Raw genomic sequence first — 458,504 nt, forward strand, 5'->3', positions numbered from 1 at the left:
AGAGGACGCCGAGGTCGTAGGCGACGCGGTCGAGGAACGCGCCGACTTCGACCGGGTCGAGGCCGCGGGCCGTGACGCCGACCGGCCGGAACCGTTGGTTGCGCACCTGCCAGGGCCGGATCGGCCGGTACGCCGCCGAGCGCATGTTGGTGCTGGGCACCCGGTGGACGCCGCGGTCGCCGCCGGCCGGCCAGCGGCTGGGCGGGGTGGACGCCATCCGTCGGCGTCCCCAGCGGACCCGCATCCGTTGCCACATCCTTCGCATGATCAGTGCTCCTCCCCTGTGTCGTGCCGTTGTTGTTGGTGGTGTGCGTGGTGGATGGGGGTGGCCCTGCCCCTTGCCGACTCGGGCGGGGCCACCCCCGGCCCCGATCACCGCAGCCCTCCTTGGCGGTACAGCGACCGAGGCAGACCTTGATTCCGCCGCGTGAGCTGCGAAAATCTGGGTCAGGCGCAGTCGCCGAGGTCGGGGTGCGCGCTGCCCGGCCCGGTCGCGCTCCGAGCAGCGGTACGGGGCCGGACGTCGGCGTCACCGCGCCGGGCGTCGGGCACGAGCACCGGCGGCGGTACGTCGACCGGCACCTGCCGGGGGCCGGTTCCCGGGTCGTCCCAGTCCGACCCACACGACCGCCACCGGTCGTCATCCATCTGCGTCATGATCGATTTCCCTCCAATCAGTTGGCGGTTCTCGTTCGTGGATTCAGCGTAGAATTCGATGTTCGTCTAGGCAGATGCAAGGGCCGTCAAGTTGACGGGGTTGACACTCGTCAAGTCCTTAGCTTCTCCGCATGCGGTTGGCTGGGATGACAGAAATTCAGCAGATGCTCGGCGGCATTTCCCGCCAACGAGCCTCCGAGATCGTCAAGAGGTCCACCTTCCCCGCACCTCTGGACTCCTTGAACGCAGGGCGCATCTGGTCCCGCGAGGCAGTCGCCGAGTGGATCAAGGAGCACCGCCCTTCCCAACTCGACGATTGACCTTCGCTCTTGCGGTTGTCTAGCGCTCGCTTGCCGTCGTCGACTAAACCAGCTGAGTGCCGCAGAGGACAGAACACATTGGTTAACTTCCCCTTGTTAACCTCTGCCGATCCCAGTCCAGGTAGGGCATCATGAGTATGACCCGGACGGAGGCGGGCATGAACGCTCTGAAAGCAGCACGGGAGTCACGCGGATGGTCGCAGGCGAGACTCGTTCACGAAATCGCTCGACGACGTGCTGCCGCTGGCGCGGCTACCGCCACTCGGGCAAGTCTCAAGGTCTACGTCTCCGAGTGGGAGAACGGTCGGCGGTCAGTAAACGGCGAGTACCGCGCTGTCCTGCGGGCGATCTTCGGACTGACCGACGCCGAACTGTTCGGGGCAGCGACAACGGAAGGCGAGACACTCGACAGCGCGTACGCCGAGTTGGCCAAGCGCATCGAGGCGTCCAAGTCGGTCGACGTCGGGTTGGTCGGCGTGCTGACGCAGCAGACCGAACTCTTCCGCTCCATCGACCGGCAGGCGGGCGCTCCCGCGCTGGGCGACCAGATGCGCGCCCACGTCGAGACGTTGGAGAATGCCCTCGCATACTCCGTACTCCCGTCCGCACGCCGGCCGGTTGCGCGGGCGCTCGCCGGTGCCGCGACGCTGGCCGGCTGGCAGGCGCTCGACGTCGGCGCGGTCGACCGAGCCTGGCGCTGCTACGAGTTGGCGCGACGAGCAGCGGTCGAGGCGGCAAGTCCGGCCCTGGTCGCACACGCCATGGGCGAACAGGCGTACGTCCTGGTCGATGCCGGCAAGCCGGAGCTTGCCCGCATGCTGATCCTGGAAGCGGTTTCGCTGGCCGAGCGGAAGGCCCCTGCCCGGTTGCTGGCGTGGCTGCACGCGGCTCACGCCGAGTTCGCCGCCACTCTGTCGGACGCGTCGGCAGCCCACGCCGCGCTGGACCAGGCCGCCGCGACGCTGCCAGCCGGATCGGAGATGCGAGACGAGGAGGTGGCCGGAATCTTCCTCAACGAAGCCCACCTGACGCGCTGGCGCGGCAACGCGCATGCCCTGCTGGGCGAGCGCTCGGCGGTCGATGAGCTACATGCCGCTCTGGCTGGGATGGACGGCACGTTCACCCGTGCCGAGGCTGGCCTGCGGATCGGCCTCGCACATGCGCACCTTGCCGGCGGCGACCTGCGCGAGGCCGAGCAGGAGGCACGACGTGCTCGGGCTCTGGCCAGCCGGACGGGATCGCTCAGGAATCAGCGACGCTTCAATCAGTTATTGGCCCGAATCGCGGCAAATATCTAGTCCACCGGCACGCCGAACGCCAGCACGTGCAGCAGTCCGACGATCGATCCGGAACCCAGGATCTCGTTCCGGTCGAGTAGCTGCCGAATGCTGGTAAGTGGCACCCACGCAACCTCGCCGGCTTCGTCGGACACGGCTGGCCGGCCGACGAACGTCGCCTCCCTGGCGTAGTAGACGTCGTGCGGCGAGTCGACCATGCCAACCATCGGCTGGTACGAGAACAGACGCCGCATCCCGTACGGGCGCCAGCCGGTTTCCTCTTCGACCTCCCGCGCCACGGCTACTGCCGGGCTCTCGCCGTCGTCGACGATCCCGCCGGGAAGCTCCCACCCCCACTGGTCCGACACGAACCGGTGTCGCCACAGCATTAGCACCTGGTCCCGATCGTCGATGACGACACCGATGGCGGCACGAAACAGCCGTACGACGTGGTGCTCGAACCGCTCGCCACCGGGAGGCTGGACGTCGACCAGGTCGAGACTGACCCACGGCCGCCGCTCGTACACTGTCCGCTTCCCGAACACGTGCCAGCGATGAGCATCGGCTTGCTCAGGGCCAGGCCCGTCGTCGAGCCGGCCCCGCAGCCGTTCGTCTCCGCCCGTCGCGTCACCCATGCAGGCCAGACTATCGACGCAGCCGTTCGTACCAGCCCTGCACCCAATCCGCAGACAAGGGCCGCGAATCCCCGCCACCGAACTCCTCGGCCTCGCCGCCTGACGCAGGCACCTGGAGCTGCCCAGCCGCTCCGGCGGCGACCCAGGCAACCACCTGGGCTGTCACCGGCCGCTCAGGTCGCCGGGCGCTGGCATGCCGTCGTACGCGATCACGGTCGCTCGGTGACCACTCGCCGTGCTTGAGCCATAGTGGACGTTATGGCTACTACGACGATGCAGCTCGACAGCGGTCTCCGAGACGAACTGGCGGAGATCGCCAGACGCGACTTCGCAGGCGTTCCCCTTGCCGAGGCGCTTCGGCGGCTCATCAGGGAACACCAGGTCAACAAGATCATGACGCGGTACGCCGAGCTACAGTCCGACCAGCAAGAATGGGCCAGGTACCGGGCCGAGACGTCGTTGACCGACAACACCGCCGGTGACGGCATGCCACCCAGGCGCGACGAGTACCCGGAGTACAACGAGTGAGCCACGCCAAACTCGCACCGTGGCAGGTGTGGCTGGTGGACTTCGGTAACCCGGTCGGGCACGAAGAGGGTGGCGTACGTCCGGCCGTCATCGTCGGCTCCACCACCCACTGCCGGTTCCCATCGGTATGGCAATCGTGGTGCCGCTGACCACGCGGGACCGCGGCTTGGACCACCATGTGCGGATCGACTCCCCCGAGTCCGGGCTGACCCGCCCCAGCTGGGCGCGCACCGAGGACATAACGGCGGTTTCCACGCAACGGTTCCGCCGCACACAGCCCCTGGGAACCGCCTCAGCCAGCGAAGTCGCGCGGCTGTCCGAATGGCTTCGGGAAATGGTCGCCTTCACGCCCTGACTGCGACACAGCAGCAACATCATACGTAGCAGATGAGAGCGACATAGAGCGTAGCGGCACTCTCAGGGCCGCCCCGCAGGGACGATCAGGTGTACGCGCACGATGTCGTCGATGCCCGATCTTCTCTTTCTTGCGCACCGAGTCCCGCAGCGGTAGGACGTAGCCGACGTCCTTGGGGAACAACGAGGTTCACCACCCGCGCCACCGAGCTCCTCGGCCTCGCCGCCTGAGGAAAGCGCCTGAAGCTGTACCAGCGGGCCTCGCCTACAGCCAGACCCGTTGTGGCGAGCGCTCGCCGGTTGGGTGCCACGGCAGGTAGGGCCTGGCGTCACTCAGTCGAACCTGGCGCGCCCTTCACCGCCTGCCGCGCTGCCGGACTTGGAGTCATCGTCCCCTTCGGGGTTGCCGCGTTGATCCGAAGCGATCTCCCATGTCTTGTTGTCCACGAGCCGGGTTATGGCGTACTGGGAAACTCCGAAAACGACACTCCACGCGAGGATCTGTGCTCCCGTGTCAAGCTGGGTGAGACCTGGAACGAATTCACCGCGGATGAAGGTAACTCCCACGAAGGCAGAGAGAGCGCCGGCGGGCAGCTTCAGCGCAGCCGAAGCAAGGCGCAGGTCGTACGGCACCGCCGACCTGTGCAGCCTGGCCAGAGCAGGGATCCCGGACAACACTGCCCCGATGAACCCGAACACCAGGACCAGCGTCACGTCGACCCGATCGGGCTCGGCTTGCCGGTCCCTGTCCTCGGCAGTGGGCTGCATGCCCTGGTCCTTTGTCAGCGGATCATGCGGACACACCAGAGTGCCGGGGTCCGTCCCAAAACATAGACTCAGCACGTCGGGAGACTCGTATCCCCAGATACCGAGACAGAGAACCAATGCCAGGGTGAGCATCGTCACGGAAATCAAGATGTTCCGCACGCCGCGCACCCGAGAATACCAACTATTTATCGCGGTGCAGCTTCCGACCAAGGCAGCCATCATGGCATAGCGAAGTTCACTCACCTCGGCACATTTTGCCTTACCTGTGAAGACCTGACGCCAACCGCCCGCCGCCCTGCGCTCACGGCTCCCGATGCCGTCTCGTCCGCACAGCTCACGGATCTTTACCAATCTGCAGTCATTCTCGTGGGAGCTTCTTGGCCAACTCCAGCACGGATGACGACCAGCCCTTCAGCCTCTCCTCATCGGCAACCTTGAGCAGCACGAGCTCAGCCGCATGAATGTGCGACCAGGTCCGCTCAAGTGACCCCCTGAACGGCCAGACGTTCCTTGCAGCTTGGCGCGCAAGGGCGACATCGGCGCTGACAAACTGACAGGCTTCCCGCAAACGAGGATCATCTTTTTCTGAATAGAGGAGCCGACTTTGATGCTCAAGGTAAAGAGCTCGGGCGAGCGCATGCTGCCGCCAAGCTCCCCCGAAACTCCACGCACTCCAGGCAGCCCCTGCCTCCGATGCCGTGCCGGCACCGGAATCACTGCCCTTCCTGCTTCGCTCCTTCTCCCCCATACCCGAACCATAGGCATCGCCTACCTACCCAGGATCACTTCTACCTGAAGATGTGATCGCAGAGCAGGCTGGTGCAGTAGTTGTGACCGTGGCGTCGGATCTGGCGAGTTCTCGCCTTCGTGTGCTGCACTGGCCGGCATGAGACATCGCTCGGCCTGGATGCTCAGCTCGCTCGTTCTGGTGCTCGCTCTGGCAGGCGGCTTCGCCGGGTGGCGGTGGTGGCACCATCGGTCGCCGTACGAGCCGGAGGTGTTGAAGGCGACCGCGACGCTGCGGCTGGTCGACCAGGCAACTGCGGACGCCGCCTTCGACGGTCAACAGCTGGTAGTTCCCTCCGACGGCGCCCAGGTCTTCCTCGGCCAGGTCAGGTGGACGCCGCCACCGCAGGCGAAACCCGGCGCGATGCTGATCATCGCGGTGCTCGACAAACGGACCCGCACCCTGCCCGGGTTCATCTCCACCACGTCGAATCGACCGGACCGGGTCGGATCAGGCTCGGACGGCGTCCTCAACGCCGTTGAACAGCGCTACCCCTGGCTGCAGGGCATCGGTGACCGCGAGGTCAACGGTGGCTTCTACTCCTCCGGCGACGTCGTCATCGTCGCGTCGGTCGACGCCACCCCCGTCACGTACTCCTTCGTCCTACACCCGGCACATCCGGAGACACCACCGGGGTTCGCGATCGCGTCCGCTCCCGCCGCCGTCGACGACCTGATGGTCGCCCTGATCAGCGTCGGCCCCGACCGGCAGATCTACTGGGCCGAGCGGCTACTGAACTGACCAGCCGCCCGAAGTGCCATCACCTTCCGTAGCCTGACGTTGACGCACTCCGATAGGCTCCGACCATGTAGGAGAGTGACCGCCGTAGCCGGGCTCGTCGCAGGACCGACGTCGGGGAGGAACTGGTGGCCAGCATCCAGGAAGTCAAGGCCGGTCTCGCCCAAGCCGCAGAGCACGGCAACACGAGCCGGCAGCAGCTCATGGCGGCGGTGAGGACCCTGGACAACATGCTCAGCCAGCTCCACGCTGTTTCGGCCGGCACCGGGCACCACTTGGTGAGCGAGGCGATCGGCCGCTGCGAGCAGGCCAAGCGGCAGTTGGAGGAGTCCGCCGGCCTCATCCACCAAGCGGGCGAGTCGACCCGCCGGTACGCCGGTATCCTCGGGTAGCGGCGATGAGCGTCGACGAGGTCAAGAGCCGGCTACGCGAGGGGACCGAGGCGTTGCGGTCGGCAGCTGACACCATCCATTCGGTACGGGAGACCGTCCGGTCCTGTCATGTCGCCGCCGTAGCGGTCCTCACTGACAGCCAGCACCCGCACGTCACCGCCGCGCTCAGCCGGCTACGCAGCGCCGACGACGAGAACGAGCTGGTGCTCCGCCGAATCGACGGCGGCGCAGACAGCGCCGAGGAGTACGCGAAGGCTCTCGGGTGAGCAGCGGCAGCGTCGGCGACGTCATTGCGGTGCTGCGGCAGATCCTCGACGACCTCGATAGCGCGGCAGTCGCGGCAACGACCGCACAGAAGTCGGCCGCGGCCGGTACGCGGCACTACCAGACCGCGACCGAGGGCGCTGACAGCTCTCACGCCACCGCAGCGCGCACGCAGGCCAGCGAGGCCGCTGCGAAGTCCGGCAAGATCGCCCGGCTCATCGCCGAAGCAGCAGCCGAGATCTCCCACTACGCCAACCACATCGCCCCCGGCTCCGTCCCGACCCGTACCTCCGCCACCGGAGGCATGCCGTCTGGCGAGGCGTTGGCCAAACCTGGCCACAAGAAGGGTTCCCTGGCGGCCAAGGCACTCGGCCGCGTCGGCCAGGTGCGCAGCTCGGACGACGGGTTGCAGCACTTCGGCAAGTTGGGGGGCATTCTCCAGGACGCTGCAAAGGGCTCCGGCGGGACAGCGGTCAGCAAGACGCCGAATTTTTCTTTCCAGCCGACCCACCAGCCGAGTGCGTCCGCTGGTGATGCGCTGCTCGCCGCGCTGGCGGTGGCCGTCGTCGGGGCGAAGGGCGTAGAGCTGATGTCTCGTATGCGCAGGCGGACAAGAAACGACGACACCAAGGAAAAAGGATAGAAAATGGAAGAGGAAACCAAGTTCCTTCGCGCCCTGCTTCGTCAGGACTGGGAAACCTACGACTCGTTCACCGAAAAGTTCCAGAGCGAGGGCAAGGGCACGCCTGTTGCCATCATCGGTTACAGCTTCTTCGTCGCCGTTCAGCGACGATTCGCCGAGAACAAAGATGCCCGCGAGATTATCCGATTCGTAGCGGATGCGCGAGCCCGACTGCTAGAAGGACGAGAGCTTCCCGCCAAGGAGGGTGAAGCCCTGATCTGCGCCATGCTGGACATGGACATTCCCGGCGTCGAGGAGATCGTCGAAAACCTCGACGTCGGAGTGATGGCCGAGATTCAGGGGCAGCTCCTGTTCCGGCTGGTCGAGGATGCGGAGCTGACGGACGAGCAACTGGACGAACTTCTCCTCGAAGCCGAGGCGCTACTCCACGAGAACCACCCTGTCGAGTAGCCATCGAACGGATGCTACAGTAGCCACATACGAGAACCCATCTATAACGTCAATGCCGAAAGGTTGCAGCGATCTCGTCATTGTCAAGCGACTCCAGAACCCGGTTCCACATCTTTAGGTTTTCATGCGCCCAGTACCCGTACTCCACTTCTGCACTCTTGGAGTAAAAATAGATACCTTTTTCCATGAGCGGACCCTGTTCGTGCACAATTTTGTGAGCCAAATCGCGTAGAGACACTCCGGTTTCATTAAGGAAGCTAACCGTCATCAGTGGAGTGGTTGGAAGGACTTTGAAGGCCGTGTCACCATCACTCAGCGCCTGAGCCTCCAATGAAATCCCCGAATGTCGGCGGCTGGTTCTGGCTTCAGCAATTATAACTTCGACCTTATCTGCAAGAACTTCATCAAGTTCAGCCTTCTTGATCATTTTGGAACGTAAGTTGCGAGCCGCACTCTCGTCGCCATTGTTGGATGTGAGATAGTTGAAATCATGTAGCAGCGCGGCGGCAGTCACCAAGGATATGTTTGCCTTCAGTTCGACCGCGTATTCCGCCGCCTTACTGGCAACAAATCTGACATGATTCCAGCCGTGGTACGGAACATCCTTATCGCTCGCTTGATAAAGGTCGCGAACGATAACTCGAAGGTTTGTCAATTTTTGAAGCATCGGATCCTGTCTCCGTAACCAGAAGTCATCTAACCAAGGAGAGAATTAAGCAAGCCCAGATCTTGACTTGCCTTGCGCTGGTTCACAGTGACTGCGCCCGTGGACATCGGCGCGATCAGTCTAGACGACGGATCGTCAACCGACTCGGTCGCTACGAGCGTTACCGACCATCTGTCACGAAGACCAGTAGTGACGTGATAGCTCCAAGAGGGGATTAGATATGGAGACGTACTGGCTGTCCGCAGTTCCCTGCCGGTCAAATGCGCCTCAACACTCCCTTGCATCAACTGAAGCCGGCTCACCATTGATTTGTAGTCCGTCACTACTGAGTATAACCCGAAACGCTGGCCATTGCTTGCAGCAACACGAAATGAACACTCCTCGACTTCTCCACACATCACCGCACTCCAAATGCGCCACCCATGTGCATGCACCTGCTGATTTAAGGTCTTGTTCTGCCGAAGGCGGTAATTTTGAATTTCATGCGGAGGCCACATGTGAATTCGGATATTCCACCCGGGAAGGATATTGTTGATAATTCGAATCGCCGTGAATCCGTACGGATGTTCATAGCTGTCGACTCGCTCGCCTTTGACGATCGATGCCACGGTTCCTGGCGACTGCACTGAAAGCCACTTTACAACGCCCGAATCTCCTACCCGATTAGTCATAGTCTGTTCTCCTTCCCAAGGTTCGAACTATTTCGAGCAGGTCCTCGTCGGGGGTTTGATTAATTTGCAACTTTTCGAAGAATGATCGAAGCTCCGCCAGGTCTTCAGTGGTTAGTAAGTTTGGGTCAGAAGGAATGTCGCGATTGATCACAGGACGAACCTTCCGAGCAACCGCCCAACTCGCATCAAAGTCGTCGCAGTAGGACCTATAAAACGACGATGAGTTCCGAAAGATGAGTGCATCCTCACCCTTGTTCTGACCGGTTACAAGTGCCGCGATGTCCGATAGGTCCAAGCTCATAACCCATACGTATGGGGCTAACCCAAAAGTGACTTCAACACGTGGCGCCTTTCGTACTTGTAGTGCCGCACGAAGAAGTGATGCCATGACCTCAAACCTAGCCCGACGAACCGACCAAGCGCCCACGCGCGACTTAGTATTGCTCATCGAATGAGAGTAGGCCGCCAGCAAGTCAGTCCTGTCAGGATCAATGACTAAGATACGAACGCTCACGGCACGTCCGTTACTCAAAGCCGAGTTGGCTATCTCTCGTAAAGTAATGGTGGTGAAGTAGTTGGCGCTCCGTGAGCGCACAGCCCAATTTCGTGTAGGTCGCGTTTGTTCAGCCAAGGCGCCTGCGATGTCAACGCTTCTTACCACCTCGTGTGGCACCTCATTCTCGAGTGGGTACAAGTAGACATAGGCGCCACCAACAATTAGCGAGGTGAGAGTAGCGGCCAGCATGTTGTCGGCGATATTGGCAGAGCTCTGCCAGATTCCCGCATTTGCCCGATTGCCACCTAGAATTGTGAGTCGAGCAAGCGCAAGTGCGATAAATCCCAGAGCAAGGGTAATGAAATACCATCGACGAAGTACGGCCGATCTCGAGAACCCCACCCGAGCCCCTCCCCCGGCGCTGCCGACTGCTATTCGGTTGAGCATTCGCCGCGCCTGGTCCCAGAACTTGAACACTTGGCGGAAGCGAGTTCATCCCCCACCCCAAGCGGGTGTACAACTCTATCGGGTATACCCGATGTGTATATAGATTGTCGGGAAGCCGACACGCAAGACCTTTCTCGGCGGACACCAATCCGCCGACCTAAACCTTGGTGGTGCGGTCGTTTGTCGCCGATGGCGCCGGTCTCATACTGCTCGCTAGTTATGTCCGCAACGCCGAGAAAGCACCTAATACACCCTGATTTGATCAGGGTAGCATTTGCCCGCTGCGGTGCAATTCGCTGAGGGTCATCAGCTCTTTGTCCACGATGGCGCGGCCAGCGGCGTCGATCTCTCCGACGTACGTTACGCCGTCCACGTTGGCCACCGCACGAACGTGTTCCAGCTTCACGTATTCGTTGTCCAGCAACTCAGAACTCTGGCTGGTGACGATCACCTGGGTGCGCTGCGCGGCGTCGTCCAACGCCTCGTACATCGCCCCCACCCCGGCCGGGTGCAACGCGGTCTCCGGCTCCTCGATGCCGATCAACGGGATCCGTCCGGCGAACGCCGCCGGCTGGAACAACGCCGTCAGCACCCCGGCTGCGAGCAGCGTCCCCTCGGACAGCGACTCCCGCAGGAACACCTCCTCGCCGTCACCGGCCGCCCCGGCCCGGAAGCGAACCTGCACCGTCGAGTAGCGCCCCTCGACCCGCTCGTCGACCCCGAGCGCGTTCGGCACCAGCGCCCCGAGGTAACTGTCCAGCCGTTCCTTACCGACTGGGTCCTCCCGACCCAGCTCACCCAGCACCGAACCGAGGAAGTGGCCGGTCCTGCCGAGCTGCCCACCGGGCGCCAGCTGTTTGTCCAAGGCCCGCAACGCGGTCGAGTCCAGTTCGTAGAAGGCCATCGCCCGGAGCCGAGTCTCCAGCACCCCTTGCGGATCGCCCTCGCGAATCACCGACGCCGGCAGCCGCAACCGCATGGTGCGGTCCGTCCCCGGGTCCAGCGGCAACCGCAGCTCGCCGTCCGCAAGCCTGATCGTCGCTGCCTCACCCCGCACGAGCAGGGGCAGCTCACCCAACGGGTCCTGCGCGACCTCGAAGCCGTACGTCGCCGGGATCGGCGCCTGCCCGGCCTGCCGGGGCGGCAACGCCAGGTCGAGCCGGATCTCGAACGACTCCATGGCGCCGCCCGGTCCCCGGTGCAGCAGCGCGCCGAGCCCGCCCCGGTCGGCCACCGCCTGCGGCACCGAGCCGGTCAATGCATCCGCCACGAAGCGCAGTACGTCGAGGAAGTTCGACTTCCCGGAAGCGTTGAACCCCAGCAGTACGGTCAGCGGCCCGAGCGCCACCTCACAGCCGGCGATCGACCGGAAGCCCCGCACCCGTACCCGACGGACGAACGGCACTGTCAGGTCAGGCCCGTTCATCAGCGGCCCCCTCCGTCGCTCCGTCGCCAGCCCAAACCGCAGGAGAGTGTCGTTGCCAACCGCCCCGCGCCCGACCCTACCAGTGCGCCGTTTGGCAACATGAGAGCAATCACCCGGGCAGTCGCCTTTCCGATCCTGTGAACAGTCCCTGGCCACGCCCCCGCATTTGCATACTTCGTTAAGGTCTCAAATAACCTGGCATTGGCGAACACCGACACCCGTACTCTCGTTGCAGCAGACAGGGCTCGAGCGCTCTGTCCGGCAACTGTCGTTCTGCTAAACCGGCTCCGCGCTGTTTCGACCGGCACTACTCCACGAGAGCCATCCTGTGGAGTAGTAGTCCTCGGTCGCCGGCAGGGGCTCCTCAGCGTCGGATCAGGCTGTTCGCCATGTCGATGACGGCTTCCTCAGCCGGCCGGGGCTGCCAGCCCAACATCCGACGAGCCTTCTCGCTCGACGCCTCGCGTACCGCCCCGAGCTCAGGCAGCACGAACGCGATCCGCGGGCTGAACCTGGCGGCGAGACGCACCGCCCAGTCCGGCAGCACCCGCGTCGACACCCGGTCAGCCTCGTCACCGAGCCGGGTACGCAGCAACACCGCGATGTCCCGCATCGACATGGTGCCGGCGCTGGCCAGGAACCGTTCCCCGGCCGCCGCCGGATCGGTCATCGCCCGTACGTGCAGGTCTGCGACGTCCCGTACGTCGACCACACCGATGTGGATCCGGGCCAGGACCGGCTGACGGCCGGTCAGCATCCGGTCGATCTGGTCTGACCACAGGGACCGGTCCGGACCGAGGGCCGGACCGAAGATGCCGACCGGGTTCACCACCGCCAACTCCATGCCTTCGCCGTCCTTGCGCACGAAGTCCCAGGCGGCGCGTTCGGCGAGCAGCTTCGACTTCGCGTACGCGGAGACCTGCCCCCGTTCCGGATCGGTCCAGTCCTGTTCGGTGAACAGCCGCTTGTCTGCCGGGTGACCGTACTTCACCGTCACGATCGACGACGTCAGCACCGTACGTCTGACCCCGGCCGTACGTGCCGCGCCCAGTACCCGCAGCACCCCATCGCGTGCCGGCCCGATGAGTTCGTTCTCGTCGCGGGGCTCGGCCAGCGGCACTGGAGAGGCGACGTGGAGTACGTAGTCGCATCCGGCCACCGCCTCGGCCCAGCCGTCGTCGGCAGTCAGGTCGGCAACGGCGAAGCTGAGCGCGTCACCCGGTTCCGTTCCCCCCGCCTGCAGCATCGTGCGTACGTCGGCGGCACGACCCGCCGAACGCACCGTGGTACGCACCCGATACCCCTGCAGCAGCAGCCGTACGACACAGTGCGCCCCGACGAAGCCGGAGCCTCCTGTCACCAGCACCTGCTCGCCACTCATTGCCGACTCCCGACACCGCTCGCACTGTGAACGGGCAACGCACCCCCGCCCCGGACTGCGCCGAAAGTACCGGTGACACCTATGTCTGCGACCGGGCTGGGCCGATGTTCCCGGACTTGCGACAGCACCGGTGGTCGCAGGATCGACAAATGATCTATCCTGCTGGCCCTTCCCGGGCGAGGAGCAAGACAACGCCGGTGGCCAGGCAGACGGCGGACGCTGCGGGAGGCAGCAGCCACCACGCCGGTGACCCGATGTCCAACAACGACCCGCTGAAGCCGCCGAGCCTACCCGGCCCGGACATCACCCGGATGCTCGCGAGGAAGGCGGCGATCACGGCGGCGAGTACGACTGTCCGCCGTCGGATCACCGGGTCGATCCGGGCGATCGCGGCGACGAGCAGCCCGATCACGACAGCGTACGTCCCGGCCGCGAGCAGGTTCAGAAGGCGATCGTCGACGGTGACGTCCTCGCCCTGCTGAGTCCACAACAGTGGCTCGACGGCCGAACCGCCGACACCGGCCAGCCCGGCCACCGCTATCAGCACCATCCCGCGTCTGCCCAGGAGGGTCACCGCCCGGCGACGTGGCGCTGGCATCGACACCGCCGTGGCGGCGATCAGCACCAGGATCACCGCCGACACCTCCTCGGGCGACTTCGCCAGGCCGCTGGGTTCGTTCGCGGAGGCCGCCGCGACCTCGGCGAGCACGCCACCCCAGCCACCGATGACCGCGATCAGGCGCCAGCCGGCGACCGCCGCGATGACCACCAGCGCCCAGATGACGATTCGCGGGCCGGTGCCGGCGAACGCGTTCGGAGCGGAAGACGACTCCGGGAAGCGCAGTGACCAAGCCGCGTCGGTGACGGGCGGACGGGCGTACCTGGCGGTCAGCAGGACCGCGCTGACCAGTCCGACCGTCGCCGCCGCATCGGTCCACCACCGCCCAGGCCGGCACGGGACATGCTGCATCGTCCCAGTGCACCACAGGTGAAGTTCGACCCGTGCGCCGTTTGGCAACGTGAGAGCAATCACCCGGGCAGTCGCTTTTTTCGATCTTGTGAACACCCCCTGGCCACGCCCCGTCTTTAACATAGTTCATTCAGGTTTCAAACACTCTGGGCATTGGCGAACGCCGACACCCGTGCTCTCATTGCAGCAGACGGGGCTCGAGCACTCTGTCCGGCCACAGCGCCCGGTGATCCCGGCAGCTGACGAGCCGGGCAAGCCGTCCAATTCACCGGTAGTCCATGCGTCACCGCGCCCAGGAGGCCAGTTTCTCCTATGTCCAGACCGCATCGATACCGTCGCCAGGCAATCGCGACAGCCGCGGCTTCCGCACTTCTGGTAGTTTTCGGCGCCACCCCAGCGATGGCTCAATCGGCGACTTCTCTCGCTCCCCTGCTACCCGCCGAGAATGGCACGCCGAACGGCGGCTACATTGTCGTTCTCAAGGACCAGCCGCTCACCGGCGGCGCGGCGAACGACCCTGTGGTGGCCGCCGAGCAGGCCGGCGGCCGGGAGGTCCACCCGTACGCGACGGTGCTGAACGGATTCTCCGCGAAGCTCGACGCCGACGCTCTCGAGTCGGTGCGCGCCAACCCGAACGTCGAGTACGTCCAGGCCGACGCCGTGGTCCAAGCCGTCGAGCCAACTGTGACCGTCGGCGGCGCGACCACCCAGCCCAATCCCCCATCCTGGGGTCTGGACCGGGTCGACCAGCAGAACCTCCCGCTCGACCAGGAGTTCAGCTACGACACCGACGGCACCGGGACCACCGTGTTCGTCCTGGACAGCGGGATCCGTACCACGCACGACGATTTCGGCACCCGGGCTCAGTGGGCCTACAACGCCGTCAACGACGGCAACAGCCCGGGCGACTGCCACGGCCACGGCACGCATGTCTCCGGCACCGTCGGTGGCGCCACGTACGGCGTCGCCAAGGACGTGCAGATCCGCGACGTGCGGGTGCTGAACTGCAGCAACGGCGGCACCAACGCGGACCTGATCGAAGGCATGGACTGGGTGGCGACGAACGCACCGCCGCGCTCGGTGGCGAATCTCAGTCTGCAGAACTACGGCGTCGTGGTGAACACGGCCGCCCAGAACATGATCGACGCCGGGGTACTGGCGGTGTTCGCGGCGGGCAACAACAACAGTGACGCCTGCGGCAACAACCCGCGGTCGCCGGACGGCATCGTGGTGGGCGCGACCACCATCACCGACAGCCGGTGGTCCAGCTCCAACTACGGCTCCTGCATCGACGTCTTCGCTCCGGGCAACAGCATCACCTCGGCCGGCAACAGTAGCGACAGCGCCGTCGCCTCCGGCTGGTCGGGCACCTCGATGGCCGCTCCGCACGTGACCGGCTGGGTGGCCCGCTACCTGGAGACCAACCCGAGCGCGACGATGGCCCAGGCCAAGGCGGCGCTGCTGAGCGCGGCCACCAGCAACGTGCTGACCGGCATCGGCACCGGGTCGCCGAACCTGCTGCTGTACGCCGACCCGGGAAGCACGGTGACCGACACCATCGCGCCGTCGACCCCTGGCACCCCGGTGGCGTCGGGCGTGACCGCGACCTCGGCCACGCTCACCTGGACGGCGTCGACCGACAACGTCGGGGTGGTCGGCTACGAGATCGAGCGGGCCACCGGCGGCGGTGGGTTCGCGCCGGCCGGCACGTCGGCGACGAACTCGTTCCCGGCGACCGGGCTGACCCCGGGGACCAGCTACCAGTTCCGGGTACGGGCTGAGGACGCGGCCGGCAACCTGTCGCCGTTCTCGTCGGCGGTCACCGTCAACACGCCGTCGGGGGCGGGCACCTGCCAGGTCTCCTACGCGATCAACAGCGGTGGCTCCACGTTCACCAGCAACATCGTCATCACGAACACCGGCACCAGCACGATCAACGGCTGGACCCTGGCCTTCACCCTGCCCAGTGGGCACTCGTTCGGCAGCGGGTGGTCCGCCACCTACGGTACGAGCGGCCAGGACGTCACCGCGACCTCGTTGACGTGGAACTCGACGCTGCTGCCGCAGGGCACGGCGAACATCGGGTTCAACGGCACCGGTTCCGGGACCGCGGAGCCGACCGCGTTCACCCTGAATGGAACGCCCTGCACCGTCGTCTGACAACCGATCGGGCCGGGTACCGGAAACGGTACCCGGCCCGCCAGCGCGGGCTCCTAAGCTGGGCTTACCAGCCAAGGGCAGACCTGGGTCGTTCGACCGGAGGTGGGTTCGGTGCCGACACTGGCGTGGATCGTTCTGGCGGGTTCCGCGATGGCCCTGCTCGCCCTGTCCGGCAGCCTGACCTTCGTGCTCCCCGAGCGGATCTTCAACCGGATCGTCCTGCCGCTGGTGGCGCTCGCCGCCGGTTCCCTGCTCGGCGGCGCGCTGTTCCACATGCTGCCGGAGTCGGTGGCCGCGCTGGGAAACGAGTTGAGTGTCTACGTCTGGCTCGCCGCCGGGTTGCTGACCTTCCTGATCCTGGAACAGTACCTGCACTGGCACCACTGTCACCGGCCGGTGTCCGAGCACCGGCCGGTGGGCTATCTGATCCTGATCGCGGACGCGTTGCACAACCTGATCGGCGGCTTGGCGATCGGCGCCGCCTTCCTCACCGACATCCGCCTGGGCATCGTCACCTGGCTGATCGCCGCCGCCCACGAGATTCCTCAGGAGATGGGCGACTTCGGCATTCTGGTCCACAGCGGCTGGTCCCGGCGTCGCGCCCTGTCCTGGAATCTCCTTTCCGCCTCCACCGTCCTGGTCGGTGCTCTGGCCGCGTACGGCCTGGCCGAACACGTCGACATCGCCGTGCTGATCCCGTTCGCCGCCGGGAACTTCATCTACATCGCCCTGGCCGACCTGGTACCCGAGTTGACCACCAAGCCCGCCGCCCACGACAAGGCGATACACACTGTCGGATTCGCCGCCGGACTCGCGCTGCTGCTGGGTGTGGCGCTGGCCGTCCGACCCGGATAGGGCGCGTTCGGTGTGGGCGCTCCGCGCGCTTGCGGGCCGGCCTCAGTTGGCGACCTTCTCCCCGTACACCTCGTCGGCCCTGCCACCCGCGTCGGGGTCGATGCCGGCGGTGTCCCCGACACCGCCACCACCATCGCCGGTTCCGCTGGTGCTGCGCAGGCTCCAGATGATCGACACCGCGATGGTGACGACGATGACCCCGAGGGTGAGCGGGATGGGCAGCTTGCCGACCGGGGTTTCGGAGAGGATCAGCTTGACGCCGGCGAAGGCGAGCAGCACGGCCAGGCCGTAGTGCAGGTGCACGAATCGGCGCAGCAGCCCGGCGAGGCAAAAGTAGAGGCTGCGCAATCCGAGGATGGCGAAGGCGTTCGCCGTCCAGACGATGAACGTGCTGGTGCTGATGGCCAGGATCGCCGCGATCGAGTCGATGGCGAAGATCAGGTCGGTGGCCTCGACCGCGATGAGAACGACGAACAGCAGGGTCGCGACGCGCTTGCCGTCGACCCGGGTGAAGAACTTCTCGCCGTGGTACGCCGGGTCGGTGGGGATGACGCGGCGGACCAGGCGGACCACCGGGTTGCGGTCCGGTGGGGTCTGCTCGTCGTGCCGGAAGGCCATCTTGTAGCCGGTGTAGATGAGGAACGCGCCGAACAGGTACGCGGTCCAGAAGAACGTCTCCAGCAGTTCGGCGCCGACGAAGATGAACACCAGCCGGAACACGAGGGCGCCGATGACGCCCCAGAACAGCACCTTGTGCTGGTAGGCGGCCGGGACGGCAAAGTAGCTGAAGATCAGCGCGAAGACGAAGACGTTGTCGATCGACAGCGCCTTCTCGATCAGGTAGCCGGCGTAGTAGGTGCTGGCGATCTCGCCGCCCTGCCAGACCCACAGCAGTACGCCGAACAGCAGGCCGGCGGCGATCCAGACGCCGGACCAGATGGCGGCCTCACGGAAGCCGATGACGTGGTTGTCGCGGTGCAGGAACAGGTCGACGGCCAGCATCGCGGCGACCGCGAGCATCAGCGCGGCCCAGACCCACCAGGAAACGGTCAACGGACAGACCTTTCGCCCGGCCGACCCGTGGTCAGGGCCGGCACTACTGGACGAAGGTCTCCCCGAGCCACCGGGTGGCGGCTGCGTCACCGGGGCGCGGCAGGTCCGGGCCCGTGCTGACGACGACGCGGTGGTACGCGGGTACTCCCCCTCGAACTACGCACAAGTATTCGCGAAGCATGGTTCGCATGTCAAGGGCCGACCCACTACCGCCGACACGGCGGCGAACGGCCGGACCTACGATCCCGCTTTCACGTACTGTCCTACGTATATTGCGTCTGAAGGCCGCGCGACGACGAGGGCGACGACGAGGGGACGGCGGGTCAGCATGTCGGTGCCAGCATCAGCCGAGCCCGGCGCGCAGCCGCCCGCCCGGGGCTGGACCTTCCTCACCAACCACGCGCACGTGCTGCTCGCCATCGCCCGGGACCCGACGGTACGGCTGCGCGACGTAGCCACGTCCGTCGGGATCACCGAACGCGCGGCCCAGGGCATCGTGGCCGACCTGGCGGCCGCCGGCTACCTGCGCCGCACCCGGGTCGGTCGCCGCAACCAGTACACCGTCGACCCGACCGGGCACTTCCGACACCCCGCCGAAGCCAACCGGCAGATCGGCGACCTGCTCGACCTGTTCACCCGGCAATCCGACCGGCCCGGGCCGGAGCAGCCACGACCCGATCCGCCTACCGGAGGCTGATCCGACCTCCTACCAAGGTCGTAAGTCGAATGTGGCCCTGCGCCAGATGGCCTGGCCGCGCCGCCACAGCAGGCTGTTGTGCATGACCCAGAGCAATGCATCAGAGCAGACCGCGTACCGGTCGTACCTGCTGCGGCCCACCGGCCGACTGCGGCGCGTCGGCGCCGCCCTGGCGATCGCGGTCGCCGTCGGCGCGAGCGTCGCCGGGTGTGGTGCGGGCGCCGCACCGCACGACGCCGCACCGACGACCGGAACCCCGGCCGCAGCCGCCGAACCGGCCGCACTGGACGGCGGTGACGTCGACGCCTGGCTCGACGACGTGCTACCGGACGCGCTGGAGCGTAACGACATCGCCGGGGCCACCGTCGCCGTCGTCCACGACGGCAAGATCGTCACCACCCGGGGGTACGGCCACGCCGACACCGGCACCGGCAGCACCGGCGACGGCAACAACACAGCGGTGCCGGTCGATCCGGAGCAGCACCTGTTCCGGATCGGCTCGGTGTCGAAGCTCGCCACCGCCACCGCCGTCATGCAGCTCGTCCAGGACGGCCGTCTCGACCTCGACACCGACATCGACCGCTACCTCGACTTCGACCTCCCCCGCAGCTTCGACGAGCCGATCACCCTGCGGCACCTGCTGACCCACACCCCCGGCTTCGAGGAGCGGATCGCCGGCCTGATCGGTCAGGAAGGCGCCTCGGCCGATCTGCGTGAGGCGCTGGTCACCGACCCGCCGGAGCAGATCTTCCGGCCGGGCACCGTGCCGGCGTACTCCAACTACGGCAACTCGCTGGCCGGCTACATCGTCGAACGGGTCAGCGGCGTCCCGTTCGAGGAGTACGTCCAGCGCAACATCTTCGACCGGCTCGGCATGACGTCGTCGACGTTCGAGCAGCCGCTGCCCGCGCCGCTGGCCGGCCGCATGTCGCAGGGGTACGCCACCGCGTCCGCCCCGGCCGGCGCGTTCGAGATCGTCAGCACCCCGCCGGCCGGGGCGATGAGCGCCTCCGCCCCGGACATGGCCCGGTTCATGCTCGCCCACCTGGGTGAACCGGTCGGTGACCAGCCGTTGCTGGACGCGGCGACGCTCGACCTGATGCACCAGCCGGCGCTGGACGCCGCGTCGCTCGGTACGCTCGCCGCCGGCCCCCGCATGACCTTCGGGTTCTTCGACGAGAGCCGCAACGGCCGGCGGATCATCGGACACGGCGGCGACACCCTGTACTTCCACAGCCACCTGCAGATCTACCCGGAGGAAGGCGCCGGCTTCTTCGTCTCGCTGAACAGCACCGGCACGTCGGCGCTGGCCAACCACAAGCTGCGGCTGGCGCTGACCGAACAGTTCGCCGACCGGTACTTCCCGGCGGCACCCGCCGGGTCCGTGTCCAACACACCGGCCGGCTCGGCCGAGCGGGCCGCGATGGCCGCCGGCACGTACGAAAGCTCCCGCACCGTCCGGAGCAACTTCCTGACCCTGATCGGCCTGACCGGGCGGACCACGGTGAGCGTCCGTGACGACGGCCGCCTGCTGTTCGAGCCGCGTCCGCTGTACGATTCCGCCGCCGTCTACGAAGAGATCGAGCCGTGGGTGTGGCGTGAGGTGGGCGGTCAGCACACCGTCGCGATGCGGGCGGCCGGCGGCAAGGTGGAGGCGATCGCCTTCGACTCCGCGTTCGCGCTGCTGCCGGTCGAACCGGCCCGTGGCACCATCCTGGCCCTCGGCGTGATCGGGGCATCGGCGGTGGTCCTGCTGCTCACCGTTCTCGCCTGGCCGGTCGGGGCGATCGGCCGGCGGGTCCTGCGCCGGACACCACGCGACCGGGCCGGACGCACCGCCCGGGTGCTGAGCCGGGTCGCCGTCGGCAGTGCCCTGCTCGCGCTGGCCAGCTGGGCGGTGGGTCTGGTGCTGGTCATGAACCTGGAGGATCTCTCCGCCGTCTCGCTGCGCACCGTGCAGCTGTTCCAGCTGATCGGCCTGCTCGGGGTGATCCCGGCGGCGGTCCGTCTGGTGGACGATGTCCGCCGTCGGGTCGGCTGGTCGCGCACCGCCGGCAGCACCCTGGTTCTGCTGGCCCTCGCCGGTACGGGGTGGTTCGCTATCGAGTTCATGCTGCTCGCGCCGAACATCTCCTACTGACAGCACGAACCGCCTACCCGACGCCGGCCAGACCGCCCGTCGCGGCCCGTCACCACCTGGAACAGAGGATGCCGACGACCATGAACGACCACATCGAGGGCCGGCCGTTCGTCCGTGACTGTCTGCTCGCGGCCAGCGTCGCCGCACTGACGTTCACGTTGCTGGCGGCGCTGTTCTGGGTGGTGACGCCGCCGGACGCGTTCGCGCTCACCCCGGCGCGGGAGTGGCTGCTGGTCTGTCTCGCCGTCGGGCAGGCACTGCTGCTGTGTCTGCGCCGGGTCCGCCCGCTGGTCTGCCTCGCCGCCGTCGTCGGCGTCCAGGTCGTGATGATCGCGTCGTCGCCACCGGACGCGACGATCCGGGGGTTCGCGCCGTTCGTCGTGGCGTACACCATCGGGGGTCTGCTGCCGGCCCGGCGGTCCTTCGCGCTGGTCGGCGCGGCGGCCGCGGTCGAGACGGCGGCGGCGGTCGGCACCGCCGCGGCGGGATCGTCCGGCCTGCTGCTGCCGGCGGTTGGCCCGGCCGGGTCGAGCGTGCTGTCCTACCTCGGCGGCGCGTTCGTCGGCAGCTACGTGGCCACCCACCGGCGCTATGTGCGGTTGCTCCGTCAGCAGGCCGCCGAGGCGGTCCGGACCCAGCAGGCGAAGGTACGGGCGGCGATCGGCGCGGAACGTACCCAGATGGCCCGGGAGCTGCACGACGTCGCCGCGCACCACCTGTCCGGCATGGTGGTGCAGGCGGCGGCGGTGCAGCAGCTGATCGACCGGGATCCGGCCGCGGCAAAGGAGGGGGTGGCCTGGATCCGGGCGCAGGGCAAGGCGACGTTGGACAATCTGCGGCTGGTGGTCGGGGTGCTGCGGGCCGGCCCGGCGGACCGGACCGACGGTGACGGCCCGGACCCCGACGGCGAGGGCGCCATTCCGGTGCCCGGGCTGGCCGTGCTCGACGAACTGGTCGGGACCGCCCGGGACCTGGGTACGCCGGTCGAATGCGCCATCGACGGGACGCCCCGCCCGGTGTCGCCGATCGCCGACGTGGCGCTCTACCGGACGGTGCAGGAGGCGCTGTCCAACGCCCGGCAGCACGCGCCGGGCGCTCCCGTCCAGGTCACGCTGCGGTACCTGCCGCTTGCGGTGTCGCTGGCGGTGGTGAACGCCCCGCCGGCCCGACGCCCGGAGCCGGCGGTACGGACCAGCAGCGGCGTCGGCCTGGTAGGCATGCGGGAACGGGCCAAGTTGATCGGTGCCCGATTCGCGGCCGGGCCGACCGCCGACGGCGGCTGGTCTGTCACTGTGACGCTGACGGACAACGGAGGTGAGCGGTCGTGACCGCTGCGGAAGCCGGGGCTGACGCCGGGGCCGGGACGATCCGGGTGATGCTGGTGGACGACCAGGCGGTGGTCCGGGCCGGTTTCCGGGTGCTGCTGGAGCAGGCCGCCGACATCGAGGTGGTGGCGGAGGCGTCGAGCGGGTCAGCGGCGGTCACCACCGCCCGACGGCTGCGCCCCGACGTGATCTGCATGGACGTGCGGATGCCCGGCGGGGACGGGCTCACCGCGACCCGGCAGATCCTCGCCGACGCAGCCGGGTCGGCACCGGCGGGGTCGTCGGCGGCCGGGTCGGCACCGGCGGGGTCGTCGGCGGCCGGGTCGGCACCGGCGATCCTGGTGGTGACCACGTTCGACCTCGACGAGTACGTCTTCGGCGCGCTCGAAGCCGGGGCCAGCGGCTTCATCCTGAAGGACTGCGAGCCCGAGGACCTGATCGACGCGATCCGCCGGCTGGCGGCCGGCTACGGTCTGGTCGACCAGACGGTGACCCGCCGGGTGATCGCCGAGTTCGCCCGGCGGCGTCCGGCGGCGTCACCCGAGTCGGCGGCCGCGCAGCAGCTGACCCCCCGGGAGGCGGAGATCGTCCGGCTGCTCGCCAGGGGCCTGTCCAACAACGAGATCGCCGACGAGCTGTTCATCGAGACCAGCACCGTCAAGTCGCATCTGGGGCGGGCGATGGCGAAGATCGGGGTACGGGACCGACTGCAGACCGTGGTGTGGGCGTACCAGAACGGACTGGTCCCCCGCTGACGCCGCTCAGTCCAGGACCGCGTCTCAGTCCAGGACCGCGTCGGCCTCGATTTCCACCCGCACGTCCGGGGCGTACAGCACCTCGACGCCGATCAGCGACGACGGTGGGAACGGCTGCGGGATAGCGAGTTCGTCGGCCACCCTCGCGACGCCGGCCATCAGGTCGTCCATCTGCTCCGGGGTCCACTCGGTGACGTAGAACCGCAGTCGGACCACGTCCGTGAAGCTCGCGCCGGCACCGGCGAGACCGCGCGCGGTGTTGCGCAACGCCTGCGCCACCTGGTCGGCGAGCTCGTCGGTGTCGCCGACCGGCCTGCCGTCGGCGTCCCGCCCGACCTGGCCGGCGACGTGCACCTGGCGACTGCCGGTGCCGATCGACACGTGATGGTACGGGACGGGCCGGGCCATCCCCTCCGGGGACAGCAGCTGCACGGTGGTCATTGCGGGTTTCCCATCGTCGAACACGAACGCCATCAGGTATCAGATGTCTACCTGGTATCCGAAGGGAACTTCAACGATACTAGGTGTCATGCCGGAAACCACCCTCGCGGAAGCTGACTCCCCACTCAATGCCGAGCAGCGGGAGCTACTGGACCAGGTACTGGACAAATGGTCGTTACGGGTGCTCGAGACGCTGTGCGGGCGGCCGTTGCGGTTCAACGAGCTACGCCGGGAGATCCCGGCGGTCACCCAGAAGTCGCTGACCGCCACGCTGCGCCGACTCGAACGCAACGGCATGGTCGAACGGGTCGTCACCGGCACCCGCCCGCTCGCCGTCGAGTACCGCATCGCCCCGCTGGGCAAGGCCCTGCAGGACCTCGTCGACGCCCTCTTCGGCTGGACCGCCGCCAACTACGCCGAGGTCGAACGCGCCCGCCGCCGCTTCGACGATGAGGTGACGCAGGCAAGCGTGAAGTCGTGACCGGCCGCGCCCCGCCGCCCGCACCCGCAGGCCGGGCATCCGCCGCCGTCCGATGTCGAGGGTGAGCGCCTGCCACGGACCGACGACCGGACTGTTCGCCCTGCCCACCTGCGGCATCGTAGGACCCACCGGCAGGCACTGCCCTACAAGATCGCAGCCAGCACGTAATCGCCCGTACGGCCAATCGATCTATCGATCGGCTGAGGCGGGCATCAGCCGTTGCGCGTCGCGGATGTGACCAGCGCGTCAATCCCGGCCGGGAGCCGAGCAGGAGTCTAGAAGGCGCCGTCAACGTCATGGTAGGAATGCGCCCTGACATGGGTAGACGTGCCGATGCACCCCATCGACCCACGCTTCCCTGGCTCCTGCGGTGGCCGACGTCGACAACGCAAACGTAAGAGGACGGAGTTCGCGTGACACGGGCCTTGTCAGCAGGCGCGGCGCACACCCGCTCCGGTGACCACCGCCGCCGGTGGTTGACCCGCGGCAGCATCGTGCGCCTGCTCCGGCTCCTGGTGGCCGTACCACTGGTCGCCGTCATCGGATTCGCCGGAATCGCCCTGCAGGGCACCGTCCGGCAGGTGATCAACACCAACCGGGTCACCGACCTGGTACAGCTCTCCGCAGAGGCGGGCACGCTCGCCCGCGCGTTGCAGGCCGAACGGGTGGTCGCCGCCGTGGAGCTGACCGCCGAACGGGAGACTGCCAGCGACAGCTACGCGCAGCAGGTCGCCCGGACCGACGCGGCGATCGCCACGTTCCAGCAGCAACGGACCGAGGTGACGGGGGACAACCCCGTCCTACGCCGCGTCGACGCCGGGCTCGACGCGCTGACCACCGTTCGCGAACAGGTCCGCTCCAGCCCACGCGTGTCGCTGTCGGCGATCGCCTTCAGCTACCGGATCCTCATCGCCGACCTGCTCGCCTTCCGCACCTCGGTGGTCGCCGAGAACTCGGCGGCCACCGCCGACCTGGTCCGGGCGGCGGTCGCGGTGTCGGAAGCGAGCGAGGCCATCGGGCAGCAGCAGATCATCGTGCTGCGCAGCCTCGGCAGCCCGCTGACCGCCGCCGGTCAGCAGGAGAGCGCCGGCGCGCAGGCCCGGTTCGTCGAGGCCAGCAACTCGTTCCTCGAACTGGCCGGGCAGGAATGGGTGGTGCGCTGGGAGCAGATCGGCACCGACCCGCAGGTCGTCGCCGGTCAGCGCCTACAGGACCAGGTGGGGCGGACCCTGCCCGGCGAACGGTTCGGGATCAACGCGGACGCCTGGGTCGAGGCCACCGAGGGGTGGATCGGTCAGCTGTTCGGGATCCAGCGCCAGATGGACGCCGCGGTGGCCGACGCGGTGGCGGCCGAGCGTCAGCAACGGCTCTACGCCGCGGTGCTGCAGGGTGTCGGCATCCTCCTCGTACTGGTCCTCACCGCAGCGCTCACCGGTGTGGTGGCCCGGCGGATCACCAAACGGCTACGCAGCCTCCGCAACATCGTGACCACCGTGGCGTACGACCGGCTGCCGGCCGTGGTCCGCGAACTCGACGCCGCCGCGCCCGGCACCGTCCAGCCCGACGAGGTGGCCGACCGGTCGGTGTCGGAGTTCCCGATCACCGGTACCGACGAGATCGCCGAGGTGGCGACCGCGACCCGCGCGCTGCACCGCGAGGCGGTACGGGTCGCCGGCGTACAGGCGGTGCTGCGGTCCAACGTCTCGGAGATCTTCGTCCACCTGTCCCGACGCGAGCAGCGACTGGTCGACGCGATGCTGGCCCAGGTCGACCGGGTGGAGCGTGACGAGACCGACCCGGACCGGCTCGAACAGCTCTACCAGCTGGACCACCTCGCCACCCGGATGGCGCGGATCAACCAGAGCCTGCTGGTGCTCGGTGGTTCCGGCATTTCCCGGGTACGGCGGGAAGCGGTGCCGCTGGACAACGTGATCCAGGCCGCGCTCTCCCAGATCGAGCACTACATCCGGGTACGGATCGGCACGGTCGACCGGGAGCTGTCGGTCGCCGGCACGGCCGTCGACGAGGTCGCGCACCTGCTCGCCGAACTGCTGGACAACGCGACCAGGTACTCGCCGCCGGAGACCGAGGTGATGGTCACCGGGCACGCGCTGTCCGACCGGGCCATCGTCGAGGTGGTGGACCAGGGCGTCGGGCTCTCCGAGCAGCGGTGTGCCCAGCTCAGTGCCCAGCTGGCCAGCCCTGGGACGGTGGACGTGTCGGGCGTACGGGCGATGGGTCTCAGCGTTGTCGCCCGGCTGGCCGCCCGGCACGGCGTCCGGGTCGAGCTGCGTCCCGGAGCATCCGGTGGCACGGTCGCCGAGATCATGATGCCCGCCTCGGTCATCACCCGCCGGCCGGTGCAGAATCCCGAGCCGGCACCGGCCCTCGCCTGGCATGCCCGGCCGTCGCTGGTCGGCGGTCGGCCGATCGTACCGGCGGCCTTTGGCGGCGACCGGCCGGTGATCAACGCCGGCCGGGCCACGGTGAAGGCACCAGCGCCGCTGTTCCGCCCGACACCCGCACCCGATTCGGCGCCGTCACCCCCGCCCGCGCCCCCAGCCCCGCCCGCGTCGACGCCTCCACTGCCGCCGACGTCGGCCCCGGCGCCCGCGTCAGTTCCCCCGCTCACGTCAGCGCCGCCGTTCACTCCGGCGCCCCCGCCCACGTCAGCTCCCCCGCTCACGTCAGCTCCCCCAGAGGTGCCGGCAGCGGCATCCGCGTCGGTGTCCGTACCCGCCCCCACGCGGCCGGTGTCAGCCCCGCCGACGGCCGCGACAGCGGCCACGGTGGGAACGGCGGTGGCCGAGGCCCGGCGTAAGGTCAACGGCTGGTTCAAGACGGCGATGGACGGCGATTCGGTGATCGTCACCTGGCCGAACGACGAAGGTGAACGGTGGACGGCCGCCACGACCGCAGTCGCCACCGCCGCGACCACCACCGCCACGAGCGCAGCCGACCAGGTCGGGTTGCCGCGCCGCGTACCGCAGCACCACCTGATCCCCGACGCGCCGCAGCCCGCTTCCGACGCGCCCCGCAAGCTCGACCCGGGCGCCGTGTCGGCGGCGATGTCGGCCTACGCCAAGGGCGTGGCCGGACGTCGCGCCCCCACCTCCGCCTGACGCTGACCCTCCCACCTCTCCCGACCTGGAGCGCCGCCGTGACGAGCCCGAACGATTTGAGCTGGCTGTTGCAGAACTTCGTCAGTCAGACCCCAGAGGTCAGCCACGCCCTTGCCATCTCGACCGACGGGCTGGTCCTCGCGCACAACTACGGCCTGCCCCGGGACCGGGCCGACCAGCTCGCCGCCACCGGCAGCGGCCTCATCGCCCTGCTCGTCGGGGCGGCCCGCTTCTTCGAGGCGGGAACGGTGATCTCCAACGTGACCCAGATGGACGGCGGATTCATGTTCTGCATGTCGTTCAGCGACGGCGCGTCGCTGCTCGTACTAGCCTCCCCCACCTGCGACGTCGGCCAGGTCTCCTACGAGATGACCGACCTGGCGAACCGGATGGGCGAGGCGCTCACCCCGGCGGTCCGTGCCGAACTGCTGCGGGCCCTGTGATCGGCATGCGACGCCTGACCTGGTGGACACGCCCCCACGCCGCCGCCCGCTCCGACCGTCGTCGGCTGCTCGCCGCCGGCCTGACCGGCGTCCTGGCCGTCAGCACCGCCGGATGCTTCGGCGGATCGGGCGAAACGCCGCAGCTGATCAAGGTCGGCATGCTCGCCAACATCGACGGCCAGCTCGAAGCACCCGGTGACGAGCTACGCGACGGGTTCCAGCTCTACCTGGACATGCACGATGGCCAGCTCGGCGGCCACCCGGCCGAGATGGTCATCGGCGACGAGGGGTACGAGAGCGGAGTGGCCGTCGAGTCGGCCACCCGGCTGCTGGAGCAGGACGGCGTCTCCGCGATCACCGGCATCATCAACGGCGGAAACGTCACCGCCATCCTGCCGCTGATCAACGAACACCAGGTGCCGCTCGTCGGCGGGCTGGGCCGACCCGAGCTGGACGACGTGACGTACGTCTGGCACACCAACCTGCTCTCCGAAGAGCCCGGCGTCGCCATGGCACCGTTCGTCAAGCAGGAGGTCGGCAACGGCCGCGTGTACGCCATCGGGCCGGACTTCCAGGGTGGCCGCGACGAGCTGCGCGGCTTCGTCGACACCTTCAAGTCGCTCGGCGGCCGGATCGCCAACCCCACCGGGCAGGCCGTCTTCTCCCCGTTCCCGGGCACCACCGACTTCGGGCCGTACCTCGACGAGATCGCCCAGACCGGTGCCGACGCGATCTACTGCTTCTTCGACGCCCAGAGCGCCATCTCCTTCGTCCAGCAGTACGCCGAGTCGGACGTCGCCGACCTGCCGCTCTACGCGGCGGGCTTCGTGACCGAACCGGCTAGCCTCGACGCGCAGGGCGCCGCAGCGGAGGGCATCTACAACGGGCTGAACTACTCCCCCGACCTGGACAACGCGGCCAACCGGGAGTTCGTCGCCGCCTGGAACGCCACCTACCCCGGCCGGACGCCGACCTCGATCGTGATGGCGTCGTACGACGCGGCGGCCGTGCTGGACCGGGCGATCACCGCGGCCGGGGTCAACCCGACACCGGCGGAGATCAACGCGGCGATCGCCGGGCTGGGGCAGCTCACCAGCCCGCGCGGGCCCTGGCAGTTCGCCAAGACCACCCACGCCCCGATCCAGAAGTGGTACCTGCGCCAGGTCCGCCGCGACGGCCGGGCACTGGCCAACGTGGTGGTGTCCGAGCTGACCACCCTCGGCGGCTGAGGGTGCCGTCGCACCCCGACCGAAGGCAATAGCTACCAGTCGATGCGTTTCGACGCGTCGAATGGCGGGGCGGACGGCGGGGCGGACGAGGCGCGGACCGCCAGGGTCGGGCGGAACCCGATCTCCCGGTGAACGTGCCCCGGCCGGGCCTCGTCCAGCAGCAGTTCGGCGGCGGCCCGGCCCAGCCGGTACTTCGGCTGGCTGACCGTGGTCAGCGCGGGTGCCAACCGACGGGCGAACGGCAGGTCGCCGTAGCCGACGACCGAAATGTCCGCCGGCACCCGGGCGCCGGCCGCAGCCAACCCGTCCAGCAGGCCCAGCGCCGCCGTGTCGTTGAGACAGACCACCGCGGTCACCGGCGGGGTCGCGGCGAGGATCAGCGCCGCCGCCGAGGCGGCGGCTTCGACCAGCGGCGGCGGATGCAACGGTACGCGGACGTCCAGCAACGCCGTCGCCGGGTCGAGACCGGCTGCGGCCAGTGCCTCCCGTACGCCGTCGCGACGGCGGGCCACCGGCCCGGCGTCCCGGGTGCCGCCGAGGAACGCGATCCGGCGGTGCCCCAGCCCGACCAGATGCTCACCGGCCAGCCGGCCACCGGCGACGTCGTCGACCGCGACCGCGCACAAGTCGAGCTCTGCGCGTGGATGGTCGATCAGCACGACCGCCATGCCGTGCCGACTCATCCACAGCAGCGGTGCCGGGTCCGCACCGACCGGCGCGATGATGACGCCCCGTACCGCCTGGGTCTGCAGCAGTTTCAGCAGCTGCCGTTCCTTGGCCGGGCGCAGGTCGATGCTGCAGGCCAGCACCAGACAGCCGTGCTCGGCGAGCTCGTCCTCGATGCCCCGGTTGACCTCGGCGTAGAACGGGTTCGCCAGGTCCAGGGTGACGCTGGCGACGATCGGGCTGGGCCGGCCGCGCAACTGCCGGGCCGGACCGTTCGGCACGTAGCCGACGGACTCGATCACGTCCTCCACCCGGCGGCGGGTCGCCGGCGCGACGATCGCCGGTCGGCTCAGCACGTTGGCCACGGTGGAGACCGACACGCCAGCAGCCCGAGCGACCTCACGCATACCGATCCGTCGTACCGGTCCGCCGTCACCCACTGTCGCCACCCTCCCACCACGCCGCCGGATCATCGCAGCTAGCGCCCCGGGTTTCCGACAGTTGCCGGTAGTCCCGGCAACTGCGGCCGCATAGCCTGACGGCTACAGCCTATAAAGGAGTGTGGATGGGAAGACTCGGCAGATCGTGGGTGGCGGCCACTGTGGTCCTTCCGCTGGCCGTGGTAGCCATGTTCGGCGCATCGTCACCGGCGTACGCTCAGCCGGCACCATCGATCGTGGTGTCCGATGGAGTCACCCAGCCGGTGTTCGGCTACGCGGACGCGATCCGGGAAAAACTGTTCATCGACTCGACCTTCGACAGCGACGGTGACGGGCTGCGCGACATCATCGCGTTCGACGTCATCCGCCCGGCCGCCACCGCCGACGGGCTGCGGGTACCCGTGATCATGGATGCCAGCCCGTACTACACGACGCTGTGCCGGGGCAACGACTCCCAGTGCAAGCAGCACCTCGACGACGACGGCCTACTTGACCAGTGGCCGCTGTTCTACGACAACTATTTCGTGCCGCGCGGGTACGCGATCATCCTGCTGGACATGGTCGGCACCGGCGCCTCCACCGGCTGCCCGACCACCAACGCCAACCAGGACAACCTCAGCGCCAAGCAGGCCGTCAACTGGCTCAACGGGCGGGCGGTCGCCCGCGACGCGGCCGGCGACGCGGTCACCGCGGACTGGCACAACGGCCACACCGGCATGATCGGCAAGTCGTACGACGGTTCGCTGGCCATGGCGACCGCGGTGACCGGAGTCAAGGGGCTGACCACGATCGTGCCGATCGGCGGCCCCGCCGAGTACTACGACTACGTACGCAGCAACGGAGTGGTGACCCGGGGCAACAGCTACCCGTCGTACCTCGCCAACGTGGTCACCAACCCTGACCGCCGCGACTACTGCCGGCCGGTGCGCGACGAGCTGGCCGCCAACGACGGCGACGAGCACGGCGACTACACCGCTTTCTGGAACGAGCGCAGCTACGTCAAGAAGGTCGGCAAGATCACCGCGAGTGTCTTCCTGGTGCACGGAATCAACGACGACAACGTACGCGCCGACCACATGAGCAAGTTCTGGTACGCGCTGACCGAACACGACGTCACCCGCAAGTTGTGGATCACCCAGACCGGGCACGTGGACCCGTTCGACTTCCGGCGCGCCGAGTGGGTGGCGACCCTGCACCGCTGGTTCGACTTCTGGCTGCACCAGGTACCGAACGGGATCATGGACGAACCCCGGGTGGACGTGGAGCGGGCCGCCGATGTGTGGGAGACGTACACCGACTGGCCGGTGCCCGGCAAGGCCGACACCGAGATCTTCCTGCAGCCCGGCGCGGACGGTGCCGGTGGACTCGGGCTGGTACCGGTCGCGGACCCGGTGACCGAGAGCTTCCAGGACAATCCGTCGCAGAGCCAGAACACGATGATCCTCAACCCGGAGGCGGTGCAGCCGCACCGGTTGGTCTACCTGTCCGAGCCGCTGACCGCACCGCTGCACATCTCCGGCACCCCGCAGATCAGGATCCGGGCGTCGGCCGACCAGGCCGACACCCATCTCGGGGCGGTCCTGGTCGACTACGGCACCGCCGAACGGGTGGCGCACCGTGCCTCCGGCCAGGGCATCATCACCCTGCCCACCAAGGACTGCTGGGGCGAGGCGAGCGCCACCGACGACGGCTGCTACCGGCAGACCGAGAAACAGCTGACCACCGCCGACCACGAGCTGGTCAGCAAGGGCATCATGGACGCCAGCAACCGGCAGTCGATCCGGGTCGACGTCCCGCTGGAGCCGGGCACGAAGTACAACTTCAGCTTCCCGCTGCTGCCCGAGGACTACGTCTTCGCGCCCGGTCACCGGATCGGCGTGATCCTGGTGGCGTCCTACCCGCAGTACTCGAGTCAGTCGGTACAGACCAGGGCCAACATCGACGTGGCCCTCAAGACCAGCCGGATCGTGCTCCCGGTGGTCGGCGGCACCACCGCCGCACACGCCGCCGGCCTCTGAACCGACGGTCCCGCCCCGGGCTACCGCAGTCCGGGGCGGGACCGACAGGTCACCGGGCCGTCGGTCAGCGGACCGGGTCACCAGGACGGGTCACACGGCGGGTCACACGGCGGCGAGCAGGCCGGTGAGCGTCGCGGTGTCCACCCCACCGGGGAAACCGCGCAACAGCACGCCGCCCCGGGCGATCAGCACCACCGCCGGCGGCTCGCGCACCGCGTACGCCCGCCAGATCGTCCCGTCGTCGTCGACCAGCACCGGATGCTCCACCCGGTGGCGGCGCAGGTAGTCCTGCACCTGCGCCGGGTCGTCCTCAGCGCCGACCACTCCGACGAACACCACCCGGTCGGCGTTCGCCCTGGCCAGGTCACTGAGGGCGGCCTGCTGGTCGGCGCAGGTCGTGCACCAGGAGGTGAAGAAGGTCAGCACCACCGCCCGGTCGGCCCACAGATCGGCCAACGCCAGCGGGGTGCGGTCGGTCAACGTACCGCTGACCGCCGGTGCCGGCGGGGAGTCGGTCGGGGCCGGACGCAGCGCGAGATCGGTCGGCGCCGGGCCGGGCAGGGTCAGCACTCCGCCGGGCACCGGCGACGCCACCGGGTGCGTCACCGGGCCGTCGGCGTCATCCCCGGCGGCGTCCCCGGTAGTACAGCCGGCCAGCGCCGCCGCCAGCGTGCCGGCGAGCAGCAGGCGGGCACCGGTCAGCCGACGGGGTCGGGCAGTCACGACGGCACCACGGCGACCAACGCCGGGCCTTCGCTGTCGTCGCGGGTCAGCGCGATCGGCGTACGGTCGTCGACGACCAGCCGGTAGCCGCCACGCTGCGCCACCACGACCGGTACGGCGAACTCGCAGTACGTCGGGATCCGCTCCACTTCAAGGTCCTCCTCGAAGGCCGCGACCGAGGTCCCCGGCGGCAGCTCACCGGCGGCGAGCACTTCACCGGCCGGACCGAGGACCCGAAACGGCGCCCGGTTGTGGAAGAACGTGTACGCACCGGTGCCGGCGCAGTCCACCCCTACCGGGCGGATGTTGATGTCCCGGACCAGCACCCGCACGGTGACCGCCGACCGCGGCTCCGGTTGCGCCGCGCCGCCGCAGGCCGCCAGGGCCAGGGCGGCCCCCGCCGCGCCGACCAGCAGCGCGGCGAGGACCGACTCGCGGTGACGGGACGACCTGGTCAAGACTTGTTCACGCGGCACGTCTCGGTCACGGTCTTCGTCGGGTCGCTGACCGAGGTGGCGGTCAGTTTGATGTAGCCGGTCGACACCGCGTCGGCGGCGGCGGCGACCGACACCTTCACCGTGGTCGACCTGCCGAACTCGGCGGTGGCCAGCTCGTTGGGCAGCTCCGAACGCCAGCCGATCCCGGCCGCCCGGGTCGACAGCCGGTACACGTCGGCGTCGAGGTACGCCGCGGCATCCTCCGGATGCTGCTGACCGCCGGCCGAGTAGCTGCCCGTGTTGGTCAGTTCGAACGAGCAGGTGACGCCCCGGTTGGTCGGCTTGCTGTTCGGCGTGGTGACGGCGCCCCGGGACAGGCCGACACCGTGTGTGCTGGGACCGCCGGCACCGTCCAGGGACCGCACCCCGACGGTGTACGACAGCACGCCGTGACTGTCCCGGCGCAGGTCGAGAATGTAGAAGTGCAGCCGGTTGGCCTCGTCGACGTACTCGAACTCGCTGCCGGAGCCGGTGCCGGCGTGGAACAGCGCGTCGGAGAGCTGCCGGTAGTCGCCCATGGTGATCTTCTGCGGGGTGCCGTCCGGCTGGTAGAAGTCGACCATGTCGATGTCCTGCGGGTTGGCGTCGACCACCCACACGAACGGGGCGCTGTCGGCGTTCTTGGTCTTGCTCAGCAGCACCCCGGAGTCCGGGGTGAACGAGTCGGCGCCCATCCGGTCGACGACCTCGACGGTGTAGTTGTTGAAGTTGCCGCCGCCGCAGAGCGGGTCGGCGCTGGTGCTGCAGGCCGGCGACCGGTCCCGGTCCATGGCGATGTTGATGCCGGTCAGGCCGTTGCGGCCGGCGTCGACCGACCGGGCGGTGACCTCGGCGACGACGATCCCGGACGAGGCCAGCGCCTCGCGGGACACCCGCAGCAGATGTTCCTCACCCAGCAACCCGATTTTGATCTTGTCGCGGACCATGTGCAGCGAACCCATCGAGGTGCCGCCGGTCTGTGGGATCTGCCAGCGGCTGTGCGGGCCGCCCGGCCCGTTGAACGACCCGCGCGACATCATCCCCCAGATGCCGGTGTAGGTGCGGCGCAGCGGGGTGCCGTACGGGTTGTTGTAGTTGTCGCCGATGCTCAGCAGATGACTCAGCTCGTGCGCGTACACCGCGATGCCGGAGCTCTCCACCTGGGTCGACGATCTGCCGTCGGCGTTCGGCCAGATCGACGCCGCCGCCTTCCACGAGGTCCACTCGACGTAGCGGGTCCGGGCCCAGTTCGGCAGGTTCGGATCCGGCGGGCCCCAGGCGTCCGGCACGTCCTCCTTCGTCTGGAACATCATCTGGCCGAACTCCTGCCAGGTCGACGACTCGTCCTGACCGGCAGAGAGGATGAAGACCAGCTCGTACGAGTCGGCCACCTCGTCGCCGACCGCCGCCCGCCAGGCACCGAGCCCGTCGGTACGGATGTTGCGGGCGCACTGCTCGCCGGCCGGGCAGGCACCCGGGTTGAACCCGTTGTCGATGCCGTACTGGTAGGACTTCGACGGCATCTCGTACGGGCCGAAGCCGGTCAGATCGACGCCGTACCTGCCGTTGGAGTCCTGCATCCAGTATTCGTGCAGCGTGTGACCCTTGTTCAGGTCGTTCGGAGTGTTCAGGAAGTCGGTGTAGAACTGCGTCACCTGGTCACGGGGGATGTTCGCGGCGCTCGCCTGCGGGTTGCCGAAGGGCGTCGAGCGGGCCCGCTGGGTCACCACGAACGGCTGATCAGGATAGTCCAAGGTGACCAGTGCGATGTCGAAGTTGCGCTCCGATCCGGTCACCGTCGGGTCGGCCCAGTCGCGGCCCGGCACCGCCACCCAGTCTTCCCAGGTCATCGTGTCCGGGTTCTGCCAGTACTGCGGGTCGAGCACCTCGAACGGCCCACCGCCACCGGCCGGGTTGCCGGGCGCGGCGAGGGCGGTGCCCACGCCCGCCGGCACGAGCAATGTGGTTGCGACGGCCGCGCCGAGTAGCGCGCGGCGCACCGGACGTCTGATGGACAGTAGGCGCATCGGGGGTCACCTCTCGTCGAGGGAGCTGGCCGGCACCGAATCTATAATCATCGAGGTTCACCGGTCACCGTGCAGCTGTCGCCGACATGTGTCGATCTCTTCCGACACCTGCAGGAGTCGGGATCGGCGGCGCCTTGCGGCGCGGCGCGGCGCGGCGCGGCGCGGCCGAAGGTGGTTACTCGACGGTGGTCGGGGCACCGCCGCAGGATGTGTGACGACCGGGGGTACGGATTGCAGGCGGATCTGCAGCGCATCGTGGACACCGTCGCTGCCCGGGTCGGCCGACCGGCGTTGATCGAGGACCGCAGCCAGCGGGTCGTGGTCTACAGCGAACACGACGGTCCGATGGATGACGTACGCCGCGACTCGATTCTGCGCCGGCACACCGCCGCCGAGGTCGTCGCCTGGTTCCGCGACATCGGGATCATGACGGCCCGCGCCCCGGTCCGTACCCCGGCCTGCCCCGACCTGGAACTGCTGCCCCGGGTCTGCGTACCGGTGCGACACCGGGACCTGCTACTCGGCTTCGTCTGGTTCATTGATGCCGACGGCACCATGTCCGACGCCGACATCGCCGCCGCCGTCGAGGCCGCTGCGGATCTGGCGTTGGCGTTGTACCGCACCAATCTGATAGGTGAGCTGGCCTCGCAGCGGGAGGCCGAAGCCGCCCGTACGCTGCTGTCCGACTCGGCCGACGTGCGCGACGAGGTGGTCCGGTCACTGTTGTCCGACGGCGTGGTCACCAGCGACGGTCAGAGCACCGCGCTGGTCGCCCAACCGGTGCCGGCACCCGGTCATGTCCTCGACGAGACGGCTCGGATCGCCCTGGAACAGGCCCTGGTCGCCACCCGGCGGTGGGTGGGTGCCCGGGAGGCCCTGCATCTGGTCCGGCACGACCACGGGGTGCTGCTGCTGCGCGACGCGCGGCTGACCGGGCGGGGCTCACCGCCGGCGACCGCCACCCAGCTGAGCAGCGCCCTGGCGACTATCACCGGCCGGCTCGCTCCGGTGCAGCGGGTCGTCGTCGGGCTCGGCCAGCCGCGTCACCGGCTCGCCGACACCGTGCACTCCTACACGGAGGCGCTGAACGCCGCGCGGGTCGGGGTCCGACTGCCGGCACTCGGCCCCGTGGTCACCTGGGCCAATCTGGGCATATACCGGCTGTTATCGCAGCTGGACGATCATCAACTGGACGTCGCCGGGGTGCATCCCGGGCTGGCGCGGATGCTGCGGGACGACACCCACCAGGTGCTCCTGGAGACCCTGGAGGTCTACCTGGACCTGGCTGGCAATGCGCACGCCGCGGCCGAGACGCTGCGCCTGCACCGCACCACGCTCTACTACCGGCTGCAGCGGGTGGAGCAACTCGCCGGCACCGACCTCAAGGACGGCAACGAACGGCTCTGCCTGCACCTGGCACTCAAACTGCACCGGCTGGCCCGCCCGGCCCGACCGGTCGGTTGACCGGCCGGTCAGCTCCACCCCGGTGCCGCCTCGGTACCCGGTAGCTCGGTCCACTGCCAGCGGCTGCCGTCCCAGCCGTTGCGCCACACCTCGCCGGGCACTGCGAGGTCGAAGGCCGCGATCCCGCCGAGATCGCCAAGACCGTCGTCTCGTCGACGGATCCACTCGCCGACATCGACGGGTTCCTCTCCGCGATGCGGCGGCTGGCCGAGCTCGGCGTCAGCAAGGTCTGGGTGAACCCGGACACCTCCGACCCGACCGGTTGGGTGAGTCAGGTCGGCGAACAGGTGGTGCCCCGGCTGCGCGAGCTGTAACGCGCCCCGCCGACCGGCACCTGTGCCACGATGACCGCATGGTGACGACGATCGGCATGCTCGGCGGCATGAGCTGGGAAAGCAGCGCACACTACTACCGGCTCGCCAACGAGCTGGTCCGCGACCGGCTGGGTGGGCACCATTCGGCGCGGTGCGTGCTCTACTCGGTCGACTTCGCCGACATCGAACGACGGCAGGCAGCCGGAGAATGGGACGAGGCCGCCGACCTGCTCGCCGACGCGGCCCGGCGGGTCGAGGCGGCCGGCGCCGACCTGCTGCTGCTGTGCACCAACACCATGCACAAGGTCGCCGACCAGGTCGCCGCCGCGATCGACATCCCGTTGCTGCACATCGCCGACGTCACCGCTGACGCGGTCCGCAGCCACGGGCTGCACACGGTCGGTCTACTCGGCACCGCGTTCACCATGGAGCAGGACTTCCTACGCGACCGGCTGGCCGGCCACGGCCTGACCGTCCTGGTGCCCGACGCAGCGGACCGCAAGATGGTCCACTCGGTCATCTACGACGAGCTGTGCCTCGGGGTGGTCAGCGAGTCGTCCCGGGCCAGGTACCTGAAGGTGATCGAGCGGCTGATCGCCGCCGGCGCACAGGGCGTGGTGCTCGGCTGCACCGAGATCGAGCTGCTGGTCCGCCAGGAGGACACCCCGCTGCTGCTCTTCCCGACCAGCCGGCTGCACGTCGCCGCCGCCGTCGACCAGGCGATCGCCGCCGAGGTGACGGTCACCGCCTGAGCCGCCGCGGGTCCCGTTCGACGGGCGTCCCCGGCGGGCGTCCCCGGCGGATCGACGCCCGCCGGGGGACCTGACATCCGGCGGTTCAGACGGTACGGGCCAGTCGGTCGGCGAGCAGCTTGGCGAACCGGGCCGGGTCGTCCAGTTCACCGCCCTCGGCGAGCAGCGCGGTGCCGTACAGCAGCTCGGCGGTCTCGGCCAGCGCCGGATCGTCGGCGCGGGCACCGTACGCCTCGCGCAGCCCGGTGACCAGCGGGTGGGTCGGGTTCAGCTCCAGGATCCGCTTGATCTTCGGCCCGTCCTGGCCCATCGCCCGGTACATCCGTTCCAGCGCCGGGGTCATGTCCGCGGCGTCGCCGACCAGGCAGGCCGGCGAGGTGGTCAACCGGGTGGACAGCCGTACCTCCTTGACCTGCTCGTCGAGCGTCTTGCCCAGCCAGGACAGCAGCGGGGCGTACGTTTCCTTCTGCTGTTCCCGCTCCGGGTCGGACTCGGCGGTGTCGTCGTCGCCGGCCAGGTCGACCTGGCCCTTGGCGATCGACCGCAGCTTCTTGCCGTCGTAGTCGGCGACCGACTCGACCCACATCTCGTCGACCGGGTCGGTGAGCAGCAGGACCTCGTACCCCTTGGCCTTGAACGCCTCCATGTGCGGCGAGTTCTCGATCATCGTCCGGGACTCGCCGGTCATGTAGTAGATGTCCTCCTGACCGTCGGGCATCCGCTCGATGTACCCGGCCAGGGTGGTCAACTGCTCCGGGTCGTGGGTCGAGGCGAACGACGAGATGTCCAGGATCGCCCGCTGGTTCTCGTAGTCGTTGAGCAGGCCTTCCTTCACCGCCCGGCCGAGCTGGGTCCAGAACGTGCGGTACCGGTCGGCGTCGTTGTCCATCAGCTCCTTGAGCGAGGAGAGCACCTTCTTCACCAGCCGGCGCCGGATCAGCTGGATCTGCCGGTCCTGCTGCAGGATCTCCCGGCTGATGTTCAGCGACAGGTCCTGCGCGTCGACGACACCCTTGATGAACCGCAGGTACTCCGGGACCAGCGCCTCGCAGTCGTCCATGATGAACACGCGCTTGACGTACAGTTGCACGCCGCGCCGGGCGTCCCGCATGAACAGGTCGAACGGCGCCTGCGCCGGCACGAACAGCAACGCCTCGTACTCGAAGGTGCCTTCGGCCTTCATGTGGATGATGTCGAGCGGGTCGTTCCAGTCGTGGCTGACGTGCTTGTAGAACTCCTTGTACTCGTCGTCGGTGACCTCGGAACGGGGCCGCGCCCACAGCGCCTTCATCGAGTTGAGGGTGACCACCTCGCTGGTGGTCTCCCCGTCGGATTCACCGGGACGCTCGGTGGTGGTGCGGATCGGCCAGGCGATGAAGTCCGAGTACCGCTTGACGATCTCCCGGATCTTCCACTCTTCGGTGTAGTCGTGCAGCTGGTCGTCCTTGTCCTCGGGCTTGAGGTGCAGGGTGACCGTGGTGCCCTGGGGCGCCTCGTCGAGCGTCTCGATGGTGTAGGTGCCCTCGCCGGACGACTCCCAGCGGGTCGCCTCGGTTTCCCCGGCCCGCCGGGTGGTCAGGACGACCCGGTCGGCGACCATGAAGGTGGCGTAGAAGCCGACGCCGAACTGCCCGATCAGCTCCTGGGCGGCGGCTTCCTTGGATTCCTTCATCTTGCGCAGCAGCTCGGCCGTGCCGGACTTGGCGATCGTGCCGATCAGACTGACCACCTCGTCACGGGACATGCCGATGCCGTTGTCCCGCACGGTGAGGGTGCGCTGTTCGCGGTCGGCCTCAACCTCGATGTGCAGGTCCGACGTGTCGACGTCGAGATCCTTGTCGACCAGCGCCTGCAAGCGCAGTTTGTCCAGCGCGTCGGAGGCGTTCGAGATCAACTCGCGCAGGAAGATGTCCTTGTTCGAGTAGATCGAATGGACCATCAGCTGCAAGAGCTGGCGCGCCTCGGCCTGGAATTCACGCGTCTCGACCCCGGTGCTCACCTGGATTCCCTCCTGGAGACGAATTGCCGTCGGAAGCCTGGCTTCCACCGAGAATCGTACGGTCCGGGTCGGCCGGATAGCCGGCCACCTCGGTCGCCTTGAGTGTCGCCCACACCCGCTCGCCGCGACGCAGGTCAAGGTGGGCGGCCGCCGCCGCGGTCACGTCCGCTCCGACCGGTAACGGCCCGGCCAGCTCGACCCGCAGCCGGTCACCGTTGCGGGCGACGCTGCTGACGGTGGCCGGCCACGAGTTGCGCGGGCTGCCGTCCGGACGCTGCCGGTAGAGCGCCACCGCCGACGGCGGGAACGCCACGAACACGTCGCCGCGCAGCGGCTCGGCGGCGACCAGCCGGAAGCCGCCGGGTAGCGTGACGCCGGTCCCGTCCCCGCTGCCCCGGTACAGGTTGAGCCCGACCAGCCGGGCCACGTAGTCGCTGCGCGGGCGGGCGGTGACGGTGGCCGCGTCAGCCGACTGCACCAGCCGGCCGTCCTCGACGATCACCAGCCGGTCGGCGAGCATCATCGCGTCCAACGGATCGTGGCTGACCAGCACGGCGACGCCGGCGTGTGCGGCGAGGTGCTGCCGCAGGTGGGCGCGGGTCTCCGCCCGGGTGCGGGCGTCGAGCGCGGCGAGCGGCTCGTCGAGCAGCAGCAGTTGCGGGCGTACGGCGAGTGCCCGGGCCAACGCGACCCGCTGCGCCTGCCCGCCGGACAGTTCCCGGGGCCGGCGTCGGGCGTGTCCGGTCAGCCCGACCCGGTCCAGCCAGCCGGCTGCGACGTCGCGCGCGACGCGACGCGGCACGCCGTGGCTCCGCGGCCCGAACGCCACGTTGTCCAGCGCGGTCAGGTGCGGGAACAGCAGGTAGTCCTGGAAGACCACGCCGATCGGCCGGTGCTCCGGCGCCACCAGCAACCCCGTGTCCGGCTGGTCCAGTGCCCGGTCACCGAGGCGCAGGTGGCCGGCGTGCAGCGGCTGCAGCCCGGCGAGGGCCCGCAACGCGGTGGTCTTGCCGGCGCCGTTGGGTCCGAGCAGCGCGACCACCTCCCCGGCGGCGACGGTCAGCCGCAGGTCGAGGGTGAACCCGGTGCGGTGGACCACCAGATGTGCGTCGAGCGCCGCCGCCGGTCCAGGGCCGGGGTCGGGGTCGGGGTCGGCCCGTCGCCGCGTGGTCAACGCAGACCACCGACCCAGCGGTCGCGCAGCCCGGCGAGGATCACCACGGACACGGTCAGCAGCAGCAGGCTCAGCACGATCGCGGCCTCGAGGTCCTGCTCCAGGGCGAGGTAGACGGCGAGCGGCATGGTCTGCGTACGGCCGGGGAAGTTGCCGGCGAAGGTAATGGTGGCGCCGAACTCGCCGAGCGCCCGTGCCCAGCACAGCACCGAACCGGCGGCGATCCCGGGGCCGACCATCGGCAGGGTGACCCGGCGGAACGTGGTCCACCGGCTGGCCCCGAGAGTGGCGGCGGCCTCCTCGTACCGGGGGTCGGCACCGCGCAGCGCGCCCTCGACGGCGATGATCAGGAACGGCATGGCGACGAACGCCTCGGCGAGCACGACGGCGGTGGTGGTGAACGGCAGGGTCACCCCGAAGGTGCTGTCCAGCCACCCGCCGACCAGGCCGCGCCGGCCGTAGACGAGCAGCAGCGCGACGCCGCCGACCACGGGCGGCAGCACCAGCGGCACGGTGACCAGGGCGCGGATCAGGCCCCGGCCGGGAAACCGGGCGCGGGCCAGCAGCCAGGCCAGCGGTACGCCGAGCAGCAGGCACAGCACGGTGGCGGCGGTGGCGGTCAGCAGCGACAGCCGCAACGCGTCGAGGACCCCGGGCGCGGTGAGCCGGGCCGGCAGCTGCGCCCACGGGGTACGCAGCAGCAGGCCGGCCAGCGGCAGCGTCAGGAAGGCCAGTCCGGCCAGGGCGGGCAGGGCGAGGAAGACCGGCAGCCGCCGGTCGGTACGGCGGCGTCGCCGGCTGACGGCGGGCGGCGCGGGCGCGGTCACGGACTCTGGAAACCGGCGTCGGTCAGGACGGCCTGGCCGGCGGCGGAGCGGACGTACCCGACGAAGGCCTCCCCGGCCGGCGGGTCGGTGGCGGCGGCCAGGGTGACGATCGGGTAGTCGTTGATCGCCTCGGCGAACTCGGCGAACTCGACGGCGTCGACTTCGTCGGCGGCGACGGCCGCGTCGGTGCGGTAGACGACGGCGGCGTCGACCTCGCCGAGGCGGACCTTGGACAGCGCGGCGCGGACGTCCCGTTCGAAGGTCACCGGGACGAGGTCGCTGCCGGCGGCGTCGAGCGCGGTACGGGCGGCCGCCCCGCATGGCACCTGCTCGGCGCAGAGGGCGACCTTGACACCGGACCTGGTGAGGTCGGCCAGCCCGGTGACGCCGGCCGGGTTGCCGTCCGGCACCGCGATGACCAACTGGTTGCGGGCGAAGACGGCGGGTTCGCCGGCTGCCTCGCCGACGGAGACGACCGTTGCCATGGTGGCCGGGCTGGCGGCGGCGAACACGTCGGCGGGTGCCCCGGCGGTGATCTGCTGGGCGAGCTGGGAGCTGCCGGCGAAGCTGAAGGTGACGGAGACCCCGGGGTTGGCCGCCTCGAAGTCGGCTCCGATCCGGGTGAACGCGTCGGTGAGCGAGGCGGCGGCCAGCACGGTGAGTGAGCCGGTGACGCCGGCTACGGCGTCGTCCCGGGTGTCGTCGGAAACCGATCCGGTGCCGGTGGCGCAGCCGGCGGCCAGCAGCGCGGTGACGGCCACCAGGGCGAGGAAGTCTGCGTGGCGGCGCATCAGTTGCTCCGTTCGACGACGACGTTGGTGGATTTGACGACGGCGGTGGCGGTGGTGCCGACGGTCAGGCCGAGTTCGTCGACGGCTTCGCGGCTCATCAGCGAGACGATCCGGAATGGGCCGGCCTGGATGTCGACCTGGGCCATCACGGTGTCGCGGGTGACCGCGGTGACGATGCCGCGCATCCGGTTACGGGCCGACGACCGGCCGACGCCCTCGTCGGGGTCGTCGGCGAGGGCGCGGGCGAAGGCCGCCAGATCGACGCCGGCGATCATCCGGTGGCCGTTGCCGTCCCGGGCAGCGGCGAGTTTGCCGGCGTCCACCCAGCGCCGCACGGTGTCGACGCTCACGCCAAGCAGTTCGGCGGCGTCGCCGATTCGGTAGGTCGCCACGAACCAGACGGTATCCTCTCGCACCTGCGATGCGAAAGACCGTTTAGCCTTGCAGATGCGAGCCGAAGGAGGGCACCTAGATGCAGCCCGGGTAGCGCCCGCCACCAACCGCAGGGGTCCAGCTGGAACGGCCCGTGGTCCACTTGATGGTGTGACCGTCGCGCAGACCGCCGAATCCCCCGTCGCCGACCGCCGGTTGCCCCGGCTCCGCCTGCTCTGGTCGTTCGCCCGGCCGCACCGCCGCGCGCTGGGCCTCGGCCTGTTCCTCGCCCTGGTCGGCTCCGCCGCCGGCCTCGCCACCCCGATGGTCACCAAATGGGTGCTGGACACTCTGACCGGGGCGGCGTCGCTGCGCGGCCCGGTGCTCGCGCTGCTCGGGCTGCTCGTCCTGGGTGTCGTGATCTGGCTGTGGCAGTGGATTCTGCTCGGCACCGTCGGTGAACGGGTGATCCTCGACGCCCGCCAGTCGATGGTGCGCCGACTGTTCCGGGCCACCGTGCCGGCCGTCACCGCCCGGCCCACCGGTGAGTTCGTCACCCGGGTCACCTCGGACACGGTGCTGCTGCGCGAAGCCGCCTCGTCGAGCGTGATCGGCCTGATCAACGGCTCGGTGAGGCTCGTCGGCACGCTGGTGCTGATGGCCGTGCTCGACCTGGTGCTACTCGGCGCCACCGTTGCCTCGGTCGCCGGGATGACCGTCCTGTTCAGCCTGTTGCTGCCGGGCATCGCCAAGGCGCGCGAACGCGCCCAGGAGCATGTCGGCAAGTTGGGTGCGGCGCTGGAGGGCACCTTGCGGGCGATCCGCACGGTCAAGGTGAGCCGGGCCGAGCAGCGCCAGTCGGAGCGGGTCGTCGGCGAGGCCCGCGAGTCGGCCCGGCAGAGTATCCGGGCCATCCGCCGCGAGGCCCTGGCCTGGACCGTCGCCTGGGCCGGCATCCAGTTGGCCATCATCACCATCCTCGGTCTCGGCGCCTGGCGGGTCGGCACCGGCGCGCTGCCGGTCTCCAGCCTGATCGCGTTCCTGCTGTACGCGTTCGGGCTGATGGAGCCGGTCACCACGCTGAGCCGGCACCTCACCGCGCTGCAGTCCGGGATCGCCGCCGCCGGCCGGATCCGGCAGGTCGAGGCGATGCCGGCCGAATCCGACCCGGCCGCTACACCGGGCCCGGCGGCCCGCCGGGCGGGTCGGGCGACCGCCGACACCGACCCACCTGTACTGGAGTTGCGGCAGGTCACCGCCGGTTACGGACCCGACCTACCGGCCGCGGTACGCGACATCGACCTCGCCGTGCCACGCCGTGGACACCTGGCCATCGTCGGCCCGTCCGGCGCAGGCAAGACCACCCTCTTCTCGCTGATCCTGCGGTTCCTCGCACCGCAGCAGGGCGAGCTGCTGCTCGACGGTCGACCGTACCCGTCGCTGAGGCACGAGCAGGTCCGAAGCCGGCTGGCGTACGTCGAGCAGGACACCCCGGTGATCCCCGGCACCATCCGGGAGAACCTGCTGTTCACCCATCCGGACGCCACCGACGGGGAGATCCACCGCGCGCTGCACGCGGTCCGGCTGACCGAGAAGATCGACTCGCTCGGCGACGGGCTGGACACCCCGCTCACCCCGTCGTCGATGTCCGGCGGACAGCGGCAGCGGATCGCGCTGGCCCGGGCGATCCTGCGGCGGCCGGACGTCCTGCTGCTCGACGAGGCGACGGCCCAGGTCGACGGACTCACCGAGGCGGCCATCCACGACTGCATCCGGGAGCAGGCCGGCAACGGCGCGGTGGTCACCATCGCGCACCGGCTCTCCACCGTCATCGACGCCGACATCATCGTGGTGATGGACAGCGGGCGGATCCGGGCGTACGGCGACCACCAGACGCTGTTGGCCACCGACGAGCTGTACCGCGACCTGGTGGAGGCGCTGCGGATCGCCCAGGCCGGCGGGCCGGCGGACGGTGAGCTCGTCGGAGGGCCGGCGGACGGTGACCGCGTCGGCGGGCCGGTGAACGGTGACCGCGCCGGTACCGGGGATCTGGTGCCGAGCGACGTGGGCTGACCCGACGCCGGACCGACCGACGATGCAGGCGGGGCGCGGCGGGCTGCTCCCGTTTCGTCCGCGCCGCCGGGGGTACCTCGTCGGCCGGGAACGGAGGTTGCCACGATGGCGGATCGGCAGGTACGCACGGTCGACGCGCTGCTCGACCGGCAGGGCCGGACGTTCAGCGCCGAGGCGGGTATCGCCCTGGCCGACCGGCCGGTACCGCTGTACCAACTGCTGGTGCTGGCCACCCTGCTCAGCGCCCGGATCTCGGCCGGGGTCGCGGTCGCCGCCGCCCGGGAACTGTTCGCGGCCGGCTACCGCACGCCGGCGGCGATGTGCGCGGCCAGTTGGCAGGACCGGGTCGACGCGCTCGGCCGGGGCCACTACCGGCGGTACGACGAACGGACCGCCACGATGCTCGGCGACGGAGCCGAACTGTGCCACCAGCGGTGGGGCGGTGACCTACGGCGGCTGCACGCCGAGGGTGGTGACGATCCGGCCGTGCTGCGCCGGTTGCTCACCGCGTTCCCCGGCGTCGGCCCGACCGGAGCGGACATATTCCTGCGCGAGGCGCAGGCGGTCTGGCCCGGGCTGCGTCCGTACCTGGACAAGCGGGTGGTCACCGGAGCCCGCAAGCTGGATCTGCCGACCTCGCCGCAGCGGCTGGCCGCCCTGGTGGGTGAGCGCGACCTGCCCCGGTTCGCGGCCGCCCTGGTCCGGGTCTCGCTCGGCGGTGACGCCGGACGGGTCAGCGGGCCGGGCGAGGGCTGACCGGGCCGGATGCCGACTCACCCGGCCGACGCCGGTCGAGCGTGCGCCGGGCTGGCGCGTCCCGGATCGGGGTGAGGATGTCGCCGAGCAGCGCGGCCATCGCCGGGGACGGTTCCAGTTGCAGCTCCCGCAGGGCCAGATCGCGGTACGCGTAGAAGGCGTGCAGTGCCTCGTAGGCGTTGCCTTCGGCGAGATGGATCTGCACGATCAGCCGGTGCGGGGTCTCCCGCAACGGTTCGGCGCCGACCGCTTCCAGCGCGGCCTGCAGCGCCTCGTCGTGCCGACCGGCGTCCAGATGGGAGCGGGCGACGTGCTCGAGCAGGTGCAGCCGCAGCTGCCGCAGCCGCTCCCGTTCCAGTAGCACCCAGTCGTCGTACCAGCCGGGCAGCAGGTCGTGCCGGGCGGCGGTGAGCACCGCGTCGGCCAGCCGCGGATCCCCACCGTCGCGCACCCGCGCGGCGGTCCGGACCAGGTCGTCGACGTCGACCTGGACCCGCTGGTCGAGCCGGACGGTGTCGCCGGCGGTCCGCAGCGGGCAGTTCGGCTCCTGGCGCAGCCGCCACAGTGCGGTACGCAGCGAGGACAGTGCGCGGTCCTCGGCGGCTTCCGGCCAGAGCAGACCGGCCAGGTGGGTACGGGTGGTGCCGGGTCGCAGCCCGATCACCGCGACGATCCGCTGCAGTCCACGGGGGATCGACACGGTCTCCTGCTGGTGGATCAAACGGAAGCCGCCGAGCAGCAGCAGTCGAAATGATGCCCCCGCGTTGCCTGCCTCTGACGTCACGGCCGAACCCCCTGCACACGTCAGTCACCGGTCGCCGCCCTTGCATCACGTCATCGCGTCACGAAGATTATCAATCGCGATTACTCTCAGTCAACACACAGTCGGCTACCCGATTCGCTCGTCCTGCCGATGCCATCCCGTCTGACCTGGCACTTTGCTGCCCCCAACGGCCGCCAGGGCGAGACCGACGCACATCGAGAACGATCACGCACTGTACTCGCAGGCCGTTACGTCGGCGTCACCGACGAGCGGTGACCCGGGCGGCGCGGACAACGCGCTGGTGACGCCTACGGCGGCATGGTTGGCCAGGACCGGGCCCGACGCCGCTGGGAGGAACCATGGATCGCTCGCTGATCATCGCCAGGGTGGTCCCCGACGCGGAGCAGCAGGTCGCGGAGATCTTCGCCGAGTCGGACCTGACCGACCTGCCCCACCTGGCCGGGGTACGGCACCGGTCGCTCTACCGGCTGCACGACCTGTACGTGCACCTGATCGAGACCGACGAGACCGGACCGGACGCGGTGGCCGCCGCCCGGCGACACCCCGAGTTCGACGAGGTCAGCCGCCGGCTCGCCACCTACATCAGCCCGTACCTGGCGACCTGGCGCTCACCCCGGGACGCGATGGCGCACCGGTTCTACCACTGGGACGCACCCACCGGTCGGCCCCGATGACCGCCGTGGCGGCCCCGGGCCGCAACCGCTGGCTGCGCTGCCGCGCCTGCCGCGCGCTGGTCTACCGGCGACGGATGCGCCGCAACCTGGAGGTCTGCCCCGAGTGTGGACACCACCAGCGGTTGACCGCGGCGGAACGAATCGGACAGCTGGTCGACCCGGACAGCTTCACCGGCCTCGCCGACCGAGCCGCCGAGGTGGACCCGTTGGGGTTCGTCGACTCGATGCCGTACCGCCGACGGCTGGCCCAGGCGCGGGCCGCGACCGGCCTGGCGGAGGCCGTGGTGTGCGGCACCGCCCGGATCGGCGGGCAGCGGGTCGTCCTGGCGGTGATGGACTTCCGGTTCCTCGGCGGCAGCCTCGGCTGCGCCGCCGGCGAGCTGATCACCCGCGCCGCCGAGGAGGCACTCGCCGCCCGGGATCCGCTGGTGCTGGTCACCGCCTCCGGCGGGGCACGGATGCAGGAGGGCGTCCTGGCGCTGATGCAGATGGCGACGGTCAGCTGCGCGATCGCCGAACTGCGCGCCGCCGGACTGCTCACCGTCAGCGTCGTCACCGATCCGACGTACGGCGGGGTCGCCGCCTCGTTCGCCACCAACACCGACCTGGTGATCGTCGAACGTGGCGCCCGGATGGGGTTCGCCGGCCCCCGGGTGATCCGGGAGACGATCCGCCAGGCGTTGCCCGTCGGTTTCCAGACCGCGGAGTTCCTGCTCCGGCACGGCCAGGTCGACATGGTCGTCGAACGCCACGACCTACGCCCCCGGCTGCGCGCCCTGCTCGCGCTGACCGCGGGTGGCCGGGCCGGAACAGGTCCGCCGGCCGGGTCGACGGTGCCGGGGACCGGGCCGACAGCGGCGGGGACCGGGCCGATTCCGCGACCCAGACCGACGCACCGGGCCGACGCGACGCCGACCGCCTGGCAGTCGGTGCGTACCGCCCGGGACCTGGCCCGACCTACCACATTGGACTATTTGCGGACGGCGTTCGACGGCTTCGTCGAACTGCACGGCGACCGGCTCGGCGCGGACTGCCCGGCGATCGTCGCCGGACTGGCCCGGCTCGGTGACCAGCCGGTCGCCGTCATCGGGCAGCAGAAGGGCCACGACGCCCGGGAGATGCTGGCCCGCAACTTCGGCATGGCCAGCCCGGCCGGCTACCGCAAGGCGTTGCGGGTGATGGGGCTCGCCGCCCGGCTCGGACTGCCGGTGGTCACCCTGATCGACACCCCGGGCGCGCACCCGGGGGTCGACGCGGAGGAACAGGGCCAGGCCGCCGCGATCGCCACCTGCCTACGAACCCTGGCCCGGCTGCCCACCCCGGTGGTCGCCGTCGTCACCGGCGAGGGCGGCAGCGGCGGAGCGCTCGCGCTGGCCGTCGCCGACCGGGTGCTGATGCTGCAGAACGCCGTCTACTCGGTGATCAGTCCCGAGGGTTGCGCAGCGATCCTGTTCCACGACCGGGCCGCCGCGCCCCGGGCCGCCGCCGCGCTCCAGCTCACCGCGCCCGACCTGGTACGCCTCGGCGTCGCCGACGGCATCGTCGGCGAACCACCGGGCGGCGCGCAGCGGGATCCGGCCGGCGCCTCCGACCGGGTACGGGCGGCCCTTACCGCCGCGCTGCCCGACCTGCTCGCCGTACCCACTGCCGACCTGCTGCGTCGACGTTCCCGCCGGTTCCGCCGCTACGGCGCGGGCACCGTCGGCACCGGTGTGCCGCAGCCCGACACTGACCAAGAAATCCAGGTGAGCCCGCGATGACCACTGCCGCCGCCAACGGAACCCCGGCCGGGTCGGAGCCGGCCGGCCAGCTGCGCCGGCTCGCCGAGCAGACCCGCGCGCTGGTCGGTGAACTCACCGGTCCGCTGCGCCGGGTCCAGGTCCGGCACGGCGACACGATGATCGAGATCGAGTGGCACGACCGGACCACGCCGGTCGCGGCCGCACCGTCGGCCCCGGCCGACCCGCCGGCGGCACCGGCGGCCGGGCTGGCCGCGCCAGCGGCCGGACTCACCGCACCGGCGGCGGACCCGGCCGCACCAGCGGCCGGGCACCCGATCGGGTCGCCGATCGTCGGCACGTTCTACCGGGCCGCAGAGCCCGGCGGAACGCCGTTCGTCGAGGTCGGCGACTCGATCGAGCCGGGTCAGGTGATCGGGATCGTCGAGGCGATGAAGCTGATGAACGAGATCACCACCGACCGGCGGGGTGTCGTCGTGGAGATCCTGGCCGACGACGGCGAACCGGTCGAGTTCGACCAGCCGCTGATCACCGTGGCACCGGGCTGAGGAGGCGGTGACCGTGTTCGAGAAGATCCTGATCGCCAACCGGGGGGAGATCGCACTGCGGGTCGCCCGGGCCTGCCGGGAACTCGGCGTACGGACCGTCGCGGTGCACTCCACCGCGGACCGCGACTCGGCGGTGGTCCGGTTCGCCGACGAGGCGGTGCAGATCGGCCCGCCGCCGAGCCGGGCCAGCTACCTCAACGCGGCGGCGATCGTCGAAGCGGCCCGGCGCACCGGCGCCCAGGCCGTCCACCCCGGATACGGCTTCCTCTCCGAGGACGCCGACTTCGCCGACATCTGCGCGGAGAACGGCCTGGTCTTCATCGGCCCGCCGCCGCAGGTCATGCTGGCCCTCGGGGACAAGGCCAAGGCCCGGGACGTGCTCGGCGCGGCCGGGCTGCCGCTGCCGCCGGGCAGCCGGGAGCCGGCGCCCAGCAGCACCCACGCCGCCGCGGTCGCCGCCGAGATCGGCTATCCGGTGATCATCAAGGCGGCGGCCGGCGGCGGTGGGCGGGGCATGACCGTGGTCACCGACGAAGCGGACCTGGCACCGGCGTACCACCGGACCCGGCAGACCGCCCGGGCGGTCTTCGGCGACGACCGGGTCTACCTGGAGCGGTTCCTCACCCAGGCCCGGCACGTCGAGGTGCAGGTGCTGTGCGACGGCCACGGCAACGGGGTGCACCTGGGCACCCGGGACTGCTCGGTGCAGCGGCGGCATCAGAAGCTCATCGAGGAGGGCCCGGCGCCGACGCTGCCGGCGGCGATGCTCGACGAGATGGCCGCGGTGGCGCTGCGCGGCGCGCTCGCGGTCGGCTACGTCGGCGCCGGCACCTTCGAGTTCCTGGTCGACGAGAACGACCAGTTCCACTTCATCGAGATCAACTGCCGGATCCAGGTGGAACACCCGGTCACCGAAATGATCACCGGGGTGGACCTGGTGCAGGAACAGATCCACATCGCCTGCGGCACGCCGCTGCGGCTGCGCCAGCCGGACATCCGGCCCCGGGGCGTCGCGGTCGAATGCCGGGTCAACGCCGAGGACCCGCAGCGCGGGTTCACCCCGACGCCCGGCCGGCTGGACCGCTTCGAGATCCCCGGCGGCCCGTTCACCCGGGTCGACACCCACGGCCACACCGGGTACGTCGTCGGACCGCACTACGACCCGCTGCTGGCCAAGGTGGTGGTCTGGGCGCCGGACCGGGAACTGGCGCTCAACCGGATGGAGCGCGCGCTGAGCGAGTTCGAGGTACGCGGGCCCGGCGTCCACACCACCGTGCCGTTCCTGCGCCGGGTGCTGGACGACGCCATGTTCCGCAAGGGACGGCTCTCGACCGGCCTGGTCGGCCGGCTGCTCGACGAGTCGTCGCAGACCCGTACGGCCTGACCACACACGCCCGAGGAGGAACGAATGAGCATCACCGACGATCAGCAGAAGGTCACCGCCGCGGAGATCACCGCGATCCTGGTACGCAACTGCGGGCTCGACCCGGCCGGCGCCGCCGAAACCCCGGCGGCGTCCCTGGCCGAGCTCGGCCTGGACTCGCTGGCGTTGCTGGAGCTTCAGGCCGTGGTGGCCGACCGGTACCAGGTGCGGATCCCGCCGGACAGCGCGGACCTGACCATCGTCGAGATCGCCGAGCTGGTCGCCGACGAAATCGCCGGCGAAATCGCCGGCGAAATCACCGGCGAAATCACCGGCGAAATCGCTGGCGAAGCCAACTCGGCTACCGGCGCCGGTGCGGCCGCCGGGGTCGGCGCGACCACCGCCGGGCCGCCGCCCGGGCACACCGAGAACAGCGTGGTGATCGCCGCCCCGGTGGATCTCGTCTGGGCGGTCACCAACGACGTCGACCGGTGGCCCGACCTGTTCACCGAGTACGCGTCGGTGCAGATCGTGCACCGGCACGGGGACACCGTGCGGTTCCGGCTGACCATGCACCCGGACGAGAACGGGACGGTCTGGAGCTGGGTCAGCGAACGCACCGCCGACCGGGACCGCCGCCGGGTGCTGGCCCACCGGGTGGAGACCGGACCGTTCGAGTACATGCGGATCCGCTGGGACTACGCCGAGGTCCCCGGCGGCACCCGGATGACCTGGGTGCAGGACTTCGCCATGCGACCGACCGCGCCGCTCGACAACGCCGGCATGACCGAACGGATCAACACCAACAGCCGGATCCAGCTGGACATCATCCGCGACCGGATCGAAACCCTGGCCCGCACCGCAGACCCCGCCGGAGGAACCCGATGAACGATCCACGGCTCGTCGCCGCCCGTGACCTCGCCGCCGACCGTCGGCGCGGCGGCGAACTGCGCGTCCTGCTCGGTCCACGGACGGTCGGCAGCACCTCCGGCTTCCTCGGCCTGGCGGTGCTGCGCCCCGGCGAACGCATCGCCGAGCACTACCATCCGTACAGCGAGGAGTTCCTCTACGTCGCGCGCGGCGAGATCGTCGTCGACCTGGACGACCTGCCGGTGGCGGTACGCCGCGCCGAAGGGCTGTTCGTGCCGATGAACACCCGGCACCGGCTGCGCAACGTCAGCAGGGCACCGGCCGAGGTGGTCTTCCACCTCAGCCCGCTGGCGCCGCGTCCCGAACTCGGCCACGTCGACACCGAAGGACCGGCGGTGCTCGGTCCCGGCCCGGACGCCGCCGCCGGCCCGGGTCCGAACGGTGCCAGGCCCGGCCGCCGGCCGACGCCGCGCACCCGGACCACCACACCCAACGGGCACCGGCCGTGACCGCGTCCGGGTCGCCCCGGCGTACCGTCGTGACCGGGGTCGGGGTGGTCGCCCCCGGCGGTGCCACCCGGGACGCGTTCTGGGCGACGATCACCGCCGGGCGTACGGCGACCCGCCGGATCACCGTCTTCGACCCGTCCCCGTTCCGGTCCCAGATCGCCGCCGAATGCGACTTCGACCCGGCGGACGCCGGACTCGGCCCGCGCGAGCGGCGACGGGCCGACCGGTACGTCCAGTTCGCCCTCGCCTGCTCGATCGAGGCGGTCGCCGACGCCGGGCTGTGCCTCGACGACGCCGGCCGGCTGCGGGCCGGGGTGGCGCTCGGCTCGGCGGTCGGCGGCACCGTGGCCCTGGAGCAGGAGTATGTGGTGGCCAGTGACGCGGGCAGCCACTGGCTGGTCAACCCGGACTGCACGATGCCGTACCTCTATCAGGCGCTGGTGCCCAGCAGCCTGGCCGCTGACGTGGCCTGCCGGCACGGGCTGCACGGGCCGGCGCAGGTGATCTCCACCGGCTGCACGTCCGGCATCGACGCGATCGGCTACGCCCACCAGCTGATCGTCGACGGCGACGCGGACGTGATGCTCGCCGGTGCCGCCGACTCGCCGATCTCCCCGGTCACCGTCGCGTCGTTCGACGCGATCGGGGCGACCAGCCCGGACAACGACGACCCGGCGCACGCCAGCCGGCCGTTCGACAACGACCGGCACGGGTTCGTGCTCGCCGAGGGGGCCGCCGTGCTGGTGCTGGAGGAGCTGGGCCACGCGCGGCGGCGCGGCGCGCGGATCTACTGCGAGATCGGCGGGTACGCCACCCGCAGCAACGGCTACCACATGACCGGGCTGCGTCCGGACGGCGCGGAGATGGCACTGGCCATCGTCGACGCGATGGACCAGGCCCGGCTCAACCCGGATGAGGTGTCGTACGTCAGCGCGCACGGCTCCGGTACCCGGCAGAACGACCGGCACGAGACGGCCGCGTTCAAACGGGCACTCGGGCACGCGGCGTACCGGGTGCCGGTCAGCTCGATCAAGTCGATGATCGGGCATTCGCTCGGCGCGATCGGCTCGATCGAGATGGCGGCCTGCGCGCTGGCCATGGCACACGGGGTGGTCCCGCCGACCGCGAACTGGCGCACCCGCGACCCGGAATGCGACCTGGACTACGTCCCGAACACCGCCCGTGAGCTACCGGTCGACGTCGCGTTGTCGGTCGGCAGCGGATTCGGCGGATTCCAGTCGGCGATGGTCTTCGCCCGACCGGACAGGACAGTACGGTGAGCGCCGACGGCCCCCCGGCCGCGCTGCCCGGTCAGCGGGCCGCTGCACCCGGGCGGCGGGCGGTGGTCACCGGGATCGGCGTGGTGGCGCCGACCGGACTCGGTGCCGACGCGCACTGGAAGGCGACCCTGGCCGGGCAGGTCCGCACCGGGCGGATCACCCTGTTCGACCCGGCGCCGTACCCGGTCACCCTGGCCGGCGAGGTGGCCGACTTCGACGCCCTGCAGTGGACCGACAACCGGCGGGCGGTGCAGACCGACCGGTGGACCCATCTCGGTTTCGCCGGCACCCGGCTGGCGCTGGCCGACGCCGGGCTGCCGGACACCGCCGACGACCCCGACCGGTACGCGGTGGCGCTGGCCAGCTCGTCCGGGGGCAACCTGTTCGGCCAGCGGGAGCTGCAGCGGCTGTGGAGCCGGCCCGGCCGTACCGTCGGGGCGTACCAGTCGATCGCCTGGTTCTACGCCGCCAGTGTCGGCCAGCTCTCCATCGCCCACCAGTTCAAGGGCGCCTGCGGAGTGCTGGTCGCCGAGGCGGCCGGCGGGCTGGACAGCCTGGCGCACGCCGCCCGGACCATCCGGCGGGGCGCCGACGTGGTGCTGGCCGGTGCCACCGAATGCGCGCTGAGCCCGTACGCGCTGGCCTGCCAGCTGCGGAGCGGGCTGCTCAGCACCGGCGCCGACCCGGACTCGGCGTACCTGCCGTTCGACGTCGACGCCGCCGGCTACCTGCCGGGCGAGGGCGGCGCGGTGCTGGTCGTCGAGGAGCTGGGGCACGCGTTGGCCCGGGGCGCCCCGGTGATCTACGGCGAGGTCGCCGGCTGGGGCGCCAGCCACGACGCCCGGCACACCGACCGGCACACCGGCGGGGACGCCGACCAGTACGCCCGGGCGATGCGCCGGGCGCTGGCGACCGCCGGGGTGGCTCCGGCGCAGGTGGACGTCTGCCTACCCGACGCGCTCGGCGTACCGCGTTTCGACCGGGCCGAGGCGCGGGCGGTGCGGGCGGTCTTCGGCCCGGCGGCGCCGCCGGTGACCACGCCGAAGCCGTTGACCGGCCGGGCGCACCAGGGCAGCGCGGCGCTGGACGTGGCGACCGCGCTGCTGGCGCTGCGGCACCGGCTGCTGCCGCCGACCGCCGCACCGCGCCGCCCGGCACCCGGCTGCGACCTCGACTTCGTCCGTACGCCACGGGAGTGCGCGGGGCACGCCGCGCTGGTCGCCGCCCGTGGCTTCGACGGCTTCAACAGCGCCCTGCTGCTGCGCCGCGACCCGGACTGGGGCTGACTCGGTTCGTGCTGCCGGCTGGCCGCAGACTGCCTCAACACGGCTGGGGGTGGTTGCGGTCGTTCGTGTAGTAGCAGGGATGGGGTGTGGGCGGTCGACGTAGCAGGTAGCGGGCGGTGTTGGCGCGGATGGGTGGGAGGTATCCGACGATGGGCCACCGCTGGTGGTCGTAGTCGGGCCGGTAGCCAGCTGCGCTGAGGGCGGTGGTAATGCCGGGAAGGTGTCGGGCTCCCCAGATCATTATGAGATCGTCGGTGGTGGCGGTGGCCGCTGTGACGGCGATCTGGGTACGGGTGTGGAGCAGGACGCGGGTGAGCGGGTTGATGTGGGCAGTACGGGCGGCTTCCGGTGGTGGGACTCGGATGCTGACCCGGTTACCGACCGCGAAGATGGCTTGGTGCCAGGCGAGTCGCCAGGTTTCGTGATCGGGCCAGGTGAGTGATCGTGTCCGGCGGATGATGTAGCGGCGCATTGCCTCGGTTCCGACTTGTCGCACGATCTCGAGGTCAGTGAGGTCGTGGCGTTGCCAGTTGGGGTGATGCAGCACGGTGGGTTGGTGAGTCCATCCGAGTGCCGACATCCGTAGTGCTTCCAGGTCGCGCATGGTGGCGAGATCGGCGAGAACGGTTTGTTCTGCGGTGGAGGGCTGGTCGTCGGGTCGCTGATGGTTGGCGTTCTCGTAGTGGACGGTGAAGCCCTGGTTCATTGACGCGGTGATGGCACCGAGCAGAGCCTGGTAGTAGCCACCCTCGCCGAAATGGGCCGTGGAGACGACGACGATCCGCCGGCCGGTGTCGAGGTGGCAGAAGGGCGTGATCGGGGTTTGGACGACCGACCGGTGGTGACGGTCGGTGCGAGTGATCTGCAGGTAGGGAGCCATGGTTCCTGGTTCTAGGTGGTTGACGGGCTGGTTGTCGGTAGCGGAGCAGGCTGTCCCGCACCGGGTTGATGGAGAAAACGAGCTTGGTGGAGATCGGGGTCAGGGCAGGATGCCGATCTGGGCAATTTGGACGTCAATGGGAACTCGTCGAGAATCATCGATAGTCGGCCTGGTGGATGCGGTTGCTGGCGACCCAGTGGACGCCGTTAGGCCGCAGCTGCGGAGCAGGGACGCGGTGCGGTCTGGGTTGCGGTGGTGGTAGCGGATTCCGGCTTGGGTGAGGTGTTGCTGGGCGGCGTGGAGCCGGTCGTCGGCGGGGGTGGTGTGGGTGGTGACGATGAGCAGGCTGCCGGTGGGCAGGTGCCGGGCGAGTTGGGTGGCCAGGTTGTGGAGGTGGTGATCGTCGAGGTGGTGGGCGAGGTTTGTGGCCAGGACCGCGACCGGTGTGGTGCGGTCGAAATGGTCGGTGACGGCGGCGACCAGGTGCGCGGGTTGGGTGGGGTCGGCGGCGATGACGGTCACGGTTCCGGCGGGGTCGCTGGTGTGCAGGGCGCGGCAGTGGGCGAGGGCCAGCGGGTCCGTGTCGGTGTACACGATGTGACTGGTCGGAGCGATGTGTTGAGCGATGAGGTGGGTGTCGGTGTGGTCCGGGGCGGGCAGTCCGGGGTTGAGGTCGACGAACTGGCGGATACCGTTGGCGGTGAGGCGGGCGACGGCGCGGCCGGCCGCTTGTCGGGCGGCCCGATAGCTGTGGGGCATACCGGGGTGGATGCGGGTGGTCTGGTCTGCGAGGGTCCGGTCGACGGCGAAGTGGTCCTTGCCGCCGGCCCAGTAGTTGACGAGTCGGGCGAGCGCGGGCCGGCCGGTGTCGAGCCCGGCGGACGCCGGGCGACGCAACAGCCCGGCAGGGACGGTGTCCGCCGGTGCGGCGGGCGGACGCGCGGGGTGGATGCCGGTGGTCACGGCCGCCCCCGGCCAGGGGCGGTGCCACGGCTGCGCGTGTGGGGTTGGCGCCACATGGGCCACAGGGGTGGTCCTCCGTCGGGCAGGTGGACCGGGGTGGGAGTGGTGTCGTAGTAGCCGTGCTGTTGGTAGAGGCGTCGGGCGTCGGTGGTGGTGGCGACGAGGTGGACGGGGGTGCCGGCGGTGTCGCAGGTGGCGTGCCGGTGGGTGAGCAGGGCGGTGCCGAGGCCGTGGCGCTGCCTGTCGGGGGCGACGCCGAGGTAGGCGAGGTAGGTGTGCGGGCGGTGTGGGGTGTGGTGGTGCAGCACGGCGGCGAGGCGGGCGAACCGTGGAGCGTGTTGGCCTGCGATCCGGTCGATGAGGGCGGTGTGGTGGGGGTCGGGGTTGCCGGCGGCGGTGTGGGGCAGCCAGACGGCGGCGCCGGCGTGGTCGCCGCTGGTGTACACGGTGCCCGAGGTCATGGCGTGGGTGAGTATCGCCGGGCAGAGTCGCTGGTAGACGCGTCGGCGTTCGCCGGGGTCGGGGATGAGCCAGACGGCGTCGGGGGTGTCGACGAACGCCTCGACCAGGGTCGCGGTGAGTGCGGGGATGTCGTGGCGGTCGGCGACACGGATCACGGTCCTGGTGGGGGTGGTGGTCACCGGTGGGTCTCCTTACGGACGGCGGGGGTCGGGTGGGTGGTGGAGCGGGTCGCGGCGTCGGCGCCCGCGCCGACCGTGGCGTAGACATGGCGGCGTGTCCGGTGCAGGACGGTCGCCCAGACCAGACCGGCAGAGACGGCGGCGGCGTAGAGGCCGGGCAGCACCCACCGCGCGGGTGAGCCGGCAGGGGTGTTGAGGAGGTCACCGAAACCGATGAGAGTGCCACCGAGGATGAACACCAGCAGGTTGAGCGCGACGCCGGGAGCGAACGCGGTCGACCAACGGGACTCACCCCGGCGGTCGTGGCGGAAGTAGACGAGGACGGCGAGGCTGGTCGCGGTCATCAGGATCAACACACCCAGGCCGCCGGTGACGGTCAGCCAGAAGAACAGATGAACGATCGGATCCAACCCGGCCAGCGCGTAGCCGGCGATGGTCAGGCCAGCCACACCGGTCTGGGCCAGCGAACCGAGCCGCGGCGCCCCGGTCCGCCCGCTGGTACGCCCCAGCGCGGCGGGAAGGACCTGTTCGCGGCCCAACGCGAACAGGTAGCGGGCGACCAGGTTGTGGAAGGCCAACAGAGCGGCGAACAGGCTCGTCACCAGCAGCAACCGACCCACGTCCACGAACAGGCGTGGGAGGCGGCCATCGACCAGCACGAACATCAACTCCGGCCCATGCTGGGCGGCGGCGTCGACAATCGTGGTGGGGCCGGCGGCGGTCTGCATCGCCCACGCAGACCCCGCATACAACACGGCGGTGACGGCGATCGCGGTGTAGGTGGCGTAGGCGACCGTACGCCGGGAGTCGCGGGTCTCCTCCGCGAGGACGGTGGTGGCCTCGACCCCGACGTAGCCGGCGATCCCACCGACCAGGATCGCCGCCATCCCCGGCACCGCCAGATGCCCCGGCGCCAACCCGTGCACCGCTAGACCCCCGGAGGCGGGGTGGGTGGCCATGACCGTGTCGAAGACCACCACCACGGTGATCTCCGCGACCAGCAGCACACCCAGAACCCGGCCGTTGAGGTCGACCCGCGCCAACCCCAGCACCGCGACCGCCAGCCAGCCGGCGAGAGCCCACACCCACCACGGCACGCCGACACCGGCCACCGCCGACACCGTCGCGGCCGTGACGACACCGAACGCCCCGTACAGGCCGATCTGCATCAGGTTGTAGGCCACCACCGCCACGAACGCCGCCGCCACCCCACAGGCCGGGCCGAGGGCATGGGCGACGTACGAGTACATCGACCCGGCGTTGACCACATGCCGCGACATCGCGACATAGCCGACCGCGAACACCACCATCACGGCGGCGGTCGCCGCGTACGCGACCGGCACCCCCGACAGGCCGGTCACCGCATACGCGGTCGGCACCGCCGACGCGACCACCGTCATCGGCGCCGCAGCCGCCAGGACGAAGAACACCACCTGCGGCACACCCAGCCGCGACCGGGCCAACGCGGCGGCGACACCACCCCGACGCGGACGCGGCACACCATACGAAACAGACACAACAATCCCCCAAGAAAAGACAAGAACCAGACGAGACGGAGGCAGGTCAGAGAAAAGGCGGGCAGGGCGCCTGAGCAGACGCCTGAACAGGGCAGACAGTGGTCAGGTCCGACCACCCAGCACAGCCCGGCCAACCGCCGCCGACAACTCCCACAACAGGACGTCGACCTGCGCCGGCACCGGACTCAACAACCGGTCCAGACGCTGCCGAGCCCGCGGCTCACCGCCGAGGAACCGACCCTCGACACCAGCGGCGACACACAACCGCGCCAGAACGCTGTCGAACTGATCCAACCGGTCACCACGACCGATCCGGGTCGACAACCGGGCCCACGGCCACGCCGCCACATTCATGTCCGTCGGCTCCCACACCGTCCGGACCGTCACCAGCCGCCGCACCCGCACCGGCCGCACCACCCCCGCATCGGCCAACCGCTGACCGATCGCCGGCACCGACACATCGGCGAGAACGTCGAGCCACACCGGAACCGGCTGACCCGGCTCGGCCGCCACCCAGGCCGCTATCTGCCGCTCCAACCCGCCCAGCCGCACCCCCGGTTCCGGACACGCCAGATGCCCCGACGGCGTCACCACCAACACCCCCGCAACGACCAGGTCCGCCAACACCGCGGCCGTCGCCCCGAACCCGGCGATCCGCGCCGTCACCCGCAACTGACCCGACACGTCGTGATGCGCCATCAGGAAGAACTCATCCGCGAACAACCGACGCTCCACCGGCACCGACAACACCGACCGCCGACCGGCACCGGAGCGGTAGACGGTCACTGGGCACCAGTTTGCAGGCGCACCGGCTCACCAGGGCAGGGCAGGGAGTTGCCCCAGCTGCGTAGCTGGGACGCAGGCCGACGCCCCGCGTCATCAAGATCGGTTTTTGATAGTGGCGGAATCACAGCCCAAACGTCCCATCCATCGAGGAGCTCGGCGGTCACGACCAACCGTGCCTCCACTCACGCGATTAGTCGACCACGAAGGATGGGATATCCGTTCGCGCGATACTCCCCGCGATGCGGGGAGCGAGACATGGTAGGACTTCCACAGAGGTCTACCACGCCGTATGTTCAGGTACTAAGGACAGACGACGGCAAGGAGCCGCTGGTGCCCAGGACCGCACGCAGCTACCAACAGGAGGCCGAGGAACTTCGCGCCCAGGGGTACACGTACCGACAAATTGCCGCACAGTGGAGAGAGCGGTATCGATTGAACTCGCGGGTAGCCTTCCGGCTGGCGCATGGGATGACTCAGGCTGAGGCTGCCCAGCGATGGAACGAGCTGTGGCCGGACGAGGACGCCCCAAAAACCGCGAAGCAAATTTCATACTGGGAGATATGGCCCGGCCCGGCCGGCCGTACCCCATCACTGGACACGTTGAACAAGCTGGCTTACCTCTACCGCTGCAACGCAGGTGAGCTGCTGGATGGCGAGGACTACAGCCATCTGGACACAGCAGGCCACGGGGGTGCCGCCGCCGACCGTGAGCCGTCGCAGGCTCGGCCACCGACCGCTGGCTTAACCGGCGCGGCGGGGCTCACGAAGGTCACCGACGCGGTGATCGAGGACTTCGAAGTGCTAACCGACACCTATCGGCGCCTAGACTACCGTGAAGGATCACACCGGGTGAGTTCCGAGGTGACCACGCATCTGCGGACCATGTTGGAGGTAAGTAACCGTACGACCACCAGCGCGGCCCATCGCCGGTTGCTACGCGCCGCAGGTGATGCCGCCCAGTTGGCCGGCTGGCTGGCGATCGACGCACAAAAGTACAACCAGGCCGAGGGCTACTGTCGATTGGCTGCGTCACTGGCCGAGAAATCCAACGACCGTGCACTGCGTGCATACAGCCTTGGTGTGATCAGCTACACACACCTACATGCCGGCGACGGGAAGGCCGCGCTCAGTGTGCTCGACACCGCGCAGGGCTTAGCTGGTCATGGCGCCCCCGCCGCGGTCAGGTCATGGTTATGCGAAGCCACCGGCGAGGCGTACGGATTCCTGGGCCAGCCCCGGCCCGGCCTTGCCTCGCTCGCGCAGGCGGAGCGGGTCTTTGACGGCGTCAGCACGGAAAGCGCTCCCGTGTGGCTGGGGTTCTACAACGCCGACTGTCATGCTGCACGGCTGAAGGGCAGGTGCCTGACTCGGTTGCGTGAGCCACGAGAAGCCACTCGGGCGCTCTACGAGGCGCTGACGCTGCTACCGCCTACGTTCGTACGCGAACGGTCCGGCACCCTGATCGATCTGGCCGTCGCGTACGTGCAGATGGGTCAGATTGAGCAAGCCTGCGACGCAGCCAGCCAGGCTGACACCCTTGCCCGGCGCACCGGGTCCGAGCGCAACCGCAGGCGTCTGCGTGAGCTGCTAGTCGGCCTTATGCCGTGGACCGACATCGACTACGTCCAGAGGCTCTACCGTCAGGTGCTGCTTAACTAGGGGTGTGCTGATTGCTGTACTCGCGAGTCGCCGGTGAGCCGAAGGGCCTGGATCGAGCTCATCCTCCTCGCAGCCCTGTGGGGGGCGGTCTACCCGTTGATCGACGTTGCGCTACGCGAGCTGTCACCCGCTGTCGTTGTCCTCGGCCGAGTTCTGCTCGCTTGCGTCCTCTTGGTACCCTTAGCCCTCAGCAGCGGTGCACTAGCGGATATTTGGCGGCGACCAAAACAAATTATTGAGACCATCCTAGTGCAGTCGACCATCCCGCTTCTACTACTGACGTACGGGCAGCAATACGTACCCTCGGGTATCGCAGGCATCCTGGTCGGAGCGCAGCCGTTGTTCGTTTCGATGCTCGCCTACCGGTATGCGCCAGACGAACGCCCGCAGGGATGGATGGGTGCGACTGGCGTTGCCATCGGATTCGTTGGACTCATTTTGCTCTTCGGCGTCGACCTCCGCGGCGGCCGACTCGCCCTCCTAGGCGGTACTCTCGTACTGGTGGCCGCGCTATGTTACGCCGCCGGCGCGATCATGATCCACCGACGCCACGCGAACGCCCCACCGCTCGGCGTAGCCACCTCGGCAATGCTCGTCACGAGCACAGCAATGATTGCACCAGCCAGCTTGACGCTGCCTGTCCAACTACCTCAAACCAGCGTGCTGGCCGCTATGATGCTCCTCGGTATCGTCTGCACCGGCATGACCCTCGTACTGTTCTACACCCTGATCGCCCGCAACGGGCCAGCCCGAGCCGCGTTGGCGTTCTACCTGTCGCCCGCCTTTGCTGTCATTTTCGGGACCGTATTTCTCCGCGAACAACTCACGCCCACGACCATCGTCGGCCTGGGTGCAATTATCACAGGCTGCCTTCTCGCAGCCCAACGAACCGATAAGTCGGCTGCATAGCCGTAAGCGCAAACGCGACTCCCCACCTTCCAGGGAGTCGCACCGACGGCGCCGGAACACTTGGCGGGGTCGACCTCCCTCCGTCGATGGGCTACGCTGGATATCGATTGACTTCACTCTAAGTTGAGCATGGTACCTTTCGTAGCGGGGAGGAGGTGAATCTCACGATGCGCATGTCACAATCACTGTCACTGGTGGACAAAATCTTCGACGGCCCAGAGACACTAGTGGTGCCATCAGTTGCTTCTCGACAGAAGTACAAGAAGAAGAGGGGCAGTTCGGACACGCACAAGACTAAGGACGTATTCGAGTAGGACGACCGTGAACGTCGGCCAGAATTGCAGCACTTCTGGCCGACGTTCACCCTGAAGAGATGGAGAAGCCCTCCATGATTCGATTCCGCGTAAGTGAAAATCCCACCAAGCGGTGGGTCTGGACCAGCTCCAGACGCTGGGAATTTGAAGATGACTGGATCGAACCGATAACCCATCCAGCATTAGAATCAACTCTCATCACCGAAGGGGTGCGGGCTGCTGTCATCGTCCGTGAACGCAGCGCCAACGTCGATGTAACCTACCCCTGGGCCGGACCAAGTCGAACTGTAGAAGTAAGCCCGGAAGACTACGATGCAGTTCTGGATGACGCCAAGCATTGGCATCTCGATCGCTTCATCTTGGAAATTAGCCCAGACCAGGGCGTACGCGCTTCGTCCGGCGTGTATAACGTAGCGCCAGTCTACCTCACGGCAACCGATCACACTCTCACCGGCTCATGGGATCTGACCGACCTGGCGCGAGGATGCACTCCAGAGGATGTAATACGCTACATGGTTGCGCGAACACTGAGCTACTTCCAACGATACTCGAATAGAACCCACTTTCGACACATCTTTCATCTGACTGAACGCTCGACCGCCTATCTGCAAAACGGCGACTTTCGGATAGAGTATCCCGATGACGCCCGGCATGCGGAGCCTCGACTAATACGCGAGGGAGCCGACGTTGTCGACGGCTTGACCGTACTACTCGAGTCCATCATCCAAGAAAGGGTTTTGGAACCTGCGATATGCGGGTTGACTCTGTCCGGCGGAATGGATTCAGCTAACGTCGCACTGACACTAGGCAGGCTTCATCCAGGGGCCATCGCTGGATCCGCTATCCTTGTCGCCGGCGCCGCCGGAGAGCAGCAGCGCCGGCGGCGCCGCGAACTGGCAAGACTTGCGCATCTCAAATCTGACATCACTACCCCGGCGATGAAACTTCCACCATTGTCTGCGGGGAGCGCAATCCTAGCCGGCAACAGTCTAGATTTTGACGAAGAAGGTTTTGCCGAGGCAGTCGGACACCTGATCGACCTTATGGTTGATGAGGGTATCAAAGTGTCCTTCGGTGGTACGGGCGGTGACGAGATGCTGGCACTGCCACCCGAAGAACGAGATTTTTCTGGCGACTTAGAGGACCTAACTCTGCCTGTCTGGCTAACTGCGACTGCACGCGATGAGCTGCTTTCCGCAGAGTCAGATATAGCCCCCGCAGCCGTCATCAACGAGGTAACCTTGGCCGGCTTTGCCTGTCACAATCCTCTCTACATCCAGCGCGGCGTCTGGCCCGTGGAACCACTGGCATCACCAGCCGCAATACGGTTCGGCGAATGGCTTCCACCAGAATGGCGGCGGCGAAAGCGAATCTTTCGGGATCGACTTAATCGGGCCGGCGCGTCTAATGAAGTGGTGAATCCCCGACTATCAGAGAACCTCGGAGGACTCATGAACCTTGGGGTATACCGGAACTGCCTTCCCCTGCTAAGCCGGTTCCTGCGCACGGACCTCCTTCTTGGACAGTTGGGCGTCGTCAACGTCGACCGGCTTCGTCTCGCTATGGAGCAGGCAAGCCGCAGCGGAGAGCACCAGGTTGACTATCGGCTCTACCCAGTGGTAGCAACAGAGGTGCGTCTGCGGCACTTGGCTGGATTGATGACTATATAGCAAGATCAACGACGATCTGCGCACCAGCCGCAGCGCACCGCAGCAGATGTTACGGGAATGCGTGTGAGGGAGTCAGCGCGCCAAGCCGGAGCATGTAGCGAACGTTTGCAGCCGACCGTGTCGGCGAACTACCTGGGCCTGACCAGTCGCGTTCGCGCCGACCCTTCCGTAGCTGGACCGTGACGGACGGTGGCGTGAGCGCGGGTGGGCGCCATAGCTGTCGACCGTAGGACTACAGACGGTTGTGCTGCCCCGCAAGCCGGAGCAGGGTGGAGTCGCCGACGCGCCGGCTTGCCACTCGATCCTCTGCCAGCCGGGAGCTAGGGTCAGGAAGGCCCGCGCAGGGGTCGTTTGGGACGTGGATTGAGGGGGACTGGTGGCCGAGCAGTTTGTCCATCTTCATGTGCATTCCGAGTACTCGATGCTCGATGGAGCTGCACGGCTGAAGGAGCTGTTAGCAGAGGCACAGCGACTGGAGATGCCGGCGGTGGCGGTCACCGACCACGGCAACATGCACGGCGCGTACGACTTCTTTCACCAAGCCAAGGCGACGGGTATCACCCCGGTCATCGGGGTTGAGGCGTACGTGGCGCCTGAGTCCCGGTTCCACAAGCAGCGGGTGCGGTGGGGACGGCCAGAACAGAAGAGCGACGACGTCTCTGGCGGTGGTGCGATCACCCACATGACCATGTGGGCGAGGAACATGACCGGACTACACAACCTCTTCCGCCTGAATTCGCGTGCTTCCATCGAGGGGCACTACGTCAAGTGGCCACGGATGGACCAGGATCTGATCGCAGAACATGCCGAGGGGATCATGGCGACCACCGGTTGCCCTTCCGGCTCAGTACAAACCAGGATCCGGCTCGGCCAATTCGACGAAGCAATCAAAGTCGCCGGCGCTTACCAGGACATATTCGGCAAGGACAACTTCTTCCTCGAGTTGATGGACCATGGACTAGACATCGAACGCCGAGTTCGCGACGACCTCCTAGAGATCGGCAAGCGGCTCGGTATCCCTCCGCTGGTCACCAATGATCTTCATTACACGAAGGCGTCGCAGGCCGAGGCGCACGATGCGCTGCTGGCCGTACAGACGGGTAGTCGGCTCGATGACCCGAAGCGGTTCCGCTTCGAGGGGGGCGGCTACTATGTCAAGACTGCCGAGGAGATGTATGCTGTCGACTCGTCCGACATCTGGGCGCAAGGCTGCCGCAACACACTACTGGTGGCCGAAAAGGTCGATCCGACCGGCATGTTCGAGTTCTACAATCTGGCCCCGAAGTTCCCAGTGCCGGAGGGCGAGACGCTCGAGTCATGGTTCCGCAAGGAGGTCTGGGCGGGCATGGACCGCCGCTGGCCAACTGGGTATGACGAACGACGGCGCGCCCAGGCCGAGTATGAGCTTAACATCATCCTTCAGATGGGATTCCCGGCCTACTTCCTTGTCGTCGCCGACTTCATCGTATGGGCAAAGAACCAGGGAATCCGGGTAGGGCCTGGTCGTGGTTCTGCGGCCGGTAGCATCGTGGCCTACGCGCTCGGCATCACGGACCTAGATCCGATCCAGCACGGCCTCATTTTTGAACGCTTCCTAAATCCCGAACGCGTGCAGATGCCCGACGTCGACATCGACTTCGACGACCGCCGCCGCAGCGAGGTGATCCGATACGTCACCGAGAAATGGGGCGACGACAAGGTCGCCCAGATTGCTACCTTCGGCACAATCAAGGCCAAAGCTGCAATCAAGGATAGTTGCCGGGTCCTGGGATTTCCCTACGCTTTGGGCGACAAGATCAGCAAGGCGATGCCGCCCGCAGTGATGGGTAAGGATATTCCACTGTCCGGCATCTTCGATCCGAAGCACCCACGTCATGCCGAAGCTGCCGAGGTGCGCAGGCTTGTCGAGACGGAACCCGATGTCGCCCGCGTAATGGACGTCGCCAAGGGCATCGAGGGACTTGTGCGCCAACTCGGCGTACATGCCGCCGGTGTGATCATGTCCGCAGAGCCGCTGATCGATCACGTACCCCTCGTTAGGCGTGATGCCGACGGTGCCATCATCACCCAGTTCGACTATCCGACCTGCGAGTCACTCGGCCTGCTGAAGATGGACTTCCTCGGCCTTCGCAACCTCACCATCATCGATGACGCGCTCCGTAACGTCGAAGCCACCACTGGGCAACAGATCGACCTGCTAAGTCTCCCCTTGGACGACAAGCCCACGTACGAGCTACTTTCGCGCGGTGACACCCTAGGCGTGTTCCAGCTCGATGGCGGCGGAATGCGGCAACTGCTGCGGCTGATGAAGCCCGACAACTTCGAGGACATCTCCGCGGCCTTGGCTCTCTACCGCCCCGGCCCAATGGGAGCCAACTCGCACACGAACTATGCGTTGCGGAAGAACGGACAGCAAGAGATCACTCCGATCCATCCCGAACTGGCAGACGCCCTCGACGAAATCCTCGGCCCCACTTACGGCCTGATCATCTATCAGGAGCAGGTGCAGCGCGCCGCGCAGAAGCTCGCCGGATACAGCCTCGGCCGCGCCGACATGCTCCGCAAGGCTATGGGAAAAAAGAAGAAGGAGGTTCTAGACAAGGAGTTCATCCCCTTCCGGGATGGAATGCGCAGCAACAGATACTCTGACGAAGCCATCCAGACCCTGTGGGACATCCTCGTTCCATTCGCAGACTACGCCTTCAACAAAGCTCACACCGCATGCTATGGAATGATCTCCTACTGGACAGCATACCTGAAGGCCAACTATCCCGCCGAGTACATGGCCGCACTACTGACGTCCGTCGGCGACAAGAAGGAGACAATGGCCATCTACCTGGCCGAGTGCCGGAGCATGGGCATCAGAATTCTCACGCCCGATGTCAACACATCAAAAGGTCCGTTCGCACCCGTCGAATCTGACATTCGGTTCGGCCTCAACGCAGTGCGCAACGTCGGAACGAACGTCGTCAACGCCATCGTCGAAGGTCGAAAGAAGAAGGGGCGCTACTCCTCCTTCGAGGACTTCCTGATCAAGGTAGACGCGACAGCATGCAACAAGCGAACGATCGAGTCTCTCATCAAGGCTGGCGCATTCGACGAGCTAGGTGACACACGACGCGACTTGCTCGACAACCATGAGGCGGCCATCGACGCGGTGATGGACTCCAAGCGCAAAGAGTCCATCGGCTGGATGGATCTCTTTGGTGAAATGAAGGAAGTAGGTGGAGCCGAAGGAATCGTTGGCTTCACGATGGCTCGCTCTGGCAAGGAGTGGCCGAAGAAGGAAAAGCTGGCGCTAGAACGCGACATGCTCGGACTGTATGTCTCCGACCACCCACTGGCAGGGGCTGAACGCATTCTTAAAGCGAACTGTGACCACATGATCACCGCAATCCTTGACGAGGAGACCGCAGATCGTAAGCCCGTTGTGCTCGCCGGACTCATCTCCGGCGTAACGAGAAAGATCACTGGGAAGGGCGCCTCCTGGGCAATCGTACAACTCGAAGACCTTACCGGTAGCATCGAGGTACTCTTCTTTCCCAAGAGCTACGAAATACTGGGACAGTATTTGATTGAAGACAGCGTCGTGAAGATCTCCGGGAACGTTAGCGTGCGTGACGGCGGTGTCAGCGTCTTCGCCCAAGACCTAGCGGTCCTCGACGTCTCGTCTATCACCGACGGCGGAGAGCCTCCGGTAATTTTGCGCACTCGACTGGACCGAATCAGTCCACAACTCGTCAACGAGTTGAAGGAAATTATCCTTGCCCACCCAGGCAAGGCGCCAATCCAGTTGAATCTTCAAAAACCTGGAGGAACTTTGCAGCTAGCCTTCCCAAACTTCCAAGTAAGCAATGATCTCAATTTTCGCTCTGAAATCAAGGTCCTCCTCGGCGCGGGAGGAATTGAATGAGTTTGCCGAATTATCGTAGTAATGATTCACGGTCGCCCATCATTGTTGCCGACACTTCAAGTGCATGTCATCGCTGCTCTGGTGAACTTTATCTGACAGCCACAGTGCCGGATCCAGATCTTCCGTGCAAGCGTATACTCACACTATGTCCATCTTGCGATGCGGAAAAGCCGGCAGCGCAGGGACTATTGGCTTTCATGGCAATCCACGGTCGAGTTGACGAAAGCACCTTCGGTCAGTTCGAGAAACTAGTTGTCGAATGGCTTGCGGCATCTAATCTTCAAGGCGTCGATGAACAGACTCTCGATCGAGACATTGAGGAATGGTTGCGCGACCGTGACTGGTGATTAGCGAATGATGTGATCTAGCCAACTCTGGATAGGTATTTTAATTCGAGGTGGGTCAGGTGTGGCGGGGCAAGACTTGCCGCACGGTCTGGTAAGCCGACGCCTGCGACACCCGCCTGCCGGCGGCCGTGCCCACCTAATGTCAACGCGACCCAAGTAGGTTGATTGTCACAGAAGTCGCGGTTGATCCTGTAGCCGTGACGAGGAAAGGACCTCGCGTTGGCGAACGAATACTGGCTATACAGCGAAGCCGAGGTGACCCGAGAACAGGTGCTCGCGCAGCTCGCGGGCCTGTTCGACGCCGAGCACACCGATTTCGGCCTGGGACGCGGCGAATCCCTCGCGGTGACGGCCTGGCCGGTCGACAGCGGGGAACGGATCGAGGTCGCCCGGGACGCCGGCGTCGCGGAGCCGAAGGTCGGCGCGCTGTTCCGGCTCCGCTCGGTCGACACCATCGAGACCGCCGATCGGGAGACCCGGGAGATTCTCGACGCCGTACTCGCCCTGCTCCGGGCGTACCCGGCGGACGCCGTGCTGCAGTTCGACACCGAGACCGTCCTGCGCCGCGCCGACGGGCAGGTCGTACTCAACAGCGACTGGCCGGGGTGGGCGGAGATTCCCACGCTGGCCGCCATCGTGGCCGGCTACCCGGCCCGCCCCCTGGACTGACCGGCCCGGGCACTGGTCGAGCGATCGGGACCGGCGTTCGCCGCCGGTAACGGCTACGGCCGGACTGCGACGGCGACGGCGACGACGACGACGGCGGCGTACCGGACGAAATCGACCGGATCGTGGTTGCCCAGCGACTCGACGACCTGCGGGCGGCGGTCCTCAGTCTGGAACACGAGCTGCGGATCGACCGTGAACGCGAATAGATCCGTCGGGCAGGGGTAGGGCAACCCTGGACGGCGCCACGGACAACTGGACGTGACGCGGACGACCACCGGGGAGGCGACATGCGGATCGGCTACAAGCTGGCCACCGAGGCGTTCGGACCGGCCGACCTGATCGCCCAGGCGGTCCGGGCCGAGCAGGCCGGGTTCGACTTCGTCGAGATGAGCGACCACTTCCACCCGTGGCTGGACTCCCAGGGCCACTCGCCGTTCACCTGGAGCGTGCTCGGCGCAATCGCCGCCCGTACCGACCGGATCGGGCTGGCCACCGGCGTGACCTGCCCGAGCCTGCGCTACCACCCGGCGATCGTCGCCCAAGCCGCGGCGACCGTGGCGCTGCTGTCCGACGGCCGGTTCACCCTCGGGGTGGGTGCCGGCGAACGCCTCAACGAACACGTCACCGGGGAGCCGTTCCCGAGTGTGCACGGGCGGCACGAACGGCTACGCGAGGCGCTGGAGATCATCCGGCTGCTCTGGTCCGGCGGCTACCACACGTACCAGGGAAAGCACCTGCAGCTCGACGACGCGCGAGTGTTCGACCTGCCACCGACCCCGCCGGTGATCGCGGTGGCCGCCAGCGGCTCGGAGTCCGCCCGGCTGGCCGCCGAACTCGGCGACGGACTGTTCGCCACCGAGCCGAAGGGCTCGATCGTCGATCACTACCGGCGGGCCGGCGGCGCCGGGCCGCGCTACGCCGAGGTGCCGATGGCCTGGGCGGTGGACGACGAGCAGGCGGTCAAGGCCGCCTGGGAATCCAGCCGTTGGGCGCTGACCGGCTGGAAGGTGATGAGCGAGCTGCCCAACCCGGTGAACTTTGAGGCGGCCTCGGCGATGGTCGATCACGACGACATCGCCGCGCATTTCAGCGTCGGGCCGGACCCGGCGGCGCACCTCGAGGCGGTCAAACCGTACGTCGACGCCGGTTTCGACCACATCGTGCTGCAGAACGCCGGGCCCGACCCGGACGGTTTCCTGGACTTCTTCGAACGGGAGCTGGCCGACCGGTTGCGAGGGCTCGACCGGTGACGGCGGCCGGCTCGCGGTCGGCGGCGCCGCGACTCAGGCGCGGGCCGGGCCGGAATAGTCGGGGGCGACGTAGACCGGCAGCCGCTCGCCCTGACTGCGGGCGTAACGGCGGGTGTAGGTGACGGGGTCGACCCCGGGTCGGAGCGGCACCGTGTACTGAGTTGGCAAGGTGTCCGCGGCAGCGGCGAGGCGGCGGGGCGTCACCTCGCGACGTTGGTCATGCCACGGGCCACCCAGGAAGAGAACCTTCATACGCCGATCCTTGCCGGTTCAGCCAGCCCGCGCCTCATCCGTACGCACAATAACTATCAAATCCCGCCGGATCCGTCGGTCGCGGCGGACCGGGCGGCTCAGCTGCCAGCGAACCGCGCTGCCCGTTTCTCCAGGAACGCGGACATCCCCTCCGCCCGGTCGGCGGTAGCGAACAATCCGTGGAAGACCCTCCGTTCGAACAGCAGCCCTTCCCGCAGTCCGACCTCCTGCGACCGCTGGACCGCCTCGCGGGCGGCGGTGACCGCGAGCCGGCTGTGCCCGGCGATCACCGCCGCCGCCGACTGGGCCTCGGCGAGCAGTTGGTCGGCCGGCACGATCCGGGACACCAGGCCGCACTGCTCCGCCTCCCGGGCCGGCATCATCCGCCCGGTGAGGATCAGATCCATCGCCTTCGCCGTGCCGACCAGCCGGGTCAGCCGCTGGGTGCCGCCGATCCCGGGGATCACCCCGAGGGTGATCTCGGGCTGACCGAACCGGGCGTCCTCGGCGGCGAACACCAGGTCGCACATCATGGCCAGTTCGCAGCCACCGCCGAGCGCGTAGCCGGCGACAGCGGCGATCTTCGGTGTCCGGAACGCGGCGAACTCCTCCCAGCCGGCGAAGAGATCGGCCGTCATCGCCTGCACCGGGCTCATCGCCGCCATCTCTCGGATGTCGGCGCCGGCGGAGAAGAAGCCGTCGGATCCGGTGATCACGAAACAGCCGATGTCCGGGTCCCGGTCCAGCGGTCGCAGGGTCGCAAGAAGTTCGTCGCAGAGAGCGGTGCTGAGTGCGTTGCGGGCCGCGGGCCGGTGCAGCCGTACGGTGACCACGCCACCGTCCCGCTCGGTCGTCAGGTGCATGTCGGTTCCTCCAGTCGGGTCGCAGGATGGCGGGTCGGCCGGTCCCGGTTTCACGAGTCCCAGATCGCGCCGTAGGCGGGGATGCCGCGGCGCTCCAGCCCGTGCACCACCTGCCGGGTGAGTTTCTGGTTGGCGATGCAGATCACCGCCTCGGCGCCGGTGGCCCGCCACGCCTGGTAGGCCAGGGCCACCATGTCCGGCTTGCCACGCCGCGCGGTGTCCCAGATGGTGGCGTCGGGCTGCACCCGCAGGATCTCGTCGACCAGTTCGTCGCCGTAGGTCGTCCGTGGGCTGCGGGTGGACCAGACCAGGTGCGCCGGCACCTTGCCGGCCAGCAGGTGCGGCAGCACCGGCCCGATGCCGCTGCCGGTGGCGACGTACACCACCCGGGTGAACAGCGTCTCGATGTTGGCCACGCCGGCGGTGGTGATGCCTTTGACCCAGATCCGGTTCGGCGGGTCGTCGATCAACGCGCCGGTCCAGTCGCCGGCCCGGGAGACGGTCAGCCGGAAACCGCGCGCACCGGGCGCCGGCACGTTGGCGAACGAGTGCCATTCGAGCAGCGGACGGCGGCTGATCGCGGTGGACGAGCCGGCGAACGGGGTGGTGTGGCCGAACGTCAGCAGAGCCACGTGGTTCGACGGCCGGTCCACCTGCACCGGCACCCGACGCAGCCGCAGCCACGGCAGGGCGACGCTCACGGTGAGCAGGGCCAGCGTCCACAGTGTCGGCGAGCCGAGCAGCGCGGCGGCCAACGGCGTACCGTCGCGGGCACCGTCGACGACCAGCACCGTCTGGGCCCACAGGATGATCAGCGCGGCCCACCCGCCGAACCGGTGGACCCGCTCGAACAGGTCGTGCCGGCGGCCGCGGACCGGCGGCAGCGCGGTCGCCACCAATGCCAGCAGCAGTGCGACCAACAGGTAGGACAGCACCAGTACGGCGGTGACGGCCCGGTCGGCCAGCGCCTGCCGGGTCAGTTCGGCGACGTACCCGGCGAACCAGGCGGTGCCGGCGAGTGCGCCACCGACGTGCAGCCCACCGAAGTGGTAGACCTTGCCCAGGCCCCAGCGCACCCGTAGCGGCCACCGGGTCGGTGCCCGGGTCGCCAACCAGAACAGCAGGTTGATCACGTACTGCTGGCGGATCACCACGGCCAGGGCGACGTTGGCCAGAGCGACGTACGACAGGTTCGCCAGGCCGCCGTCGGCCGCCCGCCACCAGCCGCCGGTGGTCAGTGCGTAGTACAGCAGCGCGAGGTTGCCGACCAGGACCAGGGCCGCCAGCCGGTGGTACGGCATCAGCCGGGGATGACTGAAGATCCGGCGCGGCCACGGCGGCGGAGCCGGCAGGTCGGACGGAGCCGGCAGGTCGGGCGAGACCGGATGGTCAGGCTCGGCCGGGTGGTCCAGCGACCGGCGCAGCGCCGTCTTGTCGATCTTGCCCCGGTCGGTCACCGGCAGCGCCCCGAGGGCGTGCACCCGCTCGGGCACGCAGTAGTACGGCAGGGTCCGGGCGACCGCGTCCCGCGCCGCCGTCGGGTCCACGGTCGCCGGGGCGACGAACGACACGAGCGTACGGTCGTCGACCTTGATGGTCGCCGCCCGACGGCACCCCGGCACCGATTCCAGCACGGCGGAGACCGAATCCAGCTCGACCCGGAACCCACGGACCTTGACCTGGTCGTCGGTGCGACCCAGATGCTCCAACTCGCCGTCGGGCGTCCAGCGCCCGAGATCCCGGGTACGGAACATCATCCGTCCACCGCCGAGGAACGGATCCGGGACGTACCGCTGCCCGGTGAGCTCGGCATCGCCGAGGTAGCCGACCGAGACGCAGTCACCGCCGGCCCACATCTCCCCCACCTCGCCGATCGGGCAGGGCCGGCGGTCGGCGTCCAGCACGTACACCGTGTTGTTCGGGGTCGGCCGGCCGATGGTGAGCCGTCCGGACGCGGGGTCGTGCCGGTGCATGGTGTTGACGATGGTGGTCTCGGTCGGCCCGCAGCCGTTGTAGAAGACCGCCTGCCGGGCCCACCGGTCGGCCAGCTCCCGTGGACAGGGTTCACCCGCCACGGCGACCACCTTGACGAGGCGGCACCGGTCCGGGTCGACGGTGCCCAACACGCTCGGGGTGGCGACGACCACGTCCACTGTCTCGACAGTCGCCGCGATGTCCCGCCCCCGGACGACCAGGGTGCCGCCGTGGCTGAGGCATCCGAGGATCTCCCAGGCGGCCATGTCGAAGGCGATGTTGAGAATCTGCCCGACCCGCCAGCCCGGCTGGATGCCCAGGTCGCCGGGGGCGGTCAGGAGCAGGTTGCACACGTTGCGGTGGGTGACGGTGACCCCGTTGGGCCGGCCGGTGGTGCCGGAGGTGAACAGCACGTAGCAGCCGTCGTCCGGGCTGGTCGGGCCGGCCGGGACGACCGGGTACGCCGAGTCCGCCAGCGGCTCGGTGAGCAGTTCGTCGACCGCGATCAGCACCCGGCCCGGCAGGTGCGGCAGCTCACCGACCGTCTCGGTGCTGGTCAGCACGATCCGGACTCCGGCGGTGTCGGTGACGTGCCGCAGGTGGGCCTCGGTTGCCACCCCGGCGTGCTGGGGCACGTACGCCGCACCGGCCTTCAGGGTGGCGAGGATCCCGACCACCATGGGGATCGACCGGCGCATGAACACGCCGACCCGGTCGCCCGGACGTACCCCGTCGGCGATCAGCCGGGCGGCGAGACGGTCCGCCTGCTGGTCCAGTTGTCGGTAGCTGATCCGCTGGTCGAGGTGTTCGACGGCGACCGTGTCGGGAGTGCGGACGGCCCACTGTTCGATCGCGTGCTGGATGTGCGTGGAGACGATCGGCTCAGCAGGGCCGTAGCCGAATCGGCGGAACAATTGTCTGTCCTGATCGGACAGGTTGACCAACGGTCCGGTGCCGACCGTGGCGGCGGCGATACCGGGAATGCCGCGTTGCCGCACGGCGCTGGCCCGGGAGCGGGTCGCCGGGAGGGCGGAACCTCGCTGTGGCATGACTGCCCCTTTCTCGATGGTGGGCACCGACCAAGGAGGACGGCGCGCTTCCCCTCCATCGAACCGGACAAGTGGCCATTAGCCCACAGACAGTGACGATCGGTAATAAATACGTAAGAGGCGTAAGAAAACGGTTAAGACGGGCGGATCTTGGCGGCAGTCCCGCCGGCACGCGTTCCTCAGCTCGCCGCGGCCCGCGACTACCGCCGCCCGATCGAAGTGCGGCACACTCCCCCGGGTGCGAGAGATACTGATCATCGGGATCGGGGCCGGCGATCCCGACCACCTGACCGGGCAGGCGATCGAGGCGCTGCGTCGGGTCGACGTGTTCTTCCTGCTCGACAAGGGCGCGGTCAAACAGGACCTGGCGGCGTTGCGGCAGGAGATCCTGCGCCGGCACACCACCGGGGCGTACCGGGCGGTCGAGATCGCCGACCCGGAGCGGGACCGGACCGCGGCGGACTACCGGGCCGCGGTCGAGGACTGGCGCCGCCGCCGCGCCGACCGCTTCGCCGAGCTGATCCGCGACGAACTGCCCGACGGCGGCTGCGGCGCCTTCCTGGTCTGGGGCGACCCAGCGCTGTACGACAGCACCCTCGCCATCCTCGACGACCTGCGGGAACGCGACGTCGTCGAGTTCGACCACCAGGTGATCCCGGGGATCAGCAGCGTCGCCGCGCTGACCGCCCGGCACCGGATCGCGCTGAACCGGATCGGACGCCCGGTGCAGATCACCACCGGCCGTCGGCTCGCCGACGAGGGTTTCCCGGCCGGCGTGGACGACCTGGTGGTGATGCTCGACGCGCAGTGCGCCTTCACCCTGTTCACCGCCGCCGACAGCATCGACATCTACTGGGGGGCGTACCTCGGCACCGGAGACGAAATCCTGATCGCCGGCCCGGTGCACCAGGTCGCCGACCGGATCGTCACCGCACGCACCGAGGCCCGCCGCCGCAAGGGCTGGATCATGGACACGTACCTGTTACGGCGTAGGCTTGTCCAGACAACCGGACAGCACCAGAAGACCGGACAGCAGACGCGAGACGATCGGGCAGATGATGACTGACCAGGCCCGGCCGGTCGACCGGGACAGCCCGATGCCGCTGTGGGCCCAGCTGCACGACGACCTGGTCCGCCGGTTGACCGCCGGCGGGTTCGCCGCCGGCTTCCCCGGCGAGCACGAGCTGGTCGACGAGTACGGCGTCAGCCGACACACGGTACGGGAGGCGTTGCGCCGGCTGCGCCAGGCCGGCGTGCTGGACTCGGCCCGGGGCCGGCGTACCGCCGTCCATCAACAGCGGATCGAGCAGCCGCTCGGCGCCCTCTACTCGCTCTTCGACGAGGTGCAGGCGCGGGGAATGCGCCAGCGCAGCGAGGTGCTCACCCGCGAGCTGCGGGTCGACGTCGCCGTCGCGGCCCGGCTCGGGCTGGACCCGGACACCCGCTTCGTGCATCTGGAGCGGCTCCGGTTCGCCGACGACGAACCGTTGGCCACCGACCGGGTCTGGCTGCTGGCCGAGCTGGCCCGGCCGTTGCTCACCACCGACCTGACCGGTACCGGCATCTACAGTGAGCTGGCCCGACATGGGGTCCGAGTCACCGACGGCGAGGAGCGCATCCACGCCATCGTGCCCACCGCCGAGCAGCGCCGGCGGTTGGGCATCGGCCGGGGCGTCGGTCTACTCGCCGTCGAACGGATCGGCCGGGCCGACGGGCGGCCCGTCGAATGGCGGGAGACCTTCGTCCGCGGCGACCGGTTCAGCCTGGTCGCCGGCTGGGCGCCACACCGGGCGTACCAGTTGCGGGTGGCCGACGGATCCCCGCTGCGCTCACCCGCCGGGCGCTGACCGTGCGGGTCGCCCGGTTGATCTCCCTGGTCCTGTTGCTGCAGTCCCGGGAGACGATGACCGCCGCGGAGCTGGCCCGCGAGCTGGAGGTCTCCGAGCGCACCATCTACCGCGACGTGCTGGCGCTGTCCGCCGCCGGGGTGCCGGTCTACGCCGACCAGGGCCGGGCCGGCGGGTACCGGCTGCTGGACGGTTACCGGACCCGGCTGACCGGGCTGAGCCGGGCCGAGGCGGAGACGCTGTTCCTGTCCGGGCTGCCCGGACCGGCCGACGAGATGGGCCTCGCCGACGTGCTCGGGGTCGCCCAGCTCAAGGTGACCGCCGCGCTGCCGGTCGGGCTACGCGACGCCGCCGGCCGGGCCCGGCAGCGGTTCCATCTGGACGCGCCCGGCTGGTTCCGGCAGGCCGACCCGCCGCCGGCGCTGGCCCACCTCGCCCGCGCCACCTGGCAGGACCAGGTGGTCCGGCTCGACTACCGGCGGAGCGGCACCGAGGTGGCCAGAACGGTGCAGCCGTACGGTCTGGTGCTCAAGAACGGCACCTGGTACCTGGTTGGCCGGGTCCCCGACATCGGCCGGGGCAACGACGGACACCGGATCTACCGGGTGGACCGGATCGCTGCTGTCGAACCCGCCGGCGACGTCTTCGACCGCGACCGCCGGTTCGACCTGGCCGAGGTGTGGGCCGCCGGCACCGCCGACTTCGTCCGCAGCATCCTGGTCGACGAGGTCACCGTACGGCTGAGTCCGGCCGGGCTGCGGGCGCTGCGCTGGGCGGTGGAGGCGCCGGCCGCCCAGGCGGCGCGCGAGGCGGCCGGGCCGCCCGACGGGCAGGGCTGGGTGCACACCCGACTGCCGGTCGAGTCGCCCGACGTGGCGTACAGCCAGCTGCAGGCGCTCGGTCCGGAGGTGGAGGTGCTCGCCCCGGCCGTGCTGCGGGACCGGATGTGCGACGCCGCCCGCCGGCTCGCCGCGCTGTACGGCGACGCCGTCAGTCAGCGGTAGCCGGTGGTGTCCGCCGGCCGGCCGGTCTCCACCACGTCGACGATGTAGCGGTACGCGTCCGGTCGGCTGCCGTCGACATCGGTGAAGCCGTACTCGCGGGCCAGCTGCCCGCTGGACAGTGACCGGCCGGTGAACCGGGACACCTGCGGATCAGCGGCGAGCGCGACCACCGCCCGGCCGACCAGCGCCGGTGTCTCGGAGATGGCGAAGTGCGGGTCCTTGGCGGTGCCGTCGCGCCAGTTCGCCTCGGTCACCCCGAAGTGGTCGAGCATCGCCTCGGAGCGGATCCAGCCGGGGCTGAGCGCGACCGCCGTCGCACCGTACGGCCGCAGCTCCTCGGCCTGGGCGAAGGCCAGCCGGATGACGGCGTTCTTGGCCGTGTCGTAGAAGACCGACTCGCGGTAGTGGGTGCCGTTGTAGTCGGCGGTGCCGTCGGTCATCTCCACCACCAGCCCGCCCGGCTGGCGGATCAGCAGCGGCAGCGCGTAGTGGCTGGTGATCAGGTGGGTGTCGATGGCAAGCCGCAGCGTCCGTAGGCCGCGGTCCAGCGGCTGCTGCCAGATCGGCGACTCGAAGTCGGTCAGATGGTCGGCCCCCCAGATGTCGTTGACCAGCAGGTCGAGCCGGCCCTGCTCGCGGTCGATCCGCTGCACCAGGGCACGGACCTGGTCGGGTTCCAGGTGGTCGGTGGGCACCGCGACGCCGGTGCCGCCGGCGGCGTCGACCAGCTCGGCGGTCTCCTCGATAATTTCCGGGCGGTCCATCTCGGAACGTTGCCGTCGGGTGCTGCGCCCGGTGACGTAGACGGTGGCGCCGGCGGCACCGAGTTCGATGGCGATCCGCCGGCCGGCGCCCCGGGTCGCCCCGGCGACCAGCGCTGTCCTGCCGTTCAGTGGTGTGGTCATGCCGCTGACGGTGCCAGCAAAACCTGACATCCGACGTCAGCTTTTCCAGATCATCTCGGCAGAACCCCTCGGCAGATCCTCCCGGCGGGCCCCGTCGACGAGCCCTTCCGGCGGGCTCATCGACGGGTCACGGAGCGACTTGCCGTGACGCGGGAAATATCGACGTTGTTGACTCTATTGAATGCGATCGATACATTGCCGTGACAATGGGAAACCCCTTTCCCCGCGTCGCCGTGGGGGCGCGACCAGGCAGAAGCAGTATCCGACAACCCAGGAGGTTCCATGACAGCCACCAGATGGCGGCGCTGGCGTACCGGCGTCGTGGCGCTCGCCACGACCGCCATGGTCGCCACCGGCGCAGCGGTCGGCATCCAGCACGCGGCAGCTGCCACCGTCGACACCAACGCCTGGTACGTGCTGGTCAACCGGCACAGCGGCAAGGCGATCGACCTGTACAACTGGGCGACCAACGACGGCGCGCCGATCGTCCAGTGGGCGCGCAACGACCAGACCGTTCAGCAGTGGCAGTTCGTCGCGGCGGGCAACGGCTACTACAAGATCCGGTCCCGGCACAGCGGCAAGTACCTGGAACTGCCCAACGCCAACGACGGCACCCAACTCGTCCAGAACTCCGACAACGGCAGCACCCGCCAGCATTTCGGGGTGCTGGACTCGGACAGCGGCTACGTCCGGTTCGTCAACCGGCACACCAGCAAGGTGCTGGACGTGTGGGAGTGGTCCACCGCAGACGGCGGGATCATCTCGCAGTACCAGGACCTCAACGGCTGGAACCAGCAGTGGCAGATGGTCCGGGTCGACAGCGGCGGCCCGCCGCCGACCACCCCGCCGCCGTCCGGCGACTGCGGGTCCGGCTCGTTCAACGCCGAGGCCGTACAGAACGGGTCGACCTGGACGGCGCGCAACGGCGGCAGCACCGTCTACACCGGCTCCAGCATGCTGTCAGCCATGCAGGCGGCGGTGAACAGCCTGTCGGCCGGGCGCAACAGCAAGCAGAAGGTGATCGTCCGCGGCTCCGGGTCGATCAGCGCCGGCTCCCGGCTGTCGCTGCCGTCGTACACCGTCCTGGAGGTCTGCGGCACGGTCAACGTGACCGGTTCCGGCTCCGGTGACCAGGCGGTGGTGTACGCCCGTGGCGTCACCGACGTCGAGGTGACCCGGCTCAACATCACCGGCAACCCGCTGTACGGAATCTTCATCCGCAACGGCAACAACATCACCCTCGGCCAGATCGACATCCGGGTCACCGCCGGCCTGGGCATCCGGATCGACAACCACGGCGACCGCAGCCAACGGTCCCGCAACGTGCGGATCGACAACGTGTACGTGCAGGGCACCAGCGCGCACGGCGTCGAGACGTACGGGGTCGACGGGCTGACGGTCGGCACCGTCACCGCCCGCAACACCGGCTACTCCGGCCTGATCCTCAACGACACCGTCAACGCGACCGTCGGCACCGTCGACGCGCAGGGCGCCGGCACCGGCACCGGGTACGCCGGGTTCCGGATGGCCAACCGCAACGGCCGGGTCGGCAACAGCTACCCGACGAACATCCGGGTCGGCACGGTCATCGCCCGGGGCGGCGGCCGGGGCATCTTCTGCGTGTCGGAGTCCGGCGGCGCGGTCATCGACCGGATCGACATCTCCGGCACCGGCAGCAACTCGATCCTGCTGGAGAACTGCTACAACGTGAACATCGCGGCGGTCTCCGGTTCGGTCAACGGCTCGGACGTGCGGATCGCCTCGCGCACCGAGTTCCCGGTGTCGCGCGACATCACCCTGCAGAACCTGACGCTGACCAATTCGCAGATCAACGAGAACCCGTGCGGGCAGAACATCGTGATCCGCAACATCGCGCTGAACAACTCGACCATCAACCGCTGCTGACCACTCCCCGTCCACCGAACGCCGGGCACCGGGCACCTACCGCTCGGTGCCCGGCGGCGACCGGCCGATCCGACGCAGGTCGATGACCTGGCGTAGCAGCAGGACCAGCACGAGTACCGCCGCGACCGCCGGCCAGCCCCACGGATAGCGTTCGGTCTCGACGACGAACGCTACCGCGCCGTCACCGCCGGCACCGGTGCCGAGTTGGCCGTGGACCGCGTACCGGCCGTAGACGGGAAAGTCGACCGGCGCGGTGACCACGATGGCTCGGCTCTCACCGGCGGCCAACGGCGCGGACGCCGGCCCGGGCGGTTCGACGATCACCGTCGGCCGCCCGGGCCGGCCGGACAGCAGTGACAGGCGTAGTTCGTCGGCGTCGACCGGGCCGTCGTTACGAACGTCGACATCCAGCCGGATCTCACTGGGCAGACCGAACAGCGCCGGCCAGTCCCAACCGGTCGGCACGACGGTCACGTCGGTGATGTGGAGTCGGGCGGGGCCGGAGACCGTCGGCGCTGGCGGGGCGGCCGACCCAACGATGTCGATCGGGGCGCTGCCGGTGACCGGCGGCACCGGCCCGGTGCCGGACCCACCGACGTCGACGGACCCGGCCCGGACCACGCAGGGGCAGGCCACCGGCGGCTCCACCAGGACGATCCGGCTGGTCACCGGATCGGCACCGGGCACATGCAGTTGGCTGGCGTCGCTGGCGGCGCAGTCGACCGACCCGCGCGCGGCACGGTTGCCGCAGATCTCCAGCTGAACGTTTCCGGCCGGCCAGCCGGTGAGGGTGACGGTCAGCCACTCGCCGACCGCCGCGCTGGTCACGTCGACGCTGACCTGCGGCGGGGCGGCGACCGCCGGGGCCGACGGCAGACCGCCGGCCCCGGCGATCAGGACCAGCGCGAGGGCACCCGCCGAGGTCCGGCGACCGGTCATCGCGCAGGCGACGAGGCGGCACCGTCGTCGGCGGGCTCGACATCCGGTGCACCGTTCGAAGCGGGGGTGGCCGCAGGCGAAGCGGGGGTGGCCGCAGGCGCGACCGCGCGGCGGGCACGCCAGCGGCGTACCCCGAACCACCCGGCGAGGGCGACGATCGCGGCGAGCAGCAACCACGGCGGGGCCCAGACACCGGCGGTACGGGTGACCGGCGGCAACGCCTCGTCCACCGTGGTCGGGGCCAGATCGACGGTGGCGGTCAGCCGCAGCGCCGGCGGTACGCCGGTGATCCGCTCGGTCACCGTGAAGGTGCTGCCGGGCAGCAGTTCGGGTAGGTCGACCGGATCGGTACGGGCCAGGTCCCAGCCCAGCGGGCCGTCCAGCAGCACGGCACCCGTACCACCGACGCGGATGTTTCCGGTGTTGCGCACCTGGTAGGTGACCTCCACGTCACCGTCGCCCAGCGGGTTGACCGGATCGTCGTAGCTGATGCTCATCGACTCGACGCTGACCGCCGGCCGGACCGGGCCGTCGACCCGCAGGTAGACCCGGGCGGCGACCCGCTGGTCTACGTTGACCTGCTGGCCACTGGCGTCGGTACGGAGCTGGGCGATCGAGCCGATCACCCCACCGGCGTGGTCGCCGGGTGTGGCGTTGGCCGGCACCGTCAGGCGGAACGGGATGTCCAGCCGTTCCCCGGCCGGCACCTCGTACTCCCGCTGGTCGAAGTGGATCCAGGTGCCGACGTCGGTGGCCGGTTCGTCGGCCGGGAGCAGGGCGAACGCGCCGTCGTCGGTGAGGAACCCGTCGGTGCCGTACACGGTGAACGTCCGGTCCTGGTCGCCGAGGTTGCGCACCGCGACGTGGTCGGTGATCTCCGCACCTGGGGCGAGGTCGTAGACGAAGTAGTTGCGTCCGGTCGGCCCGTCCGGGCTGGACGGCTGCACCGCCCAGGTGACCGCGTCGGCCGGGGCCGGACCGGCCGGCTGCGCGGCGGCCGGAGCGGTGCCGGGCAACGCGACCAGGCCGGTCACGAGCAGGCCGGTCACCAGCAGGCCGGTCACCAGCAGGCCGATGGCGGCGCGGCGACGGTGCGGGCGACGGGTGGGCGGGGCGGACATCGGGCACTCCAGTTCGGGCCGGTGGCCGGTGCGGGGCCGTCGCGGCCCCGCACCGGCCGGTGGGGCTGATCCTCAGGACAGGGTCAGCGTCAGGGTCGCGGTGTAGTCGCCCGGCGCCGCCGCGGCGGGTACGCCGAGGTTGAGCTGCGCGCCGCAGGTGAAGCTGCCGGCGCTGGCGCCGGCCGCCGAGGTGCACAACGCCCGGGCGGTGCCGAGTCCGGCACCCGGGTCGGCCACCGCGCCCGGGGTGACCGCGCCGCTCTGCCCGACCAGCGGGTCGTCCACCACGGATGCGGTGGGCGCCCAGCCGAGGTTGTCCGCCGCGATGACCGCGCCGCCGGCGGCGACGAAGTCACCCACCTGGCCGACCAGACTCCAGCCGGCGTTGGTGCCGCGCAGGTCGGACACGCTGGCGGTGTTCAGCTCGCCGCTGGTGACGGCGCCGTTGCCGGTCGGCGGCAGGGTGACCGACGAACCGGCCACGCTGAGCGTGAGCGGACCGCCGCCCAGCACGGTCGCGGCGATCTGCTGGCTGGCGTCGCCGCCGCCGGCCGGGGCCGCGAAGCTGATCGGAGTGAAGGTGTCCTGGCTGCGGTCGGCGGAGCCGCGTGCCGCGAAGGTGATCACATAGCACTGGGTGACGGTGCAGTCGACCGCGTTGCCGTTGCGGTCGGTGTACTGGGCACTGATCGGCAGCGTGGTGCTGAACGAGCCGTCCGGGTTCATCGTGTCCCGGGCGTCGGTCGGCTCGTTGGTGCTGCTCACCCACTTGGTGACCTGCAGGACGCTGGCGTTGGTCCAGTGCTCGTCGACCTTCGGGCCGAACGACACGTAGATCCCGGCGGCGTCGTTGGCCTGCGGGTCGAAGCCGCTGCCGGCGACGGTGACGGTGGCGCCGGCCGGGTCGACGCCGGTGTCCGGGGTGACGTCGACGGACGGAGCGGCCGGTCCACCGCCGCCGGAGGTGACCGCCTCGAACGACAGCGGGTCGAGGACCTGGCCGGCCGGGTAGAAGCCGGCGAAGGCGGTGGCGCCCTCAGCGGTCAGGGTGGCGGCCAGGTCGGTGCCGGTGATGCCGTCCGCACCGGCCACCAGGTTGGCGTCGGTGGTGGTGAGCTCGGCGATGACCGCCTGGGTGACGTCGACCGACGGGAACGCGGTGCTCACCAGTTCGACGTCGGCCTTGAGGACGGCGGTGCCGCCGGAGATGGCCACCGTCGGGTTGGCGAGGGTGATGGTGAACGTGTGCGCCGGGAACGAGAAGACGACCGTGCCGCCGTACGTGGCGTTCGTCTCACCGGTCTCGGCGTCGTAGCTGCCGCCGGTGGACGGGAAGGCGAACGTCCCGTCGGCGTTGATCGACGCACCGTCACTCGCCGCGATCGGCGGGTTGCCGTCGCCGGACGACACGTAGTTGCGGAACGACTCCTTGAAGCCCCAGTTCAGGCTTCCCTCGGTGATGTCGGCAGGGGCAGCCACTGCGGGTGCGGCGCCGACGAGTGCGGTCGCGGCGCCGAGTACGGCCGCAGCCGCCCAGGTCGCCGACCGTCGCCCCAGAGCACCAGCTCTGGATGTGATCATCGACTGGTCCTTTCCGGATAGTTACTCACCGTGTTCCACTTCTGCTGTGGACACGGCATGCGATCGAGATTAGGTTAGCCATACCTAATAAATGATGGCTCCGGCAGGGGTACCTGATCTTCGAACCGGTCGGACCCTTGTCCTGATCTGCGGCGATGACTTAGGTTAGGCAAACCTTCATTCAGAACTCAACCGACGATCGTCGGAGGGATCACCCATGCCAACGCCGCTGCTCAGCGGCCGGGTCACCGCGACCTTGGCGGTCGTGACCGCCACCGCCGCGACCGCCGCCGTCGCGACCGCCGCCGTACTCGCCGCACCACCGTTGGCGTCGCCGGCCCACGCGGACACCTCCGCCACCGGATCCGGCGGCCAGCGACTCACCGTCTCCGACTCCACCGGTATCAGTCGTTCCGGCGCGACCGTCACGGTGACCGGCACCGGGTACGACACCAACAAGGGCATCTACGTCGGATTCTGCGTGGACAACGGCGACGGGGCGCTGCCGACACCGTGCGGCGGCGGGGTGGACACCTCCGGCGGCAGCGGCAGCTCGCACTGGATCTCCAGCAACCCCCCGTCGTACGGCGAAGGACTCGCCGTGCCGTACGGCCAAGGCGGCTCGTTCCAGGTCCGAATCCCGCTGACCACGAAAATCGGCGACGTCGACTGCACCGTACGCACCTGCGCGGTGGTCACCCGCGCCGACCACACCCGGACCAGCGACCGCAGTCAGGACGTACGCGTCCCGATCAGCTTCGCGGCCGCCGCCGCGCCCGCCCGCACCAGCGCCGCCCCGGCGGCCGGCAACCCGGACCGGACCACCGCGCCGCCAGGCCCGGCCAACGGCGACGCCGCAGACCCGTCCGGCACCGTCGGCGACTCCCCAGGCTCATCCGGCGAGGCGGGCGAGGCGGGCCAGCCCAGCGGCTCCGCACCAGCTGCCGGCGCCGCCACCGGCCAACCGACCGACGGCACCGACGGCCCGACCGCCGTCGCCGGCACCGACCCGACCGGGTTGGCGGTCACCCGGGTCAGCACCGTCGGCCCGGCCGGTCGGTGGTGGAGCAGCACGCTGATCCTGCTGGCGCTCGGCGTACTGGCGCTGGCCGGGCTGTCCGCTGGCCGCCGCCGGCACCGCCGGAGCCGGTCGTGAACCGCCCGACGCTGGTCGGGCTGGTCGCCGCCGTGCTGCTTGCCGGCCCGGTGGCCGCCTGCGCCGACAGCGCCGCCAACCCCGGCGCGGCACCGGATCCGGCGACCTGCGGCCCGGTCACCGCCGTCGTCGGCGACGACGCGGTGACGCCGCTGGACCCGGCACCACAACCGGCGTTGCCGGTCACCGTCACCGACGCCGCCGGCGACCGGGTCACGGTGACCGACGCCGACCGCATCCTCGCGGTCAATCTGTACGGCTCCATCGCCGAGATCGTCTTCAGCCTCGGCCTCGGTGACCGGGTCGTCGGGCGGGACACCTCCACCGACTTCCCGGCCGCCGCCGACCTGCCGCTGGTCACCCCCGGCGGGCACGACCTGTCCACCGAGGCGGTCATGGCGCTGGACCCCAGCGTGGTGCTGCTCGACGACAGCATCGGCCCACCCGAGGTGCTCGACCAGCTCCGCGCCGCCGACATCCCGGTGGTACGGATCGGCGACGAGCAGAGCCTGGCCGCCGTACCGGTGCACATCCGTGAGGTGGCCGCCGCGCTCGGCGTCGCCGACGCCGGCGAGGCACTCGTCGCCCGGGTCGAGGGCGAGATCGCCACCGCCCGCGACGGCATCGCGGACGACGCCGAGCGGCCCCGGGTCGCCTTCCTCTACCTGCGCGGCACCGCCGGCGTCTACCTGATGGGCGGCAAGGGCGCCGGCTCGGACGCGATGATCGCCGCGGCCGGCGGCGAGGACGCCGGCACCGCCATCGGACTGGAACGGTTCCGGCCGCTGACCAGCGAGGGTCTGATCAACGCCGCGCCGGACGTCATCCTGGTGATGACCAAGGGCCTGGAATCGGTCGGCGGGGTGGACGGACTGGTCGCCATGCCCGGCGTCGCCCAGACCCCGGCCGGCCAGCAGCGGCGGATCATCGACATGGACGACACCGTGCTGCTCAACTTCGGCACCCGTACCGGCAAGGCGATCCAGGCTCTCGCCCGCGCCATCCACGAATGCCGGTGACGGCGTGACCGCCCCGGTACTCGCCGTCCGCCGGCCGCTGCTGCTCACCGGCCTCGCCGGCACGCTGCTCGTCGTCGGCGTGGTCGCCGCCGGCTCCGGACAGGTGCAGATCGCCCCGGCCGAGGTGGTCGCCTCGGTGCTGCACCGGCTCGGCCTGGAGATCGGCGCGCTGCCGACCGCCCCGCACGGCGAGAACGCGCTGTGGATCGTCCGGTTCCCCCGGGTCGTCCTGGCCGCGATCGTCGGCGCGGCGCTCGGCTGCGCTGGCGCCGTCATGCAGGGCATCTTCGGCAACCCGCTGGCCGAACCCGGGGTCATCGGGGTCTCCTCCGGCGCGGCGGTCGGCGCCGCCCTGGCCATCGTCACCGGGATCTCCGCGCTGGGCGGCTGGACGCTGGCCGCCGCCGCGTTCGCCGGCGGGCTGGCCACCACCTACCTGGTGTACGCGCTGTCCCGCGCCGACGGACGTACCGAGGTGGTCACCCTGGTACTCACCGGCATCGCGGTCAACGCCGTAGCCGGTGCCGCGATCGGGCTGCTGATGTTCGTCACCGACGCGGCCGGGGTGCAGGCGATCGCCTTCTGGAACCTCGGCAGCCTGGCCCAGGCCAACTGGAACGCGGTGGCGGTCGCCCTGCCCTGCCTGGCCGTCGGGTTGGCCGCCGCACTCGCCTCGGCCGGCAAGCTGGATTTGCTCGCCCTCGGCGAACGCTCCGCACGTCACCTCGGGGTGGACGTGGAACGGCTGCGGGTACGCATGATCGTCGTCACCGCGCTGCTCGGCGCCGCCGCGGTGGCCTTCACCGGCGTGATCAGCTTCATCGGTCTGGTGGTACCGCACCTGGTCCGGATGGTCGCCGGACCCGGGCATCGGGTGCTGCTGCCGGCCAGCGCGCTCGGCGGGGCGGTGGTGGTGATCGCCGCCGACCTGGCCGCCCGGACCCTGGTCGAGTACCAGGAACTGCCGCTCGGGGTGCTCACCGCGGTGGTCGGTGGACCGGCCTTCTTCTGGCTGCTGCGCCGTACCCGGCGGCGGGCCGGAGGTTGGGGATGAGCCCGGCACCGGGCCGGCTGCTCGGCCGGCGTCCGGGCCGGCTGCTCGGCCGGCGCACGCCCGTCCGGGTGCCGGCCACCCGGCCGGCCGGCACCGCGCTGATCGAGATCGACCGGCTACGGGTCGAACTTGGCGGGCGGGCGGTGCTCGACCAGGTCGACCTGGTGGTTCACACTGGCGAGGTGGTCGCCCTGGTCGGTCCCAACGGTGCCGGCAAGTCGACTCTGCTCGCTGCCATCGGCGGTGACGTCGCGGCGGCCGCCGGCGTGATCCGGATCGACGGCGCGCCGCAGTCCGACTGGACCTCGACCGAGCTGGCGCTACGCCGGGCGGTGCTGACCCAGCGCAGTGTGCTGTCCTTCCCGTTCACCGTCGCCGAGGTGGTCCGGATGGGCCGGGCGCCGTGGGCCGGGCTGCCCGCCGAGGAGTCCGACGACCCGATCGTCGAGGAGTGTCTGGCCGCCACCGACGTGGCGCAGTTCGCGGACCGTACCTTCACCGCGCTGTCCGGCGGCGAGCAGGCCCGCGCCGCGCTGGCCCGGGTGCTCGCCCAGCGGGCCGCCGCGCTGCTGCTCGACGAACCGACCGCCGCGCTCGACCTGCACCACCAGGAGCTGGTGCTGCGGCTCGCCCGGCAGCGGGCCGCCGCCGGTGACGCCGTCGTGGTGGTGCTGCACGACCTCGGCCTGGCCGGCGCGTACGCGGACCGGATCGCGTTGCTGTCGGCCGGCCGGCTGCGGGCCGTCGGACCACCCGACCAGGTCCTCACCGGTGCGCTGCTCAGCGAGGTGTACCGGCACGACATCGAGGTGTTGCCGCACCCCGAGACCGGACTTCCGCTGGTCGTTCCGCGACGGCAGCACCCGACACCGGCAGGGGCCCGACACGGCAAGGAAAGGAACCCCCCAGATGAGTGACACCTTCTCCGCCCGGCTACGGGCGGCAAGCTGGCAGGACCACCAGGCGGCCGAGTCCCAGCGGTACGTCTCCGCGCTGGTCGCCGGGGAGCTGCCCCGGCAGCGGTACGCCGACCTGGTCGCCCAGCACTATTTCATCTACCAGGTGCTGGAGGAGGCGGCCGACGCGATGCGCGACGATCCGCTGGCCGGCGGCTTCGTCGACGACCGGTTGACCCGGTTGCCGGCGTTGGAGGCCGACCTGGCGTACCTGCTCGGCCCGGACTGGGCCGGCCGAATCGCCCCGAACCTGGCGACTCGCCGCTACGTCGCTCGGATGCAGGAGGTCTGCTTCACCTTCGCGCCGGCGTTCATCGCCCACCACTACACCCGGTACCTCGGTGACCTGTCCGGCGGGTTGTTCATCGGCCGTCAGGTGGCGCAGACGTACGAGCTGACCGAGGAGGGCGGCGTGGCGTTCTACCACTTCGCCGGCATCGACGATCCGCGCGGATACAAGAACGCGTACCGGGCCCGGCTGGACGCCCTGCCGCTGGACGTCACCGCCGAGGCGGCTCTGGTCGGCGAGGTGGCGGTGGCCTACCGGCACAACTCCGCGGTCCTCGCCGAGCTGGGCCAGGAGCAGGAGCCGAAGCCGGTGGCACCGGAGTCGATGGAGTCGGCGGCGTGACCGACCCATTCACCGCCGAGGTGGTCGCCCAGGTGGCCCGGCACATGAACGACGACCACGCCGCCGACTCGTTGCTGATCTGCCGGTCGCTGGGTGGCACCCCGCAGGCTACGACGGCCCGGATGACCGGACTGGACGCCGACGGCATCGAGTTCTCCGCCACCGTGGCCGGCGTCGAGGTGCCGGTCCGGGTGCCGTTCGCGTACCGACTCACCGAACGGGTCCAGGTCCGCCATGAAGTGGTCCGGATGTACCAGGAGGCCTGCGCCCAACTGGGCGTCACGCCCCGGCCGGCGGAGTCCGGGTAAGCGAATCAACGGCAAGGGACGGCCTCGGCCGGCGGGCGGCTGACTGGCATGGCGAGCGGGGCCCGCTGGCGTGTGCAACGATCACGAAATGGTTGCCAAAGGGCATCACGGGCACATCTCGCAAAGCGGTGTCGCGGTGCGGCTCGCCGCCTGGCTGGCGACGGCCGTCGCCGTGCTGTCGATCGCCGGGTGCACCGGGATCGGGATCGGCGAAGCACCCGAGTCCGGCAGCGCGACGTACGCGGCGTGGGGGCTGAACGAGGCGTCCAGTGCGCTGACCGGCTCCGACCGGATGATCGTCCTCAACGGCGACGTGCAGCGCAGCGAGCAGGAGTTCTTCCAGGTACGTGGGGTGTGGGGGCCGGACGGCTTCACCCTCGACGAGACGTCCGCGACCAAGGTACGGGCGTTGGCCGGCCAGCTGCCGGACCGCACCGGTGACCCGGACTGTCACCGGCTGGTCCTGGTCAACCACGGCTTCCTCGGCGGCGGGGCGATCGCCGTGGTCGACCCGGAGGAGTTCCCGCCCGGCGAGCCGGTGGTCGCTCGGCCACTGAACTGACCTCACCTGCCAGGTCTGATGCCGCAGGTGCATCAGGATGCACCTGCGGCATCAAGCTCGACCGGTACCCCCACCCCGGGACGGTGTTGGTCTCCAATCGGCTCCGACCGGTTACGACCGGCAGTCAGTCAGCTCTAGCCGGTGGTCACGGCCGGTGCCGGGTCGCAGGGCAGTCCGTTGAGGGTGAACCCCGCCGGAACCGGTCCGGCGCCTGCGCCGCCGCTGCCGAGGAAGCCGAACTCGACCCGGCCGCCGGCGGGCAGTGCCGCGTTCCAGGCGGCGTTGGTGGCGGTCACCGCCGCCGCGTCCTGGGTGATCACCGCGTTCCAGGCGACCGAAACCTGTTGTGCGCCGGCGAACGACCAACCGAGCGACCAGCCGTCGATCGGCTCGTCACCGGTGTTGGTGACGCCGACCGTCACGGTGAAGCCCGACCCCCAGTCGCTGTCCACTCGGTAGTCGACCAGGCACTCGGCGACCGGCTCCGGTTCGTCGGCCTCGAAGGTGATCCGGTGCAGCTGGCCGGGCAGGTCGTTGGCGAGGTAGAACTCGCCGTCCGCGGCCACCGCGAGGGTGGTCGGCTGGATCGGCAGCTCACCGATGACCGCCGTGTCGTACCCACCGTCCGTGTCGGGCCGGATCACGTACGCGGTCGCCGAGCAGTAGTCGGTGGCCAGGTAGGTACCGGTAGCGGCGGATTCGCTGCCCCGGTAGACGTGGCCGCCGATCACCGCGCAGCCGCCGACCGAGGTCTGGTAGTGGAACACCGGGTCGACGTACTCGGCGGCCGGGTCGCACCGCTGCGGGTCGAACTCGACCGGACCTTCCCGGCAGGACCAGCCGAGGTTGGCCCCGGCCACCCCGCGCAGATGGTTGACCTCCTCGTAGCTGCCCTGTCCGACGTCGGCGATCCACAGCGAGCCGTCCGCCGGGTCGAACGAGAACCGCCACGGGTTGCGCAGGCCGTACGCCCAGATCTCGGCGCGGGCGCCGGCTTCGTCGACGAACGGGTTGTCCGCCGGTACGCAGTACGCGAGGTCGCCGCAGGCGGCCGAGACGTCCAGCCGGAGGATCTTGCCGAGCAGGGTGCCGAGGTCCTGACCGGTGCCGAGCACGTCGTCGGCGCCGCCGCCGTCGCCGATGCTCCAGTAGAGGTGGCCGTCCGGGCCGAAGGCGAGCTGCCCGCCGTTGTGGTTGGCGTACTCGGCGTGCGGCTGGCTCAGCAGGATCTCCTCCCGGTCGGCCGGCACCGGCTGCTGGTCGGCGGCGTCCAGCGGCAGCCGGGACAGGGTGACCGCGCCGTCGGGCAGCGCGGTGTACGCCAGGTAGATCGCCGGGTCGGCGGCGAATCCGGGGGTCGTGGCGATGCCCAGCAGGCCGCGTTCGTTGCCGGAGGTGTCGACCCGGTCGCTGATGTCCAGCAACGCTGCCTCGGCCAGTCCGGAGGCCGGGTGGTAGACACGTACCCGGCCGGCCTTCTCAGTGATGAACAGCCGGCCGCTGCCGTCGTCCGGAGCCACCATCGCGGTCGGTCGTTGCAGCCCGAAAGCGACCTGGGTGCTGGTGACGGAGAGTTGGTCGAGCGGCACCGCGGCGGCTGCTGAGCCCACGGAGCCCGCCGCGCCGTCGAGGTTGGCGGGCTCGGCGTGCGGGTCGGTGTACGGCGTGGCATGGGCTGCGGTGGAGGAGAGCACCAGCGCGGTCGTGGCGAGTGTCGTCGCGGCGACCCGCCAACCAGCCAACGCCAAAGATCGAGAATCTCTCATATTCATGATGATCAGCTTATGGCCGGGGTGAACCGATCGCCATGCCTCTGCCACCCGGCGGACACAGATTCAGCCACTCAGGGTAGTCAAACAGGCGCGCAAAGTGGTTACTCTGGGTACATGGAGCCGGACTCCCCCGACCCGATCCAGATCGCCGAACTGGTGATCGCCTGGTCCGGTGGGATAATCGCGGCTTTTGCCCTTTTGGTCACTGCGTTGACGGTGGTCTTCGTCTTCGCGGGTTTCGTCGGTGTCCGTGAACTGCGCACCATCCGGCGCACCGGCGCCCGCGCCCGACTGGAGCTCGACCGCCAACGGGTGGTCGCCGAGGAGATCGTCGCGCAGGCCGACCGGGCCATCGACCAGGCGGAGACCCTCTCCGAGCAGGCCGACACGCTGGTCGGCCGGGTGGAGACGGCGGTCGGCCGGGCCGAACGCCAGTCCGAGCAGGTACACCTGCTGATCGAGGACATGCGGTCCAGGCTCAGCGACTTCGATCACCGGTTGACCACCCAGGTTGAGGTCTCCTATCTGTTCAACCAGGGAGAGGCCGCGTACTGGGAGGGCTACTACGAGAAGGCGGTGGAATGCCTGCGCCGGGCGGTCGAACTCGATCCGCGTAACCCCCGGGTGCGCTACCGGTTGGGCCGGTCGCTGACCAACCTCGGCGAGGACGCCGCCGCCGAGGAGGAGCTGACCACCGCCATGGCGCACCGGCTGCCGACCGACGCCGCCGATCGGGCGCTGGCCCTGCTGCACCGCTACGCGCGACCGGACCGGGCACTGGCCTACGCCCGCAACGCCACCAAACACGGCCCGCACGACGCGCAGAACTGGAACTGTCTCGGGCTGCTGCTGCGCGACAACGGTGACTTCACCGCCGCCCGGGACGCCCACCAGCAGGCCAACCGGTTGGACCAGGAACTCGTCTCCACCCCGTTCTTCCTGGCGCTGCTCGCCGCCCACGGCCAGGCGCTGCCACATGCCCGGGACCGCTCCGCCGAAGCGATCAGCCGGCTCGACTCCAGCGAACGCCGGGCCAAGATCAAGCCCATGTGGGCATCGTTGATCCGGTGGACCGACGAGGTGCTGCGCGGCAACTACGCCGAGGCCGACCTGCACGCCGCGGTGCTCTACCAGACCTGCCAGTCGAGTCGGCGGGCCCGGGAGATCTGCGACCACATGGACTTCCTGTTGCGGTCACTGGCCCGCGAGGAGCACCGGGACCGCTACCTCGGGGCCATCGAACGCACCTGGCTGACCGGTCGGCCCTGCTGACTTCCTACCCTGCCGACTCTCAGCCCTTCTTTCCGGCCGCTCCGGAGATGGCCGCCACGCCGACTGCGGCGAGCGCCACCTGCAACGCGAGCTCGATCCAGTCGACGCCCCGGGTCTCGGCCACCCCGAACAGGCTGGCGACCAGGGTGCCGAGCAACGCCGCCACCACACCGATCAGCAAGGTGACCCAGATCTTCAGCTTCTGCTTGCCCGGGACGACCAGCCGCCCGAGCGCTCCGACGACGAGACCGATGATCAGTGCCGAGAAGATTCCGTCGATTTCCACCGTATGCCCCCTGTAGCCGTCGGCTGGCCGACCACCACACTGTCGGCCCTCTCCTACCACCATGCCAGAACCGGGCAACGACGCCCATCGCGTCAGGCACCGGACAGCCATCGACAAGTCATAGTGGATAGTCGCTGCTGAGCTGGATCTTCTCAGCAGATTCGCAGCATGACGCGATAACGTCTCGGGTAAGACAGAGCTGTCCTCCCTTCGTCATCCCTCGACTGGAGCATCGGCATGTCGGCACCGGACGCACCAGCCACTACGACCCCCGGACCGCGCCGCCGCACCCCGATCTGGGCGGTGCTGACCATCGCCCTCGGCGCGCTGCTGATGGCGACCAGCGCGACCGCGGTCGTCGGCGGCAAGCTGCTGATCGACCGGTACACGGGTCGAATCCAGCAGCAGGACCTGTTGGCGGGTGCCGCGAAGGTCTCTCAGGAGCAGAAGCAGGAGGGCGAGGCGCTGGACGGCCCGATCACCATGCTGCTGCTCGGCGTGGACGAGCGGGGCAGCCGGCCCGGCGAGATGGGCTCCGACACGATCATCATCCTGCACGTGCCGGCCACCCACGACCAGGCGTACCTGGTGTCGGTCCCCCGGGACACCTGGGTCGAGGCACCGGCGTTCGAGCCGAGCGGGTACCCCGGCGGCGAGTCGAAGATCACCGACGTGTTCCGGGCCGGCTCGCGCAACGGAGTCGGCCGGGCCGGCGGAGCGCAACTCGTCGCGCTCACCCTCAACGACCTGACCGGCATCGAGTTCGACGGCGCGGCGATCATCGACTTCGGCGGCTTCCGGGACATCATCGACGCGCTCGGCGGGGTCCGGATGTGCGTCGACCAGCGGGTGAAGTCGCAGCACATGCGGCTGGTCGACGGCGAGCCCACCTGGCTGGCCGAGGCCCGCGAGCTCGGCGGCGGCGAGGAGCTGTGGCACGAGGAGGGCTGCAAGCGGATGGCCGGGTGGGAGGCGCTGGACTACTCCCGCCAGCGCTACGGCCTGCCGAACGGGGACTACGACCGGCAGCGTCACCAGCGGCAGCTGCTGAAGGCCATGGTGCAGGAGGCGAGCAGCACCGGCGTACTGACCAACCCGGCGAAGATCGACCGGGTGATCACCGCGGCCGGCAAGGCCTTTGTACTGGACACCGGGGGCGTCCCGATCGCCGATTTCGTATTCACCCTGCGCGGGATCACCGCGAACGACCTCATCATGGTGAAGACCAACGGCGGCGAGTTCAATCCGGCCGGATTCAGCAGTACGGCGGCCGAGCGGCTCACGCCGGAGAGCATGGCGATGTTCGACGCGGTACGGACCGGCACACTGGACGACTACCTGCTGGCCAACCCGGACGCCGTCCAGCGGGAGTGACCGTCCGGCGTATCGGGACATCCGTCACCGTGATTCCCGCCGCACGGTCCACATCGGTACGGTGTCCCCATGACCGCCCCATACCCGGTCCGGGTCAGCTTCACCAATCACGTTACCGCCGAAGACTGGCAGGCACTGCAACAGGCCGGGCAGCCGGTCCAGCTAGGCCGCAAACATGGGCTCTTCCTGCAGGACGAGCAGAGCCGCGACGTATTCCTGCTGCTCGGCGGGGCGGTCAAGGTGTACCGGACCGAGGCCAACGGCAGCGAGACGATGCTGACCGTACGATCCACTGGGGATCTGCTCGGTGACATCGCGGCGCTGGACGGCACGCCCCGGTCGGCCAGCATCTCGGTGCTGCGCCCGGTCACCGCCCGGAAGCTGACCACCGAACAGTTCCTCGCCGTGGTCGACGACCGCGACCTGCACCCAGCGCTGCGCCGCTACACCAACGCCCGGCTGCGCGAATCCGACGAGCAGCGGGTGGAGATCGCCTCGCTGCCGGTGCCACAACGGCTCGCCCGGGCGCTGCTCCGGCTCGCCAAGGCCACACCGGACGGCCCGAACCACGCCTCGCTCGACCTCGGACTCTCCCAGGACGGCCTGGCCCAGCTGATCGGGGCGTCCCGCAACGCGGTGGTGACCGCGATCGGCAGGTTCCGCGACGACCGGTTGATCGCGACCGCACCCCGCCGGTTCATGCTGCTCGACCTCGGCCGGCTCGCCCGGATCGGATACAGCGGACCCCGCTCCGGCGGCCACTCGTCGACCTGAGTGTCCGCCGATCTGAATGCCCGCCGACCGAACAGCAGACGGCGGGAAACCGATTGTCGGGCCGGGACCGCGATCAGTTCGGTACGCGTCGCGGACCGGCCACCCGGTGACCATCTTGGTCCATTGATGCCCGTGTTGCCCACTGGTTGGCAGAAAACGCCGGGCAACCCGGGCACGATGCGGAGCCGACGAAACTCGACCTTCGACAGGAGCACCGGTGGTCGTTACACCTCCGCCATTCACCGTGACCCGGGAGTTGCCGCCGTACACCGGCATCCTCGCCGTCGACGCCAAAGGTTTCACCGCCGAGCCCGGCGGCACCCATCAGGACATCAACCAGCTCATTCCCCAATTGGTCCGGCAGGCCTTCGAGGCGGCGGCGATCGGCGAAGCCTGGCAGAACCCGCTGTTCTACGGCGACACCGGCGACGGGCTCGCGATCGGCGTACCGACCCGGCTGCTCCCCGCGCTGGTGCACCCGTTCCTGGCGGTGCTGCAGAACGTGCTGGCCGAACACAACGCCGGTGTCCCGCGCGGCCAGCCCGTCATCCGGCTGCGCGCCAGCCTGCACGTCGGGCCGCTGCCGGTCGACCCGGACCGACCGGAGCGGTCCGGCAACGGCACCGCCCGCAACGAGACGCACCGGCTGCTCGACTCCGACGCGGTCCGGATCATGCTCGACTCGGCCCAGCCGACGATCACCCACGTCGCGGCGATCCTGTCCGACCGGGTCTTCACCGACGTCGTCCAGGCCGGCTACACCAGCCGGCGTCCGGACCACTTCATCGAGGTCGCGGCGACCGTGCCGGGCAAGAGCTTCAGCCAGCAGGCCTGGCTGTACGTGCCGGAGCCGTCCGGCAGCCTGCTGGCGGTGCCACGGTTCGCCCCGCAGCCGACCGCGGCCGAACCAGCCGCCGAGTCAGCGGCCAGCCCGGCGGCACCGGACAGCGGGCGCGCGCCCACCGGCAACGCCGGCGGTCGACAGCCCGCGCAGACCGGCGAGCTGCGGATCCGCAGCAACTCCGGGCAGGCGGCCAACCAGGTCAACGGTGGGATGTGGCAGTCCCGGGGCGGACGTCACGGATGATCCGTACCGACCGGGACCCGCCGGAAATCGCCGACCCCGACCGGTCGGAGCCGGCCGACCCCGACGAACTCGACGCGCTGGACGCGCTGGACGATCTGGATGAGCTCGACGGCGGCGGCCCCGACCTGCCGGCCGGCGGCACCGGTGCCGCCGTGACCGTCGACCACAACGACGGGCAGGTCGCCAACGTCGTCTACGGCGGTCTGCACCAGTACGTCCAGCGGGTACGGGACTACCACGAGCTCAGTGCCGAGTACGTGCGGGACCGGCTGGCCGGATTCGTCGACCCCGGCTACCGCACCGTCGCCGGCGACCGGCTGACCGCCGAGACCGCGGTCGCCCGGATGCGCCGGGACGGCGGAGTGATCCTGGTCGGCGGCCCCGGGACCGGGCGGTACACGGCCGCGCTGCGGCTGCTGCACGGCACCGGGCTACGGCTGCGGGAGATCCGGCCGACCTTCGATCCGGCCCGCGGCGAACAGCTGACCATCGCGGAGCTGCCGGTCGCGCCGGGCTACGCGTACCTGCTCGAACTGCCCGAACACGCGCCGCACATCCAGTACGGCTTCGCCCGTGACATCGGTGCCTACTGCGACAGCCTGGCCCGGCGGGGTTCGGCCATCGCGGTCACCGTCACCGGGACGACCTGGGAGCAACTCGGCGCGGTACGCGACGGCCCGGTGCTGCAGGTGGCGGCGCCACCCGCCGATCTGGTCCTCGGCCGGCGGCTACGTCAGCTCCGGCCGGATCTGGCGCTCGACTGGCTGACCGGTCAGCGCAGATCGCCGAGCTGCTGGTCGACGCGTCACCCGCCGAAGCGGTCCGGCTGGCCCAGCTCGGCGCCGACGTGCTGACCACCCAGCCCGGGCCGGCCGGTCCAGCGGTCACCGCCGAATCCGACGCCGGACGGCAGCTGGTCGAGGCGCTGGTCTCGGCGTACCGCAACTGGGAGGTGGAGCTGACCGCCTGGTTCCACCACCATCCCGACCCGCGCCACCGGGCGTTCCTGGTCGCCGCCGCGGCGTTGGAGGGTGCCCCGGCGGGACGGGTGCTCGGTGCCGCCGAGGCGCTCGACGCCCGGCTCGCCGGCGCCGACGCGCCACCGGCCGGCCTCGGACACGCCGGCGTCCGGACCCTCGTCGAGGCCGTCGACGCGTACCTCGACGACGATCACGCGGTCCGCTACCGCCGGGCCCGGTACGCCGAGGCGGTGCTCGACTTCGTCATCACCGACCGGGCCGACACGTTCCAGCGCGAACTGTGGCGGTGGGTGTCCGAGCTGCCGCTGCGAGGCGGCCAGCGGGGCGGTCCCGTCGACCGTGGGTTGGCCACTCGCAGCGCCGAGCTGGTGCTGCACACCGCGCTCCGGCGGCGTACCCCCGAGATTCTCGGTCTGGTGGCACCGGCCTGGAGCCGGCGCGCCGGGCTGCGCGGCGCGCTGGTACACGTGCTGGGCATCGCCGCGCTCAGCCCGGAAATCGGTGCCGCGGTCCGCCAGCAGCTCTACCGCTGGGCGCAGGGCAGCAGCAGCCCGGCCGTGCTGATCGCGGTGGCCGAGGTCTGTGGTGGCGAGTTCGCCGACTTCTACGTCGAGCAGGCGATGGTCCGGCTGGGCCACCTGGCCCGGCACGACGTCGCCGAGGTCGACGAGGCGGTGCTCACCGCGCTGGCGGCGCTGTGGCGGCGACCGGCGCTGCGCCAGCAGGTGCTGCTGCGGTTGGCGTACTGGCTGGCCGACGACCAGCCCCGGCGGGCCGCGCTCGCCGCCGTCGCGCTGGATCTGCTCGGCCGTCCGGAGCAGCAGTCTCGGGTCGCCGACGACCCGGCTCACGACCCGGCTCCCAGCCCGGCCGACCAGCTCGCCGGGCCGCAGACGCTGGTCCGGCAACCCGACGCGCTCACCCACGTCCTCGGCCGCACCGTCACCGCCGGTCCCGCCGCCGCCCGGCGGGTGGCCCGGCTGCGCGCGCTGCTGGCCGCCTGGCCGGCCACCGGCGACCCGGCGCGTCAGGCGGAACTCCGCCGGCACCTCGTCGACCAGCTGCGCCGCGCGGACCCGATCGCGGCCCGCTCACGGTCCGCACCACTGCTGTCTTCTCTGCTCTCCAGCGCCGCCGAGGAGTTGTGATGCCCGGTTTCTTCGACATGTTCCGTAGCAACCCCGTACCGGTGCTGCCCGGTCCGGACCAGGACGTGTTCACCGATCGGCTGCCGGCCGCGCTGCCCGGCACCGAGTTCGTCGCCACGTTCGCCACGGCGTGGCAGCCGCTGCGCCAGCACGACCGGGCCGCCGCCACGGTCCGCTGGTGCATGCTGGACGCGGCCCGCCGGATCGCCGCCCCGCGCAAGGTCACCGAGCGGACCATGCTGGAGGCCGAACTGAACACCCGGCTGCCGCAGATGGATCTGGCCGCCTCGCACCTGCGGCTGCTGAGCTGCACGGTCAGCCTGGCGGTGGACGCCCAGGCCGAGCAGGACACGAAGACGGTCGACAAGCTCACCCGGGAGCTGCGGATGCAGCGGCTGCGTCAGCAGTTGGAACAGGAGCAGATGGGCTACCTGCGGGACAAGGTGCTCACCGACCCGGCGACCGCCCGGTCCTACTGGTTCATGCACCACCCGGACGCGTTGACGTCACTGCTCGACGACACCTTCGAGCAGGTCGCCGCGAAGCTGACCGGTGGCGGCGACGACCGGCAGACCGCAGTGGTCGCCGAGACGGTGCAGGACTTCGTCGGTGGTCTCACCGCCGACGAACGGCGTTACCTGCTGGACCGGCTCGGCGACGTGTTCGTCTCCTTCGACCGGGGTGACCTCGCCGGCCGGGTCCTCGACGCCTGACCGCCGGGCCCGTACTCAGGTCAGGTCGGCGTCGTGCACCAGAACGGCGATCTGCACCCGGTTGTTCAGCTCAAGCCGGGACAGCAGCCGCGACACGTACGCCTTGACGGTGGCGACGCTCATGAACAGCTCGGCGGCGATCTCCGCGTTCGACCGTCCCTGGCCGACCGCGACGGCGACGTCGCGTTCCCGTGGGCTCAGCCCGTCGAGGACCCGGCGGGCGCGCTCCCGGCGCCTGACCTGGTCCGCCGCCGGTCCCGGCCGCACGTCGGTCGGGGCGGGCGGCTGGCCCGCCACGTGGGTGATCAACCGTCGGATGACCGCCGGAGAGAGGATCGGCTCACCGGCGTTCACCCGACGGACCGCGGTGACGATCTCCACCGGCGGGGTGTCCTTGAGCAGGAAGCCGCTGGCCCCGGCCCGCAGCGCGCGCAGCACGTACTCGTCGGCGTCGAACGTGGTCAGCACGACCACGTGCGGCGGGTCGGGCCGGGCGCGCAGCGCCTCGGTGGCGGTCAGCCCGTCGACCCGCGGCATCCGGATGTCCATCAGCACCACGTGCGGCGTGTACGCGGCGACCGCCGCCGGCACCTCACCGCCGTCGCCGGCCTCGCCGACCACCCGCAGGTCGGCCGCACCGCCGAGGATCATCGACAGGCCGGCCCGGACCAGCGGGTCGTCGTCCACGATCAGGACCCGCACCGAGGTCACGTCGGCCACGGCAGCCAGGCGGCGAGCCGGTAGTCGCCGGACTCGGTCGGGCCGTGGCTCAACCGCCCACCGGCCAGGCTGGCACGTTCGGCCAGTCCGACCAGGCCGGTCCCCGCTCCCGGGATCGCCGCAGCAGGGGCCACCGGTCGGCGGTTGACGACCTCGACGGTCAGCCCGTCACCCGGTCGGCCGGTGACCGCGACGGTCGCCGCCGCGCCCGGCGCATGCTTGCGGGCGTTCGTCAGACCCTCCTGCACGATCCGGTACGCGGCGCGGCCGAGCCCGGCCGGCAGCGCCTGCGCGTGGTCGATCCGACTGACCAGGCTCACCCGGGCACCGGCCTGGCGGGATTCGTCGACCAGCCCAGGCAGGTCGGCCAGGGTCGGCTGGGGCGGTTCGGCGGCGCGGTCACCCGGCCCCGGGCCGGTGTCGACGACGCCGGAGGTCGGCTGCCCGGCCCGCAGCACGCCGATCACCTCACGCAACTCCTGCAACGCCTGATGTGCGGTCACCCGGATCACCCCGGCGGCCCGGGCGGTCTCTTCGCGGGAAGCGTCCGGGCGGAACTCCAACGCCCCGGCGTGCAGGCTGAGCAGCGACATCCGGTGGGCCAGCACATCGTGCATCTCCCGGGCGATCCGGGTGCGTTCCAGCTGCCGGGCCTGGCCGACCCGCAGCTGCTGCTCCGCCTCCGCCCGGTGGGCCCGGTCCCGCAGCGACACGATCAGCTGCCGGCGGGCCCGGACGAACATCCCCCAGGCCAGCACCGTGCCGAGGATGATCCCGGTGAACAGCACCGAGCCCGGCAGGTTCAGGTCCGGATCCGGGTAGAGCAGGTAGTACCCGGGCGCGACAGCGACGTGCGCGGCGTTCACCGCCGCCGCGACCGGGAACGGGCGGTGCACCGCGACGGTGAACAGCAGGATCACGATGGCGATCCCGGCGCTCACCGACAGCACCCCGGCGGGCAGCGCGACCAGGGCGACGGCGACCGGCCACCGGCGACGCAGCCAGACCAGCGCGCAGCAGACCAGCCCGAGCAGCAGATCCAGCCGGAACAGCCAGGGGTCACCCGAACCGGTTGCCGTCAGGTAGGGCTGCGGCTGGCGCAGATCCCAGGCCGCGAAGAGCAGATAGCTGACCGCCAACCCGAACGCGACACCATCGACGATCCAGTCGCGGGTGCTGCGCCGACCGGTCCCCGGCGACTCGGCGACCAGCGCGCCGGGCAGCAGCCAGGGATTGTCGGGAGCCGGCACCGCACTCATCCGGCCAGCGTACGGAAGGATTCGCGGTCGCGGACAGCTACCAAAGTCGGTACTGACGATCGACCAAGGATCATTCGACGATCGACCGGAGTCCGGCCGGCACCGACCGACGGCCGCTGCGCCGCCGGTCGCCGGGGCACGACGCTGAAGCGGTGATCGAGGTACGCAATCTCACCAAACGGTACAGACGACAGGTCGCCGTCGACGACGTGTCGTTCAGCTGCGCCGCCGGCACCGTCACCGGTTTCCTCGGGCCCAACGGGGCCGGCAAGTCGACGACGCTGCGGATGATCTGTGGCCTGGCCACCGCCTCGGCCGGCACCGCGACCGTCGGTGGGCTGCCGTACCGGCGGCTGCGTGACCCGGGGCGGGTGGTCGGCGTACTGCTGGACGCGGCCGCGATGCACCCGGGCCGCACCGGCCGGGAGACGCTGACCGTCGCGGCGCTCGCCATGGGGGCGCCCCCGGCCCGCGTCGGTGAGCTGCTCGACCTGGTCGGGCTGAACCGGGCGGCGGCCGGCCGGCGGGTGCGGGCCTACTCGCTCGGCATGCGCCAGCGGCTGGGGTTGGCGCACGCGCTGCTCGGCGAGCCGCGGGTGCTGATCCTCGACGAGCCGGCGAACGGGCTGGACCCGGAGGGCATCTTCTGGATGCGCGGACTGCTGCGTGACTTCGCCGACCGGGGCGGCACGGTGCTGCTCTCGTCGCATCTGCTGCGCGAGGTGGAGGCGGTGGCGGACCGGCTGGTGGTGATCGGGGGTGGCCGGGTCGTCGCCGCCGGCGACAAGGACGAACTGCTGGCCGGCGACGGCGGCACCCTGGTCCGGGCCCGGGACCAGCAGGCGCTGCGGGCGGCGCTGGACCGGGCCGGCCACCAGGTCGGCACGGTCGACGGCCGGCTGCTGGTGTCGGCCCCGCCCGAGACGGTCGGCGAGGTCGCGGCGGCGGCGGGCGCCGTCCTGCTGGAGCTGCGGGCGGCCGACACCGGCGGCCTGGAGCAGATGTTCCTCGCCCTGACGGCGGGCGAGTCGGTACGGGAGGCGGTCAAGTGAACATTCGATGGTGGCGGCTGATCCTGGTCGAGCTGCGCAAGATGCTGGACACCCGGGCCGGCGCCTGGCTGCTGGGGGCGATCGGGTTGTCGACGGCGGCGATCGTCGCCGTACTGGTGCTGTTCGCCGACCCGGCCGAGCAGACGTTCGGGACGTTTTTCGTGCTGGCGTCGCTGCCGGTCGCGTTCCTGCTGCCGGTGCTGGGGGTAATGCTGGTGACCACCGAGTGGTCGCAGCGGACCGCGCTGACCACCTTCGCGCTGGAACCGGTGCGACGTCGGGTGCTGGCGGCGAAGCTGGTCGCGGCGCTGGTCGCCGCGGTCGCCTCGGTGCCGGCCAGCCTGGCTGCGGCTGCGGCCGGCACGGCCGTCGCGGCGGTCACCGGCGGGACCGGCGGCTGGCGGATCGAAGCGACGCTGATCGGCTACGCGGCGCTCTTCCAGGTGATCAACGTGGTGATGGGGTTGGCCTTCGGCATGTTGCTGCTGAACACGCCGGTCGCGATCGTGCTGCTCCTGCTGCTGCCGACGGCCTGGACGGTCCTCGGCGGCGTCGTCGAGCGGCTGCGACCGGTGGCGCAGTGGCTGGACCTGTCGTTGACCACCGAGCCGTTGCTCTCCCCCGAGGTCACCGCCGGGCAGTGGGCGCGGCTGGCCACGTCGGTGGCGGTCTGGGTGCTGCTGCCGCTGGTCGCCGGGATGCTGCGGATCGAGCGCCGTGACATCGCCTGATCCGATCGGTGGTGGCCGGGTGGTCGTCGGTCCGGGCGCGATCGAGCGGTACGGGGTGCCGGTCCTGTTCGTCGCGGCCGGTGCCGGGCTCGGCGCGGCGCTGAAGCCGTTCGCCGGTTGGGCGTTGAGTCTGGCCTGGGTGCCGCTGGCCGGCCCGCTGCGGCTGATCGACGCGGTGCCGTGGCTGCCGGCCCTGATCGGTGGTACGGCGGTCGGCCTGCTCGCCGGGCTGGTGCTGGCCGGGATGGCCGCCGACGAACAACTGTTCGTCACGGTCGACCGCGACGAGTTGACCGTACGGCAGGAGCAGCGCCGGGTGGCCATGTCGCGTACCGCCGTCGGCGCGGTCTTCCTGGACGGCGCCCGCCTGGTGGTGCTTGGTCACCGCGGTGAGGAACTCTGCTCCCGGTCCGGCGACCTGCCGGCCGGGCGGCTCGGCACGGCGCTGCGCCGGCACGGCTACCCGTGGCGGTCCGACGGCGACCCGTACCGGGCGGCGTACCGGCTGTGGGTGCCGGGCCTGCCCGACCTGCCGGACGGCGCGGATCCGCTGTTGTCGGCCCGGCAGCGGGCGGTCGAGCGCGGTGACCGGGCAGAGGCCGAGCTGCTCCGCGCCGAACTGGGCAGACTCGACGTCGTGGTCCGCGACGAGCGGGTGCCGCAGGCCGGGCGCCGGCAGTTCTGGCGCCGGGCCGGGCCGTGAGGACGGTTACCTCGGCGACGTCACTGGGTACCTGGTTGCCCATCCGCCGACCGGATCCCGCCGCCAGCAGGTGCGGCGGGGCCGGTACGGCGTCGACGAGTTGAGGAGGCAGTGATGCGTGGCGGTTCGATATCCGGCGTGATCGTGCTCGTCTGGCTGGTGATCGGGGTGGTCGCGGCGGTGCAACGCGGCTACTTCGAGCGCGACGACACCAACTGTGCCCACGCCGGCACCACGATCGTGACGGTGATCGCCGGACCGTTGAACTACATCGGCGTCAACCCGAAGATCGACTGCGACCTCCCCGAGCCGTCCGAGTGACCGGGCCGTCCGGGCCGTCGGAGTAACCGGCGCGGTGCGCTGTCAGTCGTCGGCGAGGTGTGGCGGGAAGCCGCCGGTGGCGATCGGCCCCCAGCGGTCCACGACCATCCGGATCAACGACTTGTCCTGCCGGCGCATCGCCGCGCGGTACTCGTCCCAGTCCGGGTGCTCGCCGGCGACGCAGCGGTAGTAGTCGACGAGCCCGTCCAGCGCGTCCGGCATGTCGATCACCGCCGCCACCCCGTCGAGCTGCACCCACGGGCCGTTCCATTCGTCGGAGACGATACAGGCGGACACCGTCGGGTCACGGCGGATGTTGACCGCTTTCGCCCGGTCCGGGTAGGTGGCGACCAGCAGCCGGCCGTCGGTGTCGACCCCGCAGGTGACCGGGGACGCCTGCGGGCGGCCGTCGGCGCGGGTGGTGATCAGGACCGCCCGGTGCCGGGTACGCAGGAAGTCGACCAGGCCGGCCCGGTCGACGCGGGTGTTCGTCGCGATGGCACGTGCCATGTGTACGGCTCCTCAGGTTCGCCGCAGGCGGCTGCGGACACGGGTGGTGTGCAGGGCTGTCACGATGATCGTATGAGCCGTACCGAGATGCCGCCGCCGGAGCCGGTCACCGTCACCGCGCCGCGCCCGATCCGCCGGCCGGTCCTGGTGCAGGGCTGGCACGACCTGGCGTTCCTGCACTGGCCGGTGGACCCGGCGGTGGTCGCCCCGCTGCTGCCGCCGGGCACCCGGCCGGACACCTTCGACGGCACCAGCTACGTCGGGCTGATCGGGTTCCGGATGGTCGGCGTCGGCCTGGGCCCCGGGCCGGGCATCCCGTACCTGGGCACCTTCTGCGAAACCAACGTACGGCTCTACTCGGTCGACGACGCCGGCCGGCGCGGGGTGGTGTTCCGGTCCCTGGACGCGGCCCGGCTGCTGCCGGTGCTGGTGGCGATGGCCAGCCTGCGGCTGCCGTACCTGTGGTCGCGGATGCGGCTGGACCGTGACGGTGACACGGTGACGTACCACAGCCGGCGGCGCTGGCCGGGGCCGCGCGGCGCGCACAACCGGATGGTGGTCCGGGTCGGCGCGCCGATCGCCGAGCCGACCCCGTTGGAGCACTTTCTCACCGCCCGGTGGGGGCTGCACGAACGGGTCCACGGCGCGACCCGCTACCTGCCCAACGAGCATCCCCAGTGGCCTTTGCACCGGGCCGAGCTGGTCGAGCTGGCCGACGAGCTGGTCGCCGCCGGCGGGCTGCCGGCACCGGACGGCCCACCGGTGAGTGTGCTCTACTCTCCCGGCGTGCCGGTCCGGTTCGGACGGCCGGTCACCGTCGCAGGTCACGCAACGCGCGGTGCAGCACGTCCCGGGTCCGGTCCGGCGGGTCGGCCTCGATGAACAGCCGGCCGACGGCGGCCGCGTACCGGTCGACCTCTTCCCGCTTGTCCAGGTAGAGCGCGCTGGTCAGATGCTCCAGGTAGACCACGTCGGGTAGTTCCTGCTCCGGGAAGCGCAGGATGCTGAAGGCCCCGCCGGCGGCGGCGTGCCCGCCGCTGCGGAACCGGACCACCTGCAGCCGTACGCCCGGCTGCTCGCTCACCTCGGCGAGCGCCTCGATCTGCCCGCGCAGCACCCGTGCCCCGCCGATCGGCCGGCACAGCACCGCCTCGTCGATCACCGCCCAGACGCGGGGTGCGCCGGCCCGGTCCAGCACCCGCTTGCGGGCCATCCGCAGCTCGACCCGGCGGTCCACCTCACGGAGACCGGACTCGCTGAACCCGATGTCGATGACCGCGCGGGCGTACTCCTCGGTCTGCAGCAGCCCAGGCACGAACTGGATCTCGTAGGTGCGGATCAGGCTGGCCGCCGACTCCAGGTCCAGGTAGTACTGAAACCAGGTGGGCAGCAGGTCGCCGTACGGATGCCACCAGCCCGGCTGGTTGGTCTCCCGGGCGAGGGTGATCAGCTCGCCGCGTTCCATGTGGTCGGCGACGCCGTAGAGGGTGAGCAGGTCGTCCACGTCGCGTTCCTTGAACCCGACCCGGCCCAGCTCCATCCGGCTGATCTTCGACTCGGAGGCCCGGATGGTCCAGCCGGCGTCCTCCCGGCTGATCCCCTTGGCCTCGCGCAGCCGGCGCAACCGGGCACCGAGCTGCATCCGGCGGACCGTCGGTCCGCCGGCGGCGTACTCCTGGTGCCCGACGACGCTCATCGGCTCACGGCTTACGGCCGACGCCGCAGTACTGGTCGATGACGGGCACATGTGCCTGCTCCGGCTCCGGCCGCCACCGGGTCACCGACACCACCCCCGGCTCCACCAGAGTGAGCCCGTCGAAGAACCGTTCGATCCGGTCCGGGCTGCGCAGATGGTACTGCGGGTTCGCGGACTGGTTCCAGATCCGGGCGGCCTCGACCACCCCGGGGCTGGTGTCGCCGCCGTCGTAGAGCGCGAGGTGGCTGCCGGACGGCAGGACGTCGAGCAGGTTGCGGACGATGTCGCGGGCCTCGTCGTCGGAGGCGATGTGGCCGAGGACGCCCATCAGCATCAGGCCGATCGGCTGGCTGAAATCGAGGGTACGGCCGGCTTCGCGCAGGATCGACGCGGGGTCGCGCAGGTCGGCGTCGACGTAGTCGGTGGCGCCCTGCGGCGTGCTGGTCAGCAACGCCCGGGCGTGCACCAGGACCAGCGGGTCGTTGTCGACGTAGACGATCCGGGTCTCCGGAGCCACCGCCTGGGCCACCTCGTGGGTGTTGTCGGCGGTCGGCAGGCCGGTACCGATGTCGAGGAACTGCCGGATCCCGACCTGCCCGGTCAGGTAGCGCACCGACCGGACCAGGAAGCCCCGGGAGAGCCGGGCACTTTCCACGATCTGCGGGAACGCCGCCTTGATCTGGTCGCCGACCTCACGGTCGACGGCGTAGTTGTCCTTGCCGCCCAGCCAGTGATTCCAGATCCGGGCGGTCTGCGGCACCGTGGTGTCCAGCCTGGGCACCGGGTGCGAGCCGCCAGCGGATTCATCGACCATCTGTCATATCCCTCACGGATCGGGCGCATTCGACGGTGTGCCAGCATAACCACGGCAGATCAACATGACCATGCTCGCATGTGGAAAACCCGGGTCATCGCGCGGCGATCAACTGGCGGAGCTGGGCCACCGGCTGCGGCCGGCCGTACCGGTAGCCCTGCGCCCGTGGGCAGCCGATCGCCGCGACCGCGCCGTGCTGCACCTCGGTCTCCACCCCCTCGGCGACCACCACCAGCCCGAACGCATCGGCGAGCCGGGTGACCATCTCGACCGTGGCGTAGGCCTTCGGGTCGGGCGAGTCGAGCCGGTCCACGAAGGACCGGTCGATCTTCAGGTCGGTGGCTGGCAGCCGGTGCAGGTAACTCAACGACGAATATCCGGTGCCGAAGTCGTCGATCGAGATCCGTACGTCGAGTTCCCGCAGCTGGGCGAGTCGGGACAGCACCTCGTCGGTGCTGTCGATCAGCGCCGTCTCGGTCAGCTCCAGGGTCAGCCGGGGGGCGGCCAGCCCGGCCACCGCCACCGCCCCGTCCACCATGGCGATCAGATCCGGGCGGCGCAGCTGGGCCGGCGCCAGGTTGACCGCCACCGTGGTGCCGGGCGCCAGCTGCTGCCAGGCGGCCGCGTCGTGACAGGCGGTGGCGAGCACCCAGCGGTCCAGCGGCAGCACCAGGCCGGTCTCCTCGGCCAGCGGCAGGAACCGGCCGGGGCTGAGTAGCCCGAGCCGGGGGTGCCGCCACCGCACCAGCGCCTCGGCGCCGCGGATCCGACCGGTGCCGACGTCGACGATCGGCTGGTACGCCAGCTCGAACTGGCCGCCGTCGTCGACCGCCCGGCGCAGCTCGGCGATCAGTTCGGCCCGGTCCACCGCCGCCTCGCGTAGCCCGGGGGTGCAGAACCGGTACGCGGACTTGCCGGCCGCCTTCGCCGCGTACATCGCGATGTCGGCGTCGCGCAGCAGATCGGCGTCGCCGCAGTGGTGCGGCCCGTACTCGGCGATGCCGATGCTCGCCGAGGTGACCGTGCCGTCGGCGAGCATCGCGAGCAGCCGGTCGGCCAGCCGGGCCGGGTCCCGGGCCGGGTCGAGCAGGACGGCGAACTCGTCGCCACCGAGCCGGGCGATCAGCCCCGCGTCGCCGACGGCGGACCGCATCCGGGCCGCCACCTCGCTGAGCATCGCGTCTCCGGTGGCGTGGCCGAACCGGTCGTTGACCTGTTTGAACCCGTCGAGATCGAGCAGCAGGACGGCGACGCGGCCCGGTTCGGTCAGCGCCGCGATCGACTGACGCAGCCGGCGGGTGAACAGCAGCCGGTTCGGCAGCCCGGTCAACTGGTCGGTGTAGGCGAGCCGGCGTAGCCGGGCGGCCAGCCGGCGGTTCTCGTTCGCGGCCAGGGCCTGCCGGCCAGCCAGCGCGGCGAGCAGCGCGACACCGCTGGCGTAGATCACCGGCGACGGTTCGCCGGCGGCGAGCACCGCTGCGATCGCCGCGCCGACGGTCAGGTACGGCAGCGCGACCCGCCACCACGGCAGCGGCGGCGGCTCGGCGGTCTCGTCGATCTGGTCGAGATCGGCCGGGGGCGGGTGCCGGCTGGCCATCGCCACCAGCAGGTAGCTCAGCGGCCAGCAGACGTCGACCGGGTGACCGGGTTGGTAGGTGGCCTGGGCGATCATCGACACGTAGACAGCGTCGGCCCCGGCCCGCACCGCCAGGCTGGCCCCGAGCAGGGTCAGCGCCGGCCACAGTGGTCGGGCCGGGCCGGCGACCGAGATCAGGACGACAAGCTGGATCAGGTCCAGCATCGGGTAGAGCATGCCGAGCGCGGTGGCCGTACCGTCCATTTCGGCGTTGGCCATGTCGCGGTACACCACCAACCAGGCGACCGGGAGCAGCGCCAGCCCGACGATCACCCCGTCCAGCAGCACTCGGGCCCGGCCGACCGCGCTGCGCGGTGCCGAGACCGCGCTGAGCAGCGCGGCGGTTCCGGTGACGAGGCTGGCGAAGAAGATCAGGCCGATCAGTGGGGTGTGTGGCAGCGCGGCGACGGTGAGCCGGCCAACGGTCCAGATGACCCGGCCGCCGGCGGCGAGGGCCATGGTCGCCGCCAGCAGCACCCAGAATCGGCGCAGCTGCGGCGGGTGGCGTCTCGCGGTTATCCCGCAGGTGGTGGCGGCGCAGCCGGCGACGATGATCGCGCCGAGGTCGCTGACCAGTGCGGCGGCCGGGCCGCCGGCCAGCAGCCACCCCGCCTCGACGGTGATTGTCAGGACCCCGGCGACGACGGCCCATCGACGCGCCCCGCCCGGTCTGTCTGCTGCCACCGGCGGAATCTATCGTCCGTGACGGATACCGCAAGGCAGGCTGTCGGCGAGTTTACAAGGGACCTGACCGGGTGGACCTGCCACGACGGCTGGTCAGCCGTTGGCGGACACCCGTCGGTACGGTGCCCGCCAACGGCTGTGCGACGTCCTGGTCGCTCAGCCGGCCGGCTGCTCGGCGATGCCGAAACGCACGCCGCCGTCGTCGTCCACAGCGGCGTCGAGCGACTTGTCCTGCAGCAGGTTGGCTGCCTCGGCGTCGAGGAAGACGCGGGCACCGGACGAATCCACCACCTGGTCGCCCGCGATCGGCTGCTCGGCGACGGTCAGGGTGAGCGACCCGGCGGTCGGGTCGGCCGAGATCCGCAGGCCGGCGCTCTCCGGTGCCTGCTGCTGAGTGGTGATCTCGCGAATCACGAAGACCGCGTTGTCGGTCATGGTCAGCATGACAACTCCTTGATCGGATATCTGGAACTACCGGAAACAGGTGATGGCTGACGCGGCGAGGCGGCTCAGCGGCGATGTCGGGTTTGGGGCTGACGGCGCGGCGAACAGTGCGCGGCGGGCGGTCAGGGCGGGCGGCGGAAGCTCCAGGGACTGGGTCGGTCAGCGGCCGTCTACCGTCCCACCGTGCCGGACATCCACCAATCAGTCAAATCTCCACGTTACCCGACCGTCGCCGATGCGGCTGCCGATTGCGTCGTCGGCGCCGGCCAGCCGGGCGACGGTGACCGGTAAAGCACCGTCCAGGCGGTATCCCACTCCGTGGACGGTCCGCACCACCGGGAGGTCGTCGCCGAGCTTGGCCCGCAACCGGCGGATGTGCACGTCGATGCTGCGCGGCCCGGACCGGCGGTGCCCACAGACCCGGTCGAGCAGCTGGGCCCGGGTGAACACCTGCCGAGGGTGGCTGGCGAAGCAGTGCAGCAGGTCGAACTCGCGACGGGTCAGTTGGATCTCGTCGGCTCCGAGCAGCACCATCCTGGCCTCCGGGTAGATCCGTAGTGCGGGGTGCCCGACGGGGTGGCCGGCCGGCGGCCCCGCGACCGGGCGGCGGTCGGCACCGGTCAGCGCCTGCTCGCCGGCCAGGTGCTCCAGCAGGTCCATGAGGTGGGCTCGAAGGGTGGCGTCCATTCGGCTATAATGACAACCGTTTTCATTTCAGTCGAGGGGGCGTGCATGCCGTCACCGTCAGCTCCGGCCGGCCGTACCACCCACCGGGCCGCCACCACCCGCCCGGCGGTCACCGTACTGTCCGGTTTCTGGCCCGCCGCCACGATGGCCGTCGCCCGGACCCTGCTCGCCGCCGACCCGGCCCTGCTCGTCGTCCGCTACGACGTCGGCCCGGCGCACGACGGTGCCCCGCACCGGGTGCTCCGCGACGGCACCGGCCCGGTCGAGGACGTCCGTCTCGACCTCGTCGACGGCTGTGTCTGCTGCACCCTGCGGGCGGACGCACCGGCCACGTTGGCCCAACTCGCCGCCGCCCGACCCGGCCGGGACATCGTGCTGGTCCTGCCCGAAGTGGTCGAACCGGAGACGCTCGCCACCGCCTGCTCGCACGGTCGGGTGGCCGGGCGACCGGTCGGCGACCTGGTCCGGTTCGACTCGTACGTCACGGTCGTCGCCGCCGACCACCTGCTCGACGGCCTGGCCAGCACCGACGACCTGAGCCAACTGGGCATCGCCGCCGCCCCTGGCGACCGCCGTCGGCTCGCCGACGTGATCGCCCGGCAGATCGAGTACGCCGACACGGTCGTGCTGTGGGGCGGGTCGACCGACCAGGCCTTCGAGACGCACCGGCTCGGTGTGCTGCTGTCCCGGATGGCCCCGTGGGCGGTGCACCTGCGGGCCGGCGACCAGCCGACGATCGACGCCACCCGGCTCGCCGGCCAACTGCGGCACACCGACCGGCACCGGCCGGAGACGCCAGCGGTGCTGGACCGCGGCGTCGAGGGTCACCTGATCGGGGTACACGAGCCGGTCGCCGACTGCGGCGTCGTCTCCGCGGTGTTCCGCGCCCGCCGCCCGCTGCACCCCGCCCGGCTGTTCGCCGCGTTGGCCGACGTCACGGCGGGTCCGCTGCGGTCCCGTGGGCACCTCTGGCTGGCCAGCCGGCCGGAGACGGTGATCGGCTGGGAGTGCGCCGGCGGCGGCCTCACCCTGCACACCCTCGGCCGGTGGCTGGTCGACCTGCCGGACGAGCAGTGGGAGCAGGCCAGCCCGCAGCGCCGGCTGGCCGCCGCGCTGGACTGGGACCCGTACTACGGCGACCGGCACAGCAACCTGGTCTTCGTCGGCGTCGACTTCGATCCGGTCGACCTGCATCGCCGGCTGGCGGCCTGCCTGCTCACCGACGCCGAACTCGCTGACGGCGAGGCCGGCTGGCGTAACCTGCCGGATCCGTTCGCCGGTGGTGGGGTCGACCCCGGCTGACCTGGCCGGGGCATGCGTCGAGGGCCGGACCCCGGGTACGGGGTCCGGCCCTTCGACTTGGGCTTCTGGTGTTCGGGTCAGCTGTTCCAGTGCTGGGCGACGAGTTCGGCGGCCTGGGTCTCCCACTGGGCGTAGTGGTCCGGGTACGCCGACACCTGCACCGCCTGGGCGGCCTCGGTCAGCGGCATGTCCTGCCAGCCGTCCACCTGCTTGAGCCCGTCGAGGAACGCGGTGGTGGAGTACTCCACGTCGGTGATCTGCTCGACCGTGCCCCAGCCGGAGGAGGGGCGCTGCTGGAACAGGCCCTGCGAGTCGTGGTCGTTGCGGTCCCCGAGGTGGCCGAGGTTCTCCAGCTTGGACTCCTGCAGGGCGGTGGCGATGGCGACCACGGCGGCCCGCTCGTCCATGCCGGCCTTCTTCGTGGCGGCGATGATGCCCTTGACGTTGTCGGTCTGCTCACCGGACAGGGTGATCCGGGACTGCTCGCCCCGCACACCGTGCGGGGTCAGCTTGCCGGTGTCGACGCCGCTGGCGGCGGCGGCGGACACGGGTGCGGCCAGGGCGGTGGGGGCGTGGTCGGCGGCCAGGGCGGGGGCGGCGATCGCGCCGCCGGCCAGGGTCAGACCGGCGATGCCCAGGGCGGTGTTGCGCAGGCTGGTGCGCAGGGTGCGGGTGATGATCGTGGTCATGGGGGGTCCACCTTCCGTTTTCCGAGGGGGCACACCCGTCACGGGCGGGTGGGTGCGCGGTAAACGGTCATCCGGGTGGTACGGAGTCGGGCGCGGGCGCGGGTGCGCTGCCGCGCGCCGTGACCATGTACAACCACGCCGGCCCGTCGACGATTCCCGACCGGGTCCACCCGCCGGGCTGGCCGCCATCGCGGCCGTGCTCGTTGGGGACCGGGCCCGGCGGCCGGCCGTGGTGCCGGAGTGGGCCGGACTTGGGTGGCGCGACCATGCACAACGACCCCGCCCGCCGGATCATTCCGCCCCGGCCCGGGCCTCAGGACCGCGCACCCATCGGGTCACGTGGCATGCTGCTGGCCATGTGTGTGCGGAGCGTCCGATGACCGTGGTGTCCGTCATCAACTACAAGGGTGGCGTCGGCAAGACCACCGTCACCGCCAACATCGGGGCTGAACTCGCGTACCGAGGGCACCGGGTGCTGCTGATCGACCTGGACCCGCAGGCGAGCCTGACCTTCTCCTTCGTCGAACCGACCATGTGGGAGCGGGAGCTGGCCGACGAGCGGACCATCCTGCAGTGGTTCGGTGACGTGCTGGACCGTGGCGGTGCCGCACCACTGGACCGCTACCTGCTCACCCCGCCCACCGTCAACGAGGTGATCGGCCAGCACAGCGAAGGTCGGCTCGACCTGGTGCCGTCCCATCTGATGCTCACCGACGCCGACCTCGACTTCGCGGCCAGCCTGGGCGGATCGCGGTTCCAGCACGGCAGCCCGCGTTTCCTGTCCCTGCACCGGGCGCTCGCCGAGGCGCTCGCCGCGCCCGCGTTCACCGACTACCAGGTCGTCCTGGTCGACTGCCCACCGAACTTCACCATGGTCACCCGCACCGGGGTGGTCGCCAGCGACCACATCCTGATCCCGGCCCGGCCGGACTACCTGTCCACGCTCGGCATCGACTACCTGCGGAAAAAGGTCTCCGAGCTGGTGACCGACTACAACCGGGTCGCGGCGGGCCGGGCCGACCAGATCAGCCCGGAGATCCTCGGCATCGTCTTCACGATGGTCCAGTACACCGGGCACGGGCCGCTGCTGGCGCTGCGCAACTTCATCGGCCATCCTGCGACCATCGAGATCCCGCGCTTCCAGCAGATGATCCGCGACAACAAGACGGTGTTCGCCTCCGCCGGTGAGCACGGCCTGCCCGCGGTGCTGATGCCGGACGCGAACGTCAACGTCCAGTACGAGTTGCAGCAGCTCGCCAGCGAGTTCCTCGCCAAGATCCGCCCGTAGGAGAGTCACGTGACCAGCGCCGCCGACCTGTCCCACGCCGTCCTGATCCGGGTCGCGGACTTCCTCCGTACCCTGCCGCCGGAGCAACTGGCCGCGCTCGCCGACGGCACCGCGCAGCTGACGGTCGCCACCGCCACGTCCGGGCCGCAGCAGCCTGCGGCACCGGCACCGGCACCGACACCGGCCCGCCGGAGCCGGGCCGTCAAGGCGGCGAAGCCGGCGGTCGACATCGACACCGACCGGATCCGCGCCGATCTGGCGGCGATCGACGACCGGGTGGCCGCCGGACGCTACCTCGACGATCTCGGGCTGAAGGTCGCCGAGCTACGGACCCTGGCCGCCGAACTCGGGGTGGCGCTGCCGAGCCGGGCCACCAAGGCCGTCATCCAGAAGAACATCGTCCAGGCGACCGTCGGCCGACGGCTCACCTCGGCGGTACTCAGCCGCCCCGCCAGCAGCTCCTGACAGCAGCCCCCGACAGCGGTCACCACCACCGGTCGTGATGGAACTCCTTCGATACCTTGCAGGAGAGCGCGGCAGTTCGCCCGCGCGCCTCGCGGGGTGGCGTGACAGAAGACGCTGGGGAGACGATGTCCAGGAGACGGCCGGCACCCGACGACGACTTGTTCGATCGCATCTTCATGCCCACGATGCCTATCTGGGCGATGGTCCTGATGGGTCTCAACGGGAGCCTCTGCATGTTTGCCTGGAGCATCCTGTTCCGACTTCCCGATGACGACTCGGCGTACCTCACAGCGGCAACGTGGGTGGCGGTGGCCGTACCCGTGCTCACGTTGCTGGCGATGGTGTTCCTCACCATCGTCGCCAGGATCATCGACGATGACCTTACGGGAGCGTTCGATGTGGTGGTCGCACGCCTGCCGGGATCACTGTTCGTCCTGAGTCCCGTGGGCCTGGTGTTCGGTTGGCTGGTGGCCGTTCCGCTGGGTTGGGCAGCGATGGGGCTGGGTGTGGCGGAGAGCGTCGCCTGGCGATGGATCATCTTTCCGGTGGCCGGGCTGGCCTGCCTCTGGATTGCGTCCCTGCCCTACCTCCGGTTCAACGGACGCAGCCTGATCCCGCCCTGGACGCGGGCACCGGGTGGCACTACCGGAGCCCCCCTCGCGGGCGACACGGGTCAGGACGTCGGGGAAGGCTCCAGCGTGGGCTTTGACGGAGATTCCGGCGACTGATTCCCTTTCGGGGATCGGTTGTCAAGCTGGCGACGTACCTCGTCGAGGACTTCCGCCCAGTGTGCGGCCGGCGCGCCGGCGCGGAGCTGACCGGCAAGGTGCTCGGCGAGCAGGCGGGCGGACCGTTCGGTGAAGTCGGGCTGGTCGTCGGCCGAGCCCGGTTCCGGGCGGTACGGCGTGGTCAGCGGCAGCGGGTCGCCAACACAGACCACGTCCAGGTGGCCGGTGGTGCGGGTCAACGCGACGTACAGCATCCGGTGGCCGCGTTCGTCGTCGGCGACGATCTGTTCCGGCTCGACGACCACCACGGCGTCGAACTCCAGGCCTTTCGCCTCGGCCGGGCTGACCAGGTTGATCGCCGCGCCGAGGTCGCCCTGCTGGGCGCTGCTCCAGGCGAGCCCGTTGTCGGCGAGCGCCGCCTCGACCTCGCGGCGGCAGCGCGGCGGGCAGACGACGCCGACGAACGCACCCCGCGCGGCGTGCTCACCGGCCACCGCGACGACCCGCCCGGCCCGCTCGGTGAGCCCGACCCGGTGCACGCCGGGTTCGGCCGGACCGTCCCGGACCACCTCCGGTGGTGTCACCCCGGGCGCGGCGACCGGCAGCAGCCGGGCGGCGAACTGGTACGCCTGGCGGGGCACCCGGTAGCCGTACCGCAGCGGCGCGACCCGCACCGGGCAGGTCGTCGGCAGGTGCCGGGTCACCTCGTCCCAGCTGTCCCGGGCCCAACCGCCGGTCGACTGGGCCAGGTCGCCGATGACCGTGCACGAGCCGGTACGGCTGCGTCGGGCCACCGCCCGCAACTGCATCGGTGACAGGTCCTGCGCCTCGTCGACCACCACGTGCCCGTACCGGCGCGACGGCCCGCCGTCGATCAACTGGTCCAGCTCGTCGAGCAGCGGCAGGTCGGCGGCGGACCAGATCTCCTCGGAGATCCGGTCGGCGCCGCGCCGGTGCAGCAGCTCCAGCTCGTCGGCGGTCAGGCCGGCGGCGGCGGCGCGCAGCCGGGGCCGGGATGCCAGCAGGCCGCGTAGGAACGCCGCCGGGCTCTGCTGCGGCCAGAGCCGCTCGACCAGGTTGGCCAGCGCCGGTTCACCGCGCGGGTCGACGCCGGCCCGGTCGTGGACCGGGTCGGCGAGCCGGTCACGGAACAGCTGACGGCGACCGCCGTACGGCAGGTCGGCCCCGGCGGCGGCGTCGAGTGCCTGCTGCACCTGCTCGCCGGGCAGGGTGACGAACCGGTTGCCGAGCAGCAGCCGCTCCGCTGGGTCCGGGGTGCCGATCCGGTTGCGTAGCGCCCGGTCGAGCAGGCCGGCCATCCGGGCGTCGCCCTTGAGCCGGGCCACCGCCGCCGGCTCGGCCCGGCCACGCCGTACGGTCGGGGCGAGCCGGCTGATGTCGCGCAGCTCGACCTCGGCGTCGCCGAGCCCGGGCAGCACCTGGCCGATGTAGCGCATGAACGTCGGGTGCGGGCCGACCACGAGTACGTCGTCGGCGGTCAGCTCGGGATGCTGGAACAGCAGCCAGGAGACCCGGTGCAGGGCGATGGCGGTCTTGCCGGTGCCCGGGCCGCCCTCGATCACCAGAACCTGCTGCAGTGGGGCGCGGATCAGTTCGTACTGGGCGGCCTGGATGGTGGCGACGATGTCGCGCAGGGTGCCGGTCCGGCCCCGGGCCAGCTCGGTGAGCAGGTGCGCGTCGACGCCGGCCGGGCCCGACCCGTCGGCTGACCCGCCCGCGATACCGGCGGCGATCTCGGCGAACAGGACGTCGTCGAGGTGGTCGATGACGTTGCCGGTGCACTGGAATCCGCGTCTGCGCACCAGGCCCTGGGGGTCGTCCGGGCTGGCGGTGAAGTAGCGGGCCGCGGCCGGCGACTGCCAGTTGATCACCAGCGGGTCGCCGCTGTCGGACGAGCCGATCAGGTGCCGCCCGAGGTAGTACGCCTCGCCGGACTCGTCGTCGATACGGCCGAACGCGACCGCGTCGGTGGCGCCGCCGAGGGCCCGGGTGACGGCTTCGGCGTGGTGGCGCAGCCGGGCGGCGGTGGCCCGGTCCGCCCCGCTCTGGGCCAGCGAGCCGAGTGCGGCAACCCGCCGGTCGCGTTCCCCGGCGGCGGCGTCGAAGTACGCCTGTTCGGCGGCGATCTCCGCTGACATGTCGGCCATGTGCACGCTCCCCGGGTCGGCAGACCCGGCACACCGTACCGGTGTGGGCGCGGGCCGGACAGCCCCCGAGTGTGCAGGACCGCCGGCCCGGGACGGGATGTCCCGGGCCGGCGGGCGTGCCGTGCCGTCGTTCGTCGGCCCTGCCGATCAGACGAAGTTCACGTCACTGCACCACATGTAGGCCTGGTCGAGGTGGGACGCCTGCCAGATCACGAAGACGATGTGGTGTCCGGTGTAACCGGAGGTCGAAACGTTGAAGCTGATGTTCTGTGCCGGCGCGTACCGGCCGGTCTGGGTGATGAAGTCGAGGTTTCCCCACCCGAGCCGCTGGGTAGCGGGGTTGAACCCGTTCTTGCTCACGTAGACCCGGAAGTAGTCGGCGCCGTGGCTGGCCTGGTCGTACAACTGGACCGTGAAGTTGCGACCGACGTTGGTCTTCTTCCACTGTCCGGGCTGGTTCAGGCTGTTGTTTCGGGAGAGGGCGTTGCTGCACAGCTGCCCGTCGGGGGTACGGCCCTGGAAGTTGCCGCCGAGTCCGTCGCGCAGCGCGCTCATCCAGTTCCACATGGTGTCCGGGTTGGCCTGGAAGGCCTGCCAGCACATCGGGTCCTGCTGCTGCATGGCCGGGTTCATGTGCTGGTGTCCCCAGTCCTGCCAGCACTGGTAGGCACGGCTCGCCGGGTTGACGATGGTGCCGTGAGCCTGCGCCGCGCCGGTGAACGGCAGCATGCCGGCCATCAGGGCGAGCAGCAGAACAAGCGCTCGAACAGGCTGGCGGGCGGCCGGTCGGGATCGCCGACCGGGTTGATCGAGGTTGCGTGAACGCACGGTACATCCTCCGTTCCTGGGCGCTCATACGGGTGCGGGAGCGCTTCCACCCGACTATCGCACCCATTGGTCCGGATATCAATGATCGTCTATAGATATCTGTTTTTGTCGGGCTGCCCGGAGTCGCCCCCGCAGCGACTCCGGGCAGTTACCGATCCAGGAAAGCGTTGATCTGGCAATCAGCGATCAACAGTTGCCGACTTAGTCGGCCGCCAGCGACTCCACGACCGGCTGGCGCAGCGCCCGGCGGGCCGGCAACACCGAGGCGACCAGCGCGGCGACCGCCGCCACCGCGACGACGACCCCGAGCTGTGTCCAGGGCAGGTCCAGCCGGAAGATGTCGTCCTCGGCATGGTTGAGCACGGCGAGCGCGCTCGCCGCCCCGGCCACCCCGATCGCGATGCCACACGCCGTACCGCTGACCGCCGTCAGCACCGCCTCGGTGGCGAGCATCCGGCGCAGCTGGCCCCGGGTCAGGCCGACGGCCCGCAGCAGGGCGTTCTCCCGGGTCCGTTCGACCACCGACAGGGTCAGGGTGTTGGCCAGCCCGAGCAGCGAGATGAGGATCGCCAGGGCCAGCAGCGCCAGCACGAACCGCAGCACCGTGTCGACGGTGCCGGTACGCGCCTCGGCGTACGCCGCCCGGTCGACGAAGGTCACGAACGGGTAGCTGACGACGATCGACTCCACCGCCTCGCGGGCGGCCTCGGCGCCAACGCCGGCTGCCGGGTCGAGCTGCACCAGCCAGGTGTCGATGTCGGGGTAGACGGCGGTCACGTCCTCCTCGACGGCCAACACCCTGCCGGTGGCCGGCTGGTCGCCGCCGCTCGGGTCGGCGAGGACTGCGGCGACGACAACGTCGCGCGCCTGCCCGACCGCGCCGCCGACGGAATCGGCAGACCCGGCCGGGCCGGCGGGATCGACGGGATCGGCCGAGTCGACGGGTTCGACCGAGTCGACCGGAACGGGTTCCAGGCGAAACCGGTCGCCGACGGCGAATCCGGTCGCCTCGTTGACGATCACCCGGCCCGGCCCGAAGTCCCGCACGTCACCGTCGGCCACCGCCAGCTTCGCCTTGGCCAGCAGGTCGGGGTGGCCGGCGGCCACGTCGAACCCGCCCGGAGCGCCGTACACCTCGGCGCCGCCGAGCACCACGCCGAGTTCCGGCAGGTCACGAAGCCGGTTGACCAGCTCCGGCGGCACCGGGTCCAGGTCGGACTCAACCAGGAAGGCGGCTCCGATCCGGGCGTCGACCTCCCGCTCCACGGCCCGTTTGACGCTGTGCGCGCCGACCGAGAACGACGTCACCAGCCCGATGCCGATCACCAGCGCCATGGCGGTGGCAGCGGCGCGGCGCGGGTTGCGTACCGCGTTGGCGACCGCGAGCCGGGCGGTCGGACCGGCGACCCAACCGGTCAGTCGGCCGAGCAGCCGGGTGACCGCCGGCACGATCAACGGGCTGGCCAGCACCAGACCGACAAAGGCCAGGATCCCACCGGCGACCACCACCAGCAGGTCCTCGAGCCGGCCGGCGGCGACCAGCCCGAGCACGCCGACGACGATCAGCAACAGGCCGGCGCCGAGCCGCAACCGGTTGACCGGTCGGGCGACGGTCAGCGCCGCGTCGGTCAGCGCCGCGACCGGCGGTACGGCGGTGCCGCGCCAGGCCGGCAGCAGCGCCGCGCCGACGGTGACCCCGACGCCGCAGACCAGGGCGACGACGACGGTACGCGGGCTGACCACCGTGCCGCTCGGCATACCGCTGCCCAGCTCGGCGTAGAGCTGGCGCAGCCCGGCGGCGGCCACCACCCCGAGCAGCAGTCCCCAGACCGCGCCGATCAACCCGACGGCGGCGGCCTCGACGACGCCGGCCCGGAACAGCTGCGCACGGGTGGCCCCGACGAGGCGCAGCAGCGCCGTCTCCCGGGTGCGTTGGGCGAGCAGGATCGTGAACGTGTTGGCGATGACGAACGCGGCGACGAAGACCGCGATCGCGGCGAACGCCAGCAGCAGCCGGGTGAACTGCTCGCCGTTGCCGACCGAGAAGTCCAGCGCGGCGGCCCGCAGCTGCTCGCCGGTGCGGGTGGCGACGTACCCGCCGGCGGCCGAGCGCAGGCGTTCGGCCAGCTCGGCCTGGCCGACGCCCGGTGCGGCGACGACCAGCACCCGGTCCAGGTCGGTACGGCCGGTGAGTTGGCGGGCGTCGGCGTCGACCAGGCCGAGCAGCGCGCCACCGGAGTCGACGCCGGTGCCGGCGACGTCGACCAGGCCGACCACCTGGTACGGCTGCGGCTGCCGGTCGGTGACGGCGGCCTGCACCTGGTCGCCGATGGTGATGTCCCGCCGGTCGGCGGTCCGGGCGTCGAGCACCGCCTCCCCGGGCCGCTGCGGCAGCCGGCCGGCGGCCAGCGGCAGGCCGGCCAACTGGGGATCCGCCGGGACGGTGACCAGGTTGTTCAGGCCCGGGATGGACTGGTTGTCCGGGCCGAGCAGCCCGACGCCGTACCAGCTGAAGGTGCCCTCGGCGGCGGCGACCCCGTCGACCTGACGGACGGCGTCGACGAGCGTGGCCGGCAGCACCTCGCCGTCGACGTCCGGCGCGCCGGCCTCGCCGGCCGGTACGTCGAAGTCGCGGGTCAGTTCGACGTCGACGAAGCGGTCGAGCAGCCCGGCGCGTTGCTCGGTGGCGGCGGTCAGCCCGTCGGAGAAGATCAGGGTGCCGGTGACGAAGCCGACGCCGAGGACGATCGCCAGCGAGGAGAGCAGCAACCGGCTGGCGTGGGCGCGCAGCGAACGCAGGGTGAGCCGCAGCACTTGACCTCACCCACCCACGCGGGTGCCGTCGAGGCGGGACATCACGTCGAGGATGGCGTCGGCGTCGGGCCGGTCCAGGTCGGTGACCCGACGTCCGTCGGCGAGGAAGGTGACCCGGTCGGCGCGGGTGGCGGCGAGCGGGTCGTGGGTCACCATCACCACGGTCTGCCCGAGCTGGTCGACGGCGTCGCGCAGCAGGCGCAGCACCTCGGCGCCGGTACGGGAGTCCAGGTTGCCGGTCGGCTCGTCGGCGAAGATCACCGACGGTCGGGTGATCAACGCGCGGGCGACGGCCACCCGCTGCTGCTGCCCGCCGGAGAGTTCGGCCGGCCGGTGCCCGAGCCGGTCGGTGAGCCCGACGGCGGCGACCACCCGGTTCAGCCAGCCACCGTCGACCCGGCGGCCGGCGATCGCCAGCGGCAGGGTGACGTTCTCCACCGCGGTGAGCGTCGGCAGCAGGTTGTAGCGCTGGAAGACGAACCCGATCCGGTCGCGGCGCAGCATCGTCAGCCGCCGGTCGTCGAGCCGGGTGATGTCGGCGTCGCCGACGCGTACCGAGCCGGTGGTGGGCCGGTCCAGGCCGGCGAGGCAGTGCATCAGGGTCGACTTGCCGGACCCGGAGGCGCCCATGATCGCGTGGAACCGGCCGGCGTCGAAGGCGACGTCGACGCCGTCCAGCGCGGTGACGGCCGCCTCGCCGGTGCCGTACACCTTGGTCAGGCCGGTGGCGGTGACCGCCGCGGCCGTGGTCGTAGTGGTCGAAGACATGCCGGAAACGCTAGGGACGCGGGCGCCGCGCGGCGTCCACCGTCGTGCGTCACTTGCGGGTCCGCCGCTGGTCGCAGCCGCCGGCCGGGGTACGCCTCAGGTCGTAGTGCCGGGGCGGATCAGACCGGTCTCGTACGCCAGGACGACGGCCTGGACCCGGTCGCGCAGCCCCAGTTTGGCCAGGATCCGCCCGACATGGGTCTTCACGGTGGCCTCGGCGACGGTGAGCCGGCCGGCGATCTCGGCGTTGGACAGCCCCTGGCCGACCAGCAGCAGCACCTCGCGTTCCCGGTCGGTGAGCCCGTCCACGGCCGGGGCCGCCGGCCCGGCTGCGACGAGTTGGCCGGCGAACCGGTCCAGCAGCCGGCGGGTGATCCGCGGCGCGACCACCGAGTCGCCGGCGGCGATCACCCGGATCGCGGCGAGCAGGTCCTCCGGCGGGACGCTCTTGAGCAGGAATCCGCTGGCACCGGCCTGCAGCGCGGCGAACGCGTCGGCCTCGGTGTCGAAGGTGGTCAGCACCAGCACCCGGGGGGTGGGGCCGGCGGCGCAGATCCGGCGGGTCGCTTCGACGCCGTCGAGGACCGGCATCCGCACGTCCATCACCACCACGTCGGTTTCGACGGTACGCAGCAGCCGCAGCGCCTCGGCGCCGTCACCGGCCTCACCGACCACGGTCATGTCGCCGGAGTAGTCGAGCACCATCCGGAAGCCGGCCCGGACCAGGGCCTGATCGTCGACGAGGACCACCCGGATGGCGGCGTCGCCGGTCACGGCCGCGCCGGCACCCGGGTCGCCGGTCATGCCGCCGCTGCCCGGGTCGCCGGTCATGCCGCCGCCGCCAAGGTCAGCGGGATCGACGCCCGCACCTGCCAGCCGCCGTCGAGCCGGGCCCCGGCGCTGAACTCGCCGCCGTACAGCCCGACCCGCTCGCGCATGCCGATCAGCCCGTGCCCGCCGGCGGGCAGCGCGGCGGCCGGCACCGGCAGCGGGGTGACGTTGCTCAGCGCCGGCACCGGAACCGCGTCGCCCCGGGCCGGTGCGGCGGCGGTCCGGGTCGGTGCGGCGGCGGTCCGGGTCGGTGCGGCGGCGGTCCGGGTCGGTGCGGCGGCCGGCGGCGGGATCGCGGCCCGGCGGCCGCCGTCGTCGACGACCTCGATCGTGATGGCCTGCCGGGTGTACGTGATCGCCACCCGCGCCCGGGCCCGCTCCCCCGCGTGCCGCAGGGTGTTGGTCAGCGACTCCTGCACGATCCGGTAGACGGCGAGCGCCATCCCGTCGGGCACCTCGGGCACGGTGCCGGTCACGGTGTACTCGACGACCAGCCCGGCGGTCCGGGCCTTGGCCACCGCCTCGCCCACCTGGTTGAGGCTGCCGCGCGGGCGGTCCACCACCGCTTCGGCGGAGCGCTGCGGATGCCGCAGTACGTCGATTAGCTGGCGCATCTCGCCGAGCGCCTCCCGGCCGGTGGCCCCGATCGTGGTCAGCGCGCTGCGGGTGCGGTCCGGGTCGCGGTCCAGGGCGAACCGGCCCCCGTCGGCGTGCACGATCATGACCGACAGTGAGTGGGCGATGATGTCGTGCAGTTCGCGGGCGATCCGGGCGCGCTCCTCGACGACGGCGATCCGGGCCAGGTGGTCCCGTTCCCGTTCGGCGGTGGCGGCCCGCTCCTCCAGGCTGCGCACGTACAGGTGGCGGATCCGTACGGTCAGGCCGAGCAGCCAGACCCCGATGGTGACCGAGCTGGCCAGCAGGAAGATGTACCGGTCGAGCCATGTCCCGCTGCCGTCGTCCCACTGCACCGCCGGGCTGAGCAGGACGGCGGCGGTGAAGCCGCCGAACAGGGTGGTGGCCAGTGCGGCGAACCCGATCCAGGCCTGCCGGGCGTACTTGACCATCGAGTAGAGCGCGATCAGGATCGCCACGTCGTGCGGCAGCAGGGTGAAGGTGTCCCCGGCGAGCAGTTGGGCGGCGCCGAGCAGGGCGACGACGGCGTAGGTGGCGGCCGGGAACCGGCGGCGGGCGAGCAGCGGGGCGGCCATCAGCAGCCCGTGGCCGATGCCGATCAGGCCGTACGGCCCCTCGGCGATCACCGACGTGGTACCGACGACCGTGACGATGGCGAGGTCGAACAGCAGCTCACGGCCGCAGATCATCCAGCTCGGCGGAGTCGGGGGCGGGGGCGGCACCGGCATGCTGCGAGCGTACCCAGGCCAGCTGCCGGATCGGGCGACCGTGGCCAGGGGTCAGGTGCGGGACCGGCGGCCGTTGCCGCGGGTCAGGTGCTGGACTTGCCGACCATCGCGCCGGCGATGACCCGGTCCATGCCGGGCAGCCCGGCGGCGGCCAACGCGGCCCGCCGCACGTGCAGCCACCAGCGGTGCTCCGGCACGAACCAGCGGACCCCACGCCGGGCCACCTGCTGTTTTTCGGTGACGACCGGTCGCATCGCGGTCTCGTAGCGGCGCAGCGCTATCGCCAGTACGCCAGGGTCGGCACCGGCGGTGGGGTCGAGTGCCCGGGTCAGCTCGGCGGCCAGGGTCTCCGCCCCGGCGACGGCCAGCGAAGCACCCTGCCCGGCGAGCAGGGAGACCGCCTGGCAGGCGTCGCCGACCAGGACCACCCGGCCCTGGCTCCAGGCCGGCATCTCGATCTGGGCGACCTGGTCGTAGTAGATGTCGTCGGCGGGCGGGCAGGCGGCGAGCGCCTGCGGCGCGATCCAGCCGAGGCCGGCGTACTCCTCGCGCAGGGCCGACCGGGGATCGGCCGGCAGCTGCGGGTCGGTGGTGCGGTGCACGGCGAAGACGGCGATCCGCCCGTCGCGCAGCACGTAGCAGCCGAGCTGGCGCCGGGTGCTGTCGGTGAGGGCGAACTCGTCGCCGACGGCGTCGCGGGCCGCCGGGTCGTCGAACACCCAGGCGGCGGTGTGGAAGCCGAGGTGGCGCAGGAAGTGCCGTTCGTCGCCGAAGGCGAGCCGGCGGACGGTGGAGTGGATGCCGTCGGCGCCGACCAGCAGGTCGGCCCGGTGGACGGTGCCGTCGACGGTGGTGGCGTCGACCCGGTCGGCGCGGTGGTCGATGCGGGCCAGCCGGCTGCCGAAGCGCAGCGCGACCCGGCCGGGCAGCGCTTCGCGCAGGATCCGTTCCAGGTCGGGACGCATGATGCTGACCAGCCGACCGTCGACGATGTCGGCGAACCGGGAGTAGCTGAGGCTGGCCCGCCGACGGCCCTGGTCGTCCCGGTAGGTCAGCGCGGTGACCTGGTAGCCGTACTCGTACAGTTGTGGCAACAGCCGCATCCGTTCGATGGCGTCGTAGCCCGGCCCGAAGAAGTCGATCATGTAGCCCTCGGTACGCGGTGCCGGCGCCTGTTCGAGGACGGTAACCGCCCAGCCGGCGGTGTCCAGCCGGTGGGCCAGGGCCAGCCCGGCGATCCCGGCGCCGCAGATGACCGCCTTCACTGTCGGTCCCCTTCCGTCGTGGCGTTGTCGGTGGTGCTCATGCTGATCCGACCGCGGTGCTCATGCTGAGGTGTCGGTGGCGACCAGGCGGATCAGCGGTCCGGCGACCGCGTCCGAGGTGAGGCCGGATGACAGTGGACGGTGCAGCATGAGGCCGTCGAGGGCGGCGGTCAGCACGGCGGCGCTGCCCGCTGGGTCGGCGACGCCGTGGCCGGCCAGCCAGTCGGCGATCCGGCTGCGCAGCCCGTCGAGGATGCCGGCCAGCACCTGGCGCAACTCGGCGTCGCGGGCGGCGGCCAGGTACGCCTCGGCGAACAGCAGCGAGGTCGGGTCGGTGCCGGAGTAGCCGTCGAGGGCGGTGAGCAGGGCCCGTACCCCGGCCTCGGGGCTCGCCGCTCCGGTGAGCAGGGTGTCGAGCTCGCTGGCGAGGTCGGTCATCGTGCCGGTGGCGGCCTCGATCAGCAGTGCCCGCACCGAGGCGTAGTGGTAGTGGACCAGCCCGGGGGCGACCCCGGCCCGGTCGGCGACGAGCCGGGTGCTGACGGCGGCCCAGCCGCGCTCGGCGATCAACGCGACGGCGGCGGCGCGCAGCCGGGCCCGCACCTGCCGGCCGCGTTCGGCGGCGGTCTGCGTCATTTCTCACCTCCGTGGCGACAGCTGTTGGGCGCTCGCCCTGGACGTTCGCATTGGGCAATTGCCCAAGAGCCTACCACGCCGATCCGGTCCGCGAAATCGGCTCTGGATTCCGAGCCGTCACCCGTGCGACCCTGTTCGCAATAAGTAGTCGCCCGATCACCAATGGCTACCCCTCAGCCGGAGGCGTGCGTGAGCGAGCTGTACCGGACGCCGCACTACGAACCACCACCGGGCAAGGACACCGGTGCGACCCCGATGCAGGTGCTGGTCACCGGCGTCACCCCGCCGGTGCCGTCCGCGACACACGGCGCGATGACCACCCTCGTCGGCCTACGCCTCGACGGCCCCCGGCACTGGATCCGGTTCGACGAGATCCCCGCCCACCCGCTCAGCCAGACCGCGCCCGTACGGCGCTACGACATCGTCTCGGCCATCGCCGAGCCGGACCCGGCCGACCCCCGCCCGGAGAGCTGGCGAGTCCACGACGCAACCCTGCGGGTCCGTCACGAAGCCCGGCGGTGGCCCGGACGCGCCGCCATCCTGCACCGGCACGCCGAATGGTCCATGTGCGACCTGGAAGACTCGGCCGCACGGCGTCCCGACGCCCAGTCCCTGGCCCTGATCCGGGTCGCCGAGCTGCGCTACGTGCGGGTCAACCGGACCCCGGTGGCAGCGCCCGCCGAACGCTGGTCCGCCGCCACCTGGCGCCGCACCGAGCCCGACCTGTTCCGCCCGGTGGTGCACGACCTGCTGCGCCGGCCACCGTTCACCGTCGCCTACCGCTACCACTGCCACCATCCGGTCTGCCGCAGTCACGTACAGGAACTGCGCGACCGGGACGTGGTGGCCTTTCAGCAGCGTCGCCGCAGATACTGCGGGCTGCCGCTGCGGCGCGCGCTGGTCGGCGAGTTCTGGTGGCCGCTGCGCCAGCCCGGCCGCGAGGTGGCGTTCCTGGTCGGCAGCCGCCGCGACGCACCGGCCCGCTTCGACATCCTGGACACTGTCATCCTCCGCCGCTAGCCCAATCACTTGCGGGCTGGTCACATGCAGGCTGGCCAGTTGCGGGCCGGTCAGGGAGGCCGGGCGAGTTGCCGTCCGGTCTCGGTGGCCTCCGGCAGGCCGAGCACGGTGAACAGGTCGTGGGCCAGGATCAGCTGTTCGCGGGATTCGTGGTCGGCGCCGAGCGCGTGCAGCACCCGCGAAAGCACCGCGTAGGCGTAGGCCTGATCTCGCTGGTCACTGAGCCGCTCGCAGTGACCGGCCGCCTGCCGGGCATGCCGGAGAGCGAGCTCCAGCTCGCCGGTCTCTCGCAAGGCGTCCGCCAGCCGGTAGCGCGCCCTCGCCTCCCGCACGTGCAGACCGGCCGACACACACAGGTTGAGGCACCGGACGAACCATGACACGGCGTCCTCGTACCGCTGCTGGTCGAACGCCGCAAGCCCGATGACATACCACGCGTACGCGGTCGCGCCGTCGTCCGACAGATCATCGAACGAGTCCAGGGCTTCCCGGCAGGCGGCCTCCGCCTCGGCGGGCTCTCCACGGTAGACCTCGGCCAGTGCCGCGTTGACGATCGACATGAACTCGCCGACGCGGTGGCGAAGCCGCCGGGCCAGCCCGATCGCCTTCTCGAAATGGGTGACGGCACTGTCGTAGTCGCCGCGACGCAGCGCCAGCAGACCCAGGGTGTCCAGCGCCCGCCGCAAGATGGGGGCGTCGTCGTGCTCGGCGCACAGCTCGGCGGCGATCCTGGTCTCCCGCTCGGACTCCTGGAGGCGTACCGCCGCGATCGCCAGCTTGCCGCGCAGGAAGTGCGCGCGCCCGGCCATCTTCCCGTCGCCGGCGCGGTCCGCCGCCGCGCACAGCACGGACACCAACTCGATCGTCGGTTCCGCGCGTGGGTCTGGCCCGAACGGCGAAATCGCGATCATCAGATCTACCGAACGACGAAGGAGGTTCCCTCCGCCGGCCGTCATCTGCCCGACCAGTGCCACGATGTTCGGCAACTCTGCGGCTGCCCAGCGCCGGGCGCTCGCGAGGCTGTCCAACGGCTGCCCGGCGGCCCCGTCCGCGGCCAGGGTCACGGCGACCGGATCGCCCGGAGCAGCCCGCTGGAACGCGTTGACCGCAGTGGCGAGAAGGGCGTCGAGCAGCCGCCCCTGGGAGGCGGCGATCTCCCCGGCCGATCCTGCCGATCCGGCCACTCGGGCTGCTCCGGCCGCCCTGGCCGCCCCGGCTGCTCCGGCGATGTCCTGGGCGAGGGCGAACGACCGCACGAGGGGATGCAGGTGGTACCGCCCGGCGGTGTCCGACTCGAGCAACGCCAGGTCGACCAGTTCCTCCAGCAGGTCTTCGCTGTCCGGCTCGGGCCGGTCCAGCATCCGGGCCGCGATGGGCAGCGCGAAGTCCGGCATGTCGGTGACGGCCAGCAGGACCAGTGCACGCTGCTGTTCCGGGGTGAGCTGCCGCCAACTGGCCAGGAAGGTCGCGCTCACGTCGAGATCACCGGCCCGCAACGTGCCCAGCCGGCACCCGCCGGTGAACCGGTCGCGAAGCGTGAACCGGTCGCGAAGCGTGCCGATCGACCAGCCCGGCCGGGCGGCCAGCCGGGCCGCCACGATGCGGACCGCCAGCGGCAGCAATCCGCAGGCCACCACGAGCTCCCGTGCCGTCTCGCGCTCGGCGGCCACCCGGTCGTGGCCGATCACCCGGCTCAGCAGCTCAATCGCCTCGGCCTCGTCGAACACCTCGAGGTCGGCGTGCACGGCGCCGTTCAGGCCGGCCAGCCGGGATCGGGAGGTGACCAGTACGCCGCAGGTCGCGGCTCCCGGCAGCAACGGGGTGATCTGGGCCAGGTTGTGCGCGTCGTCCAGCACCACGAGCAGCCGGCGGTCGTGCGTCACCGAACGGAACAGCGCCGACCTGCTGTCCAGGCAGTCCGGGACGGACTCCACCCCGAGTGCCGCGAGGAAACCATCCAGGACGTCCTGCGGCGATGCCGGCCTGGCGTCACCGCCCCTGAGCTCCGCGTACAGCTGACCGTCCGGGTAGTGCGCGCCGACCCGGTGAGCGACGTGTCGTGCCAGGGTGGTCTTGCCGAGACCGCCCATCCCGGCCACGGCGACAATCGGCAACGAGCCCCGGTCGGACCGGCTCAGGGCGTTGATGATCAGGCGGGCCACCGCCTCGCGCCCGGTAAAGTCCGCAGTGCTGGCCGGGACCTGGGCCGGCCGCGGCACCGGCACATCACTGCCCACCGGCTCATCGCTCCGCACCGGCTCCTTGGGGCGCGCAAGCTCCTTGGTGCGCGCCGGCTCCTCATTCCGCACCGGCAGGGCGGCGGGCCCTTCGCTGGCCAGGAGCCGCCGGTGGGCGTCGGCAAGCTCGGCGCCGGGTTCCAGCCCCAGCCGGTCCACGATCCTGCGGCGAGCGGCCGGGAATACCGCAGCGGCCTCCCCCGTCCGGCCGCTGGCGTGCAGTGCCCGGATCAACAGCACGACGAGGCTTTCGCGCAGCGGGTTCTCGTCGATGAGCGCACGCAACTCGGGCACACACCAGGAGGCGCGGCCGAGGTCGATGTCCAACGCCAGACGCGCCTCCAGCAGGTCCAGGTGCAGCTCAGTCAGCCGGCGGCGATGCCGTTGCGCGAACGGGCCGGGCACCCCGGCCAGCGGCTCGCCGTTGAAGAGGGCAAGCGCCTCGGCCAGCATTGCGCGAGCACTCCTCGCGTCGCCGACCCGGCGGGCGCGACGGGCGCGACGGGCCAGCGCCTCGGCGTACCGCACATCGACGGCGTCCTCGGGCACCTCCAGGCGGTAGCCGTCACCGACGGTCGTCAGGAGCCGGGGCTCGGCAGCGTCGTTCTCCAGCACCTTGCGCCAGCGCCAAGCGTACGTACGGAGGCTCTTCGTCGCCGTGACCGGCGGGTCGTCGCCCCACAGCGCTTCCATCAGAACGGCCGCGCTCACCGCCTGACCCGGCCGCAGGAGAAGGACGACCAGCAGGGCCTGTTGCTGCGGACTTCCCATGTCGAGATCGGCAGAGCCCCGGCGGCCGCGCACCACGCCGAGCAGGTTGAAGCGAAGGGATTCCATGTCAATCGCAGACGACCGCGTCGGCGGCGTCCCGCAAGTCCACCCTCATCTCGCCATCCTGGCAAACCGGAGCGGCCAGCGGGCCCGGCTGTAGGTGAACCCATAGGCGTGGTGTGGATGACTGCGACATTGATCGACAGCGGTACCTGACTGCGGATATATCAAATCGCGTATCCGGTGTCTATCGGCGTGTCCGAAGCTCGATCCAAGGCACCTCTCGATGAAGGAGGAAGCACATGGGACTGCACGACGCGATCTACCGGGCCCAGCAGGACAAGCCGGAACTCGCCGAGACCGAGCAACTGGTCCTCGACGAGCTGGCCGAGCGTGACCAGGACTCCGAGGTAGCGGCGGCCGAGTCCGCCGGCTGAGTCGACGTCACAGGGGCCGGGCGGCTCGCCCGCCCGGCCCACCCGGTCCCGCAGTGCGTTCAGTCTGAGGTGGAGTGACGTCGGAGGTGGAGTGATGTCGGGGACAGATCTTGCGGCCGGCTCGGTGGTCCAGGACGGTGAGCGGACGCTGAGCTTGTCCGAGGCCCACCTGCGGGGTCTGGCGGCAGCGGCCGAGCTCGATCTCCGGGTGGACTGCACGGCGGTGCTCGACGGTGATCCGGCAGTCTGGACCGCGACGTTGTGGCGTGGCGACGACCCGGTGCCCAGCGGGCTGGGACTCGGCAAGGGAAACTCGGCGGCAGCGCAGGTCGGCGCGATCTTCGAGGCGCTGGAGCACCACCTCAGTGGGCTGCATGGCCTCGCTGACGACGGGACGACGCTGCGCCGCGCGGGTGAGATCTGCCGCGACGTGACGCTCAGCCAGGACGTGGCGCTCGGCCTGCTCGGGGAGTTGCCCGACGGGCCGATGGGGTGCCTGCCCTTCCGGGTGGTGACCAGCGGCGCCGAGATCGACGTGCCGCTGTTCCTGTCCGTGCCGGACTACCTCGACGAGGAGGCCGACCCGCTGCGGGACAGTCTGGGTGACCACTACGACTACACCGGGGTGAGCCGGTACTCCTGCAACAACGGCTGGGCGGCGGGCGCCGACCCGGTCGAGGCGGCGGTCCACGCGCTCAACGAGACCATCGAGCGGGATGCCTTCTCCCTCCTGCTGGTCGACCAGTTCCTGGGGCGGCGAAGGTCACCGCTGGTCCTCATCGAGGCGAGCACGTTGCCGGACGACCTCGCAGCCCTGGTGTCAGCGGCGGAGACCATCACCGGCCGGCGGCTGCATCTGATCGACATGACCAGCGACCTGGGCGTGCCGGCGATCTTCGCCTACCTTCCTACCCGCGACGGCGAACCGGCCCGGATCCGCGGCTGTGGCGCCTCGCTCTCCCGGCACTATGCGATCGCCCGTGCCGTGAGCGAGCTGGTCCAGGTCCACCTGGCGTCCTCGCTCGGGAACATCCACTCCGCGTTCGCCGCCATGACGCCCGTCCGGCACGACTGGACGACGCCCTATCCCGCACTCCACGCCTGTTACCGAAGTGACTTCAGCAGCCGGCTGGCCGACGCCACCGTCGTGCCGTACCAGGAGACGGAAGCGCCGGACACTGCGGTTGGCCATTTCGACGCGCTCATCGATGCCCTCGTCAGACGCGGCTTCACGCCGCTGCAGCGTGACCACTACGTCACCGGCAACCTGGCCGTGGTCAACATCTTCGTCCCCGGCCTGGAGCGGTTCATGCTCGTCACCGACGGACAGGTGGTGGTGCCGGGGAAGCGCGGCATGGCGGTCAAGAACAACGGAGTACGGCCTGAATCCGTGCTCGATGTCAGATAGCTGACGTTGATCATTGCGCTGGGCCGGCTGCCCTGGCGTGGCGGGCCCGGCAGCGCCGACAATCGGCAGCATGGCGATGCTGTGGCTCGGCGGAGCGGTGCTGCTGACTCTCCTCAGCGGTTTCCTGATGGGCCAGGAACCGGGACTCACCTTCGTCGCGGCGGTCCTGGTGCTGTGGGCAGCTGCAGCCGCCTACGTGGTCGCCGCCATCTGGCCCGTTCGCGCAGCTTCCGGTAACCGGGCCAGCCGGTTGACGACGGTCGTCATCACCGGACGCACGCTGCTGGGGATCGCCGTCGGAGCGCTCAGTCTCGCCTTCGCCGGCGTCTACGGCGAAGGCGACCTTTCGCCGTACGGCGAACAGGTAACCGCCGAGGTCACCGATGTCCGTGACGGGTGCGTGCCGGGCACCGAACTGTGCCGCCCCAGCTACCAGCTCACCGTCGGCGGCGACGATCTCGGCTGGGTTCCGTTCTGTGGGCCGGCCGAGCAGGTCGGCACCAAGGTCGAGGTCGACATCGACCCACTCGGTCAGCGGGAGCCGCTGACCACTTCCTGCATCCCCGGGCGGGACGCGGCACGAACGATCACCACAGTGTGGCTCGGTGGCGTCGGCACCATCGGCCTGGTGGCTGTCGTCGGCCCAGGGTGGCGCGCCGCCCGCTCCCGGGGCCTCCGGCTGCCCGAGGACACCGAGCCGGGCTGACCCCGGAGCCAGAGCCAGTCGACCAGACTCAATCACGAGTCTGATACGACGTCTTGAAGACTGCCCGCAGTGACGAGACAGCGTCCTCGATCTCGCCTACCAGCGGCTACGCCTGGGCGCGGTTGTGGCTACGTAGATGATTCAGCAGGGCGGTCCAGCGCTTCGGCACCCCCAGGTCGAGGAACTCGGCCTTCAACGCGGCGATCTTGCGCTCCCGGTCGGCCAGCATCGCCTGCACGGCTGCGGTGAGCTGGGAGACGAACGTGCTTTCGCCCAGCCGGGTGACCGTGCCCTCGGCGAGCAGCACGGTCCAGGAGAGGGCACCGGTGGTGCGTACCGTGATCGAACCGTCCGGCGAGCCGCCGGACGCGACCACCTCGTTGAGCGCCCGCGTGTACGCGGCCTGCCCCGGTGTCTGCTCGGGTCGGGCCGGCGGGTCGACGACGACCCGGAACGCCGCCGACCGTCGCTCGTGGAGCTCGTCCTGGGACCGCTGGAACGCGACCCACATCGCCTGCCCGAGCCGGCTCAGCTGGTGGGCCAGGGTGTCGTCGGTGTACCGGCCGTACGCCGCGTAGCTGAAGCTGATCCGCAGGTCCGTGCCGTCGGTGGTGTCCGCCCAGATCGCACCGTCCGGAGACGACGCGGAGATCGGCGGTCGCCGGTCAAGGTCGGGCTCGCTCATCTCTCCCCCGTTCCGCAGGTCACCTGGCCACCGTTGAAATCCGCCCCGGACGGCGACGGCAACGAGACAACAGTCGATTGCCACACTGTGTTAAGACTAGGCGGTGAAACGAACTGCGCGGGGGTTCGCTGCGGCACTCGTCGCAACGGCGACAGTCGGTATGCCGCTGCCGGCACGGGCAGCCGACGCGGTGTCTCCGGTCGAGCCGCTAGCGGCCGAGGCGGCTCCGGCCGACGGATCGACGGCGACGCTGTACGCCGGAACCGGTGAGGCCGGGTACTCCGGCGACGATGGTCCTGCCACGGCGGCGGCGCTGAACCAGCCCGGCGCGGTCGCCGTCACGCCGGACGGGGTCGTGTACGTCGCCGACACCGGCAACGGGGTCGTCCGGGCGGTATCCGCCGACGGCGTGATCCGCACCGTCCCTGTCGGCGAGGTCAGCCTGAGCTATCCGAGCAGTCTGGCGGTCGACGCGGCCGGGACCATCTACATCGGTGACAGTGGCAACGCCCGGATTCTCTCTCTGTCGCCCGGCGGTGACGTAGCCGTGGTGGCGGGCGACAACGGGGCCGGGTTCGCCGGTGACGGCGGGCCGGCCGTCGAGGCGCAACTGCGCGACGTCAGCGGCCTGACCGTCGACGCCGACGGCGGGTTGGTCTTCGGCGACCTGCGCAACTACCGGGTCCGGCGGATCAACGCCGACGGCGTCATCGACACCCTGATCGGCAGCGGCGACGTCGGGCTGGTGGCGGGCGGCGACGCGGCGACGTTCACTTTCCCGTACGCGCCGATCTCGACGGCGGACGACCCCGACGGCGGCCGCTGGGTGGCGAGCACCCTGCTGTACGGCCTGTCCGACAACGTGATGCGTGCGGTGGTCCGCGACGGCGACAGCCGGTGGACGTACTCCGAATCGCAGTCGGCGGAGATCCCGGACGGCGCCTGGCAGGGCACCCTCTACCTGGCCGCCACCGCGAACGCCCGGTACCTGTCGACCGACGACGGCCTCTACCGCTTCCACCCAGACGGCCGGGTGGAGACCCTGCTGGCGGGTCCGTCGTTCGCCGGACCGTTGACCATGGTGGACGACCAGCTCGGCTACCTGGTCGACCCGCGCCAGCACAAGGTGTACCGGTTGGAGCTGCCGGCGATCTCCGCCGCCGGTCCGGGCAACGGTGGCGACAGCGACGCGGATCCCGGCGGCGCGGTACGGCCGTGGTGGGTGCTGGCGGCTGCCGCAGCGGTCGCTGTGGCACTGCTGGTGGCGGTCGTCGCGGTACGCCGCCGTAAAGCATGAACGCACCACCGCTCGGCATACCGCCCGAGCAGTCCCACTGACCGTCAACCGGGGGTGATGGCGATGCCGGAAGATGTCACCGGCGGTGACCTGTACGCGCTGTGGCGGGTGTCCGAGGCGCTGCTGCCACGCGTCGCGGACGTCTACTACGATGCGAACCGGCTGGTCGCCGGGGCGGACAGCGCATCCGGGCTGACCTTCGGCCTGACCATGTGGAACACGCTGCGCTACGAGCTGCAGGACATGTACGCCGAGATCGGCGGTGTGGTGCTGGACGGTGCTACCGCTGTCCGGGACGCCCGCCTCGCATACGAGACGGACGACACGGAAGCGGCCAACGACCTGCAGGACATCCTGGCCGATCCGTTGCGCAACTCCACCGACCCCGATATCGCGCCGCCGGCACCCGGGTCCGAGGACGATCCAGGTACGCCGATCCCGGTCGAGCGCCCGTCCGGCGCTTCCTGAAAGGGCGAACATGGGCAACGCTGACACGCCGGCCGAATACACGAACCAGAACTTCGTACCGGCGCTGACCCAGAAGGCGGAGAAGCTGCGGGAGGAGTTCGTCCGCCAGACCCTGCAGGACCTGAGTTCCTACTACGACGCGCTGCTTGAGGAGTACAACAAGGCCAACCCGGACCGGCCGGCTAGCCGCATCAACGCCGAAGCGTTCTCCGTGACCATCAACAACGGCCCGGGTTTAGGGAGCGAGGAGGTGATCCTCACCGACGAGGAAATCAGGCAGTGGGAATATGCGATCCAGAACGAACATTACGCCTGGGTCGTTCCCACCTTCGAGAGCTACCTGACGCCAGATCCCGACGAGGCCAACCCGGCCATCGACAATCTCGGCACGATCGCCACGATGTTCGGCGGGCCGGTTGCCGAGGCCGGCGATATCGGCAACCGCGACATGGGGCTGACCGGGCTGCAGACCGTCCGCGACCAGATGGAGAACCACTGGGAGGGTTCGTTCCAGCAGACGTTCATCGGCAACTTCATCGCTCCGCTGGAGAACGGGCTGGCCTGTCAGGCCGCTGCCGCCCGCGTCGCCAAGGAGCTGCTGGAAGCCAACAAGATCAGCAAAGTCGCCCAGCGGAAAGCCATCCTCGACCTGCTCGACAAGGCGATCGCCGCCCTCGGTGACCTCGGCGCGGGCGGCAAGTCGGCCAAGAGCTACGCCTGGAGCACCCTGGTCGGCATCGCCGCCGGCACCCTGATCGCCGCCACCGGCGGCATGGCGGCCTGGGTCGGCGCGGTGATCATCACCACCAGCACTTTGGCGCAAGGGCTGGAGGTGGGCAGCGACGCGGAGCCCGTCGAGATCGGCGGCATCACCGCACAGGACGTCGCGGTCGCGGTGCAGGGCGCGCTGACCAAACAGAACGAGAAGTTCGTCGACGACGAGACCAAGGTGGCGGACGCCCTCACCCGACTGCACCAGGACGTCGCCGCCGCCCGCAATGTGGTCGGGCAGCTGGGCGTCAACCGGCCCGACCTGTACGGCGCCTCCTTCGCCGACATCCAGCGCGGCCTCACCCCGTCGGACTGACCTGACTCCGGCAGACTGACCTGACTCCGTCGGGCTGAACGACGACGCCGGATGTCGGTGGGGCGTGGCAGTCTGACCGGGTGAACGTCGAGGAAGCCGTCCGGCTGCGCCGGGCCCGGGACCTGCTGGACCGGGAGTACGCCCGTCCCCTTGACGTGCCGGCGATGGCGCGAGCGGCGTACATGTCGCCGTCGCACTTCACCCGGCTGTTCCGTGCCGCCTACGGCGAGAGCCCGTACGGCTACCTGTCGACCCGGCGGGTCGAGCGGGCCAAGGCGCTGCTGCGCCGTGGCGACCTGAGCGTCACCGACGTCTGCATGGCGGTCGGGTTCACCTCGCTCGGCTCGTTCAGCTCCCGCTTCACCGAGCTGGTCGGTGAGACGCCCAGCGCGTACCGGGCCCGGTCGCACACCGCCGGCGCGGCCATCCCGGCCTGCTACGTCAAAGCCGTCACCCGCCCGACCCGCCCGGCCGCCGTCTGAGCCGGTCACGCCGCCGCCAGGTCGTGGACGGACAGGTACACCCCATGCTTGCGAAGGGCGGCTGGCGCCCACGCCAACGCATCTGCCCGGTGGACTGCCAATTCGGCAGGAAACCATGGTCGGCGCAGCACCCGCGCCTCAGCCCATTGCGGCGGGGCGACGTCCGCCTGAGCGAGCAGATGCTCTGCGAGTGCCGCGAGTAGCGCGTCCCACCGCTCGTCCCCGGTCTGCTCCGGTTCGTCCAGCAGCAGCGTCACCCTGGTGTCCGCCGGCTCCCAGCGGAACTCCTCCAGGAACTCCCACACCAACTTCCACCGGGTCTGGTCGACGTCTGTGGATGCCAGATGGCTGGCCAGCACTGCCAGACTCATCGGTTCGTAGCCGGTACCCACAACGCGAACCTCACTTTCCGAACCTCGGCATCACTTCGGCACCATCAGCTTCAGGCTGCCGGGCGACGGCCTGTCCAGGACCGGCCGGAGCATCAAGCCGGTTTGGAGAAGCCCAGGTCAGCCGGCCGGCGTAGCGTCGCTGGCATGACAATCAAGCTTTCCCACACGTTCCTGCTCGTCCGCGACCAGGACGAGGCGCTGAAGTTCTACCGCGACGTGCTCGGCCTGGAGGTCCGCACCGACGTGCCGTTCGAGGGCGTCCGCTGGCTGACTGTCGGCCCGCCCGGACAGCCGGACGTCGAGATCGTGCTCGAAGTCGCCGCGATGGGTCGCGCCGCCGACCAGGAGACCCTGGAGCTGCTGCTCGCCAAGGGCTCGCTCAGCGGGCTGATCTTCCTGGTCGACGACGTGGACGCGACGTTCGAGCGGGTCCGGGCCGCCGGGGCGGAGGTCATGCAGGAGCCCATCGACCAGCCGTACGGGGTACGCGACTGCGGTGTCCGCGACCCGTCCGGCAACAACATTCGCTTCTCGCAGCGACTGCCGCAGTAGCCGCACCGCCGCCGCACCCCAGGGGGTGACGGTGCCTCCGGTCGGCTTGCCGGTCCCGGCCGGAGGCACCGTCAGTTCATGGGCGGCGACGGGCCGGCCGGGTCACCGCGCCGGGGCGGCGCAGCGCGTCCGCCCGTACGACGATCGAGCGGAAGCGTTGGTCCTCGCCGCCGACGACCTCGACTCCGACCAGGTGGACCCATTCGATCCCCGGATGCTGCGCTCCGTCGTCGACCCGGGTGACCCGCAGCACGAGTCGACCGAGCCCGTAGCAGTAGTCGCCGGTATTCAGCGAAACCGTGTCGCCGACTTTCACCAGCGGGTCATTTCTCATTGTTGATCATTTCTACCGGCTTGCCGTCGCGCAGCAGCTCGGCGAACCGCTCGTACGCCCTGAAGTCTTCCACGCGTAGAAATTGCAGCGCCGTGTCCATCGGTCGGCATCCGTCGGTCAGGCAGACCGGGCAGCCGGCCCACTCCACCGAGGGCCAGTGGTCGGTGACGACGCACGTCGCGTACCGGATGGCGACGTCACGGGTCTGCTCCTCGCTCAACTCGGGGATGGCCGGCGGTTGGGAACCTGGCACCAGGACGCTCATTTCTGCCCTCCGCTGATCCTCGGAAACTTCTCCTGCGAACACTCTGGACTCCGCCGGCACTCTCCCGTAAGGATGGATCGGCATACCCGTGAAATCACTCACGTACGGAGGGGTAAGCGGTGGACATGATCATGTGGATACGCGCGCTCAAAGCAGCGCGGGTCGCCGCCGGAGTAAGCCAGGACGGGCTCGCCGAGAAGATCAATTGGAGCGCGTCGACGATTGCCGCGATCGAGACCGGCCGACGCAAGCCGACCTTCAAATTCGCCGAAGAAGCCGATGAGGCGTTGTGCACCGGTGGCCTGCTGACCGAGCTGCTGGACCGCGCCGAACGCCAACGCACCCCCGCCTGGTTCATCGCCTGGCGCAAGATCGAGTCCGAGGCGAGGCGCCTCCGCACCTTCCAACCGACGGTCATCCCGGGCCTGTTACAAACCGAGGAGTACGCCCGAGCGATCATCACCGCCGGCAACCTGCACACGCCAGCAAAGGCCGAGGAGCTGGTGCGAATCCGGATGGATCGGCAGGAGTTGCTGACCCGCGACAATCCACCCGAGTGCATCTTCATCCTCGACGAGACAACGCTGAGCCGGCCGGTGGGCGACCACGCCATCCTCGACCGGCAGCTCCAGCACCTCCAGGAGGTCATCGAGATGCCGAACGTGCGGATTCACATTCTGCCGACCGAGGTCGGGGCGCACGTGGGTCTCGGCGGCGGCTTCGTCCTCGCCGATCTGCCCGACGTCGACCCAGCCGCATACTTGGAGAACGTCGCCAAAGGCCAGGTCGCCGATGACGAGGAGACGATCCAGTTCTTGAGCCGGAAGTGGGACAGGCTGCTCGGCGACGCCGCCTCCACCAGCGCGTCGCTTCGCATCATCGCGAAATATAGGCTAACCCCATGACGACTACCGATGGTCTGCAGTGGCGCAAGTCCAGCCGGTCGACCGATACCGGCGGCGACTGTGTCGAGGTCGCCGCCGCGTGGCGCAAGTCCAGCCGCTCCGGTGACACAGGGGGCGACTGCGTCGAGGTGGCAGGCAACCTGCCTGGCCGGGTCCTGGTCCGCGACTCGAAGGACCGGGACGGCGGCACCCTCGCCTTCTCCCCCACCGCCTGGACCACCTTCCTCACCCACACCCCCGCCCGCTGACCGGCCCTGCCGCTACGCCCGCAGCCGGTCGCCTCGCCACCCGCCCGCGAGGCGACCGGCGCTCGCGGCTTGAGCCCTTCTGACTTGATTGGCCCAGGAACCGAATTCCGCTGTCCATGGGTGCGCGTCGTCCGGCACCAACAGCAGCCGCCCTGCACCCCAATGAAGACCGACTTCTCGAGTCGGTGAAGGGCCAGGTCGTAGACGGAGAGCTCCACATCATGCTGGCGGTCGCAATGGAGACCGGCCCCGGTGGGCCGGTGACGGGCTCGGCATCGTCGTCTGGGAGATCCGCTCGGAGGCGTTGCAATGGAGACCGGCCCGCGTGGGCCGGTGACGGTCGCGCACGCCGGATACCCGGCCGACCTGCCCCCCGACGTCGCAATGGAGACCGGCCCGGGTGGGCCGGTGACGGCCGAGCGCAGGCAGGAACGTGTTGCCCAGGTCGATCGCGTCGCAATGGAGACCGGCCCGCGTGGGCCGGTGACGGCGACCGCGTAGGTGACGTCGCCGGGCTCGCCCTCGGTGTCGCAATGGAGACCGGCCCGCGTGGGCCGGTGACGGCGGATGCAGTCAGCGGTGCCCGACGAGTTGCCGAGATGGTCGCAATGGAGACCGGCCCGCGTGGGCCGGTGACGGGCCGGCTTCCATCACACCGAGGCAACGCTGAGGGTGGTGTCGCAATGGAGACCGGCCCGCGTGGGCCGGTGACGGTGCCGGTGCCGCCCGGGGCGTGAGCCGGCAGCATCACGTCGCAATGGAGACCGGCCCGCGTGGGCCGGTGACGGGTGGCCGCACCGTCGGCGGCAGGGTCGGAGTGACCCGTGTCGCAATGGAGACCGGCCCGCGCGGGCCGGTGACGGGACGGACAGGACGACGGATTGCCGTTCTGACCAGCGCGTCGCAATGGAGACCGGCCCGCGTGGGCCGGTGACGGGTCGCCGACTGGCGACTGGCGCACAAGATCACCTCGTCGTCGCAATGGAGACCGGCCCGCGTGGGCCGGTGACGGTGCACGCGGACAGCAGCCGGTTCATGGATTTCATCCTTGTCGCAATGGAGACCGGCCCGCGTGGGCCGGTGACGGTCGGTGCGTGACAATCTGCTGGAAACCGCGCCGGCTAGTCGCAATGGAGACCGGCCCGCGAGGGCCGGTGACGGACGGTCAACCCGGAACCGTCGCGCGGGTCGATCCAGTCGGTCGCAATGGAGACCGGCCCGCGAGGGCCGGTGACGGACCGAGAGCTGTCGCAGGCGTTGGAGCCGCTGGCGGTGTCGCAATGGAGACCGGCCCGCGAGGGCCGGTGACGGGGGTAGCTCAGCAGGTAGCCGAGCAGGCCCAGCGAGGTGTCGCAATGGAGACCGGCCCGCGAGGGCCGGTGACGGGGCGTCGCACGAGGTGACGGCGTACTGGGCTGCGGCGTCGCAATGGAGACCGGCCCGCGAGGGCCGGTGACGGCGGCAGCGGCAGCCCGCAGTATCTGCGGCGACGCTGCTGTCGCAATGGAGACCGGCCCGCGAGGGCCGGTGACGGGGCTCGCGAACTGGCCATATAGGCAGTTCGCGATGGAGTTCAATCGAGTTGCCGGTCGGGTTGGTCCGGTTTGGCTGCATATCCGGGTTCGGAACCTCCCGCGTGAGACGTGTCCGCCGGGGGTTCCGAGGTCGGTGGACGTATCGGGCGCATCTGTTCATTTATCAATCAAACGACTCCGTGACCGTCGGCGCGGCGGAAGTGGGGGCAGCGTACTCGGCGGCACCGACGCAATCGCTGGCGTCGCTGTGGTGGCTGGTGACCCGGACGCCGGTTGTCACGGTTTTGTGGGTGTCGGGCCGTTGATGGTGACCGGGGTCGGGGCGAGCACGCCGGCTGATTTGCGGCCTTCGACGGGTTGGCGGGCGGCGGCGGCCACGGTGAAGACGCCGAGCGGCGCCCACCTGGCCGAGTTGATGGTGACGCCCTCGCCCGGCCGCAGCTCGCGGTGCTCCAGCAGAGCGGTCACGGCGTGCCGTTCCAAGGGTTGCCGCCACAGTGGCCACAGCATGACCGGCTGACGTCGACCGGGCACCTGATGCCAGCCCGTTGCTGCCACATTGCTGCCGTCGCCGGTCAGCCGCAGCATCGGCAGCGCCATGATGGCCAGCCAGGTGGCACCGGGCACGCCGGCTTCGACGGACTTGCCGGACGGGTGGTCGGCCGCGCCGCGTACCACTCGGTGGTCGAGGTATTCGCCGGTGTAGCCGTCGACGCGCCGCCAGCCGGTAAGTGCTTGTCGGATCAGCGTCGTCTGGTCCTTGCGTACCTCTTCGAGGGGTTTGGTGAAAAACGAGCGCAGGCTCTGCTGACCGGCGGGTGCGGTGTACGGGGTGAGTGCGGCGCGGCCTTTCGCGTCGGCGGCGAGGTCGGTGACCAGTGCGGCCAGCCACCGTACGGCCGCCGGGTCGCCGCCGGTGAGCCTGTCGGCCACAGTCCGGAACTCATCGCGGGTGACCCGCATCGGGTCGGGTGCCTTGCCAACCTTCGACGCGGGGAAGGTTGCCGGCACGCCAGGGATCACTCCGTCGGGCGGGATGGTGTCGAGGATGCCGACGATCGTGGACACCAGGTCATCCAGTGCGGTCAGCCTGCGGCTGTGCAGTCGGGCGACGGCGGTCCGGCGTCGAACGACAGCGCGGTGACGGGGTCGTGGTGGTCGGCCAGGAGCCGCAGGGTGCCCAGCGCCGCGAGGAACCCGAGCGGGTCCCGCCCGTCCAGAGCCGGCAGCTCGATCGGGTCGGTCACAGGGCTGTCCCTTCCTGGTCGCCAGCGGGCGTTTCCTCATCGCGGGCGGACGCCCAGATGTCGGCCAGTCGCACGACGGTTTCCAGCAGTGCCAGACCCCACCGGCCGCACACGTCGTTGAGGTGGGCGAACCGGGCCGGGGCGGACCAGTCGACGGTGTCGGCGGAGTCGAACAGCGGCAGCAGACCCGACACGGCGACCTTGACCGGCCGGTCGTCGACGACCGGTGGCAGCAGTGGACGGTTGCGGCCGTGGTGACTGGCGACCAGGTGCACGACCAGCTCCGGGTCGCGGTCGCCGGTGTGCCCGGCCAGTCGGGCGGCGGCGATCCGCGCCGACAGCGCTTCGTGTCGCATCCCTGGTGGGTAGCCGGCGGCGTGTTGGGCGCGGCGCGCTTCGGCGAGGTTGGCGGGGTCGAGGCCCGATTTGGCCAGCGGCTGAGGGGCGAGCTCGGCGAGCTCCGGCCGGCCGGCGTGCAGCATCGCCTGGAAGCGGGTGTCGCGTTTGCCGTCGTCGTGCCAGCGGGCGGCGGATTCGACGCTGGCGGTCAGTGGCGCGGGCAGGCCGAGGTTGCGGGCCATTTCGGCGGCGCGGGCGGCGACCGCCCGCTGATGGTCGTCGAGGTGAATCCGCCGACCGGGGTACGCGCTGGCGGAGCTGCCCGCTTCCGAGTCGTCCTCGGCCTGCCGGTAGCCGGGACCCCGGCCGCCGGCTGGTTGCCGGGCCGCCGGTTGTCGGGCGGTGGTGAGCAGCAGCGGGAACGGCGGCTGCCAGCTCCGGCCGGTCTCGGCGTCGAGGACCGTGGCGGTACGGGTGACGTGCAGGTCGGCGTCAACCATGGGTTGCAGGGTGCGGTCGTGCAGCGGATGGTCGGGGGTCAGCGCGGTGGCGAGCGCCCGAAGGAGTTCGCGGTAGCCGGCCGCGTCGGTCGGATCCTGGTCTGCGGTCGGTGCGGCAAGCAGCGCGTCGAGGGCCGCTTCGATGTCAGGTCTCAGCGGCTGCTGCGGGTCGGGCCGGTAGCTGACGACAAGTGGGCGCAGGTGGGGGCCGATGCGCAACAGTGGTCGGCCACGGCGGCGGGCCAGGTCGGCGACGTCGACGACCGGTGCCCGGCTGGCCGGGTGCCAGCCGAACTGGTCGCAGCCGCCGTACTCGACGGGTAGGACGATGGTGTCGCCGGGCCGGATCTGGGCTGGGCTGATCACCTCGCCGCCGCCCCGGTGCGGGTAGCGCAGCACCAGCCGGTCGGCCGTACCGCCGGGTGTCGGGGTCGGCTCGTCCGGCGCGGCCGCGAGGTCGACGTCGGCGGTCAGGTCGGCCGGGTCCGTGCCGGTCAGCAGCCGGCGTAGCGCATAGATCGGCACCTCGATGGCTTCGTCGGCGACCGGCGGCACGATGTCGATCGTGGGCGACCACTGTTCGGTCTCATCGGTGGGCAGCCCGGCTCGCCAGATGACGGTGACGGCGGGCGGTTCGGTGCCGATGCCGTGCAGGTAGGGGGCGACCGGCGGGTCCGGGTGCGGGGTGGGCGAGCTGCGGGTCCAGGCGTCCAGGGTGGCCGGATTGAGTAGTGGCACGTACCGGTCGACGGCGGTGACGGCCGCGGCCGGGGCCTGGGCGCGCAGCTCACGCAGCGCGGCCGGCGACACGTCGCGGAAGTCGCCGTGGTGGGGGGTGGCCGGGGCGGCTGGCGTGATCCGGCCGGCGAGCCACTGCCAGGTGGCGAGGCGGGCCGGCCCGTAGACCGGGTCGTCGGCGTCGACGGTGCTGTCGTGCACCAGGTACGCGGGGGCCGGTGCATCGTGCTGACCGAGCCGGTTGAGTCGGCCGAGTCGCTGGATCAGCGCCGGCAGCGGAGCTGATTCGCTGATCAGCGCGTCGGCGTCGATGTTGGCACCGACCTCGATCGTCTGGGTCGCCACGACGATGAACGGGCGGTCGTCGGAGCGGTCGCGGCCAACCTTGATCCGCTGGTAGTGGCGCTTCAGCAGCAGGTCCCGGTCGATCGGCCGGATCCGCCCGGTCAGCAGAACGGCGTCGGTGCCGGCCGGCAGCCGGTCGAACACGGCGCGGGCACGGGCAACCGTGTTGGCGACGACGGCCACCACGCCCCGGTCGGCCAGCCGGGCGGCGAGGTCAGCCATCACCTGCGGCACCTCGGTGGCTGCCTTGCGCCGGTTGGTGTCGACCTGGACCAGGCGCAGCCGTTTGCCGGCCCGCAACCGCTGCCCCGCATCCGGGTGGTCGAGGTCGGCGGTGCTGATCGTGTGCACCGTCGGCGTACCGATGCCGGTAGCCGCCGGCCGGTCGTCGTCGGCCGGGTTGGTCGCGGACATGGTGACCAGCACCGGTCGACGGGCGATCGGCCACCGGTCCAGGTCGAGGGCGGCGCGGGCGGTGGTGTGGAACGCGGCGGCCAGGTGGGCTTCGTCGACGACGATCAGGCTGTCGGTGCCGACGAGTGCCGCGTCGATGCTGCGCGCGTACTCACTGACCCCGTACCCCCGGAACAGCAGCCGGCTGCCGACCTGGTCGATGGTGCCGGTGATGATCGCCCGCCGGTCCGGGCGTTCCAGCCAGACGCGGTCCCAGGTGACGCCGCCGCGCATCCGGGCGACGGTCAGCACCTCACCGGGGTCACCCACGGCGCGCAGCCGGTCGGCGACCGCGCCGCACACCGGCCCGGCGGCATCCGCCCCCAACGCCTGCCGGATGGCGGTGGCGTGTTCGTGGGCTTCGTCGACGACGAGGCGTCGGTCGACGACGAAGAACGTCCGCCGGGGCGCGAGATCGGGGCGCAGCGCGGCGACGAACACGGCGACGTCGAGCACGGTCGTCTTGCCGAGCCCGGTCGGCACGTCGATGACGTCGGGCCAGCGCCCGTCGGCAAGGATCCGGTCGAGCAGCGCCTGCTGCCAGGGGAACGGCCGGCGCCCGCCGTGCGCCTCGGCGACGAAGTCGGCGAAGTGTGCGGCGGCCAGCTCCGCGACGGTGGCCTGTCGGCCGGTGCCGTGCATCGTTCGCTCCGCCTGCTCATCGTTGGGCAACGGGCACCTCCGGGACGAACACGCCGCAGCCGAGGTAGCGCAGGGCACCGGCGATGACCGGGCCGCGTACCGGTTCGGCGAAGCTGATCCGGCAGTGCACCAGTGGTCGGGACGGCCGCTGCTTCGGCAGGGTGCCGCGCCGGGGTGCGTTGATCGCGCCGCGCAGCGCCGGTGCGTCGAGCACGGTCACCGACACCGGCCGGGGGTAGCCGGCGGTGACGAGCCCGTCGGCGACGATGTCGGCGGCGCTGCGGCTGCGGTTCGGGAAATGGTCCAGCATCATCGGGCTGGCGGTCACCCATCGTTGTACGCCGGGCGGCGGACCGGTCCACCGGTCGGCGCGCACACCCCAGGTCGTCGGCGGCTCGGCCGGGTCAGCCAGCTGCACCGGGCCGAACTGGTTGCCGTTGAGCGTCCGGATCGGGTCGTCGCCGGTCGGGCCGAACAGTCCGGCCAGCACCGCCCGGCGGTCGGGGTCGGGTAGGTCGGTGGGCAGCGCGACGGCGACGCCGAGCAGGTGTCCGTCGGCGTGGCGGTGGCCGACGTCGAGCAGCGGCAGGTACGCCAGGTGCGGCCGGCCGTCGGCGCCGTGCCCGCTGACCTGGGCCGGCAGCGGGTCGGCCACCCGGTCCATCACGGTACGCCGCAGCAGGCCGGCGACCTGCAGGATCCGGTCGCCGCGGATCGGTACGTGCCCGCGCCGTACCGGCCACACCAGCAGCGTCCGGTACGGTCCGGTCGCGTCGGCCGGTGGTGGCGGCTCGTCGGGCTCCGGCGGGCTACCCACCGCGTACGCGATCGACCGCGCGGTTTCCCAGGCCCGCTGCCCGTTGTCGTATGCGGCGATCAACTGGTCGGCGTAGCCGGGGTACGGCACCCGCAGCTCGATCGACCTCGGCGCGCCGAGGCGGGTCGGCTGATACGTCGTCCACCTCGGGCGGTGCGGCACCTGCTCGTCGTGCACGGTGATCTCGACGTTGCCGGTGGACCGGCCCAGGTACGGCACCCGCCGGGCCAGTCGGGTCAGCCGCCACAACACGCCGTCGTCGGGCTCGGCGGCCGGCCAGACGAACGCGACCCGGTCATCGGCGGGCAGCGCGCTGCTGCGGCTGCTCGACCGGTTGGTACGGCCCGGCCAGAAGGTGCTGCCCGAATTGGCCTCGGTCGCGTTGGTGACCACGAAGCCGCTGCGGACGCTGGTGTGCACGTTGGCTGGTGCGACCGCCGCGACCAGGGGTGGGCCGGCCTGCTCCAGCCAGCGCAGCGCCGCCAGGTCAGCGATCTCGGCCGGACTGCCGCTGCCATGCTCGACGGCGGCGACCAGCGCGTTGAACAGGCGTGCCGGATGCGGCGGCCACTCCGGATCGGCGGGTGTGGTCGCCGCCGCGTCGTAGCGGGCCTGCCTCAGCAGTACGGTGATGCTCAGCGCCACCGGACCTACACCTCTTCTGCTGCGGACTGGGTGAGGGCGTGCCGGATCGCCTCGGCGAGCGACGTGATCGGGCTGATCGCGATGACGTCGTCGTCCATCCGGATCCCGGCGGCCGTCGCCCGGCTGCGCAGCTCCCGGAAGGCTTCGATCGCCTCGGCCGTCGACACGTCGACCGGGTCGAGCGTGCCGCCGTCGCCTTCGAAGGCGACGGTTTCGCGGTGGCGGGTCAGGTCACAGCCGGACCGCAGCCACAGCGAGGCCCGACCGAAGGCGAGCCGGTCGCCGACCAGGGCCAGGGCGGCGAGCGTCGCCCGAGCTGCGGTCGCCGCTTCGGCCGACGCGTCACCGAAGCGCAGCCGCTCCAGGCCGGCCAGCGAGATCCAGCCGTACCGCCGGATCTCCCGCACCGTCACCCCGCCGTGCACAGTGTTGGGCGCGATGTGCCCGTGCCCGATCTCGCTGAGCTTGCCGCCTTTGGCTTTCGTGCCTTCCGGCAGGAAACGCCAGTCGCGCTCGGCTTTGCCCTTGTCGTCGATGGCGCCGGTCAGGTTGACCGGGTCGACCTTGCCGGCCCGTCGGTCCCCGATCGACCAGTCGATGCCGAACATCGACGACGAGTAGATGCGGGGGAATTTCGGCCACCGTCCTTTGCGGTGCGAATCCCAGGCACCAAAGATCAACGAGTACGGTTCCCGCTGGTACAGCGGGCGTACATCGGTGGCCGAGGTCGAGCGCAGCGCCTTACCGACCGGGCTACGGTCGAATCGCTCGCCGTCCACGTCGCTGTCGCGCAGGTAGGCGTCGGCGTACCGGTGCGGGAAGTCCAGCGAGGTCAGCCGTACGCCCTCCTCTTTCATGGTCAGTTCGAAGATCGGCAGGTCGAGGCGACCGCCGTCGCGCGCCGCCAGCAACGCCTCCTCGACCCGGTTGGCCTGCGACGGCACCTGGTCGACGATCACGGTGTCGCACAACGTCTCGTCGATGAGTCGGCGTTCGACCGCGTACGGCACCGGATCCCGGCCTTCGCGTTGAGCGGCGGCCCTTTCCCGGTCGGGAATCGGAAACGTCGGCGGCATGATTTTGCCGCCCGGCCCGCCCACCGGCTGGTATACCCCGTTGAACACGATGCCCGCATACGAGCGATCTTCATGAACCGCGTCAAGCAGGCGGTCAGCAAGCGACATCAGTGGCACTCCATAAGTGACGTGAAACGCGATTGAACATGTCTACCCCACAGGTCCGACATTCTGTCGAACGGGGACAAGGTCCCTGCCACCACAGCCGCCGCGTTGAGGCGCCACCTCGGCCGGACCGCGGCGCCTTGTAGACCTCCGTCTACCTTGATCTCCAACGGCGCCGGCCAGTGACCGCTTGCTGACTCCTCCATTGCGCACCGTAAACGCCTCCCGCAGACTGGTACGACCTTCGCGACGTCGAAGGCGTTGACCGCCCTTCTGGTGCTTAAGGTGGCGTCACGGCTGTGGATGGCATCACCGCTGGTGTCAACGAGCTACTCGGCCTGCTCTCCGCACTGCTGGCGGTCATCGCGGCGGCACTCGCCCTGCCCCCGTTGATCGGACGATGGCGGCGTGGCGGACGGCCGAGGCGTCAACCACCCAAGATCCTCCTGCCGTCACGCACCCAGCTCGTCGACCGCACCGACGAGGTTGCTCAGGTCCTGCAGCATCTCGACCGGGGCGAATACCTCGTCTCCATCGAGGGCAGCATTGGCGTCGGAAAGAGCGCGCTGGCCACCGAGGTGGCCCACCGGCTCGCCGAACGACGCACCGGCCGGCAGCAAGCACGGGGATACACCTCGCTCGTCTGGTTCGACGCGCACAACGGCGCGCTCGGCCTTGCCGATCTCGCTCGTACGCTCGGGCTGGCCGCCGGCGACCCGACTCTGTCCGCGGCACCAGCCGAACACAAGGCAGAGGTGCTGCGCGCGTTTCTCGCCGATCACCCTGCGGTACTGGTCATCGACAATCTCCGGCTCAGCGCGACGGACGCCCACCACCTGGTCGGCTTTCTACGGACCCTGCCGAGTGGATCCCTCGCCATCGTCAGTGCCAACACGCCGGGCCGGCTGCCGGCGCCGCGGGTGATGCTCCAGGAACTTCAACAGAAATACACAGAGGAGCTGCTGATCCGCGAGGCGACCCGGCGCGGCGTGACCGACATTCTCAACGCCGATCGAGCGACGCTGGCGCGCCTGCACGAGCTGCTGGGCGGGAACCCGCGAGCGATCGAGCTCTTCGCCCTGGCGTGTTCACACGAGGGCCGGAGTTTCTCCATGAGATTACGTCAGCTGGAAGCCGGATCCGCACAGCTGACTGACGCGTTGTTCACTGTGGTGTGGCATGACGTCAGTGCGGCCGGGCGAAGCCTGCTGAGCGTTTGCGCATTCCTCAGCGGAAGCGCGAACGCGGAGCAACTGTGCGTTGCGCTCCATCTGCCGCAGGACGAGGTTGAGGACCTCGCGGAACGCTTGTGGTCGGACGGGCTGATCTCCTCACATCAGCGGCATGACACCACCTTCTACACCTGCTCGGCGGCGCTGCGTCTGTTCGTACTCAACCACACGCCGGAAGCACAGCTCAACGAAATCGCCATCTGCCTCGCCGACCACTTCATCAGTCGGTTCGGCCAGCACTGGGAGGATGCTTCCGGCGCCGAATCCCACCTCGACGCCATCCGACTGCTGATCCGGGAGCGGCACCACAACAGAGCGTTCGAGCAGAGCTTCAGACTCTTCGAAGTCACCCTCGACATCTTCTTCACGCTAGGGCTCTTCGACGATCGGATCGACCTCGGCTGGGTGGCCTACGAGGCGGCGACGGCACGCGGGAAGGGCGAGGAACGCTCGCTCGCGTTGTCCGTGATCTCGTCGACGCATGCTATCCGGGGCGAAGAGGCAGCCGCAGCCCGTACCGCCGATCTCGGCCTCCGCATCGCCCGCGAGATCGGTTCGGTCAAGGAAATCGCACGTCAGCTCAGATGTGTCGGGTTCCAGCTCTTCCGAGCCGGGAAGGCGGTCGAGGCACTGGCTGTCGTCAAGAACGCCGGTGAGGACGCCGAGGTGATGGCCCGGTCCGCCGGCGACTTCAACAATATGATCGACATTCAGTCGCTGGTCGGGGCCGCCTACTGGCATCTGGGTCGACTCGATCAGTGTGCACAGACCGTCCGGCGGTTCCTCGACTCATGTGAAGAACTGCCCTGGGAGCGGGGCAAGGCCTACGCGATTCGTGATCTCGCCGAAGTCAGCATGATGGGTGGCGCTTTTCAGGACGCCATGCTGCTCCTCGATCAGGCACGCCGCATCGCTGTCACGTACCGCGATGTACGCCAGTTGGTGAGAGTCGACCTGACGGATGCTCGCCTACACCTATTCCAAGGTCGGATGATAAGGGCCAGGAGGTACGCACTCCGGGCTGCCGCCGACGCCCACAGCTTGTCGCTGATCGGCGAGCAGGCCGAGGCGGAGGCAGTAGCAAGGTATGCAGTCCGCGCCCTGGTCTGGCCGTGGTTGTGGGTTGTGGCGTTCCGGAAACCAAGAATCCGGTTCACCGAAATGACCGTAGGTGGCGATTGACATACACCGGGAGGGCTCAGAGCATGCCAGCTACAGCGGAGGAGTTGCGGTATCGCGTCAGTGTCGAAGATGACGAACTCGCAACGGTGGTCACGCAGCCGACAGGTAACGCGGTGAGCTGCATGGTACTGATGCTGCACGGTGGACCCGGCGGAGAGAAGGACGGACCCGAGCAGCTGTACGCGAATCTTGCTCGGCAACTCGCCGAGCTTGGCATCGCGTCGGTGCGGTTCGACTTCAGGGGCTGCGGCGAGAGCACCGGCCGCTACCGCGACATGACCATCCGTCGGCAGGTCCATGAGATGCGCGCGGTGCGGGAGTTCGTCGACGAGAGATTCCGGCCGGGCGCGTGGGTGTTGATCGGCGAGAGTTTTGGGGCCACCATCGGCCTGAGCGACCTCGATCCGGCGTACAAGGCGATTGTCATGCTGTGGCCGGCCATCTGGCTGTTGGACGGCACCTTCGAGTCCTATCTGAACCCGGAGCACCTCGAATCCGCCGAACGCGAAGGCTTCTCCGAGATCGACGGCGAGCAGATCGGCTTGGACTTCCTCCACGAACTACAGCAGGTCGTAGATGTCAGTGCGCCGCTGGTCGATCTTGCCACACCGGTGTTGTTCATTCACGGCACGGCCGACCGGGAGGTACCTTTCCAACAGAGCGTGCGAGCGGCCGAGCTCGTCGGCGGAGCGAGGAAGGTGGTTGTCATCAACGACGGCGACCATTGCCTGGAACGGCCGCACGAAAGAGAAATCGTCCACCGCGAGACGGTGACATGGATCGCGGCTCACCTCTGACAGTCGGAGCACTCTTTCTCGCACCCCAGCAGTCCTCGGCCTTTCCCGCCATCCCCGGCCAACGCGGTAGCAGGACCGGCGGGGACCTCCAGTGGCAGCTGGGTCAGCACTTCGACGTGCGCTCAATCGTGCTCAGGGCCGGGCAGTTCGGCAGTCCGACCAGCGCGCTCCGGGCAGTCAGAGCCGCAGCTCAGGATCTTGACGGCGTCGGCATGCTGCTCGTGGCGTTGGCCGGTCACGTCGCTCACTTCGAACGCACGACCGGTGACCTGGTGTCCCTCGTACTCCCGAACTCGGTGCCGGGTCGTCCCGGCAGCATGTTGCCGATGGCCGACCTGATCGCCGAGCTGCATGGCTACGACGCGACAGGAAGCGTCGTGATCTGCGCCGATCTCACCACGGCGCCGAGCGGGAGCGTACCGCTGTCGCCGATACCCGGCGTACACCTGCTCGCGTCCATCCCCGGGCCGACAGTCGCAGTCGGGCGCACCTGCCACGACGCCCTCGCCGCCGAACTCGGCGACCTGGCCGCTTCCGGCGAGCTCCGGCCGCTGAACGAGGTCCTGCACCGTGCGGCGGACCGCGCCCGGGCCAGCGGCGTAGCGGTGCACGTCAGCGCCCTTGACCGACCGATAGTTCTCAGCGCGAAGTACCCCGAGGAACAGCTGCCCGACTACGTGCGCGAGGACCTCTACTCACCCCACGCAGGGTCGCGTCTCGACGCCGTCACCGAGCTGGCCGCTCTCGCGCCCAGCAGCGCACACGCGCGGGTCTGCCTGCAGCGGGTCGCCACCCACGACAGCGCCGACGAGGTACGCAGCTATGCGGAATCCATGAGCCGCCAGGCCGAGCAGCCCACGCTGCAGGAACTACTCGACAACGGGCGGATCTCGGCCACCGGGATCAGCGACGCGCTGCACCGGCCGGCGCTGCCCGACTTCGTGCCCCACTCCGGCGGCGAGGTCGTCATCGGCCTCGATCCGCCGGACAGCAGGTTCAGTTCGTGCCGACCCCGGCATCTGCTCCGACTCCCGCCGTTCGAGCTGGCCCGCACGGTGGTGACCAACAGCCAGTACCTGGCGTTCGTCGCCGTCGCCGGTGGACCCTGCCCCGAGCACTGGGCCACCGGTGACAACCTGTGGGATGAGCCCAGCCTGCCGGTGGTGATGGTGTCCTGGCACGACGCCGTCCGTTACTGCGACTGGCTCACCCGACGGCTGCGGGCCGTCGGCCGGCTGACCGCAGACCAGCGTGTCGTGCTGCCCAGCGAAGCCGAGTGGGAGTACGCCGCCAGCAACGGGCGGGGCGATCCCTACCCGTGGGGTAGCGCCGCCGACCCTCGCGGTCGCCGGACGAACATCCGCGCCACCGGCCTCGACGTGGTCGTCGCGCCGGGCCGGTTCTCGCCCCAGGGCGACAGCGCGGCAGGGTGCCAGGACCTGATCGGCAACGTCTCGGAGTGGACCCGCAGCAGGTGGGGAACCTCGGGACGGCTACCGACCTTTCACTACCCGTACCAGGCCGACGATGGTCGGGAAGCTAACGGCCCGTTACCCGACGCGCGGTACGTCATCCGCGGCGGTGCCTACTACTACGGTAGGGAGTGCGCCAATTCCTACACTCGCAATCAGCGGCTCGCTACCCAACGACATCCGGCGACCGGATTCCGGGTCGCGGTCGTCCGGCGTACGGGATAGCCGGGCGACGGTGGGTGCCGACTCGTTCCCGGCCGAGGAACCGGTCCTGGGTCCTGGGATCTCCGAGGCCGTCGAGTGGGCGGGGCTGGTCGTCGCCGAGGCTCGCGGCATGCATCTGATCCGGCCGGACGGCAGCCGCGTCACGGATCTCATGGGTGCCGCCGGCGTCAACCTGCTCGGTCACTCGCACCCCGGCTACGTCCGGGCGATGGCAGGTCAGCTGCAACGCTGGATGATCGGCGCGCACGGCTCGGACGCCCGGCGGGACATGGGGCGGCAGCTTCAGCGTCTGTTGCCCGAACAGCTCAACCGCATCCAGCTCTACAGCAGCGGCAGCGAAGCAGTCGAGGCCGCCCTCCGGCTGGCGAAGTCCGCCACCGGACGGTACGAGATCCTGTCGTTCTGGCAGTCGTTCCATGGCCGGACCATGGGTAGCCTCGCCCACACCAGCGGTGCCCGCAACGGCCTCGGCCCGCCGGCGCCTGGAAGCATCAGCGCCCCGTACGCCGACTGCGCCCGATGTCCCCTGCGCCTGTCCTATCCCAGCTGCGACTTCGCCTGCGTCGACCTGGCACGCGACGTCCTGCGGGAGCAGTCCAGCGGCGCACTCGCCGCCGTCCTCGTCGAGCCGGTACAGGGCCGGGCCGGCAACGTGTCGCCGCCAGCGGGTTATCTGGCCCGGCTCAGGCAACTCGCCGACGAGCACGGAGCGTTGCTCATCGCCGACGAGTCGATGACTGGCATGGGTCGTACCGGCGAGGTCTTCGCCAGCGACCACCCGGACGTACGCCCGGACATCATGGTGCTCGGCAAAGGGCTCGGTAACGGTTATCCGGTGTCCGCGGTCTGCTCGTCGCTGGAACTCATGGAACGCGGACCGTTCGGCGCACCCAGCGCGAGTTCGTCGAGCTACGGCGGGTTCCCCCTGGCCTGTCGGGCCGTCGCGGTTGTCGCCGAGACCGTGCGGGAGCAGGGTCTGGCCGGTCGGGCGCGCCTGCTCGGCGAACGGCTGCTCGCTCGGCTCTCGGAGTCCCTGGTCGATCTTCCGCTGGTCGCCGAGGTGCGCGGCCGGGGCCTCGCGATCGGGATCGAGTTGGACGTCGCCGACAAGGGGCAACTGCGCCACGTCTTCCAACGGTTGCTCAGCGCCGGGGTCCTGGTCATGACCGGAGGGCGTACGCTCCGGTTGTACCCGCCGCTGACCGCTGACGAGACCGAACTGATGGCGGCTGCCGACACCCTGTCCGAAGTGCTCCGACGGCACTGGGACGGGCAATGATCAGGGTCGCGGTGGTTGGCTACGGCCGCTGCGGCGAGGCCCATGCACGCTGCTACGCCGGCATGCCGGACGCGGCTGTCGTCGCGGTCGCGGACCCGACTCCGACGAGGCGGCGGCTCGCCCGTCGCCACCACCCGCACGCGGAGGTGGTCCGGTCGTCCACTGAACTCAGCGCCGAGGTCGACCTGGCGCTGATCTGCACCCCGCCGAGCAGCCACGAGACGTACATCGAAGAGTCGCTGCTGCGCGGCGCGCATGTCTTCTGCGAAAAGCCCGTCTTCCTCGACCCGGTCAACGGCCGACGACTGATCGACCTCGCCAGCGCTCGGGCCCGGATCATCTTCCCTGGGCACAACTACCTCTTTGCGCCGGTCCTGAACGCGCTACGCGAACAGTGCTCACCAGCACGCATCGGCCGGCCGCAGCGGGTCGAGATCACCATCGACCGCACCCGGCCTGCCCCCGGCATCTCGGACTGGCGGCCTGACTGGCGCAGCGACCGTGGCGTCGCAGGTGGCGGAATCCTGGTCGACCACGGCGCACACTGCGTGTACCTCACCGAGTGGCTCTGCGACCGGCGGATCCGCCAGGTGTCGTGCCGGATCCGGTACGGCGCATCCGGCATCGATCACTGGAGCGAGTTGCGGCTACGCCTCGGCGGCGGCGCCACCGCGACGGTGACACTCGACTGGCGAGCTGCCAGCAGACGGACCGCGTACCGGGTCATCGGCGAGTACGGCACCGCCGCTGCCGTCCTCGACGACCAACCGGGTGCGGTGCCCGGCGGCCGCGTCGCCGGAGCGGTTCCGGCTCAGGGCAGGAGCGGTCACGCCCACTCGGACTGGATGCCGGAGATGGCTCGCGAGGTACTTCGCCACGTGGCCTGCGCGAGCGACGTACGGACGCTGGCCGCGCCCGCGCTGACCGTCGCGGAGGTGATCGCCGCCGCTTACGCCTCCGCCCGAGCCGGCAGCCGGTGGCATGCGGTCGACGCCCACGACCCAGAGAGGACACACCGACCAAGCTGAACGGGGTGCCGGGCCGCGTGCGATCCGCACTGACAACTTCTCGCCGTGCGGCTGGTGTACGGGTGGTTGAAGTTGCCCGGACAGGGGGACCCGCCGCTCCACAGTCCGTGGACCTCTCCGGCCCACGTCAGCGCGAGAGCCCGGCCTTCGCTAACTTTCTGATCCGATAAGTCCTGGCCACGGGTCCGGAACCCACCGATACCGTGGGAATCCGTCTCCGACAGATGAGCCGTTCTCGCAAATGTTGGCCCCGGAGTTGCACGCAGAGTTACCGACTGCCGGGCTGGGTGTGCTCTCGGGGTTGATGCCACAGGTGCATCTTGATGCACCTGTGGCATCAAGACTGTGGCGACCCTCTGCCCCGGGAGCCGTGACGAGCGGCGTACTGCCTGTCCGCGCCAGCGCTCGGCGGCGAGCGCCCGACCCGCGTCCGGTCGGCATCGACGGTTGCCAGGCTGTACCGTGGCAGAGCCGCTCTGAGTCCGCATTGGAAAGTGGGAACACGCATCATGGCCACACCGACCGTGGATGCCCCTGATCCCAGCCGACGAACACGAAAGATCCTCATACCTCTGTCCGCAGTGGTGCTTATCGCGGCGGTCACCGCCGGCACGGCGATCGCCCTGCAGATGCGGGGCCAGCCGGACGCGACCGCCACCCCCACCACGCCGTGCATCGGCCCGCCTGGACGAGCGACACCACCGGCGACAGCGACTGCCGCGCCGGACGGCAACGGGCTCGACGTGGTCGAGTCCGGCTTCACCCAACTCGGCAGCACGTCGGCACCGATCACCCGCAACGCGATGGTCAGCATCGGCGCCGTCGTCGCCAACACGAGTACGCACACCGCGCACCGCGCACTGGTGACCTTCGACATCCTCGACAGCGCCGGTGAGTCCGCCGTCCTCACCACGATCCTGGACCAGCCCCGGGAGATCCCGGTCATCCTTCCCGGCGAACGCGTCGGCGTGGGCGGCCAGTTCTGGATCCGGTCCGAGGACGGCCAGCGGGTCAAGGTCGCCCGGGTGAACGCAACTGTCTCCAGCGCGACCTGGACCGCGACCGCAGGCACACCAGATGCGACCACAGACGCCGAAGGCACCACGGCCGGCGGAATCACCACCCGGCATCTGGAGACTCGGCGGCAAGGTACGGACCAGATCGACGCTACGGTCACCTACGAGGTCCACTCACCGTACTGCCGAAAGTGGACCTCTGTCGGCACCAGCGCGGTGTTCCGCGACGAGGCCGGCACGGTTGTCGGCGGGGGCTTCGACCCCGCCGTCTCGCCGTCCGCCTGCCTGCCCGGCCGGCACCCCGGGTCGACGCTGCTGCCGAGCAGTCTGCCGCCAGCCGCAGCCGACACCCGGACCGAGGTCTACCAGCACTGCGCACCCCCTGACGACCCGCAACAGTGATCAACGGAGACGGTCTGAACATGCTGCACCACGAACGCCTCGGCAAGCTGCTTCCCACCGCCGCGATGGTCGGCGTACTGGCGATGCTGGCGGCCTGCTCACCGGGGCCGTCGACATCCGACGAGGCAGCCGAGCCGCCGGCCGGTTCGGGCGGGCAGCCCGCCGGAGCCGATCCGGTGTCGGGCCAGCATCCGCTGCTCGCCGCCGCGTTGGAGATGGACCCGCAGGTACGTGCCGTCGTCGGCCGGCTCACCGAAGCGTGTCTGCGCGATGCTGGCCTCGACCGGTTTCCCGCGCAGCTCCCGGCCGGGCTTCCCGGGCCGGCGGTCGCGCCTCCGCAGCAGTCACCGACGCTGGCCGAGGCAACAGCGAACGGGTACGGCATCCGCGCGGCTGAGACCGCCGGCCAAGCCGACGCCGAGGCCGGTGCCACCACCGAACGGTTCACCTGGCCGTCACCGGCCGAGGAGCGCCGCTACCAGGAGGCGCTGACCGGTGCAGCGGACGGCGAGACGCTCACCGACGACGCCGGCAACCCGACGCTCGGCGGCTGCGTCGGCGAGGCCAGATCCGTTGTGTACGGCGAGGTCGCCGCGCCGCCGAGCCCGGTGACGGTGATCGACGAGGCGGCCCGCGCCGGGTACGGCGCCGATCCGACGGTGACCTCGGCGACGGCCGCTTGGTCGGACTGTCTCCAGCAGGAAGGCCAGCCGCAACTGCTCGACCCGGCGGACGCCCGGCGCTTCGCCCAGTACTTCCACTACCCGGTCGGTGAGCGGCCCGGCGGCCGGGTGCCGGAGGGCGGCCCGTGGCCGGCCGAGGTGGCCCGGGAAAAGGAGATCGAGCTCGCCGTCGCGGACGCCGGGTGTGCCGACCGGACCGGCCTGCGTGAGGCGCAGCGGCTGGCGTGGGAAAAGGCGCTGGACGCTGCAGTCGACCGGCACGACGCCGAACTGTCCGGCTACCGGGACGCGATGGCCGCCGCGTTGCGGCAGGGTCAGCAGGCGCTCGCCGGTTGAGCCGTACCGGAAAGTGACGGATTGGCGACAGGAGCTAAGCAGACAGATCATCCTCACCTAGAGTCACCGCAACCTCCCTGCTCCACGTACGGAATGTGTCCATGTAGTACGTTGGGGTAACCGCGGCAGTCCATCGGCTCAAGAGTGGGGAACAGGCGCGCCATGCCCGCATCGATCCGGCCCCGGCCAACCGTGCCGGCGGCGCTCGCCGTCGTCCTGGTCGCGGCCGCCGCTGTCACCGCCGCCTGCTCACCCGACTCGGAGTCCGACCCGGCGGCCTCCTGTATCGAGGCACCCGACCGCCCGCTCACCGGCACCGCCGGCCCGTCCGCCGAGGCCCCTGACGGCGGCGGGCTGCGGGTCGTCGAATCCGGCGTGACGATCGTCCCGCCGGTGCGTCGACCCGGCTCGGCGACCGCGAGCATCGGGGTCATCGTCGAGAACACCAGCGGGTACGTCGCCTACCGCACCCGGGTCTCGTTCGACGTGCTCGACGGCACCGGCGACACCGTCGTGATCGGAGACGGCGGCGGGACGGTGCTGCTGGAGGTGCCGCTGCTGCTGCCCGGTGCCCGGTCCGGCGTCGGCACCGCCGTGTACGTCGACGAGGCGGCCGACGCCGCCGACCGGGTCGAGGTGGACACCACCCTCGGTGCCACCACCTGGGTCGAGCACCGACCGGACGAGGTCGCCGGGGTCACCACCACACACGACCGCACCACCGTCGTCGACGCGGAGTCCCACAGTGGAATCGTGTACTACCGGATGGTCTCGCCGTACTGCACCGGCCTGTTCACCCGGGGCGTCGGCACCATCTTCCGGGACGCCACCGGCCAGATCGTCGGCGGCAGCATCAGCGGCGACAAGGGTCCCCGCCGGTGTGACCCGGACCAGGAAGAGCAGATGACTTTCATCGCCGACAGCATTCCGTCGAACATCGACGACTCGCGGACCGAGAGCTACCCCTACTGCGACTTCGGCCCCGCGCCCAGATCGCCGGGGTGGTCGACGGCAGATCCCTTCAACTAACCGGCTGGCAGGGTCGGCCACTCGACGGGCAGACGGAGGATCACGTGACGAACAGCGAGCCCAACAGCGGCACCAGGTTGGGCGCGGACCTGTACGGGCTCTGGCGTGCCGGCCGGGACAATCTCCCCACCGTGGCGGCGGTCTACTCGACGGCCGGTGACGCCCTCGATGCTGCCGCCGTCGGCGTCGCCGGGGCGTTCGTCCGGTCGGGCAATCTGCCCGGCGTGCCGTACGGTCCGGCGTACCAACCGTGGACCGAACTGCACGACATCCTGGCGAAGATCTGCCACGACACGGCCGACAACATCGAGGCGACGGCGGACGCGCTCTGCGTCGCCACCGTCGAGTACGCCCGTGCCGACTACGAGGCGGCCAGTGAGTTCGCCCGGTTGTTGGAGGTCAACGGTGAGCCGAAAGCCGACATCGGATGAGCTTCGACAACCTGATGCAGCACGCGTACGAGATCCAGCAGCAGGCGACGTTGAAGGCGCTGACCGAGTCCGGGGCACGCCCGGCGGCCCCGGCCGGTAAACCGCAACCGGCACCACGGCACGGTGAGCAGGAGACCCGCCATCGGGTCGAGCAGATGTTCGGCGACATTCCGGAGCTGTTCCAGGCGTTCGCCGAGATGCCCGACCCGGCAGCGTTCGACGGTCACCGGAGCAAGCTCGACAAGTCCTTGTCGGAGCTTTCGTCTGGCTGGGTGTCGGACGACCCGGTTAGTGGGCGCACCTACCGCGCCAACCACGACCTCGACGAGATGCTCGACGCGGAGAGCCACATCGAGAGCTGGACGGGTCGGGCCGCCATGGAGTTCAAGAGCAACTTCATCTCCCCGTTCCCGTCGATCGTCTACAACCAGTTCATGGGGATCGCAGTTCTCAGGGCGGCGCTGGACGCGGAGCGGGAGATCTGGGTCCGGGCGCGCGACGACATCGACAAGATCGCCCACGACACGATCACCGCGCTGGACCGGATGGACGACTGCGGCAAGAACGAGTGGGTGATGACCTTCACCGTGGTGTCGTCGGTGGCGGCGGTGGCCGGTGTGGCGCTCGCCCCGGTCAGCTTCGGACTCTCGCTGGGTTTGACCGCTGTCGGGGCCACGTCGCAGGTGGCGGCTGCCGGGGTGCCCGACGACCCGCCGACGGTCCGGTTCCAGGGTGAGACGGCGCAGGCGGTCGTCGCGTCGATGCGCGACGCCATCCGGCTGCTGCACGGCTACATCGCCGAGCAGGAGCAGAAGATCGCCAACGCGCTCACCAGCTGCTGCCAGGCCGTGGCGCAGCAGCGGGACAGCTTCGTCGCGAAACGGCCGGCGCTGGCCGACGCGACCCAGTCAGACGTGACCGGCCCGCTGTTCATGGGCTACTCGACCTGACGGCGACCGCTCACCTCGACCGCTCAGCTCGACCATCCACAACGACTCTCCACACACCCACCTCAACGACACAGACTGGGGAACGGATCGTGGGACTGCTGGCAGATCGACTCGACAACATGCACGTGACGGCGGACGCGCCGGGCGGCGCGATCTCCGGTGAGCTGCGCGGCCGCGACCGCGTACGGGTCACCTTCGCCGCTGGCCGCTACCAGTGGCTGGACGAACGCTACGTCGAGCAGCAACTGGCCGGGCTGGGCCGGCTGTTGTGGGCGGGCAGGATGAAGGCGTACTGGTCGGCGGTCAGCGAGGCGCTCGGCACCCCGGTGTCCGGCGAGGACCCGCCGGTCGGTCCGCGCGACGTCGACTACCAGGCGGCCCGGGGCGGCATCGTCGCCGAGGGCCGGTCCGACGACGGTTCGGTGCAGATCGAGGTACGCGGGATGCGGGAATGGACGGTGCGGATCGTGCCGGGCAGCCTACGCCGGTTCCGGGAGGACGAATTCTCGGTACGCGTGCAGCAGGCCGCCACCGCGCTGATCCGCGACCAGTTTGCCCAGGTCCGTTCCTTGAAGGACACCATCTACGGTACGGCCGGATAGCCCGGCCAGGAGGGGTGTGACCGCCGTCAAGTTGCCGACATGGTTTCCGCCGGCCCTGCACGGGAACGCCAAGGATCGATACCGTGGTCAGGGGAGGCGGTCATGCCGGTTGCAGCGGGCACCAGTTCGGTGGCGGAGTCGACGGTGGGCGCGTGGGTCGCCCGGTGGATCGTCGGCGCGGCGCTCGGACAGATCGTCTTCGGCGGTACGGTGCGGCTGGTGCTGGCGGTCCTGATGGGGGCCTTGCTCGGCGGCCTCGGCGTCTGGTTGCTGATGCGGCACCGGGCCGCCCGCCACCCGGACCAGACCCGCGAGGAGCCGACCCGAGTGAAGCAGACTCCGGGGCCACGGATCCGCTATTCGCCGCTGGCACCGCCGGGCCGCCGCTGAGCCAGGCCGGCACTGAGCCAGGCCCCAACCGTCGGCACCGCCGGCCTACGCGTGCTGGGCGGCGGCTGAGGTCCGGGCGCGCGGGCGGACCTGCTCCCGGGCCTCGGGGGCCAGCCGGGGCGGCCAACTGCCGGGCACCAGGACCCCGCAGTGGTACGCCCAGGCGACCAGCGCGGTCCGGTTGGTCACCCGGGCCTGGCGCAACAGCGCGGTCACGTGGTACTCGACGCCCTTGCGGCTCAGGTGCAGGCTGGCGGCCAGCTCGGCGGTCGATGCACCGCCTGCGAGCCCTTCCAGCACCCGGGCACCGACTTCGGTCAGCTGCGGGCGGCGTACCCGGTTCTCCGGGGTGAGCAGCACCAGCACCGAGTCGGCCGGCGGCTCCGTCCCGCGTACCGCCACCGCGGTGATGTGGCTGGAGGCGAGGCGGCCGTCGGTGGTGGTCACCTCGGCCAGGCCGACGAAGTGCGGGTACGCGTCGGTCAGCAGGATGCTGAACCGGTGCCGGAACCAGGCCCGCCGGTCCGGGTGCAGCACCAACTCGAACGGGCGTCCGGCGAGCTGCGCACCCGACCAGCCGATCCACCGGGTCAGGCCGGCCGAGACGCGTACTACCCGGCCGTACCGGTCGAGCTGCAGGGCCCGGGCGTCGGGCCGGAGCCGGAGCCCACCGATCAGGTCGGGGTCGGCGCCGGCTGCCAGGCCGGGTTCCGTACGGGCAACGCTGGTGATGCTGGCAGTCTCCACAAAAGGTACGTTGCCTGGCTCGACTGCTCATTCGGCAGTCCATTTTTTGCTTGCTTCGGCCCGGTTGTTGCTTGCTTCGGCCCGGTTGTTCCCACTTCAGGCCCGGTTATCGCGCACTGTAGTCAGAAAAAGACACTCTGCACATGGCTCAATCTGTCGACGCGCACCCACCTGATGCGCCGCCATCGTGTCAGCCGAACACCGGCCGCTCCACCTGTTACTGGGCAGTACCCCGGAAATGTGCCTCGAAGAGTGTCACCGACGAGGGTGTCTCGCACGTTGGCCCCGGCGGCGGCGTGGCGCCCGGCTAATCTCGGCCGGACCAACCCGGGCCTGGAAGGTGACGATGACGACCTCGACGACGGGCGGCCGGGCCGACGCCGCTGCCACTCCCCTGGTCCGGATCGACGTGTGGTCCGACGTGATCTGCCCGTGGTGCTACATCGGCAAACGCCGGCTGCACACCGCGCTGGAGCAGTTTCCGTACGCCGACCGGGTCGAGGTGCGCTGGCGCAGCTTCCAGTTGGACCCCACACACGGTGAGCCGCTACCGGTGCCCGAGATGCTGGCCCGGCGGACCGGCGCGTCGCCGGCCCAGGTCCGGGCGATGACCCAGCGGGTCAGCGAGTTGGCCGCCGCCGAGGGCCTGACCTACGCGCTGGACCGCGCGGTCGCGGTGAACACCCTCGACGCGCACCGGTTGAACCAGTTCGCCTCGGCGCACGGGCTCGGCGGGCCGCTGCACGAGCGGCTGATGCGGGCGCACCTTGCCGAAGGCGCGGTGCTCGACGACCCGCAGACCCTGGTCCGGCTCGCCGTCGAGGTCGGCCTGGACCGGGCCGACGCCGAGCAGGTGGTCCACGGCGACGGGTACGCCGCCGAGGTCGACGCCGACGCCCGGGCCGCCCGCCGGCTGGGCGCCACCGGGGTGCCGTTCTTCGTGCTGAACGACCGGTGGGGGGTCTCCGGGGCGCAACCGGTCGAGACGTTCGCGTCCGCGCTGCGCACCGCCCACAGCGCGGCGGTGTAGTCCGGGGTACGGGTCAGGTCGCCTGTTGGCGGTCGCGGCCGTCTTCCCCGGCGGGTCGCTGGTCGCTGTCAGCTTCCGCCGCCGCCGAGGAGGGCTCGGCCGACGGCCGGTGTGACCGGTAGGTCAGCCACAGCGCGGCGATACCGGCGATCGCGGCGGCCACGCTGGCCAACTGGTCGGCCAGCGACGGGCCGATGCTGACCACGACGACGACCAGTAGCACCAGGGCGAGGGTGCCGAGGCCGGCGGTACGCAGGAACTGCCATACCGCCGGCCCGGCGTCGCGGAGCGCCAGGACGGCGAGAAGTTCGAGCACGATGATGCCCGCCATCACCAGCAGCGGGACGTGCCATGGTTCTATCTGCACGACGTACCTCTCCGGACCGTGCCGTCGCCACCGGGGTCAGGCCAGCGCGCTGGCCATGTCCGTGGTGAACTGCGGCGACAGGTCCTGGTCCTCGTAGAGAAATCGTTCGACATGGTCCTTGACCACGTCGGAGAACCGCCGGTAGCCCGGGTGCACCGGTCGGGGCAGCGAGTTCTCCACCGCCTCGCGCACTCTGACCAGATGCGGGATCGAGGCCCGCAGGTTCGGGTCGTTGTACGCGCCGATCGCGGTCGGCGCGATGCCGTGCGAGGCGAGGATCTTCTGCGCCCCTTCGCTGGTGGCGAACGAGATGAACGCCAGGGCACGGTCGACGTAGCGTGAACCGGCGACGACGGCCAGGCTCTGGCCGCCGAGGATGCCCTGACTGAGCGGGTCGACCCGGATCCGTCCGGTCGCCACGTCCCGGTTGCCGGCCAGTTGCAGCTTGCGGTACTCGACCGGCCAGCTACGCATGTACCGGATCGTGGAGTCGGCCGCGCCGAACACCTCGAGTGACTCGGGCTCGCCGCCGGACGTCAGTACCTTCCCGGCGTCGATCGCGTCCTTCAACGGCTGCAGCGCGGCCTTCCAGAGTGCGAGGTCGGTGGAGATCCGGTCGGCGGGCCGTTCGGCACCGGGCGTACCCAGTGGTTTCAGTACGGCGGGCCGCTCGGCGACGGCGTGTTCGAGGACGTTGACCACGAACGCCTCGTAGAACGCCGACACGTTGGGACGCAGTTGGCCGACGAACTGCTGTGTCCCGTCCGGGATCGTGGCGAGCAGGTCGGGCAGGCGACGGGACGGCGGCTCGGTGAAGTCGTCGTCGAGCCGGGTGAACAGCATGCCGACGTCAGTGTTGAACGGCGCGGCCCAGTACACGCCCGGTTCGTCAGGCACCCGGCTGACCTGGTCGAGGGGGGTGATGAGCTGCCGCCCACCGGTCGGCGGGATCTTCTCGATCAGGCCCTTGGTGGCGAACTCAGGCACATCGACGATGTCGAGGTTGAGCAGATCGGCCTCGCCAGCGGCGGCCTTCTCCAGCATTATCCGGCGTTCGTCGCCGGAGCCGCTGTCGATCGGGTCGACCCGCACGATGGTCTGCGGATTGGTCTCGTTCCACATGCTTACCAGCAGGTCCCGGGCGCCGGTCGGATCACCACCTGTGGACAGTCGCAGCTCGACCCGGGACTGCAGCCGGCCACCGGGGGCCGCGTAGGTGGCGACCGCCGCCAGGGTCCCGGTGGCGATCACTCCACTGAGAAATGAGCGCCGGCTGTACGGCGCCTGATCCGACATGGTCGTACACTCCCTCAGCCGCCGATCACAATGACTCCCACCATGATCGACAAACCGCGATGGTTGTGTACGTCACACTACGCGTCTGCGTCAAGGTTGTTACACGGCGAGGTCAGGGCGGCTGTGACGGATGCACGTCAGGACGGTAGCCGCATCGTCGACATGAACGTGGGCAGCAGCCACGGCCGCCGACCACCGACCGCCACCTTGCGGCCGAGCGCCGCCCGCAGCCGACCCACCCGGCCGAACAGCATCAGGTTGAACACCGCCGGGTCGTAGCGCAGCCGCACGTCCGGCCTCGGGTCGACCGGGTCCAGCAGCACCCGACCGTCGACCAGGGCCAGGGTGGTCGGGCCACCGGTACGCGGGTGGAAGGTCACCGAGATCCGCCCGGCGCGGACCGGCCGGTCGTGGTCGAGCAGCCGGCCGTAGCCGCACCGGGTGACGCCGGCCAGGAAGACGTCGACGAACAGCGCCGCCTGGTGCGGGTCGGTGTGCCAGCGTCCGCCGACCGACCGGGCGATGTCCCAGGCGTGGATGTTCATCTCGTTGAGCAGATGGGAGTAGAGGCCGGCGACCGGCAGCTGGGCGGCGCCGAGCCAGCTCACCTCGTGGTCCGGGTCGGCCGCGTCGGCGAGCCGGGTCAGCTCCGCGACGTCGGCGCGCAACCGGGCCGACAACGCCGGTACGTCGCGCTCGGTGAACCGTGCCAGCACCCGCCGGTTCATCTCGGCGACGGTGTCGACCGTCGTCGTCGCCCGCAGCTCGTTGATCTCCGGCACCGGCAGGTTCGGGACGCTGCCGGTGACCAGCGCGATGTCCATCGCGGTGATGGTGGCCAGGTGGGCCATGGTGTCGGCGAGGCTCCAGTGGGCGGTCACCGGATGGTCGGCGGGCACACCGTCCACCAGGGTGAGCAGCCGTCGTAACACGTCTGGAGCGGAGCTGGCGGCGCACCGCCACTGATCCGAGGTGACCGGCATGGCTCAATCCTGGCCGTTGCCGGTGTCGCTGACTTGTCGCGGATTGCCGTCTTGGGCGTCATCCGCGTCGAACGGCACCAAGCGGGGCAAGATCTGAGAGGACAGCAGCGTCCGGCGCACAAATGATCGGCGCATGACTATCTCCCGGAGTGCATCTCCACAGCCCCAGACCATCCCACCGGCGTCCGGCTATCCGGCCCCGGCCTCCCGGGGCCGGATCGCGCTGATCGGTGCCGCAGCCGGAGTGCTGCTCGCGGTGCTCTGGTCGTACGACTTCGTCGACCACGTGATCGGCGACAACGTCGCGAACGCGCTGCTCGGCCACGACGCCAAGGCGACCGCGATCGGCGGCACCGTCGCCGGCCTGGTGTTCGCGTTCGTGACCGGGCTGGCCGGCACCTTCACCGCCTGCAACGTGGCGATGGCCGCGTCGATCGGTCCGATGAGCCAGGCCAGCGGCGGCGCGGCGACCCGTGCCGGGCTGCGCAGCCTGCTGCGGCCGATCGGCTGGCTCACCCTCGGCATGGTCGCCGTCGCCGGGGCGTACGGCTTCATCGGGGTGCTGCTCGGCGACCGGCTGCCGCAGCTGTCCACCGGCTCGGTCGGCGGACTGCCGGTACGCCTGGTCCAGTCGATGGTGGTCTTCGGGCTGATCGGGCTGGCCTTCGCCTACCTCGGGCTGGCCGCGCTCGGCGTACTGCCGGATCCGTTCGCCCGCCGGCCGGTGGCCCGGGTGGTCACCCTCGGCGCGCTGGTCGGCGGCTTCCTGATCGGCCGGCCGTACCCGCTGTTCAACAAGCTGTTCGTCTGGGCGGTGGACAGCGGCAATCCGCTGTACGGCGCTGGCGCGTTCGTCCTGCAGTCGCTGGGCAACATCGTCATTGTCTCGGCGGTGTTCGCGCTGCTCGTCATGGTCACCCGGGGCGGGCTGATCCGCTGGCTGGCCGCCGACCCGGCCCGGACCGCCGCAGTCACCGGCGGGCTGCTGATCGCGCTCGGTGTCTTCATGGTCGTCTACTGGGACGTGCGGCTGCCGGCGATGTTCGACTACGGCTGGTTCCCCACCATGCCGTACAACAGCCGCTGACCTGCCGGCGGCCGCGGTGACCGGTTGACGCGTGCGCAGGGTCAACCGCCGTATCCGTTGGCGGCCACCTGCTTTGCCCGCTCGGCGTAGATGCCCGGGTCGGCCGGCAGCACCGTACCGAGTCCGTCCACGTAGCGGTTGAACATGCAGAACGCCGCCGCGATCAGCACCGTGTCGTGGACCTCAAGGTCGGTGGCGCCGGCCGCTCGGGCGGCGTCGACCAGCGCGGCGTCGACCTGCCGGCCGGACCGTGCCACGGCGCCGGCGATCTTCAGCAGGGCGCGCAGCTTCGGCGTGATCGCGGCGCCGTCGACGTCCACCTGGACCGCCTGCACCATCGGCATTCCACCGTCGAGTTGCTCGGCGGCGAACGCCGAATGCGACGCGGAGCAGAACGAGCACTCGTTGCGCTGCGACACGTACGCGGCGATCAGCTCGCGCTCGCCCGGGCTCAGCGTCGGGTGCGGCGCGTGCAGCAGCACATCGGCGAGCGCGCCGAGCGGGACGGCGGTCTCCGGCCGGTAACGGAACAGGCCGGTGATCCCCGGGTGTTCCGTCTCGTCCAGACCAAGATCGATGTGTGCCATCCGGCGGCCTCCTGAGGCGGTCGTCCGCCGTCGGTCGGCGGCACGGTCCCAACGGGATGATGCCGCAACTTCGACCGACGAGGTTCTTCCAAAGTGCCCCGACTGTCGCCCGGCGGCCACACCATCCAATTTGGGCACACACAGCGACCAGGTGGGCACGCTGGCGGATGACGCCGGCCATCAGCCGGTGCCACGATCGCCGCATGGCTGACTTGGACAAGCTCCGACGCGCTGCGGGGGACCAGGCGACGGAAATGGTACGGCGACTCGGCACGCTGGTGGCCGCCGAGTCCCCGCCCGGTGCGGTACGGCTGCTGCACGACTGCGCCGACCTGCTCGACACCTGGGGCAGCGAGGTGCTCGGCCGACCGGCCCGCCGGATCGTCCGCGACGGGCTGCCGCATCTGCTCTGGCCGGCGGTCGATCAGCAGGTGCTGCTGCTCGGCCACTACGACACGGTCTGGCCGGCGGGCACCGTCACCGACTGGCCGTTCACCGTGTCCGGCCCGATCGCCACCGGGCCGGGGGTGTGCGACATGAAGGGCGGGATCGTGCAGCTGCTCGGTGCGCTGGCGCTGCTGCCCGACCCGTCCCGGGTCGGCCTGCTGCTGACCTGCGACGAGGAGAGCGGGTCGCCGACCTCCCGGCCGCTGATCGAGCAGCAGGCCGGCCGATCCGGGGTGGTGCTCGTCGGCGAGCCGAGCAGTGAGGACGGCGGTCTCAAGGTGGCCCGCAAGGGCGGCTCGGTCTACCGGATCACCGTCCAGGGCCGGGCCGCGCACGCCGGGGTGGAGCCGCACCGTGGAGTGAACGCGGCGGTCGAGCTGGCCCACCAGGTGCTGGCGGTACGGTCGTTGGCCGCCGACGGCACCACGGTCACGCCCACCGTGCTGCACGGCGGTGTGATGACCAACCAGGTACCGGAGTCCGCCGAATTCAGTGTCGACGTACGGGCCTGGACCCGCGATGAACTGCACCGGGTGGACCGGATGATCCGGGCGTTGCCGGCGCGGCTGGCCGACGCCACGCTCGACGTCGACGGCGGGGTCAACCGGTACCCGCTGCCCGAGTCGGTGTCGGTGCCGCTGCTCGAGGTGGCCCAGCGGGTCGGCCGGCGGATGGGGCTGCCGCCGTTGGTCGGGGTACGCGCGCCGGGCGCGTCCGACGCGAACTTCACCGGGTCGATGGGGATACCCACGCTGGACGGCCTGGGGGTGGTCGGCGGCGGGTCGCATGCCCGTAGCGAATGGGCGGACCTGTCACAGATGTCGGACAGGACGGCATTGCTGGCTGCGATGATCATCGACATTCTGGACGATCATCGGCTTAGTGCACTTTCGACGGCACGGGACCACGCGCCGACCGGTTAGGCTCCGGACGGCCGGACCGCGGCCGACGTCGAGCCAGCCGTGGAGGTCCGTGCCGCCATGAGTCCGACCAGCCGCCAGCCGGACATCGCCCCCCGGTACAACGCCCCCCGGTTCGGGGTGGAGGAGGAGTTCCTCGTCGTCGACGCGGTCACCCGGGCACCGGTGCCGCGTGCCGCCGAGGTCGTCGCCGGTGCCGCGCCCCGGCTGCCCGGTCGGGTGGCCGGGGAGATCACCCCGCTGCAGGTGGAGACCCGTACCGAGCCGTGCGTCGGGCACACCGAGTTGGCGGCGCAGCTGGCCGAGGCCCGCAAGGTCGCCGGCGGGTGCGCCCGGGAGCGCGGACTGCTGCTGGTGGCCACCGGATCGGCCGCCGTCGCCGGGCCGGTGCCACCGCCGATCACCACCGGTCCACGGCAGGACCGGGGCATCGAGATGTTCCGCGGCCTGCACGACGAATTGGCCATCTGCGCGTTGCACGTGCACGTGGAGATGCCTGACCGGGAGCGGGCGGTGCAGGTCGGCAACCATCTGCGGCCGTACCTGCCGGTGCTGCTGACCCTCACGGCGAACTCCCCGTTCTGGGACAACCGGGACTCCGGCTACGCCAGTTGGCGGGCGATGACCTGGCCGCGCTGGCCGGTGGCTGGTCCGCCGCCCCGGTTCGACTCGGCCGCCCACTACGACCGGGTGGTCGAGTCGCTGCTGGCCGTCGGTGCGTTGGTCGACCGGGGCACGATCTTCTGGGACGTCCGCCCGTCCGAGCACAGCCCGACCGTGGAGGTCCGGGTCGCCGACGCCGCGCTCACCGTCGAGGAGACCGCGCTGTACGCGGCCGTGGTCCGCGCCCTGGTGACCCGGCTGTCGACGCTGGTCGAGCAGGGCGTGCCCGCGCCCGACATGCCGAACGAGCTGCTGCGGGTGGCGTACTGGCGGGCGGCGCGCGACGGGTTGGACGGCGCCGGCCTGGACCCGGGCACCGGTCGGCTCCGGCCGGCCGCCGACCTGGTCGGTGACCTGGTCGCGGCGGTCGAGCCGCAGCTGCACGCCCAGCGCGCCCACCGGATGGTGGTCGACGGGGTGGACCGGCTGCTCGCCGACGGCACCGGTGCCCGCCGGCAGCGGCTGGCCGCCCGGCGGCCGGGTGGGTTGGCCGCCGTCGTCGACTACCTGGCCGAGTGCACCTCCAGCTGACCCGAGAGGTACGGGACAACGGCAATCCGGGGTAACCATCGCGGCCCGCGGTGGGTGATCCTGGAAGCACAGCCCGACCTGCTCTGGAGGTCCCCGTGCAGAACGTCGCGACGGTCCCGTTCCATCTCGACCGGCTCGACCCGGCCGCGATGGGTGCCACCGCCCGCCGGTTCGCCGACCAGATGGCCAGCCGCCGCTCGGTGCGGCACTTCGCGCCCGACCCGGTGCCGCTGGAGGTGATCGAGGCGGCGGTACGGGCGGCGGCCTGCTCGCCCAGCGGCGCGAACCTGCAGCCGTGGCGGTTCGTCGTGCTCACCGACCCGCAGCGCAAGCGCCGGCTGCGTCAGGCCGCCGAGGCGGAGGAGTTGGAGTTCTACACCCGGCGGGCGTCCGCCGAGTGGCTGCGGGCGGTGGCCCCGATGGGCACCGACTGGCAGAAGCCGTTCCTGGAGACCGCCCCGGTGGTCATCGTGGTGTTCGAGGTGCACCGGGGGCCCAACTCACCCAAGCCGTATTACGTCAAGGAGTCGGTCGGCATCGCCACCGGGGTGCTGATCACCGCGCTGCACCTGGCCGGGCTGGCCACCCTCACCCACACTCCCAGCCCGATGAAGTTCCTCAACGAGATCTGCGACCGCCCCGCTGAGGAACGGGCCTGCGTGGTGATACCGGTCGGCTACCCGGCGGCCGGGGTGACCGTGCCGCAGCTGACCCGCAAGCCGCTGTCCGAGGTCCTGGTCCGCCGGTAGGCGGCAGCGACGCCGGCCACCTGGTGGCCGGGATGGCAGCTTCCCTGGTGTCAGCGGTGCAGGTCGGCGGCGAAGAACCGGAGAAGCGGCTGGACGTGCCGGTCCGGTCGACGCCACTCGGCCAGCAGGTCCTCCAGCAGGTGCAGCTCCTCGACGAGTTCGCCGCCCCGGTAGCGGCGCACCACCGGGTGGATGAAGGCGCTCTCGGACGCCCGGTCGGGCTGCGGGTGACGTTCGATCGAGAAGACGTCCGGGTATTCGTCCCGCCCCCAGCGCAGCCCGAACGTGTAGTAGTGGCTCTCGCTGCCGAAGCGGCGTACCGCGTAGTCCTCAGGCAGGTCGTGGTAGTGCCGGACGTGACCGGTTGCCTGGTCGACGACCAGGGCGTCGACCAGGAACTCGAACTGGGTCCACAGCGCCGAGCTCCAGTTGACCCGGTCCAGCACCGCCCGGGTCAACGAGTCGGCGTCGGCGGAGACCTTGTCGAAGCCCAGCGGCGCAGCCTCGTACCGCTCGCGCAGCAGCGCGGTCAGGGTCCGCAGGTTGTACCGGAACCCATCGATGAACGCCGAGGACGCCTTCTTGAAGTCGCGGTCCTGGGCCACGGTGCCGGCGAAGTAGAGCCCGTCGACGTCGACCGACTGCCAGTCCGGGTCGGTGGCCGGCATCCGGCCGCTGGGGACCAGCTTCGGACTGGCGCTGGCACCGAAGATCGAGGTGTCCATGGCGAAGCCGGTGCAGCGCAGCACCGACTCGTACTCCATCACCGCGGTCTCGCCGTCGGCGTGGGTGTAGGTGAGGTGCACCTCGTAGCGGTCGCCGACCGGGCGGATCTCGTCGACCACGCAGTCCAGCACCGAGTGCAGCGTCTTGAACTGGTAGCTGTCCAGCACCGCGCCGTGATGGCCGCGTACGTCCCCGGGGTGTTTGGTGTTCCAGGCCAGCCGCATCGGCCGGGGGCTGGCCAGGTGCACCATGGAGGCGTGGCCGAGGATCGCCGAGGCGGTCTCGAACGCCGAGTTGCCCTTGCCGAGGATCAGCACCCGGTGGCCGGCGTAGTCCGCCGGGTCGGTGCTCATCGCCTCGTAGCCGACCGCGTGTTCGATGCCGGTTACGTCGGGGATGTTCGGCCGGCCCCAGCCGGTGGCCACGACCAGGCACTCGCAGCTGTAGGTCTGGTCACCGGCGGACACCACGAAGCCGTCGTCGGTTTTCTCGATCCGCTCGACGCCGACGCCGTACCGGATGGCCAGCCGGTGGTGCCGGGCGAAGTCGGCCAGGTAGCGGACCAGGTCGTCGGCGCTCGGGTAGTACTCCCGGCTGTAGTCGGAGAAGGGCAGCTCGAACGGCTCGTGCAGCAGCGAGTTCCAGTCCCAGCGGAGTCGGGTCTCCGGGTCGGCGCTGACGGTGTGCACCTTGTTCAGCGAGATCAGGCCGCGGTGTCTGGGGAACCGCCGGAAGAACTCCCCGGGAGCGTCGGATCGCTCCAGTGTGAGGTAGTCACTGCCGGTCTGCTGCAGGTAGTAGCTGAGCTGAAGCCCGGCCGGGCCGGCGCCGACGATCAGATACCGGTGGTGGGTGGTCGCGGGCGGCACGTCGGTCATGGATCTCTCCCCGGTCGGAATATCCATGACTTTTTATGATGAATGCGCATAAGTCAATCGGTCGTACGGATCATCGACGACCGTCCGAGGGGCGGTTGCGCGACCCGGTCGGCATTCCGATCTCCGTGCCAGGGTGGACGTCCCGGGGCACCCGGAAACCCGGCCATGGTGGACGGGCCGGGCACCCGGGATCGCCGCAGCGGCCGAGGTCAGGCCGCCTGGGTCGCCGGCTCGCGCCGGCCACTGACCTTCGCCGGCGGCATCGGGCCGCCCTTCGCGGTGCCGGACATCTCGTCACCGTCGACCACCACGTCGAACACCAGGTTCATCCGGATCGGCTTGGTGATCGACTGGAACCAGGACAACCGGTCGCCGGCCAGCTGCAGGTCCTGCAGGACAAGTTCCTCCTTCTCCCCACGGGAGATCCCCTGCAGCACACCGTCCTTGGTGAACAGTTCGAGCACGGTGTTCCGGGTACCCAGCGGGGTGGCCACGGCGACCTTCCAGAATCCCTCGACAGACACGACGGCTCCTTCTCTGCGCGGTGAGCCGGACAGCCGACCGCAATACGACGGTGCACGGTGTCCGGATGACGCGTCATGCGACACCTCACTCAGGCTAGCCAGCTCCCGTCGCCAAGGGTTTCGCAATATTGCCGTCTTTCCAGCCGATCGGATCGGCGACGGATTGTGACAGATCCGAGAATGCAGCGAATCACCGGAGGCAATGTGAAAGAAGCGCTGCACCGTACGGCCGTCGGACGATGATCCCGGTGGCCGACCGTGCCGCGCGGCCTCCCCATCTCCACCCACCCTCGGCATCAGGAGGATCCCCCGGCGAGCCGGGAGCCACGAGGGCTCCCGTTCACCGCACGCCATTTCCGGAAATTCATCGGATCGGCGTTGCGGCAACGACGTCCGCCCTGTCAACTCCGTCGGCCTGGACAACAGCCGATGGTTCCCGCAGTAAGGAGACCAGACCGTGCTGGGTCAACGCCTGCGCTCGATCAGCCCCGGAATAACGGCGATTTTACTTCTCGTCGTGATGTTCTTCGTCATCGACGCTCGCGTGTCGGTGGCCGGCGCTGACGAGGTTGCCCAAAAGTACCGGTTCACCGAGCTTGAGATCGACTATCCGGAAGGTTACGACCAACTACCTAAACGGAACATCCGTGAGGTCAACGAGTCGTACCACAAGATCCGGTCCTGGATCTCCTCGGTGGGCGCGAGCATCGCCGTCAACGACCTGACCGGCCACGGGGTGGCCAACAGCCTGTGCTTCGTCGACGTGCGGACCAACGAGGTGGTGGTCACCTACGCGCCGACCGCGCCGGCCGCCGACCGGTTCGAGCCGTTCCTGCTCGACCCGGCGCCGCTGCCGATCGACCACACGATGGCGCCGATGGGCTGCGTACCGGGTGACTACAACTTGGACGGCCGGATGGACATCATGGTGACCTACTGGGGCCGGGTGCCGATCCTGTTCCTGCGCAAGGCCGGCACCGAGCTGCCCGCCAACGACGCGTACCACCGGCAGGAGATCCTGCCGCAGGACTCGCCGGACGGCCGCTACCACGGTCCGAAGTGGCACACCAACGCCGCCACGGTCAACGACTTCGACGGCGACGGCAGGCCCGACGTGGTGATCGGCAACTACTTCCCCGAGTCCGACGTGCTCGACCCGGACGGCCAGGACAACGTCGAGATGAACGACTCGCTCTCCACCGCGACCAACGGCGGCGGGCTGCAGGTGCTGCGCTGGCACGCGGCGACCGCCGGCGAGACGCCGTCGGTGACGTTCGTGCCGGAGCGCGGCGCGGTCCCGTTCGCCAAGAGCACCGGCTGGACCCTGGCGCTGAGCTCCGCCGACCTGACCGGTCGCGGCCTGCCGGACATGTACGTCGCGAACGACTTCACCTTCGACGCCCTGCTGCACAACGTCTCCCGGCCCGGTCGGATCAAGTTCGAGGCGACGTACGGCGAGCGCAGCCACGGCACCCCGAAGTCGTTCCAGCTGGGCAAGGACTCGTTCAAGGGGATGGGCGTCGACTTCGGCGACCTGGACGCCAACGGCAGCTTCGACATGGTGGTCTCCAACATCACCACCGCCTGGGGGCTGGAGGAGAGCAACTTCGTCTGGGTGAACCAGGCCGGCTCCGAGGAGGAGGCCCTGCAGAGTCTCTCCGCCGGTACCGCGCCGTTCATCCAGCAGGCCCGGCCGCTCGGCATGGCCTGGAGCGGCTGGGGCTGGGACGTGAAGTTCGCCGACTTCCGCAACGACGGTGACCTGGAGGTCGTGCAGACGCTCGGCTTCGTCAAGGGCGACATCGACCGGTGGCCGTGGCTGCAGGAGATGGCGATGTCCAACGACAACCTGCTGTCCAACCCGGCGATGTGGCCGAACATGCAGCCCGGCGACGACATCGCCGGCGGCCAGCCGCTCGCCTTCTTCGCCCGCACCGACAGCGGCGAGTTCACCAACATCACCGAGCAGCTCGGCCTGGACGTGCCGATCCCGACCCGCGGTATCGCCACCGCCGACACCCGGGCGACCGGCGCGCTCGACCTGGCCGTGGCCCGGCAGTGGGCCGCCCCGGCGTTCTACACCAACGAGGCACCGGACCTCGGTGACTACCTCAACCTGCGGCTGTACCGGCCGACGCTGGACGGCACCGACGCCGACCTGCCCGGCACGCCCGCCTACGGCGCCACCGTCACGGTCACCACCGCAGACGGACGCCGGCAGGTCTCCCAGCTCGACGGCGGCAGTGGCCACGGCGGCAAGCGCAGCTTCGAGGTCCACCTCGGACTCGGCGACGCCACCGGCCCGGTCACCGTCGACCTGCGCTGGCGTGACCTCGACGGCGATCTGCACAGCACCACCCAGCAGCTGTCGGCCGGCACGCACACCCTCGTGCTGACCGACCGTGTCCAGGAGGTTCCGAACCGATGACCACGACCGCCGAACGCCAACAGACCGTCGGTACGACGACGGCCCCCGCCGGCCCACCCGCGCCGGCGGCGAAGGAACCGGACCGCCGCTACCTGGCGCTGCGCAACTTCGCCATCTCGATGACCGTGTTCAACATCCTCGGGTACACCGTCCTGGGCTTCGAGCAGCCGTGGCTGTGGCCGATCCTGGCGGTGCTGGTGGGCTACGCCACCGAGCTGGTCTTCGAGACCTTCAGCGCCCGGATGCAGCAGCGGGCACCCCGGTACGCCGGACGCGGCGGACGCGGCCTGTACGAGTTCCTGCTGCCCGCCCACATCACCGCGCTGGCCTGCAACATGCTGCTGTACGCCAACGACATGTTCCTGCCGATCGCGTTCGCAGTGATCGTCGGGGTCACCGGCAAGTACGTCTTCCAGGCCCCGGTGTACGGCCGGATGCGGCACTACATGAACCCGTCCAACCTGGGCATCACCGTGGCCCTGGTCTGCTTCGGCTCGTGGATCTCGATCGCCCCGCCGTACCAGTTCACCGAGGGTGCCAACACCTTCTTCCGGATCATGATCCCGATCATCATCGTCACCGCCGGTACGGTGATCAACGCCATGCTGACCCGCAAGGTGGCGTTGATCGTCGGCTGGCTGGGCGGCTTCGCCATCCAGGCGCTGCTGCGGCACTGGATCTGGGACGTGGCGCTGTTCTCCGCGCTCGGCGTGATGGCCGGGGTGGCGTTCGTGCTGTTCACCAACTACATGATCACCGACCCGGGGACCACCCCGGTCAAGCCGATCCACCAGTTCATGTTCGGGTCGTCGGTGGCCATGGTCTACGGCGTACTGATGCTGTTCAACGTCGTCTACACGCTGTTCTTCGCCGTCGTCGTGGTCTGCGGCGCGCGCGGCATCTACTGGTGGATGGTCCACCTGCGCAAGCGCGCCCAGCAGCAGGCGGCGGTGGCACCCGCCCCCGCGCCGGTGGCCGGCGCGGCGGCGTGAGGGAAGGTATCTGATGAGTGACCGTATCGCGGTGGTCGGGATCGCCTGCCGGTATCCCGACGCCGACTCCCCCAACCAACTGTGGGAGAACGTGCTCACCGGCCGCCGGGCCTTCCGCCGGCTGCCGGACGAGCGGATGAACCACGAGGACTACTACTCCCCCGACCCGGCCGCGCCGGACCGGTTCTACTCGGCCAAGGCGGCGGTGCTGGAGGGGTTCGAGTTCGACCGGGTCAAGTACCGGATCGCCGGCAGCACCTTCCGGTCCACCGACATGACCCACTGGCTGGCCCTGGACACCGTCGCCCGGGCCCTGGCCGACGCCGGCTTCGCCGACGGTGAAGGGCTGCCGGCGGCCAGCACCGGCGTGGTCATCGGCAACACCCTGACCGGTGAGTTCAGCCGGGCGAACCTGCTGCGGCTGCGCTGGCCGTACGTCCGGCGCACGGTCGGCGCGGCCCTGCGCGAGCAGGGCTGGGACGACCCCGCGGTGACCGCCTTCCTGGACGATCTGGAGCCGCGCTACAAGGCGCCGTTCCCGCCGATCGACGAGGACACCCTCGCCGGTGGGCTGGCCAACACCATCGCCGGGCGGATCTGCAACCACTTCGACTTCAAGGGCGGCGGGTACACCGTGGACGGTGCCTGCTCGTCGTCGCTGCTGTCGGTCGCCACCGCCTGCAACGCGCTGAGCAACGGCGAACTGGACGCGGCGGTCGCCGGCGGGGTGGACCTGAGCATCGACCCGTTCGAGGTGATCGGCTTCGCCAAGACCGGCGCGCTGGCCACCGCCGAGATGCGGGTGTACGACCGCAACTCCAACGGCTTCTGGCCCGGTGAGGGCTGCGGCATGCTGGTGCTGATGCGCGACGAGGACGCCGTCGCCCGGGGTCTGCGTCGGCACGCGGTCATCGCCGGCTGGGGCTACTCCTCCGACGGCAAGGGCGGCATCACCCGGCCGGAGGCCAGCGGTCACCGGCTGGCCATCCGGCGGGCGTACCAGCGGGCCGGTTTCGGCATCGACTCGGTCGCCTACCTGGAGGGGCACGGCACCGGGACGGCGGTCGGCGACGCCACCGAGCTGCGCGCGTTCACCGAGGCCCGCCGGGAGGCGGCGCCGGAGGCCGAGCCGGCCGCGATCAGTACGGTCAAGGGCAACTTCGGCCACACCAAGGCCGCCGCCGGGGTCGCCGGTCTGCTCAAGGCGATCCTGGCGGTCCGCCAGCAGGTGATCCCGCCGGCCACCGGACACGTCGAGACCCACCCGGAACTGGACGTCGAGCAGCCCGCGCTGCGGGTACCGGACAGCGCCCAGCTGTGGCCGGCGGACAAGCCGATCCGGGCCGCGGTCTCGTCGATGGGCTTCGGCGGGATCAACGCCCACGTGGTGGTGGAGACCGCCGAAACCAGCCGGCGGACCCGGGTCGGCACCGCGACGACGGCACTGGTCCGGTCCCGGCAGGACACCGAACTGCTGCTGTTCGACGCCCGGACCCCACAGGAACTCGGCGAACGGCTCGCCGGGCTGGCCCCGTGGGTGGCCCGGCTGTCCTACGCCGAACTCGGCGACCTGGCCGCCGCGCTGGCCGGGCAGCTGGCCGGCCAGCCGGTCCGGGCCGCGGTGGTCGCCGGCTCCCCGGAACAGGCCGCCGGCCGGCTCAGCCGGCTGGCCGAGGCGGTCGCCGCCGGTGAGCGTACGGTGGTCGACGCCACCGACGGCGTGTTCCTCGGCGCCGCCGGCGGCAACCCGCGCATCGGGTACCTGTTCCCCGGGCAGGGTGCCGGCCGGCGGGCCGACGGTGGCGCGCTGCGTCGCCGGTTCGCCGAGGTCGACACGCTGTACCGGACGTACCAGCCGCCGGCCGGCACCGACCTGGTAGCCACGGCGGTCGCCCAGCCACGGATCGTCACCGGATCGGCCGCCGGTCTGCGGGTGCTGTCCATGATGGGCATCGAGGCCACCGGCGCCGCCGGGCACAGCCTCGGTGAGCTGACCGCGCTGCACTGGGCCGGGGCGATGGACGAGCCGACGCTGCTGGCCACGGCCGCCGCCCGGGGCCGGATCATGGCCGACGCCAGCGCCGGTGACGGCACGATGGCCAGCATCTCGGCCGCACCCGAGGTGGTGCAGCCGCTGCTGGCCGGCACGGCGGCGGTGATCGCCGGCTACAACAGTCCGCAGCAGACCGTGGTCTCCGGCCCGGTCGCCGCGGTCGAGGAGGTCGGTGCCCGGGCCGAACGGCAGGGCCTGTTCTGGACCCGGATCGCCGTGTCGCACGCCTTCCACTCCGAGGCGGTCGCCCCGGCGGCGGTGGCGTTCGGCGAGCACCTGGCCGACCAGTCGTTCACCCCGCTGGCCAGGTCGATGGTCTCCACCGTCACCGGTGAGCCGCTGCCGGCCGACACCGACGTCGTCGACCTGCTGCGCCGGCAGGTGCTCGACCCGGTGCGGTTCACCCAGGCGGTGAGCCGGCTGGCGCAGAGCAGTGACCTGCTGCTGGAGGTCGGCCCGGGTCGGATCCTGCGGGGCCTGGCCGGTGAGATCGCCCCGGACGTACCGACGATCTCGCTGGAGACCGACAGCCTGTCGCTGTCCGGGCTGCTCAACGCCGTCGGGGCGGCGTACGCGCTGGGCGCTTCGATCGACCATGATGCGTTGTTTCAGGGCCGGTTCACCCGGCCGCTGGAACCCGGTCGGCCGCTGCGCTTCCTCGCCAGCCCGGCCGAGTCGGCCCCGGCCGGCGACTTCGCCGTCGCCCGGCAGGCCGGAGCCCAGCCGACCGATCACGCCCCGGGATCCGCGAACGGCTCCCGGGACCAAGCGACGGGGCGCTCCGGTGCGGACAGTCTCGAGGTGCTCCGTCGGCTCGCCGCCGAACGGGCCGAGCTGCCGCTGGAGGCGGTACGCCCGGACAGCCGGCCCCTCGACGAGCTGCATCTGAGCTCGATCACCGTAGGCCAGATCGTCAACCAGGCGGCCCGCGAGCTCGACGTTCCGGCGCCGACGCTGACGTCCAGCTACGCCACCGCGACGGTGGCCGAGATCGCGCAGATCCTCGACGACGCCGCCGGTGCCGCACCGGCCGGCGACGACGCGGAGCCGGTCGTCGCCGGGGTGGCCCCCTGGGTCCGGGCGTTCGCCGTGGACCTGGTGCCGACCGGGGTCGCCCCGTCCGCCGGGTCGGGTGTCGACGGTGACTGGCAGGTCTTCACCGCCGGCCACAACCCGCTCGCCGAGCCGCTGGCGGCGGCGCTACGGACGGCCGGAGTGGGCGACGGGGTGCTGCTCAGTCTGCCCCGCGACGGTCAGCCGGAGCATGTCCCGGTGCTGCTGCGGGCCGCCCGCGCGGCGCTGTCCGCCGGCGGGCCGGTCCGGTTCGTCGCGGTCGGTGACCGGCGGTCCGCCGCCGGTCTGGCCAAGACGCTGCACCAGGAGCATCCGGAAGTCGACACCACGGTGGTGCTGCTGCCGTTGCCGGAGCACCCGACAGACGGGGCCGATCCGGCGGACCGCGACGAGGTGGTGCGCCGGCTCGTCGCCGACGTCGGTGCCACGACCGGGTTCAGCGAGGTGCACTACGACGCCGCCGGTGAGCGGTACGAACCGGTGCTGCGGCCGATCCAGCTGCCGCCCAACGGCGGTGCCGGGATCGGCCCGGACGACGTGCTGCTGGTCACCGGCGGCGGCAAGGGCATCACCGCCGAGTGCGCCTTGGCGCTGGGCCGGGACACCGGCACCGCCGTCGGTCTGCTCGGCCGCTCCGACCCGGCCGACGACGCCGAACTGGCCGCCAACCTGGACCGGTTGCGGGCCGCTGGTGTCCGGTTCCACTACGCCCGGGCGGACATCACCGCGGTGGACCAGGTCAAGGCGGCGGTGAACGCCGTCGAGCAGGCGCTCGGCCAGGTCACCGGGGTGCTGCACGGCGCCGGACGCAACGAACCGACGCCGTTGGCCGCACTCGACGAGGCCGCTTTCCGCCGTACCCTGGCTCCGAAGATCGACGGCCTGGACGCGGTGCTCGCCGCGACCGACCCGCAGGCGCTGCGGCTGCTGATCACCTTCGGCAGCATCATCGGCCGGGCCGGTCTGCGCGGCGAGGCGCACTACGCCACCGCCAACGACTGGATGACCGACCTGACCCGCAAGGTCGGCGAGGACCACCCGCACATCCGCTGCCTCGCCCTGGAATGGTCGGTGTGGTCGGGCGCCGGCATGGGTGAACGGCTCGGGGTGCTGGAGTCGCTGACCCGCGACGGCATCTCCCCGATCCCGGTCGAGGACGGCATCGCCATCCTCAAGGAGGTGCTGGCCAGCCCGTCCGCGCCGCAGGCGATGGTGGTGATGAGCCGCTCCGACGGGCTGCCGACGGTCACCATGGAGCGGCGGGAGCTGCCGCTGCTGCGCTTCGTCGACCGGCCGCAGGTGCACTACCCGGGCGTCGAGCTCGTCGTCGACGCCGACCTGACCGCCGACGACGACCTCTACCTGCCGGACCACCTGCTCGACGGGGACCTGCTGCTGCCGGCGGTGCTCGGCATGGAGGCGATGGCCCAGGCGGCGCGGGCGCTGACCGGGCGGATCGAGACGCCGGTGCTGGAGAACGTCGAACTGCTCCGGCCGATCGTGGTGCCGCCGGACGGCAGCAACACCATCCGGATCGCGGTGCTCGCCGCGCCGGACGGTGCCGTCGACGCGGTGGTCCGCAGCAGCGACACCGGGTTCGCGGCCGACCACTTCCGGGCCCGGCTGCGCTACGACCTGCCGGCCCGTCCCGAGGTACGGCCAGCGACCGCCGCCACCGAGCTGCTGCCCATCGACCCGGCCAACGAGCTGTACGGGCCGGTGCTGTTCCAGGGGTCGCGGTTCCAGCGGCTGCAGGGCTACCTGGATCTGGCCGCCACCAACTGCGTGGCGCGGGTGTCGAACCGGTCGGTGGCGCCGTGGTTCGCCCGGTTCCGGCCGGGTGAGCTGGTGCTCGGCGACCCCGGCACCCGGGACACGGTGATGCACGCCCTGCAGTGCTGCGTACCGGACGCCACGCTGCTGCCGGGGGCGATCGAACGGCTGCACCTGGCCGACGCGAAGGTCGCCGCCACCCTGGACACCGTCACCATCCACGCGCTGGAACGGTCCCGGGAGGGCGACACCTACCTGTACGACGTGGACGTCTGTGACCCGGACGGCAACCTCGTCGAACGGTGGGTGGGGCTGCGGCTGCACGCCGTACGCAAACTGGACGGTTCCGGTCCGTGGCTGCCGGCGCTGGTCGGGCCCTACCTGGAGCGGCGGGTCGGTGCGTTCCTGCCGACCGAACTGCGGGTGGTGGTCCGCCCGGACGACCCACAGGCGACCGAGGTGGCCGACCGGCGCGAGCAGACCCGCAAGGCGGTCAGCTGGGCGCTGGGCGGCGACACGCAGGTGCGCTACCGGCCGGACGGCAAACCGGAGGTCACCGGCGGCCCGCAGATCTCGGCTTCGCACGGTGCCGGGGTGACCGTGGCGGTCACCGGCCCGGCGGCGGTCGGCTGCGACGTCGAGGTGGCCGCCGGCCGTTCCGACGAGGAGTGGGCCGACCTGCTCGGGGCGGAGAACCTGGCGCTGGCCGCGCTGGTCGCCCGGGAACAGGGCGAGGAGTTGTCGGTGTCGGCGACCCGGGTGTGGGGCGCGATCGAGTGCCTACGCAAGAACGGCCACGCGCGGGTCGACCTGGCCGCCGAGCCGAACGCACCGGCCGGTTGGGTGGCGCTGCGGTCCGGGACCACCCGGATCGCCACCTTCGCCACCGCGCTGCAGGGGATCGACGACCCGGTGGTCTTCGCGATGTCCGCCGACGGAGGCAGGTGAGTCATGGAGTCCTACTACGAGTACCGGCACCTGGTGGGTTTCGAGGAGACCAACCTGGTGGGCAACGTCTACTACGTCAACTATCTGCGCTGGCAGGGCCGGTGCCGGGAGATGTTCCTGCGGGACCGCGCGCCGGAGGTGCTGGCCGACATCCGGGACGATCTCAAGCTGTTCACCCTCAAGTGCGAGTGTGAGTTCTTCGCCGAGATCAGCGCCTTCGACGAGTTGTCGATCCGGATGCGGTTGGAGGACCTGACCCAGACCCAGATCGGCTTCGCGTTCGACTACGTCCGGCTGCGGGACGGCTTCGAGGAGCTGGTCGCCCGCGGCCGGCAGCGGATCGCGTGCATGCGCGGGCCGAACACCGACACCCGCCCGGCCCGGGTGCCGGACCCGTTGCGGATCGCGCTGTCGCACTACGCCGTCAGCGGCGGCAACGGCAACGGGCAGCGCCGGGTGCTCGAAGACGTCAGGGAGGGCTGACCGTGGCTACCGACAAGCAGACCGCGCCGGGCACCGCGCCGGCCGGATCCAACGGTACGGGCAGGGGCGACCACGCCGAGCTACGGACCGTCATGGGCATGTTCGCCACCGGCGTCACCCTGGTGACGTCCGGGACCGACCTGCCGCACGGGATGACCGCGAACGCGTTCACCTCGGTGTCGCTGGACCCGGCGTTGGTGCTGGTGTGCGTCAAGCGCACCGCGGTCCTGCACGCGACGGTCCTGGCCCAGGGCACCTTCGCGGTGTCGATCCTGGGCTCCGACCAGGAAGGGTTGGCCCGCTACTTCGCCAGCTCGTCCCGGCCGCGGGACGAACGGGAGTTCGAGACGGTCGACCACTGGGCGGGGCGGCACACCGGCGCCCCGATCATCTCCGGCAGCCTGGCCTGGGTGGAGTGCAAGCTGGCCGCCGTCTACGACGGTGGCGACCACTCCATCTTCCTCGGCTCGGTGCTGGGCACCGGCCGCGGCGACAGCCGCGACGCGTTGTTGTTCCATGGTGGCCGTTTCGTCGAGGTCGCCGACCGAGGCTGACCCGACCCGCCACCCGACCGGGCGGTCCCGCGCGCAGCGGGGCCGCCCGGTCCCTTTCACCGCATCATGCGGTCCATGTCAGACAGCCGGTGCCCCGTCGCCGGCCGGACATGACACAGCCGGCGCTCGCGGGTGCGAGCGCCGGCTGCGGCGGGTGGGCGGGTCGGTCAGGCCTCGTGGACCCGCATCGGCAGGCCGCCCCGGACCCGCAGCGTCAGCATCGGCTCGGGGACCAGGCGGTAGCCGGGCTGCACCGACAACCGCATCCGGCGCGCCACGCAGGCAATCACGAACACCGCCTCCATCAGCCCCAGGTTGTTGCCGACGCAGAAGCGGGGGCCGGCGCCGAACGGAATGTACGCGTACCGGGGCCGGTCGGTGCCGCGGTCGGGATCGAACCGGTCCGGGTCGAACCGGTCCGGATGCGGCCAGAATTCCGGATGCCGGTGCAGGGTGTACGGGCAGAGCACCAGGTCCGCGCCGGCCGGCACGTGGTAGCCGCCGACGACGTCGTCGCCCTGGGCGATCCGGGGCAGCAGCCAGACCGGCGGGTAGAGCCGCATCACCTCGTCGACGACCATCGCGGTGTACCGCAGCCCGTGCAGGTCCTCGTAGACCGGCGTCCGGTCGCCGAGCACCTCGACCGCCTCGGCGTGCACCCGCTCCCAGACGTCGTGGTGCCGGTCGAGCAGATGGAACGCCCAGGTCAGCGTGCTGGCGGTGGTCTCGTGGCCGGCCAGCAGCAGGGTCACCAGCTCGTCGCGCATCCGCTGCCGGGCGACCCGCGGGTCGGCCTCCTCGCTGGTCGATCCGATCAACCGGGACACCACGTCGTCGCGTTCGGCGATCCCGCCGGCCGCCCGTCGCCGGGCGACCAGCTGGTCGACGACGTCCTGCAGCTCGGCGCGGGCCTGACGGAACCGCCGCTGCCGGCGCAGCGGCACCCAGGTCGGCACCGCGCCCAGCGACATCATCTCGAAGATGGCCTGGTCCTGAACGGCTTCGAACGCGTCGCCGATGCCACCGAACTCACTCAGGTCGGTGTCGAGCAGCGTCCGCCCCAGCACCCCGAGGGTCAGGTCGGTCATCTCGTGCCGGATGTCGACCGGTTCGTCGCGGCCGACCATGGTGTGCAGCCGGTCGGCCAGCCCGACCGCCTCCTCGGCGATCGCGCCGGCCTGCCGGGCGATGCGCCGGGCCTGGAACACCGGCTGGATCGTCTTGCGCTGCTTGCGCCACAGCTCGCCCTCACTGGTCAGCAGGCCGTCGCCGAGGGTACGGCGAGCGTGGACCAGCCCGATCCCCTTGTGGTAGTTGCCCGGGTTCTCGGCGAGCACGTGCTTGGCGTGGTCGGGGTGATTGAAGAAGTACAGCGTCTTCGGCCCCAGCGGCAGCCGGACGGCGTCGCCGTAGCGGGCCGACACCGACCGCATCACGTCCAGCCGGTTGCGGGCCATCCGGGCCAGCAGCCTCGGCGCCGACCAGGGCGACGGCCCGGGCGGACGCAGCCGGCTGGGCCGGTCGGCGAGCGCGGTCACGACTGCGCCCCGACGTCGGCGCGGAACCGCGCGGCGACGGCACATCGCCACACCTCGTACGCCGGCAGGTCGGACTCCGCCGTGACGGACGGAATCTCCTCGTCGGTGATCCGGGCCGCCTCGACCGCGCTGGTGCGGCAGAACACCTCGGTGGCCAGCTCGGTGTGCGGCGTCAGCAGCCCGGCTCGGATCCGGGCCTGGGCGGCGAACGCGCTGGCCTGAGCGACGAACGGGGCGTGGTCGCCGGAACGGCGCAGGAAGAGGGCGAGTTCCTCCTCGGTGGCACCACCGGCGTACGTCGCGGCCAGCCCGGCACCGCTGTACAGGTCCTGGTGCCGGGTGACCGGGAAGGCGTCGATCAGGTCGGCGGCGAGCCCCGGGTCGGAGCCGGCGACGAACCAGATGGCCCGGCCGATGCCCTGGTCGACGACGCGGTCGGCGTACCACGCCGGGCCTTCCGGCGGCCAGGGGAAGCCGCGTACCGGCCGCCGGTCGACGACGTACTCAGGGGTGTGGAAGTACGCCTGATGGAAGCCGTATCCGTCGAGCACCAGCCAGCGCAGCAGCGGGTCGGCGGCGGCCGCGCTGGCCCGGCCCCAGAGGAACCGGGGCAGCCGGGCCATCGCCCAGCCGATGCCGACGTACGCCATGTAGACGTGCCGGTCACCGGTCCCGGCGAGGAACTCGGCGCTGCGGCGGGGTGTCCCCGGGGTGATCGCGTCGACAAGCGCGAAGCCCATCGCCGCGCCCTCGTAGGCGAACCCCTGGAAGCGGGTCGGTAGCGGAGCGAGGTCGGTGTCGACGTCGGTGACCCGACGGGCGCCGGCGGCCGACGACAGCCCGGCGAGGAACGCGGCACCGACGGATTCCAGGACCTCAACCGCTTCCGGCCCTTTGTTGTGGAAGCCTCGAACAGATACCCGGGTCTGCGAAATGTCAGGGGTCAGGACTCGGCGCCTGAGCCCTCGGATGATTCCGGTCACCTATCGCTCCCATTCATCCAGATCAGACAAGCATCATCATTGATCGTCCCGTGGCGACAGTCTGATCGCCACTTCCCGATTGCCCTGCGACCTGCGGCTGAGCTGCCTCAACAACAGCACTTTGAGAGAAGACCACCATCGCTCTCCGGGGCACGATCGGACCGGACCGACACCTACTTAATTGCTGGGCTACACACCGCAGGACGACCTGTGCGGGCACCCTACGCCCGTACGGGAAATTTGTTTGCTCAGGCTCCGGCTGGTCGACGCACGATACCCGACCCGAGGCGCATGAGTGGATTCCAGAATGGAGGAGACCGATGTTGGTCCTGGTCACCGGCGGCACCGGATTCGTCGGCGCGCACACGGTCGCGGCGACGGTCGCCGCCGGCCACCGGGTCCGGGTGCTGGCCCGCGACGCCGCCGGGGTGGCCCGGGCGGTGGCACCGCTGGGAGTGCCCGACACGGCGGTCGAGGTGGTGGTCGGTGACGTCACCGACCCGGCAGCGGCCGACCGGGCGGTCCGGGGCACCGACGCGGTGGTGCACGCCGCCTCGGTCTACTCGTTCGACAGCCGGCACCACGCCGCGACCCGCCGGACCAACGTACGCGGCACCGAGCTGGTCCTGGCGGCGGCGCGTGACCTGGGGGTGGCCCGCACGGTGTACGTCTCCACGGTGGGCGCGTTGCTGCCGGCGGCCGGCTCGACGGTCGGTCCGCGTTCGCCGGTCGGCACCGCAAGCGAGCCCTACCTGGCCAGCAAGGCGGCGGCGGAACGGGTCGCCCGCCGCCACCAGGAACAGGGCGCGCCGGTGGTGATCAGTTACCCGCCGGCGCTGCTCGGCCCGGACGATCCGAAGGTCGGTGACCAGACCGCCCGGCTGCGGTACGTGCTGCGCGGCATGATGCCGGTCTGGCCGACCGGTGGCTTCCCGCTCGGCGACGTCCGCGACACCGCCGCCTTGCACGCGGCGCTGCTCACCGCGCCGAGCGACGGCCTGGACCGCTACTTCGGACCGGGACGCTACGTCAGCACCCGCGACTATGTGGCCACCGTCCGCGCGGTGACCGGGCGGCGGCTGCCCACGCTGTTCCTGCCGGCCCGGGCGATGCTGCCGTTCGCCCGACTCACCGACCTGGTGCAGCGGGTCTGGCCGTGGCACATCCCGGCCGAGTACGGCGCCTGCTACGTCTGTGCCTGCGCGGCGCAGCCACCGCAGGACGCACCGCCGCTGGGGCCGACCGCTCGACCGTTCGACCGGACGGTCGCCGAAACGGTGCGCTGGCTGCACCGGACCGGGCGGCTCTCCGACGAGCAGGCCGGACGCCTGTCGACCGACCCGGCCGGACAGCCATCGGCCGACCGACAGTGATCCGCCGTGGTGACACGGCCGTACCAGGGAGGCATGCATGTCCGACAGCGAGTCCGTCCGTGCCGAGCCAGGCACCTCAGGCGCCGGGTCGGCCCACAATGGGTCGACAGCGGCTGGGTCGACCTACAACGAGCCGGCCCACAACGAGCCGGCCCGGCCGGGGCCGGCAATGGCCGGGTACCGGCAGGTCCGCCGCAACATGACCGATCTGCTCGTCTCCGGTCCACCGGACCTGGCCGCGGCCGTGCCCGGCTGCCCGGACTGGAACGTCGGGCAGTTGGCCAGCCACCTGGTCCAGGTCTGCGCCATGGTGCACGACCGGATCATCTCGGGTGAGGCGGCCGCGGAAGGCGCCGGCGGCGGACCGCCACCAGCCGGAATCCAGTTCTCGCTGCTACCTGCGGACCGCGCGACCGCGCCGCTGCCGGCCGGCGGGATCGGTGAGCTCCTCGACGACTGGGCGCGCCTGAGCGGGCCGGTCGAACAGTTCCTCAGCGAAGCGTTCTCCATCCGGCGGGGCATTCTCGTGATGGACGCGTTCACCCATGAGCTGGATCTACGCCAAGCGCTCGGGGTGGCACCGCCGACGCCGGAGCACCCGGCGTTGCCGGTGGCGATGGGCATCCTGGCGAAGGGGCTGTCCCTGTCGACCCGTGGTCACGCTCTGCCGGCGCTGCGGGTCGAATCCGAACTCGGCCAGTGGCTGGTCGGGGAGGGCGAACCCGCGGCCACCGTCGCCGGCTCCTGGTACGACATCTATCAAGCGATGTCCGGCCGGCTGACCGAGGACCGCATCCGAGGGTTGCGCTGGAGCATCGACCCGGCGCCGTGGATTCCGGCGTTCACCTGGGGGCCGTTCGTCGTTCCCGCTCGGTGACCTTGCGAAAAGCCGTTGCGGTCGCCCGGCCGGTAGCGTGAGCTACCGGCCGGGCGACCGCAACGGCTTTTCCGGTCACGACCTGATCGCGCCGACCACCCGGGTCCGCCCGGCGACGCGCCGCTCGTCGCGGCTGCGGGACCGACGGCTCCGACCGCCGGCCGCGTGTCCGTCGAGTTCGGGCAGTGCGATGAGGATGGGAAGGTCGAAGACCCCGGTGGCGTGCAACTCCAGGTCCACGGCGAGGTCGGTGCCGGCTGTCACCGAGAGTGTCTCGTGCGCGCCGACCGCCAGCGGACGACGGGTCGACGGGCGGGCGGTGATGTCGTCCAACGCGATCGCGGCGGCCCGCAGGTACCAGTCGCCCTCCGGCACGTCGGTGAGCAGGTAGTCGCCGGACGCTTCGAGAATGTCACAGGCTGCGGGCAGTCCCTGCACGATCGGGCTGTCGAACACTCCGACGTAGACCTTGACCGGGACGTCGATCGGCGGCAGCACGACCTTTCCGCTGATCGTGGCCGACCGCCGGCTGCCGGCCGGCCGGGGCTGGGACAGTTGCGGGATGCCGTGCTCGGAGAGCCACCGGTAGCGTGCCGGCGAGATGCCGACGCTGCGGGTGAACCGGCTGATGAAGGTACCCAGGCTGTTGTAGCCGACCGCGTAGGCGATGTCGGTGACGCTCATGTCGGTCTCCAGCAGCAGATGTTTTGCCTTGTAGAGCCGGATCGCTGTCAGGAAACGGCCAGGCGACGTGCCCGTCTTGGACCGAAACAATCTGGAAAAGTAGAAACGACTCAGAAAGGCGGAATCGGCCATAGCGTCGAGTGAGAGCGGCTCATGGTAGCGGTCCCACATGATGGCAATAGCCCGTTCGACGGCGTTAGGCACTGCGGATCAACTCCATTCGGCTGTCGGCGACGAAGTCGCCTCTCGAACAGTGCGCTCGCGCGCTGGTCACCCACTACAGGTTCCCGGGAGCATCGACGTCGACCCATTAACCCAGCTCAGAGGCATCGCAGGGTCGCCACCACCCTGGCTGGAAGCGACCGAGACGATACACTGAGAGTAGTCGCCGACGCGCCCACACTGCCGCGCGCCGACCAACAGGAGGCGGGCAAAGTGTCAGACAACGCTCCACCATCTAGGCCCTGACCGGTCTGGATGACTTAGGACTCTACCATAAATCGAGAACAATAAGTGCCGCTAAATTTCGACTTTCTTGCTCTCTCAATGGCGAGCATCGAGCACCATCCGTAGCGAATACCCCGCAATACTCAGCGATGCCCTTCTGTCCGAACGGAAGTCACCTACCCACCCATCGGGAGCAAACTGCCCACCCGGCGGGCCGCCGCCATCGCCGCCCAGGAGGAGAGTTCGAGCAGCGTACGGTCGTCGGTGCCGACCTGCCGACAGCGCTCGATGACACCGGGATCCACCTGGTACGAGGCGAAGGCGACCAACAGCGCCAACCGGGCCACCGGGCGCTGATCGGCGGGCAACGGCGCGATCAGCTCCTCGACCCAGACCCGGCTGATCCCGCGTGGCCCGCCACGCCACTGGGCGAGGTTGTCCGACACCAGTGACCGGATGTCCGCCGGCAACGCGCGAGCACCGGCGTCGTCGATCGCGGCGCAGGCTCGCGCGTACGCCTGGGCGACGGTCTCGTTGCCGGCCGCCCAGGACAGGTCGGCGGGCAGGTCGGCGGCGGGTAGCAGGCCGAGCGCGGCGCCGGGCAGGTGCACCTGTCGTGCGGCGGCGGCCATCTGACGACCGAGCACCCACAACACCGGCGGCAGCGCGACCTCCGGCACCACAGGCGGCAGCGGTACGTCACGAAGGAACACGTTGACCATCCGGTTGAGATAGTGCAACAGCACCGCCACACCGGCCAGGTCGGCGAACTGTTCGGGCGGGAACCGCGAATCGACCGGTTTGCCCGGCTGATCCACCGACATCACCCACTCGACGACGCCGTCCAGCTCTGGAGCGCTCCGGTCGTGCCGGCCCGGACCGAGCACGGTGAACGCACTGTTGTGGATCATCGCGCAATACGGGCAGGCGTTGCCGGCGGACACCGCAGAGGCCACCGCCTCCTTGGCCGCCCGGGACGCCAGCCCGGGCACGATCAACGACTCACGCAGCAACACCCACGCTGCGGCGAGCATCTCGGGCGCCGCGGAGTGCAGGGCGACCGGGGGCGCCAGCACCCCGAAGTCGTCCTCCATCTGTCGGTACACCTGAGACACGAGACCAATCGCTCTCCCTCGCCGCACCGCGGAGACGTAGCGAATCTGAGTCAGCCCCAGGCCGCTCAGCACCGGACGCAACAGACTTCCCGGCATCATGACCTCATCCGTTCCTATTGATTGGTGACAGGCTATCGGCTGATACTGCCACATAGCCAGAGCTATCGGAGATCACCCCCCTCCTTTCACCCGTCTTCAAAATGGTGACCCGAGTAGGCAATCTGGGAGAGCATGACCCCCTGCCGCGCATGCCATCATGAGGCGACCAAAATGCCTGTCGACCGTTGCCCACAGGTGCCGCCTGCCGCGCCCTGGTTCACCGTCGCGGCTGGCACGGCAGGTGTCGTCCCCGGTTCGGGTCTGATGCGGAGAGTTGACGCACGGGCAGACCCGGCACCCGCTCACCCACTGAGGAGAACACTCAATGGAAACGACGACAAAGCAGCCGGGAATCCGGGTCCCGCTGATTGACGAGGAGCACGCCGAAGGCCGCACCGCCGAACTCTACGAGCAGATCAAGGCGGTCACCGGGCTGCCGTTCGTGCCGGACATGTTCCGGCTCACCTCGACCAATCCCCGGCTGCTCGAGGTGGTCGTCGCGGGCTACGGGGGCATCTTCAAGGGCGACACCCTGCCCCGCGACCTCAAGGAGCTGATCTCGGCCTGGACCTCCAAGCTGAACGGCTGCCCGTACTGCGTGGGCACGCACAGCTGGTTCCTCAGTGAGTTCGGCGGCAGCGAGGAGCTGGTCGAGGCAGTCTCAGTCGCCTCGACCGCCGAGGAGCTGCCGGTCGACGAGCGGACCCGGCCGCTGATGAAGCTGGTCGAGAAGGTGAGCACCGGGGCGTACAAGATCACCGACGCGGACTGGGAACGGGCCGCCGCCGCCGGTTGGAGCGACGCCGAGATGCTGGAGGCGGTCTTCTGCGCCAGTCTGTTCGCCTTCATCAACCGGCTGGTCGACGCGACCGGGTTGGGTACGTCGACCGACCGCAGCCGGATCGCCCGACAGGGCGACGAATGACCACCATCCGGAAGGGAGTCCGGTCGTGACACGATCCCGCGCGATCCTGCTGACCGGCGCGTCGTCGGGCACCGGTATGTCGTCCGGCTCCGGCCGGGCGGCCGCGCTGCGCCTGCACCGGGCCGGCTGGCCGGTCTACGCCACCGGCCGCAACGTCGACGCGCTGGCCGATCTGGCCGCCGAGGGCATCACCGTGATGCATCTCGACGTCACCGACGAGGAGTCGATGGCCGCCGCGGTCAAGCGGATCACCGACGAGCACGGCGCGGTGGGTACGCTGATCAACAACGCCGCGTACAGCCTCAACGGCACCATCGGCGAGACCCCGATGGACGAGGTACGGGCCCAGTTCGAGACGAACGTCTTCGGCCTGTGCCGGCTCACCCAGATGGTCCTGCCCGGGATGCGGGAGCAGGGCGGCGGCCGGGTGGTCCTGATGTCGTCGATCTTCGGGCTGTTCGCCACCCCGGGTCGGGGCTACTACCAGGCCACCAAGCACGCACTGGAGGCGATCGGCGACTCGCTGCGGCACGAGGTGGCCCGGTTCGACATCAAGGTCGTACTGATCGAACCCTCGCCGATCCTCGGCGGCTTCGTCCCGGACAGCGTCGCCGATCTCGGCATGCAGTCACACGGCAACCCGGCGCTGTACAAGGACTTCTGGGACTACTTCGTACAGTGGCACCAGGCGTACCGGCTCAGCGACAATCCGCCGCTGCGCGGCAAGATGGCGGTCCGGGCCGAGCATGTCGCCAAGGTCATCGAGACCGCCGTCACCCACCCCAATCCACGCATCCGGTACCGGCTCGGGGTGCCCGCCCGGCTGCTGACCCGGATGCGGGCGGCGATCGGCGACCGCAACTGGGACCGGTTCGTCCGCGCGTTCTTCCCCATCCCCTGACCGTGACCCACGGCTGATCGGCGCCGGCGGTTTCAGCCGCTGGCGCCGATCAGCCGTGTCCCGGCACGGGCAGCGACCCACGGACCCGCCCCGACTGCCTGATCCATCAGTCAGTCGGGGGCGACGAGCTCGGCCCGTCCGGCCGGCGGTCCGACGGTGTCGACCCGTCGTCGCGGTAGCGCAGCGACATCGGTCGGCCGTCGCGCGGGCGCAGCCACAGCATTGCGATCACCACGAACAGCACCAGACCGTCGATGACCAGCAGGGTCGCGCTGAATCCGTCGATCTCGTGAGCATGATCGGACACCGCGTCCGTACGGGCCTCGCGGGTCGCGGCGTCCAGCGCTGCCGGCGGCGCGCCGGTGCCCACACTGAATCGGTAGACGTCCGTCACGTCCGAACCGTCGGGGAAGGTCACGTGGTACGCGACCGTGTAGTCACCGTCGACACCGGTCCGCACCGGCTGGTGTACCCGGTCCGGCGCGACCTGCCGGTAGTCGCCGTCGGTGACCTCCTCGCCGGCTCCGTCGAACACCTCGACGTGGGACAGTTCCGGTTGCACGGTGTCGGTGAAGGACAGGGTCACGCCGGTCGGCGCGACGCTGAGCGCCGCGCCGACCGGCGGGTCCGCCTGGAGCAGTCGACCGCCCTGGTCGGCCCGGGCGCTGCCGGGAGTGGCCAGCAGCATCACCGCGACCACGGCGGCCAGCGTGACGACGCCGGCCGGCGTGCGGTTGCCGGCCGCCCCGTCGGTGGCTGCCGGCAACCGGACGCCGGCCGGTACTCCTGGACCCGGGTCAGGCCGCATGGGGGGCGAGCGGTCGGACTTCCGACCGGTGGCCGGCGCAGCTGCAGCTCATCTGTTCCCGCTCACGCTCGTTCGGGCGCAGATGCAGATACATGGCGACCACCATCGGGATGAAGACCACCGAGTTGTAGAACAGGTGCAGTTCGACGCGGGGCACGATCAGTTGCACCACACTGGTCACCACCGGCTGACCGAAGAAGATGGTGCCGGTCTGCGCCTGGATCAGCAACAGCAGATGTTCGATGTGGTGCCAGAACTGGATGGCCAGCGCGATCGTCCACCAGGTCCGGGCCCGCCCGGTGAACCCGGGCCGGAGCAGGAACAGGAAGACGAGCATCACGATGGCGTACCCGTAGTGCAGCCACTCGGAGCTGACCAGCCACGGGAACCACTGGCCGAGCACGCCGCGGGCCTGTGGCCGGGGGTTGCCGAGCACCCAGATCTGGTATGCCTGGACCAGGTGTTCGGCCCAGTGTGCAAGAACGATGACGAGGAAGCTGTTCAGGGCCAGCTTGTGGTGTGCGCCGTTGAGCCGGGCCAGCAGGCCAGTAGACCCGGCGGAAGCGGAATGGGGGGCGGGGTGAGCGGCGGAATGTGCCATTTTCTGCATACCTTCCGTAAGACAGGCATGACATCCTGTCGCGAAGCTAGCCGGCCGAGTAGCGTCGTGGGTAGCAAAAATTGCCCAGTTTGCTGACTCAGCCAGGAAGCCAGTTGGCGTGGAAGCCACTGGGCACCCGCACCGGCAGGTGCACCACGGCCACCGGCTCGCCGGTGAAATCTGCGGCGTCGAGCACCACCAGGCTGCTGCGGTCGAGCCTTCCGTCGTACACATAGGTGAGCAGCCAGCCGTCGTCCTCCGCGCCGACCGGGCCGCGCGGCACGAAGACAGCCTCCCCCGCTTCCCGGTACGGCCCGAAATCGTGCACCGCCACGTCCCGACGGTCCAGATCGTGTCGGAGCAACGCCGAGCCCCCCAGCGCCCCGGCGCCGTCCTGCATGGCCACCGTGTAGGCGTACCGGTAAGGGGTGGTCTTGCGCCGGTCGTCGATGCGCGGGAACTCCTGCGGGATGTCGTCGAGCTGATCGGCTGCCACTGATCCTGTGGTCAGGTCGAGGGTCCAGCGCCACAGCGTCGGGGCGCACTCGCCGGGTGCCCGGCGGTCCCGGTCGAAGACCCGCTCGTGCCGCACGACGTCGATCACGCACCGGTCGGCGGTCTCGTAGGCGTTCACCGGGTGGAAGACGTAGCACGGATCGACCTCGAACCAGCGCACGTCCGGCCCGGCTGCGGCGTGGGGCAGCAGGCCGATCCGGGCCGGCCGGCCGGCGGACCAGGCGTACGGGAACCGGGACCCGGCGTGGGCCAGGGCCGGGTCGAAGGCCACCGGCAGGTCGAACAGCACGGTGTGCCGGTCGGTCAGGGCGACCGAGTGCATGAGCGGGGTGCCGGCCACCTCGATCCGGGTGCTGCGCCGCACCCGGCCGTCCACGCCGACGACCAGATGTTCGACGTAGGGCAGGTCGTGGTAGTAGGCGACGGCGAACAGTTCCCCGGTGACCGGGTCGGTCTCGGCGTGCGCGGTGAAGCCGTGCGGCAGGGTCGCGTCGAAGTCCGTCCGGGCGACCGATTCGAGCTCGCCGTCGAGCTCGATCGGCAGGACGCCGGCTTCGCCGAGGGCGAGGGTACGGCCGGCGTGTCGGATCAGGTTTGCGTTGGCGTTGTCGCACAGCCCGTGCCGGGGGCCGGGGATGGGCAGTTCTCCCCGGGTCCGGGCGACGCTGTCGCTGCGGACCCACCGGTTGCGGTACCACAGCGCCCGACCGTGGCGCAGTCGCACACCGTGCACCATGCCGTCGCCGACCAGCGGGTGGGCCCGCGGGTCGGGCCGGGTCGGGTTGGGGCCGATCCGGGCCAGACAGCCGTCGAGTTCGACGGGCAGCCGGCCGGTGACGACGAGGTCGGTCTCGGTCGTCTCGTGGGTGACCGGGCGCCGGTTGTCCCGACGGACGATCGCGGGGGTCAGGGGTGAGTGGGCGACGACGCTCATCGGGATCCTCCATCGGTCGTACGCGACCTGGACGGCATCGTCACGTATCAGCGTTACGTTTCGCAGTTACGTAACAATGTTATGCCCCGACGGTACGCCGGGCGTGAGATCATGTCAACGTGAGTCCGCGACGGGTCGATCCGCAGCTGGCCGCCGGCCTGCTCGAAGCAGCCGCGCGGCTGCTGGCCGAAGGCGGCACGGCGGCACTGACCACCCGCCGGCTGGCCGCCGAGGTCGGCACGTCGACCACCGTCGTCTACACGTACTACGGCGGGATGGACAACCTGGTCCGAGCGATGGTGCACGAGGGCTTCGCCCGACTGCACCGACGGATGGCGACGGTACGGGCCACCAACGACGCTGTGGCCGATGTGATGGCGCTCGGTCACGCGTACCGCGCCAACGCCCTCGACCACCCGCAGCTCTACCTGGTCATGTTCGGCAGCGCGGCGCTCGGCGGGTTCGCCCTCGGCGAGGGCGATCGACAGCACGGCCGGTACACCCTGGAGCCGCTGGTCGACGCCGTGTCCCGGGCGACCGAGCAGGGTCGCTTCCGGCCAGCCGACCCACTGCTCGTCGGGCAGACCATGTGGATCGCGCTGCACGGCCTGGTCACCCTCGAACTGGGCGGCTACCTGATCGACCCGTACGACGCGGACCTGTGCTTCGAGACCCAGCTGCGCTCGCTGATGGTGGGTGCCGGCGACAGCCACGAGGACACCATGATCTCGCTGGCCCGGGCCCGCCGCCGACGGCCGCCACGCCCCGCTCCGACGCCCCTGAGCAACAGCGGAGAACCAACGCCCTGAGCAACGGCGGAGAAGCACCGCGAATTGGCAAATGTGATGCTCATCGGGGGACGTGAAGGCCCTGTGATGGATGCGCATCCACTCCTGCGAAAAACGCCCAGGATCGCCAACTCGACACTGCCGAAGGACGCCGCTGATGAACGAATTCGATTATCTGGTGGTCGGAGCCGGGTCCGCCGGAGCCGCACTGGCCGCCCGTCTGAGCGAGGACCCGCAGCGTAGGGTGCTGCTGCTGGAAGCGGGTCCGGACTACGCCACCGTCGCCGATACACCGGACGAGATCCTCGACGGCAGCGCCATGTCGATGTCCACGTACGACTGGCACTTCAAGGCCGAAATCACCGACCGCCGGCGCATCATCTTCCCGCGTGGAAAACTGACCGGTGGTTCGTCCGCGGTCGGCGCGACCATCGCCCTGCGTGGTACGCCGAACAACTTCGACGAATGGGCGTCGCTGGGCAATCCGGCGTGGGCCTGGAACGAGGTCCTGCCGTACTACAAGCGACTCGAGAACGACCTGGACTTCGACAACGAGTACCACGGTCAGGGCGGTCCCATCCCGATCCGCCGGTGGCGGCCCGACGAGCTGGCCCCGGTGCAGCACGTCTTCCACGAAGCCGCCCTCAAGGCCGGCTTCCCCGACGTGGAGGACCACAACCATCCCGAGGCCACCGGGGTCGGTCCCATCCCGTCGAACCGCAACGACACCCGTACCCGGTTCTCCACCGCGATGGGCTACCTGGGCATGGCCCGCGGCCGGGCGAACCTGACCATCTACTCCGGGGCGCAGGTCAACCGGGTGCTGTTCACCGGGACCCGGGCGCACGGCGTGGAGGTCACCAACCCGGCCGGCGGCACCGAGGAGATCCACGCCCGCAACGTCGTGCTGGCCGCCGGGGCGGTCAACTCGCCGGCCATCCTGATGCGCTCGGGCATCGGTCCGGCCAGCGATCTGCGCCGGCTCGGCATCGACGTGCTGCTCGACCGTCCCGGGGTCGGCGGCACCCTGATCGACCACCCGCGCACCGGCGCGTTCATGGTGCCGAAGGAGGGCACGTTCGACCCGCAGGACGCCTTCCTGCAGACCATGGTGCGCACCACCGCACCGGGCTCGGACGAGTTCAACGACCTGCAGTACTACATGATCAATCACTTCGATCTGACGCTCTTCCCCGAGCTGCAGATGCTGGCCGCGGCGAAGACGATCTTCGGGGTGATGGTGGTGCACCAGCGGCCACAGTCCCGGGGACGGCTGGTGCTCGCCTCGGCCGACCCGACGTCACCGCCGGACATCGACCTGAACTTCCTCGCCACCGAGCAGGACATCAAGATCCTGGTCGACGCGGTCCGCACCTGCTGGCAGCTGATGCAGACCCCGGGCATCGTCGACCGCGGCGACCGGTTCGTCGTCCTCGGCGAGGAGATGGTCGCCGACGACGACATCCTCGGCCACTACGTCCGGCTCAGCCTGGACAGCGGCTACCACCCGGTCGGCACCACCCGGATGGGCACCGCCGACGACGCCGAAGCGGTCGTCGACGAACGACTGCGGGTGCACGGCACGGAGAACCTGTACGTGGGCGACGCCTCGGTCATGCCGTCGATCGTCAACTGCAACACCAACCTGACCTCGATCATGATCGGCGAGCGGCTCGCCGACTGGCTGACGGCCTCCTGACCGCCGGCACCGACCAGGGTGACACGACATGCCCCGCGGGTAGCACGCTACCCGCGGGGCATCACCGTCGGTCCGGGGTCAGGACAGTTTCTGCAGCCCGGCCCCATTGAGCTCGTAGCCCGGCGCGACCGTCGCGGCGTCCGACCGGACCAGGTCGACCAGCGCGGCACCGGCGATCTGCGGGGTCAGCGGCGGCCCGATCCGGTTGACGAAGTCGTCCATCGACTTGCCGGCCCGGGCCGCGTACGCCCGCACCGCGGGCAGCCCCACCCCGGTCATCGGCGCGAACCTCGGCAGCACCGTGGTGAAGGTGATGTCCAGACCGGCCCGCTTCGCCTCGTCCTGGGCGTAGCCGGTGATGTAGCGCTGGGTCGCCTTGGCGCCGGCGTACCCGCCGCTGAGCGGCGAGCCGCCGAGCACGGCACCGCTGCTGACCACGATCACCCGGCTACCCGGACGTAGCGGCTTGAGCAGCACCTCGCGCAGCCAGTGGAAGGTGATCCGTACGTCGGTCTCCCAGTTGACCGAGAACGTCTCCCAGGTCTGCTCCTGCAGCGGACGCATGTGCGGGGTGGCCCCGGCGACCAGGATGACGGCCTCCGGCTCGTACTGGTCGATCAGGGTGGCCGGGACGGTGGCTTCGCCCGCGTCGGCGATCTCCGGTTGGATCGATCCGGCGCCGTTGGCCGGCGCCGGGAAGTCCATCACGGTACGGGCCACCGCGATCACCGGCGCACCGGCGTCAGCGAAGGCGGTGGCGACCCCGTGGCCCAGGCCACGGCTCGCCCCGACCACGATCGTGGTCCGGCCCGACATGTCACTCATGTTTCCTCCACTGTGTTGGGGCGATGGGGCTCTGCTGGATGGCTGCTCCGGCTCGCTGACGGCCGGTGGGCCGGCTCGCCGCTCCGGACGCCGACACAGGGCTACGGCTCCGGCCTCTGACGAATCCGTTGATTCGCCAGAAGCCGGAGCCGTTCCGCCCGGATCAGCGGCTACTTCTGGAACCTGGTGCCGTTCCACCAGTTCGTGCCCGGCCCCGCCGCGTTCTCCACGTCGTACCGGTCCTTGTGACGCCACCAGTCCCACGGGTGCTCGAGCTCGTCCTCGCGCCGGCCGAGGTGGGTGATGTCCAGGTAGTTGTAGAAGTTCTTGAAGATCTCACCGCCCCGGTCGAAGATCGAGTAGGTGAAGTAGACGTCGTCGCCATCCCGGTAGAAGGCGCTGACGCCGGGCGACTCGCCCTGCTCGGTGGACACCTCGTAGTCGTAGTTGAAGTCGCTGCCGAACGAGGAGTACCAGGGGATCTCCCAGCCCATCCGGGCCTTGAACGCCTGGAAGTCGGCCAGCGGAGCCCGGGAGACCATGACGAACGTGGTGTCCCTGGCCCACATGTGCGACAGCTCGCCGACGCTGTCGGCCTGCATCGAACAGCCGATGCAGCCCTCCTTGTCGCCCGGAGCGTACATGAAGTGCCGGACGACGAGCTGGCGGCGTCCCTCGAACAGGTCGAGCAGCGTCAGCGTGCCGTTCGGCCCCTCGAAGAGGTACTCCTTCTCCACCTTGACCATCGGGAGATTGCGGCGCTCCTCCGCAATCATGTCCCGCGCCTTGGTGACTTCCTTCTCCTTCTCCAGCAGCGCTGTGCGAGCCACCAGCCATTCTTGTCTGGAGACAACTTTCGGAGGGTTCATCAGATCTCCTCAGAACTTCGGCCGGAACCATCCATGGCCAGAATGACAGGGAACTGGTCGCCGGGACTTCTCCCCGCTTGCCCGGCACCGACTACGAGCTGAACGCCCGCTCCTTCAGCCGACGCCGCTCGATCTTGCCCACCGGGGTACGGGGGATCTGCTCGATGAACTCGATCTGCCGGATCTTCTTGTACGGCGCCACCCGTTCGGCCACGAACGCCATGAGCTCCTGCTCGGTGGTCGGCTCCTTGGCGACCACGAAGGCCTTCGGGATCTCGCTGGCCTCCTCGTCCGGCACGCCGATCACCGCCGCGTCCGCCACCTTCGGGTGGGTCATCAGGACCGCTTCGAGCTCGACCGGGGAGACCTGCTGGCCCTTGTACTTGATGAGCTCCTTGATCCGGTCGACCAGGAACAACTCGCCGTCGTCGTCGAGGTAGCCGAGGTCACCGGTGTGCAGGAACCCGTCCGGCCGGAGCACCTTGCTGGTCACCTCGGCGGCGTTGAGGTACCCCTTCATCACGTGCGGACCCCGGATCAGGATCTCGCCCCGCTGGTGTGCGCCGAGCTCCGCACCGGTGGTCACGTCGACGATCCGGCATTCGACGTTGGGTGCCGTCCGGCCCACCGACGCGGGCACCAACGGCTCCTCGAGCTGCATGAACGACGTCATCGCCTCGGTGAGGCCGTATCCCTGGGCGATGTGGCAGCCGAGACGTTCCCGGCAGAGCCGGGCGATCTCGGGGTCGAGCGCGGCGCCGCCGGAGACGATCGACCGCACCGACGACAGGTCGTACCGGTCCGGCAGCGGGCTGCGGGCCAGCAGTACGGCGAGCGTGGGAACGATGTAGAGGCGGGTGATCCGGTGCTCGTGGATCGCTATGACGTACCCCTCCGGGTCGAACCGCGGCATCGTCACGATCGTCGCGCCCTGCAGCAGGCTGGCGCTCATCACCATGATCAGACCGAACGCGTGGTGGAACGGCGGCATGGCGAGCACCTTCTCGTCCGCGCCGAGCGGCGCGACCGTCCTGGTCTGCAGCACGGTCGCCACGATGTTGCGGTGCGTCAGCATCACCCCCTTCGGGCGTCCGGTGCTGCCGCTGGAGTGCAGCAGCGCCGCGACGTCCTGCGCCGGGTCGATGGCCACCTCCGGTAGCGGGTCGTCGCTGAGCAGCTCGGACAGCGGCGTCGCGCCGTCCGCCTCGCCCATCACCACGATTTCCTCGACCTTGGTACGCGCGGTCAGCGCCGTCGCCTTGGGCACCTCGGACGGCACGGTCACCAGCAGCTTCGCGCCGGCTTCGGTGAGATGGCCGACCACGTCGTCCGGCGTGTCGATCGGGTTGAGCACGACGACCGTGCCACCGGCCAGCGACGCGGCGAGCACCACGATCGGGAACTCGGGCACGTTCGGCGCGAGCATCGCCAGCACGTCGCCCTTGCGGAAGCCGCGGGCATACAGCCCGGCAGCCAGCCGACGCACCATCGACGCCAGTTGGCGGTACGTGTAGCCGTCGCCGCCTGCCACGTCGACCAGCGCCGTGCGGTCGCCGTACAGCTCGACGCGCTGTAGCAGGAACGACGGCAGCGACAGATTCGGGATGTCGATCGTCGTCGGCGTCGGGATTGTGGTGGTCATGACTTGGCCTCGGCCCGGTCGTAGGTGCTCAGCCCCGGCTGGTAGGCACGCTTCTCGAACTGCTTCAGGGCGACGTTGACCCACTCGTTGCCGCTGAGCCGGGACAGCTCCCAGAGCTTGGCCTGGTCGTAGTCGATGGCGGTCGGCAGGTCCATCGTGGTGGTGCGCTCGTAGACCTGCTTGGCCAGTTCCAGGGTGATCGGGTTCTTCTTGACGATCTTCCGCACGATCCGGTCGGTCTCGGCGTCCAGCTGGTCGGCCGGCACCGCCTTGTTGACCAGGCCGTACTCCTGTGCCTGCTGGCCGGTCATGGTGTCGCCGGTCAGGATGTAGTACAGCGCCTGCTTGCGAGGCAGGTTGTGGGTGGCCGCCCAGGTCGCGCCGCCGGCCGGGAAGATCCCGAAGTTGATCTCCGACAGGCCGAACAGCGCGGTCTCCGACGTCACCGCCAGGTCGCAAAGGCCGGTGACCAGCAGTCCGCCGCCGAACGCGAACCCGTTGACCTTGGCGATGGTCACCGCCGGGAAGGCCTTGAGCCGCTTGAACCAGTTCAGCGCGACCAGGTTGGTCCGGTAGAACAACTGCGGATCGTCGAACGGCTGGAGGAAGCACTCCTCGAGGTCCATCCCGGCGCTGAAGCTGTCGCCGACGCCGGTCACCACGACCGCCTTGATGTTGCCGGCCGCCTCGATGGTGTCGAGGGCCTGGTTCATGTCCCGGTGCATCTGCGGGTTCATCGCGTTCTTCTTGGCCGGGCGGTTCAGGTAGATGGTGGCCACCGGGCCGTCCATCTCGAGGTTCACGGTTTCCAGCACCATCATCTCGGGTCCTTCTTTCCGGTCGGGCAACAGAAATGCGCGCAGGCGACCACGGCCACTCGGCCACGAAAACCGGACTTCGACAGCGCAAGTCTCCGGTAGGCCCCGCCGCAATACCAGCGTCACAGGTGTTGATCAGACACGCCTCTCTGGCGTTGCCTTGCCGGCCGTCTCACCAATTCCCAGTCAGAAAAAAGCGCCAACATCCCCCAAGACGCGCATGAACGACAGAAATGTCAAAGATCATTATCCTAGATCAAATCAACAACGGTCGGACCATCGGCGAATATCCAGCATGAATCTCACAGCCCCCCACATCGCCCCAGAGGAAACCGATAGAAATCATTCAACCCGCACCATCAGATCACCGACTCCGGGTTTGCAGAATTGGCGCAGCACTCCATTCTTAAGGCTGAGGAATGTGCCATACGACGAGGTGGCGATTAATCAGCTTGACGGTCAACAAACGAACGACAACAAGGGCCGCGCACCCTACGTGCCGAGATAATCGCCCACCCATGATGCACCTCTACCACCGGTCCCAGATACGGATAAGACGGGCGTAACGGACTAGCATCGGCGCGGCAGCCATGGCCGGGCACCACGATCTCGCAATCACCATCTCGCCAGACATTTCAAGATCAGCATGTCAGGAAACGCCGGAACGCCAACGACCCCCATCCCCACTGACCTAAACTTTGGTCGTTTTGTGGGTAATAGCGCCGGTTTCGGGGTGGGTGTGGGTCGGGTGCGGGACGTGAAGAAGCTCCTGGTAGGACATGGATTGACTAGATCAACATGTTCCAACCAGGAGCTTCGGTGTCGAATTCTGCCATGCTGTCCGCCAGCGCGGTGCGACAGGCCGCCGATCAGCGGGAGACGCTGCGGGCAGCGGTGATCGCCGGGCCCGCCGGTGTCGGGACCCTCGACGAGCAGGTGACCGGCCGGTTGTGGCCACTCCTGGCCGATGCCGCACTGATCGAACGGGCGCGGGCCACGGTCGGGCACGTCGACGCCCGGCGGCGGGTGCTGACCGGAGCGGTCACGGTGATGATCGTGCTCGGGCTGTGCCTGTTCCGGCGGGAGAGCACATCGGTGGTGACCGCACGGGTGACCTCACGGCTCCCCCGGACCCGGGTGGAGGGCGCACCGACCGCCGCGGCGGTGTCGAAAGCCCGGGGCAGACTCCCCGCAGCGGTGCACCAGCGGGTGTTCACCGACGCCGCCCGGTCCACACCGACGTTCGGGCCCGAGTCGTACGCGTTCGGTCTGCTGGTCACCGCGATCGACGGCACCGTGTTCGACCTGGCCGACACGACACGGACACGGGCCGGGTTCACCACCCCGACCGGCGGCCGGTTCCCCCAGGCCCGGATGGTCGCCCTGGTCGCCTGCGGCACCCGCTGGATCCTCGCCGCCCGCATCGCCTCCTCCGGGACCAGCGAACAGGCCCTCGCCGACGACCTGATCGGCGAACTCCAACCCGGCACCATCAACCTCGCCGACCGGGGCTTCTTCTCCATGGACCGCTGGACGCGGGCGGCCGCCACCGGGGCGCACCTGCTGTGGCGGGTCAAGAACGGCGCCCGGAGCCTGCCCGCCCGACTGGTCGAGGTCCTCCCCGACGGCTCCGCGCTCGTGCAACTCGCCGAGTCCGACGCGATGCTGTCCCGCCGCCGCACCACCCGCGCCGACCGCACCCTGCCCCGACTCCGTCCGACACTCGCCCGTCTGGTCGAGTTCACCGTCACCACCCGCGACCGCGCCGGCCGCACCACCCACAGCCGCTACCGCGTCCTGACCACCCTGCTCGACCACCACCGTCACCCCGCCACCACACTCGCCGCGCTCTACGCCGAACGATGGCAGATCGAACTCACCTACGGACGACTGAAGACCACCCTGCGGGGACCCCGCACCCGACCACGCGGACACACCCCCGAACTCGCCTACCAGGAACTCTGGGCGCTACTGACCGTCTACAACGCCCTCGTCCGACTCGCCGTGACCACCGCCGTCGACCTGAACATCGACCCCGACGCGGTCAGCTTCGCCACCGTCCTCGCCCTGACCCGCGCACACCTCGCAAGCCAGGACCCCGCACCCTGCGTCAACTGCGGACACGACGACCCCGACCCCACCACCACCCTGCTCACCGCGATCGCCGCCCAACCCCACAACCGACACACCCGCACCCGCACCGGCCCCCGCACCAAACGACAACGACGAACACAACGCACCCGCGACGTCACCTACGAGATAACCATCACCCAGACCGACCTACCCAAAGCCAGCAAAACGGCCAAAGTTTAGGTCAGTGCCCCCATCCCCCTCGGCTCATCCCGGTTATGATCAAGTTACCCCGCTTGGCTCCGGTTCGGTGATTGAGCACTTTCGAAGACAGACCACAGCCGATTTCGCCGTAGGCTTTCAGCACCGTGACCCGCCAGGGAGGAATGAATGGCAAATCCGAAAATCGGCGTCGCGCTGCCCGTCCGCGAGATGTCGATGATGAAACCGTCCGACGCGGCAGGCACCGTCATCGAGCTGGCCAAACAGGTGGAGGAGCTCGGTTTCGACTCGGTGTGGGTGGGGGACTCGTTCGTCACCCGGCCGCGATTGGAACCGCTGTCCCTGCTCGGCGCGATTGCGATGGTGACCCGGAACGTCACCGTCGGTACGGCGGCGCTGACAGCGGTGCTGCGTGAGCCTAAGTCGCTGGCGCACGGCATCACCACGCTCGACCAGCTCGCCGACGGCCGACTGGTCATGGGCCTCGGCATGGGTGAACCGCTGCCGGTGAACAACGAGAGCGACGCGGTGACCATGTCGTACACCGAGCGGATCACCCGCGTCGACGAGGCCATCACAGCCTTCAAGAAGGTGTGGCGCGGCGAGAAGGGCGATCTACAAGGCCGCTACTACAACCTCGATGAACTGCGCCAGCAGGGTCCGCCCAAAACGCCCGGTGGCCCCGGAATCTGGCTTGCGAGCAACGGCAAGCCCAAGGCGATCCGCCGCACCGGCACAATGTACGACGGCTGGATGCCTGTGCACATCGACCCCGAGTGGTACGGCCGCGCTCTGGGAAGTATCCGGGAAACCGCGACGTCGGCCGGCCGGAATCCTGACGACGTCGTTCCGTCGTTGTACATCAATGTCAACACCAATCCGGACGGCGCGTCCGCCGAGATGGCACTCAACGAATACACGACGCGCTACTACCAGTTGCCGGTGACAACCATGTCGAACTACCAGAACTATTTCGGCGGCACCGACAAGGAACTGGCGGCACGACTCGGCGAATACGTCGACAACGGGTGCCGACACATCGTGCTCCGGCTCAACACGTTCACCGACTACGACCGTCTGCTGCGCTCGATCGGCGAGAATGTCGTGCCTGCGATCCACTCGATAGAGATCGATTGACTACAAGGCCGGCCGATGGGTTACTCCTCGAGGGGTAACCCATCGGCCGTCACGTCAGCTCAGTTGGTCAGCGCCTTGACGGACTTCTCGAAGCCGGCCAGGGCTGCACGGAAGAAGCGCGGACCGAACGACACCCGCGCTGTGCCGATCTCACGGTGTACGGCGAGGTCGAGCTGATCGCTCACGTTACCGTTTACGGGGCAGTCCAGCTCGGTGACGAGCGTGGCCAGGTCATCCCGGCTGCGGACGCCGATGGGGTAGATACAGTCGGCACCAGCATCGCGGTAGAGCCGGCCCCGCCTGACCGCTTCGGCGACCCGGTCGGGCTCGGGGACACGGGAACCCGGCAGGAACACGTCAACCCGCGCATTGATGACGATCGGGACTCCAGTATTCTCCGCAGCCGCACGCACCTGGGCGAGCCGGCCCGCAAAAGCCTCCGCGTCGGTGAGACCGCCGGCACGGTGGTCGCTGTCCTCCAGGTTGCAGCCGACCGCGCCGGTCTCCAGCAGGCGCTCCACCAGATCGGCCGGCGGCAGCCCGTATCCAGCCTCTGCGTCCACTGTGGTAGGCACCGTCACGGCACCGGCGACGCGGCTAGCCGCAGCGAACAACTCCTGCCAGGGCGCGACCTCGCCATCGGGGTAGCCGAGCATCGCGGAAATGGCGGCGCTGGCGGTGGCGGCGACGGGGAAGCCCGCGTCGACCACGACCTTCGCGCTGGCCGCATCCCACACGTTCGGCAGGATGAGCAGGTCTCCGCTGTGCAGGTCGCGGAGCAGATCGGCGCGGGCCTTGAGTTCCGCTGCGTCAGCGGCCATGGTTTCCTCCACGTGAACTATGAGATGAGTGTTGTGAGGTTCGGCGCCTGCCTCTCTCTGCCCCGTCGGCAGATCGGACGCCGATGGGCTTGTCCCACCTCGGCTCGTTGAGAACCAGGTCCAGCAGGCCGGGGAAGCACTCGTCGAACTCCTTGCGGCGCAGCCGGGTGAGACGGTGTGGGCCCTCGTCGCGCTGCTCGATCACGCCAGCGTCACGCAGCACGCTGAAGTGGTGCGTACGCGAAGCCTTGCCGACTGGCAGGTCGAACGAGGCGCAGGTACGCTCCCAGTCGCCGACCTGGCTTACCTGCCGAACGATCGCCAGACGGATCGGATCGGCGAGCGCGGCCAGCGCCACGGTCAGCGGAACGTCCTTGGGTTCAGTATGGCTTGGGGCAACCCGGCCCGCCGTGCTGTTGCCTGTTGCCTGTTGCCATGTCGCCCTCCCGGGATGCCGCAAGTCAACTCCGTCCAGAGTAATCCGGTCACTGTTCGGGAGACATCGCCCAGGTCACAACAGCAGGCGGCACCTGGCATCAGCCTGCGTGCCTGGGCGGCTTGGGCAGCGAACTCGCCGTGAGGGCGACGATCAGGAGCAGGACCAGGCCCAGCCCGAGCACCCACACGAGCGAGTTCCCGAACGAGACTACGTCGCGCCTATCTCCCAGGATGGTAAAGAACAGTGAGCCGATCGCGGCCACGCCGATCGCGCTGGCGAACTGCTGAGTGGTGGTGAGCAGGCCGGACGCAGCGCCAGCGTTGGCCACCCGCGCGCCGGCGAGCACCACACCAGCGAGCACCGGTACGGCCAGGCCGTTGCCGACGCCGATCAGGAACAGCAGCCCGGTGACCCGCAGGGCGCTGGCGCTCTCGCCGGAGACCTGCAGCGTGACGGCCAGACCGATCATGCCTACGGCGGCGATCGCGACACCCATGGTGATCAGCGTGGCTCCGTACTTGGCGACTTTGCGCGGTGCCACCAGTGACGCACCGGCGAAGCCGACGGCCAGCGGGGCGAAGGTCCAGCCGGCCTCGAGCGGGCTCAGGCCCATGCCGGACTGCAGAACCAGGGTAAGGCAGAACATGAAACTGTAGAACGCCGCGAAGACGCCGACGGACATGATCAGGCCACGGGTGAACACGCTGTTGCGGAACAGCGCCAGGTCGAGAATCGGCTCACCGCCGCGGCCGCCGAGTGACGCTTCCCAGCGCAACGTGAGGATCATGACTGGCACCGATGCGACCAGGCAGATCCAGCACCACGCCGGCCAGCCCTCGGTGCGCCCCAGGGCCAGCGGGACCAGTGCCAGCGCGAGGGCACCGGAGATCCCGATCGCGCCGAGGAAGTCGAGCCGGGGTCGGGCCCCGCGGGGCAGCTTCGGCACCAGCCCCAGCGATAGGATCACCGCGAGGATGCCGATCGGGACATTGATCAGGAAGATGACGCGCCACCCCAGCCCGAACACGTCACCCTGCACAAGCGCGCCACCGAGCACCTGGCCGGCCACGCCGCCGATCCCCATGGCCATCCCGTAGTAGCCGAGCGCCTTGAAGCGCTCGTTGCCTGGAAAGACGCGGGTGATCAGTGCGAGTACCTGCGGCACCATCGCGGCACCGGTAAGGCCCTGCAGCAACCGGAATGCGACGAGCTGGCCGTCGCTCTGCGCCAGGCCACACAGCAACGAAGCTGCGGTGAACGCCAGCGTACCGCCCAGGAACATCCCACGCTGGCCGAACAGGTCACCGAGGCGACCGCCGGTGACCAGGCCGGCCGCGTAGGTGAACCCGTACCCGGCCACGATCAGCTCCAAGGCGCCCTGAGTGGCCGGCAGGTCGCGCTCCAACGACGGAGCGGCGATGTTCACCACGAACAGGTCGAACTGGACCATGAACATGGACGCAAGCAGCACAGGTAGCATCACCCACCGCTTGGCGTAGGGAGCTTCGGGAACCGCCCCGCCGGGGACAGCTTGTTTCTCTTCGATGGACACGCCGGACCGCCTTCACAGGACTCTGGCAAGCGAGTGTTCAACAAGCTACGTACGGTGGAGTGTACGGGTTTCATCGAACACTTCAAGCCTATCCGTCGAATCATCAGGACACGCGGTGGGTCACTCATCGCAGGCAGCGGCGAGGCAGGCCCGACAACGTCGGATCCGTCGTAGCGGGTGGCCACTCGAACTCCGCAGTCCACCCTCGGCGGCCCTACCGGCTACCCGACCGCCGCCTGGTGACGAGCATGTCCGGTGGCCACAGACCACTGAAGGCTGCCGCGATCGACGTCCTCGCCGGATGATTGTTCAGCATCGACCTCACAGGCCCGCGTCGTGCCGGTAAGGAGTCGATGCAGCGGTCGGTGCCAGCACCTTGGGCACCTTGGGCGGTACGGTCACCAGCAGCTTCGCACCGGAATCGGGGATTGTGGTGGTCATGACTTGGCCTCGGCCCGGTCGTAGGTGCTCAGCCCCGGCTGGTAGGCACGCTTCTCGAACTGCTTCAGGGCGACGTTGACCCACTCGTTGCCGCTGAGCCGGGACAGCTCCCAGAGCTTGGCCTGGTCGTAGTCGATGGCGGTCGGCAGGTCCATCGTGGTGGTGCGCTCGTAGACCTGCTTGGCCAGTTCCAGGGTGATCGGGTTCTTCTTGACGATCTTCCGCACGATCCGGTCGGTCTCGGCGTCCAGCTGGTCGGCCGGCACCGCCTTGTTGACCAGGCCGTACTCCTGTGCCTGCTGGCCGGTCATGGTGTCGCCGGTCAGGATGTAGTACAGCGCCTGCTTGCGAGGCAGGTTGTGGGTGGCCGCCCAGGTCGCGCCGCCGGCCGGGAAGATCCCGAAGTTGATCTCCGACAGGCCGAACAGCGCGGTCTCCGACGTCACCGCCAGGTCGCAAAGACCGGTGACCAGCAGTCCGCCGCCGAACGCGAACCCGTTGACCTTGGCGATGGTCACCGCCGGGAAGGCCTTGAGCCGCTTGAACCAGTTCAGCGCGACCAGGTTGGTCCGGTAGAACAACTGCGGATCGTCGAACGGCTGGAGGAAGCACTCCTCGAGGTCCATCCCGGCGCTGAAGCTGTCGCCGACGCCGGTCACCACGACCGCCTTGATGTTGCCGGCCGCCTCGATGGTGTCGAGGGCCTGGTTCATGTCCCGGTGCATCTGCGGGTTCATCGCGTTCTTCTTGGCCGGGCGGTTCAGGTAGATGGTGGCCACCGGGCCGTCCATCTCGAGGTTCACGGTTTCCAGCACCATCATCTCGGTTCCCTCTTTCCGGTCGGGCAACGAAAAATGCGCGCAGGTGACCTTGGCCGCTCGGCCGTACAATCCGGATTTCGACAGTGCAGCCTCCGGTAGGCCCGCCGCGGTACGAGCATCACAAGTACCGATCCGGCACGCTTCTTTGGTGTTGCCTTGCCCCGGCGGGCAGCGAAATCCGATACGGCATGATTCACCGCACCGCTTGCCGAATATTGCCCACAATCGCCGACCGGGGCAGCCGAGAAACGGCATTCTCGGAGAGGACGCGCTGGAGCCCGGCCCGGAAGAATTCCGGGATGGTGGTTCGCAGCCCCCGGACCACCCGCAAGGACGCGTGACCCGGTCCCGGCTGTAGCCGGGACCGGGTCACGCGGTCAGTCGCGGACGTTTCAGGTGTGTCAGGCGGTCACTTCTTGCGGGCCTTCGCGGTCGCCCGCGCGTTCGCCTTCTCGATTGCCTTGACCAGTTCGTCCTTGTTCATGTCCTGCGGGTGGTCGATGCCGACCTGGCGCGCCACGTCGTCGAGGTGGCCTTTGCCGGCGTTGGCGTCGACCCCCTGGGCAGTCTCCCGGGGCTGGCGCAGCGACCGGGGCGTGCCCTGAGCCGCCTGTGGATCGGACGGGCCCAGGCTGTCCTTCGGCTGCCAGTGGTCGCCGACCTTCTCGTGGCTGTGTTTCAACGAGGCGTGTGCCGCACGGTGCGCCCGCGCCGGGTCGCCGTAACTCTCCTCGGCCGACTCCAGGGTCTTCTTGTAGGTCCGTACGGCCTTGTCGTCGGAGCGGGCGATCGTGCTGGGCACGTCGTCGCGCATCTGCTCGGCCTGCTGGTGCTTGTCGGCCTTTTCCCGCTTGCCGGCCATCGTTCCTCCTCACGGACGTCGTCTGCGCCGGGGGCGGCACTGAGTTTCGCCGTACCACATCCCGTACCCACGACGCCGCCGGTCATGCCTGCGGTTTCATCGCCGCGGCGTCGCCGGCGGTGCCACGCCGCCTGCCCCACGGCCACCGGCCCTCCAGTTCGACCTCCAGCGAGAAGCTGAGGAAGGTACGCACCGCGACGATCATGGCCAGCACGCCGACGCTCTCGAAGGTCGGCGAGATCGCGACGGTACGGATGATGTCCCCGGCGACGAGGAACTCCAGCCCGAGCAGGATCGCCCGGCCGACGTCCTGCCGGTACCGGCGGTAGGTCGCCCGCATGTTCTGGTGACGGATCGCGCCACGCAGGTAGAACACCGTGCCGACGACCAGCCCGGTGAGGATGATCAGCACGCCGAGGATGTCGATCGTCGTACCTATGGTCAGGACAGCTGTCTCGAAGTTCATCTCTGACCACGATGTCCGTATCAGTCGACGCCCGATGCACGACCAGGATAAATCACGCTATACGCGCATGAAGCGAGATTTCACTGCCTATCGCTCTGGACAGACAGCATTCGGACCCCACCGGATGAGCCCGGCGGGGTCCGAATGGACGGCGTACGGTCGGATGCTCCTATGGAGGTCAGTCGACGATCGTGACGATCCGACGGCGACGGAACAGCACCACGGCCACCGCACCTGCGACGACGAGGACCGCGCCGACGCCGGCGAGCAGCCCGGCGTTGGCTCCGGTCACCGGCAGCCCGCCGCCGGCACCTTCGCCACCGCTGCCGAGGGTGATCTCGGCGGTGTTGTTGTCGGTGTCCGGGTCCTGCACGCCGCCGTCGATGACGATCGAGCCGGCGGCACCGGCCGCGCCGACGATCTCCACCTGGAACGGGTAGTGGAACGACTCCCCCGCCGCCGGGCTGTGCGTGGGCCGGCAGAAGTAGACCAGGCCGTTCGGCTGACCACGGTCTTCCCAGACCGGGTTCCCATCGACGACCGGGGCGCACCGGTCACCGACGGCGACCGCTTCGACTCCGGCCGGCAACGTCACCACTGCGGACGGGGCCCACGCCTCGCCGGGCAGGATCAGGTCGGCCGGGCCGTCGTTGCGCATGCCGACCTCGATGTCGACCACGTCGCCGACCGCCCCCTGCACCGTCGCACCGATCGCCACCGAGTCGGCCGGCTGCTTCGGAATAGTGACCAGGAAGTCGGTCCAGTTGTCGCTCTCGTTGATGTCCGGCAGCGGATCCAGGGCGGCCAGACGGAGCTCGTTGCCGGCGGATCGGGCAGACATCGCCCCGAGGGCCGCGACCTCGTCGTCGCCCAGCGGCAGCACCGCCACCACCACGATCCGCTCGGATGGGCCGGGTGCGGTCTCGCCGACCTTGACCCGCAGCGGGGTCTCCTCGTGTAGGGAGAACACCTCACCTGGGCCGACCTCGCCGAGGATCTGACAGGTCAGCTCCAGGAAGTCAGGGTTGTACTCACAGTTGTCGTACCGGTCCGGCAGCTCGAGGTCCAGTCCGGTGCTCAGCACGACCTGTACGCCGGCGGCCGCCACCGTGCCGACGTTCGTGGCCTGAACTGGCACGTTCGTGGTCTCCCCCGGCTGCAGCGTCACGTCGTCGATCTCGCCGACCACGAGATCGACCCCGGGCCCGGTGAGCTGGACCCTGCCGGTGGTCTGCTGCTCCTCGGGCATGTTCGCGGCCGAGGTGGTGACCTCGATGACGCCCCAGTACCGCACGACGTCCAGGTCACCCGGCAGGGCGTCGACCCGGTAGACGTGCGTCGCGTCGCCGGCGAGTTCGTCGAGCATGCAGGTGGCCACCTTGCCGGCGACCGTACAACCCTGGCTTGCGCCGGGCAGGTCGAGCCGGAACGCGTCCGACACGTCGGACGCGTCGATCGTCACCGACACGTCGACGGCCGAGGTCGGCGAACTGTTGCTGATGGTGATCTCGATCGGCTTCGGTGTGGTCGCGTCCATCCCGATGTTGGTCACGTACTCAATGAAGTTTTCTCAACAACGAATGGTTCGTTGAATGGTGCGACACGCACATAAGGGGCAATAGCGACGATTCTTGTGGGACGTGAGGTCCTCCGATAAACCGGTCTCACCACAAGAATCCGTCACCAAGAGGACCCCACGTGATCACTTATCGTGCCACACTCGACGTCCCGAGGGAACTCGTCTCCTACGTGGCGAGTCTGCTACGCGCCCACCGGCGGTCGCTGGGCACACGCAGGAAGACCCGACTGCTCACCTGCTGGCGGCAGGCGGTGTTCGGCCTTGTCTGGTTCCGTAACCGCGGCGTGGACATCCCCCAGCTCGGCGCCGGGTTCGGGCTGTCCCGGGCCACCTCCTACCGCTACCACGACGAGGTCTTGGCGGTGCTGTCCGCGCAGGCGCCGGATCTGTCCGAGGCCCTCGACCGGGTCGAAGCCGAGGGCTGGTCACACCTGATCCTCGACGGCAAGGTCGTGGACAGCGACCGGTACGCGGAGAAGACAGCCAACAGGAAGGGCGAGACCATCGACGCCTACTACTCCGGAAAGACCCACGACTTCGGCGGCAACGTCCAGGCGCTGATGCGCCCCGACGGGTTCCCGGTATGGGTCTCCGGTGTCGCTCCCGGCTCAGTCCATGACCTACGTATCGCCCAGGAAGAGGTCCTCGGCGCGCTCTACGCGGCCGCCGCTCGCGGACTACCCACCTTGGCGGATTCCGGGTACGAAGGTGCAGGTCAGGGCGTACACACCCCCGTGAAGAAGCCGACCAGTGGACACCGGCTCCACGTCGACAACCGGACCTACAACATGCTCCTGCGTGCGATGCGGTGCCTCGGCGAACGCGGATTCGCGCTATTGAGCCAGAGGTGGCGCGTCCTGCAAGGTGTCACGACTCCGCCGACGAAGATCGGCGACATAGCGAAAGCCGCCCTCGTGCTACTTCACTTTGAACATGGTTACAGATCTTGTTGAGATAACTTCAATGAACGGCGAGACCCAGGCGATCTCGTCGGACTCCACGGCCTGCGCCGGGGTGGCGATCGAAAGAGCGGCCAGGCTGGTGGCCGCGCAGCCGGCGGCGAGCCGGCCGAAAACTGTCATTCTGGGCATGCTGCGGTTTCCCCCGATGGATTGTCGAAGCAGCGGATCAGCTGAGAGGGTTACAGAGGACAGCGCACATTAGCCATATGCGATGGCGCACCGCAACCCGATGGCACATGGTCCCTCGCGGATGGCTACGTGCCCCGCAAGCTCCACAGTGGCTAATACTCGGCGGGCGCGGGACGTGCGTCGGCGATGTTGGTGGTGGTACCGACGGCGCGGGCCCGCGATCAGAGGCTGACGTAGCCGTGCTTCCAATGCCCGACGAACACGACATCGGACTTCGGCACGCCACGTTCGGCGACGAGATCCCGCGAAGACCGGTGGGCATCTCCTGGTGGATCGCCATGCCGCCATCCCGCACCGGGCCCGGTTTCCCGGCCGGACCCAACGCCGGAGCGTACCGGCGTACGGGGTTACCGCACAGTCACCTCGGCGCCGCCCTGTGCCCCTGAGTCCGCGAGGGCGAGCGTGGCGCGGGCAGTGAAGGATCTTGCGAGTCGATGAGGAACCGGATCGGAACCGAGAGTTGCTCGGCAATTGTGAGAGTATTTCTGATCGCATTGGCGATCTCTGTCTGGTTGTCGTATTCTCGCCTCTGCGTCGCGGGCACCTGTAGTAAACATCGTCAACGCGAAGGTCGCGACATGCATCGAGGGCAACGGGGCGGAGGTTGGGGCTGGTGCTGCTGACGTATGTTGACGAGTCGTACACTGATCGCTGGTTCGCCATGGCAGGACTGCTCGTCGACGGGCCTGCGGCAGTTGCGTTATCGGACGAGCTGGAGCGGGTTGCTGCCGCTGCGGCAGCGGCGTATCAGTTGGATGCAAAGGTCGAACTCCATGGGCACGAGATCTTTCACGCGGGTGGCGACTGGGCGGGAGTTCCGGTCCGAGCACGGGTCGGTGTGTTCGATGACGTGATCGAAGCGGTCGCCGCGCAAGACGTCAAGGTCATCGCCCGAGCCATGGATGTAGTCGGGCAACGTGCCCGCTACCCCCACCCTGACCCGCCGCATACGGTAGTGCTTCAACACCTGTTGGAGCGGGTCGACGAGTGTGCCATCGAGCATGGCGACTATGCGTTGGTGATCGCTGACGAAGTCGACGGTCAAGCGAAACACCGGACTGATCTGTCGGTTTACCGAGAGGTCGGCACCAACGGGTACCGCCGTCGGAAACTGACGAGGATTGTCGACACCTTGCACTTTGCTCCCAGTCATGCCAGCCGGCTGGTGCAGGCCGCAGACGTAATCACCTTTCTGTACCGCCGTGTGTTCACCCACGAAGAAGCAGACGAGCGGTCACGGAAGGCGAAAGTCTCCATGTGGAAGCGGTTGCAGCCGCGAGTACACCATGAGCTGTGCTGGTTTCCGTCGAGCGGGGATCGGGGACAGAGCCAGCTCTGGGCCCGAGACTTTCGGTAGATGCACAAAGGGCCCGCGAGGCGGGCCCTAAGGCTGTGCGGGAGATCGAGATCGTCCCGCACTAGATATTCTAGCAGCCAGCCGGCCGAACTACGCGCCGACGCCTCCGAACGGATCAACTCCGGCGCGACCGGGGCCACGTCCACGCCGTCGAACAGGCAGGGCCCGGCACCGGGGAACGGCAGGCGCTGGCGCGGTGCCTCGACGAGGCACACCAGGTTGAGGGCGAAGAGGAGGTCTAGCCACAACGCCGCTCGGTTAAGGTCCGGCGGATGCTTCGCAATGGTTTGTGATGATATCGACTGCTATAGTCGCTTTGTAGCTGCGCCGGTCTATGCTGGGTCCGCGAGCCTGGTACTTGGAGTTCGAGCGTTTGATCATCCGGGTCTTCACCCGGATCCGGCGGTCGGGTAGCAGGTGGGCCAGGACCGCGCGGCCGATGGCGCCGACCAGGTCGATGACGGTGTCGGCGAGGACGCCGGCGGCGTTGGTGATCTGGTCGCGGGCGGCGTTCAGGGCGGTGGTGAAGCTGGCCCGGTCGGGGCTGGTGGCGGGCTGGCTGTCGGTGGCGTCGGTCATGGCGGTGCGCAGTACCTGATAGACGGTGAGTAGGGCGTAGATCTCCTGGTCGATGCCGTCGGGGGTACGGGCGCGCAGGACCCGACCGCCGAGGATGCTGGATTTGATCTCCAGGTAGGCGGTTTCGATCTCCCACCTGCGGTGATACAGCCGGATCAGGTCGCCGGCGGGGTAGCGGTGCGCGTCGAGCAGGGTGGTGACCAGCCGGTAGCCGCTGGTGTGGGTGCCGTCGCTGGTGGTGACGCTGATCTGGGCGTCGATGACCCGCACGCGTACAGTGCCGATGGTCGATAGCCAGGACCCGTCGCGGTAACGGGTGATCACGGGCAGGCGGCGGCCGTTCTTGCAGCGGATCAGCAGGTCGGCCCTGGTCGCGACGAGGGTGGCGATGAGGTCGGCGGCGGCGTGGTTACGGTCGGCCGGCAACAGCATCCCGGCCCGTAGGCTACGGGCCAGGGTGCGGGCCTGGTCGAGTTCGCCGGTGCCGGTCGGGTCGAACGCGGCGTCGATGATCGAGCGGGTACCGCAGGTCAGCAGGACACTGAGCCGTAGTGCCGGGTAGCCGGCGCCGCCGTGGTTACCCCGTTGTTTGCGGTAGCGGGTCCGGACCTTCCCGGCGTCGGCGACGGACATCGTGGTCCCGTCGATCGCGGTCAGCAGCAGACCCCGCCATCGCACGGCGTGTTTCGCCGTGGTCACGGCCGGGCCACGCAGCGGGTCGAACAACGCCTGTAGCGGCGCGGACCCGAGTCGCCGCCTGGCTTCCCGTAGCGTGCCCGAGGACGGGGCGGCCAGGTCCAGCCCGGTCAGACCGGCGGTCAGTTTCCGCCACACCTGCGGGTAGCCGAGTTCGGCGAACAGGCAACCCGCCAGGACCAGGTACACCGTCACCCGGGCCGGGAGCAGCCGGATCCTTTGCTGGGTACGACGGGTCGCGGCGAGGATCTCGTCGACCATCTCGAAGGGTATGAACTGGGTCAACTCACCGAGATGGCCGGGCGCGAACACACCTGCGGCTACCCTCACCGTCCGGGTTATGGCAGTCTGGTCGATCAAGCGGAGTTCCTGGTCTCGAGGCGGTCTTGGAGTGACTCACCTCAATACCGGAACTCCGCTTCCGTTTGCCCGAGCGACACGCCCTTGACAGCCGCCACAACGCCCTAACCGAGCGGCGTTGGGTCTAGCCATGGGTGAGGGTGGCGGTTGGGCTGCGCTGCGGGAGCGGCGGTTGGCTGAGCCCGGCGCAGCTGAGGCGTACGAGGCGGCGCGGTTGGCGTTCGAGCTCGGTCGTTCGGTGCGTGAGCTGCGCGAGCGTCGCGGTTGGAGTCAGACGCAGCTGGCCACGGCGTCGGGGATGACGCAGTCTGCGGTGGCCCGGTTCGAGGCTGGCGGGACCGTGCCGACACTCGTGGTGCTGGAGCGACTGGCAGCGGCGCTGGGAGTGAGCCTGAAGGTCGGCTTCGAGCCCCGCGACGCCGCTGCCTGACGAGGCTGACAGCAGATCAGTGGTGGAGTCTGCCCAGCTGCGAGATCGATCGAGGAGAAGGTGCCATGCGGGAGGTGAGGTTATGACGAGCTACACGCGCTGGAGCGACGTCCGGAGTGTCTATGTCGAGCGGGCCGGTGGTGAGGAGGCGGTCGAGGCCGGCAAGCGGGAACTGCTGGCCGCCGTCGTCGGGCACCGCCTCGCCGAGGTACGCAAGGCCCGGGGCCTGACCCAGCAACAGGTCGCCGACCGGATGGGCGTCACCAAGGGCAGGGTTTCCCAGATCGAACAGGGCAAAATCTCTGGACAGGATGTCGTCGCCCGCTACGCCGCCGCGCTCGGTGGCCGGCTTCACCAGGCCATCTACTTCGACGACGGCGACATCGCCGCGATCGCCTGACCTGCACCCCATCACCGCGTCAGCGTGAGGTAGCCGCTGATAGGTGTCCAGAGTCGGTCGACGGGCATGATGTGAATGCGGTCTTCGTAGGTGAACGAGCGTTGTCCGGTGCTGAACGCCACGCCGGCGATGAACCTGTCGCCGAGTGCGTCTCGTAGCGCTCGGAGGCCTTTGAGGTCGGCGCCCGCGACGCGTTCGTTCGCCTTGACTTCGAACGCGAGGACCCTGCCGTCGTCGAACTCAATGACGTAGTCGACCTCGTCGCCGTCGTAGGTGCGCCAGTGCCCCGTAGTTACGTTTTCGTCAAGCCAGGAGGCCTGCTTGCGGAGCTCGCCGACGACGAAGCTCTCGAGGAGGTGCCCGAACTCCGTCAAGGCGGTCGGGTCGAGTGTGGCGAGTTTGGCGGGAGAGACTCGCATCAGCCGGGCGGCCACCCCGGTGTCGACGACATGCACCTTCGGTGATGCTGCGGCTCGCGCGCGTAGCGTCGTACCCCAAGCAGGAAGTCGGTCGACGAGGAAGAGGTCTTCGAGGAGGCGGACGTAGCCTTCGATGGTCTTGCGCTCACCTGCGAGGCCCTGGGACGCGCTGGTGAGGTTGAGTACCTGCCCGGTTCTTCCAGCCAGTCGACCCAGCAGCTCGCGCAGCATGCTGCGCTGACGTACCCGGACAAGCTCGATGGCATCGCGCTCCAGCGACTGGCGGACGTAGTCGTCGAACCAACGGTCGCGCGCGGGGCCTGTGCGGCGCAGGGCCAGGGGGAACCCTCCAGCGCAGAGTCGATCAACGTACTCCGTCCGGGTGGTCGTCGACGCTGGCCTGGCTGCGACGGTCGCGCCGGGCGCTGCGCGAAGCGCCGGCAGGAAATCTTCATGGACGCCGCGTATCTCTCCTTGTGACATGGGCCAGATCGTCATGGTGTGCAGGCGTCCGGTGAGTGCCTGCGCGGTGCGGGGCAGCGCGTCCTGGCGGGTCGACCCGGTCAACGCGGCGGTACCCGGCCGGCTGCCTTCGCGGTTGAGTCGAGCCTTCAACGCGTCGAGGATCTGCGGGGCATGCTGATACTCGTCCACGCAGAGCAGGCCCGGCGTAGTGACGGCTGTCTGCGGGTTGGCCACCACGGCGTCGCGAATGCCCAACTCGTCCAGGTCCAGAACGGGGACCCCGTGCCGGTCGGCGAGCGCGCGCAGGACCGTGGACTTGCCAACGGAGCGAGGGCCGTGCAGGGCGATGACCGGCTCCACCCGGAGCAGGTCATCGAGCAGCGCAGAGACTCGCCGCTGCGCGATTCCGGCGAGTGGTTCCAGCACCCTGGCCCCCTCCGTAGCAACGAAGTACCGAATCCCAGGAGGTGAAACTACCACTATTCGAGAAGTGCGGATACCAAAATTTGAGCAACCGATGTGCCAAATTTCGAGCACTTCACAGGGAGTCGCGGTCCGGCAGCCGGCTGGTCAGGGTCGTGGGGTGAGGCCGATGGTGGTGGCGAGGCGGGTCAGGTCGGGGGTGGGTGCGGTCCGTAGGAGCGTGGCGACGACGGTGTGGGCGGTGGGTCGGGTGCGGGTTTCGGCGGGGGCGATCTGGTCGGCGGTGATGATGGCGCGGGCGGCGGCGGCGGTGGGGTTGCCGGTGTCGAGGTAGGCGCGGGTGATGTCGATCAGGTGGGCGGCGCGGTGTTCGGCGGGTAGCTCGCGCCAGCCGTGGCTGGCGGTGGTGTGCTGGTGGTGGGTGATGGCCTGGTGCGGGTCGCCGAGGGCGGCGGCGAGGTGTGCGCGGGCGAGCGCGACCGCGGTCGGCCCGAAGGCGGTGGTGGTGTCGCCGTGGTCGGGGCGCCGCTGGTGGTGGCTGATGCTGGCTGCGTGTCTGTCGGCGCGTTCGCTCAGGTCGTGGGCGGTGGCCGGGTCGTTGCCGGTGGCGGCGGCGAGGGCGGCTTCGATCAGCAGGGTGCCGGCGAGGGCGTGGTCGTCCGGTGCGGCGTCGTTGGTCGTGGCCGGGTCGATCAGCGGTACGGCGGTGAGCGCGGCTCGCGTGGCGAGGGTGGGTCGGTGCAGGGCGCGTAACGCCTGGGTGAGGGCGATGGCGGCTGCGGCGGTGTGCCGGGGGTGGCCGGCGGCGGTGGCGATGGCGCGGTCGGCGGCGAGCCAGGCGAGGTGGGGTTCGTCGAGTTTGGTCAGCAGGTGTGCGGTGAGTCGGTAGACGCTGGTGAGTAGATACCCGACGGCGTCGGATCGTGGTGCGTCGCTGGTAGTGGCGTGCCGGGTGTGGGTGAGCAGGTCGGGCAGCATGCGGAGTAGTTGCGGGTAGTGGGCGTGCTGGTAGGCGGTCCACGCGTACTGGATGCGGCGGTGCAGGTCCTCGACGGGCGGTGCGGGTTGGTCGGGGGTGGGGGTGTCGTAGCGGGCGAGGGCGGCGCGGAGGTGTTCGACGGCGGCCGTGGTGGTGTCGGTGGCGGGTTCGGGCCGGCTGGTGGTGGGGCCGAGGATGGTTTCGGGGGTGACGCCGAGGACGGCGGCGACGGTGTGGACGACGGAGATGCGGTCGAGGGAGCGGATGCCGCGTTCGACCTTGTCGACCCAGGAGTGGGATTTGCCGATCCGGTCGGCGAATACCTGTTGGGTGAGGCCGCGTCGGGCGCGCAGTTGGGCGATCCGCCGGCCGATCGGTTGGTCGGCGATGCGGTGGCGGCCGGGTGCGGTCATCGGTGCATGCTCCGGTGGATCTCGTCGGTGGTCGCGCCGCAGCGCGGGCACCACCGGGACTTGACCCGGAACGCGAACAGGCCGAGCAGGAAGCCGGGCATCAGTCCGGCGAAGACGATCGGTAGCAGTCTGGCGATCACGAGCACTCTCACCTTCTGGCGGGGCCGGCGGGTCGGAGCATTGCCACGCCCCGACCCCGACGGGTCGCCGCGTTGCCGCAGCGACACACCCTGCGGGGCTGATTCGTGGCGTGTCGACTACAGATTGCTGCATCACTTGATGCTTGGCAAGACTACGTTCATGATCAATGAATAGAAGCATGTCCTTAGGGGCAGACAGATGAGCAGCTGTCGTGCAGAATCATGGCCATGCCTCGATTTGCCCCAGCCACTCCACGCTCCCGGCGACTCGGCCGCGATCTACGCAAGCTCCGCGAAGCCAAGGGACTGACCGGCGAGGAAGTCGCGAAGTCGGTCCGCTGCTCGTCGTCGCGGATCAGCCGGATCGAGTCCGGCGAGATCAAGCCGCGTGCCGGTGATGTCATGGAGCTGCTGGTCGCCTACGGCGTCCCGCTCGACGCCGAGCCCGGCTCGTCGCTGCTGGCCCAGGCCCGCGACCTGCGCGAGGACGGCTGGTGGCAACGGGTCGGCGGCAAGTACGCGACGTACATCGCCTACGAGACCGAAGCCGTCGAGCTGAAGAACTACGAGCCGACGCTGGTACCTGGTCTACTCCAGACCGAACGCTACGCCCGCGAGGTCAACATCATCGGTCGGGAGGTCGACCCGGACACGGTCAACCAACGCGTCACCACCCGGATGACCCGACAGGAAGTGCTGCACCGGCAACCGACGCCGCTGCGGCTGCACGCCGTCCTGTCCGAGGCGGCGCTGCGCACCGAGGTCGGCGGCCCGGACGTGCTGCGTGACCAACTCGCCCACCTCGTCACCCTCAACGAACTGCCCAACGTCACGATCCAGGTGCTGCGCTTCGAAGCCGGCGCGCACCTGGCAGACAGCAGCGGCTTCGCTCTACTCAGCTTCGAGCGAGACGATCCACCGCTCGGCTACATCGAGACCCTGGCCGGTGAGCTGTTCCTCGAGTCGACCCGCGACCTGGCGCGGATCTCGGCGGCGTACGACAATCTGAGGATGCTGGCGATGTCGCCCGCCGAGTCGGTCAAGCTGATCAAGGAGCTGAGCAAGGATGGAACGTAACACCTGGCGCACGTCGAGCCGGTCCGGTAGCAACGGCCAGTGCGTCGAGGTCCGCGACCGGGGCACCCAGATCGACGTACGCGACTCCAAAGCCCCCGCCGCCGGCACGCTGACCTTCGCCCCCGCCGCCTGGACCACCTTCACGACCACCCTCAAGTCCGACGGCGCCCGCCCGTAATCCCTGGCTCCCCCCTGCTCGTGGCGGCTTTCAACACGGGCCGCCGCGAGCGCACCAACTGCGTCAGTCACGGCCAATGATGGTTGCCGAGTCGGGAGGCGGCATGCGCCGACGGATCTACCTGACCCTGCTCGGTTCCGCGCTGACGTCACCGGCACACGAGTGGATCATCGCCCAGCAGCCGACGGACGTCTCCTCGACGACCGGCCGGCCGCTGTCCGGTGAGGTCGTCGACCACCTGGACGCCGTCACCGCGAGCCTGCGGCGGATGGACGACCACCTCGGCAGCGGGCAGACGCTCGGCCTGGTCCGTCAGCACCTGGCAACCGTGGTCGAGGTGCTACGCGAGCGCCGCTACACCGACTCGGTCGGGCGGCGACTGCACGGCACCGCCGGTGAACTGATGCGCCTCGCCGGCTGGCTGTCGTTCGACGACGGCAACCACAGCCAGGCCCAACGGTTCTGGATCGCCGGCCTCTACCAGGCCCACGCCGCCGGTGACCGCGGCCTCGGCGCGAACATCCTCGGCTTCATGTCCTGCCAGGCCAAGGACCTCGGCCAACTCCGGCAGTCGATCACCCTCGCCGAAACCGCGCGGGCCAGCTACCCCGCCACCAGCCCGAAAGTCGGCACGATCCTCGACCTGCGCGCCGCCGAGGCGTACGCCAACAACCACGCCGTCACCGACACCCGCCGTGCGCTCGACAGCGCCTTCGACCGGCTCACCGACGAACGTCCGGAACACGGCGACCTCGACTGGGCGTACTGGATCAACGAAGCCCAGGCCCACGCCCAGGCCGGCTACTGCTACGTCAAACTCGAAGACTGGACCCGCGCCCGCGAACACCTCCGAGCCGCGCTACGACTCCAGGACGACGAGTACAGCCGCGAAGGCGCACTCCGCAACGCCCTGCTCGCCACCACCTACGTCCGACAGGACCAACCCGAACTGGACAAGGCACTCGCCCTCGGCGACCACGCCGTCCAGACCCTCACCGGACAGGTCACCTCCGCCAGGTGCATCAAACACGTACGCAACCTCGTCGGCGCACTCGGCCCCTACCGACGCACCCCCGCCGTCCGCCGATTCTGCAACGACACCAAACACCTCATCGCCACCTGATGAATGTCTCGTCTATCGACCGCGCACCTATTCCAATTCTCGCTGCCTCGAGATTGAGGACTGGCGGGCAGATAGCCGCAGTTCGCCCCACGGCATAAAGTCGATCGCCACTGCTTCGATCACGCTGCCAACCGGTGGAAAATCGGAGGGCGTCACCCGCATCCCCGCCTCGGCGAGCATGACGAAATCGATGAATGCGCGGAGTCCCGAGGGAGGGGATGTCAGAGATACCTCGACACCGAAGTGTTCCCGATGTCCCGTCACGACACACTGTACGATCTGGAACTTGCGGAGGTTGGCCTCCCGCCATTGTCGATATTCATCTACCATTTGTACCCCTGATAGAAGTTTATCCACCTACGGCCATCTATTAGCTGATTGAACATTGCTATCTTACTTCTAGGAATAAGCCACTGATACTCGCCCGACTTATTGTCGTGGGTGCGTCGATACTGGGATGCGGGAAAGTGTGTTTCGAATTCTGGTTTCATGCTGTACTCCCAGTAGCCATCTTCGTAAATTCCTTGTACGGCGTACTGCTGAGCCACCTCCTCGGTGTCGCCGAGATAGGCTGTTCCGGGATGTCTGCCATTATCCGGATGGTTGGCGGGATCAAGTCCATTTGCCTCAGCGTCCTTATTTCCCCGGTGTGGCGCTCGATATAGTTTGGTCCCACCTTCTTCACTCCCTAGCTTACCGCCGCCGCCGCTGGATCCGCCGTTGGAGCGTGAGCTGGCGCCGGTGTTGCCGCCGGGTTTTGAGCTGGCCCGGCCGCCGCCTCCGCTGCTGGTGGAGGCTTTGGGGTTGGTTTTGGCCTGGGCTTGTTTCTGGACGGGGTTGCCGGTCTTCTTGGACGCGTTGACCGCGCGGTTGCTGGTGGTGTTGGCCTTGTCGGCGGCTTTCTTCGCGGCGGCCTGCGCGGCGCGTTTCGCCCGCTCGGCAGCCGCCTTCTTCGCGTTCAACGCCACGGTCTCGGCGGCGCGGGCCGCCCGCAGCACCGCCTGGGCTGCCGTTTTCGCTTTCTGCCAGGCCCTGATCGCGGAGAAGGTACGTTCGACGGCCTTGACGATCCGGCCGAACGCTTTGAACAGTTTGATGGCGGGTACGAACTCGGTGATCAGGTCGACGCAGGACCACACGTCGCCGCCGAAGCAGCCCAGCGCTGCGTTGAGGCCGATGAACTCCTTGAGCACGTCCCAGGCCACCGACAGGATGACCGAGGTCATGGTCCGGCCGGCGGCCGACTGGGCCTGGGCAACCTGGGCGGTGGACAGACCCACCCCGGCCAACGCCGCCGCCCGCTCCGACGCGGTCAGGCTGATCGACAGACCCGACGGGTCGGCGTGGGTGACCGGATTGTTGTGCGCGTACGCGTACCCGTTGGACTGCAACGGGTCCGCCAGATCCAGCACCGGGTCAGCCGACAGGAACCGGCCCACCACCGGGTCGTACAGGCGGGCACCCAACGGGGTGTAGCCGGACGCCTCGTCCGGGGTCGCGCCCAGGAACCCGGCCCGGGTCTTCAGATTCGTGGCCAACACGTCGACCGCGCGGGGGTTACCGAACGGATCCCGCTTCAGGATCCGTACCGGCATCCCCGCCAGGGTCGAACCGACCTCCGCGTACGGGCTGCCCTGATGATCGGTCGCGACCGCCGCCAACTGGACCGACGCGGATCCGTAGGCGTACCGCAGCATGCTGCCACCCGGCACCGCGTAGCTGCGCTGACTGTTGACGTTCACCCCACCAGCGGCCACCGTGACCACCGCGTCACCCAGGTGCAGCGTCGCCCGCCGGTCCTGCACGGTCAGCAACCGCGCCCCGTCCGGACCGTAGACGTGCCGGGTCTCGTCCTGCGCCGACCACACCTGACCGGTCGCGGCAGCATCACACACGGCCAACACGACCGGCGTCGAGTTCGCGGTCGCACCACCATCGACCGCCAGACACAGACCGGACCCGGTGTGCCGCAACTGCCCGGCCACCGTACGGGTCAACCGCTGAACGGCCGTGCCGTCACAGCGTTGCAACTGCACCAGCGAACCCGCCGTGTCCCCGTCCGGCTGGACACACCAGTCGTCGTACACCCGCAACGTGCCCAGATCGGAATCCGGCTGCCCGTCCACCACCGTGAACGACCACCGCTGCGCCGTCGTGCCGTTGCACTCGTACAACTGCACCTGCTGACCGGAGACCGCGAACCCCGCCTGCAGATCCAGACACTTACCCACCACACCCACATAGGCGGTCCCGCCACCACCGCCCTGACCGGCGATCCGCTCCACCTGACCGTCGTAGGTCCAGGTCAGCTCCTGCACGTCACCGGAAGACACCGACCGCACCGACCGCGTCTCACCGGTCGCCTCGTACAACCGCTCGGCCTCGGCGGTCACCTGCGCACCCGCCGGCGTCACATAATCCTTACGGACCGACGTCAACGTGCGCGGCTGCGCCCCGTCCGCGCCGCCGTAGCCGTACGTCGTCGTCGCGTCCTTCCCGGTGTCACCACCCAGGTCCTTCTCCACCAACTCCGACCGGTTACCGAGCAGGTCATAGGAGTACCGCTGCCAGTACCCGGCCCCGTCCGCACCCGCCGCCACCGACGCGGCAGCCGGCGCCACCGCGCACGAAGTCTGATCAGCCGCCGTCCACGCCTCGGTCAACCGGCCCAGCGGGTCATAGCCGAAACACTGCCGCTCCTGAATGCCGGCCGCGTGCTCCCGGATCGCGGTGACGTTACCGGCCGCGTCGTAGCCGTACGACCGGTGCGACACCAGGTTCCCGCCGACGATCGCCTGATCACCGGTCTGCTCCCGGAACACCCGCTGATCGGTCAACGCGCCACTGGCGTCGTCGTACGACGCCGTCGTCCACACCCGGTGCGGCTGCGCGCCCAACGTCGACCGCAGCACCTGCCCGTACGGCGAGTAGACCGTCTCCGCGCCGTACCAGTCCTGCCCGGACACCGACAGCGGCAACCCGTCGGCCGTGTACCGGACCAGCACCTGCTCTGCCGGCATCCGACCCACCGCCGGCAGATCGACCGACGCCGGCAGCCCGGTGTCGGTGTACGCGTAGCCGTACGTGTAGGACTCCGCCAGACCCCACATGTCGGCGACCGACTGCGGCAACGTCAACGTCGTCGGCTGGTAGTCGTCGGTGTAACCACCGACCTGCTGCGTGTACGCCAACCCGTCGGTGTAGCGGGTCGCGGCCGCCGGCAGCCCGATGCCACCCGGCGCGGTGTCGTAGCCGTACTCGGCCAGCAACGTCCCGCCCGGCCCGTCGAGCCGCTGCTGCGTCGGCCGGGACAGTTCGTCGTAACCGTTCCACACCGTCACGCCACGCGCGTTCGTCGAGGTCAGCGGCCGGTCCCGGTGGTCGTACGTCAGCGTTGTGCTGCCGGAGTCCGGGTCGTTGGCGGTGACGAGCCGGCCGCGCTGGTCGTAGCTCCAGGTCCACGGGTGGTCCGGGTCGGCGGAGTGGGTGGCCGACGCCAGCTGGCCGCGCGGGTGGTAGCCGTACCGCATGGTGGTGAACTCGGTGCGCGCGGCGTCGGTGAACGTGTCGACCCGGACGGTGCGGCCGATGGCGTCCGAGTAGGTCCGGTACGACGGCGAGCCAGCCGGGTTGATCACGGTGGAGTGGTCGGTACCGTACTCGTAGCGGGTTGCCCGCTCCGGTGCTTCCGTGCCGCGCAGCACCGGCATCTCGGTGACGACCCGGCCGAGACCGTCGTAGGTGTAGCGGGTGGCGTTCGGCACGGCGGTGTCGGCGAGCGGGGTGAACAGCCCACCGCTCGGTGCGCCCTCGGCGTAGTAGGCGTTGTTGGTCTGCCACACCTCACCGGAGGTGTTGTAGAGCGTGTCGCTGATCAGCCGGCCGCCGCCGACGGCTTCCTGTTGGCTCTGCCGTTCCCGGCCGACCCCGTCGTAGAGGGTGACGGCGGTTTCGACCCGGTTCTCGTGGCCGCGGCTGCGGGTGACCACGTACGGCGGTTTGCCGGCCGGCAGGTGGTATTCGGCGCTGAAGTCCGGGACCGCGCCGGCGGTCGGGGTCCGTCCGGGCGCCCAGACTTCGACGAGCCGGCCGAGCGGGTCGTAGGTCGACTGGCTGACGTGCCCGTTCGGGTCGGTGCTGCGTACGGCGACACCGCGACCCGGGTCGACCTCGACGGTCTGTTCGTGGCCGAGCGAGTTGCGTTCGACGACCTCGTAGGCCTGCCCGGTGGCCGGTTCGAATGTGGTCGTCGAGGTCCTACCGTCCGGATCGGTGCGGGACACCACCCGGCCGATCGTGTCGAAGGCGACGGTGCCGTCGCTCTGGAAACCGGACCCGTCGGCCTTCAACGACCAGGAGCCGGTGACCAGGGCCCGGGCCGACGCGGCGAGAGCGGTGCCGTACGGCTGGCCGTCGTAGCCGACCCGGCTGGCCGAGCTGAGGGTGGTCAGGTCGTCGAAGTCGGCGTCCGCGCACAGCGTCGGGCTGGTCCGCAGCTGGCGGGTCATCCCGATGATGTGCTGGTCGGCCCGGTGCAGGTAGTCGACGTACGTGCAGGACTCGTCGCCGGGGCGGCCGGTGTCGCCTCGGGACTCGACGTGCGTGGGCAGCCCGTACGTCGTCTCGTAGGTGGTGCGGGCTTCGACGACCCGTTGAGTGCGGGTGTCGTCGCCGGTCCCGGAGGATCGGGTGTACGTGATCTGCCGGGGTTCGGTGACCCGCCAGGCGCGTAGCGGGCTGAGTCCGTCGTCGCGGTCCCGCCGGGCGAGTTCGGTGGCGGCCGGCACGGTGACGCTGCGGGTCAGCCACGCCGCGTCGGCGTCGTCGGCGCTGGTGTAGGTGAGTTCCTCGGCGATCCGGCCGGCGAACGGCTCGGCGTCGGAGGCGATCAACACGCCGTCGATGTCGTGGACGTCGACGGCGTCGCCCAGGCCGCGGAAGTACCGGGTGACGGACTTGCTCCGGCGGCTGCCGATGGCCGGGTCGTCGTCGCCGGTGATCACGGTGACCTGGCCGAAGCCGGCGAACCGCGAGTAGGTGCGGGTGGACTTCTTGGTGAACTCCTGCTCCGCGAGTTTCCAGCCGGCGTCGGCGTAGGAGTACCGGGTGACGGTGGGGTAGGCACCGTCGACGGCGGGCAGTTCCTCGACGGTGTCGACGACGTACTTGTGGAACCAGTCGATGTCCTCGACTGCCGGGTCGGGGTGCCAATAGGACGGATAGCAGAGCCGGGTGTTGGCCTTCAGCGCGGCGGTGTCGTTCTTGCCGGGCAGGCCGGTGCCGGTGGCGCAGGCCCCGGTCGGCTGCTTGTACGTGACGATGGTTTCGCCGCCGTACTCGTTGATGACCCGGCCGATGCGCAGCCGGGAGAAGTTGGGCCGGTCGTCGCGGCGTACCCGGTTGGGCATGTCGTCGGGGTTGGCTTCGAACCGCACCGCGTTGAGGGCGATCTTGTCGTCGGGGTTCCCGCTGCGGCCGTAGCCGGTACGGGTGACCGACTCCAGCCACAGTGCCGTGTTGAGCCCGGTCCGCAGGATCGGGAAGGACTGCTTGAGCCGGTATTCGTCGACGGTCTGCAGCGCGGTGGAGCCGGGCTGCCGCTGCGCTGAGGTGGTGATCCGGTCGAGGCGTTTGCGGGTGAAGAACGCCGGGGAGGCGTTCCAGCACTTCTGCCCAGCGGTGCAGTGCAGGTCGGCCGGGGTGTCGTACCAGATCCGGTAGTTGCTCGGGTCGGTGCTGGTGAAGTTGGCTTCGGTGCAGGTCAGCGAGCCTTCAGCGAAGCAGCGTTCGGCGACGGTGAAGGAGACCCGGGCCAGCGGCGCGGCCGAGTAGACGCTGTCGGCGCGCTGGCCGTAGTCGATCCGGGTCAGGTAGCCGCCCCGGTCGTAGCGGACCGGGTCCTTGAAGTTGAAGTTGCGGGCGTAGTAGTTGGTCTCCTTCGCCCACCACAGGCTCATCGCGTTGCCGTGGACGTCCTCGACGTAGTCGAGGGACCAGCGCCACGCCTGGGTGCAGGCCGACCCGGCCCAGTTGCCGGCCTGGTAGCAGGGTTCACCCGGGTGGTTGCCGTAGACGGGGGCGGTGAGCACCGAGTTGGTCACCGGGTCGCCGGACGACCAGCCGGGCAGCCGGTGCCGACCGAAGTGGTGCCGGGTGCCGTCGCGGGTGGTGACCACCCAGTACTCGCCGTCGGCGTCGCCGTTGGCCAGCCCGGAGTCCTTGAGTAGCTGCACCTTGGAGCCGTCGCCGTTGGCGGTGATCCAGGTCTGCTCGTCGTCGTCGAAGACAAGTTCGGTGGTCGTTCCGCCCAGCGACAGGGTGGCGTTGTTCGACCCCCAGCACAGGTCACCGGTGCGGTGGCTGGCGTTGTTGGAGCCGGCCTTCTTCGAGTCCTGCCGGCAGTTGGCGTAGCTGCGGGTGATCGACCCGGCGGCGTAGTCCCAGCCATCGCCGATCCAGGAGGCCTGGTTGTTGGTGGCCGAGGTCCGCCCGTCCACCGACTGCGACGAGTACGACAGGTTGACCTGCGGCATCAGCCCGCCGGAGGTCTCCGGCACCTGCACCTGGTAGCCGTAGGTGAACGCACCGGAGGAGGAACCGGCGGCCCAGGATCCGGAGGAGAGCAGCGGGGTGGCGGTGTAGTCGCCGGCCGCCGACGCGCCGGTGTCCAGGACGCCGACCACGCTCGACGACGTGGCGGACGTGGTGGCCCGACTTGCTGCGGGTTCGCCCGCCAGCAGCGCGCTGACCGGGACGGTGCCGCTGACCACGCGCCGGGTCGACGCCACCGAGATCTGGCTCGGTGGAGCTGACCGGGCCGACCGCGGACCAGGTACGCCAGGTCGGCGTACTGGTCGAGGTGATGCTGCGACGGCTGCCCGGGATCGGGCCGGCCGGCCCGAAGATCGCCAACGCGGCGGTCGGAGTGCTGGGGCGCCTCGACGGTGACGCCGCGCTGGCCCAACTGGCCCGGTTGTCGGCGCGGCTGACGTACAAGGGCACCCGCAACGAGGTCGACAAGGCGCTCGATGCGCGGGCCGCCGCGCTCGGAATCGGCCGCGACGAAATCGAGGAGTTGGCGGTCCCCGACTACGGCCTGACCGACGTCGGTCGGCACGAGGTGACGGTCGGTGGCTGCCGGGTCGAGCTGCTGGCCGGCGTCGGCGCCGCTGCGGTGACCTGGCACAACGACGCCGGCCGGGTGGTGAAGTCGCCGCCGGCGACGGTACGGCGCGACCATCCGCAGGTCGTGGCCGACGTCAAGGCGCTGGCCAAGGACGTCACCGGGATGCTGGCGGCGCAGTCGGCCCGGCTGGACCGGCTCTTTCTGGCCCGACGTAGTTGGAGCCTGTCGGTGTGGCGGGAGCGGTACCTGGACCATCCGCTGGTCGGCGCCCTGGCCCGGCGGCTGGTCTGGCTGGTCGACGGGGTGGCGTGCGGCTGGGCGGACGGCGCACTGCGGACCGTCGACGACACTCCGGTGTCCGCCGACGCCGACGCGGTGGTACAGCTGTGGCATCCGATCGGGCGGCCGGTGCCGGAGGTGGTCGCCTGGCGGGAGTGGCTGGAGCGGCACCGGGTGGTGCAGCCGTTCAAGCAGGCCCACCGGGAGGTGTATCTGCTGACCCCGGCGGAGGAGTCGACCGGCATCTACTCGAACCGGTTCGCCGGGCACGTTCTGCGCCAGCACCAGTACCACGCGCTCGCCGCCGCCCGGGGGTGGGCCGACAAGCTGCGGTTGATGGTCGACGACACCTGTCCGCCGACGACGCGAGTGTTGCCCCAGTGGGGGTTGCGGGCAGAGTACTGGGTGGAGGGGGTCGGCGACGACTACGGCGTCGACACCACCGACAGCGGGTCGTACCTGCGGCTGGTCACCGACCAGGTGCGGTTCTACCCGGTCGACGCTCCCGGCAACGTGGCGCACGCCACCGGCGGCGGGTACACCGCCGGCCGGTGGGGTGCGCGGGAGCAGCGGGCACCGGCGGAGCCGCTGCCGCTGGACGAGGTGCCACCGGTGGTGTTCAGCGAGGTGCTGCGCGACGTCGACCTGTTCGTCGGGGTGGCCAGCGTCGGCAACGACCCGACCTGGTCCGACGGCGGCCCACAGGGGCGATTCCGGGACTACTGGTCTTCCTACAGTTTCGGGGAGTTGTCGGCGACGGCGCAGACCCGCCGGGATCTGCTCGCCCGGCTGCTGCCCCGGCTGGCGGTGGGCAGCCAGGCCAGCATCGACGGCCGGTTTCTGGTGGTCCGGGGTGAGCTGCGCACCTACAAGATCCATCTGGGGTCGGGCAACATTCTGATGAGCCCGAACGACAGCTACCTGTGCATCGTGCCGGACCGGTCGTCGACGCGGTCGGGCGGCGGCCACGACGGGTTTCTGCCGTTCGAGGGAGACAATGTGCTGGCCGTGATCCTCAGCAAGGCGATGCTGCTGGCCAGGGACACCGAGATCACCGACGTGACGATCACCCGGCAGATCGGGATCGCGACGCCTTCATGATCCACGCAGGGCCGAACCGAAAGCTTTCCTTCCTGCCGGGGGCGATCCGGCATTGATCATGCGACTTCCCGATGATCAGGTAAACAGGCGCCGGTCTTCCGGAGTACCTCCGGACGCGTGTGCAACCCGGCGAGGCCAGCGGGGACGCGGGGCGACGGTACGCGCTGGCTGGCCCTACGTAGCGTCACCGCTACGGGGCGGGGTACCGGTTGAGTCTGATGCCGGAGGTGAATCATGATGCACCTGTGGCATCACGTTGCCGGACATCTGGAGGACGCCCGGAAGCCGGCAAGACCTTCCAAGCGAATTCGGTGCGGACCTGGCGCGATACTTTCCCGTGCCTGTTGTCAAATTCTGCGGGTTACAACATCCGATTTACCGGAAGGAGGTAAGCATTATGCGCGAACTATCCATCCGCTACTGCAGGAAAGCAGGTAGCAGCGGTCTTGCCGAATTACCGAAGAGAATGTTTTATCCAGGTGGCGAGACGAGAGACGGCGACTGCGGCACGGGCCATCCACCGGAGCACTCCCCGGGCCGGCCGGCGCAGGTCAGCGAGCCTGTCCCGGGATACCCGGAGGTTTCCGTCATACCTCGCATCTCGGGCTGGTGAGCGCGGTAGAGGCTTTGCCGCGCCGGTCGCGACATACCTGATTCGATGACGATACCGTCGACAATGGAACACCTTGGAATGGCAGGACCGATCCGCACCGCCCTCCGCACGAGATGTCCGAAACATCCCATACGGGGATGTTTTTCGTTCGTGGGAGACCGTCGGGTATGGTCGAGTGCAAACCCCCACCACAGACCTGGTTTGACTTGCCCACCGACCGTCCGACGACTCGATTTCGGTCGATGAACACCTCCCGTGTGCGTCGATTGGGACCAGCGTCACGACATTCGTTGGAATGGAGATCGTGTCCGCAATCGTCGTGAAATCGTTGTACAAAATTTTCGGCAAACGTGCTGACAAGGCGCTCGAGCGCCTCAAGACCAGCCAACCCGACGCTCCGGCGGACCTGGGCGGTGCCACCGCCGCCGTCGTCGACGCCAACTTCGAGGTCCGGCCCGGCGAGATCTTCGTCGTGATGGGGCTCTCCGGGTCCGGGAAGTCCACCCTGATCCGGATGCTGAACGGCCTGCTCACCCCGACCGGCGGCTCGGTCGAGATCGACGGCGTCGACCTCACCAAGCTCAAGCCGGCCGCGCTGCGCAAGCTGCGCCGCGAGAAGATCAGCATGGTCTTCCAGCACTTCGCGCTGCTGCCGCACCGCTCGGTGCTGGAGAACGCCGGCTACGCGCTGGAGGCAGCCGGGCTGCCCCGCGCCGAACGGCGGGAGCGGGCGATGGAGGCACTGCGCCTGGTCGGTCTGGACCGCTGGGCGGACAAACTGCCCCAGGAGCTGTCCGGCGGGATGCGCCAGCGGGTCGGCCTGGCCCGAGCGTTGGCGGCCGGCACCGACATCATGCTGATGGACGAGGCGTTCTCCGCCCTCGACCCGCTGATCCGCCGCGAGGTCCAGGACCAGTTGCTGGACCTGCAGGCCCAACTCGGCAAGACGATCGTCTTCATCACCCACGACCTCAACGAGGCGATGCGCCTCGGTGACCGGATCGCCGTGATGCGCTCCGGCCGGATCGTCCAGCTCGGCACCGCCGAGGAGATCCTCACCGACCCGTCGAACGACTACGTCGCGCAGTTCGTGGCGGACGTCGACCGTACCCGCATCCTCACCGCCTCATCGGTGATGGAACGACCACTCGGCGTCGTCGACGTCAACTCCGGCCCCCGGGTCGCCGCCCGGATCCTCCGGGAGACGCAGACCTCTGCGATCTATGTCACAGGCAAGAACAAGCAGTTCCTCGGTACGGTCTCCGACGACGTCATCGACCAGGCGGTCCGCGACGGTCGGCCGAACCTGCAGGACGTGGTGACCACCGACCACGTCCGGGTCGCCGGGGAAGACACCCCGGTCGCCGAGTTGTTCAGCCCCTGTGCGGAAAGTTCGCATCCGCTCGCTGTGACCGACACCACCGGCCGGCTCACCGGAGTGATCCCCCGGATCACCCTGCTCACCGCGCTCGGCAGCATCGGCAGCGACACCGGCAGCAACGGGACCAGCGACGACGCCGAGCCGACCAGCGCCAGCGAGGTGGACACCATCACCGCGACAGTCCCCGACCAGGCAACCCCGGCTGACGCAGTGCTGAGCCCGGAGGGAGACCGCTCATGAACGCCGCCGACGGCATTGACAGCTTCCTGCCGTACCTCAGGATCGGTTCGGTGTTCGAGGTCATCGTCGACTGGACGACCGAGCACCTGGGTGCGCTCTTCGACGGGATCTCGACTTTCGTCGAGTCGCTGGTGGATCCCCTGGTCGACGTACTGACCGCGCCGCCGGCGATCGTCGTGGTGCTGATCTTCGCGGCGCTCGGCTGGTGGCTGCGCGGGTGGAAGTTCGGCATCGGCACCGCCGTCGGGCTCGGCATCGTCGCCGGCATGCCCTACTGGGAAGAGACCATGAGTACGCTGGCGTTGGTGCTGGTGGCGAGCGGTCTGTCGCTGGCGATAGCGGTCCCTCTCGGAATCCTGATCGCGGAGAACCAGCGGATGGCGGCGTTGACCCGCCCGGTGCTCGACCTGATGCAGACGTTGCCTGCGTTCGTCTACCTGATCCCGGCGATCTTCTACTTCGGCATTGGCGCCGTCCCCGGGGTAATCGCTACGGTGGTGTTCAGTATGCCGCCGGGGGTCCGGCTGACCCAGCTGGGCCTGCGACAGATCGACCGCGAGGTGATCGAGGCCGGTGAGGCGTTCGGCGCGTCGCCTTGGGCGATCCTGCTCCGTACCAAACTGCCACTCGCCCTGCCGACCATCATGCAAGGGGTCAACCAGGTGATCATGCTGGCGTTGTCGATGGTCGTCATCGCCGGGATGGTCGGGGCCGGCGGCCTCGGCGAAGTGATCAACACCGCACTCGCCCGGATCCGTGTCGGCCAGGGCTTCGAAGGCGGCATAGCCGTGGTGATCCTGGCCGTCGTGCTCGACCGGCTGACCGACTCGATCGGGGCCCGTACCCGGTCGGCGAAGGCGCAGCGGGCGCTACAGGAAGCCTGACCCGCAAGTCCGACCGGACCGACCCGAAGACCGAACCAGAGCTGCACCGTAACCGAACCGAGATCCCGCAGGGAGGGTCACCGGTGCCGGCGCCCTGCCTCGCTGCCGCGAGTCCGCCGGTGTATGGCAACACGATGGAAGGACGACAACGAATGTTCCGCAACAATCCGCTACGCCGGGCCGCAGTGGCGGCCACCGCCGCCCTGGCCCTGGGGCTCGCCGCCTGCGGCAGCGACGCCGACAGCGACAGCGACACCGGTACCGGCACCGTCGACAAGAGCATCACCATCGGCTACATGGCCTGGGACGAGGCGATCGCCGCCTCCTACCTGTGGCAGAACATCCTTGAGGCCGAGGGGTACGAGGTCGAGCTGACCAACGTCGAGGCCGGCGTGGTCTACTCCGGTCTGGCCTCCGGTGACATCGACCTGTTCCTGGACGGCTGGCTGCCGCAGACGCACGCCTCCTACATGGAGGAGTACAGCGACGACCTGGAGACGATCGGGGTCTGGTACGACAACGCCAGCCTGAGCATCGCCGTCCCCGCCTACGTGGACGGGGTCGACTCGCTGGCGGACCTGGCCGACAACGCCGAACTGTTCAACAACGAGATCATCGGCATCGAGCCGGGCGCCGGTCTGACCGCCGCCACCCAGGACAACGTCATGCCGACCTACGGGCTGGACGACTACGAGCTGCGGACCTCGTCCACCCCGGCGATGCTCGCCGCGCTGCAGAGCGCGATCGGCGACGAGGAGCCGATCGTGGTGACCCTGTGGCACCCGCACTGGGCCTACTCGAACTACGAGCTGAAGGACCTGGCCGACCCGGAGGGCACCCTGGGTACCGCCGAGGAGATCACCACGCTGGCCCGGACCGGGTTCAGCGCGGACTTCCCCGAGGTGACCGCGATGCTGGAGAAGTTCCAGATGGACGACCAGCAGCTCGGTTCGCTGGAGGACCTGATGTTCAACGTGCACGAGGGTGACGAGCCGGCCGCCGTCGAGGCGTGGCTGTCGGAAAACCCGGACTACCTGTCCACCCTGGGTGTCTCCTGACACCGGACTGACTGACCGAAGCACCGCGGACCGGGGTGTCCGGGCTGGCCTGACGGCCGGTCCGGGCACCCCGGTCCCGTCTGTCGGCAGCCCTACCCGAGCTCGATACGGCAGCGAAGTTCTTGCTTCTGATCCGCGTTGCGCAGTAGATTTTCCTGCATGACGCGATGATGTCTGGAATTTTTGCCACCCCTTCACCGGGTGCCGCCCCGCCGAGAGGAGTTCTTCCGTGGCCGATCGTTTCCGGGTCACCTACGCGACCCTGTCCGCTGACAACGAGGACCTGCACACGGCGTACGAGGACGGCGCGGACCGGGCGCGCGCCTGGCTGGGCCAACGCCTGACCCCGGTGGTCGACGGCACCGCCCGGCCCGGGGTCGACCCAGCCGAGCTGGTCAGCCCCGGCGACGTGACACTCAAACTGGCCACCGTCACCGCCGCCACCGACCAGGACGTCGACGCGGCGGTCACCGCCGCGCACGCCGCCGCGCCCGGCTGGGCCGCGACACCGTGGCCGGACCGGGTCGCGGTGCTGCGCCGGGCGGCCGACCTGATCAGCGACCGCTCCAACGAGTACGCCGCGCTGATGAGCATGGAGGTCGGCAAGAACCGGCTGGAGGCGCTCGGCGACGTCGAGGAGTCGGCCGACCTGATCCGCTACTACTGCGACATGTACGACAAGCATCACGGTTTCGACCAACCGATGGCGACCATCGCCGCCAACGAGTCCACCCGCAGCGTGCTCAAGCCGTACGGGGTCTGGGCCGTGATCAGCCCGTTCAACTTCCCGATGGCGTTGACCGCCGGGCCGGCCGGCGCGGCACTGGTCGCCGGCAACACCCTCGTGCTCAAGCCCAGCCTGCAGGGCACCTTCTCGGCCTGGAAGTTCTTCGAATGTCTGATCGACGCCGGGCTGCCGACCGGCGTCGCGCACTTCCTCCCCGGCGGCGACGACCCGGGCCGGGCGCTGGTGGCGCACCCCGGCGTCGGCGGCCTCACCTTCACCGGGTCGTACGAGACCGGCATGTCGATCATCCGGGCGTTCACCGGCGCCTACCCGAGGCCGGTGATCTGCGAGATGGGCGGCAAGAACGCCGCGATCGTCTCGGCCCGGGCCGACCTGGACCGGGCCGTCTCCGGCGTCGCCCGCTCCGCGTTCGGCTTCTCCGGCCAGAAGTGTTCGGCCTGCTCCCGGGTGTACGTGGCGCGCGAACTCCACGACGAGTTCGTCGCCCGGCTCGCCGAACGGGCCGAGTCACTGGTCGTCGGCGACCCGCTGGCCCGCGACACGTACCTCGGTCCGGTCATCGACGCCGCCGCCGTACGCCGCTACGGCGAGGCGGTCGCGCACGCCGCGACCGTCGGCCGGGTGGTCACCGGCGGCCAGGTGCTCGCCGGGGTCGACGGCCGCCCCGACGGCTACTACCTGGCACCGGCCGTCGTCGCCGACGTACCGTCCGACGACGACCTCTTCCAGCGGGAGCTGTTCGTGCCGTTCGTGGCGGTCAGCCCGGTCGACTCGGTCGACGAGGGCCTGGACCGGGCCAACAGCGTGCCGCTGGGCCTGACCGCCGGGTTCTTCTCCACCGACCAGGGCGAGATCGACCACTTCCTCGACCGGATCGAAGCCGGCGTCGTCTACGTCAACCGGCCGGCCGGCGCCACCACCGGCGCCTGGCCCGGGGTGCAGCCGTTCGGCGGCTGGAAGGGCTCCGGCAGCACCGGCAAAGCCGGCGGCGGACCGTACTACCTCCAGCAGTTCCTCCGCGAGCAGTCGCAGACGGTGGTGGCCTCATGACGACGACCCCCGACTGGTTCGACCCGGACCGACCGCAACCGCACCTGGTCACCGAACTGCCCGGCCCGCAGGCCCGCGAAGTGCTGGCCCGCGACCGGGCGGTGACCAGCCCGTCGCTGCCCCGCGCCTACGCGATCGCGCCCCGGCGCGGCCACGGCGCCGTCGTCGAAGACGTCGACGGCAACCTGTTTCTCGACTTCAACGCCGGGATCGCGGTCACCTCCACCGGCCACTGCCACCCGAGCGTCGTCGAGGCGGTGCAGCAGCAGGCCGCGACCCTGCTGCACTACTCGGCCAGCGACTTCTACCTGCCGCTGTACGGCCAGATGTGCCAGGCGCTGGCCGAGACCGCCCCGATGGACGGGCCGGTACGGGTCTTCCTGACCAACTCCGGAGCCGAGGCCGTCGAGGGCGCGTTGAAGCTGTCCCGGTACGCCACCGGCCGCCAGTACGTGATCAGCTTCTACGGCTCGTTCCACGGCCGCACCTACGGGGCGATGACGCTGACCGGGTCGAAGTCCAAGTATCACAAGGGGTTCGGCCCGCTGCTGCCCGGCGTGCTGCACGCGCCCTACGCCCCGGCGTCGCTGGACTTCATCGAGGAGGTGCTCTTCGAGCACCAGGTGGATCCGAGCGAGGTCGCGGCAATCTTCGTCGAACCGATCCAGGGTGAGGGCGGCTTCATCGTGCCGCCGGCCGGCTGGCTCGCCCGGCTACGGCGGATCTGCGACCAGCACGGGATCCTGCTCGTCGCCGACGAGGTGCAGTGCGGCATGGGCCGCACCGGCCGGATGTGGGCGATCGAGCACACCGGCGTACAGCCGGACATCCTGATCAGCGCGAAGGGCATCGCCTCCGGCCTGCCGCTGGGCGCGTTCCTGGCCCGGTCCGAACTGATGGAGAGATGGGGTCCGGGCGCGCACGGCTCCACCTACGGCGGCAGCCCGGTGCCGTGCGCCGCCGGCCTCGCCACCCTGCGGGTCATCCAGGACGAGGGCCTGCTGGACAACGCCACCGCGCAGGGCGAGTTCCTGCTCGCCGGGCTGCGCGAGCTGCAGCAGGCGTACCCCCGGCTGCTCGTCGACGTACGCGGGGTCGGCCTGATGATCGGCGTCGAGTTCCCCACCGGTGAGATCGCCGGCCAGGTGCAGCAGGCGGCCTTCACTCGCGGCCTGCTGGTGCTGGAGGCCGGCGTCAACGCGGTACGGATGTCACCGCCGCTGGTGATCACCCGGGCCCAGGCGCAGACCGGTCTGCGGCTGTTCGGCGCGGCCGTCGCCGAGGTCGCCGCCGACCTGCAGGCCACCGGCAACGGAAAGGTCGAAGCCGGCGGGGCCGTCGAAGCTGGCGGGTCCGTCGCCGTACCGGGATGAGCCACGTCTTCGGTCGGGTGTCCGACGACGCGCCACGGATCGCCTCGGCGTCCGGTGCGCAGCTGTGGGACACCACCGGCAAGCGCTACCTCGACGCCGCCGCCGGGGCGATCGTCGTCGGCATCGGCCACGGCGTCACCGAGGTGGTCCGGGCGCAGGCCGAGCAGGCCGGCGCGGTCGCGTACGCGCACGGCTCGATGTTCCGCGCCGACGTGCTGGAGGAGTACGCCGCCGAGCTCGCGGCCGTACTGCCGATGGACGATCCGTTGGTCTTCCCGGTCTCCGGCGGCAGCGAGGCGGTGGAGACCGCGCTGAAGATGGTTCGCGCCTACCACCTGGCCCGGGGCGAGGACCGGCACCTGATCGTCGGCCGGGTCGGCTCCTACCACGGCAACTCCCGGGGCGCGTTGGACGCCTCCGGCCGGGCCGGGCTGCGCGCGCCGTACCTGCCGTGGCTGGGGCAGGCGGCGCACACCTCGACCCCGTACGAGTACCGCTGCCCGTTCCCGGACACCCATCCGGTCGGCTGCGGGGCGCGGCACGCGGCGGCGCTGGCCGAACTGTGCCGGGCCCGGCCGGTGGCGGCGTTCATCGCCGAGCCGATCGCCGGGGCCGGGCTGGGCGCCTGCGTCCCGCCGGACGACTACTGGCCGGCCGTCGCCGAGGTCTGCCGCCGGTACGGGGTGCTGCTCGTCGCCGACGAGGTGATGACCGGCTTCGGCCGTACCGGCACCTGGTTCGGCGTCGACCACTGGGGGGTACGCCCGGACATCCTGGTCGCGGCGAAGGGCGCCAGTTCGGGCTACTGGCCGCTGGGGCTGGCCGTCGCTTCCGGCCCGGTGCACGACGCGATCGCGCGCACCGGGTTCACCCACGGCTTCACCTACTCGCACCATCTGGTCGGCGCGGCCACCGGCCGGGCGGTGCTGCGGGTGCTGCGCGAGCGGGACCTCGTCGCGGCCGGCCGCCGGGCCGGCGAGTCGCTGCGCCGGGCCCTGCGCCGGGAGCTGGCCGACTCGCCGTACGTCGGGGACGTCCGCGGGCGCGGTCTGCTGGTCGGCGTCGAACTGGTCGCCGACCGGCAGACCGCGCGGCCGTTCCGCCGTACCGCCCGGGTCGCCGAACGAGTGGTCGCCGCCGCCCGGCACGCCGGTCTGCTGCTCTACAGCGGCACCGGCTGCGCCGACGGCGTCGACGGGGACGTGATCCTGCTCGGCCCGCCGCTGGTCGTCTCCGCCGACGAGGTCGAGGAGATCGCGGTCGGCACGGCGGCGGCGATCCGCGCCGTCACCGAGCCGGCCGCAGCGGGGTAGCCGGTCGCGGCGGGCCGGGCGGGGACGCGGGTCAGAAGTCGTCGTCGAAGGTCACCGAGCCGGTCACCCCGACCTGGTACGCCGACACCCGCCGCTCGAAGAAGTTGGACAGCTCCTGCACGTCCTGCAGCTCCATGAAGGCGAACGGATTCTTCGACCCGTACATCGGCTCGATGCCGAGCACCGCGAGCCGCCGGTCGGCGACGTGCTGCAGGTATTCCCGCATGTCGGCCAACGACATCCCGGACACGCCCTGGTCGAGCAGGTCCGCGGCGAACTGCACCTCGCACTCCACCGCCTCGGCCAGCATCTGCCTGACCTGCTGCTCCATTTCGGAGTCGAACAGGTCCGGTTCCTCGGCGCGGACCGTGTCCACCACGTCGAAGGCGAACGCCATGTGCATCGACTCGTCGCGGAACACCCAGTTGGTGCCCGAGGCGAGACCGTGCAGCAGCCCCCGGGACCGCAGGAAGTACACGTACGCGAAGGCGCCGTAGAAGAACAACCCTTCGATGCAGGCGGCGAAGCAGATCAGGTTGAGCAGGAAGGCCCGCCGGTCGGCGCGGGTACGCAGCTCCCGCAGCTCGAAGATGGAATCGATCCACCTGAAGCAGAACTCGGCCTTACGGGCAATCGACGGGATGTTCTCCACCGCCGCGAACGCCGCGAACCGCTCCCGCTCGTCCGGCACGTAGGTGTCCAGCAGGTTCAGGTAGAACTGGACGTGCACCGCCTCCTCGAACAGCTGCCGGGACAGGTAGAGCCGGCCTTCCGGAGAGTTGACGTGCTGGTAGAGGTTGAGCACCAGGTTGTTCGCGACGATGGTGTCGCCGGTGGCGAAGAACGCGACCAGCCGGGACACCAGGTGCTGCTCGGCCGGCGACAGCTTGGCCAGGTCCGGCAGGTCGGAGTGCAGGTCGACCTCCTCCACCGTCCAGGTGTTCTTGATCGCGTCCCGGAACCGGTCGAAGAACTGTGGGTAGCGCATCGGCCGCAGGGTCAGGTCCATGCCGGGGTCGAGCAGCAACTGCCGTCGGCCCGCGCCAGCAGCGTTACTGGTGGCGGCGCTAGTGGTCGCGGAGACGGTGCTGGTTTCGGAGACGGTCACTGGCAGGCCTCACAGGTTTCGGGGTTTTCCAGGTAACAGGCCGACGCCTCGTCGGCGCCGGCCGCGACGACCGGCCCGACGACCGGCCCGACGACCGGCCCGACGACCGGCCCGGCGACCGGCCCGGCGGTCGGCGCGATGCCGACGGTGGCCTGCTGGATCCGGGTCGCCGGACGCGACCGCAGGTAGTAGGTGGTCTTCAGCCCGGACTTCCAGGCGTACAGGTACATCGAGGACAGCTTGCCGATGGTCGGCGCACTGAGGAACAGGTTCAACGACTGCGACTGGTCGACGTACGGGGCGCGGGCGGCGGCCAGGTCGATCAGCGCCCGCTGCGGCAGCTCCCACGCGGTACGGAACAGCTCCCGCACGTCGGCGGGCAGGTCCGTGAGGCCCTGCACCGACCCCTCGGCCCGCTTGATCTGCTCCCGGACCGGTGCCGTCCACAGCCCGCGCGCCTTCAGCTCGCCGACCAGGTACGTGTTGATCTGCAGGAACTCCCCGGACATGGTTTCGCGCTTGAACAGGTTGGACACCTGCGGCTCGATGCATTCGTAGCAGCCGGCGATCGACGCGATCGTGGCGGTCGGCGCGATCGCGACCAGCAGCGAGTTCCGCAGGCCGTGTGCGGCGATCGTCGACCGGAGTCGGGCCCACCGCTCGGGCTGGCCCGGCTCGGCGCCGCACAGGTCCTGGTGCAGCTCGCCCCGGGCGGCCCGGGTCTCGGCGTACGCCGGATGCGGGCCGAACCGTTCGGCGAGCCCGGCGGAGGTTTCCAGCGCGGTCAGGAAGATTTCCTCCTGTACGCGGGTGGACAACTCCCGGGCCGGTACCGAGTCGAACGGCAGCCGCAGCGTGAAGAACGCGTCCTGCAGGCCCATCAGCCCCAGCCCGACCGGACGCCAGCGCGGGTTCGACGCCGCCGCCTGCGCCGCCGGGTAGTAGTTGATGTCGATTACCCGGTCGAGGAACACCACGGCGGTACGGACCGTGGCGCGCAGCTTGTCCCAGTCGACGCCGTCGGCGGTGACGTGCGCGCCGAGGTTGATCGACCCGAGGTTGCACACGGCGGTCTCGGTGTCGCTGTTGACCTCGAGGATCTCGGTGCACAGATTGGACAGGTGGATCGTGTTGCCCGGCTCGCCGGTCTGGTTGGACAGCCGGTTCGCGGCGTCCTTGAACGTCATCCACCCGTTGCCGGTCTGCGCCAGGGTGCGCATCATCCGCCCGTACAGGTCGCGGGCCTTGACCGTCCGGACCGCCTTCTTCTCCGCCGCCCGGTACGCCTCGTCGAACGCCTCGCCGTACAGGTCGGGCAGCTCCGGCGCGTCGGACGGGTCGATCAGCGACCAGTCGGCGTCCGCCTCGACCCGGCGCATGAACTCGTCCGGGATCCAGTTGGCCAGGTTCAGGTTGTGGGTGCGCCGGGCGTCCTCACCGGTGTTGTCCCGCAGCTCCAGGAACTCCTCGACGTCCGGGTGCCACGGCTCCAGGTAGACGCAGGCGGCGCCCTTGCGGCGGCCGCCCTGGTTGACCGCCGCGACCCCGGCGTCGAGGGTCTTGAGGAACGGCACGATGCCGTTCGACCTGCCGTTGGTGCCCCGGATCAGCGCGCCCCGGCCACGGATCCGCGACCAGGAGATGCCGATCCCGCCGGAGAACTTCGACAGCTTCGCCACCTGGTGGTAACGCTCGTAGATCGAGTCGAGCTCGTCGCGCGGCGAGTCGACCAGGAAGCACGACGACATCTGGGTGTGCCGGGTGCCTGAGTTGAACAACGTCGGTGAGCTGGGCAGATAGGCCAGGCTGGAGATCAGCCGGTAGAAGTCGATCGCCTCGGCCGGCGTCTGGGACAGCCCGCACGCCACCCGCAGCAGCCAGTACTGAGGCGTCTCCACCACCAGCCGGGTCTGCGGATGCCGCAGCAGGTAGCGGTCGGCCACCGTTCGCAGCCCGAAGTACTCGAAGCGCAGGTCGCCGTCGACGTCGACGGCGTCGTCGAGTTTGCGGGCGTTGCGGGCGACGAAGGCGGCGGTGTCGTCGCCGATCAGCCCGAGGCCGTGGGCGTATCGGATCGACTGGCTGAAGCTGGCCACCTGCTGGCCGCGGACCTCCTTGTCCACGTAGGCGGCGAGCAGCCGGGCCGCCAGTTTCGAGTACTGCGGTTCCTCGCCGATCAGCTCCGCCGCCGTCTGGATCGACAGTTTGTCCAGCTCGGCGGTTGTCGCCCCGTCGTACAGTCCGCTGATCGTCCGGGTCGCCACCCGCAGCGGGTCGACCTCGTCCAGGTCGGCGACCCAGTGTTCGACCGCCTTGACGATCTTGTTGACGTCCACCGGTTCGGTGTCGCCGTTGCGCTTGCGTACCTGCATCGGTTCCCCTTGTCGTGCCTGTCCACCGGTCGACGGACACGCGGGGAGGACGCCACCGGTCACTCACCTGGCGGTCTGCTCCGCCGGCGTGGACCGGTCGTCGGCGTCGGCCGTCCCGCGCGGCCTTCGACCACCGCACGCGACGCGTGCGGCACGCTGGCAGGTCTTCGGACTCGTGGGCGTCGTGCCGGTGCCTACTGGCCGTCGCTTCCCGGACCCGCCACGGGTCCAGTGCTCGGTGACGGCGGTCGTTCCCACTCACCGCTGCGGGGCAGTCCCGGACTCCCACCGGGTTCCCTCTTGCCTCGACCACCGCCGAGGGGTGGCCGAACCAGCTGCGGGATACACCATATATGGGAGCGAGCCAGAAGACACAACACCAGATACTGTGTTCGGCGTGTCGCGGCGTCGGGTCGCACCGGGTCCGGGGAGGAGGGTCCGTCGGGTGAGAAGCGTGCTATGGGGTCTGTACGGGGCGGTGCTCGGTACCCTGCTCGTCGGCGTCGTCGGGGCGCTCAGCATCCAGGCGACCGGGCTGCGGGCCGGTGCGGTCTTCGACCTGAACAACACCCTCGCCGGTGTCACCTCGCCACGCACCCCGTACCTGGCGATGCTCGGAATCGCGGCGGTGAGCAGCCTGGCCGCATGGGCGCTGACCGCCGGGCCCCGGCGACGGCCCCGACTGTGCCGGGTGGGCCTGGTCGTCGGCTTCGGCGCGTCGACCGTGGCGCTGATTGCCCTTTCGTTCGTCATCGCACCGGCGGACATCGACGCGGGGCGCGAACTGCTGCTGGGCGTCATGCCGGGCTGGCGGGGCTGGATCCACAAAGGGGGCGGCGAGTCCGCCGTACACCTGCTGGTGGCCCTGGCAATCGGATCGTTGTGGCTCTATCCGGACCGACAATCGGCCCGGCCCGCCGCTGCCAGCGGCGGCGGTACGGGCGGACGAGGTGGCGACCCGGCGACCGGCAGACAAGGTGGCGGCGCGGCGGCGGGTGCCGAGACCGTCATCGACCTCGGCCAGCGCTGAACCGGCCAGCGCTGAGCTGGCCGGCAAGCAGCGCGGCGCCGGCCAGCACGGCGGCGTTGCCGAGCCGGGCGGTACGCACCGGCAGCCGGTCGATCCCGGGCAGCGCCGCCGCGTGCAGCGCGGCGCGTACGCCCGCGACGAACCGGTCGCCGAGCCCGACCACACCACCGCCGAGGACGACCACCTCGGGATCGAGCAGGTTGGCGGCGGTGGCCAGCCCGGTGCCCAGCACCCGGGCCGCCAGGTCGGTCACCTCCAGCGCGACCGGATCGCCGTTGGCGGCCGCCGCCGCGACCTCCTCCAGGGGCGGTGCCGCACCGCGACCGGTCCGGGCCGCGTACTCGGCGGCGATCGCCGGGCCGGCCGCGTACGCCTCGACGTGGTCGACCGCGCCGCAACCACAGCGGCGGCCGAGGCGCCGGGCGGCCGGCAGGTGCCCGACGCTGCCGGCGAAGCCGTGCCGGCCCACCACCACGTCGCCGCCGACCACGATGGCGCCGCCGGTACCGGTGCCGGCGGCGACGACGAGCGCGGCGGCGATCTTCGTACCTCCGATGTCGACACCGATGGTGACCGGGTCGCCGGTGCCGGCCATGGTTGCCTCCATCAGTGCTGCCCAGCCAGGCTCGCCGAACTGCCGGCGCTGGCGGCACCGGTCGGGCCGGTCGGGCGTGGAGCGGCCGGGCCGGTCAGGCGTGGAGCGGCCGGGCCGGTCAGGCGTGGAGCGGCCGGGCCGGTCAGGCGTGGAACGGCCGCGGCGAGGCACCGGGTCAACGCGGCCGGGTCGGTGATCGCGGTTCCGACGACCGCCGCGTGCGCGCCTGCGGCGAACGCGGCACGCACCTGGTCGGGGGTGGCGAACCGGCCCTCGGCGACGGTCCGGACCCCGACGGCGGTGAGCGCCTCGACCAGCTCCCAGCGTGGGGTGATCAGGTCGCGGTCGGCGGCCCGCTCCCTGTGCAGCGCGATCACCGGAAGGTCCACGGCGGACTTCACCGCCCGTACGTCGTCGGGGTGGTTGACCCGTACGGCGGCGGCACCGCCAAGGGCGGCGCACTCGGCGAGCCGGGCGATGACCGACGGTACCCGCAGCGGATGCCCCTCGGGGGGCCTGGCAGGAGACCAACAGGCCGCCAGCGATCGCCGCCACCGGCTCGCTCGGCGGGGCCACCGGGTCCTGTTCGGCTCCGCCGACTCGTCCGAGTCCGACTGTCCACACGGAAGCCCACCCGGACCTCACCGTAGCCGACAGGACCACCATGACCAGCAGTTATCTCGCAACGCGATGACCATCACCCAACGCTCGCCCTGGAGGCGCGAGATGCCCAGACCGAAACGATCAGGTGAGGATGAAACTCCCCCGGTAGATCAACAAGAGACATTGACGGCTACCCCTTGACTGACCAACTGGCGACCGGTAGCTTTTTATCTAAATCATCCATCAGGGGGACCGCGATGATCTTAAATCGGACTGGCCATTTCTCGCTGTCGCCGATTACGCCAGTCCAGCACCGGAAAGACCGCTAGTCAGTCGCAGCCGTCCTGCGCCAGACCTAAGATAGCCGGTCAGGGCCGGTCACTCTTGATCATCTCACCGCACTACTTGATCCATTGATGACCTGGCAAATCTCCAGCCCTGCCTATGGCGATCCAATCAAACCCAGTCGCAATTCTTGGCTGCCCAGTTCCTTATGCTCGGCACCGTCGGTGGACCACGCGGCACCCGCCAACCGTGTGGCATCGGGGTGCACATAGCGCCCGATCGGACCACCGACAGACCGATGAATCGGCGCGCTGGGAGTGGCACGGGTCAACGCGGGAACGACTGAGCCGGGCGACGCGATCACAATCGCCACCGGCGTCGCGTTGCTGACAGCGATCCCGTCGGTCGGACCACCGGCCTGGACGGCTCGAGCCGCTGTCGCGACTCCAGCACTTCTCCACGGAAATAGCCAACACAAGGAGCTGTTAGGTGCAACCGCGTTTGGAACGACTTGAGCCAATGCTGGGAACCCCCCTCTTCGAGAGTCTCCTCTGGGGACATGAGTACGACCTCAGCGGTCTTGACCCGGACCTGCAAGAGCGCATCGGGTCCGGGCAGTTCAAGCGGATCGTGTTCTACGGGATGGGCTGCTCCTCTGTCGTGTCGGACATCGTGAAGGGCTTCTTCTTGTCCGAAGGCATTCCGGTGCACGTCCAAGTCGTCAACGACTACGACCTGGACTGGTTCGTCAACCGGGAGGTCGTGAATGATCCTTGCACGCTGACGATCATCGTGTGCTACAGCGGATGGTCGGTCGAGCCGTGTCTGTTCTACGATGCCATGCACGAGATGAACGCCGGCCGGAACCTGCTCGTTCTCACCGGCGGCGGCAAGATCGCCGGGATGTGCCGGGAGGACGGTACCTCACTGATCCAGTACAAGCTCCGCCACGCAGACCGAGAATACCCTCTCTACCACGTACAGCAATTCTTCGCGATATTCCTCGACCTCTTCCACCGGCTAGGCATCACGCAGCGTTCATACCGGGAGGAACTGGAGGCGTCGGTCGCCTTCCTCAAGGACGCGTTTCACGGAGGTACCCTCGAGAAAGCGGAGGCCATCGCCGTCAGGCTGCGGGACAGCCGGATCGCCCTGCTCGGCACCGCCGACTGGTACGTGACCCTGCTCAAGCAGACCACAATGTTCTTCAACGAGATCGCGATGGTCCCGACCCACCGCAACCTGCTCCACGAGTTCAGCCACACCGAGGTCGCAGCCTATTCCGATCCGTCAGCCAAGCAGGCCATGGTCGTGTTCCGCGACGCAAACGCGGACGACTACACACAGAACAAGATCCGGACCTTGGAAGAGCTGTTCGGAGACCAGAGCATCCCACAGAACAAAAATATCGAGTTCGTCATCATCGACCTCGACCAGGAAGACTTTTTCAAAAAGTTCTTCTTTGGCCACTTTTTTACAGTCTACATCGCCTACTACCTCGGCCTCCGCGCCGACGTGGCGGGCCGCGACCTCATCTCCATCGCGGCGGGCAACCCTTGGTGGAGCCAGCGCTCGATCGAACTGTTCCCGAAGTGCGTCGACATCCCATCGAACCTCGACCCGGAGTCCGCCGCCGCCCGATGACAGATTGCGTCACGACATGGGATACAAGCAGCTCACTCTCATCACCGGGGGCAGCCGCGGCATCGGACGCTGCCTGGTGCAGTCGTTTCTCGCGCACACAGACGTACTCAATGTGTCCAGGACGCCCGCCCGGGACGACGAGGGCTCCGCCGGGCACAAGCGGTATCAGCTTCACCACCTGAGCATTGACCTGGCGAACACGGCACGCGTCGAGTCACTCCTGACGACATGGCTCAAGGACCATCCCGACCACCGGGTCACGACGCTCATCCACAACGCAGCTGTCTCGCCCTTGGGCTGGCTCCACGAACTCTCGGACGCCGAGGTCGAGCAGGCATTCCGGGTCAACGTCTACGCACCGCTCGCCATCACGGCGTCACTACAGCGAATCGGGCGCTTCGCGATGGACGGCGCCCGCGTGGTCTACGTCACCTCGTCCCTCGCGCGTCCGGTGCCCGAGCTTTCCTTTGCCTGTCTCGGGCTGTACAGCATGACAAAGGCCGCGCTAAACAGGATGGCCCTCATCCAGAGCCGCGAATTCGAGCTCACGGCACCCCACATCACCGTCATCCGTGCTCACCCCGGGATCGTCGACACCGACCTCCAACGCGACCTACGCAGACATCCGCAAATGGACCCAGCATTCAAAATGAAGACCGCCAGGCTACCTCCCTATCGGGAAGGTGAATGGCACGACGTCTCACCCCGGGACCATATGCGTACCGTTTCCCCCGAGTTCTCCGCCGAGTTCATCGAGTGGGTGACCGGACTCGATAACGGCACGTCCAACGAATACGACTTCTACCAGGCCGAGGAGTTCCATGCCGCCCGGGGCAGCACGGGAAATCAACAACATTGAACCAGGAGTTTCATGAGCCACATTGTCTTCGTGGAGACCTCGGGGTCAGGCGTAAACGCGATTAATCACGCGAAGCAGGCCGGTCACACCGTAACATACCTGTATTCTCCCCGGTACGACTTCACAGCTTCTTCCGGACAACGTCAGCTCGCGAGAAAGCTGGCGGACCGCACCGCCGAGATGCGCAACGTCCGTACCCCGGAGGATCTGTTGGCCACCCTGCGGGCGGCCGGCACCCGGCCCGACGAGGTCGACGCGGTCCTCTCGACGCTGGCCTTCTGCGCACCTCTGGCCGCATCGCTCGCCAGCCTGATCGGAGCGCGGGGCACCCCCGCGGAGGGTGTCGCCACCGCTCGCGACAAGGGCCGGTGTCGGCAGGCCCTCGACGAAGCCGGCGTCCCGAGCCTCGCCTACTCGGTAGTCGGGTCCGAAGACGAAGCACTGGCCGCCGCCGAGGGCACCGGGTACCCGGTCATCATCAAGCCGGTCCTGGGCATCGGGAAAGGGCTGACGACCATCGCCCGCGAGCCCGCGCAGGTACGGGCCCACTTCGCTGGTCTGACCGGGGAACGGGAACACCTCCCGGCTGGCATGTCGACCCACTTCGATGAGCGCTTCGTCGTCGAGGAACTGGCCGTCGGTGACCTGTATTCCGTCGAAGTCGCTGCGGACGGTCGATCCGTCACACCTCTCGTCTCCACGCTGCAGAAGACCGGACTGCACAACTCGGTCGTGGAGCTGGGGTGCACCATCCCCTCCGCACTCGACGAGGCCACGGAACGCGAGCTCGGTGTGTACGCCGCTCAGGTGTGTAGGACACTCGGCCTCACCCTGGGCGTATTCCATGTCGAGATGATCCGCACTACCCGGGGTTTCCGGCTGGTCGAAGCCAACCCGCGGATGGCCGGCGGCGCGCTGCCCGAGACGGTCAACGCCGTCGCCGACCAGAGCATGTTCGCGATCCTGGTCGACCTGTTCCTCGGCCGGGACGCTCCGACCGCCCCGCTCAGACTCAGCGGCGCGGTGTCCCACTCCCTGCTCGGCGCCGCCGAGGCCACGACCGTGCGGCACGATCTGGCGCCCAACTGGTTCGACCCGTTCCGGGCCAGGCTGCACTCCGGGTGGGAGCGTCTGCAGCCAGGTACCCGCGTCGGCGCCATGCGCGGCAACTTCGACCGGTTCGGAATGATCCGCACGGTCGGCACCGGCCCGGCGCAGGCGTACGAGACCTGCGCTGCGGTCAAAGCAGATATCCAACGCCACCTCGGCATCGCTCTCCTACCGGAGGCGAAGCACCGGGACACGTTGTCGTCCGGACCTGACCCACGTCGTGCGGTCAGTCCGGCGGCGGCATCCAGTTGAGCAACCGCCCCGGCACCCCGCGACACCGACCGCTCGGGCCAGAAGAGGCCTCGACCGCCTCGCAGGTTTGACATGTCAACAGAAGCCTCACCCATAGGAGCCATCCCGGTGAAAAGCACAACCCACAGTCCGACTCCCGGGTCGGGTTTCCATTGAGCACCCAGGAAGACACGATCGCTGGAGTCTGGAGCTGCAACGAGTGGGACCCCCTAGTGGAGGTCGTCGTCGGGAACCCACTCAACGCAAGATACCCGCACCCCGACCCGAGTACACGTTTCGCCGAGTTCCCCAACACCCCAGTCGATCGGATCCCGACGGGCGCATTCCCGCCGGGCATCGTCGAAGAAACCGAGGAAGATCTGGCCGCGATGATCGAGTGCCTGGAGAAGCTCGACATCGTTGTAAAGAGACCCGACACCTGGCCGCATGACCAAACGATTACCACTCCTTTGTGGTCGACGAAAGGCTTCTACAACTACTGCCCGCGAGACATATTTCTGGTCGTCGGCAACCAAATTATAGAGACACCCAACGTCATCCGCGGCCGCATGTTGGAAGCGTACAGTTACCGCAAAATCCTCGTCGAGTACCTCAAAGCCGGAGCGAAATGGTACAGCGCGCCGAAGCCCATGCTACTGGACAGCCTGTTTACCGCAGAGCAGGAAGATCTTGTCCCCAGGAACGATGAGCCAGTGTTCGACGCTGCCAACGTGCTCCGTTTCGGCCGGGATCTCCTCTACTTGATCAGCGCGACCGGAAATGACCTGGGCGCACAGTGGCTGCAGATTGCGCTCGGCGATGACTTCAGGGTCCATACCTGCCGGATCAACTATACCGGCAGTCACATCGATACATCGGTGGTCGCTCTTCGACCCGGATTGCTGCTGTGTAACCCGGAGTGGGTGACCCGGGAAATGCTTCCGCCGATCTTCGACAAGTGGAAAATCATCTACAGTCCCCCGATGGTTGGTGCCGACCGTTTTGACAGCACCTACCTGTCGCGAGCAATCGGGAGCCGGTGGATCGATATGAACCTCTTCAGCCTGAAGCCGGATCTCGTTCTCGTTGACCGCGACCAACTGCCGCTGATCAAGCTTCTTGAAGAGCAGGGGATCACCGTGGTTCCGCTCAAGATCCGCCACTCGCGGATGCTTGCCGGCGGTTTCCACTGCTCGACTCTGGACACCAAGCGCAAAGGCAGTATGGAAAACTACTTCGAGTGATCGGATGCGTAGATCGACATGATCCGACAGTATTGGCCGAACTACATCGACGGAGATTTCTGCCACGGCGGGGCTGGCAGAATCAAGGTTACGGACCCGAGTTCGGGCGACGCCCTGGCGGAACACGCTCTCGCCGATGCGGACGATGTCAACCGCGCCGTCACCGCCGCACAGCGTGTTCATCGATCCGGAGTGCTCGCCGACCTGCATCCGATGGACCGAGGCCGCATGGTCCGAGCGATTGGCGGGTACCTCGCCGACCACATCGACGACGTCAAACGCACAATCACTCTAGAGCAGGGGAAACCGCTTTTCGAGGCTGAAGCCGAAGTCAAGATGGCCATCCGTCTCTTCGACTACTTCGGCTCTATGACAGAGTCGATGGAAGGGCGCTCCGTGCCCTGCGACAGCACTCGTTTCGACTTCACGGTATACAAGCCGTTTGGCGTTTCGGCACAGTTCATGCCCTCGCACTACCCGATCTACATCCCCTCGCGCACGCTGGCGGTGGCCTTGGCAGCCGGGAACTCCTGCGTCATGAAGACATCCGAACTGTCTCCGATTTCCGCAGGCTGGCTTGCGCATGCCGCACAGGACGTCGGCTTTCCATCCGGCTCAATCAACATATTCTGCGGGCGGCGATCCGAGGCGGGCGTCGCCCTCGCCGGCCACCCAGGGATTGACCATCTGGTATTCATCGGACAAGCGCAAGCGGCCGCAGCAGTCACCGGTGCCGCCGCCAAAGGTCTTGTCCCCAGTATCGTGGAGGTCGGCGGGACGTCCCCGACGATCGTCTTCGAGGACGCAGACCTCGACGAATTCGTTGCCGAGGCACGCATGGGGTCGTACCTGAACGCGGGCCAATTCTGCTGCGGAATGTATCGGATCATCGTGCATGAGTCCCGCTACGAGGAGCTTCTCGACCGTTCAATTTCCCTGGCAGATAGTTTAGCTGTCGGCCCCGGCATCGAAAGCGGAGATGGTGAGTTCAAGCCCTACATGGGGCCAGTGGACAGCGAGAAACAGCTCGCCCGGGTGCTCGGCATCGTGGAAGACGCAACGCGGGCCGGGGCCAAGTGCGTTGCCGGTGGCACACGACTTCCGGGGGTGGGCTCCTTCCTCAGGCCGACGGTGATCCGAGACGTCGATCCATCGATGCGGGTCGCCCAGGAAGAAGTGTTCGGTCCTGTCATGGCGGTGATGAAATTCCGCACGGAGGGCGAAGCAATCGAGCTTGCCAACAGCGCCGGCCACAGCGGCCTGATGTGCAGCGTGTTCACTCGCGACCTCGGACGGATGTTACGAGCCGCAAGCAAGGTCCGAGCAGGACACATCGTCGCAAACCAGTCGATAATTGGAGGCGCGGAGGTTCCCTTCGGTGGTTTCGGTCGTGCTGGCTATGGCAGCCTCAAGGGCCGAGAGGCCCTCATGGGCTACGTGCAACGGAAAAACGTCCTTCTCAACCTGTGAAGAGGCTGGACACGAAATCCCTCCAGGAGGAATGCTGATGGACCGTCACGGTGGCGTACGGCTCGTCGAGCCGACCCTGCGCACCCAGGTTCCGGTGTGACCACCACCCAGCCTGACCCGAGCATCTTCGAGACTCTGGAGTCCGCGGTACGGAGCTACTGCCGTGGTTGGCCTGTGGTGTTCGACTGGGCTCAGGGCAGCAAACTGTACGACGAGGACGGACATGAGTTTCTGGACTTCTTTGCCGGGGCCGGTTCGCTCAACTACGGACACAACCACCCGGCGCTGAAACGCGTTCTCATCGACTACCTGGAACGGGACGGCGTCACACATGGCCTGGACATGTCTACAACCGCCAAGCGCACGTTCCTCCAGGCCTTTCAGGACATCGTGCTACGGCCACGCCGGCTGCCCTATAAAGTGATGTTCCCCGGTCCGACCGGCACCAACGCGGTGGAGTCGGCGCTGAAGCTGGCACGGAAGGTGAAGGGACGCGAGGCCATCGCATCGTTCACCAATTCCTTCCATGGCATGTCGCTGGGTGCCCTGGCTGTCAGCGGCAACGTCTCGAAGCGCGCCGGCGCGGGCGTCTCGCTGATGCACGGCATGCTGCTGCCGTTCGACAACTACTTGGGCGCCGGCGGCGACTTCCGGTGGTTCGAGCGCCTGCTGGAGGACAGGGGATCCGGGCTCAGCCACCCGGCCGCCGTCATCGTGGAAACCGTGCAGGGCGAGGGCGGGATCAACATCGCCCGCAGCGAGTGGCTACGCGCCCTCGCTCAGCTGTGCGGCCGGCACGACATGCTGCTGATCGTCGACGACATCCAGATGGGGTGCGGCCGCACCGGCGCGTTCTTCTCCTTCGAGGAGGCCGGGATCTCGCCGGACATCGTCACCGTCTCGAAGTCGATCAGTGGCTACGGCCTACCAATGTCGCTGTGCCTGTTCAAACCCGAGTTGGACATCTGGGAGCCGGGCGAGCACAACGGCACCTTCCGCGGCAACAATCCCGCCTTCGTCACCGCCAGGGCCGCCCTGGAGATCTTCTGGACCGACGGCCTTGCCATGGAGAAGCAGACCCGACAGCGGGGCGAGCAGGTCGAGCTGCAGCTCATCGCCGTCGCCGAGGAGAATGTCGCCGACGTCAGAGGGCACCGGGGCCGTGGTCTCGCCTGGGGCCTGGAATTCCACGACCGGACCCGTGCCGGGCGGGTCGCCCGTCGTGCCTTCGAGCTCGGACTACTCGTCGAGACGTCGGGCGCGGAGAGCGAGGTAGTCAAGCTGATGCCGGCGCTGACTGTCACATCCGAGGAACTGGACGAGGGCCTGGGGATCCTCGCCCGTGCGGTCCGCGAGACTGCCTGAAGACGGCAGCTGGCCAAGGAGGATTCAGACCAGGATGCCGAAATTCATGCTGTTCGGTGAGGGCAACGCGAAGGAACAGGCGTTCTGCGAACAGAGCTGGCGCACCGGCCCTCGCGCCGACGATCTGTTGTGCTGCATGTATGGAAGGAACTACTACCTCGAACGCAGTTCACGAACGGTGCGTGTGGAAGGCCTCGACGAAGCGATCTCGCTGGGCCGAGCGACGGGCGTGGAGACGGTCCTCATGCTGGCGCTCGAACAGTTCGAGGCCGGACGTGTTGAGGCCTTTCGGAGCGCTGGGTTCCGAGTAGTGGGCGTACCTACATCAGCCGCATTTCTGGAGAACAACAAAGCACGGGCAAAATCATTTATGCGACGACACGCAGTGGCATCCGCGTACAGCACCTCATTTTGCGATGCCGGCACGGCAGAGAAGTTCCTGATAGAGAACTGGGCGACCAGGAGATTCGTCGTAAAGGCAAGCTGCTATTTGTCTGACGTAAGATTCAGCTGCAGCGTTCCAGACACCCTGGAGGAGGCGATCGACGACGTCCGCGGCCTCGCCGACCACCTCGGGTCGATCGACGCTCCCCGGGCCATGGTTCTCGAGGAGAGGGCAGAAGGTCGCGAATTTTCAGTTCACGTTTTGATCGACGGGGCCAACTACAAGATCCTTCCCATGGTGCGAGACTACAAGCGGCTCCTAGAGGGCGACAAGGGACCCAACACGGCCGGAATCGGCGCCGTCGCGGCGGCGATCGACTGGGATCGGGACTTGATCTCCGGGCTACGGTCACGGATCATAGAACCGACGATCGACGGGCTACTGAAAGAGGACATCGACTACCACTTCATCCTTTACATAGGCGCCATGGTGACCCGGGATGGTCCAATCGCGCTGGAGTACAACGTTCGTCCGGGGACGCCCGAGTTCCCGGCGCTGTTAGCGGTGGCGAAGACAAGCGGGCTGGAGATGTTCACCGCTGCACAGGACGGCAAGTTCGGGTCGCTGGACATCGAGTGGGAGAACGATGAGCCCTACTCCGTAGCTGTCACGTTGACTGCGCCCGGATATCCGTTTTCATCTCTCGGATTCGGCGAATCGATATCCGGCCTAGATGACTTAGACGACGACGTTTGGCCCCTCGTCGAGCACATGTTTGCCGACCCCGAGCCGACCGTTTCTAACGGCCGGGTCCTGACTCTCGTCGCACGTGGAGCATCCTTCCAGGAGGCCAGAGAACGTGTTTACCGCAATGTCGATCGGATGCGGTTCCGAGGACTTCACACCCGACGGGACATCGGCGACCTGGTGGCGCTCGAGTAACACGGCACGGTCTGTGTGGCCGCCGACTCGACGCGCACCGCTGACACCGGCCCGGGGCCGATCGCACTGCAGGTAGGTGCTATCCCGGTTACGGACGAATCCCGATGGATCCCCGGCGGGCTTCGACCGCCGTCAGCAGTGGGGTCGGGTCAACGCCGGTATCAGGACTCTCGAGGTAGGTTTGCAGCAAAGTCTACGAGGAAGGTCACATTGTCCGCTGATTCGATCGCCGCAAGGTACCTCGAGGAGTTTGACCGCCCAATGTTGCCGCTGCCGGAGACCCCTTATGCGAAGATCAAGTACGAAGGGCGGTACCTGTCACGGCCGGTGTTCCTGGAAGCCGAGGAGCTTTGCAACCTGGAGCAGGATCTCACCCTGACGCGTGCGGCTCTTTGCTCCTTGCCTCGACGGCTGTTCGGGGGAAGCCTCGAGCTTTTTGCTCGGGCCGTTGGCATGACGGCAATTCAGGCAGAGTGCATAGTGCGGAGCGCCTACCCGTCATCCGACGCCGTCACGGACATGGCGCGGGCGGATCTCTACCGGGATGCTACCGGATTCCGGCTCCTGGAGTGGAACCTTGGCAGCACGGCAGGTGGAGCCGAGTGTGCGGACATGTGCCGGGCCCTGATCAGCGTCCCTGAGGTGGCACAGTTCCTCGCGAAGGAACGGCTGGCCTATGCGAAGACGGACGAAGCGATGCTGGCCACGTTGCGGTCTGAGACGGGTTACCCGGTAGGAACGGATCCGGTCGTGGCCATGGTGGATACACCCGGCATCTTTCCCAAGGTCGAGGCGTTGCTGCGTACCATCGCCGCACGATGGCTGGACCACGGGCTGTCAGTTAGGATTGGCCATCTGGGCGAGCTGACACGTTCGGGTGGGCGGCTGCGACTACGAGGCGAGCCGATTGACGTGGTGTTTCGTGTATTCACGTTCGAGGACGTGCTGATCCACCTCACTGATGGTGTGCTCGAGCCCTTGCTGGCCGCTGCCGAGTGCGGTGAGGTGGCGATGTTCACGCCGCTGGAAGCGGAGCTGTACGGGAGCAAGGGGGCTCTCGCTCTGCTGTCCGATCCAACCGGCCAGATCGGTCTGTCGGACGAGGAACGGGACGCTTGTGCCCGGCTGCTTCCGTGGACCAGACGAGTTGCTGCCGGCGAGGTCACGCTGGAAGACGGCGCCACCGTGGATCTGATCGCCTACACGCTGCAGCATCAGAATGATCTTGTTCTGAAGCCGAGTTCCTCGTACGGCGGAAGCGGTGTGATGGTCGGCGCCGACCCGAGCATCACACCCGCGATGTGGCGAGAGGCGCTGGCCCAGGCGATAAACGGCTCCTACGTGGTTCAGCGACTGGTCCGTCCCGCACCCGAGATGTTCCCTTCCACATCTGCGGGCGGGCCGGTCGCCTGGAGAGTCGCATGGGGGGTGTTCACGATGCGACGGGGTTACGCGGGAACGCTCGTCCGCGCCGTCCCGGCGCAAGCTGGGGACGCCGTGGTGAACATCGCTCAAGGGGCGTTCGTCGGGTGTTGTTTTCACTCGACCTCAGGGGGCGCGGTCGAGGTTGGTCCGCACACGAGCGCAGTACAGGTGGCAGGAGACTTGCATGACTGACCTAGGTGTTTCCTGGAGCGCATTCCGTACAGCGCTTCTTCGTTCAGCGGGCTTTCCGTTCGATTGGCTCAAGGATCTGTCGAGTAGCGAGCTGGAGGATCGCAGCACGCGACTAGTGGCCGCACACGCACAGCGCGAGCGTGCGCGCGACGAGGCACTGGACGCCCTGTGGGCGATGCGCGGGGACCCACATCCCACAGATCTGACCGCGCTCAACAGAGCAGTCAGGAGAGTTGGCAAGGGACAGGTCGTCGCGGAGTCCCATACAGCAATCATCGAGGCGACCCTTCGGTGGAACGATGCCGTCACCCACTTTGACTCCCTGTCCCACTCGACTGAGCTGAGCATGATCCTGGTGGCGGAATACGAGCGCGCAGCAGGACTGCTGTTGAAGCACTTCACCTCCAACTACTTCAAGGACGCCGTCCTGCTGAGTAGTCCGTCGATGTATGAAGCATGCTGCCGGGCCTCCGACGGGCGGGGCTTCCGGGGCAGCCAGCGCGAGCTGGCCGCGTACCGGTTCCTGCAGCGCTTCTGTGCCAAGAACGAGACCGGCGGCGCGGCCGGCCCGCTCAACCTGATCAGTGTTGGGGTCGCGCGGGCTGACATCGTCACAAGTTCCGACGAGTACCTGCGGGTAGACGACCCGGTGCTCGGGCGGATCGAGTATGCGGCGGCAGGAGACGGCAGGTCCGCCGAACGGCGAACCTTCATCAGCTACTGGGCAGCTCGCGAGCTCGGACGGCTACTCGGGTCGAGCGCTGTTGGTGCACCCGAGCACCGCCGGCCGTTCCGGCTCTTCGGTGCACCGACGCCTGAACTGGCAGCCGTGGACGCGCGCGTCCTGGACCGGATTGACGGTCGAAGGAGCATCAGGACACTGGCGGCAGAGCTGGACCTACCGGTCGAGACGGTGACCACCTCGGTCTCCCGGCTGACAGATCTTGCGCTGGTAGAGGACAACTGGCGGGCACCCTACTTCACCAGGGATGCCGGCGAAGATCTGCGAATATACGCCGCAGGGATCGACACGCCCGAGGCTCGAGACGTTTGCCAGTTCATTGCTGACGTGAGGAGTTTTGCGCAGGCGAAGTTGGAGGACCGGCCCGCGCTGATGTCAGCGATCACCCATGACTTCTCTCGCTTGACCGGCAAGCCAGCTTGGCGCGGGCCAGGCCGGCTCAAGGGGGATCGTGCCGTGTTCTATGAGGAGGCGAGGGGCAACATCCGGGATGCTCGGATCGGCTCCGCCGGTGCTCGCCAACTGAGTGAGCGTCTCTCCACCGCATTGGACTTCCTCGCGTCACTGGCGGTCGAGGAGCGGGCCGCAGGGCAGTTGCTTCTGGCGAGAGAGCTGGCCAGCCGGAACGTGTCTGAGCTGACCGCCGCCGAAGTCCGAGACATGGCGGCCAAAGCCCCCCTGGTACCCGAACATACGACGATGAGGCAGCGCTTCCTGGGCCTGGTCGATCCGTCCGCCTCATGTGTCGACCTCAGCCGGGCGGACCTCGCCGATGCCGGGCTGATACGGGAAGACCTCGACGATTGGCCGATCTTCGGAGCGGCGGATCTGATGCTGACCGGCCCGGGTGGCGGCGAATCAGCGGGGGGAGCATCCATGATTTTGAGTGAACTACACCATATCTGGCCGCCACTCGCCTCATGGGTGCGTGCCCTCTACGATGATCGCGAACTCGGGAACCAGGAGCTCTGGCAGACGGTAGCCGCCGAGCTGGCACCTGCGGTCCCCACCATGCAGGAGATCGTCCGAAAGGGGAAGGCGACCGACTCCTCGCCATACGGGCACACCGTTCTCTGCCTCGACACCGGGCTCCCTCTACCCGACGCGGTGACGGTACCGGCCGACCGTATAGTTGTCCGGCGCTGGCAGAACGGCTTCATCGGCCTGCATGACCCGGCCAGCCAGCGTGATCTGTGGCTGCTGCCGGACTACGACGACAACGGAGTCGACGCCGGCGGGTTGATCAACTGTGCCACTCCCGCGCTATCACTGTCGGCCTTCACACTTGGCCCCCATACCCCCCGAATAGTGATCGACGGGGTCATCGTTCAGCGTCGGCGGTGGGAGGTCAGTACGGCGGAGATCCCCAGCGGCAGCAGCCGAGTGCCCACCGACCGCGAGTGGCTCGCCCTCCAAGTCTGGCGTCATGAGCACGGTCTACCCAGGCGGGCATACTTCTGGCTCGATACCGAACGCAAGCCCATGTTCATCGACTTTTCATCGGTCCTGTCGGTCAGCAACTTCCAGCGCTGTCTACGGCCGGCACAGAGTGTGGTGCTGACCGAAGCGCAGCCTGACCCGGAGCATCTGTGGCTGCGAACCAAGGACGGAACCCTCACGGCGGAGATACGAACCCTACTCTGGAGGGATCGTCGGCGAGCATCCGCTACGGCCATGGTCCACACCGGGTGAGGAAGTCGGGTCCCGCCGGATCATTCGGCGCCGTCGACTCAGTCGGCTTTCGGGCCGGACGGTATGTCCCGGCTGCGGCGCAGTGGAGAGAAGTACATCCAGAAGCCTGCGGCCCAGGTACCGACGCATGCGATCCATAGCGTCGGACGGATGCCTATCACGGTACCGAGCGCGCCGCCGATCACGCCGCCGATCGGAATCGTGCCCCACGTTATCCATCGAACGGCTGCGGTCATCCGGCCCAGCAGCCGGGGCGGGCAGATCACCTGTCGGTAGGTGACCACCGCGATGTTGTACGTCACGATGGCAAAGTACGAGATCCCGAAGCCGATCGGGAACAGCGCCACCCACCAGCCCGGCTGTGCCAGCGCGGCCAGGATCTGCGGCAGGCCGAATACGAGCAACGAGAACCACATCACACGCGCTGAGCCGATCCATCGGGTCGTCCGGCCCGACAGCACAGCCCCGGAGATGCCGCCGAGTGCTGCCAGTGCAAAGATCAACCCGGTGTAGGCGGGCTCGACGTTCAGCACCCGCACGAGGAAGATGACCTGCACCGCACCGGCCACAGAGCCGAACAGATTCACCGTCCCGCTGCAGGCGACCGTCTTGCGGATGATCTTGTGCCCCAGCACGAACCTGATCCCTGCGGCGGTCTCAGCCCACAGGCTCGGCCGCATGGTCGCCTCAACCGGTGACCGGTCGTGCTTCTCCCGGTGGCGGATGCCGAGCAGCAACGCGGCGGAGACCGCGTAGGACAGAGCATCAGCGGTCATCGTCCACACCGCACCGAAGAAGCCCACCAGGGCGCCACCCAGGCTGGGTCCCGCGAGCCGGGCGAGACTCTGGGTCGCCGCGATCTTCCCGTTGCCGTCGATCAGGTGCTTCGGCTCGAGGAGGACCGGTAGATAGCTCTGGTAGGCCACATCGAAGAACACGGTGCAGACGCCAGCCATGATCGCCACGAGGTAGAGCTGACCCATCGTCAAGCTTCCGACGTACCAGGCGGCGGGGACCGAAGCAATGATCACGAGCCGCGCGATGCCGCAGACGATCATGATCCTACGTTTAGGGTGCCGGTCCGCCAGCGCACCCGCAGGCAGAGCAATCACCGCGAACGCGAGCGAAGTCGCTGCGGTCAGCAGTCCGACCTCGAAGGCGCTTGCGTCGAGCACGACGACGGCGATGAGCGGTAGCGCCAGTTGCGCGACGGCCGACCCAATCTCACCGACAGACTGCCCGGCCCAGAGCAGCATGAAGTCTCGGTGCCGCCAGAGGCTACTGCCATGACGCGTGCTCGGCTCGGAAACGCAACGGCTCGCCAGAGGATCGCCTCCCGTCTGCCCGGTGTCGTTGGTCCTGGGATCTCGCTCCATCAGACCACTGTGTCCTACCCGCCGATAGGCCGGCCAGTTGATCCACCGGTGGTCGGTCCGCGATGGACCTCACCGGTCCACCGCGGGTCGGTGGCTCTGCCGGCTGGGACGAGGAGCATTCGATCTGCTCAGTCGTGGCCGTCGCCATCCCACCTCGGGGCCATGTCCCGGGCGATCTTGATGTCGTCGTTACTGGTCCCAGCGGCTACCATCGGCCAGACCATGGCGTCCTGGTGGACGACGAAGTCGACCACCACCGGCAGGTCGTTGATCTCCATCGCCTTGGTGATCGTGGCGTCCACGTCCTCACGCAGGTCGCACCGCAGGCCTACACATCCGTACGCCTCGGCCAGCTTCACGAAGTCGGGGATGCGCTGGGCCGTCTTCAGGTCTGTGTTGGAGTACCGCTGGTCGTAGAAGAGCTTCTGCCACTGACGAACCATGCCGAGGTTGCCGTTGTTGATGACCGCGACCTTGATCGGCACGCCCTCGAGCGTGCAGGTGGCGAGCTCCTGGTTGGTCATCTGGAAGCATCCGTCGCCGTCGATAGCCCAGACCGTGGCGTCCGGTCGGCCCATCTTGGCACCCATCGCGGCGGGCACGGCGAAACCCATCGTGCCCAGGCCACCGGAGTTGATGAAAGTGCCGGGGTTCTCGTAGCCGATGAACTGCGACGCCCACATCTGGTGCTGGCCGACGCCGGCCACATAGAGGGCGTCCGGCCCCACAAGGGAACTCAGCCTCTCCAGGACGTACTGCGGAGCTAGCGAGTCGTCCGAGAACTCCTCGTAGCCCAACGGGTAGGTCTTCTTGAGCCCGTTCAGTAGCTCCCGCCACTCCGCGTAGTCGCCCTTGCGGTCGATCGTGTGGATCAAGTCTTCGATGATCTTCTTGCAGTCGCCCACGATGGGCACATCCGCCCGCCGGTTCTTCGAGATCTCCGCCGGGTCGATGTCCACATGGATGACCTTGGCATACGGCGCGAACGACGACAGTTGCCCGGTGACCCGGTCGTCGAACCGCACACCCAAGCCGATGAGCAGGTCGGACTTCTGCATTGCGCCTACCGCCGAGACGCTGCCATGCATGCCCGGCATCCCCACGTGCAACCGATGACTGTCGGGAAAGGTACCCCTGGCCATCAGTGTGGTGACCACCGGAATACCGGTCAGCTCCGCCAGTTGGAGCAGTTCTGCCGAGGCACCGGCCCGGTGTACACCGCCACCGACATAGAGCACCGGACGCTTCGCCTCTGCCATCAGCCGGGCTGCCTCCCGGATCTGCTTGCCGTGCGAGTGCAGGGCCGGCCGGTAGCCCGGCAGGCGCATTGTCGGCGGCCAGTGGAACCCGGTCTCGGCCTGCAGCGCGTCCTTCGAGATGTCGACCAGCACCGGACCGGGGCGGCCGCTGGCTGCGATGTAGAAGGCTTCCGCGATCGTGCGCGGGATGTCGTCCGAGTCGGTAACCAGAAAACTGTGCTTGGTGATCGGCAGGGTGATGCCGCAAATGTCGGCTTCCTGGAAGGCGTCCGTCCCGATCACGCCGCTTGACACCTGACCGGTGATTGCCACCATCGGGACCGAGTCCATGTACGCGTCGGCGATCGGGGTGACCAGGTTGGTGGCGCCGGGTCCACTGGTCGCCATGCAGACACCGACCTTGCCGGTGGCCTGGGCGTACCCTTCAGCGGCGTGGCCGGCACCCTGCTCGTGCCGTACCAGGACGTGCCGGACCTTGGCCGAGTCGAAAAGTGGATCGTAGGCAGGGAGGATCTGACCACCCGGAATTCCGAAAACTGTGTCGACGCCGACCTGCTCCAACGCCCTGACGAGGGCTTGAGCACCTGTCATCTGCTCGGTCATTACTCGTTCCCGTTGACTGGGTTCGGTGGCTGGGTTTGTCTGCCGCCGTGATCCAGCGCGGCAGGCGGCCCCGCCCACTCGCCGAATCCGGGCCGGCGTGCGGGATGTAGGGCTTTGTCCAGGCTGTGTGCCTAGAAAGCGCTACAGATTATCCGCACTTCCCTGCAGCGTCGGGTGGCGACAGCGCGTCCGACAGCTCCGAGGGAACTCTGACTTCTCGTCAAAGCAGAGTGAGTCCGCTTGTGGCGGCCAAGGCAGGCACCCGTTGCATCTACGGGAATGAGTATCCGAACTCTACCCTTCCGCCGCGTGACGACGCAAGCCCTGTGCCAGTCAGGAGCGAACAGAGTCAGGTTCCGACCCGCCTACGGGCAGGCCTGCAGCGGACGCCGTCAGACCGCGTGGACGGGCTTGCAGCCGCACCCACCAGAGAATTCCCATGTAGCCAGACGACGTCAGACACAAGGCTCACGACATAGTCAAGACTACTTGAAAATGCCGCTGACCTGCGGTTTCGGGTGGAGCCGAGGGGACTCGAACCCCTGACCCCCACACTGCCAGTGAACTAGACGGCCTGTTGAGGTCTGTCTAGCGGTGCCGAATTGTGCCGGGCGTGCAGGTCAGCGGCAAGGTCAGAGTCCGCATCGCGCCGGCCTGCACTGGGGCTTGCCAGACCGTCCGTGAGACGGTCGTGAGATATCACGGCCATCCGAACCGGGAGGGGCGCTGGAGATCAACAACCAGCACCCCTCCATCCAGCCAGAGACCTTGGATCTACCCCGACTTCCTCTCGCTCGCAGAGAAGCTCGGCAGTCTCGTGCTGTACCTCAAGCTCTTCGAGCCGGAACACGACAACGCACCGCGAACCCGCCGGAGCATCCACTCAGGCACCGCAGCACCGCAGCACCGCAGCACCGTCGCTCGTGTCTCCGTCGCGTTCACCGCGAACGGCATTGTTCACCTCCGGGAACAGGAAGCGCCCTGGTACCGCGAGGGGCGGGACGGAGAGAACAGCGCATGCTCGCGGTTCCCGGGGCCCCACGCGGCAACCTCGACGACGGCCCGGAGCGACTCAGCGATGTGGAACGGGCACGGGTTGCCGACGAGTTGGCGAACAGGCTGCTGGCCATGCCGGAGCTCCGGGCCGCCACCCGGCCGCCAAGATGAGTGCCCGGCAGCGGGTAGCCGGGGTCTCGGTGCCGCCCGATACCCACGACTGGGTCCGCTTGGACGCAATTCGCGAGCTTGCGACCGGGCTGAGGTCCTGACTCAGGCGCAGCGCGCCCAGGTTATCGATCACCATCGAACTGCTGACCACTCCCGCGCGTATCAATGGTCGCAGGCGAACGGGTTCAGCCCGCCGGCACACCGCCGGGACGAGCTGTACGCACGGTCGCAGCGCCTCCTCAAGGAAGCTAAACACCCACCGCCCTGCCGTACCAGCTGGTCGCACCGTTCCATCACGCTGTACGGGCAGGGGTTTCCAGGGCGTTACCGGCCGTTACCGTGACCGACGTTCCCTGGCTGAAGCTGGACCAAAGCGCCTCTCGCCTGCACCACCCCCGTCGAGGAACATCGATGTGAACGGAACGCGGAACAGCTCTGCGGCGCCCAACCCACAGTCGGAGAGAACAGCGGAGCACCGTGGTCACTCACCCGGACGAGCTGGGCTGGCTGTGCGAGGCCCTGCACCACCGCGCGGAGACCGAGGGCCCTGACGACGAACTGGAACCGCTTTGACATCCTCTCCGCCCTGAAGCTGAAGGACGGAGATTCCCTCCACGCTGCGCGTGGAACACGCAGCGTCCGGGTGGGTTACCGCTTCACTGCGCGCCGCCGGGACAAGTCCCGGTCTTACGTGCGCTCGACGGTCGTTGAAGTCCGCCTGTCCGGCGGCCTTGATGTTGATGGCGGCGTTGATGTCCCGGTCGTGGTGACTGCCGCACGGGCAGTCCCACTCCCGGACGTTCAACGCGATCTTCTCGTTGATCCGGCCGCAGTCGCAGCACATCCGGGTGGACGGGAGCCACCGGTCCACCCGGGCGAACGCGCGCCCGTACCGCTTCCCCTTGTACTCCAGCATGCCGGTGAAGGCGGCCCAGCCCGCATCGTGCACGGACTTCGCCAGCCGAGTCCGGCCGAGACCAACAACGCACAGGTCCTCGACGTACACCGCTTGGTTCTCGCGGATGATCGCCGTGGACAGCTTGTGCTGCCAGTCCCGCCGGGTGTCGGCTACCCGCGCGTGAGCGCGGGCCACCTCGATCACGGCCTTCTTGCGGCGGTTGCTGCCCCTCTGCTTGCGTGAGAGTGCCTGCTGCAACCGCTTGAGCTTGCGGGCCGCGCGGCGCAGGAACTTCGGTGCGGTCACCTTCGTGCCGTCGGACATGACCGCGAAGTGGGTCAGGCCCAGATCGATGCCGATCTCGGAGTCGACCGGCGGCAGCGTCTCGTCCTCGCCGATCCGCACGACGAACGAGGCGAAGTACCGGCCCGCTGTGTCCTTGATCACGGTGACCGAGGTGGGATCCGACGGCAGGCCGCGCGACCAGCGCACCGGAACGTCGCCGATCCTCGGCAGCCGCAGGCGGCCGTTGTCACAGACCTTGAACCGGGAGTTCTCCGTGAACCGGATCGCCTGCCGGTTGTCCTTACGGGACCGGTACCGGGGCGGGGCCACCTTGCGGCCCCGGCGTTTGCCGGACAGCGAGTTGAACAAGTTGCGGTACGCGGTGTTCAGATCGGCGAGGGCCTGCTGCAACACCACGGCCGACACCTCACCCAGCCAGGCCCGGTCCTCGCTGGCCTTGGCCGCTGTGATGACCAACTTCGACAGGTCGCCGTCGGAGATGTACTTCTCGCCCGCCTCGCGGGCCTGCTGACGCAGCCTGAGTCCGTCGTTGAAAACCACCCGGGCACACCCGAACGCCTGCGCCAGCGCGGTGCGCTGGGCGGCGTCCGGGGTGATCCGGTAGTTGTAACGGAGCTGCACGGCCATCACTGTATCATGTTGGTTTATGGTCGAACTTCAAGGCGTCCGCACCGGCAGGCACTGCACCTTCGCGATGCATGTCCACTTGGTTTTCGTGACGAAGTTCCGACACAACGTGTTCGCCGACCGGCACCTGACCCGGATGGAGGCGATCATGCGAGACGTGTGCGCCGACTTCGAGGCCGAACTGGTCGAGTTCAACGGCGAGAACAACCACGTCCACCTGCTGGTCAACTTCCCGCCCAAGGTCGCCGTGGCCAGGCTGGTCAACAGCCTCAAAGGGGTCTCCTCGCGCCGCCTCCGGCAGGAGTTCCCCGACCTGGTGCGCCACTACTACCGGGCCAACAAACTCTGGTCCGGCTCGTACTTCGCCGGGTCTGTCGGCGGCGCACCCTTGAGCGTCATCAAGCAGTACATCGAGCAGCAGAACCGTCCCGGTCAAGGCACTGCTCGGGCCTGGCGGCCCTCCCAGCGCGGGCCTTCACCCCCGGCCTGAAGGCCGGAGCACTGGCCCGCATTCCGGTAGCCAGTGCTGGGCCTGTACTCCTTCTCGGGTGTGGGCGGAGGCCCACGGTTCGGCCTTCACGCACGTCGAGAGCCCTCGCCGGTGCACGCGGCGAGGGCTCTTTCTGGATGATCCGTACGGGTGTCAGCTGGTTAGCCAGACGGGCTTGTCGAGGGCCCACTTGACCATAGTGTCGCGGAGGGTCTTGAGGTCCTGGCGGCGGCTGCGGGGCGAGAGGGACCCAACGGTGAAGACGTTGTCGGGGACGTGCTCGACCCAGATGCTGGCGGCTGTGAGCGGGCCAGCCATCGACGGGGCGAGCTGCGCGAAGAACTCGGTGACATCCTCGTCCTCGAATGCCTGGCGGTCGGTGAGTTCGGCGTAGACCCCAGCGAGCATCCGCAGCATGACGGTAGAGCCGAGCAGGTTGCTCGTGCGCAGATCCTGCGGGAGAACAGTGCCGTCGGCGACGGCCTCCAGCACGGGAAAGGCGCCGAGCAATACGTCGAGGAAGTTGTTGGTCTTCTCCACCAGTTCGCCCTCGTCGAGTTCATCCTCAAGGCGGCGGCCGACGCGGCCGTCGATGCCGACGGCGATGGTGCGGATGATCTCGGCGACCTGCTTGGCGCCGACGATGTTGGGGTTGCCGCCGCCCATGCGGTCCTGTTCGAGGTCGACGCGGTCCTTGAACAGCGCGTGCTTCATGACCCCGTCCAAGGCGCGGTTGACGACCTTGCGGCTGTCGAAGCGGGCCTTGACCGAGGAGGTGATGCCCAGGGCGTTCTCTGCGATGTCGAAGAACATCTGCTTGTAGGCGGTCTGGTCATCCTCGATGAAGATTTGCAGCGAGGTGCGGTCTCGAGACAGCCGGGCGCGCTGGTCGGTGAGCTTGTCGATCTTGGTCTGGAAGTTGTCGAGGACGGCCTGGACCTCGCCGTTCTTCTTGGCTGTGGCGAGCATGCTGCGGGACTTCTCCAGGTCGGCGGCGATGCCGCGGATCGCAAGGTGGATGCCGAGGGTGCGGTGCTGCCCGTCGAGAATCCGCAGGTCGGTTCGGGCGTCGGTCGGGAAGGAGATGATCCCGAACTGGGTGCCGGCGACCTCCTCCTTCACCTCGAACTCAAAGATGTCGGGCGCCCGCAGTACGAGCGCCGGCGCCACCCAGTCGGGGGTCGCCCGGATGTAGTCGCCGAAGTCGCGAGCGTGGGTTTCCTTCACCTTGCGGTTGCCCTCGGTCGGGTTGTTTGGGTCCGGCGCCGGCAGCAGGTCGGCGATCTGGGTCAGGGACAGATCGAGGGAAAAGACGGTGCGCCCACCCTGCTGGTAGCGGGTGGCGTAGAAGCGGATGTTCGGGTCGTAGCCGGTGGGCACGGACACCTGGGGCTCCTTAGCGGTTTAACTAGCTCGTCTGCTTCTAGAGTAGCAGATTAAAATCTTAACGCAAGAAATAGACCACTAACCGCCTCAACAACTTGCTATGAGCTGAGGTGGAGCGCCAACCCGGCTTGCGGCTCCCGTGAACTTATGACCGGCGACAAAGATCAGCCAGCAATGACATCGAAGAGTGTTGCGCCGATGACGTAGCGTGCGACAGGTTGGCCTTCCGGCCTGCCGCCGGGATCGTGCGTCCTGATCGGAGTAGTGCGGTGAGAAAGCGGAACACAAAACGGCAGCGGCGTGAGCCTGTCCGCCGGCCCATCCCTTAGGCCAGGCTGACCGCGCCACCACCACGGCCCCCGTTCGATCCTGACTCGCCTGTGCTGCCCTTGGACGCGGGCAGCCCTATGCTCGGCTCGCTGGTGAACGGCCCGATCGAGGCGTTGCCGCTGTACGCCGTCCTGACGGCCGTCCACCTCGAACTCAGCGGCAAAGCCGTCAACGCCTGCCTGCCCGTCTGCTACCAGATCGTCGGAGCGCTGCGGCACCTCGGCTTCGCCGCCGAGATGATGGCCGCGTACGTAGAAGTCGCCAGCGCCGGCCAGCCCTACGGCGGCATCGGCGTGAACGGCAAGGCCACCGTCTACCCGGACGGGACCACCAACGGGCACATGGTTGTGTGGGCCGACAGCTTCAACCGGCTCGTCGACGCGACCGTTGCCCAGCACCCCGAGCTCAACCGGGCCGTCCATCAGGGCAGCCTGAACCAGAGCGCTCCGCTCGTACTCCCGGTCGGCGAACGCGACGTGCTGATGCAGGGCGCAATCGGCGCGATCCGCGCCCCGTACCAGCTGGCTTACCTAGCACTTCCCCACTACACCAGTGTCTTCGACGGCTGGATCGCGCAGTACCGCGAGCCCTTGGACTACGGGGCGTTGAGCATGGCGCACCGCGGTCTGTACGCGCTGCAGGCCACCGGGAAGATGCGCAACGTCCGGCAGCTGGCGCACCTGTACCCGCATCTGGGGCGGCTGTTGGACGGCGTCGACCAGTTGCCCGAATTGGCGGAACCGCCGGCCTCCGTCGCACGGCTGCAGGCGATCGGTCAGCACCCGCGTCCGTGACCAGCATCCTACATCGGCCGGGGGATGCCTGTGGCGTCCAGCCGGTCGGCGTAGATCCGGTACGCCTTGCGCCCGGCCGAGGACGCGCCGTCGGCACCGAGCACGGCCGCGCCTGGTTGACCTCGGCCGGCAAGAGGGCAGCCAATGGTCTGGTCCCCTGCGGGGCTGCGGGGTGACCTGTCCCCGCCGACCGGCCGGAATACCTCAGCCGGTCCCAGCCGCCGAGGCGGGACGTGACGGGCGGCCGGTACGGGTCGACCAACTGCCGGCCGGCAGAGACCGTCCGATGAGCCAGAGCTGGTGCTGCCAGAGCCGGCCGCCGCGCCACGGACAAACGTCGCGTCCGTCGCACCGATGGTGTTCCCCAACCCCACCGACCGGCTGCCTCGTCACCACGACGGTGCCCGCCGGCCGCGACGAGGAAACACACCAGTAGGATGCCCGACTGGATCAACACGGGCATCAGCGGCATACCGCATCCGTCGAGCGGCACGAACAACTCAGCGTCAACCTACTGGTCGGTGTTCTGCCCGAGGGTCTGCACAGCGTTGGGCCCCGGGTGGCTGACGGTGGCTACGGTCGGGTGTTCGTAGTCGAAGTCCAACTCAACGAAGTCCCGCTCGACAGCGTCGGGCAGCTCGTTGTCGGCAACGATCAATTGCAGTTCCCAGGTAGCGCCGTCGCGAGGTCGTGCAGCCGGCGGTAAAGGGCGACGACGATTCCGGTGGGGATGCAAGCCAGGGCCAACTTGACACCCCCATTCCAGACCGACTGTGCGAGCGAGGAGTTACCAGGCGTTATCACGACCGGCGCCCCCTGCCGGAAGCCTGGAACCGAGACTCTTCGCCGCCACCACCCTCTTGTCGAGGAACATCGATACGGGCGCTTCGTTGCAGCGCGTCTGTTACGCACCGTGACGCTCGGATCGCGGCAGATCCGGGTGCCTGATCTTGGCGAGCCGTCTGGCAGGCAGTAAGGCACCGCCGATGGCTCGGCTGGGCGGCTGCGTTCTGGGTCATCAGCCGATCGGACGACCGAAGGCGGTGATCGGCTATTTCCATGGGCGGCAGACACCCTACGACGTCTAGGAAGGAGGCATGACCAACGAGCGGACCGTTCCCCTGCTGCCGTGCGCATCCATCGACGACATCGAAACCTTCTACGAAGTTCTCGGTTTCCACACGACGTACAAGCAACGCAAGCCCAACCCGTGTGTGTCGGTGCAGCGGGAAGACCTGCATCTACAGTTCTTCGAGATCGCCGGATTTGACCCGGAGCAGTCCTATGGCTCCTGTCTCGTCATCACGGCGGACATCGAGGGACTACACCGAGCATTCGCAGCAGGCATGCGCATCGCATACGGCAAGGTGCTGGTGTCCGGAACGCCGCGGATGACCCGGCCCAGGGCGCGGAAGAACGCCGACGGGTTGGGCGGGTTCAGCGTCATCGACCCGGGCGGCAACTGGATCCGCGTCTTTCGGGACGTCGCCACCGCGCCCATTCTGGCCGCCACGCCTGCCGGGCGGCTGGCCAAGGCCCTGGCGAATGCTGTCGTGCAGGCCGATTCCAGGGGAAGCGTCGGACAGGCCGTTCGGATTCTCGACAGCGCGTTGGCCCGCCCACAAGCTGACGACGATCCGGTCGAGCAGGTAGAGGTCCTGGTCTACCGCGCCGAACTGGCGATGGTGCTGCACGATTTAAGAACTGCGGCCGAGATGCTGGCCCGTGTCCAGTCCGTCACGCTCACGGAAGACGAATCCGAAAGGACGGCACCCGCCTTCGACAACGCCGCCGAACTCGCAGCGGCACTGCGGTGACTCACCATACGAACGCCTCCCTCATCTCGGAGGCTTATTCAGCAAAGCTTCAGTAAGCCACAGTGGACCCCAACGGAAAGTGACGGTCCGCCTCTCTATAGGATGGAGTTACCACACAACACCCAAGTAGAAAAACGGACCGCCGAACATGTATCATACCACCGGCTTTACTACCGACCAGATCCGCGACCTCTGCGCGCTCATCCGCACCGAATGCCAGGACCTGGAAGTGGAACCCTGGCCGCCGATCCTCGGTCTCTACCGCGCGGTCGTCGTCGCGTTGACGTACCTGCGCCGAAACCGCGTCCAAGCGGAAATCGCCGAGGCGCACAGCGTCTCGCAGGCGACAATCTCCCGAGCGATCACCGGCGTCACTCCCGTACTTAAGCGCGTGCTCACAGGATTCGTGCCGACCGCCGACGAGCTCAGCCCCAGCGTCCAGTACCTCGTCGACGGCACGCTGCTCCCTTGCTGGTCATGGCGCACGGACCGCTGTCTGTTCTCCGGCAAACACAAGACCACGGGCATGAGCGTTCAGGTCGCATGCACTCTCGACGGTGCACTCGCCTGGATCTCCGACCCAGTCGCCGGCAACCGCCACGACTCGTACGCGATCAACGACGCCGAGGTCCTCGTCACCCTCAACCCTGGAGACTGGATCGGTGACAAGGGTTACGTCGGAAACGGCATGATCACCCCGTACAAAAAGCCCAAGGGCGGCGAACTCACGGAGTGGCAGAAGGAATACAACCGGCAGGTCAACAAGATCCGCTGGGTCGTCGAGCAGGTCATCGCGAATCTGAAGACCTGGCGGATCCTGCACACCGACTACCGCAGACCCCTCGGAACCTTCAGAGAAACTATCTCCTGTGTCATCGGTCTGCAGTTCTACAGGATCGCCTGTGAATAAGCCTCTCGGCAGATCCGCACGCTGAGGAAACGGCTTGGCTTAGCAACAGCATCACGCAACGTCACCGACTCGGATCGCCACCAGACCAGGCGGCGTGTCGCCGGACGTAGACCGAAACTCAGCGCCGGTGTGCACTCGCAGCCGTACCTACCTCTGCGCTCGGACCTGTACGCCGACACCACCCGGCCCAGGTCAGCCGGTCCCTCGACCTGGCCGGGTTCCCCACCGGCCTGGCCCGCATCCGCCCCGACCAACTATCTGGCGGGCAATGGCAACAGGCCGCGATCGCCGACACTCTCGTCGTGAGCCGGGCTGCTGATCGCCGACGAGGCGACATCCATACTGGACGTCTCCACCCGGGCCGGCGTCGCCATCACCCTGCGCCCCTCGCCGACAGGGCGTCGGCCTGGCTGTTCTGTTCATCACCCATGACCTCGGCGAAGCCGTGCAGAGCGGCGACCAGATCCTCGTGCTACATCGTAAAGCGGTCCAAGCCGGACGGCCCGACGAGGTCGTCGCAACTCCGGACCTCGGCGATCCATCGGATCTGGTAGCTGCCACTCGCCGACACCTCCGACCCCACCGTCAGACCGCGACACCGAACGGCAGTGATCACGGCCCGCAGCCCGACAGGACGGCATCGAACAGGTACTCCACGGCTACCCAGGCCCGTTGCCACACCAGCACAGATTCGATGTGGTGCGGTGCCTCGCTGACGGTCTCGGACCCGGCAAAACTTCGACGAGCCGGGCGGGTCAACGGGCTGACGTAGCCACTACCACCAGGCACATCGCTCCGGGAAGAAGGCCGGTTTACGGCTGCCCCGACCATGCTCCGACCGCTGGAGCAGACCACTCCAAGAGGCCCAACAGCCTCCACGTCGTGAGACGATGTGATATGCGAAGCCAGCGACATTCACAAGCATCGCTTGAAAATGCCGCTGACCTGCGGTTTCGAGTGGAGCCGAGGGGACTCGAACCCCTGACCCCCACACTGCCAGTGTGGTGCGCTACCAGCTGCGCCACGGCCCCCGGTCGGCCCGGATCTCCCGGGCACCCGGCAATACTACACACGCCGCCCCGCGCGGTCATCTCGCGGGGTCGGTTCACGACGTACGGGTCACCGACGTACGGGTCGGCTCAGCGACGCGCGGGGTCAGTTCATCGAGACGTCGGCCGGGAAGTGGGCCACCGCGGCCATCATGCCGCGCTGGCGGCGCAGCACCATCGGCCACAGATCGTCCGGGCGGGCCATGAACGGATCGTCCGGCAGGCCCTCCAGCACGAACCAGGAGCCGGCGTTGATCTCCTCCTCCAGCTGCCCGGCCGACCAGCCCGAGTAGCCGGCGAAGACCCGGATCCCGGAGATCGACTCGGCGAGCGGCCCCGGATCGGTCGACAGGTCGACCGTGCCGAGCGGGCCGGCGATGCGGTGGAAGCCCTTCACCCGTCCGGTCTGGGTCCGGGTACGGGCCAGACAGATCGCCGACTCGGGCTGCACCGGGCCGCCTTCGAACAGCACAGACGGCTCCCGGGCGAGACTGCTCCAGCCGCCCAGCACCTCGGCGACCGGCACCTCGGTGGCCCGGTTCAGCACCACCCCGAGCGCTCCCCCGGCCTCGTGCGCGACCAGCAGCACGACCGTACGGTCGAAGTTGGGATCCTTGAGCGTGGGCGTCGCGACCAGCAGTTGGCCGGTCATCGACGCCATCGACCGTCCCCCGATCCGCTGACCCTCACCGTGCACCTCGACCTCCCGTACCTGCCCGCGTGGCGCAGTCACGACCCGCACGGTCCGCGCGGACGGCGCGGCGACGATCCGCCACGGGTGCTGTGAAAGCCATGCCTGGCACCATAGCTTGCTCGACAGCGCCCGGTTAAGGTCTAACCGCGCGGGCGTGGCACGGGCGTTTCCGGCCACCCTGCCCGAAACCGGGAGGGACCTGATGCAGGCGCAGGCAGAGCTGGCGGTGATCGGCGGATCCGGGCTGTACGCGTTGCTGGACAACGCGACGGAGCACCGGGTGCCGACGCCGTACGGTGAACCGTCCGATCCGATCACCGTCGCCGACGTCGGCGGACGTCGGGTCGCGTTCCTGCCCCGACACGGCCGTGACCACCGGCATCCCCCGCACCGGATCCCGTACCGGGCCAACCTGTGGGCGTTGCGCTCGCTCGGGGTACGCCAGGTGCTGGCGCCGTGCGCGGTCGGCGGGCTGCGCCCAGAGCTCGGCCCGGGCACCTTCGTGGTGCCCGACCAGCTGATCGACCGGACCAACGGACGGGTACAGACCTTCTACGACCAGGGTGCGGTGCACGTCAGCTTCGCCGACCCGTACTGCCCGACCGGGCGGTCGGTGCTACTGCGGGTCGGCACCGAGCAGGGCCTGCAGCCACGCGACGGCGGCGCGGTGGTGGTGGTCGAGGGGCCACGGTTCTCCACCCGGGCGGAGTCCAGGTGGTTCACCGCGATCGGCGGCGCGGTGGTCAACATGACCGGCCATCCGGAGGCGGTCCTCGCCCGGGAGCTGGCGCTGTGCTACACGTCGATCGCCCTGGTGACCGATCTGGACGCGGGTGTCGAGGGCGGGCATGCGGTCACCCAGGAAGAGGTGTTCCGGGTGTTCGGCGAGAACACCGCCCGGCTGCGCGGGCTGCTGCTGGCCGCGCTGGCGACCTGGCCGATGGAGCGGGACTGCCCGTGCCCGCAGTCACTCGACGGCATCACCCTGCCCGTCGAGCTGCCCTGACGGTGCCAGCACCACCACGGCGGCGCTGATCCCGGCAACGTCGAGGCACATCCGGATCCGGTTGCCGGTCGCCGCGTCACCAGCCAGGATCACCGCCTCCCCGGCGGGAAGGTTCCAGGCTCCGGCCGGTGGGCGTTGCCCGGGCAGACCCGGGTCGAGCAGTTGGGACATGGTCGCGGCGGTGTCGTCCGGTTCCTGGCCCGGGCCGTACGGCTGCGGCATGGCTCAGCCGACCGCGATGACGTGCAGCGGGCGACCGGTGAGCGCGTCAAGCACCGTACGGGCTCCGAGCGCCTCGTCGAGGGTCACGGTGACCGGATGGAACAGCAGTTGGTCGGTGCACTCCTGCCCGGTGCGGGTCACGCCACCGGCGACCACTACCGAGTCGGCGTACTCCTGCACGAACGGGGTGATGTCGCTGTCGCAGGCGCCGACGCCGAGCCGGTACACCAGGTCGGTCCCGTCGACGCCGGTGAGGTTCTGCGCGGTGACGAACGTGGTCATTCCGGCCGGCTCCGGCACCTGCGGTTCGGGGGCCGGTACGGCGACCGATTCATCGACGGCGACCCGGGCGACCGGCCCGTCGAGTTCGGCGACGTCGAACAGCCAGGCGGGCACCTGCGCCGTGCCCCGGCTGGTCAGCAGGTCGACGGTGCCGAGGGTGGCGGCCGTGACGGTCAACACCTGGCAGCCGAGCTCACCGGAGTCGGTGGCGCTGTCGTCCGGACCGGGTGTGCCGCCCAGATCGGTGGCGCTGCCGGTCGGGTCGGGGCCGGGCCGGGCCGCGTCGCACTGCGGCGGGTCGCCCTGGCGTAGCTCCGCGTACGCGTCGGCGGCGCTGACCAGCGGTACGCTCAGCGTCCCGTCGGGGAAGTCGACGGTGCCGTCGGCAGGCGTCTCGGTCGGTACGGTCAACTCGGCCCGGTACCACCCGGCGTGGAACGCCTGTTCGGTCTCCGGGGTGAATCCGGGCTCGACGGGGAGCACGGTGGGGCTCTGCAGTGGCGCGTAGCCGGCCAGCCACGCCTGCCGTCCGCTGGCGGTGCGCCACGCCTCGGCGACCTCGTCGGCACGCTGCTGGAAGCTCTCCCAGCGTTCGTCGGCGGAGCCTCCTGGACCGCCGGGTGCGGTCCCGTCGGTCGGCGCGCAACCTGCGATCAGGATCAGTGGTATGCCCAACAGGGCGGTGAAATGGCGCATGTCGGGTCAGACGCACCAGGTTGGCAGCGGGTTCCCGGACCAACTAGGCGATTGACTACATATAGTGAAGCCGGCCGTACAACGCAGCCGGCCCACCGCCTGTGGCGGTGGGCCGGCTGTCGTCCGTGGAGGTGCCGGGAATCGAACCCGGGTCCTTCGGCGTCTTGCCAGGGCTTCTCCGAGCGCAGCTCGCTGTGCCTCTACTCGGCCCCATCGATCACGCGAGCGAGTCGATGTGACGGGCCCAGCCGCGTTTGATCTCGCCGCACGAACCCCGCGACCGGGTTCGCTAGGCCAGCCCTCTCACTGATGCCGGTTACTGGGCCGAAGGCAGTCCCAGACCGACAGACTTGCTACTCGCCTCAGGCGGCGAGAGCGAAGTCAGCGCGCTTGGAGTTGGCGCTTATTGGTTTCCGACGACCGATTCACGAGACGACGTCGGCTTCCTCGGCTCGCTTCCCCTGCCGCAACGTACGAAGTCGAAACCAGTCACCCCCTGGTGTGGCGGCGCGGCCCGGAGGTGGTCCGCGTCCGTACCGATCCTAACGCCTCCGGCCCCGGGCTTCATCCCGGTTACGGTCAGGAGCCGACGACAGCGATCAACACAGTGTCAGGAAGAAGACTTTATACGGCAAATGTCTGGTCCCGCTCGCTGGTGGGCCTGCTCCGACGACTGCCCCGCCGCTGCGGCCTACCCACGGCTGGTCAGCCCATCCCCTTGCCGCGCCGACCCACTGCCCGCTGGATCTCCCGGTCGGCGTCCCGCTTGGCCAGATCCTGTCGCTTGTCGTAGGACTTCTTGCCGCGCGCGAGTGCCAGCTCGACCTTGGCCCAGCCGTCGGAGAAGTACACCGAGAGCGGGACCAGGGTCAACCCGCCCTCCCGCAGCTTGCCGAGCAGCCGGTCGATCTCGGTGCGGTGCAGCAGCAGCTTGCGGGTCCGGCGGGGCTCGTGGTTGGTCCAGGTGCCCTGGTCGTACTCCGGGATGTGCATGCCGTACAGGAAGATCTCGCCCTGCCGTTCCTGGGCGAAGGCGTCCACCAGCGAGGCCCGGCCGGACCGCAGCGACTTGACCTCGGTGCCGGTCAGCGCCATACCGGCCTCGTACACGTCGGTGATGGCGTAGTCGTGCCGGGCCTTACGGTTCGAGGCGACGACCTTGCGCCCTTTCTCCCGCGGCATGGCTGCCTCCTCTGCGGACCCGGGCGCTGCTGCGCAGACGCGGCGCCGACGGACAACCGCGCCATGGTATCGCGCGACGACGCGCCGGCCGGTACCGGTTTCCCGGTACCGGCCGGCGCGCGGCGGCAGATGGAATCGGATCGGGTTAAGCGTCAGACCCGCAGGTAGAAGCGCAGCGTCACCCAGGCGGTGATCGCGCTGACCAGGCCACCGACGCCGGCCATCACCGGGAACATCAGCAGTACGCTGCTCCACTCGATCGGGGTCAGCAGTTCGGTGAGGTCGCGCAGCGAGCCGTCGAGCAGGAACATCTTGCCCAGCACCAGGGCACCGAAGCCGAGCAGCGAGCCGAACAGGCCGGCGACGACGGCTTCGAGTACGAACGGGGCCTGGATGAACCAGTTGGAGGCGCCGACCAGCCGCATCACGGCGACCTCGCGCCGCTTGCTGTACGCCGCGACCTGGATCGTGTTGCCGACCAGCAGCAACGCCGCCACCGCCATGATCGACGCGGCGATCAGCGCCATGCTCTGCACCGAGCCGAGGATGTTGAAGATCTTGTCGAGCAGTCTGCGTTGGTCGACGATCTCGTCGATCCCCTCGGTGCCGTTGTACTTGTCGAAGATCGCCTGGTACTCCTCCGGATCGACCAGCTTGATCCGGAACGACTCGGGCAGCTGGTCCGGCTCGACCGCGTTGACCAGATCCGGAGCGTCGGCGTAGAGCGTCTGGAAGCGGTTGTACGCCTCCTCCTTGGACTCGTACGTCACGGTGGAGATCAACGGGTCGGCGTCGAGCGAGCTCTGCAGGCTGTCGCGCTGCTCGTCGGAGACGTCGGACACCAGGAAGATCGAGACCTCGATCTGGTCGTAGTAGAAGTCCTTCATCGAGTTGACCTGCAGGTACATCAGGCCACTCGCGCCCAGCATGGTGAGCGACACCGCCATGGTGATGATCATGGCGACGGTCATCGTCACGTTGCGCCACAGCCCGACCATCACCTCGGACAGGACGTATTTCGCGCGCATCGGGTTCCTCTTCCGGATCTGCCGCTGGATGGTGGTACCAGGCCGCCACGTGCCGGTGCCGGCCGACACAGGCCCCGGTGGAGCCGTGGTGGCTAGTTAGCCGTAGACGCCGCGAGCCTGGTCGCGAACGATCCGGCCGGCCTCGATCTCGATGACCCGCCGCCGCATCTGGTTGACGATGTTCGAGTCGTGGGTGACCATCACGACCGTGGTGCCGGTGCGGTTGATCCGGTCCAGCAGCCGCATGATCTCGATCGAGGTGTCCGGGTCGAGGTTTCCGGTCGGCTCGTCGGCGAGCAGCACCAGCGGCCGGTTGACGAACGCCCGGGCCACCGCGACGCGCTGCTGCTCGCCACCGGAGAGTTCGTGCGGGTAGCGGTGCTCCTTGCCGCCCAGGCCGACCAGTTCCAGCACCTCTGGGACGACCCGCCGGGCGACCGCCTTGGTCTTGCCGATCACCTCGAGGGCGAAGGCGACGTTCTCGTACGCGGTGCGGTTGGGCAGCAGCCGGAAGTCCTGGAACACGCAACCGATCGAGCGCCGGAAGTTGGGGATCTTCCAGGAGCGCATGGTCGTGACGTCCTTGCTGTTGACGATGACCTTGCCCTGGTTGGGGGTCACCTCGTGCAGCAGCAGCTTGATGATCGTGGACTTGCCGGAGCCGGACGGACCGATGAAGAAGACGAACTCGCCCTTCTCGATCGCGACCGACACGTTGTCCAGCGAGGGCCGGGACGCCTTCGGGTACGTCTTCGTCACTTGCTCGAGCGCAATCACGGGTGGTGAGTCTACGCGGTGTAACGGCTACGCCAAGTCCAGCCTGATGGCCGATGTCTCCTATGTCGGTAATGCGCGAGGTTTCGTACCAGCAAATCCCCGCGAAACCCAGGAAATCAGCCGTCCGGACCGGACCGACACCACCCGAAATGATGGGCTCAGTCACAGGTCGTACATGAGACTTGAATACGAATAGTAGTTAGGCAACTGCTACCGGTATCAGTCCTCGGCGAGTTCCTGCTGCTTGCGCCAGCGGATGCCGGCCTCGATGAAGGCGTCCAGGTCGCCGTCGAGCACTGCGGTCGGGTTGCCGGTCTCCTGCTCCGTCCGCAGATCCTTCACCATCTGGTACGGGTGCAGCACGTACGACCGCATCTGGTCGCCCCACGACCCGGCGGCGTCGGTCTTGAGCCCGGCCATCTTGGCCTGCTCCTCCTGCCGTTTGCGCTCCAGCAGCCGGGCCTGCAGCACGCGCAGCGCGGCGGCCTTGTTCTGCAGCTGGGACTTCTCGTTCTGGCAGGTGACCACGATGCCGGTGGGGATATGGGTGAGCCGTACGGCCGAGTCGGTGGTGTTCACGCTCTGCCCGCCCGGCCCCGACGACCGGTACACGTCCACCCGGATCTCGTTCTCCGGGATGTCGATGTGATCGGTCTGCTCGACCACCGGTAGCACCTCGACGCCGGCGAAGCTGGTCTGCCGCCGGCCTTGGTTGTCAAACGGACTGATTCGCACCAAACGGTGCGTTCCGGACTCGACGCTGAGGGTGCCGAACGCGTACGGCGCCTTGACCGTGAAGGTGGCCGACTTGAGACCGGCCTCCTCCGCGTACGACGTCTCGTAGACCTCGGTCGGGTAGCCGTGCCGCTCCGCCCACCGCAGGTACATGCGCAGCAGCATCTCGGCGAAGTCGGCGGCGTCGACGCCGCCGGCCCCGGCCCGGATCGCTACCAGCGCCTCCCGGGAGTCGTACTCCCCGGAGAGCAGCGTGCGCACCTCCAACTCCTCGATCGCCTTGTGCAACCCGGCCAGCTCGGTGCCGACTTCGGCGACCGTGCCGGCGTCCTCCTCCGCCTGCGCCATCTCCAGCAGCAAGGCCGCGTCGTCCAGCCGGGTGCGCAACGACTCCAGCTTGACGATCTCCGCGTTCGCGTACGACAGCCGGGAGGTGACCTGCTGTGCCCTCGCCTGGTCGTTCCAGAGGTCGGGGGCAGAGGCTGCCTCCTCCAGCTCCGCCTGGTCGCGGCGCAGTCGATCAATGTCGATGACCGCCTCGATCCGGCGAAGCGTGGCGTCAAGATCTTTTAGCTGGTCGGCATAGTCGGCAGTGGTCACAACCGACAACAATACGTCGTGACCACCGACGACCGGCGCCGGTGGTCAGCCCACCGGCGCGGTCTTCAGCCAGGAGAGTGCGGCCTTGTGGTAGGCGACGGCGAACTCGAGCGCGGCGGCCCCGAAGGTGTCGCCGTTCTTCTTCGCCTCGCGTGCCTGCTCGCGGGCCGCGGCCAGCGCCTCGGTGTGGTGTTCGCTCGCGTCCGCGTAGACCGTCTTCAACTGGTCGGCCGTGTGGTGCTCGCCGAACGCCACCCGCAACGCGATCGGGTTACGTACCGAGTCGCGACCCGGGGCGTCGGCCAACCACTTGAGGAACGCGCGCTTGCCGGCCGCAGTGATCGCGTACGGCTGGCTGGACCGCGGCCCGGGCTTGCCGAGCCGGACCAGGCCCTGCTCGGCGAGCACCGGTAGCTCCCGGTACACCTGGCTCCTGGTCATCGACCAGTAAGCGCCGAGTCGACGGTCAGCTTCAGCCATCAGCTGCCCGCCTGTCATGGGTCCTTCATGGAGCAGGCCGAGAAGGGCTGCCGCCGTGGGATTGATTCGTACATCCGCCATGCCCTCTACGCTGCCACTTTGTCGCCTCTACGTCCAGGATTTGGCGCGATCCGCGACCAACCGTGTTCTAAAGTGCACTGTCTGTGGACGACGGTCCGGTAAGGAAGATCAATATTTACCATCAGGCAGCAAAACGGACAAAGAATATGTTACCTGCAGCAACATGCCTAGGTGCAGGAACCTTTGGTGAAGTTTGAAGCATGAAGTCTACTTCGTCTGACTAGTTCGGAGTGTCCGGTCCGGCCACCCCGGACATCGGCCACTGTGGCACCGGGTCCCCGATCCGGAGCCCCAGCTCACCGGGCATATCCTCCGGAAAGTCTGGTAGCTGTCCCGGATCGGACGGTTGCGGCGTCCCGATGGCCACACCAGACCCAGCCGTCCCGCTCGAACCTACCTGGCCGGTGGGACCAACCGGGCTCCCCGACGGCGTCCCGCCCTCCGGATCCCCCGGCGACACCGACCCCGGCGAGGACTTCGCAGCCGGCGGTGCCGACGCACCGACCGGGCCGATCGGGCCACTGAGCCGACCCGGCTGCGGACCGTCCCCCTGTCCGGCCGCCAGGGTGAGACCCGTCACCACCGCCGACAACGCGAGCCCCGCACCGGCCAACCCGCCGAACTGCAGCACCCGGCGTCGCGGCCGCGCTCCCACCGCAGCCGCAGAGGTGGCCGGAACGTCCCGGGGCCACCAGGTGACCGCGTCCGCCGGCAACGCCGGCAACGCCGGCCAGCCGTCGAGCGCCGGCTCCAGACCACGTAGCCGGGCGACGAGCGACCGGGCGGTCGGCCGGTCGGTCGGTCGCGCCGCCAGGCACTGCTCGATCACCGGCCACACCGCCGGTGGCAGCCCCGGCGGTGGTACGGGCACACACCGCCGGTGCCGGGCGAGGACCTCGTCGGCGCTCCCGCCACGGTACGGCGTACGGCCGCACAGCAGCTCGAACAGCACGATGCCGAGCGCATAGACGTCCGACGACCAGGTCGGCGGACCGCCACTGGCGATCTCCGGCGCGGCGTACTCCGGGGTGGCCAGGGTGGCCCGGTCCGGCGCCGACGCGTGGCCGGTCCGGGCGGCGCCGAAGTCGATCAGGCGCACCCGGCCGCCGTCCGCCGGCGCCAGCAGGTTCGCCGGTTTGACGTCGCCGTGCGCGATGTCCCGTTCGTGCAGGTACGACAGAGCAGTAGCGACCTGTGCGACGACGGCGACCGCGACAGCCGGAGGCAGCGGACCGTCCCGGCGCACCCGGTGGCGCAGGTCGTCGCCGTCGACCAGGTCCAGAACCAGGGCGGGCAGGTCGCCCACGGCGGTCCGGGCCCGAAGCCGGATCACGTTCGGATGGTCCAGCCGGGACAGCAGAGCGGCCTCGGTGTGGAAGCCCTCCACCAGATCGGGATGCTCGGCGGCGTCCGACCGGAGCACCTTCACCGCCACCGGCACGTCGTCATGCAGATCGTGCCCACGGTGCACCGCGCCGACCGCCCCACGGGAGAACTGCACCCCCAGCCGGTACCGCCCGTCGAGCGCCTGTCGCGTGCCGTCCTGCCCGTCCACTCGCTCGACGGTAGGTGTGCGGCCGAGGCGCGACGGTCGCCAAACCGACGCTTGGCACGAACCTGGGAGGGATCCGCGTCACTGTGACGGGAAGTTGTCCGACCGTAGACGTCAGCGGGTGCCGGCCGACCCCACCGCCGGCTCGGAATCCGCGACCGGCTCCGGATCCGGCCGGCTGGGCAACGTCCGGCCGAGGCAGATCAACACGGTGAACGCCGCAGTGAACAGGACGATCAGCGCCGAGTTGATTCGGGCCCCGTCGGCCATGGTCTGGAAGGCCTGGTCGCTCTCGCTGAACGACCGGGCCAGATCGAGCAACTGGGCACCGCCGACCCGGGTGACCACCTCGGCGATCACCAACAGCAGGCCGGGACCGGCCCCCGCGACCAGGTATCCCGGCCAGGGCAGCGGCCGGCCGGACCGGCGTACCGCCCGGTGCAGGTAGCCGAAGGTCACCAGCCCGGCGAAGGCACCGGCCAGCAGGGCGGTGACCCAGACCAGTCGGGACTGCGCGGCCAGCACGGATCCGGCGGTGTCAGCGGCTCCGAACAGCTCCAGCAACGGCCCCTTGGCCAACTCCCGGGCGGTCGTCGTGCCGGCGACCGCCAGCGCGCCGGCGGCGGCCGCCGCCGTCAGCAGGCCGGCACGACGGTGCAGACCCGTCAACGCACCGCCGACCGTGGCACCGGCGAACAGTGCCCAGCCGAGGATCTCGACGGCCGACCCGCCCCGGCCGTCGCCGAACACGACGGCGGCGGCGGCGCCGACGCCCGTCGACGCTCCGCAGCCGAGTGCGACGAGCAGTCTCGGCACCGCCGCCGCGCCCAGCCACCGGTCCGCCAGCCACCGGTCCGCCAGCCGACGGACCGCCTGGCCGACACCCGCTCCGGCGATCAGCGCCGCGAAGATCACCGCCGGGAGCCCGTACGCGGTCTCGGTCACCGCGAGCACCCCGTCGGTGGACGACCCCAGGGTGCTCAGCACGGAAACGATCAGCAGGGTCAACCAGGCGAGGCTGAGCAGGCCGAGAACGACCGCCGCGCCGACCGAGCCGTCCGGGCCCATTGCGACGTCCGAGCCGTCCGGGCCCATTGCGACGTCCGAGCCGTCCGGGCCCACCTCGGCGTCGGGGGCGGCTGCGGGTTGGCTGGTCATCGCTGGTGCCCTCCTGGTCGTCGGACGCGCTGTCGCCCGGTGCCGACCAGGGTACGCGGATCGGCGTACGGGTCAGCCGGGCGTGCGACGATGGGACCCGGACCGCGTCGCCGTGGCCGCCCCACCGGGTGCCCCGACGGGTCCGTCTTTCGCCGACGTTGTCGAGATCACGCCAGGAGCCTGTGATGGACGCCGTTCCCGCCACCCCCGACCCCCGCAACGAACCGATCCGCGACTACGCGCCGGGCAGTGCCGAGCGGGCCGACCTGAGCCGCCGGCTCACCGAGTTGTCGGCCGACCGGATCGAACTGCCGATGACGATCGGCGGCCGACAGCGGATGGCGGCGGGCGCGCCGATCGAGGTGGTGATGCCGCACCGGCACCGGCACGTCCTCGGGGTTACCGGCAACGCCGAGCCGGCCGACGCCGAAGCCGCGGTGGCAGCGGCCAAGCAGGCGGCGCCGGGCTGGCGCAACCTGCCGTACGCCGAACGGGCCGCGGTCTTCCTGCGCGCCGCCGACCTACTGGCCGGCCCGTGGCGGGACACGGTGAACGCGGCCACCATGCTCGGTCAGTCCAAGACCGCGTACCAGGCGGAGATCGACTCGGCCTGCGAACTGATCGACTTCCTACGGTTCAACGTGCACTTCGGCCATCAGGTGCTGGCCGAGCAGCCCCGGTCCGCGCCGGGGGTGTGGAACCGGTTCGACCACCGCCCGCTGGAGGGCTTCGTCTACGCGGTCACCCCGTTCAACTTCACCGCGATCGCCGGCAACCTGCCGTCCGCGCCGGCGCTGATGGGCAACACGGTGGTCTGGAAGCCGTCTCCGACGCAGCAGTTCGCCGCCCATTTCACGATGCGCCTGTTCGAGGCCGCCGGGCTGCCGCCGGGGGTGATCAACCTGGTCACCGGGGACGGGCTGGCGGTGTCCGAGGTGACGCTGGCCGACCGGGACCTGGCCGGCATCCACTTCACCGGCTCCACCCGGGTGTTTCAGCAGCTGTGGCGGACCGTCGGGGAGAACATCGGCCGGTACCGTTCGTACCCCCGGCTGGTCGGTGAGACCGGCGGCAAGGACTTCATCGTGGCGCATTCCAGCGCCGACCCGGCGGCGCTGCATACCGCCCTGGTCCGGGGCGCGTACGAGTACCAGGGGCAGAAGTGCTCGGCGGCGTCCCGGGCGTACCTGCCGAAGTCGCTGTGGACGGCCGGGCTGCGGGACCGACTGGTCGCGACGGTCGAGTCACTGCCCTACGGCGACGTGGCCGACTTCACCAACTTCGGCGGCGCGGTCATCGACGACCGGGCGTTCGCCCGGCACGCGGCCGTGCTGGACCGGGTCCGCAACGACCCGTCGTGTCAGGTGCTGGCCGGTGGCACGGTCGACGACAGCGTCGGCTGGTTCGTCCGGCCCACCCTGTTGACCTGCACCGATCCCGGGCACGAGGTGTTCAGCACCGAGTACTTCGGCCCGATCCTGGCGGTGTCGGTCTACGACGACGACCAGTTCTGGGACGTGGTTGCCCAGGCCGAGGAGATCGCTCCGTACGCGTTGACCGGGTCGGTGTTCGCGACCGACCGGCGGGTGATCGACCGGGCCGGCGCCATGCTGCGGTACGCGGCCGGCAACTTCTACGTCAACGACAAGCCGACCGGGGCGGTCGTCGGGCAGCAGCCGTTCGGCGGCGCCCGGGGCAGCGGTACCAACGACAAGGCCGGTTCGAAGCACAATCTGCTGCGCTGGACGTCGCCGCGCACGATCAAGGAGACGTTCGTGCCGCCGGTCGACCACCGCTACCCGCACATGGGCTGAGCCGGGCGGGCCGGCCCGGTCACAGCAGCGTCTCCAGCTCGGACACGTCGTACCACTCCAGTTCGTGGTCCTCGGCACCGTCCACGACGAACTGGGCGTCGGGGTCACCGGCGGCGGCCTGCGACACGGCGGCCACCGCCGCCGACACGTCGTCGGCCGCCTCGTCGCCGTCGACGTGCACCGCGGCGACCGAGGCGAAGGCGATCGGGCCGGCCAGCGTCACGGTGCTGGAGCCGAGCTCGGCGACCGACCGTTTCAGCGCGTCCGCCGGCAGGTCGACGGCGATCACCACCCGTCGGCGCGGGGCGGCCGGATCGTCGCGCAGATGGCGCAGTGACTCCTGGGCGGCGCGGGTGAACGCCACGTACTCCAGCTCCTCTTCGTCACCCTCGACGTACCACTCCCGCAGCGCGGGGGTCACGGTGTGCGCGACGTCGGCGGCGAGTTGGCCGGTGTCGCGGAGCCCGGCGAGCGCCGGCAGGGTGGCCGGGACGTAGACCCGGAGCAGGTTGTCGGACACGCTCGCCCCCCACAGATGTCGTCGCTGATGCAATGTACGCCGCCGAGCGGCCCGGCGGGGCCACGGTGGCACACTGAACCGACCGACGTAGACGAGCCGGGAGTCACCGTGGAGCCGAGGTTCCTGCAGTTGTCCGACGTCGCCGCCGAACTCAACGTATCCGACTCGCAGGTCTATCACATGGTTCGCAGTGGCGAGTTGCCCGCGATCAAGATCGGCGGACGCGGACAGTGGCGGGTGGAACGCGCCCAGCTGGAGGAGTACATCCAGCGCAAGTACGCCGAGACGGCGGAGTGGGTGCAGAGCAACCCGCTGATCGAGCGCGAGCCGGAGTAGTCCGGCGACTACTGGTTGTCCGAACACCGTCATCGACAGACGTTGACGGGCGGTGTCATGCTGGCTTCAAATTGGTCTGCCGAAAGCAAACGAAGGCAAACGCAAGATCAACAGGAGCTCGGATGACTGTCGCGACCCGGATCCGACGTCCCCCCGTCCGACTGCGACCCGCCCCGCCGCTGGACCCGCCGTTCACCGACGAGCCGGCTCAGTTCGACCTGCGTCCCGGTCCCCATCCCGGCGTACAGCTGGCACTCGACCTGGCCGGGGCGGCACCCGGCGCGGTGGCCGCCGACCGGTCGGCGGCCACCGCCGGCCCACCGGCCAGCGGGTCGGCCGGTGTCCACGGCGGGCTGCCGCCGGACGCGCTCGCCGGCGCGTCATCGGAGGCCCGCCGGGCGGCGCACCGGTTCCTGGCCGCGAGCCTGGAGATCATCAACGGGTTCCGGCCGGCCGGCCACATCCGCCGGCTCGCCGACCCGGCGCAGGCGCTCGCGGTCGGCGCGCAGCTGGCCATCGCCGTCGACCGGGCCCGGAGACCGGACGACCCGGGCCGGGCCCGACGCGGGCCGGCATCGCCGCAGCGGACGCCGGTCGCCCGGGGTGGGCGGCGCCCCGTCGCGCTGCTCCGGGTCCGTCAGCTGCGAGTCTGCGAGCCGGTCAGCGGCGTCGCGGAGGCCGTCGCGGTGCTCGGCACCGACGAACGCAGCTGGGCGCTCGCCTTCCGGCTGGAACGCCGGCCCACCGGCTGGTTGAGCACCACGGTCGACGTCGTGTGACCGGGCACCCGCCGGGCTCAGGCCCCGGGAGCGCCGTGGCAGCGCTTGTACTTCTTGCCGGACCCGCACGGGCAGGGCGCGTTGCGCGACGGCCCGTTGCTGCTGACGGCCTGGCCGGGCGCGGCTCGACGGCCAGCAGCAGCCGCCGCCGGCACCGGCGGACCGGCCGCCGGTCGGCTGGCGGCGGGCGGACGGCCCTGACCGCCCTGCGCCGGACGCTGGCCCTGGCCGGGACGCTGGCCCTGGCCGCCCTGGCCCGGACGTCCGGCCGGCGCGCCGCCGACGCCCAGCGCCGGCGCCTGCTGCACCTGCACCCCGCCGTCGGCACCGGCGGCACCGTCGATAGTGGGCGAGACGTACTGCAGGCCCTGCGGACGCGGTGCCGCGCCGAGGCCCTTGGCACTCACCTTGACCCCGGCGCCGCCGTCGGGCACCGGAATCCGGGGTCCGGGCCGCTCCCCCGCCGGCGCGCCGGCACCGTCAGCCGGGCCCCCCGGCTGCTGTACCTGCACCTCGACGTTGAACAGGAAGCCGACCGTCTCTTCCTTGATGCCGTCCATCATGGTGGCGAACATCGCGTAGCCCTCGCGCTGGTACTCGACCAACGGGTCGCGCTGGGCGTAGGCCCGCAGGCTGATGCCCTCCTTGAGGTAGTCCATCTCGTAGAGGTGCTCACGCCACTTGCGGTCGATCACCTGCAGCAGGACCATCCGCTCCAGCTGCCGCAACGCGTCGGTGCCGAGCTCCTCCTCGCGGCGCTGGTACGCCGCGTGGGCGTCCTCCAGCACCTGCGCCCGGAGGAAGTCGGCGTCCACCGCGCTGCGTTCGCCGCCGGCCTCCTCGATCAGCTCGTCGACGGTGACCCCCACCGGGTAAAGCTGCTTGAGGCTGGACCAGAGCTGGTCGAAGTCCCAGTCCTCGGCGTAGCCCTCGACCGTCGCCCCGTCGACGTACGCGCCGACCACGTCGTCGATCATCTTGGTGACCTGGTCGTGCAGGTCCTCGCCGTTGAGCACCCGCAGCCGCTCGGCGTAGACCACCTGGCGCTGCTTGTTGAGCACCTCGTCGTACTTGAGGACGTTCTTGCGGGTCTCGGCGTTCTGGCCCTCGATCTGCGCCTGGGCGTTCTTGATCTGCCGGGTCACCATCTTGGACTCGATCGGCACGTCCTCGGGGATGTTGAAGCGCTCCATCACCGCTTCGACCGCCCCGGCCCGGAACCGCCGCATCAGCTCGTCCTGCAGCGACAGGTAGAACCGCGACTCGCCCGGGTCACCCTGCCGGCCGGACCGGCCGCGCAGCTGGTTGTCGATCCGGCGCGACTCGTGCCGTTCGGTGCCGAGCACATAGAGACCGCCGACCGCGGAGACCTCCTCGGCCTCGGCGGCGCAGGCCTGCTTGACCTGCGGCATGATGTCTTCCAGCGCCTTGGCGTACTCCTCGGCGTGCTCGACCGGGTCCAGCCCACGCTGGCGCAGCTGGGCCGCGGCGAGGTAGTCCGGGTTGCCGCCGAGCAGGATGTCCGTGCCACGGCCGGCCATGTTTGTCGCCACGGTGACCGCGCCCTTACGGCCGGCCTGGGCGATGATCTCGGCTTCCTTGGCGTGGAACTTCGCGTTGAGCACCGCGTGCGGGATGCCCCGGCGGCGCAGCAGCTGGGAGAGGATCTCCGAGTTCTCCACCGACACCGTGCCGACCAGCACCGGCTGACCCACCGCGTGCCGCTCGGCGATGTCCTCGACGGCGGCGTTGAACTTGGCCTTCTCCGTCTTGTAGATGACGTCCGCCCGGTCCATCCGGACCATGTCCCGGTGGGTCGGGATGGTCACCACGCCGACGTCGTAGACCTTGTTGAACTCGCCGGCCTCGGTCTGTGCCGTACCGGTCATCCCGGCCAGCTTGCTGTAGAGCCGGAAGTAGTTCTGCAGGGTGATGGTGGCGAGGGTCTGGTTCTCCTGCTTGATCTCGACGCCTTCCTTGGCCTCGATCGCCTGGTGCATGCCCTCGTTGTAGCGGCGGCCGTGCAGGATACGGCCGGTGAACTCGTCGACGATCAGGACCTCACCGTCGTTGACGATGTAGTCCTTGTCCCGCTTGTAGAGCTCCTTGGCCTTGATGGCGTTGTTGAGGTAGCCGACCAACGGGGTGTTCACCGACTCGTACAGGTTCTCGATGCCCAGCCGGTCCTCGACCTTGGCGACGCCCCGCTCGGTCACCGCGACGGTGCGCTTGGCGTAGTCGATCTCGTAGTCGCCCTCGCCGTCCTTACCGGCCTGCATCCGCTTGACCACGGCGGCGAACTCGCCGTACCAGCGGGCGGAATGCTCGGCCGGGCCGGAGATGATCAGCGGTGTCCGCGCCTCGTCGATCAGGATCGAGTCGACCTCGTCGACGATGGCGAAGTTGTGCCCGCGCTGTACCAGGTCGTCCCTTGACCAGGCCATGTTGTCGCGCAGGTAGTCGAAGCCGAACTCGTTGTTGGTGCCGTAGGTGATGTCCGCCTGGTACGCGGCCCGGTGGTCGGCCGAGGGCCGGTTGGGCAGGATCACGCCGACGGTGAGCCCGAGGAACTCGTGCACCCGACCCATCCACGCGGCGTCCCGCTCGGCCAGGTAGTCGTTGACGGTGACGATGTGCACACCTTTGCCGGACAACGCGTTGAGGTACGCCGGCAGTACCGAGGTGAGCGTCTTGCCCTCACCGGTCTTCATCTCGGCGATGTTGCCGAAGTGCAGCGCCGCGCCGCCCATGATCTGCACGTCGTAGTGGCGCTGGCCGAGCACCCGGGCGGCGGCCTCCCGGGCGGTGGCGAACGCCTCCGGGAGCAGGTCGTCGAGGGACTCGCCGTCGGCGTACCGCTGGCGGTACTGGTCGGTCAGCTCCCGCAGCTCCGCGTCGGTGAGGTCGACGTAGTCGTCCTCGATCGAGTTGACGGCCGTGGCGACCGCCTTGAGCCGACGCAACATGCGACCCTCGCCGGCGCGGAGGACCTTCTCAAGAATCGACACGGATCAACGCTCCCCTAGACGGTGTGCCTCACCATCGTAGGCGCATCAATCGGTACAGCGGCAGTCGCAGCCCGCATCCAGCACCGGATATTCCGACATAACGGACCATGTCGGCGGGGTGCGTCCGGCATATGCGTTATGCCCTGCGCGAAAGCTGCGTCAGGATGGGCCGGTGGAACCCGTCGAACTCACCGAGGGCGGCGTCCGGCTACGGATGTTCCTGCCCGACGACGCCCCCGCGGTCGCCGAAGCCTGTGGCGATCCGATCACCCAGCGGTTCATCCCCGACCTGCCCCGGCCGTACACGGTCGCCGACGCACTGCACTGGATCACCAAAGGATCCACCGCCGCCTGGGCCGGCGGCGGCGCGGCCTGGGCGATCGCCGACCCGGGCAGCGACGAGCTGCTCGGCTGCGTCGGGCTCAGCCGGGCGGTACCCGAGCGGGCCCAGATCGAGGTCGGCTACTGGATCACCCCCCGGGCCCGGGGCAAGGGGGCGGCCACCGCGGCCACCATCGCCGCCACCGGCCACGCGGTGCGGTCCGGGTTCGGCCGGGTCGAGCTGCTCACCGACGCGGCCAACGCGGTCAGCCAGCGGGTGGCGCTGGCCGCCGGGTTCAGCTACGAGGGGGTACGCCGAGGCGCCGCCAGCCAACCTGGCCGACTGCCGACCGCCGACCGGGAGGACCTGGTGGTCTGGACCCGGCTGGCCGGCGACCCACCGGGCCCGACCCCACGCACCCTGCCGGACCTGCCCGGCGACGGGTTGACCGACGAGGTGGTCCGGCTGCGCCCGCTCGGCCCGGCCGACGCCGACTTCGCGTACCACCTGGAGTCGCTGCCCGACGTCGCCGCGACCTCGGTCCCACCGGTGGTGCCGACCCGCGCCCTGATCGAGGCGCAGTGCGCCAAGGCACCGGGCAGGTGGCTGGCCGGCCAGCGGATCGACGTGGTCGTCTGCGACGCGGCCAGCGGTACGCCGGCCGGGCGGATCGGGCTCAGCTACCTGAGTCCGGAACTCGGCGAGGCGATGATCGGCTATTCGCTGCTGCCGCAGTGGCGCGGACGTGGCTACACCGCCCGGGCGGTACGGCTGCTCGCCCGGTGGATCTTCGCCAACACCGCCGTCGCCCGGTTGGCCGCCGGTGCGCTGCCCAGCAACGTCGCGTCCCAGCGGGTACTGGAGCGGGCCGGCTTCCAGTACGAAGGGCGGAACCGGGCCCTGTTGCCCGGCATGGACGCCAGCCGTCACGACAGCGTCCAGTACTCGCTGCTACCGGCCGACCTCGACCAAGCGTGAACCGCGCCCGCCGGTCGGATACCGTCGACGGCCGCCCGTTTGGCGGCGATGGCCGGCGGTATCCGACCGGTCGACCACGAATTGTCGAAATGGTGGTCAGTCAGGCGGTGACGGTCGGTTCAGCCAGCGCCATGACACCGTAGTCGTAGCCCTTGCGGCGGTAGACCACGCTCGGCCGGCCGGACTCCTTGTCCAGGAACAGGTAGAAGTCGTGCCCGACCAGTTCCATCTGGAACAACGCGTCGTCAACCGTCATCGGATCGCCCGGGTGTTCCTTCTCCCGGACGATGTGCCAGGGCTGGTCGTCGTACTCGTCGGCGACGTCGTCGTACCCATCGTCGGTGAAATCCTGCGCGGTGCGGTCGAGTACCGCGACCGATGTCGCCGGCTCCTCGGTCGGCTGGGACGGTGGCAACGGGGCGAAGCCGTTCAGCCCGGCGGTGGGCAGGCCGGAGGTCGCCTCGGCCACCGAGACCGGCGCGTGCCGGCCACGGTGCACCCGGCGCCGGTCGGCGGCCCGGCGCAGCCGGGTGTCCAGCTTGCTGATGGCGGCGTCGAGGGCGCTGTAGAAATCCTTGGCGCAGGCTTCCGCCCGGATCACCGGCCCGCGCGAGACACAGGTGAGTTCGACCCGCTGGCAGTGGTCCGACTGACGCGGATTGCGCTCGTGAAACAACTCGACGTCGACGCGCATCAGCTTGTGGTCGTACCGTTCGACCTTGGCCAACTTCTCGGCTACATGGGCTCGGTAGTGGTCGGGGACCTCTACGTTGCGGCCTTTCACCACGATGTCCACGCGTGACCTCCTGAAACGATCTGAACGATCGATGTCGCTGCGAAAGAATGCAGGACCGGTCAGCGGACCGAGAGCGGTCGGCGTCGACCGGCCGGATAGCGGAATACACCTCCCTCCGGGACACCTCAGGTGGTTGTTCAACCACCGGCCATACCCCTGATGCGCCTACGCTAACCCGCCGACGGCGGCGCGTCATCAGTTCGACAGAGACCGGTGCGCGAAGATTCCCAGATCATGAACAAACCCCGACAAAGGACACTAGATACTGACTACCGAAGGTGACGACGCCGCGTCGCTGCGAGCACCACGGCGGCGTACGCCGGCAGTCCCTGCGCGACAAGCAGCCGGTGCACGGCGGCCAGCGTCGCACCGGTGGTGACGATGTCGTCCACCACGATCACCCGCAGTCGCGGATCCGCCCGCAGCGAGATGTCAAGTCCGACCCGCCGGGGCCGAAACGCCGTCCGCGCGGACGCCAGCCGCGCCGCGCTGTCCAACCCGGCCGAGTCCGGGCGGGTCCTCGCCCGCAGCGGCCGCGCCACCACGACCCGTCGGCCGTCGACCCGCAACCGGGCCGCCGCGTACCGGGTCAGCCGGGCGAGATGATCACCGTGCCGGGCCCGCACCGCCGCAGCGGTGCTCGGCACCGGGACCAGCAGCACCGGCCGGTCCGCACCGGTGCCGACCGCAGCGGCGACCGCGTCGCCGAGCAGCCGGCCCAGCGGCCGACCCAGCCCGTGCCGGCCCCGTTCCTTGTACGCCAGCAGCAGCTCCCGCAGCACCCCCGCGTACTCGCCCAACGCCACGCAGGGCGGCAGGCCCGGCGGGGCCGGCTCGGGGCGTACCGGCCGGGGACGCAGCCGCTGCACCTCGTCGGCGCACCGGCCGCACACACCGAACCGCAGCCGGCCGCCGGTGCGGCGGCAACCGGCGCACTCCGCCGGCAGCACCAGGTCGGCCAGCGCCGACCAGACGTCGCCCACCACCGCCGTAGGTCAGTACAGGAAGAACGGGGCGGTCGGATTGGCGGTCGAGTTCTCCGGCTCCCCGGTCTCGCTCGGCTCCACCCCTTCGATCTCCTCCGGCCGGATCTGCTCGCTCGGCTCGAACAGGTCGTACGGCACTCCGTTGGCGACGTACATCCGGGCACCGACCGTGCCGCCGCCGACCGGGTTGGCCGGATAGCCGGCCAGGTGGGTCACGCTCGCCCCGCCGAGGTCCCGCAGCGAGCTGGTCTCGATCGCGCCGTCCACTGTCACGTCGTACAGGCTGACCCGCCCGTCAGGGTTCGTGCCGGCCGCCACCAGCAGCGTCTCGGCCACCCAGTCGACCTGGGTGAGGTCGGACAGTGAGGTCGGCACCCGGCGGGGTGGCAGCACCTCGAGCTTGCCGCCCCGGCTCAGCGCGGCCACGTACAGCCGGCCGTCGACCACCAACGCGATCCGGTGACCGTCCGGGGCCGCCCCGACCGACTGCACCTCGCCCGTCACCCCGGGCAGCGTGACCTGTTCGACCGCACCGCTGCCGACCCGGAACGAGAACAGCCCGCCGTCCGCGACGACGAGACCCGCGTCACCTGGTGCCTTGAGCCAGACCGGCCGGCCGATGTCGTCGAAGGTCCGGGTGCTGGCGTCGAAGCTGGTGCCGGCCCCGGTCGCCGCGCCGACGATCAGCCGCTGGGCACCGCCGTCGGCCACCGCGAGGGCCGCGTACGTGCCACCACCGGCCTGGGTGAAACCGGCGGTGACCACGTTCTGGTTGACCTCCTCGGTGAGCACCGGGATCGGCTCGCCGGAGCGTGCCGAGCTGCGCAACCGGTGCACCCGGCCCTGGTAGACGGTGAACCGTTCGGGCGTTTCGGGCAGCGCCTGGGTGCCGTTCATCGCCAGCAGGTCGGCACCCGGGTAGACCTTCGGGGTCTGCCCCTGGATGGTGAGCTCCAGGTCGTTGTCGAACTCCGGCCACAGCGACCACATCAGCTGGGCGGCCAATCGGTCGAGTTCGCGTTCGTCGGCGAACGGGGTCGCGTCGGCGATCAGCGTGACCTTCAGCCGGTCCCCGGTGTCGGGCACGTTGCCGCCCGAGCGGATACCGCTCGGCAGCGCCTGCACCGCCGAGGCGAGCCAGTTCGACGGCCCGCTGATCAGCATTTCCAGCAGGACGGTGCGCTGGCGCTCCAACGGCACCGCCACCGGCAGGTAGCGCAGATCCGGCACCAGCGCCCGTTGACTGGTGTCCCAGAAGTAGATGGTGCGCTGCAGGTAGAACGTGTTCAACGCGTCCACGCTGAGCAGCAGCACCGCCGGCGGGTTGAGGACGAACTTGCCCGTCTCACCGGCGACCGACCCGACCTGGAAGGTGTACTCGGTGAACTCCGGCTCCTGGGCGGGCAGCGGCTCCAACGCGCCGTTCGGCCGCAGCAGGCCGAGCTGTTGGACGTCGAGCGCCACCTCCTCCACCCCGGCCTCGGCCCGGGTGATCTGCGGACGTTCCCGCAGCCGGACCACGGTCAGCGCGACCTCGGGGTTGGGATCGCGGATGTCCGCGCGGTCCTGCGGCGCGACGTACTCGCGTACCTGTTCCACTGCCCGTTCCGCCTCCACGGCGGCGGCCTGCAGGAAGTTGACGACGAACGCCTCGGTGTTGTTGCGTTCGTCGAGCCGCGACGCCGGCGTCTGGGCCCCGCCACCACCGGTCGGCAGGCCGGGTGCCGGACCCTGCCCGTCGACCCGCACGTCGGTGTTCTCCGGAATGCCGCACCCTGCGAGCAGCACACCGGCGAGCACCGGCAGCAGCGCCAGTCGACGCCACCGGCGGGTCACGGTGCCGCTCCGGTCGCGGCCACGCTGCCACTGGCCCGGTCGTCGGAGCCGGTGCTCTGCTCCGGGAGGACCACCATCGTGCCGACCGGTTCGGCGGCCGGCGGCCGGCGGTCCTCCGGTACCAGCCGCAGCGGTGACGAGGTGAGCCGGTCACCGGCCCGGGCCGGCAGGGTGAGCCGGAACTGGGCACCCTCGCCGGGCGCGCCCCACGCTTCCAGCCAGCCGCCGTGCAACCGGGCGTCCTCCACGCTGATCGACAGGCCGAGACCGGTCCCCCCGGTCTGCCGGGCACGGGACGGATCCGCCCGCCAGAAACGGTTGAACACCAGCTTGTCCTCCCCGGCGCGCAGACCAACCCCACGATCACGTACGGTCACCGCAACCGCCGCGTCGTCGACGCCGAGAGTGACCACCACCGGCCGGCCCTCGCCGTGCTCGACGGCGTTGCCGACCAGGTTGCGCAGCACCCGCTCGACCCGACGGGGATCCACCTCGGCGATCACCGGCGTCGCGGGCAGTCGCAGCTCGATCCGCACGCCGAGCCGGTCGGCCAGCCCGTCGAGCCGGTCGGCGACCCGGCGGACCACCGACACCAGGTCGGTCGGCTCGGCGTCCAGCACGGCGAACCCGGCATCGAACCGGCTGATCTCCAGCAGGTCGGTGAGCAGGCTCTCGAACCGGTCCAGCTCGGTCTGCAGCAGCTCGGCGCTGCGGGCCGCCGCCGGGTCGAAGCCGTCCCGCTCGGCGAAGAGCAGATCGGCGGCCATCCGTACGGTGGTCAGCGGGGTACGCAGCTCGTGCGACACGTCGGAGGTGAACCGACGCTGCAGCCGGGACATCTCCTCCAGTCGGGTGATCTGTCGCTGCAGGTTGGTCGCCATCTGGTTGAACGAGGCGGCCAGCATGGCCAGGTCGTCCTCGCCGTCGACCACCATCCGTTGGTCCAGCAGCCCGGCGGAGAGTCGCTGCGCGGTGCGTGCGGCCACCCGTACCGGCGTGACGACCAGTCTGGTGACCAGCGCGGCCAGCAGGCCGAGCAGCATCACCAGCGCCAGTCCGGTGATCAGCACGGTCGCCCGGATCTGGTTGGCGGCCTGGTCCTGGGTGCTCAGCGGCACCAGGTAGTAGAGCTCGACCTGACCGAACTTGGTCGGCACCGGGGAGCCGTAGACCAGGTACTTGAGCCGCCCCTCGCCGAGGTCACCGGTGCGGATCTGATGCGCCTGGGCACCGGAGCCGACGTGCCGGGCCAGCTCGTCGCTGATCATGCCGGACGCGTCCACCGCCGGCGAGGTCGCCGACTGGATCAGCGGGTAGCTGCTCGCCGCCATCACCACGACCACCCCACCCACCTGGTCGGGGTCGCCGCCGGCCAGGGTGCTGACGGTCAGCTCGAAGGTCACCCGGACCTGCGGGTCGAAGTACTGCGGATGCACGCTCATCTGCTCGGCGGCGTAGTCCCGCCCATGGGTCAGCCGCCGCTGCACGTCCTCCCGGGCCCGGTCCAGCAGAATGTTGGTGCTCTGCGACGCCACCATGTACGCGAACCCGCCGACCAGCAGGCCGGACGCGACCAGGGTGATGGTCACCACCCGCAGCTGCAGGGACCTGCGCCACATCCGCTGGGCTCCGCTGGTCACCGGCCGGGTCCGGGCCAGCAGCAGGTCCCGCGCCGGGCGCAGTGCGCCACTGACACGGGAGAACAGGTCGGACACGGTGCGGGATCGGCCAGCCACAGTACCGACCAGGCTAGCCGGTGCCTGCCTTGTAGCCCACGCCTCGAACGGTGAGGATGATTTCGGGTCGCTCCGGATCCGGCTCGATCTTGGCGCGCAGCCGCTGCACGTGCACGTTCACCAGCCGGGTGTCGGCCGCGTGCCGGTAGCCCCACACCTGCTCCAGCAGCACCTCACGGGTGAACACCTGGCGCGGCTTACGGGCCAGCGCGACCAGTAGGTCGAACTCCAGCGGAGTCAGCTTCACCTCGTCACCGTCGCGGCTGACGGTGTGCGCCGGCACGTCGATGGTGATCTGGTTCCCCGGTGGCCCGATGGTGAGCAGTTCGGGCGCGACGTCCTCGCCCCGGCGCAGCCGGGCCCGCATCCGGGCGACCAGCTCCTTGGGCTTGAACGGCTTCACCACGTAGTCGTCGGCGCCGGACTCCAGGCCGAGCACGACGTCGACGGTGTCGCTCTTGGCGGTGAGCATGACGATCGGGATGCCCGATTCGGAGCGGATCGCCCGACAGACGTCGATCCCGCTCATCCCGGGCAGCATCAGATCGAGCAGCACGATGTCCGGCCGGTTGTCCCGGAACGCGGCGAGCGCCCGCTCACCGTCGGCAACGAACGACGGCAGGAAGCCCTCGCTGCGCAGCACGATACCCATCATCTCCGCCAAGGCGGGATCGTCATCGACAACCAGCACGCGGGCTCTCATGTGACCAATATTCCATCCCGGTTCCAGCGGTGGGGGACCGCCACCGGCCGGACCGGTCGCAGCGACCCGGGCGCGGTCATGACATCCCCGCACGGTCATGACATTCCGGACGCCGCACCGCCCTACAGCAGCTGACGGCGTTCCGCGTGCCACGATGGTAGGCCAGCGTCCCGTCCGAACCATCGACCACCTCGTCATCAGGAGTCCGCGTGGATCACGCCGACCCGCCCGACGTGCTGCCGCTGCGCCCGCTCACCACGGGCGAACTGTTGGACGCAGCCGTGGGTCTGCTCCGCGGCCACGCGCCCGTCCTGTTGACCGTCGGCGTCGTACTCGCTCTCGGTGAGCAACTGCTGCTGCTCCCGTTGCGCGAGGCGGCCGGAGCCACCGCCCCGGCGTACCTGCCGAGCTGGAACCGGCTCGGCGTCTACTGGCTGCTGCTCGCCGCCGGGGCGGCCCTCGAGGTGACGGTGATCGCCCTGCTCAGCGGCCTCACCTCGCGGGCGGCCGGGGCGGCGCTGGGCGGGCGGCGCCGCACCGGGGCGCGGCTGCTGGACCCGCGCGGCGGCCGGTTCGCCGCAGTCCTGCTGGTCGCCTGGGCGGCCGGCACCATCATGTTCACCGCCGCGCTCGCCGGGCCGGTCTGGTTCATCGGGTACGCGGTCCTCGGGCTGGCGGTCCCAGCCGTGGTGCTGGACCGGGTGCCGGTCTGGCAGTCGCTGGCCCGGTCCGCCGCGCTCGCCACCCGCGCCGGGCTGCGCGCCGGACTGATCCGCGTCCTGGGCTACCTGATCTGGTTCGCCATCCGCGCCGGCCTGGCGATCGGCGCGCTGAACCTGGTGGACCGGGACGCGCCGTGGCTCGCCGTCGCCACCGTCGCCGGCTGGACACTTCTCAACGCGGTCGGCTACCCGGCACTCGCCTGTCTGGACGCCGTCCTGCACGTGGAGACGCGGATGCGTACCGAAGGACTGGACATCCGCCTGCGGCGGGCGTCGACCCCGACGGCCGCCTCCCGGGCCGCCGCGTCGGTGGCACCGAACGCCGGATCTCTGGTGGCCGGCAGGTGATCGCGACCGTGAGCCGCTGGTGGACCGAGTTCGTCGCCGCCGTCGGCGACGTCGTCCCGCTGCCCCTTGCCACGGTGCTGCTGGTGGCCGGTGCCACGCTGGCCGCCCTCGGCTGGTTCCACTGGCCCCGCTGGTGGCCACGGCGCCGGCCCGGTCCATGGGGCTGGCTGCGCCGGCCGGGCCGCTGGCGGCCGGCACCGTCCGGCCTGCCCCGCTGGCTGGCCGCGTTCGATCCACGCCGCTGGCTGGCCGCACTCCGCCCCCGCCGCTGGCTGGCCGCGTTCGACCCACGCCGCTGGCGACGCCGGCCGGCGGCCACCGCCGGCGGTCCCGGTGGTTCGCCGGTGCCGCCGCCCCGGTCGACCGACGTTCCGGCCGCACTCGCCGACCGGTACGCCGACCAGGGCCGGTACGCCGAGGCGGTCCGGGAACGGCTGCGCGCGATGGTCGTGGAGATCACCGACCACGGGGTGCTCACCGACCGCCCCAGCTGGACCGTCACCGAACTCGCCGACGTGGCCGGGCGGGCCGAGCCGGCCGCCCACCCCGTGCTGACCGAGGCGAGCGGCATCTTCAGCGACGTGTGGTACGGCGAGCACCCCGCGCTGGCCGGCCACGACCGGCGGATGCGCGAACTCGCCGGCCAGCTTCGTCACGTGCTCGACCAGGACCGTCGGCCCGCCGACCAGCGACCGGGCCGGCGACGGTGACCCGGCCCGGTGCCCGCCGCCAAGGGCTGCCACGGCGGCGGTTGCGGTGGCTGCGGATCGCGATCCCGTTCACGGTGGTCGGCGTGCTGATCGTCGGCACCGCCGTGGCGTACCAGCTGACCCACCCGGACCCGACCCGGCCCGGCTTCCTCTCTCCGACCAACCGCGGCCCGGACGGCGGCAGCGACCTGGCCGCCGCGTTGCGCGGCGCGGGTGTCGCCGTCCACTCCGCCGACGGGACCGTAGAGGCGATCCGCGCCGCGCTGACCGGGCCCACCACGCTGTTCGTTCCCGCACCCACCCTGGTGCATCCGGACTACCTGCGGGCGCTCGGCCGGATGCCGGCCGGGACCCGGGTGCTGCTGGTCGATCCGCCGGCCCGGCTGCTACGCGGCGAGCCACTGCCGGTCGAGCGTGGCACCCGGCGCTGGGCGGCCCGGGTCGACGATCCGGGCCACGACGGCCGGCCGTGCGCACTGCCCGAGGTGGCCGGCACCGGACCGGCGGCGGCCGTACGGCAGCGTTACACCGCCCCACCTGGGATCGACCCGGACCGGTTCGACCTGTGCTTCGACGCCGGCCTGGCCCGGCTCGACTGGGGGCAGGCCGAGCTGGTGGTGGTCGGGGCGAGCGACCCGTTCCGCAACGACCGGTTCGACGAGCACCGCAACGCGCGGTTCGCCGCCGAGCTGCTCGGCACCCGTGCGCGGGTGGTCTGGCTCGACCTTGCCCGCCCGGACACCCCGCCAGAGCCCGGCGAGCCGGTGCAGCAGCCCTCGATCCACCTCGGCGAGGACGACCCCGGCGCCGGCCCGCAGGTCAGCGTCCAGCCGACCGGGCAACCGCAGGGACCCGTGGCCAGTGACGTCCGGCCCTCGCGGGACACCCTGCTGGATGCCTTCCCGCCGTGGTTCTGGGCGTTGCTCGCCCAACTGGCCGTCGCCGCCCTGGTGCTGCTGCTGTGGCGGGCCCGCCGGTTCGGTCCGCCGGTGACCGAGGCGCTGCCGGTGACGGTCCCGGTCGCCGAGACGATGCTGGGCCGGGGCCAGCTCTACCGGCGGTCCCGGGAACGGGCCCCAACCGCAGGTATCCTGCGTACCGCCGCACTGGCCCGGCTCGTCCCGATGCTGACTCTGCCGGATCAACCCCAACCGGCGGACGTCGTGGCGGCGGTTGCCGCCCGGACCGGGGCGTCCGCCGAGCAGATCGACGCGTTGCTGTACGGGCCGCCGCCCACCACCGACGGCGACCTGCTGCACCTGGCCCGGCGGCTGGCCGCCCTGCCCGCCGAGGTCGCCGGTTCGGCCAACCGCGTCGAACCGTCCGACGGGCCGGACCGGACCCCGCCCGACGGGCCGGTGGCTCCGGCGCCCCGGTCCCCATCCGCGATCGAAGGAGAACCCTGGTGACCCGACCCAGCGTGACCGGTCCGGCGGACGCCGTACCCGCCGAACGGCACAGCGGCCCCGCCGCCGGCCAGCACAGCAGCGGCGTCGCCGGCCAGCACAGCGGCGGCGGCGCCGGCCTCGGCACCGACCTCGCCAGCCACGACGCGGCCCGCGACGCGCTACGCCGGCTGCGCGCCGAGGTCGCCAAGGCCGTGGTCGGGCAGGACGCCGTGGTCACCGGTCTGGTCATCGCGCTGCTCTGCCGTGGGCACGTGCTGCTGGAAGGCGTGCCCGGCGTCGCCAAGACGCTGCTGGTACGCGCGTTCGCGGCAGCGCTGGATCTGGACGCCAAGCGGGTGCAGTTCACTCCGGACCTGATGCCGGGCGACGTCACCGGGTCACTGATCTTCGATCCACGAAGCGCTGCGTTCACCTTCCGGGAAGGCCCGGTCTTCACCAACCTGCTGCTCGCCGACGAGATCAACCGGACACCGCCGAAGACGCAGTCGGCCCTGCTCGAGGTGATGGAGGAGCATCAGGTCTCGGTGGAAGGGGTCCGCCGGCCGCTGCCGGCACCGTTCATCGTGGCCGCCACCCAGAACCCGATCGAGTACGAGGGCACCTACCCGTTACCGGAGGCACAACTCGACCGGTTCCTGCTCAAGTTGTCCGTACCGCTGCCCAGCCGGAACGAGGAACTGGGCGTGCTGCGGGCCCACCACGCCGGATTCGATCCGGCGGACCTGGCCGCCGCCGGGGTGCGCCCGGTCGCCGGGGCAGCCGACCTGGCCGCGGCCCGTCGGGCCATCGGGCAGGTACGGGTCAGTGAAGAGGTGTTCGGCTACATCGTGGACCTGTGCCGGGCCACCCGGACGGCTCCCGCGCTGGCGCTCGGTGCCTCACCGCGGGGCACCACCGCGCTGCTCAACACCGCCAAGGCGTGGGGGTGGCTGGCCGGCCGCGACTACGTCACACCGGACGACGTGAAGGCGGTCACCCGGGCCACCCTGCGGCACCGGATCCGGCTGCGGCCAGAGGCGGAGCTGGAGGGGGTCACCGAGGACGCCGTACTCGAATCGGTGCTCGGCACCGTCCCGACGCCACGGTGACCGGGCCTGACGCCACCATGACCAGGTCGGTGGCGCCGCCGGCCGGGGCCGGGCGGCCGCCGTGCTGACCTGGCGGGCGGCGATGCTGCTCGGGATCGGCGCGGTGACCCTGCCGTGGTGGCCGCGGCCATGGGTGGGTCTGGTGGTCGGCACCGGATCGGTGGTCCTGCTCGCGCTGATCGACCTGGCGTGGGCCGCCCCGCTGAGCGCACTGGAGCTGCGCCGCGACGGCGACCGGACCAGCTGGTTCGGCACTGCGGCGACGGTGACGTTGCGGCTGCGCAACGGCTCCCGACGACGGCTGCGGGCCGAGGTCCGCGACGCCTGGACCCCGTCGGCCGGCGCCGCCCCCGCCGAAAGCGCTGGCGCCGATTCCGCCGTTCGCGCCGCCGCTCACCCTGCCGGCGCCGTCGGCTGTGGACCGATCTGGCGGGTACGGCTGGCACCGGGAGCCACCGCCGCGCTGCCCGCCGTACTCAACCCGACCCGCCGCGGCGACCGACGCGCCGTCGAGGTGACCGTCCGGTCCACCGGCCCACTCGGGCTGGCGTTCCGGCAGCGCCGCCGACGCCCGCCCACCCCGCAGTGGACGCTGCGGGTGCTGCCCCGCTTCGACTCCCGGCGGCTGTTGCCGGAGAAGCTGGCTCGGCTGCGGGTGATCGACGGCATGCGGGCGACCCGGGGACGGGGGCAGGGCACCGAGTTCGACAACCTGCGCGAGTACGTGGTCGGCGACGACGTACGGTCGATCGACTGGCGGGCCAGCGCCCGGCGCTCCGACGTACTGGTCCGGACCTGGCGCCCGGAACGGGACCGGCGGGTGGTGTTCGTGCTGGACACCGGGCGCACGTCGGCGGTCCGCGTCGCAGACCAGCCCCGGCTGGACGTGGCGATCGACGCCGCGCTGCTGCTGGCCACGCTGGCGCACCGGGCCGGTGACCGGTTCGACCTGCTGGCGGTGGACACGAGGGTCCGAACGCGGATCTTCGGTGCGAACCGGCAGAGGCTGCTGCTGCGGTTGATCGCCGAACTGGCGGCGCTGCAACCGGCGCTGGTGGAGACGGACCACGAACTGATGGTCGGTGAGGTGCTCCGCCGGGAGAGTCGCCGGTCCCTGGTGGTGCTCTGCACCGCGCTGGAACCGGCTGCGCTCGGCGACGGACTGCTGCCGGTGCTGCCCCGGCTCGTCGCCCGGCACCAGGTGGTGGTCGCCGCGATCGGGGATCCGGCGGTGCCGGCCGTCGCCAACGGGCCGGTGCGCGACGTCGCCGACGCGCACCTGGCCGCCGCCGCGGCACGGACCAGGGCCGAGCGGGACCGGGTCGGTGGCGCGCTGCGTCGGCATGGCGTCCCGGTGCTGGACGCGGCCGCGCCGAGCTTCGCCGGCCGGCTCGCCGACCTCTACCTTCAGCTGAAACTGCTCGGCCGGCTCTGAACCCGGCCGCCGTCGACGGTACGAGTCAGGGCCGGGTCGGCGGGCTGCCGGGAGCCGAGGATGAGTACGTAGCCGAGGAAAGCGAGCCAGGCGGCGACCCCGATGGCGACCCGCAGCCAGGTCGGCAGCGGCGCCGGGGTGACGAAGGCCTCGATCAGCCCGGCCACCGCGAACAGCAGCACCAGCCCGAGCGCCACCAGTACGCCGGAGAGCCCGGCCTCGGCGACCGCCCGGCCCCGGGTCAGGTGTGCCGGCGGCGCGATCCACGCCCCGCCGATCCGCAGCCCCACGCCGGCAGCGATGAAGACGCCGGTCAGCTCCAGCAGACCGTGCGGCGTGACCAGTCCAAAGAAGACGTCCGCCCGGTCGTACGAGATCATCACCCCACCGGTGACCCCGAGGTTCAGCGCGTTCACCCAGAGCAGGTAGAGCACCGGGACCACTAGTACCCCGGCGGCCAGGCACTGCGCGGCGAGCCAGGCGTTGTGGGCCCACAGCTGGGCGGCGAAGTTCGGTGCCGCGTACCGGGTGTAGTAGCCGGCGAAGCTCGACTCGGCGAGCTCAGCGGCGGCCTGGTCACCGATCAGCAGCCGGGCGCTGTCCGGGTTGCCGGCCACCCACCACATCAGGAAGCCGGTGAGCGTACAGAACGCGACGGCCACCGCCGCCCACCAGGGCACCGCCTGGAACACCGCCCGGGGGAACCCTACGCTGAAGAACCGGCCGACCCGGGCCCAGGAGAATCCCCGGCCCCGGGTGAGCCGAGCGCGGGCCGCCAGCACCAGCCGGGACAGCCGGGCGACCAGCGCCGGGTCCGGCGAGCGGCTGCGGACCGCCGACAGGTGGGTGGCGGTCCGTTGGTAGAGCGCGACCAGCTCGTCCACCTCGGCGACGGTGAGTCGCCGGGCACGCACGAGCTGTTCCAGTCGTCGCCACTGGGGCTCGTGCTCCGCCACGTACGCGTCGAGGTCCACGGTCACCTCCCGTCCCATAGTGTTCACTGGCAGGGTGGCCATGCAGACAACCGGGGGCGGCAGGCTGGTCAGCGGCGAGGCTGTCGAGGTGGAGGTACGGCTGGCCCGGCTCGGCTCACGGCTACTGGCCCTGCTCGTCGACCTCGTCGTGCAGGCGTTGATCGCGGTGGTGCTGGCGGTCCTGGTCGGGCTGCTGCTCGCGTCGATGCGCGCGTCCATCGAGGTGGACCAGGCGCTCGGGCAGGCCCTGCTCACGGTCGGCGCCGTTTTGGTGCTGGTCGGATACCCGGTACTGAGCGAGACGTTGAACGCCGGCCGTACCGTCGGCAAGCTGGCGGTCGGCATCCGGGTGCTACGCGACGACGGCAGCCCGCCACGTTTCCGGCACTCGCTGACCCGCGCCCTGGTCGGCGTGGCGGCGGAGTGGCCCGGTCTGCTGCTGCCGCCGCTCACCTGGCTGGCCAGCCTGGTGACGATGGTGACCAACCGGGACGGCAAACGCCTCGGGGACCTGGCCGCCGGCACGGTCGTGGTGCACGATCGCGCCCCGGCGGCCTGGGGATGGGTGCCGGACATGCCGCCGGTGCTCGCCGGTTGGGCCCGTACCCTCGACCTGCGCCGCCTCGACGACGACCTCGCGCAGGATGTACGGCATCTGCTCGCCCGGGGGCACGGGTTCGCCGAACCGGCCCGCTCGGACCTGGTCCGGTTGGTGACCGAGCAGGTCGCGGCGGTGGTCACTCCCCCGCCGCCGGCCGGTGTCCCGGACTGGGCCTACCTGGCGGCGGTTCTCGCCGAACGCCGTCGCCGGTCGGCGCAGCGGCTGGCCCGGACCAGGGCGGTGACCGCCACGCTCTGGCCGGAACTCGCCGCGGTGAGTCCGGCGCGGACCAGCGCCCCGCGTCCGGCGGTGCCGGTCCGGGCCGCTGCGCCCGAGTCGGTCGCGCCGGCGCAGCGGGACGGGCCGGACTGGCCGCGCGGCAGCTGGCCGCGGCCGCCCTGGCTGGGCCCGACGTCGGAGCAGCCGGACTGGACCGGGGTACGCCGTCCACCGGTCGCCAGCACGCTGCGCACCGACGACGCATCATCCGACCGGGATCGGCCGGCTGGATCCGCACTGTCGTGAACCGGCTTGCGGCTGGCCAGGTGTGGCAGCATCGGTGCGGTGAAGGCATTCCTCCCGTGGTTGGTCGTCCTTGCCCTGGTGATCCTGCTGAACGCGGTCGGGTTGCGTCCCTTGGCCACCGCGCTGGCGCTCGGCTGGCTGGCGTACTGCATCTGGACCTGGGTGCGACCGGGCAGCCGATCAAAGGATTGACCCCGCCGACACGCCACGAGTCGGTAATTTCCGGATTAGCTTGACAGTCTGACTACTCACTGCAAATCTATGACTACGTCGCGTCACGACGATCGTCACGCTGACGCGCGGGGGAACCAAACCGGGGGGATGCGCGGGGCGGCTGTCGGTGAGCGGAGCGGACGCTCACCCGGCCGCCCCGCGTGCTTGTCCGCGACCAGCTAGCCGGCTAGTCGATCGACGGATCGACCGAGGCGACGAACGCCGTACCAGTGCCGGAGACCACCAGCGGCGTCCCACCCGCCGGCCCCACCGCCGCCTGCCCGGACGGGATCGGAACCGCCGCCACACCATCGTCGACGGTGACCTCACCGGCAACGCAGAGCACCACCCGGGGGCCGTCGACCGGCACCGACGCCTGCCGCACCCCGGCGTCGAGCACAACCCGGTGCAGCGCGAACTCGGCGACCGGCACCGGCCAGGTGACCACCCCGGAAGCGACCGGCCGGGCACGTACCACCGGGTCGTCGAGCACCTCGAAGCGCAACACCCGCAGCAGCTCCGCGACGTCGACATGCTTGGGGGTCAACCCACCGCGCAGCACGTTGTCGCTGGCCGCCATGATCTCCACCCCGGCACCCCGCAGGTATGCGTGCAGGTTGCCGGCCGGCATCCAGATCGCCTCCCCCGGAGCCAGGGTGACCTGGTTGAGCAGCAGCGCCACCAGCACCCCGGGGTCGACCGGATAGTGCCCGGCCAGCCGGCGCAGCAGCGCCGCGTCGGCGGCGTACCGCGTCGGTAACCGGTCGGCCCCGGCCACCGCCGCCGCGACCAGAGCCGGCCGTTGCGGCACCGGCCACCGCAGCAACCGCTCCAACGCCTCCGGCAGCCCGCCCGGTCCGACCCGCAACGCCTTGGTCACCGGCTCCAGCTCGTCGACACCCAACGCCGCCAGCACCTCGGCGGAGAGCTGCGGCGCCCGGAAGCCACAGAGCGCGTCGAACTCGCTGAGCGCCACCAGCAGCTCCGGCTTGTGGTGCGGGTCGACATAGTTGCGCACCGCCGAGGTGGACGGCTGCTTCGACTGCGCGGCGTACCCGGCGCGGGCCTGCGCCGCGTCCGGATGCGCCTGCAACGACAGCGGCGTCTCGGCGGCCAGCACCTTCATCAGGTACGGCAGCCGCCCGTCGAACCGGGTCGCGGTCGTCTCACCCAGCCAGCCCACCGGATCCTGGTCGATCAGCTCCGGCAGCCCGACCAGCGCCCCGCCCCGTCGCACCTGGGACGGCGCGCCGGGGTGGGCACCCAGCCAGAGCTCCGCCTCCGGCCCGGGTGCCGGAGCCGGGCGCCCCTGCAGCTGCGCGATGACGGTCCGCGACCCCCATGCGTAGTCCCGGATCCGGCCGGTCAACAGTTCCACGACGCCCGCCTCAGGTGGTGGAGAGTTCCTTCATCTCGCTCACCGCCGGCACCGCCATCGGGTCCAGATGGTGTGCCAGCGCCAGGTAGACGGAGGCGAAGTCGGGGACCGAGATCAGTGAGGCGAGCCGTTCCAGCGCCGAACCGCCCTCCGCGGTGATCACGTCGCACCGCACACCGCGCCGGTCCGCCAGGGTCTGCACCGCCTCGGCCCGGCGCTCCTCGACCACGAATGGTTCGTCGGCGTCGTCCTCCGGGTTCAACCCACCGTCACGCAGCAGCACCAGACGCAACCGGGTCGGCGACTCGGACTTGTCATCGTCGTCGTCCGGGTCGGCGAAAATGTCCCGGGTCGACTCCCCCAGGCCGCCGAAGACCCCGTCGAGCAGCCCAACCCGACCCCGGCCGGCCTCACCGAGCGCCCCGGTGACCACCGGATAGCGGGCGTTCGTCGACAGCGTGTCACCGAACCGACGGGCGGCGACCGACGCCACCGGCGACGAGCCCCAGACGATCGGCACCGAGCCGGCCAGCCCGAGAGCGAGAGCCTTCGCCGGGTTGACGAACGACTCGGCAGCCGGGCGGCACCGCTCGGCGTCGGCGTCCAGCCGGGCCGCCGTCTCCGCCAGATCCGCCTCGTTGACCTTGACCAGCCCCAACGCCCGGGCGGCCAGCAGCACCGGCACGGTCAACGCCCAGAGGCTGGCCCGGGCCGGAGCGCGGCGCGGCACCGGGACGAACGGGGCGCGTACCCCTTCGGCGACCGACTGCAACTGCGAGTCGGGCGGCCCGACGGCGACCAGCCGGGCACCGCGCCGGGCGGCGGCCTGAGCCGCACCCAGCGCCTCCGGGCTGCGCCCCGAAGCGCTGACCGCGATGACCACGTCGGCCGCGCCGACCCAGCCGGGCACCCCGGAGCTGCGGTGCGGGATCACCGGTACGGGACAGCGCGGTCCGGCCACAGTGGCCAGCACGTCACCGGTCCGCCCGGCGGTACCGATACCGGCGATGACCACCGCCCGGGGCCGCCCCTCGTCGCTGAGCATGCCGAGGTTGGCCTCGGCTGCCAGCGCCGCCGACTCGCGCACCTGGGCACCGGCTGACGCGGTGAACCGCAGCATGCCGCCGGGATCGGTCGAGTTGAGCCCGTCCACGTCGTCGAGCAGCGCCTCGTCGGCGACCCGCCGACCCACCACCCCGGACGTGCCGTCGATCGGAACCGCCATCAGCCGGCCTCGCCGGGCCGGCGGGCCTCGTCCAGCAGCAGCACCGGAATCCCGTCCCGTACTTCGAAGATCCGCGAGCACTCCGGACAGGTGAGGGTCGCCGCGTCCGCGTCGTAGGTCAACGGTGTGTGGTGCGTGTCCGGGCAGGCGAGGATCTCCAGCAGCTGCGAATCCAGGGCCATCGGATGGCTCCTTCCACGTGTCTCGCCGGCGAACCCCGTCCCGGGGTGCGCCTCCGGTGAAGATCCTAGCCGCGAACCAGCGCGAGCACCCCGTCGCGCAGCTCGGCCATCCGCTCGGTGGTCGGCGCCTCCACGTTGAGCCGCAGCAACGGCTCGGTGTTCGAGGCACGGATGTTGATCCAGGCACCATCGTCGAAGCGGACGGTCAGCCCGTCCAGCTCGTCGGTGTCGGCGTCGGCGTACGCGGTCCTGATCTCGGCGAGCTTGGCCTGCTGGTCGGTGACCGTCGAGTTGATCTCACCGGAGGCGACGTACCGCTCGAACTCGTGGGCCAGCTCGGACAGCGGCCTGTCCTGCTCACCGAGTGCGGCCAGCATGTGCATCGCGGCCAGCATCCCGGTGTCGGCGAACCAGAAGTCCCGGAAGTAGTAGTGCGCCGAGTGCTCACCGCCGAAGACCGCGTTGGTCCGCGCCATCTCGGCCTTGATGAACGAGTGGCCGACCCGGGAGCGCACCGGCTCGCCGCCGTTCTCCCGGACGATCTCCGGCACCGCGCTAGAGGTGATCAGGTTGTGGATGACCGTCTCACCGGGGTGTTTGGCCAGCTCCCGAGCGGCGACCAGGGCGGTGATCGCCGACGGCGAGACCGGCTCGCCGCGCTCGTCGACGACGAAGCAGCGGTCGGCGTCGCCGTCGAACGCCAACCCCAGGTCGGCGTTGTGTTCCCGGACCGCCTTCTGCAGGTCGACGATGTTCTCCGGGTTGAGCGGGTTCGCCTCGTGGTTCGGGAACGAGCCGTCCAGCTCGAAGTACATCGGCACGATGGTCAGCGGCAGGGCCGGCAGCACCGTGTCACCGAGGACCGCCGGCACGGTGTAGCCGCCCATCCCGTTGCCGGCGTCGACGACCACCTTGAGCGGCCGGATCGCGGACAGGTCGACCAGGGTACGCAGGTGCGCGGCGTAGTCGGCGAGCAGTTCACGCCGCTCGACCTGGTCTCCGCCGGACGGTACCTCGCCGCTGTCGAGCAGGGCCTGGGCCCGGTCCCGGATGTCGGTCAGCCCGGAGTCCTGGCCGATCGGCGCGGCCCCGGCACGGCACATCTTGATGCCGTTGTACTGGGCCGGGTTGTGGCTGGCGGTGAACATCGCACCGGGCAGCTCCAGCGCGCCGGAGGCGTAGTAGAGCAGGTCGGTGGAGGCCAGCCCGGCGTGCAGCACCTCGGCACCGGCGGCGGTGGCCCCGGCGGCGAACGCGTCGGCCAGCGGCGGCGACGACTCACGCATGTCGTGGGCGATGACGATCCGGTCGGCTTTGTCGCCGCGCTCGGCCAGGATCTGCACGAACGCGGTGCCGATGGCCCTGGCCACGGTCTCGTTCAGCTGATCCGGAGTGGTGCCACGGACGTCGTAGGCCTTGACGATTTTGGACAAGTCAGACAAGGTCTCGCTCCTCAGCCGTGCCGATGCCAACACGAGTGAGGGTAACGGAGCAGCGGGCGGCGCCTTCGGCCAAGGCTGACGGTCCATCCTCCGGCAGCACGATGTTCATCCTCCGGCCGGGTACGCCGCTGCCGGGCCGAGCCGCTGGTCAGCGCCGGATCCGGGGCAACAGCATGGTCGCCCCACCGTCCCCAACATCCCCACCAGGACCACCCGTACCGCCGGGAGCCGACCGGGTCGGACGCAACCTGCGGACCAGCAGCACCAGCAGTGCGATGCCGACAGCGACCATGCCGATCCCGGCGGCCATCACCCCGGTGCCGATGCCGGAACCGTCGTCACCGGCCGGCCCGCCGGCGGTGCCGGCCGCAGCCAGCAGGTCCTGGTCCGGCAGTACGGCCGGCGCGTCACTCGGCTCGGCGGCCGCGCTGTCGACCGTCGGTTCCGGGGTCGGTTCCGCGCTCGGCGACGGGGTCGGCGGACCCGGCTGGTAGGTGCCGGCGAGCCGGCCACCGACCCGCTTCGCCCCGGCTTCCCGGCCGAGCAGCACCCCGCCGGCCGTGTACGCCTCACCGACGATGTGCGCGACTCCGGCCGGCGCACCGGCCCGGAACGCCATCCGGTAGCGCACCGAGCGGCTCTTGCCCTTGCACAGTTCGTCCTTTTCCGGCGCGGTGTGCTCGGTCAGCAGCAGCCCGTCGCCGTTGTCCCACAGCGGCACGGTCACCCAGTCGTCGTCGATCCGGGCCTGCACGCCGACCTGGTCGGGAGTGACACCGGGCAGCCGGATCGCCAGCGCGGTACGCACCGCCACGCACCCGTCGGTGCGTTTGGTCACCTTCACGGTCACCCCACCGGCCTTCTCACCGGCCGTGAACTTGCTCGGCAGGCCGATCCGTACCCGTTCGTCCTGGCCGTAGGCGGGGCCTGCGGCGAGCGCCGCTGTGCCGACGGTCAGTGCGAGCACCGTCGCCAGTCGAGCCGCGCCACGCCGTACCGACATCTCCGCCTCGCCTCCCGCGTCGCCGGCACCCGCGCCTCGGACGCCACCGCGCGACAGGCTACCGCGCTTCGGCTACGCGCCCGGACCGCGCAGTACGCCGCCCCGGACATCGGCGACGAACCGCCCGAAGTCCGTCGCGGTAAAGGCGAGCACCGGGCTGGCCGGGTCCTTGGAGTCCCGTACGCCGACGGTCCCGCCGACGACGGCGACCTCGACGCAGCTGCCGTTGCCGCCGCTGTAGCTGCTCTTGCGCCAGCCCGCCCCGGTGAAGTCTGCTGTGGACATGCGGTGCTCCTTGTCAGCGACGCGTCAGGTCAGCCCGTCGGCGACCTCGGCGATGAACGCCCGGGAGTCGTCGCAGCCGAGCGCATCCGCCCGCAGGTCGTCGAAGACAAGGTTATACCGGGCGACGCCGGCCGGCTTCTCCACGTAGAGGTCGCCGGCCTCGTTCTCGACGTAGGCCACGTCGGCGTCGGCGGTCTCTGGGAAGGTCAGCACGGTGAACGGCCCGGTGATGCAGGCTGAGGCACCGCGTGCGAAGGGCAGGACCTGCAGCCGTACGGTCGGCAAAGTGGACAGGTCGACCAGGTGACGCAGCTGTCGGTGCATCAGCTCCGGCCCACCGACCAGCCTGCGCAGCACCGCCTCGTCGAGCACCGCCCACAGTCGCACCGGGTCGGTTTCGCGGCTCAGCACCCGCTGCCGGGCCATCCGTACGCCGACCTTCTCCTCGATGGTCTCGGCGCTGTGGCCGGGCAGGGTCTTGCGGATGACCGTCCGGGCGTACTCCTCGGTCTGCACCAGGCCGGGCAGCACGGACGGCTCGAACCAGCGCAGCTCGGCGGCGTCGTTCTCCAACGCGATCAGCGTGGAGTACTCCCAGGTGAGACGTTCGCTGTACTCCTGCCACCAGCCGGTCTCCTGTGCCTGGCGGGCCAGGGCGACCAGCCGCTGCCGCTCGGGGCCCTCGATGCCGTAGACGTCGAGCAGCTCGTGGACGGTGCCGGGCGAGATCCTGACCCGGGCCGTCTCGATCCGGCTGATCCGGGCGGTCGAGCAGCGCAGCTCGGTGGCGACCTGCTCGGCGAGCAGGCCGGATGTCTCCCGCAGGGCGCGCAACTCGCGACCGAGCTGCCGGCGTCGCACCGTCGGCGGCGATCCGACGACCATCAGGCACCTCCTTGACATTGATGCATGGACGCCAGTCTCGCTTGCCGAAAGCGCGACGTCAGCTACCAGTAGTTCAGATGGTGCAACTCAATGCACTTGCATGACTGGTGACCACAGAACACGATGACATCACCACACGTCACTGCGTACCGAATCGAGGACGACTACGACGAGTTGCCCCACGCGGACGAAGCGGTCGACACAGGCGAAGCGGTCGACGACGTCGTCGGCTGGGCGTTCGCCATGCCGGACGGCAAGGTGCTGATCGCGCACAGCGACGGCAGCCGCGACGGTATGACCTGGTGCAACGACATCGAGTCGGCGAGTCGGTTCTGGGCACCGCTGATCGGTGCCGACCTGCTGGCCGTCGCCTAACCTGCGAGGGGCCAGGTCAGAGGTCGAGTCCGGTGAGGACCATCACCCGGGGATCGGTGTAGTCGTCCATCGCGCTGCGGACCCCTTCGCGGCCGACACCGCTGCCCTTGACCCCGCCGTACGGCATCTGGTCGGCCCGGTACGACGGGACGTCACCAACGATCACCCCGCCGACCTGCAGGACGCGGTGCGCGGTGAACGCGGTCTGCAGGTTGTGGGTGAACACGCCGGCCTGCAGCCCGTACGCCGCTTCGTTGACCGCCGCGAACCCGGCCTCGTCGTTCTCCACCCGGTCCACGACGAGCACCGGGCCGAAGACCTCCTCGGTCAGCACCTTCGCGCCGGCCGGCACCCCGGTCAGCACCGTCGGCGGGTACGTCGCGCCGTCGCGTCGGCCGCCGACCTCGATCGTCGCCCCGGCGGCCACCGCCTCGTCCACCCACGACTCGACGCGCATCGCGGCGTCCTCGCTGATCAGCGGCCCGATGTCGGTGGCGTCGTCGGCCGGGTCACCGGCCCGCAGCGCCTGAACGGCGGCGACGAGCCGGGACAGGAAGCCGTCGTAGAGCCATTCGTGCACGTACACCCGTTGCACCGCGATGCAGCTCTGCCCGGCCTGGTAGTTGGCGAAGGTGGCGATCCGCTGTGCCGCCCGGGTCAGTTCCTCGTCACCGGTCCAGTCCTCGCAGATCACCGCAGCGGCGTTGCCGCCCAGTTCCAGGGTGACGTGCTTGTCCGGCACTGAGCGACGGATCAGCGCGCCGACCGGCCCGGAGCCGGTGAACGACACCACCGGCAGGCGTGGGTCGGCGACCAGGTCGCCGGCCCTGTCGTTCGGCACCGGCAGGACCGAGACCATCCCGGCGGGCAAGCCGGTGGCTGACCCGCTGCCCGGCACGGCGTCCGCTCCGGCCGGCTCGGTTGCCTCGGCGATCAGTTCGCCGAGCAGCAGCGCGGTCAGCGGGGTCGCCGGGGCCGGCTTGACGATGATCGGTGCGCCGACCGCGATCGCCGGGGCGACCTTGTGCGCCACCAGGTTCAGCGGAAAATTGAACGGCGAGATGCCCAGAATCGGGCCGCGCGGCACCCGGCGGACCACCGCGATCCGGCCGGCGGCGGCCGGGTCGGTGTCCAGGCGCTGCAGGTCACCGGAGAACCGCCGGGCCTCCTCCGCTGCCCAGCGGAATGTGGAGACGGCGCGGGCCACCTCGACGCGGGCCCACTTGATCGGTTTGCCGTTCTCGGCGGTGATCAGCCGGGCGATCTCGTCGGCCCGCTGCGCGAGCCGGGCACTGATGTGGTCCAGTGCGCCCGCCCGGCGGTACGCGGGCAGCGCGGCGGCCTGCGGCGCGACCCGGTGCGCGGCGGCGACCGCCTGCTCGATTTGGTCGGGCGTGGCGTAGCTGGTTTGTCCGACGAGCCGACCGTCGTACGGGTGGTGCACGGCCAGTGGCGCGTCACCGTGCGCCGGCTCGCCGGCCAACCAGAACGGCGTACGCGGGGACGGGTCGGGGTGATCCATCCGGCCAGCCTAAAGCCAGTGACCGAGGCACTCGATGGCCTTGACAACGTACAACCGATTGGTTGTATATTGGCGTGGTGATCGAGGAGAGCGCGGACCGGGCGGACGCCATGTTCCACGCGCTCGCCGACCGCACCCGGCGCGACATCCTGCGCCGGGTGCTGGCCGGGGAGCACTCCGTCTCCGCGCTCGCCGCCAAGTACGACATGAGCTTCGCCGCCGTACAGAAACACGTCACCGTGCTGGAGAAGGCCGGTTTACTGACCAAGCGACGCAGTGGTCGCGAGCAGCTGGCCAGCGGCGACGTGCAGGCGGTGCGCTCGGTGGCGGCCATGCTCGCCGAGCTCGAACACATCTGGCGTGGCCGCATCGCACGCATCGACGCGCTGCTCGCAGCCGACCCCGATGGGTCGCAGACGACCCCGACGAAAGGACCGAACAATGCCCGTGACCGACGTCCAGCAGGACCTTGACAACAGGACCCTGACCATCACCGCGGACTTCGCCGCGCCGGTGGAGCGGGTCTGGCAGGTCTACGCCGACCCTCGCCAACTGGAGAAGGTGTGGGGACCGCCGACGTACCCGGCGACCGTGGTCGACCACGACCTCACGCCCGGCGGTCGCGTAACCTATTACATGACCGGCCCGGAGGGCGACAAGCACGCCGGGTACTGGCTGATCACCGCCGTGGACGAGCCGACGAGTTTTTCCTTCGACGACGGCTTCGCGGACATGGACTTCAAGCCACTGTCGGAGATGCCGACCTCTCGAAACACGTACACATTCGCTGAGCACAACGGCGGCACCCGGGCGACCTACGTGGGCAGGTACGAGTCTGCCGAGGCCCTGCAACAGGTGCTGGACATGGGCATGGTGGAGGGCTCCACCTCGGCGATCAACCAGATCGACGAGCTACTCACCCCCGCTCCTTGATCAAAAAGCGCTGCTGCGAGAAGCGCTCCGATTTCAGCATCCACGGCAATTCACCCGGTGGTCTACTTCCACGCTGGACTATCAGTCGGTGTCGTTAGAAGATGAACCTCGTTGAACCCGCTACCACTTCTGGGTATTCGAGGTGATAATCATGAGTGAACTCACGACAGAGCTTCGACGGCTCCGACTGACCCGGCGCATGAACCAGACGCAGCTGGCAAAGGCGCTCCGCGTGTCGAAGTCGCTGATAGCCAGCTTCGAGACCGGTCGACTGGTGCCGAAGGAGGACACCGCGCAGGCGCTCGACGAGGTGCTGAACTCCGGTGACAAGATCCAGCAACTGGCCGAGGAAGCTCGCTCAGACCGCCGACCGTGGCTGCGGTCTTGGGCTGATCATGAACGGCGCGCGGCGTTGCTCCGCTGTTGGGATCTGTCGATCATGCCAGGGCTGCTGCAGCGAGAGCCCTACATGCGTGAGCTGTTCGCATCCGTGCCAGCCAACAAGAGCAAGATCGACGATCTGGTACGGATCCGTCTCGAACGGCAGACGGCGGTGTTCAATCGCGACGAGCCGGTCGAGCTGTCCTGCCTGATCGGTGAAATCGCGCTTCATCAGGGGTCACGCGACGTTCTCAAGGATCAGCTCGGCTACCTGGTCGACGCCAGCCACCAGCCGAACATCCGGATCCGGGTGGTGCCCGACCGTGGCGTGGGTCTCCACCCTGGCCTCGGCGGGCCGCTCTCGCTGGCGACGCTGAGCCTCGATCCACCGACGCGGTTGCCGCTAAATGTTGGTTGAACATTTCTGTATTGGGGTGGTGGGGCGGGCGTGAGGGAGTCGCCGATCACGTGATCGGCTTGCTCCGAGGGTGAGGGTTCGAGGTGGAACGGGGATTGTGGCCTGTGGTCGGGCCGCCTGGTTTCGGCTGGTGGGGTGTGGTCAGCCGGGTGCCGGCTGGACGGCGGTGAACAGGTTGTCGAACGCCGCCTGCCAGGGCCAGTACTCGGGCAGGTGTAGGTGGATGGTGCGGGCCCGGTGGGCGAGGCGGGCCGCGACGGTGATGATCCGGGTCCGGATGGTGGCGGGTCTGGCGGTCGACCAGGTGCCCGCGGCGAGGTGTCCGGCGGCGCGGGTGAGGTTGTGCGTGATCGCGGCGCAGGTCAGCCAGGCGTCGTTGGCGCTGAAGTGTCCGGAGGGCAGGTGGGCGAGGGGCCCGGTGATCAGGTCGGCGTTGACGTGCTCGATGATCGCGTGTTGCCGGTGCTGGGCTTCGGCCTGGACGAGGGTGTACGGGCTGTCGGTGAACACGGCGTGGTACCGGTAGGTCGGCAGGAGTTCGTCCTGGCCGGGGATCTGTTGCGGGTCGTCGCGGCGGACGCGGCGCACGATCAGCCGGGCGGTCGCCTCGTGTCGGGTGCCGGCGAACGCGGTGTACGTGGTTTCGGCGATCTGCGCGTCGGAGATCCACCGGCCGGCGTCTTCGTCCCAGACGGCCTGCGGATAGGTGATGTCGACCCACTGGTCGGCGGCGATGCCGTCGCACGCGGCGCGGATCTTCGGGTCGATGCGGCAGGTGACCGAGAACCGCACGCCACGACGCCGGCAGCCGCTGATCACCGTCTTGGCGTAGAACGCCGAGTCCGCTCGCACCATGATCTCCCCCGAAGCGCCGCATGCCCGGGCGGTCGTGATGGCCTCGGCGATCATGGTGGCGGCGCCCCGGGCCGAGCCGGCGTTACCCGACCGCAGCCTCGTGGCGGCGATCACCGGCGCGGACAGCGGGGTGGACAGCGTCGCGACCAGGGGGTTGTAGCCGCGCAGGTAGACGTTGTAGCCGCCGACCTTGGCGTGGCCGAACCCGATGCCCTGCTTCTGCTTGCCGTACACCCGCCGCAGCATGGAGTCGATGTCCACGAAGCACAGGGTGTCGGCGCCGGTCAGGATCGGTGCCCGGCCGGTCAGACCGATCAGGGTGTCGCGGGCGGCGGCCTGTAACTGCCGTACGTGCCCGTGGGTGAACGTACGCAGGAACGACCCGAGTGTCGACGGCGCGTACACGCCGCCGAACAGCGACCGCATGCCGCCGTGCCGGGCGATGTCGAGGTCGTCGATGCTGTCCGCGCCCGCGAGCATCCCGGCCACGATCGTGGCGACCTTGCCGGCCGGGTTCGCGCCCTTGTCCGTCGGTAGCCTGACCCGGTCTGCGACCGCGTCGTGCAGACCGGCCTGCTCGGCAAGGCGCATCACCGGAACGAGACCGGCACACGACACCAGATTCGGATCGTCGAACGTCGCGCGCACCACCGGCGCGTCCTGGCGTATTCTCACCTGCGAGGTGCCCTCTCGAACCGAGTGATAGAAGCGTCAGAACTCCTATCCTTCCAGTTCAGAGGGCACTTTCTGTAGCCGGGGTCCTGCCGGTCAAACCTTCATCGGTGGATCGAGGCTGAGTGACGGCAGCCGGATCGCGTACCTGGACGACCAGCTACGCGGCAGGATGGCGACCACAACCGCCGACGTCATCGAACTGGAATGGGCGTGGGAGGCGATCAACGATCTCTCGTTATCGACTACCCAGAGCCGAGACCTGATTCTAAGGTTGATTGATGAACACAACTAACCCTTCATGGCGCAAATCCACCAAATCGGGTGGCGTGAGCAACTGTGTCGAGGTGGCCGACAACCTGCCCGGCCGGGTCCTGGTCCGGGACACCAAGGACCGCGACGGCGGCACGCTGACCTTCGACGCCTCCGCTTGGCACTCCTTCGTCGCGTTGGCCAGGCACCACCACTGACCCAGCCACCCACCCCGCCGGACACCGTCGAAGCGCCGGCCCTGCCAGCCAGGGCCGGCGCTTCATCTCGGTCAAGCCGGCCCGGTCCCCCCCGGCGGGGCGAGCCCGCACCCAGCGTCAGGCCGGCCGGTCACACCGATGACACGGACAGAAATCCTAGTTGCGGCAAATCGACCCAAAAGGTCTGGCAGCCTGCTCATCGACAGAGCCGGCGGTATCTTGAGGTGGTAGCCGATCGCCGGTCAGGAGGCGCGGATGACTGTCGAGATGGTCGCGCCGGCTTGGATGCACGAACAGGTCACGGCCGAGCAGTACGCGACGTGGACAGAAGAGCAGTGTGCGGGCATTGAGATCGTGGATGGGATGGTGCTCGTGAGTCCGAGTGCCTCCAAGCGGCACAATCGCCTGGCCAGGCTGCTGGCGAACGCTCTGGATGGTGCCGCCGGGCCGGATTGGAACGCTGACACCGACTTCGATGTTCGGCTCCAGGACGTGCCGCTGAACAACCGTCGTCCCGATGTGACGGTTTACCGGGCGGACACCATCGACGTCACCCCGACCCGCCCCGAGCATGTGCTGCTGGTGGTCGAGGTGGTCTCTCCCGGATCGGAAACGACCGACCGGATCGTCAAGGCTGACCAGTACGCCAGGGTTGGCATCCAGTTCTACTGGCGGGTCGAGCAGGCCGCCACTGGCGCACCGCTGGTCTACACGTACGTTCTTGACCCGGCGACTGGGCGCTACCGCGATGGCGAGATCTTCACCGGCGTCGTAAAACTGACCGCGCCCTTCTCCGTTGAAGTCGATCTCGGCCAACTCTGAACGCCACGCGGCGAGGTCGGGCGGGGTCAGGCGGCTGCCGGGGTGTCGACGTCGCCGACGCGGTCGAACCCCGCCCTGCGGTTGAGGTTGCCACTCAGGCGCGCCGCCCGCTTGCGGCTCAGGACGCGGGAGGCGAACGCGATGGCGCGATCGGACAGACCGCCGGGGAATGAGATCTCTTTGCCACGCGCGAAATCGTCGAGCGACTTCGCCGCGATGCGCTCGGGCGAGACGGCTCTGGTGTGCATCTTTGCGGTGGTCCCGTCGAAGAACCCGGTCGCGACAGGTCCGGGATGCACCGCCATCACCCGTACTGCGGTGTCGTGCAGTTCCTCGGCGAGGGCTTCGGTGAACGACAGCACGAACGCCTTGGTCGCGGCGTAGCTGGCCTGGAACGGCATGGGTTGGAAGCCGGCCACCGAGGACACGTTGATGATGCCGCCGTGGCCACGCTCCAGCATGTGGCCTCCGATGCTGTGCACGAGGCCCATGAGTGCGGTGATGTTGAGCTCGACCGAGTCGACGTTCGGAGCCAACGGGCGGGTCAGGAACGGGCCGACCGCTCCCATGCCTGCGTTGTTGATCAGCAGGTCGATCTCGACACGCTGCTCGGCGAGGGCATCGACGATGGCACGCGGCGCGGCGCGGTCGGACAGATCAGCGGCGAGTACGACGATCTGGGACTGGTGGGTCTGCCGCAGTGTCGCGGCGAGCTTCTCCAGCGCTTCGGTCGAGCGGGCGACGAGGACGAGGGCGGCTCCGCGGGACGCGAGTTCCCGTGCGTACGCCTCCCCAATGCCCTTCGAGGCCCCGGTGATCAGCGCAGTGGTTCCGGCAAACGAGTGCATCAGGACGTACCTCTCCGGGCCACCGGCCCCACCATGTTACTTCGAGCCTCGAAGCATAGGCTACTTCGAGTCTCGAATCAAATGCGGTCGGCCCCGCTAAGCCTCGATCCACCGATGAAGGTTTGACCGGCAGGACCCCGGCTACAGAAAGTGCCCTCTGAACTGGAAGGATAGGAGTTCTGACGCTTCTATCACTCGGTTCGAGAGGGCACCTCGCAGGTGAGAATACGCCAGGACGCGCCGGTGGTGCGCGCGACGTTCGACGATCCGAATCTGGTGTCGTGTGCCGGTCTCGTTCCGGTGATGCGCCTTGCCGAGCAGGCCGGTCTGCACGACGCGGTCGCAGACCGGGTCAGGCTACCGACGGACAAGGGCGCGAACCCGGCCGGCAAGGTCGCCACGATCGTGGCCGGGATGCTCGCGGGCGCGGACAGCATCGACGACCTCGACATCGCCCGGCACGGCGGCATGCGGTCGCTGTTCGGCGGCGTGTACGCGCCGTCGACACTCGGGTCGTTCCTGCGTACGTTCACCCACGGGCACGTACGGCAGTTACAGGCCGCCGCCCGCGACACCCTGATCGGTCTGACCGGCCGGGCACCGATCCTGACCGGCGCCGACACCCTGTGCTTCGTGGACATCGACTCCATGCTGCGGCGGGTGTACGGCAAGCAGAAGCAGGGCATCGGGTTCGGCCACGCCAAGGTCGGCGGCTACAACGTCTACCTGCGCGGCTACAACCCCCTGGTCGCGACGCTGTCCACCCCGCTGTCCGCGCCGGTGATCGCCGCCACGAGGCTGCGGTCGGGTAACGCCGGCTCGGCCCGGGGCGCCGCCACCATGATCGCCGAGGCCATCACGACCGCCCGGGCATGCGGCGCTTCGGGGGAGATCATGGTGCGAGCGGACTCGGCGTTCTACGCCAAGACGGTGATCAGCGGCTGCCGGCGTCGTGGCGTGCGGTTCTCGGTCACCTGCCGCATCGACCCGAAGATCCGCGCCGCGTGCGACGGCATCGCCGCCGACCAGTGGGTCGACATCACCTATCCGCAGGCCGTCTGGGACGAAGACGCCGGCCGGTGGATCTCCGACGCGCAGATCGCCGAAACCACGTACACCGCGTTCGCCGGCACCCGACACGAGGCGACCGCCCGGCTGATCGTGCGCCGCGTCCGCCGCGACGACCCGCAACAGATCCCCGGCCAGGACGAACTCCTGCCGACCTACCGGTACCACGCCGTGTTCACCGACAGCCCGTACACCCTCGTCCAGGCCGAAGCCCAGCACCGGCAACACGCGATCATCGAGCACGTCAACGCCGACCTGATCACCGGGCCCCTCGCCCACCTGCCCTCCGGACACTTCAGCGCCAACGACGCCTGGCTGACCTGCGCCGCGATCACGCACAACCTCACCCGCGCCGCCGGACACCTCGCCGCGGGCACCTGGTCGACCGCCAGACCCGCCACCATCCGGACCCGGATCATCACCGTCGCGGCCCGCCTCGCCCACCGGGCCCGCACCATCCACCTACACCTGCCCGAGTACTGGCCCTGGCAGGCGGCGTTCGACAACCTGTTCACCGCCGTCCAGCCGGCACCCGGCTGACCACACCCCACCAGCCGAAACCAGGCGGCCCGACCACAGGCCACAATCCCCGTTCCACCTCGAACCCTCACCCTCGGAGCAAGCCGATCACGTGATCGGCGACTCCCTCACGCCCGCCCCACCACCCCAATACAGAAATGTTCAACCAACATTTAGCGGCAACCGCGTCGGTGGATCGAGGCTGAGTACCTCGATCGCGTCGCGCATCGCGTACTCCTACGGCTACGACGCCAAAGACCCCTCGGAGCAAGCTTTTATCGAACGCCTGGTGCACCGGTCCTTCATGGCACAGGCGGCCAAGGTGGGGCCGCTGCGCGACACCGCACGAGCGGCCAGCGCTCTGAAGGGACGCGTGAATTGGTCAGCCAAGCTCCGCGCGGACCATCGCCTCGTGATCGCCCTTGAGAAGTTGCTGCAGCATTTGGGTCCGGCTGGTGCCAGGGTCCCAGTTCAAAACGTCGCCAAGGCCGTGCCCGTCGTGGGCGTCCTCATCGGTGCAGGGGTGAATTCCACAGTCCTCGGCGGCGTGGCCGCCGATGCCCAGCGGTACTGCCAAACCCGTTTCCTGTGTGACAAGTATGGACTGCCGATGCCGACCGCACTGGCCACCTATCAGACCGAGACCGACGCCCTGTAAACCGTAGATGAGCTCGAATTGGCAAGACAGCAGAGATCCAAGCACGCCTACAGGACTACTCTAAAGAACTACGCAACCCGGTCCGATCAGTAGCTCGGCACCGCCATCAGAGTCGACTTGCGGTATCGACAGCGCTGGCGAGGATGGCATCGATATCGTCACTGCTAGCCCGACCTTCACCGAGCACATGCATGATAGTTAGGCTCTGGATCTTACCGGCCATCTCAGGATCGAAGTCGGACTCGACATCGGGGTCGAGTGCCGCCTTCACCAGGCGTTCCGCAGCGTTTGCGTCGATCTCGCGCGGATCTACCGGAGCAGCCGCGCGCAACTCGGCAACGAACTGCACGATGTCGGCTTCACTAGCAACCTCCGATAGGCGATGGTTGACGGCGTAGTAGAAGACGATGCCCATCAGGGTGGAGAAGTCACCCCAGCCCTTGGTGTTCAGCTGGGCTTCCAGGCGATCGTTCTCGGCGTAGTCACCCTTCAGCATCGTGCGAAAATATTCGACCAAGTCAGGCTCAATCTTCATAATTTACTTCCCTTCACGGCGTTTCTTGTATTTTTTCCACATTTCGCGACCCACTACGGCAGTGGCACCGGCAGCCATGATCACGGCAGTCACCGGATTGTCCACACTCGGGCGATCAGCAGGGATCGGCTCCGGCGCTACCGTCGTAGCACTCTCCGACCCCGGCTGGATCTTGAACAGGTCGAGAATTTCTTTCCCCGTCTGCATCGTCTTTTCCGCGTTCTGCAGGTGTTCCTCAGCGGAGTCGGCCTTCTGCACGAAGCGACGCGCGAACCGGTCGGCCCTGCTGCCCGCCCCCTCGGCCTCTGCCACAAGACGTTCACCTGAGACATCGATTTTGGGGTCAGACGGAGGCGCCACGCCTGGAGCAATATGGTTGACGTAGTTGACGATATGATCGCAGATATCGTTCAGGATGCCAGCGACCCGATCGGCTTTCGCCCCAGCGATCTGCGCCTCGGCGATAGCGGTCTTGATGGACTGATCGGTGCTTCCGCGAGCAGCTTCCGAGTAGTGCACGGCGGCTTGGTTGGCGTCTGCCTGTGCGCGGTTGGCGGTCACGGCTGCGGCAAGCAGCCGCTCCCGCGCAGCGTAGAGCCGCGCTACGACGTCGCCGAGGGTCCCGGACATCAGAGCTTGGCTACGTAATCGTTCGCGTTCTGGACAGCAGCGCCAAACCGCCGGATCGCCAGCTCAACCTCACGTTCCAACGAGTCCAGCTTCGCCTTTGCCTTCTCGACCTCGTCATGGGCGCTGTCATGCATCGTGGCCCGCGCCAGGGCACCCGCTTCCGCAGCCTCGGCGAGCGCCTGTTCAAGGATCTGACACCCTTGCCGGACTGCTTCGTTGCCCAGCTCGACAGTGCGCTTCACATCGTCAACGCTCATCGACCACCGCTCCGTCGCCCTCCCGGCACCAGCCGAACCTATCGGACACCGGCACCGTCCAACAGGGTCAGACGGTACCGACTCCTACTCGGGGAGGCCGCGGAGCAGGGACAGGGCGGTGCGGTCGGAGCTGAGGGTGGACAGCTCGGTGTCGATGAAGTCGGTGTAGAACTGTGCCGGCGAGCCGGGATAGCCGGGCCGTTCTGCGGCGTACCACTGGTGTAGCCACGGCTCCAGCTCCAGCAGGCCGGCGAGCAGCGGCAGCAGACGGTGCGCCTCCCACGCCTCCTGACTGCGCCGATTCACGTACACCGTGGCCAGCGCCTGCGCCTGCGCCAGGTGGTCCCAGCCGGCCCAGCCGAGCAGCAGGCTGGAGTCGGTGTCACGACCCATTTCCGGGTACGAGATGAAGCGCTCCTTCGGCACGTCGAGCTTGCCGCGTGCCCGCCAGTACGACGGCCGGACGAAGTCCGCCGAGGTGTACTTCGGCGGCACGTCGATCTCGACCGTCTCCCCGGCGTCCTCACGCCGCTGCCTCTCCCAGGTCTGCTCCCACAACACCCGCTTGCGCAGCCCGGACGGCTTGTAGCGCTGCTTCGGCAGAAACGGCACATGCTCGGTCGTGAGCAACTTGTCGAGCGCGACGACCAAGCTCACGCCCTCGTACTCCGGCAGCAGCGCCAACACCTGCTGGAAGTCGGCGTCGCCGGCCACCCGGTCGGCGAGCTGTGCCACCGACAGCGGCTCCGGCGTGCCGCCCCACAGCTCGGGAGCCTCCAGCCGCTCCAGCAGCCAGTCCCGCAGCGCCGCCGCCTGCATCTTGTCCCAGCCATCGGTGGACCAGCGTCGCTTGCACTCCGGACGCTCGATTAGCTGAAGGTGCCGGTTGCCAGCCGTGGCAGCGATCCGTCGTTCGACCAGGTCGCGGTAATCCGCTGGCCAGTCGGGGCTGGGCTTGTCCACCGGTACGGAGTCGTGCCGCACGAACCAGGCCGTCTCCACACCCTGCCGGACCATGGTGATCTCGAACGCCCGCTCGCCGAGGCTCAGCCCTGGCGGGTCCGGATGGGTCAGGTCCTCATCCATCAGCCCGTAGAGCCGGTAGACCTCCCAGTCCAGCTCCTCCTGGAGTGCGATCATCCGCGCGCGGACTAGGTCGTACTCGGCACGCGCCAGGGCCAGCCGCTCCACAGTCGGCACCCCCGACCCGGCCACTGCCGCCGGAGTCAGCTCACCCAACCGCTGCGCCAACGCATCCAGCTCCCGCGCCCGCCCCAACGGATACTCCGCCGGTAACGGAAAGCGCTGGAGCTTTGTAGCATTGAATTGATAGAATCTCTCCCACTCTTGACTCTTAAAACCCTCATTAATACCCTGACTCCCTTTATTGTGACTCACTTGCTTGAGCCAAAAACAGGAAGTCGAGCTGTTAAGCACCCCAAGCAACCGTAGGAAATCTTCCTCGGTTGCACCATCCGGCAACTTGATTACGGGTGCCGTCTGCTTGAAAACCTTCCCACCCCGATCCAAGACGAAATGGTTATGCGTCGCCACCTCGGCATAGGAAATTGACAGCGGCTCCCGAAGGCGATGTAGTGCAACCTGATGCCATTCCCACCACTTTCTACCTTCAACCCGGTACGACGTCTTTGCAAAAGTTCGCCGAGCCCACAGGGTCGTTTTCGCCAGCCATAGGCGCCGATACAAACTTGGGAAGTCCTCGATATTTAGAAGACCATCGAGATCATAGGGGAAATATGAATGATCACTGCTACCAATTATGTAATCTCGGACCACCTCACCAACAACAACCTGACGATGCACCTCTGGCTCGATGCCAAACCGGCACATCACAGAAGCAGCTGCCAGCATTGCCGAATCCGCATTTGTCTGCCCAGTGTAACCAATATGCGAGACATGCTCATCGAGAGTTATCAATATTTGATTCAAGGCCGCAAATGTTTGCGTTGCATCCCCTCCAGCTAGGCTCCAGGGGAACTTGCCAAGTTCGTCACGAGGCAAATTGGCAACAGTTACCCAACTCGACGTCGACCCCTCGCGGTCAATCTGCTCTACGATTGCCTGCCAGACGAGCCCGTCAGCCGGGTTCTCTGGGGCAGACGGCTCCCCCCGCACCCCGAGGACAGCGCGGACGACCGGGAGGCGGCGTCGGGCGTTGGTGCGGCCGATCAGGATGACGGTCGGCGTGCCGTGGCCGGGGATGTAGGCACCAGAGGTGTCGATGACCTCGCTCAGCTCGACCTCGTGGGCGAAGTAGTCCTCGATCAGCTTCTTGCCGAATTCGCGCTTCATGAAGGCATTGCCGGTGATCTGGCCGACGAAGCCGGCGCCCTCGCCGTACTCGTCGGATTTTTTCGCCAGGTCGAAGAAGCGCTTCGCGAAGGGCACCGTCAGCGCGTACTGCCGGTGGCAGACGCTCGGGTAGATGCTGCGGTAGAGCTTGTTGCGGGCCGGGTCGGCGACGGTGATGTAGGGCGGGTTGCCGACGACCACCGTGTACTGGCCGACCTCCAGATACTCGGCGAGCAGTTCGTCGTCTTCGCTCTCGTAGGCGAAGACCTGCTCCCCCTCAAGAGCTGCCAGCAGGTCACCTTGTGCGCGGGAGGCGCGGCCCCACTCCAGCAGGGAGTCGCCGGTGGCGACGCGGACCGGGAAGGCGGGGCAGCGTTCGAGCTTGTGCCACTTGCCGAGCTTGATCGCGGCGACCAGCAGCCGGAAGCGGGCGATGGCGACCGCGAAGGCGTTGATGTCGACGCCGGTGACCTGGCCGAGCGCCCGGTCGACGATGGCCCGGATGTCGGTGGTCGGCTCCCGCTTGCGCCACTCGCGCACCAGCCGGTCGAACGCGCCGAGCAGGAAGTGGCCGGAGCCGCACGTCGGGTCGATCACCTTCATCTCGGGCAGGCCGAACTCGCTCAGCGCCGGCTCGAACGTCCGGTCCAGGATGAACTTCTCGACGAACACCGGGGTCTGCAACAGCGCGTACGTCTTCTTCGCGTGCGTCGACAGCTCCTGGTAGAGGTCACCGAGGAAGCGGGTGTCCAGGGTCGCGCTGCGCAGCGACACCCGGCCCTCCCCCGTACGGAAGAAGTTGCTCAGCCCCTCCGCGGCCGCGCCGGAGATGTCGAACCGCCACACCGGGTTGTGCTTGTCGAAGATCTGCGCCGTCGGGCGCAGCCTGCCCAGGTAGCGGAACGCTTCCCGCAGCCAGTGCCGGTCGTTGTGCAACGAATGCTCGGCCTCGATCAGGTACGCCTGCCGCCGCTGCATGCCCGTCTCGGCCGGGGCCGCCGGGTCGTCACCGCCGATCCACAGCCCGTCGATCAGCTCGTTGTCCTCGCAGAAGCGGACGAAGACACAACCCAGCACCCAGGCCACCGCCGCCTGGTCGAGCACGTCCTCCAGCCACACCTCGAACGCGCCGGCCAGCCGCTCGGCCTTCTTCGCCTTCTCGTACTCCTGCAGCAGCTCGGCCCGCAACGACAGCGACTCCGGCTCCGCGAGCCGCTTACGCAGGTCGTCGACCAGGTGTTTCACCTGCGCCTGCATCGCCTGCTGGAGTCGCCGCCGCGCGTCTTCGTCGAGTTCATCGAGCACGGCTGCGATCCTACGGGCAGGAGGTGATCACAAATGTTCGTGCGTCGCGCCTACCTGCCGACCCGGCCGCTGACCCCGGCCGATCAGGCTCGATGGCCGTACACCATCCCTGCTGTGGCCAGGCTGGCTGATCAGGGCGTCGATTTCCCCACGCCGGTGACTCTGCTCGCCGGTGACAACGGCACCGGCAAATCCACCCTGGTCGAGGCAATCGCGGTCGCCGCCGGGTTTAACCCTGAGGGCGGCGGCACATCCTTCCGGTTCACCACCCGCGCCACCGAATCCCCGCTCGGCGAGCACCTGGTGCTGCAACGTGCCCCCGGCCGCAAGCCCCGCACCGGGTTCTTTCTGCGCGCCGAGTCGTACTACAACGTTGCCACCGAGATCGAGCGCCTCGACGCCGACCCCGACTCCCCACCTCTGCTCGGTGCCTACGGCGGAGTCTCCCCACATGAGCGCTCGCACGGGGAGTCGTTTCTCGACCTGGTCAATCATCGCTTCGGCCCGCAAGGGCTCTACCTGCTTGACGAACCGGAGGCAGCGCTGTCCGTACACGGCTGCCTGGCCCTGCTGCTGCGCATCGCCGACCTGGTCGACCAGGGTAGTCAGTTCATCATCGCCACCCACTCGCCGATCCTGCTGTCCAGCCCTGGCGCGACGATCCTGCAAATCGACGCCGCCGGCACCATCGCCCCGGTTGACTACGACCAGGCCGAACCGGTCGCCCTCACCCGAGCGTTCCTGGCCGACCCGGGCCGGTTCCTGCACCACCTGCTCGCCGATCGTTGACCAAGCGCAGCAGATGCCGGTAGGAGCCGGGCTCAGCGCCCAGCGCCCGCAGCACTGTGCCAACGTGCGCATAGACGGCGCTCTCAGCCGGATGGCCGTCGAGGTCACCTCGGTCGAGCATTCGCCCGGCGATGTACAGCTGGCTGAGCATACCGTCACGGCTGTCCAGCTCAGCGAAATACCGGGCGCGCACCAGCCGCGCGACAGGTGGTGCGGCCAGGCTGTGCAGGTACAGGCTGGCCGCGTCGAACCCGGCCGGAGCCAACCCCCAGCCTTCCCAGTCCAGCACCCAGCAGCCCGGACTGGTCAGCTGCGCCCAGTGCAGGTCCGCGTGCGCGGGCACCCACTGATGTACATCGACCGGCAAGGCCTCATCCCAGATTTGGATCCGGGACGCGAGCCGCTCATTATCCACCGCGACCCGATCCGTCTCGACCTCAGTCAGGAAGGAGAGGGTGCCGCCAAGTCGCATCCACCACATCTCGCTCAGCGCCGGCACCGCAGTCAGCGCCGCAGTCCGGCTGCACGTCGGCTCGTCGACGTGACTCATCAGGTCGGCGCGGAACCGTAGATCGCTCTCCGCGTGCTCCCAACTGCGCCACACCCGGGGCAGCCGCAGCCCGCCCAACTGCTGCGAGGCGGTGGCGTTGCCGTCCCAGAACACCCCGACTTCTCCGTTGACAGGTTCCCCGACCAGCCGCAGCCACCCGTCGTGGCCGTCGTCGTCCACCCGTGCACCGGTCGATCGGTTACGCCATCCGTACCGGAACTCACCCACCAGCTCAACCCGCAGGGCGGCAGCGGCCCGACGCAGCGTCGACGCCAGCCGCCGCCGGTGGTCCTCAGCGTCGTCCTCTGGCCAATGGTCCTCATTCGGTAGCCACCGTGTGTGCTTCACACTGTCAGCATCACCCAGCCACCTCGGTCACCGCGAGCCCACCACGGATGTCCGGAGAGTCAGTGACCTGCCGGGAACGCGGCCGCCTGGAAGGGTTAGGTCCGACCGGTCAGCGGTAGTACGGCCAGCACCGCTTCGCCGGCGCACAGGGGTTGCACGACGGACTACACGAGGGTGAACAGGTCGGCTGGCACCGCGCTGGCGCGCACTGCGGCCCGCACGGCTTCGGCCGCTTCCCGAAGGCCGACCTCAGCTCGGCCCGCACCTGCGCCGTACCCTGGCCGGTCAGGATCGAGGCGAGATTCGCCTCACGGACGTTGCCGACTGGCAGCCAGCGCGAGAACACGCACGGCCAGACCGCACCGTCGGCGCCGACCGCCAACACACCCGACGCACAGTTGCCGCACAACTGCTCTACACCCAAGGCGTCGCCGCCTACCCCACGGCCCACCTGCCGGAGCCGGTCCACACCCACCTCTGTCGCACCCAGACCACGCAACTCGGCAACCGCAGCCTCCACGCGCTGGCCACCGCCCAGGTCGACCACACCTACCCGCAGTGGAATCGACCGGCGCACCGCCTCACCGATGTTGGCCCGAGTACGAGCGTGCGAGCCGGCCCGACCGGTGACCGCAGCGTGCTGCCCGGCCTGATCGGAGTAGTACGAGCAGGCCAACCGCACCCCCTGCTGGGCGAACAGCTCCCACATGGCCGGCGTGACATACACGAGGTTGGAGAACACCTCCACCTCCAAGCCGGCGGCCAGGGCATGCCTGAGTAGATCTGGAAGATCTGGATGCAGAGTCGGTTCCCCACCGATGAACTGCACCATCTCGACGCCCAGCTCCACCGCCTGGTCGATCACCCGCCGCCAGTCCACTGCAGTCATTGAACCGTGCCCGCCGGACGGACCGCTGGCGGCGTAACAATGCCGGCACTCCAACTGGCACCTACCGGTGATCTCCAGCCACACGAACGACAGATCCACCATCCCAGGCCCGCCCCTCTCGAAGGAACGTCAACCCGGAGTATCGCAACAACCACCCAAGATGTTCATCAATTTCCACCGAGAGATGCCCCAGTCGAAAATTCGGCTGCGGGGTCACTCGTCGTGCTCGGTGTCGTTGTCGGCCACGCCGGTCATGTCCGGCCCGAGCGTCACGCCCAGCCCTTTCGCGAACGCCCGCAGCCGCTCCTGCAACACCTCGGCCCGCAGCGCCAGGAACCCCTCGTGGTCGCCGGCCAGCAGCTTGAGAAAGGCCCGCTCGTTGATGCAGTGGCTGGCCAGCAGCCTCGTCACGTGCTCCCGGCTGATGGTGCGCTCCAACTGGCCTTCCCGCAGCTCCTTGAACACCCCCAGCGGGTTGTCCCCCGGGCTGGTCGGCAGGATGATCCGGTTGGCCGCCGTCGAATGGCCGGGCACGATCGCCCGGTACGCCTGCGGCACCCCGCCGGCCAGCCGCTTCACCACGTCGAACTCCTGCCCGAGCGCGTCCCGGCGGACCGGGAACTCGTGCGCCTCCCACGCCACGTACGCCAGAGTCCGGGCGCTGTTCAGGTTGAACGGCTCCGGCATCGGCTGCACCGCGCCGACGTCCAGCTTCAGGGTCGGGGTCGCGCCGGAGGCGAACGCCTTCATCTCCGCCAAGCCCTCACGGATCCGGGTCGAGTTGGCACCCGCGAACGACCCCGCCCACGACGTCACCCAGAACCACTTCTCCAGCTCCAACCGCTGGTTACCGGTCGGCTCCGGCCGCTGGTGGAAGAAATAGGTCAACAACACCAACTGATGCGAGTACGGCAACAGCGCCGCCAACGGCAACCCTGCCGCCCGCAGCAGCTCCACCGCCTTGTGCACTGCGGCATCGGTGGCCGGCACCGCATCAACCAGCCGGTTCTGGACCCGGTCGGCAAGCTTCTCCCACCGTGGGCTCATCACATCCGGCTCGTCGGCGATCGCCAGCACAGACCGGAACAACGCCATCCGGGGCAGCTCCCCGAACCCGGTCGCCGCCACCGACTCCGAGATCGCCTTGAGTCGCTCGCTGAGCGGCCGTTGGTACTCCCGGTGGGTCAGCGCGGAAACGACCTGGTCCGCCTCCATCCGCACACCGCGCCGGTTCAGCCGAGTATAGACCTCGACCGCCTCCCGCAGGTGCGCGCCGCGCAACCTGACCAGCGGGATCCGGAAGCTGCGGATCCGCTGCGCCACCCGCTCCGCCTCGTCGACCAGCCGGTCCAGCCGCTCGCCAGGGCCGACCGTGAGCTCCAGATGCCGGGCGAACCGGAGGAAGTCCGCCGTAGAGTTCACCGACCGCATCGGCAGAAAATGCACCGGTACGCGAGCCGGCGGCGAGCCCTGCGCCCGGTGGTGCCGATAGCGCTCGGTGTCGGACTTCGGCTCCAGGTCCCGGTAGATCCGCCACTTCCACTCGGTCTGGTCATTAGGGCTCGGCGGACGGCCCTGCCGGCGCAGCACCCCGAACAGGGTGGAGAGTCGCTGATGCCCGTCCAGCACGTACGCCACCGGCAGCCCCGATGGTGCCGGTTTCACCGGTACCTCGCCGACGTGATCCAGCGACGCCACGTCGTCGGTGGTCTCCCACAGCAGCAGATACCCGATCGGGTAGCCCCGCTCGATGCTGTCGAATAGATCCAGCATCTGCTCCGGCCGCCACACGAACGGCCGCTGGAACGCCGGCACCCGGATCCGGCCGGTGGCGATGCCGTGCAGCACGTCGCTCAGCATCGTCACGACAGGTTCGAGCTCGCCGTCACCCCGGTCGCTGAGCATGCTCATCAGTGTCCTACAGGATCTCGTGGATCATCGTGAGGATCTGCCGCAGTTCGGCCACCACATCCGGCCCCAGCTCATGGAAGTCGTCCTCGTTCAGGTCCAGCGGCCGGTCCCACAAGCTCGGCATGCTTCCCCTCCTACCGACGAACGTATGTTTGAGGTGTAAGTAGCCGCGCTGCCGGGGAATGGTAGCCCGGATCTGCCGAACGGCCCCCGGCTTGCCGGGGAAGACCGCCTCCCAGACCCGGAACGGCACGTAGTTCTCCATCATCCGCCAGGTCAGGACGTGCACGTGCCGGGCACCAGCGCGACGGGCTTCCTCCGCCTTCTGCTCGTTCGGGCTCGGTACGTCGTGGCTGGTCCGGTCGCTGTCGAACAGGACGGCTACCCGAATCACCACCGCGAACTCGCCGCACTCGTCTGCGGTGAGCTTCGGCATCTGCCCGGTGCCACCGCCGTTGCAGAACTTCAACCATGCTCGGCGGGGATGCAGGGCGTAGCTCAACCGCTCATCGCGCAGTGCCTCGGCGACCGCCCGGATGAAGCCGCCGTCGCCGAGGCGGTTCTCCACCACCAGTACGGCCGGCTTCTGCAGATCCTCAACGATGTCCTCCAGGCGCTCAGCGGTGACCGGCTGCTCGCGACCGTTACGAGGCCGCGGGTTTGCCGACTCCTCCAGTGCCTTGGCCGCCCACTCCTCCAGGATTGTCTGCTGCAGATTCAGGTCCCGGACGAAGTCGTCGACCAGCAGGGCCTCCTGCGGCGTGGGATGCCACTCGTGCCGTTCCTTGGCGATCATCTTGAGCAGCGCGATCAGCGAGGTGCGCTCGCCTGCCGTGAGCACTGCAGGTTCAATGTCAAGAAGCATCTCCCCTCCGCTCCGCCTGGGCACGGGCGAGCGCGCGGACCTCGTGGTAGTCCTGGGAGAAGTAGCCCGGCGGCCAACTGTCGTCGAGGTTGCCGAGGCTGTCCAGCGGGATGCGACGGGCGGACGAAACCCCGTTGTACTGCTCCACCACGTAGATGGCGACCATCTCCGGGCCGTAGTCGTTGTCCATCTCGGCGATCCGGCGCCGCAGTCGCAGCAGCAACGTCTCACTGTGCGTCTCGATCAAGAACTGGGTCCCGGTGTCCTTGGCAACCGCCAGATAGAGCTCGGCCAGCTCTGCATGGGCGTACGGATGGAGGTGCGCCTCCGGCTCCTCGATGATCTGCAACGGCGGGTCCGCCGCTCCATTCTCAAGCTCGTCGATCGCACACTGTGCCAGGATCGGCAGTACCTGGGCCAGGCCACTGCCTGCGTCAGCAAGGTTGATCTTCGCCTTGGATCCGTCCCGGACCAGCACTGTCGACCAGAGTGGCCCGGCCTCAGTCTCCGCAAGCCGCCAGCCGGGCACGATCTCGCTCAGCTTTGTGTTGATCTCTGCCAGCAGTCGGCCGTCCGCCCGCCGCTGGCTGTCGGCCAGCAGACCGGCCAGCCCTTCGCCCCTGATACCGAGCCCGGCCGGCGTGCCGATCGGCATCCGGTGCTGGCGGGCCACCCGTTCCCGGTACGGCCCCAGATAGCGGATCGGACCAGGGCGCAACTGACGTAACAGGTCATCAAGCTCCGGCAGCTCACCGGGAGCCGGCAGCAGACCCGCGAAACGCACCGATCTCGTCCGGGTCGGCTGGCCCGTAACGCGGATCTCGTATTCGATCGTGTCGCCGTACTCGGGATCGATCTGCGCCGACGCTGAGATCGGGTCAATGTCCCGGGAGTCCAGCATCGGGTCCATAAACGAGGACGCCACCAGCTCGATCGTGCCGACCGGGTCGGTGCTGTCGTCGGTGTCGATCCGCAGGGCCGCCACGATGGCGCTACGCTGATTGTCGATGTACTCCAGGTCGGCCCGGAGCGTGTACGGCACCGGACCATCGAGGGTCAGGCCGATGGTAAGTGGCTGGATGGTGCGCTGGTCGTGGTAGAACTCGCGCAGGTCGTCAACCGCGTCCGGGCCGAGGCGTTCGAGGTCCAGTGGGGACGGTGAGGTGGTGTCGAAACCGGTGGCGATCACCAACGGCGCACGGGTCAGGGCACTCTTGCCGGAGTTGTTCTTGCCGAGCACCACCGTGATCGGTGCCAGCTCGATCTCCTGCCGGTTACGGAACCCTCGGTAGTTCTCCAGAAGCAGCCGTCGGATGGGCATGGTGGATAGTCCTACCAGATGTGGCGGTCAGCCAACGACCCGGAACCCACAGCGACTGACTCGCCGGTGACGTCAACGGCAACTGGTAACCATCCAACATGGCCGGCTCCGGTTTGCGGGCCGGCACCAGCAGCAGCCGCGCCGCCGGCCGGGGCCGGGTCAGATCCGCCAACTCCGCCAGCAGCTCCACCTGGCCGTACCGGGCCAGCGGCGCCGCCTCGGTCAACAGCACCGGCGCGTCCGTGGCCAGCGCCGCCCGCAGCGCCGGCACCACCTCGTGCCGGACCAGATCCACCAGGCTACGGAAGTTCGCGTCGGTGGCCGAGCCGGAGTCCGCCGCCACCAGCGCCTGCCACGGGTAGCCGAGCGCCCGCAGCCGGTCCAGCAGAATCCCGGTCACGTCCACCTCGGTCAGCGCCAGCCGGGTCAGCAGCTCCCGCCGGGCCACGGCCAGCTCCCGCAACGGCGTCAGCACCGCCAGGAACGCCCGCCGGTCGATCGCCCCGGCCAGCTTCGCCGCCACCTCATCGGCCTGCCACAGCGGCGGGGCGAACCCGCCGGTGACCGTGGCACCCCGGGTGCCGCTGAGCACCGACGGCAGCGCCGGCGGCGCGTACACCCGCTGCTCGGGATCCCAGTCAAGCCCGGCAATGTTCAAGACCAGTTTGTCGAGCTCCGGCCGGCCCGGCAGCTGCTGCGCGCGTGGGAAACGGGCCCGTACCCGGCCGATGATCTCGTCCTCGCGCAGCCGCTGCCCGGCGATGCTGCCAGCGGCCAACCGCAACGCCCGCTCGGCCGGCAGGTCCACCGGGTAGAGCTGGCCCTGCCCGTTGACGTCGGCCCGGCCGTTACTGCCGGCGGCCGCCAGCTGCAGCAGCCGCAGCTCCGGCACCACCGGCATCGTCGGCGGCGGCGGGACCGCAGCCAGCTCCGCCACCGCCCGCTGCCGGGTCGGCAGCGGATCGGCCACCGCCAACTCGGTTGCGCGGCTGCCGAGCGCCACCACGTACGACAGCAGGTCGGCGGCGGTGGTCGTCGCCGCCGGATCCACCGGCTCCCGGCCCACCAGCACCGTCGACGAGGCACGGAACCGCTGGATCGCCAACCGGGCGTCCCCGCCGGTGGCCAGCTCCGTCTCCACCGCCGCCCGGACCAGGCCGACCGCCTGAGCGGTGCGCTTCGGCTCCGACGTGAACGAGCCGTGCGTGGCGATCAACGCATCGGCCAGCTCCGCGGCCGACATCACCGACCCCCGGCTCTCCACCAGGGCGACGATCTCGTCGCGTACCGCCGACACGAGCTCGTTGCCCGACCAGACCTGCACCTGCTTGCGCAACAGGGTCGAAATCTGCGGCTGGGTCTGGCCGGTCCGGCGCGCCACCTCCCCCTGGGTCGGCCAGTGCACCCACGTGTCGTCGCCCGGTGCCGGCTCCTGGCCCAGCAGCACCGCCAACGTCGTCCGACGCTTGCTCGTGCGGCCCGTCTCCGCCGGCAGCAGCGCGGCGCAGAGCGTCTCCATGCCCCGCGTCGCCACCCCGGCGGCCTGCTGGCCGTCGCCGCCCTTTTCCGCCCCATCGACATCGCCGACGCCGTCTGCCGGGTCGGCCGCCAGCAGCGGGCGCAGCGACCGGGCGTACGACAGGATCTCCTTGCGGGTCGCGTCCGGCACACCCTGCGCGGTGACCAGCCTGGCCGGTTTGGCCTGGAGCAGATCCCGCACGGTGACCAACCCGAGCCGGCGCACCGCCGAGCGGGCCCGCTCCGTCAGCGGCGACTGCTCCAACACGGTGTCCAGGCTTGCCACTGACACCGCCGCCGGCGACGCCAGCCCGCCGCCGGCCACCGGCACCTTACGGAAGATGTCCCGCCAGGCGTCGAGCATCTCCTCGGCGGTGTCGAACCGGTCGGCCGTCTCCCGGGCCAACGCCCGGCCGAAGAAGTCGACCAGCCGGTCCGCGACCGCTGGCTCGAACATCGCCGGATCCAGGGTCACCTCGTCGCTGACCGCCGCCGGATTGGCCCCACCCCACTCCGGCAGCGACCCCGTCGCCATCTCGAACAACGTCACTGCGGCGGCGAACCGCTCCGCCGCCCGGTCGTAGCGCAGCCGCTTCGGCGGACCCAGGAACGGATCCAGGTAGCCGGCGGTGCCGGCGCTCAGCTGGTCCGTCGGGGTCGCGGAGAGCGAAAAGTCGAAAACGCACAGATGCGGCTGCCGGTCCTTGGAATTCAGCGGTCGGGCCGCAAGGTTCGCCGGCTTCAGATCCCGGTGCCAGATCCCCACCTCGTCGAGGTAGACGACGATCTCCAGCAGGTCCCGGCCGTACCGCTCCAGCAGATCCAGCGTCAGCCGGCCGCCCTGCAGCTCCTCGGCGAGGGTCCGCTCCCCCGCGCTCTCCATCAGCAGCGCCGTCCGGCCACCGACCGTGATCGGCCCCTGCACCAACGCGGCCACCCGCCGGTCCCGCAGCTTGCCCAGCGTCTCCGCCTCCACCGCCAGCCGGGCGGCGTGCTGCTCGTCGCGGGCCACCTTCAACACCAGCCGCCGGCCGTCCTTGCCGTCGACCGCCGGCTCGCTGACCAGCAGCGCCAGCGCCGTCGAACCGGCACCCAGGCGGCTCTGCACGGTGTAACCGATGTCGAGGACGTCGCCCTTGCGGGCAACGAGCGAATCGACCACCGGCTCCGGCTCCGGTGCCGTCAGCTCATCCCACACCTGCTCCAGGCGGGACCGGAACGCGGCGACACTCGGCGACCGGCGCGTCGGATCCCCCCGGGTCGCGTCGTAGACGGCGTCGACCAACGCCGCCGGCATGCCGTCGACCGCCGCCGCCAGGTTCACCCCACTGTCGCGTACGGCCGTCGCCAGCTCCTCGGCGCTGCCCGCCGGCGGCTGACCGGCGAAGATCCGGTAGCCGACCACGCCGAGCGCGAAAATGTCCAACTGGTGGCCGGGCGGACGGCCCTGCATCGCCGCTTCCGGCGCCTGGTAGCGCCGTACCTCGTCGTCGTGCAGCAACGTCAGACTGCCCGGGTCCGTCGACGAACCACCGGTACGGGTCAACCGGGTGTCTGCCAGCCGGCCACCGGTCTGCCAGTTCGTCACCACCAGCTGCGGACGCGACGAATCCGGATCACATACGTACACCGCGCCCGGATGCAGCGCCCGGTGCGCCAGCCGACGCGAATGCGCGTAGTCGACGATTTCCGCCAGGTCACCCAGCAGGTGCAGCCGCTGCGCCAACGTCAGCCGGTCACCCCGCTCCACCAGATGCTGGTCCAGGCGTACCCACTGCTGCTGATGGTCGAAGATCAGCGCCGGGCCCAGCGGATGATCGACCAGGTCGTGCGCCTGGGCGATCCCCGGGTGGTGGATGCCCTGCAGCAGCCGGAACTCCCGCTCGGCGGCGGCCCGGATCGCCGGGATCTCCTCCTCCGGAGCCCGGCTGGTCAGATAGAACCGCACCCGGCGCAGCAGCGCGGTGTCCATCACGTGCCCGGCGATGAAATCCTGCCAGCCGACGCCCTCAGCGAACGGACGCGGATGCATCAGCAGCTGCCCCACCTTGCGGTCGGCCACCGACGGGCGGATCTTCGCCCCCTTGACCAGAGCGACGATCTCCCGCCCCCGGGCCTCGTCGACCAGGTGGGCCGGGTTACGCGGCGCGGCCGTCAGCATCTCCCGCAGGCTCGGCAGACCCGATTCGGGCGCATCGTGCAGGCCGTACACATGCTGGCGGCCGATCGCATCCAGCTGCGACCGCATCGACCGGGCGTGCAGGAACACCGCCGCCCCGATGAACGGCGTACGGACCGGCTCGGCGGGCGGCTGACCGGCCGGCCGGCGCCGCTGACCCGCCTGCTTGCGCTGCTGCTCGGTCTGCCTGCGCTGCTGCTGCCGGGCGTAGTGGTCGATCAGGCTCGCCAGCCGCTTCGCCTTACGGTTGGCCAGGATCGTCGGATTGTCCTGCGGGATCAGCCTGGACGTCTTCGTCGCCCGGTGCACCCACTGGCTGCCGTCGCCGTACAGCTCACCCAGCCAGTGCTTGAGCTCCACGACGTACAGCCCGCTGGGGGTGAGCACCAGCGCGTCGACCTCGTTGATCGAGCCGTCGGACGCGACGAACTCGATGTTGGCCCAGACGTGGTACGGGTCGACATCCGGCAGGTACGAGGCCAGCTCCCGCAGGCCCTCCCGCTCCCACTCGTACCCACTGGGGTTGATCTGCTCCCACCTCGGCGAGTCCTGGCGCACCGACCGACGGTAGCAACGATCCGCCCGTACGCCGATCGCCCGTCCGGCCGGCACTCGACTCACACAGTGTCCGATGATGATCGTGGTGTTCTTGTAGATTCCCGGTATGGCATCCACGAATGACAGCGTGGCCTGGCAGGTCAGGCTGTCGGAGCGGCTCTTTCGCCTCAAGGAGTCCCTCGCGCGGGATGAAGGGCTGGAGCTGGACTTCTCGCCGGAATCCTTAGCCGGGCTGGAAGCGTTTCTGACCTCCTCGTACGAAGACACGGAAGACGTGCGCACCGACGAGGATGGTGAGTGGATCGCCGAGGGGGCCGCAGCCTATGTCGGTGAGTTGCTGCTGCGATCGGCCGGTGGCCACTGGGGGGAGGAGAAGGATCCGGCACCGTGGAACGTTCCGCCGATCCACGCCGACCAGGCCTTGGCGCTGCCACCTCTGGCTCCGCTGGGCTTGGTGCTGGCAGCGGTAGGCGGCGAGGGCGTGCTGCGGCGGCAGTACGCCGAGTGGACCGAGGCGGTGCGGGCCTATCAGGCCGGCCATCCGTCCTGGTCGCCGGCAAAACGGTGGACACCGGTCGTCGACCCGGTGCCGGTCGAGCAGTCCGAGCACGAATACCTGGCAAATTGGCTGGCCACGCAGGAACGAGCATTCCCCGGCTGGGTTCAGCAGTACGGCATGGGCATCACATGGGACTTCTCGCGTGCGTCTCTGGAGGCACTGGGCACGCTACTCCTGACGTGTGATGTGACGAACGCCGACTTCTTGAACGTAGCCGCCTGGTACGCCGGGGAGACGATGCGACGAGTGCGCGGCGGTGTCTGGAAATACCGGCACGGCGATCCGGATGCCAGCCCGTACCTTGGCCAGCCCTACCTCCGACAGCGGTCCGAAGACGGCGCCTTCGGGCGGCCCGTTCTGGCGATCAAGATAAGCCTGCGGCAGAACGACTTCAGCCATCTCCTGCGGCAGTACGACGCATACGTCTCCTAACACATCGATTGACACAATCGTCAAGTCTGAGAAACTAGACACAAGATTCGCCGACCGAGGGGCCGATCATGGTTCGTCTTCGTCCAACGTGCCGTGCGCTTGCCCTGTTGGTCGTGCTGTGCACGATGCTGCAACTAACCATCGGGATGTCGCCGGCGCTGGCCGGCCCGACGCCGATGTCCACCGCCGCGCCCAGCAAATGGAACGACCCGCTACCAGGCTACGGCCTCGACGATCCGCCGCTCGTCGGGCCATTGGAGGCGTTCAGCTACATCGCTTCCCCACACCTACTTATGTGGGCCGACCTTGATCCACCGACCGAGGACGAACTGCTCGGCTTGAAGCCCCGCGAGGAGTACCTATACGGCACCGTCTACCGCATGTTTGCGGAGTGGGACGAAAAGTACGGCGAGGCGATGGCCGGCAGGCCCGCCGCCGAGGTCAAAGCGAAATGGCGGACGTTCGTCAGGCGGCACGTGGCCGGCGTTGACAGCAACAGCCGGGGCGTCGCCTATGCCGAGTGGCTGTGGGGCAAGCTCGGCATCGCCGGCTCGCCGCAGTGGATATTCGATCAGCGGGTCCACCCTGACATCCCGGTCGAGCCCGACGCGTACCCGGCCAGCGACGCCATAAAGCGAATATACGAGGCCAAGGACACCCAGAGACTGAGCAAGCGCGCGCAGAATCAGCTCGGCGGATACGTCAAACTCGTAGACGCCACAGGCAACCAAGTATTTTACATCTCCCGCATCAAGCCGATCAAGAGCACGCTGAATCTGATAAGGGCAGCGAACGAGGAGACGAAGATCAACAAGGCCCGCGCGGCGGCGGGATTAGAGCCGGTTCCGGCCATCGTCGTCCGCCTCTATCCGGCGATCCCGCAGCCCGTCGCGCGGCCCGACCCGGACCACGTGACGGCGCTGGCTCGCCGAGGCATCGATGCTGCGGTCTCTGTTCCACCGACGGGCGGCGATGGAATCATGATGGCACCGGGTGCGGGCCAGCACCCTGTCGACGGCGCGCTGGGCGACGCAATCACCCACTCGCCAGACTCTCCAGAGGAGGCCGCATTCAGCCAGGAGGTAACTAACGGGCTCGGCATCGACCTAGGCAACGAGGACTTAGGCGCGGACGCGGTCGGCGGCGTTGACTTCGCCACTCTCGAACTGCGCTACGTCTCCGACACCTACCACGGCGGCTCCGGCTTGGCGTACGCGTTCAGCGCCGAGCCCACGCCGGAGAACAGCCCCTCCTACGGCGGGCAGCGCGCCGCGCTGCTGGCCTCCGACGCGTTCTTCGTTTGGATGGCGCTCCCGACCAGTGCGTTCACGGTCAACCTCAATCCGGACGAACCTGAGCGAATTATGGACACGCAGTTCAGCAAGACCGACGCTGGTCGGGTCCTGCTAGAAGCCGACCTTCAGATGAAGAAGACCGTCGCCAAGCTCATTCATCCTGAGTCCCCGACAGGGAAACCCTTCTGGACGGGCCTAGACGGCGAAAAGTGTGTGTCGATGCGGCAATGGATCGTGCCGGCACCGGCTGTGGTCCACGAAGACCAGAACCAGCTCTACATCATCGACGCACCGCTGTCGGTCAAGATGGAGACCGAAGTCGTCAACTCGGTCGGGGTTGGCGGTATGGATCCTGGCTGCCCGGGTCAGACCGAGGCGGACACCAAACGCAACGAGACTCTGTTTCGCGCGCTGATCCTGCCTCAGGTCGAGGAGGCGGTGAACAACGCACCGGAGTACGCCGACCTGCGCCGAGTCTACGTCAGCCGAGTCGCCGCCGAGTGGTACCGCGAACGCAGCGCCACCAAGCGCACCGCGTACTCCGATCTGATCGACCAAGGCAACGTCGACGACTGGACCGCCCGCGAGCCGTGGAGCCCAATCGAGGTCTGGCAGCGCTACGTCAGGTCCTACACCGACGGCGAGTTCACGTTCGAACAGCGAACCGAGCGCGGTGACGTCATCGAGATCGCAACCTACGTCTACGGCGGCGTTGACTTGACTGATATCCCCCGCTCCCGGCTCAGCGGCGACGCATTCGCCCAGCAGCGGCCCGAACTGCCCTCAGCCGTCGGCCAGGCCCCCTACACTCCGGTCATCGAGGAAGAAGAGAACTTGGTCTGGCTCGGCGGCCAGACCACCGCCCGCCCACTGACCGAATTGCAGGTGGTCCGACGCAGCCCCACCTCGGCTCCGGCATTCTGGATACTGACCACGTCACCGTTCCTGCTGTGGATAATTGGCGGCGCACTCCTACTCGTTCGACGACGGGTGCGGGCATCATGACCCGTACCCAGTTATCCACTCCCCGCCCGGCGGTGGTCTTCGCGGCCGCCTTTCTGCTAGCCGGCATCGTCGCCGCGCAGATTTCCTCGGCAGCTGGAAGCATCTATGCCATCCCGTACGCGTCGCGTTTCTACAGCGACCAGGCAGGCGATGAATCGGGGGGACAGCTCGCCGTCGTCGGCCTGGTGTTGCTGGCTGCCCTGTCATTGCTGACCGCTGTGATCTACGCCGTCCTCGCCCTACTGACAGCTCGCGGTCTGAACGCGGCGCGCGTGCTCACTTTAGTCATGATCAGCCTCTCTGTCATCCTGTGCATGGCGACCCTCATCCTTACCCCGTACCAGTCTCTTGACTGGTACCGCCGGCTCTCCCTCATCACGACATGGGTGACGTTCGTGTTCGCGATCGCGTCGGGGCTGCTGGTGGCTCTGCCTCGTGCGCAGGCGTACTTCCGCCCCGACCGACGGCCTCTCCAACCATTCACTCCCCTGACGCGGCAGCCACAGTCCTCATACCCGCCGCCACTGACCGCACCCCCGGTTGTGCCGCACCCCGGCGCAGCCCAGACAAGACAGGAAGTGGTGTCCGAGGTAGCCGAACCCGGAAGACACCAAACCGCTCCACTTCCCATCCATCCGCCGATAGCCATCGTTACCAAGAGAAATAAAAGTTAGCGGACTCAAGAAACCCTATTCGGTGATGTAGCGTAGGCTCGGGTCAGCGAAGAATGCGCGCACGATCTGCGGGGTTTCCTGGAGGCGCTGCAGAGCATTTTCCGCCGCGCCCATCAGTTCGCCGAGGCTGCGCACCACCTTCTTTCCGATTTGGTCATGCTTGACGTTCTTCCACACCCACTCATCGGGGTTGAGCTCCGGCGAGTACGGCGGAAGGATAAAGAGGCGCAGTCGATTGCCCACTTCCTCAGAGGCAAGGAACGTAGCCACCTTTTTCGCCGTATGGGCACTGGAGCCATCGACAACGAGGAAAATCTTCCCGGACACGTCGTGCAACAACTGCTTTAGGAACTCGATGAACTTGGCTGCGGTCATGCTGCCGCCGAACAGAGAGAAGTGGATCGCACCCTTGCTGCTGATCGCTGAGATCATGTTTACTGACAATCGCTTACCAGTGCCGATTACGACCGGGGTTTTTCCGACAGGAGCCCAAGTGGTTCCGGAATGGTAGTCAGTTCGTACACCGGACTCGTCTCCCCAGTAGATCACTGCGTCCTGAGCTGCGGCTTCTTCCTTGATCGCGGGGTACGTCTCCTCCTTCCAGCGGCGCACTAGATCTGGGTTCTGCTCGTAGGCGCGCACTAGCGGGCGCTGGGGAGACATTCCCATTCGGTGTAGCAGCCGCCCAACCGAGGGAAGGGATAGCGACACACCGAATTCTCGCTCTATAAGGTCGGCCACGATCTTGCGGGTCCACAGCCCAAAGTCAAACTCCAGCTGTTGCGGGTTCTTCTTCAGAAGAGCATACAGTCGCGCTTCTTGAATTCCCGAGAGTTTCGGTGGTCTACCTGTCCCCGATCTCACGGCCAAGGCTTCGGGCCCGCGATCACGGTAAGCTGCAATCCATCCGAACACCGTAGACCGGCCACAGTCCAGCGCCGCCGCTATCTGCGCAACGCTCGCTCCGTTCTCGGCCATACGCAAAGCGATCTGCCGAGTCTGTTCCAGCTCAGCCCTTGGAATCCGCTTTTCATCTTTCCTCGACACCAAATCAGGAGATCACAGATCAGGGCTTGCCGCAATACCTGACACTCTTTTGACTCCAGTAAGTTATGAACTGGTTAGTACCACCTCCCGAGAGGGCTCTAGATATACAAAACTCGCTGTAATCGCGACCAGCGTTGCTCTGATTGTCTTGGTCGGGTTTTTGGCCATTCTTCCATTTCAAAGTAGTTTAGAGCAAGCTCCGGGAGAGGAAGAAAAGGAACCGTCCTTGTACACGCAGGTTGACGACTTGTGCGAGGAGGTCGACACCTCGATCCTAGAAGCGGTTGTCGCCTTGGAAGCGGTCGAGCTTGAAGAACGTCCGGGAGACAATGATAGCGAAACTCAGGGCTGCCACCTAGCGTTGGATCCCGCCGGCCGCCCGCAGCCGGTCGGATTACAACTCTTCACTCACCTGTATCAGGACCAAGAGAGCGCGCTCGGCACGTTCGCCAGGACGAAACTTCTCGGATTCGGGATGGACCACGTCGAATCGATTGACGGAGCGTGGGACGATGGCGTGGCGATGCGCAAATCAGATCGGACGTCGGTTGAGATCCTCGTCGTGATCCGGCACCAAACACTTGTGCTCGTCGTGACCTTGCAGGCTTGGGTCTTGCCAGCACATCAAGATCAGCGGGCCGACCCGAAGGTGGCGCAGGCAGTTGTCGTGGAGTTCGTCGAGCACGTGCGCCAACTGATGGGGACGTAAAGTGACGAAAACGGATGACTGATCAACTCGGCATCGCCCACGATAAGCCGTCCAATTTGGATCGAATAACGTCCAACCAGATATACCGGGTTACAAGTGGTGATCACGACCGCCAGATGCCGAGCAGGTCATTCAGGACAACTGTCTGTCGATACCCCGTCCCGCTGGACCGTCACCGTTGCAGGCTTCGATAGGTCACTACTGGGAGGGAGGTGGTTCCTTGAGAATGGATATCCTTCTTCTCCACTATCCCCGCGACCACCGATACTATCAAGAAAATCACTAATCGCCTGGTCAAGATAGAAAACAATGATCTGATACTGACGCTCGAAATCGTCATGATCCCCGACAGTGAAGGTGGCCGACCATGACCCACCTACATGAAACGCCCTGTTGAAAAATAGTTGGCACCTTCGACATCTCGATGTGCCGACCAAACAACATAGCCGCCTTTGTGGGGCGCACTTCCATTGATGGTGACACATCGTCGAACTGGACCGACGGGGTAGTCTACGGATATTTCCTGACTCTTCGCAGAGTCGATGTTTATTTGTTGCACCTGTAACCGCACAGATTTTTCTTGATTTATCCCCTGCCACACGGCAACTGGAATAGCTATGACGGCAGCAAGAGTTGACGTGATTGTGAAGATCGCCAGCGTCTTCTGGCTCGGCCAATTTGGCATCCGTGCATCTTACACAGCCGCCAGTTGGGACAGACGATTCTATCGGCAATCTGTCACTTGAACCCGCCAGCAGACCGGCAGGCGGCGACAGGAGGCGACATGCCTACTCCCAGGACCCCGCTGACACGGCCCAGCCGGCTTGTGGCACTGCATCGACAGATGAATCCCAGGTCATCTGACGGGTACGGTCGTGGGATGTCTCCGGCCGGAGGAAATTTGGAGGAGCCGCTACGACTCTCGGCGGGCGCGGAGCCGCTTCGGTGGCTACTGGTCGACGAAGACGCGGACGGGCCGGGCCGGGCGATCGCCGCGTGCGTCGACGTCGAAGGGCTGTTCGTCGACAGCCAGTCTCCTTCGCTGGCGGCGGTTCGGCCGACGGTGCTGGTCGGATGCCAGCCCAGGCCAGCACTGCGACGTGCACTCGACGCGCTGGATCGCGGGGCCGGCAACCCTGGTGGTGCGGCCTGGCGCCGCCGGATTCGCGCTTCCATCGCCAGCGTGGCAGACGACGGCAGCGCAACCCCGGTGGTCGGCGTCCATGTCGAAGGGGCGGTGACGGCGGTCCGCCCGTCGGCCCTCGGGAACGGATCGCTCGATGTCACCCTCGACACCCCCGTCACCAACCCCATGCCGTACGGGGCACGCCACATCTGGGATCTCTGGCGATCCGGCCGACCGACCGAACCCGGCCGATGGGCGGGCTACCCCCGCGATCTCCGACACCAGTGGACGATGACAGCGCTGGCGTACCACCGGCACGACGCCCCGGACAAGCCAGCCAGCACCACCTACGAGGTCGACGGACGGAACATCACCGACATCGAAGGCTTCTACTGCGCCATCGGTGAAGCGGTCAACGGGCCGGGCGGCTACTTCGGCGCGAACCCCGACGCGCTGCACGACTGCACCCGAGGCGGCTGGGGCGCGGCGTCGCCGTTCAAGCTGATCTGGCGGCACTCGACCGTGGCTTGGAAACACCTGGGCCGGCCTGACCGTGCCACCGACCCCACGTTCGGGCAGCCGATGGGCCATCTCGCCGCATTGGCGCCATCATCCGCTCGGCTGGCTACCGTCGTCGTTGACCTCGATCGAAGGACGTCCCAGCCTTCCCCGGTATCACATCGGAGGGGAAAGCCAGGACCTACCAGCCATGGCAGCGGAGCCCGTTCACGGGCACGGCCTTGTTCCTCGTTGGCAGGAGACGACCACATCCGACGAGGCGGTCCCGCTCAGCGCAGCGGTCGACAACTGGGCCGAAGAATCCAACGGCCGCATCGAGGCACGGACATTCGCGTTCGACGACGACCTCCCGCCCGACGCGGTCGGCGATGCACTGGTGAGCGTCGGCCTGGAGAGCGCCCAGGGCGTGACAACCGGGCTCGGCGCATGCTCGCCGCCGCAGGCGTGGCGGTCAGTTGCGGCGCTGGTCGGCGCTGCGCACGACGCACCGGTCGGTGACGTCGAGGCACTGGCGCATCGCTGCTCGTGGTATTCGTTCGCCGGCTCCACCGCGTGGTTTGACCGCATCGCCTGGGATATCGGTCTGGCGGTGGTCTCACCGGACCGGCGGCGACTGGCGGTACTGGCTGCGAGCGACACCGACTGATCCGCCGACCAGCGCCGATCAGCCCACGTTGAGTCGGTCCAGCATCGAAAGTATGAGGTGCTACCGCGTAGCACCCGGTGCCACCCCATGCTAGGCTTCCTGTATGGCAGCGGAACTCACCCAACGAGATCTTCGGGCGAAATCCGGACAGATCATGGATGCGGTTGAGCATGGTGAGTCGTTCATCGTCACCCGTAACGGCACCCCCATCGGTGAGTTGATCCCGCTACGTCGGCACCGGGTGGTGACCCGTGAGCAGTTCGCAGACGTGTCGGCGAACGCACCGGTCATAGATGCGGCGCGGTTCCGTGCCGACGCGGACAGCGCCATGGACGGTGGCCTCCGGGACCCTTATGAAGGCTGAGGCGCACGGCCTGCTCGACACCAACATCCTTATCCTGCGCCGGCAGATCGACCATGCCCGGCTGCCGGACACCATGTCGATCAGCACAGTTACCCTCGCCGAGCTGTCGGCTGGTCCGCATCACACCGATGATCCAGCCGAGCGTGCCCGCCGGTTGGACGTGCTCCAACGGGCCGAGTCCGAGTTCGATCCGCTGCCGTTCGACGCGGAGGCGGCACGGGCGTTCGGCAGAGTAGTCGCAGCCGTGCTGGCGGCAGGTCGCAAGCCGAGAGCACGGACGGCTGACCTCATGATCGCAAGTGTCGCCATCGGAAACCGCCTACCGCTCTACACCACGAACCCTGACGACTTCGCCGGTCTGGACACCCTGGTGACGGTGGTGGCGGTACCGCTTCCTGGATCGCTTCAGCTGTAGGGATCACTCAGGACCACAGGCAGGATTCGTCGGGCAGGCGGCCCACGATGAGGGGCGGGGCGGCGGTTTCCGACCGGACGTGGCCGAGCAGGCAGACGGGCCCGGCCCGGACGGCGTACAGGATCGCCCCCGCTGGGGCCGGGTCGGTGTACCTGGCTGGCCGTACCGCCGGGTCGTTGAAGCCGGAAGCGACCAGCGCCTGCCGGACCGCCTCCGGTGTGGTGGCCGGGAGCCGGCAGTGCTCCAACGGCCTGGGACAATCCGCGCCAAGCTCGCGGACGAAACCGTCCAGCAGCGCCTGCCGGCGTGGCAGCGCCGCTACCCGCTCGTCATCGGTCACCGGCGTACGCCGGCCGAGATCCTCGGCGATGCGATCGCAGTAGTCGTCAATGCTCGACGCCACCTGGGCACAAACGAACTGCTCGACAGCCGCAGCAGGCCGCTCATCCGGCTCGCTGGCCGACATGCTGGCCCGCACCAGCGGTACGGCGACCGCAGCCGCGCTGGCGACCACGAACAGCACGGCGATGGGTAGCCCAATCCGGACAGCCCGCATTGCGTCACCGTACCGCTGCCTGGCGACGCTGATGGAGCGACGGGAGACGTCATGGGCAGGCACAGGTCGCTCGTTGCCGCCGTACTGATCATGGAAGCCCTACCGGGCTACGCTGGCGCCTCGACCGCGGCGCCGGTCTGGACACCCCGGTAACGGTGGTGGCGGTACCTCGTCTTCGTGGGTCAGTTCTGGCCGGGGCTTGCTACGGGTAGTCCCGCTTCCTTGGCATGATCGAGCAGCCGCCGGTCGTAGGTGACGAAGGCAGTGAGTGCCGCGCCGGACTCGTTGGTCAGCACCTGGGCGGTGGCCAGGTGGATGGCGTCGAGGCTGCGAAGCGTCGGCTCGGCGAACGCGGCTGCGGTCGCACGGATCGTGCTGTCGATCTCCAGTCGGAACAGCCGTCCGACGGCAGCCGGCACTCCGATCAACGCTTGCGGAGCTGATCGGCGCAGCGCTCTGGGTACTTCCACCTCGACGAGAGCGGAGGAGACCAGCGGTACGTCGTCGTGCTTGTTGAGCCAGGCAACAAGGTCGGCGCTGCACACCTCCTGCCGAACCAGCTTGACGACGGCAGCTGAATCGAGATAGATCACCAGCGCTCCTCGTCGCGCATCGCGGCGAGCGAGGCGGCCACGTCCATGTTCTCGTCACCGAGCTTCGGCGGAAGCGGCACAGAGCCGCCGCCGGTGGGGGCGACAGCCCGCCCTGCCGCTACCAGCTTCGCCAACACCGACCGGTCGTCGCCTACCGGGACGAGTCGGGCGATCGGGTGTCCGCGGTCGGTGATCTCGACAGTCTCGCCACCACTCACCCGAGCCAACACCTGGCTCGTGTTCTGGTTCAGCTCCCGGACACCGATGCGCTCCATGGGTACGAGTGTAGAACTAAATGTTCTACGACTCCAGCTTCTGGCAGGGCCTGGCGACAGCAGGAAGCCGGATGACCTGGATTGAGAAGATCGGCGCCGTCAGCTTCGCCGACCTGCTCGCCAGTTGATGGAGAACGAGAAGCTCTTCCTCAACGCCGCCCGCACCAGCGGACCGGCCTTACCGCCGGACGAACTGGTCACAGACAGCAACGGCAGCGCCGGACTGCTGGTGCAGCGTATCTACCGAGTCACTGGATGGCGCACTCGCCCTGGTGGCAGTCGAGGGCGGCCACCAGGTGCAGGGCCGGGCCACCGGCCGACAAAGTATCGGCTGCGAAGCCCGCGATTGGCAGACTAGATCGCCTGCGTTTGGCAGAGTAACTACCCTGCACTTGGTAGAGTGACGGAGTGGTTGAGTATCGACGCCGCGTCCTGGACGGCACGCTGGACGAGCTCCAGCCGCATCTTCGTGCCATGTCGATCCACGGGCCGAAGGGCGTCGGGAAGACCGCGACGGCGATGCGACGAACCGCATCGGTCATCGATCTCAGTCTGGCCGCCCAGCGCGAGATCGTCACGGCCGACCCGTCGATCCTGACCCGCCTCCCGGGGCCGGTCCTGGTGGACGAGTGGCAGCGCCTACCCGAGGTATGGGACCACGTGCGACGCGCCGTCGATGCCGGCTCCCCGCCCGGTCACTTCATCATCGCTGGAAGCTCGGCACCACGAGGCGCAGTGGTCCACTCCGGTGCCGGGCGGATCGTGCCAATGCGGATGCGGCCGCTGAGCCTGGCCGAGCGGGCCATAGAAACGCCGACCGTGAGCCTGGCGGCGCTGCTGGCGGGCGACCGCGTCGTCGGCGGTACCACCAAGCTCCGGTTGACGGACTACGTCGAAGAGATCGTGGCGTCGGGCTTTCCTGCCATCCGCGCATTGCCGCCTCGGGTGCGTCGAGCGGAGCTGGATGCGTACCTGGACAACGTCGTGCAGCGGGAGTTCCCCGAGCAGGGCTACCCGGTTCGCCGGCCGGCCGTGCTGCGTGCATGGCTGGCCGCGTACGCGGCCGCGACATCAACCACGACGGCGTACTCGAAGATCCTCGACGCGGCATCCGCCAGGCTGGCGAACAAACCGGCGAAGGAGACCACCCTCGCCTACCGAGACGCCCTGACATCACTGTGGCTACTCGATGCGATACCGCCGTGGATTCCCAGCCACAACCACCTGGACCGGCTCGGCCAAGCGGCCAAACACCACCTCGCCGACCCAGCGCTGGCCGCCCGGCTGCTCGGGCTCGACGGCGCCGCGCTGTTGCGCGCCGAGCAGGGCAGCACGGACCTGTCCGGAGGCACGATCCTCGGCGCGCTCTTCGAGCACCTCGCCGCGCTGAGCATTCACACCTACGCAGAGGCTGCGGAGGCCCGAGTTGGTCATCTGCGCACCCGCAACGGCGATCACGAGGTGGACCTGATCGTCCAACACGCGGACGGCCGAGTGCTGGGTGTCGAAGTCAAGCTGGCCGATCGCGTCGAGGACGCCGACACCAAGCATCTGCACTGGCTCCGCGACCGCATCGGCAAGGAAGTGATCGATGGAGTCGTCGTGTACGCGGGCGAACACGCCTACCGGCGCCGCGACGACATCGCGGTCGTGCCGCTGGCTCTACTCGGCCCGTGACGGGCGATGCCCGCACGCCCGCACGCCCGAAACTGGCCACCGAGGTGACGCTGACGCACCTCAAAACGCGAGAATTACGTGCGTCAGCATCACCTCGGCGCACAGCCACATACTCACTCGCCTGGTTGTGGCCACAGGACCTTTGTCGGGTGCGGGCTGGGGCCGGTGTAGCGGGCTGAACCGAGCAGTCCGGACAGGGCACAGGACCTACCGTCGGTCGGCGCGAGATAAAACACCGTATACGTCGTATGGGTCGCCGGGTCGAAGTAGTGCGAGATGACCAAAACGCTGTTGTCGGGAAACAGCGCCGGCCGCATGACGTACCCGTCGGTGGAGATCGGCTCCCCGCTGGGACTCATGTTGTTCAAACCTTCGCCTGTCCGCTCCGTTCCCGCTGGATCGCAAAAGGGTACGGGACGACCAGGCCTCCGGGTTCGCAGCTCGGTTGGTACGCCGGCCCGGCGCAGGTCGGCGGCAAGACCAGCTGGATCATTGAGCCGGTCCCACTCCACGATCAACTCCACCGAGCCGTCGGAATTCGTGGTGACCGCGTACGCGGGGGTGGCGCCGCCGGGGCCGTCGAGCCAGATCGTCGACGCCGCGAGGGCCACCGCCACGGCTGCGGCGGCAACCCCGCCGAGCACGAGCCGCCGGTGCCGCACCCGACGAACAGCGGCGGTGGGCTGCCGCCGTACCGCTGTCACGCCGGACGGTTGCGCGGCGTCGGACCGGGGCTGAGCGAGGATGCCGGCCAGCATCGCCGCAGCCTGCGGCGACTCCGCGTCCACTCGCCAGTCGGCGACCGGGTCCGCGTCGCGCATCAGTCGGTCGGTCTCCATCATCGTCCTCCTTCGTTTGCCAGCGGGGAGAGCTCGGCGTCCGCCGGCCTCCGGGTCGGTGCCGGCTCCAACGCGGCCGCCAGCCGCCGCCGCGCCCGGAACAACCGCACCTTGTACGCGGTACGACTGCACCCCATGACGGTGGCGGCGGCGGTGGCGTCGAGCCCATCCCAGGCAGCCAGCCGAAGCGCCTCCTGGTCGGCTTCGGACAGTTGCGCCAGCGCGTGGCGTACCTGTACCTGGTCGACCACGACATCGGCGTGGTCGGCCGTGACCGTCTCGACGACCGCGCCCAGCCTGGTCGTCAGCCTCGCCTGCCGGTCCCGGCCCCGGATCTCGTTGCCGATCAGGTGCCGGGTCGTCGCGTACAGCCACGGCAGCGGGTCGGTGACCGGCACGTCCGGCAGGCGTCGCCAGGCGACGAGAAACGCCTCGCTGACGAGGTCCGGGGCACGTTCCCGGCCGACCCGGCGGGCCGCGTACCGCATCACCGCGCCGTAATGTCGCCGGAACAGTTCCGCGAATCTTGTCCGGTCGTCTTCCATACCCGGTCTGTTTCCGCCTCGGCCGTCGGGGTTACCGAGCCGGGCGGAGAAGAGCAGTGGTCAGATCGGGAAGCGGCCGCGGCGCCACTGCCAGTGGCGGCCGGCCCTCAGGTGGTCGATGACGGCGCGTTGCAGCACGGTACGGCGCGGTAGCGCGTCGAGCGGCGTGCTCAGGGTGCGGAACACGAACCGCAGCACCTCGACGTCGGCGTCCGGCCCGCCCTGCTCCTGGTACGGCTCCAGCTCGAACCGGCGCTGGAACCGGACGATGTTCGAGTCCTCCGGCAGATACTCCCGCAGTTGCGGGTCGAGCAGCCACGACCCGCAGGCGAACGCCGCGTACCGCTCGTCGGGGAAGTGTCGGGGGAAGAACGCGCGTGCCGCGTCGAGTGACGCGCTGACGGCTTCCGGGGTCAGCGGCCCCGCGTCGGGGATGTGCAGTTCGATGGCGCCGTCGCTGCGGTGGTGCTGCAGTCGGCCCAGCTCGTAGAGGCTGCCGCGCACGTGCAGGGTCAGCCAGGCCTGCATGACCGGCCAGCCCTCGCCACGCATCCGCCGATCGATGGCGAGGTTACGGCCCAGGTCCGCGAGGGTCACCCAGGACACGGCGTCGGCGATGCCGTGGGCGCGGTGGTACGCCCGGACGACGTCGACCAGGGCCAGGTACGCGTAGGCGTAGAGGTGCCGCCAGGCGGGTCCCCGGTCGCGGGGCAGCTCCGGGCCGGGTGCCAGCCAGCCGTAGCCGCCGAGGTCGGCCCGGACCAGGGCGATCGTCCGGTCGAGCAGCCAGCGCAGCTCCGGGGTCCACAGCGGTGAGTCGGGATCCGGCCAGCCGGCCATGATCTCGGCGGCGTCGTCCGGCCGCACCGCGAGCCGGTCCAGGATCGCGGGCGCGTCGGCCCTGGCCGGCAGCGGAGCCGACGGCCGGTCACCGGCGAGCCGGTGCACCCGTTCGACGTCCGCGACGGGCACCCCGAGCCGGGCGGCGGTCTCGTCCAGGTTCACCCGGATGACGCTACCGCCGCGGCCACCGGCGTCCGCGCCGGAGCCCGGCCGCACCGCCGTCGAACCGCACGTACGTGCGGCGGACGCCATCTGCTCGGCCCACATCATCCCACAAGGCAGCTGATCCGCACGTACGTGCGGAATAGGCTTTGCTGCCGCTCCGGAGAGCCTTAAACTGACCCCAGTCCGCACGATCGTGCGGTTTTGCTGAGGTGAAAGATGCGACAGGCCGAACCTGTAGAGAGCAGCCGGGAGCGCGACGAATTCGCCGACGCCATCCGCCAGCGTCGGCGCGCACTCGGGTTGCGTCAGGACGAGCTGGCCGATCTCGCCGGAGTCTCCGAACGGTTCGTCTACGCCCTGGAGAACGGCAAACGGACCGTACAGCTCGACAAGGTGCTTGCCGTGGTCTCGACTCTCGGCCTGCATCTGGAGCTGCGCCGTGGCGCGGGCCGCGAGATCACCACAGGGGAAGAACGGTGACGCTTCGATGACCCGACCAGGACAGGACGCCGAGCTCGAACACCTGCGTACCGTCGACCAGGCTGACGTCTTCAAAGCCGGCCGGTACGCCGCGACACTCACCCGCACTCCGGACGGCGTCGAATTCCGCTACCTCGACGACTGGATCGCGGCTGACGGACCGCCAGTCGCCACCACCCTGCCGGTGACCGCCGAACCGGTCCTGCGGCCGGGTGGCGCGCTACCCGCCTACTTCGCCGGGCAGCTACCGGAAGGCAGACGCCTCGGCGCCCTGCGACGCGCGGTGAAGACGTCCGCCGACGACGAGTTGTCCCTGCTACTCGCGGTCGGTGCCGACGCGGTCGGTGACGTGCAGGTCGTGCCGTCCGGGACCACACCGGCCGAGGTACCGGCGCAGGTGGCGATCGAGGAGATCGGCGCTGTCAGCTTCGCCGACCTGCTCGCCGAGTTGGGCATCCACGCGCAACGCACCGCGCTGCCCGGCATCCAGGAGAAGACCAGCGCAGCGATGATCAACCTGCCTGTCGCCCGCGCCGGTGAACGCTACATCCTCAAGCTCAACCCGGCAGAGTTTCCCCGGCTGGTGGAGAACGAGAAGTTCTTCCTCGACGCCGCCCGCACCAGCGGGCTGACCGTACCGCCGAACGAGTTGGTCACCGACGCGAACGGCAGCGCCGGACTGCTGATCCAGCGGTTCGACCGGATCACTGTGGATGGCGCGCTCACCCTGCTGGCGGTCGAGGACGGCTGTCAGGTGCAGGATCGGCCACCGGCCGACAAGTACCGGCTGGGAGCGGACGCGACGTTCGGCGCGCTGGCCTCCGTCTGCCAGGCGTCGGCGGTCGCCAGCCGCGACCTGATCCGTCAGCTCGCCTTCGCCTACCTCACCGGCAACGGCGACGCGCACGCCAAGAACTTCTCGGTGCTGCAAGGGCGAGACGGCGAGTGGCGGGTGTCGCCCGCCTACGACACACCCAGTTCCTACCCGTACGGCGACACGACGATGGCCCTGTCCATTGGTGGTCGCAGCGGCGGCGACTTCGGTGCCGCAGACTTCGTCGCTCTCGGCGACCGGCTCGGCGTACCGCCGCGAGCCGTCCACCGCATCCTCGCCGACCTCACCGAGCGTGCCGGCTCCTGGATAGGCAATCTGCCCGAACTACCCTTCGACAAAGGCAAGGTCGCCAAGCTCCGCCGAGTAATCGCCTATCGACTGCGTCGCCTGTCGACCAGACCCGCAACCAAGCCGAGGTGAGGGCCGCCTCGAGATGTCAACGCCCGACCCGCTGCTCGATCTCGTCCACGAGCCAGCTGCGGCGTCCCACCACGGCACCCACCGCCGCCAGCAACGCCGCCAGCTGCGCCAGGGCGGCCACTGCGACGGAGACCTGTTCGATGCCCGACAGCGTCCGATCGCGTTCCACCGGCTGGACCCACTGGCCGGGCACCGCGGAGACCTCGATTCGCTGGCCCTGTTCCAGCTGGCCATGCGGCCAGCGGTACAGCCATCCCGGCTCCTGCTCGTCAGCTCCTGCGACCGCCACCCGGTACACGCATGACCCGGGCTCGGGCGGACACTGCACCTCGACGACCGTGGCTTCGGCCGGCCGCCCGAACATCAGGTGCATCAGCATCGCTGATGATGAGCACAGGGCCGCCGCCGTGACCAGTCCGCAGGCGCACACCACCGCCGCCATGGGGAAGTTCTCTTTGAGCAGCCCAACGGCAAAGATCGTGGGTAGTAGCAGGGTGGCCGCCACGAGGGCGGAGGTCATCGGCGCGGCACTGGCCGACGAGGTGAAGAGTGCGGCCACCACCGTGATCAGCAACCAGACGGCCAGCGCGGCCCACGCCGACCAAGCCATCACGGTCCGGCGTCTATCGTCCTCGTGCCGCAGCTCGCGAAGCCCTCGTCTGGTTTCGCGCATCCACGCTCGCCGCTCCCGGCGATCCCTCCACCGGTCGGCGCCGAAGACCGACTGAGCAAGCCAACGACTCCACCAGCCGTACATGGCTCCACGGTAGGAACGGCCCGCCACCGTTGGTCACGTCACCCGCCGTCCTCCCCCTGCCTGAGCGGCTGGAAATGGTGTCGGGCGATGTATTCGGCGACGGCCTCGCCGAGTCGGGCACCGTTGACGTCGGCACTACGGAAGTGGATGCCGCCCCAGATGCGCGCCTCGACGACCTCGGCAGTGGCCTGCGAGAAGCTGTGAAAGTGTCTTCTGGTGCCGGTGTCGACGCTGTAGGCGCTGAACGGGATGCGGTCGGTACCGAAGAACAGCCGGTTGGCCGCCATCCGGGCACCAGTGCCGCAGGTATTGCCGGACGGGTGGTCTGGCTGGGGCGGGGTGATCAGCAGCGGCGTCCAGTCCGGGTCCGCCGTGGTGTGTGGGTTGCCGTCGGTGTCGGCCAACTGGATGGCGGTGATCGGCCGCCAGAAGCTCCAGTTGTCCCGGTCGTCGTTGCAGGCGACCGCAGCGTCCGTACCGGTGATGTCGACCATGGCGAACAGCCGCGCTGTCTGCAGCACGTCCAACCGCTGGCTGGTGGCGAGCTGCCGTTTGATCTCCCAGCTGGGGGACCGCCGGTCGTGCCACCACCGCGCGGCCTCGGTCTGATCGGCGGTACGGACCGTGCTGGTCGCCGAGCCGATCCGCTGGATCTCGTTGACGTCACGGGCGTAGGCGCGACTGGTCAACGCGGGCGGCCCGGCGGTCCGGAACGCCGCCGGGTCGGGGATCAGGAAGGGTTTCAGGTCGGCGAACCAGGCCCCGGCGTTGCCGAAGCCCGGGGGTGTGGGCCGCCACTGGCCGGGCCCGGTGCCGACCGTCCACAGCTGGTCCCCGAACGCCCCGTCGTCGTGCCGGGCGACGATCATCGCGGCGGCGGTCTGCTCGCCGATCGCCATCCCGCCCCGCTTGGCCCGGCCGTCGGGAATCCCGGCGAGCCACTGCTCGTACTGTGCCTGTAGCCGCTGCTGCTGCGCCGGAAACAGGGCCTGCAGCACCCGGTGCGCGGCGGCACCGACGGCGGCGTCCGTGGACTCGAATCCGCGGGATCGCGGCGCGACCAGGTACGGCTGGTACGGCGTCCCGGCGATCGCGTTCACCGCGTCGTAGACCGCGCCACTGACCATCGCGAAGCTTCGCCCCGACACCTGTGCCGGCTGCTGACCGGCGACGTCCCAGATCGCCGTCTGTGCGTTCGCGTCCCACACCACCACCGCGTTGAGCGGGGCGCCCGGAGTGGATACCGCTGCCGCTGGCGAGCCGACCGCCGCTGGTGCCACCAACGCGAGCACTGCGGCGGCAACCACACCACGGCGATGCAACAGATCTCGGCCCATGCCTGACCTCCCTGGCTGGATGCGCCGACAGGTCAGGCCCGAGCTGAGGAGTAGCCGGGGCCAACTAATCGACTGCCATCTAAGCCAAGGTAGCAACGGGAGGCTTCGACCGGCAATGCCCCAATATTGATCATTTTAACCATGTCACAGTCATTGTTTCGGCCCGACACGGGTGTCTCAGTATTCGTCCTCGGGATCCACGGTGAGCCGGTCGCGGGCGGCCGCGTGGAACCTGGTCGTACCGAGGCCGTGCTCGACGGCGAGTTCGGTGAGGTCGCCGAGCAGATCGTCATCCGGGGCGGCCCGGTCCAGGTAGTCCATGGTTTCGCGGGCCAGGTCGGACTCCAGGTGCCAGAGCTGGTCGCTGATCGCGGTGAGCGCGGCGGACCAGGCCGCAACGGACTGACTCGGCGCCAGTTCCCACGCCTCGAGCTCGGCGGCGAGAATCCGGTGCCGGTCGGCCGGATCGGACACCCGCAGCGGCTGCTCGGTCAGTTGCCCGGGTCGCGCCACCGGGACGGCGGTGGTACGCAGCGCGAACGCCCGCCGCAGGTCTTCCCCGTCGGTGGTGGTCGGCGTGATGTCGCTGAGGTAGCCGCGGGCGGCCGCCCGCTCGGGGTCGGCGTAGGCGCGGTCGAACGCCTCGTCGATCTCGGCGATCCGGGCCGTCAGCACCTCGACAGCGGCGGCGGGTAGGCCCTGCTGCTCGGCCGCCCACCCGGCCCAGGCGGTGACGGCGGCACCGAGCCCGGCCCGCTGGGCAGGGGTCAGTTCGAAGGTACGTGGGACGTGTTCGCCGAGGACGTGTCCGAGCCAGACCGGCCCGATCCGGGTCGGCGCCGAACCGTCAGTCCCGGTGGAACCGGCCAGGACCTGCGCCCAGAACCGCAGGACGTCGCCGTCGACGCCCGGCAAGGGTGCGGTGGCGGCCAGGAACCCGTCGACCGCCGCGGCCCGGTCCGCCCGGGTGTGGCGGGCCGGCTCGACCGGTTCGGGCTGTGGGAGCAGGTCGACCCGCTGCGCCACGATCGGCAGCCAGGCCCGGCTCTCGGCCGGCAGGTCAGGATTGACTCGCCGGAGCACGCCGGCCAACGCCCCGGACGCCCACGCCAGGGTGGTCTCTTCCAGGATCACCCGGCCGGCGGCGGTGGCGGCGGATTTTTCCAGGACCTCCCGCAGCGCGTCGACGCTTCGAGACAGGTGGACCATGCTGACCGCGGGGGTGGGGCAGGTGGCGACCTCGACGAGGATGCCGTGTTCGGCGGCGTCGCCGACGTAGCCGAAGGTCACCAGCACGGCCTCCTGATCACCAAAGGCGTCCCGGTAGCGCCACGCCCGTCGTGGGTCCACTTTGCCGAGCCGCTCGGCCCACGCCGGAAGCGGCACTCCATGCCGGGCCAGGTCGGTCAGCGCCTTCCCGGTCGCCAGGCCGGGCATCAGGTGGTTCACGGCGGCGACGAACGCCGCGACGTGCGGTTTCGGCCGCCGGTTCGCGATGGAGAGCGCCCCCATCGCCAGCCCGAACGACCCCGACGGTTGGGTCTGGTCGAACCTGGTCAGCAGCTGCGAGGTGTGGATCTCCACGTCGAAGGGGTCGGCCCGGTCGCCGAACTCACGGAACCCCTCAGCCTCGGCCTCGACCACGTCGGCGCTGGCCTCGGCAAGTTCCATCAGTCCGTCCATCGCCTGCTTGACCTGGTCGGCGACCGGCTCGGCCGGCCAGCTGCCGTCACCCGCCAGGACGGTGAACGTGTTGCCGGGTCCGCCGGGCCGGATCTCGTCGAGGGTGGCCGTGTGGCGCCACCTCCGGCCGTGGCCGTGGTAGTAGTCGAACTGGTCGCCGAGTTCGGTGGCGATCGACACCAACCGTTCCCCGTCCGCCGGGACACCACGCTGGCCCGACCCGGGCGCGACGATCGTGTACTCGTCGGTGCGGAAGGCGTACGACCCCTCACCGGGCAGCTCGAAGGCCTCCTGAAGCATCCGGTGGGCCCGGTCCAGCGGGGTGTTCGACGGGATGGCGACCCGCCTCCACACCCGCTGCGCCACCCCGTCGAGCTCGACGGTGAGCACCAGCGACGCCGGGTCGGCCGGTTCGACCGCCAGGAACGACGGTGCCGCGCAGCACCTCTTGTACTTGCGGCCGGAGCCGCACCAGCACCCGGCGTTGCGCTCCGGCGGCCAGGCGACGGTGTCGGCGCCCTGCTCACCGAGCCAGCCCACGAAACCCAGCCGGGTCTGCCGGCTGGTCGGATCCTGGCCGGTCTGTTCCGCGTACGCCAGCAGGCCGGGCACGTCCAGCGCGACGATCCGGATCGGGCCTCGGCCGTCGGTAGACAGGGCCTGCAGCTGCTGTTGGATCTCGCGGCGGTAGTCCGCGTGGTCCCGGTAGTTGGTGGCGTCCAGCAGGCCGCGCTCCCACGCCTGCTCGTAGGCCGAGGGTGGAAAGTACGCCATCTGTCGGACGGCCGTGATCGGCATGCTCGGGTCCTCGTAGCTGTTCGGAGTGGTCGGGGTCGAACCGGCTCGGGCTGGCCGGCCGGCTGAGCGGCCGGCCGGCTCGGTCAGTGGGTGAGCCAGGCCAGGTCTTCCTGGGCGCGGCGGCGGGCCTCGCGTTCGCGGTCGAAGAGCGCGTCGGTCTTGCGCAGCACCAGAGTGTACGGTCGCCCGCTGCGCCGGGTCTGATGGTCGACGGGCAGGTCGGCCTGGTCGATGCGGGAGTGGACATGGCGGCGGCGCTGCTCGGCCAACGGCCACTCGAAGGTGCGGCGCGCCGGATCGCCGAGGAACGCCACCAAGGTGGTGCACAGCTCGCAGTCGCATCCCTTGGGCAGTTCCACCGACCAGTCGTCGGCGGCCCGAACTGGCCGGGCGAGCTGCTGCTCCAGTCGCCGGGCGACGTGCGCGGTGAGGGTGTCGAGGCCGGTCACCTGCTGCCCGGCCTGGTCCGCTGCGGTCGCGTGGGTGGCCTGCCGGTCCGCTGCGGTCGCGCGGGTGGCCCGCAGTGTCGACATCGCGCAGCCAAGCACGTCGTCCTCGTCCCGGCAGAGGAACTCGACCGCCGGGTCAGCCAGGTCCGCCGTACCGAGGCTGGCGGCACCGGCCAGGACGACGGCGATCTGCGGCCCCAGGTCCGCGAGATACTTTCGCCGGTCGCGGGCCGCCGGGTAGGTAAGCATTCCTCGGGCCCGGCCGTGCAGTTCGGACCAGACGCCGGCCACCAGCAGCCGGCCGACCAGCACACCCCCGGCGTCGGGGGCGGCGCGCAGCGCCGCGCACATCGCGGGCAGTGATGCCAGCCAGTCCGGGGTCTGCTTGTCGAACAGCGGCGCACGGGTCAGCCAGTTTCGGCCGAACCAGCCGTTGACCCGCTCCCGGGTCCAGGACTCGCCGTAGCGGGTGGCGAGGCGGGCGAGCGCCGGGGCGTCGGCAGTTGTCAGCGTCTCCACCCGCAGCGGCGCCAGCAGCATGGCGGCCAGGTCCGGCTCGTCGAGCTCCCAGGCGACCGCCAGTGCCCGCCCGACGACAAGCTCACCGGCCGCCGGGGCGACCCGCCAGAACGAGGCGAGCGTGGCAGCGCTGCTCCGCGCACCGGCGACGTCCCCGGCTCGCAGCAGATCGGCGAGCCGGTCGAGGGCCCAGCCTGGCGACGCCTGCGCACGGATCGCGAAGGTCCACCGACGCGGCCACACGACGATCGCCGCCCGGCGGTACCACCGGTCCAACGTATTGCCGTAGTTGCCCATGTACCCCTCGTACTCCGACGACTGGGGCGACAGGTTCGCGGTGGGCGTCGTGGCACACACCTCGTCGTCGGAAATCCGCAGCGATGTGGGCACCACCTCGCCGGACTCGTCCAGCCAGCAGTCGAGGGTCATCGACGAGTCGATCAACTCTTCGAGCTCGTACTCGCCCGACCCGCTCCCGCCGGTGGGCTCCTCTTCGTCGTATCGATACCGACCGTATCGACCCCGGCCCCGGCCCCGGCGGCCCCATGACTCCTCGGGATCGACGGCGCTCCAGGTCTCCTGCAGCTCCACCAACGCCAGGGTGACCTCACAACCGGCAGCCTGCGCGGCCGCCCGTACCGCTGCGGCGCGTCCGACGTCGTCGCCCTTGAGCCGGTCCCAGCCCAACGCCCGCTGGGTGTACTCGTGATCCAGCAGGTAGACCAGCCGGGCGGGCTCGTCGGCCGGTCCCGCGAAGTGATCGTCCAGGCAGCCGGCCAACTCGGTGACCAGGTCCTGACCCAGCGAGCCAGCAGCCGAAGCGACCGGATCACCGGCGAGCAACAGGTTGTAGGTCAACACGATCCGGTGACCCGACGTCACCGGCGACACCTGGTGCCGACAGTCGGCGTAGAACGCGACGAAGGTCAGCTCGTCCGGTGACGATTCGTAGCTCTCGGTCCGGCCGGCGTGCTCGATCGACAGCACGCCGCCGGCCGACTTCGACGGCAGCGTCACCACCAGGGTGCCGATCATGGCGTCGGCCTTCTCCGAATCCTGATGTGGCGCGAAGAACTGGCCGGGCGCGTACACCAGCATCGAGTGCGGCTCGGCTACCAGCTCGCACCCCTGCGGCAGGCCGAGGTCGGCCCGGAGATGGTCCAGCATCGGGTGGAGCGTTTCGCGCCACCGCTGTTCGTCTATGTCGACGAGGCTCGTCGGGATCTCCCACGTGTCGCGGACCCCGGCGTCCGTCAGCGTCTGCTCACCCTTGCCGAACCTGGCCGGCCGGCCAACAGAGGACAACTGCTTCGCCTGCTCGGCGGTCGCCGGCAAGACGATCGGCCCGACACCGCGCACCGCAAGCCTCAGACCATCGGGCGACGCGGTACGACGTGCGGTGAACGGCCCCGGGGGCACCGCGACACCCAGTAGCGCTTCGAATCGGACAGTTGGGGCGACAATCGGCGCAGGCACGCGCAGACTCTAGGACAGTCCGTCCGCTGGCGCCATGGCAGTACCGGTCCGACGGACAACCAGTCCGATGTCTGCTGTGTCGATCACGCCCAGCGGAGGGGACCGCAGGTCACGGATCAGGCCCAGAACAGGTGAACAATGTGAGCGACGGTCCGCTCCGCCGGTGGCCCCGGCGTGGCTCGACCGACTGACGCCGGTCGAGCCGCGCCGACGCGTCACCAGATGCGCAACCCGTACACCCGAACGTTCTTGAACCCGGCCGAACCTCCCTTGTCGATGGTGGTGGAATAGAATCGCCGGTTGTAGTCGTAACTCACGGTTACCTTGTTGGCGCCTGCAGATACCCGGTAGACGCCGGAGATGTTCACCGCGACCGAGCCCGAGTTGGCGTAGCACCGCGCGCTACCGACGTTGCTGCTCACCATAAAGTGGACTTTGAGGAAGTCCGTGCGGTTTCCACAGGTGACCGAGTTGATCGCGTAAGCAGGGTTGGCCGGCGTGACGAAGGTCAGCGCCAGGACGGCCAACGCCCCCAGCGCGACCTTCCTGAGGTTGAGTTTCATGCTCTGTCGAACTCCCTCTGTTGTGGCGTGTTGTCGCGATGAGAACGAGCCAGCCGGGCAACCGGTTCAAGACGCGAGCCACTGCCTGCCTATCGGGTCTGCCCGCGCCCCGCCGACCTCGGGGCGGCAGCGCCCCGGTGACGGCTGCCGGTGGTCGTCACCGCTGACCGGACAGATCGGCGAGGAGGGTGTCGAGGACCAGTTCCTCCTCGACCCGCGTACCGTGCCGGCTCATCGCAGCGGTCAGCTCGGCGTCCCAGCTGGCGTCGACCGGCTGGCCGGTCAACGTTCCCGGCGTGGGGCGCACCGCTCCCGACGCTGCACCAGCGGCGACGCCCACCACCGCCGCGCGGTACGCGGCGGCGTCGTAGCGCCACGGCTGCCACGGCACCCGGGAGCGCAACAGGTTGGCGATCCGTACGCCGCCCCAGTCGAAGTCGCCGTGGTAGCGCAACCGTGCCCCACTGGCCGTGAGGCCGGTCAGCAGCCGCAGCGCCGCCGTGCTCGGCTGACCGTTGACGCAGACCAGCGGCGGACACGCCGGACCGAGCAGGTCGGCCGCCGCAGCCAGCACCGTCGGGTTCTCGCAGACGTGGACGGTGCCGGTCGGGAAAGTCGGCCGTTCCCGGCCGAGTTGGCGCAGGGTCAGCACGAGCGGCTCACCAGTCGTCGCGGCGGGTGCGGTCAGGGCGTACAGGCGGCTGCCCGGACGCGCCGCCACGTTGAGCGTCAGCACGGTCGACGACAGTTCGTCGACGAGGACGCCGGCGCTGTCCCACAGCGCCCGCCGCCGCTGCGCCGGGGACGTCGGTTCGTCGTCGCCGGGCCACCAGACGGCCCGCACCGCCGACAACACGAGGGTCGCCAGCGGACGGTCGGCGTCAAGGGCGTGCGCGTCGCCGGTGGTGTGCGCGGCGAGCCGGGCCAGCGGGGTCCCGTCGGCAGGCAACGCCGCCAGCACCGCCACCAGGTGCTCGACGAGCCGGGCCGCCGCGTCCGGCGTACCGGACAGTCGGCGCACCAGCGCGACCGTACCGCGATCGCCGCACCAGTCGGCCAGGTCGGGCGCGCGGCGGCCGAGCCGGTCCAACGGCGCCAGCACGGTACGCCAGGCGGCATCGGCGGCGGCGCGGACCTCGGCGGTCACCGGCACCGGCCCGAGGATCGTCTCGACAGCGGCGGCCAGCCCGTCCGGGTGCAGGCCGCTGCGGCGCACCACCCGGTCGAGGTCGTCGAGGTTGACCGTCAGCGATGTGCCCCGGCCGGGTGGCCGCCCCAGCAGTCGTTGCACCGCCTGTCGCTCGGCCGGGGTCGGTCGGCTCAGCGAGATGGGGCCGGTCAGCGGCCGGCCCTGGGCCATCCGCTGGCGCACCCGCTGCACGACCCGTTCGGTGTCGGCCCCGCCGAGCTGCCGGCGCAGCCGATCAAGATCCGGCCCAACCACATCGAGATCCGGTCCGGCCACCTCGGCGTCCGGCCCGGCCATCTCGCCGTCCGGTTCGGTCACTCGGCGGACCACAGCGCGGGCTGCTCCGAGCCGTCAGATCCGGCCGGGTCCGGTTCGCCGTCCGGGCGGGTCGGTCGCTGCTGCGGCACCGCCAGCTCGACCCGACGCATCCGGTGCCGTTCCCGCCCGTCCCACCGCCACGGGGTGACCAGTACGGCGTCGATGCCGTCGTGCCGGGCCAGCTGCGCGATGCCCAGTCCGGGCACCTGCGGATAGCAGCCCCACTCGCGTTCGCTGGTCATCACCACGTCCAGGTCGAAGGTGGCGAGCAGCCCGAGGCACTTGGCCCGGGAGTCGTCGTCGACCCCGGCGAACGCCTCGTCGAGGGCGATCAGCCGCGGCGCGTGCTGGTTGCCCGCCGAACCGTAGTACGAGGAGGCGGCGGCGAACAGCGGGATGCTGGCCGCCAGCACCCGCTCACCACCGGAGGCCGGACCGGTGGCCGGCCGCCACTGCCCGTCCTGATGGCGCTGGATCGCGAACTCGTGCCAGGCCCGGTAGTCCAGCGCCCGGGTGAGCTGCTCATGCCAGGTGGCTGCCTCGTCGCGCAGCCGTTCCCGACCGATCTGCTCCTGCAGGAACGCGCCGATCGCCCGACGGTCGGCGTCGTTCCACACGTCGGTGCTCTGCCGCAGCTGCCGGGCGCGCAGCTCGGCCAGGCCGGGCGGCGCGTCCCGGGTGGGCCGCCACAGCAGCCGCAGCCGCATGCCGGTGGAGGTGGGCCGCTCCTCCAACTCGCCGTTCATCGTCGCCACCTGCTGCTCGGCGCCGGCGACCAGCTCCTGCAACGCCCCGGCGACCTCGTTGACCAGGTGGGTCTCCAACACCTCCCGCTCGTGGGCGGAGAGCACCCGCTGCCGTTCGTCGATCTCGGTGACCAGGGCGGCGGACAGGTCCGCGACGGACCGGCTGTGCCCCTGGAACACCACCTCCACGATCATGGTGTCCTCACGGACGGCGGGCAGCACCTGATGTCCGTGCCGGGACAGGCTGTCGGTGAGCACCTTCATGTCCAGGCTGACCTGGTGCTGGATGCGTTCCCAGGGGCGGTCGCCGTCGTCGACGTCGACGAGCAGCCGGTCGACGCCGCGCGCCACGGCCACCGCCGGGGTCGTCGCCCACGGCTGTCGGGTGTCCGGGAGCTCCTGCTCGGGGCAGGCCAGGGCGATCAGGCCGGTGTCGGCGAAGGCCCGCAGCACCTCGACGGCGGCGTCCCGGGTGGCAGTGGCCTCCGCCAGGTCCCCGGTCAGCCGGTCACGTCGCCCGTCGGCGTCGCCCCGGGCACCCCAGGCGTCGCGTTCGCGCTGCCGGGTCTCCCGGCTTTCCCGCTGGCACTCCTGCTCGGCGTCGGCCACCTCGCGGAGCTGGCGTTCCAGCTCGGCGACGGTCGCGCCGGCGGTCGCGTCCAGCGTCTCGAACTCCACCCGGGCCAACCGGGCCGCCTCGGCCGTCTCGGCCGCCTCGATCGCGGCCGGTTCGAGCTGCTCCTGCTTCTCCGCGTACGTGCGGGACGCCTCGTCGCGGCGGCGCGTCGCGTCGCGTACCCCGGTCAGGGTGGGCCACCAGGCGGCCAGCGTCACCTGGTAGTCCTGCAGCCCGTCGCGGACCTCGGCCAGCCCGTCGGCGTCGTGGGGCAGACCCACGTCGTCGGCGAACTCGGTCGCCTCGGCCAGCGCCGTCTGCGCCGCCGAGACCGCCGTACGGTGTCGCGCCGCCGCCTCGTCCCGCCGGCCGGCGGTGTCCCGGCGCAGCTGGTGAGCGCCACGGACCAGGGTGTGCGCCTCGCGTAATGGCTGGTCGGAGGGGAGACTCTCGGTTTCCTGGCCGACCGCCCGCCGCCGTTCGTCCAGTGTGGCGCGCTGCTCGGCGAGGTCGGCCGACACGGCGGCGAGTTCGTCGGCCTCGGCGCGCAACGCGGCGATCCGGGCCCGGCGGGCCGCTTCCCGGGCGCCGTCGCCGATATGTTCCGCGTCCGGTTTGGTCCACCGCCCGGTGACGACGCCGATGCCGAAACCACCGTCGGTGCCGACCCAGGTCGGCGCGCCGGAGTCCGCGCCGAGACCGATCGCGGCGAGGACGGCGGCGACCGTCGGCCCGGTCAACGCGGCGGCGTGCGGGTCGGCGTCGTCGATGGCCGGGCGCAGCAGCGTCCCGAGGTTCGTCGCCACCTCGGCGGTGGGGTGCAGCAGCGCGTCGCCGCTGTCCGGGTTGCGGACCGTGCCGTCCGGGTCGATCCACGCGTCGAGCACCCCGGCGGCCTCCAGCGCCGCCTCGATCCCGGTGCGCACCTGCGGTGGCACGTCAGCGACGAAGTCGACGACCCGCCACAGTGGTGCGCCGGGCCGGTCGTGGCGCAGCTGCGGGGACCGGGTGTGCGGTGCCGGCGGCGGCTGGTGCGCCCCGTCGGTCAGCCGACCCAACTCGGCGTCGATCTCCCCGACCCGGTCGGCGACCCGCCGCTGCTCGGCCTCCACCGCCGCGTCGGCCCGGGCGATCGCCTCGGCGGCCGCCCGGCTGGCGGCGGTCACCTCCCGGGCGACCGGGTTGTCCCCGTCCAGGGTGCTCACCCACGAGTCGAGCCGGCCGAGCACCGTCTCCGGGTCGGCGATCGACAGCTCGACCAGCCCGGTCAGGTACTCGCCGGTGCGCCGTACCAGGGTTTCGCCCTGTTCGGCGGCGGCGGTCTCGGCGTCGGTGACCGCTTCGTCGGCCGCCGCCACCTCGGTGTCCAGCCGGTCGACCTCCTCCCGGGCGCGGTCGGCCCGGGTCCGGGCCGACTCGGCGGCCGCGCGGAGCCGATCGAGGGTACGCAGCGCGGCCCGCCGGTCGGCGACCAGCTGGTCGGCGGCCCGGCGCGCCTCGTCGAGCCCATGGGTGAAGTCGTCCGGCAGGGCGGCGAGGACCCGGTCGCGGTGCCGGTCGGCGATCCGCGCCGCAGCCGCACCGTCCGCCACCCGGGTACGCGCCGCCGCCTCGTCCTCCTGCGCCGCCTGCAGCTCCTGCGCCGTCTGCTCGGCGGTACGCCGGGCCTGCGCCGCCTCCGCCTCGACGTCACGCAGGCGTTTGGCCTGCTGGCCGGCGAACGTCGCCCGCTGACCGGCAGACTCCCGCAGCCGAGTCAGATGCTCGGCGGTACGCGCCTCGGGGCTTTCCGCGAGTGCCCGTCGGCGCGCCTGCAGCTCGGTGCCGCGCGCGTCCAGCTCGGCCAGTTTGACCTCGGCCTGGCGTACCGCCTTCTCGGCCTGCTCGTGTGCCCGCTGCGCCTCGCCCAGCTCGCGGCCCAGGTGCTCGTAGCGGCTGTGCTGCTGCCGCAGCACCGCGGCCTTGCGTTTCGTCGCGATCCGCGCGTACTGCCGGTAGCGGGTGAGGAAGTCGTCGGCGGCCTTCTTCGTCTCGCGCAGCTCGGTCAGCGTCTCCCGCTCGTCGTCGAGGCCCCGGAACGCCTCGGCGACCTGGGCGATCAGGTTCTCGTCCAGCGGCGGGAGGGCGTCGCCGAGCGCCCGGGACAGGGTCTTCTCGTCCGGGCGCTTCGACAGCTGCGGCTGCCGCAGCTTGATCAGCAGGGACACCAGCGCGTCGTACCGGTCCCCCAGGCCGAACAGTGCCTCGTCGACCGCCCGCCGGTAGTCGACGGCCCGGTCGTAGAGCATCCCCGCCGTGCCGATCGCGTCCCGCAGCCGGTCCCGGGTCGACGCCGTACCGGTGGGGGTGAGCAGCTGCAGGTCGGCGCCGACCCGTTGGCTGGTGACGAAGTACCAGTGCCGGGCGATTCCGCGCCCGGCGACCGCCTTCAGGCCGCAGCCGATGGTCAGGTAGCGGGCGGTGCCGTCGGCGTCGCGGCGGCCGAACTCCAGCCAGGTGTAGCCGGTCCGCTCCGGGTGCGGGTGCCGGCCGCCGAGCAGCAGGTTCCACTCCATCCGCTTGTGCGGATCCCCGTCGGGCTCCACTCGGTACGGTGCAAGCTCACCGTCCAGCAGGAACGGTACGGTCAACGCGAGGACCTTCGACTTGCCGGTGCCGTTGTTGCCCCGCAGCAGCAGGCTGCCGCCGTGGAAGTGGAACTCCTCCTGGTCGTAGTAGAAGATGTCCACCAGCCCGGCCCGCAGCGGCTGCCACCGTTCCCGGTCCGGCACCGGCAGCTCCCGGTCCGGTGTCGACGTCGGTGCGGGTTCGGTCGCGGCGGTGGTCACGGTGACGGCTACTTCCTTCCTTCGACGGTCCGGGTCTCCCGGATGGTCGGCTCTGCCAGGGAGTAACGGGCGATCGCCGGGCGGGCGACGACCAGCGGATCCTCGGCCTGCTCGACAGTGATCAGCTTCAGGGCACGCAGCGCGTCCAACGCGGTGGCGACCAACTCGACCTCGGCGCCCGGATCGGTGGCGTGTTTACGCCAGTACGACCGGTGCGCCCGGGCCAGCTCGCGGGTGTGCCGGTGCAGCTCGCTGACCCGCAGCCCACCCGCGCTGGCCACGCTGGCAACCGCGATTCGCTCCGCCAGCAGCAGCGTCAGGTGGCTCTGCATCCCCTCGGCCGGCATCCGGACGTCGGTCAACTCGTCGGCCGGGTCCACCATCGCGACCCCTTCGGCCCGCACCTCGCCGACCAGCCCGGTCAGTTGGGTGATCCGGTTCAGGATGGCGTACCGCTGGCTGGTCAGGTAGGCCAGCTCGGCCTCGGTCAACTCGTCGTAGTAGACCACCGGCTGTTCGAGCAGCAGCCGGGTGAGCCGGTGCCGCAGCGCCCGGTTGCGGGCGTCCTCGACATCGGGCACCACCTCGACGGTCAGCGCCGCCAACCGGCCGGCCGGCGCCACGTCACCGATCATCGACGGGCCGCGGCTGCTGGCCAGCAGGCCGGCGATCACCCGCCGGTCCACGTCGTAGAGCACGTCGCCGCTGGTGCCCAGGTACGCGTCCTCGTGGCCGGCCACCCGACGCAGCACCCCCCAGTGCAGCAACAGCCGGACCACCGCCACCATGTCGGCGCGCCGTTCCCGCCGGTCCAGAGCGAACGTGAACCCGGTGGCGGCCAGCGCCGGATCGGCGGCGGCCAGCACCACGTCCTCCGCCAGCCGGCCCAGGGTGATCTGCCCGTCGGCGCGTTCCAGCGCGGCCAGGGCGAGGCAGGCCAGCACGTACCGTTGCCGGGAGAACGGGGTTTTGGCCTTCGGATCCCGGGCCGGATGGGTCTGGTCCTGCGGGTCGGCGGTCAGCTTCATCAGCCGGATCGTCTGGGCGTCGGCGACCAGCCGCCACCCGGTCTCCCGGTCGAACCACTCGCGCAGCTCCGCAGCGTACGTGCGGACCAGCCGGAACTCGTCGTCCGGGGTCAGCCCGGCGACCAGCAGCGGGCGGGCGAGCAGCAGCCGGGCGGCCCGCTGCAGCCGGCCCGAGGAGTCGCCCTCGGCGGGGCCGCGCGCCCTCATCCGGCCGCCCCGACCGGGGCGACGTCGGCTCCGACCGGGCCGGAACTGGCCCCGACCGGGGCGAGGTCGGCTCCGACCGGGCCGGAACTGGCCCCGACCGGGGCGAGGTCGGCTCCGGTCGGAGCCAGGTCGGTGATGTCGACCAGATGTTCCGGCCCGGTGAGCACCCCGTCGGCGGTGACGATCCGCACCGGCGGTGCCCCGTCGACGCGGACCAGGCGTACCCGTAGCGTTCCGTCGGAGGTGGTGGTGGTCACCTCCGTAGCGTCCGGCCGCCGGGCCGCCAGCGCGTCGCCCAGCAGATGGAGAAAGAGCCGGAACTCGGCGGTGTCCAGCTCACCGAGGCGCGACAGTGGGACGGGCCCGTCGGTGGCCAACGCCACTCGGGCGCGGGCCGTCTGCGCCGTCTCCCGCTCGGCGCGTTCGGCCAGCTGCCGCCGCTGCGCGGAACGGTCCAGCACCCGGCTCGGCGAGCCGCGCCGCTCGTACGATCCGGTTTTGCGCAGTCGAGGGCTGATCTCCAGCCGGGGTGCCTGGGCCCACGACGTCGATGCCGGCACCGGTCGCTGCTCGACCGCGGCCAGGGTCTCCCCGGTGACGGTCAGGTGCCGCACCGGCGACAGGCCGAACGCGGTGTGCCACAGCCGGTGCGCGGCCTCGTCGTCGGGGGCCTGCGCGAACCACAGCGCCAGCGACCGGAAGTCGGCCGACCGGTCCGACCGGCCGGCCCGGCGTTCGTTGATCGACGCCACCGCGCCGAGCAGCTGCCGGATCGCGCCGATGGCGGCGGTACGCAGCAGCCGTGCCTGGGACTGCCGGCTGGCGTCGCCGCTGACGAACCAGTCCCGCAGACCGTTCCAGCGTTGCTGCCAGACCACCCGCGCCTGGTCAAGTGCCTGGTCGTCGGCGTCCTCACCGGGTGCGGCGTCGGCGGTCTCCCGACGGGCCACGATCTCCAGCAGCGGGTGCACCCCGGTCGCCTCGATCCGGTGGGCCAGGTTGGCGATCTCCGCGCCCCGGTTGGCGAGATCGGCGATGAACCGTTCGATGTACGCGATCAGCTGTTCCTTGTACGCGAGGAAGGCCGCCACATCCGCGTCGGCGAAGTCGACGGCCCGCCGCAGCGATGCCATGAACGCCTGCGCGTTGTCGGCCAGCCCGGTGAACCGGTCGACCAGGCTCCGCATCAGCAGGTGGGTCTTTGCCGGGTCGGGCGCGGACCCGGCGGCGGCCTCGGTGGCGATGCCCAGCAGCGCGCGCAGCTGGTCGGCGATGTCGGACAGCGCCACCGACTGCAGTGCGCCGCGTCGGCCGATCGCCTCCTCGTACGTGGCGATGGCCTGCTCGGCGGCGTGGCCGTGCGCGCTCAACTGATAGAGGTAGCGGGCGCGGTGGAAGTCTTCCACGGTGGTGACCCGTCCGGTGTCCGGGTCGGCCCGCAGGTTGCCCCACTCGGCGAGCTGGGCCAGCGCCGCCGCGACGGCCTCCAGCGACGCCCCGGGGCCGATCTCGGCCAGGACGTCCTCCGGCCGCAAATGTACGGTGAACCGCCGTTTCGCGCGGACGAACGCGTTCAGCACGTCCCGGTACAGGGTGACGTTCTGCGCCTGCAGGTGCGCGAACGGCTGGGCGGGCGGGCCGGTGCCGGTCGACATCTGGCCATCATCGCAGACCCGGATCGGGCCACGACGCACGCAGCAGGATCATGTGGCCACAAAATTGTGATACATTTCGTCCATGACGACTGCTGGCGAGCACTCGGTTGGTCTTCGAGAACTACGCCACAACACCAGCGAGGTGCTGGCGCGGGTGCGACACGGCGAGACGATCGATGTGACGGAGTACGGAAAACTGGTGGCGCGGATCGTGCCGGTGGCCGAACGCGAGCCGACGCCCGTGTTGGACCGCCTGGTCACGGCGGGTCGGGCACGTCTGGCGGTACGGCCAGGATTCCGGCCACGGATGCGGGCCGGGGACGGCACCGACCGACTCGGGGACGCCCTTGGCACGCTACGCGACGAGGAACGTTGGTGAGTCTCTACTACATCGACACGTCCGCCGCGCTCAAGTTGCTGGCCGAGGAGAGCCACTCCCACGCGTTCGCCGCCTTCTACGACGACCACCCGGGCGCGTCGTGGGTCAGTTCCACGTTGCTGCGGATCGAGGTGATCCGGGCCGTCGGCCGGGTCATGCCGGCAGCCCTACCGGATGCCAGAGCCCTCCTGCTGGCCTTCGACTACGTCGACATCGACGACGAGGTCGTGGACGCGGCGATGGACGAGCCGGACCGGATGCTGCGGTCGCTGGACGCGATCCACCTGGCCACCGCGCGAGTGCTCGGGACGGATCTGGACGGCCTTGCCACCTACGACGACCGGCTGGCGGCTGCGGCGAAGGACGCGGGGATTCCCGTCGTCGATCCGCGGGACTGACCAGCCCGCGAGCCGCTACCGGTCGCCGCGCAGGTACCGGGTGACCATGTCGACCAGTTCGTTCTCCAGCGTCTCGACCGGGACGCCGCGCGGGTCGGCCAGTAGCTTGTGTGTGTTGATCTCCACTGTGAACAGGATCAGTTCGGCGGCGGTGTCGACGTCGCGTACGTCGACATCCGGGTGCCGGGCGAGCAGGTCACGCAGCTGAGAGACCCGGACCTCGCCGTGCCGGTTGATCGCGTCGAGCAGTTCCGGCGATACCGGCGCCTCTTCGATCATGATGCGGAGCAGTTGCGGATCGTCCCGATGGTTGTCGATCGCGTCGCGGACGATCGCCCGGACCATCGCCGGCAGGCTCCCGGCGGACATGTCGAGCTGATCGGCCTGCTGCCAGGCGCCGCGATCGATGTGGCGGACCAGCAGCTCGGCGAGGATGGCGTCCTTGTTCGGGAAGTACTGGTACAGCGAGCCGATGGAGATGCGGGCCCGCTCGGCGATGCGGTTGGTGGTCCCGGCGGCGTAGCCGTACTCGGTGAAAACGTGAGCAGCGGCGGTGAGGATGCGCTCCCGGGTCAGCTCGGCACGCACCTGGCGGGGCCTGCGACGTGGCGCAAGACGATGGTCGCCCGACGGCATCCGGGGTCCTCCTCGGCAGCGGCAAAAGCGAGTAGCAAAAAGATGAGCTATTGCTCAGAATAGCTTCATGAACTGCGAAAACAAGAGCGGTCAGCGACCCGGTGGTGGATCGTGATCCCCAAGGTCCAGCTGCCCGAGTCACGGACGATGATCAGGCTGGAGGTGCGCCGCCGCGAGTTCCCCACCCCGGGCTTCGCGAGCGTCACCCTGGGCGGCCCCGCCGTCAGGGACCTCGTCGTCGCCGGCAACGACCAGGCCGTCCGGCTGTTCTTCCCCCGCGAGGGACAGACCGGGTTACGGATGCCCACCGTCTCGAACGACGCCTGGATCGCCCAGCTGCTGCTGTGGCCGAAGTCGACCCGGCCGTGGGTCCGCAACCTGACGATCCGGCGGGCCCGACCCGCCGACGACGAGATCGACATCGAGTTCGCCCTGCACGGCGACTCACCCATGTCGTCCTGGGCACGCACCGCCGAGCCGGGCACCCCGGCCGGGATCTTCGACATCGGCACCATGTACCGACTGCCGGAGCAGGTGCACCGGCAACTGCTGATCGGCGACGAGAGCGCGCTGCCCGCCGTACTGTCGATCCTGGACGGCACGCCGCCGACGCTGGCCACGGAGGTCTACCTGGAGGTCCCGACCAGGGCCGACATCCGGGCGGTCGAGACACCCGCCGGCGTACGCGTCCACTGGTTCAGCCGCGACGACGCGGACCTGCGACCCGGCGCTCTGCTGGTGGCGGCGCTACGCGACGCGGCCCTGCCGTCGGACCGCTGCTACACCTGGGTCGCGGGCGAGTCCTGGTTGGCCACCACGGTACGGCGACACCTGGTCAACGACCGTGGAGTCGCCAAACGGGACATCTCGTTCTTCGGCTACTGGCGCCTCGGCCGGGCCGCACCCGGCTGACCGAAGACCCAGCTGACCGAGGAACGGTTGAGAGAGGAATCCCCTGTGCGACAGGCAGACCAGGTGGCCACCCCGCGCCGGCTCACGACGGTGGAGCAGGTGGAGAGCATCGTCGGCCGGCCGGCGTCGATGGTCATGCTCAAGCAGATCAGCGCCCTCGACGAGGGCTGCCGCAGCGTCCTCGCCCGCTGCCCGATCGCCGCCTTCGGCTACCGGGACGCCGACGGCACCAGCAGGACGACCTTCATCGGCGGTACGCCGGGGTTCACCCGCGTCCACTCCCCCACCCGGATCTCGTTCGCCCTGGCCGAGCCCGGCGATCCGCACGGCCCGGTCTCGTTCTTCTTCCTCCTGCCCGGCGTCGGGGAGATCCTGCGGGTCAACGGCACGGTGGTCACGCGTCAGGGCGCGCGGACGACGGTCGACATCGAGCAGGCGTACGTGCACTGCGCCCAGGCCGTGCTGCGGTCCCGCCTGTGGCAGCCACCCGCACCGCTGGCACCGCCAACCGGGATCGCGAGCGACGGTCCGCTGGGCCGGCCCGGTGTCGCCGAGTTCCTGGCCGGCGCAGCGTTCCTCGCACTGTCCAGTTGGGACTCGTCCGGGGACAGCGACACCAGCCCACGCGGCGACCAACCGACGGTGGCCCGGATCCTGGACGGTCACACGCTCGCCATCGCCGACCGCAAAGGCAACAAACGCGCCGACACGCTGCACAACCTGCTCTCCGACGACCGGCTCTCGTTCGCCGCGCTCGTCCCCGGCCGCAGCGGCGTCCTGCACGTACGCGGCCGGGGCGCGATCACCGACGACCCCGTACTGCTGGAGACGATGGCGCTGCGCGGCATGGCACCGCACGCGGCGCTGCTCATCGACGTCGAGCACGCCGAGGTGACCGACAACCCGGCTGTGGCACGGTCGCGGCCCTGGGCACCCGACCGGCACGTCCGGCCCGGCGAGGCCCCGGACCTGATGGCTCTGGCGTCCGACCACCTCACCGCCGGCTCGGCGAACGCCCCGGGCGGCCCGCCCGCCTTCCTGGTCAAGGCCATCGGGTCGGTCCCGGGGATGCCCCGGCTGCTGCGCCTGGTGCTGAACCGTGCCTACCGTTCCGGACTGCGCAAAGAGGGCTACGACGGCGTCGAGACTGACGCGGGCGGCCGACGCCACGGCCTGCTGGCCCGGCTGCGCCGCCGGCCGGGAGCCGGGTCGCGGCCGGACAGCCAACTCCGCGAGGTACGCGTCGTACGGGTCCGCAGGGAGACGCCGGACGTCGTCACCCTCGTGCTGGCCGACGCCGACGGCGGCGACGCGCCGTTCGACTTCCGACCCGGCCAGTTCTTCACGCTCGTCGTCGACATCGACGGCCGCCCGGTGCGCCGCGCCTACTCGGCCTCGTCGGCGCCCGGCTCGCCACATTTGGAGGTCACCGTCAAGCACGTCGAGGGTGGCCGCTTCTCCAGCCACGTGCACCGTGACCTGCGCGCCGGGGACCGCCTCGCGGTACGCGGCCCGTCGGGCTCCTTCCATACCGGGCAGCAGGCCAGCGGTGACCTCGTGCTGGTCGCGGCGGGCAGCGGCGTGACCCCGATGATGAGCATGATCCGTACCCGGCTCGCCGGCCGGACCGAGGACGGCCGGACCGAACGCGGCCGGATTGCGCTGCTCTACAGCAGCCGCACCGAGCAGGACGTCATCTTCGCCGACGAGCTGCGCCGGCTGGAGCGGGAGCACCCCGACCGGTTCTCGGTCACCCACGTACTGACCTGCCGGGACCGGCGGCTCGACGCGGACGGCGCACGGCGCTGGATCACCGAACTGTCCCCGGACCGGGACGCCCACTACTACATCTGCGGCCCGGAGCCGCTGATCGACACCGTGCGAGGCGCGCTGACCCGCCTCGGGATCCCGGACGCGCTGGTGCACCACGAGCGCTACACCAGCGCGGCGGACCTGCACACCAGGGCGGAGGAACCGGCGACCGCGCCGGCCGTGCCCCGGCAGATGACCATCGAGCAGGACGGACACCCGGCCGCGACGGTGCTGGTCGAGCCCGGCCAGACGTTGCTCGACGCGGGGCTCGCGGCCGGGCTGCCGATGCCGTACTCCTGCACCATCGGTAACTGCGGGGAGTGCGTGGTGAAGCTCCGCGCCGGGCAGGTCGCGCAGCACGAGCCGAACTGCCTCACCCCACGGCAGCGGGCCGACGGCTACGTGCTGACCTGCGTCGGCCGGCCGATGTCAGCGGTCACCCTGGACATCGCGGACCCGTGAGCGGCGACCGGTCCGGTGCCGATGATCGATGCCGAGCAGTTCTTACCAGGTGCTTACGAGCCGGCCCGAACCCGAACTGCCGCCGCCGGCAGACCCGTACCAGCCGTCGACACCAGGCGCCGACACCGGCCCTGGAATCACTGGCAACAGGTAGGGAGAGGCCGATGGAACCAAGGAAGAGCCGGGGCCGCCGGGCCGTCGACAGCCGTACGGTCCGCGGCGTGACCGTGGCGGTCGCCACCGTCGCCCTCGGGGCAACCGCCGTCGTGACCTTCGTGTCCGGTGGCGGCCGCAACTCCGCGTCGGCCGGGTCCATACCGGCCGCCTCGGTCCGGATCGAAGAGGTCGCGCCGAACGTCGTCGAGGTGGCCGCTGGGCCGAACGGCTCGACCGGCGTGTTCACCGTCGACTGCGGCACCAACGGCAACGGCAAGTTCAGCTCGGACAACCCGGTGGCCCAGCCTGGCATCAGCAACGGCGCCGAACACCTGCACGACTTCGTGGGCAACCTCGCGATCAACGCGAACACCAGCGACGAGGCGTTGGCCGCGTCCGGCACGACCTGCCGCAACGGTGACCGGTCGTCGTACTTCTGGCCGGTGGTGCGCATCGACCGTTCCCCCCGCTCCGGCGTCGGGGACGTCGGGACGCCGACGGTGTCCTGCCCACCCGCCAGGGACCGCATGCCGTCCATCCCACCGGCCGCGTACGGCAACGTGCAGCGGGCGCTCGGCGAACTCGACCGGCAGATCGCCGAGGCGAACGCCCGGCTCGCCGGCAGCCAGGGAGTCGACGCCCGGCGCAACAACGAGGTGCTCAGCTGGTTGCGCGCCCGTCGGGCCGGGACGCTCCGCCAGGTCGCGGGTGAGCTCGGCCAGTTCGGCGCCCGACCGACCGGTCTGATGTCGCTGGTCGACTGCGCGGTCAGCTACGACGCCCTGCACGCCGGGCACAGCACGGACGGTCGGACGCAGGCCAACCCGATGGTCGAGTGCCCGACCGTACGGGACCGGCTGCCGGCCGTACCGGCGCAGGCAGCGGCCGAGGTCGACCAGAATCTGAACCTGCTCGACCGGCAGATCGCCGAGGCCAACGAACGGTTGTTGACCACGGCCGGCGAGGGCGGCCCGAACTTCGCCCAGAACGCGATCGTGGGGCCGCTGCGCGACAAGCGGCGGGCCACCCTCGATCGGATCGAGATCGCGATCGGTCGGCACGCGGCGCGGCCGACCGGGCTGACTCAGCTGGCGTCCTGCACCCTGCTCGGGCCGGGCAGCGGCGACAACAGCGGATCCGGTGACAACGGCGGCGATGGGGGCGACAACGGTGGGGCCGGCGACGGAGCCGACGGCCCGGACGCCGCACCGTCGGCGCTGCCCGTCCCGTCCGGCCCGGACCTGGAGCTTCCCGGCAACACCGGCGGCATCGTCCGGCCCGCCGAGGTTCTCATCGAGTACCGGGGCAACCCGGTCAGCAAGGTGACCCCGATGCCCCGGTTCCTGCGGGCGTTGACCGGTGAGTCGAAGCCGACCAGTCGTGGCCCGGGCAACGCCCGCGAGTCCTGGACCTGCTCCGGCTTCACCGACCGGCTGTCGGACAAGTACCCGATCTGTCCGAAGGGCTCGCAGGTGCTGCGCGTCCATGACTTCCCCGGCTGCTGGGACGGGGTCAACATCGACAGCGACAACCACCGGTCGCATCTGTCGTTCGCCGACGCGACCACCGGCGCCTGCCCGACCGGGTTCGTGGCCATCCCTCAGCTGCGGATCACCATCGCCTACTACATCCCGCGTGACGTGCAGTTCAAGGGTCAGTACCTGCTCGACTCCTTCCCCGAGGAGGACCACAACCCGTTCTCCGACCACAACGACTTCATCAACGTCAACTCGGAGAAGCAGATGAGGAAGATCGCCAAGTGCATCAACGCCGGCCGTAGCTGCCGCTGAGCCGTCGGTCCGCCTCCGGTGACCGGGCTGGTCCAGCCGGGTCACCGAGGCGGAGTCACCAGAGCAGGGAAGTCACCCACGGAGCCGGGAGATCACCAGGGGATGATGCCGTCGTCGTTGACGAACGTGCCGGTCGGGCCGCCGTCGGGCAGCGTGGCCAGCCGGATCGGGGTGGCGGCGGCTTCCTGGACCGGACGCCCGACACCGCCGGTGAAGTCGGTGGCGACCAGCCCCGGGCAGGCCGTGTTGATCAGGATGTCGGTGTCGGCGAGCTGCCGCACGTAGTGCACGGTGACCGCGTTGAGGTACGTCTTCGTCGGCGAGTAGGCCGCCATGATCGGGCCCACGTTGATTTCCGGATCGGACTGCCAGGTCAGCGAGCCGACGCTGCTGGAAATGTTGACGATGCGCGGCGACGCCGACCGGCGCAGCATGGGCAGCATCGCGTTGGTCACCCGGATCACGCCGTACACGTTGGTGTCGACGATCTCACGGACGGCGTCGAGGTCGAGCGTGGTCGGGTCCTGCTCCCATCCCGGCCCGGTCTCGCCGGCGATGCCGGCGTTGTTGACCAGGACGTCCAGCCCGCCGGCCTGACGTTCGATCAGCTGCGCAGCCTCGGTGACGCTGCGGTCGTCGGTGACATCCAGCGGTACGGCGAACGCGTCGACTCCGGCGGCGTACAGCGTCTTGACGGCTGCTTCGCCGCGGGCGGTGTCGCGCGCCCCCACCGCCACCCGGTAGCCCTTCGCCCCGAGCCCGGCGGCAATCTCGTAGCCGAGTCCCTTGTTCGCGCCGGTGACCAGCGCGGTCTTCGTTGCGGTCGTGGTCTTGTCGGTCATGGCCCCGATGGTGGCGCGGCGGTAGCCGCCGTCGTTACACCGTCTGGGTGCCGCTGTCATACCCGGCGGGTATCACCGACGTATCGTTGTCGGCGTGGAGACGCTGGAGACCCGTGAGCTGCGGTACTTCGTCACGGTCGCCGAGGAGCTGCACTTCAGCCGGGCGGCCGAACGGCTCGGCATCGCCCAGCCGCCGCTGTCCCGGGCGATCGCCCAGCTGGAACGCCGCCTCGGCGTCACCCTGCTCGACCGCGACCGCCGAGGGGTGGCGCTCACCGACGCCGGTCAGGTGCTGCTCGACGAGGCGCGCGCCATCCTGGACGCCACCGCCGCAGCCGCCCGGCGGACCCGTCGCGCCGCCGCCGGCACCAACCGGCTGACCCTGGTCACCAAGGCCGGCGCCGGCCATGAACTGCTGCAGAAGCTGCTCGACGCGCACGCCGCCGAGCCGGACGCGGCCGAGATCGACGTGCTGCTGTGCGGCATGGGCGACCAGGCGCGGATGCTGCGCGACGGCCGCGCCGACGCCGCGCTGATGCAGCGGCCGTTCGACTCGCTCGCCAGCTTCGACACCGAGGATCTGCTGACCGAGCAGCAGGTCGCGATCCTGCCCGCCGGGCATCCGCTCGCCAGCCGTACTTCGTTGACCATGGCCGAGGTCGGCGACGTGCCGGGGCTGCCGGTCGCCCGCTGGCCGCGCCCCGACGGTACGTACGAACCCGGACCCGGGCCGGAGATCCACGACCAGTCTCAGCTGGCCCAGCTGATCGCCCTCGGGCACACCATGGCCGTGCTGTGTGCCTCGTCCCGGTCCTGGCTGTGGGACGCGCACACCGCCGTACCGCTGACCGACGCGCCGCACGTCACCACCGTGCTCGCCTGGCTGCCGGACAACCGCTCCCGGGCCGTCGCCGGACTCGTCCGGACCGCCACCCAGCTGTGATCAGCCGTAGCTGACGAGGACCGTGCCGAGCGCGGCGGCGTTCCACAGCGCGTGGGCCACCATGGGTGCCGTCAGCCGGCGGGTGGCCAGGAACAGCCCGGTGTAGACCAGGCCGGCGACGGTGATGGACAGCGCGTCCAGAGCGCTGGCCGGCAGGTGCAGCAGGCCGAACAGGACCACCGAGACGACCGCCGCCACCCACAGCGTCACCTGGGGGCGGGCGGACCGTTGCGGGATCGCCCCGAGCAGGAACCCCCGGAAGTACAGCTCCTCGGCGATGCCGCCGCCGACGATCCCCAGGAAGAGGGTGGCGGCCAACGCGGCCGGTCCGGCGGCGGACATGCGCAGGATCTCCTGGATCTCCGGGTTGGCTTCGCCGCCGGCCGCCGGCATCAGCACCCCGAACTCCAGCAGCAGGCGGGGTGGGACGGTGGCCGCCGCGATCAGCATGTCCCGCCGCCAGTGCCGCGAGGTCAGGCCGAGACTTCGGCGGGTCAGCCCGTGGCGGCGTAACCACCAGGCGATGAGGGCGGCGGCCGACACCAGTTCGGCGGCGGCGACCGCGACCAGCACCGCCGGCACCCCGTCGGCCGCGAACACGCCCATGGCCAGCGGTGGTCCGACGAAGCAGATGATCGCGCCGGCGAGGAACACCCCGGCGGAGCGGACGGGAACGGGGATGGTCACGGCTGGTCCAGCCTTCCGGTGGGCGGATGGGGTCGGTCGACGTACCGGTGGCGGGCTGACCCGCTGCGGCATATCGAGATTCGATATACTAGACCAAATTCATATCGAATTTCGATAGGGAGGGGCCGCCCATGCGGCACGACATCGAGCGGGGGCGTCGTCCCCGTACCGCTCCGGCCGGTCAGTGGGCCTTCGAGGCGGTCACGGCAGGTGCCGTGGCACTCGGCACCCTGCTGGACGCCGCCTCGGCGATCGGCGTACTGATCGCCGACAACCTGGTCGTGCCCGTCACGGTGAACCCCACCACCGACCTCGGGCCGCCGGCCACCGCCGGCCGCTTCACGCTCACACCCGGGGACGCCGCCCTGCTGACCGTGACCGAGCCGACCGTCGCCGACCGGCTCTGGATCTTCGGGCCGGCGCTGCTGCTCGCCGCCGTCATCGCCACCGCCGGCGGACTGCTGTGGCGGGTGGTGCGGTCGCTGCGCTCAGCGGACCCGTTCCACCCGCGCAACGCCCGCCGGGTCGGCGCGGCGGCCGCCGTACTCCTGCTCGGCGGATCGCTGGCCGCCGCGCTGCAGGCCGCCGGTCACCTCGCACTCGTCAGCACCGCCCGGGACGCCTGGCAACCGGACCGGACACTCGCGCTGCAGGCCGTCATCGACCCGCCGGTGGCCGTCCTGCTGCTCGGCCTCGGCCTCGGCGCGGCGGCCGAGTTCCTGCGCCGGGGCACGGCGATGCGCGCCGACCTCGACGGACTGGTCTGATGGCCCCGACCGACGACGAACAGTCCGCCGGTCACCGGGTGGTCTGCCACCTCGACCGGCTGCTCGCCGACCGCCGGATGACCCTCACCGAACTCGCCGAACGGGCCGGGGTCACCGTGGTCAACCTGTCGGTGTTGAAGAACGACCGGGCCAGAGCGGTCCGGTTCTCCACCCTGACCGCCATCTGCGACGTGCTGCACTGCCAGCCAGGTGACCTGTTCAGCGTCTACCCCACCGATCCGCCCGCACCGGGTCCCCAGGCTCCGCCCCCGTGACCGCCCACCGGCCACCGCGGCCACCAGCAGGACGGCGCCGGAGGACGTGTAGCGGGCGTCAACTTCTGACGTGGCGCACCGTTGGATAGGCGCCCCGGTAGCTGTCTCGATCCAGAAGGTCCAGCCGTTCCGCTGCGGATTGACTCCGGGGCGCCGTTCGCTCACCACGGCTCGAGCAGCCTCGCTCGGCGTGCGGTACACCGAACCAGCGAGCGGGCCGCTCAGAATTTCGATACGCGATCGCCCGCAACCAGCTCAACGACTCGGAGTTCTGCGGGCCGACCTTCACCGACGACGGCAAGGTTCTCTTCGTCAACATGCAGGACCCCGGTCTCACCCTGGCCATCACCGGCCCGTGGGAGAAGTACCTGGGCTGACCCGATCGCTTTGCGCGGTGCGTGGGACCGACCGGTCCCGCCCACCGCTGGTCAGTGACGCCGTGGGCCGCCCCTTGAGATCAGGCCGCCGCCGGCAGACGACGGGTACCCCGGCAGACGACGTCAGGTTTCGCCGTCGCGGATGATCTGCCGGACCCGCTCCCGGCTGTAGCCGGTGGCCGCCACGATGTCCACCTGGCGCACGCCGTCCCGGTCGGCGGCCCTGATCGCTGCGGCCAGGTCGGCACGTGCCCGGTCCACCTTCTCTCGGGCCTCGGCCACGAGGCGGGCGGCCCGCTCTTCGGCACGGGGCACCGCAGCTTGCGCCGTGCGCAACTTTCGTACTGCCGCCTCCAGGTCCGCCACTTGGCCATTTCAGCAGGTCAGACGTTAGGCCAAGCCACCTAGCGGATATGTTGGCCAAATTTAGCACTTGACGTTTGGCCAAATTAGGGTTGCAATAGTTGGCATCCGGAGATGGCCGGGTCCGATCGGCGCTCCCGGTACCGACCCGCCCCGACCAGGGAGGTCCGAGCGGGGGCCATGAGGTCACCGTTCGGACCGAGCACCTGACGCTGTCCGACCGCGACCGCGACCGCGACAGCGGCCAGGGCTCCCGCGCCATCTACGAACTTCGCACCTCTGACCGTCGGGGCTGACCCGAACACCCCGACACGGACGACGCCCCCGACCGCAGCCGAGGGCTTCGGATTGCTCCGGGTTGGTGTTTCTCGGGTTGGGGCGGGGAACCCAAGATGCCTCCGCAGGCTTGATGCCACAGGTGCATCAAGATGCACCTGTGGCATCAAGCCCAACCGGCACCCCCCACCCAGGGGATGACCCTGCGCTCAGAGCCAATGACGCAACGTAACCGACGGGTTCAAGGATCGATGCCAGTTCCGTCGGTGTGCGGAGCCCATGGGGTCAGCGGCGGCCGACGGTGAGGACCGGTTTGGTGACCTCGGCGTAGAAGTCGTTGCCCTTGTCGTCGACGACGATGAACGCCGGGAAGTCCTCCACCTCGATCTTCCAGATGGCTTCCATGCCCAGCTCCGGGTACTCGAGGGCCTCGACGTGCCGGATGCAGTCCTGCGCCAGCCGGGCCGCCGGGCCGCCGATCGAGCCGAGGTAGAAGCCGCCGTGCGTACCGCAGGAGCGGGTGACCTGCGCGGACCGGTTGCCCTTGGCGAGCATGATGTGCGAGCCGCCGGCGGCCTGGAACTTCTCCACGTACGCGTCCATCCGCCCGGCCGTGGTCGGGCCGAACGAGCCGGACGCGTACCCCTCGGGGGTCTTCGCCGGACCGGCGTAGTAGACGGCGTGGTCGCGCAGGTACTGCGGCATCGGCTCACCGGCGTCCAGCCGCTCGGCGATCTTGGCGTGGGCGATGTCCCGGGCGACGACCAGCGGGCCGGTCAGCGACAGCCGGGTCTTCACCGGGTACTTCGACAGCTCGGCGCGGATCTCGGCCATCGGCCGGTTCAGGTCGACCCGGACCACGTCGGCGTCGGCGGACGCGTCGGCGGCGAGGGTTTCGTCGGTGACGTCGGGCAGGAAGCGGGCCGGGTCGGTCTCCAGCTTCTCCAGCCACACCCCGGACGGGGTGATCTTCGCGACCGCCTGCCGGTCGGCGGAGCAGGAGACGGCGATCGCCACCGGGCAGGAGGCACCGTGCCGGGGCAGCCGGACCACCCGTACGTCGTGGCAGAAGTAGCGCCCGCCGAACTGTGCGCCGATGCCGAACTGACGGGTCAGTTCCAGCACCTGCGCCTCCAGCTCGACGTCGCGGAAGCCGTGCGCGCCGATGCTGCCGCTGGTCGGCAGGTTGTCCAGGTACTTGGCGCTGGCGTACTTGGCGGTCTTGAGCGCGAACTCAGCCGACGTGCCGCCGACGACGATCGCCAGGTGGTACGGCGGGCAGGCGGAGGTGCCGATCAGCCGCAGCTTCTCCTCCAGGAACTGCATCATCCGGGTCGGGTTCAGCAGTGCCTTGGTCTCCTGGTAGAGGTACGACTTGTTGGCCGAGCCGCCACCCTTGGCCATGAACAGGAACTTGTACGCGTCCGGCTGGCCGCCCGGGTCCTCGGCGTACAGCTCGATCTGGGCCGGCAGGTTGGTCCCGGTGTTGCGCTCCTCCCACATGGTGATCGGCGCGAGCTGCGAGTAGCGCAGGTTCAGTTTGGTGTACGCCTCGTACACCCCCCGGGCGATGGCCTGCTCGTCGGTGCCGTCGGTGAGCACGTGCCGGCCGCGTTTGCCCATCACGATGGCGGTGCCGGTGTCCTGGCACATCGGCAGCACCCCACCGGCGGCGATGTTGGCGTTGCGCAGCAGGTCGAGAGCGACGAACCGGTCGTTGGGTGACGCGGCCGGGTCGTCGAGGATCGCCCGCAGCTGGGCCAGGTGCGCCGGGCGCAGGTAGTGAGCGATGTCATGCATCGCCTCGGCGGTCAGTGCGGTCAGCACCGCCGGCTCGATGGTGAGGAACCGTCGCCCGCCCGGCCCGTGCACGACGTCGACGCCTTCGTCGCTGATCAGGCGGTATTCCGTCAGGTCGTCGCCGGTCGGTAGCAGCGGGGTGTGGGAGAACGGGGCGGCACTGCTCATGACCGGCAAGCCTAGGCCAGAGGTGGCCGCAGCTCCCAACCCCCGGGTGGGTCAGCCCTTGGCCGGGCACTCCTCCTGCTTGGCGCCGCCACAGGTGGGGCCGGGGTCGGGGCCGCCGGGATCGGCGGGGTCGTCCGGACCGCCTGCGGGGGTCGCGGCGGCGCCGGCGAACCGGACGTAGCCGATCTCCCGGCCGTCGCCGATGACCATGCCGCGCGGTCCGACGGCCAGCACCTCCGCCGAGGTACGCAGGTTGACCAGCTCGGTGCCGGTGGCCGGGTCGAGGGCGACGACCCGGTCCGGTTTGCGGTCGACGACCAGGGCCGCGTGCCGGGTGAGGGCCAACTGGGCGTCCGGGTGCATCGGGCGGGTCCACCGGGGTGCCGGAGTGGGCAGCACGTACGCCTGGAGGGTCTCGCCGTCGGCGGAGCGGGTCAGTGCGTACCGGTCGTCGACGGCGCGCAGCTCCTGCCCGGCGGCGCCGGTCCACAGCACCCGCCCGTCGTAGGCGTCGAGGACGGTTTCCCGCATGTCGGGGGCGATGCCGGCGAGGACGTTGGCGCCGCCGGTCGGGTTGTCCCGTTGGGCGCAGCCGATCCGGTCGGCGGTGCGCAGGTTGATCCCGGTCCGCTGCCAGACGGGCAGGTCGGTCACCGGGTCGACGCCCCGCGCGGTGTAGTAGCAGGCACCGTCGCGCGGGGTGGCGACCAGGCTGAACACCCGGCCGGCGAAGACCACGATCCGTTCGTGCCGGTCCTCCTCCAGCTCCTGCAGGACCTGACCGGTGCGGGTCTCGACGACGTGGATCTTGCCGTCGATCGGGAAGCCGAGCACGGTCGGCATGGTCTGCGGGCCGCCGGCGTCGTCGGCGACGTCGTCGGCGGTCAACGGCCGGCTGGTGACCAGTTTCGGATTGTCGGCGAACAGCACGAAGCCCATTCCGGGCAGCTGGGCGGTCCACCGTGGAGACTTGCCGCGCGGGTCCCAGGCGGTCAGCGTGCAGTCGCGTGGGCCGGCGCAGCGTACGTCGAGCAGCGCGTCGCGGTAGGTCCAGACGGCGATCGCGGCGTCGTCGGCGCGCAGCACGGCGCCGGTGGCCGGGTTGAGCACCTGGTAGCCGTCTTTGAGCAGTTCGCCGGTGGCCACGACCTGGTCGGTGCCCTCACCGGCGACCGCCGCCCAGTCGGCCTTGTGTTCCCACACCTGGTTGCCGGAGGTGATGCTGCGCCCTTCGACCTTGAGCCGGTGCTCGACGATGACGGCGCGTTCGGTGATGGTGACGCCGCGCGGCGTACCGCCGACCCGCTGTTGCCAGGTGACGTCCGAGTCGGCCAGTGGCTGGCTGCGGTTGACCCAGTCCCACAGGCCGGGGAACGGGTTCCAGACTCCGGTGGCGGCGAGCACGATGACCACGACGAGCGCGAAGGCCAGGTAGCACTTCACGCACGGCGCGCTCCCCTTCGCCATCGGGCCACCGTAGCCGGGCCTGACCAACAGAACAGCCGGCCGACCGAAATGCGGCTTTTAGGCGTGTCGGGGGACATTCATGCGTGGTACCCGGAGTTGTCGCCACAACAGCAGCGTGGCGACCAGCGACAGCGCCCCGAAACCGGCCATCACCAGCCCCGGCGCGACCCACTCGGCGACCAGCCCGGCCGCCCCGGCGGCCAGCCCCTGCCCGGTCATCATCCCCATGTGGGACAACCCGAACGCCTGGCCGCGCCGATCCGGCGGCACCGCGTCCAGGAACCGCCGGGCCAACCCCAGATGGTACGAGAACCCGAACGTCGCCGCCCCGAACAGCACCGCCGCCACCAGCAGCCCGAGATCGGCCACGAAGGCCAGCATCGGCACCCCGAGCAGCAGCGCCAGCCACGGCGTCAACGCCTCCCGCCGGGCCGGCGCCACCCACCGCCCGACCACCAGGTCACCGAGCAGCATCCCACCGGCCCCGGCCATGAACAGCACCCCGGCGGCGCCCTCGCCACCGGCGTACGGCACCACCACCCCCTCCGCGCCGACCAGCAGCGCCCCGGGCAGCCAGGTGGCCAGCAGCAGACCGCGTACCGGCGGGTCGGCGAGCAACTGTCGGTTCACCCGCCAGGTCTCGCGTACCGCGCCTCCGGTCGCGGCGGCCCCGACCACCCGGGCCGCCCGGTCGGACAACCCGAACCGGATCAGTGCCGTCGAGGTCAGGCAGGTCACCGCAGTGATCCAGAGCGCGCCGTACGGCCCGAACAGGCCGATCAGCGCGCCGCCGACGGCGAACCCGAGGACCTGGGTGGCCCCGGCGGTGATGGTGAACAGCGCCCGGCCCAGCACGTACCGGTCACCGGCCAGCAGGTCCGGCAGCAGCGCGGTACGGGCCGCCGACGCCACCGGCGACACCAGCCCGACGGTGAACACCAGCGCCAACGCGCCCACCGGCGGCAGCACCCCGATCGCCAGCACCACCACCGTGACCACCCGGATCAGGTCGTAGCCGACCATCACCGTCCGGGGCCGCCAGCGGTCGGCGTACGCCAACAGGAACATCCCGCCGACCACGCTGGGCAGGAAGCCTGCGACGTAGGCCAGCGCGGCCAGCAGCGGCGAGTTCGTCCGCTGGTAGACCAGCACGGACAGGGCGAGCATCTTCACCGTCTCGCCGATCATGAAGATGCCGTAGCTGGCGAAGAGCGCCCGGAACTCGCCGACCGCGAACAGGTCCCGGAAGGTGGCCCGGTCGGCCGGCGACGCACTGCTGCCAGTGGTGGGGGTGGTCACCGGCGAAGCATGCCGCCGGTACGCCGGCCAGCGGTAACCTTTCGGCGCAAGGCGAAAGGTCGCCGGAGGTGGACAGGGGCCGGATGCGGATCGAGGTGAGCTCCGGCGACGTCGCGGCCAGCCGGTTCGCGATCTCCCCGCTGGGCGAGACGATGGCCGCGCTGCGGCTGTTCGCCGGTGTCCAGACCGCCGGACCGCTGCTGCCCTGGGTGCGCCGACACCGTGACCGCTACCAGGCGCTGCGCCGCGCCCAGCCTGGCATCGCCGCGCTCCGCGCGCTGTACCGGCCGCACGGCTACAGCGCCGATTTCGTCCAGCCGCCGCCCGACGGGGTCGGGCTGAGCTTCACCGACCAGCTCGCCGTGATTCGGCGTACCCCGCTCGACCGGGCGCGCGACGAGATCGGCCGCAGCCTCGACGGCCGGCCGCCACCGACCGGGGCAGCCGGGCGGTTCCTCGCCGCCGACGACGTCGTCGACCGGTTCGCCGACGCCATCGACGCCGCCTGGCGGGCACTGATCGCCCCGGACTGGCCCCGGCTACGGGCCATCCTGGAGCGTGACGTGATCTACCGGGCCGGGCGGCTGACCACGTACGGGTGGTCTGCGGCGCTGGCCGGTCTCGACGCCCGCCTGCACTGGGATCCGGAGTCGGGCACCATCACCGTCGCCGGTTTCGCCGCCGAGCGGCACCGGCTCGGCGGGCGCGGCCTGCTGCTCGTCCCGACCGTCTTCGGCGCGCTGAGCCTGCACCTCGATCCACCGTGGCCGTACGCGATCGGCTACCGGGCACGCGGCGTCGCCGGCCTGTTCGGCCCGCCGGACGCCGACCGGGCCGCCGACGGGCTGGACCGGCTGATCGGGCCGGGCCGCGCCGCCGTGCTGCGGGCGCTCGCCGTGCCGGCCACCACCAGCCAGCTGGCTGTGCAGCTCGGCGCGGCGGTGGGCACCGTCGGCGGGCAGCTCGCGGTGCTCCGCGACGCCGGCCTGGTCCACCGGACTCGGATCGGCCGCGAGGTGCGCTACGAGCGGTCCGCGCTCGGTGATGCGCTCAGCGACACGCTCGGCGATGCGTTCAGCGCCGAGCCGTGACGTCGGCCGCCGCCTGGACCAACGGCAGGACGCGGTACGGGATCTGCTCGGCCAGGGCGATGATCGTCGACGCCCGGCGAATCCCGTCGTACGCCAGGATCTGGTCCAGCACCCGCTGCAGGTCTGCGTTGGACCTGGCCACGATCCGGCACATCAGATCTCCGGAGCCGCTGATGGTGTGCGCCTCCAGCACCTCCGGGATGGCGCGCAGATGCGCGGCGACCGGCCCGTGCCCGTGCCGCTGGCCGATCTCCAGGGTGACGAACGACGTGACCACGAAACCGATCGCGGCCGGTGACACCTGCGGCGCGAAGCCGTTGATCACCCCTCGATCGATCAGCTTGTCGAGCCTGGCCTGCACGGTGCCGCGGGCCACCCGCAGCCGCCGGGAGCATTCCAGCACCCCGATCCGCGGCTCGGTGGTCAGTAGTGCGATCAGCTCAGCGTCCAGCTGATCGAGCTGGACATTCTGTTCAGTGTCCATGGGCCTCGACCCTACCGAGTGGTCAGCCTGCCCAGCCGTCGACGAGGCGGTTGCCCAGTGGGGATGAATCGCCCATCCTGCCGCTACCGGCCTCGGCGGTCCGATGGCAATCCGATGGCGATCCGCGCGGCCGGCTCCGAGGGGAGGACGATCATGGCCTATCTGACCGAATCCCGCGACGTCGACGTCGACGTCGCCGAGGCCGGCGGCACTGCCGCCGAGGTCGGTGACCCGTTCCCGGTTCAGGGCATCGACCATCTGACCTTTCTGGTCGGCAACGCCAAGCAGGCGGCGCACTTCTACTCCACCGCGTTCGGCATGACCTGCGTCGCCTACCGGGGCCCGGAGCAGGGTTTCCGCGACCACGCCGAGTACGTGCTGACCAGCGGCGCCGCCCGGTTCGTGCTGCGCGGGGCGGTGCACGCCGACGCGTCGGCCGCCGCACACGTCGCCCGGCACAGCGACGGGGTGGCCGACATCGCGCTCGCCGTACCGGACGTGGACGCCGCGTACGCGCACGCCCTGGCGCAGGGCGCGACCGGGCTGGCCGCCCCGGCCGACCTCACCGACGGCGCCGGCACGGTACGGATGGCCAGCATCGCCGCGTACGGCGACACCCGGCACACCCTGGTCGACCGGTCCGGCTACGACGGCCCGTTCCTGCCCGGCTTCGTGGCCCGGCCACCGATCGTCGACCGTACGCCGCTGGTCGACGCCGGCCTGCAGCCGAAGCGGTTCTTCCAGGCGGTCGACCATGTGGTCGGCAACGTCGAACTGGGCCGGATGGACGACTGGGTGGCGTTCTACCACCGGGTGATGGGCTTCACCAACATGGCCGAGTTCATCGGCGACGACATCGCCACCGACTACTCGGCGTTGATGAGCAAGGTCGTCGCCGACGGCAGCCGCAAGGTGAAGTTCCCGCTCAACGAGCCGGCGGTGGCCCGCCGTCGCTCGCAGATCGACGAGTACCTGGAGTTCTACGGCGGGCCGGGCGTGCAGCACATCGCGTTGGCCACCAACGACATCCTGGCGTCGGTGGACGCGATGCGGGCCGCCGGGGTGGAGTTCCTGGACACCCCGGACTCGTACTACGACGACCCGGCGCTGCGGGCCCGCATCGGTGCGGTCCGCGCCCCGATCGAGCAGCTGAAGGCCCGCCGGATCCTGGTCGACCGGGACGAGGACGGCTACCTGCTGCAGATTTTTACCAAGCCGGTGCAGGACCGGCCGACGGTCTTCTTCGAACTCATCGAACGGCACGGATCGCTCGGCTTCGGCAAGGGCAACTTCAAGGCGCTGTTCGAGGCGATCGAGCGGGAGCAGGAGAGCCGGGGCAACCTCTGAACCCGGGTCGGCGACCTCGGAACCCGGGCGGGGGCCGGTGAACCGTCGACGGGCTGCGGTGCCGGCCAGGCCGGTCGTTAAGGTGCCAGGGTGAGCATGCACAGTCCGCCCCGGCCGGCCGGCAGCACCGCAGGGTCCGCCCGGTGACGTCGATCTCGCCCGGCTGGTACAAGGACCCCGCAGACCCGACCACCCAGCGTTACTGGGACGGCGGCGGGTGGATCGGTGCGCCGTTGCCGGCCGACGCCACCCCGCCGGACGGGCCGCCGCCGGACGAGGAGCCGACGGCACCCGCCGAGCCGACGTCACCGGCTAGCGCCTCGTCAGCGGCACCGGCCGAGCCGGAGGGGGAACCGCCGCCGGGCTATCCGGCGCAGAGCTACCCGGCAGCGCCGCCGGGCTACCCGGCAGCGCCGCCGCCCGGTTGGGCGGGCTACCGGTTGCCGCCGCCGGAACCCCGGCCGCAGGGAATGGCGTTGGCGCCGCTCGGCGCCCGGCTGGCCGCCCGGCTGATCGACATCGGCGCGGTGCTGCTGCTCAACATCTTCATCAACGGCTGGTTCGTCTGGCAGTACGTGGTGGAGACCTGGCCGACGTTCAACGAGATCTGGCGGCGGTCACTGGCCGACGACCGGTCGACCGAAGGGCTGCCGCAGGTCACCGAGCGCGCCTCCGGGCTGCAGATGGTGATCATCCTGCTGGCGGCGGCGATCTGGTGGGCGTACGAGGTGCCGGCGGTCGCCAACACCGGCCAGACCCTCGGCAAGCGGCTGGCTCGGCTCAAGGTGGTGCCGGTCGAGCCGGGCGGGAAGCTCGGTTTCGCCCGGTCGTTCCGCCGGTGGAACACCCTCGGCCTGCCCACCCTGTTGTGGATCTGCTGCGTCGGCTTCATCCTTCAGCTGATCGACTGCGTCTACCTGCTGTTCGACCGCCCGCTGCGGCAGGCGCTGCACGACAAGTCGGCGCAGACCGTCGTGGTGCAGCTGCCGCCCGGCGTACCGGCGACCGCCGCCGGCCCCGGCGGTGGCCGGACCAGCGGTGGCCGGACCGGCGGTGGCCGGACCGGCGGGCCGGGCGCGGACCGCGACACCCCCGGAAGCTCCGCATGACAGGAGGCCCCCCGATGCCCCCCTCGCTCGGTCTGACCCGCGCCGACCTCGACGCGCTGCCCAGCTACGTGCCGGGGCGCAGCCCGGTCGACGTGGCCCGGGAGCTCGGCCTGCCGGAGGCGATCAAGCTGGCCAGCAACGAGGTGCCGTACGGGCCGCTGCCCGGCGTCGTCGAGGCGGTGGCGCAGGCGGCGGCGACGACGCACCGCTACCCGGACATGGGGGTGCTGGCGCTGCGGGCCGCGCTCGCCGAGCGGCTCGGGGTGGCGGCGGAGCGGATCGTCACCGGCTGCGGTTCGGTGGCGCTCTGCGAGCATCTGGTCCGGGCCACCTGCCTGCCCGGTGACGAGGTCGTCTACTCGTGGCGGTCGTTCGAGGCGTACCCGATCATCGCGGCGACCGCGGCGGCGAGCAGCCGGCGGGTGCCGAACACCGCGACGCACGGGCACGACCTGCCGGCGATGGCGGCGGCGGTGACCGGGCAGACCCGGCTGGTGCTGGTCTGCAACCCGAACAACCCGACCGGCACCAGCGTGCGCCGGGCCGAGCTGGACCGGTTCCTCGACGCGGTGCCGGACGACGTGCTGGTGGTGCTGGACGAGGCGTACCGGGAGTTCGTCACCGACGCCGAGGTGCCCGACGGCCTGGCCGCCTACGGTGACCGGCCGAACGTGGTGGTGCTGCGCACGTTGTCCAAGGCGTGGGGGCTGGCCGGGTTGCGGGTCGGCTACCTGGTCGCGCATCCCGAGGTGGCGTCGGCGGTACGCAAGGTGGCCACCCCGTTCGGCACCAACGCCCTGGCGCAGGCGGCGGCGCTGGCCGCGCTCGACCAGGCCGACGAGGTCCGCCGCCGGTGCGATCTGGTGATCGCCGAGCGGACCCGGGTCACCGACGCGGTGCGCAAGCTGGTGCCGGACGTGCCGGACAGTCAGGCCAACTTCGTCTGGCTGCCGCTGGGTGAGCGGGCGGTGCCGTTCGGCGCGGCCTGCGAGTCACGCGGGGTGATCGTGCGCCCGTTCGCGGGCGACGGGGTCCGGGTGACCATCGGTACGCCGGCCGAGAACGACGCGTTCCTGGCGGCCGCCGAGGCAGCCCTCTGACGTTGCGGGTGCCGGTGACCCGGGTGCCGGCGGTTCAGGTACGGGCGACGATCACCGCCTCCTGCAGCCGGTAGTAGCGGTCGTCGTCGGCGTCCGGGTCGACCGGCAGCCGCAGCCGCTCGACCGCCACGAAGCCGTCCTGCGCGGAGACGTAGCCGGGTGCCCAGTCGGTCGACAGCTCGCTCAGCAGGATCAGCACAAAACTTGACAACTCGGCACCGGTCGCCGCGTCCAGGGTGATCAACTCCCGGGTGGCGGTCAGCAGGTGCGCCCGACCCGGCTGCACCGCGAGCAACCGGTCACCGGTGCCGCCCGGACCGGGCCCCGCCGCCGACGGAATCGGCCGCCGCCACGCCTGCTCGCCGGTCCGTACCGCCTCGGCCACCACCGCCGGAGTGTCCCCGGTGGTGTCCAACCGGATCACCATCCCGTCGACCAGCATCGCGTCGACCGGGTCGAGCGGCGGCGCCGGCACCGGCTCCGGGCCGTCGACCAGCCAACCCCGGGACTGTCCCGCCCCGGTGGTACGCAGCGCCCCGCAGGCCGAACGGGCGGCCGCGCAGCCGATCGGCTCCACGGCCAGCCCTGGGCCGGCGCCCTCCGGCTGCCAGGTGGCCGTCAGCTGCCCGGTCGCGACGTCGTAGAACTCCACCGTCGGCGGGGCCGCGCAGCTGTTGACCAGGGCGAACCGGCCGCCGGTGGTACTGAAGCCGGCGTCCCGGCAGGCGTCGCCCTGGCCGGGCAGCATGGTCCGCCACAACTCCCGACCGGTCGCGGTGTCGAACCCGGTCAGCTGGGACTCGCCGTGCGCCACCACCACCGACCGCCCGTCGGTGCCGCTGACCGCGGTGTGCAGACCGGACGGCGCGTAAACGGTCTGCGCCCCGGTACGCCGGCCGGCGTACCCGGTGTCGACCGGCTGCGGGCCGGCTGACCGCCAGGCCACCTTGCCGCTGTCCGCGTCGATCGCCACGAGTTCGCCGTCCGTCCAGCGGCTCACCACGGTGGAGCCGGTGGCGACGACGCCGGTCAGCTGCTCCGGCCAGCGCCGGAACGACCAGGCCGGGGTGACCTGGGTACGCATGTCGATCGGGCCGTCGGCGCGCACCTGACGGGTGGTGGCGTACACCCGGAACCGCCCGTCGACCAGCAGCGGCGCGGCGGACAGCTCGGCCACCGGGCCAGGCTCGGCGGTCGGCGGGGACGGCTGGTAGCCGGCCGGGGTGACCACCTCGGCCGGGGCCAGCACCCGCCAGGCGACGACCGTCGCGGCGGCGAGGACGACCACCCCGGCCAGCACCCCGGCGGTGATCAGCTGCCAGCGCGGCCGGGACCGCCACCAGGGGCGTCGCCCGTCGGGCTGCGTCTCGTCGGGGTTCGCCTGCCCGTCGGCGGGGTGCGCCGAAGGGTCCGCTGCGTCCGCTGGGTGCTGGGTGTTGCTCGCCGGCTCGGCCATCGGGCACCTCCCCCCGCACCCTACCGAACCGGACAGCAGACGCTGTCCTCTCGCGCGACACCTTCGCCGACCTGCCCCCTACCTACTGGTGGCCATCGCCGCCGTGGCGCACCTGCCCCTGCACGTGCTGGGCAGCGGCCACACCCTGGTCCCGCACTGAAGACGCGCCCTGGGTAGCCGTCGAACGAACCGACTCGGCCGCCTGCTGGGCCAGCTGCCGCTCCTTGCCGCTGGCGGGCAGCAGCGCGGCGGCGAGCGCCCCGACCCCGAACGCCACCAGCCCGGCCGCCAGCGGGCTGCCCTCGGTCCGCTCCCGGGTCATCTGCGGCACGTGCCGGACCCGGTCCGCCGCCGTTTCGGCGGTGTGCGAGAGTCCCTCTGCGGCCTGGTGCGCCATGTTCCTGGTCTCCGAACCGGCGTGCCGTGCCATGCCCCTGGTCGCCGAGCCGGCGTACTGCGTCTGCCCGGCGACCTGATGGCCAACGTCGGACGCGCGGTGGGTAGTGGTATCTCGGAAGTCGACCGCGGTGCCCATCACCCGGTCCCGCAGCCGGGCGATCCGGCCCCGGCCCCGGACCCGGTCCATCTGGTCGCTGGCGATCTGCCCGGGCCGGGCCCGGTACGCCAACGCGTCGACATCCTCGCTCAGTTCGCCACGGGTTGCCTCGATCCGCTGACGGATCCGCTCTGGTTCGTCGTACATGTCAGACTCCCTCACCTGTTGTGCTCGACGGTCCCGCTGATGGTTTCCCGGTCTTAGCGACCCCGGACCGCGTCGGGTATCTCCCGGGCGGTCTGCATGGTGCGGGGCAGTCCACGGATCTCCCTGGCCCGACCCCGCGCCATCGTCAACAGGACCACCGCGATCACCGCCCACACCGCCGCCACGATCAACGCGGCCCAGCTCTGGTCCATCACGTTCGACAGCCCTCACCAGAGCGCGTACGAGAGGAAGAACAGGGTCAGCAGGCCGGCGATCGCCGCGCCGGCGAACATCCCTCCGGCCTGGCCGACCTTGCCCGCGTCCTGCCGCAGCTCCGCCTTTGCCAGCTCGACTTCCTGGCGCAACAAGGTGGACAGGTCGCTGGAAACCTCGCCCAGCAGCTCACCGAGGGAGGCCTGCGCGCGTCCGTCCCCGGCCACAGCCTGTTCCCGCTGCATCGACTTCATCGGTTCACCCCACCTCCGGGAGAGCCCGGATAGCCGTCGCCGTCGGGATAGCGGCCATCGCCGTACGCGCCCAACCCGTCGCCGATGTCCGGCCGGTGCCCGTCGCCGCCCGAGTCCTGCTGGCCTTGCTGGCTCGAGCCGGTCTGGCCGCCGCTGAGACTGCGGGTGAGCCGACCAACGACCAGCCCGGCGAAGGCCGCCCCGGCGAGGAAGGTCCCCGGGTGCCGTCGGGCGTACTGCCGGACCTCGTCGACCAGCTCACCCGGCTGCCGGTTCTCCAGCCAGCCGGCCGCCTGCTGGGCGGCGTCGGAGGCACGGCGTGCCAGCTCGCCCGCCAGGCCGTCCGATTCGCTCTTGCTCGCCATCTCCTGGAGTTCGTTGCCGATCGTCCGCAGCCCGTCGGCGGCCCGATGCTGCTAGGTGCTGGCCTGCTCCCGCAACTGGTGCGGACCGGCCCCGCCGGGTGACGACGACTCCGTCGTGTGTTGCGCCTGCATCCGAACACCCCCTTTCGGCTCCATCCGGGTCGGATGGACCTGCAGCGCATACCCGTGATCGAAGGGTGGCCACCTCGCGGAGGAGAACTACCAGTGCCGGACCGGTAGCGTCGCGTCGACCCGCAGGCCGCCGGCCGGCTGCGCGTTGGCCGGCTTACCCGGCTGGTGGGGCTCCGGTGACAGAGTCACGGGCCGAGGAGGGCCAGTGGAACGACGGCGATTCCGTCCGCGCGCCGGTACGCCGCCGGGCCGGTGGTGACGACCACCGCGTCCAGCAGGTCTTCACCCAACCGGGCCCGCAGCCACCGCAGGTGCGCGACGTCGTCGTCACCGACGGTCGGCGCAAGCTTTACTTCCAGCGCGACAACCCGCTGATCGGCGCGCTGCACGATCAGGTCGACCTCGTGGCGGCCGTCCCCGGTCCGCAGATGGTGGATCGAGGACTCGGCTCCCTGTGCGTAGACCCGGATGCACAGTGTCACCAGCGACTCGAAGAGCGCACCCAGCAACGGTCCCATTCGGGGCTTGGCCCCAGCAGGGGTTGATTCGTTGAGCAGCGCTTCCCGGCTGGCTCCGAGCAGCCGAGCGGCAAGCGCGGGATCGGCGAGGTGGTGTTTGACGGCGCGGCCGAGCCGGGTGAAGGTGCTTCGACTCGGCGACCAGCCCGGCACGGGATCCAACAGCCAGAGTTGGGAAAGCACGTCACGATAGGCGACGGTGGTGGTTTTGGCGGGCTTGTTGCTCTCGCCCGGCGTCGCCGCGTCGAGGATCGCTGTGTAGGAACTGGTGGTCGCGGTGGCGCTCGCGTACGCCGCCAACCATCCCCGGAGCGTCTCGGGTCGGCGTACCAGATGCCCCTGCTCTGGAAAGTCACGCTCCACGATCCGGGCAAGGTAGCCGTCGAGTTGCGCGCGACGCGCTCTCGACGGCAGTTGTCGGATGGCGGGAAACCCTGACCGGACGATCTCCTCGGCGTAGTCGACAAGGCTCACCGGTGATTCGCCGACGATCTCCGGTCGTCGACCGGAAAGCAGGTCGCACAGACTGACCGTGGGTTCGGCGACCGCCCGCTCGACAAGGGTCATCGGCCGCATCCGCAGTTGCACGATCCGACCCGCTCCGGAGTGGGTGGGCGCCGAGGTCGGGGTGGCGCTGCCGGTCAGCACGAACCTTCCCGGCGACGGGTCCCGGTCGACGCTGCGTCGCACCAGGTCCCACACCGTCGGTTCCCGCTGCCACTCGTCGATGAGGACCGGACCCGGGAGACGGTCGAGACGCTGTGGGTCGGCCCGCAACAACTCGCGCTGCACGGGATCGTCCAGCGCGATGAAGGTTGCTCCCCGACGTTGCCCCGTCGCCGTCTTGCCCACCCCCTTCGGCCCCTCAATGCTGATGGCGGGTAGGCCAGGGAGCAGTTCATCCAGCTCCTGGTCCACAATCCTTGCCTGATAGGCGTTCACCAGCTGAGACTACTTATTGCAGATGTTATACGCTACCTTTTTCACGCCTCCTAGACTACTTTTTGCGCGTCTACTGGGCTACTTTCTGCCGGTCGACATGTGGTCGGTCAAGCGGTGGCCAGGGCCCGGGTCGGTGGCAGCCGGGCGGCCCGCAACGCCGGATAGCCGCCCGCGACGACACCGACCAGCAACGCCCCACCCAGCCCGGCGAGGGTCGCCCCCGGCGGCACCACCACCGGCCAACCGTTGGCGATCGCGTAGCCGGCGGTGGCGGCCAGGCCGAGCACCGTACCGGCGAGGCCGCCGAGCAGCGACAACGCCACCGACTCGGTGAGGAACTGCGCCCGGATCTGGCCCCGGCTCGCACCGAGCGCCCGGCGCAGCCCGATCTCCGACCGGCGTTCCAGCACCGAAATCACCATCGTGTTCGCCACCCCGATCCCGCCGACCAGCAGCGCCACCCCGGCCAGGGCCAGGAACAGCGACGCGAAGCTGCTCTCCGTGGCGCGTTTGGCGGTCAGCGCGTCCGACGGCCGGGTCACCCGCACGGTGCTGGGCCGCTGCGGATCGATCGTCGCCGGCAGCACCGCCCGGACCGCCTCGATCGCCGGCTCGTGCGCCCGCAGGTAGATCACCGTCGGATGCCCGCCGAAACCCAGCTTCTCCTCGGCGGCCGGCCAACCGACCAGCGCCGACCGGTCGATTTCCGGAGCCAGCGGCAGCGGCTCCAGGATGCCGATCACGGTGAACCACTCGTCGCCGACACGTACCTGCGTCGGTGAGTCCGCCGGCCCCAGGCCGACGATGCCCAGCCGGCTCGCGGCCACCGAGCCGAGCACCACCGTCGGCAGGCGTTCGGTGCCGGCGTCGAGGTAGCGGCCGGTACGCAGCCGCGCGTCGAGCGTCGCCGGCAGGCTCGACTCACTGGCCAGCACGGTCAACCCGGAACCGTCGCGCGGGTCGATCCAGTCGGAACGGCGGATCACCGTATTGGTGTTGGCGACCGCGCTGGTCGCGGTCACCGGACCGATCCGCGCCACCATCGCCGGCGACTCGACCGGCAGCCGGGTGACCCCGTCCTCGTCGGATTGGGCCGTCGCCTGCAGCAGGTTCACGCCGAGCGCGGACAACTCGGCCAGCAGTGCCCGTTCGCTGGCCGCCGGGATGCCGGTGACCACGATCATCGTGGCGATGCCGAGCGAGATGCCCAGCGCGGACAGCGCCGCCCGCAGCCGGCGGGTCCGGATACCGACCAGGCCGAGCCGGAGCAGGTCCAGCGGGGCCAGCCGCACCGGACGGGGCAGCTCCGCCCGGCTCATGACGCCGCCACCGGCTGCCGGCGGACGTCGCCGACCAGGCGGCCGTCCCGGATCTCCACCCGGCGCGGCAACCGCGCCGCGATGTCGCGGTCGTGGGTGATCACCGCGATCGTGGTGCCGTCGGCGTTGAGCGCGGTGAGCAGGTCGAGCACGGCGCGACCGGTGGCGGTGTCCAACGCGCCGGTCGGCTCGTCGGCCAGCACCAGCGCCGGGTCGTTGACCAGCGCGCGGGCGATCGCCACCCGCTGGCGTTCCCCGCCGGACAACTGCCGGGGCAGGTGACCGACCCGGTGGGCGAGCCCGACCCGGGCCAGCGCCTCGGCGGCCAGCGGCCGACGGCGGCGGCGCGGTACTCCCGCGTACAGCAGGCCGGTGGCGACGTTCTCGGCGGCGGTCAGCCCGTCGGTGAGGTGGAACTGCTGGAAGACGAAGCCGAGCAAGCGCCCGCGCAGCGCCGACAGCTGCCGGTCGGACAGAGCGGTCACGTCGTGGCCGCCGAGCCGGACCGCGCCGCTGGTCGGGCGGTCCAGGGTGCCCATGATGTTGAGCAGAGTGGACTTGCCGGAGCCGGACGGGCCGACGATGGCGACCAGCTCACCGGCGTGGATGTCGAGGTCGACGTCGGTCAGCGCGGCCACCCCGCCGGGGTAACACATCCCGGCCCGCACCACCGACAGCACCGGGACGCTCACGACGTGGTCACCACCGTCATGCCCTCGTCGAGACCGTCCCCGGTGACCTCGACCATGCCTCTGGTGAACAGCCCGGTCTCGACGGCGATCAGGGCACCGTCGGTCAGCTGCACCGCGTACCCGCCCTCGGCGAGCGCGAGCAGCGCGCCGACCGGTACGGCGAGGACCTGCTCGCGTACCTCGGTGCGGAACTGCACCCGGACCGGCGCGGATTCCAGCTCGCCGAGCACCGCCGGGTCGTCGGGCACGGCGGTGAGGCTCAGCTGCGGCCCCTGCCCCGGCTGGCCTTCGGGATCGGCGACGACGGTGCCGACCGCGGCGATCCGGCCGGGGACGGTGGCGCCGTCGGGCAGGGTGATCGTCACCGGCGCGTCGGGCAGCATTCCGCTCGCCTCGCCGGCTCCCACCCGTACCGTGATGATCTTGTCTGTCGGGGTGACCGACATGATGTCCGTCGCGGCACTGTCCCCGGCCAGCGCGGCGACCGCGTCGACCCGGACCTTTCCCGGAAGTACCGCCACCTCGCCGGGCCGCAGCGTGCCGGTGGCTGGCGCGTCGCGATCGCGCTGCCAGCGTTCGATGGCCGAGATCAGCTCCGGGGTGAGGACCGCGTCGCCGGTACGGACGGTGACCATGCCCCCGGCGGAGGTCGGCTGCCGGCCAGAGTCGGGGGTCGGCTGCCGACCGGAGTCGGCGGTCTGCTCCGGGTCCGCAGACTGCTCCGGGTCCGGCGTCTGCTCCGGGTCCGGCGACTGCTCCGGGTCCGGCGACTGGGCCGCATCCTGGTCAGCGGCGGTCGTCGCCGCCGGCACCGCGACCGTGGCACCGACCGGCGGCTGCCAGCCGATCCGGTAGCCCAACGCCTCCAGGTTGTCGGCGACCACCCGCACGTCGCGGCCGACCAGATTCGGCTGGTCGAGGGTACGGAACAACGGCGTGCCGCCGTAGAACAGCAGCACCGGCTGATCGTCCACCCGGTACAGCTGCTCGCCACGCTCGATCACCGCGCCCTGCTCCGGCAGCCAGGTCAGCACCCCGTCGCTGGAGCCCCGCACCGGCCGGGCCGCGCCGTAGCCGAGGGTGCCGGCCAGCTCCCGGGCGTCGGAGATGTCCATCCGGACCACCTCGGTGGTCGCCACCCAGACCGGCTCCGGCGTCGCGGCGTCCGCGTCGGCCGTCGCGCCCCGACCCGGCCAGCCCCAGCCGACCATCGTCCCGGTCACCGTCAACCCGGCCACCACCATCGCGGCAGACAGGCCGTACGCCAGCGGTCGCCGCCACCGGCGACCGGCGAACGTTCGCAGGAAGAACACCATGCCGGCCAGCGTCGACGGCGATTGTGAGGAACCTGTCAGACCGGTACGGTGCGATTTCCCACCGCCGCGCCGACGCCAAGGCGCAGTATGGTTCGCCCCGTGGCTGCCCATGTGCTGATCGCCGAGGACGACCGGCGGCAGGCCGAGGTGCTGCGCCGGTACGTGGAGTCCGACGGACACCGGACCACAGTGGTCCACAACGGGCGCGACGCGCTCGACCAGGCCCGCCGGCACCGCCCGCAGCTGCTGCTGCTCGACGTGATGATGCCCGGCCTGGACGGGCTGAACGTGTGCCGGATCCTGCGCCGCGAGTCGGACCTGCTGGTGCTGATGCTCACCGCCCGCGCCGACGAGGACGACATGCTGCGCGGGCTGGACCTGGGCGCCGACGACTACCTGACGAAGCCGTACTCGCCGCGGGAGCTGATGGCCCGGGTCCGGACGTTGCTGCGCCGGGTCGACCGGGTGCCGCGCACCATCGACGGGGTACGGCGGGTCGGTACCCTCGCCGTCGACCCGGTCCGCCGCGAGGTCACCGTCGACGGGCGGCCGGTCGTCTGCACGCCGGGCGAGTTCGCGATCCTGGCCGCCATGGCCGAGCAGCCGGAACGGGCCTTCACCCGGGCCCACCTGCTGGAGCACACCCGGGGCCTGGACCGGGACTCGACCGAGCGGGCCATCGACACCCACATGGTCAACCTGCGCCGCAAGATCGAACCGGACGTACGCCGGCCCGCGTACCTGGTGACGGTGTACGGCATCGGCTACAAACTCCGCGACCCGGCCAATGGCTGAGCCGACCGGGGCCAGGGCCGGGGCCGGGTCGGCGGCTGGCGCTGAGCCGACCGGCGACGCGTCGGCCACCGGGGGTGCCCGGGTACCGCTGCGGCACAGCCTGGTGCTGCGGCTGCTCGGCGCGTCGGTGCTGGTGACGGTCTGCGCGGTCGTCGCCACCGCCTGGCTGACCGTGGAGTCGACCACCCGGGCGATCGAACAGGAACAGGGCCGCTCCCTCGCCGACGACGTCAGCATCTACGACACGTTGATCACGTACGCGGTCGAACACCGCGACTGGTCGGGAGTCGCGCCGACCGTCGACGAGCTGGCGGCGCGTACCGGCCGGCGGATCGTGCTGCTCGACCCGGTGACCCGCGGCCCGGTCGCCGAGTCGGCCCCCGGACCGGCGCTACCCGGACCGGCGCTACCCGGGCCGTCGCTGCGCGATGCCCGGCCGTCGGCCACCGTCGACCCGCTCGACCTCGACCCGGCGTTGGCCGGGGCCGCCGCGACGGTCACCAGCCAGGTGGCGAACGTCGCCGCGACGGCCGCCGGGCAGGAGTCGAACATCGACGCCCGGGTGGTCGGGCCGTACCGGCCCACCGACGACGAACGGGCGATGCTGCGCGAGGCCGCCGAGGAGTACCTCACCTGCGTCGGCCGCGACGGCGGCACCGCCGAGATCGTCGAGCTGCCCAGCGGTCGACCGACCGTCGAGATCGGCTCTCCGGCCGGGGCGTCGACCGCCGACCTGATCAGACCTGCTCCCGGCCCGGACACCGGGGTCTGCGCGAAACCGGAGGTGCTGGAGGAGCCGACCCGTGGCGAGATGGGCCCCTTCGAGGAACTACTCGACCTCACCAGGACCTGCCTGAGCCCGGTGGTCGACCAGATCGACCTGACCGTCTCGGCGGAGTTCACCGTCGAGGTGGTCCGCGCGCTGCCGCGCGTACCGTCCGACGCGCAGCTGCGGGCCTGCGTGGAGGAGAGCCGCCGCAGCCAGCTGCGACCGTACGTGGCCCCGCCGGTCCTGCTGTTCGTCACCGACCCGGCGGCCGCCGGCCCGGAACCGACGACGGTCAACCTGTCCACCGGCAACCTGCTGCGGATCGCCGGCGTCGCCGGCCTGGTCCTGCTGCTCACCGTCGCGGTCACCGTCGGCGTCGGGATGCGGCTGGTCCGGCCGCTGCGGGCGCTGACCGAGGCGGCCCGCGCGCCGGTCGACCGGCAGCACCGGGTGCCGGTCACCACCCGCGACGAGATCGGCTACCTCGCCACCGCCCTCAACGACCTTGCGCAGCGGCGCGACCAGCTGGAACAGCAGCGCCGGGCGATGGTCAGCGACGTCGCGCACGAGCTGCGAACCCCGTTGACGAACATCCGGGCCTGGCTGGAGGCCGCCCAGGACGGGCTGGCGCCGGTGGATCCGCGTACCCTCACGCTGCTGACCGAGGAAGCCACCCTGTTGCAGCACGTCATCGACGACCTGCGGGATCTGGCCGCCGCCGACGCCGGGACATTCACGCTGCACCCGGAGCCGACGTTCGTCGGCGACGTCCTCACCCAGGTCGTCGAGGCCAACCAGGGTGCCGCGACCGCCGCCGGGGTCGCCCTGCGGTTGGCGGTGCACGGCGACCCGGAGGTCACCGTCGATCCGGTACGGCTGCGTCAGCTCGTCGGCAACCTGGTCGGCAACGCGGTGCGGCACACCCCAGCCGGCGGGTCGGTCACCGTCGACTGTGCGGTACGCGGCGACGGCTGGCTGACCGTCGAGGTGGTCGACACCGGGGTCGGGATCGCCGCCGACGACCTGCCGAAACTGTTCGACCGGTTCTGGCGGGCGGACGCCTCCCGCAGCCGGGCCACCGGCGGCAGCGGGCTTGGCCTGCCGATCGCCCGGCAACTGGCCCGCGCCCACGGCGGGGACATCACCGTGGCCAGCGAGCCGGGCAGGGGCACGCACGTCACGGTACGCATCCCAGCCCAGCCACCCAGCACACGCCACACCTCACGGCTGCTCGATGCCCGGACACGGTGAGACCGACATAACGTCGGACAGATCGGCGCACGTTGATGCAGGTCAGCCAGGCGATCGAAGCGCTCAGCAGGGAAGGGCCAGCACTTGGCCGACCACTGGTCGACACAGCCAAAGGGTCTGCCCTGCCGAATCTGAAGGAACTTCGGCCAGACTGACCATCTGACTGACCCTGAGGCCCGCTCGTGGGATGACCTGAAGCGCAACCTGGGCTTCTCTACGGCTGAGCACGAGGAGATCGAAGTCGGCGCCGAGCGTCTGATCGCTGAAGCTCGCGCCTTCCGGCTTTCCGAGATCCGGCGACGTCAGCACACCACGCAGAACGAGGTGGCGAAGGCTATGGGGGTGACTCAGGCCCGCGTCTCTCGCATCGAGAAAGGACAGTTGGAGCGGAGCGAGGTCGATACCCTTGCAGCATATGTACAGGCTCTCGGTGGCAAGCTAAAAATCGTCGCCGACTTCGGGGATGAAAGCTACGTGCTGGGATAGCTCTGTCGTAGCCCGCGTGGCCGGCGAGCCGGGCCGGGGCACGCACGTCACGGTACGCATCCCAGCCCGGCCGCCCGGCACACTCCACACTCAGCGTCACCTCTCTGGATAGGGGTCCCGGTTCAGTCTTGATGCCACAGGTGCATCAAGATGCACCTGTGGCATCAGAGCGTGAGAGGCACCATGGGGTACCCGGGTCACCGGTCAGCCCTCGATGAACGCCTCCGCTTCACATTCCTCGATCTCGTTACCGGGCGGCAGCCCGTCGTTGAGCATCAGACTGTCACCGTCGGCGTAGGCGTCAACCCCTCGGTCCTGCAGGCATTTCACCCAGACCTGCAGCTTGTCGCGGTACGTCGGGTCGAGCCGCATGGACCGTTCCCACAGCTCTTCGGGCTCCAGCGAAGCGCATGCCTCGGCGGCCCTACGCGCGGCGGCCTGCTCCTCGGCGGTTTCGGGAGCGCCGGCGGCCAGCGGCGAATCGCCGCTGTCCTGCGGCACCCGAACGTGCTTGGGCAACCCGTTGTCCTCCAGGCACTGCTGGTAGATGGCGTAGAGACGGTCCTCCTCCTCCGGCGACGTGTCGGGGCGGATCAACGGGCGTTCGGCCTGCGGCGACGGCGACGTGTCCGGTGCGGTGCTGCCTACGATCGTGGCGACGCCGCCGTCACCGGTCGAGCCGGAGGCGCCGGTCGTCGTACCGCCGGCTGCCGCCGGGTCCTGGTCCCCGCCGCCGCACGCGGCCAGCAGCCCGATCGCCGTCACCGCCAGCGCGACCGCCAGCGGGGCGGACCGGCGGCCTGATCGGATGCCGGACCGGCGGGGGTGTCGAAATGTCGTCATGCGAGCGAGGTTGCCGAGCAACCGTCAGGATCCTGTCAGCACCGTCGGGGCCACATCATCGGAGATGCTGCCCACCGCCGGCCGCGCTAGCTTGATTTTTAACCCGTCGGTGGCGGGCGCCGGTTGCTCCTGTGAGGATTCCGGCGTGTCGGGCTGACGTGGGAACGGCCACCGTTGATGATCTTCGGGTTCCCTGGCAAGGACGCGAGATCAAGGCGGTGGCCGTGGCCACGATTTTGGACCATCTGAGTGGGCTGGTGTTACCCGGCTCTGTCTCGACCGGGCCGGTGAGGGATCCGGCGGAGGTGTTGGCCGGGTTTCGGCGGGACTTCCACCAGGCCCTGTCACGGCGGTCGGATGCGTTGTTCGAGTTGACCGACGCGGTGTTGTGCGCGGATGGGCCGGTGCGGTCGTTGCCCGGGTTGTCGCTGGTAGCGGAGTACCGCCGTGGGCACGGCGCGTTGTACGACGCCTTGGCCGCCGGGCGGGTTGACGTGCAACGGCTGCGTACGGCGGTGGCGGCGGTGCCGCCGCCGCGGGCGGCTGACGGGCGGCTCGTCCTGGCCGTGGATGTGACGTGCTGGCTGCGGCCGGAGGCGCACACGTCGCCGGAGCGGATCCTGTGTCACACCTACGGCCGTGGCAGGGACCAGCACATCGGAGTTCCGGGCTGGCCGTATGCGTTCGTTGTGGCGTTGGAGACCGGCCGCACCTCGTGGACCGCACCGCTGGACGCGGTCCGCTTGGCTCCGGGTGCGGATCTGGCGGCGGTGACCGCCGCCCAGTTGCGGGACGTGGTCGGCCGGTTGATCGCCGCCGGCCATTGGCGGCCCGGCGATCCGCAGGTCTGGGTGGTGATGGACGCAGGCTACGACGCGGCCCGCCTGGCCTGGCTGCTGCGGGACCTGCCGGTGCGCGTCCTGGCCAGGCTGCGCTCGGACAGGGTCCTGCGCCGACCCGCGCCACCACCGCTGCCCGGCCGGCGGGGCCGGCTGCCCCGCCACGGCGCCGAGTTCATCTTCGGCGACCCCCGCAGTTGGGGTGCCCCGGATGTGACCACGGTGACCGATACCCGCCTCTACGGCACCGTCACCGCCCGAGCCTGGCACCGCTTGCATCCGAGACTGACCCGCCGCGCGGCCTGGACCGACTGCCCTGCACTGCCGATCCTGGAAGGCACCGTGATCCGTCTCGACGTCGGGCGGCTGCCGTCGGGCGCGACCGCGAAACCGGTATGGTTGTGGTGGTCCACCGGTATCGACCACGAGCCGGGCCACGATCCCAGCCCGGATCCGGCGATGATCGACCTGTTGTGGCAGGCGTTCCTACGCCGCTTCGACATCGAGCACACGTTCCGGCTGTTCAAGCAGACCCTCGGCTGGACAGTGCCGAAACTGCGCGACCCGCACGCCGCCGACCGGTGGACCTGGCTGATCATCGCCGCCTACACGCAGCTGAGGCTGGCCCGGCCACTGGCCGCCGACCTGCGTCACCCATGGGAACGACCAGCGCCACCCGAACGGCTCACCCCATCCCGGGTCCGCCGCGGATTTCGGCACCTACGTCCGACAAGCACCTGCCCCGCCAGCGCGCCGAAACCCACCCGGCCAGGCCCCGGACGACCACCCGGCACACCCAACCGTCACCCCACCCGCCGCTACGACGTCCACACCGTCACCAGCAGCCAAACCGGGAAGACGACCTCCAGAAAGAAAAAATCGGCCAATCCCAGACCACGCCGCACAGGTTAAAGATCAAGCTAGGGCGTGTATCAAAGTCGGTCACAGCCACTCGTTGATCGCCGCGACCTGCACGGTCGCCTCGTACCGGACCGCGAGCTTGTCGTAGCGGGTCGCGACGGCACGGTTGCGCTTGAGCCGGTTGATCCCGCACTCTACCGCGTGGCGCTGCTTGTAGATCTCGGGGTCGAAGGCCGGCGGCCTGCCGCCCTTCGACCCCTTCTTCCGCCGGTTGGCGTCCTGGTCGGCCTTCGACGGGATCGTCGCGGCGACACCCCGTCGACGCAGGTAGGCACGGTTCGCCTTCGACGTGTACGCCTTGTCCGCCAGCACCCGGTCCGGACGGGTCCGGGGCCGACCGGCCCCGACCCGGGGCACCCGCACACCGTCGAGGACCGTCGTGAACTGCGGGCTGTCGCCACGCTGCCCGCCGGTCAGCACGATCGACAGCGGTTTCTGTCCCTGTTCACAGCCCAGGTGCAGTTTCGTGGTCCGTCCGCCACGGGAACGCCCCAACGCGTGGTCGTCGGGTTCCGACCCGGTACCGCCGGGTGGTTCGGCCTGCAGATCCCCCTTTTACGCGCTCCGGCGGCGTGCTGGTGCGCTCGGCTGATCGTGGAGTCCACGGACACGTCCCAGACGATCCGTCCCGCCGCGTCGGCCAGGGCCTGCAACGCGGTCAGGATCCTGGCCCAGGTCCCGTCGCGCTGCCACCGGCGGAACAGGGCGTACGCCGCCGCCCAGGAGCCGTAGTGGTCGGGGATGTCCCGCCACGGGGCGCCGGCCCGTGTGCGCCACCGGATCGCGTCGATGAGCTGCCGTTTCGTTGATGCGGGCGGTCGGCCCGGTCGGCGTGCGGTGGGCAGGAGAGGCTCCAGGACTGCCCACTGCGCGTCCGTCAGGTCGTGCCGCCTCGTCACCGCTACGCTGGTCACGAGGTCTCCGTGTTGATGGTTCGTCTTGGTCGATAAGCCATCTACCGGAGGCCTCGCTGTTTACCGGGCAGCGACACGCCGGAAGTTCGTCACCCGCCCACGGCCGACTTTGATACACGCCCTAGCTTGATCTTTAACCTGTGCGGCGTGGTCTGGGATTGGCCGATTTTTTCTTTCTGGAGGTCGTCTTCCCGGTTTGGCTGCTGGTGACGGTGTGGACGTCGTAGCGGCGGGTGGGGTGACGGTTGGGTGTGCCGGGTGGTCGTCCGGGGCCTGGCCGGGTGGGTTTCGGCGCGCTGGCGGGGCAGGTGCTTGTCGGACGTAGGTGCCGAAATCCGCGGCGGACCCGGGATGGGGTGAGCCGTTCGGGTGGCGCTGGTCGTTCCCATGGGTGACGCAGGTCGGCGGCCAGTGGCCGGGCCAGCCTCAGCTGCGTGTAGGCGGCGATGATCAGCCAGGTCCACCGGTCGGCGGCGTGCGGGTCGCGCAGTTTCGGCACTGTCCAGCCGAGGGTCTGCTTGAACAGCCGGAACGTGTGCTCGATGTCGAAGCGGCGTAGGAACGCCTGCCACAACAGGTCGATCATCGCCGGATCCGGGCTGGGATCGTGGCCCGGCTCGTGGTCGATACCGGTGGACCACCACAACCATACCGGTTTCGCGGTCGCGCCCGACGGCAGCCGCCCGACGTCGAGACGGATCACGGTGCCTTCCAGGATCGGCAGTGCAGGGCAGTCGGTCCAGGCCGCGCGGCGGGTCAGTCTCGGATGCAAGCGGTGCCAGGCTCGGGCGGTGACGGTGCCGTAGAGGCGGGTATCGGTCACCGTGGTCACATCCGGGGCACCCCAACTGCGGGGGTCGCCGAAGATGAACTCGGCGCCGTGGCGGGGCAGCCGGCCCCGCCGGCCGGGCAGCGGTGGTGGCGCGGGTCGGCGCAGGACCCTGTCCGAGCGCAGCCTGGCCAGGACGCGCACCGGCAGGTCCCGCAGCAGCCAGGCCAGGCGGGCCGCGTCGTAGCCTGCGTCCATCACCACCCAGACCTGCGGATCGCCGGGCCGCCAATGGCCGGCGGCGATCAACCGGCCGACCACGTCCCGCAACTGGGCGGCGGTCACCGCCGCCAGATCCGCACCCGGAGCCAAGCGGACCGCGTCCAGCGGTGCGGTCCACGAGGTGCGGCCGGTCTCCAACGCCACAACGAACGCATACGGCCAGCCCGGAACTCCGATGTGCTGGTCCCTGCCACGGCCGTAGGTGTGACACAGGATCCGCTCCGGCGACGTGTGCGCCTCCGGCCGCAGCCAGCACGTCACATCCACGGCCAGGACGAGCCGCCCGTCAGCCGCCCGCGGCGGCGGCACCGCCGCCACCGCCGTACGCAGCCGTTGCACGTCAACCCGCCCGGCGGCCAAGGCGTCGTACAACGCGCCGTGCCCACGGCGGTACTCCGCTACCAGCGACAACCCGGGCAACGACCGCACCGGCCCATCCGCGCACAACACCGCGTCGGTCAACTCGAACAACGCATCCGACCGCCGTGACAGGGCCTGGTGGAAGTCCCGCCGAAACCCGGCCAACACCTCCGCCGGATCCCTCACCGGCCCGGTCGAGACAGAGCCGGGTAACACCAGCCCACTCAGATGGTCCAAAATCGTGGCCACGGCCACCGCCTTGATCTCGCGTCCTTGCCAGGGAACCCGAAGATCATCAACGGTGGCCGTTCCCACGTCAGCCCGACACGCCGGAATCCTCACAGGAGCAACCGGCGCCCGCCACCGACGGGTTAAAAATCAAGCTAGGGGCAAGCGGGAAGGCCACGCCGGTCAGCTCCTCGGAAGCCGGCGAGCCCACCTCGGTCAGGCGACGGTGCAGCTCTGCGGTGAACAGCAGGTTCGCCAGCTTCGACTGGGCGTACGCCTGGAAGGCCCGGTAGCGGCGACGCTGCCAGTTGAGGTCGTCGAAGTCGATCGTGCCAGCGCGGTGGCCGCTCGAGGAGACGGTGACCACCCGTTGGCGGATCCGGGGCAGCAGCAGGTTGGTGAGCGCGAAGTGCCCCAGATGGTTGATGCCGAACTGCAGCTCGAATCCGTCGGCCGTGCGGCCCAGCGGCGGGATCATCACCCCGGCGTTGTTGATCAGCGCGTCGACTGGCTCGGTGGACTTCTCGGCGAAGGCGCGGCCCTTGGCGGGGTCGCGGACGGCGAGCACGACCCGCGCGCCCCGGGCGGCGAGTGCGCGGGCGGCGGCGCGACCGATGCCGCCGGGGAGCAGTTCAGGCCGCGACTGCAGGCCATGGCCGCCGCCCACTTGCGGTTCGCCACCGAGGACCCGCACTGCTGGAGCTGATGTTCGCCACCAAGCACCGGCCCGGCGCCGACCTGCCCGGCGAAGTCGCCGCCGCGCCGATCGGGCTGATGCAGAACCTCATCGAGGAGGGGCAGGCGCAGGGCCACCTGGCGCCGGACGATCCGGAGCGGGTGGGCGTCGTGCTGTTCGCGACCCAGCAGGGCATCGCCGCCCTGATCAACGGGAACCTAATCCCGGCCGAATCGCTCGACGGGATCCTGGAGACGGCCGTCGACCAGTTCATCCGAGGAGCACGGCCCGACTGACCGTCAGCCGGCGACAGCCAGGCGGGCGAGGTGCTCGTCGGTGAGGTCGAGCGAGACGCCGTCGAGCGCCGCTTCCAACTGGTACGGCTTGCTGCCACCCAGGATCGGGCGGATGCCCTGCGCCACCAGCCAGGCCAGCACCACCTGCCCACGGGTCGCGCCGGTGTCCCGGGCGACGTCGTCAAGCGCCGCGAGCCGCCGCGTACTGCCCGGGTGGTCGTACACCGGCGGGACCGGCTTGGCCGGGTCGTCGTAGGCACCGGACAGCAGCGGCGTGTACGCCCACACCTCCAACCGGTACGCCTCGGCGATGTCCCGCTGCTCGTCGCTGAGCAGACCGAACGGATGCACCACTCCTTCAGGCAGCGTGCCGGGGCGGGCCCGCAGATAGGTGGCGTTCAGCTGCAGGGCGTCGATCGGCCGGGTACCGGTGGCGGCGGCGTGGGCGCGGGCCCGCTCGATCCGCCAGGCCGGATGGTTGGACGCGCCGACCCGACGGACCGCACCGGACGCGACCAGGTCGGCGACCGCGTCGACGGTCTCCTCGATCGGCGTGGCCCGGTCCTCCTGGTGCAGCCAGAGCAGGTCGACGCTGTCCACGCCCAGCCGGTCCAGGCTGCCGGCGAAGGCGTCGGCGACGGCGCGACGGCTCAGCCCGGCCCGCACCTGCGGCCACGACCCGGCCCACAGCGGCTCGGCACCGAGCTTGGTCGCGATGCGCACCCGCTGCCGTACGCCGGGGCGGGCGGCGAGCCACCGCCCGATGACCCGTTCGCTGTCGCCGCCCCGGCCATCCTGGCTGGCCCAGAAGGCGTAGCAGTCAGCGGTGTCGATCCACTCGCCGCCCCGCTCGACGAACCGGTCGAGCAGCGCGAACGAGGTCTTTTCGTCGATCCGGGTGCCGAACATCATCGCGCCCAGCACCAGCGGCGAGGCCGGTGCCGACGCGCTGCTGGTGGTCGAGGTGGCGGCGGTGGTCGCGGTGTTCTCGTACGTCATGCGTCCCACCCTGCGACCTCGAGCGCACTCGAAGTCAAGCAAGCGGTACCGCCGGCGGTATGACCGCCTACTCGAAGCCTCGCCAGCGCGGTTGCCGACTTTTCCGCCGACCACCCCGCACCATGGGAAACAGCAGGTCGAACGGGGTGAGGAGAGCGATCGTGGCAGCACCGGTGGACAGCGTCGGCAAGGATCTGCAGGCGATGCGGGCGGGCGTCGAACGGGCCCGGACAGCCGCAGCGGCGGCCCAGCAGGAGGCCGAGCGGGTCGCCGGCCAGGCTGCTGCCGGCGGCTTCAGCGGCATCGTGGCCGGCATGATCCAGGTACGCAACACGCTGAAGGAGCTGCAGGCGGGGCTGACCGGGGTCGTCGGCACGCTCGACGAAGCGGCGGCCACCGTGGTGCCGGTGCCGAGGGAACCGTCACCGGCGGAGGTGCTGGCCACGCTTGGTCGGGCCGGCGACAAGCTGCGCACCGTCCAGGACGGGATCGGCGCGGCCGCCGCCAAGGCCGACGAGGCGGCAGGGCTGGTGGCTCGGGTGCTGCAGGGCGGCGACCCGGCCCAGCTGATCGGCACGCTCGGCACCGTCAAGGAGACGCTGGCGGCGGTACGGCAACGGGCCGGCACCGTCGACGAGTCGCTGACCGCTGCCGCCGCCACCGCCCGACGGGTCGGTAACCCCGGCACCTGACGTATGCCGCTGTGGCATGTCCATCCCAGAGCGGAGCTACCAGTAGCCAGAATTTTGACCGTCGCCAGAATGGCCCCCATGGAGACCATCCCGATAACAGAGGCCAAGGCCCGGATCGCCGAACTCGCCGACAGGGTCGCCCGGTAACACGACCACTTCAGCCTCGCGGATCTACGCCAGTCCCGAGAGGACTTCGCCTCCGGCGACACCCACTCGATGGACGACGTTCGGGCATCGTGCGCTCAGGCAGGCAGAATCCACTTGCCACAGCCTCCTACCCTGAGTGTCACGGATCGCTCCGCTTGAGACGCTGGAGGCGTCATGAACTTTGCCGCTGCAGTTCGCTCTGTGCTCACCCAGTACGTCGGGTTCAGCGGGCGGGCCCGCCGCTCCGAGTACTGGTGGTTCGCCCTCTTCTCTCTCCTCGTCAGCATCGTGACCTCGATCCTCGACACCGCGCTGGGCACCAACTTCGAGGACTCCACCAACGGCGTCATCGGCCTGCTCGTCAGCCTGGCGCTGTTGCTGCCGTCGTTGGCGGTCGCCGTACGCCGGCTGCACGACACCGACCGGTCCGGCTGGTGGATCCTGATCGGGCTGATCCCGATCATCGGCTGGATCGTGCTGCTGGTGTTCTACGTGCAGAACGGGACGCCCGGCCCGAACCGCTTCGGCTCCGACCCCAAGGACGTCGCCGGGTTCGGGGCAGCCGTCTGACGCCCGGACAGCGACACGATGTGAGGCTGAGATACCTATCGACGAGCTGGTTAGGTATCTCAGCCTCACATCGTGGCAGTCAGCGCAGGTGCGGGCGCGGTCAGACGGTGAGGGTGCCGCCCTTGGTAGCCGTGATGAAGGCGGCCCAGCTCGCCGGGGAGATCACCAGCACCGGGCCGGCCGGGTCCTTGGAGTCCCGCACGCCGACCACCCCGCCCAACTCGTCGGCCACCTCGACGCAGTCGCCCTGATCGTTGGAGCGGCTGCTCTTCCGCCAGGTGGCGTCGGCCACCTCGACGCAGTCGCCCTGATCGTTGGATCGGCTGCTCTTACGCCAGGTGGCGTCGGCCACCTCGACGCAGTGCCCCTGAGCATTGGATCGGCTGCTCTTACGCCAGGTGGCGGTGGACAGGTCGATCATGACTCGTACTCCTTTGCGGTCCGGGCGAGGAGGTCACGTGTCGCGGCCTGACCCAGCGCGGCGGCCGTCAGGTCATCGAAGGCCATCGTATAAGAATCGGCTTCATTAGGGCGGTCCAAATAGAGCGCGCCGGTGAGGCCCTCGACGTAGACGGTGGTCGGCTCCAGCTCGGCGGGGAAGTCGAGCATCACGAAGCTGCCAGTCAGAGATCCGCTGTGGACACCGGCGCTGAACGGGATCAGCCGGATCGAGACGTTCGGCAGTTCGTCGACCTGGATCAGCCGGCGCAGCTGGGCGGCCATCACCGCCCCGGAGCCGACCGGGCGACGGATTGCTGCCTCGTCCAGCAGGATGTCGAACCGGGGTAGATGCGGCTCCATCCGGGTGAGCAGCTTTGCACGCTGCAGCCGTGCCGCCACCCGCTGCTCGATGACCTCGGGCGACAGGCGCAGCGGGTTGCGCGTGAACACCTCGGTCGCGTACTCGCGGGTCTGCAATGGGCCGGAGATGAGGTCGACGTGGTACTCGCGGAGGTGGGAGGCGGCCTCCTCCAAGCCGATGAACAGCTCGAACCAGGACGGGATGCTGGCGTAGTCGTGCCACCAGCCCTTCTCCTTGGTCTTCGGAGCCAGCGCGGCCAGCGCCTCGATGGTCTGCAGATCAGCGCCGTACAGCTCGCAGAGCAGCACCACGTCCTCGGCGCGGATCGGCACCTCGCCGCGCTCCATCCGCAGCAGCTTGGTCGCCGACCAGTCCAGCTCCCGAGCCGCCGTGGTCTGCGGGACCCGGGCCAGCCGCTCCCGCAGCCGACGCAGCTCCCGACCGAGCTGGCGTCGCGGTACCGAAGAGTTCAACAGGGCCAAGGACATTGGTGCCACCTCCTGGAATTGATCACCTGCGGATTGATCATGCACGTCTGGCAGGTCAACTCTCGGTCGACCGAGGTCTATTCGACTGACTGGCCATATCTCTACCACATGGCCCCAACACTGTTGCGTTGGCGCAGATTGACCGACAGACTCTTCTTCGTTCGGGAACGGGATCGAAGCGCCGCAAATCGGCGCTGACCTTTCGTCGACGAATACGGCATGACCGATCGGTGGGCCGGCAAACCATCCGAACGGTCAGCGCCGTTCTCCCCAATCAGGCGTGGCGGCCGGCACGGCACCCCCGAGCCGTCCGGCCGCCACGCCGCCGGAGAAACCCCAGCTCACCACGCTTACGCGAGAGGGTGAAGCGATGTCGTCGATCAGCTTCGGGATCGCCATAATCAGCTCCGCCATGATCGGATTTCTCGCCGGTCTGCTGAGCTTCAAGGTGAAGAGCCGCTGGTGTCCGGACTGCGGAGCGATGACCTACCCGCAGCCGCCACCCCCGCCGACGTAGACCCTAACGCCACAGCGCCGCCGACCTGCGTGCAATTTCCACGGCGGCCAGTGACCGCAGCAAAGTAATCCCCAGACGACTTTCTCAGACGGCAATACTGACGCGAGGAGAATCATGGCGTACCGCAATGACAAGCCCGACCGGTTCACCCGCCGGCCGCAGCCGTCGGAACAGATCAACCGACGGCCCACAGCGGGCCGCCCGCCGCTGCCGAGCCGGGTGCCCGGCGAAACCGACATCGACAGCGACCCGCGCTTCAACCTGGTCGGGGCGGGCTGCGTCGCCCCGGCACCCCGCGACGGCGGACACGACCGGATCGACAGCGAGCCGGACCAGGTTGACGACGGGCCCGGTCACGCCGACGACGGCGGTCAGCCGCCGGACGGCGACCTGGCGCTCGTCGCGAAGATCGCCAAGCGGATGGCCGAGCGGCACATGCCGGACCGGACCGGCGGCTGCCGACACTGTGGAGGCACGTACTGCGAACTGTTCCTGGAGGCGCTCGCGGTGCTGGACCGGCGCGACCCGGCCGCCGCCCGACGGATCCGGGCCGTCCTGCAGTACGCCAGCCTCACCCCGCCCTGACCCGTGCCGCAGAGCTGGCGCCTGCCGCTGGACCGACACCGGCCTATCGGTCAGGGACGGTGGGCATCGTGGCGCGGCGAGCCGCGTCGGGTGTACCGATAGACCACTTTGCCGAGGATCTGGTCGGTGGGGCACGGGCCGAACTGCCGGGAGTCGGCGCTGCGCGCGTAGTCGCCGAGGAGATAGACGTGGCGTTCGGGCACGACAACCGGCACCGCTGCGGTCGTGACGGTTTCACCTGGCAGGGCGGCCACTCGCTTGATGAACCAGCGTCGGGAACCAACAGTGCCGGTGAGCCGCGCGCGGTCCTTCCAGCCCCGGTCCGGATCGGGACGGCTGACCACCACGATGCTGCCTTTGCCAATCCGCTGCGCCCCCCGGCGGACCACCACCCGGTCACCGGGCACCAACGCCGGGGACATGCTCGGGCCGTCGACCGTGATCACCAGGTAGGTCCGGCGGAGCCAGACCGCCAAGCCACCGATCGACAGGGCTATCGCGCTCGGCAGCAGCCACCACGTCATCGAGGGTCTGCCGCTCAGCCGGTAGCCGGGCGAGCGGTGTCTTTGATGACGCGTCCGTCTCGGATCTGGATGACACGGTCGCAACGCGCGGCGAGGCCCGGGTCGTGGGTTGCGATGATCAGTGAGGCCCCGACCCGCTCGCGGAGACCGAACAGGAGCTCCATGATGTCTTCCCCGGTCTGGCTGTCGAGGTTTCCAGTGGGTTCGTCGGCCAGCACGAGCATCGGGTCGTTGATCAAGGCTCGCGCGATGGCGACACGCTGTTGCTGCCCGCCGGAAAGCTTCGACGGCAGCGAACCCTCTCGGCCGGCAAGTCCGACGGCGTCGAGAATCTGCTTCGCCTTGGCCCGTCTGTCAAACGAGGTCTTGTAGGGCAGCAGAGGCGCGATCACATTGTCCGCTGCGGTCAGTGTGGGCAAGAGGTGGAATCTCTGGAACACGAATCCGACCCGCCGCCGATATTCGGCCAGTCGACGCCCCTTGATCCCGGTGACCGGCTCGCCCGCTACCTCGATGACACCCGAATCAGGTGTGTCGAGTGCCCCGATCAGGTGCAGTAACGTGGATTTACCAGACCCGGATGGCCCGGTAAGGGCGACGATCTCGCGCTCGCGCATCTCGAAATCTATGTTCCGGCACGCGTAAATCGGCTCACTGGCGTCGGTATGGTAGGTCTTGGACAGGTCGACCACCCGTACGATCGGCTGGTCACCCTCGCTATCCGACCCGCCTGAGGTGGGCTGAGACTCATCACCCAGCACGTTATCGCCCTGGGCATTTTTGCTTATCACGCGGTTATCCGTTCCGACTCGTCAACTATCTCGGCACTGGTCCCTTCTGGCCGGGCGGACGACTCGCCTTCGCCGGCCGCATAGCCGGCTGCCTGCAGGTTGAACAGACGGGCGTATTCACCACCCTTGCCCAGCAGGGACGCGTGTGAACCTTCCTCGATGACCACCCCACCCTGCAGCACCACGATGTGGTCGGCTTGCCGCACTGCAGCGAGGCGATGGGATATCAGAATGCTGGTCGAGCCCAGTCGATGGCGTGTGAGCTTTTCGTTTATCTCCTGCTCGGCGGCAGGATCGAGCCCAGACGTCGGCTCGTCCAGGATCAGGACATCCCGTCGGGTCCTCATGAACGCGCGGGCCAGAGCGAGTCGCTGCCACTGCCCGCCGGACAACACGACTCCGGAGCTGAGATCGTCCCGGTCTGCGGGCACGAAAATGCGAGACAGCATGGTGTCATATCCATCAGCCAGCTTCTCGATGAAATCGTCGGCACCTGTCCTGCCTGCCGCAGCAGCGATCTGCGATTGGTCTGCGTGATTCGCGACATCGCCGATGCCGATGTTCTCGGACACCGAAAGATCATACATCATGTAGTCTTGGAAGACAGCGCTGATCCTCGCCCTGAGGGCACGGGCCGAAACATGGCGGATGTCGGTCCCGTCCCATTTTATCCGGCCCCTGGTCGGCTCGTACAGGCGACACAGAAGCTTGACCAGGGTGCTCTTGCCAGCACCGTTCAACCCCACCAGACCGAGGGTCGCACCATGGGAGAGCGTGAAGCTTACACCCTGCAGGATCCAGGGGCCGTCGTTGGTGTACCGGAACCAGACGTCCTGGAACTCTATCCGGCTTGACAGGGGCGACAGCGATGCCGTCGACTCACTTTCCGAATTGCGCCGAGACATGTCGATAATTGCAACATAATGAGAGAATCCAAGTAGCGCCTGGTGGCCTGCGGCGATTGAGGCGACGAGTCCACCGAGCGCCATCTGCACGCCGGTCACCGAGGCGATGAACGCGGTGATGTCGCCGATGTCGAACGCTCCGCGTGTCGCCTCGGCGACCATCCAGACCAGGCCACAGCCCGCGATCGTGGCGCTCAGCCCGGCCAGCGGCCCGTGGCTCAGCACGACCCTTCGGTCGAATTTGTCCTCCGTGGAGTTTATCTGGCGGGTCTCGCTGCGCATTCTGCCGAGGAGAAACCCTCCGAGGTTGAACAGGCGGAGTTCCTTGGCGGCAGCCAGGTCGAGCATGAGCGCCTGGTAGAAGAGCTGACGCCGGTTACGCGGGCTCAGTTTCCAGGCCATCTGGGCCTGCTGCCGGCTGATCGAGAGTTGTACGACCAGGACGGGCACCGCCGCCACGACCGTCACGGCCGTGACAATCGGACTGATCGCCATCAGAACGACGATGAAGCCGGACACCGAGATGGCGTTCTGCATCGCCCCGAACAGAGCTCCGGAAACCCGGTCCGGGGCACTCATCGCGTTCTCGTGCGCGAGACGTAGCCTGTCTCTGAACTTCGGGTCTTCGAGGACCGCGATGTCGTCGAATCCGTTGACTGTCGAGAACAGCCGGTCCTGCACGATGATCGCGGCCTGCCGCCGTAGGCGCGCTTTGACATAGTTCGAAAGGTGTGGCAGGAGGGCCGCGAAGGCGCCGAGCACCGCGATGGCGGCAACCGCCAGGAGCGGCTCGAGACCCGCAGCATCAGGGAACTGAAGAGAATTTACCAGTTCCTTCGTCAGCCACGCGACGCAAGCCGGGATGAGGCCGAGCGCGACTGTGATCGCCACCGAGCACACGAAGGCTATCGGACCGGCCCGGAACGTGAGCGCGAGCGCCTTTGCCGAACAGGCGACAAGTCCACGCCAGCCGACCAGCACCTTCGGGTCAGAACGCGAGGTCGCCACGGTCAGCGTTCGCGAGGCAGTGATGCAGCGCCAGCCCCGCTGGCGATGACCCGGCCGGCGGAGTCACTGGCGATGAAGGTCGGGAAAGCGAAGACAGCGAAGCTCCTCGCGAAGTCGCCTTCCTTGGAATCGAGCACGGTCGTGGCGATCCCGCCCAGCTGCTCGATGAAGTGAGTGGCGTTCTCGCGCTCGCCAGCTATGACGGCGATGGCCTGAGACTGCCGCAATGACTGACTCCGCACGTACTCGATGAAGTGCGGGATCGACGGGCCACACGCTGAGCAGCCGGTGGAGATAAACGCGAACACCGCCTGCTCCTGACCGACTCTCGCAACCGACACCTCGGCACCGTCAAGCGCGGTAGTCGTGAGATCCGGCAGCGACGAACCAACCGCGAGCCCGGACACGGGAGCCGAATTGACAGGCGCTGACTGGTCCTGTCGGAGCCGACGGATCACCGCTGCGGTCAACGACAGATTGATGAGGGATATCGCCCCGATCAGCACGACGGACGCAACTACGTAGGTCATCGCTTTCCCAACCACTTTTGGGGGTCACAGTGGAGGTGTGCCGACACCCGACCCCGGCGAGGTGTCAAAGAGATCGACTATCTCATCGTAGTAGGTAACCAGTAGCGCAATGACGAATGCGCCCAGGACGCTCATGGCGACACCGCCCACGTGCAGATCGGACAAGTTCCCGTCTGCCTGGAAGACGTGGATGACCAGGCCGGCCCCAGCGATGGTGATCAGGATCAGGTTTCGATAGATGTGCCGCTTCCCGAGGTCGCTCGTTGGCCGCCCGAAGCACGCGCACGGGACGCTGATCTTCTGTTTGACCGCGGTCGCGACGCCGAGAGTAAGCACGACGAGCAGGCCGATCGCTGCAACCTGCCCGGCGGCGGCAACCCACGGCACGAGCATCGCCACCGCGATCGTCAGCTCGGCCGCGAGCAGTAGCGCCGTGACCACGGTGACGACCGCTCGTCGCGACTGCGGCAACTGCAGCAGGAGCGCGATCGCGGCCTCGGCTTCGGCTCGGGCGCGCAGCTTCCCGACCGCCGACACGGCGAACACCCCCACCATGGCCAGCTGGAAGGCCAGCCCCAGATAGGTCACCTGCTACTCCTCGACCAGAAGGCGGGTGACCGGGCGACGCCGCAGGGACTGGATCGGTGGGATGGCGGCGAGGGCTGCAGCGACGACGCCGGCGCCGGCCACGGCGAGCGCCATCGGCAGCAACCTGGCCACGCTGGCATCAGCGCCACCGGCCAGCAGTACCGCGAGACCGAGGCCCAGGGCCGCGCCCGGGACCGCCCCGAGTAGACCCAGCAGCACGCCCTCGGTGAGAACCAGCCGGGCTATCGATGTGTGCGTCCAACCGGTCGCCTGCAGCGCGGCGAACTCGGAGGCTCGCTCCCGCACGTTCAGGAACACCACGTCGGCGATCGCGACCGTGGCAAGGACCAGCATCGCGACCACGGCGGCCAGATCCGGCCCACGTACCTGAACGGCGATCGCGTCACCGAGCAGGCTGCCGACCAGGACACCCTGGAACGCCCAGGTGATGGCGACCAGCAGCGTCAGCGCCGTCACCGCGACAGCCAACGCCGCGCCGCCTAGCGCGGTACGCCCCGGTGTCCGGCGGATATTGACCATCGCGAGACCGGTGAGTCCGAGGAACAGCCGGGCGCGGCGGCCGGTGACGACGGCCGGCCGGACAGCCTCCATGGGATCGGCCCGCGACGCTTGCACCGCCGGGATCAGGCCGGCGGCGAGCGACACCAGGATCGCGGCCGGAATGGCGAGCACCGCTCGCGCCCAGGGCACCTCGACACCTACGGGCCCGCCGATCAGCCACGCCCCCGCCGACGCCAGCACGCCTGCGGCAAGCCCGATGACCAGCAGCTCGCCCAACACCACGGCGAACAACGACCGCCGCGGCCAGCCCAGGCAGGCGAGCACGCCAAGCTCGCTGCGCCGGGCGCGCACTGCGGCGGCGGACGAGTTGCCGATGAACAGCGCACAGACCACAAGGACCAGGACGAACAGGATCAGCGACTTGCGCTCCACCGCTTCGCTGATCACCACTCCGACGCCCTTCTTCGACCACCATTCGGCGAGTGACAGGTCAGGCCGGCCGAACTCGCCGGCCGGCAGCGCCACGGTCCGCTCGGTCGGCGACGAGCCGACAGTGATGTCGACGTGCAGGCCGGTCTCCTGCGCGATCCGCTCCGCTACGACCCGGACCCGTTCCCGGGACACCTCGTCGATGCCGGTCACGCCGGCGACCCGCACCCGGATCGCCGCCACCGGCCCCGGCCCGGAAGACCGGTCGAAGTTCCCGTAGAAGGATGCTGCCGAATCCAGGGTGGTCAGCAGCAGCGGCGGCTGCTGCAGATAGCCGGCCGGGTTGCTGGACGGCAGCAGTGGCGCTCCGCCCAGCAGCCGCTGCGAGGTCTCGTCCGCGCCCTCCAGACCGGGCGACTGATAGGCGCCCAGTGGCACCTCGGACAAGGCCGAAAAGGTGTCGATCAGCTCGGGATCGAACCGGCCGGTCAACGTAAACTTGGGGTGGGTCACCTGTCGACCTATGGCCAGCCCGTGCAGTTGCAGTTCACGGAAACTCCGGTCATCGGCCGCGATCGGCGCGGTACCGATCCGACCGCCGAACAACCCCTGCCACACCTCGCTGGCGACCTCCTGGTCCCGGGGGATCAGCGCGCCGTCGGACCTGGTGTCCCACTCGACCGGTCCGGCCGTCCAGTACGCTTCTACCGCGTTGCCGAACGTATGTCCGAGGTCGCGAAGCAAAAATGCGTCAGCAGCCCCACCGTCGACCTCAATCGATTTGACCGGGAATCCGGAGGCGCTGTCGGCGAAACTGTCCGCAGCGGTGATGCTCTCCCTCGTCCCGACGAACTGTTCCGCGATATCGCGCGGCAGTTGCTCGACTTCCACAATCGCCTGCTGGTCGACGTAGCTGTCGCTGGCCGCGATCACCGGGACCGTCCGGGTCCAACCGTCGCCCTCCCCGGCCGCCGCAGCCCGGCTGTCGGGCAGATAACTCCCGGAGACCATCGCGTCGTCCAGACCGATCAGCTCGGCCTCGGCCGCTGGGTCGATGGCGGCCAGGACGTACGGAATGCGCCAGTCAAGCAGGAACGCCTGGTCGGCGTACTCACGGCTGTCCTCGTTTAGGGAGTAACACTGCACAGTCTCGCTCATCGTCGATTCTTGCGACGAACCGGCCTGGATGTCGAGCGCTTTGCCGCAGATGTTGACCCGCGCGCCGGATGGAAGGATCTCGTCCAGAAAGCTGCCGAACGGGTTCTCGTCGGTGACCGAGACGATATCCCGGTGCGCAACCGGGTTCGGAGTGAAGTAGATGTAAGCTTCATCCGGCCCGATCGTGCTCAAGCCACGGTCCATGCGCCAGTTGACGGTGAGCCGGAAGGCCGATCGTTCTCCATCCGGTACGACATCGGACAGGTCCACCGGGACACGAAGCTCCGGGACGGCCATACCGATGAGGGCGATCGGCGCCGCCACCTCCACGCCGGGCAGGCTGCGGATCGCATCGACCTGTTCCAGGCTGATGCCGCCGGGTGCCTCGGTGAGGAAGTTGGGTCGAACGACCCCGGTCGCCGTCTCCTGGTCGGAAATCGACTCCGCGGGGCGGACGAGGATGTCGTACGCGGTGCGGGCGTTCGCCTCCACCGTGCCAATGACGTCGAGCCGTGACGTCTCGGCCGTGCCGGTGAGCACCGTGAAACTGGTGACCGCGACGAACAGCCCAAGGAGCAGGGCGATCGACCGAGTCCACCGGCGGATAACCTGCGACCACACAACCCGCAACATCGCTACCAACCTGTGTTCGTACAGCCCGAGAGCCGTCTTTCCAGGCGGGCCCCCGGCCGGACATCCAGGCCGGCCGGGGTTCCCACCTCCTACAAGTGCATCCGATCAGATGTGTGTCAGCACGTCGCGTCTGCCCAGCAGTCGTACGAGGTGCAGGCATCGTTCATCACCTTGCATCGGATGTCCGGCGCAATGCAGAACTCGCAGTAGATGTAGCCACACGGACAGGGTGCGGCCTGCGCTTCCGCTTGCGGCACCAACCGCTCCAGCAGGGCTTCGCCGATCTTATTGAAGATTCGCAATCCCTCGACCCTTCACTCATGGATGGCTTCGTCAGGTCGATGCCATCTGTGGTCCAAGCTCGCGGCAGCTGCGCACCACAGTTTGTCTGGCCGTCAGCCTCGTACGCAACCCTGAATCCGCAACCGGCGGCATCATGCCCTGGCTCTGCCCGATACCAGACCTACCGGCCGGCAAGACGTGAGCTGCGAAAACATCTCCTGTCCAGGTCGTATCACAGGTGATGCGGTCAGCGAGACGATTTTTGGCTGCCCCATGGTTGCACCGAGAATCAGTCAGACCACAATGGAGGACCTATGAATGCGATCCACAGTAACGGGAAGTCAGGCAGCAGGCTGAACGGTACCGGCGACTTCGCCGAAGCCGATCGTCGTGCCGTCCGGGCCGGGGGCGGTGGCCGTGATGACGACGGTGTCGCCGTCTTCGAGGAAGGTGCGCTCGGACCCGTCGTCCAGTTTGACCGGCTCGGTGCCGCCCCAGGTCAGCTCCAGGAACGAGCCGACCTGGTCACGCCGGGCCCCGGAGACGGTGCCGGAGGCGTAGAGGTCGCCGGTGCGCAGCGACGCGCCGTTGACGGTGAGGTGCGCCAACTGCTGCGCCGGGGTCCAGTACATGCCGGCGAACGGCGGCTCGCTGACCCGGGTGCCGTTCCACTCGACGACGATCGACAGGTCCAGGCCGCGCCGTGACGACTCAGCGAGATACGGCAACACCGGCGGGTCCTGCGCCGGGGCCGGCACCCAGGCGTGGTCGAGAGCTTCCAGCGGCACCACCCACGGGCCGACCGAGGTGGCGAACGACTTACCCAGGAACGGGCCGAGCGGCTGGTACTCCCAGGCCTGGATGTCCCGGGCCGACCAGTCGTTGACCAGGGTCACCCCGAACACGTGGTCGGCGAACCGGTCGGTCGGCACCGGGTCACCGAGCGCGGTCGGCACCCCGACGACGAAGCCGACCTCGGCTTCGATGTCGAGCCGGCGGGACGGGCCGAAGACCGGACCGTCGGAGCTGCGCCGCTGCCCGCTGGGGCGCACGATCGGCGTACCGGAGACGACGACGGTGCCGGCCCGGCCGTGGTAGCCGATCGGCAGGTGCCGCCAGTTGGGGGTGAGCAGCGGCTGCCCGGGGCGGAAGATCTGCCCGACGTTGCTGGCGTGCTGCTCGGACGAGTAGAAGTCGACGTAGTCGCCGACCGCGAACGGCAGCACCAGGTCCACCTCGGACAGCGGGACGAGCAGCGGCTCGACGGCGGCCCGGTGCTCGGTCTCGGTGAGCAGTTCGACGATCCGCCGCCGCACCGTCGTCCACTGTGCCCGGCCGAGGGCCAGGAAGGCGTTGAGGGTCGGCTCACACAGCGCGCCGCCGGCGAGGATCAGGTCGGCATCTTCCGCGCCGCGCAGGTCGAGCACGAAATCGGCGATCCGTACGCCGAGCCGCCGCTCCCCACCGCCGGGCAAGCCGCCGGACGTGCCGCCGTCGGGCGAGCCGGCCGCACCCCTGCGGCGGAAGGCACCGTACGGCAGGGTCTGCACCCCGTACGGTGAGCCGTCGGCACCGGGCACCCAGCAGGTCGTCACGCGAATCCTCCGTTGATCAGCCCCAGCCGGACCAGGTCGGTCAGCGGGTCGGTGATGCTGCACGACCCGAAACCTACCCACAGCGGCCGGTCGGCACCGCCGCGCGTACGGGCCGGCTCGATCAGCCGGGCGGCGTCGGTGGTGGCGAGCAGTTCGGCGACCTCGGCGACCTCCGCGCCCTCGGCGGCGGTGATCGTGGCGGCGAGCACGTTGAGGAAGCCGTGGTGAGTGAAGCCGGTCTCCGGGTCGGTGTCGCGGATCGCGTGGTGCAGGCCGGCGGTCAGTTTGAACGGCAGCGCCCGGTCCCGGCAGGCGCAGATCACGGCGGCCAGCTCGACCGGGGTGGGGAACAGTTCGGCGGCCAGCCCGCCGGTGCGGAACTTGGCGGCGACGTCGACGCCGCCGGCCCGCGCCTCGGCGAGGCTGTCCAGGGCGGCGAGCAGCCCCCAGGTGAGCGGCACCTCCGCGTACCCGCTGATCTTGGGCCAGCCGGCCAGGGCGGTGAGCAGCGCGCGCAGGCCGGGCTGCGGGTCCTCGCCGCGTTTGGCGACGGCGACCTCGACCTGCCGGGGCCGGAGCCGGTCGGTCGGCAGCGCTTCGACGGCGGCCGGCAGCGCGGCCACGCCGGTGTCGCCGATCAGGCCGATCTCCAGCTCGTCGCCCGGCCCGACCAGTCGCCGCGCCACGTCGATCTCGGACGCGGGCAGCAGGAACGGGCCGACCAGGTCGGTGTACCAGGCGGTGCGGTGGCCACGGTGCGCGGTGACCGCGTCGGGCAGGTCGGCGTTGCCCGGCGGGAAGACCGCGGCGTCGTCGACGAGGCCGGTGAAGATCCTGGGTACCTGCATTGACACGCCTTCGAACCTAGTGGATTCTACGATTAACGGACAACAGCGTCCGATTATCGGACGCTACCGGCCGGTCAACGGGGAGATACGGAGGGTAATCATGCCCTACTACCGCAGCGTTGGCGAGATCCCCCGCAAGCGCCACACCCAGTTCCGCCAGCCCGACGGCACCCTGTACGCCGAGGAGCTGATGGGCCAGGAGGGCTTCTCCGCCGACTCGTCCCTGCTCTACCACCGGCACCCGCCGACCGCCATCGTCGCCGCCGAGTCGTACGACCCGCCGCCGACGCGCCGGCTGCCGAACCGTCCGCTCACCCCACGGCACCTGCGCACCCACAAGCTGGACACCGGGCATACCGACGCCGTCCTCGGCCGGCAACCGCTGCTGGCCAACGACGACGTGCGCATCTCGTACGTCGTCGCCGACCGGCCGTCCCCGCTGTACCGCAACGCCACCGGCGACGAATGCCTGTACGTCGAGTCCGGTGCCGCCCGCGTCGAGTCCAGCTTCGGGGTGCTCGGCGTCACCTCCGGCGACTACGTGATCATCCCGACGTCGGTGGTGCACCGGATCGTGCCCGTCGACGACGTACCGCTGCGGCTGCTCACCGTCGAGGCGACCGGCCACATCGGACCGCCGAAGCGCTACCTGTCGGTGCGCGGCCAGTTCCTGGAACACTCGCCGTACTGCGAACGCGACATCCGCGGGCCGGGCAAACCGCTGCTCATCGACGGCACCGACGTCGAGGTCTACGTGCGGCACCGGCAGGGCTGGACCGGCCACGTGTACGCCCACCACCCGTTCGACGTCATCGGCTGGGACGGTCACCTCTACCCGTGGGCGTTCAGCATCTACGACTTCGAGCCGATCACCGGCCGGCTGCACCAGCCGCCGCCGGTGCACCAGACGTTCGCCGGCCCCAACTTCGTGATCTGCTCGTTCGTGCCGCGCAAGGTCGACTACCACCCGCAGGCGGTCCCGGTGCCGTACAACCACCACAACGTCGACTCCGACGAGATGCTGTTCTACACCGGCGGCAACTACGAGGCGCGGCGCGGCTCCGGCATCGAGCAGGGCTCGATCTCGCTGCACCCGGCCGGGTTCACCCACGGGCCGCAGCCGGGCGCGGTCGAACGGGCGCTCGGCGCCGACCACTTCGACGAACTCGCCGTCATGGTCGACACCTTCCGTCCGCTGGACCTCTGCGACGCCGCACTGTCCGTCGAGGACACCGGGTACGCCTGGACCTGGGCCGGCAACGCCCGCTGACCGGCGCTACCGCTGGCTCGGCACGGCGCGCTACCGCTGGCCGACTACTGCTGGTCCGGTGGTCGGGCGGTGGCCTGGCGCAGCACCATGAACTGAGCGACGGCGGCCGCGACGATCGCCGACACCAGCAGCCACGGGGTGGCGATCGCCGCGTAGCAGAAGATCAGCACCGGGGCGGCGGCGGCCGCGTACACCGCCGTCGCCAGCCGGCGGTCCACCAGCTGCGACACCACCTCGAGGATCCGGCCGCCCGGCACCCGCCGGGCCAGCACCCAGACCAGCACGAACCCGCCGAGCGCGGCGACCACCGCCCAGCCACGCGACGCCTCGCTGCCGGCCAGGCAGGCCACCGTCACCGCCGCGATCATGCTGTAGCCGGCACCGATCAGCACCAGCCGGCGCAGCTCCTCCTCGGGTGTCGGCGGCCGCTCCAGCCGGGGGTCCATCGGCACCGACCCGGGCGGTGCCGGAGCCCACCGAGGGGATCGGGCCGGCGCGGGCGGTGGCGGCGGTGCCATCGCGGTGGCCCGCTCGGCGAGCACCGCCAGCTCGGCGGCGTACCGTCGCTGTTCCAGGTGGATCACCCCGACGTCGTGCTGCGCCTCACCGATCAGCGGGTCCAGCCGCAGCGCCTCCCCGTAGGCCCGGTGCGCCAGGTCGAACAGCTCCAGCCGGGCCCCGACCAGCCCCAGCACCAGATGCGCCTGGGCATCCTGCGGAGCCAGCTCCACCCCCCGCCAGGCCGCGTTGAGCGCCGGCTGGCCGTTGCGCGAGCCGGCCAGGATCGCCGCCCCGCTGCGCTGGGCGTACGCGTCGTCCGGGTACGTCGCCAGCAGGTCGGTGGCGAGCCGGGCGGCGTCGGCGTACCGCCGCAGGTCGATCAGCGCCAGCCCGCGCACCACCAGCAGGGCGACCCGGTCCGACGGGCCGGGTCGAGCGCCGCTGCCGGCACCGGTGCCGGCAGCACCGTCGGCTGGTGAGGTCGGTGCTACCTCGGCCGGTGTGGCCGCTGCGGCTTCTGCCGACCGTGGGTTGGGCACATCGTCCGCCCACGCGTCGATCGCGGCGAGGGCCTGCTCCGGGCGGTCGGCGGCGAGATGCACCCGGGCCAGCATGATCCGGGCGGCCACGCTGTCCGGGTCGAGGGCCACCGCGAACCCGATCTCACCGGCCGCCTCGTCGTAGCGGCCCAGGTCGGCCAGCAGCCCGGCGCGCTGCAGGTAGCCGTCGACGTCGGTGGGCGGCTCGGGGGAAGACTCGCTCGACACCTGTCGAGCCTATCCGGGCGGTCCGGACGGATAGACGAGCGCGACCGCCAGGCCGGCGAGGCCTTCGCCCCGGCCGGTCAGCCCGAGCCCGTCGGTGGTGGTCCCGGAGACGGTCACCGGGGCGCCGGCGGCGGCGCTGAGCAGCTGCTGCGCCTCGGCCCGCCGGGGTCCGATCTTGGGCCGTACGCCGATCACCTGGATCGAGACGTTGCCGATCACGAAACCGGCGGCGACCACCCGCCGGGCCGCCTCGGCCAGCAGGTCGACGCCGGCGGCCCCGGCCCACTGCGGTTCGGCGACGCCGAAGTTGGCGCCGAGATCACCGAGGCCGGCGGCGGAGAACAGCGCGTCGCAGGCGGCGTGCGCGGCGACGTCGCCGTCGGAGTGCCCGGCCAGCCCGGTCTCGCCCGGCCAGTGCAGGCCGGCGACCCAGCAGGGCCGGTCGGCGGCGAAGGCGTGCACGTCGGTGCCGACACCCACCCGGGGAACGATCATCGCGCTGACTCGGCCTGGAAAGCGTTCATGACCGGCTCGGTCCGAAGGACGATCATGAAGGCAGGGTACGGGTCGCCGGCTCGGTGGCGAGCAGGTGCTCGGCGATCACCAGATCGAACGGGCGGGTGATCTTGAGCGCCCGCTCCGAGCCGGGCACGCAGAGCACCGGTACGCCGATCTTCTCCACCAGACCGGCGTCGTCGGTGTGCGGATCGACGGCGTCGGCGTGCGCGGCGACCAGCACGTCACGCCGGAACCCCTGCGGGGTCTGCACGGCCCGCAGCGTCGACCGGTCGACGGTGGCCAGCACGGTCTCGTCGGCGTCCACCGACTTGATGGTGTCGACGACCGGGAGCACCGGGATGACGGCGTCGGCGCCGGCCCGGACCGCGGCGGCGACCGAGTCGACCAGGTCGGGTGGGGTCAGGGCGCGGGCCGCGTCGTGCACCAGGACGATCTGCGGGCCGGCGGGGACGGCGGTGAGCGCGGCGGCGACCGAGGCCTGCCGGTGTGCGCCGCCCGGCACCACGATCAGCGGCAGCCCGGCCGTGGCGGGGATGAGCAGGTCGCGGACGTCATCCACGTCGGCGGGTGGGGCGGCGACCACGATCACCGCGACCGAGGAGGCGGCGGCCAGTCGACGCACCGCGTGCACCAGCAGCGGTACGCCGCCGAGCGGCCGGAGTGCCTTGGGGGCGCCGGGTCCGAGCCGTAGCCCGGCACCCGCCGCAGGAACGAGGACCGCGACGTCACCGCGTTGCTGGAAGTGCGCGGTCACGTCGCGGTCCTCGGTGCAGGTGGCAACAGACTATCTATGGGTGGAGAGTTGCCTACGCGTCGGTGAGCACCTTGTCGAGCAAGGTCTCTGCCTCGTCCTTGGTGCTCTTCTCCGCAAGCGCGACCTCACCGACCAGGATGTCCCTGGCCTTGGCGAGCATGCGCTTCTCGCCTGCGGACAGCCCCCGCTCCCGCTCCCGACGCCACAGGTCACGAACGACCTCGGCGACCTTGAGTGGGTTTCCGGATGCCAGCTTCTCGAGGTTGGCCTTGTACCGCCGCGACCAGTTGGTCGGCTCCTCGGTGTGCGGGGCGCGGAGGACGTCGAAGACCTTGCCGAGGCCTTCTTCGCCAACCACTTCGCGCACGCCGACGATCTCGGCGTTCTCGGCGGGAACTCGCACCGTCAGGTCACCCTGCGCAACCCTGAGGACGAGGTACTGCTTCTCCTCGCCCTTGATGACACGAGTCTCGATTGCCTCGATGAGTGCGGCCCCGTGGTGGGGGTAAACAACGGTCTCGCCGACACTGAAAACCATAGGTTCGAAGCCCCTTTCGCTGTGTCTAGGGTAACACGCTCAGGCACCGATGTCCCGTCACAGTCTGAGCCGTAAGCGCAGGTCAGAGGGGCTGTGAGAGGTCTTTCTCGAGCTTGACACGCAACCGCCAGTAGGTTTTGAACACGCTAAGTAACAACCAGATCAGCAGTCAGCTAACTGGTTGGACGTGCCAGATGGGACGCGTTTCGGCACTTCCAGCATATCGTCCGGCGGCTGCCCACGCCCCGGCACTGGCGGAACCAGGTTCGTTGCGGGACCCTGATACCTAGACCCCGATCGACCCGGTGGGCGAGCGGCTGGGGGTGCTGTGGGCAGGACAGGCAACAACGGTGATGGGTGGTCGGACGGCGCCGGGGCGCCCGACGACCTGCCCGAGATCCCGCCCGAGTGGGGCCCGATCGTCATCCCCGACGATCCCGGGGCGCTCGCCGAGGAAGCAGCACAGGTCCGCCGGGAGCTGCACCGCACCCGACGGCGGGACCACTGGCACCGGCGGTTCGGCATCCACCCCGGCGACACCGGCCGGGCCGGCGGCAGCGGGCACCGCCCACACGAGATCGCGGCCCTCCGGCTACCGCTGATCATCATGCTGGTAGCGGTCCTCGCCGCGATGATCAGCATGTTCACCGTCGCCTGGTCCGACCGGCCCCAGCCCACCGCCAGCCCGGCACCATCGGCTCCCGCCACCTTGCCCGACCGCCCGCTGCCCGCCCTCGACCTGATCGACGACTCCGGCACCTCGGTCCCGCTCCGGTCGCTGCTGCCGGCGGCGATCCTGCTCGTCGAGGGCTGTGAGTGCGCCGACCAGATAACCGCAGCGGCTGCCGCCGCCCCGGCCGGAGTCTCGGTGGTCGCGGTCACCAGCGGCGCCACCAGCCCCGGCACCCTGCCGCCGGTGCTCGCCGACAGCCTCGGCACCCATCTGCTGGCCGACCCGGCCGCCGGGATCCGCAACTTCGTCGACGTCCCGGCGACCGCCGGCACCGCCACCGCGCTGCTGGTCACCGAGACCGGCGAGGTCATCCGGTTGGTGCCGCAGGCCGACTCGGTCGAGACGTACCGCGCCGACCTGGCCCTGCTGGTCGGCCCCTGAGCCCGCCGCAGCCGCTGCCTCCCGCCGGGGAGCGGGACCACCGCCAGGGAGCGGGCGCGGGCGGCGGGTCAGCGGCTGAGCAGCGCGGCGTAGAGCGTCAGACCCGGGCCGAACGCCAACATCACCACCTGACGCGGCGGCGGCCCCGCCCGCCGCAACCGGTCCAGAATCAGCAGTACGGTCGGCGACGAACAGTTGCCGTACGCCGCCAACGTCTCCCGGGACGCGGACATCGCCTCGTCGGACAACCCCAGCTCCCGCTGCACCACATTGAGGATGCGCGGCCCACCCGGATGCACCGCCCAACCATCCACCTGCGACACAGTCAGTCCGTGCCGGGCCAGCAGATCACCCACCAGCGCCCGCACGTGCACCGACAGCACCTGCGGCACCCGGGGCGACAGACCCATCCGGAAGCCGAGGTCGGTCACCTCCCAGGTCATGTGGTCGGCGGTGGAGGCGTCGGTGGCCGACACGACCTCCCGTACGGCGTAGCCGCCGGGCGGCGGCGGGCCGCCGGCCCCGTCGGTCGGTGCCAGCACCACCGCCGCCGCCGCGTCGGAGAACAACGCGTGCGCCACGATCTGCTGGGTGTCCACCCGGCGGGCCGGCGGCTGGATGTGCAGGCTGGTCAGCTCGGCGCAGAGCAGCAGCGCCGGGCGGCCCCGGGCGGTGACGAAGTCGGCCGCCGCACCCAGCCCGGGCAGCGCCGCGTAGCAGCCCATGTGCCCGACGAACAGCCGCTGGGTGTCGGCGGCCATGCCGACGTCCCGGGCCAGGATGATGTCCAGTCCGGGCGTGGCGTACCCGGTGCACGAGCAGACCACGAACAGACCGATCTCCCCGGCGGTCAGCCCGGCCTGGGTCAGCGCCCGGTCCACCGCCTCCTTGCCCAGCGGCAACGCCTCGACCTGGTAGCGGCGCATCCGGCGCTCGGTCGGCCAGTCCGCGACATCCTCCAGCAACGGGCTCACCGCCGCCTGCCGGGTGCGTACCCCGGAATTGGCGAAGATCCGCTCCGCGAGCGCCCGGGTACCGCCGTCGTAGCGCGCCGCGAAGAAATCCCGCCACAGCTCGTCCTGGCTGGCCGACGGCGGCAGCGCCAGCCCGAGCCCGACCACCGCAGCCGACGACCGGCCCGCCAGCGGCTCCGACGACCGGCTCACCACCGGGGCGCCGATCCGTCGCGGTCCGGGTCCCCGCCGATCGTCGCCACGCCGAGCCAGTCGGCGCAGACGTCCGACGTCGGCGGGTGCAGCGCACCGCAGCGGGCGTCCCGGTAGAGCCGTTCCAGCGGATGTCCCCGGCGGGTCGCCGAGGTCCCGGCCGCCTCCAGCATCGACGACGCCACCTCGGCCGCCGTGCCGCCAGCGACCAGCTTCGCCCGCCACACCCACTGGTTGGTCGCCGGGTCGCCCGGGTCGGCGTCCACCCGGCGGGCCGCCTCCCGCACCGTCAGCAGCGCCGCGGCGGCCGCCGCGTCGGCCCGGCCGATCCGGGCCCGGACCGCCGCCAGGTGGGTCAACCCCCGCTCGGTGAGATGCTCCACCGCCGCGTCCACCGCCGCCCGGGCCACCCCGGCGTAGACCGCCGCGTAGCTGGCCACCATCCAGTGCGGCATCAGCTGGGCCACCACCAGAGCCAGCCCTTCCACCCCGCCGAGCAGGGTCCGCGGGCCGACCGTCACGTCCAGGTGCAGGTCGTGCGAGCAGGTGGCCCGCATGCCGAGCGAGTCCCAGCTCTGCTCCACCCGCAGGCCGGGCGTGTTCGCCGGGACCAGGAACTGCGACACCACCGACTGGTCGTCGGCGTGCCGGGCGGCGACCAGGTACCCGGAGGCGTGACCGGCCCCGGAACAGAACGCCTTGGCCCCCTTGATCTGGTATCCACCGTCCACCCGGTGGTAGACCGTGGACAGCTGGGAGAGCCGGGAGCCGGCCCCCCGCTCGCTCATCGCCACCGCGTACCAGGCGCCGGACGCCGCGTCGGCGAGCAGCTCGTCCCGGGCCGCCAACGCCTCGTCCCGCAGCCCCATCGCCTCGGCGAGGTTGTCGTCGACCGCGCCCAGCGCGCCGGTCACCGAGGCGTGCATGTTGAACACCAGCGCGGTGGCGCCGTTACCCCGGGCCAGTTCGTACGCCACCTCGGCGTAGTCGGCGAAGCCGGCGCCCCGCCCGCCCAGCCGCTGCGGAACCATCAACCCGAACAGCTGTTCCTGCCGCAGGTCGGCGAAGTCCGCCACCGGGAAGGTGCCGGCCCGGTCGTGTTCACCCGCCCGCGCCGCCAACCGTGGCACCACCCGCCGCGCCGCCGCCAGTGCATCCGCAACCATTGCCGCCCCTTCCGCCGTCGACCTGCCCACCTGCTCGTCCGCTCAGCCCACCTTGACCCCCCTGCCTTGGTAGAGCACCGAGGTGGACCAGGTCGGCACCATCCGCCGCCGGGGTTTCCAGAGTGCCCGGTCGGGAGCCGATCGGCGTAGCGGCGCGCGCACCAGCCAATCGATCAGGCTGAAAACGCTCGGCCGCAGGCCGCGTACCGCCAGCCGTACGCCGTGCCGGGCGCACTCGGCGACCAGCCGCTGCGGACGGACGAACAGCGCGGGGTCGTGGATGCCGCGCGGCGCGACCGGCAGGCGTTCACCCAGCTCGACCGCGATCAGCCGGCTGGCCAACGTGGCGTTCAGGGTGTCCAGCACCAGCAGCCCGCCCGGCCGCAGCACCCGGCACGCCTCGGCGACCGCCGCCGACAGGTCCGGTACGTGCTCCAACAGCTCCCCGGCGGAGACCACGTCGGCCACCCGGTCGGCCAGCGGCAGCCGGGTCGCGTCACCGCGTACCGGCTCGACGCCGTGCCGGGTCGCCTGCCGCAACGCCGAACCGACCAGGTCGACCCCGACGTGCCGGTAGCCCTTGCCGCGCAGATGGGGGGCGAGCAGGCCGGCCCCGCAGCCGATGTCGACCAGCACCGCCCCCGGCCGGGCCGCCGGTGGGACCAGCCGGGCCCGCGCCTCGGCGATCCAGTGCAGCATCTCGAACGCGCCGGCCGGCCGCCACCACTCGTCGGCCAGCACGTCGTACTGGCGGGGGTCGTTCGGCGGCAGATCCGGCATTGACTGAGCGTGGCATGACCAGCCGGTAACAGCCACACTTGGCGGATATGTCGCGCCGCGTGTCCGCATTGATCAAGGCCAGCCACCCCGAACCGGCGGTCGCGGTCACCACCGTGACCGCCCTGCTGGCCTGGGGCGTCGGTCACCGTCCGGCCGGGATCGCGCTGGTCGCCGCCACCGTCGCGGCCACTCAGCTCGCCGTCGGCTGGACCAACGACTGGCTGGACGCCGGTCGCGACCGGCAGACCGGACGGGCCGACAAGCCGGTCGCGACCGGCGTGGTCAGCCGGCGCACGGTGGGCGTCGCCGGGCTGGCCGCCGCGCTGGCCACCCCGTTGCTGGCCGCGCCGACCGGGCTGGCCGCGGCGTTGTGCATCACCGCCGCGCTGCTCAGCGCGCTGGCCTACAACTGGCCGTTGAAATCCACTGCTGTGTCGGTGCTGCCGTACGCTTTCTCCTTCGGGGCGCTGCCCGCCTTCATCGTGCTCGCGCTACCGGGTGCGCCCGCGCCACCGGCCTGGCTGGTCACCGCCGCCGGGCTGCTCGGCGCCGGCGCGCACTTCGCCAACGTACTGCCGGATCTGGCCGACGACGCCCGCACCGGCGTGCGCGGTCTGCCGCACCGGCTCGGGGCCACCGGTTCGGGGGTCGCGGCGGCCGGGTTGCTCTTCGCCGCCACCGTGACGCTGGTCGTCGGCCCGCCCGGGCCGCCGTCGTGGGCCGGGCTCGTCGCGGTCGCCGGCACCGCGGTCATTCTGCCGACCGGCTGGTACGCGGCCCGGCGAGCCGCCCGCCGGGCAAGCCGCTCGGACGGCGTCTTCCGGGCGGTGCTGCTGGTCGCCGTGATCGATGTGGTGCTGCTGGTGGCCAGCGGCCCGGTCGGGTGAGCGCCGCCGATCACGGATTCTCGGGTCCGTGGCGGGGCGCGGATCACCGCCAACTACCCTGGAGCCGGCCTGCGCGGGGCTCGTCGCCGCGCCGTGACAAGGAGGACCGACGTGACGCCCTCGACCAGGGGACACCGCCGAGTCGCGGTGCTGTTCGCCGGCGCTGCCGCAGCCAGCGGCCTGCTGCTCAGTGGCTGCGGTGCCGGCCAGCTCGCGGAGACCGCGACCAAGGCGACGGCGATCAACGGAGTCAACCTCGAGTCGCCGGACGGCGCGGTGTCGGTGCGCGACCTCTCGGTGCCCTATCCCGGGGTGGAGGGCTACCCGGCCGGCGGCAGCGCACCGGTCGAGGTCGGGCTGTTCAACAACACCGATGACCCGGTGATGGTACGGGTCAGCGCCGCCCCGGTCACCGACGAGGACTGGGCGACGGTGGTCGGGGCCCAGTCGGTGGTGATCGGCGGCTCCGAGCAGACCGGGCCGACTCCGTCGCCGGAGCCGGGCACCGTCGAGGTGCCGCAGCCGGACCCGGGCCGGGACGCGATCGTCCAACTGCCGGCCAACGGCTGGGCGCTGTTCACCACCGACGACACCGAACCGCTGCGGGTGACCGGGCTGGCCGACCCGCTCGCCGCCGGGTACTCGGTGAACCTGGCCTTCGAGTTCAGCACCGGCGGCGCGCCACTGGTGGTCGCCGCCCCGGTGGACATGCCGCTCACCCCGGCCCCGCGCGCGCCCGCCGAGCACGACGAGGCAGAGCACTGAGCTCGCGGTCGATCCCCCGGGGCGCCGGCGGCACCGGAGGGGGGCGCGGTGGTGCCGCGCCGCGCAGCCGGGCAGCCACCCGCGAGCCGCGGCCCGCGTACGAATGCGACGCGTGCGGGCACCAGCCGCCCAAATGGGTGGGCCGGTGCCCGGAATGCGGCGAATGGGGCTCGGTGATCGAGTCGGTGGTCAGCGGCCCGGTGGTCTCCGGCCGGGTGGTCAGCACCCGGATGCCGACCGAACCGGCCCGGCCGATCGCCACCATCAGCGCCGCACCCGCCAAGGCCCGGCCGACCGGTGTCGGCGAACTCGACCGGGTGCTCGGCGGCGGCCTGGTACCCGGCGCGGTGGTGCTGCTGGCCGGTGAGCCCGGGGTCGGCAAGTCGACCCTGCTGCTCGACGTCGCCCAGCAGTGGGCCGCCGGTGCCGGCAGTCCGTCGCTGGTGGTCAGCGGCGAGGAGTCGACCAGCCAGGTGCGGCTACGCGCCGAGCGGATCGGCGCGCTGCACGAAAAGCTGTACCTGGCGGCGGAGAGCGACCTCGGGGTGATCCTCGGCCACCTCGACGCGGTCCGGCCCGGTCTGCTGGTGCTCGACTCGGTGCAGACCATCTCGATGCCCGGCTCGGACGGCATCCCCGGCGGCGTCACCCAGGTCCGGGCGGTCACCGCCGCACTGGTCGCGGCGGCCAAGGAACGCAACATCGCCACCGTGCTGGTCGGCCACGTCACCAAGGACGGCCAGGTCGCCGGCCCCCGGGTGCTGGAGCACCTGGTCGACGTGGTGCTGCACTTCGAGGGCGACAAGCACTCGTCGCTGCGGATGGTGCGCGGCATGAAGAACCGGTTCGGCGCGGCCGACGAGGTCGGCTGCTTCGAGATGCACGAAGGCGGCATCAGCAGCCTGCCCGACCCGTCCGGACTGTTCCTCACCCGCTACACCGAACCGGTGCCCGGCACCTGCGCCACGGTGGCGATGGAGGGCCGGCGGGCCCTGGTCACCGAGGTCCAGGCGCTGATCGGGGCGACCGTCGCCGGCTCGCCCCGGCGCACCGTGTCCGGGCTCGACGGTGCCCGGCTGGCGATGGTGCTGGCGGTGCTGCAACGGCGTACCGAACGGCTCACCCTGCACGACCGGGAGGTGTTCGCCGCGACGGTCGGCGGCATCCGGGTGGTGGAGCCGGCCGCCGACCTCGCGGTGGCACTGGCGGTCGCCTCCGGCGGGCTCAACCTGGCCGTCTCCCCGCAGCTGGTGGCGATCGGCGAGGTCGGGCTCACCGGTGAGGTACGCCGGGTCGGCGCGGTCGCCCGGCGGCTCGCCGAAGCCGCCCGGCTCGGCTTCCGGTACGCGCTGGTACCACCCGGTACGGCCGGTTCCGGCACCGACCCGATGCCACCGAACATACAGGTCACCGAGGTCAACGACGTACGGGCCGCGTTGCAGGCCGCAGCGCGCGCCTCAGCCGGCTGAACCGGTGCGACAGTAACCGCGGCAGCACCCACCGCACGGCGGTCCGTAGACTGTTGCCCGTGGCGATCGACCGCGATGCGAACAAGACTGCCAGCGCCAGCGCCGGCACCGGTGCCGGCGCGGCCGGCCGGGTCGGTGCCGTCGGTACGCCGGCGCGCACCATCAGCGCCGGCACCTCGGCGCTGACCAGCCCGGCGGCCACCGGAGATCCGCTGCGGGCCAACCTGGCGCTGATGGCGCCCGGCACCGCGCTGCGGGACGGGCTGGAACGGATCCTGCGCGGCCGGACCGGGGCGCTGATCGTGCTCGGCTACGACAAGCAGGTCGAGGCGCTGTGCACCGGGGGCTTCCCGCTCGATGTCGAGTTCTCCTCCACCCGGGTCCGCGAGCTGTGCAAGATGGACGGCGCGGTGGTGCTGTCCAGCGACGGCACCCGGATCGTCCGGGCCGCCGTGCATCTGATGCCGGACCCGTCGATTCCGACCGAGGAGTCGGGCACCCGGCACCGCACCGCCGAACGGGTCGGCCGGCAGACCGGCTACCCGGTGATCTCGGTCAGCCAGTCGATGCGGATCATCAGCCTCTACGTCAACGGTCAGCGGCACGTGCTGGACGACTCGGCCGCCATCCTGTCCCGGGCCAACCAGGCGTTGGCCACCCTGGAGCGGTACAAGCTGCGGCTGGACGAGGTGTCCGGCACGCTCTCCGCACTGGAGATCGAGGACCTGGTCACCGTCCGCGACGCGGTCGCGGTGGTGCAGCGGCTGGAGATGGTCCGACGGATCGCCGACGAGATCGCCGGGTACGTCGTCGAGCTGGGCACCGACGGCCGGCTGCTGGCGCTGCAGCTCGACGAGCTGATGGCTGGCGTGGACGCCGACCGGACCCTGGTGATCCGCGACTACCTGCCCACCGTACGCAAGGCGCGGACCCTGGACGAGGCTCTGGTCGAGTTGGACCTGCTGACCGCCACCGAGCTGATCGACCTGGTCGCCGTGGCCAAGGCGATCGGGTACGCCGCCTCCACCGAGGCGCTCGACGCGGCGGTCAGCCCACGCGGTTTCCGACTGCTGGCGAAGGTGCCCCGGCTGCCGGTGTCGGTGGTGGACCGGCTGGTCAACCACTTCGGCAGTCTGCAACGGCTGCTCGGGGCGACGGTGGAGGACCTGCAGGCCGTCGACGGCGTCGGTGACGCCCGGGCGCGCAGCGTACGGGAAGGTCTGTCCCGGCTGGCCGAAGCGTCGATCCTGGAGCGCTACGTCTGAGTCGCGCCGGAGTCGGCGTAGCTGCGCGAGGGACGCGCCCGGTCGTCAGCCGGTGATGGTGATGACGAACGGCTCGCTGACCTTCGAGCCGAGTCGGGCGAAGAGCTGGTACTCGCCGGCCGCCGGATGGTCACCGGCCGCGACGTTGTTGGCGCACTCGCTCGCCGCCCGACCGTTCCAGGCCACCTGGTAGTCGCGGGCCGTGCCGGGCCCGAAGGTGCGCACGTCGGTGCCCCGGGCGGCCCCGCAGGTGTCCGACGACCAGATCAGCTCCGCGCCCCGCTTGAGGTACAGCTCCTGCGGGTCGGCGCCCACATCCCGGTCGCAGGTACGGCTGGAGACGTTCTGCACCCGCAACTGCATGGCCAGGGTGACGCCCTTCTGGGCGGTGGCCTGCGAGGCTGCCGCGGTCAGCAGGATCTCGTCGTCGGTACAGGTGCCGGCGGCCGGACCGACCGGGCCGCCAGGGGCGTTCTGGTCGCCGGCGCCGGGCTGCCCGCCGCCGGTCGTGCCGTCGTCGCCCGTACCGCCGCCGGTGCTGCCACCGCCGGCGTCGCCGTTGCCGGCGTCGCCGTTGCCGGCGGTGTCGGGGTCGTCGCCGTCGTCGGTGCCGACACCGTCCTGCGGCTCCGGGGACGAGGTCGTCGGGGTGAGCACCTCACCGGACGGGGTCGGGGTGGGATCGGCCTGCGACCGCCCGGTCTGGTCGGAGCCGACGCAGGAGTAGGCCACGATGAACAGCAGGAGCAGCAGCGCCCCGAGCACGACGGCACGCCGCCGCCAGTAGATGGCGGGTGGCAGCGGGCCAACCGTCAGTCGCATGATGGCACACCGTATCGGCAAGACCGGACCGATCGGCCGCGACGCGCCGAGGTCCGGGGCGCCCGGTCAGAGATATGTCTTACGCGGGAAGACGGCGTGCGCCCCGGCCACCCGGTCCAGAAACAGCAGACCGGCACAGTGGTCGATCTCGTGCTGAGCGGCCCGCGCTTCGAACCCGTCGGTGACCAGGCGTACCGACTCGCCGGTACCGGGCAGTTGCGCCTCCACCACGACCCGGGTGGCCCGTTTCACGTCACCGGTGAGATCCGGCACCGACATGCAGCCCTCCCGGCCCGGCCGCCACCGGGTGGCCTCGATCAGCCGGGCATTGCACAGGACGAACGTGCCGTGCCCGGTGACCGTCTTCGGATGCCCGGTCACGTCGACCGCGAAGACCTGCGCGCTGATCCCGATCTGCGGCGCGGCCAGGCCGACACAGCCGGGCGAGACCCGCATCGTGGCGACCAGGTCGGCGGCGACCTGGACCGTCCCGGCAGCGCACGGATCCACCGGCTCACCGGCCCGGCTGAGCACCTGGTCGGGTGCGGCGACCACCGGGACCACCCGCCCCGGTACGCCGAGCGTCGTCTCGGTCCAGTCGGCCAGGGTACGGCTGACCGTGCTCACAGCACGTCCGAGTCGACCGACCGGAGGCTCACCTCGACGTCGAGCGCCCGGGCCGTCTCGGACAGCCGCCGGCCGACCTCGGCCGCCGTACCGGCGGGCAGTACGACCTCGGCGATCAGCACGTAGAGCGGGCCGGTCAGCCGGGTGGTCAGGTCGGTGACGTTGCCGCCCGCCTCGGCGACCACCCGGGTCACCGCCGCGACGATGCCGAGCCGGTCGGCGCCGTACACACTGAGCAGGTGAGGTTCGCCGCCCACCGGCTGCTGGCCCTCCGCCGGAACCGGCCGTACGGTGGCCAGTAGTTGGCCGTCGGCGGTGAGCGGCCGCAGTGCCTGTTGCACCGCGGCCTCGGCCGGACCGGCGCAGACCAGGGTCATCGCGAAGTGGCCGCGCAGCCGGGTCATCGTCGAGTCGGTCAGGTTGGCACCGAGATCGGCCAGCACCTCCGCGACGTCCGCGACGATGCCGGGCCGGTCGCGCCCGATCACGGTGATCGCGAGTTCGTTCATGCCAGCAGTCTGCCCGACCGGGTGCCGGCCCGACCGGGCGGCCCGGCACCCGTGTCCCGTCCAGGGACGGCCTGGGCCGGGGCCGGCAGCCGTGGCATGGCAGGATCGGCGGGGCCATGCGTGACGTGAGTTTCGCCGACACGGCGATCGAATGGTTCGACCACAACGCCCGTGACCTGCCCTGGCGGGAGCCGGGGGTCGGTGCCTGGGCGATTCTGGTGAGCGAGGTGATGCTGCAACAGACCCCGGTGGTCCGGGTGCTGCCGGCGTGGCGCGGCTGGCTGGACCGGTGGCCGGACCCGACGGCGCTGGCCGCCGACTCACCGGCCGAGGCGATCCGGATGTGGAACCGGCTCGGCTACCCGCGTCGGGCGTTGCGGCTGCACGAGTGCGCCACGGTGCTGACCGAGCGGTACGACGGCAAGGTGCCGACCGGCCTGGACGAACTGTTGGCGCTGCCGGGAATCGGCACCTACACCGCCCGGGCGGTCGCCGCGTTCGCCTACGGCCAGCGGCATCCGGTGGTGGACACCAACGTCCGGCGGTTCGTGGCGCGGGCGGTCGACGGGGCTGCCGACGCCGGGCCGGCGACCCGCCCGGCCGATCTCGTTGCCACCGCCGCGTTGCTGCCGGCCGAGCCGGCCCGGGCGGCCCGAGCCAGCGCCGCGTTCATGGAGCTGGGAGCGGTGGTCTGCGTGGCCCGGACACCGCGCTGCGGGATGTGTCCGGTGGCCGGCCGCTGCGCGTGGCGGGCAGCCGGCCGGCCGGCACCGACCGGGCCGACCCGCCGACCGCAGCGGTACGCCGGCACCGACCGGCAGGTCCGTGGCCTGCTGCTGGCGGTGCTGCGAGAGGCGACCGGGCCGGTGCCGCAGCAACGGTTGGACGTGGTGTGGGGCGACGATCTGCAGCGCCGTCGGGCACTGGCCAGTCTGATCGAGGACGGCCTGGTGGAGCCGGTGGCCAGCGACGGCACGCCGCCGACCGGGTACACGCTGGCCGGTCAGGGCTGACGACCTGCGGGCTGACGGCTGACGCCGCAGACGCAGTGCGGCGCCGACGGCTTTCGCCGTCGGCGCCGCACTGACAGTCGACTGCCGGTCCTACTCGTCCGAGCCGGCCGCCGTGGCACCGCCGAGGTCGGCGGGAACCGCGTCCGGTACGGCGACCGGCCGGTCGGCGCCCTGGAACACCAGCTTGGACTTGTCGATGTCGTCCGGGTCGCCCTCGCAGTCGATGACCACGATCTGACCCGGCTTGAGCTCGTTGAACAGGATCCGCTCCGACAGGTTGTCCTCGATGTCGCGCTGGATGGTCCGGCGCAGCGGCCGAGCCCCCAGCACCGGGTCGAAGCCCTTGTTCGCCAGGTACTTCTTGGCGTTGTCGGTGAGCTCCATGCTCATGTCCTTGTTCCGCAGCTGGGTCTCGATCCGCGCGATCATGATGTCCACGATCGACAGGATCTCGGTCGGGTTCAGCTGGTGGAACACGATGGTGTCGTCGATCCGGTTGAGGAACTCCGGCCGGAAGTGCTGCTTCAGCTCGTCGTTGACCTTCTGCTTCATCCGGTCGTAGTTCGAGTCGTTGTCCTCCGACGCCTGGAAGCCCAGCGACACCGCCTTGGCCACGTCCCGGGTGCCCAGGTTCGTGGTCAGGATGATCACGGTGTTCTTGAAGTCGACGATCCGACCCTGACCGTCGGTGAGCCGCCCGTCCTCCAGGATCTGCAGCAACGTGTTGAACACGTCCGGGTGGGCCTTCTCGATCTCGTCGAACAGCACCACCGAGAACGGCCGACGCCGCACCTTCTCGGTCAGCTGGCCACCCTCGTCGTAGCCGACGTACCCGGGTGGGGCACCGACCAGCCGGGACACCGTGTACCGGTCGTGGAACTCGGACATGTCCAGCTGGATCAGGGCGTCCTCGCTGCCGAACAGGAACTCGGCGAGCGCCTTGGACAGCTCGGTCTTACCGACACCGGACGGGCCGGCGAAGATGAACGAGCCGGACGGCCGCTTCGGGTCCTTCAGGCCGGCCCGGGTCCGCCGGATCGCCTTCGACACCGCCCGGACCGCGTCCTCCTGGCCGACGACCCGCTTGTGCAGCTCGTCCTCCATGCGCAGCAGCCGGGAGGTCTCCTCCTCGGTCAGCTTGTAGACCGGGATGCCGGTCCAGTTGCCCAGCACCTCGGCGATCTGCTCGTCGTCGACCTCGCTGACCACGTCGAGGTCGCCGGCCTTCCACTCCTTCTCCCGCTGCGCCTTCTGCCCGAGCAGCTGCTTCTCCTTGTCCCGCAGCTGCGCGGCCCGCTCGAAGTCCTGCGCGTCGATCGCGGACTCCTTGTCGCGGCGCACCTGGGCGATCCGCTCGTCGAAGTCACGCAGGTCCGGCGGCGCGGTCATCCGGCGGATCCGCATCCGGGCACCGGCCTCGTCGATCAGGTCGATCGCCTTGTCCGGCAGGAACCGGTCGGAGATGTACCGGTCGGCCAGCGTCGCCGCCGCCACCAGGGCGGCGTCGGTGATGCTCACCCGGTGGTGCGCCTCGTACCGGTCCCGCAGACCCTTGAGGATCTCGATGGTGTGGGCCAGCGACGGCTCACCCACCTGGATCGGCTGGAACCGGCGCTCCAGCGCGGCGTCCTTCTCCAGGTGCTTGCGGTACTCGTCGAGGGTGGTCGCCCCGATGGTCTGCAGCTCGCCACGGGCCAGCATCGGCTTGAGGATGCTCGCCGCGTCGATCGCGCCCTCGGCCGCGCCAGCGCCGACCAGGGTGTGGATCTCGTCGATGAACAGGATGATGTCGCCCCGGGTACGGATCTCCTTGAGCACCTTCTTCAGGCGCTCCTCGAAGTCACCGCGGTAGCGGGAGCCGGCGACCAGCGCACCCAGGTCGAGGGTGTAGAGCTGCTTGTCCTTCAGCGTCTCGGGCACCTCGCCCTTGATGATCTTCTGGGACAGGCCCTCCACCACGGCCGTCTTGCCGACACCGGGCTCGCCGATCAGCACCGGGTTGTTCTTGGTACGGCGGGAGAGCACCTGCATGACCCGCTCGATTTCCTTCTCCCGGCCGATCACCGGGTCGAGCTTGCCCTCCCGGGCCGCCTGGGTCAGGTTCCGGCCGAACTGGTCCAGTACCAGGCTGGTCGACGGGGCCGCCTCGCCGGCCGCCGCGCCGGCCGCCGCCGGCTCCTTGCCCTGGTAGCCCGACAGCAGCTGGATCACCTGCTGGCGGACCCGGTTGAGGTCGGCGCCGAGCTTGACCAGCACCTGGGCGGCGACGCCCTCGCCCTCGCGGATCAGGCCGAGCAGGATGTGCTCCGTGCCGATGTAGTTGTGGCCGAGCTGCAGCGCCTCCCGCAGCGACAGCTCCAACACCTTCTTGGCCCGCGGCGTGAACGGGATGTGCCCGCTCGGCGCCTGCTGGCCCTGGCCGATGATCTCCTCGACCTGTTGACGCACACCTTCCAGCGAGATGCCCAGACTCTCCAGGGCCTTCGCCGCCACGCCCTCACCCTCGTGGATGAGGCCGAGCAGGATGTGCTCCGTGCCGATGTAGTTGTGGTTGAGCATCCGGGCTTCTTCCTGAGCCAGGACGACAACCCGTCGCGCTCGGTCGGTGAACCGCTCGAACATGCCCTCGTGCTCCTCACGTGCCGTGCGCCAGTGGTCTTGGCGGGCCAGCGCACGAGCCTCCAGGCGGAAGCTCGTGCCATCACTCTATCGCCGTGGGCCGACTCCGCTCCTGCCGTGTCGGGCCGGAGCAGGGGCGATCCGCAACGTTTACCCCAACTGTGCCGGGTTGCTGGCTGTTCCCCGAGGCTTCGGCGCTACGCGGTGAGCGAAATCCGCTCGGTCCGGTGACCGGGCGCGGCGTCGGCTCACCGGGACGCGCCGTCCGTACCGCCACCGCCCGACCGGTTGTCCACAGGCCTGTGGACAACCGGTGCACAGGCTGTGGACAACCTGCCACGCTCTGGCCGGACACGCTCTGGCCGCAGCGGTGTCGCCGCAGGGCAGTATCGCCGCAGGATCGCGCCGCAACCGCCAAACCCCCCCAAAAAGGGACACGAGGTACGGATGAGACATCCGTACCTCGTGTCACTGGCTCCGACTGGCCGACGAGGGCTGGCCGGTACCGGCACGCCTGGGACGATCAGCGCCCGGCTTTGGCGTGGTACTCGTCCACGATCTCCTGCGGGATACGCCCGCGGTCGGAGATCTCCTTGCCCTCCTTCTTCGCCCAGGCCCGGATCGCCCGGTTCTGCTCACGGTCAGCGGCGGCACCGCCCCGACCCCGCGCGGCCCGACCACCCACGACCACGCCACCGCGGCCGATCTTGGTACCAGCAGCCACGTACGGAGCGAAAACCTGCCGCAATTTGTCCGCGTTCTTCTCCGAGAGGTCGATCTCGTACTGGACGCCGTCGAGGGCGAACTTGACGGTCTCGTCGGCGTCGCCGCCGTCCAGATCGTCGACCAGCTTGTGAATGATCTGCTTGGCCACAGGCCGTTGTCCTTCCGAGCACGTTCTCCCGCAATCAAGAGCACAATAGCCCGAAAGATGCGCCAGCCGTCAATAGGACGCGCAAACTCCCCGAGAAAAATTTGGCCGACTACTCCGGACGGACCAGAGGGAAGAGGATGGTTTCGCGAATACCCAGGCCGGTCAGGGCCATGAGCAACCGGTCGATTCCCATTCCCATGCCCCCGGCCGGCGGCATTCCGTACTCCATGGCCCGGAGGAAGTCCTCGTCGAGGCGCATCGCCTCCGGGTCACCGCCGGCGGCCAGCCGTGCCTGGGCCACCAGCCGCTCCCGCTGCACCACCGGGTCGACCAGCTCGCTGTACGCGGTCGCCAGCTCGACCCCGCGCACATAGAGGTCCCACTTCTCGGCCAGCCCCGACTCGGCGCGGTGCGCCCGGGTCAGCGGGCTGGTCTCCACCGGGTAGTCCCGCACGAAGGTCGGCTGGAGCAGAGTCGGCACGACCAATTCCTCGAAGAGTTCCTCCGCCAGCTTGCCCGGACCCCACTTCGGGTCCACGGTGACATCGAACTTCTCGGCGTAACGCAGCAACTGCGCTCGGTCGGTCCGTACGGTGACTTCCTCACCGAGAGCTTCCGACAACACTCCGTACAGAGTCACCGTACGCCACTGGCCGCCAAGGTCGAACTCCGACCCGTCGGCGTAGGTCACCACATGTGACCCACTGATCGCGCTGGCGCACTCCTGTACCAGATCCCGGGTCAGCCGCGCCATGGTGTCGTAGTCCCCGTACGCCTCGTAGGTCTCCAACATGGCGAACTCGGGCGAGTGCGAGGAGTCAACCCCCTCGTTGCGGAAGTTCCGGTTGATCTCGAACACCCGGTCGATGCCGCCGACCACACAGCGCTTGAGGAATAGCTCGGGAGCGATTCGCAGATACAGATCGACATCGAGAGCGTTGCTGTGCGTGACGAACGGCCGGGCCGCCGCGCCGCCGTGCAGCACCTGCAGCATCGGCGTCTCCACCTCGGTGAAGCCCCGCTGGTGGAACGAGTCGCGCAGGGTACGCAGCACTGTCGCCCGGGTCCGCACGGTCCGACGCGCCTCCGGGCGGACGATCAGGTCGACGTACCGCTGCCGGACCCGGGCCTCCTCGCTCAACGGCTTGTGCGCCACCGGCAGCGGACGCAGCGCCTTGGCGGTGATCTGCCACGAGTCGGCGAGCACCGAGAGCTCACCCCGACGGCTGGTGATCACCTCGCCGGCCACCCCCACGTGGTCGCCGATGTCGACCAGCCGCTTCCAGTCCTCCAGCCGCTCGGCACCGACCCGGTCCCGGGAGAGCATCACCTGCAACTCGGTGCCGTCACCCTCACGCAGAGTCGCGAAACAGAGCTTGCCGGTGTTCCGCACGAAGATCACCCGGCCGGTGACCGCCGCCTGCTCGCCGGTGGCGGTGTCGATCGGCAGGTCGCCGAAGCGCTGCCGCAGCTGCGCCAACGACGCGGTCCGGGGGAACCCGACCGGATAGGGCTCAACGCCCTGGGCCAGCAGCCGGTCCCGCTTATCCCGGCGCACCCGCATCTGCTCGGGCAGATCCGCTGCGGAATCGTCGGGTACGGTCACGTGCTCGGTCACGGTGGGCATCCTCAACACAGGGGGTACGGACAACGGTGCGACCTCGTGGTCACGGTCCGGCCACGAGCGTACTCAACCAGGGTTCTGTGACGCAGCTGACAAGGCCGCGACGGGGATCAGGTGTTCCGCTCGTACACCATCCGCAGGCCGATAAGGGTGATCATCGGTTCGTGGTGGGTGATGGTGCGGCACTCAGCGATCACCACCGGGGCCAGTCCGCCCGTCGCGATAACCGCGCTGAGCTGCCCCAACTCCGCCGCCATCCGCTCCACGATGCGGTCCACCTGGCCGGCGAAACCGAAGTACATGCCGGACTGCAGGCACTCAACGGTGTTCTTGCCAATCACCGACCGGGGCCGGGTCGGCTCGACCTTGCGCAGCTGGGCGGCGCGGGCCGACAACGCGTCGAAGGATATCTCGATACCGGGAGCGAACGCCCCGCCGAGGAACTCACCCCGGGCGCTGATCACGTCGAAGTTGGTGGTGGTGCCGAAGTCCACGACGATCGACGGGCCACCGTACAAGGTGTGCGCGGCGAGGGTGTTGACCACCCGGTCCGAGCCGACCTCCTTGGGGTTGTCGATCGCCAACTGCACCCCGGTCCGCACCCCCGGCTCCACGATCACGCTGGGAATGTCGCCGTAGTAGCGGCCGAGCATCGTCCGCAGCGAGCGCAACGCCGCCGGTACGGTCGAGCAGGCGGCCACCCCGGTGAGCTCCACCGAGTCCCCGGCGAGCAGCCCGCGGAACATCAGGCCGAGCTCGTCGGCGGTGGACCGGGCATCGGTCTTGATCCGCCAGGAGTGCACCAGCTTGTCCCCGTTGAACGTGGCCAGCACGGTGTTGGTGTTACCGATGTCGATGCAGAGCAGCATGTCGTCCCCTCGACGGTCAACCGGCGGTCCGGCCGGCATCGGCCGACACGCCCGTACCGGCCGACACGCCCGCACCGGCCGGTCGCAGATCCAGCGCGATGTCCATGATCGGCGAGGAGTGGGTCAACGCCCCGACCGACAGGTAGTCCACCCCGGTCCGCGCGTACCGGGCCGCGTTGGCCAGGGTCAACCCGCCGGTGGCCTCCACCTCGACCCGGTCACCCACCTCGGCGACGACCGCGCTCAGCAGCTCCGGCGGCATGTTGTCGCAGAGCAGGAACGACGCCCCGGCCTCGACCGCCTCGACCGCCTCGGCCAACGTGGTCACCTCGACCTCCACCGGTACGCCGGGGAAGGCCTCGCGCACCCGGCGGTACGCGGCACCCACCCCGCCGGCGGCCAGCTTGTGGTTGTCCTTGACCATCGCCACGTCGTACAGACCCATCCGCTTGTTGCCCCCGCCGCCGACCCGGACCGCGTACTTTTCCAGCGGCCGCAGCCCGGGAGTGGTCTTGCGGGTGTCCAGCACGGTCGCCTTCGATCCGGCGAGGGCGTCCGCCCAGGCCCGGGTGTGGGTGGACACCCCGGAGAGCCGGCTGATCAGGTTGAGCGCGGTCCGCTCGCCGGTGAGCAGGGTACGGACCGGGCCGGTCAGCGTGGCCAGCACCGTACCGGCCGACACCCGGTCCCCGTCGGCACGGTGCAGCCGCACCTCGACCGGCGTACCTGCCGACGGCACCGCGTCGAACACGGCGGCGACCAACGGCAGACCGGCCACCACCCCGGCGGAGCGGGCCACCAGTTCGGCCGTACCGAGCTGCCCCGGGTCGATGGTGGCGGCCGACGTCACGTCCAGCCGGTCCGGGCCGAGATCCTCGTCCAACGCGGTCGTCACCACCCGGTGGACCACCTCCGGGTCCAGACCGCAGGCCCGCGACGCGGCGACGGTCACCTCGCTACGCATGACGGCTCCCAGGTGAGAGTGGGCTGCCCGACCGGACCGAGCGCGCTGACCAGATGCCCGAGCCAGCCCTCGGCCGCCGCCGGGAAATCGTCACGCCAGTGACAACCCCGGGTCTCCTGCCGGGCGTACGCCGCCGCCACCAGCGCGGTGGCGACGGTGACCAGGTTAGTCGCCTCCCATCCGGCGGTGCCCGGCGTGCCCCGGCTACCGGCGAGCCGGCGCAGCTCGGCGGCGGTGCCGTCGAGCGTCGCGGCGGAACGCAGCACTCCGGCGCCCCGGCTCATCGCCCGCTGCAGCGGCTGCCGGGCATCGGCCGGCAGCAGCCAGCCGTCGGCCTGGTCAGCCTGGTCAGCCGCCCGGCCGGTGCCGGCCGGTTCCAGCTGCGGCGGCAGCTCGCGGGTGATGTCCCGGGCGATCCGCCGGGCGAAGACCAGGCCCTCCAGCAGCGAGTTGCTGGCCAGCCGGTTGGCGCCGTGCACGCCGGTGCAGGCCACCTCGCCGCAGGCGTACAGGCCGGGGATGGTGGTCCGGCCGTGCAGGTCGGTGCGGACGCCGCCGGACGCGTAGTGGGCGGCCGGTGCCACCGGGATCAGCTCCTCGGCGGGGTCGATTCCGATGGCCCGGCAGGACGCCACGATCGTCGGGAAGCGCCGGGCCAGGAACTCGCCGCCCAGATGCCGGGCGTCGAGCTGCACGTGGTCGACGTCGACCGCCGACATCACCCGGTGGATGCCCTTGGCGACCACGTCGCGCGGTGCCAACTCGGCGAGCTCGTGCTGGCCGAGCATGAACCGCTTGCCGTCAGGGTCGAGCAGCCGGGCGCCCTCGCCGCGCAGCGCCTCGGACACCAGCGGCTGCTGGCCGCTGCCGCCGGCGGCACCCGGCACCGCCAGGGCCGTCGGATGGAACTGGACGAACTCCAGGTCGGCCACTGCCGCGCCGGCCCGCAGCGCCAGCGCCACCCCGTCGCCGGTGGAGACCGCCGGATTGGTGGTGGTGGCGAAGACCTGCCCCATCCCGCCGGTGGCCAGCACCACGGCGCGGGCCAGGATCGCGCCCACCCCGTCCGGGGAGCCCTCGCCGAGCACGTGCAGAGTGAGCCCGCAGGCCCGAGCCGGCCCGCCGGCGGCGTCCGGCGCGGCACGCAGCAGGTCGACCACCAGGGCGTGCTCGACCAGCCGGATCCACGGGTCCCGACGGACCGCGGCGTGCAACGCCCGCTGCACCTCGGCACCGGTGGCGTCACCGCCGGCGTGCACGATCCGGTTGGCCCGGTGACCGCCCTCCCGGGTGAGCAGCAGCACACCGTCGGCGTCCCGGTCGAACTCGGCGCCGACCCGGATCAGCTCCCGGATCCTGGCCGGCCCCTCCTCGACCAGCACCCGGACCGCGTCCGGGTCGCACAGCCCCACCCCGGCGGTCTCGGTGTCCTGGGCGTGCGCGGCCGGGGTGTCCAGCGGGTCCAGCACGGCGGCGATCCCACCCTGTGCCCACCGGGTCGACCCGTCGTCGATGTTGACCTTCGTCACGACGGTGACGTGCAGCCCGGCTTCCCGCAGATAGAGCGCGGCGGTCAGGCCGGCGATGCCGGAGCCGACGACCACCACGTCGGTGGTCTCCGCCCAGCCGGGATCCGGCGCGGCGAGCCGGCCGGGCAGCTCGGGCAGGGCCGGGATACGCAGTCGCATGGGCAGAGTCAACCGCGCCCGCCCCGGTGACGGGCCGCCGGGGCGGACGGATGTGGGCCGGTACACCCGGCCGCTACTCGTACTGGATGGGCAGGCCCTCGGTGCCGGCGTCCTTGAGCGACCGCTCGACGTTGCGTTCGTCGAGCCACAGGTAGCAGCGGACGCCCCGGTTGCCGGCCGCCCACTCGGCGGCACCGCCCGGCAGCGAGATGACCCCGGTACGGAACTGCAGGTTGCCGTCGAGCGGTACGTCCGCGTACCGGCCGATCACCTTGCGGCACTCGGTGTGGAACTGGTTCCAGTCCCGGTCCCGGGTCGGATACTCGATGTCCGGTGCCTGCCAGACCCCGGCGAACTCCGCGTTGTGCGGCTCGTCGCACTCCTCGGCCGGCATGGTGTCGATCGCGCCGTTGTCGTCGTTGCGGACCGCGTAACAGGTCAGGTGTAGCGGCGACGGCTCGGCCAGCACGTCCCGCAGGCTCGCGGTGCGCGACGCCGTACCGCCGTTGTCCTCGACGTTGGTCACCTCGGTGACGTCGCAGCGGAACCAGCGGGCGCCGCCTTCCCAGGCAGCCGGGGACGGCACCGCCACCCCCACCCAGAGCCGGCCGAGCCGCCAGTCGGCGCCGACGTACTCGCTGGTCGCGGAGTCACACTCGGCGTACGCGACGCGGATCTCGGGTGAACCCTGCGCCGGCGGCGCGGTCGCCTCCGCCGCCTCGGCGCCGAAGGTGCCGACGTGCGCCGTCTCCACCCGGTGCGGGGTCGTGCAGTCGACCGGGCTGTACGACGACAGGTAGGCGGTCTCGGCGAAGTCCCCCGGGTGGCAGACCTCGGCCGGCGGCACGAACGGGCTCGGCTCGGGGATCGGCTGCCAACTGTTGGTGAGCTCACCGTCCACCCCGGCGGGCAGGCCACACCCGGTCAGGCCGAGCGCAAGCGCTCCGCCGACCGCGACAGCGGCGGTCCATCGGCGCATCGAGTCCCTCCCACGGGCTGGCTGGCAGGCGGTCCGGACCGCCGAGCATACGACACCTTCGAGTGACCGTACGGTCACCGCCCGGCTTCCGGTCGGCAACCACCACCACGCTAAGGCCTGCCGGCAACCACCGGCCAGCCGGCGGCGGTGTCGCCACGGACCGGGTCGCCGACCACACCGGCGGGTGCCCCGGCCGGGTCGGCGTCGAGCTGGATCACCCGGTTGGCGGCGTCGACGTGCACCACCCGGGGCTGGTAGGCGCGGGCCTCGGCGTCGGTGAACTGCCCGTACGCGATCAGGATCACCAGGTCGCCGGGGTGCACCAGGTGGGCGGCGGCCCCGTTGATGCCGATCACCCCGCTGCCCCGGGCCCCCTCGATGACGTACGTCTCCAGCCGGGCGCCGTTGGTCACGTCGACGATCGCCACCTGCTCGCCGGGCAGCAGATCGGCGGCGTCCAGCAGGTCGGCGTCGACGGTGACCGAGCCGACGTAGTGCAGATCGGCCTGGGTGACCGTGGCCCGGTGGATCTTGGACTTGAGCATGGTGCGCAGCATCAGGAACCTTCCGATCGGGAGCCGGTCAGCTCCACCGGGGCGTTGTCGATCAGCCGGGTGTCACCGACCCGGGCGGCGATCAGCAGCCGGGCCGGGCCGGGCACCGCCGGCCCCAGCTCGGGGTCGGTCAGCGCCAGGTAGTCGAGCTCGGCGGCGTCGCCGGTGTGCCGGTCGAAGGCGGCCCGACCGGCGGCCAGCACCTCGTCGGACGAGCCGCCCGCCGCAGCGGCGTCCACGCCGGCCCGCAGCGCGCCGGCCAGCCCGAGCGCCACCTGCCGCTGCCGGGGCGACAGGTAACGGTTGCGGCTGGACCGGGCCAGCCCGTCCGGCTCGCGGACGGTCGGCACGCCGACGATGGTCACCGGCAGATCCAGGTCACGCACCATCCGCCGGACCAGGGTCAGCTGCTGGTAGTCCTTCTCCCCGAAAAAGGCCAGGTCAGGTCGGGTGATCTGGAGCAGCTTCAGCACCACGGTGAGCACCCCGTGGAAGAAGCCCGGACGGCTCGCCCCCTCCAGGATCTCCCCCACCGGCCCTGGGTGGACCCGGACCTGCGGTGCGCCGTCCGGGTAGACCTCGGCCCGGCCCGGCGCGAAGACCGCCCGGACCCCGGCCCGCCGGCACACCTCCAGGTCGTCGTCGATGGTGCGCGGGTACCGGTCGAAGTCCTCGGTCGGCCCGAACTGCAGCGGGTTGACGAAGATCGTGGCGATCACGTGGTAGGCGCGGGCCGCCGCCGCACGCAGCAGGGCGGCGTGCCCGTCGTGCAGGGCACCCATCGTCATCACCACCGCCACCGAGCCGGACCAGCCGGTGCGCAACGCGGCGAGTTCGGCGCGGGTCCGGACGACCTGCAGCCCGGTCGGCGCGGTCGGGCTGGTCGGCGCGGTCGGCGCGGTCGAGGTGGTCGGGGCCTGGCTCATCGCGCTCATCGGACCCGCCGCGCTCATCGGACCCGCTCCCGCCGCCGGCCCGACGTGGCGACCGGCTCCCGGCTGGCCAGCACGTCGAGCAGCGGCACCGCAGCGGCGGCCGGCAGCCGGCCGGCGGCGATCGCCCGGTCGGCGGTACGCCGGGCCAACGCCAGATAGCTGGGCAGGCTCTCCGCGGCGGTGTCAGCCAGCCGGTCCAGGTGCCGGGCCACGGTGCCGGCGTCGCCGCGCGACACCGGCCCGGTCAGCGCGGCGTCGCCGTGCGCCAGGGCGTTGTCCAGGGCGGCGCGCAGCAGCGGTGCGAGCACCCGAGCAGGGTCGGCGACCCCGGCGTCGCGCAGCCGGTCGCTGGCCTCGTTGACCAGGGTGACCAGGTGGTTCGCGCCGTGTGCCAGGGCGGCGTGGTAGAGCGGCCGGTCCGTCTCGGCGACCCACTCGACGGTGCCGCCCAGCGCTGCCACCAAGCGGGTGGCCAGCGGCCGCAGCGGCCGGTCGGCGGTCACCCCGTAGCTGATCCCGGGCAGCCGGTCCAGGTCGCCGCGCTCGCCGGTGAAGGTCATCGCCGGGTGCAGCGCCAGCGGGGCGGCGCCGACCGCAGCGGCCGGGGCCAGTACGGCGAGACCGTGCGCCCCGGAGGTGTGCGCCACGACCTGGCCGGGCCGCAGCGCGCCGGCCGTCACCAGGTAGGCCAGCACGGTCGGCAGCACGTCGTCGGGCACCGCGAGGATCAGCAGCTCGGCGGCGTCGGCGACGTCGGCGACCGGTCGGGGCTCGACGCCGGGCAGCAGCCGGCGGATCCGGTCCCGGCTGGCCGGGCTGGCCCCGGAGACCGCGGTGACTCGATGGCCGGCGGCGGTCAGGGCGGCGGCGAGCACCGCGCCGACCCGGCCGGCGCCCACGACCCCGACAGCGGGGTCGGTCACCCGGGCAGCGGGAACGTCCACCGCCGTCGGGCGCGCCGATGCGCTCATGATGTGATCCAGTCCTCGAAACGGGGGTACCGGTCGATGCCAGTATGCGCCGTGGCAACGGACCGGAAACAACGGTGTGTGAAAACCTTCACCCGCTGATCTAGGGTGGCCCGGTGCTGACCTGGCGGGACGCCATCACCACCGCGCTGTACGGACCGGACGGCTTCTATGTGACCGGTGGCACCCCGGTGCCCGCCGCGCACTTCTCGACCAGCGCGCAGACCGGTACGCCGTTCGCCCGAGCGGTCCTGCGGCTGCTGTGCCGGGTCGACCGCCTGCTCGGCCACCCGGACCCGGTCGACCTGGTCGACGTCGGAGCCGGCGGCGGTGAACTGCTCAGCGCCGTACACCGGCTGCTCGCCGACCCGCCCGACCGGCTCGCCGACCCGCCCGGCCAGCTCGCCGACCGGATCCGGCTGACCGGCGTCGACCTGGCGCCCCGACCGGCCGGCCTGCCCGAACCGGTCGAATGGCGGGCCGCACCGCCGACGGGGACCACCGGGCTGCTCGTCGCCACCGAGTGGCTGGACAACGTACCGCTCGATCTGGCCGTCCGCGACGGCGACCGGCTCCGCTGTCTGCTGGTCGACCCGGCGACCGGCCGCCAGCACCCCGGCGGGGAACTCGGAGCCGCCGACTCCGCCTGGCTGGCCCGCTGGTGGCCGCCGCTGCCGGACGGAGCGCAGGCCGAGGTCGGCCGCCCCCGCGACGAGGCCTGGGCCGCAGCGGTACGCACCGTGCACCGGGGCGCCGCGCTGGCGGTCGACTACGGCCACCGGTACGCCGACCGCCCGGTCGCCGGCACCCTGACCGGTTTCCGGGCCGGCCGTACGGTGGCCCCGGTCCCCGACGGCTCCTGCGACCTCACCGCCCACGTGGCGATCGACGCCGTCGCCGCCGCCGGATCGGCGGCCGCCAGCGGGACCGGCCACCTGCTGTGCCGGCAACGGGACGCGCTGCACCGGCTCGGGGTGCACGGCCGCCGACCGCCGCTGGCCCTGGCCGGCACCGACCCCCGTGGCTACCTGGCCGCGCTGGCCGCCGCCGGCACCGCCGCCGAACTCACCGACCCGGACGGCCTCGGCGGGCACTGGTGGCTGGTCCAACCCGTCCGGCTGGCCGGCGACGCCGAAGCCCTGCTGGCGTGACGATCAGGGCCCGGCCGGCCGGGGTTGGCGCGGCGACACCGCTGACCGCGCGGCGGGGAGCCGGCGTGCGACGATGGCCGGCATGGACACCGACACCGGTTCGCCGCCCCCGGCCGGGTCGGCCGACGGACTCCGCCAGCTGACCGTCGGCACCGGCGCCGGGCTGGACACCGCCGACATGGTGCTCAACATCGGCCCGCAGCACCCGTCCACGCACGGCGTACTCCGGCTCAAGCTGGTCCTCGACGGCGAGCGGGTGATCTCCTGTGAGCCGGTGATCGGCTACATGCACCGCGGCGCCGAGAAGCTGTTCGAGGTCCGCGACTACCGGCAGATCATCATGCTGGCCAACCGGCACGACTGGCTGTCCGCGTTCGCCAACGAGCTGGGTGTGGCACTCGCCGTCGAACGGATGATGGGCATCGAGGTGCCGGAGCGGGCCACCTGGCTGCGGACCGCGCTGGCCGAACTGAACCGGGTGCTCAACCACCTGATGTTCCTCGGCTCGTATCCACTGGAGATCGGCGCGCTCACCCCGGTGTTCTACTCGTTCCGGGAGCGGGAGACGCTGCAGGCGGTGCTGGAAGAGGTTTCCGGCGGCCGGATGCACTACATGTTCAACCGGGTGGGCGGCCTCAAGGAGGAGGTGCCGGCCGGCTGGACCCGCCGGGCCCGGGAGGCGATCGGCCAGGTCGAGGCCCGGATGCCCGACCTGGACCGGCTGATCCGGCGCAACGAGATCTTCCTCGCCCGTACGGTCGGGGTCGGGGTGCTCGACGCGGCGACGGCCGCCGCGTTCGGTGCCTCCGGTCCGGTCGCCCGGGCCAGCGGCCTGGACCTGGACCTGCGCCGCGACGAGCCGTACCTCGCCTACGGCGAGTTGGACGTGCCGGTGGTCACCCGTCGCGCCGGTGACTGCCACGCCCGGTTCGAGGTGCTGCTCGACCAGGTGTACGCCTCACTCGACCTGGCCCGCCGCTGTCTGGACCGGGTCGACCAACTGAGCGGGCCGGTCAACGTACGGCTGCCGAAGGTGGTCAAGGCACCCGAGGGCCACACCTACGCGTGGACCGAGAACCCGCTCGGCGTCAACGGCTACTACCTGGTCTCCCGGGGGGAGAAGACCCCGTGGCGGCTCAAGCTGCGGACTGCCTCCTACGCCAACGTGCAGGCGTTGGCGACGCTGATCCCCGGCAGCCTGGTGCCGGATCTGGTGGCGATCCTCGGTTCGATGTTCTTCGTGGTCGGCGACATCGACAAGTGACGCCGGCCTACCGCCAGCGGCGGTCGTCGGGGTAGTCGACGTCGTCACGGTAGCGGCCACGGCCGTCGTCGTCGCGGTACCGCCGGCCGCCGTCGTCCGGTTCCCGGTAGCGCCGGCCCGGGGCGTCGTCGGCGTAGTCGCGGTAGCGCCGAGCCGGCTCGTCGTCGTAGTCGCGGTAGCGGCGGCCGGCGGTGCCCTCCTCCGCGTACCGGCGGGGCGGGTCGTCGTCGCGGTAGCGCCGGCCGGACGCGTCGTCGCGGTACCGCCGACCCGGGTCCGCAGGTTCGTCGTCCCGGTACCGGCGGGGCGGGTCGTCGTCGCGAAACCGGCGCGGCGGGTCGTCGTCGCGGAACCGCCGACCGGCGTCGTCCTCCTCGTCCCGGTACCGGCGGCTGCGCCGGACCGGCTCGTCGTCGAGTGGATCGCGGGCCGGCGACGACCATGCCGGGGGCGACTCGGCGCCGCTGCCGGCCGGCAAAGCCGGCAACGCCGCACGCCGACCGGTCCCGCCGATCCCCGGGCCGTCCGACGGCGGATCGGCCATCCGCTGGTCCCACCGGGCGTCCCGCCACGGCGGCTCGTCCGCGACCCGGTCACCGCCCGGCCCCGGCAGGTCGCCCCGGTCCTGCGGGTACCGGCCGTTACGGGCACCGGCCCCGGACCGGGCCGGTGGGTAGTCGTCGCGGGCCGGCGGGTAGTCGTCGTCGCGGGCCGGTGGCCACCGCTCGGCCGGCGACCCGGTGCTGAAGCCGTCGGCCCGCCCGACGTCCCACCGGTCGACGGGTCGGTCGCCGTACCGTTGCTCGGCGCTGTCGTCCCGGTCGCCGCTCCACGACCAGCGCTCCTCCGGCTGGTCGCGCAGCCGGCGTTCGGTCCACGACTCCTCGTCCGGCTCGGCGGAACGCCGCCCACGGGCCGCCGGTGCGGACCACTCACCGTCGATGGACTCGCCGCCCCGGCCGCCGTAACGGGTCCCGCCGTACACCGTGCCTGCGGGTTCGTCCTCGGCCCGTGGGTCGACGACCTGCCGGGTGCTCACCTGGACGGTCTCCGGCTGCCGGACGACGCCGTTCGGCCCTTGCTGGCGGGGCAGCACGGTGCCGCTGACCGCCGGGACCGAGGCCCGGCCGGCCTGACCGCCGGAGCCGTACTGGCCGCCGTTGTACTCGCCGCCGTAGCCGGCAGCCCCGGTCGGGCCGGAGGCCGGCACCGCCGCCGGTACGGCGGACGCCGGAGCAGCCTGATCGAACCGGTCGTAGCCGGCGCGGTCACCGCCCGGCTGCGCCCGGGCCGGTTCACTCCGGGCGATCTCGGCACGAACCACGTCCAGCTGACCACGAAGCGCCTCGACGTCGTCCTGAACCACCTGCATCTTCTCGCCGAAGGCGCGGTGCGTCGCCCGGACGGCGGTGGAAATGTCGTTGCGCACGTCCTCGCGGAGCACGTCCATTTCCTCGACGAGCGCATCCTCCATGTCGGCGCGCATAGTTTCCACGCCACCACGCAATGTGATTGACAATCCAATCAACACCACGGACGCGATAGCGATCACCATCGCCAGTCGCAACGAGCCGTCGCCGTCGCCGAGCAGCAGCAAAAGCGCAGCCAGCGGCGCCAGGCCCAGGCCACCCCAGGTAAGCCACTTGAGCGGAACCGTGCGGCGCGGCTCCTCTTCGGCCTCGGGAGCGGACATGGCTGTGGAGCCTACCGACATCTACAGATCAACGGAACGGGTACCGCCTGCTGTCCGAGAAGGTAGGCTCCACAGCCCGGCTGGCCGGCGACAGCCCGCGCCGGCCCCGAAAATCAGCCGGTCGCCAGCGCCCCGTCCGACGAGAACACCAGGCCGACACTGATCTCGCCGGTGGTCAACGCGGTCTTGGTCTGCGGCCCACCGGCGTCGAGGGAGCTGAACTCCCCGGCCCGGAAGTCGTACACCTCGACCAGCCCTTCCTGGCACTTGGGGCGCTGCGGGCACTCCGGCGGACCGCCCAGGACGGTCGCCGTACCGGAGCATTTCTCCGCCAGGTCGGAAAGCGTACGAACGCCGTACTCATCGGCGAAGGCGCTGGTCACCGCGAACGCGTTCTGGTCCTGTGCCGCGGACGGCTCACCGAAGACGATGCCGACCTGCTCACCGACCTCGCGGAGCCCGGTCATCGTCTCGTCCAGGTCCGACGACGAGATCGCCGGAGCGTTCTCCCCCGCCACCTTGTTGTTGATGAAGTCCGCCATGGTGGCCGCGTACTCCGGCACCACCTGGATCTCCCCGGTCTCCAGCGCCGGTTCGTACAGCTCACGGTTGCCGATCTGCTGCACGGTGACGTCGTAGCCCGCCGCCGTCAGCACGATCCGGTACAGCTCGCCCAGGGTCTCGCTCTCGCTGAAGTTGGCCGCGCCGACGATCAGCTCACCGCCCGGTCCGGTCTCGATACCGTCGGTCAGGCCCTCGGCGGCGGCGAACTCCTCGGCCGCGGCCTGCGGCGTCTGACGGTCGACGTCGACCGCCCGGTTGAGCCCGATCAGCTTTTCGGTGTCCAACGCTGCCGACACCTTGTTCAGGGCGGCGATGACCTGCGGCGATGCCGCGTCGGCGTTGACCGCCGGCACGATGTTGTCGGTGTTCTGCAGGTTCTTGTCGTCGGTCAGCACTACCAACTGGTCTCCGGCTACCGGTGCGCAACCGGCACCGGACGCGCCGGCATCCGGCGCCTCGGTGCCGGATGATCCCGCCTCGCCACATGCGGCGAGGAAACCCGCCGCGGTGAGCGCGCCGACCGCGCTCAGGGCGATACGTGTCCGTGCATGCATGTTTGCCCGCCTCCTGTGTCCCGGCGCGACCCCATCGGGCCGGCCGCGTGTCCGACGGGCGCGGCACATGCCCGCGCGAGCGTGCTGCGGGCAGCACGGCAGCCGCGACGGGGCCCCGGCCCGTGCCGGCATGCCGTCACCCGTTCCCTCTACCGAACATCCTCACCGTAGGGTCCGACAACAGATGAAGATCGGTTGTCACCGGATCGTCATCCGACCCGAACGGAAAGCGACGCGCTCAACCCGAGCCGACCGCGCTGGCCTGCTCGTTCGCCCGCCGGCCGGTCCGGCGCAGCGGCCGCGGGGTGAACGCCCGTTCGAGCACCGCCAGCAGCCCTTCGGTGATCAATGCCAGGGTCGCCACCAACAGACCGCCGGCAAGGATCTGGCCGCCGCCGATCGAGATGCCCAACCCGAAGCCCGCGCTGATGATCTGCCCGAGGCCGCCACCGTTGACGAACGCCGCCAACGCCGCCGTCGCCACCACCTGCACCGCCGCGGTCCGGAACCCGGCCGCCAGGTACGGCACCGCGAGCGGCAACTCGACCCGGCGCAGCACCTGCCAGCCGGACAGCCCCATCCCCCGAGCCGCCTCCCGTACCTGCGGATCCACCTGCCGGATCCCGGTGAACGCGTTGGCCAGCAGCGGCGGTACGGCGAACACCGCCAACGCCAGGATCACCGGCGGCTTGCCGAAGCCCAGGAAGGTCAGCGGCAGGATGGACAGCAGGGCGATGGTCGGCACCGCCAGGGTCAGGTTCGACACCAGCACCACCAGGCCGCCGCCCCGGCCGGTGTGCCCGAGCCACAGTCCGACCGGCCAGGCCACCAGGCAGCCGACCGCGACCGCGGCGGCCGAGATGGTCAGGTGCTCACCGAGGCGGTCCAGCACCCCACCCGGGTTGGTCCAGTTGAGCGGGTCGTTGAGCCAGGTCACCGCCTGCTCGACCGGGTTCGCCGCCACGGTCTGCCGGCTCACGGGGCGACCCGCCGGGCCCAGGGCGTCAGCAGCCGGCCGGCACCCGCCAGGAGCAGGTCGAGCAGCAGGGCCAGCGCCACGCTCAGCAGCGTACCGGTGAGGATCTGGGCCTTGTAGAAGTTGTTCCGGAAGCCGCTGAAGATCAGGTCACCGAGCCCGCCGAAGCCGATCAGCGAGCCGATGGTGACCAGCGCGACCGTGGAGACCGTGGCCAGCCGCAAGCCGGTCATGATGCCGGGCAGCGCCAACGGCAGCTCGATGCGCAGCAGCCGACCGAACCGGCCGTACCCCATCCCGTCGGCCGCCTCGATGGTCGCCGCCGGCACCTGACTCAGCCCGGCCAGCGAGTTGCGCACGACCAGCAGCAACGCGTACAGCACCAGGGCGATCAGCACCGACGCGGGGTTGGTCGCGCCCACGTAGGGTGCGATGAAGGCCAGCAACGCCAGCGACGGGATGGTGTAGAGCACGCCGGTGAGGGCGAGGATCGGCCCGGTCAGCGACCGGAACCAGTACGCGACCACCGCCAGCGGCACCGCCAGCAGCGCGGCGATCAGCACCGCCTGTACCGTCAGGGTGACGTGTTCGGTCAACGCGGCGACGATCGTCGACCAGTTGTCCCGTACGTACTGACCGGAGAACCACGGGTTACCCGGGTCAGCCCGGTCGGCGAGCAGGTGGAAGGACACAGGTGGACGGTACCGTGCGGGCCGCCGACGGCGCGGCGGCGATCACCTTGACCGACATCGGCAAGCAGTTCCCGGACGGGACGCGGGCCGTACAGAGCCTCTCCCTGGAGATCCCCGCCGGCCAGTTGGTGGTGTTGATCGGCCCGTCGGGCTGCGGCAAGTCCACTGTGCTCCGGATGATCAACAGGCTGATCGAGCCGACCACCGGGCGGATCATGCTCGGCGACGAGGACGTCACCCAGGTCGACCCGGTGCGGCTGCGCCGCCGGATCGGGTACGTGATCCAGCACGTCGGGCTCTTCCCGCACCAGACGATCCGGGCGAACGTCGGCACGGTCCCCCGGCTGCTCGGCTGGCAGCGGGACCGGATCCGGCGCCGCGCCGACGAGCTGCTCGACCTGGTCGGACTGGAACCGGGCCGGTACGGCAAGCGCTACCCGCACGAGCTGTCCGGCGGGCAACGCCAGCGGGTCGGCGTCGCCCGGGCGCTGGCCGCCGACCCGGTCGTCCTGCTGATGGACGAGCCGTTCTCCGCGGTCGACCCGATCGCCCGCGGCCGGCTGCAGGAGGAGTTCCTCCGGCTGCAGGCCGAGGTACGCAAGACGATCGTGCTGGTCACTCACGACCTGGACGAGGCGGTACGGCTGGGCGACCGGATCGCCGTACTGTCCGAAGGTGGCCGGCTGGAGCAGTACGCGGCACCGGCCGAACTGCTCGGCGGGCCGGCGACCCCGTTCGTGACGGAGTTCGTCGGCGCCGACCGGGCGATCCGCCGGCTCGCGGTCACCCCGGTGAGCCGCGAACTGCTCGACGACGCCCCGGCGGCCGCAGACCCGGCCGGGCTGCCCACCCTCACCCTGGGCACCTCGCTCTACGACGCGCTGGCCCGGTTGCTGGTCACCGGCGCGGAGCATGCCCGGGTGGTCGACGACGCCGACCAGCCGGTCGGCGTGGTAAGCCGACGCCGAATCCTCGACGCCGGCTGATCCGACGCCGGCTGACCTGTGTCAGCTCCGATGCCCGGGCCGCAGCAGGTAGTCGATGAACGCCGCCCGTAGCAACGGCTCCGACTCGCCGTACTCGTGGCCGGTGAACTCCCGCCACAGCGCCACCGCGTCCTCGACGGTCGGGCCGATCGAGTTCGGCGCGCCGTCCAGCTCGCTGGCGTCATCGGCCCGGGACAGCCGCTGGGTTATCGACCAGAAGAAGCCCAGGTCCCTGCGCTGTCGGGCCAGCTCGAACGACTGCTCCCGCAACTGCTCGGTGGAGAGCCGATCGAGCTCCTCGAAGGTCGGCGTGGCTCGGTTCGCGGCCGGCGATTCGGTCATATCAGCGAGCCTAGCCCGCCGGCCCGTCGCTGGCTCGGCAGCTGACCCGCTCAGCGAGCCGTCGGCGGGTCAGCGACCGTCGGTGCCCCAGCTGTCGTCGGCGCCCCAGTTGTCGCTGGTGTCCCAGCGGTCCCGGGCCGGTGCCGGCTGGGCGGGCAGGGAGGCCGACCAGGACTGCTGGCCGCCGGTCGGCGGGTCGGACGGCCACCCGGCCTCGGCCCGGGCCGGCTCCGACCAGCCCACCGGCTGACCGTCGTAGTAGACCGGCTCGGGTTCACCAGTCGACTCGCCCGCAGTCTGCTCGGCTTCGTGTGCTTCATGGGCTTCGTCGGCGTCGTCGACCGGCGTCGACCGTGGCCGGCCGAACGTCTCCACCAGACGGGTCACCGCCAGCCCGGCCACTACCGCGACAGCACCGGTGGCGTACAGCGCGATGTCGAGGTCGCGCAGCTCGGCGTACCTGATGAAGAGGGTCAGGCCGAGCACCGCCAACACGGTCCCGAAGACACCGCCCCGGCGGCCGAAGACGCTGGTCCCGCCGAGCAGCGCCGCGCCGATCGCCACCGCCGTCCACTCCAGCCCCACCGACGGGCTGACCGGGCCGTTGCCGACGGCAGCCAGCAGCACCCCGCCGACGACCGCGAAGACCATCGACAGGATGAACGCACCGCTGGTGACCAGTGCGGCGACGCCGCCCCGCCGGTCGGCCGGATCGCCGACCGGGCGGAACCGCCCGACCCCCCGCCGGATCGACTTGATCGTGCCGAGGGATCCACCGAGCAGCGCCAGCACGACGAAGCCGCCGAAGACCACGAACGCCTGGCCGGTCGGGTCGAAGGCGCCCTGCAGGTCGACCGGGCCGGACCGCTGCTGGATGAAGACGACGGCCACGCAGGCGGCGACCAGACTGCCCACCCAACCGGGCACCTGCAGGCCGGCGACCAGCAGCGCCGTCCCCGCGCCGAGCACCACCGCCCAGATGACGCCGGTGACCAGCACCGGCACCACGCCGTTGTCACCGTTCTCGGCGAAGTGCAGCGCGGCGGCCACCGCCACCGGCCCGATGGCCAGGTTCGGCGCCCCGGCGCGCAGCGTGACCCCGGCGGCGAGCGCGAACAGGCCGAGCCCGGTCGCGTAGACCAGCAGCGGATCGCGGGTGCCGGCGCTGGTGAGACCCGGGTCGACCCGGTAGAGCAGATAGCCGATCCCACCGACCGCCAGCAGCAGGATCAGTTCCCAGACGAGGTGCACGCCGAGCCGGTCCCGGCCACGTTCGCCGTGGTAGGGGTCGTCGAAGACGTCGTCGAGCGCGGTGGACGCCCGGCGGCGACGGCTGTGTCGGGTGGCCGCCCGGGTGGTGTTGGAGCCGCGCGTGGGCCGGTCCGCGGCAGCGTACGAGTTCCCGGTCGCGGCGGAGTCCGCGGTGGTGGCGGCTCCGGCGGCGGAGAAGTCCGCAACGGTGGAGAAGGAGCTCGTCGAGTAGCCGGCCGGGCCGCGACGACCTGGCTCGGCCGCCGGATACCGCGCGTCGCCGTAACGGGTGTCGCCATAGCGGGTGTCGCCGGGCTGACGGTGGCCGGTCGGATCCGAGGTGCTCGCGTTCCGCCGGCGATAAGGCGAATCGTCGTACGCCATACCGCGTCTCCTCTGGTCGCTCAGTCGACCAGTGTGTGGCGTCCGCGCGGTGGCCCGGGCAGCCGTACCGGTCGCAGGCACCGTACCCGCGACCGGGTCCGGCCGTCACCCCCCGTATCCAGCCAAGCTGCCCGGAACCGGGTCGATACCGGGTCGATGCCCGGTCGGCGCCGGCCCGGCGGGCCGGCCTGGCGGACCGGTCAGTCGGCCGGCTGGTCCGGGGTGTCGGAGTCCTCCGGGCGGTCCGGGACCCGGCAGGCCCGCTCCAGCCAGAGCGCCGCCGCCACCAGCGCGACCGCGGCGACCAGACCGCTGCCGGCGGCCGGCAGGTCGTTGCTGGCCGCCCGGGTCGGCTGGATGAACAGCCACAGCACCAGACCGGCATAGAAGCCGGCGAAGATCGCCCCGGCGAGGGAGGACGCCTTGGCCAGCACCACGAAGCGGGCGGCGAGCAGCGGGTTGACCGGGTCGTGCCCGGGCTGGCGGTCGACCCGGGCCCGGGTGTTCAGCGCCGCATACCCTTCGAACACGGCCAATGCCGCCAGCGTCACGGAGGGTAGCCAGGGTATGACCGGCATCCGTACGTACCAGCTGCTGATCACCAGCCAGCCGACCGCTGCGGCGGCCAGCGCCGCCACCACCAGGGTGGACAACCTGGTGGGCCCCATCCGCGGCTCGTCAGGCTCCCGTCCGCGCGGGCTGACTCCCGGTCCGGTCACAGCAGCATCAGCCCCGGCAAGGTGATCGACAGACGCACGTTCACTGGGTCGACTCTAGCGGCAGATCCGGTCGCGGGCGCAGTTCGAGCAGGTCCCCGGCGACCGGATCGTGGTTGAGCAGGTCAGTCAGCCAGCCGTGGCCGGGCAGTTGGCCGTACGGCTGGATGTCGATCCACGGTCGCAGCACGAACGCCCGCAGCCGCGCCCGGGGATGGGGCAGCACCAGCTCAGGGTCGTCGCTGAACACCGGGGCGTCGTCGTCGGTCCACACCGCGACGACGTCCACGTCCAGGCTGCGGGGCCCGTACGGCCGGTCCGGGTCACGCACCCGCCCGGCGGCCCGTTCCAGGCTGCGGCACCGGTCGAGCCAGTCGGCCGGCGCGGCACCCGGATCGGCCACCATCGCGACCGCGTTGAGGTAGTCGGGCTGCGCCGGGTCGCCCCACGGCGGGGTCTCGTAGACCCCGGAGACGACCAGCAGTACGTCGTCCAGCGACCGCACCGCCG

The 458,504-nt window shown here is 69.9% G+C and carries 416 protein-coding genes, 1 tRNA gene, 1 other RNA gene, 8 pseudogenes, 1 CRISPR repeat array and 1 riboswitch (2 of these 428 only partly in view); of the genes and pseudogenes, 202 read left to right on the forward strand and 224 right to left on the reverse strand.

Translation table 11 applies throughout. The features are described from left to right. Both EDC02_RS21530 and EDC02_RS21535 read right to left on the reverse strand, forming a co-directional pair. On the reverse strand, window positions 1–145 hold the 5' portion of the coding sequence (locus EDC02_RS21530) for a DivIVA domain-containing protein (RefSeq protein ID WP_233606425.1). The gene continues 134 nt to the left of window position 1, outside the view; only the first 145 of its 279 coding nucleotides appear in the window; its start codon is at window positions 143–145; the stop codon falls past the left edge of the window. A gap of 302 nt (window positions 146–447) precedes the next feature. Then, on the reverse strand, window positions 448–657 hold the full coding sequence (locus EDC02_RS21535) for a hypothetical protein (protein ID WP_123603520.1): 210 nt from the start codon (window positions 655–657) through the stop codon (window positions 448–450). Window positions 658–803: 146 nt separating this feature from the next. Here EDC02_RS21535 and EDC02_RS21540 point away from each other — a divergent pair, with 146 nt between their 5' ends. Together EDC02_RS21540 and EDC02_RS21545 are read left to right on the forward strand one after the other, a co-directional pair. Beyond that, complete coding sequence (locus EDC02_RS21540; RefSeq protein WP_233606159.1) at window positions 804–977, forward strand: hypothetical protein; 174 nt, start codon at window positions 804–806, stop codon at window positions 975–977. Window positions 978–1,135: 158 nt separating this feature from the next. Further along, window positions 1,136–2,275, forward strand: coding sequence for an XRE family transcriptional regulator (locus EDC02_RS21545; protein ID WP_123605018.1), 1,140 nt, complete (start codon window positions 1,136–1,138; stop codon window positions 2,273–2,275). Here the strand turns inward: EDC02_RS21545 and EDC02_RS21550 are convergent. Beyond that, complete coding sequence (locus EDC02_RS21550) at window positions 2,272–2,889, reverse strand: NUDIX hydrolase (RefSeq protein WP_123603522.1); 618 nt, start codon at window positions 2,887–2,889, stop codon at window positions 2,272–2,274. The genes EDC02_RS21545 and EDC02_RS21550 overlap by 4 nt on opposite strands. Window positions 2,890–3,147: 258 nt before the next feature. Between EDC02_RS21550 and EDC02_RS21555 the strand changes: the two genes are divergently transcribed. Genes EDC02_RS21555 through EDC02_RS40935 form a run of 3 tightly spaced genes read left to right on the forward strand, consistent with a single transcriptional unit; the run spans window position 3,148 to window position 3,772 of the window. Beyond that, entirely contained in the window at window positions 3,148–3,417 is a 270-nt protein-coding gene (locus EDC02_RS21555) for a hypothetical protein (protein WP_123603523.1), read from the forward strand. A 26-nt stretch (window positions 3,418–3,443) separates the two neighbouring features. After that, the gene (locus EDC02_RS42845) at window positions 3,444–3,566 is read left to right on the forward strand and encodes a type II toxin-antitoxin system PemK/MazF family toxin (RefSeq protein WP_370461554.1); all 123 of its coding nucleotides are present in this window, start codon (window positions 3,444–3,446) and stop codon (window positions 3,564–3,566) included. Continuing rightward, window positions 3,545–3,772 (forward strand): type II toxin-antitoxin system PemK/MazF family toxin, encoded by a 228-nt coding sequence (locus tag EDC02_RS40935; RefSeq protein WP_199757722.1) that lies wholly within the window; start codon window positions 3,545–3,547, stop codon window positions 3,770–3,772. Before EDC02_RS42845 ends, EDC02_RS40935 begins: the two co-directional genes overlap by 22 nt. Window positions 3,773–4,104: 332 nt before the next feature. Here the strand turns inward: EDC02_RS40935 and EDC02_RS21565 are convergent, their stop codons facing one another. Then, complete coding sequence (locus EDC02_RS21565; protein ID WP_148083542.1) at window positions 4,105–4,782, reverse strand: hypothetical protein; 678 nt, start codon at window positions 4,780–4,782, stop codon at window positions 4,105–4,107. 115 nt (window positions 4,783–4,897) lie between these two features. Continuing rightward, the gene (locus EDC02_RS39635; RefSeq protein WP_148083543.1) at window positions 4,898–5,287 is read right to left on the reverse strand and encodes a hypothetical protein; all 390 of its coding nucleotides are present in this window, start codon (window positions 5,285–5,287) and stop codon (window positions 4,898–4,900) included. Between the two features lie 138 nt (window positions 5,288–5,425). Here EDC02_RS39635 and EDC02_RS21570 point away from each other — a divergent pair, with 138 nt between their 5' ends. The 5 genes from EDC02_RS21570 to EDC02_RS21590 all read left to right on the forward strand — a co-directional run bounded on the left by EDC02_RS21570 (window position 5,426) and on the right by EDC02_RS21590 (window position 7,813). Next, complete coding sequence (locus tag EDC02_RS21570) at window positions 5,426–6,067, forward strand: hypothetical protein (protein WP_148083544.1); 642 nt, start codon at window positions 5,426–5,428, stop codon at window positions 6,065–6,067. Window positions 6,068–6,192: 125 nt separating this feature from the next. Next, window positions 6,193–6,456, forward strand: coding sequence for a hypothetical protein (locus EDC02_RS21575; RefSeq protein ID WP_123603526.1), 264 nt, complete (start codon window positions 6,193–6,195; stop codon window positions 6,454–6,456). A 5-nt stretch (window positions 6,457–6,461) separates the two neighbouring features. Next, window positions 6,462–6,722, forward strand: coding sequence for a hypothetical protein (locus EDC02_RS21580; protein ID WP_123603527.1), 261 nt, complete (start codon window positions 6,462–6,464; stop codon window positions 6,720–6,722). Next, window positions 6,719–7,363, forward strand: a complete 645-nt coding sequence (locus EDC02_RS21585) for a hypothetical protein (protein WP_123603528.1) — start codon at window positions 6,719–6,721, stop codon at window positions 7,361–7,363. The genes EDC02_RS21580 and EDC02_RS21585 overlap by 4 nt, the downstream gene beginning before the upstream one ends. 3 nt (window positions 7,364–7,366) lie before the next feature. Further along, the gene (locus EDC02_RS21590) at window positions 7,367–7,813 is read left to right on the forward strand and encodes a hypothetical protein (protein WP_123603529.1); all 447 of its coding nucleotides are present in this window, start codon (window positions 7,367–7,369) and stop codon (window positions 7,811–7,813) included. Window positions 7,814–7,862: 49 nt separating this feature from the next. On the opposite strand, the gene EDC02_RS21595 is transcribed toward EDC02_RS21590, so the two are convergent. The 6 genes from EDC02_RS21595 to EDC02_RS21610 all read right to left on the reverse strand — a co-directional run bounded on the left by EDC02_RS21595 (window position 7,863) and on the right by EDC02_RS21610 (window position 13,871). Continuing rightward, window positions 7,863–8,480 carry an HD domain-containing protein gene (locus EDC02_RS21595; protein WP_123603530.1) on the reverse strand — a complete coding sequence of 206 codons (618 nt, stop codon included), beginning with the start codon at window positions 8,478–8,480 and terminating at the stop codon, window positions 7,863–7,865. A gap of 29 nt (window positions 8,481–8,509) precedes the next feature. Then, window positions 8,510–9,151: a hypothetical protein gene (locus EDC02_RS39640; protein WP_148083545.1), complete on the reverse strand. Its 642-nt coding sequence runs from the start codon at window positions 9,149–9,151 to the stop codon at window positions 8,510–8,512. After that, on the reverse strand, window positions 9,144–10,049 hold the full coding sequence (locus EDC02_RS39645; RefSeq protein ID WP_148083546.1) for a hypothetical protein: 906 nt from the start codon (window positions 10,047–10,049) through the stop codon (window positions 9,144–9,146). The genes EDC02_RS39640 and EDC02_RS39645 overlap by 8 nt, the downstream gene beginning before the upstream one ends. 307 nt (window positions 10,050–10,356) lie before the next feature. Then, window positions 10,357–11,520: an AAA family ATPase gene (locus EDC02_RS21600; RefSeq protein ID WP_148083547.1), complete on the reverse strand. Its 1,164-nt coding sequence runs from the start codon at window positions 11,518–11,520 to the stop codon at window positions 10,357–10,359. 364 nt (window positions 11,521–11,884) lie between these two features. Further along, entirely contained in the window at window positions 11,885–12,901 is a 1,017-nt protein-coding gene (locus tag EDC02_RS21605; RefSeq protein WP_123603532.1) for an aldehyde reductase, read from the reverse strand. Between the two features lie 154 nt (window positions 12,902–13,055). Further along, the gene (locus EDC02_RS21610) at window positions 13,056–13,871 is read right to left on the reverse strand and encodes a hypothetical protein (protein WP_123603533.1); all 816 of its coding nucleotides are present in this window, start codon (window positions 13,869–13,871) and stop codon (window positions 13,056–13,058) included. Between the two features lie 399 nt (window positions 13,872–14,270). Here EDC02_RS21610 and EDC02_RS21615 point away from each other — a divergent pair, with 399 nt between their 5' ends. Beyond that, window positions 14,271–16,031 carry a S8 family serine peptidase gene (locus EDC02_RS21615; RefSeq protein ID WP_158632262.1) on the forward strand — a complete coding sequence of 587 codons (1,761 nt, stop codon included), beginning with the start codon at window positions 14,271–14,273 and terminating at the stop codon, window positions 16,029–16,031. Between the two features lie 111 nt (window positions 16,032–16,142). Further along, window positions 16,143–16,886 carry a ZIP family metal transporter gene (locus EDC02_RS21620; RefSeq protein WP_123605019.1) on the forward strand — a complete coding sequence of 248 codons (744 nt, stop codon included), beginning with the start codon at window positions 16,143–16,145 and terminating at the stop codon, window positions 16,884–16,886. Between the two features lie 42 nt (window positions 16,887–16,928). On the opposite strand, the gene EDC02_RS21625 is transcribed toward EDC02_RS21620, so the two are convergent. Then, the gene (locus EDC02_RS21625) at window positions 16,929–17,939 is read right to left on the reverse strand and encodes a TerC family protein (RefSeq protein ID WP_123603535.1); all 1,011 of its coding nucleotides are present in this window, start codon (window positions 17,937–17,939) and stop codon (window positions 16,929–16,931) included. A gap of 328 nt (window positions 17,940–18,267) precedes the next feature. Between EDC02_RS21625 and EDC02_RS21630 the strand changes: the two genes are divergently transcribed. The 4 genes from EDC02_RS21630 to EDC02_RS21645 all read left to right on the forward strand — a co-directional run bounded on the left by EDC02_RS21630 (window position 18,268) and on the right by EDC02_RS21645 (window position 22,856). Next, entirely contained in the window at window positions 18,268–18,636 is a 369-nt protein-coding gene (locus EDC02_RS21630) for a MarR family winged helix-turn-helix transcriptional regulator (protein WP_123603536.1), read from the forward strand. An 82-nt stretch (window positions 18,637–18,718) separates the two neighbouring features. Beyond that, window positions 18,719–20,776 carry a serine hydrolase gene (locus EDC02_RS21635; RefSeq protein WP_123605020.1) on the forward strand — a complete coding sequence of 686 codons (2,058 nt, stop codon included), beginning with the start codon at window positions 18,719–18,721 and terminating at the stop codon, window positions 20,774–20,776. Window positions 20,777–20,844: 68 nt separating this feature from the next. Continuing rightward, entirely contained in the window at window positions 20,845–22,104 is a 1,260-nt protein-coding gene (locus EDC02_RS21640; RefSeq protein ID WP_123603537.1) for a sensor histidine kinase, read from the forward strand. A gap of 47 nt (window positions 22,105–22,151) precedes the next feature. Continuing rightward, on the forward strand, window positions 22,152–22,856 hold the full coding sequence (locus EDC02_RS21645) for a response regulator transcription factor (RefSeq protein WP_123605021.1): 705 nt from the start codon (window positions 22,152–22,154) through the stop codon (window positions 22,854–22,856). 24 nt (window positions 22,857–22,880) lie between these two features. On the opposite strand, the gene EDC02_RS21650 is transcribed toward EDC02_RS21645, so the two are convergent. After that, the gene (locus tag EDC02_RS21650) at window positions 22,881–23,297 is read right to left on the reverse strand and encodes a RidA family protein (protein ID WP_123605022.1); all 417 of its coding nucleotides are present in this window, start codon (window positions 23,295–23,297) and stop codon (window positions 22,881–22,883) included. An 88-nt stretch (window positions 23,298–23,385) separates the two neighbouring features. Between EDC02_RS21650 and EDC02_RS21655 the strand changes: the two genes are divergently transcribed. The 4 genes from EDC02_RS21655 (at window position 23,386) to EDC02_RS21670 (ending at window position 28,572) form a co-directional block, all read left to right on the forward strand. Continuing rightward, window positions 23,386–23,778, forward strand: coding sequence for a helix-turn-helix domain-containing protein (locus EDC02_RS21655; protein ID WP_123603538.1), 393 nt, complete (start codon window positions 23,386–23,388; stop codon window positions 23,776–23,778). A gap of 413 nt (window positions 23,779–24,191) precedes the next feature. After that, entirely contained in the window at window positions 24,192–26,900 is a 2,709-nt protein-coding gene (locus EDC02_RS21660; RefSeq protein WP_123603539.1) for a nitrate- and nitrite sensing domain-containing protein, read from the forward strand. A gap of 38 nt (window positions 26,901–26,938) precedes the next feature. Beyond that, on the forward strand, window positions 26,939–27,343 hold the full coding sequence (locus EDC02_RS21665; protein WP_123603540.1) for a roadblock/LC7 domain-containing protein: 405 nt from the start codon (window positions 26,939–26,941) through the stop codon (window positions 27,341–27,343). 5 nt (window positions 27,344–27,348) lie between these two features. Continuing rightward, complete coding sequence (locus tag EDC02_RS21670) at window positions 27,349–28,572, forward strand: ABC transporter substrate-binding protein (RefSeq protein WP_123605023.1); 1,224 nt, start codon at window positions 27,349–27,351, stop codon at window positions 28,570–28,572. Window positions 28,573–28,604: 32 nt separating this feature from the next. On the opposite strand, the gene EDC02_RS21675 is transcribed toward EDC02_RS21670, so the two are convergent. Further along, window positions 28,605–29,645 (reverse strand): LacI family DNA-binding transcriptional regulator, encoded by a 1,041-nt coding sequence (locus tag EDC02_RS21675; RefSeq protein WP_158632263.1) that lies wholly within the window; start codon window positions 29,643–29,645, stop codon window positions 28,605–28,607. A 158-nt stretch (window positions 29,646–29,803) separates the two neighbouring features. On the opposite strand from EDC02_RS21675, the gene EDC02_RS21680 reads away from it, so the two are divergent. Next, window positions 29,804–31,696 (forward strand): CocE/NonD family hydrolase, encoded by a 1,893-nt coding sequence (locus tag EDC02_RS21680; protein ID WP_123603542.1) that lies wholly within the window; start codon window positions 29,804–29,806, stop codon window positions 31,694–31,696. Window positions 31,697–31,798: 102 nt separating this feature from the next. On the opposite strand, the gene EDC02_RS21685 is transcribed toward EDC02_RS21680, so the two are convergent. From EDC02_RS21685 to EDC02_RS21690, 3 genes are read right to left on the reverse strand one after another with little or no spacing between them, the layout of a single operon-like run. Then, a complete protein-coding gene (locus EDC02_RS21685; RefSeq protein WP_158632264.1) occupies window positions 31,799–32,419 on the reverse strand; it encodes a TlpA disulfide reductase family protein in 621 nt (206 codons plus the stop codon). Continuing rightward, window positions 32,416–32,877, reverse strand: coding sequence for a hypothetical protein (locus tag EDC02_RS40335; RefSeq protein WP_158632265.1), 462 nt, complete (start codon window positions 32,875–32,877; stop codon window positions 32,416–32,418). Before EDC02_RS40335 ends, EDC02_RS21685 begins: the two co-directional genes overlap by 4 nt. Then, window positions 32,874–34,922, reverse strand: a complete 2,049-nt coding sequence (locus EDC02_RS21690; protein ID WP_123603544.1) for a M6 family metalloprotease domain-containing protein — start codon at window positions 34,920–34,922, stop codon at window positions 32,874–32,876. The genes EDC02_RS40335 and EDC02_RS21690 overlap by 4 nt, the downstream gene beginning before the upstream one ends. Window positions 34,923–35,129: 207 nt before the next feature. On the opposite strand from EDC02_RS21690, the gene EDC02_RS21695 reads away from it, so the two are divergent. Further along, window positions 35,130–36,386: a CdaR family transcriptional regulator gene (locus EDC02_RS21695; RefSeq protein WP_123603545.1), complete on the forward strand. Its 1,257-nt coding sequence runs from the start codon at window positions 35,130–35,132 to the stop codon at window positions 36,384–36,386. Window positions 36,387–36,738: 352 nt separating this feature from the next. Next, window positions 36,739–37,452: an aspartate/glutamate racemase family protein gene (locus tag EDC02_RS21700; RefSeq protein WP_233606164.1), complete on the forward strand. Its 714-nt coding sequence runs from the start codon at window positions 36,739–36,741 to the stop codon at window positions 37,450–37,452. A gap of 85 nt (window positions 37,453–37,537) precedes the next feature. On the opposite strand, the gene htpG is transcribed toward EDC02_RS21700, so the two are convergent. Genes htpG through EDC02_RS21725 form a run of 5 tightly spaced genes read right to left on the reverse strand, consistent with a single transcriptional unit; the run spans window position 37,538 to window position 42,635 of the window. After that, entirely contained in the window at window positions 37,538–39,391 is a 1,854-nt protein-coding gene (gene htpG, locus EDC02_RS21705) for a molecular chaperone HtpG (RefSeq protein ID WP_233606426.1), read from the reverse strand. A gap of 34 nt (window positions 39,392–39,425) precedes the next feature. Beyond that, complete coding sequence (locus EDC02_RS21710; protein ID WP_233606166.1) at window positions 39,426–40,625, reverse strand: ABC transporter ATP-binding protein; 1,200 nt, start codon at window positions 40,623–40,625, stop codon at window positions 39,426–39,428. Continuing rightward, window positions 40,622–41,452, reverse strand: coding sequence for an ABC transporter permease (locus EDC02_RS21715; RefSeq protein WP_123603547.1), 831 nt, complete (start codon window positions 41,450–41,452; stop codon window positions 40,622–40,624). Before EDC02_RS21715 ends, EDC02_RS21710 begins: the two co-directional genes overlap by 4 nt. Next, window positions 41,449–42,243 carry a molybdate ABC transporter substrate-binding protein gene (gene modA, locus EDC02_RS21720; protein ID WP_123603548.1) on the reverse strand — a complete coding sequence of 265 codons (795 nt, stop codon included), beginning with the start codon at window positions 42,241–42,243 and terminating at the stop codon, window positions 41,449–41,451. The genes EDC02_RS21715 and modA overlap by 4 nt, the downstream gene beginning before the upstream one ends. Then, window positions 42,243–42,635 (reverse strand): molybdopterin-binding protein, encoded by a 393-nt coding sequence (locus tag EDC02_RS21725; protein ID WP_123605026.1) that lies wholly within the window; start codon window positions 42,633–42,635, stop codon window positions 42,243–42,245. Before EDC02_RS21725 ends, modA begins: the two co-directional genes overlap by 1 nt. Window positions 42,636–42,786: 151 nt before the next feature. Between EDC02_RS21725 and EDC02_RS21730 the strand changes: the two genes are divergently transcribed. Both EDC02_RS21730 and EDC02_RS21735 read left to right on the forward strand, forming a co-directional pair. Continuing rightward, window positions 42,787–44,688, forward strand: a complete 1,902-nt coding sequence (locus EDC02_RS21730; RefSeq protein WP_233606168.1) for an ABC transporter ATP-binding protein — start codon at window positions 42,787–42,789, stop codon at window positions 44,686–44,688. Between the two features lie 105 nt (window positions 44,689–44,793). Continuing rightward, the gene (locus EDC02_RS21735; protein ID WP_123603550.1) at window positions 44,794–45,444 is read left to right on the forward strand and encodes a hypothetical protein; all 651 of its coding nucleotides are present in this window, start codon (window positions 44,794–44,796) and stop codon (window positions 45,442–45,444) included. On the opposite strand, the gene EDC02_RS21740 is transcribed toward EDC02_RS21735, so the two are convergent. Next, complete coding sequence (locus EDC02_RS21740) at window positions 45,422–46,228, reverse strand: bacterial transcriptional activator domain-containing protein (RefSeq protein WP_123603551.1); 807 nt, start codon at window positions 46,226–46,228, stop codon at window positions 45,422–45,424. The two genes, EDC02_RS21735 and EDC02_RS21740, sit on opposite strands and share 23 nt — an antisense overlap. A gap of 338 nt (window positions 46,229–46,566) precedes the next feature. Here EDC02_RS21740 and EDC02_RS21745 point away from each other — a divergent pair, with 338 nt between their 5' ends. The 8 genes and pseudogenes from EDC02_RS21745 (at window position 46,567) to EDC02_RS21780 (ending at window position 54,497) form a co-directional block, all read left to right on the forward strand. Continuing rightward, on the forward strand, window positions 46,567–46,902 hold the full coding sequence (locus EDC02_RS21745; RefSeq protein ID WP_123603552.1) for a TcmI family type II polyketide cyclase: 336 nt from the start codon (window positions 46,567–46,569) through the stop codon (window positions 46,900–46,902). Beyond that, window positions 46,899–48,662, forward strand: a complete 1,764-nt coding sequence (locus EDC02_RS21750; RefSeq protein ID WP_123603553.1) for an acetyl-CoA carboxylase carboxyltransferase subunit alpha — start codon at window positions 46,899–46,901, stop codon at window positions 48,660–48,662. Before EDC02_RS21745 ends, EDC02_RS21750 begins: the two co-directional genes overlap by 4 nt. Continuing rightward, window positions 48,659–49,189, forward strand: coding sequence for an acetyl-CoA carboxylase biotin carboxyl carrier protein (accB, locus tag EDC02_RS21755; protein ID WP_123603554.1), 531 nt, complete (start codon window positions 48,659–48,661; stop codon window positions 49,187–49,189). The genes EDC02_RS21750 and accB overlap by 4 nt, the downstream gene beginning before the upstream one ends. Before the next feature lie 13 nt (window positions 49,190–49,202). Beyond that, window positions 49,203–50,573, forward strand: coding sequence for an acetyl/propionyl/methylcrotonyl-CoA carboxylase subunit alpha (locus EDC02_RS21760; RefSeq protein WP_123605027.1), 1,371 nt, complete (start codon window positions 49,203–49,205; stop codon window positions 50,571–50,573). Between the two features lie 24 nt (window positions 50,574–50,597). Beyond that, a complete protein-coding gene (locus EDC02_RS21765; protein ID WP_123603555.1) occupies window positions 50,598–51,440 on the forward strand; it encodes an SRPBCC family protein in 843 nt (280 codons plus the stop codon). After that, window positions 51,437–51,808, forward strand: a pseudogene (locus EDC02_RS21770) (cupin domain-containing protein); the annotation flags it as partial. The gene EDC02_RS21765 and the pseudogene EDC02_RS21770, both read left to right, overlap by 4 nt. Before the next feature lie 119 nt (window positions 51,809–51,927). After that, window positions 51,928–53,211 carry a beta-ketoacyl synthase gene (locus EDC02_RS21775; RefSeq protein WP_123603557.1) on the forward strand — a complete coding sequence of 428 codons (1,284 nt, stop codon included), beginning with the start codon at window positions 51,928–51,930 and terminating at the stop codon, window positions 53,209–53,211. Window positions 53,212–53,234: 23 nt separating this feature from the next. Further along, complete coding sequence (locus tag EDC02_RS21780; protein ID WP_199757896.1) at window positions 53,235–54,497, forward strand: beta-ketoacyl synthase N-terminal-like domain-containing protein; 1,263 nt, start codon at window positions 53,235–53,237, stop codon at window positions 54,495–54,497. 34 nt (window positions 54,498–54,531) lie between these two features. Here the strand turns inward: EDC02_RS21780 and EDC02_RS21785 are convergent, their stop codons facing one another. From EDC02_RS21785 to EDC02_RS21805, 5 genes are all read right to left on the reverse strand, one after another. Continuing rightward, the gene (locus EDC02_RS21785; RefSeq protein ID WP_123603558.1) at window positions 54,532–55,377 is read right to left on the reverse strand and encodes a hypothetical protein; all 846 of its coding nucleotides are present in this window, start codon (window positions 55,375–55,377) and stop codon (window positions 54,532–54,534) included. 99 nt (window positions 55,378–55,476) lie between these two features. After that, window positions 55,477–56,340 (reverse strand): SAM-dependent methyltransferase, encoded by an 864-nt coding sequence (locus EDC02_RS21790; protein WP_158632266.1) that lies wholly within the window; start codon window positions 56,338–56,340, stop codon window positions 55,477–55,479. Then, window positions 56,337–56,981, reverse strand: coding sequence for a GNAT family N-acetyltransferase (locus EDC02_RS21795; RefSeq protein ID WP_123603559.1), 645 nt, complete (start codon window positions 56,979–56,981; stop codon window positions 56,337–56,339). The genes EDC02_RS21790 and EDC02_RS21795 overlap by 4 nt, the downstream gene beginning before the upstream one ends. Next, on the reverse strand, window positions 56,978–58,381 hold the full coding sequence (locus EDC02_RS21800; RefSeq protein ID WP_123605030.1) for an APC family permease: 1,404 nt from the start codon (window positions 58,379–58,381) through the stop codon (window positions 56,978–56,980). The genes EDC02_RS21795 and EDC02_RS21800 overlap by 4 nt, the downstream gene beginning before the upstream one ends. Window positions 58,382–58,600: 219 nt before the next feature. Then, window positions 58,601–59,284 (reverse strand): GPP34 family phosphoprotein, encoded by a 684-nt coding sequence (locus tag EDC02_RS21805; RefSeq protein WP_123603560.1) that lies wholly within the window; start codon window positions 59,282–59,284, stop codon window positions 58,601–58,603. Between the two features lie 330 nt (window positions 59,285–59,614). Between EDC02_RS21805 and EDC02_RS21810 the strand changes: the two genes are divergently transcribed. The 6 genes from EDC02_RS21810 to EDC02_RS21830 all read left to right on the forward strand — a co-directional run bounded on the left by EDC02_RS21810 (window position 59,615) and on the right by EDC02_RS21830 (window position 68,765). Beyond that, entirely contained in the window at window positions 59,615–60,943 is a 1,329-nt protein-coding gene (locus EDC02_RS21810; RefSeq protein ID WP_148083548.1) for a hypothetical protein, read from the forward strand. Window positions 60,944–60,976: 33 nt separating this feature from the next. Beyond that, window positions 60,977–61,852: a DMT family transporter gene (locus EDC02_RS21815; RefSeq protein ID WP_123603562.1), complete on the forward strand. Its 876-nt coding sequence runs from the start codon at window positions 60,977–60,979 to the stop codon at window positions 61,850–61,852. A 373-nt stretch (window positions 61,853–62,225) separates the two neighbouring features. Beyond that, on the forward strand, window positions 62,226–63,836 hold the full coding sequence (locus EDC02_RS39650; RefSeq protein ID WP_148083549.1) for a hypothetical protein: 1,611 nt from the start codon (window positions 62,226–62,228) through the stop codon (window positions 63,834–63,836). 376 nt (window positions 63,837–64,212) lie between these two features. Continuing rightward, a complete protein-coding gene (gene dnaE / locus EDC02_RS21825) occupies window positions 64,213–67,749 on the forward strand; it encodes a DNA polymerase III subunit alpha (protein WP_123603564.1) in 3,537 nt (1,178 codons plus the stop codon). Beyond that, window positions 67,746–68,096 (forward strand): DUF6300 family protein, encoded by a 351-nt coding sequence (locus EDC02_RS39655; protein ID WP_148083550.1) that lies wholly within the window; start codon window positions 67,746–67,748, stop codon window positions 68,094–68,096. Before dnaE ends, EDC02_RS39655 begins: the two co-directional genes overlap by 4 nt. A 219-nt stretch (window positions 68,097–68,315) precedes the next feature. After that, the gene (locus tag EDC02_RS21830) at window positions 68,316–68,765 is read left to right on the forward strand and encodes a SitI3 family protein (RefSeq protein WP_123603565.1); all 450 of its coding nucleotides are present in this window, start codon (window positions 68,316–68,318) and stop codon (window positions 68,763–68,765) included. Between the two features lie 53 nt (window positions 68,766–68,818). Here EDC02_RS21830 and EDC02_RS42410 read toward each other — a convergent pair whose 3' ends face one another. After that, on the reverse strand, window positions 68,819–68,941 hold the full coding sequence (locus tag EDC02_RS42410; RefSeq protein ID WP_255500483.1) for a hypothetical protein: 123 nt from the start codon (window positions 68,939–68,941) through the stop codon (window positions 68,819–68,821). Window positions 68,942–69,052: 111 nt separating this feature from the next. Here EDC02_RS42410 and EDC02_RS21835 point away from each other — a divergent pair, with 111 nt between their 5' ends. After that, the gene (locus EDC02_RS21835; protein ID WP_123603566.1) at window positions 69,053–70,015 is read left to right on the forward strand and encodes a TIGR03557 family F420-dependent LLM class oxidoreductase; all 963 of its coding nucleotides are present in this window, start codon (window positions 69,053–69,055) and stop codon (window positions 70,013–70,015) included. Window positions 70,016–70,048: 33 nt separating this feature from the next. Here the strand turns inward: EDC02_RS21835 and EDC02_RS21840 are convergent, their stop codons facing one another. The 4 genes and pseudogenes from EDC02_RS21840 to EDC02_RS21855 all read right to left on the reverse strand — a co-directional run. Continuing rightward, window positions 70,049–70,267: a hypothetical protein gene (locus tag EDC02_RS21840; protein WP_123603567.1), complete on the reverse strand. Its 219-nt coding sequence runs from the start codon at window positions 70,265–70,267 to the stop codon at window positions 70,049–70,051. A gap of 98 nt (window positions 70,268–70,365) precedes the next feature. Beyond that, window positions 70,366–71,130, reverse strand: coding sequence for an enoyl-CoA hydratase-related protein (locus tag EDC02_RS21845; RefSeq protein WP_123603568.1), 765 nt, complete (start codon window positions 71,128–71,130; stop codon window positions 70,366–70,368). A 50-nt stretch (window positions 71,131–71,180) separates the two neighbouring features. Continuing rightward, on the reverse strand, window positions 71,181–72,542 hold the full coding sequence (locus EDC02_RS41765; RefSeq protein ID WP_370461555.1) for a hypothetical protein: 1,362 nt from the start codon (window positions 72,540–72,542) through the stop codon (window positions 71,181–71,183). A 3-nt stretch (window positions 72,543–72,545) separates the two neighbouring features. Beyond that, window positions 72,546–74,083: pseudogene (locus EDC02_RS21855) on the reverse strand (amino acid adenylation domain-containing protein); the annotation flags it as partial. A gap of 308 nt (window positions 74,084–74,391) precedes the next feature. Between EDC02_RS21855 and cobF the strand changes: the two are divergent. From cobF to EDC02_RS21870, 3 genes are read left to right on the forward strand one after another with little or no spacing between them, the layout of a single operon-like run. Further along, complete coding sequence (gene cobF / locus EDC02_RS21860) at window positions 74,392–75,219, forward strand: precorrin-6A synthase (deacetylating) (protein WP_199757723.1); 828 nt, start codon at window positions 74,392–74,394, stop codon at window positions 75,217–75,219. Continuing rightward, the gene (locus EDC02_RS21865; protein ID WP_233606170.1) at window positions 75,209–76,000 is read left to right on the forward strand and encodes a GntR family transcriptional regulator; all 792 of its coding nucleotides are present in this window, start codon (window positions 75,209–75,211) and stop codon (window positions 75,998–76,000) included. The genes cobF and EDC02_RS21865 overlap by 11 nt, the downstream gene beginning before the upstream one ends. 2 nt (window positions 76,001–76,002) lie before the next feature. Then, window positions 76,003–77,004 (forward strand): YafY family protein, encoded by a 1,002-nt coding sequence (locus tag EDC02_RS21870; protein WP_123603570.1) that lies wholly within the window; start codon window positions 76,003–76,005, stop codon window positions 77,002–77,004. Here the strand turns inward: EDC02_RS21870 and EDC02_RS21875 are convergent. Beyond that, complete coding sequence (locus tag EDC02_RS21875) at window positions 76,995–77,909, reverse strand: SDR family oxidoreductase (protein ID WP_123603571.1); 915 nt, start codon at window positions 77,907–77,909, stop codon at window positions 76,995–76,997. The genes EDC02_RS21870 and EDC02_RS21875 overlap by 10 nt on opposite strands. 282 nt (window positions 77,910–78,191) lie before the next feature. Here EDC02_RS21875 and EDC02_RS21880 point away from each other — a divergent pair, with 282 nt between their 5' ends. Continuing rightward, entirely contained in the window at window positions 78,192–79,814 is a 1,623-nt protein-coding gene (locus tag EDC02_RS21880) for an RICIN domain-containing protein (RefSeq protein ID WP_123603572.1), read from the forward strand. A gap of 36 nt (window positions 79,815–79,850) precedes the next feature. Here EDC02_RS21880 and EDC02_RS21885 read toward each other — a convergent pair whose 3' ends face one another. The 3 genes from EDC02_RS21885 to EDC02_RS21895 form a co-directional block, all read right to left on the reverse strand. Further along, entirely contained in the window at window positions 79,851–80,753 is a 903-nt protein-coding gene (locus EDC02_RS21885; RefSeq protein ID WP_123603573.1) for a hypothetical protein, read from the reverse strand. After that, on the reverse strand, window positions 80,750–81,874 hold the full coding sequence (locus tag EDC02_RS21890) for a WxL protein peptidoglycan domain-containing protein (protein WP_123603574.1): 1,125 nt from the start codon (window positions 81,872–81,874) through the stop codon (window positions 80,750–80,752). Before EDC02_RS21890 ends, EDC02_RS21885 begins: the two co-directional genes overlap by 4 nt. A 72-nt stretch (window positions 81,875–81,946) precedes the next feature. Beyond that, on the reverse strand, window positions 81,947–83,455 hold the full coding sequence (locus EDC02_RS21895; protein ID WP_123603575.1) for an HtaA domain-containing protein: 1,509 nt from the start codon (window positions 83,453–83,455) through the stop codon (window positions 81,947–81,949). A 217-nt stretch (window positions 83,456–83,672) separates the two neighbouring features. Here EDC02_RS21895 and EDC02_RS21900 point away from each other — a divergent pair, with 217 nt between their 5' ends. The 7 genes from EDC02_RS21900 (at window position 83,673) to EDC02_RS21930 (ending at window position 89,141) form a co-directional block, all read left to right on the forward strand. Beyond that, entirely contained in the window at window positions 83,673–84,611 is a 939-nt protein-coding gene (locus EDC02_RS21900; protein ID WP_233606175.1) for a hypothetical protein, read from the forward strand. Continuing rightward, the gene (locus tag EDC02_RS21905) at window positions 84,608–85,630 is read left to right on the forward strand and encodes a hemin ABC transporter substrate-binding protein (RefSeq protein ID WP_233606177.1); all 1,023 of its coding nucleotides are present in this window, start codon (window positions 84,608–84,610) and stop codon (window positions 85,628–85,630) included. Before EDC02_RS21900 ends, EDC02_RS21905 begins: the two co-directional genes overlap by 4 nt. Before the next feature lie 4 nt (window positions 85,631–85,634). Further along, window positions 85,635–86,684, forward strand: a complete 1,050-nt coding sequence (locus EDC02_RS21910) for an iron ABC transporter permease (RefSeq protein ID WP_123603576.1) — start codon at window positions 85,635–85,637, stop codon at window positions 86,682–86,684. After that, window positions 86,681–87,601 carry a heme ABC transporter ATP-binding protein gene (locus tag EDC02_RS41770; RefSeq protein ID WP_123603577.1) on the forward strand — a complete coding sequence of 307 codons (921 nt, stop codon included), beginning with the start codon at window positions 86,681–86,683 and terminating at the stop codon, window positions 87,599–87,601. The genes EDC02_RS21910 and EDC02_RS41770 overlap by 4 nt, the downstream gene beginning before the upstream one ends. After that, a complete protein-coding gene (locus EDC02_RS41775) occupies window positions 87,594–88,271 on the forward strand; it encodes a heme oxygenase (biliverdin-producing) (protein WP_123603578.1) in 678 nt (225 codons plus the stop codon). The genes EDC02_RS41770 and EDC02_RS41775 overlap by 8 nt, the downstream gene beginning before the upstream one ends. Then, the gene (locus EDC02_RS21925) at window positions 88,268–88,579 is read left to right on the forward strand and encodes a DUF2470 domain-containing protein (protein ID WP_123603579.1); all 312 of its coding nucleotides are present in this window, start codon (window positions 88,268–88,270) and stop codon (window positions 88,577–88,579) included. Before EDC02_RS41775 ends, EDC02_RS21925 begins: the two co-directional genes overlap by 4 nt. Window positions 88,580–88,667: 88 nt before the next feature. Continuing rightward, window positions 88,668–89,141, forward strand: a complete 474-nt coding sequence (locus EDC02_RS21930; RefSeq protein ID WP_123603580.1) for a hypothetical protein — start codon at window positions 88,668–88,670, stop codon at window positions 89,139–89,141. A 134-nt stretch (window positions 89,142–89,275) separates the two neighbouring features. Here the strand turns inward: EDC02_RS21930 and EDC02_RS21935 are convergent, their stop codons facing one another. Further along, the gene (locus EDC02_RS21935) at window positions 89,276–90,907 is read right to left on the reverse strand and encodes a PQQ-dependent sugar dehydrogenase (RefSeq protein ID WP_123603581.1); all 1,632 of its coding nucleotides are present in this window, start codon (window positions 90,905–90,907) and stop codon (window positions 89,276–89,278) included. A gap of 120 nt (window positions 90,908–91,027) precedes the next feature. Here EDC02_RS21935 and EDC02_RS40340 point away from each other — a divergent pair, with 120 nt between their 5' ends. Further along, window positions 91,028–92,185: a tetratricopeptide repeat protein gene (locus EDC02_RS40340; RefSeq protein WP_199757724.1), complete on the forward strand. Its 1,158-nt coding sequence runs from the start codon at window positions 91,028–91,030 to the stop codon at window positions 92,183–92,185. Window positions 92,186–92,204: 19 nt separating this feature from the next. Here EDC02_RS40340 and EDC02_RS21945 read toward each other — a convergent pair whose 3' ends face one another. Then, the gene (locus tag EDC02_RS21945; RefSeq protein WP_123603582.1) at window positions 92,205–92,471 is read right to left on the reverse strand and encodes a GlsB/YeaQ/YmgE family stress response membrane protein; all 267 of its coding nucleotides are present in this window, start codon (window positions 92,469–92,471) and stop codon (window positions 92,205–92,207) included. A gap of 237 nt (window positions 92,472–92,708) precedes the next feature. Here EDC02_RS21945 and EDC02_RS21950 point away from each other — a divergent pair, with 237 nt between their 5' ends. From EDC02_RS21950 to EDC02_RS21975, 6 genes are all read left to right on the forward strand, one after another. Further along, on the forward strand, window positions 92,709–93,845 hold the full coding sequence (locus tag EDC02_RS21950) for an LCP family protein (protein WP_123603583.1): 1,137 nt from the start codon (window positions 92,709–92,711) through the stop codon (window positions 93,843–93,845). Between the two features lie 69 nt (window positions 93,846–93,914). Further along, a complete protein-coding gene (locus EDC02_RS21955) occupies window positions 93,915–94,619 on the forward strand; it encodes a Crp/Fnr family transcriptional regulator (RefSeq protein ID WP_123603584.1) in 705 nt (234 codons plus the stop codon). A gap of 217 nt (window positions 94,620–94,836) precedes the next feature. Then, window positions 94,837–95,706 (forward strand): hypothetical protein, encoded by an 870-nt coding sequence (locus EDC02_RS21960; protein ID WP_148083551.1) that lies wholly within the window; start codon window positions 94,837–94,839, stop codon window positions 95,704–95,706. Continuing rightward, a complete protein-coding gene (locus EDC02_RS21965) occupies window positions 95,703–96,560 on the forward strand; it encodes a hypothetical protein (protein ID WP_123603586.1) in 858 nt (285 codons plus the stop codon). The genes EDC02_RS21960 and EDC02_RS21965 overlap by 4 nt, the downstream gene beginning before the upstream one ends. Beyond that, on the forward strand, window positions 96,554–97,834 hold the full coding sequence (locus EDC02_RS21970; protein ID WP_123603587.1) for a hypothetical protein: 1,281 nt from the start codon (window positions 96,554–96,556) through the stop codon (window positions 97,832–97,834). The genes EDC02_RS21965 and EDC02_RS21970 overlap by 7 nt, the downstream gene beginning before the upstream one ends. After that, window positions 97,834–98,547, forward strand: coding sequence for a hypothetical protein (locus EDC02_RS21975; RefSeq protein ID WP_123603588.1), 714 nt, complete (start codon window positions 97,834–97,836; stop codon window positions 98,545–98,547). The genes EDC02_RS21970 and EDC02_RS21975 overlap by 1 nt, the downstream gene beginning before the upstream one ends. A 15-nt stretch (window positions 98,548–98,562) precedes the next feature. On the opposite strand, the gene EDC02_RS21980 is transcribed toward EDC02_RS21975, so the two are convergent. Both EDC02_RS21980 and EDC02_RS21985 read right to left on the reverse strand, forming a co-directional pair. Continuing rightward, window positions 98,563–99,267: a response regulator transcription factor gene (locus EDC02_RS21980; RefSeq protein WP_199757725.1), complete on the reverse strand. Its 705-nt coding sequence runs from the start codon at window positions 99,265–99,267 to the stop codon at window positions 98,563–98,565. Continuing rightward, window positions 99,255–100,526, reverse strand: a complete 1,272-nt coding sequence (locus EDC02_RS21985) for a sensor histidine kinase (RefSeq protein ID WP_123603590.1) — start codon at window positions 100,524–100,526, stop codon at window positions 99,255–99,257. Before EDC02_RS21985 ends, EDC02_RS21980 begins: the two co-directional genes overlap by 13 nt. 152 nt (window positions 100,527–100,678) lie before the next feature. On the opposite strand from EDC02_RS21985, the gene EDC02_RS21990 reads away from it, so the two are divergent. From EDC02_RS21990 to EDC02_RS22005, 4 genes are all read left to right on the forward strand, one after another. Further along, window positions 100,679–101,578, forward strand: coding sequence for an ABC transporter ATP-binding protein (locus tag EDC02_RS21990; protein WP_123603591.1), 900 nt, complete (start codon window positions 100,679–100,681; stop codon window positions 101,576–101,578). Beyond that, window positions 101,575–102,309, forward strand: a complete 735-nt coding sequence (locus EDC02_RS21995; RefSeq protein ID WP_123603592.1) for an ABC transporter permease — start codon at window positions 101,575–101,577, stop codon at window positions 102,307–102,309. Before EDC02_RS21990 ends, EDC02_RS21995 begins: the two co-directional genes overlap by 4 nt. Further along, the gene (locus EDC02_RS22000) at window positions 102,296–103,012 is read left to right on the forward strand and encodes a hypothetical protein (RefSeq protein ID WP_148083552.1); all 717 of its coding nucleotides are present in this window, start codon (window positions 102,296–102,298) and stop codon (window positions 103,010–103,012) included. Before EDC02_RS21995 ends, EDC02_RS22000 begins: the two co-directional genes overlap by 14 nt. A 114-nt stretch (window positions 103,013–103,126) precedes the next feature. Then, entirely contained in the window at window positions 103,127–103,333 is a 207-nt protein-coding gene (locus EDC02_RS22005; protein ID WP_123603594.1) for a hypothetical protein, read from the forward strand. A gap of 42 nt (window positions 103,334–103,375) precedes the next feature. Here the strand turns inward: EDC02_RS22005 and EDC02_RS22010 are convergent, their stop codons facing one another. Beyond that, window positions 103,376–103,843, reverse strand: coding sequence for a PPOX class F420-dependent oxidoreductase (locus EDC02_RS22010; RefSeq protein ID WP_123603595.1), 468 nt, complete (start codon window positions 103,841–103,843; stop codon window positions 103,376–103,378). 72 nt (window positions 103,844–103,915) lie between these two features. Between EDC02_RS22010 and EDC02_RS22015 the strand changes: the two genes are divergently transcribed. Then, window positions 103,916–104,725 (forward strand): YqjF family protein, encoded by an 810-nt coding sequence (locus EDC02_RS22015; protein ID WP_233606179.1) that lies wholly within the window; start codon window positions 103,916–103,918, stop codon window positions 104,723–104,725. Here EDC02_RS22015 and EDC02_RS22020 read toward each other — a convergent pair. From EDC02_RS22020 to EDC02_RS22040, 5 genes are all read right to left on the reverse strand, one after another. Continuing rightward, window positions 104,655–105,539, reverse strand: coding sequence for a helix-turn-helix transcriptional regulator (locus tag EDC02_RS22020; protein WP_123603596.1), 885 nt, complete (start codon window positions 105,537–105,539; stop codon window positions 104,655–104,657). The two genes, EDC02_RS22015 and EDC02_RS22020, sit on opposite strands and share 71 nt — an antisense overlap. A gap of 4 nt (window positions 105,540–105,543) precedes the next feature. After that, entirely contained in the window at window positions 105,544–106,353 is an 810-nt protein-coding gene (locus EDC02_RS22025) for an SAM-dependent methyltransferase (protein WP_123603597.1), read from the reverse strand. 94 nt (window positions 106,354–106,447) lie between these two features. Continuing rightward, window positions 106,448–108,673, reverse strand: a complete 2,226-nt coding sequence (locus tag EDC02_RS22030; protein WP_233606186.1) for a bifunctional diguanylate cyclase/phosphodiesterase — start codon at window positions 108,671–108,673, stop codon at window positions 106,448–106,450. 156 nt (window positions 108,674–108,829) lie between these two features. Continuing rightward, window positions 108,830–109,117, reverse strand: a complete 288-nt coding sequence (locus tag EDC02_RS22035; RefSeq protein ID WP_123603598.1) for an iron-sulfur cluster assembly accessory protein — start codon at window positions 109,115–109,117, stop codon at window positions 108,830–108,832. A gap of 201 nt (window positions 109,118–109,318) precedes the next feature. After that, a complete protein-coding gene (locus EDC02_RS22040) occupies window positions 109,319–109,804 on the reverse strand; it encodes a winged helix-turn-helix domain-containing protein (RefSeq protein WP_123603599.1) in 486 nt (161 codons plus the stop codon). Between the two features lie 45 nt (window positions 109,805–109,849). Between EDC02_RS22040 and EDC02_RS22045 the strand changes: the two genes are divergently transcribed. Beyond that, a complete protein-coding gene (locus EDC02_RS22045; RefSeq protein ID WP_123603600.1) occupies window positions 109,850–111,106 on the forward strand; it encodes a GTP-binding protein in 1,257 nt (418 codons plus the stop codon). A 77-nt stretch (window positions 111,107–111,183) separates the two neighbouring features. Here the strand turns inward: EDC02_RS22045 and EDC02_RS22050 are convergent, their stop codons facing one another. Then, a complete protein-coding gene (locus tag EDC02_RS22050) occupies window positions 111,184–111,771 on the reverse strand; it encodes a hypothetical protein (protein ID WP_123605037.1) in 588 nt (195 codons plus the stop codon). Between the two features lie 400 nt (window positions 111,772–112,171). Between EDC02_RS22050 and EDC02_RS22055 the strand changes: the two genes are divergently transcribed. The 3 genes from EDC02_RS22055 to EDC02_RS22065 all read left to right on the forward strand — a co-directional run bounded on the left by EDC02_RS22055 (window position 112,172) and on the right by EDC02_RS22065 (window position 114,276). Continuing rightward, window positions 112,172–113,083, forward strand: coding sequence for a ParA family protein (locus EDC02_RS22055; protein ID WP_123603601.1), 912 nt, complete (start codon window positions 112,172–112,174; stop codon window positions 113,081–113,083). A gap of 9 nt (window positions 113,084–113,092) precedes the next feature. Then, window positions 113,093–113,548: a hypothetical protein gene (locus EDC02_RS22060; protein ID WP_123603602.1), complete on the forward strand. Its 456-nt coding sequence runs from the start codon at window positions 113,093–113,095 to the stop codon at window positions 113,546–113,548. A 125-nt stretch (window positions 113,549–113,673) separates the two neighbouring features. Next, the gene (locus tag EDC02_RS22065) at window positions 113,674–114,276 is read left to right on the forward strand and encodes a hypothetical protein (protein ID WP_148083553.1); all 603 of its coding nucleotides are present in this window, start codon (window positions 113,674–113,676) and stop codon (window positions 114,274–114,276) included. On the opposite strand, the gene EDC02_RS22070 is transcribed toward EDC02_RS22065, so the two are convergent. From EDC02_RS22070 to EDC02_RS22105, 8 genes are all read right to left on the reverse strand, one after another. Continuing rightward, window positions 114,222–116,444: an ATP-binding domain-containing protein gene (locus EDC02_RS22070; RefSeq protein WP_123603604.1), complete on the reverse strand. Its 2,223-nt coding sequence runs from the start codon at window positions 116,442–116,444 to the stop codon at window positions 114,222–114,224. The two genes, EDC02_RS22065 and EDC02_RS22070, sit on opposite strands and share 55 nt — an antisense overlap. Window positions 116,445–116,591: 147 nt before the next feature. After that, a complete protein-coding gene (locus tag EDC02_RS22075) occupies window positions 116,592–117,272 on the reverse strand; it encodes a lytic polysaccharide monooxygenase (RefSeq protein WP_199757726.1) in 681 nt (226 codons plus the stop codon). Window positions 117,273–117,473: 201 nt separating this feature from the next. Then, window positions 117,474–120,086, reverse strand: coding sequence for an ABC transporter permease (locus EDC02_RS22080; protein WP_123603606.1), 2,613 nt, complete (start codon window positions 120,084–120,086; stop codon window positions 117,474–117,476). A gap of 6 nt (window positions 120,087–120,092) precedes the next feature. Then, a complete protein-coding gene (locus EDC02_RS22085) occupies window positions 120,093–120,854 on the reverse strand; it encodes an ABC transporter ATP-binding protein (protein WP_123603607.1) in 762 nt (253 codons plus the stop codon). Between the two features lie 96 nt (window positions 120,855–120,950). Then, the gene (locus EDC02_RS22090; RefSeq protein ID WP_123605038.1) at window positions 120,951–121,658 is read right to left on the reverse strand and encodes a response regulator transcription factor; all 708 of its coding nucleotides are present in this window, start codon (window positions 121,656–121,658) and stop codon (window positions 120,951–120,953) included. Window positions 121,659–121,681: 23 nt separating this feature from the next. Beyond that, window positions 121,682–123,049, reverse strand: coding sequence for a sensor histidine kinase (locus EDC02_RS22095; RefSeq protein ID WP_123603608.1), 1,368 nt, complete (start codon window positions 123,047–123,049; stop codon window positions 121,682–121,684). Window positions 123,050–123,132: 83 nt separating this feature from the next. After that, window positions 123,133–124,314, reverse strand: a complete 1,182-nt coding sequence (locus EDC02_RS22100; RefSeq protein ID WP_123603609.1) for an FAD-dependent oxidoreductase — start codon at window positions 124,312–124,314, stop codon at window positions 123,133–123,135. 60 nt (window positions 124,315–124,374) lie between these two features. Further along, window positions 124,375–124,950, reverse strand: a complete 576-nt coding sequence (locus tag EDC02_RS22105; RefSeq protein ID WP_123603610.1) for a TetR/AcrR family transcriptional regulator — start codon at window positions 124,948–124,950, stop codon at window positions 124,375–124,377. Window positions 124,951–125,139: 189 nt separating this feature from the next. Between EDC02_RS22105 and EDC02_RS22110 the strand changes: the two genes are divergently transcribed. Next, window positions 125,140–125,970: a hypothetical protein gene (locus EDC02_RS22110; RefSeq protein ID WP_123603611.1), complete on the forward strand. Its 831-nt coding sequence runs from the start codon at window positions 125,140–125,142 to the stop codon at window positions 125,968–125,970. 50 nt (window positions 125,971–126,020) lie between these two features. Here EDC02_RS22110 and EDC02_RS22115 read toward each other — a convergent pair whose 3' ends face one another. Next, on the reverse strand, window positions 126,021–129,044 hold the full coding sequence (locus EDC02_RS22115; RefSeq protein WP_199757727.1) for a BTAD domain-containing putative transcriptional regulator: 3,024 nt from the start codon (window positions 129,042–129,044) through the stop codon (window positions 126,021–126,023). Window positions 129,045–129,280: 236 nt separating this feature from the next. Here EDC02_RS22115 and EDC02_RS42415 point away from each other — a divergent pair, with 236 nt between their 5' ends. The 3 genes from EDC02_RS42415 to EDC02_RS22125 all read left to right on the forward strand — a co-directional run bounded on the left by EDC02_RS42415 (window position 129,281) and on the right by EDC02_RS22125 (window position 131,529). Continuing rightward, entirely contained in the window at window positions 129,281–129,415 is a 135-nt protein-coding gene (locus tag EDC02_RS42415) for a hypothetical protein (RefSeq protein WP_255500488.1), read from the forward strand. Window positions 129,416–129,509: 94 nt separating this feature from the next. Beyond that, entirely contained in the window at window positions 129,510–130,823 is a 1,314-nt protein-coding gene (locus EDC02_RS22120) for a YcaO-like family protein (protein ID WP_123603612.1), read from the forward strand. Between the two features lie 70 nt (window positions 130,824–130,893). After that, window positions 130,894–131,529 (forward strand): hypothetical protein, encoded by a 636-nt coding sequence (locus EDC02_RS22125; RefSeq protein WP_123603613.1) that lies wholly within the window; start codon window positions 130,894–130,896, stop codon window positions 131,527–131,529. A 106-nt stretch (window positions 131,530–131,635) separates the two neighbouring features. Here EDC02_RS22125 and EDC02_RS22130 read toward each other — a convergent pair whose 3' ends face one another. Next, window positions 131,636–132,214 carry a hypothetical protein gene (locus EDC02_RS22130; RefSeq protein ID WP_123603614.1) on the reverse strand — a complete coding sequence of 193 codons (579 nt, stop codon included), beginning with the start codon at window positions 132,212–132,214 and terminating at the stop codon, window positions 131,636–131,638. 103 nt (window positions 132,215–132,317) lie between these two features. Here EDC02_RS22130 and EDC02_RS22135 point away from each other — a divergent pair, with 103 nt between their 5' ends. The 4 genes from EDC02_RS22135 to EDC02_RS22150 all read left to right on the forward strand — a co-directional run bounded on the left by EDC02_RS22135 (window position 132,318) and on the right by EDC02_RS22150 (window position 135,548). Further along, window positions 132,318–133,511 (forward strand): hypothetical protein, encoded by a 1,194-nt coding sequence (locus EDC02_RS22135; RefSeq protein WP_148083554.1) that lies wholly within the window; start codon window positions 132,318–132,320, stop codon window positions 133,509–133,511. Window positions 133,512–133,574: 63 nt separating this feature from the next. Then, window positions 133,575–133,979 carry a hypothetical protein gene (locus tag EDC02_RS22140; RefSeq protein ID WP_123605040.1) on the forward strand — a complete coding sequence of 135 codons (405 nt, stop codon included), beginning with the start codon at window positions 133,575–133,577 and terminating at the stop codon, window positions 133,977–133,979. A 10-nt stretch (window positions 133,980–133,989) separates the two neighbouring features. Continuing rightward, window positions 133,990–135,066: a hypothetical protein gene (locus EDC02_RS22145; RefSeq protein WP_123603616.1), complete on the forward strand. Its 1,077-nt coding sequence runs from the start codon at window positions 133,990–133,992 to the stop codon at window positions 135,064–135,066. An 80-nt stretch (window positions 135,067–135,146) separates the two neighbouring features. Then, complete coding sequence (locus EDC02_RS22150; RefSeq protein WP_123603617.1) at window positions 135,147–135,548, forward strand: helix-turn-helix transcriptional regulator; 402 nt, start codon at window positions 135,147–135,149, stop codon at window positions 135,546–135,548. A gap of 5 nt (window positions 135,549–135,553) precedes the next feature. On the opposite strand, the gene EDC02_RS22155 is transcribed toward EDC02_RS22150, so the two are convergent. Then, window positions 135,554–135,919, reverse strand: a complete 366-nt coding sequence (locus tag EDC02_RS22155) for a hypothetical protein (protein WP_148083555.1) — start codon at window positions 135,917–135,919, stop codon at window positions 135,554–135,556. A gap of 165 nt (window positions 135,920–136,084) precedes the next feature. On the opposite strand from EDC02_RS22155, the gene EDC02_RS22160 reads away from it, so the two are divergent. Next, complete coding sequence (locus EDC02_RS22160) at window positions 136,085–136,492, forward strand: VOC family protein (RefSeq protein WP_123603619.1); 408 nt, start codon at window positions 136,085–136,087, stop codon at window positions 136,490–136,492. A 76-nt stretch (window positions 136,493–136,568) separates the two neighbouring features. On the opposite strand, the gene EDC02_RS22165 is transcribed toward EDC02_RS22160, so the two are convergent. Beyond that, window positions 136,569–136,826: a hypothetical protein gene (locus EDC02_RS22165; protein WP_148083556.1), complete on the reverse strand. Its 258-nt coding sequence runs from the start codon at window positions 136,824–136,826 to the stop codon at window positions 136,569–136,571. After that, window positions 136,816–137,091 carry a hypothetical protein gene (locus EDC02_RS22170; protein WP_123603621.1) on the reverse strand — a complete coding sequence of 92 codons (276 nt, stop codon included), beginning with the start codon at window positions 137,089–137,091 and terminating at the stop codon, window positions 136,816–136,818. The genes EDC02_RS22165 and EDC02_RS22170 overlap by 11 nt, the downstream gene beginning before the upstream one ends. A gap of 125 nt (window positions 137,092–137,216) precedes the next feature. Between EDC02_RS22170 and EDC02_RS22175 the strand changes: the two genes are divergently transcribed. After that, on the forward strand, window positions 137,217–137,996 hold the full coding sequence (locus EDC02_RS22175) for a helix-turn-helix transcriptional regulator (RefSeq protein WP_233606429.1): 780 nt from the start codon (window positions 137,217–137,219) through the stop codon (window positions 137,994–137,996). After that, entirely contained in the window at window positions 137,993–138,244 is a 252-nt protein-coding gene (locus EDC02_RS22180) for a DUF397 domain-containing protein (protein ID WP_123603623.1), read from the forward strand. The genes EDC02_RS22175 and EDC02_RS22180 overlap by 4 nt, the downstream gene beginning before the upstream one ends. A 230-nt stretch (window positions 138,245–138,474) precedes the next feature. Continuing rightward, window positions 138,475–139,778: a CRISPR direct-repeat array (repeat unit 37 nt; unit sequence GTCGCAATGGAGACCGGCCCGCGTGGGCCGGTGACGG). Window positions 139,779–140,055: 277 nt separating this feature from the next. On the opposite strand, the gene EDC02_RS22185 is transcribed toward EDC02_RS22180, so the two are convergent. Genes EDC02_RS22185 through cas7u form a run of 5 tightly spaced genes read right to left on the reverse strand, consistent with a single transcriptional unit; the run spans window position 140,056 to window position 146,689 of the window. Then, on the reverse strand, window positions 140,056–140,847 hold the full coding sequence (locus tag EDC02_RS22185) for a hypothetical protein (protein WP_233606197.1): 792 nt from the start codon (window positions 140,845–140,847) through the stop codon (window positions 140,056–140,058). A gap of 17 nt (window positions 140,848–140,864) precedes the next feature. After that, window positions 140,865–141,026: a hypothetical protein gene (locus tag EDC02_RS41785; RefSeq protein ID WP_233606198.1), complete on the reverse strand. Its 162-nt coding sequence runs from the start codon at window positions 141,024–141,026 to the stop codon at window positions 140,865–140,867. Continuing rightward, window positions 141,023–144,043, reverse strand: a complete 3,021-nt coding sequence (cas3u, locus tag EDC02_RS22190) for a type I-U CRISPR-associated helicase/endonuclease Cas3 (protein WP_123603624.1) — start codon at window positions 144,041–144,043, stop codon at window positions 141,023–141,025. The genes EDC02_RS41785 and cas3u overlap by 4 nt, the downstream gene beginning before the upstream one ends. Before the next feature lie 16 nt (window positions 144,044–144,059). Further along, window positions 144,060–145,505, reverse strand: a complete 1,446-nt coding sequence (csb2, locus tag EDC02_RS22195; protein WP_123603625.1) for a type I-U CRISPR-associated protein Csb2 — start codon at window positions 145,503–145,505, stop codon at window positions 144,060–144,062. Between the two features lie 5 nt (window positions 145,506–145,510). After that, window positions 145,511–146,689, reverse strand: coding sequence for a type I-U CRISPR-associated RAMP protein Csb1/Cas7u (gene cas7u, locus EDC02_RS22200; protein ID WP_123605041.1), 1,179 nt, complete (start codon window positions 146,687–146,689; stop codon window positions 145,511–145,513). 296 nt (window positions 146,690–146,985) lie between these two features. Here cas7u and EDC02_RS22205 point away from each other — a divergent pair, with 296 nt between their 5' ends. From EDC02_RS22205 to EDC02_RS22260, 12 genes are all read left to right on the forward strand, one after another. Continuing rightward, window positions 146,986–149,100: an ATP-binding protein gene (locus tag EDC02_RS22205; RefSeq protein ID WP_123603626.1), complete on the forward strand. Its 2,115-nt coding sequence runs from the start codon at window positions 146,986–146,988 to the stop codon at window positions 149,098–149,100. A 23-nt stretch (window positions 149,101–149,123) separates the two neighbouring features. Continuing rightward, window positions 149,124–149,897 carry an alpha/beta hydrolase gene (locus EDC02_RS22210; protein WP_123603627.1) on the forward strand — a complete coding sequence of 258 codons (774 nt, stop codon included), beginning with the start codon at window positions 149,124–149,126 and terminating at the stop codon, window positions 149,895–149,897. Between the two features lie 116 nt (window positions 149,898–150,013). Further along, window positions 150,014–151,594, forward strand: a complete 1,581-nt coding sequence (locus tag EDC02_RS22215; protein ID WP_158632267.1) for a formylglycine-generating enzyme family protein — start codon at window positions 150,014–150,016, stop codon at window positions 151,592–151,594. A gap of 10 nt (window positions 151,595–151,604) precedes the next feature. Further along, window positions 151,605–152,873, forward strand: a complete 1,269-nt coding sequence (locus EDC02_RS22220; protein WP_123603629.1) for an aspartate aminotransferase family protein — start codon at window positions 151,605–151,607, stop codon at window positions 152,871–152,873. After that, window positions 152,870–153,901: a Gfo/Idh/MocA family protein gene (locus EDC02_RS22225; protein WP_123603630.1), complete on the forward strand. Its 1,032-nt coding sequence runs from the start codon at window positions 152,870–152,872 to the stop codon at window positions 153,899–153,901. Before EDC02_RS22220 ends, EDC02_RS22225 begins: the two co-directional genes overlap by 4 nt. Window positions 153,902–154,410: 509 nt before the next feature. Beyond that, on the forward strand, window positions 154,411–155,319 hold the full coding sequence (locus tag EDC02_RS22230; RefSeq protein WP_148083557.1) for a hypothetical protein: 909 nt from the start codon (window positions 154,411–154,413) through the stop codon (window positions 155,317–155,319). A gap of 20 nt (window positions 155,320–155,339) precedes the next feature. After that, window positions 155,340–156,338, forward strand: coding sequence for a hypothetical protein (locus EDC02_RS22235; protein ID WP_148083558.1), 999 nt, complete (start codon window positions 155,340–155,342; stop codon window positions 156,336–156,338). 162 nt (window positions 156,339–156,500) lie between these two features. Further along, window positions 156,501–157,367, forward strand: a complete 867-nt coding sequence (locus EDC02_RS22240; RefSeq protein ID WP_148083559.1) for a hypothetical protein — start codon at window positions 156,501–156,503, stop codon at window positions 157,365–157,367. A 44-nt stretch (window positions 157,368–157,411) separates the two neighbouring features. Beyond that, entirely contained in the window at window positions 157,412–157,798 is a 387-nt protein-coding gene (locus EDC02_RS22245) for a hypothetical protein (RefSeq protein WP_123603634.1), read from the forward strand. Next, on the forward strand, window positions 157,795–158,748 hold the full coding sequence (locus tag EDC02_RS22250; RefSeq protein WP_123603635.1) for a hypothetical protein: 954 nt from the start codon (window positions 157,795–157,797) through the stop codon (window positions 158,746–158,748). The genes EDC02_RS22245 and EDC02_RS22250 overlap by 4 nt, the downstream gene beginning before the upstream one ends. 89 nt (window positions 158,749–158,837) lie before the next feature. Then, the gene (locus tag EDC02_RS22255; protein WP_123603636.1) at window positions 158,838–159,350 is read left to right on the forward strand and encodes a hypothetical protein; all 513 of its coding nucleotides are present in this window, start codon (window positions 158,838–158,840) and stop codon (window positions 159,348–159,350) included. A 102-nt stretch (window positions 159,351–159,452) separates the two neighbouring features. Continuing rightward, window positions 159,453–159,740 carry a hypothetical protein gene (locus EDC02_RS22260; protein ID WP_123603637.1) on the forward strand — a complete coding sequence of 96 codons (288 nt, stop codon included), beginning with the start codon at window positions 159,453–159,455 and terminating at the stop codon, window positions 159,738–159,740. Window positions 159,741–159,785: 45 nt separating this feature from the next. On the opposite strand, the gene EDC02_RS22265 is transcribed toward EDC02_RS22260, so the two are convergent. Continuing rightward, the gene (locus EDC02_RS22265; protein WP_123603638.1) at window positions 159,786–160,487 is read right to left on the reverse strand and encodes a LuxR C-terminal-related transcriptional regulator; all 702 of its coding nucleotides are present in this window, start codon (window positions 160,485–160,487) and stop codon (window positions 159,786–159,788) included. Between the two features lie 346 nt (window positions 160,488–160,833). On the opposite strand from EDC02_RS22265, the gene EDC02_RS22270 reads away from it, so the two are divergent. After that, window positions 160,834–161,517, forward strand: coding sequence for a DsbA family oxidoreductase (locus EDC02_RS22270; RefSeq protein WP_123603639.1), 684 nt, complete (start codon window positions 160,834–160,836; stop codon window positions 161,515–161,517). A gap of 13 nt (window positions 161,518–161,530) precedes the next feature. Here EDC02_RS22270 and EDC02_RS22275 read toward each other — a convergent pair whose 3' ends face one another. The 3 genes from EDC02_RS22275 to EDC02_RS22285 form a co-directional block, all read right to left on the reverse strand. Next, entirely contained in the window at window positions 161,531–161,884 is a 354-nt protein-coding gene (locus EDC02_RS22275; RefSeq protein ID WP_123603640.1) for a hypothetical protein, read from the reverse strand. Window positions 161,885–161,920: 36 nt separating this feature from the next. Then, window positions 161,921–163,180, reverse strand: a complete 1,260-nt coding sequence (locus EDC02_RS22280; protein WP_123603641.1) for an extracellular solute-binding protein — start codon at window positions 163,178–163,180, stop codon at window positions 161,921–161,923. A gap of 137 nt (window positions 163,181–163,317) precedes the next feature. Next, on the reverse strand, window positions 163,318–164,163 hold the full coding sequence (locus EDC02_RS22285; RefSeq protein WP_123603642.1) for a hypothetical protein: 846 nt from the start codon (window positions 164,161–164,163) through the stop codon (window positions 163,318–163,320). Between the two features lie 133 nt (window positions 164,164–164,296). On the opposite strand from EDC02_RS22285, the gene EDC02_RS22290 reads away from it, so the two are divergent. Beyond that, window positions 164,297–165,250, forward strand: a complete 954-nt coding sequence (locus EDC02_RS22290) for a hypothetical protein (protein WP_233606200.1) — start codon at window positions 164,297–164,299, stop codon at window positions 165,248–165,250. A 41-nt stretch (window positions 165,251–165,291) separates the two neighbouring features. Here EDC02_RS22290 and EDC02_RS22295 read toward each other — a convergent pair whose 3' ends face one another. Further along, complete coding sequence (locus EDC02_RS22295) at window positions 165,292–165,837, reverse strand: carboxymuconolactone decarboxylase family protein (RefSeq protein ID WP_123603643.1); 546 nt, start codon at window positions 165,835–165,837, stop codon at window positions 165,292–165,294. A 203-nt stretch (window positions 165,838–166,040) separates the two neighbouring features. On the opposite strand from EDC02_RS22295, the gene EDC02_RS22300 reads away from it, so the two are divergent. The 3 genes from EDC02_RS22300 to EDC02_RS22310 all read left to right on the forward strand — a co-directional run bounded on the left by EDC02_RS22300 (window position 166,041) and on the right by EDC02_RS22310 (window position 169,147). Beyond that, window positions 166,041–167,207 (forward strand): M20/M25/M40 family metallo-hydrolase, encoded by a 1,167-nt coding sequence (locus tag EDC02_RS22300; protein WP_199757728.1) that lies wholly within the window; start codon window positions 166,041–166,043, stop codon window positions 167,205–167,207. A gap of 57 nt (window positions 167,208–167,264) precedes the next feature. Then, window positions 167,265–168,398, forward strand: coding sequence for a glutamate--cysteine ligase (locus EDC02_RS22305; protein ID WP_123605043.1), 1,134 nt, complete (start codon window positions 167,265–167,267; stop codon window positions 168,396–168,398). 149 nt (window positions 168,399–168,547) lie between these two features. Then, the gene (locus EDC02_RS22310; RefSeq protein ID WP_123605044.1) at window positions 168,548–169,147 is read left to right on the forward strand and encodes a nitroreductase family protein; all 600 of its coding nucleotides are present in this window, start codon (window positions 168,548–168,550) and stop codon (window positions 169,145–169,147) included. 50 nt (window positions 169,148–169,197) lie between these two features. On the opposite strand, the gene EDC02_RS22315 is transcribed toward EDC02_RS22310, so the two are convergent. Both EDC02_RS22315 and EDC02_RS22320 read right to left on the reverse strand, forming a co-directional pair. Continuing rightward, window positions 169,198–170,751: an NAD(P)-binding domain-containing protein gene (locus tag EDC02_RS22315; protein WP_123603645.1), complete on the reverse strand. Its 1,554-nt coding sequence runs from the start codon at window positions 170,749–170,751 to the stop codon at window positions 169,198–169,200. 209 nt (window positions 170,752–170,960) lie between these two features. After that, a complete protein-coding gene (locus tag EDC02_RS22320) occupies window positions 170,961–171,275 on the reverse strand; it encodes a hypothetical protein (RefSeq protein ID WP_123603646.1) in 315 nt (104 codons plus the stop codon). Window positions 171,276–171,795: 520 nt separating this feature from the next. Here EDC02_RS22320 and EDC02_RS22325 point away from each other — a divergent pair. The 5 genes from EDC02_RS22325 to EDC02_RS22345 all read left to right on the forward strand — a co-directional run bounded on the left by EDC02_RS22325 (window position 171,796) and on the right by EDC02_RS22345 (window position 181,580). Beyond that, complete coding sequence (locus EDC02_RS22325; RefSeq protein ID WP_123603647.1) at window positions 171,796–173,703, forward strand: CRTAC1 family protein; 1,908 nt, start codon at window positions 171,796–171,798, stop codon at window positions 173,701–173,703. Then, a complete protein-coding gene (locus tag EDC02_RS22330; RefSeq protein WP_123603648.1) occupies window positions 173,700–174,695 on the forward strand; it encodes an enediyne biosynthesis protein in 996 nt (331 codons plus the stop codon). Before EDC02_RS22325 ends, EDC02_RS22330 begins: the two co-directional genes overlap by 4 nt. A gap of 13 nt (window positions 174,696–174,708) precedes the next feature. After that, window positions 174,709–180,543 (forward strand): SDR family NAD(P)-dependent oxidoreductase, encoded by a 5,835-nt coding sequence (locus tag EDC02_RS22335; protein ID WP_123603649.1) that lies wholly within the window; start codon window positions 174,709–174,711, stop codon window positions 180,541–180,543. A 3-nt stretch (window positions 180,544–180,546) separates the two neighbouring features. After that, complete coding sequence (locus tag EDC02_RS22340; RefSeq protein ID WP_123603650.1) at window positions 180,547–181,026, forward strand: thioesterase family protein; 480 nt, start codon at window positions 180,547–180,549, stop codon at window positions 181,024–181,026. Between the two features lie 92 nt (window positions 181,027–181,118). Next, window positions 181,119–181,580 (forward strand): flavin reductase family protein, encoded by a 462-nt coding sequence (locus EDC02_RS22345; RefSeq protein WP_123605045.1) that lies wholly within the window; start codon window positions 181,119–181,121, stop codon window positions 181,578–181,580. A gap of 167 nt (window positions 181,581–181,747) precedes the next feature. Here EDC02_RS22345 and EDC02_RS22350 read toward each other — a convergent pair whose 3' ends face one another. Together EDC02_RS22350 and EDC02_RS22355 are read right to left on the reverse strand one after the other, a co-directional pair. Continuing rightward, window positions 181,748–183,118, reverse strand: coding sequence for a cytochrome P450 (locus EDC02_RS22350; protein ID WP_123603651.1), 1,371 nt, complete (start codon window positions 183,116–183,118; stop codon window positions 181,748–181,750). Continuing rightward, entirely contained in the window at window positions 183,115–184,101 is a 987-nt protein-coding gene (locus EDC02_RS22355) for a DUF1702 family protein (RefSeq protein WP_123603652.1), read from the reverse strand. The genes EDC02_RS22350 and EDC02_RS22355 overlap by 4 nt, the downstream gene beginning before the upstream one ends. A 320-nt stretch (window positions 184,102–184,421) precedes the next feature. On the opposite strand from EDC02_RS22355, the gene EDC02_RS22360 reads away from it, so the two are divergent. Both EDC02_RS22360 and EDC02_RS22365 read left to right on the forward strand, forming a co-directional pair. Further along, on the forward strand, window positions 184,422–185,474 hold the full coding sequence (locus EDC02_RS22360; RefSeq protein WP_123603653.1) for an NAD-dependent epimerase/dehydratase family protein: 1,053 nt from the start codon (window positions 184,422–184,424) through the stop codon (window positions 185,472–185,474). 37 nt (window positions 185,475–185,511) lie between these two features. Beyond that, complete coding sequence (locus EDC02_RS22365; RefSeq protein ID WP_123603654.1) at window positions 185,512–186,351, forward strand: maleylpyruvate isomerase family mycothiol-dependent enzyme; 840 nt, start codon at window positions 185,512–185,514, stop codon at window positions 186,349–186,351. 75 nt (window positions 186,352–186,426) lie between these two features. On the opposite strand, the gene EDC02_RS22370 is transcribed toward EDC02_RS22365, so the two are convergent. Then, window positions 186,427–187,206, reverse strand: a complete 780-nt coding sequence (locus EDC02_RS22370) for a helix-turn-helix transcriptional regulator (protein ID WP_123603655.1) — start codon at window positions 187,204–187,206, stop codon at window positions 186,427–186,429. Window positions 187,207–187,658: 452 nt separating this feature from the next. Continuing rightward, window positions 187,659–188,576 (reverse strand): carboxymuconolactone decarboxylase family protein, encoded by a 918-nt coding sequence (locus EDC02_RS22375; RefSeq protein ID WP_199757730.1) that lies wholly within the window; start codon window positions 188,574–188,576, stop codon window positions 187,659–187,661. Between the two features lie 445 nt (window positions 188,577–189,021). Between EDC02_RS22375 and EDC02_RS22380 the strand changes: the two genes are divergently transcribed. Both EDC02_RS22380 and EDC02_RS22385 read left to right on the forward strand, forming a co-directional pair. Continuing rightward, window positions 189,022–189,621, forward strand: a complete 600-nt coding sequence (locus EDC02_RS22380) for a carboxymuconolactone decarboxylase family protein (protein ID WP_123603656.1) — start codon at window positions 189,022–189,024, stop codon at window positions 189,619–189,621. Window positions 189,622–189,646: 25 nt separating this feature from the next. Further along, window positions 189,647–190,522, forward strand: coding sequence for an SDR family NAD(P)-dependent oxidoreductase (locus EDC02_RS22385; protein ID WP_123603657.1), 876 nt, complete (start codon window positions 189,647–189,649; stop codon window positions 190,520–190,522). Window positions 190,523–190,628: 106 nt separating this feature from the next. Here EDC02_RS22385 and EDC02_RS22390 read toward each other — a convergent pair whose 3' ends face one another. The 3 genes from EDC02_RS22390 to EDC02_RS22400 all read right to left on the reverse strand — a co-directional run bounded on the left by EDC02_RS22390 (window position 190,629) and on the right by EDC02_RS22400 (window position 193,381). After that, window positions 190,629–191,288, reverse strand: a complete 660-nt coding sequence (locus tag EDC02_RS22390; RefSeq protein ID WP_158632268.1) for a copper resistance CopC family protein — start codon at window positions 191,286–191,288, stop codon at window positions 190,629–190,631. 31 nt (window positions 191,289–191,319) lie between these two features. Further along, the gene (locus tag EDC02_RS22395) at window positions 191,320–191,931 is read right to left on the reverse strand and encodes a hypothetical protein (protein ID WP_233606205.1); all 612 of its coding nucleotides are present in this window, start codon (window positions 191,929–191,931) and stop codon (window positions 191,320–191,322) included. A gap of 97 nt (window positions 191,932–192,028) precedes the next feature. Continuing rightward, the gene (locus EDC02_RS22400; RefSeq protein WP_123603659.1) at window positions 192,029–193,381 is read right to left on the reverse strand and encodes a carotenoid oxygenase family protein; all 1,353 of its coding nucleotides are present in this window, start codon (window positions 193,379–193,381) and stop codon (window positions 192,029–192,031) included. Between the two features lie 119 nt (window positions 193,382–193,500). Between EDC02_RS22400 and EDC02_RS22405 the strand changes: the two genes are divergently transcribed. Together EDC02_RS22405 and EDC02_RS22410 are read left to right on the forward strand one after the other, a co-directional pair. Then, the gene (locus EDC02_RS22405; RefSeq protein ID WP_123603660.1) at window positions 193,501–194,190 is read left to right on the forward strand and encodes a TetR-like C-terminal domain-containing protein; all 690 of its coding nucleotides are present in this window, start codon (window positions 193,501–193,503) and stop codon (window positions 194,188–194,190) included. Between the two features lie 136 nt (window positions 194,191–194,326). After that, on the forward strand, window positions 194,327–195,868 hold the full coding sequence (locus EDC02_RS22410; protein WP_123603661.1) for a GMC family oxidoreductase: 1,542 nt from the start codon (window positions 194,327–194,329) through the stop codon (window positions 195,866–195,868). A 78-nt stretch (window positions 195,869–195,946) separates the two neighbouring features. Here the strand turns inward: EDC02_RS22410 and EDC02_RS22415 are convergent, their stop codons facing one another. The 4 genes from EDC02_RS22415 to EDC02_RS22430 all read right to left on the reverse strand — a co-directional run bounded on the left by EDC02_RS22415 (window position 195,947) and on the right by EDC02_RS22430 (window position 200,025). Beyond that, a complete protein-coding gene (locus EDC02_RS22415; RefSeq protein WP_233606206.1) occupies window positions 195,947–196,693 on the reverse strand; it encodes an SDR family NAD(P)-dependent oxidoreductase in 747 nt (248 codons plus the stop codon). 170 nt (window positions 196,694–196,863) lie between these two features. Further along, window positions 196,864–197,562: a DUF899 domain-containing protein gene (locus EDC02_RS22420; protein WP_123603662.1), complete on the reverse strand. Its 699-nt coding sequence runs from the start codon at window positions 197,560–197,562 to the stop codon at window positions 196,864–196,866. Window positions 197,563–197,653: 91 nt separating this feature from the next. Then, complete coding sequence (locus EDC02_RS22425) at window positions 197,654–199,204, reverse strand: AMP-binding protein (RefSeq protein WP_123603663.1); 1,551 nt, start codon at window positions 199,202–199,204, stop codon at window positions 197,654–197,656. Beyond that, a complete protein-coding gene (locus tag EDC02_RS22430) occupies window positions 199,201–200,025 on the reverse strand; it encodes a p-hydroxycinnamoyl CoA hydratase/lyase (RefSeq protein WP_123603664.1) in 825 nt (274 codons plus the stop codon). The genes EDC02_RS22425 and EDC02_RS22430 overlap by 4 nt, the downstream gene beginning before the upstream one ends. Before the next feature lie 816 nt (window positions 200,026–200,841). On the opposite strand from EDC02_RS22430, the gene EDC02_RS22435 reads away from it, so the two are divergent. Then, window positions 200,842–202,335: an IS4 family transposase gene (locus EDC02_RS22435; RefSeq protein ID WP_158632025.1), complete on the forward strand. Its 1,494-nt coding sequence runs from the start codon at window positions 200,842–200,844 to the stop codon at window positions 202,333–202,335. Window positions 202,336–202,482: 147 nt separating this feature from the next. Further along, on the forward strand, window positions 202,483–203,451 hold the full coding sequence (locus EDC02_RS22440; protein ID WP_123603665.1) for an LLM class flavin-dependent oxidoreductase: 969 nt from the start codon (window positions 202,483–202,485) through the stop codon (window positions 203,449–203,451). 59 nt (window positions 203,452–203,510) lie between these two features. Here EDC02_RS22440 and EDC02_RS22445 read toward each other — a convergent pair whose 3' ends face one another. From EDC02_RS22445 to EDC02_RS22475, 7 genes are all read right to left on the reverse strand, one after another. Then, window positions 203,511–204,272 (reverse strand): isocitrate lyase/phosphoenolpyruvate mutase family protein, encoded by a 762-nt coding sequence (locus EDC02_RS22445; protein ID WP_123605049.1) that lies wholly within the window; start codon window positions 204,270–204,272, stop codon window positions 203,511–203,513. After that, entirely contained in the window at window positions 204,262–204,630 is a 369-nt protein-coding gene (locus tag EDC02_RS22450; protein ID WP_199757731.1) for a helix-turn-helix transcriptional regulator, read from the reverse strand. The genes EDC02_RS22445 and EDC02_RS22450 overlap by 11 nt, the downstream gene beginning before the upstream one ends. A 178-nt stretch (window positions 204,631–204,808) precedes the next feature. Next, the gene (locus EDC02_RS22455) at window positions 204,809–206,263 is read right to left on the reverse strand and encodes an MFS transporter (protein ID WP_148083560.1); all 1,455 of its coding nucleotides are present in this window, start codon (window positions 206,261–206,263) and stop codon (window positions 204,809–204,811) included. Window positions 206,264–206,700: 437 nt separating this feature from the next. Further along, a complete protein-coding gene (locus EDC02_RS22460; RefSeq protein WP_233606207.1) occupies window positions 206,701–207,780 on the reverse strand; it encodes a p-hydroxycinnamoyl CoA hydratase/lyase in 1,080 nt (359 codons plus the stop codon). 154 nt (window positions 207,781–207,934) lie between these two features. Then, window positions 207,935–208,387 carry a ChaB family protein gene (locus EDC02_RS22465; protein WP_123603667.1) on the reverse strand — a complete coding sequence of 151 codons (453 nt, stop codon included), beginning with the start codon at window positions 208,385–208,387 and terminating at the stop codon, window positions 207,935–207,937. Between the two features lie 82 nt (window positions 208,388–208,469). After that, the gene (locus EDC02_RS22470) at window positions 208,470–208,853 is read right to left on the reverse strand and encodes a DUF1622 domain-containing protein (protein WP_123603668.1); all 384 of its coding nucleotides are present in this window, start codon (window positions 208,851–208,853) and stop codon (window positions 208,470–208,472) included. A 178-nt stretch (window positions 208,854–209,031) separates the two neighbouring features. Next, entirely contained in the window at window positions 209,032–210,405 is a 1,374-nt protein-coding gene (locus EDC02_RS22475; RefSeq protein ID WP_123603669.1) for an LPXTG cell wall anchor domain-containing protein, read from the reverse strand. 146 nt (window positions 210,406–210,551) lie between these two features. On the opposite strand from EDC02_RS22475, the gene EDC02_RS22480 reads away from it, so the two are divergent. Then, window positions 210,552–211,385, forward strand: coding sequence for a transposase family protein (locus EDC02_RS22480; RefSeq protein ID WP_123601953.1), 834 nt, complete (start codon window positions 210,552–210,554; stop codon window positions 211,383–211,385). Here EDC02_RS22480 and EDC02_RS40345 read toward each other — a convergent pair. Continuing rightward, window positions 211,350–211,514 carry a hypothetical protein gene (locus tag EDC02_RS40345; protein WP_158632269.1) on the reverse strand — a complete coding sequence of 55 codons (165 nt, stop codon included), beginning with the start codon at window positions 211,512–211,514 and terminating at the stop codon, window positions 211,350–211,352. The genes EDC02_RS22480 and EDC02_RS40345 overlap by 36 nt on opposite strands. 257 nt (window positions 211,515–211,771) lie before the next feature. Between EDC02_RS40345 and EDC02_RS22485 the strand changes: the two genes are divergently transcribed. After that, a complete protein-coding gene (locus EDC02_RS22485) occupies window positions 211,772–211,969 on the forward strand; it encodes a hypothetical protein (protein ID WP_123603670.1) in 198 nt (65 codons plus the stop codon). Window positions 211,970–212,196: 227 nt separating this feature from the next. Then, entirely contained in the window at window positions 212,197–212,940 is a 744-nt protein-coding gene (locus EDC02_RS22490) for a DUF3800 domain-containing protein (RefSeq protein WP_123603671.1), read from the forward strand. 258 nt (window positions 212,941–213,198) lie between these two features. Here the strand turns inward: EDC02_RS22490 and EDC02_RS22495 are convergent, their stop codons facing one another. Further along, window positions 213,199–214,545: an IS4 family transposase gene (locus EDC02_RS22495; protein ID WP_233606214.1), complete on the reverse strand. Its 1,347-nt coding sequence runs from the start codon at window positions 214,543–214,545 to the stop codon at window positions 213,199–213,201. 202 nt (window positions 214,546–214,747) lie between these two features. Between EDC02_RS22495 and EDC02_RS22500 the strand changes: the two genes are divergently transcribed. Continuing rightward, window positions 214,748–215,005: a helix-turn-helix transcriptional regulator gene (locus tag EDC02_RS22500; protein WP_233606217.1), complete on the forward strand. Its 258-nt coding sequence runs from the start codon at window positions 214,748–214,750 to the stop codon at window positions 215,003–215,005. Between the two features lie 82 nt (window positions 215,006–215,087). Further along, complete coding sequence (locus EDC02_RS22505; protein ID WP_123603673.1) at window positions 215,088–215,405, forward strand: helix-turn-helix domain-containing protein; 318 nt, start codon at window positions 215,088–215,090, stop codon at window positions 215,403–215,405. Between the two features lie 11 nt (window positions 215,406–215,416). On the opposite strand, the gene EDC02_RS22510 is transcribed toward EDC02_RS22505, so the two are convergent. The 3 genes from EDC02_RS22510 to EDC02_RS40945 form a co-directional block, all read right to left on the reverse strand. Then, complete coding sequence (locus tag EDC02_RS22510) at window positions 215,417–216,715, reverse strand: ATP-binding protein (protein ID WP_123603674.1); 1,299 nt, start codon at window positions 216,713–216,715, stop codon at window positions 215,417–215,419. A 144-nt stretch (window positions 216,716–216,859) separates the two neighbouring features. Beyond that, the gene (locus EDC02_RS42420) at window positions 216,860–218,104 is read right to left on the reverse strand and encodes a helix-turn-helix domain-containing protein (protein ID WP_123603675.1); all 1,245 of its coding nucleotides are present in this window, start codon (window positions 218,102–218,104) and stop codon (window positions 216,860–216,862) included. Next, window positions 218,101–218,244 (reverse strand): hypothetical protein, encoded by a 144-nt coding sequence (locus EDC02_RS40945; RefSeq protein ID WP_199757922.1) that lies wholly within the window; start codon window positions 218,242–218,244, stop codon window positions 218,101–218,103. The genes EDC02_RS42420 and EDC02_RS40945 overlap by 4 nt, the downstream gene beginning before the upstream one ends. Before the next feature lie 228 nt (window positions 218,245–218,472). Between EDC02_RS40945 and EDC02_RS22520 the strand changes: the two genes are divergently transcribed. The 3 genes from EDC02_RS22520 to EDC02_RS22530 all read left to right on the forward strand — a co-directional run bounded on the left by EDC02_RS22520 (window position 218,473) and on the right by EDC02_RS22530 (window position 220,622). Beyond that, window positions 218,473–219,321 carry a helix-turn-helix transcriptional regulator gene (locus EDC02_RS22520; RefSeq protein ID WP_158632270.1) on the forward strand — a complete coding sequence of 283 codons (849 nt, stop codon included), beginning with the start codon at window positions 218,473–218,475 and terminating at the stop codon, window positions 219,319–219,321. Continuing rightward, the gene (locus EDC02_RS22525) at window positions 219,311–219,499 is read left to right on the forward strand and encodes a DUF397 domain-containing protein (protein ID WP_123603677.1); all 189 of its coding nucleotides are present in this window, start codon (window positions 219,311–219,313) and stop codon (window positions 219,497–219,499) included. Before EDC02_RS22520 ends, EDC02_RS22525 begins: the two co-directional genes overlap by 11 nt. 103 nt (window positions 219,500–219,602) lie before the next feature. Further along, entirely contained in the window at window positions 219,603–220,622 is a 1,020-nt protein-coding gene (locus tag EDC02_RS22530) for a hypothetical protein (RefSeq protein WP_123603678.1), read from the forward strand. A 27-nt stretch (window positions 220,623–220,649) separates the two neighbouring features. Here EDC02_RS22530 and EDC02_RS39660 read toward each other — a convergent pair whose 3' ends face one another. Together EDC02_RS39660 and EDC02_RS22535 are read right to left on the reverse strand one after the other, a co-directional pair. Next, window positions 220,650–220,952: a hypothetical protein gene (locus EDC02_RS39660; protein WP_148083561.1), complete on the reverse strand. Its 303-nt coding sequence runs from the start codon at window positions 220,950–220,952 to the stop codon at window positions 220,650–220,652. A gap of 200 nt (window positions 220,953–221,152) precedes the next feature. Then, window positions 221,153–227,521: pseudogene (locus tag EDC02_RS22535) on the reverse strand (ricin-type beta-trefoil lectin domain protein); the annotation flags it as partial. Between EDC02_RS22535 and EDC02_RS22540 the strand changes: the two are divergent. From EDC02_RS22540 to EDC02_RS22570, 7 genes are all read left to right on the forward strand, one after another. Further along, entirely contained in the window at window positions 227,485–229,128 is a 1,644-nt protein-coding gene (locus EDC02_RS22540) for a DUF4132 domain-containing protein (RefSeq protein ID WP_123605051.1), read from the forward strand. The pseudogene EDC02_RS22535 and the gene EDC02_RS22540 sit on opposite strands and share 37 nt — an antisense overlap. A gap of 908 nt (window positions 229,129–230,036) precedes the next feature. After that, complete coding sequence (locus tag EDC02_RS22545) at window positions 230,037–231,362, forward strand: glycine betaine/L-proline ABC transporter ATP-binding protein (RefSeq protein WP_123603680.1); 1,326 nt, start codon at window positions 230,037–230,039, stop codon at window positions 231,360–231,362. Further along, window positions 231,359–232,246, forward strand: a complete 888-nt coding sequence (locus EDC02_RS22550) for a proline/glycine betaine ABC transporter permease (RefSeq protein WP_123603681.1) — start codon at window positions 231,359–231,361, stop codon at window positions 232,244–232,246. The genes EDC02_RS22545 and EDC02_RS22550 overlap by 4 nt, the downstream gene beginning before the upstream one ends. Before the next feature lie 152 nt (window positions 232,247–232,398). Next, window positions 232,399–233,304: a glycine betaine ABC transporter substrate-binding protein gene (locus tag EDC02_RS22555; RefSeq protein ID WP_123603682.1), complete on the forward strand. Its 906-nt coding sequence runs from the start codon at window positions 232,399–232,401 to the stop codon at window positions 233,302–233,304. A gap of 229 nt (window positions 233,305–233,533) precedes the next feature. Then, window positions 233,534–235,102: an aldehyde dehydrogenase family protein gene (locus EDC02_RS22560; RefSeq protein ID WP_123603683.1), complete on the forward strand. Its 1,569-nt coding sequence runs from the start codon at window positions 233,534–233,536 to the stop codon at window positions 235,100–235,102. Next, on the forward strand, window positions 235,099–236,475 hold the full coding sequence (locus EDC02_RS22565; protein WP_123603684.1) for an aminotransferase class III-fold pyridoxal phosphate-dependent enzyme: 1,377 nt from the start codon (window positions 235,099–235,101) through the stop codon (window positions 236,473–236,475). Before EDC02_RS22560 ends, EDC02_RS22565 begins: the two co-directional genes overlap by 4 nt. Then, complete coding sequence (locus EDC02_RS22570) at window positions 236,472–237,788, forward strand: aspartate aminotransferase family protein (protein WP_123603685.1); 1,317 nt, start codon at window positions 236,472–236,474, stop codon at window positions 237,786–237,788. The genes EDC02_RS22565 and EDC02_RS22570 overlap by 4 nt, the downstream gene beginning before the upstream one ends. Before the next feature lie 31 nt (window positions 237,789–237,819). On the opposite strand, the gene EDC02_RS22575 is transcribed toward EDC02_RS22570, so the two are convergent. Both EDC02_RS22575 and EDC02_RS22580 read right to left on the reverse strand, forming a co-directional pair. Continuing rightward, the gene (locus EDC02_RS22575; protein ID WP_233606430.1) at window positions 237,820–238,797 is read right to left on the reverse strand and encodes a ribonucleotide-diphosphate reductase subunit beta; all 978 of its coding nucleotides are present in this window, start codon (window positions 238,795–238,797) and stop codon (window positions 237,820–237,822) included. Between the two features lie 95 nt (window positions 238,798–238,892). Next, window positions 238,893–241,268, reverse strand: a complete 2,376-nt coding sequence (locus EDC02_RS22580) for a ribonucleoside-diphosphate reductase subunit alpha (RefSeq protein WP_233606227.1) — start codon at window positions 241,266–241,268, stop codon at window positions 238,893–238,895. A gap of 140 nt (window positions 241,269–241,408) precedes the next feature. After that, window positions 241,409–241,619, reverse strand: a riboswitch (cobalamin riboswitch). Between the two features lie 94 nt (window positions 241,620–241,713). Between EDC02_RS22580 and EDC02_RS22585 the strand changes: the two genes are divergently transcribed. Continuing rightward, on the forward strand, window positions 241,714–242,298 hold the full coding sequence (locus EDC02_RS22585; RefSeq protein WP_148083562.1) for a hypothetical protein: 585 nt from the start codon (window positions 241,714–241,716) through the stop codon (window positions 242,296–242,298). On the opposite strand, the gene EDC02_RS22590 is transcribed toward EDC02_RS22585, so the two are convergent. Beyond that, a complete protein-coding gene (locus tag EDC02_RS22590; RefSeq protein WP_158632271.1) occupies window positions 242,276–242,893 on the reverse strand; it encodes an ROK family protein in 618 nt (205 codons plus the stop codon). The genes EDC02_RS22585 and EDC02_RS22590 overlap by 23 nt on opposite strands. 11 nt (window positions 242,894–242,904) lie before the next feature. Beyond that, complete coding sequence (locus EDC02_RS41800) at window positions 242,905–243,294, reverse strand: hypothetical protein (protein ID WP_233606229.1); 390 nt, start codon at window positions 243,292–243,294, stop codon at window positions 242,905–242,907. 988 nt (window positions 243,295–244,282) lie between these two features. On the opposite strand from EDC02_RS41800, the gene EDC02_RS22600 reads away from it, so the two are divergent. The 9 genes from EDC02_RS22600 to EDC02_RS22640 all read left to right on the forward strand — a co-directional run bounded on the left by EDC02_RS22600 (window position 244,283) and on the right by EDC02_RS22640 (window position 257,082). Continuing rightward, window positions 244,283–245,425, forward strand: coding sequence for an SIS domain-containing protein (locus EDC02_RS22600; RefSeq protein WP_148083563.1), 1,143 nt, complete (start codon window positions 244,283–244,285; stop codon window positions 245,423–245,425). Window positions 245,426–245,441: 16 nt separating this feature from the next. Next, window positions 245,442–246,284 carry an SDR family NAD(P)-dependent oxidoreductase gene (locus EDC02_RS22605; protein ID WP_123603691.1) on the forward strand — a complete coding sequence of 281 codons (843 nt, stop codon included), beginning with the start codon at window positions 245,442–245,444 and terminating at the stop codon, window positions 246,282–246,284. A gap of 12 nt (window positions 246,285–246,296) precedes the next feature. Then, window positions 246,297–247,646 carry an acetyl-CoA carboxylase biotin carboxylase subunit family protein gene (locus tag EDC02_RS22610; protein WP_123603692.1) on the forward strand — a complete coding sequence of 450 codons (1,350 nt, stop codon included), beginning with the start codon at window positions 246,297–246,299 and terminating at the stop codon, window positions 247,644–247,646. Between the two features lie 212 nt (window positions 247,647–247,858). Continuing rightward, entirely contained in the window at window positions 247,859–248,869 is a 1,011-nt protein-coding gene (locus EDC02_RS22615) for an inosamine-phosphate amidinotransferase 1 (RefSeq protein WP_199757732.1), read from the forward strand. An 18-nt stretch (window positions 248,870–248,887) separates the two neighbouring features. Further along, window positions 248,888–250,339 carry an aldehyde dehydrogenase family protein gene (locus tag EDC02_RS22620; RefSeq protein WP_123603693.1) on the forward strand — a complete coding sequence of 484 codons (1,452 nt, stop codon included), beginning with the start codon at window positions 248,888–248,890 and terminating at the stop codon, window positions 250,337–250,339. Window positions 250,340–250,435: 96 nt separating this feature from the next. Further along, window positions 250,436–251,704 carry a diaminobutyrate--2-oxoglutarate transaminase gene (gene ectB, locus EDC02_RS22625; protein ID WP_123603694.1) on the forward strand — a complete coding sequence of 423 codons (1,269 nt, stop codon included), beginning with the start codon at window positions 250,436–250,438 and terminating at the stop codon, window positions 251,702–251,704. A gap of 34 nt (window positions 251,705–251,738) precedes the next feature. Next, entirely contained in the window at window positions 251,739–253,031 is a 1,293-nt protein-coding gene (locus EDC02_RS22630; RefSeq protein ID WP_123603695.1) for a phosphoribosylamine--glycine ligase, read from the forward strand. Window positions 253,032–253,241: 210 nt separating this feature from the next. Continuing rightward, entirely contained in the window at window positions 253,242–254,648 is a 1,407-nt protein-coding gene (locus EDC02_RS22635) for a circularly permuted type 2 ATP-grasp protein (RefSeq protein ID WP_148083564.1), read from the forward strand. Next, window positions 254,641–257,082, forward strand: a complete 2,442-nt coding sequence (locus tag EDC02_RS22640; RefSeq protein WP_123603697.1) for a lantibiotic dehydratase — start codon at window positions 254,641–254,643, stop codon at window positions 257,080–257,082. The genes EDC02_RS22635 and EDC02_RS22640 overlap by 8 nt, the downstream gene beginning before the upstream one ends. Before the next feature lie 38 nt (window positions 257,083–257,120). Here EDC02_RS22640 and EDC02_RS22645 read toward each other — a convergent pair whose 3' ends face one another. Both EDC02_RS22645 and EDC02_RS22650 read right to left on the reverse strand, forming a co-directional pair. Beyond that, on the reverse strand, window positions 257,121–258,407 hold the full coding sequence (locus tag EDC02_RS22645; protein WP_255500590.1) for an MFS transporter: 1,287 nt from the start codon (window positions 258,405–258,407) through the stop codon (window positions 257,121–257,123). Window positions 258,408–258,586: 179 nt separating this feature from the next. Continuing rightward, window positions 258,587–260,320 (reverse strand): acetolactate synthase large subunit, encoded by a 1,734-nt coding sequence (locus EDC02_RS22650; protein ID WP_233606231.1) that lies wholly within the window; start codon window positions 260,318–260,320, stop codon window positions 258,587–258,589. 1,017 nt (window positions 260,321–261,337) lie between these two features. Here EDC02_RS22650 and EDC02_RS40350 point away from each other — a divergent pair. Beyond that, the gene (locus tag EDC02_RS40350; protein WP_158632272.1) at window positions 261,338–261,487 is read left to right on the forward strand and encodes a hypothetical protein; all 150 of its coding nucleotides are present in this window, start codon (window positions 261,338–261,340) and stop codon (window positions 261,485–261,487) included. 481 nt (window positions 261,488–261,968) lie between these two features. Here EDC02_RS40350 and EDC02_RS22655 read toward each other — a convergent pair whose 3' ends face one another. Further along, window positions 261,969–263,318 carry an RNA-guided endonuclease TnpB family protein gene (locus EDC02_RS22655; RefSeq protein WP_199757734.1) on the reverse strand — a complete coding sequence of 450 codons (1,350 nt, stop codon included), beginning with the start codon at window positions 263,316–263,318 and terminating at the stop codon, window positions 261,969–261,971. Between the two features lie 19 nt (window positions 263,319–263,337). Between EDC02_RS22655 and tnpA the strand changes: the two genes are divergently transcribed. Further along, a complete protein-coding gene (gene tnpA, locus EDC02_RS22660) occupies window positions 263,338–263,808 on the forward strand; it encodes an IS200/IS605 family transposase (protein WP_123600934.1) in 471 nt (156 codons plus the stop codon). 153 nt (window positions 263,809–263,961) lie between these two features. Here tnpA and EDC02_RS22665 read toward each other — a convergent pair whose 3' ends face one another. Beyond that, window positions 263,962–265,194, reverse strand: a complete 1,233-nt coding sequence (locus EDC02_RS22665; RefSeq protein WP_123603700.1) for a DNA sulfur modification protein DndB — start codon at window positions 265,192–265,194, stop codon at window positions 263,962–263,964. A 422-nt stretch (window positions 265,195–265,616) separates the two neighbouring features. Here EDC02_RS22665 and EDC02_RS22670 point away from each other — a divergent pair, with 422 nt between their 5' ends. Then, window positions 265,617–266,318, forward strand: coding sequence for a hypothetical protein (locus EDC02_RS22670; RefSeq protein ID WP_148083565.1), 702 nt, complete (start codon window positions 265,617–265,619; stop codon window positions 266,316–266,318). Window positions 266,319–266,829: 511 nt separating this feature from the next. On the opposite strand, the gene EDC02_RS40355 is transcribed toward EDC02_RS22670, so the two are convergent. Further along, window positions 266,830–266,976: a hypothetical protein gene (locus EDC02_RS40355; protein WP_158632273.1), complete on the reverse strand. Its 147-nt coding sequence runs from the start codon at window positions 266,974–266,976 to the stop codon at window positions 266,830–266,832. A 439-nt stretch (window positions 266,977–267,415) separates the two neighbouring features. Between EDC02_RS40355 and EDC02_RS22675 the strand changes: the two genes are divergently transcribed. Continuing rightward, entirely contained in the window at window positions 267,416–268,135 is a 720-nt protein-coding gene (locus EDC02_RS22675) for a VOC family protein (RefSeq protein ID WP_123603702.1), read from the forward strand. A 148-nt stretch (window positions 268,136–268,283) separates the two neighbouring features. Next, a complete protein-coding gene (locus EDC02_RS22680; RefSeq protein WP_199757588.1) occupies window positions 268,284–269,045 on the forward strand; it encodes a transposase family protein in 762 nt (253 codons plus the stop codon). A gap of 958 nt (window positions 269,046–270,003) precedes the next feature. Here the strand turns inward: EDC02_RS22680 and EDC02_RS22685 are convergent. After that, window positions 270,004–270,076, reverse strand: a tRNA-Ala gene (locus EDC02_RS22685). Between the two features lie 124 nt (window positions 270,077–270,200). Next, on the reverse strand, window positions 270,201–270,755 hold the full coding sequence (locus EDC02_RS22690; protein WP_123605053.1) for a YqgE/AlgH family protein: 555 nt from the start codon (window positions 270,753–270,755) through the stop codon (window positions 270,201–270,203). 235 nt (window positions 270,756–270,990) lie between these two features. Here EDC02_RS22690 and EDC02_RS22695 point away from each other — a divergent pair, with 235 nt between their 5' ends. Continuing rightward, on the forward strand, window positions 270,991–271,794 hold the full coding sequence (locus tag EDC02_RS22695) for an S-methyl-5'-thioadenosine phosphorylase (RefSeq protein WP_123605054.1): 804 nt from the start codon (window positions 270,991–270,993) through the stop codon (window positions 271,792–271,794). Here the strand turns inward: EDC02_RS22695 and EDC02_RS22700 are convergent. The 10 genes from EDC02_RS22700 to EDC02_RS22745 form a co-directional block, all read right to left on the reverse strand. Next, complete coding sequence (locus tag EDC02_RS22700; protein ID WP_123603703.1) at window positions 271,756–272,016, reverse strand: hypothetical protein; 261 nt, start codon at window positions 272,014–272,016, stop codon at window positions 271,756–271,758. The genes EDC02_RS22695 and EDC02_RS22700 overlap by 39 nt on opposite strands. Before the next feature lie 3 nt (window positions 272,017–272,019). Further along, window positions 272,020–272,994, reverse strand: a complete 975-nt coding sequence (locus tag EDC02_RS22705) for a hypothetical protein (protein WP_123603704.1) — start codon at window positions 272,992–272,994, stop codon at window positions 272,020–272,022. A 123-nt stretch (window positions 272,995–273,117) separates the two neighbouring features. Beyond that, window positions 273,118–273,491, reverse strand: a transfer-messenger RNA (tmRNA) gene (gene ssrA / locus EDC02_RS22710). A 208-nt stretch (window positions 273,492–273,699) separates the two neighbouring features. Continuing rightward, on the reverse strand, window positions 273,700–274,176 hold the full coding sequence (gene smpB / locus EDC02_RS22715) for an SsrA-binding protein SmpB (protein ID WP_123603705.1): 477 nt from the start codon (window positions 274,174–274,176) through the stop codon (window positions 273,700–273,702). A 152-nt stretch (window positions 274,177–274,328) separates the two neighbouring features. Beyond that, window positions 274,329–275,204 carry a permease-like cell division protein FtsX gene (gene ftsX, locus EDC02_RS22720; protein ID WP_123605055.1) on the reverse strand — a complete coding sequence of 292 codons (876 nt, stop codon included), beginning with the start codon at window positions 275,202–275,204 and terminating at the stop codon, window positions 274,329–274,331. 96 nt (window positions 275,205–275,300) lie between these two features. Next, window positions 275,301–275,981, reverse strand: coding sequence for a cell division ATP-binding protein FtsE (ftsE, locus tag EDC02_RS22725; protein WP_123603706.1), 681 nt, complete (start codon window positions 275,979–275,981; stop codon window positions 275,301–275,303). Between the two features lie 219 nt (window positions 275,982–276,200). Beyond that, a complete protein-coding gene (prfB, locus tag EDC02_RS22730; protein ID WP_123603707.1) occupies window positions 276,201–277,316 on the reverse strand; it encodes a peptide chain release factor 2 in 1,116 nt (371 codons plus the stop codon). Between the two features lie 45 nt (window positions 277,317–277,361). Continuing rightward, on the reverse strand, window positions 277,362–277,877 hold the full coding sequence (locus EDC02_RS22735; protein ID WP_123603708.1) for a PadR family transcriptional regulator: 516 nt from the start codon (window positions 277,875–277,877) through the stop codon (window positions 277,362–277,364). 220 nt (window positions 277,878–278,097) lie between these two features. Beyond that, window positions 278,098–279,432, reverse strand: coding sequence for a serine/threonine-protein kinase (locus EDC02_RS22740; RefSeq protein ID WP_123603709.1), 1,335 nt, complete (start codon window positions 279,430–279,432; stop codon window positions 278,098–278,100). Window positions 279,433–279,543: 111 nt separating this feature from the next. Continuing rightward, entirely contained in the window at window positions 279,544–280,587 is a 1,044-nt protein-coding gene (locus EDC02_RS22745) for a hypothetical protein (protein WP_123603710.1), read from the reverse strand. A gap of 185 nt (window positions 280,588–280,772) precedes the next feature. Here EDC02_RS22745 and pruA point away from each other — a divergent pair, with 185 nt between their 5' ends. Continuing rightward, entirely contained in the window at window positions 280,773–282,401 is a 1,629-nt protein-coding gene (pruA, locus tag EDC02_RS22750; protein WP_123603711.1) for an L-glutamate gamma-semialdehyde dehydrogenase, read from the forward strand. 19 nt (window positions 282,402–282,420) lie between these two features. Here the strand turns inward: pruA and EDC02_RS22755 are convergent, their stop codons facing one another. Continuing rightward, complete coding sequence (locus EDC02_RS22755) at window positions 282,421–282,921, reverse strand: hypothetical protein (RefSeq protein WP_123603712.1); 501 nt, start codon at window positions 282,919–282,921, stop codon at window positions 282,421–282,423. Window positions 282,922–283,029: 108 nt separating this feature from the next. On the opposite strand from EDC02_RS22755, the gene EDC02_RS22760 reads away from it, so the two are divergent. Together EDC02_RS22760 and EDC02_RS22765 are read left to right on the forward strand one after the other, a co-directional pair. Continuing rightward, window positions 283,030–283,257: an AlpA family transcriptional regulator gene (locus tag EDC02_RS22760; RefSeq protein ID WP_123603713.1), complete on the forward strand. Its 228-nt coding sequence runs from the start codon at window positions 283,030–283,032 to the stop codon at window positions 283,255–283,257. Window positions 283,258–283,379: 122 nt separating this feature from the next. Further along, window positions 283,380–284,036: an Rv3235 family protein gene (locus tag EDC02_RS22765; RefSeq protein WP_123603714.1), complete on the forward strand. Its 657-nt coding sequence runs from the start codon at window positions 283,380–283,382 to the stop codon at window positions 284,034–284,036. A gap of 17 nt (window positions 284,037–284,053) precedes the next feature. Here the strand turns inward: EDC02_RS22765 and secA are convergent, their stop codons facing one another. Next, window positions 284,054–287,044 (reverse strand): preprotein translocase subunit SecA, encoded by a 2,991-nt coding sequence (secA, locus tag EDC02_RS22770; protein WP_123603715.1) that lies wholly within the window; start codon window positions 287,042–287,044, stop codon window positions 284,054–284,056. Between the two features lie 172 nt (window positions 287,045–287,216). Between secA and EDC02_RS22775 the strand changes: the two genes are divergently transcribed. Further along, entirely contained in the window at window positions 287,217–288,344 is a 1,128-nt protein-coding gene (locus EDC02_RS22775) for a GNAT family N-acetyltransferase (protein WP_370461481.1), read from the forward strand. A gap of 100 nt (window positions 288,345–288,444) precedes the next feature. Here EDC02_RS22775 and hpf read toward each other — a convergent pair whose 3' ends face one another. The 5 genes from hpf to mtrA all read right to left on the reverse strand — a co-directional run bounded on the left by hpf (window position 288,445) and on the right by mtrA (window position 294,401). Further along, window positions 288,445–289,140, reverse strand: a complete 696-nt coding sequence (gene hpf / locus EDC02_RS22780) for a ribosome hibernation-promoting factor, HPF/YfiA family (protein WP_123603716.1) — start codon at window positions 289,138–289,140, stop codon at window positions 288,445–288,447. Window positions 289,141–289,409: 269 nt separating this feature from the next. Next, window positions 289,410–290,126 carry a ComF family protein gene (locus tag EDC02_RS22785; RefSeq protein WP_123603717.1) on the reverse strand — a complete coding sequence of 239 codons (717 nt, stop codon included), beginning with the start codon at window positions 290,124–290,126 and terminating at the stop codon, window positions 289,410–289,412. 9 nt (window positions 290,127–290,135) lie between these two features. Next, window positions 290,136–291,962, reverse strand: a complete 1,827-nt coding sequence (locus tag EDC02_RS22790) for an LpqB family beta-propeller domain-containing protein (protein WP_123603718.1) — start codon at window positions 291,960–291,962, stop codon at window positions 290,136–290,138. Beyond that, entirely contained in the window at window positions 291,959–293,581 is a 1,623-nt protein-coding gene (gene mtrB / locus EDC02_RS22795; protein WP_123605057.1) for an MtrAB system histidine kinase MtrB, read from the reverse strand. Before mtrB ends, EDC02_RS22790 begins: the two co-directional genes overlap by 4 nt. Before the next feature lie 130 nt (window positions 293,582–293,711). Then, window positions 293,712–294,401 carry an MtrAB system response regulator MtrA gene (mtrA, locus tag EDC02_RS22800; RefSeq protein WP_123603719.1) on the reverse strand — a complete coding sequence of 230 codons (690 nt, stop codon included), beginning with the start codon at window positions 294,399–294,401 and terminating at the stop codon, window positions 293,712–293,714. Between the two features lie 209 nt (window positions 294,402–294,610). Between mtrA and EDC02_RS22805 the strand changes: the two genes are divergently transcribed. From EDC02_RS22805 to EDC02_RS22825, 5 genes are all read left to right on the forward strand, one after another. After that, window positions 294,611–295,471, forward strand: coding sequence for a hypothetical protein (locus EDC02_RS22805; protein ID WP_199757735.1), 861 nt, complete (start codon window positions 294,611–294,613; stop codon window positions 295,469–295,471). Then, window positions 295,468–296,181: a DUF4129 domain-containing protein gene (locus tag EDC02_RS22810; RefSeq protein ID WP_233606233.1), complete on the forward strand. Its 714-nt coding sequence runs from the start codon at window positions 295,468–295,470 to the stop codon at window positions 296,179–296,181. Before EDC02_RS22805 ends, EDC02_RS22810 begins: the two co-directional genes overlap by 4 nt. Beyond that, on the forward strand, window positions 296,178–297,590 hold the full coding sequence (locus EDC02_RS22815) for a DUF4350 domain-containing protein (RefSeq protein ID WP_123603720.1): 1,413 nt from the start codon (window positions 296,178–296,180) through the stop codon (window positions 297,588–297,590). The genes EDC02_RS22810 and EDC02_RS22815 overlap by 4 nt, the downstream gene beginning before the upstream one ends. A 167-nt stretch (window positions 297,591–297,757) precedes the next feature. Beyond that, complete coding sequence (locus EDC02_RS22820; protein WP_123605059.1) at window positions 297,758–298,678, forward strand: MoxR family ATPase; 921 nt, start codon at window positions 297,758–297,760, stop codon at window positions 298,676–298,678. A gap of 64 nt (window positions 298,679–298,742) precedes the next feature. After that, a complete protein-coding gene (locus EDC02_RS22825) occupies window positions 298,743–300,113 on the forward strand; it encodes a DUF58 domain-containing protein (RefSeq protein ID WP_123605060.1) in 1,371 nt (456 codons plus the stop codon). Here EDC02_RS22825 and EDC02_RS22830 read toward each other — a convergent pair. Next, window positions 300,086–301,105 (reverse strand): stage II sporulation protein M, encoded by a 1,020-nt coding sequence (locus EDC02_RS22830; RefSeq protein ID WP_233606234.1) that lies wholly within the window; start codon window positions 301,103–301,105, stop codon window positions 300,086–300,088. The two genes, EDC02_RS22825 and EDC02_RS22830, sit on opposite strands and share 28 nt — an antisense overlap. Window positions 301,106–301,127: 22 nt before the next feature. Between EDC02_RS22830 and EDC02_RS22835 the strand changes: the two genes are divergently transcribed. Both EDC02_RS22835 and EDC02_RS40950 read left to right on the forward strand, forming a co-directional pair. Beyond that, entirely contained in the window at window positions 301,128–302,213 is a 1,086-nt protein-coding gene (locus EDC02_RS22835) for an RDD family protein (RefSeq protein ID WP_123605062.1), read from the forward strand. A 39-nt stretch (window positions 302,214–302,252) separates the two neighbouring features. After that, window positions 302,253–302,405 carry a hypothetical protein gene (locus EDC02_RS40950; protein ID WP_199757736.1) on the forward strand — a complete coding sequence of 51 codons (153 nt, stop codon included), beginning with the start codon at window positions 302,253–302,255 and terminating at the stop codon, window positions 302,403–302,405. Between the two features lie 208 nt (window positions 302,406–302,613). Here EDC02_RS40950 and manA read toward each other — a convergent pair whose 3' ends face one another. The 7 genes from manA to EDC02_RS22875 all read right to left on the reverse strand — a co-directional run bounded on the left by manA (window position 302,614) and on the right by EDC02_RS22875 (window position 308,826). Beyond that, window positions 302,614–303,804: a mannose-6-phosphate isomerase, class I gene (manA, locus tag EDC02_RS22845; protein WP_123603722.1), complete on the reverse strand. Its 1,191-nt coding sequence runs from the start codon at window positions 303,802–303,804 to the stop codon at window positions 302,614–302,616. Window positions 303,805–303,814: 10 nt separating this feature from the next. Beyond that, window positions 303,815–305,029, reverse strand: a complete 1,215-nt coding sequence (locus EDC02_RS22850) for an SIS domain-containing protein (protein WP_123603723.1) — start codon at window positions 305,027–305,029, stop codon at window positions 303,815–303,817. After that, entirely contained in the window at window positions 305,029–305,211 is a 183-nt protein-coding gene (locus tag EDC02_RS22855) for a Trm112 family protein (protein WP_123603724.1), read from the reverse strand. Before EDC02_RS22855 ends, EDC02_RS22850 begins: the two co-directional genes overlap by 1 nt. Before the next feature lie 65 nt (window positions 305,212–305,276). After that, window positions 305,277–306,653 (reverse strand): phosphomannomutase/phosphoglucomutase, encoded by a 1,377-nt coding sequence (locus EDC02_RS22860; protein ID WP_123603725.1) that lies wholly within the window; start codon window positions 306,651–306,653, stop codon window positions 305,277–305,279. A 148-nt stretch (window positions 306,654–306,801) separates the two neighbouring features. Next, window positions 306,802–307,656: a hypothetical protein gene (locus EDC02_RS22865; protein WP_123603726.1), complete on the reverse strand. Its 855-nt coding sequence runs from the start codon at window positions 307,654–307,656 to the stop codon at window positions 306,802–306,804. 72 nt (window positions 307,657–307,728) lie between these two features. Then, window positions 307,729–307,941: a DUF397 domain-containing protein gene (locus EDC02_RS22870; RefSeq protein WP_123603727.1), complete on the reverse strand. Its 213-nt coding sequence runs from the start codon at window positions 307,939–307,941 to the stop codon at window positions 307,729–307,731. Between the two features lie 24 nt (window positions 307,942–307,965). Next, window positions 307,966–308,826, reverse strand: a complete 861-nt coding sequence (locus EDC02_RS22875) for a helix-turn-helix transcriptional regulator (RefSeq protein WP_158632274.1) — start codon at window positions 308,824–308,826, stop codon at window positions 307,966–307,968. A gap of 123 nt (window positions 308,827–308,949) precedes the next feature. Between EDC02_RS22875 and EDC02_RS22880 the strand changes: the two genes are divergently transcribed. After that, window positions 308,950–309,201, forward strand: a complete 252-nt coding sequence (locus EDC02_RS22880) for a hypothetical protein (RefSeq protein ID WP_123603729.1) — start codon at window positions 308,950–308,952, stop codon at window positions 309,199–309,201. A gap of 16 nt (window positions 309,202–309,217) precedes the next feature. On the opposite strand, the gene EDC02_RS22885 is transcribed toward EDC02_RS22880, so the two are convergent. After that, complete coding sequence (locus EDC02_RS22885) at window positions 309,218–310,723, reverse strand: aldehyde dehydrogenase family protein (RefSeq protein WP_123603730.1); 1,506 nt, start codon at window positions 310,721–310,723, stop codon at window positions 309,218–309,220. 77 nt (window positions 310,724–310,800) lie between these two features. Here EDC02_RS22885 and EDC02_RS22890 point away from each other — a divergent pair, with 77 nt between their 5' ends. The 3 genes from EDC02_RS22890 (at window position 310,801) to EDC02_RS22900 (ending at window position 312,455) form a co-directional block, all read left to right on the forward strand. Beyond that, on the forward strand, window positions 310,801–311,196 hold the full coding sequence (locus EDC02_RS22890) for a helix-turn-helix transcriptional regulator (protein WP_233606235.1): 396 nt from the start codon (window positions 310,801–310,803) through the stop codon (window positions 311,194–311,196). Further along, window positions 311,165–311,656 (forward strand): SRPBCC domain-containing protein, encoded by a 492-nt coding sequence (locus EDC02_RS22895; protein WP_123603731.1) that lies wholly within the window; start codon window positions 311,165–311,167, stop codon window positions 311,654–311,656. The genes EDC02_RS22890 and EDC02_RS22895 overlap by 32 nt, the downstream gene beginning before the upstream one ends. Before the next feature lie 151 nt (window positions 311,657–311,807). Further along, entirely contained in the window at window positions 311,808–312,455 is a 648-nt protein-coding gene (locus EDC02_RS22900; RefSeq protein WP_123603732.1) for a helix-turn-helix transcriptional regulator, read from the forward strand. 141 nt (window positions 312,456–312,596) lie between these two features. Here EDC02_RS22900 and EDC02_RS22905 read toward each other — a convergent pair whose 3' ends face one another. Then, a complete protein-coding gene (locus EDC02_RS22905) occupies window positions 312,597–313,985 on the reverse strand; it encodes an IS1380 family transposase (protein WP_199757464.1) in 1,389 nt (462 codons plus the stop codon). A gap of 278 nt (window positions 313,986–314,263) precedes the next feature. Here EDC02_RS22905 and EDC02_RS22910 point away from each other — a divergent pair, with 278 nt between their 5' ends. Both EDC02_RS22910 and EDC02_RS22915 read left to right on the forward strand, forming a co-directional pair. Then, window positions 314,264–314,452, forward strand: coding sequence for a DUF397 domain-containing protein (locus EDC02_RS22910; RefSeq protein ID WP_123603733.1), 189 nt, complete (start codon window positions 314,264–314,266; stop codon window positions 314,450–314,452). 255 nt (window positions 314,453–314,707) lie between these two features. Then, a complete protein-coding gene (locus tag EDC02_RS22915) occupies window positions 314,708–315,274 on the forward strand; it encodes a Uma2 family endonuclease (protein ID WP_123603734.1) in 567 nt (188 codons plus the stop codon). 26 nt (window positions 315,275–315,300) lie between these two features. Here the strand turns inward: EDC02_RS22915 and EDC02_RS22920 are convergent, their stop codons facing one another. After that, a complete protein-coding gene (locus tag EDC02_RS22920; protein ID WP_123603735.1) occupies window positions 315,301–316,122 on the reverse strand; it encodes an SDR family oxidoreductase in 822 nt (273 codons plus the stop codon). A gap of 219 nt (window positions 316,123–316,341) precedes the next feature. Between EDC02_RS22920 and EDC02_RS22925 the strand changes: the two genes are divergently transcribed. Continuing rightward, complete coding sequence (locus EDC02_RS22925) at window positions 316,342–317,730, forward strand: IS1380 family transposase (protein ID WP_199757464.1); 1,389 nt, start codon at window positions 316,342–316,344, stop codon at window positions 317,728–317,730. Window positions 317,731–317,821: 91 nt separating this feature from the next. Further along, on the forward strand, window positions 317,822–318,367 hold the full coding sequence (locus tag EDC02_RS22930) for an EcsC family protein (protein ID WP_199757737.1): 546 nt from the start codon (window positions 317,822–317,824) through the stop codon (window positions 318,365–318,367). Window positions 318,368–318,473: 106 nt separating this feature from the next. Here the strand turns inward: EDC02_RS22930 and EDC02_RS22935 are convergent, their stop codons facing one another. The 4 genes from EDC02_RS22935 to pglX all read right to left on the reverse strand — a co-directional run bounded on the left by EDC02_RS22935 (window position 318,474) and on the right by pglX (window position 323,407). Continuing rightward, complete coding sequence (locus EDC02_RS22935; protein WP_233606236.1) at window positions 318,474–318,902, reverse strand: hypothetical protein; 429 nt, start codon at window positions 318,900–318,902, stop codon at window positions 318,474–318,476. Between the two features lie 3 nt (window positions 318,903–318,905). Beyond that, a complete protein-coding gene (locus EDC02_RS22940; RefSeq protein WP_123603736.1) occupies window positions 318,906–319,532 on the reverse strand; it encodes a hypothetical protein in 627 nt (208 codons plus the stop codon). After that, on the reverse strand, window positions 319,532–319,789 hold the full coding sequence (locus EDC02_RS22945) for a hypothetical protein (RefSeq protein WP_123603737.1): 258 nt from the start codon (window positions 319,787–319,789) through the stop codon (window positions 319,532–319,534). The genes EDC02_RS22940 and EDC02_RS22945 overlap by 1 nt, the downstream gene beginning before the upstream one ends. A gap of 84 nt (window positions 319,790–319,873) precedes the next feature. Next, complete coding sequence (gene pglX / locus EDC02_RS22950) at window positions 319,874–323,407, reverse strand: BREX-2 system adenine-specific DNA-methyltransferase PglX (protein WP_233606237.1); 3,534 nt, start codon at window positions 323,405–323,407, stop codon at window positions 319,874–319,876. 33 nt (window positions 323,408–323,440) lie between these two features. On the opposite strand from pglX, the gene EDC02_RS22955 reads away from it, so the two are divergent. Then, the gene (locus EDC02_RS22955) at window positions 323,441–324,196 is read left to right on the forward strand and encodes an AAA family ATPase (RefSeq protein WP_123603738.1); all 756 of its coding nucleotides are present in this window, start codon (window positions 323,441–323,443) and stop codon (window positions 324,194–324,196) included. Here EDC02_RS22955 and EDC02_RS22960 read toward each other — a convergent pair. The 6 genes from EDC02_RS22960 to pglW form a co-directional block, all read right to left on the reverse strand. Next, window positions 324,135–325,094 (reverse strand): hypothetical protein, encoded by a 960-nt coding sequence (locus EDC02_RS22960; RefSeq protein ID WP_199757738.1) that lies wholly within the window; start codon window positions 325,092–325,094, stop codon window positions 324,135–324,137. The two genes, EDC02_RS22955 and EDC02_RS22960, sit on opposite strands and share 62 nt — an antisense overlap. Before the next feature lie 109 nt (window positions 325,095–325,203). Then, window positions 325,204–326,085 (reverse strand): radical SAM/SPASM domain-containing protein, encoded by an 882-nt coding sequence (locus tag EDC02_RS22965; protein WP_123603739.1) that lies wholly within the window; start codon window positions 326,083–326,085, stop codon window positions 325,204–325,206. A gap of 111 nt (window positions 326,086–326,196) precedes the next feature. Continuing rightward, window positions 326,197–327,894, reverse strand: a complete 1,698-nt coding sequence (locus tag EDC02_RS22970) for a DUF262 domain-containing protein (RefSeq protein ID WP_233606239.1) — start codon at window positions 327,892–327,894, stop codon at window positions 326,197–326,199. Between the two features lie 7 nt (window positions 327,895–327,901). Continuing rightward, on the reverse strand, window positions 327,902–328,759 hold the full coding sequence (locus EDC02_RS22975; protein WP_148083566.1) for a hypothetical protein: 858 nt from the start codon (window positions 328,757–328,759) through the stop codon (window positions 327,902–327,904). Further along, on the reverse strand, window positions 328,749–330,080 hold the full coding sequence (locus EDC02_RS22980) for an AAA family ATPase (RefSeq protein WP_123603741.1): 1,332 nt from the start codon (window positions 330,078–330,080) through the stop codon (window positions 328,749–328,751). The genes EDC02_RS22975 and EDC02_RS22980 overlap by 11 nt, the downstream gene beginning before the upstream one ends. Continuing rightward, window positions 330,034–334,452 carry a BREX system serine/threonine kinase PglW gene (gene pglW, locus EDC02_RS22985; RefSeq protein WP_233606240.1) on the reverse strand — a complete coding sequence of 1,473 codons (4,419 nt, stop codon included), beginning with the start codon at window positions 334,450–334,452 and terminating at the stop codon, window positions 330,034–330,036. Before pglW ends, EDC02_RS22980 begins: the two co-directional genes overlap by 47 nt. On the opposite strand from pglW, the gene EDC02_RS22990 reads away from it, so the two are divergent. The 3 genes from EDC02_RS22990 to EDC02_RS23000 all read left to right on the forward strand — a co-directional run bounded on the left by EDC02_RS22990 (window position 334,442) and on the right by EDC02_RS23000 (window position 338,300). Next, on the forward strand, window positions 334,442–335,326 hold the full coding sequence (locus EDC02_RS22990) for a hypothetical protein (RefSeq protein ID WP_148083567.1): 885 nt from the start codon (window positions 334,442–334,444) through the stop codon (window positions 335,324–335,326). The two genes, pglW and EDC02_RS22990, sit on opposite strands and share 11 nt — an antisense overlap. A 125-nt stretch (window positions 335,327–335,451) precedes the next feature. Further along, on the forward strand, window positions 335,452–337,626 hold the full coding sequence (locus EDC02_RS22995) for a hypothetical protein (RefSeq protein WP_148083568.1): 2,175 nt from the start codon (window positions 335,452–335,454) through the stop codon (window positions 337,624–337,626). Next, complete coding sequence (locus tag EDC02_RS23000) at window positions 337,623–338,300, forward strand: hypothetical protein (RefSeq protein ID WP_123603744.1); 678 nt, start codon at window positions 337,623–337,625, stop codon at window positions 338,298–338,300. Before EDC02_RS22995 ends, EDC02_RS23000 begins: the two co-directional genes overlap by 4 nt. A 15-nt stretch (window positions 338,301–338,315) precedes the next feature. On the opposite strand, the gene EDC02_RS23005 is transcribed toward EDC02_RS23000, so the two are convergent. Beyond that, a complete protein-coding gene (locus EDC02_RS23005; protein WP_148083366.1) occupies window positions 338,316–339,347 on the reverse strand; it encodes an IS630 family transposase in 1,032 nt (343 codons plus the stop codon). Between the two features lie 226 nt (window positions 339,348–339,573). Here EDC02_RS23005 and EDC02_RS23010 point away from each other — a divergent pair, with 226 nt between their 5' ends. Then, complete coding sequence (locus EDC02_RS23010) at window positions 339,574–340,056, forward strand: hypothetical protein (RefSeq protein WP_123603745.1); 483 nt, start codon at window positions 339,574–339,576, stop codon at window positions 340,054–340,056. Between the two features lie 376 nt (window positions 340,057–340,432). On the opposite strand, the gene EDC02_RS39665 is transcribed toward EDC02_RS23010, so the two are convergent. Further along, window positions 340,433–340,741 carry a hypothetical protein gene (locus EDC02_RS39665; RefSeq protein ID WP_148083569.1) on the reverse strand — a complete coding sequence of 103 codons (309 nt, stop codon included), beginning with the start codon at window positions 340,739–340,741 and terminating at the stop codon, window positions 340,433–340,435. Between the two features lie 732 nt (window positions 340,742–341,473). Between EDC02_RS39665 and EDC02_RS42850 the strand changes: the two are divergent. From EDC02_RS42850 to EDC02_RS23025, 4 genes and pseudogenes are all read left to right on the forward strand, one after another. Beyond that, window positions 341,474–341,707 (forward strand): annotated as a pseudogene (locus tag EDC02_RS42850) (barstar family protein); the annotation flags it as partial. Between the two features lie 28 nt (window positions 341,708–341,735). Beyond that, complete coding sequence (locus EDC02_RS41810) at window positions 341,736–342,347, forward strand: DUF6183 family protein (protein ID WP_233606241.1); 612 nt, start codon at window positions 341,736–341,738, stop codon at window positions 342,345–342,347. A gap of 103 nt (window positions 342,348–342,450) precedes the next feature. Continuing rightward, window positions 342,451–342,711, forward strand: coding sequence for a type II toxin-antitoxin system Phd/YefM family antitoxin (locus tag EDC02_RS23020; protein WP_123603746.1), 261 nt, complete (start codon window positions 342,451–342,453; stop codon window positions 342,709–342,711). Beyond that, window positions 342,701–343,126 (forward strand): type II toxin-antitoxin system VapC family toxin, encoded by a 426-nt coding sequence (locus EDC02_RS23025; protein ID WP_123603747.1) that lies wholly within the window; start codon window positions 342,701–342,703, stop codon window positions 343,124–343,126. Before EDC02_RS23020 ends, EDC02_RS23025 begins: the two co-directional genes overlap by 11 nt. A gap of 7 nt (window positions 343,127–343,133) precedes the next feature. Here the strand turns inward: EDC02_RS23025 and EDC02_RS23030 are convergent, their stop codons facing one another. From EDC02_RS23030 to EDC02_RS23040, 3 genes are all read right to left on the reverse strand, one after another. After that, window positions 343,134–343,682 carry a hypothetical protein gene (locus EDC02_RS23030; protein ID WP_123603748.1) on the reverse strand — a complete coding sequence of 183 codons (549 nt, stop codon included), beginning with the start codon at window positions 343,680–343,682 and terminating at the stop codon, window positions 343,134–343,136. Window positions 343,683–343,864: 182 nt separating this feature from the next. Beyond that, a complete protein-coding gene (locus EDC02_RS23035) occupies window positions 343,865–344,275 on the reverse strand; it encodes a type II toxin-antitoxin system VapC family toxin (RefSeq protein WP_123603749.1) in 411 nt (136 codons plus the stop codon). Then, the gene (locus EDC02_RS23040; RefSeq protein ID WP_123603750.1) at window positions 344,272–344,550 is read right to left on the reverse strand and encodes a type II toxin-antitoxin system Phd/YefM family antitoxin; all 279 of its coding nucleotides are present in this window, start codon (window positions 344,548–344,550) and stop codon (window positions 344,272–344,274) included. Before EDC02_RS23040 ends, EDC02_RS23035 begins: the two co-directional genes overlap by 4 nt. A 408-nt stretch (window positions 344,551–344,958) precedes the next feature. Here EDC02_RS23040 and EDC02_RS23045 point away from each other — a divergent pair, with 408 nt between their 5' ends. Continuing rightward, entirely contained in the window at window positions 344,959–346,227 is a 1,269-nt protein-coding gene (locus EDC02_RS23045; RefSeq protein WP_123603751.1) for an ATP-binding protein, read from the forward strand. Window positions 346,228–346,340: 113 nt separating this feature from the next. Here the strand turns inward: EDC02_RS23045 and EDC02_RS23050 are convergent, their stop codons facing one another. Genes EDC02_RS23050 through EDC02_RS23060 form a run of 3 tightly spaced genes read right to left on the reverse strand, consistent with a single transcriptional unit; the run spans window position 346,341 to window position 348,616 of the window. Then, window positions 346,341–347,069, reverse strand: a complete 729-nt coding sequence (locus EDC02_RS23050) for a hypothetical protein (protein ID WP_233606242.1) — start codon at window positions 347,067–347,069, stop codon at window positions 346,341–346,343. Continuing rightward, complete coding sequence (locus tag EDC02_RS23055; protein ID WP_123603752.1) at window positions 347,066–347,611, reverse strand: RNA polymerase sigma factor; 546 nt, start codon at window positions 347,609–347,611, stop codon at window positions 347,066–347,068. Before EDC02_RS23055 ends, EDC02_RS23050 begins: the two co-directional genes overlap by 4 nt. 60 nt (window positions 347,612–347,671) lie before the next feature. Beyond that, window positions 347,672–348,616, reverse strand: a complete 945-nt coding sequence (locus EDC02_RS23060; RefSeq protein WP_123605070.1) for an acyltransferase domain-containing protein — start codon at window positions 348,614–348,616, stop codon at window positions 347,672–347,674. Between the two features lie 219 nt (window positions 348,617–348,835). Here EDC02_RS23060 and EDC02_RS23065 point away from each other — a divergent pair, with 219 nt between their 5' ends. Both EDC02_RS23065 and EDC02_RS23070 read left to right on the forward strand, forming a co-directional pair. Continuing rightward, window positions 348,836–349,099 (forward strand): helix-turn-helix transcriptional regulator, encoded by a 264-nt coding sequence (locus EDC02_RS23065; RefSeq protein WP_123603753.1) that lies wholly within the window; start codon window positions 348,836–348,838, stop codon window positions 349,097–349,099. A 7-nt stretch (window positions 349,100–349,106) separates the two neighbouring features. After that, window positions 349,107–350,354 (forward strand): type II toxin-antitoxin system HipA family toxin, encoded by a 1,248-nt coding sequence (locus tag EDC02_RS23070; RefSeq protein ID WP_123603754.1) that lies wholly within the window; start codon window positions 349,107–349,109, stop codon window positions 350,352–350,354. Between the two features lie 16 nt (window positions 350,355–350,370). Here the strand turns inward: EDC02_RS23070 and EDC02_RS23075 are convergent, their stop codons facing one another. The 9 genes from EDC02_RS23075 to EDC02_RS23115 all read right to left on the reverse strand — a co-directional run bounded on the left by EDC02_RS23075 (window position 350,371) and on the right by EDC02_RS23115 (window position 366,523). Further along, a complete protein-coding gene (locus EDC02_RS23075) occupies window positions 350,371–351,027 on the reverse strand; it encodes a hypothetical protein (protein ID WP_148083570.1) in 657 nt (218 codons plus the stop codon). A 122-nt stretch (window positions 351,028–351,149) separates the two neighbouring features. After that, window positions 351,150–352,448: a vanadium-dependent haloperoxidase gene (locus EDC02_RS23080; protein WP_123603756.1), complete on the reverse strand. Its 1,299-nt coding sequence runs from the start codon at window positions 352,446–352,448 to the stop codon at window positions 351,150–351,152. Window positions 352,449–352,625: 177 nt separating this feature from the next. Continuing rightward, window positions 352,626–354,929 carry an SEC-C metal-binding domain-containing protein gene (locus EDC02_RS23085; RefSeq protein WP_123603757.1) on the reverse strand — a complete coding sequence of 768 codons (2,304 nt, stop codon included), beginning with the start codon at window positions 354,927–354,929 and terminating at the stop codon, window positions 352,626–352,628. An 83-nt stretch (window positions 354,930–355,012) separates the two neighbouring features. Continuing rightward, complete coding sequence (locus tag EDC02_RS41815; RefSeq protein ID WP_233606243.1) at window positions 355,013–357,373, reverse strand: 2OG-Fe(II) oxygenase; 2,361 nt, start codon at window positions 357,371–357,373, stop codon at window positions 355,013–355,015. 215 nt (window positions 357,374–357,588) lie between these two features. Then, the gene (locus EDC02_RS23095; protein ID WP_123603758.1) at window positions 357,589–357,936 is read right to left on the reverse strand and encodes a beta/gamma crystallin domain-containing protein; all 348 of its coding nucleotides are present in this window, start codon (window positions 357,934–357,936) and stop codon (window positions 357,589–357,591) included. A gap of 157 nt (window positions 357,937–358,093) precedes the next feature. Then, window positions 358,094–359,443 carry a TIGR02679 family protein gene (locus EDC02_RS23100; protein ID WP_199757741.1) on the reverse strand — a complete coding sequence of 450 codons (1,350 nt, stop codon included), beginning with the start codon at window positions 359,441–359,443 and terminating at the stop codon, window positions 358,094–358,096. Then, entirely contained in the window at window positions 359,440–363,633 is a 4,194-nt protein-coding gene (locus EDC02_RS23105) for a TIGR02680 family protein (protein ID WP_199757742.1), read from the reverse strand. The genes EDC02_RS23100 and EDC02_RS23105 overlap by 4 nt, the downstream gene beginning before the upstream one ends. Before the next feature lie 8 nt (window positions 363,634–363,641). Then, on the reverse strand, window positions 363,642–364,868 hold the full coding sequence (locus EDC02_RS23110; protein WP_123603759.1) for a TIGR02678 family protein: 1,227 nt from the start codon (window positions 364,866–364,868) through the stop codon (window positions 363,642–363,644). After that, window positions 364,865–366,523: a TIGR02677 family protein gene (locus EDC02_RS23115; RefSeq protein ID WP_123603760.1), complete on the reverse strand. Its 1,659-nt coding sequence runs from the start codon at window positions 366,521–366,523 to the stop codon at window positions 364,865–364,867. Before EDC02_RS23115 ends, EDC02_RS23110 begins: the two co-directional genes overlap by 4 nt. Window positions 366,524–366,605: 82 nt before the next feature. Between EDC02_RS23115 and EDC02_RS23120 the strand changes: the two genes are divergently transcribed. Both EDC02_RS23120 and EDC02_RS23125 read left to right on the forward strand, forming a co-directional pair. Continuing rightward, window positions 366,606–366,902: a type II toxin-antitoxin system Phd/YefM family antitoxin gene (locus tag EDC02_RS23120; protein WP_123603761.1), complete on the forward strand. Its 297-nt coding sequence runs from the start codon at window positions 366,606–366,608 to the stop codon at window positions 366,900–366,902. After that, entirely contained in the window at window positions 366,899–367,300 is a 402-nt protein-coding gene (locus tag EDC02_RS23125; protein ID WP_158632275.1) for a type II toxin-antitoxin system VapC family toxin, read from the forward strand. Before EDC02_RS23120 ends, EDC02_RS23125 begins: the two co-directional genes overlap by 4 nt. A 15-nt stretch (window positions 367,301–367,315) precedes the next feature. Here EDC02_RS23125 and EDC02_RS23130 read toward each other — a convergent pair whose 3' ends face one another. Beyond that, window positions 367,316–367,888, reverse strand: coding sequence for a TetR/AcrR family transcriptional regulator (locus EDC02_RS23130; RefSeq protein WP_233606244.1), 573 nt, complete (start codon window positions 367,886–367,888; stop codon window positions 367,316–367,318). A gap of 159 nt (window positions 367,889–368,047) precedes the next feature. Between EDC02_RS23130 and EDC02_RS23135 the strand changes: the two genes are divergently transcribed. The 3 genes from EDC02_RS23135 to EDC02_RS23145 all read left to right on the forward strand — a co-directional run bounded on the left by EDC02_RS23135 (window position 368,048) and on the right by EDC02_RS23145 (window position 373,068). Beyond that, entirely contained in the window at window positions 368,048–368,848 is an 801-nt protein-coding gene (locus tag EDC02_RS23135) for a siderophore-interacting protein (protein ID WP_123603763.1), read from the forward strand. Between the two features lie 45 nt (window positions 368,849–368,893). Then, entirely contained in the window at window positions 368,894–371,122 is a 2,229-nt protein-coding gene (locus EDC02_RS23140; protein WP_233606247.1) for a 2Fe-2S iron-sulfur cluster-binding protein, read from the forward strand. 164 nt (window positions 371,123–371,286) lie between these two features. Then, a complete protein-coding gene (locus EDC02_RS23145) occupies window positions 371,287–373,068 on the forward strand; it encodes a DUF1996 domain-containing protein (RefSeq protein ID WP_123603764.1) in 1,782 nt (593 codons plus the stop codon). A 92-nt stretch (window positions 373,069–373,160) separates the two neighbouring features. On the opposite strand, the gene EDC02_RS23150 is transcribed toward EDC02_RS23145, so the two are convergent. After that, window positions 373,161–373,910: an SDR family oxidoreductase gene (locus tag EDC02_RS23150; RefSeq protein WP_123605076.1), complete on the reverse strand. Its 750-nt coding sequence runs from the start codon at window positions 373,908–373,910 to the stop codon at window positions 373,161–373,163. Between the two features lie 103 nt (window positions 373,911–374,013). On the opposite strand from EDC02_RS23150, the gene EDC02_RS23155 reads away from it, so the two are divergent. Continuing rightward, window positions 374,014–374,853: a LysR family transcriptional regulator gene (locus tag EDC02_RS23155; RefSeq protein WP_199757904.1), complete on the forward strand. Its 840-nt coding sequence runs from the start codon at window positions 374,014–374,016 to the stop codon at window positions 374,851–374,853. Here EDC02_RS23155 and EDC02_RS23160 read toward each other — a convergent pair whose 3' ends face one another. Next, window positions 374,854–375,540: a CPBP family intramembrane glutamic endopeptidase gene (locus EDC02_RS23160; protein WP_199757743.1), complete on the reverse strand. Its 687-nt coding sequence runs from the start codon at window positions 375,538–375,540 to the stop codon at window positions 374,854–374,856. 131 nt (window positions 375,541–375,671) lie between these two features. Between EDC02_RS23160 and EDC02_RS23165 the strand changes: the two genes are divergently transcribed. The 3 genes from EDC02_RS23165 to EDC02_RS23175 all read left to right on the forward strand — a co-directional run bounded on the left by EDC02_RS23165 (window position 375,672) and on the right by EDC02_RS23175 (window position 376,959). Next, window positions 375,672–376,307 (forward strand): DUF2975 domain-containing protein, encoded by a 636-nt coding sequence (locus EDC02_RS23165; RefSeq protein ID WP_123603766.1) that lies wholly within the window; start codon window positions 375,672–375,674, stop codon window positions 376,305–376,307. Continuing rightward, window positions 376,307–376,582, forward strand: a complete 276-nt coding sequence (locus tag EDC02_RS23170) for a helix-turn-helix transcriptional regulator (protein ID WP_123603767.1) — start codon at window positions 376,307–376,309, stop codon at window positions 376,580–376,582. The genes EDC02_RS23165 and EDC02_RS23170 overlap by 1 nt, the downstream gene beginning before the upstream one ends. A gap of 239 nt (window positions 376,583–376,821) precedes the next feature. Continuing rightward, window positions 376,822–376,959: an alkaline phosphatase PhoX gene (locus tag EDC02_RS23175; RefSeq protein WP_233606432.1), complete on the forward strand. Its 138-nt coding sequence runs from the start codon at window positions 376,822–376,824 to the stop codon at window positions 376,957–376,959. Window positions 376,960–377,082: 123 nt separating this feature from the next. On the opposite strand, the gene EDC02_RS23180 is transcribed toward EDC02_RS23175, so the two are convergent. From EDC02_RS23180 to EDC02_RS23195, 4 genes are all read right to left on the reverse strand, one after another. Beyond that, complete coding sequence (locus EDC02_RS23180) at window positions 377,083–377,274, reverse strand: hypothetical protein (RefSeq protein WP_148083571.1); 192 nt, start codon at window positions 377,272–377,274, stop codon at window positions 377,083–377,085. A 609-nt stretch (window positions 377,275–377,883) separates the two neighbouring features. Continuing rightward, window positions 377,884–379,566: a fumarate hydratase gene (locus EDC02_RS23185; protein ID WP_123603769.1), complete on the reverse strand. Its 1,683-nt coding sequence runs from the start codon at window positions 379,564–379,566 to the stop codon at window positions 377,884–377,886. A gap of 51 nt (window positions 379,567–379,617) precedes the next feature. Beyond that, a complete protein-coding gene (locus EDC02_RS23190; protein WP_123603770.1) occupies window positions 379,618–381,033 on the reverse strand; it encodes a PQQ-binding-like beta-propeller repeat protein in 1,416 nt (471 codons plus the stop codon). Window positions 381,034–381,090: 57 nt separating this feature from the next. Further along, on the reverse strand, window positions 381,091–382,332 hold the full coding sequence (locus tag EDC02_RS23195; RefSeq protein WP_123603771.1) for an MFS transporter: 1,242 nt from the start codon (window positions 382,330–382,332) through the stop codon (window positions 381,091–381,093). 83 nt (window positions 382,333–382,415) lie between these two features. Between EDC02_RS23195 and EDC02_RS23200 the strand changes: the two genes are divergently transcribed. Continuing rightward, entirely contained in the window at window positions 382,416–383,423 is a 1,008-nt protein-coding gene (locus tag EDC02_RS23200) for a DUF5937 family protein (protein ID WP_123603772.1), read from the forward strand. Here EDC02_RS23200 and EDC02_RS23205 read toward each other — a convergent pair. Further along, window positions 383,407–383,907 carry an Lrp/AsnC family transcriptional regulator gene (locus tag EDC02_RS23205; protein ID WP_123603773.1) on the reverse strand — a complete coding sequence of 167 codons (501 nt, stop codon included), beginning with the start codon at window positions 383,905–383,907 and terminating at the stop codon, window positions 383,407–383,409. The two genes, EDC02_RS23200 and EDC02_RS23205, sit on opposite strands and share 17 nt — an antisense overlap. 153 nt (window positions 383,908–384,060) lie before the next feature. Between EDC02_RS23205 and hppD the strand changes: the two genes are divergently transcribed. The 3 genes from hppD (at window position 384,061) to hisC (ending at window position 387,463) form a co-directional block, all read left to right on the forward strand. Continuing rightward, window positions 384,061–385,254: a 4-hydroxyphenylpyruvate dioxygenase gene (gene hppD / locus EDC02_RS23210; RefSeq protein WP_123605078.1), complete on the forward strand. Its 1,194-nt coding sequence runs from the start codon at window positions 384,061–384,063 to the stop codon at window positions 385,252–385,254. A gap of 143 nt (window positions 385,255–385,397) precedes the next feature. After that, window positions 385,398–386,363, forward strand: a complete 966-nt coding sequence (locus EDC02_RS23215) for an RDD family protein (RefSeq protein ID WP_123603774.1) — start codon at window positions 385,398–385,400, stop codon at window positions 386,361–386,363. 14 nt (window positions 386,364–386,377) lie between these two features. After that, window positions 386,378–387,463 (forward strand): histidinol-phosphate transaminase, encoded by a 1,086-nt coding sequence (gene hisC / locus EDC02_RS23220; RefSeq protein WP_233606248.1) that lies wholly within the window; start codon window positions 386,378–386,380, stop codon window positions 387,461–387,463. Between the two features lie 34 nt (window positions 387,464–387,497). Here the strand turns inward: hisC and EDC02_RS23225 are convergent, their stop codons facing one another. From EDC02_RS23225 to EDC02_RS23260, 8 genes and pseudogenes are all read right to left on the reverse strand, one after another. Then, a complete protein-coding gene (locus EDC02_RS23225) occupies window positions 387,498–388,919 on the reverse strand; it encodes a PQQ-binding-like beta-propeller repeat protein (RefSeq protein WP_123603776.1) in 1,422 nt (473 codons plus the stop codon). Between the two features lie 82 nt (window positions 388,920–389,001). Next, entirely contained in the window at window positions 389,002–389,622 is a 621-nt protein-coding gene (locus EDC02_RS23230; protein ID WP_123603777.1) for a DUF3618 domain-containing protein, read from the reverse strand. A gap of 53 nt (window positions 389,623–389,675) precedes the next feature. After that, window positions 389,676–390,089, reverse strand: a pseudogene (locus tag EDC02_RS23235) (phage holin family protein). Next, window positions 390,086–390,454 carry a hypothetical protein gene (locus tag EDC02_RS23240; protein ID WP_123603778.1) on the reverse strand — a complete coding sequence of 123 codons (369 nt, stop codon included), beginning with the start codon at window positions 390,452–390,454 and terminating at the stop codon, window positions 390,086–390,088. Before EDC02_RS23240 ends, EDC02_RS23235 begins: the two are co-directional and overlap by 4 nt. 317 nt (window positions 390,455–390,771) lie before the next feature. Continuing rightward, window positions 390,772–392,046 (reverse strand): ATP-binding protein, encoded by a 1,275-nt coding sequence (locus EDC02_RS23245; RefSeq protein ID WP_123603779.1) that lies wholly within the window; start codon window positions 392,044–392,046, stop codon window positions 390,772–390,774. A 107-nt stretch (window positions 392,047–392,153) separates the two neighbouring features. Beyond that, complete coding sequence (locus tag EDC02_RS23250) at window positions 392,154–393,365, reverse strand: ABC transporter permease (RefSeq protein WP_123603780.1); 1,212 nt, start codon at window positions 393,363–393,365, stop codon at window positions 392,154–392,156. After that, on the reverse strand, window positions 393,362–394,021 hold the full coding sequence (locus tag EDC02_RS23255; protein ID WP_123605079.1) for an ABC transporter ATP-binding protein: 660 nt from the start codon (window positions 394,019–394,021) through the stop codon (window positions 393,362–393,364). The genes EDC02_RS23250 and EDC02_RS23255 overlap by 4 nt, the downstream gene beginning before the upstream one ends. Before the next feature lie 32 nt (window positions 394,022–394,053). Then, entirely contained in the window at window positions 394,054–395,373 is a 1,320-nt protein-coding gene (locus tag EDC02_RS23260) for a peptidoglycan-binding protein (RefSeq protein ID WP_123603781.1), read from the reverse strand. 87 nt (window positions 395,374–395,460) lie between these two features. Between EDC02_RS23260 and EDC02_RS23265 the strand changes: the two genes are divergently transcribed. The 3 genes from EDC02_RS23265 to EDC02_RS42855 all read left to right on the forward strand — a co-directional run bounded on the left by EDC02_RS23265 (window position 395,461) and on the right by EDC02_RS42855 (window position 398,674). Next, the gene (locus EDC02_RS23265) at window positions 395,461–396,168 is read left to right on the forward strand and encodes a response regulator transcription factor (protein WP_199757744.1); all 708 of its coding nucleotides are present in this window, start codon (window positions 395,461–395,463) and stop codon (window positions 396,166–396,168) included. Then, entirely contained in the window at window positions 396,161–398,188 is a 2,028-nt protein-coding gene (locus EDC02_RS23270; RefSeq protein WP_123603783.1) for a cell wall metabolism sensor histidine kinase WalK, read from the forward strand. Before EDC02_RS23265 ends, EDC02_RS23270 begins: the two co-directional genes overlap by 8 nt. Before the next feature lie 258 nt (window positions 398,189–398,446). Further along, window positions 398,447–398,674: an XRE family transcriptional regulator gene (locus EDC02_RS42855; protein WP_370461556.1), complete on the forward strand. Its 228-nt coding sequence runs from the start codon at window positions 398,447–398,449 to the stop codon at window positions 398,672–398,674. Between the two features lie 204 nt (window positions 398,675–398,878). On the opposite strand, the gene EDC02_RS23285 is transcribed toward EDC02_RS42855, so the two are convergent. Beyond that, on the reverse strand, window positions 398,879–399,517 hold the full coding sequence (locus EDC02_RS23285) for a hypothetical protein (RefSeq protein ID WP_123603785.1): 639 nt from the start codon (window positions 399,515–399,517) through the stop codon (window positions 398,879–398,881). 287 nt (window positions 399,518–399,804) lie between these two features. On the opposite strand from EDC02_RS23285, the gene EDC02_RS23290 reads away from it, so the two are divergent. Beyond that, a complete protein-coding gene (locus EDC02_RS23290) occupies window positions 399,805–401,268 on the forward strand; it encodes an NF041680 family putative transposase (RefSeq protein WP_305036219.1) in 1,464 nt (487 codons plus the stop codon). 30 nt (window positions 401,269–401,298) lie between these two features. On the opposite strand, the gene EDC02_RS23295 is transcribed toward EDC02_RS23290, so the two are convergent. The 3 genes and pseudogenes from EDC02_RS23295 to EDC02_RS40360 all read right to left on the reverse strand — a co-directional run. Next, a protein-coding gene (locus tag EDC02_RS23295; protein WP_370461505.1) for an IS5 family transposase occupies window positions 401,299–402,176 on the reverse strand; the annotation gives its coding sequence in 2 pieces (ribosomal slippage) (window positions 401,299–401,784 and window positions 401,787–402,176; 876 coding nt in all). Window positions 402,177–402,324: 148 nt separating this feature from the next. Beyond that, the gene (locus EDC02_RS23300; protein WP_305036219.1) at window positions 402,325–403,788 is read right to left on the reverse strand and encodes an NF041680 family putative transposase; all 1,464 of its coding nucleotides are present in this window, start codon (window positions 403,786–403,788) and stop codon (window positions 402,325–402,327) included. A 244-nt stretch (window positions 403,789–404,032) separates the two neighbouring features. Further along, window positions 404,033–404,497 (reverse strand): annotated as a pseudogene (locus EDC02_RS40360) (hypothetical protein); the annotation flags it as partial. Between the two features lie 38 nt (window positions 404,498–404,535). Between EDC02_RS40360 and EDC02_RS40365 the strand changes: the two are divergent. Beyond that, complete coding sequence (locus tag EDC02_RS40365) at window positions 404,536–404,802, forward strand: hypothetical protein (protein WP_158632276.1); 267 nt, start codon at window positions 404,536–404,538, stop codon at window positions 404,800–404,802. Window positions 404,803–404,805: 3 nt separating this feature from the next. Here the strand turns inward: EDC02_RS40365 and EDC02_RS23315 are convergent, their stop codons facing one another. Further along, on the reverse strand, window positions 404,806–405,801 hold the full coding sequence (locus EDC02_RS23315; protein WP_123603787.1) for an aldo/keto reductase: 996 nt from the start codon (window positions 405,799–405,801) through the stop codon (window positions 404,806–404,808). A gap of 161 nt (window positions 405,802–405,962) precedes the next feature. Here EDC02_RS23315 and EDC02_RS23320 point away from each other — a divergent pair, with 161 nt between their 5' ends. Further along, window positions 405,963–406,493: a DUF6244 family protein gene (locus EDC02_RS23320; protein ID WP_148083573.1), complete on the forward strand. Its 531-nt coding sequence runs from the start codon at window positions 405,963–405,965 to the stop codon at window positions 406,491–406,493. A gap of 321 nt (window positions 406,494–406,814) precedes the next feature. Then, window positions 406,815–407,210, forward strand: coding sequence for a DUF805 domain-containing protein (locus EDC02_RS23330; protein ID WP_123603789.1), 396 nt, complete (start codon window positions 406,815–406,817; stop codon window positions 407,208–407,210). Window positions 407,211–407,310: 100 nt separating this feature from the next. On the opposite strand, the gene EDC02_RS41820 is transcribed toward EDC02_RS23330, so the two are convergent. The 3 genes and pseudogenes from EDC02_RS41820 to EDC02_RS23340 all read right to left on the reverse strand — a co-directional run bounded on the left by EDC02_RS41820 (window position 407,311) and on the right by EDC02_RS23340 (window position 408,500). Beyond that, window positions 407,311–407,562, reverse strand: coding sequence for a DUF397 domain-containing protein (locus EDC02_RS41820; RefSeq protein ID WP_255500591.1), 252 nt, complete (start codon window positions 407,560–407,562; stop codon window positions 407,311–407,313). Next, a pseudogene (locus tag EDC02_RS41825) lies at window positions 407,557–407,631 on the reverse strand (DUF397 domain-containing protein); the annotation flags it as partial. The pseudogene EDC02_RS41825 and the gene EDC02_RS41820, both read right to left, overlap by 6 nt. Further along, the gene (locus EDC02_RS23340; RefSeq protein ID WP_123603791.1) at window positions 407,628–408,500 is read right to left on the reverse strand and encodes a helix-turn-helix transcriptional regulator; all 873 of its coding nucleotides are present in this window, start codon (window positions 408,498–408,500) and stop codon (window positions 407,628–407,630) included. The pseudogene EDC02_RS41825 and the gene EDC02_RS23340, both read right to left, overlap by 4 nt. A gap of 370 nt (window positions 408,501–408,870) precedes the next feature. On the opposite strand from EDC02_RS23340, the gene EDC02_RS40370 reads away from it, so the two are divergent. After that, window positions 408,871–409,017, forward strand: coding sequence for a hypothetical protein (locus tag EDC02_RS40370; RefSeq protein ID WP_158632277.1), 147 nt, complete (start codon window positions 408,871–408,873; stop codon window positions 409,015–409,017). 114 nt (window positions 409,018–409,131) lie between these two features. Then, window positions 409,132–409,602: a hypothetical protein gene (locus EDC02_RS23350; protein WP_123603793.1), complete on the forward strand. Its 471-nt coding sequence runs from the start codon at window positions 409,132–409,134 to the stop codon at window positions 409,600–409,602. A gap of 50 nt (window positions 409,603–409,652) precedes the next feature. On the opposite strand, the gene EDC02_RS23355 is transcribed toward EDC02_RS23350, so the two are convergent. The 8 genes from EDC02_RS23355 to EDC02_RS23390 form a co-directional block, all read right to left on the reverse strand. Next, the gene (locus tag EDC02_RS23355; protein WP_123603794.1) at window positions 409,653–410,126 is read right to left on the reverse strand and encodes a S24/S26 family peptidase; all 474 of its coding nucleotides are present in this window, start codon (window positions 410,124–410,126) and stop codon (window positions 409,653–409,655) included. A gap of 14 nt (window positions 410,127–410,140) precedes the next feature. Then, window positions 410,141–410,884, reverse strand: a complete 744-nt coding sequence (locus tag EDC02_RS23360) for an ABC transporter ATP-binding protein (protein ID WP_123605080.1) — start codon at window positions 410,882–410,884, stop codon at window positions 410,141–410,143. Between the two features lie 29 nt (window positions 410,885–410,913). After that, a complete protein-coding gene (locus EDC02_RS23365; RefSeq protein WP_148083574.1) occupies window positions 410,914–412,830 on the reverse strand; it encodes an ABC transporter ATP-binding protein in 1,917 nt (638 codons plus the stop codon). A gap of 2 nt (window positions 412,831–412,832) precedes the next feature. Beyond that, the gene (locus EDC02_RS23370; protein ID WP_148083575.1) at window positions 412,833–413,360 is read right to left on the reverse strand and encodes a redoxin family protein; all 528 of its coding nucleotides are present in this window, start codon (window positions 413,358–413,360) and stop codon (window positions 412,833–412,835) included. Between the two features lie 24 nt (window positions 413,361–413,384). After that, entirely contained in the window at window positions 413,385–413,948 is a 564-nt protein-coding gene (locus EDC02_RS23375; protein ID WP_123603797.1) for a MauE/DoxX family redox-associated membrane protein, read from the reverse strand. A gap of 3 nt (window positions 413,949–413,951) precedes the next feature. Beyond that, window positions 413,952–416,678, reverse strand: coding sequence for an ABC transporter permease (locus EDC02_RS23380; protein ID WP_233606249.1), 2,727 nt, complete (start codon window positions 416,676–416,678; stop codon window positions 413,952–413,954). A 635-nt stretch (window positions 416,679–417,313) separates the two neighbouring features. Beyond that, entirely contained in the window at window positions 417,314–418,567 is a 1,254-nt protein-coding gene (fahA, locus tag EDC02_RS23385) for a fumarylacetoacetase (RefSeq protein WP_123603798.1), read from the reverse strand. After that, window positions 418,564–419,421 (reverse strand): hypothetical protein, encoded by an 858-nt coding sequence (locus EDC02_RS23390; protein ID WP_123603799.1) that lies wholly within the window; start codon window positions 419,419–419,421, stop codon window positions 418,564–418,566. The genes fahA and EDC02_RS23390 overlap by 4 nt, the downstream gene beginning before the upstream one ends. A 94-nt stretch (window positions 419,422–419,515) precedes the next feature. On the opposite strand from EDC02_RS23390, the gene EDC02_RS23395 reads away from it, so the two are divergent. Beyond that, window positions 419,516–420,685 (forward strand): homogentisate 1,2-dioxygenase, encoded by a 1,170-nt coding sequence (locus EDC02_RS23395; RefSeq protein ID WP_123603800.1) that lies wholly within the window; start codon window positions 419,516–419,518, stop codon window positions 420,683–420,685. 44 nt (window positions 420,686–420,729) lie between these two features. On the opposite strand, the gene EDC02_RS23400 is transcribed toward EDC02_RS23395, so the two are convergent. The 4 genes from EDC02_RS23400 to EDC02_RS23415 are packed head-to-tail and all read right to left on the reverse strand — an operon-like array spanning window position 420,730 to window position 423,764. Then, window positions 420,730–421,953, reverse strand: a complete 1,224-nt coding sequence (locus EDC02_RS23400; protein WP_123603801.1) for a tetratricopeptide repeat protein — start codon at window positions 421,951–421,953, stop codon at window positions 420,730–420,732. Window positions 421,954–421,962: 9 nt separating this feature from the next. Continuing rightward, window positions 421,963–422,448 (reverse strand): 2-C-methyl-D-erythritol 2,4-cyclodiphosphate synthase, encoded by a 486-nt coding sequence (ispF, locus tag EDC02_RS23405; RefSeq protein WP_123603802.1) that lies wholly within the window; start codon window positions 422,446–422,448, stop codon window positions 421,963–421,965. 52 nt (window positions 422,449–422,500) lie between these two features. Next, a complete protein-coding gene (ispD, locus tag EDC02_RS23410) occupies window positions 422,501–423,226 on the reverse strand; it encodes a 2-C-methyl-D-erythritol 4-phosphate cytidylyltransferase (protein WP_123603803.1) in 726 nt (241 codons plus the stop codon). Between the two features lie 52 nt (window positions 423,227–423,278). Next, entirely contained in the window at window positions 423,279–423,764 is a 486-nt protein-coding gene (locus EDC02_RS23415; RefSeq protein ID WP_123603804.1) for a CarD family transcriptional regulator, read from the reverse strand. Between the two features lie 328 nt (window positions 423,765–424,092). Here EDC02_RS23415 and EDC02_RS23420 point away from each other — a divergent pair, with 328 nt between their 5' ends. Then, window positions 424,093–424,878 carry a hypothetical protein gene (locus EDC02_RS23420; RefSeq protein ID WP_123603805.1) on the forward strand — a complete coding sequence of 262 codons (786 nt, stop codon included), beginning with the start codon at window positions 424,093–424,095 and terminating at the stop codon, window positions 424,876–424,878. A 68-nt stretch (window positions 424,879–424,946) separates the two neighbouring features. Here EDC02_RS23420 and EDC02_RS23425 read toward each other — a convergent pair whose 3' ends face one another. From EDC02_RS23425 to EDC02_RS23435, 3 genes are read right to left on the reverse strand one after another with little or no spacing between them, the layout of a single operon-like run. After that, a complete protein-coding gene (locus tag EDC02_RS23425) occupies window positions 424,947–426,044 on the reverse strand; it encodes a type III polyketide synthase (protein ID WP_233606250.1) in 1,098 nt (365 codons plus the stop codon). Then, window positions 426,041–427,210, reverse strand: a complete 1,170-nt coding sequence (locus EDC02_RS23430) for an acyl-CoA dehydrogenase family protein (RefSeq protein WP_123603806.1) — start codon at window positions 427,208–427,210, stop codon at window positions 426,041–426,043. The genes EDC02_RS23425 and EDC02_RS23430 overlap by 4 nt, the downstream gene beginning before the upstream one ends. 42 nt (window positions 427,211–427,252) lie before the next feature. Further along, window positions 427,253–427,990 carry a methyltransferase domain-containing protein gene (locus EDC02_RS23435; protein WP_123603807.1) on the reverse strand — a complete coding sequence of 246 codons (738 nt, stop codon included), beginning with the start codon at window positions 427,988–427,990 and terminating at the stop codon, window positions 427,253–427,255. A 47-nt stretch (window positions 427,991–428,037) separates the two neighbouring features. Between EDC02_RS23435 and EDC02_RS23440 the strand changes: the two genes are divergently transcribed. The 4 genes from EDC02_RS23440 to disA all read left to right on the forward strand — a co-directional run bounded on the left by EDC02_RS23440 (window position 428,038) and on the right by disA (window position 432,376). Further along, window positions 428,038–428,877: a UbiA family prenyltransferase gene (locus EDC02_RS23440; protein WP_123603808.1), complete on the forward strand. Its 840-nt coding sequence runs from the start codon at window positions 428,038–428,040 to the stop codon at window positions 428,875–428,877. Window positions 428,878–428,988: 111 nt separating this feature from the next. Next, on the forward strand, window positions 428,989–429,642 hold the full coding sequence (locus EDC02_RS23445) for a hypothetical protein (RefSeq protein WP_148083576.1): 654 nt from the start codon (window positions 428,989–428,991) through the stop codon (window positions 429,640–429,642). An 11-nt stretch (window positions 429,643–429,653) separates the two neighbouring features. Continuing rightward, window positions 429,654–431,111, forward strand: a complete 1,458-nt coding sequence (gene radA / locus EDC02_RS23450; protein ID WP_233606434.1) for a DNA repair protein RadA — start codon at window positions 429,654–429,656, stop codon at window positions 431,109–431,111. A 59-nt stretch (window positions 431,112–431,170) separates the two neighbouring features. Beyond that, entirely contained in the window at window positions 431,171–432,376 is a 1,206-nt protein-coding gene (gene disA / locus EDC02_RS23455; protein ID WP_123603811.1) for a DNA integrity scanning diadenylate cyclase DisA, read from the forward strand. Between the two features lie 45 nt (window positions 432,377–432,421). Here disA and EDC02_RS23460 read toward each other — a convergent pair whose 3' ends face one another. The 3 genes from EDC02_RS23460 to EDC02_RS23470 all read right to left on the reverse strand — a co-directional run bounded on the left by EDC02_RS23460 (window position 432,422) and on the right by EDC02_RS23470 (window position 434,334). Then, a complete protein-coding gene (locus tag EDC02_RS23460) occupies window positions 432,422–433,198 on the reverse strand; it encodes a hypothetical protein (RefSeq protein WP_123603812.1) in 777 nt (258 codons plus the stop codon). A 66-nt stretch (window positions 433,199–433,264) separates the two neighbouring features. Further along, a complete protein-coding gene (locus EDC02_RS23465) occupies window positions 433,265–433,825 on the reverse strand; it encodes a peptide deformylase (protein ID WP_123603813.1) in 561 nt (186 codons plus the stop codon). Further along, complete coding sequence (locus EDC02_RS23470; RefSeq protein ID WP_123603814.1) at window positions 433,822–434,334, reverse strand: glycine cleavage system protein R; 513 nt, start codon at window positions 434,332–434,334, stop codon at window positions 433,822–433,824. Before EDC02_RS23470 ends, EDC02_RS23465 begins: the two co-directional genes overlap by 4 nt. Window positions 434,335–434,450: 116 nt before the next feature. Between EDC02_RS23470 and EDC02_RS23475 the strand changes: the two genes are divergently transcribed. Then, window positions 434,451–435,347: an A/G-specific adenine glycosylase gene (locus EDC02_RS23475; RefSeq protein ID WP_123603815.1), complete on the forward strand. Its 897-nt coding sequence runs from the start codon at window positions 434,451–434,453 to the stop codon at window positions 435,345–435,347. Between the two features lie 90 nt (window positions 435,348–435,437). Here EDC02_RS23475 and EDC02_RS23480 read toward each other — a convergent pair whose 3' ends face one another. The 10 genes and pseudogenes from EDC02_RS23480 to EDC02_RS23525 all read right to left on the reverse strand — a co-directional run bounded on the left by EDC02_RS23480 (window position 435,438) and on the right by EDC02_RS23525 (window position 447,424). After that, window positions 435,438–437,969: an ATP-dependent Clp protease ATP-binding subunit gene (locus EDC02_RS23480; RefSeq protein ID WP_123603816.1), complete on the reverse strand. Its 2,532-nt coding sequence runs from the start codon at window positions 437,967–437,969 to the stop codon at window positions 435,438–435,440. A 520-nt stretch (window positions 437,970–438,489) separates the two neighbouring features. Then, window positions 438,490–438,840 carry an Lsr2 family protein gene (locus EDC02_RS23485; protein ID WP_123603817.1) on the reverse strand — a complete coding sequence of 117 codons (351 nt, stop codon included), beginning with the start codon at window positions 438,838–438,840 and terminating at the stop codon, window positions 438,490–438,492. 109 nt (window positions 438,841–438,949) lie between these two features. Then, complete coding sequence (lysS, locus tag EDC02_RS23490; protein ID WP_123603818.1) at window positions 438,950–440,467, reverse strand: lysine--tRNA ligase; 1,518 nt, start codon at window positions 440,465–440,467, stop codon at window positions 438,950–438,952. Between the two features lie 107 nt (window positions 440,468–440,574). Then, window positions 440,575–441,333, reverse strand: coding sequence for a type III pantothenate kinase (locus EDC02_RS23495; protein ID WP_123605083.1), 759 nt, complete (start codon window positions 441,331–441,333; stop codon window positions 440,575–440,577). Between the two features lie 82 nt (window positions 441,334–441,415). Further along, window positions 441,416–442,297 (reverse strand): annotated as a pseudogene (gene nadC, locus EDC02_RS23500) (carboxylating nicotinate-nucleotide diphosphorylase); the annotation flags it as partial. Beyond that, complete coding sequence (locus EDC02_RS23505) at window positions 442,282–443,985, reverse strand: L-aspartate oxidase (protein WP_123603820.1); 1,704 nt, start codon at window positions 443,983–443,985, stop codon at window positions 442,282–442,284. The pseudogene nadC and the gene EDC02_RS23505, both read right to left, overlap by 16 nt. 73 nt (window positions 443,986–444,058) lie before the next feature. After that, entirely contained in the window at window positions 444,059–444,964 is a 906-nt protein-coding gene (locus EDC02_RS23510; RefSeq protein ID WP_123603821.1) for a septum formation family protein, read from the reverse strand. A 110-nt stretch (window positions 444,965–445,074) separates the two neighbouring features. Next, window positions 445,075–445,521 (reverse strand): aspartate 1-decarboxylase, encoded by a 447-nt coding sequence (gene panD / locus EDC02_RS23515; protein ID WP_123603822.1) that lies wholly within the window; start codon window positions 445,519–445,521, stop codon window positions 445,075–445,077. Then, complete coding sequence (gene panC, locus EDC02_RS23520; RefSeq protein ID WP_233606251.1) at window positions 445,521–446,471, reverse strand: pantoate--beta-alanine ligase; 951 nt, start codon at window positions 446,469–446,471, stop codon at window positions 445,521–445,523. Before panC ends, panD begins: the two co-directional genes overlap by 1 nt. After that, window positions 446,468–447,424: a Rossmann-like and DUF2520 domain-containing protein gene (locus EDC02_RS23525; protein WP_123603823.1), complete on the reverse strand. Its 957-nt coding sequence runs from the start codon at window positions 447,422–447,424 to the stop codon at window positions 446,468–446,470. The genes panC and EDC02_RS23525 overlap by 4 nt, the downstream gene beginning before the upstream one ends. A gap of 116 nt (window positions 447,425–447,540) precedes the next feature. Here EDC02_RS23525 and EDC02_RS23530 point away from each other — a divergent pair, with 116 nt between their 5' ends. Then, window positions 447,541–448,572 (forward strand): SAM-dependent methyltransferase, encoded by a 1,032-nt coding sequence (locus EDC02_RS23530; RefSeq protein ID WP_123605085.1) that lies wholly within the window; start codon window positions 447,541–447,543, stop codon window positions 448,570–448,572. 73 nt (window positions 448,573–448,645) lie between these two features. Further along, the gene (locus EDC02_RS23535; RefSeq protein ID WP_370461482.1) at window positions 448,646–449,836 is read left to right on the forward strand and encodes an NADH-quinone oxidoreductase subunit D; all 1,191 of its coding nucleotides are present in this window, start codon (window positions 448,646–448,648) and stop codon (window positions 449,834–449,836) included. A gap of 7 nt (window positions 449,837–449,843) precedes the next feature. Here the strand turns inward: EDC02_RS23535 and EDC02_RS23540 are convergent, their stop codons facing one another. The 4 genes from EDC02_RS23540 to EDC02_RS23555 all read right to left on the reverse strand — a co-directional run bounded on the left by EDC02_RS23540 (window position 449,844) and on the right by EDC02_RS23555 (window position 454,315). Further along, complete coding sequence (locus EDC02_RS23540) at window positions 449,844–451,529, reverse strand: hypothetical protein (protein WP_123603824.1); 1,686 nt, start codon at window positions 451,527–451,529, stop codon at window positions 449,844–449,846. A 113-nt stretch (window positions 451,530–451,642) separates the two neighbouring features. After that, window positions 451,643–452,647, reverse strand: a complete 1,005-nt coding sequence (locus EDC02_RS23545; RefSeq protein WP_123603825.1) for a glycine betaine ABC transporter substrate-binding protein — start codon at window positions 452,645–452,647, stop codon at window positions 451,643–451,645. Window positions 452,648–452,885: 238 nt separating this feature from the next. Then, on the reverse strand, window positions 452,886–453,626 hold the full coding sequence (locus tag EDC02_RS23550; protein WP_123603826.1) for an ABC transporter permease: 741 nt from the start codon (window positions 453,624–453,626) through the stop codon (window positions 452,886–452,888). Next, window positions 453,623–454,315, reverse strand: a complete 693-nt coding sequence (locus tag EDC02_RS23555) for an ABC transporter permease (RefSeq protein ID WP_123603827.1) — start codon at window positions 454,313–454,315, stop codon at window positions 453,623–453,625. The genes EDC02_RS23550 and EDC02_RS23555 overlap by 4 nt, the downstream gene beginning before the upstream one ends. Window positions 454,316–454,317: 2 nt before the next feature. Between EDC02_RS23555 and EDC02_RS23560 the strand changes: the two genes are divergently transcribed. Continuing rightward, window positions 454,318–455,301 carry an ABC transporter ATP-binding protein gene (locus tag EDC02_RS23560; protein WP_123603828.1) on the forward strand — a complete coding sequence of 328 codons (984 nt, stop codon included), beginning with the start codon at window positions 454,318–454,320 and terminating at the stop codon, window positions 455,299–455,301. Between the two features lie 21 nt (window positions 455,302–455,322). Here EDC02_RS23560 and EDC02_RS23565 read toward each other — a convergent pair whose 3' ends face one another. The 4 genes from EDC02_RS23565 to folK all read right to left on the reverse strand — a co-directional run. After that, window positions 455,323–455,643 carry a hypothetical protein gene (locus EDC02_RS23565; RefSeq protein ID WP_123603829.1) on the reverse strand — a complete coding sequence of 107 codons (321 nt, stop codon included), beginning with the start codon at window positions 455,641–455,643 and terminating at the stop codon, window positions 455,323–455,325. A 69-nt stretch (window positions 455,644–455,712) separates the two neighbouring features. Next, window positions 455,713–457,278, reverse strand: a complete 1,566-nt coding sequence (locus EDC02_RS23570; RefSeq protein ID WP_123603830.1) for an ABC transporter permease — start codon at window positions 457,276–457,278, stop codon at window positions 455,713–455,715. A 200-nt stretch (window positions 457,279–457,478) separates the two neighbouring features. Continuing rightward, window positions 457,479–457,946 (reverse strand): DUF3180 domain-containing protein, encoded by a 468-nt coding sequence (locus EDC02_RS23575; protein ID WP_123605087.1) that lies wholly within the window; start codon window positions 457,944–457,946, stop codon window positions 457,479–457,481. A gap of 91 nt (window positions 457,947–458,037) precedes the next feature. Further along, window positions 458,038–458,504, reverse strand: partial view of a 2-amino-4-hydroxy-6-hydroxymethyldihydropteridine diphosphokinase gene (gene folK, locus EDC02_RS23580; RefSeq protein WP_123603831.1) — the 3' portion only. Its footprint extends 61 nt past the window's final position; the window shows 467 of its 528 coding nt (coding positions 62–528); its start codon lies beyond the right edge, outside the window — the gene reads right to left on this strand; its stop codon occupies window positions 458,038–458,040.

It is taken from the genome of Micromonospora sp. Llam0 (genome assembly GCF_003751085.1).
Classification (GTDB): Bacteria; Actinomycetota; Actinomycetes; order Mycobacteriales; family Micromonosporaceae; genus Micromonospora_E.

Coding starts and splice junctions, on each gene's coding strand:
- EDC02_RS22380 (WP_123603656.1), top strand. CDS start 189,022: ATGGAAACGACGACAAAGCAGCCGGGAATCCGGGTCCCGCTGATTGAC.
- EDC02_RS39635 (WP_148083543.1), bottom strand. CDS start 5,287: ATGGGGGAGAAGGAGCGAAGCAGGAAGGGCAGTGATTCCGGTGCCGGC.
- ftsX (WP_123605055.1), bottom strand. CDS start 275,204: ATGCGCGCGAAATACGTCCTGTCCGAGGTGATGGTCGGGCTGTGGCGC.
- EDC02_RS22160 (WP_123603619.1), top strand. CDS start 136,085: ATGACAATCAAGCTTTCCCACACGTTCCTGCTCGTCCGCGACCAGGAC.
- EDC02_RS21615 (WP_158632262.1), top strand. CDS start 14,271: ATGGCTCAATCGGCGACTTCTCTCGCTCCCCTGCTACCCGCCGAGAAT.
- EDC02_RS21675 (WP_158632263.1), bottom strand. CDS start 29,645: ATGCGTGAGGTCGCTCGGGCTGCTGGCGTGTCGGTCTCCACCGTGGCC.
- EDC02_RS22940 (WP_123603736.1), bottom strand. CDS start 319,532: ATGTCCGGGACCCTCGGCGACGTCGTAGCGCGGCTCTACGCTGCGCGG.
- panD (WP_123603822.1), bottom strand. CDS start 445,521: ATGCTGCGCACCATGCTCAAGTCCAAGATCCACCGGGCCACGGTCACC.
- EDC02_RS39665 (WP_148083569.1), bottom strand. CDS start 340,741: ATGCCAAATTGGCCGAGCCAGAAGACGCTGGCGATCTTCACAATCACG.
- EDC02_RS21900 (WP_233606175.1), top strand. CDS start 83,673: ATGCCAACGCCGCTGCTCAGCGGCCGGGTCACCGCGACCTTGGCGGTC.
- EDC02_RS22140 (WP_123605040.1), top strand. CDS start 133,575: ATGCCGGAAGATGTCACCGGCGGTGACCTGTACGCGCTGTGGCGGGTG.
- EDC02_RS22065 (WP_148083553.1), top strand. CDS start 113,674: ATGTCCAGGAGACGGCCGGCACCCGACGACGACTTGTTCGATCGCATC.
- EDC02_RS22830 (WP_233606234.1), bottom strand. CDS start 301,105: ATGGGACGGGAGGTGACCGTGGACCTCGACGCGTACGTGGCGGAGCAC.
- EDC02_RS22735 (WP_123603708.1), bottom strand. CDS start 277,877: ATGGCGGATGTACGAATCAATCCCACGGCGGCAGCCCTTCTCGGCCTG.
- EDC02_RS22095 (WP_123603608.1), bottom strand. CDS start 123,049: ATGCCGGTGCCGCCCCCGCCCCCGACTCCGCCGAGCTGGATGATCTGC.
- EDC02_RS22935 (WP_233606236.1), bottom strand. CDS start 318,902: ATGAAGATTGAGCCTGACTTGGTCGAATATTTTCGCACGATGCTGAAG.
- mtrB (WP_123605057.1), bottom strand. CDS start 293,581: ATGTGGCGCAGGTCCCTGCAGCTGCGGGTGGTGACCATCACCCTGGTC.
- EDC02_RS22745 (WP_123603710.1), bottom strand. CDS start 280,587: ATGACCAGCCAACCCGCAGCCGCCCCCGACGCCGAGGTGGGCCCGGAC.
- EDC02_RS22705 (WP_123603704.1), bottom strand. CDS start 272,994: ATGCGCCATTTCACCGCCCTGTTGGGCATACCACTGATCCTGATCGCA.
- htpG (WP_233606426.1), bottom strand. CDS start 39,391: ATGGTCCATTCGATCTACTCGAACAAGGACATCTTCCTGCGCGAGTTG.
- EDC02_RS23240 (WP_123603778.1), bottom strand. CDS start 390,454: ATGGCGAGCAAGAGCGAATCGGACGGCCTGGCGGGCGAGCTGGCACGC.
- EDC02_RS23120 (WP_123603761.1), top strand. CDS start 366,606: ATGACGACTGCTGGCGAGCACTCGGTTGGTCTTCGAGAACTACGCCAC.
- EDC02_RS22575 (WP_233606430.1), bottom strand. CDS start 238,797: ATGGACCTGACCCTGCGGCCGATGCGCTACCCACAGTTCTTCGACCGG.
- EDC02_RS22540 (WP_123605051.1), top strand. CDS start 227,485: ATGCTGCGACGGCTGCCCGGGATCGGGCCGGCCGGCCCGAAGATCGCC.
- panC (WP_233606251.1), bottom strand. CDS start 446,471: ATGAGCGCGGCGGGTCCGATGAGCGCGATGAGCCAGGCCCCGACCACC.
- EDC02_RS42415 (WP_255500488.1), top strand. CDS start 129,281: ATGGGACTGCACGACGCGATCTACCGGGCCCAGCAGGACAAGCCGGAA.
- EDC02_RS22505 (WP_123603673.1), top strand. CDS start 215,088: ATGACGAGCTACACGCGCTGGAGCGACGTCCGGAGTGTCTATGTCGAG.
- EDC02_RS22225 (WP_123603630.1), top strand. CDS start 152,870: ATGATCAGGGTCGCGGTGGTTGGCTACGGCCGCTGCGGCGAGGCCCAT.
- EDC02_RS23535 (WP_370461482.1), top strand. CDS start 448,646: ATGGCCGGCATGGACACCGACACCGGTTCGCCGCCCCCGGCCGGGTCG.
- lysS (WP_123603818.1), bottom strand. CDS start 440,467: ATGCCCACCGTGACCGAGCACGTGACCGTACCCGACGATTCCGCAGCG.
- EDC02_RS22440 (WP_123603665.1), top strand. CDS start 202,483: ATGGCAAATCCGAAAATCGGCGTCGCGCTGCCCGTCCGCGAGATGTCG.
- EDC02_RS22980 (WP_123603741.1), bottom strand. CDS start 330,080: ATGCCCATCCGACGGCTGCTTCTGGAGAACTACCGAGGGTTCCGTAAC.
- EDC02_RS23255 (WP_123605079.1), bottom strand. CDS start 394,021: ATGTGTTACCCCGGCGGGGTGGCCGCGCTGACCGACGTCGACCTCGAC.
- EDC02_RS40365 (WP_158632276.1), top strand. CDS start 404,536: ATGTTCGCCACCAAGCACCGGCCCGGCGCCGACCTGCCCGGCGAAGTC.
- EDC02_RS23080 (WP_123603756.1), bottom strand. CDS start 352,448: ATGGGCCGAGATCTGTTGCATCGCCGTGGTGTGGTTGCCGCCGCAGTG.
- EDC02_RS22995 (WP_148083568.1), top strand. CDS start 335,452: ATGCTGCAACTAACCATCGGGATGTCGCCGGCGCTGGCCGGCCCGACG.
- EDC02_RS21735 (WP_123603550.1), top strand. CDS start 44,794: ATGGCGGATCGGCAGGTACGCACGGTCGACGCGCTGCTCGACCGGCAG.
- EDC02_RS21700 (WP_233606164.1), top strand. CDS start 36,739: ATGGTGACGACGATCGGCATGCTCGGCGGCATGAGCTGGGAAAGCAGC.
- EDC02_RS22335 (WP_123603649.1), top strand. CDS start 174,709: ATGAGTGACCGTATCGCGGTGGTCGGGATCGCCTGCCGGTATCCCGAC.
- EDC02_RS22900 (WP_123603732.1), top strand. CDS start 311,808: ATGAGTGAACTCACGACAGAGCTTCGACGGCTCCGACTGACCCGGCGC.
- EDC02_RS22420 (WP_123603662.1), bottom strand. CDS start 197,562: ATGAACCCTCCGAAAGTTGTCTCCAGACAAGAATGGCTGGTGGCTCGC.
- EDC02_RS22145 (WP_123603616.1), top strand. CDS start 133,990: ATGGGCAACGCTGACACGCCGGCCGAATACACGAACCAGAACTTCGTA.
- EDC02_RS23575 (WP_123605087.1), bottom strand. CDS start 457,946: ATGGGGCCCACCAGGTTGTCCACCCTGGTGGTGGCGGCGCTGGCCGCC.
- accB (WP_123603554.1), top strand. CDS start 48,659: ATGACCACTGCCGCCGCCAACGGAACCCCGGCCGGGTCGGAGCCGGCC.
- EDC02_RS21865 (WP_233606170.1), top strand. CDS start 75,209: ATGATGACTGACCAGGCCCGGCCGGTCGACCGGGACAGCCCGATGCCG.
- EDC02_RS21555 (WP_123603523.1), top strand. CDS start 3,148: ATGGCTACTACGACGATGCAGCTCGACAGCGGTCTCCGAGACGAACTG.
- EDC02_RS22020 (WP_123603596.1), bottom strand. CDS start 105,539: ATGAGCGTCGTCGGGCACCAGGAGTACGCCGCCGGCGGACCGACGGTC.
- EDC02_RS23200 (WP_123603772.1), top strand. CDS start 382,416: ATGCGGATCGAGGTGAGCTCCGGCGACGTCGCGGCCAGCCGGTTCGCG.
- EDC02_RS22545 (WP_123603680.1), top strand. CDS start 230,037: ATGGAGATCGTGTCCGCAATCGTCGTGAAATCGTTGTACAAAATTTTC.
- EDC02_RS23085 (WP_123603757.1), bottom strand. CDS start 354,929: ATGCCGATCACGGCCGTCCGACAGATGGCGTACTTTCCACCCTCGGCC.
- EDC02_RS21655 (WP_123603538.1), top strand. CDS start 23,386: ATGCCGGAAACCACCCTCGCGGAAGCTGACTCCCCACTCAATGCCGAG.
- EDC02_RS23095 (WP_123603758.1), bottom strand. CDS start 357,936: ATGAAACTCAACCTCAGGAAGGTCGCGCTGGGGGCGTTGGCCGTCCTG.
- EDC02_RS21645 (WP_123605021.1), top strand. CDS start 22,152: ATGCTGGTGGACGACCAGGCGGTGGTCCGGGCCGGTTTCCGGGTGCTG.
- EDC02_RS22915 (WP_123603734.1), top strand. CDS start 314,708: ATGACTGTCGAGATGGTCGCGCCGGCTTGGATGCACGAACAGGTCACG.
- EDC02_RS23525 (WP_123603823.1), bottom strand. CDS start 447,424: ATGAGCGCATCGGCGCGCCCGACGGCGGTGGACGTTCCCGCTGCCCGG.
- EDC02_RS22430 (WP_123603664.1), bottom strand. CDS start 200,025: ATGATGGTGCTGGAAACCGTGAACCTCGAGATGGACGGCCCGGTGGCC.
- EDC02_RS39650 (WP_148083549.1), top strand. CDS start 62,226: ATGGAGAAGCCCTCCATGATTCGATTCCGCGTAAGTGAAAATCCCACC.
- EDC02_RS23565 (WP_123603829.1), bottom strand. CDS start 455,643: ATGACCGAATCGCCGGCCGCGAACCGAGCCACGCCGACCTTCGAGGAG.
- EDC02_RS23435 (WP_123603807.1), bottom strand. CDS start 427,990: ATGCCGGATCTGCCGCCGAACGACCCCCGCCAGTACGACGTGCTGGCC.
- EDC02_RS22085 (WP_123603607.1), bottom strand. CDS start 120,854: ATGTCTTCGACCACTACGACCACGGCCGCGGCGGTCACCGCCACCGGC.
- EDC02_RS22945 (WP_123603737.1), bottom strand. CDS start 319,789: ATGAGCGTTGACGATGTGAAGCGCACTGTCGAGCTGGGCAACGAAGCA.
- EDC02_RS21540 (WP_233606159.1), top strand. CDS start 804: ATGACAGAAATTCAGCAGATGCTCGGCGGCATTTCCCGCCAACGAGCC.
- EDC02_RS23475 (WP_123603815.1), top strand. CDS start 434,451: ATGCGTGACGTGAGTTTCGCCGACACGGCGATCGAATGGTTCGACCAC.
- EDC02_RS21590 (WP_123603529.1), top strand. CDS start 7,367: ATGGAAGAGGAAACCAAGTTCCTTCGCGCCCTGCTTCGTCAGGACTGG.
- EDC02_RS22210 (WP_123603627.1), top strand. CDS start 149,124: ATGCCAGCTACAGCGGAGGAGTTGCGGTATCGCGTCAGTGTCGAAGAT.
- EDC02_RS22015 (WP_233606179.1), top strand. CDS start 103,916: ATGAGCCGTACCGAGATGCCGCCGCCGGAGCCGGTCACCGTCACCGCG.
- EDC02_RS22525 (WP_123603677.1), top strand. CDS start 219,311: ATGGAACGTAACACCTGGCGCACGTCGAGCCGGTCCGGTAGCAACGGC.
- EDC02_RS23265 (WP_199757744.1), top strand. CDS start 395,461: ATGGTTCGCCCCGTGGCTGCCCATGTGCTGATCGCCGAGGACGACCGG.
- EDC02_RS22565 (WP_123603684.1), top strand. CDS start 235,099: ATGACGACGACCCCCGACTGGTTCGACCCGGACCGACCGCAACCGCAC.
- EDC02_RS22180 (WP_123603623.1), top strand. CDS start 137,993: ATGACGACTACCGATGGTCTGCAGTGGCGCAAGTCCAGCCGGTCGACC.
- EDC02_RS22330 (WP_123603648.1), top strand. CDS start 173,700: ATGACCACGACCGCCGAACGCCAACAGACCGTCGGTACGACGACGGCC.
- EDC02_RS22550 (WP_123603681.1), top strand. CDS start 231,359: ATGAACGCCGCCGACGGCATTGACAGCTTCCTGCCGTACCTCAGGATC.
- EDC02_RS22045 (WP_123603600.1), top strand. CDS start 109,850: ATGCCGTCACCGTCAGCTCCGGCCGGCCGTACCACCCACCGGGCCGCC.
- EDC02_RS22235 (WP_148083558.1), top strand. CDS start 155,340: ATGCTGCACCACGAACGCCTCGGCAAGCTGCTTCCCACCGCCGCGATG.
- EDC02_RS23285 (WP_123603785.1), bottom strand. CDS start 399,517: ATGACGACATTTCGACACCCCCGCCGGTCCGGCATCCGATCAGGCCGC.
- EDC02_RS22695 (WP_123605054.1), top strand. CDS start 270,991: ATGCAGGCGCAGGCAGAGCTGGCGGTGATCGGCGGATCCGGGCTGTAC.
- EDC02_RS22360 (WP_123603653.1), top strand. CDS start 184,422: ATGTTGGTCCTGGTCACCGGCGGCACCGGATTCGTCGGCGCGCACACG.
- EDC02_RS22090 (WP_123605038.1), bottom strand. CDS start 121,658: ATGACCGGCGACCCGGGTGCCGGCGCGGCCGTGACCGGCGACGCCGCC.
- EDC02_RS23040 (WP_123603750.1), bottom strand. CDS start 344,550: ATGGAGCGCATCGGTGTCCGGGAGCTGAACCAGAACACGAGCCAGGTG.
- EDC02_RS22260 (WP_123603637.1), top strand. CDS start 159,453: ATGCCGGTTGCAGCGGGCACCAGTTCGGTGGCGGAGTCGACGGTGGGC.
- EDC02_RS23315 (WP_123603787.1), bottom strand. CDS start 405,801: ATGACGTACGAGAACACCGCGACCACCGCCGCCACCTCGACCACCAGC.
- EDC02_RS22115 (WP_199757727.1), bottom strand. CDS start 129,044: ATGGAATCCCTTCGCTTCAACCTGCTCGGCGTGGTGCGCGGCCGCCGG.
- EDC02_RS40370 (WP_158632277.1), top strand. CDS start 408,871: ATGTCGTCGATCAGCTTCGGGATCGCCATAATCAGCTCCGCCATGATC.
- EDC02_RS21845 (WP_123603568.1), bottom strand. CDS start 71,130: ATGCACCTGACGACCGAGCGGGACGGTGGCGTGGTCACCGTACGGCTG.
- EDC02_RS23460 (WP_123603812.1), bottom strand. CDS start 433,198: ATGCGACTGACGGTTGGCCCGCTGCCACCCGCCATCTACTGGCGGCGG.
- EDC02_RS22885 (WP_123603730.1), bottom strand. CDS start 310,723: ATGGATCACCCCGACCCGTCCCCGCGTACGCCGTTCTGGTTGGCCGGC.
- EDC02_RS23250 (WP_123603780.1), bottom strand. CDS start 393,365: ATGAGCCGGGCGGAGCTGCCCCGTCCGGTGCGGCTGGCCCCGCTGGAC.
- EDC02_RS21930 (WP_123603580.1), top strand. CDS start 88,668: ATGGTTGCCAAAGGGCATCACGGGCACATCTCGCAAAGCGGTGTCGCG.
- EDC02_RS21580 (WP_123603527.1), top strand. CDS start 6,462: ATGAGCGTCGACGAGGTCAAGAGCCGGCTACGCGAGGGGACCGAGGCG.
- EDC02_RS22880 (WP_123603729.1), top strand. CDS start 308,950: ATGACATCACCACACGTCACTGCGTACCGAATCGAGGACGACTACGAC.
- EDC02_RS23145 (WP_123603764.1), top strand. CDS start 371,287: ATGGAACCAAGGAAGAGCCGGGGCCGCCGGGCCGTCGACAGCCGTACG.
- EDC02_RS22465 (WP_123603667.1), bottom strand. CDS start 208,387: ATGGCCGGCAAGCGGGAAAAGGCCGACAAGCACCAGCAGGCCGAGCAG.
- EDC02_RS22425 (WP_123603663.1), bottom strand. CDS start 199,204: ATGACCACCACAATCCCGACGCCGACGACGATCGACATCCCGAATCTG.
- EDC02_RS21800 (WP_123605030.1), bottom strand. CDS start 58,381: ATGACGGTGGTCGCGTCGGCGGTGCCGACCGCGTATGCGGTGACCGGC.
- EDC02_RS22310 (WP_123605044.1), top strand. CDS start 168,548: ATGGGTGCCACCGCCCGCCGGTTCGCCGACCAGATGGCCAGCCGCCGC.
- EDC02_RS22855 (WP_123603724.1), bottom strand. CDS start 305,211: ATGGCCCTGGATTCGCAGCTGCTGGAGATCCTCGCCTGCCCGGACACG.
- EDC02_RS21955 (WP_123603584.1), top strand. CDS start 93,915: ATGACCGCCCCATACCCGGTCCGGGTCAGCTTCACCAATCACGTTACC.
- EDC02_RS23110 (WP_123603759.1), bottom strand. CDS start 364,868: ATGAGGGCGCGCGGCCCCGCCGAGGGCGACTCCTCGGGCCGGCTGCAG.
- EDC02_RS21690 (WP_123603544.1), bottom strand. CDS start 34,922: ATGCGCCTACTGTCCATCAGACGTCCGGTGCGCCGCGCGCTACTCGGC.
- EDC02_RS22005 (WP_123603594.1), top strand. CDS start 103,127: ATGCGTGGCGGTTCGATATCCGGCGTGATCGTGCTCGTCTGGCTGGTG.
- EDC02_RS21750 (WP_123603553.1), top strand. CDS start 46,899: ATGACCGCCGTGGCGGCCCCGGGCCGCAACCGCTGGCTGCGCTGCCGC.
- pruA (WP_123603711.1), top strand. CDS start 280,773: ATGGACGCCGTTCCCGCCACCCCCGACCCCCGCAACGAACCGATCCGC.
- EDC02_RS23510 (WP_123603821.1), bottom strand. CDS start 444,964: ATGCGCCGATGGACCGCCGCTGTCGCGGTCGGCGGAGCGCTTGCGCTC.
- EDC02_RS22655 (WP_199757734.1), bottom strand. CDS start 263,318: ATGGCCGTGCAGCTCCGTTACAACTACCGGATCACCCCGGACGCCGCC.
- EDC02_RS23000 (WP_123603744.1), top strand. CDS start 337,623: ATGACCCGTACCCAGTTATCCACTCCCCGCCCGGCGGTGGTCTTCGCG.
- EDC02_RS23225 (WP_123603776.1), bottom strand. CDS start 388,919: ATGGCCGAGCCGGCGAGCAACACCCAGCACCCAGCGGACGCAGCGGAC.
- EDC02_RS21670 (WP_123605023.1), top strand. CDS start 27,349: ATGCGACGCCTGACCTGGTGGACACGCCCCCACGCCGCCGCCCGCTCC.
- EDC02_RS22130 (WP_123603614.1), bottom strand. CDS start 132,214: ATGAGCGAGCCCGACCTTGACCGGCGACCGCCGATCTCCGCGTCGTCT.
- mtrA (WP_123603719.1), bottom strand. CDS start 294,401: ATGAGAGCCCGCGTGCTGGTTGTCGATGACGATCCCGCCTTGGCGGAG.
- EDC02_RS22035 (WP_123603598.1), bottom strand. CDS start 109,117: ATGCTGACCATGACCGACAACGCGGTCTTCGTGATTCGCGAGATCACC.
- EDC02_RS22700 (WP_123603703.1), bottom strand. CDS start 272,016: ATGCCGCAGCCGTACGGCCCGGGCCAGGAACCGGACGACACCGCCGCG.
- EDC02_RS23190 (WP_123603770.1), bottom strand. CDS start 381,033: ATGGCGAAGGGGAGCGCGCCGTGCGTGAAGTGCTACCTGGCCTTCGCG.
- EDC02_RS22910 (WP_123603733.1), top strand. CDS start 314,264: ATGAACACAACTAACCCTTCATGGCGCAAATCCACCAAATCGGGTGGC.
- EDC02_RS21630 (WP_123603536.1), top strand. CDS start 18,268: ATGTCGGTGCCAGCATCAGCCGAGCCCGGCGCGCAGCCGCCCGCCCGG.
- EDC02_RS23185 (WP_123603769.1), bottom strand. CDS start 379,566: ATGAGCAGTGCCGCCCCGTTCTCCCACACCCCGCTGCTACCGACCGGC.
- EDC02_RS22285 (WP_123603642.1), bottom strand. CDS start 164,163: ATGCCGGTCACCTCGGATCAGTGGCGGTGCGCCGCCAGCTCCGCTCCA.
- EDC02_RS22610 (WP_123603692.1), top strand. CDS start 246,297: ATGAGCCACATTGTCTTCGTGGAGACCTCGGGGTCAGGCGTAAACGCG.
- EDC02_RS21650 (WP_123605022.1), bottom strand. CDS start 23,297: ATGACCACCGTGCAGCTGCTGTCCCCGGAGGGGATGGCCCGGCCCGTC.
- EDC02_RS21570 (WP_148083544.1), top strand. CDS start 5,426: ATGAGACATCGCTCGGCCTGGATGCTCAGCTCGCTCGTTCTGGTGCTC.
- EDC02_RS23065 (WP_123603753.1), top strand. CDS start 348,836: ATGCGACAGGCCGAACCTGTAGAGAGCAGCCGGGAGCGCGACGAATTC.
- EDC02_RS22920 (WP_123603735.1), bottom strand. CDS start 316,122: ATGCACTCGTTTGCCGGAACCACTGCGCTGATCACCGGGGCCTCGAAG.
- EDC02_RS21695 (WP_123603545.1), top strand. CDS start 35,130: ATGTGTGACGACCGGGGGTACGGATTGCAGGCGGATCTGCAGCGCATC.
- EDC02_RS22315 (WP_123603645.1), bottom strand. CDS start 170,751: ATGACCGACGTGCCGCCCGCGACCACCCACCACCGGTATCTGATCGTC.
- EDC02_RS22250 (WP_123603635.1), top strand. CDS start 157,795: ATGAGCTTCGACAACCTGATGCAGCACGCGTACGAGATCCAGCAGCAG.
- EDC02_RS22155 (WP_148083555.1), bottom strand. CDS start 135,919: ATGAGTCTGGCAGTGCTGGCCAGCCATCTGGCATCCACAGACGTCGAC.
- EDC02_RS22965 (WP_123603739.1), bottom strand. CDS start 326,085: ATGGTGGATCTGTCGTTCGTGTGGCTGGAGATCACCGGTAGGTGCCAG.
- EDC02_RS22835 (WP_123605062.1), top strand. CDS start 301,128: ATGCAGACAACCGGGGGCGGCAGGCTGGTCAGCGGCGAGGCTGTCGAG.
- EDC02_RS23440 (WP_123603808.1), top strand. CDS start 428,038: ATGTCGCGCCGCGTGTCCGCATTGATCAAGGCCAGCCACCCCGAACCG.
- EDC02_RS22875 (WP_158632274.1), bottom strand. CDS start 308,826: ATGGTCGTCGGATCGCCGCCGACGGTGCGACGCCGGCAGCTCGGTCGC.
- EDC02_RS22620 (WP_123603693.1), top strand. CDS start 248,888: ATGATCCGACAGTATTGGCCGAACTACATCGACGGAGATTTCTGCCAC.
- EDC02_RS23545 (WP_123603825.1), bottom strand. CDS start 452,647: ATGCATGCACGGACACGTATCGCCCTGAGCGCGGTCGGCGCGCTCACC.
- EDC02_RS22345 (WP_123605045.1), top strand. CDS start 181,119: ATGGGCATGTTCGCCACCGGCGTCACCCTGGTGACGTCCGGGACCGAC.
- EDC02_RS22010 (WP_123603595.1), bottom strand. CDS start 103,843: ATGGCACGTGCCATCGCGACGAACACCCGCGTCGACCGGGCCGGCCTG.
- EDC02_RS40345 (WP_158632269.1), bottom strand. CDS start 211,514: ATGACAGTTTTCGGCCGGCTCGCCGCCGGCTGCGCGGCCACCAGCCTG.
- EDC02_RS22325 (WP_123603647.1), top strand. CDS start 171,796: ATGTTCTTCGTCATCGACGCTCGCGTGTCGGTGGCCGGCGCTGACGAG.
- EDC02_RS22640 (WP_123603697.1), top strand. CDS start 254,641: ATGACTGACCTAGGTGTTTCCTGGAGCGCATTCCGTACAGCGCTTCTT.
- EDC02_RS22975 (WP_148083566.1), bottom strand. CDS start 328,759: ATGCTTCTTGACATTGAACCTGCAGTGCTCACGGCAGGCGAGCGCACC.
- EDC02_RS22530 (WP_123603678.1), top strand. CDS start 219,603: ATGCGCCGACGGATCTACCTGACCCTGCTCGGTTCCGCGCTGACGTCA.
- EDC02_RS42420 (WP_123603675.1), bottom strand. CDS start 218,104: ATGACCGCACCCGGCCGCCACCGCATCGCCGACCAACCGATCGGCCGG.
- EDC02_RS22305 (WP_123605043.1), top strand. CDS start 167,265: ATGAGTCCGACCAGCCGCCAGCCGGACATCGCCCCCCGGTACAACGCC.
- EDC02_RS23260 (WP_123603781.1), bottom strand. CDS start 395,373: ATGGTGTTCTTCCTGCGAACGTTCGCCGGTCGCCGGTGGCGGCGACCG.
- EDC02_RS22765 (WP_123603714.1), top strand. CDS start 283,380: ATGACTGTCGCGACCCGGATCCGACGTCCCCCCGTCCGACTGCGACCC.
- EDC02_RS22300 (WP_199757728.1), top strand. CDS start 166,041: ATGGCTGACTTGGACAAGCTCCGACGCGCTGCGGGGGACCAGGCGACG.
- EDC02_RS23340 (WP_123603791.1), bottom strand. CDS start 408,500: ATGTCCTTGGCCCTGTTGAACTCTTCGGTACCGCGACGCCAGCTCGGT.
- EDC02_RS22485 (WP_123603670.1), top strand. CDS start 211,772: ATGCCCGACGAACACGACATCGGACTTCGGCACGCCACGTTCGGCGAC.
- EDC02_RS39655 (WP_148083550.1), top strand. CDS start 67,746: ATGAGTTTGCCGAATTATCGTAGTAATGATTCACGGTCGCCCATCATT.
- EDC02_RS21640 (WP_123603537.1), top strand. CDS start 20,845: ATGCCGACGACCATGAACGACCACATCGAGGGCCGGCCGTTCGTCCGT.
- EDC02_RS21840 (WP_123603567.1), bottom strand. CDS start 70,267: ATGAAGGTTCTCTTCCTGGGTGGCCCGTGGCATGACCAACGTCGCGAG.
- EDC02_RS21885 (WP_123603573.1), bottom strand. CDS start 80,753: ATGACCGGTCGCCGGACCTCGGCGGGTGCCCTCGCGCTGGTCCTGATC.
- EDC02_RS21895 (WP_123603575.1), bottom strand. CDS start 83,455: ATGATCACATCCAGAGCTGGTGCTCTGGGGCGACGGTCGGCGACCTGG.
- cas3u (WP_123603624.1), bottom strand. CDS start 144,043: ATGCACGGCACCGGCCGACAGGCCACCGTCGCGGAGCTGGCCGCCGCA.
- EDC02_RS22125 (WP_123603613.1), top strand. CDS start 130,894: ATGGCGATGCTGTGGCTCGGCGGAGCGGTGCTGCTGACTCTCCTCAGC.
- EDC02_RS22295 (WP_123603643.1), bottom strand. CDS start 165,837: ATGGCACACATCGATCTTGGTCTGGACGAGACGGAACACCCGGGGATC.
- EDC02_RS22400 (WP_123603659.1), bottom strand. CDS start 193,381: ATGAGCGTCGTCGCCCACTCACCCCTGACCCCCGCGATCGTCCGTCGG.
- EDC02_RS22955 (WP_123603738.1), top strand. CDS start 323,441: ATGTTCGTGCGTCGCGCCTACCTGCCGACCCGGCCGCTGACCCCGGCC.
- ispF (WP_123603802.1), bottom strand. CDS start 422,448: ATGATCGTTCCCCGGGTGGGTGTCGGCACCGACGTGCACGCCTTCGCC.
- EDC02_RS22445 (WP_123605049.1), bottom strand. CDS start 204,272: ATGGCCGCTGACGCAGCGGAACTCAAGGCCCGCGCCGATCTGCTCCGC.
- EDC02_RS22650 (WP_233606231.1), bottom strand. CDS start 260,320: ATGACCGAGCAGATGACAGGTGCTCAAGCCCTCGTCAGGGCGTTGGAG.
- EDC02_RS21975 (WP_123603588.1), top strand. CDS start 97,834: ATGCCCGGTTTCTTCGACATGTTCCGTAGCAACCCCGTACCGGTGCTG.
- EDC02_RS22120 (WP_123603612.1), top strand. CDS start 129,510: ATGTCGGGGACAGATCTTGCGGCCGGCTCGGTGGTCCAGGACGGTGAG.
- EDC02_RS22605 (WP_123603691.1), top strand. CDS start 245,442: ATGGGATACAAGCAGCTCACTCTCATCACCGGGGGCAGCCGCGGCATC.
- EDC02_RS22990 (WP_148083567.1), top strand. CDS start 334,442: ATGGCATCCACGAATGACAGCGTGGCCTGGCAGGTCAGGCTGTCGGAG.
- EDC02_RS23415 (WP_123603804.1), bottom strand. CDS start 423,764: ATGGTTTTCAGTGTCGGCGAGACCGTTGTTTACCCCCACCACGGGGCC.
- EDC02_RS22410 (WP_123603661.1), top strand. CDS start 194,327: ATGAACGAATTCGATTATCTGGTGGTCGGAGCCGGGTCCGCCGGAGCC.
- EDC02_RS22025 (WP_123603597.1), bottom strand. CDS start 106,353: ATGGTCGATGAATCCGCTGGCGGCTCGCACCCGGTGCCCAGGCTGGAC.
- hisC (WP_233606248.1), top strand. CDS start 386,378: ATGCCCCCCTCGCTCGGTCTGACCCGCGCCGACCTCGACGCGCTGCCC.
- EDC02_RS23470 (WP_123603814.1), bottom strand. CDS start 434,334: ATGAACGAACTCGCGATCACCGTGATCGGGCGCGACCGGCCCGGCATC.
- EDC02_RS39640 (WP_148083545.1), bottom strand. CDS start 9,151: ATGACTAATCGGGTAGGAGATTCGGGCGTTGTAAAGTGGCTTTCAGTG.
- EDC02_RS21745 (WP_123603552.1), top strand. CDS start 46,567: ATGGATCGCTCGCTGATCATCGCCAGGGTGGTCCCCGACGCGGAGCAG.
- EDC02_RS23495 (WP_123605083.1), bottom strand. CDS start 441,333: ATGCTGCTCTGCATCGACATCGGTAACACCAACACCGTGCTGGCCACG.
- EDC02_RS21550 (WP_123603522.1), bottom strand. CDS start 2,889: ATGGGTGACGCGACGGGCGGAGACGAACGGCTGCGGGGCCGGCTCGAC.
- EDC02_RS22370 (WP_123603655.1), bottom strand. CDS start 187,206: ATGTGGGACCGCTACCATGAGCCGCTCTCACTCGACGCTATGGCCGAT.
- EDC02_RS22375 (WP_199757730.1), bottom strand. CDS start 188,576: ATGGAGGACGACTTCGGGGTGCTGGCGCCCCCGGTCGCCCTGCACTCC.
- EDC02_RS22570 (WP_123603685.1), top strand. CDS start 236,472: ATGAGCCACGTCTTCGGTCGGGTGTCCGACGACGCGCCACGGATCGCC.
- EDC02_RS23270 (WP_123603783.1), top strand. CDS start 396,161: ATGGCTGAGCCGACCGGGGCCAGGGCCGGGGCCGGGTCGGCGGCTGGC.
- EDC02_RS22865 (WP_123603726.1), bottom strand. CDS start 307,656: ATGTCGGTACGGCGTGGCGCGGCTCGACTGGCGACGGTGCTCGCACTG.
- EDC02_RS22270 (WP_123603639.1), top strand. CDS start 160,834: ATGACGACCTCGACGACGGGCGGCCGGGCCGACGCCGCTGCCACTCCC.
- EDC02_RS40935 (WP_199757722.1), top strand. CDS start 3,545: ATGGCAATCGTGGTGCCGCTGACCACGCGGGACCGCGGCTTGGACCAC.
- EDC02_RS40340 (WP_199757724.1), top strand. CDS start 91,028: ATGGAGCCGGACTCCCCCGACCCGATCCAGATCGCCGAACTGGTGATC.
- smpB (WP_123603705.1), bottom strand. CDS start 274,176: ATGCCGCGGGAGAAAGGGCGCAAGGTCGTCGCCTCGAACCGTAAGGCC.
- EDC02_RS22630 (WP_123603695.1), top strand. CDS start 251,739: ATGCCGAAATTCATGCTGTTCGGTGAGGGCAACGCGAAGGAACAGGCG.
- EDC02_RS41775 (WP_123603578.1), top strand. CDS start 87,594: ATGAGTGACACCTTCTCCGCCCGGCTACGGGCGGCAAGCTGGCAGGAC.
- EDC02_RS22165 (WP_148083556.1), bottom strand. CDS start 136,826: ATGAGAAATGACCCGCTGGTGAAAGTCGGCGACACGGTTTCGCTGAAT.
- EDC02_RS21635 (WP_123605020.1), top strand. CDS start 18,719: ATGACCCAGAGCAATGCATCAGAGCAGACCGCGTACCGGTCGTACCTG.
- EDC02_RS22850 (WP_123603723.1), bottom strand. CDS start 305,029: ATGGCGGTTCCGATCGACGGCACGTCCGGGGTGGTGGGTCGGCGGGTC.
- EDC02_RS22170 (WP_123603621.1), bottom strand. CDS start 137,091: ATGAGCGTCCTGGTGCCAGGTTCCCAACCGCCGGCCATCCCCGAGTTG.
- EDC02_RS23330 (WP_123603789.1), top strand. CDS start 406,815: ATGAACTTTGCCGCTGCAGTTCGCTCTGTGCTCACCCAGTACGTCGGG.
- EDC02_RS21950 (WP_123603583.1), top strand. CDS start 92,709: ATGTCGGCACCGGACGCACCAGCCACTACGACCCCCGGACCGCGCCGC.
- EDC02_RS23205 (WP_123603773.1), bottom strand. CDS start 383,907: ATGGACACTGAACAGAATGTCCAGCTCGATCAGCTGGACGCTGAGCTG.
- EDC02_RS23115 (WP_123603760.1), bottom strand. CDS start 366,523: ATGTCGACCGGCACCGGCCCGCCCGCCCAGCCGTTCGCGCACCTGCAG.
- EDC02_RS22055 (WP_123603601.1), top strand. CDS start 112,172: ATGACCGTGGTGTCCGTCATCAACTACAAGGGTGGCGTCGGCAAGACC.
- EDC02_RS23540 (WP_123603824.1), bottom strand. CDS start 451,529: ATGTCCGCTCCCGAGGCCGAAGAGGAGCCGCGCCGCACGGTTCCGCTC.
- EDC02_RS22040 (WP_123603599.1), bottom strand. CDS start 109,804: ATGGACGCCACCCTTCGAGCCCACCTCATGGACCTGCTGGAGCACCTG.
- EDC02_RS23165 (WP_123603766.1), top strand. CDS start 375,672: ATGCGGCACGACATCGAGCGGGGGCGTCGTCCCCGTACCGCTCCGGCC.
- EDC02_RS21610 (WP_123603533.1), bottom strand. CDS start 13,871: ATGCAGCATGTCCCGTGCCGGCCTGGGCGGTGGTGGACCGATGCGGCG.
- EDC02_RS23350 (WP_123603793.1), top strand. CDS start 409,132: ATGGCGTACCGCAATGACAAGCCCGACCGGTTCACCCGCCGGCCGCAG.
- EDC02_RS23020 (WP_123603746.1), top strand. CDS start 342,451: ATGGCAGCGGAACTCACCCAACGAGATCTTCGGGCGAAATCCGGACAG.
- EDC02_RS23230 (WP_123603777.1), bottom strand. CDS start 389,622: ATGTACGACGAACCAGAGCGGATCCGTCAGCGGATCGAGGCAACCCGT.
- EDC02_RS22460 (WP_233606207.1), bottom strand. CDS start 207,780: ATGCCGTTTCTCGGCTGCCCCGGTCGGCGATTGTGGGCAATATTCGGC.
- EDC02_RS21785 (WP_123603558.1), bottom strand. CDS start 55,377: ATGGCTCCCTACCTGCAGATCACTCGCACCGACCGTCACCACCGGTCG.
- EDC02_RS23395 (WP_123603800.1), top strand. CDS start 419,516: ATGCCCTACTACCGCAGCGTTGGCGAGATCCCCCGCAAGCGCCACACC.
- EDC02_RS21835 (WP_123603566.1), top strand. CDS start 69,053: ATGCGGATCGGCTACAAGCTGGCCACCGAGGCGTTCGGACCGGCCGAC.
- EDC02_RS22365 (WP_123603654.1), top strand. CDS start 185,512: ATGTCCGACAGCGAGTCCGTCCGTGCCGAGCCAGGCACCTCAGGCGCC.
- tnpA (WP_123600934.1), top strand. CDS start 263,338: ATGGTCGAACTTCAAGGCGTCCGCACCGGCAGGCACTGCACCTTCGCG.
- EDC02_RS23430 (WP_123603806.1), bottom strand. CDS start 427,210: ATGGTTGCGGATGCACTGGCGGCGGCGCGGCGGGTGGTGCCACGGTTG.
- EDC02_RS22690 (WP_123605053.1), bottom strand. CDS start 270,755: ATGGCGTCGATGACCGGCCAACTGCTGGTCGCGACGCCCACGCTCAAG.
- EDC02_RS40350 (WP_158632272.1), top strand. CDS start 261,338: ATGCTCGCGGTTCCCGGGGCCCCACGCGGCAACCTCGACGACGGCCCG.
- EDC02_RS23050 (WP_233606242.1), bottom strand. CDS start 347,069: ATGATGGAGACCGACCGACTGATGCGCGACGCGGACCCGGTCGCCGAC.
- hppD (WP_123605078.1), top strand. CDS start 384,061: ATGGCCTATCTGACCGAATCCCGCGACGTCGACGTCGACGTCGCCGAG.
- EDC02_RS22175 (WP_233606429.1), top strand. CDS start 137,217: ATGATCATGTGGATACGCGCGCTCAAAGCAGCGCGGGTCGCCGCCGGA.
- EDC02_RS23055 (WP_123603752.1), bottom strand. CDS start 347,611: ATGGAAGACGACCGGACAAGATTCGCGGAACTGTTCCGGCGACATTAC.
- EDC02_RS22895 (WP_123603731.1), top strand. CDS start 311,165: ATGCCCGTGACCGACGTCCAGCAGGACCTTGACAACAGGACCCTGACC.
- EDC02_RS22290 (WP_233606200.1), top strand. CDS start 164,297: ATGACTATCTCCCGGAGTGCATCTCCACAGCCCCAGACCATCCCACCG.
- EDC02_RS21600 (WP_148083547.1), bottom strand. CDS start 11,520: ATGAACGGGCCTGACCTGACAGTGCCGTTCGTCCGTCGGGTACGGGTG.
- EDC02_RS23030 (WP_123603748.1), bottom strand. CDS start 343,682: ATGCGGGCTGTCCGGATTGGGCTACCCATCGCCGTGCTGTTCGTGGTC.
- EDC02_RS23370 (WP_148083575.1), bottom strand. CDS start 413,360: ATGACCTACGTAGTTGCGTCCGTCGTGCTGATCGGGGCGATATCCCTC.
- EDC02_RS22415 (WP_233606206.1), bottom strand. CDS start 196,693: ATGAGTGACATGTCGGGCCGGACCACGATCGTGGTCGGGGCGAGCCGT.
- EDC02_RS23570 (WP_123603830.1), bottom strand. CDS start 457,278: ATGGCGTACGACGATTCGCCTTATCGCCGGCGGAACGCGAGCACCTCG.
- EDC02_RS21985 (WP_123603590.1), bottom strand. CDS start 100,526: ATGAGTGCGGTGCCGGCTCCCGACAATCCCTGGCTGCTGCCCGGCGCG.
- EDC02_RS22970 (WP_233606239.1), bottom strand. CDS start 327,894: ATGAGCATGCTCAGCGACCGGGGTGACGGCGAGCTCGAACCTGTCGTG.
- EDC02_RS21680 (WP_123603542.1), top strand. CDS start 29,804: ATGGGAAGACTCGGCAGATCGTGGGTGGCGGCCACTGTGGTCCTTCCG.
- EDC02_RS21965 (WP_123603586.1), top strand. CDS start 95,703: ATGATCCGTACCGACCGGGACCCGCCGGAAATCGCCGACCCCGACCGG.
- EDC02_RS21935 (WP_123603581.1), bottom strand. CDS start 90,907: ATGAGAGATTCTCGATCTTTGGCGTTGGCTGGTTGGCGGGTCGCCGCG.
- EDC02_RS21875 (WP_123603571.1), bottom strand. CDS start 77,909: ATGACCACACCACTGAACGGCAGGACAGCGCTGGTCGCCGGGGCGACC.
- EDC02_RS21545 (WP_123605018.1), top strand. CDS start 1,136: ATGAACGCTCTGAAAGCAGCACGGGAGTCACGCGGATGGTCGCAGGCG.
- EDC02_RS22395 (WP_233606205.1), bottom strand. CDS start 191,931: ATGGCACATTCCGCCGCTCACCCCGCCCCCCATTCCGCTTCCGCCGGG.
- EDC02_RS23170 (WP_123603767.1), top strand. CDS start 376,307: ATGGCCCCGACCGACGACGAACAGTCCGCCGGTCACCGGGTGGTCTGC.
- EDC02_RS23075 (WP_148083570.1), bottom strand. CDS start 351,027: ATGCGCGAAACCAGACGAGGGCTTCGCGAGCTGCGGCACGAGGACGAT.
- EDC02_RS22280 (WP_123603641.1), bottom strand. CDS start 163,180: ATGTCGGATCAGGCGCCGTACAGCCGGCGCTCATTTCTCAGTGGAGTG.
- EDC02_RS21880 (WP_123603572.1), top strand. CDS start 78,192: ATGACAGCCACCAGATGGCGGCGCTGGCGTACCGGCGTCGTGGCGCTC.
- EDC02_RS22675 (WP_123603702.1), top strand. CDS start 267,416: ATGACCAACGAGCGGACCGTTCCCCTGCTGCCGTGCGCATCCATCGAC.
- EDC02_RS23150 (WP_123605076.1), bottom strand. CDS start 373,910: ATGACCGACAAGACCACGACCGCAACGAAGACCGCGCTGGTCACCGGC.
- cas7u (WP_123605041.1), bottom strand. CDS start 146,689: ATGTCGCTTGCTGACCGCCTGCTTGACGCGGTTCATGAAGATCGCTCG.
- EDC02_RS22555 (WP_123603682.1), top strand. CDS start 232,399: ATGTTCCGCAACAATCCGCTACGCCGGGCCGCAGTGGCGGCCACCGCC.
- modA (WP_123603548.1), bottom strand. CDS start 42,243: ATGCGCCGCCACGCAGACTTCCTCGCCCTGGTGGCCGTCACCGCGCTG.
- EDC02_RS22230 (WP_148083557.1), top strand. CDS start 154,411: ATGGCCACACCGACCGTGGATGCCCCTGATCCCAGCCGACGAACACGA.
- EDC02_RS23025 (WP_123603747.1), top strand. CDS start 342,701: ATGAAGGCTGAGGCGCACGGCCTGCTCGACACCAACATCCTTATCCTG.
- EDC02_RS22520 (WP_158632270.1), top strand. CDS start 218,473: ATGCCTCGATTTGCCCCAGCCACTCCACGCTCCCGGCGACTCGGCCGC.
- EDC02_RS21765 (WP_123603555.1), top strand. CDS start 50,598: ATGAGCATCACCGACGATCAGCAGAAGGTCACCGCCGCGGAGATCACC.
- EDC02_RS41770 (WP_123603577.1), top strand. CDS start 86,681: ATGAGCCCGGCACCGGGCCGGCTGCTCGGCCGGCGTCCGGGCCGGCTG.
- EDC02_RS23355 (WP_123603794.1), bottom strand. CDS start 410,126: ATGACGTGGTGGCTGCTGCCGAGCGCGATAGCCCTGTCGATCGGTGGC.
- EDC02_RS22070 (WP_123603604.1), bottom strand. CDS start 116,444: ATGGCCGACATGTCAGCGGAGATCGCCGCCGAACAGGCGTACTTCGAC.
- EDC02_RS21605 (WP_123603532.1), bottom strand. CDS start 12,901: ATGAGTGGCGAGCAGGTGCTGGTGACAGGAGGCTCCGGCTTCGTCGGG.
- EDC02_RS22590 (WP_158632271.1), bottom strand. CDS start 242,893: ATGGCCGGCACCGGCGACCCGGTCACCATCGGTGTCGACATCGGAGGT.
- EDC02_RS21890 (WP_123603574.1), bottom strand. CDS start 81,874: ATGTCCGCCCCGCCCACCCGTCGCCCGCACCGTCGCCGCGCCGCCATC.
- EDC02_RS22340 (WP_123603650.1), top strand. CDS start 180,547: ATGGAGTCCTACTACGAGTACCGGCACCTGGTGGGTTTCGAGGAGACC.
- EDC02_RS22240 (WP_148083559.1), top strand. CDS start 156,501: ATGCCCGCATCGATCCGGCCCCGGCCAACCGTGCCGGCGGCGCTCGCC.
- EDC02_RS22680 (WP_199757588.1), top strand. CDS start 268,284: ATGTATCATACCACCGGCTTTACTACCGACCAGATCCGCGACCTCTGC.
- EDC02_RS22870 (WP_123603727.1), bottom strand. CDS start 307,941: ATGTCCACAGCAGACTTCACCGGGGCGGGCTGGCGCAAGAGCAGCTAC.
- EDC02_RS22105 (WP_123603610.1), bottom strand. CDS start 124,950: ATGACGCAGACCGCCGCCGAACGCGGCCGGCAGGTGCGGGCCCGGCTG.
- EDC02_RS39660 (WP_148083561.1), bottom strand. CDS start 220,952: ATGGTAGATGAATATCGACAATGGCGGGAGGCCAACCTCCGCAAGTTC.
- EDC02_RS21595 (WP_123603530.1), bottom strand. CDS start 8,480: ATGCTTCAAAAATTGACAAACCTTCGAGTTATCGTTCGCGACCTTTAT.
- EDC02_RS21535 (WP_123603520.1), bottom strand. CDS start 657: ATGACGCAGATGGATGACGACCGGTGGCGGTCGTGTGGGTCGGACTGG.
- EDC02_RS23505 (WP_123603820.1), bottom strand. CDS start 443,985: ATGCGACTGCGTATCCCGGCCCTGCCCGAGCTGCCCGGCCGGCTCGCC.
- EDC02_RS22580 (WP_233606227.1), bottom strand. CDS start 241,268: ATGCAGGTACGCAAGCGCAACGGCGACACCGAACCGGTGGACGTCAAC.
- EDC02_RS22470 (WP_123603668.1), bottom strand. CDS start 208,853: ATGAACTTCGAGACAGCTGTCCTGACCATAGGTACGACGATCGACATC.
- EDC02_RS23070 (WP_123603754.1), top strand. CDS start 349,107: ATGACCCGACCAGGACAGGACGCCGAGCTCGAACACCTGCGTACCGTC.
- EDC02_RS23480 (WP_123603816.1), bottom strand. CDS start 437,969: ATGTTCGAGCGGTTCACCGACCGAGCGCGACGGGTTGTCGTCCTGGCT.